The 458,648-nt window shown below is 73.2% G+C and carries 362 protein-coding genes, 7 pseudogenes and 1 riboswitch; of the genes and pseudogenes, 196 read left to right on the top strand and 173 right to left on the bottom strand.

Annotation, left to right across the window (positions count from 1 at the left end; all coding sequences use genetic code 11):
• Positions 1 to 157 precede the first annotated feature (157 nt).
• From ACZ7KF_RS07020 to ACZ7KF_RS06995, 6 genes are all read left to right on the top strand, one after another.
• Positions 158 to 1,126, top strand: coding sequence for an ABC transporter substrate-binding protein (locus ACZ7KF_RS07020; protein ID WP_471069916.1), 969 nt, complete (start codon positions 158 to 160; stop codon positions 1,124 to 1,126).
• Positions 1,123 to 1,935 carry an ABC transporter permease gene (locus tag ACZ7KF_RS07015; RefSeq protein WP_471069915.1) on the top strand — a complete coding sequence of 271 codons (813 nt, stop codon included), beginning with the start codon at positions 1,123 to 1,125 and terminating at the stop codon, positions 1,933 to 1,935. Before ACZ7KF_RS07020 ends, ACZ7KF_RS07015 begins: the two co-directional genes overlap by 4 nt.
• Complete coding sequence (locus tag ACZ7KF_RS07010) at positions 1,932 to 2,735, top strand: ABC transporter permease (RefSeq protein ID WP_471069914.1); 804 nt, start codon at positions 1,932 to 1,934, stop codon at positions 2,733 to 2,735. The genes ACZ7KF_RS07015 and ACZ7KF_RS07010 overlap by 4 nt, the downstream gene beginning before the upstream one ends.
• Positions 2,732 to 4,339 carry a benzoylformate decarboxylase gene (gene mdlC, locus ACZ7KF_RS07005; RefSeq protein WP_471069913.1) on the top strand — a complete coding sequence of 536 codons (1,608 nt, stop codon included), beginning with the start codon at positions 2,732 to 2,734 and terminating at the stop codon, positions 4,337 to 4,339. Before ACZ7KF_RS07010 ends, mdlC begins: the two co-directional genes overlap by 4 nt.
• Before the next feature lie 3 nt (positions 4,340 to 4,342).
• On the top strand, positions 4,343 to 5,095 hold the full coding sequence (locus tag ACZ7KF_RS07000) for an ABC transporter ATP-binding protein (RefSeq protein ID WP_471069912.1): 753 nt from the start codon (positions 4,343 to 4,345) through the stop codon (positions 5,093 to 5,095).
• Positions 5,096 to 5,223: 128 nt separating this feature from the next.
• Positions 5,224 to 7,602, top strand: coding sequence for a SpoIIE family protein phosphatase (locus ACZ7KF_RS06995; protein WP_471069911.1), 2,379 nt, complete (start codon positions 5,224 to 5,226; stop codon positions 7,600 to 7,602).
• Between the two features lie 85 nt (positions 7,603 to 7,687).
• Here the strand turns inward: ACZ7KF_RS06995 and ACZ7KF_RS06990 are convergent, their stop codons facing one another.
• The 4 genes from ACZ7KF_RS06990 to ACZ7KF_RS06975 all read right to left on the bottom strand — a co-directional run bounded on the left by ACZ7KF_RS06990 (position 7,688) and on the right by ACZ7KF_RS06975 (position 11,903).
• Positions 7,688 to 8,131, bottom strand: a complete 444-nt coding sequence (locus ACZ7KF_RS06990) for a DUF7144 family membrane protein (protein ID WP_471069910.1) — start codon at positions 8,129 to 8,131, stop codon at positions 7,688 to 7,690.
• Between the two features lie 159 nt (positions 8,132 to 8,290).
• Positions 8,291 to 9,607 (bottom strand): hypothetical protein, encoded by a 1,317-nt coding sequence (locus tag ACZ7KF_RS06985; protein WP_471069909.1) that lies wholly within the window; start codon positions 9,605 to 9,607, stop codon positions 8,291 to 8,293.
• Between the two features lie 127 nt (positions 9,608 to 9,734).
• Complete coding sequence (locus tag ACZ7KF_RS06980; RefSeq protein WP_471069908.1) at positions 9,735 to 10,859, bottom strand: GNAT family N-acetyltransferase; 1,125 nt, start codon at positions 10,857 to 10,859, stop codon at positions 9,735 to 9,737.
• A 168-nt stretch (positions 10,860 to 11,027) separates the two neighbouring features.
• Positions 11,028 to 11,903 (bottom strand): helix-turn-helix transcriptional regulator, encoded by an 876-nt coding sequence (locus tag ACZ7KF_RS06975; protein ID WP_471069907.1) that lies wholly within the window; start codon positions 11,901 to 11,903, stop codon positions 11,028 to 11,030.
• 384 nt (positions 11,904 to 12,287) lie between these two features.
• Here ACZ7KF_RS06975 and ACZ7KF_RS06970 point away from each other — a divergent pair, with 384 nt between their 5' ends.
• The 9 genes from ACZ7KF_RS06970 to ACZ7KF_RS06930 all read left to right on the top strand — a co-directional run bounded on the left by ACZ7KF_RS06970 (position 12,288) and on the right by ACZ7KF_RS06930 (position 23,875).
• Positions 12,288 to 13,001, top strand: coding sequence for an SDR family oxidoreductase (locus ACZ7KF_RS06970; RefSeq protein ID WP_471070031.1), 714 nt, complete (start codon positions 12,288 to 12,290; stop codon positions 12,999 to 13,001).
• Positions 13,002 to 13,051: 50 nt separating this feature from the next.
• The gene (locus ACZ7KF_RS06965; protein WP_471069906.1) at positions 13,052 to 13,660 is read left to right on the top strand and encodes an SDR family NAD(P)-dependent oxidoreductase; all 609 of its coding nucleotides are present in this window, start codon (positions 13,052 to 13,054) and stop codon (positions 13,658 to 13,660) included.
• Positions 13,600 to 13,815 (top strand): tautomerase family protein, encoded by a 216-nt coding sequence (locus ACZ7KF_RS06960; protein ID WP_471069905.1) that lies wholly within the window; start codon positions 13,600 to 13,602, stop codon positions 13,813 to 13,815. Before ACZ7KF_RS06965 ends, ACZ7KF_RS06960 begins: the two co-directional genes overlap by 61 nt.
• Positions 13,816 to 13,976: 161 nt before the next feature.
• Positions 13,977 to 16,613 (top strand): glycoside hydrolase family 31 protein, encoded by a 2,637-nt coding sequence (locus ACZ7KF_RS06955; protein WP_471069904.1) that lies wholly within the window; start codon positions 13,977 to 13,979, stop codon positions 16,611 to 16,613.
• Positions 16,614 to 16,733: 120 nt separating this feature from the next.
• Entirely contained in the window at positions 16,734 to 17,942 is a 1,209-nt protein-coding gene (locus tag ACZ7KF_RS06950; protein ID WP_471069903.1) for a chitinase, read from the top strand.
• 112 nt (positions 17,943 to 18,054) lie between these two features.
• On the top strand, positions 18,055 to 18,831 hold the full coding sequence (locus ACZ7KF_RS06945; RefSeq protein ID WP_471069902.1) for a polysaccharide lyase family 7 protein: 777 nt from the start codon (positions 18,055 to 18,057) through the stop codon (positions 18,829 to 18,831).
• Between the two features lie 93 nt (positions 18,832 to 18,924).
• On the top strand, positions 18,925 to 19,386 hold the full coding sequence (locus tag ACZ7KF_RS06940) for a hypothetical protein (RefSeq protein ID WP_471069901.1): 462 nt from the start codon (positions 18,925 to 18,927) through the stop codon (positions 19,384 to 19,386).
• A 162-nt stretch (positions 19,387 to 19,548) separates the two neighbouring features.
• Entirely contained in the window at positions 19,549 to 20,529 is a 981-nt protein-coding gene (locus ACZ7KF_RS06935) for an SMP-30/gluconolactonase/LRE family protein (protein WP_471069900.1), read from the top strand.
• Between the two features lie 130 nt (positions 20,530 to 20,659).
• Positions 20,660 to 23,875 carry a caspase, EACC1-associated type gene (locus tag ACZ7KF_RS06930; RefSeq protein ID WP_471069899.1) on the top strand — a complete coding sequence of 1,072 codons (3,216 nt, stop codon included), beginning with the start codon at positions 20,660 to 20,662 and terminating at the stop codon, positions 23,873 to 23,875.
• Here the strand turns inward: ACZ7KF_RS06930 and ACZ7KF_RS06925 are convergent.
• Both ACZ7KF_RS06925 and ACZ7KF_RS06920 read right to left on the bottom strand, forming a co-directional pair.
• Positions 23,855 to 27,229 (bottom strand): pyruvate carboxylase, encoded by a 3,375-nt coding sequence (locus ACZ7KF_RS06925; RefSeq protein WP_471069898.1) that lies wholly within the window; start codon positions 27,227 to 27,229, stop codon positions 23,855 to 23,857. The genes ACZ7KF_RS06930 and ACZ7KF_RS06925 overlap by 21 nt on opposite strands.
• Before the next feature lie 75 nt (positions 27,230 to 27,304).
• Complete coding sequence (locus ACZ7KF_RS06920; RefSeq protein WP_471069897.1) at positions 27,305 to 28,315, bottom strand: hypothetical protein; 1,011 nt, start codon at positions 28,313 to 28,315, stop codon at positions 27,305 to 27,307.
• 528 nt (positions 28,316 to 28,843) lie between these two features.
• Between ACZ7KF_RS06920 and ACZ7KF_RS06915 the strand changes: the two genes are divergently transcribed.
• The 8 genes from ACZ7KF_RS06915 (at position 28,844) to ACZ7KF_RS06880 (ending at position 37,566) form a co-directional block, all read left to right on the top strand.
• Positions 28,844 to 30,505: a sensor histidine kinase gene (locus ACZ7KF_RS06915; protein ID WP_471069896.1), complete on the top strand. Its 1,662-nt coding sequence runs from the start codon at positions 28,844 to 28,846 to the stop codon at positions 30,503 to 30,505.
• Positions 30,502 to 30,909, top strand: a complete 408-nt coding sequence (locus ACZ7KF_RS06910) for a roadblock/LC7 domain-containing protein (protein ID WP_471069895.1) — start codon at positions 30,502 to 30,504, stop codon at positions 30,907 to 30,909. The genes ACZ7KF_RS06915 and ACZ7KF_RS06910 overlap by 4 nt, the downstream gene beginning before the upstream one ends.
• Positions 30,910 to 30,920: 11 nt before the next feature.
• Positions 30,921 to 31,268: a DUF742 domain-containing protein gene (locus ACZ7KF_RS06905; RefSeq protein ID WP_471069894.1), complete on the top strand. Its 348-nt coding sequence runs from the start codon at positions 30,921 to 30,923 to the stop codon at positions 31,266 to 31,268.
• A complete protein-coding gene (locus tag ACZ7KF_RS06900; RefSeq protein WP_471069893.1) occupies positions 31,249 to 31,875 on the top strand; it encodes a GTP-binding protein in 627 nt (208 codons plus the stop codon). The genes ACZ7KF_RS06905 and ACZ7KF_RS06900 overlap by 20 nt, the downstream gene beginning before the upstream one ends.
• Positions 31,872 to 33,083: a cytochrome P450 gene (locus tag ACZ7KF_RS06895; RefSeq protein ID WP_471069892.1), complete on the top strand. Its 1,212-nt coding sequence runs from the start codon at positions 31,872 to 31,874 to the stop codon at positions 33,081 to 33,083. Before ACZ7KF_RS06900 ends, ACZ7KF_RS06895 begins: the two co-directional genes overlap by 4 nt.
• Before the next feature lie 67 nt (positions 33,084 to 33,150).
• The gene (locus ACZ7KF_RS06890) at positions 33,151 to 34,377 is read left to right on the top strand and encodes a cytochrome P450 family protein (protein WP_471069891.1); all 1,227 of its coding nucleotides are present in this window, start codon (positions 33,151 to 33,153) and stop codon (positions 34,375 to 34,377) included.
• Between the two features lie 177 nt (positions 34,378 to 34,554).
• Positions 34,555 to 35,544, top strand: a complete 990-nt coding sequence (locus tag ACZ7KF_RS06885; protein WP_471069890.1) for an aldo/keto reductase — start codon at positions 34,555 to 34,557, stop codon at positions 35,542 to 35,544.
• 774 nt (positions 35,545 to 36,318) lie between these two features.
• Positions 36,319 to 37,566 carry an MFS transporter gene (locus ACZ7KF_RS06880; RefSeq protein WP_471070030.1) on the top strand — a complete coding sequence of 416 codons (1,248 nt, stop codon included), beginning with the start codon at positions 36,319 to 36,321 and terminating at the stop codon, positions 37,564 to 37,566.
• A 16-nt stretch (positions 37,567 to 37,582) separates the two neighbouring features.
• On the opposite strand, the gene ACZ7KF_RS06875 is transcribed toward ACZ7KF_RS06880, so the two are convergent.
• From ACZ7KF_RS06875 to ACZ7KF_RS06860, 4 genes are all read right to left on the bottom strand, one after another.
• A complete protein-coding gene (locus ACZ7KF_RS06875) occupies positions 37,583 to 38,314 on the bottom strand; it encodes a metallophosphoesterase family protein (protein WP_471069889.1) in 732 nt (243 codons plus the stop codon).
• Complete coding sequence (locus ACZ7KF_RS06870) at positions 38,311 to 38,589, bottom strand: BON domain-containing protein (protein WP_471069888.1); 279 nt, start codon at positions 38,587 to 38,589, stop codon at positions 38,311 to 38,313. Before ACZ7KF_RS06870 ends, ACZ7KF_RS06875 begins: the two co-directional genes overlap by 4 nt.
• Positions 38,586 to 39,263 (bottom strand): nucleotidyltransferase family protein, encoded by a 678-nt coding sequence (locus tag ACZ7KF_RS06865; RefSeq protein ID WP_471069887.1) that lies wholly within the window; start codon positions 39,261 to 39,263, stop codon positions 38,586 to 38,588. The genes ACZ7KF_RS06870 and ACZ7KF_RS06865 overlap by 4 nt, the downstream gene beginning before the upstream one ends.
• Before the next feature lie 102 nt (positions 39,264 to 39,365).
• On the bottom strand, positions 39,366 to 40,916 hold the full coding sequence (locus ACZ7KF_RS06860) for an APC family permease (RefSeq protein ID WP_471069886.1): 1,551 nt from the start codon (positions 40,914 to 40,916) through the stop codon (positions 39,366 to 39,368).
• 298 nt (positions 40,917 to 41,214) lie between these two features.
• On the opposite strand from ACZ7KF_RS06860, the gene ACZ7KF_RS06855 reads away from it, so the two are divergent.
• From ACZ7KF_RS06855 to ACZ7KF_RS06845, 3 genes are all read left to right on the top strand, one after another.
• Entirely contained in the window at positions 41,215 to 42,363 is a 1,149-nt protein-coding gene (locus ACZ7KF_RS06855; RefSeq protein ID WP_471069885.1) for a PP2C family protein-serine/threonine phosphatase, read from the top strand.
• 308 nt (positions 42,364 to 42,671) lie between these two features.
• Positions 42,672 to 43,430, top strand: a complete 759-nt coding sequence (locus tag ACZ7KF_RS06850) for an NPP1 family protein (protein ID WP_471069884.1) — start codon at positions 42,672 to 42,674, stop codon at positions 43,428 to 43,430.
• Between the two features lie 42 nt (positions 43,431 to 43,472).
• Positions 43,473 to 44,564, top strand: a complete 1,092-nt coding sequence (locus tag ACZ7KF_RS06845; RefSeq protein ID WP_471069883.1) for a glycerophosphodiester phosphodiesterase family protein — start codon at positions 43,473 to 43,475, stop codon at positions 44,562 to 44,564.
• A gap of 66 nt (positions 44,565 to 44,630) precedes the next feature.
• Here ACZ7KF_RS06845 and ACZ7KF_RS06840 read toward each other — a convergent pair whose 3' ends face one another.
• From ACZ7KF_RS06840 to ACZ7KF_RS06830, 3 genes are all read right to left on the bottom strand, one after another.
• Positions 44,631 to 45,131, bottom strand: coding sequence for a hypothetical protein (locus ACZ7KF_RS06840; protein WP_471069882.1), 501 nt, complete (start codon positions 45,129 to 45,131; stop codon positions 44,631 to 44,633).
• 295 nt (positions 45,132 to 45,426) lie between these two features.
• Positions 45,427 to 46,242: an SAM-dependent methyltransferase gene (locus tag ACZ7KF_RS06835; protein ID WP_471069881.1), complete on the bottom strand. Its 816-nt coding sequence runs from the start codon at positions 46,240 to 46,242 to the stop codon at positions 45,427 to 45,429.
• A 63-nt stretch (positions 46,243 to 46,305) separates the two neighbouring features.
• A complete protein-coding gene (locus ACZ7KF_RS06830) occupies positions 46,306 to 47,181 on the bottom strand; it encodes a helix-turn-helix domain-containing protein (RefSeq protein ID WP_471069880.1) in 876 nt (291 codons plus the stop codon).
• A gap of 1,157 nt (positions 47,182 to 48,338) precedes the next feature.
• On the opposite strand from ACZ7KF_RS06830, the gene ACZ7KF_RS06825 reads away from it, so the two are divergent.
• A complete protein-coding gene (locus ACZ7KF_RS06825) occupies positions 48,339 to 48,947 on the top strand; it encodes a GNAT family N-acetyltransferase (RefSeq protein ID WP_471069879.1) in 609 nt (202 codons plus the stop codon).
• Positions 48,948 to 49,144: 197 nt separating this feature from the next.
• Positions 49,145 to 49,699 carry a GNAT family N-acetyltransferase gene (locus ACZ7KF_RS06820; protein ID WP_471069878.1) on the top strand — a complete coding sequence of 185 codons (555 nt, stop codon included), beginning with the start codon at positions 49,145 to 49,147 and terminating at the stop codon, positions 49,697 to 49,699.
• Positions 49,700 to 49,802: 103 nt separating this feature from the next.
• Here ACZ7KF_RS06820 and ACZ7KF_RS06815 read toward each other — a convergent pair whose 3' ends face one another.
• Both ACZ7KF_RS06815 and ACZ7KF_RS06810 read right to left on the bottom strand, forming a co-directional pair.
• Positions 49,803 to 50,483 carry a lysophospholipid acyltransferase family protein gene (locus tag ACZ7KF_RS06815; protein WP_471069877.1) on the bottom strand — a complete coding sequence of 227 codons (681 nt, stop codon included), beginning with the start codon at positions 50,481 to 50,483 and terminating at the stop codon, positions 49,803 to 49,805.
• A gap of 340 nt (positions 50,484 to 50,823) precedes the next feature.
• On the bottom strand, positions 50,824 to 51,282 hold the full coding sequence (locus tag ACZ7KF_RS06810; RefSeq protein ID WP_471069876.1) for a flavodoxin family protein: 459 nt from the start codon (positions 51,280 to 51,282) through the stop codon (positions 50,824 to 50,826).
• 109 nt (positions 51,283 to 51,391) lie between these two features.
• Between ACZ7KF_RS06810 and ACZ7KF_RS06805 the strand changes: the two genes are divergently transcribed.
• The gene (locus tag ACZ7KF_RS06805; protein ID WP_471069875.1) at positions 51,392 to 52,033 is read left to right on the top strand and encodes a class I SAM-dependent methyltransferase; all 642 of its coding nucleotides are present in this window, start codon (positions 51,392 to 51,394) and stop codon (positions 52,031 to 52,033) included.
• A gap of 95 nt (positions 52,034 to 52,128) precedes the next feature.
• Positions 52,129 to 52,839 (top strand): lipoprotein, encoded by a 711-nt coding sequence (locus tag ACZ7KF_RS06800; RefSeq protein WP_471069874.1) that lies wholly within the window; start codon positions 52,129 to 52,131, stop codon positions 52,837 to 52,839.
• A 101-nt stretch (positions 52,840 to 52,940) separates the two neighbouring features.
• Here the strand turns inward: ACZ7KF_RS06800 and ACZ7KF_RS06795 are convergent, their stop codons facing one another.
• The 4 genes from ACZ7KF_RS06795 to ACZ7KF_RS06780 form a co-directional block, all read right to left on the bottom strand.
• Positions 52,941 to 53,756: a class I SAM-dependent methyltransferase gene (locus ACZ7KF_RS06795; RefSeq protein WP_471070029.1), complete on the bottom strand. Its 816-nt coding sequence runs from the start codon at positions 53,754 to 53,756 to the stop codon at positions 52,941 to 52,943.
• Positions 53,757 to 54,337: 581 nt separating this feature from the next.
• Complete coding sequence (locus ACZ7KF_RS06790; protein ID WP_471069873.1) at positions 54,338 to 55,072, bottom strand: dienelactone hydrolase family protein; 735 nt, start codon at positions 55,070 to 55,072, stop codon at positions 54,338 to 54,340.
• Positions 55,073 to 55,940: 868 nt separating this feature from the next.
• Complete coding sequence (locus ACZ7KF_RS06785) at positions 55,941 to 56,741, bottom strand: aminoglycoside phosphotransferase family protein (protein ID WP_471069872.1); 801 nt, start codon at positions 56,739 to 56,741, stop codon at positions 55,941 to 55,943.
• Between the two features lie 196 nt (positions 56,742 to 56,937).
• Positions 56,938 to 59,019: a DUF1996 domain-containing protein gene (locus ACZ7KF_RS06780; protein WP_471069871.1), complete on the bottom strand. Its 2,082-nt coding sequence runs from the start codon at positions 59,017 to 59,019 to the stop codon at positions 56,938 to 56,940.
• 377 nt (positions 59,020 to 59,396) lie between these two features.
• Here ACZ7KF_RS06780 and ACZ7KF_RS06775 point away from each other — a divergent pair, with 377 nt between their 5' ends.
• Together ACZ7KF_RS06775 and ACZ7KF_RS06770 are read left to right on the top strand one after the other, a co-directional pair.
• A complete protein-coding gene (locus tag ACZ7KF_RS06775) occupies positions 59,397 to 61,241 on the top strand; it encodes an NlpC/P60 family protein (protein WP_471069870.1) in 1,845 nt (614 codons plus the stop codon).
• Between the two features lie 482 nt (positions 61,242 to 61,723).
• Entirely contained in the window at positions 61,724 to 63,088 is a 1,365-nt protein-coding gene (locus ACZ7KF_RS06770; RefSeq protein WP_471069869.1) for an FAD-dependent oxidoreductase, read from the top strand.
• A 79-nt stretch (positions 63,089 to 63,167) separates the two neighbouring features.
• Here ACZ7KF_RS06770 and ACZ7KF_RS06765 read toward each other — a convergent pair whose 3' ends face one another.
• The gene (locus tag ACZ7KF_RS06765; RefSeq protein WP_471069868.1) at positions 63,168 to 67,760 is read right to left on the bottom strand and encodes a hypothetical protein; all 4,593 of its coding nucleotides are present in this window, start codon (positions 67,758 to 67,760) and stop codon (positions 63,168 to 63,170) included.
• Positions 67,761 to 68,552: 792 nt separating this feature from the next.
• Between ACZ7KF_RS06765 and ACZ7KF_RS06760 the strand changes: the two genes are divergently transcribed.
• Both ACZ7KF_RS06760 and ACZ7KF_RS06755 read left to right on the top strand, forming a co-directional pair.
• Positions 68,553 to 69,770, top strand: a complete 1,218-nt coding sequence (locus tag ACZ7KF_RS06760; RefSeq protein ID WP_471069867.1) for a hypothetical protein — start codon at positions 68,553 to 68,555, stop codon at positions 69,768 to 69,770.
• A 26-nt stretch (positions 69,771 to 69,796) separates the two neighbouring features.
• Positions 69,797 to 70,084: a DUF1232 domain-containing protein gene (locus tag ACZ7KF_RS06755; RefSeq protein WP_471069866.1), complete on the top strand. Its 288-nt coding sequence runs from the start codon at positions 69,797 to 69,799 to the stop codon at positions 70,082 to 70,084.
• A gap of 248 nt (positions 70,085 to 70,332) precedes the next feature.
• Here ACZ7KF_RS06755 and ACZ7KF_RS06750 read toward each other — a convergent pair whose 3' ends face one another.
• A complete protein-coding gene (locus tag ACZ7KF_RS06750) occupies positions 70,333 to 71,763 on the bottom strand; it encodes a hypothetical protein (RefSeq protein WP_471069865.1) in 1,431 nt (476 codons plus the stop codon).
• A gap of 232 nt (positions 71,764 to 71,995) precedes the next feature.
• Between ACZ7KF_RS06750 and ACZ7KF_RS06745 the strand changes: the two genes are divergently transcribed.
• Positions 71,996 to 74,542, top strand: coding sequence for a SpoIIE family protein phosphatase (locus ACZ7KF_RS06745; protein WP_471069864.1), 2,547 nt, complete (start codon positions 71,996 to 71,998; stop codon positions 74,540 to 74,542).
• Positions 74,543 to 74,807: 265 nt separating this feature from the next.
• Positions 74,808 to 77,546: a SpoIIE family protein phosphatase gene (locus tag ACZ7KF_RS06740; RefSeq protein WP_471069863.1), complete on the top strand. Its 2,739-nt coding sequence runs from the start codon at positions 74,808 to 74,810 to the stop codon at positions 77,544 to 77,546.
• Between the two features lie 259 nt (positions 77,547 to 77,805).
• Here ACZ7KF_RS06740 and ACZ7KF_RS06735 read toward each other — a convergent pair whose 3' ends face one another.
• From ACZ7KF_RS06735 to ACZ7KF_RS06725, 3 genes are all read right to left on the bottom strand, one after another.
• On the bottom strand, positions 77,806 to 78,042 hold the full coding sequence (locus ACZ7KF_RS06735; protein WP_471069862.1) for a hypothetical protein: 237 nt from the start codon (positions 78,040 to 78,042) through the stop codon (positions 77,806 to 77,808).
• Positions 78,043 to 78,140: 98 nt separating this feature from the next.
• Positions 78,141 to 79,646 carry an esterase gene (locus ACZ7KF_RS06730; protein ID WP_471069861.1) on the bottom strand — a complete coding sequence of 502 codons (1,506 nt, stop codon included), beginning with the start codon at positions 79,644 to 79,646 and terminating at the stop codon, positions 78,141 to 78,143.
• Positions 79,647 to 79,800: 154 nt separating this feature from the next.
• Complete coding sequence (locus ACZ7KF_RS06725) at positions 79,801 to 81,639, bottom strand: glycoside hydrolase family 15 protein (protein ID WP_471069860.1); 1,839 nt, start codon at positions 81,637 to 81,639, stop codon at positions 79,801 to 79,803.
• A gap of 240 nt (positions 81,640 to 81,879) precedes the next feature.
• On the opposite strand from ACZ7KF_RS06725, the gene ACZ7KF_RS06720 reads away from it, so the two are divergent.
• On the top strand, positions 81,880 to 82,086 hold the full coding sequence (locus ACZ7KF_RS06720; protein WP_471069859.1) for a hypothetical protein: 207 nt from the start codon (positions 81,880 to 81,882) through the stop codon (positions 82,084 to 82,086).
• 247 nt (positions 82,087 to 82,333) lie between these two features.
• Here ACZ7KF_RS06720 and ACZ7KF_RS06715 read toward each other — a convergent pair whose 3' ends face one another.
• The gene (locus tag ACZ7KF_RS06715) at positions 82,334 to 82,663 is read right to left on the bottom strand and encodes an ArsR/SmtB family transcription factor (protein WP_471069858.1); all 330 of its coding nucleotides are present in this window, start codon (positions 82,661 to 82,663) and stop codon (positions 82,334 to 82,336) included.
• 82 nt (positions 82,664 to 82,745) lie between these two features.
• Between ACZ7KF_RS06715 and ACZ7KF_RS06710 the strand changes: the two genes are divergently transcribed.
• The 6 genes from ACZ7KF_RS06710 to ACZ7KF_RS06685 all read left to right on the top strand — a co-directional run bounded on the left by ACZ7KF_RS06710 (position 82,746) and on the right by ACZ7KF_RS06685 (position 90,212).
• Positions 82,746 to 83,123 carry a VOC family protein gene (locus tag ACZ7KF_RS06710; protein ID WP_471069857.1) on the top strand — a complete coding sequence of 126 codons (378 nt, stop codon included), beginning with the start codon at positions 82,746 to 82,748 and terminating at the stop codon, positions 83,121 to 83,123.
• Positions 83,124 to 83,383: 260 nt separating this feature from the next.
• Positions 83,384 to 84,661, top strand: a complete 1,278-nt coding sequence (locus ACZ7KF_RS06705) for an MFS transporter (RefSeq protein WP_471069856.1) — start codon at positions 83,384 to 83,386, stop codon at positions 84,659 to 84,661.
• A gap of 202 nt (positions 84,662 to 84,863) precedes the next feature.
• The gene (locus ACZ7KF_RS06700; RefSeq protein WP_471069855.1) at positions 84,864 to 86,558 is read left to right on the top strand and encodes a tetratricopeptide repeat protein; all 1,695 of its coding nucleotides are present in this window, start codon (positions 84,864 to 84,866) and stop codon (positions 86,556 to 86,558) included.
• An 86-nt stretch (positions 86,559 to 86,644) separates the two neighbouring features.
• Entirely contained in the window at positions 86,645 to 87,397 is a 753-nt protein-coding gene (locus tag ACZ7KF_RS06695) for an ABC transporter ATP-binding protein (protein ID WP_471069854.1), read from the top strand.
• A 5-nt stretch (positions 87,398 to 87,402) separates the two neighbouring features.
• Complete coding sequence (locus ACZ7KF_RS06690) at positions 87,403 to 88,773, top strand: FtsX-like permease family protein (protein WP_471069853.1); 1,371 nt, start codon at positions 87,403 to 87,405, stop codon at positions 88,771 to 88,773.
• A gap of 215 nt (positions 88,774 to 88,988) precedes the next feature.
• Positions 88,989 to 90,212 (top strand): sensor histidine kinase, encoded by a 1,224-nt coding sequence (locus tag ACZ7KF_RS06685; RefSeq protein ID WP_471069852.1) that lies wholly within the window; start codon positions 88,989 to 88,991, stop codon positions 90,210 to 90,212.
• 14 nt (positions 90,213 to 90,226) lie between these two features.
• On the opposite strand, the gene ACZ7KF_RS06680 is transcribed toward ACZ7KF_RS06685, so the two are convergent.
• The 3 genes from ACZ7KF_RS06680 to ACZ7KF_RS06670 form a co-directional block, all read right to left on the bottom strand.
• Positions 90,227 to 90,892: a response regulator gene (locus ACZ7KF_RS06680; RefSeq protein ID WP_471069851.1), complete on the bottom strand. Its 666-nt coding sequence runs from the start codon at positions 90,890 to 90,892 to the stop codon at positions 90,227 to 90,229.
• 91 nt (positions 90,893 to 90,983) lie between these two features.
• Entirely contained in the window at positions 90,984 to 91,376 is a 393-nt protein-coding gene (locus ACZ7KF_RS06675) for a hypothetical protein (RefSeq protein WP_471069850.1), read from the bottom strand.
• Positions 91,376 to 93,379 carry a DUF4132 domain-containing protein gene (locus ACZ7KF_RS06670; RefSeq protein ID WP_471069849.1) on the bottom strand — a complete coding sequence of 668 codons (2,004 nt, stop codon included), beginning with the start codon at positions 93,377 to 93,379 and terminating at the stop codon, positions 91,376 to 91,378. Before ACZ7KF_RS06670 ends, ACZ7KF_RS06675 begins: the two co-directional genes overlap by 1 nt.
• A 347-nt stretch (positions 93,380 to 93,726) precedes the next feature.
• On the opposite strand from ACZ7KF_RS06670, the gene ACZ7KF_RS06665 reads away from it, so the two are divergent.
• The 5 genes from ACZ7KF_RS06665 to ACZ7KF_RS06645 all read left to right on the top strand — a co-directional run bounded on the left by ACZ7KF_RS06665 (position 93,727) and on the right by ACZ7KF_RS06645 (position 96,371).
• Positions 93,727 to 93,912, top strand: a complete 186-nt coding sequence (locus ACZ7KF_RS06665; protein WP_471069848.1) for a hypothetical protein — start codon at positions 93,727 to 93,729, stop codon at positions 93,910 to 93,912.
• Positions 93,913 to 93,980: 68 nt separating this feature from the next.
• A complete protein-coding gene (locus ACZ7KF_RS06660; protein ID WP_471069847.1) occupies positions 93,981 to 94,529 on the top strand; it encodes an RNA polymerase sigma factor in 549 nt (182 codons plus the stop codon).
• Entirely contained in the window at positions 94,526 to 95,260 is a 735-nt protein-coding gene (locus ACZ7KF_RS06655) for a hypothetical protein (RefSeq protein ID WP_471069846.1), read from the top strand. The genes ACZ7KF_RS06660 and ACZ7KF_RS06655 overlap by 4 nt, the downstream gene beginning before the upstream one ends.
• 106 nt (positions 95,261 to 95,366) lie before the next feature.
• Positions 95,367 to 95,855, top strand: coding sequence for a DUF5709 domain-containing protein (locus ACZ7KF_RS06650; protein WP_471069845.1), 489 nt, complete (start codon positions 95,367 to 95,369; stop codon positions 95,853 to 95,855).
• A gap of 228 nt (positions 95,856 to 96,083) precedes the next feature.
• Complete coding sequence (locus ACZ7KF_RS06645) at positions 96,084 to 96,371, top strand: hypothetical protein (protein ID WP_471069844.1); 288 nt, start codon at positions 96,084 to 96,086, stop codon at positions 96,369 to 96,371.
• A gap of 87 nt (positions 96,372 to 96,458) precedes the next feature.
• Here the strand turns inward: ACZ7KF_RS06645 and ACZ7KF_RS06640 are convergent, their stop codons facing one another.
• Positions 96,459 to 97,037: a TetR/AcrR family transcriptional regulator gene (locus tag ACZ7KF_RS06640; protein ID WP_471069843.1), complete on the bottom strand. Its 579-nt coding sequence runs from the start codon at positions 97,035 to 97,037 to the stop codon at positions 96,459 to 96,461.
• Positions 97,038 to 97,308: 271 nt separating this feature from the next.
• Between ACZ7KF_RS06640 and ACZ7KF_RS06635 the strand changes: the two genes are divergently transcribed.
• Genes ACZ7KF_RS06635 through ACZ7KF_RS06620 form a run of 4 tightly spaced genes read left to right on the top strand, consistent with a single transcriptional unit; the run spans position 97,309 to position 102,143 of the window.
• Positions 97,309 to 97,890 (top strand): 2Fe-2S iron-sulfur cluster-binding protein, encoded by a 582-nt coding sequence (locus ACZ7KF_RS06635; RefSeq protein ID WP_471069842.1) that lies wholly within the window; start codon positions 97,309 to 97,311, stop codon positions 97,888 to 97,890.
• Positions 97,887 to 98,879: an FAD binding domain-containing protein gene (locus tag ACZ7KF_RS06630; protein WP_471069841.1), complete on the top strand. Its 993-nt coding sequence runs from the start codon at positions 97,887 to 97,889 to the stop codon at positions 98,877 to 98,879. The genes ACZ7KF_RS06635 and ACZ7KF_RS06630 overlap by 4 nt, the downstream gene beginning before the upstream one ends.
• A complete protein-coding gene (locus tag ACZ7KF_RS06625; RefSeq protein ID WP_471069840.1) occupies positions 98,876 to 101,008 on the top strand; it encodes a xanthine dehydrogenase family protein molybdopterin-binding subunit in 2,133 nt (710 codons plus the stop codon). The genes ACZ7KF_RS06630 and ACZ7KF_RS06625 overlap by 4 nt, the downstream gene beginning before the upstream one ends.
• Positions 101,001 to 102,143, top strand: a complete 1,143-nt coding sequence (locus ACZ7KF_RS06620; protein WP_471069839.1) for an XdhC family protein — start codon at positions 101,001 to 101,003, stop codon at positions 102,141 to 102,143. The genes ACZ7KF_RS06625 and ACZ7KF_RS06620 overlap by 8 nt, the downstream gene beginning before the upstream one ends.
• A gap of 102 nt (positions 102,144 to 102,245) precedes the next feature.
• On the opposite strand, the gene ACZ7KF_RS06615 is transcribed toward ACZ7KF_RS06620, so the two are convergent.
• From ACZ7KF_RS06615 to ACZ7KF_RS06580, 8 genes are all read right to left on the bottom strand, one after another.
• Positions 102,246 to 103,547 (bottom strand): phosphatase PAP2 family protein, encoded by a 1,302-nt coding sequence (locus ACZ7KF_RS06615; protein ID WP_471069838.1) that lies wholly within the window; start codon positions 103,545 to 103,547, stop codon positions 102,246 to 102,248.
• Between the two features lie 205 nt (positions 103,548 to 103,752).
• The gene (locus ACZ7KF_RS06610; RefSeq protein ID WP_471069837.1) at positions 103,753 to 104,706 is read right to left on the bottom strand and encodes a Rossmann-fold NAD(P)-binding domain-containing protein; all 954 of its coding nucleotides are present in this window, start codon (positions 104,704 to 104,706) and stop codon (positions 103,753 to 103,755) included.
• Positions 104,707 to 104,904: 198 nt separating this feature from the next.
• Positions 104,905 to 105,333, bottom strand: a complete 429-nt coding sequence (locus ACZ7KF_RS06605) for a hypothetical protein (RefSeq protein ID WP_471069836.1) — start codon at positions 105,331 to 105,333, stop codon at positions 104,905 to 104,907.
• 4 nt (positions 105,334 to 105,337) lie between these two features.
• Positions 105,338 to 106,117 carry a sporulation protein gene (locus ACZ7KF_RS06600; protein ID WP_471069835.1) on the bottom strand — a complete coding sequence of 260 codons (780 nt, stop codon included), beginning with the start codon at positions 106,115 to 106,117 and terminating at the stop codon, positions 105,338 to 105,340.
• 122 nt (positions 106,118 to 106,239) lie between these two features.
• Positions 106,240 to 106,641, bottom strand: coding sequence for a VOC family protein (locus ACZ7KF_RS06595; RefSeq protein ID WP_471069834.1), 402 nt, complete (start codon positions 106,639 to 106,641; stop codon positions 106,240 to 106,242).
• Between the two features lie 152 nt (positions 106,642 to 106,793).
• Positions 106,794 to 108,020, bottom strand: a complete 1,227-nt coding sequence (locus ACZ7KF_RS06590) for a cytochrome P450 family protein (RefSeq protein ID WP_471070028.1) — start codon at positions 108,018 to 108,020, stop codon at positions 106,794 to 106,796.
• Between the two features lie 549 nt (positions 108,021 to 108,569).
• The gene (locus ACZ7KF_RS06585; protein WP_471069833.1) at positions 108,570 to 111,983 is read right to left on the bottom strand and encodes a DUF4132 domain-containing protein; all 3,414 of its coding nucleotides are present in this window, start codon (positions 111,981 to 111,983) and stop codon (positions 108,570 to 108,572) included.
• 153 nt (positions 111,984 to 112,136) lie between these two features.
• Positions 112,137 to 112,550 (bottom strand): DUF4345 domain-containing protein, encoded by a 414-nt coding sequence (locus ACZ7KF_RS06580; protein ID WP_471069832.1) that lies wholly within the window; start codon positions 112,548 to 112,550, stop codon positions 112,137 to 112,139.
• A gap of 92 nt (positions 112,551 to 112,642) precedes the next feature.
• Here ACZ7KF_RS06580 and ACZ7KF_RS06575 point away from each other — a divergent pair, with 92 nt between their 5' ends.
• On the top strand, positions 112,643 to 113,245 hold the full coding sequence (locus tag ACZ7KF_RS06575) for a TetR/AcrR family transcriptional regulator (RefSeq protein WP_471069831.1): 603 nt from the start codon (positions 112,643 to 112,645) through the stop codon (positions 113,243 to 113,245).
• Positions 113,246 to 113,327: 82 nt separating this feature from the next.
• On the opposite strand, the gene ACZ7KF_RS06570 is transcribed toward ACZ7KF_RS06575, so the two are convergent.
• The 5 genes from ACZ7KF_RS06570 to ACZ7KF_RS06550 all read right to left on the bottom strand — a co-directional run bounded on the left by ACZ7KF_RS06570 (position 113,328) and on the right by ACZ7KF_RS06550 (position 120,249).
• On the bottom strand, positions 113,328 to 113,915 hold the full coding sequence (locus ACZ7KF_RS06570) for a phosphatase PAP2 family protein (protein WP_471070027.1): 588 nt from the start codon (positions 113,913 to 113,915) through the stop codon (positions 113,328 to 113,330).
• A gap of 40 nt (positions 113,916 to 113,955) precedes the next feature.
• Positions 113,956 to 115,275 (bottom strand): diacylglycerol/lipid kinase family protein, encoded by a 1,320-nt coding sequence (locus ACZ7KF_RS06565; RefSeq protein ID WP_471069830.1) that lies wholly within the window; start codon positions 115,273 to 115,275, stop codon positions 113,956 to 113,958.
• Positions 115,276 to 115,631: 356 nt separating this feature from the next.
• Positions 115,632 to 116,969 carry a hypothetical protein gene (locus ACZ7KF_RS06560; protein ID WP_471069829.1) on the bottom strand — a complete coding sequence of 446 codons (1,338 nt, stop codon included), beginning with the start codon at positions 116,967 to 116,969 and terminating at the stop codon, positions 115,632 to 115,634.
• Positions 116,970 to 117,562: 593 nt separating this feature from the next.
• Positions 117,563 to 118,510: a lysylphosphatidylglycerol synthase domain-containing protein gene (locus tag ACZ7KF_RS06555; protein WP_471069828.1), complete on the bottom strand. Its 948-nt coding sequence runs from the start codon at positions 118,508 to 118,510 to the stop codon at positions 117,563 to 117,565.
• A complete protein-coding gene (locus tag ACZ7KF_RS06550; protein WP_471069827.1) occupies positions 118,507 to 120,249 on the bottom strand; it encodes a hypothetical protein in 1,743 nt (580 codons plus the stop codon). The genes ACZ7KF_RS06555 and ACZ7KF_RS06550 overlap by 4 nt, the downstream gene beginning before the upstream one ends.
• A gap of 175 nt (positions 120,250 to 120,424) precedes the next feature.
• Between ACZ7KF_RS06550 and ACZ7KF_RS06545 the strand changes: the two genes are divergently transcribed.
• Together ACZ7KF_RS06545 and ACZ7KF_RS06540 are read left to right on the top strand one after the other, a co-directional pair.
• The gene (locus ACZ7KF_RS06545; RefSeq protein WP_471069826.1) at positions 120,425 to 120,817 is read left to right on the top strand and encodes a BlaI/MecI/CopY family transcriptional regulator; all 393 of its coding nucleotides are present in this window, start codon (positions 120,425 to 120,427) and stop codon (positions 120,815 to 120,817) included.
• A 140-nt stretch (positions 120,818 to 120,957) separates the two neighbouring features.
• On the top strand, positions 120,958 to 121,107 hold the full coding sequence (locus tag ACZ7KF_RS06540; RefSeq protein ID WP_471069825.1) for a hypothetical protein: 150 nt from the start codon (positions 120,958 to 120,960) through the stop codon (positions 121,105 to 121,107).
• An 11-nt stretch (positions 121,108 to 121,118) separates the two neighbouring features.
• On the opposite strand, the gene ACZ7KF_RS06535 is transcribed toward ACZ7KF_RS06540, so the two are convergent.
• Both ACZ7KF_RS06535 and ACZ7KF_RS06530 read right to left on the bottom strand, forming a co-directional pair.
• Positions 121,119 to 123,470: a glycoside hydrolase family 65 protein gene (locus ACZ7KF_RS06535; protein WP_471069824.1), complete on the bottom strand. Its 2,352-nt coding sequence runs from the start codon at positions 123,468 to 123,470 to the stop codon at positions 121,119 to 121,121.
• Positions 123,467 to 124,207 (bottom strand): HAD family hydrolase, encoded by a 741-nt coding sequence (locus tag ACZ7KF_RS06530; RefSeq protein WP_471069823.1) that lies wholly within the window; start codon positions 124,205 to 124,207, stop codon positions 123,467 to 123,469. The genes ACZ7KF_RS06535 and ACZ7KF_RS06530 overlap by 4 nt, the downstream gene beginning before the upstream one ends.
• A 189-nt stretch (positions 124,208 to 124,396) precedes the next feature.
• Here ACZ7KF_RS06530 and ACZ7KF_RS06525 point away from each other — a divergent pair, with 189 nt between their 5' ends.
• The 5 genes from ACZ7KF_RS06525 to ACZ7KF_RS06505 all read left to right on the top strand — a co-directional run bounded on the left by ACZ7KF_RS06525 (position 124,397) and on the right by ACZ7KF_RS06505 (position 131,878).
• On the top strand, positions 124,397 to 125,059 hold the full coding sequence (locus tag ACZ7KF_RS06525) for a nucleoside/nucleotide kinase family protein (protein ID WP_471069822.1): 663 nt from the start codon (positions 124,397 to 124,399) through the stop codon (positions 125,057 to 125,059).
• 311 nt (positions 125,060 to 125,370) lie between these two features.
• The gene (locus ACZ7KF_RS06520) at positions 125,371 to 127,116 is read left to right on the top strand and encodes an ArnT family glycosyltransferase (RefSeq protein WP_471070026.1); all 1,746 of its coding nucleotides are present in this window, start codon (positions 125,371 to 125,373) and stop codon (positions 127,114 to 127,116) included.
• 78 nt (positions 127,117 to 127,194) lie between these two features.
• Complete coding sequence (locus ACZ7KF_RS06515) at positions 127,195 to 128,112, top strand: MurR/RpiR family transcriptional regulator (protein WP_471069821.1); 918 nt, start codon at positions 127,195 to 127,197, stop codon at positions 128,110 to 128,112.
• A 543-nt stretch (positions 128,113 to 128,655) separates the two neighbouring features.
• Complete coding sequence (locus tag ACZ7KF_RS06510) at positions 128,656 to 129,036, top strand: hypothetical protein (RefSeq protein ID WP_471069820.1); 381 nt, start codon at positions 128,656 to 128,658, stop codon at positions 129,034 to 129,036.
• A 397-nt stretch (positions 129,037 to 129,433) separates the two neighbouring features.
• A complete protein-coding gene (locus ACZ7KF_RS06505; RefSeq protein ID WP_471069819.1) occupies positions 129,434 to 131,878 on the top strand; it encodes a SpoIIE family protein phosphatase in 2,445 nt (814 codons plus the stop codon).
• A 182-nt stretch (positions 131,879 to 132,060) separates the two neighbouring features.
• Here ACZ7KF_RS06505 and ACZ7KF_RS06500 read toward each other — a convergent pair whose 3' ends face one another.
• Both ACZ7KF_RS06500 and ACZ7KF_RS06495 read right to left on the bottom strand, forming a co-directional pair.
• Positions 132,061 to 132,501 carry a flavin reductase family protein gene (locus ACZ7KF_RS06500; RefSeq protein WP_471070025.1) on the bottom strand — a complete coding sequence of 147 codons (441 nt, stop codon included), beginning with the start codon at positions 132,499 to 132,501 and terminating at the stop codon, positions 132,061 to 132,063.
• A 212-nt stretch (positions 132,502 to 132,713) separates the two neighbouring features.
• Positions 132,714 to 133,448 (bottom strand): peptidoglycan-binding protein, encoded by a 735-nt coding sequence (locus tag ACZ7KF_RS06495; RefSeq protein WP_471069818.1) that lies wholly within the window; start codon positions 133,446 to 133,448, stop codon positions 132,714 to 132,716.
• Positions 133,449 to 133,711: 263 nt separating this feature from the next.
• On the opposite strand from ACZ7KF_RS06495, the pseudogene ACZ7KF_RS06490 reads away from it, so the two are divergent.
• A pseudogene (locus ACZ7KF_RS06490) lies at positions 133,712 to 134,499 on the top strand (polysaccharide lyase family 8 super-sandwich domain-containing protein); the annotation flags it as partial.
• Here ACZ7KF_RS06490 and ACZ7KF_RS06485 read toward each other — a convergent pair.
• From ACZ7KF_RS06485 to ACZ7KF_RS06475, 3 genes are all read right to left on the bottom strand, one after another.
• On the bottom strand, positions 134,486 to 135,328 hold the full coding sequence (locus tag ACZ7KF_RS06485; protein WP_471069817.1) for an ATP-grasp domain-containing protein: 843 nt from the start codon (positions 135,326 to 135,328) through the stop codon (positions 134,486 to 134,488). The pseudogene ACZ7KF_RS06490 and the gene ACZ7KF_RS06485 overlap by 14 nt on opposite strands.
• 76 nt (positions 135,329 to 135,404) lie before the next feature.
• Positions 135,405 to 135,593: a hypothetical protein gene (locus ACZ7KF_RS06480; protein ID WP_471069816.1), complete on the bottom strand. Its 189-nt coding sequence runs from the start codon at positions 135,591 to 135,593 to the stop codon at positions 135,405 to 135,407.
• A gap of 385 nt (positions 135,594 to 135,978) precedes the next feature.
• Complete coding sequence (locus ACZ7KF_RS06475; protein ID WP_471069815.1) at positions 135,979 to 136,599, bottom strand: substrate-binding domain-containing protein; 621 nt, start codon at positions 136,597 to 136,599, stop codon at positions 135,979 to 135,981.
• 233 nt (positions 136,600 to 136,832) lie between these two features.
• On the opposite strand from ACZ7KF_RS06475, the gene ACZ7KF_RS06470 reads away from it, so the two are divergent.
• From ACZ7KF_RS06470 to ACZ7KF_RS06460, 3 genes are all read left to right on the top strand, one after another.
• Complete coding sequence (locus ACZ7KF_RS06470; RefSeq protein WP_471069814.1) at positions 136,833 to 137,579, top strand: TetR family transcriptional regulator; 747 nt, start codon at positions 136,833 to 136,835, stop codon at positions 137,577 to 137,579.
• A gap of 207 nt (positions 137,580 to 137,786) precedes the next feature.
• Positions 137,787 to 138,203: a Zn-ribbon domain-containing OB-fold protein gene (locus tag ACZ7KF_RS06465; RefSeq protein ID WP_471069813.1), complete on the top strand. Its 417-nt coding sequence runs from the start codon at positions 137,787 to 137,789 to the stop codon at positions 138,201 to 138,203.
• A 420-nt stretch (positions 138,204 to 138,623) separates the two neighbouring features.
• Positions 138,624 to 141,179, top strand: a complete 2,556-nt coding sequence (locus ACZ7KF_RS06460; protein WP_471070024.1) for a hypothetical protein — start codon at positions 138,624 to 138,626, stop codon at positions 141,177 to 141,179.
• Between the two features lie 22 nt (positions 141,180 to 141,201).
• Here the strand turns inward: ACZ7KF_RS06460 and ACZ7KF_RS06455 are convergent, their stop codons facing one another.
• On the bottom strand, positions 141,202 to 141,588 hold the full coding sequence (locus ACZ7KF_RS06455; protein WP_471069812.1) for a PPOX class F420-dependent oxidoreductase: 387 nt from the start codon (positions 141,586 to 141,588) through the stop codon (positions 141,202 to 141,204).
• Positions 141,589 to 141,957: 369 nt separating this feature from the next.
• Here ACZ7KF_RS06455 and ACZ7KF_RS06450 point away from each other — a divergent pair, with 369 nt between their 5' ends.
• Both ACZ7KF_RS06450 and ACZ7KF_RS06445 read left to right on the top strand, forming a co-directional pair.
• On the top strand, positions 141,958 to 142,788 hold the full coding sequence (locus ACZ7KF_RS06450) for an SAM-dependent methyltransferase (protein WP_471069811.1): 831 nt from the start codon (positions 141,958 to 141,960) through the stop codon (positions 142,786 to 142,788).
• A gap of 124 nt (positions 142,789 to 142,912) precedes the next feature.
• Positions 142,913 to 144,286, top strand: a complete 1,374-nt coding sequence (locus ACZ7KF_RS06445) for a S1 family peptidase (RefSeq protein ID WP_471069810.1) — start codon at positions 142,913 to 142,915, stop codon at positions 144,284 to 144,286.
• Positions 144,287 to 144,428: 142 nt separating this feature from the next.
• On the opposite strand, the gene ACZ7KF_RS06440 is transcribed toward ACZ7KF_RS06445, so the two are convergent.
• Positions 144,429 to 144,614: a hypothetical protein gene (locus tag ACZ7KF_RS06440; protein ID WP_471069809.1), complete on the bottom strand. Its 186-nt coding sequence runs from the start codon at positions 144,612 to 144,614 to the stop codon at positions 144,429 to 144,431.
• A 99-nt stretch (positions 144,615 to 144,713) separates the two neighbouring features.
• Positions 144,714 to 145,874, bottom strand: coding sequence for an ROK family protein (locus tag ACZ7KF_RS06435; RefSeq protein ID WP_471069808.1), 1,161 nt, complete (start codon positions 145,872 to 145,874; stop codon positions 144,714 to 144,716).
• 128 nt (positions 145,875 to 146,002) lie between these two features.
• On the opposite strand from ACZ7KF_RS06435, the gene ACZ7KF_RS06430 reads away from it, so the two are divergent.
• Positions 146,003 to 147,205, top strand: coding sequence for a Gfo/Idh/MocA family protein (locus tag ACZ7KF_RS06430; protein ID WP_471069807.1), 1,203 nt, complete (start codon positions 146,003 to 146,005; stop codon positions 147,203 to 147,205).
• A 15-nt stretch (positions 147,206 to 147,220) separates the two neighbouring features.
• Here ACZ7KF_RS06430 and ACZ7KF_RS06425 read toward each other — a convergent pair whose 3' ends face one another.
• Positions 147,221 to 147,916 carry a L,D-transpeptidase gene (locus tag ACZ7KF_RS06425; RefSeq protein WP_471069806.1) on the bottom strand — a complete coding sequence of 232 codons (696 nt, stop codon included), beginning with the start codon at positions 147,914 to 147,916 and terminating at the stop codon, positions 147,221 to 147,223.
• 153 nt (positions 147,917 to 148,069) lie between these two features.
• The gene (locus tag ACZ7KF_RS06420) at positions 148,070 to 149,458 is read right to left on the bottom strand and encodes an aminotransferase-like domain-containing protein (RefSeq protein WP_471069805.1); all 1,389 of its coding nucleotides are present in this window, start codon (positions 149,456 to 149,458) and stop codon (positions 148,070 to 148,072) included.
• 76 nt (positions 149,459 to 149,534) lie between these two features.
• On the opposite strand from ACZ7KF_RS06420, the gene ACZ7KF_RS06415 reads away from it, so the two are divergent.
• Positions 149,535 to 150,923 (top strand): pyridoxal phosphate-dependent decarboxylase family protein, encoded by a 1,389-nt coding sequence (locus ACZ7KF_RS06415; RefSeq protein WP_471069804.1) that lies wholly within the window; start codon positions 149,535 to 149,537, stop codon positions 150,921 to 150,923.
• Positions 150,924 to 150,936: 13 nt separating this feature from the next.
• On the opposite strand, the gene ACZ7KF_RS06410 is transcribed toward ACZ7KF_RS06415, so the two are convergent.
• The 5 genes from ACZ7KF_RS06410 to ACZ7KF_RS06390 form a co-directional block, all read right to left on the bottom strand.
• Entirely contained in the window at positions 150,937 to 151,728 is a 792-nt protein-coding gene (locus ACZ7KF_RS06410; protein ID WP_471069803.1) for an SDR family NAD(P)-dependent oxidoreductase, read from the bottom strand.
• Between the two features lie 53 nt (positions 151,729 to 151,781).
• Positions 151,782 to 152,696, bottom strand: a complete 915-nt coding sequence (locus ACZ7KF_RS06405) for an SDR family oxidoreductase (protein WP_471069802.1) — start codon at positions 152,694 to 152,696, stop codon at positions 151,782 to 151,784.
• A 205-nt stretch (positions 152,697 to 152,901) separates the two neighbouring features.
• On the bottom strand, positions 152,902 to 153,531 hold the full coding sequence (locus ACZ7KF_RS06400; RefSeq protein ID WP_471069801.1) for an MBL fold metallo-hydrolase: 630 nt from the start codon (positions 153,529 to 153,531) through the stop codon (positions 152,902 to 152,904).
• Positions 153,531 to 154,616: an S-(hydroxymethyl)mycothiol dehydrogenase gene (locus tag ACZ7KF_RS06395; protein WP_471069800.1), complete on the bottom strand. Its 1,086-nt coding sequence runs from the start codon at positions 154,614 to 154,616 to the stop codon at positions 153,531 to 153,533. The genes ACZ7KF_RS06400 and ACZ7KF_RS06395 overlap by 1 nt, the downstream gene beginning before the upstream one ends.
• Positions 154,617 to 154,777: 161 nt before the next feature.
• Positions 154,778 to 155,083, bottom strand: a complete 306-nt coding sequence (locus ACZ7KF_RS06390) for a hypothetical protein (protein WP_471069799.1) — start codon at positions 155,081 to 155,083, stop codon at positions 154,778 to 154,780.
• Between the two features lie 170 nt (positions 155,084 to 155,253).
• Here ACZ7KF_RS06390 and ACZ7KF_RS06385 point away from each other — a divergent pair, with 170 nt between their 5' ends.
• Entirely contained in the window at positions 155,254 to 155,619 is a 366-nt protein-coding gene (locus tag ACZ7KF_RS06385) for a nuclear transport factor 2 family protein (RefSeq protein ID WP_471069798.1), read from the top strand.
• Positions 155,620 to 156,028: 409 nt separating this feature from the next.
• Positions 156,029 to 156,109, top strand: a riboswitch (ZMP/ZTP riboswitch).
• A 26-nt stretch (positions 156,110 to 156,135) separates the two neighbouring features.
• A complete protein-coding gene (locus ACZ7KF_RS06380; protein WP_471069797.1) occupies positions 156,136 to 156,984 on the top strand; it encodes a bifunctional 5,10-methylenetetrahydrofolate dehydrogenase/5,10-methenyltetrahydrofolate cyclohydrolase in 849 nt (282 codons plus the stop codon).
• 164 nt (positions 156,985 to 157,148) lie between these two features.
• Here ACZ7KF_RS06380 and ACZ7KF_RS06375 read toward each other — a convergent pair whose 3' ends face one another.
• The gene (locus ACZ7KF_RS06375) at positions 157,149 to 158,135 is read right to left on the bottom strand and encodes a CU044_5270 family protein (protein WP_471069796.1); all 987 of its coding nucleotides are present in this window, start codon (positions 158,133 to 158,135) and stop codon (positions 157,149 to 157,151) included.
• Between the two features lie 331 nt (positions 158,136 to 158,466).
• Positions 158,467 to 158,967 (bottom strand): annotated as a pseudogene (locus ACZ7KF_RS06370) (RNA polymerase sigma factor); the annotation flags it as partial.
• 49 nt (positions 158,968 to 159,016) lie between these two features.
• Here ACZ7KF_RS06370 and ctaD (ACZ7KF_RS06365) point away from each other — a divergent pair.
• Positions 159,017 to 160,693 carry an aa3-type cytochrome oxidase subunit I gene (ctaD, locus tag ACZ7KF_RS06365; RefSeq protein ID WP_471070023.1) on the top strand — a complete coding sequence of 559 codons (1,677 nt, stop codon included), beginning with the start codon at positions 159,017 to 159,019 and terminating at the stop codon, positions 160,691 to 160,693.
• Complete coding sequence (locus tag ACZ7KF_RS06360) at positions 160,690 to 161,028, top strand: hypothetical protein (protein WP_471069795.1); 339 nt, start codon at positions 160,690 to 160,692, stop codon at positions 161,026 to 161,028. The genes ctaD (ACZ7KF_RS06365) and ACZ7KF_RS06360 overlap by 4 nt, the downstream gene beginning before the upstream one ends.
• Positions 161,029 to 161,104: 76 nt before the next feature.
• Here the strand turns inward: ACZ7KF_RS06360 and ACZ7KF_RS06355 are convergent, their stop codons facing one another.
• Entirely contained in the window at positions 161,105 to 162,130 is a 1,026-nt protein-coding gene (locus ACZ7KF_RS06355; RefSeq protein ID WP_471069794.1) for an alcohol dehydrogenase, read from the bottom strand.
• Positions 162,131 to 162,241: 111 nt separating this feature from the next.
• Positions 162,242 to 162,904, bottom strand: coding sequence for a TetR/AcrR family transcriptional regulator (locus ACZ7KF_RS06350; protein WP_471069793.1), 663 nt, complete (start codon positions 162,902 to 162,904; stop codon positions 162,242 to 162,244).
• Between the two features lie 163 nt (positions 162,905 to 163,067).
• On the opposite strand from ACZ7KF_RS06350, the gene ACZ7KF_RS06345 reads away from it, so the two are divergent.
• Positions 163,068 to 164,321: a YncE family protein gene (locus ACZ7KF_RS06345; protein ID WP_471069792.1), complete on the top strand. Its 1,254-nt coding sequence runs from the start codon at positions 163,068 to 163,070 to the stop codon at positions 164,319 to 164,321.
• Positions 164,322 to 164,379: 58 nt separating this feature from the next.
• Here the strand turns inward: ACZ7KF_RS06345 and ACZ7KF_RS06340 are convergent, their stop codons facing one another.
• Positions 164,380 to 166,236 carry an endoglycosylceramidase gene (locus tag ACZ7KF_RS06340; RefSeq protein ID WP_471069791.1) on the bottom strand — a complete coding sequence of 619 codons (1,857 nt, stop codon included), beginning with the start codon at positions 166,234 to 166,236 and terminating at the stop codon, positions 164,380 to 164,382.
• Positions 166,237 to 166,319: 83 nt separating this feature from the next.
• Positions 166,320 to 168,302: a GTP-binding protein gene (locus tag ACZ7KF_RS06335; RefSeq protein ID WP_471069790.1), complete on the bottom strand. Its 1,983-nt coding sequence runs from the start codon at positions 168,300 to 168,302 to the stop codon at positions 166,320 to 166,322.
• Between the two features lie 183 nt (positions 168,303 to 168,485).
• On the opposite strand from ACZ7KF_RS06335, the gene ACZ7KF_RS06330 reads away from it, so the two are divergent.
• Positions 168,486 to 169,592, top strand: a complete 1,107-nt coding sequence (locus ACZ7KF_RS06330) for an XdhC family protein (RefSeq protein ID WP_471069789.1) — start codon at positions 168,486 to 168,488, stop codon at positions 169,590 to 169,592.
• Positions 169,593 to 169,641: 49 nt separating this feature from the next.
• Here the strand turns inward: ACZ7KF_RS06330 and ACZ7KF_RS06325 are convergent, their stop codons facing one another.
• The 5 genes from ACZ7KF_RS06325 to ACZ7KF_RS06305 are packed head-to-tail and all read right to left on the bottom strand — an operon-like array spanning position 169,642 to position 176,057.
• On the bottom strand, positions 169,642 to 170,310 hold the full coding sequence (locus ACZ7KF_RS06325; protein ID WP_471069788.1) for a GNAT family N-acetyltransferase: 669 nt from the start codon (positions 170,308 to 170,310) through the stop codon (positions 169,642 to 169,644).
• A 22-nt stretch (positions 170,311 to 170,332) separates the two neighbouring features.
• The gene (locus ACZ7KF_RS06320) at positions 170,333 to 170,833 is read right to left on the bottom strand and encodes a metallophosphoesterase family protein (protein ID WP_471069787.1); all 501 of its coding nucleotides are present in this window, start codon (positions 170,831 to 170,833) and stop codon (positions 170,333 to 170,335) included.
• A gap of 10 nt (positions 170,834 to 170,843) precedes the next feature.
• Positions 170,844 to 171,854, bottom strand: a complete 1,011-nt coding sequence (locus ACZ7KF_RS06315; protein ID WP_471069786.1) for an SDR family oxidoreductase — start codon at positions 171,852 to 171,854, stop codon at positions 170,844 to 170,846.
• A 52-nt stretch (positions 171,855 to 171,906) separates the two neighbouring features.
• On the bottom strand, positions 171,907 to 173,016 hold the full coding sequence (locus ACZ7KF_RS06310) for an enolase C-terminal domain-like protein (RefSeq protein ID WP_471069785.1): 1,110 nt from the start codon (positions 173,014 to 173,016) through the stop codon (positions 171,907 to 171,909).
• Between the two features lie 2 nt (positions 173,017 to 173,018).
• Positions 173,019 to 176,057 (bottom strand): FAD-binding and (Fe-S)-binding domain-containing protein, encoded by a 3,039-nt coding sequence (locus ACZ7KF_RS06305; RefSeq protein WP_471069784.1) that lies wholly within the window; start codon positions 176,055 to 176,057, stop codon positions 173,019 to 173,021.
• A 127-nt stretch (positions 176,058 to 176,184) separates the two neighbouring features.
• Here ACZ7KF_RS06305 and ACZ7KF_RS06300 point away from each other — a divergent pair, with 127 nt between their 5' ends.
• The gene (locus tag ACZ7KF_RS06300) at positions 176,185 to 176,622 is read left to right on the top strand and encodes a MarR family winged helix-turn-helix transcriptional regulator (RefSeq protein ID WP_225825832.1); all 438 of its coding nucleotides are present in this window, start codon (positions 176,185 to 176,187) and stop codon (positions 176,620 to 176,622) included.
• Positions 176,623 to 176,650: 28 nt separating this feature from the next.
• Entirely contained in the window at positions 176,651 to 177,235 is a 585-nt protein-coding gene (locus ACZ7KF_RS06295) for an isochorismatase family protein (RefSeq protein WP_471069783.1), read from the top strand.
• A gap of 70 nt (positions 177,236 to 177,305) precedes the next feature.
• On the opposite strand, the gene ACZ7KF_RS06290 is transcribed toward ACZ7KF_RS06295, so the two are convergent.
• Both ACZ7KF_RS06290 and ACZ7KF_RS06285 read right to left on the bottom strand, forming a co-directional pair.
• A complete protein-coding gene (locus ACZ7KF_RS06290; protein WP_471069782.1) occupies positions 177,306 to 177,491 on the bottom strand; it encodes a hypothetical protein in 186 nt (61 codons plus the stop codon).
• Between the two features lie 74 nt (positions 177,492 to 177,565).
• Entirely contained in the window at positions 177,566 to 177,934 is a 369-nt protein-coding gene (locus ACZ7KF_RS06285; RefSeq protein ID WP_471069781.1) for a DUF6479 family protein, read from the bottom strand.
• A gap of 144 nt (positions 177,935 to 178,078) precedes the next feature.
• Between ACZ7KF_RS06285 and ctaD (ACZ7KF_RS06280) the strand changes: the two genes are divergently transcribed.
• Both ctaD (ACZ7KF_RS06280) and ctaF read left to right on the top strand, forming a co-directional pair.
• The gene (gene ctaD / locus ACZ7KF_RS06280; RefSeq protein ID WP_471069780.1) at positions 178,079 to 179,761 is read left to right on the top strand and encodes an aa3-type cytochrome oxidase subunit I; all 1,683 of its coding nucleotides are present in this window, start codon (positions 178,079 to 178,081) and stop codon (positions 179,759 to 179,761) included.
• Entirely contained in the window at positions 179,758 to 180,141 is a 384-nt protein-coding gene (gene ctaF, locus ACZ7KF_RS06275) for an aa3-type cytochrome oxidase subunit IV (protein WP_471069779.1), read from the top strand. Before ctaD (ACZ7KF_RS06280) ends, ctaF begins: the two co-directional genes overlap by 4 nt.
• Here ctaF and qcrB read toward each other — a convergent pair.
• From qcrB to ACZ7KF_RS06225, 10 genes are all read right to left on the bottom strand, one after another.
• Positions 180,077 to 181,570: a cytochrome bc1 complex cytochrome b subunit gene (qcrB, locus tag ACZ7KF_RS06270; RefSeq protein WP_471069778.1), complete on the bottom strand. Its 1,494-nt coding sequence runs from the start codon at positions 181,568 to 181,570 to the stop codon at positions 180,077 to 180,079. The two genes, ctaF and qcrB, sit on opposite strands and share 65 nt — an antisense overlap.
• The gene (locus ACZ7KF_RS06265) at positions 181,567 to 181,839 is read right to left on the bottom strand and encodes a hypothetical protein (protein WP_471069777.1); all 273 of its coding nucleotides are present in this window, start codon (positions 181,837 to 181,839) and stop codon (positions 181,567 to 181,569) included. Before ACZ7KF_RS06265 ends, qcrB begins: the two co-directional genes overlap by 4 nt.
• A gap of 81 nt (positions 181,840 to 181,920) precedes the next feature.
• Positions 181,921 to 184,365 (bottom strand): SpoIIE family protein phosphatase, encoded by a 2,445-nt coding sequence (locus ACZ7KF_RS06260; protein WP_471069776.1) that lies wholly within the window; start codon positions 184,363 to 184,365, stop codon positions 181,921 to 181,923.
• 51 nt (positions 184,366 to 184,416) lie between these two features.
• Entirely contained in the window at positions 184,417 to 185,667 is a 1,251-nt protein-coding gene (locus tag ACZ7KF_RS06255; protein WP_471069775.1) for an MFS transporter, read from the bottom strand.
• Positions 185,664 to 186,401, bottom strand: coding sequence for a GNAT family N-acetyltransferase (locus ACZ7KF_RS06250; RefSeq protein ID WP_471069774.1), 738 nt, complete (start codon positions 186,399 to 186,401; stop codon positions 185,664 to 185,666). The genes ACZ7KF_RS06255 and ACZ7KF_RS06250 overlap by 4 nt, the downstream gene beginning before the upstream one ends.
• Positions 186,402 to 186,551: 150 nt before the next feature.
• Positions 186,552 to 186,755: an MbtH family protein gene (locus ACZ7KF_RS06245; RefSeq protein ID WP_471069773.1), complete on the bottom strand. Its 204-nt coding sequence runs from the start codon at positions 186,753 to 186,755 to the stop codon at positions 186,552 to 186,554.
• A gap of 134 nt (positions 186,756 to 186,889) precedes the next feature.
• Complete coding sequence (locus tag ACZ7KF_RS06240) at positions 186,890 to 206,887, bottom strand: non-ribosomal peptide synthase/polyketide synthase (protein WP_471069772.1); 19,998 nt, start codon at positions 206,885 to 206,887, stop codon at positions 186,890 to 186,892.
• Between the two features lie 13 nt (positions 206,888 to 206,900).
• The gene (locus tag ACZ7KF_RS06235; protein WP_471069771.1) at positions 206,901 to 225,878 is read right to left on the bottom strand and encodes a non-ribosomal peptide synthetase; all 18,978 of its coding nucleotides are present in this window, start codon (positions 225,876 to 225,878) and stop codon (positions 206,901 to 206,903) included.
• Between the two features lie 553 nt (positions 225,879 to 226,431).
• Positions 226,432 to 227,787, bottom strand: coding sequence for a serine hydrolase domain-containing protein (locus tag ACZ7KF_RS06230; protein ID WP_471069770.1), 1,356 nt, complete (start codon positions 227,785 to 227,787; stop codon positions 226,432 to 226,434).
• Positions 227,788 to 227,891: 104 nt separating this feature from the next.
• On the bottom strand, positions 227,892 to 229,100 hold the full coding sequence (locus tag ACZ7KF_RS06225; RefSeq protein ID WP_471069769.1) for a cytochrome P450: 1,209 nt from the start codon (positions 229,098 to 229,100) through the stop codon (positions 227,892 to 227,894).
• Between the two features lie 1,549 nt (positions 229,101 to 230,649).
• Between ACZ7KF_RS06225 and ACZ7KF_RS06220 the strand changes: the two genes are divergently transcribed.
• Positions 230,650 to 232,749, top strand: a complete 2,100-nt coding sequence (locus tag ACZ7KF_RS06220) for a PP2C family protein-serine/threonine phosphatase (protein ID WP_471070022.1) — start codon at positions 230,650 to 230,652, stop codon at positions 232,747 to 232,749.
• Positions 232,750 to 232,872: 123 nt separating this feature from the next.
• Here the strand turns inward: ACZ7KF_RS06220 and ACZ7KF_RS06215 are convergent, their stop codons facing one another.
• The gene (locus tag ACZ7KF_RS06215) at positions 232,873 to 234,333 is read right to left on the bottom strand and encodes a S1 family peptidase (protein ID WP_471070021.1); all 1,461 of its coding nucleotides are present in this window, start codon (positions 234,331 to 234,333) and stop codon (positions 232,873 to 232,875) included.
• A gap of 212 nt (positions 234,334 to 234,545) precedes the next feature.
• On the opposite strand from ACZ7KF_RS06215, the gene ACZ7KF_RS06210 reads away from it, so the two are divergent.
• The 5 genes from ACZ7KF_RS06210 to ACZ7KF_RS06190 all read left to right on the top strand — a co-directional run bounded on the left by ACZ7KF_RS06210 (position 234,546) and on the right by ACZ7KF_RS06190 (position 241,664).
• A complete protein-coding gene (locus ACZ7KF_RS06210) occupies positions 234,546 to 234,959 on the top strand; it encodes a PaaI family thioesterase (RefSeq protein ID WP_471069768.1) in 414 nt (137 codons plus the stop codon).
• 454 nt (positions 234,960 to 235,413) lie between these two features.
• The gene (locus ACZ7KF_RS06205; RefSeq protein ID WP_318199951.1) at positions 235,414 to 235,632 is read left to right on the top strand and encodes a type A2 lantipeptide; all 219 of its coding nucleotides are present in this window, start codon (positions 235,414 to 235,416) and stop codon (positions 235,630 to 235,632) included.
• 167 nt (positions 235,633 to 235,799) lie between these two features.
• Complete coding sequence (locus ACZ7KF_RS06200; protein WP_471069767.1) at positions 235,800 to 236,606, top strand: hypothetical protein; 807 nt, start codon at positions 235,800 to 235,802, stop codon at positions 236,604 to 236,606.
• Positions 236,603 to 238,837, top strand: coding sequence for an NHLP family bacteriocin export ABC transporter peptidase/permease/ATPase subunit (locus ACZ7KF_RS06195; RefSeq protein WP_471069766.1), 2,235 nt, complete (start codon positions 236,603 to 236,605; stop codon positions 238,835 to 238,837). Before ACZ7KF_RS06200 ends, ACZ7KF_RS06195 begins: the two co-directional genes overlap by 4 nt.
• Before the next feature lies 1 nt (position 238,838).
• Positions 238,839 to 241,664 carry an NHLP bacteriocin export ABC transporter permease/ATPase subunit gene (locus ACZ7KF_RS06190; RefSeq protein WP_471069765.1) on the top strand — a complete coding sequence of 942 codons (2,826 nt, stop codon included), beginning with the start codon at positions 238,839 to 238,841 and terminating at the stop codon, positions 241,662 to 241,664.
• 79 nt (positions 241,665 to 241,743) lie between these two features.
• Here the strand turns inward: ACZ7KF_RS06190 and ACZ7KF_RS06185 are convergent, their stop codons facing one another.
• On the bottom strand, positions 241,744 to 242,571 hold the full coding sequence (locus ACZ7KF_RS06185) for a ribonuclease BN (RefSeq protein ID WP_471069764.1): 828 nt from the start codon (positions 242,569 to 242,571) through the stop codon (positions 241,744 to 241,746).
• 252 nt (positions 242,572 to 242,823) lie between these two features.
• On the opposite strand from ACZ7KF_RS06185, the gene ACZ7KF_RS06180 reads away from it, so the two are divergent.
• Positions 242,824 to 243,888: an MGDG synthase family glycosyltransferase gene (locus tag ACZ7KF_RS06180; protein WP_471070020.1), complete on the top strand. Its 1,065-nt coding sequence runs from the start codon at positions 242,824 to 242,826 to the stop codon at positions 243,886 to 243,888.
• A 45-nt stretch (positions 243,889 to 243,933) separates the two neighbouring features.
• Here the strand turns inward: ACZ7KF_RS06180 and ACZ7KF_RS06175 are convergent, their stop codons facing one another.
• The 5 genes from ACZ7KF_RS06175 to ACZ7KF_RS06155 all read right to left on the bottom strand — a co-directional run bounded on the left by ACZ7KF_RS06175 (position 243,934) and on the right by ACZ7KF_RS06155 (position 247,787).
• On the bottom strand, positions 243,934 to 244,713 hold the full coding sequence (locus ACZ7KF_RS06175; RefSeq protein WP_471069763.1) for a polysaccharide deacetylase family protein: 780 nt from the start codon (positions 244,711 to 244,713) through the stop codon (positions 243,934 to 243,936).
• A 7-nt stretch (positions 244,714 to 244,720) separates the two neighbouring features.
• On the bottom strand, positions 244,721 to 245,782 hold the full coding sequence (locus ACZ7KF_RS06170; protein WP_471069762.1) for a DMT family transporter: 1,062 nt from the start codon (positions 245,780 to 245,782) through the stop codon (positions 244,721 to 244,723).
• 6 nt (positions 245,783 to 245,788) lie between these two features.
• Positions 245,789 to 246,640: an SDR family NAD(P)-dependent oxidoreductase gene (locus ACZ7KF_RS06165; RefSeq protein ID WP_471069761.1), complete on the bottom strand. Its 852-nt coding sequence runs from the start codon at positions 246,638 to 246,640 to the stop codon at positions 245,789 to 245,791.
• A 270-nt stretch (positions 246,641 to 246,910) separates the two neighbouring features.
• The gene (locus ACZ7KF_RS06160; protein ID WP_471069760.1) at positions 246,911 to 247,438 is read right to left on the bottom strand and encodes an SRPBCC family protein; all 528 of its coding nucleotides are present in this window, start codon (positions 247,436 to 247,438) and stop codon (positions 246,911 to 246,913) included.
• A 28-nt stretch (positions 247,439 to 247,466) separates the two neighbouring features.
• Positions 247,467 to 247,787, bottom strand: a complete 321-nt coding sequence (locus tag ACZ7KF_RS06155; protein ID WP_471069759.1) for an ArsR/SmtB family transcription factor — start codon at positions 247,785 to 247,787, stop codon at positions 247,467 to 247,469.
• Positions 247,788 to 247,976: 189 nt separating this feature from the next.
• On the opposite strand from ACZ7KF_RS06155, the gene ACZ7KF_RS06150 reads away from it, so the two are divergent.
• The 5 genes from ACZ7KF_RS06150 (at position 247,977) to ACZ7KF_RS06130 (ending at position 251,898) form a co-directional block, all read left to right on the top strand.
• A complete protein-coding gene (locus ACZ7KF_RS06150) occupies positions 247,977 to 249,485 on the top strand; it encodes an MFS transporter (protein ID WP_471069758.1) in 1,509 nt (502 codons plus the stop codon).
• 135 nt (positions 249,486 to 249,620) lie between these two features.
• Positions 249,621 to 249,788 (top strand): hypothetical protein, encoded by a 168-nt coding sequence (locus tag ACZ7KF_RS06145; RefSeq protein ID WP_471069757.1) that lies wholly within the window; start codon positions 249,621 to 249,623, stop codon positions 249,786 to 249,788.
• Between the two features lie 111 nt (positions 249,789 to 249,899).
• A complete protein-coding gene (locus ACZ7KF_RS06140; RefSeq protein WP_471069756.1) occupies positions 249,900 to 250,913 on the top strand; it encodes an iron-containing redox enzyme family protein in 1,014 nt (337 codons plus the stop codon).
• A gap of 21 nt (positions 250,914 to 250,934) precedes the next feature.
• Positions 250,935 to 251,588, top strand: a complete 654-nt coding sequence (locus ACZ7KF_RS06135) for a HemK2/MTQ2 family protein methyltransferase (RefSeq protein WP_471069755.1) — start codon at positions 250,935 to 250,937, stop codon at positions 251,586 to 251,588.
• 133 nt (positions 251,589 to 251,721) lie between these two features.
• Positions 251,722 to 251,898, top strand: a complete 177-nt coding sequence (locus tag ACZ7KF_RS06130) for a CDGSH iron-sulfur domain-containing protein (protein WP_471070019.1) — start codon at positions 251,722 to 251,724, stop codon at positions 251,896 to 251,898.
• 197 nt (positions 251,899 to 252,095) lie between these two features.
• On the opposite strand, the gene ACZ7KF_RS06125 is transcribed toward ACZ7KF_RS06130, so the two are convergent.
• The gene (locus ACZ7KF_RS06125) at positions 252,096 to 252,530 is read right to left on the bottom strand and encodes a protease inhibitor (protein ID WP_471069754.1); all 435 of its coding nucleotides are present in this window, start codon (positions 252,528 to 252,530) and stop codon (positions 252,096 to 252,098) included.
• Between the two features lie 406 nt (positions 252,531 to 252,936).
• Between ACZ7KF_RS06125 and ACZ7KF_RS06120 the strand changes: the two genes are divergently transcribed.
• Positions 252,937 to 254,628 (top strand): purine-cytosine permease family protein, encoded by a 1,692-nt coding sequence (locus tag ACZ7KF_RS06120; RefSeq protein ID WP_471069753.1) that lies wholly within the window; start codon positions 252,937 to 252,939, stop codon positions 254,626 to 254,628.
• A 33-nt stretch (positions 254,629 to 254,661) separates the two neighbouring features.
• Here the strand turns inward: ACZ7KF_RS06120 and ACZ7KF_RS06115 are convergent, their stop codons facing one another.
• From ACZ7KF_RS06115 to ACZ7KF_RS06105, 3 genes are all read right to left on the bottom strand, one after another.
• Positions 254,662 to 256,338, bottom strand: a complete 1,677-nt coding sequence (locus tag ACZ7KF_RS06115; protein WP_471069752.1) for an RICIN domain-containing protein — start codon at positions 256,336 to 256,338, stop codon at positions 254,662 to 254,664.
• A gap of 369 nt (positions 256,339 to 256,707) precedes the next feature.
• Positions 256,708 to 257,085 (bottom strand): hypothetical protein, encoded by a 378-nt coding sequence (locus tag ACZ7KF_RS06110; protein WP_023544880.1) that lies wholly within the window; start codon positions 257,083 to 257,085, stop codon positions 256,708 to 256,710.
• A 3-nt stretch (positions 257,086 to 257,088) separates the two neighbouring features.
• Positions 257,089 to 257,328 carry a hypothetical protein gene (locus tag ACZ7KF_RS06105; RefSeq protein WP_030344647.1) on the bottom strand — a complete coding sequence of 80 codons (240 nt, stop codon included), beginning with the start codon at positions 257,326 to 257,328 and terminating at the stop codon, positions 257,089 to 257,091.
• A gap of 588 nt (positions 257,329 to 257,916) precedes the next feature.
• Between ACZ7KF_RS06105 and ACZ7KF_RS06100 the strand changes: the two genes are divergently transcribed.
• Positions 257,917 to 260,304: a SpoIIE family protein phosphatase gene (locus ACZ7KF_RS06100; protein WP_471069751.1), complete on the top strand. Its 2,388-nt coding sequence runs from the start codon at positions 257,917 to 257,919 to the stop codon at positions 260,302 to 260,304.
• A gap of 30 nt (positions 260,305 to 260,334) precedes the next feature.
• Here the strand turns inward: ACZ7KF_RS06100 and ACZ7KF_RS06095 are convergent, their stop codons facing one another.
• A complete protein-coding gene (locus tag ACZ7KF_RS06095) occupies positions 260,335 to 260,883 on the bottom strand; it encodes an RNA polymerase sigma factor (protein WP_471069750.1) in 549 nt (182 codons plus the stop codon).
• A 46-nt stretch (positions 260,884 to 260,929) separates the two neighbouring features.
• On the opposite strand from ACZ7KF_RS06095, the gene ACZ7KF_RS06090 reads away from it, so the two are divergent.
• From ACZ7KF_RS06090 to ACZ7KF_RS06070, 5 genes are all read left to right on the top strand, one after another.
• Entirely contained in the window at positions 260,930 to 262,321 is a 1,392-nt protein-coding gene (locus ACZ7KF_RS06090) for a serine/threonine-protein kinase (RefSeq protein WP_471069749.1), read from the top strand.
• Between the two features lie 154 nt (positions 262,322 to 262,475).
• Positions 262,476 to 263,198: a DUF4232 domain-containing protein gene (locus ACZ7KF_RS06085; protein WP_471069748.1), complete on the top strand. Its 723-nt coding sequence runs from the start codon at positions 262,476 to 262,478 to the stop codon at positions 263,196 to 263,198.
• Between the two features lie 197 nt (positions 263,199 to 263,395).
• The gene (locus ACZ7KF_RS06080) at positions 263,396 to 264,637 is read left to right on the top strand and encodes a polysaccharide deacetylase family protein (RefSeq protein WP_471069747.1); all 1,242 of its coding nucleotides are present in this window, start codon (positions 263,396 to 263,398) and stop codon (positions 264,635 to 264,637) included.
• Positions 264,638 to 264,701: 64 nt separating this feature from the next.
• The gene (locus tag ACZ7KF_RS06075; protein WP_471070018.1) at positions 264,702 to 265,955 is read left to right on the top strand and encodes an SLC13 family permease; all 1,254 of its coding nucleotides are present in this window, start codon (positions 264,702 to 264,704) and stop codon (positions 265,953 to 265,955) included.
• Between the two features lie 29 nt (positions 265,956 to 265,984).
• On the top strand, positions 265,985 to 266,503 hold the full coding sequence (locus ACZ7KF_RS06070; protein WP_471069746.1) for a universal stress protein: 519 nt from the start codon (positions 265,985 to 265,987) through the stop codon (positions 266,501 to 266,503).
• A 1-nt stretch (position 266,504) separates the two neighbouring features.
• Here ACZ7KF_RS06070 and ACZ7KF_RS06065 read toward each other — a convergent pair whose 3' ends face one another.
• The gene (locus tag ACZ7KF_RS06065) at positions 266,505 to 268,337 is read right to left on the bottom strand and encodes an RICIN domain-containing protein (protein WP_471069745.1); all 1,833 of its coding nucleotides are present in this window, start codon (positions 268,335 to 268,337) and stop codon (positions 266,505 to 266,507) included.
• 411 nt (positions 268,338 to 268,748) lie between these two features.
• Positions 268,749 to 269,717 carry an aldo/keto reductase gene (locus ACZ7KF_RS06060; protein WP_471069744.1) on the bottom strand — a complete coding sequence of 323 codons (969 nt, stop codon included), beginning with the start codon at positions 269,715 to 269,717 and terminating at the stop codon, positions 268,749 to 268,751.
• Between the two features lie 148 nt (positions 269,718 to 269,865).
• Here ACZ7KF_RS06060 and ACZ7KF_RS06055 point away from each other — a divergent pair, with 148 nt between their 5' ends.
• Positions 269,866 to 270,708, top strand: a complete 843-nt coding sequence (locus ACZ7KF_RS06055) for an endo alpha-1,4 polygalactosaminidase (protein ID WP_471069743.1) — start codon at positions 269,866 to 269,868, stop codon at positions 270,706 to 270,708.
• Between the two features lie 149 nt (positions 270,709 to 270,857).
• Positions 270,858 to 271,712 carry a hypothetical protein gene (locus tag ACZ7KF_RS06050; protein WP_471069742.1) on the top strand — a complete coding sequence of 285 codons (855 nt, stop codon included), beginning with the start codon at positions 270,858 to 270,860 and terminating at the stop codon, positions 271,710 to 271,712.
• A gap of 47 nt (positions 271,713 to 271,759) precedes the next feature.
• Here ACZ7KF_RS06050 and ACZ7KF_RS06045 read toward each other — a convergent pair whose 3' ends face one another.
• Positions 271,760 to 271,960, bottom strand: a complete 201-nt coding sequence (locus tag ACZ7KF_RS06045) for a ferredoxin (protein WP_471070017.1) — start codon at positions 271,958 to 271,960, stop codon at positions 271,760 to 271,762.
• 18 nt (positions 271,961 to 271,978) lie between these two features.
• A complete protein-coding gene (locus ACZ7KF_RS06040) occupies positions 271,979 to 273,208 on the bottom strand; it encodes a cytochrome P450 (protein ID WP_471069741.1) in 1,230 nt (409 codons plus the stop codon).
• Positions 273,209 to 273,608: 400 nt separating this feature from the next.
• Here ACZ7KF_RS06040 and ACZ7KF_RS06035 point away from each other — a divergent pair, with 400 nt between their 5' ends.
• Positions 273,609 to 274,058 carry a nitroreductase family deazaflavin-dependent oxidoreductase gene (locus ACZ7KF_RS06035; protein ID WP_471069740.1) on the top strand — a complete coding sequence of 150 codons (450 nt, stop codon included), beginning with the start codon at positions 273,609 to 273,611 and terminating at the stop codon, positions 274,056 to 274,058.
• Between the two features lie 95 nt (positions 274,059 to 274,153).
• Here ACZ7KF_RS06035 and ACZ7KF_RS06030 read toward each other — a convergent pair whose 3' ends face one another.
• Positions 274,154 to 275,308, bottom strand: a complete 1,155-nt coding sequence (locus tag ACZ7KF_RS06030) for a cation diffusion facilitator family transporter (protein ID WP_471069739.1) — start codon at positions 275,306 to 275,308, stop codon at positions 274,154 to 274,156.
• Positions 275,309 to 275,406: 98 nt separating this feature from the next.
• On the opposite strand from ACZ7KF_RS06030, the gene ACZ7KF_RS06025 reads away from it, so the two are divergent.
• Together ACZ7KF_RS06025 and ACZ7KF_RS06020 are read left to right on the top strand one after the other, a co-directional pair.
• A complete protein-coding gene (locus ACZ7KF_RS06025; RefSeq protein ID WP_471069738.1) occupies positions 275,407 to 276,426 on the top strand; it encodes a glutathione S-transferase family protein in 1,020 nt (339 codons plus the stop codon).
• Positions 276,427 to 276,454: 28 nt separating this feature from the next.
• Positions 276,455 to 276,760 (top strand): DUF4235 domain-containing protein, encoded by a 306-nt coding sequence (locus ACZ7KF_RS06020; RefSeq protein WP_471069737.1) that lies wholly within the window; start codon positions 276,455 to 276,457, stop codon positions 276,758 to 276,760.
• Between the two features lie 166 nt (positions 276,761 to 276,926).
• Here ACZ7KF_RS06020 and ACZ7KF_RS06015 read toward each other — a convergent pair whose 3' ends face one another.
• From ACZ7KF_RS06015 to ACZ7KF_RS06005, 3 genes are read right to left on the bottom strand one after another with little or no spacing between them, the layout of a single operon-like run.
• Positions 276,927 to 277,319: a VOC family protein gene (locus tag ACZ7KF_RS06015; protein ID WP_471069736.1), complete on the bottom strand. Its 393-nt coding sequence runs from the start codon at positions 277,317 to 277,319 to the stop codon at positions 276,927 to 276,929.
• A 52-nt stretch (positions 277,320 to 277,371) separates the two neighbouring features.
• Complete coding sequence (locus tag ACZ7KF_RS06010; protein WP_471069735.1) at positions 277,372 to 277,836, bottom strand: pyridoxamine 5'-phosphate oxidase family protein; 465 nt, start codon at positions 277,834 to 277,836, stop codon at positions 277,372 to 277,374.
• Between the two features lie 33 nt (positions 277,837 to 277,869).
• Positions 277,870 to 278,601 carry a TetR/AcrR family transcriptional regulator gene (locus ACZ7KF_RS06005; RefSeq protein WP_471069734.1) on the bottom strand — a complete coding sequence of 244 codons (732 nt, stop codon included), beginning with the start codon at positions 278,599 to 278,601 and terminating at the stop codon, positions 277,870 to 277,872.
• A 127-nt stretch (positions 278,602 to 278,728) separates the two neighbouring features.
• On the opposite strand from ACZ7KF_RS06005, the gene ACZ7KF_RS06000 reads away from it, so the two are divergent.
• A complete protein-coding gene (locus ACZ7KF_RS06000) occupies positions 278,729 to 280,231 on the top strand; it encodes an APC family permease (RefSeq protein WP_471069733.1) in 1,503 nt (500 codons plus the stop codon).
• 18 nt (positions 280,232 to 280,249) lie between these two features.
• Positions 280,250 to 281,875 carry an amidohydrolase gene (locus tag ACZ7KF_RS05995; RefSeq protein WP_471069732.1) on the top strand — a complete coding sequence of 542 codons (1,626 nt, stop codon included), beginning with the start codon at positions 280,250 to 280,252 and terminating at the stop codon, positions 281,873 to 281,875.
• 29 nt (positions 281,876 to 281,904) lie between these two features.
• On the opposite strand, the gene ACZ7KF_RS05990 is transcribed toward ACZ7KF_RS05995, so the two are convergent.
• Positions 281,905 to 282,756, bottom strand: a complete 852-nt coding sequence (locus tag ACZ7KF_RS05990) for a hypothetical protein (protein WP_471069731.1) — start codon at positions 282,754 to 282,756, stop codon at positions 281,905 to 281,907.
• A 61-nt stretch (positions 282,757 to 282,817) separates the two neighbouring features.
• Positions 282,818 to 283,786, bottom strand: a complete 969-nt coding sequence (locus ACZ7KF_RS05985; RefSeq protein WP_471069730.1) for a GlxA family transcriptional regulator — start codon at positions 283,784 to 283,786, stop codon at positions 282,818 to 282,820.
• A gap of 71 nt (positions 283,787 to 283,857) precedes the next feature.
• On the opposite strand from ACZ7KF_RS05985, the gene ACZ7KF_RS05980 reads away from it, so the two are divergent.
• The 3 genes from ACZ7KF_RS05980 (at position 283,858) to ACZ7KF_RS05970 (ending at position 286,066) form a co-directional block, all read left to right on the top strand.
• Positions 283,858 to 284,808 (top strand): NADP-dependent oxidoreductase, encoded by a 951-nt coding sequence (locus ACZ7KF_RS05980; RefSeq protein WP_471069729.1) that lies wholly within the window; start codon positions 283,858 to 283,860, stop codon positions 284,806 to 284,808.
• Positions 284,809 to 284,939: 131 nt separating this feature from the next.
• Positions 284,940 to 285,320 carry an anti-sigma factor antagonist gene (locus tag ACZ7KF_RS05975; RefSeq protein ID WP_471069728.1) on the top strand — a complete coding sequence of 127 codons (381 nt, stop codon included), beginning with the start codon at positions 284,940 to 284,942 and terminating at the stop codon, positions 285,318 to 285,320.
• A gap of 89 nt (positions 285,321 to 285,409) precedes the next feature.
• Positions 285,410 to 286,066, top strand: coding sequence for a DUF4230 domain-containing protein (locus tag ACZ7KF_RS05970; RefSeq protein WP_471069727.1), 657 nt, complete (start codon positions 285,410 to 285,412; stop codon positions 286,064 to 286,066).
• On the opposite strand, the gene ACZ7KF_RS05965 is transcribed toward ACZ7KF_RS05970, so the two are convergent.
• The 6 genes from ACZ7KF_RS05965 to ACZ7KF_RS05940 form a co-directional block, all read right to left on the bottom strand.
• Positions 286,067 to 287,833: a complex I subunit 5 family protein gene (locus ACZ7KF_RS05965; protein ID WP_471069726.1), complete on the bottom strand. Its 1,767-nt coding sequence runs from the start codon at positions 287,831 to 287,833 to the stop codon at positions 286,067 to 286,069.
• Positions 287,833 to 288,180 (bottom strand): sodium:proton antiporter, encoded by a 348-nt coding sequence (locus tag ACZ7KF_RS05960; protein ID WP_471070016.1) that lies wholly within the window; start codon positions 288,178 to 288,180, stop codon positions 287,833 to 287,835. The genes ACZ7KF_RS05965 and ACZ7KF_RS05960 overlap by 1 nt, the downstream gene beginning before the upstream one ends.
• 8 nt (positions 288,181 to 288,188) lie before the next feature.
• Positions 288,189 to 288,926, bottom strand: a complete 738-nt coding sequence (locus ACZ7KF_RS05955) for an MnhB domain-containing protein (protein WP_471069725.1) — start codon at positions 288,924 to 288,926, stop codon at positions 288,189 to 288,191.
• Positions 288,923 to 289,183: a Na(+)/H(+) antiporter subunit B gene (locus ACZ7KF_RS05950; protein WP_471069724.1), complete on the bottom strand. Its 261-nt coding sequence runs from the start codon at positions 289,181 to 289,183 to the stop codon at positions 288,923 to 288,925. Before ACZ7KF_RS05950 ends, ACZ7KF_RS05955 begins: the two co-directional genes overlap by 4 nt.
• Before the next feature lie 81 nt (positions 289,184 to 289,264).
• Entirely contained in the window at positions 289,265 to 289,717 is a 453-nt protein-coding gene (locus ACZ7KF_RS05945) for an MrpF/PhaF family protein (RefSeq protein WP_471069723.1), read from the bottom strand.
• Positions 289,714 to 289,908 (bottom strand): hypothetical protein, encoded by a 195-nt coding sequence (locus tag ACZ7KF_RS05940; RefSeq protein ID WP_471069722.1) that lies wholly within the window; start codon positions 289,906 to 289,908, stop codon positions 289,714 to 289,716. The genes ACZ7KF_RS05945 and ACZ7KF_RS05940 overlap by 4 nt, the downstream gene beginning before the upstream one ends.
• Before the next feature lie 243 nt (positions 289,909 to 290,151).
• Here ACZ7KF_RS05940 and ACZ7KF_RS05935 point away from each other — a divergent pair, with 243 nt between their 5' ends.
• Both ACZ7KF_RS05935 and ACZ7KF_RS05930 read left to right on the top strand, forming a co-directional pair.
• Complete coding sequence (locus tag ACZ7KF_RS05935) at positions 290,152 to 290,784, top strand: VanZ family protein (RefSeq protein WP_471069721.1); 633 nt, start codon at positions 290,152 to 290,154, stop codon at positions 290,782 to 290,784.
• A 93-nt stretch (positions 290,785 to 290,877) separates the two neighbouring features.
• Positions 290,878 to 292,107, top strand: a complete 1,230-nt coding sequence (locus ACZ7KF_RS05930) for a ricin-type beta-trefoil lectin domain protein (protein ID WP_471069720.1) — start codon at positions 290,878 to 290,880, stop codon at positions 292,105 to 292,107.
• Between the two features lie 9 nt (positions 292,108 to 292,116).
• On the opposite strand, the gene ACZ7KF_RS05925 is transcribed toward ACZ7KF_RS05930, so the two are convergent.
• Positions 292,117 to 292,362, bottom strand: a complete 246-nt coding sequence (locus ACZ7KF_RS05925) for a hypothetical protein (RefSeq protein ID WP_225825773.1) — start codon at positions 292,360 to 292,362, stop codon at positions 292,117 to 292,119.
• Between the two features lie 145 nt (positions 292,363 to 292,507).
• On the bottom strand, positions 292,508 to 293,296 hold the full coding sequence (locus tag ACZ7KF_RS05920; protein WP_471069719.1) for an SDR family oxidoreductase: 789 nt from the start codon (positions 293,294 to 293,296) through the stop codon (positions 292,508 to 292,510).
• A 168-nt stretch (positions 293,297 to 293,464) separates the two neighbouring features.
• Here ACZ7KF_RS05920 and ACZ7KF_RS05915 point away from each other — a divergent pair, with 168 nt between their 5' ends.
• The 4 genes from ACZ7KF_RS05915 (at position 293,465) to ACZ7KF_RS05900 (ending at position 296,900) form a co-directional block, all read left to right on the top strand.
• Positions 293,465 to 294,508, top strand: a complete 1,044-nt coding sequence (locus ACZ7KF_RS05915; protein WP_471069718.1) for a PHP domain-containing protein — start codon at positions 293,465 to 293,467, stop codon at positions 294,506 to 294,508.
• A 52-nt stretch (positions 294,509 to 294,560) separates the two neighbouring features.
• Positions 294,561 to 295,217, top strand: a complete 657-nt coding sequence (locus ACZ7KF_RS05910) for an HAD family hydrolase (RefSeq protein ID WP_471069717.1) — start codon at positions 294,561 to 294,563, stop codon at positions 295,215 to 295,217.
• Between the two features lie 331 nt (positions 295,218 to 295,548).
• Positions 295,549 to 296,580: an SDR family oxidoreductase gene (locus tag ACZ7KF_RS05905; protein WP_471069716.1), complete on the top strand. Its 1,032-nt coding sequence runs from the start codon at positions 295,549 to 295,551 to the stop codon at positions 296,578 to 296,580.
• Positions 296,581 to 296,702: 122 nt separating this feature from the next.
• Entirely contained in the window at positions 296,703 to 296,900 is a 198-nt protein-coding gene (locus ACZ7KF_RS05900) for a hypothetical protein (RefSeq protein WP_471069715.1), read from the top strand.
• 30 nt (positions 296,901 to 296,930) lie between these two features.
• Here ACZ7KF_RS05900 and ACZ7KF_RS05895 read toward each other — a convergent pair whose 3' ends face one another.
• Positions 296,931 to 298,220, bottom strand: a complete 1,290-nt coding sequence (locus tag ACZ7KF_RS05895) for an ROK family transcriptional regulator (protein WP_471069714.1) — start codon at positions 298,218 to 298,220, stop codon at positions 296,931 to 296,933.
• Between the two features lie 482 nt (positions 298,221 to 298,702).
• Positions 298,703 to 301,918 carry a cytochrome P450 gene (locus ACZ7KF_RS05890; protein WP_471069713.1) on the bottom strand — a complete coding sequence of 1,072 codons (3,216 nt, stop codon included), beginning with the start codon at positions 301,916 to 301,918 and terminating at the stop codon, positions 298,703 to 298,705.
• A gap of 361 nt (positions 301,919 to 302,279) precedes the next feature.
• Here ACZ7KF_RS05890 and ACZ7KF_RS05885 point away from each other — a divergent pair, with 361 nt between their 5' ends.
• The gene (locus ACZ7KF_RS05885; RefSeq protein ID WP_471069712.1) at positions 302,280 to 306,038 is read left to right on the top strand and encodes a helix-turn-helix domain-containing protein; all 3,759 of its coding nucleotides are present in this window, start codon (positions 302,280 to 302,282) and stop codon (positions 306,036 to 306,038) included.
• Between the two features lie 91 nt (positions 306,039 to 306,129).
• Positions 306,130 to 306,771: a PAS domain-containing protein gene (locus tag ACZ7KF_RS05880; protein ID WP_471069711.1), complete on the top strand. Its 642-nt coding sequence runs from the start codon at positions 306,130 to 306,132 to the stop codon at positions 306,769 to 306,771.
• Positions 306,772 to 306,869: 98 nt separating this feature from the next.
• Here the strand turns inward: ACZ7KF_RS05880 and ACZ7KF_RS05875 are convergent.
• Positions 306,870 to 307,766, bottom strand: a pseudogene (locus ACZ7KF_RS05875) (DUF3626 domain-containing protein); the annotation flags it as partial.
• An 86-nt stretch (positions 307,767 to 307,852) separates the two neighbouring features.
• On the opposite strand from ACZ7KF_RS05875, the gene ACZ7KF_RS05870 reads away from it, so the two are divergent.
• The 4 genes from ACZ7KF_RS05870 (at position 307,853) to ACZ7KF_RS05855 (ending at position 312,426) form a co-directional block, all read left to right on the top strand.
• On the top strand, positions 307,853 to 308,347 hold the full coding sequence (locus tag ACZ7KF_RS05870; RefSeq protein ID WP_471069710.1) for an FBP domain-containing protein: 495 nt from the start codon (positions 307,853 to 307,855) through the stop codon (positions 308,345 to 308,347).
• A gap of 315 nt (positions 308,348 to 308,662) precedes the next feature.
• A complete protein-coding gene (locus ACZ7KF_RS05865) occupies positions 308,663 to 309,916 on the top strand; it encodes an FUSC family protein (protein ID WP_471069709.1) in 1,254 nt (417 codons plus the stop codon).
• Positions 309,917 to 309,962: 46 nt separating this feature from the next.
• Positions 309,963 to 311,063, top strand: a complete 1,101-nt coding sequence (locus tag ACZ7KF_RS05860; protein ID WP_471069708.1) for a hypothetical protein — start codon at positions 309,963 to 309,965, stop codon at positions 311,061 to 311,063.
• A gap of 124 nt (positions 311,064 to 311,187) precedes the next feature.
• Positions 311,188 to 312,426, top strand: a complete 1,239-nt coding sequence (locus ACZ7KF_RS05855; protein WP_471069707.1) for a lactonase family protein — start codon at positions 311,188 to 311,190, stop codon at positions 312,424 to 312,426.
• Here ACZ7KF_RS05855 and ACZ7KF_RS05850 read toward each other — a convergent pair.
• Together ACZ7KF_RS05850 and ACZ7KF_RS05845 are read right to left on the bottom strand one after the other, a co-directional pair.
• Entirely contained in the window at positions 312,394 to 313,119 is a 726-nt protein-coding gene (locus ACZ7KF_RS05850) for a DUF2470 domain-containing protein (protein WP_471069706.1), read from the bottom strand. The two genes, ACZ7KF_RS05855 and ACZ7KF_RS05850, sit on opposite strands and share 33 nt — an antisense overlap.
• 81 nt (positions 313,120 to 313,200) lie before the next feature.
• Positions 313,201 to 313,809 (bottom strand): TetR/AcrR family transcriptional regulator, encoded by a 609-nt coding sequence (locus ACZ7KF_RS05845; protein ID WP_471069705.1) that lies wholly within the window; start codon positions 313,807 to 313,809, stop codon positions 313,201 to 313,203.
• A 121-nt stretch (positions 313,810 to 313,930) separates the two neighbouring features.
• Here ACZ7KF_RS05845 and ACZ7KF_RS05840 point away from each other — a divergent pair, with 121 nt between their 5' ends.
• Positions 313,931 to 315,472 (top strand): cytochrome P450, encoded by a 1,542-nt coding sequence (locus ACZ7KF_RS05840; protein WP_471069704.1) that lies wholly within the window; start codon positions 313,931 to 313,933, stop codon positions 315,470 to 315,472.
• Positions 315,473 to 315,669: 197 nt separating this feature from the next.
• Here ACZ7KF_RS05840 and ACZ7KF_RS05835 read toward each other — a convergent pair whose 3' ends face one another.
• A complete protein-coding gene (locus ACZ7KF_RS05835; protein WP_471069703.1) occupies positions 315,670 to 316,953 on the bottom strand; it encodes a glycosyltransferase in 1,284 nt (427 codons plus the stop codon).
• Positions 316,950 to 317,750 carry a MerR family transcriptional regulator gene (locus tag ACZ7KF_RS05830; RefSeq protein ID WP_471070015.1) on the bottom strand — a complete coding sequence of 267 codons (801 nt, stop codon included), beginning with the start codon at positions 317,748 to 317,750 and terminating at the stop codon, positions 316,950 to 316,952. The genes ACZ7KF_RS05835 and ACZ7KF_RS05830 overlap by 4 nt, the downstream gene beginning before the upstream one ends.
• 413 nt (positions 317,751 to 318,163) lie before the next feature.
• On the opposite strand from ACZ7KF_RS05830, the gene ACZ7KF_RS05825 reads away from it, so the two are divergent.
• The gene (locus tag ACZ7KF_RS05825; RefSeq protein ID WP_471070014.1) at positions 318,164 to 319,246 is read left to right on the top strand and encodes a serine hydrolase domain-containing protein; all 1,083 of its coding nucleotides are present in this window, start codon (positions 318,164 to 318,166) and stop codon (positions 319,244 to 319,246) included.
• 87 nt (positions 319,247 to 319,333) lie between these two features.
• Here the strand turns inward: ACZ7KF_RS05825 and ACZ7KF_RS05820 are convergent, their stop codons facing one another.
• The 3 genes from ACZ7KF_RS05820 to ACZ7KF_RS05810 form a co-directional block, all read right to left on the bottom strand.
• Complete coding sequence (locus tag ACZ7KF_RS05820; protein ID WP_471069702.1) at positions 319,334 to 320,077, bottom strand: PIG-L deacetylase family protein; 744 nt, start codon at positions 320,075 to 320,077, stop codon at positions 319,334 to 319,336.
• A gap of 128 nt (positions 320,078 to 320,205) precedes the next feature.
• Entirely contained in the window at positions 320,206 to 321,507 is a 1,302-nt protein-coding gene (locus ACZ7KF_RS05815) for an alpha/beta fold hydrolase (protein WP_471069701.1), read from the bottom strand.
• 98 nt (positions 321,508 to 321,605) lie between these two features.
• The gene (locus ACZ7KF_RS05810; RefSeq protein WP_471069700.1) at positions 321,606 to 322,631 is read right to left on the bottom strand and encodes a LacI family DNA-binding transcriptional regulator; all 1,026 of its coding nucleotides are present in this window, start codon (positions 322,629 to 322,631) and stop codon (positions 321,606 to 321,608) included.
• 220 nt (positions 322,632 to 322,851) lie between these two features.
• Here ACZ7KF_RS05810 and ACZ7KF_RS05805 point away from each other — a divergent pair, with 220 nt between their 5' ends.
• From ACZ7KF_RS05805 to ACZ7KF_RS05790, 4 genes are all read left to right on the top strand, one after another.
• On the top strand, positions 322,852 to 323,607 hold the full coding sequence (locus ACZ7KF_RS05805; RefSeq protein WP_471069699.1) for a (Fe-S)-binding protein: 756 nt from the start codon (positions 322,852 to 322,854) through the stop codon (positions 323,605 to 323,607).
• Entirely contained in the window at positions 323,604 to 325,082 is a 1,479-nt protein-coding gene (locus ACZ7KF_RS05800; protein ID WP_471069698.1) for a LutB/LldF family L-lactate oxidation iron-sulfur protein, read from the top strand. Before ACZ7KF_RS05805 ends, ACZ7KF_RS05800 begins: the two co-directional genes overlap by 4 nt.
• The gene (locus ACZ7KF_RS05795; protein ID WP_471069697.1) at positions 325,079 to 325,744 is read left to right on the top strand and encodes a LutC/YkgG family protein; all 666 of its coding nucleotides are present in this window, start codon (positions 325,079 to 325,081) and stop codon (positions 325,742 to 325,744) included. The genes ACZ7KF_RS05800 and ACZ7KF_RS05795 overlap by 4 nt, the downstream gene beginning before the upstream one ends.
• Before the next feature lie 111 nt (positions 325,745 to 325,855).
• The gene (locus tag ACZ7KF_RS05790; protein ID WP_471069696.1) at positions 325,856 to 327,010 is read left to right on the top strand and encodes an ABC transporter ATP-binding protein; all 1,155 of its coding nucleotides are present in this window, start codon (positions 325,856 to 325,858) and stop codon (positions 327,008 to 327,010) included.
• Here ACZ7KF_RS05790 and ACZ7KF_RS05785 read toward each other — a convergent pair.
• From ACZ7KF_RS05785 to ACZ7KF_RS05765, 5 genes are all read right to left on the bottom strand, one after another.
• Positions 326,933 to 327,958: an ABC transporter substrate-binding protein gene (locus ACZ7KF_RS05785; protein ID WP_471069695.1), complete on the bottom strand. Its 1,026-nt coding sequence runs from the start codon at positions 327,956 to 327,958 to the stop codon at positions 326,933 to 326,935. The genes ACZ7KF_RS05790 and ACZ7KF_RS05785 overlap by 78 nt on opposite strands.
• A complete protein-coding gene (locus tag ACZ7KF_RS05780) occupies positions 327,955 to 328,626 on the bottom strand; it encodes an ABC transporter permease (RefSeq protein WP_471069694.1) in 672 nt (223 codons plus the stop codon). The genes ACZ7KF_RS05785 and ACZ7KF_RS05780 overlap by 4 nt, the downstream gene beginning before the upstream one ends.
• Complete coding sequence (locus ACZ7KF_RS05775; RefSeq protein ID WP_471069693.1) at positions 328,623 to 329,303, bottom strand: ABC transporter permease; 681 nt, start codon at positions 329,301 to 329,303, stop codon at positions 328,623 to 328,625. The genes ACZ7KF_RS05780 and ACZ7KF_RS05775 overlap by 4 nt, the downstream gene beginning before the upstream one ends.
• Before the next feature lie 115 nt (positions 329,304 to 329,418).
• On the bottom strand, positions 329,419 to 330,303 hold the full coding sequence (gene hchA / locus ACZ7KF_RS05770) for a glyoxalase III HchA (RefSeq protein WP_471069692.1): 885 nt from the start codon (positions 330,301 to 330,303) through the stop codon (positions 329,419 to 329,421).
• Between the two features lie 254 nt (positions 330,304 to 330,557).
• On the bottom strand, positions 330,558 to 331,130 hold the full coding sequence (locus ACZ7KF_RS05765; RefSeq protein ID WP_471069691.1) for a TetR/AcrR family transcriptional regulator: 573 nt from the start codon (positions 331,128 to 331,130) through the stop codon (positions 330,558 to 330,560).
• 140 nt (positions 331,131 to 331,270) lie between these two features.
• Here ACZ7KF_RS05765 and ACZ7KF_RS05760 point away from each other — a divergent pair, with 140 nt between their 5' ends.
• The 5 genes from ACZ7KF_RS05760 to ACZ7KF_RS05740 all read left to right on the top strand — a co-directional run bounded on the left by ACZ7KF_RS05760 (position 331,271) and on the right by ACZ7KF_RS05740 (position 335,817).
• Positions 331,271 to 332,128, top strand: coding sequence for an AAA family ATPase (locus tag ACZ7KF_RS05760; protein WP_471069690.1), 858 nt, complete (start codon positions 331,271 to 331,273; stop codon positions 332,126 to 332,128).
• Positions 332,125 to 333,477: a VWA domain-containing protein gene (locus ACZ7KF_RS05755; protein ID WP_471069689.1), complete on the top strand. Its 1,353-nt coding sequence runs from the start codon at positions 332,125 to 332,127 to the stop codon at positions 333,475 to 333,477. Before ACZ7KF_RS05760 ends, ACZ7KF_RS05755 begins: the two co-directional genes overlap by 4 nt.
• An 83-nt stretch (positions 333,478 to 333,560) precedes the next feature.
• The gene (locus ACZ7KF_RS05750; protein ID WP_471069688.1) at positions 333,561 to 334,538 is read left to right on the top strand and encodes a pyridoxal-phosphate dependent enzyme; all 978 of its coding nucleotides are present in this window, start codon (positions 333,561 to 333,563) and stop codon (positions 334,536 to 334,538) included.
• 119 nt (positions 334,539 to 334,657) lie between these two features.
• Entirely contained in the window at positions 334,658 to 335,257 is a 600-nt protein-coding gene (locus tag ACZ7KF_RS05745) for an HD domain-containing protein (protein ID WP_471069687.1), read from the top strand.
• Positions 335,258 to 335,259: 2 nt separating this feature from the next.
• Positions 335,260 to 335,817 carry a GNAT family N-acetyltransferase gene (locus tag ACZ7KF_RS05740; protein ID WP_471069686.1) on the top strand — a complete coding sequence of 186 codons (558 nt, stop codon included), beginning with the start codon at positions 335,260 to 335,262 and terminating at the stop codon, positions 335,815 to 335,817.
• Positions 335,818 to 335,835: 18 nt separating this feature from the next.
• Here the strand turns inward: ACZ7KF_RS05740 and ACZ7KF_RS05735 are convergent, their stop codons facing one another.
• Positions 335,836 to 336,921: a LysR family transcriptional regulator gene (locus ACZ7KF_RS05735; protein WP_471069685.1), complete on the bottom strand. Its 1,086-nt coding sequence runs from the start codon at positions 336,919 to 336,921 to the stop codon at positions 335,836 to 335,838.
• A gap of 101 nt (positions 336,922 to 337,022) precedes the next feature.
• Between ACZ7KF_RS05735 and ACZ7KF_RS05730 the strand changes: the two genes are divergently transcribed.
• From ACZ7KF_RS05730 to ACZ7KF_RS05710, 5 genes are all read left to right on the top strand, one after another.
• Positions 337,023 to 337,718, top strand: a complete 696-nt coding sequence (locus ACZ7KF_RS05730) for a type 1 glutamine amidotransferase domain-containing protein (RefSeq protein WP_471069684.1) — start codon at positions 337,023 to 337,025, stop codon at positions 337,716 to 337,718.
• Positions 337,719 to 337,862: 144 nt separating this feature from the next.
• Complete coding sequence (locus ACZ7KF_RS05725) at positions 337,863 to 338,399, top strand: hypothetical protein (RefSeq protein WP_471069683.1); 537 nt, start codon at positions 337,863 to 337,865, stop codon at positions 338,397 to 338,399.
• A gap of 63 nt (positions 338,400 to 338,462) precedes the next feature.
• On the top strand, positions 338,463 to 339,146 hold the full coding sequence (locus tag ACZ7KF_RS05720; RefSeq protein WP_471069682.1) for an RNA polymerase sigma factor: 684 nt from the start codon (positions 338,463 to 338,465) through the stop codon (positions 339,144 to 339,146).
• Entirely contained in the window at positions 339,143 to 339,484 is a 342-nt protein-coding gene (locus ACZ7KF_RS05715) for a hypothetical protein (protein ID WP_471069681.1), read from the top strand. Before ACZ7KF_RS05720 ends, ACZ7KF_RS05715 begins: the two co-directional genes overlap by 4 nt.
• Before the next feature lie 220 nt (positions 339,485 to 339,704).
• The gene (locus tag ACZ7KF_RS05710) at positions 339,705 to 340,670 is read left to right on the top strand and encodes a pirin family protein (protein WP_471069680.1); all 966 of its coding nucleotides are present in this window, start codon (positions 339,705 to 339,707) and stop codon (positions 340,668 to 340,670) included.
• A 508-nt stretch (positions 340,671 to 341,178) separates the two neighbouring features.
• Here ACZ7KF_RS05710 and ACZ7KF_RS05705 read toward each other — a convergent pair.
• Positions 341,179 to 342,231 carry a phosphotransferase enzyme family protein gene (locus tag ACZ7KF_RS05705; RefSeq protein WP_471069679.1) on the bottom strand — a complete coding sequence of 351 codons (1,053 nt, stop codon included), beginning with the start codon at positions 342,229 to 342,231 and terminating at the stop codon, positions 341,179 to 341,181.
• 379 nt (positions 342,232 to 342,610) lie between these two features.
• Here ACZ7KF_RS05705 and ACZ7KF_RS05700 point away from each other — a divergent pair, with 379 nt between their 5' ends.
• Positions 342,611 to 343,000: a hypothetical protein gene (locus tag ACZ7KF_RS05700; RefSeq protein WP_397646834.1), complete on the top strand. Its 390-nt coding sequence runs from the start codon at positions 342,611 to 342,613 to the stop codon at positions 342,998 to 343,000.
• Between the two features lie 74 nt (positions 343,001 to 343,074).
• Here the strand turns inward: ACZ7KF_RS05700 and ACZ7KF_RS05695 are convergent, their stop codons facing one another.
• Positions 343,075 to 343,482, bottom strand: a complete 408-nt coding sequence (locus tag ACZ7KF_RS05695; RefSeq protein WP_471069678.1) for a thioesterase II family protein — start codon at positions 343,480 to 343,482, stop codon at positions 343,075 to 343,077.
• 288 nt (positions 343,483 to 343,770) lie between these two features.
• Between ACZ7KF_RS05695 and ACZ7KF_RS05690 the strand changes: the two genes are divergently transcribed.
• Positions 343,771 to 344,334 (top strand): hypothetical protein, encoded by a 564-nt coding sequence (locus ACZ7KF_RS05690; protein WP_471069677.1) that lies wholly within the window; start codon positions 343,771 to 343,773, stop codon positions 344,332 to 344,334.
• A gap of 16 nt (positions 344,335 to 344,350) precedes the next feature.
• On the opposite strand, the gene ACZ7KF_RS05685 is transcribed toward ACZ7KF_RS05690, so the two are convergent.
• Together ACZ7KF_RS05685 and ACZ7KF_RS05680 are read right to left on the bottom strand one after the other, a co-directional pair.
• Positions 344,351 to 345,282, bottom strand: a protein-coding gene (locus ACZ7KF_RS05685; RefSeq protein WP_471069676.1) for an IS5 family transposase whose coding sequence is annotated in 2 segments (ribosomal slippage) — positions 344,351 to 344,910 and positions 344,910 to 345,282 — 933 coding nt in all. Because the reading frame shifts where the segments join, the coding sequence is not laid out codon by codon here.
• 193 nt (positions 345,283 to 345,475) lie between these two features.
• A complete protein-coding gene (locus tag ACZ7KF_RS05680) occupies positions 345,476 to 345,613 on the bottom strand; it encodes a hypothetical protein (RefSeq protein WP_471069675.1) in 138 nt (45 codons plus the stop codon).
• 288 nt (positions 345,614 to 345,901) lie between these two features.
• Between ACZ7KF_RS05680 and ACZ7KF_RS05675 the strand changes: the two genes are divergently transcribed.
• Positions 345,902 to 349,933, top strand: a complete 4,032-nt coding sequence (locus ACZ7KF_RS05675) for a HEAT repeat domain-containing protein (protein ID WP_471069674.1) — start codon at positions 345,902 to 345,904, stop codon at positions 349,931 to 349,933.
• A gap of 120 nt (positions 349,934 to 350,053) precedes the next feature.
• On the opposite strand, the gene ACZ7KF_RS05670 is transcribed toward ACZ7KF_RS05675, so the two are convergent.
• Together ACZ7KF_RS05670 and ACZ7KF_RS05665 are read right to left on the bottom strand one after the other, a co-directional pair.
• Positions 350,054 to 350,791 (bottom strand): transposase family protein, encoded by a 738-nt coding sequence (locus tag ACZ7KF_RS05670; RefSeq protein ID WP_471069673.1) that lies wholly within the window; start codon positions 350,789 to 350,791, stop codon positions 350,054 to 350,056.
• 119 nt (positions 350,792 to 350,910) lie between these two features.
• On the bottom strand, positions 350,911 to 351,444 hold the full coding sequence (locus tag ACZ7KF_RS05665) for a VOC family protein (protein WP_471069672.1): 534 nt from the start codon (positions 351,442 to 351,444) through the stop codon (positions 350,911 to 350,913).
• Positions 351,445 to 351,961: 517 nt separating this feature from the next.
• On the opposite strand from ACZ7KF_RS05665, the gene ACZ7KF_RS05660 reads away from it, so the two are divergent.
• Positions 351,962 to 352,948, top strand: a complete 987-nt coding sequence (locus tag ACZ7KF_RS05660; protein WP_471069671.1) for a helix-turn-helix domain-containing protein — start codon at positions 351,962 to 351,964, stop codon at positions 352,946 to 352,948.
• 206 nt (positions 352,949 to 353,154) lie between these two features.
• On the opposite strand, the gene ACZ7KF_RS05655 is transcribed toward ACZ7KF_RS05660, so the two are convergent.
• Positions 353,155 to 353,688 (bottom strand): hypothetical protein, encoded by a 534-nt coding sequence (locus tag ACZ7KF_RS05655; protein ID WP_471069670.1) that lies wholly within the window; start codon positions 353,686 to 353,688, stop codon positions 353,155 to 353,157.
• 12 nt (positions 353,689 to 353,700) lie between these two features.
• On the opposite strand from ACZ7KF_RS05655, the gene ACZ7KF_RS05650 reads away from it, so the two are divergent.
• Together ACZ7KF_RS05650 and ACZ7KF_RS05645 are read left to right on the top strand one after the other, a co-directional pair.
• A complete protein-coding gene (locus ACZ7KF_RS05650) occupies positions 353,701 to 354,321 on the top strand; it encodes a hypothetical protein (RefSeq protein WP_471069669.1) in 621 nt (206 codons plus the stop codon).
• A gap of 215 nt (positions 354,322 to 354,536) precedes the next feature.
• The gene (locus ACZ7KF_RS05645) at positions 354,537 to 355,301 is read left to right on the top strand and encodes an IS5 family transposase (protein ID WP_471069668.1); all 765 of its coding nucleotides are present in this window, start codon (positions 354,537 to 354,539) and stop codon (positions 355,299 to 355,301) included.
• A gap of 352 nt (positions 355,302 to 355,653) precedes the next feature.
• Here ACZ7KF_RS05645 and ACZ7KF_RS05640 read toward each other — a convergent pair whose 3' ends face one another.
• A complete protein-coding gene (locus tag ACZ7KF_RS05640) occupies positions 355,654 to 356,220 on the bottom strand; it encodes a dihydrofolate reductase family protein (RefSeq protein WP_471069667.1) in 567 nt (188 codons plus the stop codon).
• A gap of 546 nt (positions 356,221 to 356,766) precedes the next feature.
• On the bottom strand, positions 356,767 to 356,937 hold the full coding sequence (locus tag ACZ7KF_RS05635; RefSeq protein ID WP_037661814.1) for a DUF5670 family protein: 171 nt from the start codon (positions 356,935 to 356,937) through the stop codon (positions 356,767 to 356,769).
• Between the two features lie 681 nt (positions 356,938 to 357,618).
• On the opposite strand from ACZ7KF_RS05635, the gene ACZ7KF_RS05630 reads away from it, so the two are divergent.
• Positions 357,619 to 358,116: a cupin domain-containing protein gene (locus tag ACZ7KF_RS05630; RefSeq protein ID WP_471069666.1), complete on the top strand. Its 498-nt coding sequence runs from the start codon at positions 357,619 to 357,621 to the stop codon at positions 358,114 to 358,116.
• A gap of 482 nt (positions 358,117 to 358,598) precedes the next feature.
• Here the strand turns inward: ACZ7KF_RS05630 and ACZ7KF_RS05625 are convergent, their stop codons facing one another.
• The 9 genes from ACZ7KF_RS05625 to dnaK all read right to left on the bottom strand — a co-directional run bounded on the left by ACZ7KF_RS05625 (position 358,599) and on the right by dnaK (position 368,207).
• On the bottom strand, positions 358,599 to 359,099 hold the full coding sequence (locus tag ACZ7KF_RS05625) for an Hsp20/alpha crystallin family protein (protein WP_471070013.1): 501 nt from the start codon (positions 359,097 to 359,099) through the stop codon (positions 358,599 to 358,601).
• Between the two features lie 69 nt (positions 359,100 to 359,168).
• Entirely contained in the window at positions 359,169 to 360,983 is a 1,815-nt protein-coding gene (locus ACZ7KF_RS05620) for an FAD-dependent oxidoreductase (RefSeq protein WP_471069665.1), read from the bottom strand.
• Positions 360,983 to 361,246: a UBP-type zinc finger domain-containing protein gene (locus ACZ7KF_RS05615; RefSeq protein ID WP_133046517.1), complete on the bottom strand. Its 264-nt coding sequence runs from the start codon at positions 361,244 to 361,246 to the stop codon at positions 360,983 to 360,985. The genes ACZ7KF_RS05620 and ACZ7KF_RS05615 overlap by 1 nt, the downstream gene beginning before the upstream one ends.
• 5 nt (positions 361,247 to 361,251) lie before the next feature.
• Entirely contained in the window at positions 361,252 to 361,698 is a 447-nt protein-coding gene (gene trxA, locus ACZ7KF_RS05610; protein ID WP_471069664.1) for a thioredoxin, read from the bottom strand.
• The gene (gene clpB, locus ACZ7KF_RS05605; protein WP_471069663.1) at positions 361,695 to 364,334 is read right to left on the bottom strand and encodes an ATP-dependent chaperone ClpB; all 2,640 of its coding nucleotides are present in this window, start codon (positions 364,332 to 364,334) and stop codon (positions 361,695 to 361,697) included. Before clpB ends, trxA begins: the two co-directional genes overlap by 4 nt.
• Complete coding sequence (locus tag ACZ7KF_RS05600) at positions 364,325 to 364,732, bottom strand: chaperone modulator CbpM (RefSeq protein ID WP_471069662.1); 408 nt, start codon at positions 364,730 to 364,732, stop codon at positions 364,325 to 364,327. The genes clpB and ACZ7KF_RS05600 overlap by 10 nt, the downstream gene beginning before the upstream one ends.
• Positions 364,729 to 365,682, bottom strand: coding sequence for a DnaJ C-terminal domain-containing protein (locus ACZ7KF_RS05595; protein ID WP_471069661.1), 954 nt, complete (start codon positions 365,680 to 365,682; stop codon positions 364,729 to 364,731). Before ACZ7KF_RS05595 ends, ACZ7KF_RS05600 begins: the two co-directional genes overlap by 4 nt.
• Before the next feature lie 6 nt (positions 365,683 to 365,688).
• Positions 365,689 to 366,297, bottom strand: a complete 609-nt coding sequence (locus tag ACZ7KF_RS05590; protein ID WP_471069660.1) for a nucleotide exchange factor GrpE — start codon at positions 366,295 to 366,297, stop codon at positions 365,689 to 365,691.
• An 8-nt stretch (positions 366,298 to 366,305) separates the two neighbouring features.
• On the bottom strand, positions 366,306 to 368,207 hold the full coding sequence (gene dnaK / locus ACZ7KF_RS05585; RefSeq protein WP_471069659.1) for a molecular chaperone DnaK: 1,902 nt from the start codon (positions 368,205 to 368,207) through the stop codon (positions 366,306 to 366,308).
• Positions 368,208 to 368,498: 291 nt separating this feature from the next.
• Between dnaK and ACZ7KF_RS05580 the strand changes: the two genes are divergently transcribed.
• Complete coding sequence (locus ACZ7KF_RS05580; RefSeq protein ID WP_471069658.1) at positions 368,499 to 370,268, top strand: PucR family transcriptional regulator; 1,770 nt, start codon at positions 368,499 to 368,501, stop codon at positions 370,266 to 370,268.
• Between the two features lie 334 nt (positions 370,269 to 370,602).
• Here ACZ7KF_RS05580 and ACZ7KF_RS05575 read toward each other — a convergent pair whose 3' ends face one another.
• A complete protein-coding gene (locus ACZ7KF_RS05575) occupies positions 370,603 to 370,926 on the bottom strand; it encodes a LysR substrate-binding domain-containing protein (RefSeq protein ID WP_471069657.1) in 324 nt (107 codons plus the stop codon).
• 235 nt (positions 370,927 to 371,161) lie between these two features.
• Here ACZ7KF_RS05575 and ACZ7KF_RS05570 point away from each other — a divergent pair, with 235 nt between their 5' ends.
• The 3 genes from ACZ7KF_RS05570 (at position 371,162) to ACZ7KF_RS05560 (ending at position 373,096) form a co-directional block, all read left to right on the top strand.
• Complete coding sequence (locus ACZ7KF_RS05570; protein ID WP_471069656.1) at positions 371,162 to 372,007, top strand: aldo/keto reductase; 846 nt, start codon at positions 371,162 to 371,164, stop codon at positions 372,005 to 372,007.
• Positions 372,008 to 372,327: 320 nt separating this feature from the next.
• Positions 372,328 to 372,402, top strand: coding sequence for a hypothetical protein (locus ACZ7KF_RS05565; RefSeq protein WP_471070012.1), 75 nt, complete (start codon positions 372,328 to 372,330; stop codon positions 372,400 to 372,402).
• Between the two features lie 130 nt (positions 372,403 to 372,532).
• On the top strand, positions 372,533 to 373,096 hold the full coding sequence (locus tag ACZ7KF_RS05560) for a type 1 glutamine amidotransferase domain-containing protein (RefSeq protein WP_471069655.1): 564 nt from the start codon (positions 372,533 to 372,535) through the stop codon (positions 373,094 to 373,096).
• A 126-nt stretch (positions 373,097 to 373,222) separates the two neighbouring features.
• Here ACZ7KF_RS05560 and uvrA read toward each other — a convergent pair whose 3' ends face one another.
• Positions 373,223 to 375,691: an excinuclease ABC subunit UvrA gene (uvrA, locus tag ACZ7KF_RS05555; protein WP_471069654.1), complete on the bottom strand. Its 2,469-nt coding sequence runs from the start codon at positions 375,689 to 375,691 to the stop codon at positions 373,223 to 373,225.
• Between the two features lie 542 nt (positions 375,692 to 376,233).
• On the opposite strand from uvrA, the gene ACZ7KF_RS05550 reads away from it, so the two are divergent.
• The 3 genes from ACZ7KF_RS05550 to ACZ7KF_RS05540 all read left to right on the top strand — a co-directional run bounded on the left by ACZ7KF_RS05550 (position 376,234) and on the right by ACZ7KF_RS05540 (position 381,322).
• Positions 376,234 to 377,355 carry a hypothetical protein gene (locus ACZ7KF_RS05550; RefSeq protein WP_471070011.1) on the top strand — a complete coding sequence of 374 codons (1,122 nt, stop codon included), beginning with the start codon at positions 376,234 to 376,236 and terminating at the stop codon, positions 377,353 to 377,355.
• A gap of 298 nt (positions 377,356 to 377,653) precedes the next feature.
• Complete coding sequence (locus ACZ7KF_RS05545; protein ID WP_471069653.1) at positions 377,654 to 378,829, top strand: glutathione-independent formaldehyde dehydrogenase; 1,176 nt, start codon at positions 377,654 to 377,656, stop codon at positions 378,827 to 378,829.
• 315 nt (positions 378,830 to 379,144) lie between these two features.
• Positions 379,145 to 381,322, top strand: a complete 2,178-nt coding sequence (locus tag ACZ7KF_RS05540) for an FUSC family protein (RefSeq protein ID WP_471069652.1) — start codon at positions 379,145 to 379,147, stop codon at positions 381,320 to 381,322.
• Here the strand turns inward: ACZ7KF_RS05540 and ACZ7KF_RS05535 are convergent.
• Positions 381,296 to 381,571 carry a hypothetical protein gene (locus ACZ7KF_RS05535; protein WP_471069651.1) on the bottom strand — a complete coding sequence of 92 codons (276 nt, stop codon included), beginning with the start codon at positions 381,569 to 381,571 and terminating at the stop codon, positions 381,296 to 381,298. The two genes, ACZ7KF_RS05540 and ACZ7KF_RS05535, sit on opposite strands and share 27 nt — an antisense overlap.
• A gap of 43 nt (positions 381,572 to 381,614) precedes the next feature.
• On the bottom strand, positions 381,615 to 383,105 hold the full coding sequence (locus ACZ7KF_RS05530) for an NB-ARC domain-containing protein (protein ID WP_471069650.1): 1,491 nt from the start codon (positions 383,103 to 383,105) through the stop codon (positions 381,615 to 381,617).
• Between the two features lie 268 nt (positions 383,106 to 383,373).
• On the opposite strand from ACZ7KF_RS05530, the gene ACZ7KF_RS05525 reads away from it, so the two are divergent.
• The 5 genes from ACZ7KF_RS05525 to mctP are packed head-to-tail and all read left to right on the top strand — an operon-like array spanning position 383,374 to position 390,758.
• Entirely contained in the window at positions 383,374 to 383,784 is a 411-nt protein-coding gene (locus ACZ7KF_RS05525) for an OsmC family protein (RefSeq protein ID WP_471069649.1), read from the top strand.
• 32 nt (positions 383,785 to 383,816) lie between these two features.
• Positions 383,817 to 385,874 carry an FAD/NAD(P)-binding protein gene (locus tag ACZ7KF_RS05520; RefSeq protein WP_471070010.1) on the top strand — a complete coding sequence of 686 codons (2,058 nt, stop codon included), beginning with the start codon at positions 383,817 to 383,819 and terminating at the stop codon, positions 385,872 to 385,874.
• Entirely contained in the window at positions 385,874 to 387,538 is a 1,665-nt protein-coding gene (locus ACZ7KF_RS05515) for a histidine phosphatase family protein (protein WP_471069648.1), read from the top strand. The genes ACZ7KF_RS05520 and ACZ7KF_RS05515 overlap by 1 nt, the downstream gene beginning before the upstream one ends.
• A 2-nt stretch (positions 387,539 to 387,540) precedes the next feature.
• Positions 387,541 to 389,115, top strand: coding sequence for an MFS transporter (locus tag ACZ7KF_RS05510; protein ID WP_471069647.1), 1,575 nt, complete (start codon positions 387,541 to 387,543; stop codon positions 389,113 to 389,115).
• Positions 389,112 to 390,758 carry a monocarboxylate uptake permease MctP gene (gene mctP / locus ACZ7KF_RS05505; RefSeq protein ID WP_471069646.1) on the top strand — a complete coding sequence of 549 codons (1,647 nt, stop codon included), beginning with the start codon at positions 389,112 to 389,114 and terminating at the stop codon, positions 390,756 to 390,758. Before ACZ7KF_RS05510 ends, mctP begins: the two co-directional genes overlap by 4 nt.
• A gap of 20 nt (positions 390,759 to 390,778) precedes the next feature.
• Here mctP and ACZ7KF_RS05500 read toward each other — a convergent pair whose 3' ends face one another.
• Positions 390,779 to 391,378: a TetR/AcrR family transcriptional regulator gene (locus ACZ7KF_RS05500; protein ID WP_471069645.1), complete on the bottom strand. Its 600-nt coding sequence runs from the start codon at positions 391,376 to 391,378 to the stop codon at positions 390,779 to 390,781.
• A gap of 178 nt (positions 391,379 to 391,556) precedes the next feature.
• Between ACZ7KF_RS05500 and ACZ7KF_RS05495 the strand changes: the two genes are divergently transcribed.
• Positions 391,557 to 391,703 (top strand): hypothetical protein, encoded by a 147-nt coding sequence (locus ACZ7KF_RS05495; RefSeq protein WP_471069644.1) that lies wholly within the window; start codon positions 391,557 to 391,559, stop codon positions 391,701 to 391,703.
• Positions 391,704 to 391,815: 112 nt separating this feature from the next.
• The gene (locus ACZ7KF_RS05490) at positions 391,816 to 392,466 is read left to right on the top strand and encodes a peroxiredoxin-like family protein (RefSeq protein ID WP_471069643.1); all 651 of its coding nucleotides are present in this window, start codon (positions 391,816 to 391,818) and stop codon (positions 392,464 to 392,466) included.
• Between the two features lie 173 nt (positions 392,467 to 392,639).
• Here the strand turns inward: ACZ7KF_RS05490 and ACZ7KF_RS05485 are convergent, their stop codons facing one another.
• Complete coding sequence (locus ACZ7KF_RS05485) at positions 392,640 to 392,867, bottom strand: DUF5133 domain-containing protein (RefSeq protein WP_471069642.1); 228 nt, start codon at positions 392,865 to 392,867, stop codon at positions 392,640 to 392,642.
• A 228-nt stretch (positions 392,868 to 393,095) separates the two neighbouring features.
• Between ACZ7KF_RS05485 and ACZ7KF_RS05480 the strand changes: the two genes are divergently transcribed.
• The 5 genes and pseudogenes from ACZ7KF_RS05480 to ACZ7KF_RS05460 all read left to right on the top strand — a co-directional run.
• Positions 393,096 to 394,394 carry a L,D-transpeptidase gene (locus ACZ7KF_RS05480; protein ID WP_471069641.1) on the top strand — a complete coding sequence of 433 codons (1,299 nt, stop codon included), beginning with the start codon at positions 393,096 to 393,098 and terminating at the stop codon, positions 394,392 to 394,394.
• A gap of 127 nt (positions 394,395 to 394,521) precedes the next feature.
• A pseudogene (locus ACZ7KF_RS05475) lies at positions 394,522 to 394,828 on the top strand (transposase); the annotation flags it as partial.
• A 424-nt stretch (positions 394,829 to 395,252) separates the two neighbouring features.
• On the top strand, positions 395,253 to 395,591 hold the full coding sequence (locus ACZ7KF_RS05470; protein ID WP_471069640.1) for a Pepco domain-containing protein: 339 nt from the start codon (positions 395,253 to 395,255) through the stop codon (positions 395,589 to 395,591).
• The gene (locus ACZ7KF_RS05465) at positions 395,521 to 397,326 is read left to right on the top strand and encodes a caspase family protein (RefSeq protein ID WP_471069639.1); all 1,806 of its coding nucleotides are present in this window, start codon (positions 395,521 to 395,523) and stop codon (positions 397,324 to 397,326) included. Before ACZ7KF_RS05470 ends, ACZ7KF_RS05465 begins: the two co-directional genes overlap by 71 nt.
• Positions 397,327 to 397,423: 97 nt before the next feature.
• Positions 397,424 to 397,604 (top strand): annotated as a pseudogene (locus ACZ7KF_RS05460) (transposase family protein); the annotation flags it as partial.
• Between the two features lie 117 nt (positions 397,605 to 397,721).
• On the opposite strand, the gene ACZ7KF_RS05455 reads toward ACZ7KF_RS05460, so the two are convergent.
• The 4 genes and pseudogenes from ACZ7KF_RS05455 to ACZ7KF_RS05440 form a co-directional block, all read right to left on the bottom strand.
• Complete coding sequence (locus ACZ7KF_RS05455; RefSeq protein ID WP_471069638.1) at positions 397,722 to 398,240, bottom strand: GNAT family N-acetyltransferase; 519 nt, start codon at positions 398,238 to 398,240, stop codon at positions 397,722 to 397,724.
• Between the two features lie 366 nt (positions 398,241 to 398,606).
• A pseudogene (locus tag ACZ7KF_RS05450) lies at positions 398,607 to 398,897 on the bottom strand (hypothetical protein); the annotation flags it as partial.
• Between the two features lie 94 nt (positions 398,898 to 398,991).
• On the bottom strand, positions 398,992 to 399,633 hold the full coding sequence (locus tag ACZ7KF_RS05445; protein ID WP_471069637.1) for a glycosyltransferase: 642 nt from the start codon (positions 399,631 to 399,633) through the stop codon (positions 398,992 to 398,994).
• Between the two features lie 256 nt (positions 399,634 to 399,889).
• Complete coding sequence (locus tag ACZ7KF_RS05440) at positions 399,890 to 402,580, bottom strand: CHAT domain-containing protein (RefSeq protein WP_471069636.1); 2,691 nt, start codon at positions 402,578 to 402,580, stop codon at positions 399,890 to 399,892.
• Between the two features lie 433 nt (positions 402,581 to 403,013).
• Between ACZ7KF_RS05440 and ACZ7KF_RS05435 the strand changes: the two genes are divergently transcribed.
• Together ACZ7KF_RS05435 and ACZ7KF_RS05430 are read left to right on the top strand one after the other, a co-directional pair.
• Complete coding sequence (locus ACZ7KF_RS05435) at positions 403,014 to 403,364, top strand: hypothetical protein (RefSeq protein WP_471069635.1); 351 nt, start codon at positions 403,014 to 403,016, stop codon at positions 403,362 to 403,364.
• Positions 403,361 to 404,218 (top strand): hypothetical protein, encoded by an 858-nt coding sequence (locus ACZ7KF_RS05430; protein WP_471069634.1) that lies wholly within the window; start codon positions 403,361 to 403,363, stop codon positions 404,216 to 404,218. Before ACZ7KF_RS05435 ends, ACZ7KF_RS05430 begins: the two co-directional genes overlap by 4 nt.
• A 231-nt stretch (positions 404,219 to 404,449) precedes the next feature.
• On the opposite strand, the gene ACZ7KF_RS05425 is transcribed toward ACZ7KF_RS05430, so the two are convergent.
• Both ACZ7KF_RS05425 and ACZ7KF_RS05420 read right to left on the bottom strand, forming a co-directional pair.
• The gene (locus tag ACZ7KF_RS05425; protein WP_471069633.1) at positions 404,450 to 405,496 is read right to left on the bottom strand and encodes a zinc-binding dehydrogenase; all 1,047 of its coding nucleotides are present in this window, start codon (positions 405,494 to 405,496) and stop codon (positions 404,450 to 404,452) included.
• 136 nt (positions 405,497 to 405,632) lie between these two features.
• Positions 405,633 to 408,854 (bottom strand): bifunctional cytochrome P450/NADPH--P450 reductase, encoded by a 3,222-nt coding sequence (locus ACZ7KF_RS05420; protein ID WP_471069632.1) that lies wholly within the window; start codon positions 408,852 to 408,854, stop codon positions 405,633 to 405,635.
• Positions 408,855 to 409,342: 488 nt separating this feature from the next.
• On the opposite strand from ACZ7KF_RS05420, the gene ACZ7KF_RS05415 reads away from it, so the two are divergent.
• Positions 409,343 to 409,999 carry a TetR/AcrR family transcriptional regulator gene (locus ACZ7KF_RS05415; protein WP_471069631.1) on the top strand — a complete coding sequence of 219 codons (657 nt, stop codon included), beginning with the start codon at positions 409,343 to 409,345 and terminating at the stop codon, positions 409,997 to 409,999.
• A gap of 125 nt (positions 410,000 to 410,124) precedes the next feature.
• Here ACZ7KF_RS05415 and ACZ7KF_RS05410 read toward each other — a convergent pair whose 3' ends face one another.
• On the bottom strand, positions 410,125 to 410,877 hold the full coding sequence (locus ACZ7KF_RS05410; RefSeq protein WP_471069630.1) for a TetR/AcrR family transcriptional regulator: 753 nt from the start codon (positions 410,875 to 410,877) through the stop codon (positions 410,125 to 410,127).
• Between the two features lie 270 nt (positions 410,878 to 411,147).
• On the opposite strand from ACZ7KF_RS05410, the gene ACZ7KF_RS05405 reads away from it, so the two are divergent.
• The 3 genes from ACZ7KF_RS05405 to ACZ7KF_RS05395 all read left to right on the top strand — a co-directional run bounded on the left by ACZ7KF_RS05405 (position 411,148) and on the right by ACZ7KF_RS05395 (position 414,560).
• A complete protein-coding gene (locus ACZ7KF_RS05405; protein WP_471069629.1) occupies positions 411,148 to 411,747 on the top strand; it encodes a DUF6058 family natural product biosynthesis protein in 600 nt (199 codons plus the stop codon).
• Positions 411,748 to 412,126: 379 nt separating this feature from the next.
• Positions 412,127 to 413,149 (top strand): LacI family DNA-binding transcriptional regulator, encoded by a 1,023-nt coding sequence (locus ACZ7KF_RS05400; protein ID WP_471069628.1) that lies wholly within the window; start codon positions 412,127 to 412,129, stop codon positions 413,147 to 413,149.
• 286 nt (positions 413,150 to 413,435) lie between these two features.
• A complete protein-coding gene (locus ACZ7KF_RS05395) occupies positions 413,436 to 414,560 on the top strand; it encodes a glycoside hydrolase family 12 protein (RefSeq protein ID WP_471069627.1) in 1,125 nt (374 codons plus the stop codon).
• A 124-nt stretch (positions 414,561 to 414,684) separates the two neighbouring features.
• On the opposite strand, the gene ACZ7KF_RS05390 is transcribed toward ACZ7KF_RS05395, so the two are convergent.
• From ACZ7KF_RS05390 to ACZ7KF_RS05375, 4 genes are read right to left on the bottom strand one after another with little or no spacing between them, the layout of a single operon-like run.
• The gene (locus tag ACZ7KF_RS05390; RefSeq protein ID WP_471069626.1) at positions 414,685 to 416,703 is read right to left on the bottom strand and encodes an acetoacetate--CoA ligase; all 2,019 of its coding nucleotides are present in this window, start codon (positions 416,701 to 416,703) and stop codon (positions 414,685 to 414,687) included.
• Between the two features lie 15 nt (positions 416,704 to 416,718).
• Positions 416,719 to 418,317, bottom strand: coding sequence for a bifunctional 3-(3-hydroxy-phenyl)propionate/3-hydroxycinnamic acid hydroxylase MhpA (mhpA, locus tag ACZ7KF_RS05385; RefSeq protein WP_471069625.1), 1,599 nt, complete (start codon positions 418,315 to 418,317; stop codon positions 416,719 to 416,721).
• Positions 418,314 to 419,252, bottom strand: coding sequence for a fumarylacetoacetate hydrolase family protein (locus ACZ7KF_RS05380; protein ID WP_471069624.1), 939 nt, complete (start codon positions 419,250 to 419,252; stop codon positions 418,314 to 418,316). The genes mhpA and ACZ7KF_RS05380 overlap by 4 nt, the downstream gene beginning before the upstream one ends.
• The gene (locus tag ACZ7KF_RS05375) at positions 419,249 to 420,394 is read right to left on the bottom strand and encodes a VOC family protein (protein ID WP_471069623.1); all 1,146 of its coding nucleotides are present in this window, start codon (positions 420,392 to 420,394) and stop codon (positions 419,249 to 419,251) included. The genes ACZ7KF_RS05380 and ACZ7KF_RS05375 overlap by 4 nt, the downstream gene beginning before the upstream one ends.
• Positions 420,395 to 420,530: 136 nt before the next feature.
• On the opposite strand from ACZ7KF_RS05375, the gene ACZ7KF_RS05370 reads away from it, so the two are divergent.
• Both ACZ7KF_RS05370 and ACZ7KF_RS05365 read left to right on the top strand, forming a co-directional pair.
• The gene (locus tag ACZ7KF_RS05370) at positions 420,531 to 421,166 is read left to right on the top strand and encodes a TetR/AcrR family transcriptional regulator (RefSeq protein WP_471069622.1); all 636 of its coding nucleotides are present in this window, start codon (positions 420,531 to 420,533) and stop codon (positions 421,164 to 421,166) included.
• Between the two features lie 67 nt (positions 421,167 to 421,233).
• Positions 421,234 to 421,680, top strand: coding sequence for a hypothetical protein (locus tag ACZ7KF_RS05365; RefSeq protein ID WP_471069621.1), 447 nt, complete (start codon positions 421,234 to 421,236; stop codon positions 421,678 to 421,680).
• A 291-nt stretch (positions 421,681 to 421,971) separates the two neighbouring features.
• On the opposite strand, the gene ACZ7KF_RS05360 is transcribed toward ACZ7KF_RS05365, so the two are convergent.
• Positions 421,972 to 422,865: a LysR family transcriptional regulator gene (locus tag ACZ7KF_RS05360; RefSeq protein WP_471069620.1), complete on the bottom strand. Its 894-nt coding sequence runs from the start codon at positions 422,863 to 422,865 to the stop codon at positions 421,972 to 421,974.
• Between the two features lie 239 nt (positions 422,866 to 423,104).
• Positions 423,105 to 423,182 (bottom strand): putative leader peptide, encoded by a 78-nt coding sequence (locus ACZ7KF_RS05355; protein ID WP_471070009.1) that lies wholly within the window; start codon positions 423,180 to 423,182, stop codon positions 423,105 to 423,107.
• Between the two features lie 166 nt (positions 423,183 to 423,348).
• Here ACZ7KF_RS05355 and ACZ7KF_RS05350 point away from each other — a divergent pair, with 166 nt between their 5' ends.
• From ACZ7KF_RS05350 to ACZ7KF_RS05265, 18 genes are all read left to right on the top strand, one after another.
• Complete coding sequence (locus tag ACZ7KF_RS05350) at positions 423,349 to 424,410, top strand: Gfo/Idh/MocA family protein (RefSeq protein ID WP_471069619.1); 1,062 nt, start codon at positions 423,349 to 423,351, stop codon at positions 424,408 to 424,410.
• On the top strand, positions 424,397 to 425,251 hold the full coding sequence (locus tag ACZ7KF_RS05345; protein ID WP_471069618.1) for a hypothetical protein: 855 nt from the start codon (positions 424,397 to 424,399) through the stop codon (positions 425,249 to 425,251). The genes ACZ7KF_RS05350 and ACZ7KF_RS05345 overlap by 14 nt, the downstream gene beginning before the upstream one ends.
• Positions 425,248 to 426,096 carry an inositol monophosphatase family protein gene (locus ACZ7KF_RS05340; protein ID WP_471069617.1) on the top strand — a complete coding sequence of 283 codons (849 nt, stop codon included), beginning with the start codon at positions 425,248 to 425,250 and terminating at the stop codon, positions 426,094 to 426,096. Before ACZ7KF_RS05345 ends, ACZ7KF_RS05340 begins: the two co-directional genes overlap by 4 nt.
• Positions 426,093 to 427,097 carry an ACP S-malonyltransferase gene (locus tag ACZ7KF_RS05335; protein WP_471069616.1) on the top strand — a complete coding sequence of 335 codons (1,005 nt, stop codon included), beginning with the start codon at positions 426,093 to 426,095 and terminating at the stop codon, positions 427,095 to 427,097. The genes ACZ7KF_RS05340 and ACZ7KF_RS05335 overlap by 4 nt, the downstream gene beginning before the upstream one ends.
• The gene (aepY, locus tag ACZ7KF_RS05330; protein ID WP_471069615.1) at positions 427,094 to 428,233 is read left to right on the top strand and encodes a phosphonopyruvate decarboxylase; all 1,140 of its coding nucleotides are present in this window, start codon (positions 427,094 to 427,096) and stop codon (positions 428,231 to 428,233) included. Before ACZ7KF_RS05335 ends, aepY begins: the two co-directional genes overlap by 4 nt.
• Positions 428,234 to 428,298: 65 nt before the next feature.
• Entirely contained in the window at positions 428,299 to 428,532 is a 234-nt protein-coding gene (locus tag ACZ7KF_RS05325; RefSeq protein ID WP_471069614.1) for a phosphopantetheine-binding protein, read from the top strand.
• A complete protein-coding gene (locus tag ACZ7KF_RS05320) occupies positions 428,529 to 429,572 on the top strand; it encodes a methyltransferase (RefSeq protein WP_471069613.1) in 1,044 nt (347 codons plus the stop codon). The genes ACZ7KF_RS05325 and ACZ7KF_RS05320 overlap by 4 nt, the downstream gene beginning before the upstream one ends.
• Positions 429,572 to 430,693, top strand: a complete 1,122-nt coding sequence (locus ACZ7KF_RS05315) for a glycosyltransferase family 2 protein (protein WP_471069612.1) — start codon at positions 429,572 to 429,574, stop codon at positions 430,691 to 430,693. Before ACZ7KF_RS05320 ends, ACZ7KF_RS05315 begins: the two co-directional genes overlap by 1 nt.
• Positions 430,690 to 431,244 carry an AAA family ATPase gene (locus tag ACZ7KF_RS05310; protein ID WP_471069611.1) on the top strand — a complete coding sequence of 185 codons (555 nt, stop codon included), beginning with the start codon at positions 430,690 to 430,692 and terminating at the stop codon, positions 431,242 to 431,244. Before ACZ7KF_RS05315 ends, ACZ7KF_RS05310 begins: the two co-directional genes overlap by 4 nt.
• Before the next feature lie 106 nt (positions 431,245 to 431,350).
• Positions 431,351 to 431,611, top strand: a complete 261-nt coding sequence (locus tag ACZ7KF_RS05305) for a phosphopantetheine-binding protein (RefSeq protein WP_471069610.1) — start codon at positions 431,351 to 431,353, stop codon at positions 431,609 to 431,611.
• On the top strand, positions 431,604 to 432,827 hold the full coding sequence (locus ACZ7KF_RS05300) for a beta-ketoacyl synthase N-terminal-like domain-containing protein (protein ID WP_471069609.1): 1,224 nt from the start codon (positions 431,604 to 431,606) through the stop codon (positions 432,825 to 432,827). The genes ACZ7KF_RS05305 and ACZ7KF_RS05300 overlap by 8 nt, the downstream gene beginning before the upstream one ends.
• A complete protein-coding gene (locus ACZ7KF_RS05295) occupies positions 432,817 to 433,563 on the top strand; it encodes a beta-ketoacyl synthase N-terminal-like domain-containing protein (RefSeq protein WP_471069608.1) in 747 nt (248 codons plus the stop codon). The genes ACZ7KF_RS05300 and ACZ7KF_RS05295 overlap by 11 nt, the downstream gene beginning before the upstream one ends.
• Positions 433,556 to 434,938: a class I adenylate-forming enzyme family protein gene (locus tag ACZ7KF_RS05290; RefSeq protein WP_471069607.1), complete on the top strand. Its 1,383-nt coding sequence runs from the start codon at positions 433,556 to 433,558 to the stop codon at positions 434,936 to 434,938. The genes ACZ7KF_RS05295 and ACZ7KF_RS05290 overlap by 8 nt, the downstream gene beginning before the upstream one ends.
• Positions 434,939 to 435,027: 89 nt before the next feature.
• Positions 435,028 to 436,077: a hypothetical protein gene (locus tag ACZ7KF_RS05285; protein WP_471069606.1), complete on the top strand. Its 1,050-nt coding sequence runs from the start codon at positions 435,028 to 435,030 to the stop codon at positions 436,075 to 436,077.
• Between the two features lie 30 nt (positions 436,078 to 436,107).
• Entirely contained in the window at positions 436,108 to 437,379 is a 1,272-nt protein-coding gene (locus tag ACZ7KF_RS05280; protein ID WP_471069605.1) for an aspartate aminotransferase family protein, read from the top strand.
• Between the two features lie 8 nt (positions 437,380 to 437,387).
• Complete coding sequence (locus tag ACZ7KF_RS05275) at positions 437,388 to 438,119, top strand: SDR family NAD(P)-dependent oxidoreductase (protein ID WP_471070008.1); 732 nt, start codon at positions 437,388 to 437,390, stop codon at positions 438,117 to 438,119.
• Positions 438,116 to 438,961 (top strand): class I SAM-dependent methyltransferase, encoded by an 846-nt coding sequence (locus ACZ7KF_RS05270; RefSeq protein ID WP_471069604.1) that lies wholly within the window; start codon positions 438,116 to 438,118, stop codon positions 438,959 to 438,961. Before ACZ7KF_RS05275 ends, ACZ7KF_RS05270 begins: the two co-directional genes overlap by 4 nt.
• Positions 438,958 to 439,740 carry a maleylpyruvate isomerase family mycothiol-dependent enzyme gene (locus ACZ7KF_RS05265; RefSeq protein ID WP_471069603.1) on the top strand — a complete coding sequence of 261 codons (783 nt, stop codon included), beginning with the start codon at positions 438,958 to 438,960 and terminating at the stop codon, positions 439,738 to 439,740. The genes ACZ7KF_RS05270 and ACZ7KF_RS05265 overlap by 4 nt, the downstream gene beginning before the upstream one ends.
• Here ACZ7KF_RS05265 and ACZ7KF_RS05260 read toward each other — a convergent pair.
• A complete protein-coding gene (locus ACZ7KF_RS05260) occupies positions 439,709 to 443,368 on the bottom strand; it encodes an ABC transporter ATP-binding protein (RefSeq protein ID WP_471069602.1) in 3,660 nt (1,219 codons plus the stop codon). The genes ACZ7KF_RS05265 and ACZ7KF_RS05260 overlap by 32 nt on opposite strands.
• 159 nt (positions 443,369 to 443,527) lie before the next feature.
• On the opposite strand from ACZ7KF_RS05260, the gene ACZ7KF_RS05255 reads away from it, so the two are divergent.
• Together ACZ7KF_RS05255 and ACZ7KF_RS05250 are read left to right on the top strand one after the other, a co-directional pair.
• Positions 443,528 to 444,283, top strand: coding sequence for an SDR family NAD(P)-dependent oxidoreductase (locus ACZ7KF_RS05255; RefSeq protein WP_471069601.1), 756 nt, complete (start codon positions 443,528 to 443,530; stop codon positions 444,281 to 444,283).
• A 197-nt stretch (positions 444,284 to 444,480) separates the two neighbouring features.
• Positions 444,481 to 445,107 carry a chorismate--pyruvate lyase family protein gene (locus ACZ7KF_RS05250; protein WP_471069600.1) on the top strand — a complete coding sequence of 209 codons (627 nt, stop codon included), beginning with the start codon at positions 444,481 to 444,483 and terminating at the stop codon, positions 445,105 to 445,107.
• A gap of 33 nt (positions 445,108 to 445,140) precedes the next feature.
• On the opposite strand, the pseudogene ACZ7KF_RS05245 reads toward ACZ7KF_RS05250, so the two are convergent.
• A pseudogene (locus tag ACZ7KF_RS05245) lies at positions 445,141 to 445,488 on the bottom strand (YdcF family protein); the annotation flags it as partial.
• Between the two features lie 161 nt (positions 445,489 to 445,649).
• Between ACZ7KF_RS05245 and ACZ7KF_RS05240 the strand changes: the two are divergent.
• Both ACZ7KF_RS05240 and ACZ7KF_RS05235 read left to right on the top strand, forming a co-directional pair.
• Positions 445,650 to 446,657, top strand: a complete 1,008-nt coding sequence (locus tag ACZ7KF_RS05240) for a helix-turn-helix domain-containing protein (RefSeq protein WP_471069599.1) — start codon at positions 445,650 to 445,652, stop codon at positions 446,655 to 446,657.
• Positions 446,658 to 446,894: 237 nt separating this feature from the next.
• Positions 446,895 to 448,319 carry a hypothetical protein gene (locus ACZ7KF_RS05235; RefSeq protein ID WP_471069598.1) on the top strand — a complete coding sequence of 475 codons (1,425 nt, stop codon included), beginning with the start codon at positions 446,895 to 446,897 and terminating at the stop codon, positions 448,317 to 448,319.
• Between the two features lie 321 nt (positions 448,320 to 448,640).
• Here ACZ7KF_RS05235 and ACZ7KF_RS05230 read toward each other — a convergent pair whose 3' ends face one another.
• Positions 448,641 to 448,847 carry a cold-shock protein gene (locus tag ACZ7KF_RS05230; protein WP_133918406.1) on the bottom strand — a complete coding sequence of 69 codons (207 nt, stop codon included), beginning with the start codon at positions 448,845 to 448,847 and terminating at the stop codon, positions 448,641 to 448,643.
• Positions 448,848 to 449,221: 374 nt separating this feature from the next.
• On the opposite strand from ACZ7KF_RS05230, the gene ACZ7KF_RS05225 reads away from it, so the two are divergent.
• The 3 genes from ACZ7KF_RS05225 to ACZ7KF_RS05215 all read left to right on the top strand — a co-directional run bounded on the left by ACZ7KF_RS05225 (position 449,222) and on the right by ACZ7KF_RS05215 (position 451,133).
• Entirely contained in the window at positions 449,222 to 449,890 is a 669-nt protein-coding gene (locus ACZ7KF_RS05225; RefSeq protein ID WP_471069597.1) for a DedA family protein, read from the top strand.
• Between the two features lie 94 nt (positions 449,891 to 449,984).
• The gene (locus ACZ7KF_RS05220; RefSeq protein ID WP_471069596.1) at positions 449,985 to 450,668 is read left to right on the top strand and encodes an aromatic-ring hydroxylase C-terminal domain-containing protein; all 684 of its coding nucleotides are present in this window, start codon (positions 449,985 to 449,987) and stop codon (positions 450,666 to 450,668) included.
• 129 nt (positions 450,669 to 450,797) lie between these two features.
• Positions 450,798 to 451,133, top strand: coding sequence for a hypothetical protein (locus tag ACZ7KF_RS05215; RefSeq protein WP_471069595.1), 336 nt, complete (start codon positions 450,798 to 450,800; stop codon positions 451,131 to 451,133).
• A gap of 118 nt (positions 451,134 to 451,251) precedes the next feature.
• On the opposite strand, the gene ACZ7KF_RS05210 is transcribed toward ACZ7KF_RS05215, so the two are convergent.
• From ACZ7KF_RS05210 to ACZ7KF_RS05195, 4 genes are all read right to left on the bottom strand, one after another.
• The gene (locus ACZ7KF_RS05210; RefSeq protein ID WP_471070007.1) at positions 451,252 to 452,412 is read right to left on the bottom strand and encodes a GDSL-type esterase/lipase family protein; all 1,161 of its coding nucleotides are present in this window, start codon (positions 452,410 to 452,412) and stop codon (positions 451,252 to 451,254) included.
• A gap of 204 nt (positions 452,413 to 452,616) precedes the next feature.
• Entirely contained in the window at positions 452,617 to 453,000 is a 384-nt protein-coding gene (locus ACZ7KF_RS05205; RefSeq protein WP_471069594.1) for an STAS domain-containing protein, read from the bottom strand.
• 157 nt (positions 453,001 to 453,157) lie between these two features.
• Entirely contained in the window at positions 453,158 to 454,198 is a 1,041-nt protein-coding gene (locus tag ACZ7KF_RS05200) for a PP2C family protein-serine/threonine phosphatase (protein ID WP_471069593.1), read from the bottom strand.
• A 202-nt stretch (positions 454,199 to 454,400) separates the two neighbouring features.
• Entirely contained in the window at positions 454,401 to 454,766 is a 366-nt protein-coding gene (locus ACZ7KF_RS05195) for an STAS domain-containing protein (protein WP_471069592.1), read from the bottom strand.
• Between the two features lie 173 nt (positions 454,767 to 454,939).
• On the opposite strand from ACZ7KF_RS05195, the gene ACZ7KF_RS05190 reads away from it, so the two are divergent.
• Positions 454,940 to 455,434: an ATP-binding protein gene (locus ACZ7KF_RS05190; RefSeq protein WP_471069591.1), complete on the top strand. Its 495-nt coding sequence runs from the start codon at positions 454,940 to 454,942 to the stop codon at positions 455,432 to 455,434.
• Between the two features lie 165 nt (positions 455,435 to 455,599).
• The gene (locus tag ACZ7KF_RS05185; RefSeq protein ID WP_471069590.1) at positions 455,600 to 458,245 is read left to right on the top strand and encodes an ABC transporter substrate-binding protein; all 2,646 of its coding nucleotides are present in this window, start codon (positions 455,600 to 455,602) and stop codon (positions 458,243 to 458,245) included.
• A gap of 22 nt (positions 458,246 to 458,267) precedes the next feature.
• On the opposite strand, the gene ACZ7KF_RS05180 is transcribed toward ACZ7KF_RS05185, so the two are convergent.
• On the bottom strand, positions 458,268 to 458,648 hold a 381-nt coding region (locus tag ACZ7KF_RS05180; RefSeq protein ID WP_471069589.1), incomplete at its 5' end, for a sigma-70 family RNA polymerase sigma factor.

Here is a 458,648-nt window from a genome sequence, read left to right as displayed (position 1 = left end):
GCGCCTGCGCCGATCCTCGCCGCTCTCCCCTCCACCCCGTCCTCCCCCGCCGCTCCTTCCCTTCCTCCCCCGAACCACCGAGACTTCGTCCCCCGAACCACCGAAACCAGCCCCCGATATGTAGCGATCATGACAATTCGAGGGTAGGCATGCCCGTATGGCCTTACGTCGATCACGATCGGGAACGAAACGGCTCGCCGCCCTCCTGGCCGCGGCGGTCCTGGTGCTCGCGGGCTGCGACGGCGGGGGCTCTTCGTCCTCCGAAGACGGGCGGCTGCGGCTGACCGTGGCGGCGCTCCCGCTCACCGACTCGGCCGCCCTCTACCTCGCCCGGGACCGTGGACTGTTCGCCAAGGAGGGCCTGGAGGTCCGCATCCAGCAGGTGCAGCAGAGCATCCAGGCGCTGCCCGCGCTGCTCAAGGGCCAGGTCGGTGTGATCGCGAGCGCGAACTACGTCACCTACTTCCAGGCGTACGAGAAGGGCACGCTGGACCTCCGCATCCTCGCCGAAGGCGTCCGGATCGCCCCGCACATGATGGACGTCCTCGTCCCCCGGGACTCCCCGCTCAGGACACCCGCCGACCTCGCGGGCAAGAAGACCGCGGTCGCCGTCCTCAACAACATCCAGTCCCTGACGCTGAACGCGATCCTCGACGCCGAGGGCGCCGGACGGCCCGCCTACCGGCAGATCCTCTTTCCCCAGATGGGCCCCGCGCTGGAGAAGGGACAGGTCGACGCCGTGCACGCCGTCGAACCCTTCAGCACCGCGATCCAGGGCGAACTGGGCGCGCGCGTACTGCTGGACGGCGGCTCGGGGCCGGCACGCGGGCTGCCCGCCAGCGGGTACGTCACCACGCGCGCCTTCGTCGAGAAGCACCCGAAGGCCGCGCAGGGCTTCCGGCGCGCCATCGAGGCGGCCTCCCGGCTCGCCGCCGAGCACCCGGAAGCCGTGCGCGCCGAGCTGCCGAAGTACTCCAGGGTGACCGCGGAGCAGGCCCGGAAACTCCACCTGCCCGCCTACCCGGTGGCCGCCGACCCGGAGCGGCTGCGCCGGCTCATCCGGCTGATGCGTGACCAGGGGATGCTGAAGAAGGCCGTCGATCCGGCCCCGCTGCTGGTGAGATGACCCGGCGTCGGGAAGTCCTGCTGGGCCTCCTGGGCGCCCTGCTGGCGTTCGGTGCCTGTGAGGCGGTCGCCCGGGCCGGGATCGTCCGGCACAGCTATCTGCCGCCCGCCTCCGAAGTGCTCGTCCGGGCCGTGCGGCTGGCGGGTGACCGGACCTTCCTCGACGGGGTCGGCGTCACACTGCGGGCCTGGGCGCTGGGCCTGGGCCTGGCCTGTCTGATCGCCGTGCCGCTCGGGCTGCTGCTGGGCGCGGTGCCGGTCGTGGAGGCCGCCGTCCGCGCGATCGTCGAGTTCCTGCGGCCCCTGCCCTCCGTGGCGCTGGTCCCGCTGGTGTCGCTGCTGCTGGGGTCCGGCACCGGGACCGAGGTGACGCTGATCGCGTACGCGTCCCTGTGGCCGGTGCTGTTCAACACCGTGCACGGGCTCGGCGAGACCGATCCGCTGGCCAAGGACACCCTGCGCGCGTTCGGCTTCGGCCGGCTCGCGGTGCTGCTGCGGGTGGAGCTGCCGGGCACCGCCCCGTTCATCGCCGCCGGGGTGCGGATCTCCGCCGCGGTCGCCCTGATCCTGGCCGTCGCCACCGAGCTGCTCTCCGGCTTCGGCGACGGCCTCGGCATCTTCATCGCCCAGGCGCAGACGGCCCCGGACGGCACCCGGGACGTGCTGGCGGGGGTGGTGTGGGCGGGAGCTCTGGGACTGGTGATCAACAGCGCGCTGACGGGTGCGGAACGGCGGTTGTTCGCCTGGTCCCACGAACGGTCCGACGGCAGCGGGCCGTCGGCGCGGAGCCGGGAGGGGGAGCCGGCATGAGCGCGGAGGCGGGCCGCGGCCGGAGCGCCGTACCCTTCCTGCTGCGCTGGTCGGTGCTGCTGCTCGCCGTCGGTGTCTGGGAGGCGGCCGCGCGGGCGCGGGGCAGTGTGTACTTCCCGCCCCCGCTGCGCATCGCCCGCCACGCGTACGGCCTGTGGTTCTCCGGGCCCCCCGGCCGCCTGTTCCTCACCGGGGCGGCCGTCGACACCGTTCTGCCGAGCCTCGGCCGGATGGCGGCCGGGTTCTCGCTCGCCGCCGTCGCCGGCACCGCGCTCGGGATCGCCGTGGGCCGCTCGCGGCGGGCGTACGCGCTGTGCAACCCGGTGCTGCAGTTCGCGCGGGCCGTGCCGCCGCCCGCGCTGGTACCGGTGTTCGTCGTCGTCCTCGACTTCGGCACACCGATGCAGGTGGCGTCGATCGTGTTCAGCGCGGTGTGGCCGGTGCTGGTCAACACGGCGGAGGGCGCCCGTGCCACGGACCCGCTGCGGCTGGACATGGCCGCGGTGCTGCGGCTGACCGCGCCCGAGCGGCTGTGGTTCCTGATCCTGCCCTCGGCGCTGCCCCGGATCTTCGCGGGGCTCCGGCTCAGCCTGTCGCTGTCCCTGATCCTCATGGTCTTCTCGGAGCTGCTGCCGGGCAGCGACAACGGCATCGGCTTCACGCTCACCGACGCCCAGACCCGCTCGGACCTGCTCACCGTGTGGGCCGCGCTGCTGCTGCTCGGTGCGCTCGGGTATCTCCTCAACACCGGTCTGCTGGCGGCCGAGAGACGGCTCGTCGGCCGAGGGAGGGCAGCATGACGACGGCCACGGTGCGGGAGGCGGTCGTGCGGTTCCTGCGGGACACCGGCATGACCACGGTCTTCGGCAATCCCGGCTCCACCGAACTGCGGATGTTCCGCGACTGGCCGGAGGACTTCACCTACGTGCTGGGACTGCAGGAGTCCGTCGCGGTCGGCATGGCGGCCGGTCACGCGCTCGGCACCCGGCGCGCGGCCTTCGTCAGCCTGCACTCGGCCGGCGGCGTCGGACATGCGCTCGGCGCGGTCTTCAACGCCTTCCGGGACCGGGTGCCGCTGGTGATCGTGGCGGGCCAGCAGGCGCGCTCGCTCGTCCAGTTGCGGCCCTTCCTCGGTGCCGACGAGCCGGCGCTGTTCCCACGCCCGTACGTGAAGTCGGCCCGGCAGCCGGAGCGGGCCGCGGACGTGCCGGCCGTGCTCGCGGAGGCGTACCGGACGGCGATGACGCACCCGCGCGGCCCGGTCTTCGTGTCGGTGCCCGAGGACGACTGGGACCGGCCCGCCGAACCGGTCGCCGCTCGCACCGTGCACACCGCCTTCGCGGCGGACCCGGAGGCCCTCGCGGCCCTCGCCGCCCGGCTGACCGCCTGCGCCCGCCCGGCGCTGGTGATCGGTCCGGGCGTGGACGACGAGGAGGCGCTGGCGCAGGCGCGGACGCTGGCCGAGCGGGTCCGGGCCGGGGTGTGGATCAGCCCGCTCTCCGGACGTTCCGGATTCCCGGAGTCGCACCCGCTGTTCCAGGGCTTCCTCCCCCCGGTCGCCGGGCAGCTCGCCGCGCGGCTGGCCCCGTACGACGTGGTGGTCGCCCTCGGCACCCCGGTGTTCGTCTACCACGTGGCGGACGAGAGCCCGCCGCTGGCGCCGGGCACCGAACTGTTCCACCTGGACTGCGATCCGGGCCAGGCGGCCTGGCTGCCCGTCGGCACCAGCATCGTGACCACCCTGCGCCCCGCGCTGCGCCGGCTGACGGAACTGCTGCCGGAACCCGACCGCGCCCCGCCGCCGCCCCGGCCGGCACCCCCCGCGGCCCCCGCCACCGCCCACATCACCCCGGAGCTGTTCTTCGACCTGCTGCGCGACCGGCTGCCGCGCGACCGTGTCCTCGTCGAGGAGGCGCCCAGCCATCGCGACGCGCTGCACGCCCGCGTGCCCGTCGACCGCGCCGGCGGTTTCCTCACCACCGGCAGCGGGGCCCTCGGCTGGGGCCTGCCCCTCGCCGTGGGCCGGGCGCTCGCCGACCGGCGCCGGCTGGTGTGCGTGGCCGGGGACGGCTCGGCGCTGTACTCGGTGCAGGCGCTGTGGAGCGCCGCCCGGCACGCGGCACCCGTCACCTTCGTGCTCCTCGACAACGGCGGCTACGCGGCCGTGCGCGCGCTGGGCCGCCGGATCGGGATCGCACCGGTCCCCGGCACCGACATCGCCGGGATCGACTTCGCGGCCCTCGCCGAGTCGTTCGGCTGCCCCGCGGCCCGCGCCGAGACCCCCGAGGAACTGCCGGCCGCCCTGGACCACGCCCTCGGCCGGGGCGACGACACGGGCCCCTTCCTGCTGCACCTGCGGGTCGCCGGGAGCGCCGGCACCTTGTACGAGCCCTGGGCCGGGTGAGGGATGCTGCGCCTCGACTCCGTCAGCCGGTACTTCGGAGACCAGCACGTCCTGGACCGGATCAGCCTCACCGTGCCGGACGGACAGCTGCTGTGCGTCGTCGGGCCGTCCGGCTGCGGCAAGTCCACGCTGCTGCGGGCCATCGCCGGGCTGCTGCCCGCGCAGCAGGGCACGATCACGGTGGACGGGACGCCGGTGACGGGGGTGCCCGACCGGCTGGCGGTGGTCTTCCAGGAGTACGGCCGTTCGCTGCTGCCCTGGCTCACCGTCCGTGACAACGTGGCCCTTCCGCTGCGCCGCCAGGGCCTCGGGCGGGCCGCCCGCCGGGAGGCGGCCGAGGCCATCCTGGACCGGGTGGGCCTGCACGGGGCCGCCCGCCGCCGGCCCCGGGAACTCTCGGGCGGCATGCAGCAGCGCGTGGCCATCGCGCGCGCCCTGGTGTGCCGCCCGTCGCTGCTGCTCATGGACGAACCGTTCGGCTCCCTGGACGCCCGCACCCGCGAGGATCTGGAGGATCTGCTCCTGGAGGTGCACCGCGGCGACGGCACGACCATCGTGTTCGTCACCCATGACATCGACGAGAGCGTCTACGTGGGCGACCGGGTCGTCGTCCTCTCCCCCGGCCCCGGCTCGCGGATCGTCCGCGACCTGCCGGTCGGGCTGCCCGCGGAGCGCGACCAGATCGCCACCCGCGGCCTGCCCGGCTTCGTGGCGCTGCGCACGGAGGTGGGGCGGGCGGTGCGCGGCGACGGCTGAGGCGCGGCCGGAGCAGGGGCGCGCCTCCGGTCCGGCCGCCCGCGGCCGAGCGGAGTGCCGACCGGCGCCGCCTTGGTCAGACTGGGGAGTACGACCGCACTGGGCCAGCGGGAGAACGGTCGGTGATCATGACTGGGTCCACGGACAGCAGGCACGGGCCGGCGGGACCGGCGCGCGGGCAGGCGGGGACGGCCTCCCTCGTCCTCGACGACGAGGGCGTCGTGGTGGGGTGGAACCGGGCCGCCGAGCACCTGCTCGGCTACCCCGCGCACCAGATCCTCGGCCGGCCGGCGAAGGACCTGGTGGTGGCGGACACCGCGGCGGACCGGGCGACGTCCGACGTCGTGTTCCGGCACCTGGACGGGCACCACGTCGGCTGCCGGGTGCGGGTCAGCGCCGAGCACGACGCGGAGCCGGTGCCGCACTGGCGGATCGAGCTGGTGCCCGGCGAGGAGGCCACGCGCGCCGCCGTCGACCGGGCGCTGGTGCAGGCGCTGTTCACCCGCTCCCCGGTCGGCCTGTTCGTCCTCGACCCCCAGCTGCGCCTGATCCGGTACAACGCCGCGGCGGAAGGCATCCAGGGCACTCGGGTGACCGAAGGGCTCGGGCTGCGGCCCACCGAGGTCTGGCCCGACTTCAGCGCCGAGACGGCCGAGCGGGTGATGGCGGAAGTGCTGCGGACCGGGCAGCCGGCCCTGTCCTTCGAGAAGCGGTGCCGTCCGCCCGGCGACCCCGACCGTGAGCACGTCTACTCGGCGTCCGCGTTCCGGCTGGAGGACGACGAGGGCCGCGTCCTCGGAGTGGCCGACGTGCTGGTCGACGTCACCGAGCGGCACCGGGCCCAGGAGCGGCTCGCCCTGACCGCCGAGGCGGGGTCCCGGATCGGGACCACCCTGGACGTGCTGCACACCGCGGGGGAACTCGCCGACGTGGCGGTACCCGCTCTGGCCGACCGTGTGTCGGTGGATCTCCTGGAGCCGGTGCTGGCCGGCGAGGAGGTGCCGGACGCGCCGGGTCCGGCGGGCTGGGACCTGCGGCGGGCCGCGTCCCGGTCCCTGCACGGGGACGCCGCCCACGGCGTCGCCTACCGGATCGGCGAGGTCAGCAGCTACCCCGCCGCCGCGCCCGCGTCCCAGGTCCTCACCGACCACCGGCCCCGGCTGGTGCCCGTGGTCGACGAGAACAGCGCCTGGGTGCACGGCGACGCCGTCCGTGGCCGGCGCATGCTGGCGGAACGGGTCCACTCGCTGATGGTGGTCCCGCTCCTCGTCCGTGACGGTGCGCTGGGGCTCGTCTCCCTCTACCGGTGGACGGACCGCGGCGCGTTCGACGACGACGACCTCGCCCTGGCCCAGGACATCGCGGCCCGGGCCGCGGTGGCCCTGGACAACGCGCGCCGCTACGCACGGGAGCGCAACGCCGTGCTCTCCCTCCAGCGGGGCCTGCTGCCGCAGGTCCTGCCCGCCGCCGACGCGGTGCAGGCGGCACACCACTGGGTGCACTCCGGCGCGGGCGGCGACTGGACCGACGTCATCGCCCTGCCCGGGGCCCGCGTGGCGCTCGTGGCGGGCAGCACCCCCGGTCGCGGTGTGCGCACCGCCGCCACGATGGGGCGGCTGCGCACGGCCGTGCACACCCTGGCCGCCCTCGATCTGGCCCCCGACGAGGTCATGGCCCGCCTGGAGGACCTGGTCCGCCACATGGACGCCGAGACCGCCGACGGGACGACCCACAGCCCCGTCGGCGCCACCTGCCTCTACCTGGTCTACGACGCCGTCGACGGCCGGTGCGCGGCGGCTTCGGCCGGCCCGGCGGGACTGTCCGTGGTGCACGCGGACGGCGCCGTGGCCTTCCCGGACGTACCGGCCGGCCCGCCTCTCGGCCGGCCCGGGCCGCCCTTCGCGAAGACCACGATGGACATGCCCGAGGGAAGCCGGCTGGTCCTGTTCACCCCGGGGCTGCTGCAGGCCTTCACCGGCGACGCCGGGCACCGCGCGCTCACGCTCCTGCTCTCCCGGCCCTGCCGGTCCCCGCAGGACCTCTGCCTGCGACTGACGGAGGCGCTGGTTCCGACCGATCCCCCGGACGACGCGGCGGTCCTGGTGGCCCGCGCCCGGTCGCTCGATCCCGCGTGCGTGGCCACCTGGGTGCTGCCCGCCGACCCGGCGGCCGTCGCCACCGCCCGCTCGCTCACCGCCCGCCAGCTGGGCACGTGGGCCATGGAGGACGAGGTGTTCGCCACGGAACTCATCGTCAGCGAACTCGTCACCAACGCCATCCGGTACGCCGATCCGCCCGTGCGGCTGCGGCTGATCCGCGACCGGACGCTGAGCATCGAGGTCTCCGACGGCAGCAGCGCCGCGCCGCATGTGCGGCACGCCCGCACGACCGACGAGGGCGGTCGCGGCCTGCTGCTGGTCTCCGAGCTGGCGCAGCGGTGGGGCACCCGCTACGAGGACCGCGGCAAGACGATCTGGGCCGAGCAGCCCGTCGGGGCGGCGTCCTGACCTGACACGTCGAGCGCGGGCCTCGTGCGCGGGGCTCGTGCGCGGGCGCGTGGAGCGCGGGCCTCGTCGCGCGGGCGGCGGTGCCTCAGCGGTTCGCCGGGTCCGGCTGGTACACCGCCAGCGCCCAGATGACGAACACGTCGATGGCCATCATGATCAACGACCAGATCGGCGCGTACGGGAGGAAGAGGAACTGGGCCAGGAGGCTCAGGGAGGCCAGCGCGATGCCGACCCCGCGTGCCCAGGCGGCGCCGGAGAGGATGCCCCCGCCGACGATGACGGATATCACGCCGATGACCAGCAGGACCCAGCCCCAGCCGGTGAGGTTGATCTTGTAGACGTAGTCGTTGATGCGGGCGTAGACGTCGTCCTTGGCGATCGCGGAGATGCCCTGGAGGACGGCCAGGACACCGTTCAGCAGCATCAGGACGCCGGCGAAGGTGACGCCGCCGGCGGCCCAGGGACTGTTCGGGGCGGAGCCCTGGCGGGAACCGCCGGAGGGCGTTCCGGGGTGAGGATGTGCGGTCATGGTGACGCTCCGTTCTCGGGTGGCCGACGGCGTCCTCCTCCGACACTCCGGCGGGCGAGGCGGTTCGGCCACAGGCGTTGGGCCGAGCGGGTGACGGCGGGCGGCCCTGCCGGACATCTCCGGGCGTCGGGCGGGCGGCCCTGGCGGGGTTCTCGGGCGTCAGGCGGGCGTCCCGGCCGGTGTCCCCCGGCCGGCCGACGGCGCCACCGCCAGGAACTCGACCACGGCCAGCAGGAACAGCAGGCACAGGGCGATGCCGACCACCACCCAGCCGGTGGGGTACGGCCACAGCAGGTAGGCCACCAAGGACGCCGCGACCAGGATCCAGGTGATCCAGGCGCGGCGGCGGCGTACGAAGGGACCCACCGGCCCGGTGCGCAGACCGGCGTGGTCGGCGGTGGCGCGGACCGCGTCGATGCCGGAAGTCCACAACCCCCTGACGAGCCCGGCGTACCGGCCCGGACCGGAGAGCCAGGCGGCCAGGGCGACGACCACGCCGAGGGCCACGACCATCCGCACGGTGGTCCGCAGGAAGTGCGTCAGCGCGTCGTAGACGGCGCCGGCCGCGCCCGGGGAGACGTCTGCGGGCAGCCGGTCCAGATAGATCGCGCGGAACACGTGCAGTGCGATGCCCAAGAGCCCCGTGGCGACGGCGACGCCGAGAGCGCCCGCGACCAGGGCCCGGCGGCGCCGGACCGCGAGGAGCACGCCGGCGGCGACCAGCACGACGGCCAGCACCGGCAGCCAGTTCCCGGCGAGCTGGAGCAGCCGCACAGAGGTCTTGATCCTGCCGATCTGATCGGATCTGACGATCGTGAAGTCGGTGTGCACCGTGGGGATGTGCGTGGCCACGGTCAGCCCGGCGTCGACGAGACGCTGTTTCACCCGGTCCACGAGAGGGGCGAGGTCGAGGGTGACCGCGTCGTTCGTCAACTGCACCGCGCCGCCGCCGGCGCCGGTGAGGGCCTTGTCGAGGGAGCTGTGGATCTGGCGGTTGGCATCGGTCCAGACGGTCTTGAACACGTCCGACGCAGCGATCTCCCCGGCCTTGTCGTGGACGAAGCTGCGCACGGCGGATTCGAGCGAGTCACCCAGCCTGCCGCCCAGCGCCTTCTGCAGGCGGGGCCGGTCCTGGGGGGCCGCGTCGGCGAGCAGCGCGGGCAGGTCGACGTGGGCCATGAGGGCGTCGGTGGCCCGGTCGGCGACGGCGTTCTGCACGTCCCGGTTGGAGGCGAGGGGGGCGACCGTGGCCACGTAGCGATCGGTGTCGTCCAGTTGGTCGGCCGCCCACGCCGCGACGACGGAGAGCGGGGCGAGGACGCATCCGACGACGATGAGCACCACGGCGAGGAGGGACCTGACGTGGTGCCGGGCGGGCCGCTCCCGGCCGCCTTCGAGGGCCGCCACCCGCGCCCTCAGTTCCTGGATCTCGGACCGTTCCGCACGGTCGTCCCCCTGCTCCCTGCCGTCCGCCACCGTGCCTCCTGGTCGAGCCGGTCCTCTGCCTGCCAGCCGACCCGCAAAAGGGCGTGGGCGCGAGCAGGAAGGGACCGTTCGGGGGCACCGGCGCGCGGGCCCCCGCCCGAGGACGGGGGTGGTGGGCTCAGCCCGGGTGCGGGGGCCGGCCGCGGAGCGTGGCCGCGGAGTCGCGGCCGCGCGTCCGCAGGGTGCCCGCCGTCCTCAGCAGCCGGTCGGCCGGTTCGCGCAGCCGCGGGTGGGCCAGGACCGTGTTCCGCAGGCCGCGTACCGGGCGGCGCCACAGGCGGCGGGCGAGCGCGACCGGGTGGGGCCGCGCGGCGAACCCCTCGCCGACACGCAGTTCCCGGGTCTTCAGCCAGTCCTTGTACTCCTTGTCGCCCCGGCCGAGGTCCACCAGCGTCACCCCGTGCCGGGCGGCCGCCTCCGCGGTGCGCAGGTGCATCATCAGCCCGGGCGAGTAGGCGGGCAGTTCGGGGTCGTAGGCGGTGAACCAGGCCGCCAGCACCGTGTTCGACCGGGGGCCGAAGTGGGCCGCGACGGGCCGGTCGCCCGCGTACAGCACGGACAGCACCCCCGTGAAGTGCTCCTCGCGGACGCCGAACAGGTGGTCGACCAGGGCGACGATCCAGGGCCGGGAGAAACGGTCCATGCGGCCGGTCCTGCGGTACTGCGCGGACTTCCACCGCATGAGGGTGTGCAGCATCTGCGGGTCGCGCTCGTCGAACTCGAACCGCACCTCGCCGACGGCCCGGCCGAGCCGGCGCTCCTTCTTCAGCGTCGTCTTGGCGAGCCCCGGGTAGGCGCCGCGCAGCCACTGCGGGTAACCGCCGTCGCCCGGTTTGACGTCGATCACCGGTGACGCGAAGGTACCGGTGACATGGGGTTCGAACGGCCGCTGCTCCCGGACGAGATGATCGAACTCGAAGATGCTGAGGCCGCAGGCCCGCAGCAGCTCCGGTGTGTGCCAGCTGACACCGGGCCGGTGCACCAGGGCCTGGCAGTCGGACAGGCCGAGACCGACGGCCCGGCCGGTACCGAACGGCCCCCGCTCGAACGGCAGGAAGCCCACCGGTTCCCCGCCTTCCCGGAGGACCGCCACCCGCACCCCGGGCCGGAACCGGCCGACCCCGACGGCGAACTCCGGTGCCAGGAACGGGTTGGCGTACTCGGGCGACTCGTCCATCGCGCGGTGCCAGGCCCCGACCAGCTCGGACGTCAGCTCACCCACTCTGTGGACGGTGATCTCCACATCAGCCTCCCCCCATGACGCGCCGTGCGCGTCCCGAACCGTAGGACAAGGCCCAAACCTCGCGAAACAGCCCGCACCCCGTCAAGGGTGCCTCAGGCGACCGGACTTCGCCATGGGTACGGGGACATCGACGGCCCGCCGGAGGGACACCGCGGTGTCCGTCCGCCCTCAGCCGGGTCGCCGTCCCAGTCGGTCCTGCCCCGGTGCCAGGTCCTGTGTGCCGATCACCGACAGCAGCTCCAGCTGGGCGGCTCCCTCGGTGCCGGGCGGGGCGCTGAACCACAGCAGACGCTGCCGGCCGTCCTCGCTGAACAGGTTGTGGCAGTCCAGTTCGATGACGCCGAGCGAGGGGTGGACGATCCGCTTGTGGTCGGTGCGGCGCAGCGCCACGTCCCGCTGCTCCCAGAGCGCGACGAACTCCTCGCTGCGCCGGAGCAGGACTGCCACCAGCCGGGTGACGTCGGGGTCCTTGGCGCGCCGGGCGGCGACGGCCCGGAGGTCGGCGGTGAAGACCCGGGAGTGGTGCGGATGGTCCTCGGCCGGGTACAGGGCCCGGGCGTCGGGGTCGGTGAACCAGCGGTAGGCGAAGCTCGCCTCCAGCCCGCGTCCCACCGGTGCCGGACCGAGGAGGGCGACGGCGAGAGGGTTCTGCACGAGGGGTTCGTGCAGGTCGGTGATGACCTGGGCGGGGGTGGTGGTGAGCCGGTCCAGCAGGCCGAGCAGGGCGGGCTGGGCGTGCGCGCCGGGGCCGTGCGCGGCGGCGGCCGGCAGCGGGCGCTCGGCGAGGTGGAAGAGGTGGTCGCGTTCGTCGCCGCTCAGCCGGAGCGCGCGGGCGAGCGCGGCCAGCACCTGCGCGGACGGCTGGGCGCCGCGGCCGCGCTCCAGCTCCGTGTAGTAGTCGGCGGACAGCCCGGCCAGCTGGGCCACCTCCTCGCGCCGCAGGCCCGGCACCCGGCGGCGGGGGCCGACGGGCAGGCCGACGTCGGCGGGGCGGACCCGGTCGCGCCGGGACTTCAGGAATGCGGCCAGCTCGGAATGGTTCACGCCCTCCATGGTCGTGCCGGCGCGCCCCCGGAACCAGGGGTCGCCGACCCCAGGGTGAGGACAGCCGTGGTTCCGGCCGGACTTCCGGCGCAGGCTGGAAGGGCACTGCTCGTCCGCTTCTTCCGCCAGGAGTCCACCATGACCGCTCAGGAGACCGGCCCCCAGCTCGCCGCTCGGCAGACGCCCGTCCAGCCGTCCGCGCAGACGTCCCCGCGGCCGACCGGTACACAGCCGACCACGCGGCCGACCGGTACGCAGCCGTACCCGCGAGAGCCCGGTAGGCAGGAATCGGGGACGCAGCCGTCCGGTACGCGGGAGTCGGGTCCGCAGCCGTCCGCGCAAGGGGCGCCCGCCGGGAGAGCCCCCGCCCGGCCGCGTGTCGCCATCGTCACCGGCGGCTCGCGCGGCATCGGCCGGGAGACGGTGTCCCGGCTCGCCGCGGACGGCTTCGCCGTGGTGGTCGGCTACGCGGGCAACCGGGACCTGGCCGAGGCCGCCGTCGAGGAGGTCACCGCGGGGGGCGGCAGCGCGATCGCGGTCCGTGCCGACGTGGCCGACGAGCAGCAGGTCGCCGGGTTGTTCGAGGCCGCCGCGGCCGAGTACGGCGGGGTCGACGTCGTCGTCCACACGGCGGGCCGGATGTATCTCGCCCCGGTCGCCGAGCTGGACCTCGCGGAACTGGACGCACTGCACCGCACCAATGTGCGCGGCACCTTCGTGGTCGCCCGGGAGGCGGCCCGGACACTGCGCAGGGGCGGGGCGTTCATCGCCTTCTCGACGTCCGTCGTGGGGCTGGCGTTCCCCGGTTACGGCGCCTACAGCGCGAGCAAGGGCGCGGTCGAGGCGCTGACCCTGGTGCTGGCCCGTGAGCTGCGCGGCCGGGACGTCACCGTGAACGCGGTCGCCCCCGGTCCCACGGCCACCGAGCTGTTCCTGGAGGGCAAGGACGAGGAGGCCATCGCCCGGCTGGCCGCCCAGCCCCCGCTGGAGCGCCTCGGCACACCCGCCGACATCGCCGAGGTGGTGGCGTTCCTCGCCTCCCCGGCCGGCCACTGGATCAACGGCCAGGTGGTCCGCGCCAACGGCGGCATCGTCTGACGCCCCGCACGCGGTCACCCGCTCCGCGCCAGGGCTCCGCGGACGCGGCCGTGGCCCGGATCCTGGCCGACCAGGGCAGGCTCGACGTCGTGGTCCACCACGCGGGCCACATGGTCACCGGACCCGCCGAGGCCTTCACCACCGACCAGCTGGCGGACCTCTACGACGTCAACGTGCTCGGCGCCCAGCGCGTCGACCGGGCCGCGCTACCCCATCTGCGGGAGCGGGGCGAGGGTCTGCTGGTCCGGATCGGCAACTCCAGCACCCGCGGCGGCTGCCCGCCGTTCCTGGCACCGTACTTCGCCGCCGAGGCGGCGATGGACGCGCTGGCGGTGAGCTACGCCGCCGAGCTGATCCGGTTCGGCATCGACACCGCGATCGTGGTATCCGGCGCGTTCACCTCCGGCACACAGCGGCCGGCCGTTGCGCACCCACGTCGACCCCGCCCGCGACGGCAGCGAGGTGGCCTCGGCGGTCGCCGACCGGCGTCCGCGCCGAGTTCTTCCGGCGGGCCGGTCTCGACGACCCGCTCACCGCGGGCAGTTCGCTCTGACACCCGCTCACCCACCGCCCCCCTCACGCACCCAGGAGACGCCCCATGCCCTTCGCGAACTTCAAGATCCCCGCGGGAAGCCTCGACGAGCGGCAGAAGGAGCTGATCGTCACCCGCGCCACGGAGCTGTACGTCGAGATCTACGGCGAGCGTGCCCGTGCGAACACGATGGTCCTGGTCGAGGAGGTGACCGACGGCGGCTGGGGCATCGGCGGCGGCGTACTGACCCTCGCCATGCTCCGGACGCCCGGCGCGGACTGACCGGGTCACCGGCGGCGGTATTGACATGAACCTGCGTCACCCCCGAGGCTTCGTGCGTGAAGTTGCTCGATTGACGCTCGTTTCAAGCGACTCCGAGCATCTCTGGGCAACACTGCGCAAGAACAGTCAGTCCGCAAGGGTGCGAGGGGAGCTGTTCCGCCGTGCGAAGACTCCGACACCGTCCGCCGTGGCCGGCCTGGATACCACTGGGGCTGGCGAGTGTGCTGGCCGGAAGCGCACTCGTCGCTCCGGCCCAGGCCGCCGCCACCACGTCCGGCGCGGTACTGGACCCCGCTCACAGCAGCATCAGCTGGCGGAGCCCGGTCTACGCCAAGGGGACCGGCGGCGGCCCCGAGAAGTGCCCCGCCGCGGCCGACGACCCCGGCGGCGAGGTCTGCGACCGCTTCGACCTGACCGTCTCGGTGCCGGACGGCTACTGGGACGACAATCCCGAGGGCGGCATCCCGCTGTCGATCACCTGGGACCACCCCTCGGACGACTTCGACCTGTACGTCTACGACGACCACGGCCGACAGGTGGCGTCCAGCGCGGGCACCGCCGACCCCGAGGCCACGGTGATCCCGCGGGCCTCGGGGACGTACCAGGTGCTCGTGGTGCCGTACGACGTGCACGACAACTCCTTCACCGGTACCGCCTATCTGCCCGCGACCACGGACGCCGGTGATCTGACGTCCTTCTCGGGCGGCGACGGCAGCTACACCGTCGGCGCGGGCGGGCTCACCGCCCGCGCCGACTTCCTGAAGGACGGTCAACTGCGCTTGCAGGCCGACCCCTCGGGCTCGCTGAACGATCCGGCCGGCACCGCGATCGTGCGCCGGCAGCCCGCGCTCCAGCGGCACACCTCGTCCTTCGACGCGGGCGAGTACTACGGCATCCGCTCCCCGGAGGCCGTGCTGCGCGTGTACAAGAAGCCGTTGCGGTTCGGGCTGTACAAGCCCGACAACCGCACCCGGATCTGGCAGGAGGACAAGCCGCTGCGCTGGTCGACCGGCGGGATGCGGCAGAGCCTGGCGCGCGGCGCGGACGAGCAGTTCTTCGGCGGCGGCGAGCAGAACGGCAGCTTCTCGCACCGCGGACGGACCATGTACGTCGCCAACAGCTTCGACTGGAACGAGGGCGGCTACAACAACTCCCAGCCGTTCTACCTCTCCAGCGCGGGCTACGGCGTCTTCCGCAACACCTTCGCGCCGGGCGTGTACACCTTCGGCTCACCGGTGACGACGGGGCAGCAGGAACGGCGGCTGGACGCCTACTACTTCCTGGGTGACGCCAAGCACGTGATCGGCAAGTACACGGCGCTGACGGGCAAGCCCTTCATGCCGCCGGTCTACGGCCTCGAACCCGGCGACTCCGACTGCTACCTGCACAACGCCAACCGGGGCGAGCGGCACACCCTGGACGCGCTGAAGATCGCCGACGGCTACACCGAGCACCGGATGCCGCTGGGCTGGATGCTGGTCAACGACGGGTACGGCTGCGGATACGAGAACCTGGCGCAGACCGCGAAGGGCCTGCAGGACCACCGGGCACAGCTGGGCCTGTGGACCCAGGACGGCATCGACAAGCTCGCCGACCAGGTGAAGGCGGGCCAGCGGGTGGCGAAGCTGGACGTGGCCTGGGTCGGCAACGGCTACAAGTTCGCGCTGGACGCCTGCGACGCGGCCAAGAAGGGGATCGAGGACAACAGCGACGCCCGCGGCTTCGTGTGGCTGCCGGTGTCCTGGGCGGGCGCCCAGCGGTGCGGGGTGCTGTGGAGCGGCGACCAGAAGCTGTCCTGGGACTACATCCGCTGGCAGATCCCGACGTACGCCGGGGCGACGATGTCCGGTATCGCGTACAACACCGGAGACGTCGGCAGCATCTACCGCCACGACGCCGAGATGTACGCCCGCGATCTGCAGTGGAAGGCGTTTCTGCCGGCCATCATGACGATGGACGGCTGGGCCAGTGACCTCACCACGGGCAAGCCCGCCGACCAGCAGCCCTGGCTGGACGGGGAACCGTACACCTCGGTCAACCGCAAGTACCTCCAGCTGAAAGAGCGGCTGCTGCCCTACATGTACACGCTGTCGGCCCAGGCGGCGAAGACCGGCGTGGGCGCGGTACGGCCGCTGTGGCTGGAGTACCCGGACGACCCGAACACCCTGGGCGCGCAGGCGAAGTACGAGTTCCTCTCGGGCCCGGACTTCCTCGTCGCCCCGGTCTACCAGGACTCCGACACCCGGGACGGCATCTACCTGCCGAAGGGCACCTGGACCGACTACTGGACCGGCCGCACCTATCAGGGGCCGACCACGGTCAACGGCTACCACGCCCCGCTGGACACGCTTCCGCTGTTCGTGCGCGAGGGCGCGATCGTCCCCATGTGGCCCGAGGGGACGACGAGTTGGCAGACCCGTGACCGGCACGAGCTGGACTGGGACCTGTACCCCGCCGCCCACGGCACCAGCCACTACACGCTGTACGAGGACGACGGCACGACCCGGGACTTCACCAAGGGCGCGGCGGCGGCCCAGCGGGTCTCGCTGCGCGGCGACGCCCGGGGCACGACCGTCACGGTCGGCGCGAGCAGGGGCGACTACTCGGGCAAGGTGGACGCGCGGGCGTACCGGTTCACCGTGCACGGCGACGCGGCACCGTCGCGGATCCTGCTCGACGGGCGCCGACTGCCCAGGGGCGCCTGGTCGTACGACACCGGAACCCATGTCACGACGGTCACCACACCGAGCCTGCCGCTGGACCACGGGTTCACGGTGCGACTGGTCGGCGAAAGGTAAAGAAGTCGTATGGTCTAGTCCAAAGAGCGCTTTGGTCTAGTCCAACTTATTGACGTGAGCGCAACAGCTCCCAGAGGGTGGGGCTCCCCGTTCCGGGACCCCCACCCTCTGGAGGCACGCATGAGACGTCTTCGGGCATGTCTGGGCGCGGCGGCGGCCGTCACCCTCGCCGCCGCCGGCACCACCGCGCTGGTCGCCGGCAACGCCTCGGGCGCGACCACCGCGCTCGGCAACCGCTGGTACGCCGCCGCCCCCTATCTGATGCCGCTGGACAACGACCCGCCGGACCCGGCCGCCATCATGGACGCCACCGGCCTGAAGGCGTTCCAGCTGGCCTTCGTCCTCGCCCCCAACGGCGGCGGCTGCACGCCGACCTGGGACGGCACGGCGCCGGTCTCCTCGGACACCGCCGTACGGTCCGTGATCGACACCATCCGGGCCAAGGGCGGCGACGTCTCCGTCTCCATCGGCGGCTACGGCGGCACCAAGCTCGGCCAGGCCTGTCCGGACGCGGCCTCCACCGCGGCGGCCTACCAGCAGGTCATCACCAAGTACGGGCTGCACGCGATCGACTTCGACCTGGAGGAGCCGGAGTACGAGAACAGCGCGGCGATCAAGAACGAGATCGGCGCCGCGAAGATCCTCCAGCAGAACAACCCGGGCCTGTACGTGTCCGTGACCACGGCCGGCACGGCGGACGGCACCGGCTGGTTCGGCAAGCAGATGCTGCTGGAGGCCAAGTCGCAGGGATTCACCCCCAACAACTTCTCCATCATGCCGTTCGACGGCGGCTTCAACGGCGCGGCGAGCCAGACCAGCGCCCTGACCAACTTCAACTCCATCCTCCAGTCCACCTTCGGCTGGGACCAGGCGACCGCCTACGCCCACGAGGGCTTCTCCGGCATGAACGGCCGCAGCGACACCGGTGAGTACTTCTCCCAGGCCGACTTCCAGACCGTGCTCGACTACGCCACGAGCCACCACATGGACCGGTTCACGTTCTGGTCGCTGAACCGCGACCGGCAGTGCACCCCGGCCGACAACGGCGGCCGCACCTCCGGCACCTGCTCCAGCGTGGCGCAGCACTCCTGGGACTTCGCCACGTACTCGGTGAAGTTCGCCGGGGTCACCCCGCCCACCACCACACCCACCCCGACGCCGACGCCCACCCCGACCGCCTGCAAGTCGGCCTGGAGTGCGGCGACGGCGTACACGGGCGGCAGCGAGGTCTCCTACGACAAGCACAACTGGAAGGCCAAGTGGTGGACCCAGAACGAGGCGCCCGGCGCCTCGGAGTGGGGGCCGTGGCAGGACGAGGGCGCCTGCTGAACCTCTTGACGTGTCAGGTTCAGACCTTTAGCTTCTCGGGTCATCGACGACCAAGGATGCGTTCAGCGTTCATCATGTTGAACGCATCCCGGTCCGACGAAGGGACCCCCACATGACCCGATCACGGCTTCTCACGGCGACGACCACCGCGGGCCTCGCCCTCGCCCTCACCGCGCTCGGCACCGGTGGCGCGGGGGCGGCCGACCCGCACGTCGCACCCGGCGGCAACTTCGACCTGGCCGTCTGGCAGCTCCAGGAGCCCGTCGGCTCCCCCGGCAAGCCCACCACCGTCCCGTCGTCCCGCCTCCAGGGCGCGAACGGCTACCAGGACGCGTACTTCTACACCGACACCCGCGACGGCGCGATGACCTTCTGGGCGCCCGAGAAGGGCGTCACCACGCCGAACTCGAAGTACGCCCGCTCCGAACTGCGCGAGATGAACCGCAACGGCTCCGCCGCGGACTGGTCGCTGAGCGGCAGTCACCGGCTGAGCGCCACCCTGCGCGTGGTCTCCGTGACCAAGAACGTGTGCGTCGGCCAGATCCACCTCGGCTCGGGCGGCCCCTCCACCAAGCCGCTGGTGGAGCTGTACTACCACGCGAACGGGGACATCGTCCTCGGCACCGAGGACTCGCCGTCCGGCGGCCAGACCCAGCACCCCGTCGGGCACGTGTCCCTCGGCAAGACCTGGAACTACACCATCGCCGTCTCCGGCGGGAACACCATCGACCTGACCGTGAACGGCTCCACCACCCACTACGCCGTCCCGTCCTCCTTCAAGCCCTACAAGCAGTACTTCAAGGCCGGCTCCTACAACCAGTCCTCCTCGGACAGCACCACCGACGGCGCCCGTGTGGCCTTCTACGGACTCACCGTCTCCCACGGCTGACACGCGGTGCGACCTGCGCGATTGGTGCAAACGGCGGGACGGTCGTAGCGTCGAGGACACGCGGTCGGACACGGCACGACAGTGGGAGCGGCCATGCGCGGATCAGTGAGGGGAACGGCGGTCACGCTTGCGGCAGGAGTCCTGCTGACAGCGGCCATGACCACGGCGACGGCCAGTGCGCCGGCCAAGGCGACGACGCCTCCCCGCACCACCACGTCGCAGCCCGTCCTCGTCGACTGCCTGTGGCATCGCACCGTCCGCCCCGACGACTTCCTCCTGGCCTGCGGCGACGGCAACAGTCGCCTCACCGGGCTCCACTGGGACAGGTGGAGTCCGGGAGGGGCGACCGCCGTGGGCGTGAACATGGTCAACGACTGCAAGCCGTACTGCGCGGCCGGCACCTTCCACGCGTACCCGGTGACCGTCCGGCTGGGCGGCCCGAAGATCTGGAAGAAGCATCCGGAGTTCCAGCGCTTCAGCCAGATGAGCCTCACCTACCCCGGTGCCCGTCCGGACGGCTACCAGCAGATCATGAGCTACCCGCTCTGGGACTGACGACCCGGCCCGGCGGCACCCGGCCGTGCCTCGTACGGCGTGGGACGGTGGTCCGCGCGGGCGAACCCGCGGCCCCGGCTCCCGCCACCGGCGACCCGGACCCCGTCATGTTGGTGTGACCCCGCACGCCGGCGCCTCGCGCGCCGTCCGAGAAGAGGTCACATGCCCCGAGTCCCCCGCCTGACCGGCGCCGCCACGGCCGCGCTCGCGCTCGGCCTGGTCACCGCCGCCCCCGCGACCGGAGACGAGTCGCTCGTCACCGATGCGCGCGTCGTCGCCCACTTCGACCTCGCCGCCGGGCAGACGCCCGAGAACATCGCGCTCGACCCCGACGGCTCCGCCGACCTGACCTTCGCCTTCGCCCGCCAGGTCGCCCATGTCACCCCCGACGGCGGCACCCGGGTCCGCGCGACCCTGCCCGACGTGGCGCACCCGGCCACCCCGCTCGTCCACAGCGCCGTCGTCACCGGCATCGCCCGCGCCCACGACGGCACCCTGTACGTCAACTACGCCACCGGCACCAGCGAGACCGGCATCTGGCGTCTCTCCCCCGACGGCGGCGCACCCGAGCGGATCGCCGCGCTGCCCGCCGACGGGCTGCCCGACGGACTGGCCCTGGACGAGCGCCGTGGCGTGCTCTACGCGGCCGACTCGGTGCGCGGCACCGTCTGGCGCGTACCGCAGGCGGGCGGCACGGCCACGGCCTGGGCGACGGCGACGGAGCTGGCTCCGCTCCAGGCGCCGACCGCCTCCGGCCGCGGCGCCAACGGCATCAAGGTCCGCCGGGACGCCGTGTGGGTCTCCAACACCGACCGGGGCACGCTGCTGCGCATCCCCGTCGCCCCGGACGGCACCGCCGGCACCGTCGAGACACGGGCCGACGGGCTCGACGGCATCGACGACTTCGCGTTCCCCGGAAACGGCAGGAGCGTGCTGGCCGCGCTGAACTCGGACAGCAAGGTCGTCCTGGTGCGCTCGGACGGCACCGTCGCGCCCCTGCTCACCGCACAGGACGGCCTGTCCAACCCGACCTCCGTGGCCGTGCGCGGCCGGACCGTCTACGTGCCCAGCTCCGCCTCCGCCACCCGGCGCGACCCGAACCTCCACCTCGCCCGCCTGCGGCACCTCCTCGGCCGGGGATAGCCGTCGCAGGCCGTTCGCCGCCGGCCGGTCCGGCCGGCGGCGAACGGCTGGTGAGCCCTGCGGGCACTGCATAAGCTGGCCGCCAGCCGCCAACCCGTAGCCTGCGCCGAGGAATTGCATGTACCGGGCCTTGATCGTATGCAACTCACGGTATCCCCGAGACCCGGGCGCCCTGCCCGAACTGCAGGGCCCGAAGGCGGACGGCATCCTGCTGCGCGACGCGCTCACGGACCGGTCGGCCGGTCTCTTCGACCGCAGCGAGGTACGCCTGCTGCCCGAGGCCGACTCCGCCGAGATCGTCGAGGCGGTCGACGAGTTCTTCAGCACCGCCGAGCCGGACGACACGCTGCTGTTCTACTACAGCGGTCACGGCCGCAACCGTAACCGGCGGCTCTATCTGTGCGCGGGCAACACCAGAACCGACCGACTGCCCGCCTCCACGCTCCCGGGGTCGCTGTTGTCGGAGGTGATCGCCGCCAGCTTCGCCCAGGTGAAGATCGTCATCCTGGACTGCTGCTTCAGCGGAAACTTCAAGGGCGACGACGGCGTCCTCGACGAGCTGTCCGGCGAGGGCCGCTACGTGCTCGCCGCCGCCTCGGCGACGGACCAGGCGGCCGACGCCGCGGCACGCGGCGAGCCGAGCCCCTTCACCCGCGCGCTGGTCGACGGTCTGCTCACCCAGGCCGTCGACCGCAACGCCGACCAAAGAGTCGACCTGGACGACCTCTTCACCCATCTCGCGCAGGTCAGGTTCGACGGCCACACACCGCACCGCAAGTTCGACGGCGCGGGCGCGGTGCCCATCGCCCGCCGGGAGCCGTCGGCCGAGGAGCCGGACCTCCCCCGGCCGCGCCGGGACCAACCCGCGAACGCCGGCCCCGCCCCTCGCCCCGGACCTCGCTCCGTTTCCCTCGACGACGTCGCGGCCGGCGCGGCGCTCAGCGAGCAGCGCATCGAAGCGTTCCGCCGTGACCTGCGGGACGACATGGCGGCCACCCTGCCGCACCAGTTGACGTCGGGCGAGTTCCTGCAGCGGGCCGGGCTGCTGACGGACGGCCGGCCCACGCTCGCCGGAGTGCTGCTGTTCGGGCAGAACCCGACGGCGCTGCTCCCCACGGCGATGGTGCGCTGCGTCCGGTTCCGCGGCACCCGCAAGACCGATCCCGTGGAGAGCGTCGACCTCCACGGGACGGTTCCCGAACTGATCGTCATGGCCCGGGACTTCGTGGCGGGTTCTGCCCTGCTCGGCGAGTCCCCCACCGCCTCCAGCGCGTACAGCGAGCGCACCTACCGCTATCCCATGATCGCGGTGCGGGAGATCATCGCCAACGCGGTCGTCCACCGCGACTACGCCGAACAGGACGCCTGCGTCCAGGTCCACGTCTTCGACGACCGGATCGAGGTGATCAGCCCCGGCACCTGGAGCGCTCCCTCGGGGCTGCCCGACGGCCAGGTACGGCTCAGTGCCCTGGAAGGCCAGTCACAGCCCCGCAACTTCCGCCTGGCGCGGCTCCTCACCTGGGTGAAGCTGGTCGAATCGGTGGGAGCGGGGCTGCCCCGGTCGGTCGTGGACTGCCAGACCGTGGGTTCGCCGGAACCGGTGGTCGTCATCCGGCACGGCATGATCACGGTCACCATCTTCCCGACGGCGGCGGAGGACCGGGAGGCGGCTCCGCCGACGCGAGCGGAGGCCGCCGGTCTCAGCCATTCGCAGCACTTGGACGCGGAGCGCATCGCCGAAGTCCTGGTCGGGACCCCCGAGGGGAGGAGACGCAGGGGTTCGGGCTATCGCGTCACGAACGACTGCGTGCTGACCGCGGGTCACGTGGTGCGAGACGGGTCCCCCATCACTGTCCGGCTGCAAGCCGACCACCAGAACGAGTGGAGCGCCCCGGCAACCGTCGCATGGGTGGACGACACCGCGGACATCGCCGTCCTGCGCTTCGACGCACCCAGCCACGCTCCCGTCGTCCCCCCGGTGCGCTACGGCCGCATCACCCGTCGGCCCGTCGTGGTGACGGTGGAATCGGCCGGCTTCCCCGCCTACAAGACGCGCCGAGGGGAACCGGGCGGTCTCGGCTTCAGGGATCTGGCGCATCACTTCGGTACCGCCTCCAGTCTGTCCAACCTGCGCAGCGGCACTCTGGAGGTCACGGTGGACGCCGCGCCGAGCGCATCGTCCGACCACGGCACGTCCCCCTGGGCCGGCCTCGCGGGTGCGCCGGTGTGGGCCGAGGGCCGCATCGTCGGCGTCATCACCAGGCACCACGTCCCCGACGGCCCCGGCCGCCTGGCAGCAGCCCGGATCGAGCGCGTCCTGGAGGGTTCACCCGAGAACGTGGCGCGACTGGCCTCGCTGCTCGGGCTGCGGCAGTTCGCGCCGCAGGAGGTTCCGGCCCGGGAAGCCGACCGGGTGGCCCCGTATCTGGACCACGTCCGTGGCCTGGCTCCCCCGGAACTGCGGGACCGGGACGCGGAACTGGCCGAGCTGGCCGCGTTCTGCCACGGGGACGAGCCGTACGCGCTGTGGCAGGGTGCCCCCTGGTCGGGCAAGACCGCGCTGCTCTCCTCCTTCGCGTCGCGCCCGCCTGCCGATGTCGACGTCGTGGCGTTCTTCGCCACGCTGCGCCTCGCGGGCCATGCCGACAGCCTCGCCTTCACCGACACGCTCGTCGAGCAACTCGCCTACGCGCTCGGCGAGTCCGCGCCCTCGACCGCCACCATGCACTCCGGTGCGCGGGACCAGCTGCGCCGTCGCCTGCTGAACCGTGCGTCGGCGCGGGCCCGCGCCGACGGCCGGCTGCTTCTCCTCCTGGTGGACGGCCTGGACGAGGACCGGGGACCGGGGACCGGTCTGCCCAGCATCGCCTCGCTGCTGCCGCACCAGCCGGACGCCGGCCTGCGGGTGCTCGTCGCCGGCCGGCGGGTCGCCCTGCCCGACGACGTTCCGGCCGACCACCCGCTGCGCACCTGCCGGGTGCGTGTGCTCGCCCCGTCGGCCTCGGTCCGGGACGTCTCCCGGACGGCCTTCAACGAGCTGTTCGCCGTACTGACGGGGAGCACCGACCATCAGGAGGTGGTCGGCCTGCTCGCGGCCAGCCCCGAGGGGCTCACCAGGTCGGACCTCGCCCGGCTCACGGGCCAGGCGCCCTACCGGCTGGAGACGATGCTCCGGGGCGGGATCGGACGCCTGCTCACCGTGCGCGAGGACGAGGGGCCGGCCGAGCCGCGGTTCCGCTTCGCGCACGAGGAGTTGCGCGCCACGGCGGTCAAGCAGCTCGGCCGGCTCCTGATGCGGGACTACGCGAAGCGCCTGGCGCTGCCGTCAGACCAGCTCCACCAGTAGGTCCCCGCCCTCCACCTGCTGGATCCGGTTGATGGCCAGCCGGGAGACACGCCCCGCCTTCGGGGCGGTGATCGTGGCTTCCATCTTCATCGCCTCGATGGTGGCGATCGTGGCGCCGGCCGCCACCTCCTCGCCCTCGCTGACGGCCAGGGTCACCACACCGGCGAAGGGGGCCGGGACATGGCCGGGGTTCGCGCGGTCGGCCTTCTCCGTCACCGGGATGTCGGAGGCGGCGCCCCGGTCGCGGACCTGGATGGGCCGCAGCTGGCCGTTGAGCGTGGACATCACGGTGCGCATACCGCGCTCGTCGGCCTCGCCGATCGCCTGCAGCTCGATCAGCAGCCGGACCCCGGGGTCCAGGTCGACCGCGTACTCCTTGCCGGGGCGCAGGCCGTAGAAGAACGCCTTGCTGTCCAGCACGCTGGTGTCGCCGAAGCTCTGCCGGTGCGTGTCGAACTCCCGGGTCGGGCCGGGGAACAGCAGCCGGTTGAGGGTGGCCCGGCGGTCCTTCTGCAGGCCGTCGCGGTCCTCGGCGGACAGCTCGGGGGCGGGCTTGGGCGCGCCCCGGCCCTGGAGCGCCTTGGTGCGGAACGGCTCCGGCCAGCCGCCGGGCGGGGTACCCAGCTCGCCGCGCAGGAAGCCGATCACCGAGTCCGGGATGTCGAACTTGTCGGGGGTCGCCTCGAAGGCGTCCGGGGAGACGCCGGCGCCGACGAGATGGAGGGCCAGATCGCCGACCACCTTGGAGGACGGGGTCACCTTGACCAGGCGGCCGAGGATCCGGTCGGCGGCGGCGTACATCGCCTCGATGTCCTCGAAGCGGTCGCCGAGGCCGAGGGCGACGGCCTGGGTGCGCAGGTTGGACAGCTGGCCGCCGGGGATCTCGTGGTGGTAGACGCGGCCGGTCGGGGAGGCGAGGCCCGCCTCGAACGGGGCGTAGATCTTCCGGACGCCCTCCCAGTACGGCTCCAGGTCGCCGACCGCCTGGAGGTCCAGGCCGGTGGGCCGGTCGGAGTGGTCGGTGGCCGCGACGATCGCGGACAGCGACGGCTGGGAGGTGGTACCGGCCATGGAGGCCACCGCGCCGTCGACCGCGTCGGCACCGGCCTGGATCGCGGCGAGATAGGTGGCGAGCTGGCCGCCCGCGGTGTCGTGCGTGTGCAGGTGGACCGGCAGGTCGAACTCGCGGCGCAGCGCCGTCACGAGCTTCGCGGCGGCCGGGGCGCGCAGCAGGCCGGCCATGTCCTTGATCGCGATGATGTGGGCACCGGCGTCGACGATCTGCTCGGCGAGGCGCAGATAGTAGTCGAGGGTGTAGAGCCGCTCCGCCGGGTCGCCCAGGTCGCCGGTGTAGCAGAGGGCGACCTCGGCGATCGCCGTGCCGGTCTCGCGTACGGCCTCGATGGCGGGGCGCATCTGGCCGACGTCGTTGAGGGCGTCGAAGATACGGAAGATGTCGACGCCGGTGGCGGCGGCCTCCTGGACGAAGGCGTCGGTGACCTCGGTCGGGTACGGGGTGTAGCCGACGGTGTTGCGTCCGCGCAGCAGCATCTGGAGGCAGATGTTCGGGACCGCCTCCCGCAGCGCGGCGAGCCGCTCCCACGGGTCCTCGGCGAGGAAGCGCAGCGCGACGTCGTAGGTGGCGCCGCCCCAGCACTCCAGGGAGAGCAGCTGCGGGAGCGTGCGGGCGACGACCGGGGCGACGGCGAGCAGGTCCTTGGTGCGCACCCGGGTGGCGAGCAGGGACTGGTGGGCGTCGCGGAAGGTGGTGTCGGTGACGCCGATGGTCGGCGACTCGCGCAGGTGCCGGGCGAAGCCCTCCGGGCCGAGGTCCACCAGGAGCTGGCGGGAGCCGGCGGGCGGTTCACCGGCGGGGCTCGCCGGCAGCTTGGCCAGCGGGTCGAGCAGGTCGGGGCGTTCGCCGTGCGGCCTGTTGACGGTGACGTCGGCGAGGTAGGTGAGCAGCTTGGTGCCGCGGTCCGCGGAGTGACGGGCGGTCAGCAGGTGCGGGCGCTGCTCGATGAAGGCGGTGGTGACCCGGCCCGCCTGGAAGTCGGGGTCGTCCAGGACCGCCTGGAGGAACGGGATGTTGGTGGCGACACCGCGGATGCGGAACTCGGCGACCGCGCGCCGGGCCCGGCCGATGGCGGCGTGGAAGTCGCGGCCCCGGCAGGTGAGCTTGACCAGCATGGAGTCGAAGTGCGCGCTGATCTCCGTACCCGCGTGGGTGGTGCCGCCGTCGAGCCGGATGCCGGAACCGCCCGGGGAGCGGTAGGCGCTGATCCGGCCGGTGTCCGGACGGAAGCCGTTGGCGGGGTCCTCGGTGGTGATACGGCACTGGAGGGCGGCGCCGCGCAGGGTGACGGTGTCCTGGGAGAGGCCGAGGTCGGCGAGGGTCTCGCCGGAGGCGATGCGCATCTGGGCCTGGACCAGGTCGACGTCGGTGACCTCCTCGGTCACGGTGTGCTCGACCTGGATGCGCGGGTTCATCTCGATGAAGACGTGGTTGCCGTCGCGGTCGAGCAGGAACTCGACGGTGCCGGCGTTGCGGTAGCCGATCTCACGGGCGAAGCGGACGGCGTCGCCGCAGATCCGGTCGCGCAGCTCCGGGTCCAGGTTGGGGGCGGGCGCCAGCTCGATGACCTTCTGGTGGCGGCGCTGCAGCGAACAGTCGCGCTCGAAGAGGTGGATGACGTTGCCCTCGCCGTCGGCGAGGATCTGCACCTCGATGTGGCGAGGCTCGACGACGGCCTTCTCCAGGAAGACGGTCGGGTCGCCGAACGCGGACGCGGCCTCGCGGGAGGCGGCCTCGATGGACTCGCGCAGCTGGGCCGGGTCCTCCACCCGGCGCATGCCGCGCCCTCCGCCGCCCGCGACCGCCTTGACGAAGACGGGGAAGCCGATCTCCTCGGCGGCGCGCACCAGTTCGTCCACGTCGGTGGAGGGCGCGGAGGAGCCGAGGACGGGCACGCCCGCCGCGCGGGCGGCGGCGACCGCGCGGGCCTTGTTGCCGGTCAGCTCCAGGGTGGCGGCGCTCGGGCCGACGAAGGTGATGCCCGCCTCCTCGCAGGCGCGGGCCAGTTCGGGGTTCTCGGAGAGGAAGCCGTATCCCGGGTAGACGGCGTCGGCGCCCGCCCGGCGGGCGGCCCCCACGATCTGCTCCACGGAGAGATAGGCTCGCACCGGATGTCCCGGTTCCCCGATCTCGTACGCCTCGTCGGCCTTGAGCCGGTGCAGCGAGTTGCGGTCCTCGTGCGGGAACACGGCGACGGTGCGCGCGCCTAGTTCGTAGCCCGCCCGGAACGCGCGGATCGCGATCTCTCCACGGTTGGCGACCAGCACCTTGCGGAACATCCTGGATTCCCTTCAGCTGCCTGCCGGCGACGAACACCCTGGTGTCAGCCACGCCCTGCCGTACTCGCGGCCACCTTAGGGGGTGCCCGCACGGGTCGATGTGCGAAAACCATCACATTGACAGGGTGGGCGGCGCCACAGGGGCACGCCGTCCGGCACCGCCCGGATCTGTTCGGAATCGGGGGCGGACCGGGGCGGTGAAGACCGGCGGGGCGTGGCGAGGGCCGCGCGGACGCCTTCCTGCGGGTCCGCGGGTGCGGCTGCGGGTGTCGCCGGCACGGGTGCGGAGGCGGCCCGGGGCCGCCTCCCGGGCCGCGGGGAGCGCACAGAGGCCCCGCGTCGCTCACGTCGGCCGTGCAGGAGCCCGAGGACGATCGCCGTGGCCACGGCGATCAGGTGCTCGCGCCCGGCCAGGTTGGGCACGGCGACGGACTCCCACACCATCGAGCCGCCGGTCAGCGTGAACACCACGGGCGCGCGCCGGACCACCGAGAGATAGGTGAACAGGCCCACGACGGCCGCGGAGGGCCCGGTGTCCAGGACCCGCCCGGCCTCGGGCGGCAGCCCGAACCCCCACCAGCCGGGCCCCATGGCGACCATCAGGCGCGCGGTGAGGGTGCCGGCCAGGGTGGTGGCGTAGGCGATCAGCAGGGTCCGGGCCCGGCCCAGGGTCAGTTCGGCGAGGGCGAAGGCGAGGAACAGCTGGGTGATGCCGGCCCAGACGGGCAGGTCGAGTGCGGGGACGTACAGCGAGACGGGGGTGCGCAGCAGGGACAGCCACAGCGGGAGGTCGGCCTGGACGCCACCGAGGCGCCGCACCCAGAGCGCTCCGCCGGGGTGCTGGGCGATGTCGTGGCAGAGGACGACGCCGGACGCGGCGACGAACGCCAGCAGCAGTCCGGACAGTCCGCGTCGCGCGAGCTGCCGCACCGGGTCGACGAGGACGGCGTGCCACTCGGCCCGCAGGGTGCGCCCGGTGAAGCGGGCGCACCGTGCGAGCCGCGCGCCGAGCCACCCGGTGCGCCCGCCGGCGGTCGTCTCGGTGCACCCGCCGGCGGCCGTCTCGGTGCGCCCGTCAGCGGTCATGAGGCACGGCAGTCCGTGGCCCGCGGCTCCCCCGTCATGCGCATCGCCCCCCTTCGCCCCGCTCCCGGCGGTCGGGCCGGGCGAGGCGTTCGTCCGTCGCCCGTCCGTCTCGGGCGCCGTCGTGCGGGCGGACGGATCGCGGCCCCCTGCCGGAAACAGTTCAGCGAGCCGCGCGACGGGCGTCAAGATCCGTCGCGGATGCGCGCCCGTGTGGGAAGACCCACAGGCGTACGGCCCGGGAATCCGGGGCCGGGAGGCAACCCGCGCCCGCGTGGTTCCGTCCTCCCGTTCCGGCCTCCCGGCGGCAGGCACCGGGGGGACGGAACCGGCATGTCCGAGTCATCCCCTTCATGACCAACAGGCCGATATGGCCACCCTGTTACGGGAAGTAAAGCGGAACCTTTCCGTTTCGATCACGAACTCTCGTATAGTGACCGCCAGTTCACCACCCAGTGTCACGTCTCACCATCCGAACGCTTCTGCCAGCCCCCACCCAGCCGTTTCTGCCGCGAGGACCAGACCGGACCGATGACCGCGCCCACGCATCCCGGCGACCGACCTTCCCTCCGTACGTTCGTTTCCGCCTTCGCCGTGACCGGTGTGCTGTCGGCACTCCTGGTCTGTGCGGCCGTCGCGGTGGCGCCGGGGTCGGTGCGCACCCCGCTCGCCTCGGGCGGGGCCGCCGCCGCGATCCTGCTCAGCGCGGCGGTGGCCACGGCCGCGCACACGAGGCAGACGGCACGCGACGCCCGGCGCCGGCTGGAGGGTGTGACCCAGGACGTCGGACGGCTGCTCCAGCAGCAGGCCCGTACGACCGAGGAGGCCCGCCGGGAGCAGCAGCGGCTCATCGACGAACTCGCCCAGCAGCGCACGGAGTTCACGGAGTCGTTCGCCGCCGAGCGGGCCCGCCTGGAGGAGGAGGGCACGCGGGAGCTGGACCGGCTCCGGCGGGAGAACGCCCGGCTCACGGACGAGTGGGAGCGGGCCCGGCGGGACCGGGCCGCCGCGATCTCCGCGACCTCCAACACCGCCGCCCGGATGCAGGCCCTCGCCACGGCCACCCTCGCCGACCTGCGCGCGATGGAGGACCGCCACACCGACGAGGACGTCCTCGCCGACCTGCTCCATCTCGACCACCGGACCGCCCAGGCCGGCCGGCTCGCGGACTCCATCGCGGTGCTCACCGGGGCGCGTTCGGGCCGCCGGTGGGCGCGACCGATCGCGATGGAGTCGATCCTGCGCGGCGCGATGGGCCGGATCGCCGGCTACCGGCGGGTGCGGGTGCACTCGGTCAGCGAGACCGCGGTCGCCGGGCACGCCGCCGAAGGCGTGATGCACGCGCTCGCCGAACTCCTCGACAACGCGGCGAACTTCTCGCCGCCCACCGCCGAGGTCCATGTCTACGTCGAAGAGGTGCCGGCCGGGGTCATCGTGTCCGTGGAGGACAGCGGACTGGTGATGGGCGAGGTGCAACTGCGCCGCGCCGAGCGGGCGGTCTCCGGTGACGTCGCCGAGCTGGGCGGGCTGACCGGCACCCGGCTGGGGCTCGCCGTGGTGGGCCGGCTGGCCCGCAAGCACGGGCTCAAGGTGTCGTTCCGGCCGTCGGCCCGCGGCGGCACCGGTGTGCTGATGCTCGTCCCGCAGGACATCCTCACCAGCCCCGCCCCGGCCGAACCGGCCGCCGCGGCCCCGCGCCCGGAGAGCGCCGCGCCCGCGCAGTCCCCGGACGCCGTGGACGCCGCTCCGCTCCACGAGACCACCGCGCCGCCGGAGGAAGGCCCGGCCGGGCTGCCCAAGCGGCGCCGGGGCCGTACGCTCGCCGCGGCCGAACGGGGCCGGTCCGCGCCGGACGGTGCCGCGCCCCGCACCGCGCCGGGCACCGACGAGGCCAAGACCCGCGCCGCCCGGTTCAGCAGCTTCCGCCAGGCCGTGCGCCCGTCCGCACCGGCCGTGGCCCCGGCGCAGGACGGCCCCGCACCCGAGCCGTCGCACGCGCCGGCACCGGACGACCGGGCCCTCTCACCCGACCCCTCGCACGCGCCGGCACCGCACGACCGGGCCGCCGTCCCTCCGCCGGGCACCGCGCCGGACAGCCGGCCCGGCGGCCACCCTTCGCCCGGGGCCGGTGAGCACAGCTCCCCCGCCCCCTCCCACCCGCACGCGCACCCGGAAGGCGACACCACTTCATGACCGGCCCGACCACCGCCGACGACAAGCTCACCTGGCTCCTGGAGGGCCTGCTGGAGAGGACCCCCGGCACCCGACACGCGCTGGTGCTGTCCCGGGACGGGCTGAAGCTGTGCCGCACACCGGAGCTGAGCGTCGACCAGGCCGACCAGCTGGCCGCGATCGCCGCGGGCATCCAGTCGCTGTCGCACGGGGCGTCCATGGAGTTCGGCGACGGCAGCGGCGGGGTGCGCTCGGCGATGACGGAGTTCTACGGCGGTGTGCTGTTCATCGTGGAGGCGGGCGCGGGCGCGCATCTGGCCGTGATCACCACCGAGGACGCGGACGCGGGCGTGGTCGGGCACAACATGAGCGAACTGGTGGAGCAGCTCGGCGCGTACCTGACCGCTCTGCCCCGCACGTCATGAGCCGACCGGGCATGAACCGTCCGGGCCGGGACGACGCCCCCGACCGGCTGTACACCATCACCCAGGGACGCAGCCGGTCCAGCCCCGACGACCCGTTCGACCTGGTCACCCTCGTGGTGGCCGAGTCGGACCCGGTGGCCGGCATGCAGTCGGAGCATGTGGCGATCCTGAAGCTGACCCGGTTCCCCACCTCGGTGGCGGAGATCGCCGCCGAGCTGCGGCTGCCCGTCGGCATCACCAAGGTGCTGCTGTCCGACCTGTTGGCGGCGGGCCGGGTGAGCGCCCGTCATCCGCGCAGGCCGGCCATAACCGACCCCGACATTCTGGAGCAGGTGCTCGTTGGACTCCGCAACCTCTGACGCGCGCACCCCGTTGGGTGCCTCCGCCGACCAGGGCTTCAAGATCGTGGTGGTGGGCGGTTTCGGCGTCGGCAAGACCACGCTGGTCCGCTCGGTCAGCGAGATCCGTCCCCTCAACACCGAGGAGACGATGACGCAGGCGGGTGCGACGGTCGACGACATCGGCCAGGTGCGCGGCAAGTCCGCCACCACCGTCGCCTTCGACTTCGGCCGGATCAGCCTCGACCTGCGCAACGTGCTGTATCTGTTCGGCGCACCGGGCCAGGAGCGGTTCTGGTTCCTGTGGGACCGGCTGTTCTCCGGCACGCTCGGCGCGGTCGTCCTGGTCGACACCCGGCGCATCGACGACTCCTGGTACGCCATCGACCGCCTGGAACAGCACGGTACGCCGTTCATCGTGGCCTGCAACGACTTCGGCGGCCCGGTCCGGGCCGGCACGGACGTCCGCGAGGCCCTCGACCTCGATCCGCAGGTGCCGCTGGTCGACTGCGACGCCCGCTCCCGGGAGTCGGCCAAGCAGGTCCTGATCACGCTGGTGCAGCATGTGAAGAACCGGTACGCCGACCCGCTCGCGCGGGCGGGCCTGCCCCGACAGGAGTTCGTGTGACCACCCCCGACGCCGTCCCGCTCGGCGGCCCCCGGTTCCAGACCGAACCCGCCCGTCTGTACCGGGAGATGCGCCGCGACCACGGAGCCGTGGTCCCGGTCCTGCTCGACGGCGGCATCCCGGCCTGGCTGGTCCTCGGCTACCGGGAACTGCACCAGGTGACCGGCGATCCCGTGCTGTTCAGCCGGGACTCGGACCTGTGGAACCAGTGGGAGAACATCCCCGCGGACTGGCCGCTGCTGCCGATGATCGGCCACAAGCAGCCCTCGATCCTCTACACGGTCGGCGAGCGGCACCGGCAGCGCGCCGCGATGATCAGCAACGCGCTGGAGTCGGTGGACCCGTTCGAACTGCGCCGCCACGCCGAGCGGTTCGCGGACGAGCTGATCGACGCGCTGTGCGCCGCGGGCGAGGCGGATCTGATCGCGCAGTACGCGATGCTGCTGCCGGTGCGGGTCCTGGCGCGGCTGTTCGGCTTCCCGGACGAGGACGGTCCGGGACTGGTCACCGCCCTCAACGACATGATCGACGGCCGGGAGCGCGCGCTGGCCGGGCAGGCCCACCTGGCCGGTTCCATGGGCCAGTTGCTCGCGGACCGGAAGAAGGAGCCCGCGGACGACGTGGTCTCCCGGATGCTCGCGGACGAGAGCGGGTTCGGCGACGAGGAGATCGCGCAGGACCTGATGGTGATGATGGCGGCCGGGCACCAGCCGACCGCCGACTGGATCGGGAACTCGCTCCGCCTGATGCTGACCGACGACCGGTTCGCCGCCTCCCTGTTCGGCGGCCGGAACAGTGTCGCCGAGGCGATGAACGAGGTGCTGTGGGAGGACACGCCCACACAGAACGTGGCGGGCCGCTGGGCCGCCCGCGACACGCACCTCGGCGGCCGGCACGTCCGGGCCGGCGACCTGCTGCTGCTCGGCCTCCAAGGGGCCAACTCCGATCCGCAGGTGCGCACCGACGGGTCCGCGCTGACCGGCGGCAACAACGCGCACTTCTCCTTCGGTCACGGCGAGCACCGCTGCCCGTTCCCCGCGCAGGAGATCGCCGAGGTGATCGCGCGGACCGGCATCGAGGTGGTCCTGGACCGGCTGCCGGACATCGACCTGGCCGTACCCGCGGACTCCCTCACCCGCCGGCCCTCGCCCTGGCTCAGGGGACTGACCCGGCTGCCCGTCCGCTTCACTCCCGTACCCGTCCTCTGAACGCGCGTCGCCCCCACCGACGCACCGGCGCAGTACCCCCGACCCCTGCCCTGGGAGGCACGTCACGATGACGAACGGTACCGAAGCACCCCGCATCGCCCTGGACCCCTTCGTCAGCGACCTGGACGCCGAGAGCGCGGCGCTGCGGGCGGCCGGACCGCTCGCCGCCGTGGAACTGCCGGGCGGTGTCCCGGTGTGGGCCGTCACCCACCACGCCGAGGCCAAGGCGCTGCTCACCGATCCCCGGCTGGTGAAGGACATCAACGTGTGGGGGGCCTGGCAGCGCGGTGAGATCCCCGCGGACTGGCCGCTGATCGGCCTGGCCAACCCGGGGCGCTCCATGCTGACGGTGGACGGCGCCGACCACCGCCGGCTGCGGACCCTGGTCGCGCAGGCGCTCACCCCGCGCCGGGTGGAGCGGATGCGGGAGCGGATCGAGAAGCTCACCCAGGACCTGCTCGACGCACTGCCCACGGGCGACGGGACCGTCGACCTGAAGGCGGCCTTCGCCTACCCGCTGCCCATGTACGTCATCGCCGACCTCATGGGCATCGAGGAGGCGCGGCTGCCCCGGCTGAAGGTCCTGTTCGAGAAGTTCTTCTCCACCCAGACCCCGCCGGCGGAGGTCGTCGCGACCCTCACCGAGCTGGCGCAGATCATGGCCGAGACGGTGGCGGCCAAGCGGGCCGAACCGGGTGACGACCTCACCAGCGCGCTGATCCTCGCCTCCGAGGACGGTGACCGCCTCACGGACGAGGAGATCGTCTCCACGCTCCAGCTGATGGTGGCGGCGGGCCACGAGACGACGATCTCGCTGATCGTCAACGCCGTGGTGAACCTCTCCGCCCACCCCGGCCAGCGGGCCCGGGTGCTGTCGGGCGAGGCCGACTGGGCGGCGGTGATCGAGGAGACGCTGCGGTACGCGACCCCGACCTCCCATGTACTGATCCGGTTCGCGACCGAGGACGTGCCGGTCGGCGACAAGGTGATCCCGGCCGGGGACGCGCTGATCGTGTCGTACGGGGCGATCGGCCGGGACGAGAACGCGCACGGGCCGAGCGCCGGGGAGTTCGACGTCTTCCGCGAGACGAGGAACCGTCACATATCTTTCGGCCACGGCCCGCACGTGTGCCCGGGTGCCGCCCTGTCCCGGCTGGAGGCGGGCGTCGCACTGCCCGCGCTGTACGCCCGCTTCCCCGGCCTGGATCTGGCGGTGCCGGCCACGGAGCTGCGCAACAAGCCGGTGGTCACGCAGAACGACCTGTTCGAGCTTCCGGTGCGGCTGAATCCGTAGTCCCGCACGGGGCGCGCCTTGACTTCGAGCGCGCTCCAACTCGTAGCGTCGCAGACACCGCGCCGGCCCCCGCGCCCGGCTCCCCCACGGGATGCCGGGTGCCTCGATCCGTCGCTAGATGGAAGAGGGCCCTCGCGCCCGGAGAACGACCGACGAGTGTGCACGAAAGGACCCCCCATGCAGAAGCGCAGTCTGCGGGACCTCCAGGTATCGGCCATCGGCCTCGGATGCATGGGGATGTCCGCCTTCTACGGCTCCGCCGACCAGGAGGAGGGCGTCGCGACCATCCGGCGCGCCCTCGATCTCGGCATCGACTTCCTCGACACCGCGCAGATCTACGGCCCGCTCACCAACGAGTCGCTGGTCGGCGAGGCGATCCGCGGGCATCGCGACGAATACGTGATCGCGACGAAGTTCAACTACCGCATGGACGACGCCGTCCCCGGCGACATGAACTCGGTCGGCCGGCAGGACGGCTCGGCCGAGCACGTCCGCAGCTCGGTCCACGGCTCGCTGGAGCGGCTGGGCACGGACCGCATCGACCTGTACTACCAGCACCGGGTCGACCCGAACGTGCCCATCGAAGAGACGGTGGGCGCGCTGGGCGAGCTGGTCGCCGAGGGCAAGGTGCGCCACATCGGGCTGAGCGAGGCCGGCGCGGAGACCATCCGGCGCGCGCACGCGGTGCACCCGATCACGGCGGTGCAGAGCGAGTACTCGCTGTGGACGCGGGACGTGGAGGCCGAGGTGCTGCCCGTCTGCCGGGAGCTGGGCATCGGCTTCGTGCCGTACTCGCCGCTGGGCCGTGGCTTCCTCGCCGGACGCTTCACCTCGCCTGACGAGCTGGACGAGAACGACTTCCGCCGCAACAACCCCCGCTTCACGGACGCCAACCTCAAGGCGAACCTGCGGCTGGCGGAGAAGGTGAAGGAGATCGCTGCGGAGAAGGGCGTGACCCCGGCCCAGCTGGCCATCGCCTGGGTGCTGGCGCAGGGCGACGACCTGGTGCCGATCCCGGGCACCAAGCGCCGCACCTACCTGGAGCAGAACGCCGCCGCGGTCGGCATCGAGCTGACCAAGGACGACCTGGCCCGTATCGACGCCGAGCTGCCGGAGGCGGCGGGCGAGAGGTACGACGAGGCGGGCATGCGCACGGTCGATCGGTAGCCGGAGCGCGGACGCGCCCGGGGATTCCCCCGTCGGGCGTCCGAGGACTCTCCCGGGCGCCCGCGAACTCCTCCAGGCGTCCGAGGACTCCTCCGGGCGCCCGACGTTTCTGCGTCGGGCGCCCGCGGTTCCTCCGTCGGGCGCCCGGGTCCGTCGTGGCCGGCCCCGCGGTTTCCCCGCGCCCCCGCGCGCCCGTACTCCCCACACCGTAGAGGCGAGTGCCGCGGTCGCCGCTTCGCCGAAGGGGCGGAGAGCGGCGGCCGCAGCCGCGGGGCGCGGCTCTCCGCCCGAGGGCCGGTTCGGTGCCGAGGCGGGGGAAGCGGTGACCGGCCGTGCCGGAGCGTGACCGGGGGCGGGGGGGCGTCGGTCGTCCGGGGGGATGCCCCTGCCGGCCTGTCTCGCTCGGCGCGGTCGGCCGGTTCGTCGCCCCCGTGCAACCAGGCGCGGGGGGGGGGCGGGGAGAGGGGGCCTGTGAGGAACCCCACGCGGGGCTCAACTGCCGTGTGACGGGGCCGCTTTCGGGGCTGCCGGAGCGGGGCGGCGGAGACGGCCACGTCGGCTGCCCCGTCCCGTCTGCCACCATGGGCGGCGCCCCGACCAGGCGGCCCCGGCCGTGCAGCGCAGCCGGCCCGACGGGCCCCGCCGGTCCCTCCGACTTTCCCGGTTGTCGAGTACCCCTCTGTGCCCTCTGCCTCTCCCTCCACCCTGCCCCCGTCCGTGCCCAGCACCACCCCGGTCTCGCGTTCGCCGTGGCGGTCGCTGCGGTACCGGAGCATGCGCTGGTGGTCCGCGGCGAACTTCGTCTCCAATGCCGGTACGTGGATGCAGCTCACGGTGCAGAACCTGCTCGTGCTGCACATCACGGGCTCGGCGGCGGCGACCGGCCTGTCGATGTCCGTCCAGGCGGCGCCCGCACTGTTCGTGAGCCTGCTCGGGGGCGCGGCCGTGGACCGCTGGCCACGCCGGCTGACCGTCGCCGTCAGCCAGGCCCTGCTCGGCGCGGTCGCCTTCACGACGGCCCTGCTGGTGGCGCTGGACCGGATCGACCTGCCGGCGCTCATGGTGCTGGCCGCCGTGACCGGCGTCATCGCCACCGTCGACGGGCCGGCCTGCGCCCTGCTCGGCAACGATCTCGTGCCCGTCGCGGACGTACCGTCCGCCATCGGGGTGGGCGCGCTGGTGCACAGCGCGGGCCGGCTGGCCGGCACCGCCCTGGCCGGGGTGACCGTCGGCTTCCTCGGCACCTCCGCCGCGTATGCCGCCAACGGGCTGTCGTTCCTGTTCGTGGCCTCGGTGGTGCCGTTCCTGCGGCCGGCTCCCGGGGCCGACGAGGAGCCGGCCGTCGCACCGCGGGCGGTTCCGGCGCGCGCGGAGATGAGCGTGCGGGAGGGCCTGTCCTTCTTCGTCCGCAGGCCCCGCCTCGTCGCCCTCGCGGGCATCACCGGGATCAGTTCCGTCTTCGGCCGCAACTACGGCCTGACCCTCGCCGTCCTCGTCACCGGGCCGCTGGCGGGCGGCGCCGGGGCGTTCGGCACGGTCTCCACGGTGCTGGCCGTCGGCGGCATCCTCGGCGCGGTCCTGGGCGCCCGGCTGCGCAAGCCGTCGGTGCGGACCGTGGGTCTGCTCGCGGCGGCCGGTGCCCTGCTCCAGGTGGTGGCGGGCCTGTCGCCGTCGCTGGCCGTGCTGCTGGTGCTGGTGCTGCCGATGGCGATCGTGGAATCCGTCTCCGACACCGCCGGTACGGCCGTGCTGCAGACCGATCCGCCGCCGCATCTGCGCGGCCGGGTGCTCGGGGTGTGGGCCAGCATCGGCACGGTGTGGGGCCTCGGCGGGCCGCCCCTGCTGGGGCTGCTCATGGAGTGGGCCGGTGCGCGGGGCGCCCTGGTCGCGGGTGGGCTGCTGATCGCCGGATCGATCGGCGCCGGCCTGCTGGTGCGCCGCCGCGGCGGACCGGTGCCGCTCATGCTGACCGCGAAGGACGGCGATGTGACCGGCCGCGAGGCCCTGGGCACGGCGGCCTGACGGGTCCCGCCCGGCGTCAGCCGGACCGGCCGGGCAGGTGGTACACGTGGAAGGCCTGCCCGATCACCGGCTGGGCCACATTGCGCACGCGGACGCCCCCGCTGGTCATGCCGTGCTCGGTGCCGGCGTGGGCGTGGCCGTGCACGGCGAGGTCGGCGCCGCCGGTGTCGATCGCCTCCGCCAGCAGGTAGCTGCCGAGGAACGGATAGATCTCCGGCGGTTCCCCGGCCAGGGTGTCCGGGACGGGTGAGAAGTGGGTCAGCGCGATCCGTACGTCGCAGTCGTCCTCCTCCAGGCTCTTCAGGGCGCCGTGCAGGCCGTCGGCGCACCGGCGGGTGTAGCGGACGAACTCCTTCATGAGGGGTTCGCCGAACTCCCCGGCGCAGCGGCCGACGAAGCCGCCGCCGAAGCCCTTGGTCCCGGCGACCCCGATCCGGGCGTCGTCGGAGGTGACGACGGCGGCCTGTCCTTCGAGGACGTGGGCACCGGCGTCCCGGAGGATCGCCGTGACCTCCTCGGGGCGCTCGTCGTGATGATCGTGGTTGCCGAGTACGGCGACGACGGGCACGCCCAGGTCCTTGATCTCCCGGGCGACGACCGTGGCCTCCTCCGGTGTGCCGTGCCGGGTGAGGTCGCCGGCGAGCAGCAGGACGTCGGCGCACTCGGGCAGCTTCTCGAACGAGGGGCGCAGTGTGCCCTGGCTCTCCGGCCCCATGTGGATGTCCCCGACGGCCGCGACGCGGATCATGTGAGGTCCTCTCCGTGATCGGGCGAGGTGGTCCCGGCGACGAGGAGGTCGCTGTGGACCGGGTGCCCGGCCAGTTCCTCGCGGGCCGTGCGCAGGATGTCGTCCCGGCACTGGGTGGACGGCACGGTGCCGGTGAGCAGGACGGTCTCGCCGCGCAGTTCGAGCCGCACGCCGAGTTCCCCGCAGTTCCCGGAGGCCAGGTGCTCGGCGAGGTGGGCGACGCGGTAGTCCAGGTTCTCTGCCGCCGGTGTGAGCGGCGACGATGCGTCGGTCATGACGTCCCTTCCGTGGGTTCGATCACGTTCAGCCGTTCGAGGAGGAAGAGGAAGGCGGCCGGCATGGGTTCGTCGCCGCAGGTCTCCCGCACCACGTCCCAGTCGACCTTCTCGCGCACGGCGCGGGCCACCGGAAGGACCGAGCCGAAGTCGCAGTAGTGCTCGGAGAAGGCGCTGATCAGGCTGCGGATCAGGTCGGTCGGGCAGAGGACGGGCATGAGCACGGAGTCGACGGGCAGGACGTGCGCCCGGTCGAGCATGTCCCGGGTGACGGGCTCGTGCGCCAGCTCGAAGATGATGTCGACGTTCTGCCCGTGACAGGTGGTCTTGAGCAGCCAGTCCTCCGGCGGGGTCCGTACGGCGAGACCGGCCTCGCGCAGGCTGGCGGCCACGGTGTCGGCGTCGTCGGGCAGGATGGCGAAGTCGGCGTCGTGCTGGAGGTAGCGGCTGCCCCCGTGGGCGTAGACGGCCACGCTCCCGGCCAGCGCGAAGGGATGGCCAGCCCGTTTGAGAAGGGCGCCGATCTGCTTGGCGGCCTCCAGGATCGCCTGGCTGCGGTCGTGCGGCAGTTCCGGCGGATCCGGCGCCAGCCGGTCCGGCCCGTCCATGGCGAGGCGGAGTTCGGCTACCTCCGGCCGCCGGTGCGGCGCGGTTTCCTCCCCGTTCTGCGTCATGACCTCTCCGTTCGGCACCCTGCGCTCCCGGACGGCCGGAGCGGCCCCGGGGGTGCACGGGTACCCGGCGCGCCGCCGGCGACACGGCGCCCCGGGAAAGGTTCAGTCCGCCACGACGAGCGCCGGGGTTCCGGCGGTGAGGACCTGACCGCGGAAGAAGGCCGGGCTGCGACGCCGCATCACCAGCATGATCACCGCGCCGAGCAGCAGCAGGCCGACCCCGATGACGAAGACGGAGCCCATCCCGAGGACGGCGGAGCCGCTGCCGTAGGCCGGGTTCCACATGTCGTGGAGCGTCTTGCCGAACACGGCGGTCAGCAGGGAGCCGCCGAGGACCGGGAAGAGGCCCTTGAAGAGGGCGTCACGGGCGGAGCGGGTGAGGTCGCGGCGGAAGAACCAGGCGCAGGCGAACGCGGTGAGGGCGTAGTAGAAGCAGATCATCAGGCCGAGCGCGTAGATGGTGTCGACCAGGACGTGCTCGCTGAGCAGTGACATGACCGCGTAGAAGACGCCGGTGGCCACGCCGGCCGTGACGGTGGCCCGGCCGGGGGTGCGGAACCGTTCGTGGACACGGGCGTAGGAGGCGGGCAGGGCCTGGTAGGTCGACATGGCGAGGACCGTGCGGGCGACCGGGATGAACGTGGTCTGCAGGCTGGCGGCGGCGGAGGCGAGCACGGCGGCGAACAGCAGGATGCCCAGGGCGTGGCCCATGACCGGGCCCGCCAGGGCGGCGAAGACGTTGTCGGAGGTGTCCGGGTCGGCCAGCCCCAGGCCCTCGGTGCCGGAGCCGACGGCCATCTGCGCGGCGACGGCGGTGGTGAGGTAGGAGCCGACCAGGACGACCATGGCGATCAGGGCGGCCCGGCCGGGGGTCTTCTCGCTGCCGATGGTCTCCTCGTTGGCGGTCAGACAGGTGTCCCAGCCCCAGTACATGAAGATCGAGAGGGAGAGTCCGGCGCTGAAGGACGCGAAGGACTTCACGGCGAACGGGTTCAGCCAGGACCAGGAGAAGTCGGCGTGGCCGGGGAAGGCACCGGTGCGGGCCTGGTGCAGAGCCATCGCGACGAAGAGGGCGAGCACCACGAGCTGGAGTCCGACCAGCGCGTACTGCACGCCCTTCGTCGTCGTCATGCCGCGGTAGCTGACGGCGGTGGCGGCGGCGATCAGCGCCAGGCAGGTGCCGATGTGCACGGCCTTGTTCGCGTCGAGGTCCGCGACCGTGCCGCTGCCGGTGATCTCGCCGGCCAGCAGCCAGAAGTACGAGGTGGCGACCCCGGCGAGGTTGGACAGCACGATCACGGTGGCGATGACCAGGCCCCAGCCGCACATCCAGCCGACGTGCGGGCCGAACGCCCTGACGGTCCAGGTGAAAGAGGTGCCGCAGTCGGGCACCGCCTTGTTCAGCTCCCGGTAGGCGAAGGCGACCAGCAGCATCGGCAGGAATCCGGCCAGGAACACGGCCGGCATGTGCAGACCGACCTCCCCGGCGGTGGAGCCGAGCGTCGAGGTGAGGCAGTAGACCGGGGCCACGGTGGAGACACCGATGACCGCGCTGCCCAGCAGGCCGATGGAATTGCCGCCGAGGCCCTTGCCCCGCACTCCGTCGCCGGTTGCCGTGTCCTGGGCATCCGGCCTCATCGCCGTCTGTGTCATGACACAGCACGCTAAATGCTGCGATATCGGTTGAGGCCCCCTCAGAACACCCCTCAAGGGCCTTTATTTCGCAGGCCCAAAGAGCAAACCGACCGATATATGAACGGTAGATTACGCTAGTCGATCTATTGATCGAAGGCAACGTGATCACTGTCCGGTATTCGGGAATCGAAGAGGCGCCCGGAATGCCCGGTTCCAATTCTTCCCTGTGACGTGCGCCTCTTCGGTGCGCCTCTCCCCGGTCTCCGCCGACCGACGGCGAGTGGCCGCCCGACGGGCCCTGGAGCACGCTGTAGGCATGACACTCCGGCGCGGCCCCGCGGGCCCGCGGCGGCAGCCGTGGCAGTCGGTCCACGCCCTGCTGCTGTTCCCCGTCGCGCTCATCGTGGTGATCACGGTGGTCGATCTGCGGACCCCCAACGACATCCACCTCGGGCCGGCCCTGGTGATCGCGCCCGCGCTCACGCCCTCCTTCGCCGGCCCCCGGACCACCGCGGCCGTCGGGGCGCTTGCGGTGATCGCCCAGATCTTCATCGGCATCCACCACGGGGGGATCGGCACCACCAACCACATCGTGCAGATCATCACCCTCACGGTGCTCGTGGTGCTCACGATCCTCTACAGCGCGCTGCGCGAGCGCCGGCAGGCCCAGCTGGCCCAGGTCCGCACGGTCGCCGAGGCCGCGCAGCACGTCCTGATGTGGCCGCTGCCCGAGCAGATCGGCACGCTGCGGATCGCCTCGCTGTACCTGGCCGCGGAGGACGAGGCGCAGATCGGCGGGGACCTGTACGCGACGACCGCGTGCGACGGCGCCGTACGCGTCCTGATCGGTGACGTCCGCGGCAAGGGCCTGCCCGCCATCGGCGAGGCGGCGCTGCTGCTCGGAGCGTTCCGGGAGAGTGCGCCCCGGCACGTCCAGCTGGCCGATCTGGCCGCGTCGCTGGATCAGAGCATCACCCGCTACGCGGCCGACCTCGATCCGCCGGAGGAGGTGGGCGAGCGGTTCGCCACCGCGCTGCTCGTGGAGATCCCGGACCGCGATCCGATCACCCGGATGACCAGCTGCGGCCACCCGCCGCCGCTGCTGCTGAGCCCGGGCCACGTCGTGACGGTCCCGAGCCTGCATCCGTCGCCGCCGCTCGGGGTGCACGGGGACACCGAGCACACGCTGGACGTGTTCTCCTTCGAGCCGGGTGACACGCTGCTGCTCTACACGGACGGGGTCGTGGAGGCCCGGGACGAGCGCGGCCGGTTCTACCCGCTCGCCGACCGGGCGGCGCGGTGGACCGACGACAGTCCCGAGGCGCTGATGCACCATCTGCGGCGCGATCTGCTGGCCCACGTCGGCGGCCGGCTCGGCGACGACGCCGCGCTCATCGCCCTGCACCGCACCCCCACCGAGCGCCGCCGCCACCACGGCCGCGCCGACACCCCCCGGCACGCCTGAGCGACCGGCACCCGTGAATGCCGGGCACCCGCGAGCGCCCGGCACCCGCGAGCGCCCGCCGAAGGTGAGCCGCCGGCGCGGGTGAGCGCCGGGCGAGCGGGTGGACCGGCGCGGGTGAGCGCCCGGCGAGCGTGAGGGTCGGCGCGGGTGAGCGCCCGGCGAGCGTGAGGGTCGGCCCGGGTGAGCCGCATGCGCGGGTGAGCCGCATGCGCGTTCAACTGTCCGTGCGGCAATGTTCAGTCCGAAGGGTGGCCCACCCCTGCGAGGCGTTGCGAGAATCTGCGGCGCCTCGACAACAGGGAGCCCCCGTGCGTCAGTTGACCTCCGCGCTCGCCGCCGCCCTCGGCGCGCTCGCCCTCGTCCTCACCGCGCCCGGCACCGCCGACGCGAACGTCCTCCAGCTGCTGCCGCAGAACGCCGACGGTCTGGAGCAGACCTTCTCCCCCGCCTACGACTACGACGGCGACGGCTGCTACGCCACCGCCGCGATCGGCAGCGACGGCACGATCAACCCCGGCCTGAAGCTGGGCGGTGACGTCAACGGCCACTGCCACGACTACGCCCAGCTCGCCAACGCCAACACCTACTCGCGCGAGAAGTGCAACAACGGCTGGTGCGCGGTGGTGTACGCCAGCTACTTCGAGAAGGACCAGGCGACCCTCGGTCCCGCGGCGATCGGGCACACCCACGACTGGGAGCACGTCGTGGTGTGGATCAAGGACAACGCGGTCCAGTACGTCTCGGTGTCACAGCACAGCGGCTACCAGGTGGCCGCCGCCTCCGCGGTGCGCTTCGACGGAACCCACCCGAAGATCGTCTACCACAAGGACGGCGTCTCCACCCATTGCTTCCGGTTCGCCGGCACGGGCGACGAGCCGCCGGAGAACGCGACCGGCGGGTGGTTCTCTCCGCGTCTGGTCGGCTGGAACGGCTATCCGGCGGGCTACCGCGAGAAGTTGCTGAGCGCCGACTTCGGGGCCGCCACGATCAAGATCAAGGACGGTGACTTCTCGTACGCGCTGGCGCACTCCATGCCGTCGGGCATCTCCTTCGACCCCAACGCCTGACGGCGGGCGGGCGCGCCCGCCTCGACCCGAGTGAGGACTTCGATGCCCGTACGACACCTGCCCCCACGACGCCTCTCCGTACGGCGCCTGCTGGCCGGCCTGGCCCTCCTGCCGGCACTGCTGTCCCCGGTGGCCGCGCACGCGGCGCCGGGCGGCCCGGCGAAGACCCGCTTCGACCTCCAGGCCCATCGCGGCGGCCTCGGCATGACCACCGAGGAGTCCCTGGAGGGCTTCGGCAAGGCGATGCGGCTCGGGGTGTCCACGCTGGAGCTGGACACCCAGGTCACCAAGGACCTGAAGGTGGTCGTCAACCACGACCGGCAGATCAGCGGCGTCAAGTGCAGGGACACCGGCCCCGTCACGGCCGGCGACCCGATGTACCCGTACGTCGGCAGGTACGTCAAGGACCTGACTCTGGCACAGATCAGGACGCTGGACTGCGGCTACCGGCAACCCCCCGGCTTCCCCGAGCAGGAGGTCGTCGAGGGGTTCCGGATGGTGGAGCTGAGGGACGTCCTGAACCTGGTGAGGAGCTACCACGCCTGGGGCGTGAAGCTGAACATCGAGACAAAGGTCGAGGCGGGCGCGCCCGAACAGACCGCGCCGCGTGAGGTGTTCGTGCGCCGGGTGTACCAGGAGATCCACCGCTCGGGCGTCGAGCGGCAGGTCACGATCCAGTCGTTCGACTGGGGCGCGCTGAAGGCGATGCACCGGCTGGCGCCCAGCTGGCCGCTGGTGGCGCTGACGAACTACGACTTCCTCCAGGTCGGCTGGCCCGGCGCGTCCCCGTGGCTGGGCGGGATCGACGCGGACGACTACGGCGGCGACTTCGTCCGGGCGGCGGCGACCCTGCCCGGTGTCACGACCCTCTCCCCCAACTACGGCTTCCCGCAGACCGGCAAGGTCGGCGACCCCGGGTTCCGGTTCTACTCCGACGCGACGATGGTCGCGGAGGCGCACGCCCGGGGGCTGAAGGTGGTGCCGTGGACGTGTGACGACCCGGCGACGGTCGGAGCGCTGATGGATCTGGGCGTCGACGGCATCATCATCGACTACCCCGACCGCGTGCGGCAGATCATGGCCGGCCGTGGTCTGGCGCTGCCGCGGCCCTACCGCCCGCACGGGCGCGGCTGAGGCACGGCGGGCGTGAGCCCCGCCCCGAATGGGGCGGGGCGGGGCCCACGTCCGGCGCCCCCCGGGTCAGCCGGCCTGCTTCAGGTCGGTGATCTTGCGGGTCCTGAGGTCGGACTGGACGTCGATCCGGCTGACCTGCGCGTGCGGCCCGTCGCCCCAGGTGAGCGTGACCCGGCTGGTGGCGTGGCCCGCCCCGGAGCCGGTGTAGGCCACCTTCCACTTCACCGGCACGTTCTGCGCGAACAGGATGCCGTCGGCGTGCTCCTTCTCCTCGAAGGCGGCGACCTTCTTCCGGGCGGCCGCGGAGAGGTAGAAGCCGCGCAGGGCCTTGGCGGCGGGCCCGGCGGTGGCGTCGTCGGTGGCCCAGACGGCGTCGATGTACGCGCCGTAGAAGTCGGCCACGTGCTGGGTGACGTCCCGCGCGTCGCCCTGGGCGGACGACACGGCGGCCGCGCGGGTGGGGTGGCTCGTGGAGGCTCCCGCGAGGGCGGGCGTGACGGCGGCCAGCCCGAGGCCGGCGGCGAGGGCCACGGCGGTGAGAAGAGTCGTGCGGCTGCGAACGGACATGTGTTTCATTCCCCCGGATTCTCCGCGACCGGGCCGATCCCGGCTGTCGACGGACTTTAAGACCGCGTCGCCCACGGACTGGTTCCGCTTCTTTCCGCTTTCTTTCCCCGGGTATGTCCCGCCCTTGAGGCACGGAAAAGGTTGTGCCGAATTCCGGCCGAGCCACGGCTCGCTTCCGGTCGTTCCGGTTTCGTACGCGGGGGCGTGCGGGCCGGCCGGGCACCCGCCCGGCGCGTCGTACGGCGGGGGCGGGGCCGGGGTCCGGGAGGTGGGTCGGACCCCGGCCCCGGGTCTGTCACGGCTTGCGGGCGACCGCGCCGTACATGGCGATGTCCTCGTCCCGGATGCCTTGCTCCCCGGTGCCGTCGGGGTGCCACTTGTGGACCTGGACGACGCCGGGCTCGACCAGCTCCAGACCCTCGAAGAACTCGTGGGCCTCGTCGAGGGTGCGCAGCCGCATCGGCATGTCGCGGGCCGCGTACTCGCGGGCGACCCGGCCCACCTCGTCGGGGGCGAACTCGGCGGTGCCGATGGACATCGCCAGGTAGCTGCCCGACGGCAGCGGCTCCAGCAGCCGGCGGACGACGCCGACCGCGTCGTCCGCGTCCAGCATGAAGTGGACGATCGCGATGACGGTGAGGGCGACCGGTCTGTCCAGGTCCAGGGTCTCGCGCAGCTCGGGGGCGTCCAGGATGGCCGACGGATCGCGGAAGTCGGCCTCGATGTACGCGGTGCGGCCCTCGGGGGCGCTGGCCAGCAGGCCCTGGGAGAGAGTGAGCACGATCGGGTCGTTGTCGGCGTAGACGACCCGGGACTCGGGGGCCACCGACTGCGCGATCTCGTGCAGGTTGGGCGAGGTCGGGATGCCGGTGCCGATGTCCAGGAACTGGCGCACGCCCGCCTCCTCGGCGAGCCAGCGCACGGCACGGTTCATGAAGTCGCGGTTGGCGCGCATGTGCACCGGGAGGGCGGGCCACTCCCGGGACATCGCGTCACCGGCCTCCTTGTCGGCGGGGTAGTAGTCCTTGCCGCCGAGTATGTAGTCGTAGATGCGGGCGGAGTGGGCATGCTCGGTGTCGATCCGGTCGGCCGGCCATCCGTTGTCGGGCAACGCCGTGTCTCCCATTCGGTCGCGGGGTTCGTCGGGGGCGGGGGCTTGCGTCACGGGTGCGGGTCACCACTCCTTGCGCAGCGTGCCGAGCAAGGCCTCGGTCTTCCTGGCGGGCGCGGCCTGGGCACTCAGCCGGTCCAGGGCCTCCCGGTAGACCACGACGTCGTCGGCCTTGTCGAGGTAGACGGCCCCGACGAGGCCGCTGCGGTAGGCGATGTCGGGCAGTTCCCGGGCCCGGAACCGGAAGAGGTGGAAGGCTCCGGCCCGCAGGGCGGGATGCGGCCCGTGGGCGAACGGCATGATCTGCACGGTGACCTGGGGCAGCCGGTTGACCTCGATGAGGTGGTCGATCTGCGCGCGCATCACCTCGGGCCCGCCGACCGGCCAGCGCAGCACGGTCTCGTCCATCACCACCCACAGCCGCGGGGGTGCCGGTCTGGCCAGCAGCTCCTGACGGCGCATGCGCAGGGCGACCCGGCGTTCGGTGACCGCGGCGGACGCGTGCGGGCCGGCCGTGGTGAGCAGGGCGCGGGCGTAGTCCTCGGTCTGCAGCAGGCCGTGCACGAACTGGTTCTCGTAGGCGCGGATCTGCAGGGCAGCCTGCTCCAGGCTGAGGTAGGCGGCGAACCAGTCGGGCATGACGTCCCGGTAGGTGTGCCACCAGCCACGCTTGTTGGCCTCGCGCACCGACTGCAGGAAGGTGTCGATCTCCTGCTTGTCGGTGACGCCGTAGACCTGGAGCAGTTTCTCGGCGTCCGCGAGCCGCAGCCGGGCGACCTTGGCGGCCTCCATACGACGGATCGTGGAGTGGCTGACGCCGATGGCGTCGCCCGCCTCGGTGTAGTTCAGGCCCGCCCTGGTGCGCAGTTCCTCCAGTTGTCTGCCGAGGATCATGCGCAGCACGGAGGGGGCGCCGCCCCAGTCGGTCTCCGCGGTCACGCCCACCCCCTCGTCAGGTCCCGGGATCACCCTTGCACGTGATCGCTTTCCCGGCCCATTCGATCACGTTTCGGCGGAAGCAGCATGCACTTGGCCACTTGAAAATTTCAACTTGCCGGTTGCGGAGCGTGGTTGCCGGATGCCAGAGTGGACCGACTGCTCCGGCCGACCAAGGGGCAGGCGGCGCGGCCGGCTCGGGGGAGACAGGCCGCCACCACGGTCTCCCGGCCAGGCCGTGTGACGTCTGCTGCCCGAGCGGCCGGTTCCATGCCCGCACCCCCACCGCGAGGCCGGACGAAAGGCGCACGGTCATGGCTCCGCCCCCTCTCCCCCGACCACGCCCCCGACCGGCCGTCGACCACGGACCGGAGCATCTGCCCGATGCGCACGGGGAGTTGTACCCGGCCGGGGTGCCGCGGCGGCGTCCGGCGGCGCCCGTCGTGGCGCCTCCGGGCCGAGCATGCGGACGGCGGGCGGTTCCCGCACCGGCTGCCGGCCCCGGCCGGGTTTTCCGGACCACCCGGAGGCGAGCGCCCTGGTCGACTCCCTGGGCCTGACGGCCCCGACCGGCTCGCCTCCGGGGTCGCACCCCCCGGCTCCGCCGACCGCCGGCATCCCGTGGACGCCCGCGTTCCCCCGCCCGCCTCCGTCGCGCCGATCCGCGACACGGGATGAACGCCGGTACCGGTACGCGGCCGGCCCATCCCTCCGTCCGGCCCCGGCCGACCGCCCCCCACCCCCACATCCACCACCCCACCCTCACCGCCCCGGACCATCCCCCACCGTCCGAAGGACAGCCATGCACCACACCACCCCCACCCCCACCCCTGCCGCCGACCCCTCCTGGACCCGGACCCGCCCCAGGCCCGGCTCGCAGGAACAGACCGGCTGAACCGGGATCCGCGCTCCGCGGCGGCGTCCCCACCGGCCGACGACAGGCCGCACCTTCACGGCAGCCGGCCGCCCCCTCCCGCGAACCGGCCCGGACCGCCGGACTCCCGCCGAATCCGCGCCGGCTCCCGGCCGGTGCGGGGCGTTCGGCCTCGTCGGCGGTCCGGTACCGTTCGGATCCCGCGTCCGCCGCACCTGCCGTTCTTCCGGGGGTCTCCATGGTCTGGTCACTGATCCGCCGCAGCCGGACCGGGCGAGGACTCCCCGTGCCGGGACGGTGCACGCCCGGCCGGCACGTGCTGGCCACCGGGCGGCTGCTGTTGTTTACCCCCCGGAACAAACTGGACGTGGTCGCCGCGCTCGCCGCGAGCGCGGACGCGGAGGCGCAGCGGTGGCTCGGCACCCGGGCGGACGAGGTGGTGCCCGACCCCGACCTCCGACGGGCCCTGCTGGCCTGGCGGCCCGCCCGCGACGACGGCCGCCGCATCCCCCGCGAACTGGCCGAGCCCTACACGCCCGCCCCGGGCGATCCGCTCCTGCTGGTCTGCGTGCGCAGGTCCGACCTCAGCTACGCCGGCGCCCTCGAACTACAGCACCGGCGGGGCGAGATGGGCGGCTGGCTGGCGCCGGGCTGCCGCGGGCAGGGCCTGGGCACGGAGTTGTTCCGCGCGGGCCTGGAGCTGGCCCACACCCATGCCGGGCTGGCCACGATCCGGGCCGGTGCCGAGCCGGGGAACACCGCGAGCCGACGGGCCCTGGTCCGCGCGGGCTTCGTCCCCGACCGGGGCCCGGCCCGGCACACCCTGCCCGACGGCCGCGTGGTCGACGCCGTCTGGCACCGGCACGAGAGCACGGCGGCCCACCGCTGCCGCTGACCGCCCGCGCGACGGCCGTGCCGCAACGCTCGTCCGGCCGCGACGGCACGCCGGTGGCCGGCTCGCGAGGACGTGCGGCAGCCCGGCCCTCATCGCGCGCGGGGGGGGCACGCTCCTCTGACGGTCGGGCGGAGTCGGCCGTGCCCGGCCGACGCGGCGGACATATGCTACGAAACACCGCTTCGAAGGGAGTGCTCATGGCCGACGCCCCCGCCGGCCCCGCCGCCGAACCGACCCTCCGTCCGCTCGGTTTCGAGCACCTGGCCGCCGTGCTGGATCTTGGTCACCGGGTGTACGACACCGATGCGATGCCCTACACCGGCTGGTCGCTGTCGGCCGTCGCCGGCCACCTGGACGCGCCGGACCCCGCGTGCCTGGTGCTGGTCGACGGGGACCGGGTCGCCGGGTTCGTGCTCGGCTCCCTGTCCTTCGAACAGCGGGCCGACTGGGGGTATCTGGAGTGGATCGCCGTCGACCCCGACTACCAGGGGCGCGGGGTGGCCTCCCGGCTGGTAGAGGAGTGCTGCGCGCTGCTGGCGGCGGCCGGCGCGGTGTGCGTGGTCACGGACGTGGAGCGCCGCAACACCGCGTCCGCGGCACTGATGCGCCGCAACGGCTTCACGGAGGAGGCCACCGTCAGCCTCTTCGTACGCCCGCTCGCCGACGCGCCGGCGACCGGTGCGAGCCGGGCCCGGGACGCCTCCGCGCCGCGCCGCCACCTCACCCGTGCGGCGGCCGACCGGGTGCGCTGAGGTCCGCCCGCCGGGACGGCCGGACCGCACCGCCTCCGGAAACGGCGGCCCGTACGGCCGCGCCGGGCGCACTGCGGGTTGTCCTGCGGGCCCGCGGCCGTCCTCATCCGGCGGGTCGGTGGCCGTCCGTGGCGGATCCGGTGTCCAGGGCGTGGACCGCGCTGGACCACGCCCCGGCGAGCGCGGTCTCCAGGTCGGCCAAGGGGCGGTCGGACGTGTCCAGGTGGAGGGCGGGACCGATGTGCACATGGACGCGGGGACGGCGCAGGGGCGCGGTGGCCCAGCCCGCGAGCTGCTTGGCGCGGTTGCCCGAGGAGACCCGGCGGGCGCCCGCGTGCCCGACCGGGAGCACCGGGGCTCCGGTGGACAGCGCGAGCCGGACCACCCCGGACTTCAGGCGTCCGGGCGGGCTGTCGTGGGAGGCGCGGTAGCGGGGCAGCCCGCCCTCGGGGTAGATGAGCACGCCGCGTCCGGCGGCGAGGGCGTCGGCGGCGTGCTCGAGGGCGTCCGGGGCCCGGCGGCTGCCCCGGTGCACGGGCACGTGGCCCTCCCGGGTCAGGGCCCGGCCCAGCACGGGCACCCGCCACAGCCCGGCGGTGGCCAGGACGGCGGGGCGCAGACCGAGCCGGTGCAGGGTGCCGACGAGCAGCACCGGGTCGAAGAACGAGGTGTGGTTGGCGGCGAGGAGGAATCCGGTGCCGGGCCGCTGCGCCAGGTGGCCGGTGCCGCTCACGCTCGTGTCGCTGAAGACGGGCACGAGGGCCCCGGCCCACGCGGAAAGCATCGGGCGCTCCTCTCCGCCGGGTCCTCCCCGGCACGATCATCACCGGTACGACGCTCGGGCGCGGGTCCGGAGTTCCCCGGACGCCCGTCGGGGCATCGGCGGTACGCCACCGCGTGGGCGGCCACCTCGGGGAACTCGCCGTGCGCCCCGGGTGCTGATCGAGGCGGAGCGTCTGGCGGGCGAGGCCGACCCGGCCCGCTGCGGAACTCGTGTGCGGGAGGCCCCGCGCTGCCACCCGTTCGTGCCGATCGCGTCCCGGCTGCGCCTGCGCGACCACCTGAGCGTGCTCGCGCAGCTCTCGCCGCGGGTGCCGACCGGTGTCCGGGCCGGCCGCACCCGCTCAGGCGCCGGGCATCAGGCCCGCCGCGACCGTGGCTCCCAGCTCCCAGCACGCCTGGGTGTCGGCCTTGGCCGGCTCGCCGGTGACGGTCACCGGCTCGGCCGCCCGGCGCCAGCCGAGGCCGGTGGTGACGGTCTCGACGGCACGGACGGCACCGGTGACGTCATTGCCGCCGTGGACGTAGTAGCCGAAGGGGCGGCCCCGGGTCTCGTCCAGGCAGGGGTAGTAGATCTGGTCGAAGAAATGCTTGAGCGCGCCGGACATGTAGCCGAGGTTCGCGGGCGTGCCCAGCAGATAGCCGTCGGCTTCGAGCACGTCGGAGACGGTGGCCGACAGAGCCGCCCGCCGTACGACACGGACGCCCTCGATCTCCGGCGTCGTGGCACCGGACACGACGGCCTCGAACAGCGCCTGGCAGTTGGGGGAAGGGGTGTGATGGACGATCAGCAGGGTAGGCACATGCGGCACCCTGCCCTGCGGGTGCCGTCCGTCGCAAACGGCGGGCCCGGGCGGGCGTGCCGGGCGGCGCGCACCGGACGCGTCGCGTGGACCGACGGGAGGAGTCGTCGTGGCCGAGGAGGACCGGCGGGCACCGGCCGCCGTGGTGTTCGACGCGCTGGGGCTCGACTACGAGCGGGCGTTCGCCGGCTCGGCACCGCACCGGGCGTCGCTCGCCCGGCTGCTGGAGCTGCTGGCACCGGACAGCCGGGTGCTGGACGTGGGCAGCGGCACGGGACGGCCGACCGCGCAGACCCTCGGCGAGGCCGGACACCGGGTGCTGGGCATCGACGTCTCCCCCGTCATGGTCGAGGTGGCCGCCCGGCAGGTGCCCGAGGCCGAGTTCCGGCTCGCCGACATCCGTGACACACCCCTGACGGAGGCCTCCTTCGACGCCGTGTGCGCCTACTTCTCGCTCCTCCAGATGTCCCGCGCCGAGCAGAAGGCCGTCGTGGCGAAACTGGCCCGGACGGTACGGCCCGGCGGCCTGGTCGCGCTGGCCACCGTGCCGCTCGACGTGGAGGGCGTGGAGGCGGTCTTCATGGGTCAGCCGGTACGGGTGACGAGCTTCTCCGCTGCGGCGTTCACCGCGCTGGTGACCGAAGCGGGCCTGTCGGTGCTGGCCGAGGAGCAGACCCTGTTCACCCCGGACCACCCCGAGGCCGGACCCGAGCCCCACCTGTTCCTGCTCGCCCGACGCGAGGCGGTCTGACCCGGGCCGGGGCTTCCGGCCCGCGGGGACAGGGCGTTCGGCGTTGTCGGCGCCCTCGGCTACAGTGGCGGCTCTCGATCGAAGGGGAGACGACAGTGCAGGTCAGGGTGGGGACCGTCGGAGGCAGAGTGGTCGTCGCGGCGGCGCTCGCGGCGATGCTCGGCGGGTGCGCCGAGTCGGCGGACGACGACAGGAAGTCCGCGAGCCCATCGGCGCACGCGAAGGGTGCGACGGCCGGGGGCACGGACGCGAAGGACCAAGTGGCGGCCCGCGGCGGCTCGGTCGGTGCGGCCGGTTCCGCCTGTGAACTGCCCGTCCGCTTCGACATCGCCAAGCACTGGAAGGCCAAGTCGGTCGACGCCGAGAAGGAGCTGTCCAAGGCTTCGAAGGGCGAGGACGGTGACCTGAGCGGCGCGCTCGCCGACGCCTTCCTGCGGCAGGGACCGGTCACCGCGGCCTGCGAGATCGACGCCAAACCGGCCGGCAACATCGGCTTCCTGCGCGTGTGGACCGGCAAGCCGGGCGACGCCGACGCGGGCAGCGTGCTGCACCGGTTCGTCGCAGCGGAGGACAACGTCAGCAAGACGCAGTACCACTCCTTCAAAACCGGGGGCGGCCTCGCCGCCGTGGAGGTCGAGTACCTCTACACGAGCAAGCTCCTGGACGAGACGAAGAAGGAGAGCGCCTTCGCCGTCAGCACGCCCGACGGCCCCGTCGTCCTGCACCTGGGCGGGATGGACACCGAGGAGCACGAGGAGATGCGCCCCGCGTACGACCTCGCCAAGCAGACCCTCGCCCTCTCCTGAGAGCCGCCGCCGGCGCCCCGCTCAGTCCGGGGCAGTAATGTGTTAGGCGCGGCCATTGGCCGGTGCGGGCGCCGATGAGGATGAGGTACGAGGTGGGGCCTTTACCGGCGGACCGCCGAGATCAGTCCGCCGGGCCGCTCCTCGGGCTGCGGCGGGGTGCTGATCGGGCGGCCGTAGGCGGCAGCGCGCTCGCGCAGGGTGTGACTGTCGGCCTCCCAGCCGTGCCCGGCCAGCCAGCCCACCGGGTCGTCGGGCATCTCCGAGAGCCACATGGACGCCGCCGATCCCGGCGTGGCGTCCGCGCCGAAGCGATCGATCACGCCGCGCGAGCCCAACGTCAGCCCCATCCGACTGCCTGCCGCCGACTGCGCGCTGATCCGGGCCAGCAGCAGCTCCACCGCATCCTCGGGCAGATAGATCAGCAGTCCTTCGGCGATCCACACCGTCGGCACCGCCGGGTCGTGCCCTGCGGCGGCCAGTGCGCCGGGCCAGTCCTCACGCAGATCCACCGCGACGGTGATCCGCTCGCAGCGCGCGACGGCCCGCTCCTGGCGCAGCACCGAAGCCTTGAAGTCCAGTGGGGCGGCGGTGTCGACCTCGAACAGCCGGGTGCCCTCGGGCCAGTCCATCCGGAAGGCCCGGCTGTCCATGCCGGCGCCGAGCAGCACGACCTGCCGGACCCCGGACGCGGAGGCCTGCTGCAACAGGTCGTCGAGGAACTTCGTCCTGATGACGATGGAGAACGACACGGCCAGCCGGCGGCGTCGCGCGGCCTCGTCATCGGGCAGCGGCGGCGAGGAGGGCCACTGGCCGCCGGCGGCGGCGAAGGCCTGTGCCAGTGGGTCGCGGAACAGCGCGTTCTCCCGCTCGCTCTCCAGCGCCCGCACTCTGGCCACCCCCACCGCCGTGGCCCACACTCCCGACGGCTGCACCCGCTCCCGCTCATCAGTCACCGCGCCAGCCTAGACGACCGATGCCGAGGGGCCTGACGAGCGGAGCCAGCTCCAGGCGCGGCAGGCCGGGCATGCGCACACCGACCGCCTACGGCCACGGAAACCACCGCCAACCGCGCGGCCGGCCCGCGTCCTGGTCCGGCTGCGGGATCCGGCCGGGGCACGCCGCCCCGGCCCCTGGGCGCGGCTCCGCCGATGGCTGCGCCGGATCAGGAAGGGGCCGAGCGCGGGCTCAGGGGCTACCGGGCCCGGCACCGGAACAGGACGGGGGTCATCGGGAGAGCCGTGATGCACGCGCACAAGCCCAGGTCCGCGGTCCACGGTCCGCGGTCCGCAGGGCGTCGTCCCCCCGTTGCCTCTTCGTGGCTCCGCAATGGGGCCTCCGGCCGCCGGGTCCGGCATGACTTGGCCGATGGACGGTACCGGCCGGTCGGGGCAGTTGTGCATGTGCCCGCCACCGCCATCGTGGGGGCCAGGGCCTGTCCTTGATGAGCGGCGTGCTGGTCGACACGTCCTACTGACCTGGCGGCGGAACCCGCCCGCGCTCAGCGCAGATGCCGGGCGAAGAACTGGGCAGCGGCTTCCCCCGCGAACTGGGGGACGCCGGTGTGCCCGCCCATGTTGGCGTGCAGCGTCTTCTCCTTGGAGCCGAAGGCGTCGAACAGGTTCAGGGCCGCCTGCCGGTCGTTCCCTTCGTCGTCCCACTGCAACAGGACGTGCAGCGGAATGCTGACCCGGCGGGCCTCCTCGAGCAGTGCGGCGGGCACGAGACTTCCGGCGAACAGAACGGCGGCCGAGATGCGTGGCTCGACCACCGCAAGTCGGATGCCGATGGAAATCACTCCCCCCGAGTACCCGACCGGGCCGCCGATCTCGGGCAAAGGCAGGAGGGCGTCGAGGGCACCCTGCCATTCCGGGACCGACCTTTCGACGAGGGGGAGGACGAGGGCGTCGACGACCTCGTCGCCGACCGGCTCGCCGGCCTCCATGGCTCGGCGCAGATCGGCGCGGGCCTGCTCGGCGGCGGCCCAGCGGGGCCGATCACCGCTCCCGGGAAGCTCGATGGTGGCCGCGGCGAAGCCATCCGCCGCGGCGCGCCGGGCCCGCGCCACCAGCCGGGGGTACATCTTGCGCAGTCCGAGCGGAGGGTGGCCGAGCAGGATCAACGGCGCCGGTGCGGATGCGGATGCCGGCGTCCACAGGACGCCAGGGATCTCTCCGAGGGTGAATTCGCGTTCCAGAAGGCCTTCGTCGAGGCTCTGTTCGGAAGTGAATCGCATGGTCGTGTCCTTCGGGAGTGCTCTTGAACGGCGCTCCCGGACGACCTATCGCCCGACCGTGACTCCGGAGGGGAGCACCCATGCCGATACTGCGTTCACGGGTACCACCTCCTCGTTCTCTCCCACGGCCTCCCGGAGGCTAGCAACGGTCGGCGTGGTCCGCCAACGGGTTTTCACCGAGGGTCCGTGACCGGATGCCACCACACCACACAGCACACGACTTTAGGGCTCCGACCGGTAAGGTTCGCCGGTCGGTCGTCCGGGCGGTTGGATGTGCGTCGACGCCCGATCCGACAGCGGGCGTGCGGCCGCTCCGCCATTCGTTCACGCGCCTCGGGTGCCGGAGCCATGGGCAGCGCCAGTTCAGCCTGGCCAACTCACACCACCACGACCACGCTGTCCAGACCCAGCCGAGCGTCGCTCCTCGCGGGTGCAGGGATGGCCGTTGGGCTGGCTCGCCGCCCGCGAGTTGTACTTGTACGTCCGCTTAGCTTGCCGACGTGCGGCGCTACCAGCCGGTCAGGTCCACCACGAGGTCGCAGTGCGGATCGTCCGGGGCCGGCCGATGGTACTGCTTCTCGTCGAGGAGGCTGGAGAGGGAGGCGATCAGCGCGGTGGGCCTGCCGGTCAGGCGGATGTCGACGCCGACGAGTACAGAAAGGTCATACCGGTCGGGTCGTCTCCCGCTTGAATGGCGACTCGTACGGCGCCAGGGGCGGGCAGGACACCGCGCGGGTGACAGCCTTCAGCGATGGGTCCGCTGCACGCCGATCCGGACCGGCACCGACTCCTCTCCGGTTCCAGGTGACCGAGGACGAACGCGGCACCAAGAACGCCCGGTGAGTGTGTCCTCGGACATTCGGCCCGGTCAGCTCAGCAGGGCGGCCGTGAACGTCTTTCGGTGGTCCACCAGCCATGTCTGCATGCGGTCCCAGCGTTCCCATCCACCACGCTCGGCCAGCGCCTGGAGATAGACGGGGTCACCGTCGGCCACGCGGCGGGCCACGAAGGCCCGGCAGACCTCCGTGGCCTGCTCGATGACGCCGGGCACCTCGGCGCGCTCCCCCGCCGAGAGCCCATAGCTGTCGGCAAGGATCCGCAGCCGTGCGGGCGCATCCAGCCCGGAAGGATAGAAAGCGGCCGCGGATCCGGGATCGACCACGGGTACCCAATAGCGAGCGGTCATGGCGAGGTCCCACAGGGGACGGCCCGGGGCCGCCAGATCGAAATCGATCAGAGCCGCGGCACGGCCGGCGCGGAAGACGACGTTGTCCGGGCACACGTCGTTGTGGCACAGCATCGTTCCCCCCTCCGGATCGGCCAGGTCCCGGGGCCACTCGGCATGGGTGTCGACCGCGACGGCCGTGCTGGTCTCATGCAGGCGCCGCAGCAGCTTTCCCACCGATTCGAGGGCGGTCTGCGTCATCACCCAGTCCGGGTACGGCGGCAGAGCCACGTCGCCCGGGACGAAGGTCAGCTGCTCACGGCCGTCCGCGGTGAGACCGACAGGGGCCGGCGCCGCGTCGAAGCCGTGCTCCTTCAGCGCAAGGAGATAGGCATGCAGGGCGCGCGCGTTGCGCGGCGCCGGGCGCTCCACCAGATCCCCCCGGCGGAAGACCGCCCCCGCGTTGGCCATCCCGCCGACCAGCGCCTCGCCCTCAGCCGTCATGAGGAGCACGCTATCGCCAGATCGGCCCCGCGCGGGCCGGTCCGCGAACTCGGTGCGCACAAGCGCCTCGAGATGGAGAGCCTCCGTACCCCGGGAGGGCTCCCGCAGGGGGAGGCGCTTCGGGCACGGTGCGGCGGTGCCCACCTGGACGGGGTGGGGCCGCCGCACTCGGCGGACGTCGGTGCGGCCGGGCCGGTCAGTAGCGCAGGCGCCTGGCCCGGAGCAGCATGAACAGGCCCGACAGGGCGAGCAGTGTGCCGATGGCCGCGGGCCACAGCTGAGACCCCGTCTCCGCCAGGCTGCCCTGGGACGCCTGGGGTTCGGTCTGCGCGGCGGCGGGCGGCACGTATCCGGCGGCGGTGGCCTCGCCCGATCCGGAAGGGGCGGGCTCGGAGGGGGCGGACGCGGAGGAGGCGGACGGGGCCGGCGCCGCCCCGGCCGGTGCCGAACGCGCCGGCGTCGACCGGGGTTCGGCGGACTTCGCCGGTGCGGCCTTGCCGTCCGTGTGGTTCGTGCCGTTCGTGTCGTTCGCGTCGTCCTTGGTGGTGCGGTCCGGTGCGGTCGTCGCATCGTGGTGCGGGGCTCCGTCGGCGTGCGAGGCCGACGGCGCCGGCGCGGAGGTGGAGTCCCCGCCGGGCTCGGTCGCGTTGCCGTCGGGCTCGGTCGCGTTGCCGGCGGGCTCGTCCGTGGCGCCTTCGCCGGGCGCGGTGGTGGCGCTGTCGCCGGGGTCCTCCGTGGCACCGTCACCGGGCGTGGCCGTGGCATCGTCACCGGGCGTGGCCGTGGCATCGTCACCGGGCGTGGCCGTGGCATCGGAACCCGGACCGGCCGTGGGCGTCGCCGTCGCCGTCCCATCGGAGTCGTCGTCGGCGGGAGCGCCGCAGGTGCGACCGGAGTTGATGCAGTCGACCATCTCCCCCATCAGGTCCTCGTCGAAGACGTTGACGAAGTCGCCGTGGTCGGTGACGGGCTTGTGCAGCTGCTCGGGGAAGGAGTCCACCGCGAACAGCGGGACGGTACGGCCGCCGTCCGCGACGCTCGGCGCGGGGACGTCGTAGACGATGCGCTGCACCAGCTGCGGGATCGGCCGGAAGCCCGCCGGGCAGGAGCCGTCCTCGGCCGCGAAGGCCACGTGGGTACGGTGGTTGGCGCTGTCGATGTTGCGGCCGTCCCAGCAGCTCTGGAAGCGGAAGGTGCGGACGACGTCGCTGCCCTGCGGACACAGCGGGTACTTGTCCTTCAGCTGCCGGTCCTCGAAACCGGTGCAGCTCCAGGACGCGTTCGCGTTGCCGGGACCGTTGACGAACGCCTTGGCGTCGCCGGTGATGATGCGCAGCAGGCGCGGCATCGCGGTCACCTTCTCGCGCGGGTTGCCCACGAACGTCAGCGTCACCTGCCTGGGTGTGACGATCTGCCCCGCGTTGCCCTCCGTGCCGCCGCCCGGCGCTCCGGCGTCCCGTTCCCGGGTGCCGTTCTGCAGGCGCAGCACGGGCCAGTAGTACGTGGACTTGTCGCCCTGGTCCACACAGCTCGTGTCGGCGTTGGCCAGGTCCTCGTCGCTCGCGAAGGCGTTGTTGCTCTGGTTGCCGATGTAGTCGTGGAAGTGGTGGGCACCGTTGGAGACGCCGGGGGCCACGATGACGTTGTCGGAGTTGAACAGGCCGTTCGCGTTGACCCCGCAGTCGGAGGTGAAGGTGCCGCGCGAGGCGTCGCCCTGCGGCGGCTGAGCCGGCGCGTCGGGCTGTACGGAGGTGATGTCCACGTAGTCGGAGACGACGGGCCCGTTGCCGCCCTGCCCCGCGCCGTTCTGCCCCTGCCCGGCGCCGCCCTGCGCGCCGCCGTCACCCGGGGTGCCGGTTGCCTGGCCGGTGTCGCCGGGACGCAGGGTGCAGGCGGCCAGGGAGTCCAGCCCCTGCGGGCGCTGCCCCGCCCGGTCGATGGCGTCCGCGATCCGCCCGATGGACGCCGACCGCTTCTCCTTCAGCGGGTTCATGATCGTGTCGTCGGTGGAGCCGGAGTCGCCCCCGTTCCGTCCCGCCTGCTGCACCTGCCGGTATGCCGCCGCGGTCTGCCGGTCGAGCAGGGCGAGTTCACGGTCGACGTCCGGACGAGCCGCGTCCGGTACGTCGGTCAGCCGGCTGCCGACGTCGGGGCAGTCGACGGTGGCCATGCCCGTGGTCAGGACATGTCCGGTCGAGTCCGTGCCGGATCCCTCGCCCCAGCCTTCGGAGGCCGAGGCATAGACGTTCGCCGCGACCAGTCCGGTCCCGCCCAGCATCAGGGCGACCGCGGCTAGGGTCGCGCGTCGTGCGCCGGTCGGGCGTCTGCGCCTGTTGCGTACCAAGGTCGTCCCCTGTGAGTGAGCGCCGGCGCGTGCTGCGCCGGTCGGACATGGAGTCCCCCGGCTTCATACGGAGGGCGGAACCACCGTGTTCAACGGAATCGCGAATTCACCGGGACCTCACAGGAAACCATGGCCTCCAACCCTCCCCCGTCGAACTCCGCTGCGAACATCACGAATATGTATCGGACATTTCACACCTCAACCTTCACACGAGGCACACACGTTGGCTAGGTTGACGCGAGGCCGCCGCCCGGCTCAGCCCCGGCGAGCCGCTCAACTGCCCTGCGGGGCGAGGAAGGAGCACGTCTTCCATGGCGCCGGAGAGCCGCGACGAGGTTCGGCAGCGGATCGACTCCCTGTACGACCAGGCGGAGAACGCCACCGGTAATTTCAATGCGACCCGGGCCATGGCCGCCCGGACACGCTCACGGGGCGTCCCGTTGGCCAAGCGGGCGAGCCGGCGCTCGGATCCGGCACTCGACGAGATCGCGCAGCAGTGGTTCGACGCGGCGCGCAACCGGCTCGGCCCGACCGTCCCCGCCGCACTGCCCGCCGACCGGCTGCCCGGCCGAACGCCCCAGCGGCCGGGCCTCCCGGCGCGCTCTCAGGACCGGAGCGGGGGCGGCGCCCTCCCGAACGGTGAACGGGCGGCCCTCGCACCGGGACCGACCGCACGGGCACCGCAGGCCTTGGAGCCGGGCACCGGCCGGGCGCCGGCCGAACTGCCTCCCGGGGGCGCGGTGGCCGAACTGCCGGGCGGGAGGGCGGTGGCCGAACTGCCGGGCGGAGGTGCGGTGGCCGAGTTGCCGACCGGAAGTGCCGTGACCGCGTTGCCTACCGGAGGCGCGATGACCGCACTGCCGGGTGGGAGTGCCGGCGGGGACTGGCCGGGTGGAAGTGCCGGGGCCGAGTGGCCCACGGCGGGCTCGACCACGGGCGGGGTGCCCGTGGTGGTGCCGGATGTCCGGAGACCGCCGAGACCTGGTGCGGAGCTGCCTCAACCCGCGGGTGGCACCCTGGACTCGACCGGCGGGATCGCTGCGGCACCGGTCGTCCTGAGCACGCCGGACCCGCTGGCGACCGGTATTGCGGCGGCCCTGCTGGGCTCCGGAGAGCGGGGAGCGGCCACCGGCGTTCCCGCCGAGACCGCCCTTCTCCCGGCCCCCGCCATGTCCGGCCCGGCCCCCGCCATGCCCGGCCCCCAGGCAGACCCGGTCCGGAAACCCAGGACGCTGCCCGGAACCGCCGCGCCCGGCCGCCTCTCCCCCGCCGTCGCCAAGTCGGCCAACCGGGACAAGCTCGCCACCGCCGGTGACCTGCTCACCCGCCTCACGACCCGACCGACCCCACCGGCCCCACCAGCCCCACCGGCAGCGTCCGTTCAGTCGATGCCGGCACCGGCCACCGACTTCCCGCCCGCCGCCGCGGCCTCGGTAATCGACACGGGCGCCATCCCCTATGCGGCGATTTCCGCGCCCACGACCGACACGGGCACCTTCTCGGCTCTCCCCACACCGGTCACCGACACCGGCGCCTTCGCCTACACCGCACCCTCGGCACCGGTCACCGACACCGGCGCCTCCCCTTACGCAGCTCCGCAACCCGCCGCCGACACAGGCGCGTTCGCCTACACGGTGCCCGCGGCACCCGTCACGGACACGGGGTCCTTCGCCTACACCGCACCCCCGCGACCCGCCCTCGACGCGGCCGTCGCGTATCCCATCACCCCCGGAACGCCCCCGGCTCCGGACCCGATGGCCTCCCTGACCGGTGTCCCGGTGCCGGAGTCACCCCGTGCGCTGCGTGCCGCGAAGGCGATCGCGTTCGCTCGGGCGCAGGTCGGGAAGCCGTGTGTGTGGGGTGCGATGGGGCCGGGCTCGTACGACTGCTCCAGCCTCACCCAGGCCGCGTGGAAGGCCGCGGGGGTCATGTTGCCGCGCGCCGCGCACGAGCAGGCGCTGGCCGGCTCCCCGGTCACGACGGCCGGGATCGAACCAGGCGATCTCGTCCTCTTCTTCGACGACGACCGGCATGTGGGACTCCACGTCGGCGGCGGCATGATGGTGCACGCTCCGGGCCCCGGGGCGATCATCCGGGAGGAGTCGATCTACGGTGCCGGGGAGGCGGCGATCCACCGGATCGTCCGACCGGCCTGACCGGGGTGGGGTCGGCGACGGCGCCGGTGGGCTGTTGCCGACGCGGAAGCGGATGCCGAGGGGCGCACCGCAGTCCTGGCTGAGGCCGAAGGCCGGACCCGGCAGTCGCGCTTCGGCAGCCGTCGCACCAGAGGGCTCCCGACGAAGCCGCTGCCCCCGTCAGCCGCGACGGTCACGCCGGGGGCGACCGCCTCCGGCGCCTCCGGCCCTCCGCGTCGCCGCGTGTCCGTATCCGCGCCACCGGCGTCTCCGCATCTCCGAGTCTCCGCGTCCCCCGCGTCCACCCCGCTCCCGCCCCGCCCCCGGGTCACCGACCGCATCCGACCTCCCGGGGTCATAAGCAACCCCTGGCAAAGCCATAAGGCCCGCTTATGAGGTCATAGACCGGACCCCCGTACCTACTTAGGTCTGCCTTAGTTTAGGCTTTCTGATCAAGTCGCCCATTCACGTTCGACCCATTCACGTTCGAAGGGAACCTGATCATGCCGCGCCCCCTGCGGGTAGCCATCGTCGGAGCCGGCCCCGCCGGGATCTACGCCGCCGACGCCCTGCTCAAGTCCGAGGTGGCCGCCGACCCCGGTGTGTCCATCGACCTCTTCGAGCGGATGCCCGCCCCGTTCGGCCTGATCCGGTACGGCGTCGCGCCCGACCATCCGCGCATCAAGGGCATCATCACCGCCCTGCATCAGGTGCTCGACAAGCCCCAGATCCGCCTGTTCGGCAACGTCGACTACCCGACGGACCTCGGCCTGGACGACCTCCGTGCGTTCTACGACGCGGTGATCTTCTCCACCGGCGCGATGGCCGACCGCGAGCTGTCCATACCCGGCATCGACCTGGACGGCTCCTACGGCGCCGCCGACTTCGTCTCCTGGTACGACGGCCACCCGGACGTGCCGCGCACCTGGCCGCTGCAGGCCGAGAAGGTCGCCGTGCTCGGTGTCGGCAACGTGGCCCTGGACGTGGCCCGCATCCTCGCCAAGACCGCCGACGAACTGCTGCCGACCGAGATCCCGCCGAACGTCTACGACGGTCTGAAGGCCAACAAGGCCGTGGAGATCCACGTCTTCGGCCGCCGTGGCCCGGCGCAGGCGAAGTTCAGCCCGATGGAGCTGCGCGAGCTGGACCACTCCCCGAACATCGAGGTCATCGTCGATCCCGAGGACATCGACTACGACGAGGGCTCGATCGAGACCCGGCGCGGCAACAAGCAGGCCGACATGGTCGCCAAGACGCTGGAGAACTGGGCGATCCGGGACACCGGCAACCGCCCGCACAAGCTGTTCCTGCACTTCTTCGAGTCGCCCACTGAGATCCTCGGCGAGGACGGCAAGGTCGTCGGCCTGCGCACCGAGCGCACCGCGCTGGACGGCACCGGCAACGTCAAGGGCACCGGTGAGTTCAAGGACTGGGACGTCACCGCGGTCTACCGCGCCGTCGGCTACCTGTCCGAGAAGCTGCCCAAGCTGCCCTGGGACATCGAGTCCGGCACCGTCCCGGACGAGGGCGGCCGGGTGATCGAGGAGGGCGGCGAGCACCTCCGGTCCACCTATGTCACCGGCTGGATCCGGCGCGGGCCCGTCGGTCTGATCGGCCACACCAAGGGCGACGCCAACGAGACCGTCGCCAACCTGCTGGACGACTACGCAAGTGGCCGGCTCCACACGCCGTCCGCGCCCGAGCCCGAGGCCGTGGACGCCTTCCTCGCCGAGCGGAACATCCGCTTCACCACCTGGGAGGGCTGGTACGAGCTGGACGCCGCCGAGCGTGCCCTGGGCGAGCCGCAGGGCCGCGAGCGCGTGAAGATCGTCGAGCGTGAGGACATGCTGCGGGAGAGCGGGGCGTAAGCTCCGGGCTCCCCTCGGGCCCCGGGGGGCCGGCGCCGGTGCGCCGGCCCCCTATTTTTTCCATTCAGCTCTTTTCCGTTCAGCAGCCCGCCGTCCGCGCGAACAGCTCGTGCAACGGCACCGGTGCCAGCAGCCGGGTGAAGGGGCCGTACAGGTCCTTGCCCGACCGGACGGCGCCGTGCGTGCTCAGCTTGCCGCTCTCCACGGGCAGATGGGGCGCCTCCAGGGGCTCCCAAGTGTCGTCGGCGAAGGCCGTGCGCCCGGCCCGGGCCCGCCGTCCGGTCTGCACCGCCCCGGCCGCCACCAGCTCCGCCTGCGCCGCCTTGTGCCGGGCGGCCGTCCAGCCGTTCCAGCGGCGGACGTTGCGGTCCGTGGGCCGGGCGAGCGCACCCAGCTGGAGGTGGAGCGCGGCGGCGTCCGCACCCACACCGAGCCGCCGCGCCACCTCGGCGACCAGGCCGGGGACGCTGAGCGCCGGATTCGCCTCGTAGCCGCCCACGGGCACGGGGGTGTCGGTCGCCCGGTCCGCCATCCGGGCCAGACCGTCGAACAGCGCCCGGGTCCGCGCGACCTCCTGCCGGAGCCCGCGCAGGTCCAGCCGGTCGCACAGGTCCAGCGCCCGCGCCACGCGCTCCGGGTCCGCGAGGGCGGCCGTGCGCAGGAAGACGTCCCCGCCGGGGACCGCGACGACGAACGTCCCGTCGTCCAGCGCCGTCGGCGCCTGCGTGACGCTCTCCAGGAGCGGCTGCGGGCAGGGGAGCACCGTGCCCGGGTACGGACGGAAGGCCGGGTCCTCGGCGGCGTGGTGGGCCAGGGTCTGGTTCCCGACCAGCTCGACCAGCGTGTCGGGGGCGGTGACCCAGGCCCGCAGCCACTCGTGCAGTCTCAGCGCCCCGTCGGCCGCGGGGTCGCCGACCGGCCGCTCGGTCAGGGCCCAGGCGATCACGGACATCGTCGAGGTGTGCGGCGCACGGTCGCGGCGTATCCACTCCCCGGCCGTGCCGTCCGGCTCGGCCTCGTGCAGGTGGAGCCGCCCGGTGCGGCTGCCGACCAGGACGGATCCGCCCGGTTCGGCCGGGGGGCGGCCGGCGGGCAGCGCCCGGGCCCAGTCGGCGGGCAGGCCCAGCTCCGTCTCCAGGGCGTCCGCCAGCTCCTCGTCGACGTAGGGCCGCGTGCCGAGCAGGTCGGCCCAGACGGCCGCCATGCGTTCGGCGGCGCGCACCGGGCCGTCCGGCGTCCACAGGTCGGCCGGGTCCTCCGGAAGACCGGCGGCGAGCAGCGCGCGCCGGCCGTGCGGGCCGAGCCGGTGCCAGAAGCCGTCGTACTCCGTCGCGGTGGTCTTGTTCGCCTTGTAGGGCTTGGAACGCAGCAGTCTGGCGTGCTCGTCGTGTCCCGCGCGGCGCGGAAGGCCGCCGAGGGCGAGGGTGGCGACGGGGCGTCGCACTCCGGTGCGCCAGGAGAAGACGGCGAGGGCCTCCGGGGTCAGCGGGACGGGTCCGTGGCGTTCGGCCATGTCCAGGAGGCGGGTGAGGCGTGCGCCGTCGTCCCGGGTGATCGTGACGGTCTGTTCCTCCTCGGTGCGGGCGGGGGCGGGGGCGGCGGCCGGCTGCACGAAGCGGGCGAGTTTGCCGCGGGCGGGGCCCACCGCCGTGTCCGGTGCGGCGGTCACTTCCTCCTGCGGTGCCCGGCCGGTGCGCCAGGTGCCACCGGGCTCGGCGAAGGGCTGCCGGCTCCAGGTCCGCAGCAGGCCGTTCAGGGCGGTGCGGTAGTCCTCGGGCGTGGTCTCGACGGCGGCCCGCCAGGCGACGGCGTCGATGCCGCCGAGCAGGGCCTGCCATTCGGCGGGACGCGCGGGAGGGGCCAGGCTGCGGGTCTCGTCGTCGATCTCACCGCGCAGGAAACGGCCGTCGGCGGCCACGGCCGTGAGCGTGCCGGCGTGCCGCTCGGGTGTGTGGGCCTCGTAGGCGTGCAGATCGGGCAGCAGGCCGGACAGGGCGGGGACGAGGATGGTGTCGGGGACGTCGGCGGGGAGGTCCACCACCGGGCCGGAACGCATGATGCCGACGCGGTGGGACAGTTCCTCACGGCGGCGCAGGACGTCGGCCGCGAGCCGGGCCGCGCGCGCCACTCCGTCCCGGACACGCACGTCGCCGGCCTCGGGCAGCAGGCGGACGATCTGGTCGCGCAGCTCGTCGTCGTCGCGGGTGGCGAGGGCGGCGTCCAGGAGCGCGCGCACAGTGGGGCCGGAGACGGTGCGCAGCGCCTTGGAGGCCCGTTCGTCGCGCGGGGTGAGGAAGTGCCAGAACGCGGGCGGCGGCACGGGTCCGGCCGCTTCGCCGAGGGTGGGCGGATGGTCGCGGTCGCGCCCCGAGGGCGGGACGAAGCCGTGGACCTGCCAGAGCAGCGAGTTGTCGGCGGCGGCGTGGCAGCGGACGGTCGCCTCGCCGACGGTCACGGCGTCCTCACCGCCCGCCGGGAGGCCGACGACGCCCCAGGGGTGGCGGCCGAAGCGGCGACTGCGGTACCGGGCGGTGCGGCCGTCGACCGACTCCAGCAGGAACTCGGTGGGCGAGGGGCCCTGGTAGGGCGTGCGGTTGAGGACCCGGCAGCCGACGAGCCGGCCGTCCTGGCCGAGCGGGGAGGCCGGGGCGTCCTCGGGGAGCACCGCGAGGTACTGGCCGCCTTCGAACTCCTCCATGCCCGGTGGCAGTTCCCGGTCACGGTGGAAGTCCGGAAGGGCGCGGTCGGCCGCGGGGGCACCGGTGACGGGGTCGTACGGCGTCCAGTTGCCTTGGGTGTGGAACACCGCGGCGCCGTAGAAGCGCCGGCCGTCGCTCATCTGGAACTCGTGGCGACCGATGCCCTCGCGCCCGCCCGGCCGCAGCACCCGCTCCCCGTCGAACCGGCCGCCGCGGTCCGGGGTCTCGAACTGGTACCCGAACCCGCCGCGGATCAGTCCGCCGTACGGTCGGAGGCCGAACCGGTCCTCCGGTGCGAACACGTCCTGCGGCCGGTCGGTCCAGTACGCCTGGTCACCGGGAGAGTGACGGTCACCGGTGCGCCAGCTGACGAGGAACTGCCCGCCGACGTAGTGGACGGAGTGCGAGAGCGATCCCTCCGGCACCCGGAAGGTACAGGTCGCACGGGTGCCCGTGGGGTCGACGGCGACGGCGCGGTCGCCGCCGAAGACCGTGAGGACCGGCCAGGTGCAGGTGACGCGCAGGGTGTCGGCCGGGTCGAAGCCGGCGAGGGCCGCGTCCAGCGCGGGCCAGCCCAGCTCCTCGGGCAGCCCGGCGTGCAGCGCGCGGGCCAGCGGGCCGGTGAGGTCCAGCGCGGCCAGCGCCTCCTCGATGCCGTCCAGGGCGATGGCGGTGGGCCGGTCGAGGAGGCCGGCCAGTTCGGTGACCGCTTCGTCGGCCGCGGCGAGCCCGCCGCCCCGCAGCTCGCCGAGCAGGCCCTCGATGCGGGAGTGCACCTCGGCGGCGATGCCGGCGTTCTCCGGGAGGCGGGTGATCGCGCTGCCGGCGCCGCCCAGCCCTTCGTGCACGGTGCCTTCCAGACGGCGGCCGAACACCGGATGGGCGGCCAGGGCCCTCAGATCGCGGCGCGACCGGTCGTCCCAGAACGTCAGCGCCACGGCGTCGCCCGGGTCCTCGACGGCGATGCCCTCGGCGAGGCAGGCGTCCAGGAGGTCGGCGTCCAGGGCCGGCCACCGGTACTTGTCCTCGTGGATCACCACGGGTGTGCCGGCGGCACGCAGCCGGGGGGCGAACCGGGAGACGATCTCGAAGAGTTCGGCGGGCATGGGCTGGCGCGCGACGCCGCCGTACGCCACCCGCTGATGCCGGTACGTGCGGGTGTACCGGCACAGCCAGCCGCCCAGGCCGCCCTCCGGTTCGAGGTGCCCGGACGCCGCCGCGTCCACGATGCCGCCGCGCAGCAGCAGCCGCAGCCAGGCCGCAGCGTCCTTGCGGGAGTCGGGGAACAGGTCGAGCAACGCGGCCTGCAGCCCGGGTCCTTGCGGATGGTCGCCCAGCGGCCCGGCGGCGGCCTCCAGCAGGGCGTCCGGGACCGCCTTGCCCCGTGCGGCGCCGAGGACGTGTCCCAGGATCCGGGCGTCCTCGTCGGTGCCGAGGCCGGCGGCCCGCGCGGACGCCGCGATCCGGCGGGCGAGGTCCGCGGGGAGTTCCCCGGGAGAGGCCGCCCACGCGGTGAGCACGCGCGCGTACTCCTCATGCGCCTCGGCGGGCGGCAACTGCCCGGCCAGCCAGCGCTGGTGCTCGCTCAGCTCCTTCACCGGCAGGGCGCCGTGCGCCGCGAAGAGCCGCGCGTCGGCCCGCCGCCAGTCCGGGTCGACGGGCAGCGCGTGCTCCTGCTCCGCTTTGCGGGCCAGGGTGTAGGCCTTGGCCGCGGCACCGCCGGGATAGCCCAGCAGCCGGTGCGCCACCGTGTCCCAGAACCAGGGCAGATGGGCGGGCGGCAGCCCTCTCGCCGACCGCCGCAGCCGCTCCAGGCAGCGCCCCATCCGGGGGTACGCGGACGACACGGCCGTCGCCACCTCGTCGAGCAGGGCGACGGCGGCGCTCTCGGCGGCCGGGTCGTGCGCCGCGACCCAGAGCGCGTAGGTCGTGGACCGGTGGGGTTCCGTGGGCAGCAGGTCGTGAGTGAGCATGCGGCGATCTTGACATGTGGGTCCGACACCCGTTCGGGGCCTGTGGACAACCGCCGCCGGCTCCGGCCCGGTCCTGTGGACGATCGGGGCCGCGTCCGGGGCGGCGTCGTGAAAACCCTCAACCGGCTCCGGGATCAGCCCTGTTAGGGTCCTGCGGTGTTCGTCCCGCACCGAGCGCCGGCTCCGGGGACGTGCAGCCAGGTCCTCGGGCGGCGAGCGGGCGCAGGGCGGCGCGGTCGCGGGTCTCCGGCAGCGTGGTCAGCGAAGCCTCCCGCGCCTCCGGGCGGAGTGAGGGGCGCCAGGCCGCAACGGGTCATGGCCCTCGTCGCCACGCGTCCAGGAGATATCGACTGTCCATATATCTTGATATCCCGCACGGAGCGAACAGAGCGAAGCGTACATGCATCGCAAAACCTGACATATCACGCAAAGAAGCTGTCAGGTGTGTCACGCGTCCCGCGTGCGTCGGACGCGCTTCTTGCGGAAGCGGACGGTCCCTGACGACGCGGGCCTCCGCGGGGGCGGGTGATCCGCACGGGAACAGGGCCCGCCCCTGAGCGGATGGGCGGGCGGGCCCCGTTCACCGGACCAGTGTGGATGCCGTGCCCCGCGGCCGGGCATGAGTGAACCGCGGTCGCCTGACGCGCACCGCGCACCTCCCGGGCGTACGCCGCACACCCCGTGCGCGGGCCGCGCACCCGGGCGACGCGCGGGGCCGGGCCCCCGGCCGCCGTGTCGCCCGCCGAGCGGTGATACTGGGAAGCTCACCCGCCCCCATCAGCAGATTGGCTCATGTCGAACTCCGCCACCGACCACGCCACCGTCCCTCAGACCCTCTGGGCGGCCCGGGGCCGCCACTCCGGCCCCGGGCCCGAGGACGTCGTCCGCCGCACCCTGCGCCGCCGCCGGGAGAGCGGGGACATCGACGACTTCGCCGAGCCGCCCGTCGCCGAGGACCCCGGCCGGCGGGTCTTCGAGGCCCGTTGGCGGGCCGGCGGCACGGTGACCGTGCGCGCCCGGCTCACCCTCGTACCGCACCAGAGCCGGCCGCAGCACCACGACTGGCGGCTGGTCGCGGAGGCGGAGCGCCCGTGGGACGACGCCTGGCCCTCGCCCGCGACCCTGTTCTGGCCCGACGGCGGCTCGGACACGGGTGACGACGGTTCCTGGGACCACCACCCCACGGTCGCCGGTCTGCGCTTCCGGCAGGTCAACGCGCTGCCCGAGGACGACAAGGAGATGCGCCGACGGCTGCGGGACGCGGCCCGGGAGGCGTGGTGCGTCCATGTCGTGGTGCACGAGGCGATGACGCCGGACGAGCAGGGCCGGCTGCCACTGACGCGGCTGCTGCCGCCCGGGCTGCGGCACCGCGTGGTCGAGCACCGGGCCGCCCCGCAGCAGCTGCGCGGTGTCAACTGGGCGCTGAAGGACCTCGGCGTCGAGGTGCCGCGCGGCGGCGCGGTGCTGCTGCCGCCGGATCCGGCGCCGGACGGCTACGACAGCCGGGAGCACGGGGTACGCAACGTCTTCCTGGACGGCACGGAGCCCGCCGAACTCGTCGCGGCCCTGCGGCGCTTCGTCGCCCTGCCCCGGCCGCTGCCGCGGGACGCCGAGGAGGCACTGACGGACCTGCGCGAGAACTGGACCCTGATGACCCTTCAGGAGGAGCTGGAGCGCGAGCGGCGGCTGGTCGCCATGTACGTCGACGCGCTGGAGGCGATGACGAAGTCCCGGGATCTGTACAAGCAGGCCGCCGAGCAGGCGCTGGAGGCTCTCGCCGCGTACCGAGAGGTGCCCCCGCCGGGTCTGCCGCAGCAACGGCCGGGTACCCGGACACCGGGCGCGCTGCAGCAGCTGACGCGGACGTTCGAACGGCTGAAGCTCACGGCCAAGGGCCGTCAGCAGCCGCAGCCGCCCGCGGACGCCTCGTCGAACGGCACACCGGTCGGCCCGGTCCGGGAGGACGACGGCACGGCCGCCGACCGCGCCCCGGACGACCGGCCGTCGTAGCCTTCGGACCCGGACAAGGAGCCAGGATGGACACGACCACGACCCTGCTGGTGATCGGGGCCGTTGCCGCGGCGGCCCTGCTGGCCGTCGCCGTCGGTCTGCTGGTACGGCTGGTGCGGGCCCGGCGGACGCTGCGGCGGGCGGGGCTGCCGACGGGGCCGCGGTGGGTGTTCTGGGGCGCGGTCGCGTATCTGCTGCTGCCCACCGATCTGCTGCCCGATCCGGTCTACCTGGACGACATCGGCGTCCTGCTCCTCGCCCTGCGCAGCCTGCGCGCGGCCCGGCCGCTGCCGCGGGGCACGAGCGGGATCTGACCCGGCTGCGGCATGCCGCACCGTGGTGGGGTGCGGGCCCTGTTCACCGGCGTACCGGATGTCCCGACGGTCCCGGGGGTGGCCGTCGGCGTCGACGTGCCGCGCGTGCCCCCCTGGCCGGCCGGGCGTCCCGGCGCGGCGCCGAGCGGATCGTCCTCGTCCGAACGCGGCAGCAGATCCTCACGTGAAGCCCCGTCATCCCGATCGACCGGCCTGCCGGGAGGGCCGGAGTCCGAGGCCGTGCTCGCTCAACCGCCGCCGCGCGGGGCCCTGCCCGCCGTCAGGGCGGTGAGCAGGACCGCCAGTGCGCCGAGGGACGCCGTCGCGGCCACCGGGCCGGCCAGCCAGGGCGGGGCCAGGGTCGCCGCCGCCAGCCGGGCCGGGTCCGGCAGACCGAACCGTCCGCCGAGCACCGGTGCCGCGGCGAGCACCGCCGTGGCACCGACGGACGCCGTCGCCGCGACGAGCCGGAGCAGGGCCGCCCGCGCGGTCAGAGCGAGCGCCAGCAGTCCGCACACCGCCGAGGTGAGCAGGGTGGTCCCGAGGGTGCCGTGGGACAGCCCGGTCCAGTAGCGCGGCATGTGCGCCGCCCCGCACAGGAGCACGAGCAGGGCGGCAGCCCGGGCGGCCCACACGCACGCCGCCGGTGCCCGGCCGTCCCCGGCCCGCTCCCGGGCCGCTCGCTGCTTCTTCGCCGGCCGTTCACCGGCGGGCCGGGCCTGCGAGTCCTGCGGGTTCTGCGGGTTCTGCGGGTTCTGCGGGTCCCGCGCGACGGCCGGGGCCACGACGGCGGGCACGGGCACGCCGGGCACACGCACGACGTCCACGGGCAGGGCGTCCACGGGCAGGGCGTCGGCGGGCAGGGCGTCGGCGGGCGCGGGAGGACCCATCGGCTCGGACGGCGGGTGCTCGGGCGCCTTCGGGTCGGCGGCCAGCAGGCCGATCAGCTCGGCCAGCTCCTCGACGGGCCGGTGGACGGCCGCCGCCCGGACGGCCTCCTCCCCGCAGTGGCGCTCCACCGGCGTCCGGTGCAGCAGCCGCACCAGCCGGGAGACGTCCTCCAGGGGGCGGCGCTCGGCGGCGGCGCGGATCGCCTCGTCGGCGCTGTCGGTCCCCCGGGGCGACGCCGTCAGCAGGGCCACGAGACGGCTGACGTCCTCCACGGACCGGTCGACCGCGGCCGCGCGCAGCGCGGCGGCCGTCGCCCGGGCATGCTCGGGCGAGCTTTCCAGCAGCGTGATGAGCCGGACGACGTCCTCCAGCGGACGATCGGCGACGGCCGCGTGGACCAGGCCCTGCAAGGGGTCGCCGTACGGGCCGTCGTGCCCCTGGTCGTCCCCGTCCCCCTGGTCGTCCTCCTGGGCCTCGTCCACGCGCTCACCGTGCGGGCCGTCGAGCGCGCGGCAGTCGTCCGGTCCGTCGTCGGCACGGTTGCCGGGCGGTCCGTCGTCGGCACGGTCCCCGGGCGGTCCGTCGTCCACCCGGTCGCCGCGCGGGCCCTCGTCCGCCCGGCCGTCGTGCGGGGCGTCGTCCGTGCGGCGGTGGGGGTCGGGAAGCTCCTCCGTCAGGCGTGCGGGCAGCATCAGGACCTTGGGGGCCGGGGTGGGGAGGCCGATGGCTGCCGGTGCCGGAGGTATCAGCGAGTCGTCGGGACGGGGTGACGAAGAGCGGCTGGTCATCTCGGCTCCAGGAGAAGGGGGCGACCGCGCCGACGCCCCCGTGTGCGGACGCGTCATGACGCAGTCCATTACTAGGAGCGGCTCCTGGCCCCCGCCACTCGGGCGGGGCACTGGTGTGAGCCGCCTTTCCTCCCTCCCCCCTTCCCCGCCTCCGCCCAGGTGCGTTCCGCGCGCGTCGTAGCGCATTCTTGCTGTGTCATCCACCGGAGGCGCACGGGACGAGGTAGGGCCGATGGCTGGGAGCGACGAGCAGGCGGTCCGCACGCGGGCCCGGCTGACCGCGCTGCTGGCCGATGCCTCGACCGGCGCGCTCGGCGCGGCCGGCGGCCGGGTGGCCGGCGTCTATCTGCGGTCCGGCACCCCCGGCCTGCTGCGCCTCTCGGTGCTCGCCGGGCTCCCCGGACCGCTGTTCAAGCCCTGGTGGCGGCTGCACATCGACCGTCCCTTCCCCGTGGCGGACGCCTACCGGCTCGGCGTCCAGGTGGTCCTCCCGAACGCCACGGAGACCATGCGCCGCTATCCGCAGTTCGCGGCCGGCCTGCCCTTCCCGTTCGGGTCGGTGCACGTACCGGTGCCGGGCGGGGCCGAGCCGCTCGGGGTGCTCACGGTGCTCCGCCCGACCATGACGGACGCCGAGGAGGAACTCGACCGGGAACTGCTCGCCCGGCTGGCCGAGGGCCTGGGTGCCGAACTGCTCGGGCTGGCCGACGGGGACGAGAGCGCGGTCCGCTGGGACGGGGAGCCGATGTGCGTACGCCCGCCCGCGAGCCGGTCCGCGCAGGTTGCCGTGGGACGGTTCAGCTGGGATCCGGTGACCTCCGCGGTGGCCGCGGACGACCGGCTGCACGCCCTCCTCGGCCTGGGCCCCGGGCCGGTGGGGACGGCGGCGGCGCTGGCGGACGCCGTGGCACCGGACGACGCGCACCGGATACTGGCCGCGCTGCGCGACGCGGCCGCCGGGAAACCGCCGAGCACGCCGCTGAGTCTGCGGGCCAGGGACGGCACGCCCCGGCTGCTGCACCTGTGGCCGGCAGACGCGAACGGCGTCGGGCCGGCGGTCGGCGGGGTGGTCCTCGACCCCGGTTCCGCCACCGCCGCGGAGGGCGCGGCCGACCTGCTGCCGCAGGGCGTGTTCTGTCTGGACCGGCTGGGGACGATCGTGTACGCCAACCCCGCGGCGGCCCGGCTCACGGGCCGGGAGCGCGAGGGGCTGCTCGGGTGTGCGCTGTGGGACGCGATGCCCTGGCTGACCGGGCCGCCGTACGACGACCATCTGCGCGGCGCCCTGCTCTCCCCGGACCCGGTGCACTTCCACGCGCGCCGGCCGGCCCGCGCCCGGGACGGGCCCGGCGAGGGCGACTGGCTGGCCGTGTCGGTGCATCCGGGCCAGGACCTGCTGACCTGCACGCTGGTTCCGGCCAGCAGGATGGACCCCGAGGCGGGGCCGGCCCCCGCGGCACACGTCCCGGAGGACACCGCGGCGGGCGACCACACGATGGCTCCGCTGTACCGGCCGATCGCGCTGGCCATCGCGCTGACGGACGCGGTGACCGCCCGGCAGGTGTCGGAGGTGGTCATGCAGGAGCTGCTGCCCGCGTTCGGCGGCCGGCGGCTCGCCATCTACCTGCTCCAGGAGTGGCATCTCTACCTGGCCTGGGAGACCGGGTTCCCGCAGGGCTTCCTCGCCCCGTTCGACGGCGTCGGTCTCGACGCGCGCATTCCGGGCGTGGAGACCCTGACGACCGGCCGGCCGCTGTTCTTCGAGTCCATGCAGCAGCTGGGGGCCGCCTATCCGGGTCTCGCGCTCGACGCGGACGTGGGGGCCCGTGCCTTCCTGCCGCTGATCGCCTCGGGCCGTCCGGTGGGCTCCTGCATCCTCGGCTTCGACCGTCCGCGCGGCTTCAGCACGGAGGAGCGCACGGTCCTCACCGCGCTCGCCGGGCTGATCGCGCACGCGATGGAACGGGCGCGCCGCTACGACAGCGAGGCCGCCCTCGCGCGCGGGCTGCAGCAGGCCCTGCTGCCGCGCCGGCTGTCGACACATCCGCGAGTGGAGACCGCGGGCCGGTATCTGCCGGGCACCCAGGGCATGGACGTGGGAGGCGACTGGTACGACGTGGTCGAGGCCGGGGACGGGCTCGCGCTGGTCATCGGCGATGTGCAGGGGCACGGGGTGCAGGCGGCGGCCACCATGGGCCAGCTGCGCAGCGCCGTCCGGGCGTTCGCACTGGGCGACCGGCCGCCGGACGAGGTGCTGAGCGGTACCAACCATCTGCTGATCGATCTGGACCCGGGCCAGTTCGCCAGCTGCTGCTATCTGCGTCTGGACCCGGCGGACGGGCGGGTCCGGATCGCCCGGGCGGGCCACCCGCCGCCGCTGCTGCGCTGCGCCGACGGCCGTACCCGGGTGCTGCACGTGCCGGGCGGTGTCGTCCTCGGGGTGGATCCGCACGCCCGGTACCCGGTGACCGAGCTGCTGCTGGAGCCGGACGCGATCCTCGCCCTGTACACCGACGGCCTGGTGGAGCGGCCGGGCGCCGACATCGACGAGGGGATCGCGGCGCTGCGGCTGGCGCTCGCGAAGGCCGGTGCCGCCGTCGGCCGGCGTGGCCGGCGGTCCCTGGCGGCTGTCGCCGACCGGCTCACCGCCACCGCACGGCACGCCATCGACCGCCCCGACGACATGGCTCTCCTGCTGGCCGCCCGCCGCGCGGCACCCTCGCGCGACCGATGGCCGAACCGCCCGGCGGGCCGCGCGGCACCCCCGTACGGCCGCTGACCGAACCGGCCCCGCTGCCCTGCGCCGGACAGCCGGTCACCGGACCGGACCGCCGTCCGCCCCCGGACAGCCGGACACCGGACCGGACCGCCGTCCGCCCCCGGACAGCCGGTCACCGAACCGGCCGACCACCCGGCGCCCCCGTACCGTGACTGCCCGACACGTGCCGCCCGGGCCGCGCCGGGGAGGGGTGCCGTACGGTCGGCGGTCGCCACCTCGGGTGACGGTCTCGCCCTACGGCGCGGAGCAGTGTAGACATGGGCACATGGTGCGACTGCCCGGCCGGTCCGTGACGCGGCCGTCCCGATCTTTCGGGCGCCCGCGCGCACCGTACAGACCGCCGCGGGAGGCAGCGGGCACCGGCGGCGGCCGACCCGGCGTGCTCCGGTCGGCGGTGACCGGGCGCAGCGTGGCCGGTCAGGTGTTCGTCCTGCAAGTGGTGATCGTGCTGCTGCTGGTCGTCTCGGCGGTGGTGGCCCAGGTCCTCCAGGTACGGCACGACAGCGACGTGGAGGCGACCAACCGTTCTCTCGCCGTGGCCGAGACGTTCGCCAACGCGCCCGGCACGGCCGCGGCCCTGCGCTCCCCCGACCCGACGGCCGTGCTGCAGCCGCGCGCCGAGGCCGCCCGCAAGGCGACCGGCGTGGACTTCCTCGTCGTGATGAGCACCGAAGGCATCCGCTACACGCACCCCAACAGGGACCGCATCGGCAAGAAATTCGTCGGCGACATCGGCCCGGCCCTGGCCGGCCACACCGTCACCGAGCACATCACCGGCACCATCGGCCCGCTGGTGCAGGTCATCGTGCCGGTGAAGGACTCGACCGGCACGGTGGTGGGCCTGGTGTCGTCCGGGATCACCACCGCGCACGTGGGCGGGGCCGCCGACCAGCAACTGCCGCTGCTGCTCGCCGCGGCGGCCGCCGCCCTCGTGCTGGCCACCGCGGGCACCGCCCTGGTCAGCAGACGGCTGCTGCGCCAGACGCACGGCCTCGGACCGTACGAGATGACCCGGATGTACGAGCACCACGACGCGGTGCTCCACGCGGTCCGGGAGGGCGTGCTGATCGTCGGCGGTGACGGACGGCTGCTGCTCGCCAACGACGAGGCCCAGCGGCTGCTCGACCTGCCCGAGAACGCCGAGCAGCGGCACGTGCTGGAGCTGGGCCTGGACGACGACACGGCGGGACTGCTGGCCTCGGGACGGGTCGCCACGGACGAGGTGCACCTGGTCAAGGACCGCCTGCTGGCGATCAACCAGCGGCCCACGGACCTGCGCGGCGGCCCCCCGGGCAGCGTCACCACGCTGCGCGACTCCACCGAGCTGCGCGCCCTGTCGGGCCGGGCGGAAGTGGCCCGGGAGCGGCTGAACATGCTGTACGACGCCGGGGTGGGCATCGGCACCAGCCTGGACGTGACCCGGACCGCGGAGGAGCTGGCCCAGCTGGCCGTGCCCCGGTTCGCGGACTTCGCCACCGTGGACCTCTTCGACCCGGTGCTGAACGGCGAGGAGCCGCGCCCGGGGACGGCGCTGCGCCGAGTGGCCTGTGCGGGCGTCCGCAAGGACGCCCCGCTGTACCCGGTCGGCGAGCGGATCCGCTTCGTGGCCACTTCGCCGCAGGCCCGCGCGCTGACCACCGGGCAGTCGGTCGTGGCGCCCGAGCTGCGCGAGGAACCCGGCTGGCGGGCACAGGACCTGGAGCGCACCGACCACGTGCTGGCGTACGGCATCCATTCGATGATCACCGTGCCGCTGCGGGCGGGCAGTCTGGTGCTGGGCGTGGCCAACTTCTGGCGGGCGGAGAAGCCGCAGCCGTTCGACGCCGAGGAGCTGGCCCTGGCGGAGGAACTGGTGGCGCGGGCGGCGGTGTCCATCGACAATGCCCGCCGGTACACCCGCGAGCACAGCATGGCGGTCACCCTCCAGCGCAGCCTGCTGCCGCGCAGCCTGCCCGAGCAGGGCGCGCTGGACCTCGCCTACCGCTATCTGCCGGCCCAGGCCGGGGTGGGCGGCGACTGGTTCGACGTGCTGCCGCTGTCCGGTGCCCGGGTGGCGCTCGTCGTCGGGGACGTCGTGGGGCACGGGCTGCACGCGGCGGCGACCATGGGGCGGCTGCGGACGGCCGTGCACAACTTCTCCTCGCTCGACCTGCCGCCGGACGAACTGCTCAGTCTGCTGGACGAGCTGGTGGGCCGGATCGACCAGGACGAGACGACGGCGGCGGGCACGGCCGTGGTGACGGGCGCGACCTGCCTGTACGCGATCTACGACCCGGTGTCGCGTCGGTGCACCCTGGCCCGGGCCGGCCATCCGCCGCCCGCCCTGGTGCGCCCGGACGGCGGCGTGGAGTTCGCGGACGTGCCCGCGGGGCCGCCGTTGGGCCTGGGCGGGCTGCCGTTCGAGACGGCGGAACTGGAGCTGGCGGAGGGCAGCCGGCTGGTGCTCTACACCGACGGTCTGGTGGAGGACCGGGAGCGGGACATCGACGAGGGGCTGGGGATGCTGCGCGACGCCCTGCTGCGGACGCCGGGCGCCTCTCCGGAGGACACCTGCCGGACCGTGCTGGACCGGCTCCCGGCCCGGCCGAGCGACGACGTGGCGCTGATCGTCGCCAGCACCCGGGGGCTGGGGCCCGACCAGGTGGCGCAGTGGCAGGTGCCGCCCGATCCGGCCGCGGTGTCCGACGTGCGGGCCTGGGTGACCCGGCAGCTGGCCGACTGGGACCTGGAGGAACTGGCGTTCACGACGGAACTGATCCTGAGCGAGCTGGTCACCAACGCCATCCGCTACGGGCGCGATCCGATCGGCGTCCGGCTGCTGCGCGACCGCACGCTGATCTGCGAGGTCTCCGACAGCAGCACCACCTCGCCGCATCTGCGGTACGCGGCCAGCACCGACGAGGGCGGCCGGGGCCTGTTCCTGGTCGCCCAGCTCGCCGAGCGCTGGGGCACCCGGTACACCCCGAACGGCAAGGTGATCTGGGCGGAGCAACCACTGCCCTGAGCGGTCCCCGCCACCCGTGAAGCCGAGAAACGTCGGACGGCGAACGCGAGCGGTGGTCTCCGGCCTGTTCTCGCGCGCGAGCACCGCGACCGCGGGTCCGTCCACCGCTCCCGGGGACGGCGCGGGCCCGGCGGACGAACGTCGCGCGGTTCACCGGCTTCGCCGTGCCCTCGGGGGCACGAGGTCGCGCGGTGACCGGGCGTCCGTGCGGTCCGCCGGGCCCGTTCCGAATTCCCGGTTCGCCCGAACCGGACGGCGCTCAGCCGCCGCCCAGCCGCGAGCGCAGCAGTTGCTTGCCCAGTTCGGCGCCCTTGCGGCTGTCGGCCTGGGCCTTGCGGAACAGGTCCACGACCTCGTCGTCCTTCTCCCGCTCGGCGTCCTGGATGTACTGCTCCAGCCGCAGGGCGTTGTTCAGGCACGCCTCGACGTACCAGATCAGGTTGTAGTCCTTGTCGCGGGTGCCGGTGACGTCGCCGGTCTCGCTGGTGCTGGTCATCCGGGGTCTCCTCCTTCTGTCGACCCTGTGTCGATCCGCTTGCGGATCCCCCGGGTACCCGTGCGACCTGCGGACACACGGTCCGATCGGGGCCGGTGCTACTCGTCGATCACCGCGCCGAAGCGGGCCGCGTGGGCGGGGCCGCCGAGGGCGGCGGCGCCGTAGGACCAGGAGCCGTCGGCGAGCAGGCCGTCGCCGCCGGCGGGCAGCAGCCACACCGCGCCGTCGCCCGCGTTCTCGCCGGGCGCCGCGGCCACCAGTTCGGCACGGCCGTCGCCGTCGGTGTCCGCGAGGCGCACCTGGGCTCCCCACGCGTCGTCGGCCTCGGCCGTCCCGGGGACGTGGGCCGTGTTCTGGTCGAAGGACTGGGCGTGGCCGCCGGTGAGTCCGGTGCGGGAGCCGCGCAGCAGCCAGACCGCGCCCGCGTCGGCGACGGTGCCGATGTCCTCGCCGGGCGCGCCGACCGCCACGTCCGCGTAGCCGTCGCCGTCCACGTCGGCGGCCGACAGGTCGGCGCCCCACGCGTCGCCGTCCTCGGCGGTGCCGGGGACGCCCGGGGAGTTCTGCGACCACCACTGGGCGGCGGTGCCGGGGCCCTGGGTGCCGGCCGGGCCGTCCACGCCGCCGTAGTAGACGCCGACCAGGCCGCCGGGCGCGTTCGCGTCGCCGGTCGCGTCGTCCGCGGCGCTGAGCTGGCCGACCACGAGGTCGTCGTAGCCGTCGCGGTTGATGTCGCCGGAGGCCGAGCCGAGGCCGCCGTGCAGGTCCCGCCGGTAGGCGAGGCCCTCGGGGCCGCCCGCGTAGTACGCCGACCAGCCCTTGGTGTAGTCGTCGTCGGGGCTGTAGCCGGAGACGACGAGGTCGGCGAAGCCGTTGCGGTCGTAGTCGCCGGTGGTGACGTAGGCGGGCTGGAGCCGGTGGCCGGTGGAGTGCGGGGCGCCGACCTGCCGCAGGACGCCCGCGTGCCAGGTGAACACGGTCAGGCCCACTTCCTGGTCGACCACCACGAGCTGGTCGGAGGCCACGTCGCCGGTGAACCGGGCGGCGGCCACCGACAGGCCGAAGCGGGCGCCGGCGGTGGGCCTGGCCGCGGTGACCGAGGCGGTCTGTTCGGCGCCGAGGCCCTTCTTCGAGCCGTACAGGACGGTGACCCGGCCGGCGTCGGCGACGCTGCCCTCGTCCTCGCCGGGCGCGCCGATCACCGCGTCGTCGTAGCCGTCGCCGTCCAGGTCGCCGGTGGCGACGGCCTGCCCGAAGTCGTCCCATGCCTCGGAGGTGCCGGGCACGCCCTTGGTGGACTGGCTGACGACCTGGACCCGCCCCTTGGGGACGGTGGTGTCGGTGCCGATGCCGTTCGGGGCGCCGTACTGGACCGTGACGTAGCCGGCGCCTTCCTTGCCGTCCACGGTGCCCTCGGGGGCCCCGGTGAGCAGGTCGGTGTAGCCGTCGCCGTTGAAGTCGCTGTTGCGGTCGGCGGCGGTGGTACCGCCGGGTACGCCCGCGAACGCGGCCGGGGCGGCGAGGATGCCCGCCGAGGCCAGCAGCAGGAAGGAAGCCGCGGCGACGGCGGCGGAGCCTGCGGTGCGACGGGTGCTTCTGTTCATGTCCCTTACCCCCGAGGGTTGTTGATGTTCCGTCAGCCGACTGGTCGGTGTCGGCGCATGGTTCGACCCGGGAGGGGTGGGGGTGGTTGTGGGGCGCGCACGGGCTGTGACGTTTCGGTGACAGCCGTTGCCGGACCGGGACGTGGCGGAGGGCTCAGCCGAGGGCGCGGTCCAGGTTGAACGCGGCGCTGATGAGGGACAGGTGGGTGAACGCCTGCGGGAAGTTGCCCTGCTGCTCGCCGGTGCGGCCGATCTCCTCGGCGTACAGACCGAGGTGGTTGGCGTAGGTGAGCATCTTCTCGAAGGCGAGCCGGGCCTCGTCGAGCCGGCCGGCCCGGACCAGTGCCTCGACGTACCAGAAGGAGCAGATGGAGAAGGTGCCCTCGTCGCCGCGGAGGCCGTCGGGGCTGACCTGCGGGTCGTAGCGGTAGACGAGGGAGTCGGAGACGAGGTCCTCGGTGAGGGCGTCCAGGGTGGACAGCCACTTCGGGTCGGTGGGCGCGATGAACTTGGCCAGCGGCATCATCAGCACCGAGGCGTCGAGCACCTCGGCGTCCTCGTGCTGCACGAAGGCACCCCGGCGCTCCGACCAGCCACGGTCCATGATCCGGCGGTAGATCGTGTCCCGGGCCTGGCGCCAGCGCCGGTGGTCGGCGGGCAGTCCGCGGTGGGTGGCGAGGCGGATGGCCCGCTCGATGGCGACCCAGCACATCAGCCGGGAGTACAGGAAGTCCTTGCGGCCGCCGCGAGTCTCCCACACCCCCTCGTCGGGCTGGTCCCAGTGGTCGCACACCCAGTCGACCAGCTGGCACACGTCGTCCCACTGCCCGCTGGAGATGGGCTGGGCCCACTTGTCGTAGAGGTAGATGGAGTCGATCAGGGCGCCGTAGATGTCCAGCTGGAGCTGGTCGGCCGCGGCGTTGCCGACCCGGACCGGGGCCGAGCCCAGGTAGCCCTCCAGGTGCGGCAGCTCGCGTTCCGGCAGGTCGCAGCGGCCGTCGATGCCGTACATGATCTGCAGTGGTCCGGAGGCGGTGCCGTCGCCGGGGCTGATGTGCGTGGTCAGGAAGTTCATGAAGGCCGCGGCCTCGCCGCTGAAGCCGAGCCTGAGGAGCGCGTAGACGGCGAAGGCGGCGTCGCGGACCCAGACGTAGCGGTAGTCCCAGTTGCGCTCACCGCCCAGCTGCTCGGGCAGGCTGGTGGTGGGGGCGGCGACGATGGCGCCGGTGGGGGCGTAGGTGAGCAGCTTCAGGGTGAGGGCGGAGCGGTGCACCATCTCGCGCCAGCGGCCCCGGTAGCGGGACTGGTGCAGCCAGTTGCGCCAGTAGGTGACGGTGGCGTTGAACTCGTGCTCCGCCTCGGCGTGGGCGCAGCCGCGGGGCATCACCTCGTCGCCGAGCTGGTCGAGGGCGAACACCGCCGTCTCACCCTCGCTCAGCTTGAAGTCGGCCCACGCGTCGCGGCCGTCGTGCTCCACCGCCACGGTGGAGGTGAGCGCCAGGGACCGCTCCGGTGACTCGAAGAAGGTCATGCCGTCCAGGAGCCGCAGGGTGTGCGGGTCGGCGCCGTAGTTGAAGCGCGGGGCGATCAGGGCCCGGAACGGCACGGTGCCGCGGACGCACACCACGCGCCGGATCAGCCGGTGCCGGCACCCCTCGCGGGAACGGTCGCAGCACACGGGCATGAAGTCCTGCACCTCGCCGACGCCGTCCTCGGTGAAGAAGCGGGTGATCAGCACGTTCGTGTCGGGGAAGTAGAACTGCTTGGTGCGTGCCGGTACGGCGGCGGCCAGCTCGAAGCGTCCGCCCCGCTCGGCGTCGAGGATCGCCGCGAAGACGCTGGGCGAGTCGAACGACGGGCAGCAGTACCAGTCGATCGTGCCGTTGGTGCCGACCAGGGCGACGCTGCGCAGGTCGCCGATGAGTCCGTGCTCGGCGATCGGCAGGTAGCGGTGGCTGCGGACGGCGTCCTCGGGAAACGGCGTTCCGGGCATCGGCGGCCTCCCGGTGAGCGGTGCGGTGCGGTGCGCTGTCCCCGCCCGGCGGGGACTTCCCGGGCGCGGGGTGTTTTCCAGCTTAGGAGCGTGTGGTTCCGTATGGCGTGGGAAGGCGCTCCTCACCCGCTCCCCAGGCGCTTCCGGATGCAGGGTGCGCCGGGGAGGGCAATGGTGAGTATGTGCCCCGTTCGGAGGCACCGGCACGGATGCGGTCATCCGGACCGAGGAGGAGGCAACATGTCGACATCCACACCCGAAGAGTCCCGCGCATCGGACGACGTCTGCACCCCGGACGCCCTGCTCCACTCCGCGCCCTCCAGGGACGTCACCCCCGAGGACATGGTGATGGCGGCAGGCAGGGACGTCACACCCAAGAACCTCGACTGGGCGCGTCGCAAGCTGGAGTCGGAGGGCCCGGCGGCCATCGAGAAGCTGCTGCCCTAGGGCGGTCCGGGGAAGAGCGAAGGGAATCGAACGGGGAGCGGGCCGGGCGGGATCCCGCCCGGCCGGCGTCATGTGCGCGGCGGGAACGGTACGTCGCTCGACGTGAGCCGACCCGCGTCGGCAGGGGGTGCCCCCGCGGGACCGGACGGGCGGGTCGCCGCCGCGTCGCATGTCGTGGTCGCGGGCGTCCACCCCGTCGGCGCGGGACGTGGATCGCCACCACGTCGTCACAGGCCGTCCGTTGTCGTCACATGTCGTGATCGAGCGCTGCTCCCGTCGGCCCCGGCCCCGGGGCACCCAGGACGACGGCGAGGAGTCCGGGGAAGCGGGCGTCGAGGTCGGTGCGGCGCAGGGTCATCAGCCGGGCCTTCCCCACCCGGCGGGTGTGGGTGATGCCGGCCTCGCGCAGGATCCGCCAGTGATGGGACAGGGTCGACCGGGGCACGTCCACGCCGTCCGGGCTGCACGCGCTCTCACCGTGCTCGGCCATCCGCCGCACCAGCGCCAGCCGGACCGGATCGCCCAAGGCGTGGAGCACCACGGCCAAGTCCCCCTCCGGGTGATCGAGTTGTCCCACCGGCCCTCCTCGTCCTCCTCCGCCGACACCCGTAGTATGCAGATCACTTCGACGTTTCGGGAAAGTCGAAATGATCTAGGAGATGACCGTGACCGTGCTCGCCACCCTGGCCCGTGTCTACGTCGACGATCTGGACGTGGCACTGCCGACCTTCGTCGAGCTGACCGGGGAGCAGCCAAGCCTGCGGTTCTCCTACCGCGATCTGGACCTCGCGAGCGTGGGCGGCTATCTGCTGCTCGCGGGCTCGCAGGAGGCCCTCGCCCCGTACCGCGGCACCCACGCCACCACGATCGTCGACTCCATCGACCAGGTCCTGCGCCTCGTCGAGGAACACGGCCGGGAGCTGCTCGACGGCCCCAACGAGGTCCCCACCGGCCACAACCTCACCGTGCGCCACCCCGGAGGCGCGACCGTCGAGTACGTGCAGTTCCACGCAGCGGCGCGAGCGACACTCGCCTGAGGTGACCGGCGGCTCGGCCGGGGGACGGCCGGGGCGGTCCGGTCGCGTGTGCCGACCTCCCCCACGGCGAGGCACCATGCCGACGGGCGGTCCGGCGCCGGTCCGACGGCCCGTGAGCGGACGGCTCGCGGCCAGGGCCCGTCCCCTCCCGGCGTCTGCGCCGTGGCTCCTCCGAGTCGCGCGTCGATCCGCATTGGGCCACTCACACCGACGATGAATGGGACTGCCCAGCGGTCCACCGAGCCTCTAGCGTCATCGGCATGACGCATCGACCGCGGCGCCTCCTGGCGCTTGCCCAGCTCGCCAACTCCGTGGGCGACGGCGCCTATTACGTGACCTCGGCGCTGTACTTCACCCGTGTCGCCGGGCTCGCTCCCGCCCGCGTGGGGCTCGGGCTGACCCTCGCCTGGGCGGTCGGCTCGCTGGTCGGGGTGCCACTCGGGGGCCTGGCCGACCGGCGGGGGCCGCGCGGCACGTCCGTGCTGCTGGCGCTGGGCACCTCGGCGGCGGTCGCCTGCTTCCTCCTGGTGCGGGGATTCATCCCGTTCGCCCTCACGGCCTGCGTCTATGCCTCCGCACAGTCGGGGCTCGCGGCGGCCCGGCAGGCACTGCTGGCGGGGCTGGTCCCGGCCGGGGAACGGACAGGGCTGCTGGCCCGGCTGCAGTCGACGCTGAACGGCGGGCTCGCGGTGGGCGCGGCTCTCGGCGGGCTCGCCCTGAGTGCCGGGACGGCGGCGGCGTACCGGGGAGTGCTCCTGCTGGACACCCTCTGCTTCCTGGTCTGCGCGCTGTTCCTGCTGCGACTGCCCGCCGTGCCCACGGCGCCCGCTGTGCCCGCCGTGACCGCTGTGCCCACGGTGCCCGCCGTGGCCGCCGTGTCCGCGCGCGGCACGGTCGCCGGCGGACGGCGGTTCGCGGTGCTGGGCGACCGGCGGTACGCCCTGGTCGCGCTCCTCAACGCCGTTCTGCTGCTGCGGCTGCCGCTGCTCAGCCTCGCGCTGCCGCTGTGGATCACCGAGCGGACCGGGGCGCCGGCCTGGCTGGCCTCGGGGCTGTTCGTGCTCAACACGGTGGCGGTGACGCTGTTCCAGGTGCGGGCGGCCAAGGCCGTGACGGGGCTCGGCAGCGCTCTGCGGACACTGCGCCGGTCCGGGCTCGTGATGTTCGCCTCCTGTGCGGTGTTCGCGCTGTCGGCCGGGCGGTCGGCCTGGCCCGCGGCGGCGATCCTGATCACCGGCGCGGTGCTGCAGGTCGTGGCCGAGATGCAGCAGTCGGCGGGCTCGTGGCAGCTGTCCTTCGACCTCGCTCCGGCCGACCGGACAGGCGAGTACCAGGGCTTCTTCGGCACGGGCGTGGCCGTCGCCCGCACCCTGGGCCCCCTGGTGGTGACCTGGCTGCTGCTGGGCTGGGGCACGCCCGGCTGGCTGCTGCTCGGCGCGCTGATGCCGGCCGCGGCGTACGCGATGGGCCCGGCCGCACGCCTGACGGCCGGCCGCCGTACGACCCGGGAGGCGGCGGAGCCACTGCCGGTGAGCTGACCGGCCGCGCGGCGAGGCACGGCGATCAGCCGGCCGCCGCGGTTCGCCCGGCCCGCCGCGGCTCGCCCGGGCTTCCTCGGGTGGGTGTTTCCCGCCGGAACGAGGCGGTGTCCGCTCCGTCCTTCGCTAGGGTCGTCGTACCGGCCACTGCCGTGCCGTTCCGGGAGCCGGGACGGTCGGACGTCAGCCCTGAGGAGCCCGTATGCGCTACTACGACCTCGGCGGCCACGGCCGGCGCGTGACGACCTCGTCCGCCGAGGCACAGACGTGGTTCGACCGCGGGCTGAACTGGACGTACGGCTTCCACCACGAGGAGGCCGTCCGCTGTTTCGAGTCCGCCGCCGCGGCGGATCCCGACTGCGCCATGGCCGACTGGGGGCTGGCCTACGCCCTCGGCCCCAACTACAACAAGCCCTGGGAGTTCTTCGACGAACAGGATCTCGGGCGGACGGTGGAGCGAGCGCATGCCGCCGTGCGGCGCGCACACGCGAAGGCCGCCGGTGCCACCCCGGTCGAGCAGGCCCTGGTCCGCGCCCTGGGCGCCCGCTACCCCCGGGCCGAGGCCCCGGACGCCGAGGACGGCTCCGTCTGGAACACCGCCTACGCCGACAGCATGCGGGACGTCCACCGGCTGGCGGCCGACGACCTCGACGTGACCACCTTGTACGCCGACGCCCTGATGAACCTCACGCCCTGGCAGCTGTGGGACATCCGCACGGGCGGCCCGGCCCCCGGCGCGCGCACCGCCGAGGCCAAGGCGGTACTCGAACGGGCGCTCGCCACGGAGGCGGGCACCCGGCACCCGGGCCTCCTCCACATGTACATCCACCTGATGGAGATGTCCCCCACGCCCGAGGCCGCCCTGCCGGCGGGCGACCGGCTGCGCGGTCTGGTGCCGGACGCGGGCCACCTCCGGCACATGCCGTCGCACCTGGAAGTGCTCTGCGGCGACTACCGCCGGGTGATCTCGGACAACACCGAGGCGATCGCGGCCGACGAGAAGTTCTTCGCCACGGCCGGGGCGATGAACTTCTACACCCTGTACCGGTGCCACAACCTCCACTTCAAGATCTACGGCGCGATGTTCCTCGGCCGCTTCCGGGACGCGCTCGAAACGGCGGAGCGGCTCGAAGCGGCCGTGCCCGAGAAGTTGTTGCGCGTGGACAGCCCGCCCATGGCGGACTGGCTGGAGGGCTTCCTCGCGATGCGGGTGCACGTGCTCATCCGCTTCGGCCGCTGGCACGACGTCCTGCGCCTGCCGATGCCCGCGGACCCGCAGCTGTACCGCGTGACCACGGCGATGCTGCGGTACGCGCGCGGAGTCGCGCTGTCGGCCACGGGCCGGGTCGAGGAGGCCGAGACGGAACGTGAGCTGTTCCGCGAGGCGGTCGCCCGGGTACCGGAGACGCGGATGCTCTTCAACAACACCTGCGCGGACATCCTGGCGATCGCCGCGCAGATGCTGGACGGAGAGCTGGAGTACCGCAAGGGCCGTCACGAAGCGGCGTTCGCGGCACTGCGCCGGTCGATCGAGCTGGACGACGGCCTGCCCTACGACGAGCCGTGGGGCTGGATGCAGCCCACCCGGCACGCGTACGGCGCCTTGCTCCTCGAACAGGGCCTCGTCGCGGAGGCCGAGGCCGTCTACCGCGCCGACCTCGGGCTCGACGACACGCTGCCGCGCCCGCTGCAGCATCCCGGCAACGTCTGGGCCCTGCACGGCTTCCACGAGTGCCTGCTGCGGCTCGGCAAGGAAGGGGAGGCACGGATCGTGGCTCAGCAGCTGAAGGTCGCCGCCGCGCTGGCCGACGTGCCGATCGAGGCGTCCTGCTTCTGCCGTCTGGACCCCGCCGCCCCCTCCGAGCCCGGACACGGCTGCTGCGCCGACGAGCACTGAGCGCCGCCCCGGGTTCGGTTTCCCGAACCCCGAGTTCGGGTGCGGGCACGATCGATCGCCGGACGCCGCCCGCCCAGGATGAGGACATGGCTGATTCGGCGACAGATACGGGGACGGGAACCGTCGCCCGGGCGGTGGACCTGCATCGCGAGTACGGGCGCGGCGCCGCCGCGGTGCGGGCGTTGCGCGGGGTGTCGGTGTCCCTGGCACCCGGGACGTTCACGGCGGTGATGGGGCCGTCGGGCTCCGGCAAGACCACCTTGCTGCACTGCCTCGCGGGGATGGACCGGCCCACGCGGGGGTCCGTCTGGTGGGGCGGCGCCGAGGTGTCCCGGCTGCCCGAGCGGCGGCTGGCGGAGCTGCGGCGCAGCCGGGTCGGGTTCGTGTTCCAGGCGTTCAACCTGATGCCGGCGATGACGGTCGCGCAGAACGTCGAGCTTCCCGGTCGGCTGGCCGGTGAACGGCCCGACCGGGGATGCGTGCTGGACGCGCTCGCCCGGGTGGGGCTGGCCGGACGGGAGCGGCACCGGCCCGGACAGCTGTCCGGTGGCCAGCAGCAGCGGGTGGCGATCGCGCGGGCACTGGTCTCCCGCCCTCAGGTGCTGTTCGCCGACGAACCGACCGGCGCGCTCGACCGGGCCACCGGCCACGAGATCCTCGCCCTGCTGCGCGCCGGTGTGGACCGAGACGGCCGGACCTGCGTGATGGTCACCCACGATCCGGTGGCCGCCGGGTACGCGGACCGGGTGCTGCTGCTCGCCGACGGCCTGGTGGTGGACGAGCTGCACCGGCCCACCGCCGCCCAGGTCGGCGCACGCCTGAGCCGGCTGGGCGGGTGAGTGCGATGCTCTCGATCGCCCTCGGGCAGATGCGCCGCCGTCCGGCCGCCTTCGTCGGACTCGCGGTCGCGTTCTTCCTCGCCATCGCCACCCTGACGTTGTTCGGCTCGCTGTTCGCCGCCGACGTCACCGCCTCCACGGCCGCCCGGACGGCGGCCGACGGACCGGGACTGAAGGTGATCGCCGGCGCCTTCGGGGAGATCGCCGTGCTGGTCGCGTTCTTCGTGGTGGTCAACGCGCTGGGTTTCGCCCTGCGCCAGCAGCACCGCGAGCTGGCGCTGCTGCGCACCGTCGCGGCGACGCCCCGTCAGGCACGGCGGCTGGTACGCGGTCAGGTGGTCGCCACCACGTCGCTGGTGACCGCGCCGGGCTGGCTCGCCGGCGCGGCGGCGGCCCGTCGCCTCCTCGCCGAGCTGCAGCGGCGGGGGATGGCGGCGCCGGGCGTGCGGGGGCCGGGGACGCCGGTACCGATGCTGGTCGCCCTGGCCGTCGCGCTCGCCGTCGGCCTGGCGGCCTCGGCCGTCGCGTCCCGGCGGATCTCCCGGATGGCGCCCGCGGCCGCCCTCACCGCCGGCTCCACCGAGCACGGACGGACGGGAGCGCCGCGCCTGCTCGCCGGCGTCGGCGTGCTGGTCGGCGGTGCCCTGCTGCTGCGGCTGTCCGCCACGCGGCCGGCGGAGCAGGCGGACAAGGCGGGGCAGGCGGCTCTGCTCGGCTCGCTGGTACTGCTGATCGGGATCGCCCTGGTGGGGCCGCTCGCGGTGCGCTTCCTGGCGGCCGCACTGGGCGGGCCGGTACGGGCCCTGGCCCCGGGCGCGGGGTGGCTGGCCGACGCCAACCTGCGCGGGTACGCGCGGCGGCTGTCGTCCGCCGTGGTCCCGGTCGCACTGCTCGTGGGGCTGTCGGGCACCATGTCGATCATGACGAGTACCGCAGGGCACGCCGCGAGCATGACGGCCGCCGACGTCACCTCCGACACGGATGTCTGGCTGCGCCGGGCCGAGTTGACGATGCTGGTCTGCTTCGCCGCCGTCTCCACCGTCAACACCCTGGTGGCGGCGACCGCCGAACGGCGCCGGGAGTTCGCGCTGCTGCGGCTCGTCGGCGCGACCCGGTCGCAGCTGATGCGCATGCTGACCGCGGAGGCGGTGCTGACCACGGCGCTGGGTGTCGTGCTCGGTGCCGCGGTCGCGGGCGCCGCGTCGGCGGCGTTCAGCGCGTCGGTGACCGGGTCGGCGGTGCCGTCCGTCCCGGTGGCCGCCTGCTGCCGGATCGTCGCGGGCGCCGCGGCGCTGACCGTCCCGGGCATCCTGGCCACGGGTCTGCGGGCGGTGCGGGGCCCTGCGGCGGAACTGGTGAGCGACGGCCGTGACTGAACGCGGGACCGCCACCGCCGGCAGCGCGGCGCCGGGCGGGGTGCCGACGGCCGCGGGGACGCCTCCCGAACGGACGCCGCGGCCCGGCGGAGGAAGACTGCGCCCGACGCCCGCGGGGACGCCCCCCGAACGGACGCCGCGGCCCGGCGGGGGAAGACTGCGCTGGGCCCGGTCGCCCGGTGCGGGCGGGACCGCCGGGGGGCCGGGGGGCGAAGGTGGCTGAGCGGCGGCGGTACTTCTCCCTCCGTGCCGGTGAGTGGGGCTTCGCCGTGCTCGGGCTGCCGCTCGCGCTGCTCGGCGGCGTCTACGCGCTCGCCGTGCTGTACGCGGGCGCGCTGCTCTCGCTCACCGTGCTCGGGCTGCCGTTCGTGGTCGCCGCGCTGCGGGGCGCGCGCGGTCTCGGCGGGCTGCACCGGCGCCTGGTCGGCCGGTTGCTCGGCGAGCACGTCGAGACGCCGGGCGGGCTGCCCCGCCCGGCGGGTGTGGTCGCCCGGGGCCGTGTCGTGCTGACCGATCCGGTGGCCTGGCGCACGCTGCTGTATCTGGTGCTGCGGTTGCCGCTCGGCGTGCTGGGGTTCGCCGCCGCCGTGGCGCTCCCCCTCGGCTGTGGCTGGCTGATCGGCTGGCCGCTCTGGGGCCGCCTGCTGGAACCGGGTCCGCGGCCGGTCACCTGGCTGGACATCGCCTCCGTTCCGCTGGGCCTGCTTCTGCTGGCCGCGGTGCCCGGCGCGGTCCGGGCGCTGAGCGGAGCCGACCGCGGGCTCGCCCGGCTGCTGCTGGGCCCGGCACGGGCCCAGCAGCGCGTCCGGCAGTTGGAGACCGCGCGCGCCACCCTGCTCGCGGAGAACACCGACCAGCTCCGCCGTCTGGAGCGTGACCTGCACGACGGCACCCAGGCCCGGCTGGTCGCCCTGGCCCTCACCCTCTCACTGGCCGAGGACGCGCTCTCGCCGGTCGCCGGCCCGGACCTCGGGCGGCTGCGCACCCTGGTGGGCCGGGCGCGCGGCCAGACCGACGACACCATCGCCGAGCTGCGGCGGCTGACCCGGGGCATCCACCCGGTGGCGCTGGACGGCGGCCTGGACGAGGCGTTGCCGGGGCTCACCGCCACCTCGCCGGTGCCGGTCGCCGTCCGCCTCGACCTGCGTGAGCGCCCGGACCAGGTGGTGGAGCGGGCGGTGTACTTCTGCGCCGCCGAGCTGCTCACCAACGTCGCCAAGCACAGCGGCGCCCGCTCGGCGGAACTCGTGGCGAGCGCGGGCGAGGGCCGCGTCCGGCTGAGCGTCCGCGACGACGGACGCGGCGGCGCGGCACTCGGCGTGGGTACCGGCCTGACCGGTCTGGCCGAGCGGCTCGCGGCGGTGGACGGCGTCTTGAAGGTCGACAGCCCGCCGGGCGGGCCCACGGTGGTCACCGCCGAGCTGCCGGCACGGCTGTGACGTGTGACGGGACCTCAGCCGCCGTTTTCGGCGAGGTAGGTGAGGACGGCCTTCACCCGCCGGTTGTCGGCGTCGGTCGCCAGCAGCCCGAACTTGGTGAAGACGGCGGCGACATGCTTCTCCACCGCCCGTTCCGACACCACCAGTCGCGCGGCGACGGAGCGGTTGGAGTGGCCTTGTGCCATCAGCTCCAGCACCTCGCGCTCGCGCGGCGTCAGGGTCTCCACCCGGCTGCGCCGTCCGCCCCGCATCAGCTGGTCGACCACCTCGGGGTCGAACGCCGTGCCGCCGTCGGCGACGCGGTGCAACGCGTCCACGAACTCGGAGGTGCGGGCGACGCGTTCCTTCAGCAGGTACCCGATGCCGGCCGCGCCGTCCGCCATCAGCCGGGAGGCCCAGGCGGTCTCGACGTGCTGCGAGAAGACCAGGATGCCGACCCCGGGAGTCCGCGCCCGGATCTCGACGGCGGCGCGGATGCCGTCGTCGGTGTGCGTGGGCGGCATCCGGATGTCCACCACGGCCACGTCGGGCCGGTGTTCGGCCACCGCGGCGAGCAGCTCGGGTGCCGTTCCGGCGGTGGCCACCACCTGGCAGCCGCGGGCCCCGAGCAGCTCGACCATGCCGTCCCGGAGCACGACGGAGTCCTCGGCCAGTACCACGCGCAGCTGCCTGTCGGTCACGATGCCATTATCGGGGGCGGCCGACGGCCGCCGACGGCCGGTCCCGTGATCGAGGAGGGTGGGTGCGGCCGGGGCCGGAACCGCTGGGGGGTCAGCCGCCCGCGAGAGCGACGAGTTTGACGAAGACGAGGTCGGGGTCGGTGCCGAGGTCCACGATCTCGTCGAGGTCGTCGGCCTGCCGGTCGCCGGCCAGCACGAAGAACCCGTTGGCCAGGAAGGCGCGCTCGGCTATCTCGGCCTGGCGCTCCCAGTCGATGCGGCGGGGTTCGCGGAGCCGGTAGCCGTTCAGCTCGGTCTCGGCGTCGTCGGGGCGGACGAGGCCGTTGAAGCGGTGACCGGGGCAGGCGTTGTGCCGGAGCACCTCCTCACGGACCCGCAGTCTGATCAGCTCCCGTACGGTCATCCGGTCCGGCAGCCCGGTCACCTCCCATGCGGTGACCGGCTTGCCCGTCGCGGTCTCGTCCCGGAACGTCACGGTGGCCATCAGGCACCTCGCTTGATCTGCATGAGGATGGACTCGTCGGTGATACGGGCGTCGGCGGCGAGCAGGAACGCCTTGCTGAGGACGAGGGAGAGCCGGTCGTCCTCGAACGGGAGGAAGACCTTGCCGTCGCCCGCGCGCCGTGCCGGGACGACGCACAGATAGCTGTCGTCCGGTTCCATCAGGATGTTGGCCGACCCCAGGTGAATCCTGTAGGTCCGCAGATCGCCGCGGACGGTCAGGAAGCGGCCGTCGAGCGTGCAGCGGTCGGCGATCTTCAGGCGCGGCAGGATCCGTGCCAGCGCCTCGCGGCGGACCTCGGCGCTCGCCGTCAGCTCACCGAAGGTGGTCGTCCGCCAGTACCCGGCGTAGCGGTCCTCGCCCCGGTCGGTCCAGTCGGGATCGGCGGCGATCGAGGTGACGCCCACGAACAGGTCGACGTCCCGCATCGCCTCACTGAACACCGGCGGGGGCACCTCCGCGAGGGGGGCCTCTCGCCAGCGCCGGCCGTGCCGCCGCTCGAAGCGGACCTGGTCGGTGGCGGCGTGCTCGGGCGCGTAGCCGCCGTCGTCGTCCGCGGCGGGCTCGTGGTGGAAGCAGGCCCGCCACTCGCCGTCGCCGAACTCGGCCCGTGCCTGCCCGTCGTAGCCGCCGTCGTGCCGGCCGAGGAAGTCGGCCTGCCAGCCGCGTTCCTTGAACAGCGCGTAGAGCTGCCGGTAGTGGACGATGTGGGCGGCGAACCGGTTGGAGTAGCCGCCCGTCTGCTCCTCCGCCGGGGTGAGCAGGTAGATCTCCCGGAAGGCCTGTTTGAACGGCTGCCGCAGCCGCTCGGCGACGAGCCGTTCCCGCCACGCCCTGATGTCGTCCGTCGACGCCCGGATCGGATGCCACAACCGGACGCGCGCGGGCTCGCCGGGCGGCTCGGCCGTCGGCGCGGTCGCCCGCCACTTCCCGTCGGCGTCCTGGAACTCCCAGATCAGACGGCGGACGAGTGTTCCGGTGACCGGGTGGTCGCGGTAGTGGCGGCACCACTCGTCGTACGGCCACTCGCGCCCGGCCGACATCAGCCCCTCCACCCGGGCCCGTTCCGCCGACAGGGTCGCCCGTACCTCCTTGGCCAGGGTCTTCAGCTGCTGGAGGTCGTCCGCGAAGCCGTCCTTCAGCGCCGCGGGAGCCGTGCGGGTCGTGCTGCCGTCGGGGCGGGTGAAGGTGAGCCGCACGGTCGCCGCTTCCTCGATCGCCACGCGTACGCGGTGTCCGCCCAGCTCCCGTTCCAGTGAGCCGTCGGGCGCCAGGCCGTGGTCCGGGACGCTGCGCTCGACCAGCTGCGCCGCGGTGATCCCCTGCTGTGCGGCCGCCGTGACCAGCGCGGTGTCGAGCTGTTTGCGCAGTGCCCGGTGCCTGATCCGGGACCGCAACCGCCACAGTGCTTCCACGGCGGCCGGATCGCCCGTCCCGGCCAGCGCGTTGATCGCCGCGCCCGCCAGCTTGAGGTCCTCGATCACGTCGCTCCGGGGGCTGCCCGCCCGCAGGGCCAGCGTGGCGAGGTGCCGGACCGCGGCCGGTCCGCCGGTCAGCGCGGCCGCCCAGACGAGGCCCCGCGCCAGGTCCCCGTCGTTCTGCTGGACGAGGTAGTGGTAGTGATGGCGGTCGTCGAGCCAGCCGGCGTGCGCGCCGGCGGTCCGGCTGCACAGCGGACCGTCCTCGGCCAGCGCCCGCAGGACGTCGGCCACGAGGTCCCGCGCCGACGCCGCGTCCACGAGGCCGAGGCAGGTCCGCCGCCACCGCAAGGTGGGACGCGGCCCGGACAGGCCGGTCACATGCCGTACGAGCCCGGCCAGTTCGGGCGTGGCAGCGGTCTTCGCGCGCTCCCTCAGGGGTGCTGCCCAGGGAGCGTGGGCGGGAACGAGTCCCTCGGGCAGGTGCGCGGCGTCCGCGCTCGCGAGCAGCGCGCGCGGGCGCTGGGCGAGCGAGGCGCGTTCGGCCGTCAAGGCGTCGTACAGCATGGCGAGATGATGACAGGGGGGTCTGACAATGCGATCGAGCGCTGTGGCCGCCGGTGACCGGTGCCGTACGCGAGCCCCCGGGTCCGCCGGAGGCCGGCCGGCCTCCGGACGGGTTGCACCGCGCCCGGCACCCTCACCGTACGGCCGGGCACCGACCCGTCCTGACCGTACGGGAACTGATTTGATCAATTCCCGACCGGAATAAATCGACCCCTGATGACCATATTTTTTTACGGTCGACCTGCACGTTTCCGGCCCCCTAAACGCTCTCTTGGTGAAGGCGTTCGCCTTCCGACGCCGAGGGGGGAGGCGGCGACATTTGAGACCACTTCCAACGGGGAGGGCACGTGCACGACGCTGTTACGGCGTTGCTGCTGACCGCACTGGCCATCCGGGTCTTCGGCCCCGACACGATGCGCCTTTCCAGGCGGATACTCACCGCCTTCGTCCGCGTGGGCATCAGCGGGATGCGTCCGCCCGTGCCGGACCAGCAGCAGGCCGCGCCCGGCGAGCTGACCGGGAGGGACCGGTGAGCGAGGGCGGAACCGAGGAGTCCAGCGGCGCCGTCGGCCTTCCGAGCCGCCGGCGGAAGGCAGTGCCCATGGCTCAGTGGCCGGATGCCGCTCGGGCCTCGTACTGGGCGTTCCACGCGGACCGGCGCCAGAGCTACATGGGCTTCGCCTATCTCCAGCTCGGCTCGGACGCGGACACCGAGGAGGCAGTGGATGCCGCCTTCGACTCCGTGATGGACAAATGGAATCAGATGCGCCAGATGGAGCACCCCGAGGCTTACGCCTGGGCCATCCTGAAGAACCGCATCCGAGACCAGCAACGCAAGCGGCAGCGTCGGCCGGAGCCCATGGACATCGCCGCCTTCGAAGCGGCGGTCCGGGACAACACCGCGGATCCGTACGACGGTCTGGCGAACGCGATCACTCTGTACTCCGCCACGCGCAGGCTCAGCGAACGTCAGCGCGACCTGATCACGCTCCATTACGGGCTGGGGTACAGCACCGTGGAGGCCGCAGCGCTCCTGGGCCTCGAAGAAGCCACCGTCCGCTCGCACCTGAGCCAGGCCCGTCGGCGTCTGGCCCGTCTCCTGCAGGCCGAGGACTCCGACAGCGCCGACGAGGGGAAGAAGACGTCATGACCCACCCTGCCAAGCCCACTTCGAGGCACACCCTCGACCAGTGGCTGGCCCGAGCACGGACGAAGGATCGATACGACACCTACGACCTGACCGCAGCCAGGGCGCGCCTCATGCGGCGGCGCGATGTCCGCCACAGGTTCGTGTGCCCCCTCCACGGCGGCGAAGGCACCGGTCCCGCGGAGGGTGCGGCCCTCGTGCCGTGCGAGCCCGTCTGGACCGCTCCGGGCGCCCGCACCACCGCCGACATCGGCCGCGCGGACACGGATCTCCAGGCGGTCAGCCTGCTTGTCCTGCTGTCCCCCGGTGCGCAGCGGGACCTGGCGGCGTTCATCGACCATCACTACGCGCACCAGGCCGGTGCCAGGGCCTTCGCCTGCATGCTGCACCTGTGGGGCCACGGCGAAGGAGCCAGGTTCTGGTGGCGGTTCGCCGCCGGGGCGGGTGACCGGACGGCCGAGTACTGCCTCTTCCTCGACCACGCCCGCCAAGGCGAGTTCCACGACGCGGAGCACTGGGAGAGCCAGCTCGTCGCTCACGGCTTCGCACCCGAGGAACACCTGGGCGACCGTACGGCGGTGCCCGTGCTCACCGAAGTCCTCACCGCCTGTGTCAACGACTACATCGTGGAGCGTCACCACCCCGACGTCGGGGACATCCCCTTCCCCAGGACCCTCCTCCTCCGGCACGTACGCCGCCTGGCCACCCTCCCCACCCGGCCGTGCGCCACCTAGCGGGAGCGGCCCGCGCGGCAGGGACGCCCGGGGCCGGTGGGATTAATGATCCGCCGTCGGGAAACGCGGACCGGGACCGCATACGGACCCGAAGGAGGCGGCGGCCATGAGCGACCAGCAGTCCGAGCAGACCCCGATGGCGGACGACGCCTACCAGCCCACCGGGACCAACGAGGAACAGGAGGACGCGGGGCCCCTGGACCTGCAGGACGCCGTCGACGAACGCACGTACGACGAGATGCTCGACGAGGGCTACTCCCCGCCCGAGCGGCCCCTGGGCGTCACCAAGCACGGCACCACCGCCGAGGAACAGCGGGCGGGCGAGACCCTCGACGAGCGGCTCGGCCAAGAGGTCCCGGACGTGACCGTTCCGGTCGGCGACGAGGTCGGTGACGTCCCCGGCGGCGAGGGCGAGCCGGTCGACCCCGAGGCGGGCGAGGCCCGCGCGGGCCGCCTCGTCGCCCCCGACGAGGGCGCCCACGCCGACACCACCAAGGAGGAGGTCGCCCAGGACGTGGGCATCGACGGCGGCGCGGCCGGCGCCGAGGAGGCGGCGGTGCATGTCGTGCCGGACGAGACGGACCTGCCCGGGTGACCGTGAGGCGCAGGGCCCGAGCCGGCCCGCGCCGAGCACCTGACCGGCGCCCACGCCGACGTACCCACGGACCGCGCAGGTGCCGTGGGTACGCCGTTCGGCGGGCAGCCCGGGCCGGTCCGCGCAGTCATCCGCTTGGCGGATGCCGGGGTGCAGTGCCCGCGCGTTTCCGTACGGTCGGTTCCAGGGCCGGGATACGTGCCTGGCCTGCACGTCAGGAGGTTCGTCATGCGTCGCCTCAGCTCGACACTCGCCCCTCTCGCCGCCGCCGGAGCGCTCACGCTCACCGTTCCGGGTTCCGCTTTCGCCGCGAACGGGTTCCTCGAGATCGACGGAATCGTTCACGGCAGCCCGAGCGGCTGCTTCGAGATAGCCCACCTCTCACCGGTCTTCAACTTCACGGACGTACCCGCCCTGGTCCACAACGTCCCGGGCTGCCAGGGCAGCACCGTCCGGATCATCCCTCCCGGAGAGGAACTGGAGGTGCCCGGGACGCACAGCGTCTTCGTCAGTTGACCGGGGCGTTCCGGCCGCCTGCCGCCGGGGCGTGCCGGCGGGACGTGGCGGTGTGCCCGGCGGCGTCCGGCGTCGCCGGCTCGACGGTCAGCCGCGCGGCGCTCCCGCGCGCAGGCCGTCCATGACGAGGTCGAGGAGCCGGGCGGCGCGGGGCCGCCAGTCCTGGCCCGGCTCCAGATGCCAGAGGCCCGCGATGGCGAGGAGGAAGTCGTCCGCGGTGACCCCGGGCCGAATGGTGCCGGCCTCCTCGCCGGCGCGGAGCAGGAGTTCGGCCGCGGCGGTCACCGGCGTGTGAGGCGGCTTCGCCGGGCGGCCCGGCGCGCCGGTGACCTGCCGGATCGCGTCGGCCAGTCCGGCCTTGGCCATGGCGAACTCGGCGAGCCGGTCCATCCAGGCACGCAGGGCCTCATCGGGCTCGCGGGTCTCGATCAGGCGGGCCGCGCTGTCCGCCACCTGCTGCATCTCGTGGCGGTAGATCTCCAGGACGAGCGCTTCCCGGTTGGGGAAGTTCCGGTAGAACGTACCCTGCCCGACGCCGGCCTTCTTGGCGATCACGCTCAGCGGGGCGTTCGCGCACCGCGACAGTTCGGCGAGTGCCACTTCCAGGATGCGCTCGCGATTGCGCTGCGCGTCCGAGCGCCGGGGTGAGTCCTGCTGCTGCGGCACTCGTCCTCCTCGGTCGAGGGTTCCTGGCCGAACCTCGCCCTTGCTAACCGGACAACTGTCCGTTAAGTTTCCATGAAACGGACAGCTATCCGTTTACGTCCACCATAGCTACGGACGCGGCCCCGCGGCAGTCGCCGACTGTCTTTCCTCGAGCCCAGCATCCCGCACCTTCGCTTCGCCCCGGCGGCACGAGTTCCCCCTGACCGGTTTCCGCGCCGCGTGGAACTCAAGCTGCCGACCCCCTGTCCTGGAAATGCGAAAGAAGCAGCTCATGGCCTCATCGACGTCCAGTGTCATCACCTTGAAGATCAACGGGGAGAAGTACACACTGCCCGTCGACCACCGCACCACCCTGCTCGACGCACTGCGCGAGCGCCTCGATCTCACCGGCACCAAGAAGGGCTGCGATCACGGACAGTGCGGCGCCTGCACCGTCCTGGTGGACGGGCGCAGGTCCGTCGCCTGCCTGCAACTCGCCGTGGCGGCCGAAGGCCGTGAGATCACCACCATCGAGGGCGTGGCCGACGGTGAACGGCTCCACCCCGTGCAGCAGGCGTTCCTCGATCTGGACGGTTACCAGTGCGGTTACTGCACCCCGGGCCAGATCTGCTCGGCGATCGGGGTGATCGAGGAGCACGCGGCGGGCTGGCCGAGCGCCGTCACCGAGGACATCCGTCCGGAAGCCGGGCGACCACCCCTGACCGCCGACGAGATCCGTGAGCGGATGAGCGGCAATCTGTGCCGCTGCGGCGCGTACGTCTCGATCGTCGAGGCGGTGGCCCGCGCGGCCGGATCCGGACCCGACGAGGGACGCCTGCTCCCCGGAGCGACCTCGAAGGAGGCCGCGGCATGAGGGAGTTCGGCTATCAGCGGGCGCACGACGTCGCCGGTGCCGTCGCGCTGCTCGGTGCCGACCCGGACACCCGCTTCCTGGGCGGCGGGACCAACCTGGTCGATCTGATGAAGTCCGGTGTCGAGCGCCCCGCCCGGCTCGTCGACATCCGCGAACTTCCGCTGGACGACATCGAGTCGACACCCGAGGGCGGCCTGCGCATCGGCGCCACGGTCACCAACGGCGACCTGGCCGCCCATCCCGAGGTCCGGCGCCGCTACCCGGCGCTCGCCCAGGCGGTACTGGCCGGCGCGTCGGGGCAGCTGCGCAACATGGCCACGGTCGGCGGGAATCTGCTGCAACGCACCCGCTGCGGATACTTCACCGATGTCACCAAGCCCTGCAACAAGCGTGCGCCCGGCAGCGGTTGCCCCGCCGTCACGGGCGAGCACCACAACCACGCGATCCTCGGCGCGTCCGAGCACTGCGTGGCCGTCCACCCCTCCGACATGGCCGTCGCCCTGACCGCCTTCGACGCGGTCGTCCGCTTCGAGACGGCGGACGGCGCCGGGGAGTTGCCGCTCGCCGACTTCTACCTGCCCGTCGGCGACACCCCGCACCGCGAGACCGCCCTGCCCCCGGGCGCGCTGATCACCGGCATCACGCTGCCGCCCGCCCCGGTGGCCGCCACCTCCCGCTACCGCAAGGTGCGCGAGCGCGCCTCGTACGCGTTCGCCATCGGCTCGGTCGCCGCCGCGCTCGACGTCCGGGACGGCGTCGTCCACGAGGCGCGTCTGGCCCTCGGCGCCGTCGCGTCGCGCCCGTGGCGGGCCGTCACGGCCGAGCGCGTCCTGACCGGTGCGCCGGCCGGTCCCGAGACCTACGCCGCCGCGGCCGACGCGGAGCTGGCGGCGGCCCGTCCGCTGCCGCACAACGGATACAAGGTGGACCTCCTGCGCAACCTCGCGGTGGCCGTCCTGACCGATCTCGCCGAGGAGGCCGCACGATGACCGCCTTCACCACCGACACGCCCGCCCGGGCGTCCTCCGTCGGTACCGCGCACACCCGCGTCGAGGGGCGGGACAAGGTCACCGGAGCGGCCCGTTACGCCGGCGAGGTGCCCTTCGCCGACCTGGCGCACGGCTGGCTGGTGCTGTCCACCGTGGCCCGCGGCCGCATCCGCGCCCTCGACACCGAGCCCGTGCTCGCCATGCCGGGCGTCCTCGCCGTCCTGGACCACCGCAACGCACCGCGCCTGGAGACCGACTACCCCGGTCTGATGGGCAGCCGGCCGGATCCGACCTGCGCCGTCTTCCAGCACGACCGGGTGCCGCACCTGGGCTGGCCGGTGGCGCTGGTCGTCGCCGAGACCTCGGAGCAGGCCCGCGAGGCCGCCGAGGCGCTCGTGGTGGACTACGAACAGGCGGACCACGACGTCGACTTCACCGGCGAGCACCCGGACGCCTACCCGGTGGACGGCCATGCGCCGGCGGTGACGGAGAAGGGCGACCTCGACGCGGAACTGGCCGCCTCGGCCGTCGTCGTGGACGCCGAATACACCACCCCCGAAGAGCACCACAACCCGATGGAGCCGCATGCGGCGACCGCCCGGTGGGACGGCGGCCGGCTGGAGGTCATCGACTCCAACCAGGGCGCCACCTGGGTTGTCGGTGAACTCGCGAGCCTCTTCTCGCTCGACCCGGCCTCGGTGCGCGTGCGTTCCGAACACGTCGGCGGCGGCTTCGGCAGCAAGGGTGTACGCGCCCACCAGGTGGCCGCCGTCATGGCGGCGACCCTCCTCCAGCGCCCGGTGCGGGTGGTGCTGACCCGCCGCCAGATGTTCTCGCTGGCCGGCTATCGCAGCCCCACCACCCAGCGCGTCAGGCTCGGCGCCGACAGCGACGGACGGCTGCGCGCACTGGAGCACCGCTCCGTCAGCCTCACCTCCACGGTGCACGAGTTCATCGAACCGAGCGCCGGGGTGGCCCGGGTGATGTACGACGCCGACGCCCACCACACCGCCAACCGGGTGGTACGGCGCGACGTACCGACCCCGACCTGGATGCGTGCCCCGGGCGAGGCACCCGGGTCGTTCGCGCTGGAGGCGGCGCTCGACGAGCTGGCCGAGGGGTGCGGGATCGACCCCATCGAGCTGCGTCTGCGCAACGAACCCGCCAAGGGTCCGGTCTCCGGCCTGCCGTTCGCGGGACGCAATCTGGCCGCCTGCTTCCGCGAGGGCGCCCGCAGGTTCGGGTGGGCGGACCGGGACCCGCGTCCCGGTCTGCGCCGGGACGGCCGCCTGCTGCTCGGCACCGGTACGGCCGCCGCGTCCTTCCCCGCCGGCGCCGCTCCCTCGACGGCGACCGCGACCGCGCATCCGGACGGCACCTTCACCGTGCGGATCTCGGCGGCCGACATCGGCACCGGGGCCCGTACGGCTCTCACCCTCGTCGCCGCGGACGCCCTCCAGGTGCCCCCGGAGCGTGTCCGGGTGCGCATCGGTGACAGCGACTTCGGTCCCGCGATGATCGCCGGCGGTTCCATGGGCACCCGCTCCTGGTCCTGGGCGATCACGGTGGCGGCCGGCGAGCTGCGCGAGCGGCTGGCCCTGGGCGCCGGCATCCCGGCGGAGGGAATCACCGTCCGGTCGGACACCGCCGCCGCGATCGGCGCCCTCACTCCCGCCGAACGGCACTCCTTCGGCGCGCAGTTCGCCGAGGTCTCCGTGGACGTCACCACCGGCGAGGTGCGTGTCCGGCGCATGCTCGGCATCTTCGCGGCGGGCCGGATCGTCAATCCGCTCACGGCACGCAATCAGTTCCTGGGCGGCATGATCTGGGGCATCTCCATGGCCCTGCACGAGGAGGCCGTCCGGGACCGTGCCTCGGGCGGCCATGTCGGCGCCGACCTCGCGGGCTACCACGTGGCGACGCACGCCGACGTGCCCCGCATCGAGGCCGACTGGATCGACGACACGGACCCGGACGATCCGGTCGGGATCAAGGGCATCGGGGAGATCGGCATCGTGGGTGCCGCGGCCGCGGTCGCCAACGCGGTCTGGCACGCGACCGGCGTACGCCACCGCAGCCTGCCGATCAGGCCGGACCGTGTCGTCGCGGCGGGGGCGTCGGGTGTTTGACATCGCCGGGGAACTGCTCGACTGGATCGAGGAGGGCCGGGAGTTCGCCGTCGCCACGGTGCTGGCGGTGGGCGGCAGCGCGCCGCGCGGTCCCGGCGCCGCCCTCGCCGTCGACCGTGCCGGCACCGTCGTCGGCTCGGTCTCCGGCGGGTGTGTGGAGGGCGCGGTCTACGACCTGTGCCTGGAGGCGCTCCGGACGGGCGAGAGCGTCACCGAACGGTTCGGCTACAGCGACGAGGACGCCTTCGCCGTGGGGCTGACGTGCGGCGGGACGATCGACCTGCTGATCACGCCGGTGGGCGGGCAGGCACCGGACCGTACGGTCCTGGCGGCGGCTCTGCGGGCCGCCGCCCGGCGCGCGCCGGCGGCGCTCGCCCGGGTCGCCCGCGGCCCGGCCGAGCTGCTCGGCCGTGCGCTGCTGGTACGGCCCGACGGCACGGAGGAGGGCGGTCTGGGCGGCCACCCGGACCTGGACCGGACGGCGGCGGCCGAGGCCCGGGCCCTGCTGGAGGCGGGGCGCACCGGCACGGTGGACCTCTCCGCGGACGGTTCGCACTGCCCCGGCGGTCTCACTCTGCTGGTCGAGTCGAACGTGCCGCCGCCCCGCATGATCGTCTTCGGTGCGGTCGACTTCGCGGCGGCGCTGGCGCGGGCCGGCAAGTTCCTCGGCTATCACGTCACCGTCTGCGACGCCCGCCCCGTGTTCGCCACCCGGGCCCGCTTCCCCGACGCCGACGAGGTCGTCGTCGACTGGCCGCACCGCTATCTGCGGCGCACCGGCACCGACGCCCGCACGGTCCTGTGCGTGCTCACCCACGACGCGAAGTTCGATGTGCCGCTGCTCAAGGCGGCCCTGCGCCTGCCGGCGGCTTTCGTCGGGGCGATGGGCTCGCGCCGCACCCACGAGGACCGCAACCGGCGTCTGCGTGCGGAGGGGGTGACCGAAGGGGAGCTGGCGCGGCTGCGCTCCCCGATCGGTCTCGACCTGGGCGCCCGGACGCCGGAGGAGACGGCCCTGTCGATCGCGGCGGAGATCGTCGCCGCCAGGCGGGGCGGCACGGGGGTCCCCCTGACGGTTTCGAAGACGCCCATCCACCGCGACGGCGGAGAACGCGCCGGGGCGGCAGTCGCCTGAAGCGGCGGGCCCCTCGGGGACACCACTTCCCCGCGGGGCGGGGAGTCGCGGGAGCAGGCGCGCCCCCTCATCCGGTGGGCGCGCCTCCTGCTCCGGCACGGCTCACACCAGTTCGGGTTGCGGCTCGGGGCGCAGCACGGGCACGGACTTCGGCTCCCACAGCCTGGTGACCCGTACGTAGTACTGGACCACCGAAAGCATCGCCAGCATGAGGAGCGGTCCGAAGACCCACGGATGCCCGGCCATCTGCAGCGGCAGGTAGCGGTAGGACACCAGGAGCGCGACGAAGACCGTGGCGCCATAGGCGGCCAGCTGGATTCCCGACCGGTCCCAGCCGCGCGCGAGGGAGCGCAGTGCCGCCTCGATCGTGAGAGTGAACACCACACCGGCGATGATGTCGGCCCCGTAGTGGTAGCCGAATCCCAGCGTGGCGCCCAGCGTGGCGACGAGCCAGAAAGCGCCGGCGTATCGCAGAATGCGCGGCCCCTTGCGGGAATGGATGAAAATGGCGGTCGCCCACGCCGTGTGCAGACTGGGCATGCAGTTACGGGGGGTGATCTCGTCGAAGAGCATGTGGTGCGGAGCGCCGATCGCCGTCGGCGTGTCCGGCCACAGATTGCCCACCGCCCAGTGCCCGCCGTCCGCGCCGTAGGCGAAGACCGGTCCGACCACCGGGAAGATCATGTAGATGCCGGGCCCGAGGAGGCCGATCACCAGGAAGGTGCGCACCAGGTGGTGGCGCGGGAACCGGCGTTCGGCCGCCACGTTGCGCAGCTGGTACAGCGCGACGACGACCGCGGCGACCGCGAGCTGGACGTAGACGTAGTCGAGGACGTGGGCGCCGACCGGGCCGGTGGCCCTGACCATCCGGCCCACCACCCACGAGGGGTTGCCCAGTGCGTGATCGGCGGTCGCCACGTACTGGTCGAGCACCGCCGGCCGGGTCTTCGAGGTGATGAGCAGCCAGGTGTCGCCGGTCTTGCGGCCGGCCACCAGCAGCAGTCCGAGCCCGACGCCCTTCAGCAGCAGGACGCGTTCCCGACCGGTGCGGCGGGTCACGGCGATGACGGCACAGCCCAGGATCACCCACAACGCGCCGTTGCCGAAGGGATGGCCGTCGGTCACCTTGATGCCCAGCGCCCATCGCCCCAGGAGGACGACGATGTCGATACCGATCGCGACGGCGGCCGCGACGAGCCGTTGCCGCCAGGTGAGCACCACCATCATCAGGCCCATGCTGGCGTACAGCAGGAATCCCGATTTAGGCGGGAATATCACCTCGCGCAGCTGGTTGGTGACCGGCCCCGGCAGGCCGTAGCGGCGCGCGGCGATTTCCAGCGCGACGAAGAACACGAGGGCCACCACGCCCGCCGTGACCCACAGCAGCGTCCGAGGCCGACGCAACGCACTGAAATTCGGTCTGCACTTTATTCGCGAAAAAACCCGCGACACGATAGGTATCAATTAAATGGCCGATTTTGTTGTGTATTGGCTGGATATTCAATGGGGGCGCCGGGGGCGCGGTTTCCGATGAAGGACGGGTGAGGATATCACTCACCCGGAGTTCGATCATGCTATCGGACCGGCGCCGACGGATTTTCGCCGAGGGTCAGCGCCGGGAGGCCAGGAAGATGCGGTACCAGGCGATGGTGTCGTCCAGGGTCGTTTCCAGGGGGGCGGGCTTGACGCCGAAGGCGTCCTGGATCGCGGTGGAGTCCATGACCTGCGGTTCGGTGTGCTGATAGAAGAGCTCGGCATAGGAGTTCATGAACACCTCGTCGAAGGGGCCGAACGGGCGCGGCTCCGACTTGACGGTGATCTTCAGCGGGTGACCGATCCTGTCCTCGATCATTTCGAAGACTTCGCGGGTGGTACGGGCCGGAGCGGTGGGCAGGTGCCATACGCGGCCGTCACCCTCGGGGTTCTCGCCGAGGGTGGCCAGCCCGGCGGCCACGCCACGGATGTCGGTGTAGCTGTGCGGCAGGTCGATGTCGCCCAGCCCGACCACCTCGCCACTCGTGAGCGCACCGGGGAAGACCGCGCCCCCCAGGGTGGAGTTGAGCACGGCGGGGCCGACGAAGTCGGCCGACCGGCCCAGCACGACGCGGGCCCGCCCGGCGCGGTGTGCGGCCAGGTACTTCTCGTCGAGGGCCGCCCGCATCCTGCCCTTGGCGCCGGTGGCGTTCCACGGCGTGTGCTCGGTCATGACCTGTCCACGGGTCTCGCCGTAGGGGTAGAGGGTGTCGAGGACGACCAGCCGGGCACCCTCGGCCTCGACGGCACCGAGCACGGCGTCCTGGATGCCGGGCATCACCTCGACCTGGAGGTGATAGGCGACGTTGACGCAGTGGTAGACCACGGCGGCGCCCTCGATCGCGACGCGCGCCCCCTCGACGGTGCCCACGTCCCCCTTGAGGCGGGACACACCCTCGGGGGCGGGGCCAGTACCCGAGCGGTCGACCAGCCGGACCGCGAAGCCGCGGCGGGCCAGTTCCCCGGCCAGGGTGAAGCCGGCCGGACCGGAGCCGAGGACGACGTGCAGATCACGTGCGGTGGCGGACATATCGGGTTCCTCTCCCCTGGGGCTCACGCCGGGAACACTCGCCCCCGGCGCCTGTTAGAGACTGTAACTTTAGCGAGAGCCTATATGCAATGCGCGCACCCGACCCACGCCGAATAAGCGTTCTGCGTCTGCCGAGGAGAGCCGACGGTGAACCGACGGCCAGGACGAGGACCGGGAACCGGCGACGCCGAAGACCGCCTACGCGGTGGACGGCATCTCCCCCACGGGGGCCATCGCGGGCGGAGACACGCTCAACGCCCCTACGTCGCCCGCCTGATGGACGCCGGGTTCGTCGGCGTCGTGAGCGCCGTGTCCGTACGGATCGGGGTCGTCGATGACGAAGACCCGGACGCCGGACTCGGGCACGCGACGGCGGTGGACGCTGCCCGAGAGGTCGTCGGGTTCCACCGGGCACCCCGGAGAAAGGGTCGCGTACCGCAACGCGTCGTACCGGACGCGGGGCGCGAACCGCCCGTACGCGGACACCGACGGCCGCGGTACGCAGGGGCCGTGGACCAGCCGGTGGGCCCGCACCCTGATACCGACGCGGGAAAGGAGCCCGTCGGCGGCCGGGAAGGAGAGCATCGGCTCACCGGGCCGACTCCGCCGCAGCCGGGCGTGGGTCATTCCCTCACAGCTCGTCGAGCAGGACGAGTTCCTCCAGCACCTTGCGCACCCGAGGACTCCAGTCGACGTGGCCGACCTCGTGGTGGGCGGCGGCGAAGCGGCGGACGGGGGGCTTCCTGTCCCAGGAGCGCACCTCGGGTGCGGCACGCCGTACGTGGACCAGGGCCCCGACGACGTTCGTGTGGAAGACGACCTCCAGCTGCTCCGGCCGCCCCGGACCCGATGAGCGGTCCGTGAGGACGAAGGTCTGGTAGAAGCCCCGGTGCTGCTCCACGCCCGGGATGTAGGAGTCGACCACGTACGCGGAGTCGCAGTAGTAGCCCTCCTCCGCGAACGCGTCCAGGACGGCCTCCAGCAGGGGCGGGGCCGAGATGTGCAGCAGGTCGTTGTCGACCTCCGTGCCGTCGTCGTTCCAGTCGCGGCGGAACTTGCTCTTCACCGAGAGCACGACGCCCAGGGCCCGCCCGCCGAGTTCGGTCACCGGTGCTTCCCAGGACAGCCGTTCGGAGAAGGTGAGCCGTTGCTCCTCGCCCTTGTGCAGAGTGAAGTCGGAGGGGCTGGCGCTGCAGCTGTCGAACTCGTAGTCGCGCTCTTCACCGTCGTACCGTATGCACCGGACGGTGAACCGCAGGTAGATGCCGTCGACGGGGGTGTCGCGCGCTCCGCCTCGGAGGAGCACCTCGCCCTTCACGTCCCCGCCCGGGTACACCGGACCGAGTACCTGCGTGTCGACCTCGATCGCCTCGTCCGGATCCCCGATCCCGAACAGCCGCTTGAACCCCACGCGCGCCCCTCCCCGAGTCCGCGATGATCAGACGAGAAGGCTAACAGCGGGCCGCGTCCGTCACAGGTCGCGAGCGGCCGGCCGCGGGCTTCACACCGGCGGCCGGCCCTCTCCCTGTCACGTCACGACGCGGCCGGCACCGAGTGGCTGCCGTAGGGGCGGGTGATGATCTCCATGCCGTGTCCCGCCGGATCCATGAAGTAGACACCGCGGCCGCCGTGGTGACGGTTGATCTCCCCCGGTTGCCTCAGGTGCGGATCGGCGTAGAAGTCGATCCCGGCCTGCCGGATCCGGGCGAAGGCGGCGTCGAACTCCTCGTCGGAGACGAGGAAGGCGTAGTGCTGCATGACGATCGACTCGGCCGGGACGGCGGCGAAGTCCAGGGTCACCCCGTTGCCGGTCGCGACCGGGATGAACGGGCCCCACTCGGGCCCGACCTCGAGTCCGAGGATGCCGGCGAGGAATGCGGCGGACTCCCGGTTGTCCCGGGCGTGGATGATGGTGTGGTTCAGCTCGACTGACATGTGTGGAATGCCTCCGAAGGGCAATCTCACGGGCACCTCCATGCCTCACCCGGCCGGTGACCGACACGCGATGCCGTACCGGGATCCTAACCGGTCTCTCCCCCGGCGGCGGGCGGTTGGCGGAGGCGGGTGATCGTACGGGCCGCTTCGGCTCATCCCCCTGCCGGCCGGGTGAAGGTGACGGGCAGCCGCGCCGGGCCGCGCAGACCGCCGGGCCGCCAGCCCAGCTCGCCCGGCGGCACGGCGAGAGCCAGGCCGGGAAGGCGGCGCAGCACCGTCCCGATGGCGATCTGGCCCTCCAGTCGGGCGAGCGGCGCGCCCAGGCAGTAGTGGATGCCGTGCCCGAAGGCCAGGTGGGCGTTGTCCGGCCGGGTGATGTCCAGCCTGTCGGGTTCGGGGAACCGTGCCGGATCGCGGTCGGCGATCGCGGACGCGACCAGGACGGTCGCGCCGCGCGGGACGGTCACGCCCGCGATCTCGACGTCCTCGCGAGCGAACCGGGCGATGCCGGGGCTGACCGGGCCGTCGTAGCGGAGGAACTCCTCGATCGCGTGGGGCAGGAGTGCCGGGTCGTCGCGCAGCAGCGTCAACTGCTCGGGGTGGGCGAGCAGTGCGGCGATGCCGCCGCCGATCAGGTTGACCGTCGTGACGTACCCGGCCACCAGCAGCAGGAAGGTCATGGCGATCAGCTCGTCGTGGTTCAGCGTCCGCTCGTCGTCGTGTGCGCTGAGCAGCGCGCTGAGCAGATCGTCCCCCGGCCGGGCGCGTTTGGCTTCGAGGTGCTTCGACACGTAGGCGTGCATCTGTTGCCAGGCGCCGTCGACGACGGCCGGGTCGGGGATCCGCTCGTCCCGCAGGAGCATGGCGTCGGTCCACCGCTGGAAGTCGTGCCGGTCGTCCACCGGTACGCCGAGCAGCTCGCTGATGACGGTGACCGGCAGCGGCAGCGCGAAGTCCGCCACGAGGTCCGCGCGGCCGGCCGGTACCACCTCGTCCAGCAGCCGGTCGGTGATCTCCTGGATCCGGGGCCGCAGCCCGGCGACCCGGCGCGCGGTGAACGCCTTCGAGACCAGGCGGCGCAGCCGGGTGTGGTCCGGGGGGTCGGAGCGCAGCATGTTGCTCATCAACGATTCGCGCTCGTACCGGGGAAGCTGCTCGACGAGGCGGGGGTCGGAGGCATCGCGGACGTCGCTGCTGAGCCTCGGGTCGGAGAGGGCGGCGAGCCCGTCCTCGTACCGGGTGACCAGCCAGGCGTCCAGGCCGCCGGCGATGACCGCGCGCCGGACCGGGCCGTCCTCGCGCAACTGCCGGTACAGCGGGAAGGGGTCCGCCAGGAAGGCGGGGTCGGCGTACGGGAGGAGGATCGGCTGCTGGCTCATCATGCCTCCAGGGCAGGAGTCGGCCGCATTCATGCGCTTATGGCCACTTGCTACTCATATAACCAAATTGTCCGGTCCTGGAGTCGACTCCGTGAGCATCTGGGGCAGGGCTTCCCTTTTGGCATCCGGAAGCGTAGGTTCCGGTTACCCCGCGTCGGCGCCTCTCGAGGCGTTGGCCCGCCCGTCCCGGGGCGGCGGGCCACGCGGGGGCCAAAGGTTCCGAGCAGCGCCCGGACCACCCGTCAGGCACTCCACCCTTCCGTGCGCCGACCGAGTGGGCCCGGAGCGTCATGCGGTGACCGAGTGGGCCCGGAGCGCCATCCGCACCGGCCTCGCTCCTCGTCCTCCTGGTGCGGGTCCAGGCTCGTCGTCAGGTGGCTCCGGGCCGTCGCCCAGCGGGAGACGGCGAGGGCTCCCCGGTCGTGCGGGGAGCGGGACAGGCCGTCCACGAGGCGAGCCGCGGCGTGCAGGGCGGCCGGTTCGTCGGCGTGCCGGACCTCCGCGGGCGGGCGCTGGAGCAGCGCCCGCCCGTCTCCCCCACGGTGGGGGTCACGTGGCGGTCACCTCGGTGAGGTCGGCGAGGATCTCGGAGGCGACGACCGGGTCGAGGTCGCCGAAGCGCAGCGGGTAGGTGCGGCTGGGCCAGTAGTCGCCGGGGGCGGAGTCGAGCCACACATGGGCGAAGGTCTGGTCGGGGAACACGTCCAGCGCGCCGACGGCGATGCCCTCGTCGAGTCCGACGACCACGTGGTGCTTGGCGTCGATCCGCCGGTGGAACCAGCGTTCCACGCCCGCGTCCTGCGGTTCGCCGCGCTCCCAGCCCCGCTTGGTGAGGCCGAGCAGCTTGCCGACCGGCACCGTCGCGCCCTCGAACCGGGTCAGCCGGTGCCCTGCGGCCTCCTCCTCGGTCAGCGCGTGCACGGCGCGGCCCAGCTGCGGGAACGGCTGGAGGATCTCGTGGTCGGCGAACAGCTCCGCCCACGCGTCGAGGTCGTCCGCCAGGTGCAGCGGGTGTGCCACGCGGACGGTCGCCTCCCCGGGCAGCGTCAGCTCGTCGTCGTGGACGTCGGCGAAGGTGCGGTCCTCCGCGACCCGGAAGGCCGTCGCCACGCCGCCGCTGTCGCTGATCCAGACCAGCCGGCGGACCAGGTGCCACACCAGCGGGTGGGCGACGAACAGCTCCCGGAACTCCGCCGCCGTCCAGGTGCGCCGCGTCACCATCGCCGCCTCCAGACGCCGGACCTGGTCGCCGGCGATGGTGCGGACGTCCTTCTTCAGCGCGGCGAACCGCTTGCGCTCGGCCGGGGCCAGCTCCGGGTCGTCCTTGACGCCGGGCGCGGGCAGGGCCTTGCGCTGCTTGCCGTCGGCGTCCCGGACGTAGGGGCGCAGCTGCTCGTCGAAGCCCACGGTGAACCGCCGGGGGCCGTAGTCGAGGACGGTGCTGCCGTCCGCGTCGAGGCCGAGGTCGGGCACGAGCCGGTCGCCCAGCTGTTCGCCGGTCAGGCCCAGGCCCTCGGCGACCTCGGCGATCTTGTCCTGGGCACGCTGCTTGAGCGCTTTGAAGGGCACGCGTTGGGCGATGCCGTGCAGATGCATCAGCGCGACGTCGGTGCCGATGGCGGCGAGCACCTCCAGTCCCTCGACGGCGCGGTGGTGGCCGCCCTCGCCGGGCCAGGCCCGCACGACGGGGGTGAGCCTGCGGACGGTGTCGTCGTCGCCGAGCCAGCCGAGCGCGTGCAGCGCCCAGCTGTCCTTCGCCGGCATGCCGGCCAGCCGCCACTGCTCGAACAGACCCCAGGCGAAGCCGGCGAGCGATGCGGGGGTGCAGTGCGCGGTCAGCACCTCCAGGCCCGGGTAGACCTCGCCGGGCCTGGACAGCGCCAGCAGCATCAGGGCGTTGCGGACCGCGTCGGCGGGCAGGGCACCGCCCGCGGTGAGCATCAGCTGGGGCAGGAGCGCCGGGTCCGCCCAGGCGCCGACCGCCGGCAGGCGCGCGGGCAGGGCGCTGACCAGCGGGTCGACGGCCAGCGTCTCCTCGATGATGCCCGCGATCTCATCGCCGTACCCGGCGACCGCAGCCGTGACCGCCACCCCGCCGTGGGCGTCGGCCAGCAGCCGCAACGCCCTCTCCGCCCCACGCCGGACCGTGCCCACCGGTCCCACCGCGTGCGGCACCAGGAAGGGCACCGCGGCCAGGCCGTGCCGGGTCAGCCAGGCGCGGGCGATGGCGTCGGCGGACTTCAGGCGGGCCAGCCACTCGCACACCAGCGCGGCGACCTCGGCGTCGCGGTACGGCAGCAGCAGCTGCCCCAGGGTGCCCGGATGCCGGGCGGCGGCGCGCCGCATCAGCGGCAGCGCGGCCGAACCGTGGCGGGCGGCGACCGGCTTCAGCGCCGCCTCACCGCCCCAGTAGTGCTCGGGGTCGCAGTCGGCGAGCAGCGGTCGTACGACGTCTTCGGGGCCGTCCACGAACAGGCGCACGTGCCGGAAGCTTCCGAGCCGCCCGGTCTGCCGGAGGTACACGATCTCGCGGGACCAGTCGTACTCGCCGCGCCGGCCGCTGTACCAGCTGTCCGCCTCGGCCCAGGCCTCCCGCTCCCCCGGCTGCCACACCACCCGGGGCTCGGGGGGCGCGGGGATCTCGGCGGCGACGCGCGCCTTGCGGGCCTTGCGCCTGCCTGACCACGGCGGGCCGACCAGCAGCGCGGGCAGCGCCGCGGCGGGAGCCTCGGCCACCCGGTCGGTGCGCGAGAGGTGCGGTGCCACGAGGTCCGCGGCCTCGGCGGGCAGATCCGGCAGCACGGCCGAGGTGAGAGCGGTGTGCGCGAGGACGTGCGCGGTCAGCAGTCGTCCGGCCGTCGACGCGTTCGGGCCGGAGCCGGCCGCCGCCTCGCCGAGCAGGCGCAGGGCACGCACCGGGTACCGGCGCGTCGCCTCCAGGAGGTACGGGCGGACGTGCTTGTGGTCGACGCGGTCCAGGAGGAGCCGGAACGCGTCGTCCGTCGGCAGTGCGACCAGGATGTTGGCGAAGATCCTGGTCTGCTCGGAGCCGTAGGACCGGTCGAGGGCCTCGTCGAGGAGCGGGGCGAAGGCATCGCCGGTGCCCTCGGCGAGGGTGGCGACGAGCGCCGTCGTCCAGCCGTTCCAGACGAGGCCCGCCCGGCGGCCGAAGTGCTTCAGCTGCTCCGGGGAGTTCAGCGAGCACAGCAGCATCGCCCGCAGGGTCTCGTCGGCCTGCGGGACGTCGACGCAGCACTCGTCGACCCACTCCTGCTCCGTGGGCAGGAGGTAGGAGACGACGATGCGGCGGCGTACGCCGGTCCGGCAGCCGGCCAGTGCGGCGACCGTCTCCCGGTAGGTGGCCTCGTCGGCCACGGTCAACAGGGCGCGTACGCGGTCGGCGAACTTCGACCGCGCCCAGTCCCCGCCCGTGGCGGCACCGGCGCGGAAGCCGATCCAGGCGTTCTCCCGCCGGGCGCCCGTCTGGAGGTAGTGCTGCTCGACGTCGAAGTACTCCACCACCGCCTGGGCGGCGAACGCCAGGCCGTGGGCGCGGACCCAGGCGTCGACGAAGATGCCGTCCGGGTACTGCCAGTGGAACGTCAGCGACGCCAGCACCGCGGCGCCGACCGGGTTGTGACGACCGCTCATGTGGGCGCGGGTGTCCGCGACGATCCGCGGGTCGCTCTTGGGGGCGGTGAGCATGGTCTCGACCCAGGCGGCCTCCTCGTGGAGCCGGAACGCCGTGCGCCGCTCGGCCTCGGGATGGAGTTCGGCGACGCTCCGCTCGATCCCGCCGCGCCGCGGGTACACCAGCCGCCGCCAGGCGGCCGGCATCCGGAACGTCTCCTCGTCGGGCAGCTCGACCGGCCCGGATTCCGCCGTCGATCCGGTGGTCGCGGCAGCCTCGCCCCCGGCCCGCCCCTCCGCCGAGTCCGCCCCGGCCGGCTCCCTGCGCCCCACAGCCCCTCCTCCGCCGACCCCAGCGTGGTCGATCGCTTGATCAGATGGCCGTCACGCTATACGGACCCACTGACAACGCCTCGGCGCCGAAGCCGCAGCCGGTGGGTGCGCCTGCCGTCCGGGGCGGCCGGCACGGTGACGCGCGCGGTGCGTTCATCGCCCGGAGGGCACGGGCCGCGCGTCGGCGCGTACACCTCGTTCGTCCGCCTCGGCCAGCCAGAAGAAGACCGGCGGCAGGCCGAGTTCGACCACCGCGAGCGCCGTCTGGAACCAGTGCGGCCAGCCGTGCACGGCGAGGGAGAGGAGCCGGCCCGCGCCACCCAGCAGAAGGACGCCCGCCAGCCGGCGCACCGCCGCAGCCGGGACGGGCCGCCGGCGAGCGGCCCAGAGCCACGCCAGCCCGTAGCCGGCGAACGCGGCCCCCATGAACCGGCCCCAGCTGTCGACGGTCGCACCGGCCGAACCGGCGCCGGGGATCGCCGCGTTGCCGAGGAGCACGTGGAACACACCGATCAGCACGCAGGCCCAGCCCATGAGGCGGGAGAGTGTCCGCAGAGCCCTTGCCATGATGCCTCCGAGACGGACTCGTGGAGCGCTTGGTTGACATGTGTCTACTAGAGTCGGCGCGCAAGTAGACACATGTCAAGTAATCTGCGTGCGTGCCTCCCCGCCAACGACTCAGCCCCGCCGACCGCCGCGCCCAGCTCCTCGCCGTCGGCGCGCGGCTCTTCGCCGCACGGCCGTACGACGACGTACTCATGGAGGAGGTCGCCCAGGAGGCGGGCGTCTCCCGGGCCCTGCTCTACCGTCACTTCCCGAGCAAGCACGCCCTCTTCGCGGCCGTCTACCAACAGGCCGCCGACCAGCTGCTCGCCGAGACGCGGATCGATCCCGCCGACTCCCTGGTGGAGCAGCTCGTCCAGGGCATGGACGTCCATCTCGACTACTTCGTGGCCAACCGCAACGCCGTCCTCGCCGCGAACCGGGTGCTCGCGGGCGACCCGGTGATCCAGTCGATCATGACGAACGAGCTGGACGCGCTGCGTGCGCGGCTGCTGGCCGCCCTCTCCCTCGCGGACGACGGCGCCCGCGCGGCCGTGTCCGCCGTCCTGAAGAGCTGGCTGGTCTTCGTCCAGGTGCTCTGCGTCGACTGGCTCACCCAGGAGACGTGCACCCGCGGTCAGCTCCGCGACATCTGCGTCGACGCGCTCCTCGGCGCCCTCCGGCCCCTGCTCGCCGAGGACCCCGCGGGCGAGCGGTAGGACACGGCCGGCTGCGGTGTGGACGCGACGGCGGTCGCGGCACCGCCCGGTCCGGGCCGGACGGTGCCTCTCCCCTCGTGCCTCAGGCCGGCGGCATCGTGACGCGGCGCCGCGGGACGTGCAGGACCGCGAGGGAGGTGGCGGCGGCGGCGAACCCGAGGACGGCTCCGGCCGCGACGTCACCGGGGTAGTGCACCCCGGTGTGGACGCGGGAGTAGCCGACGGCGACCGCCAGCGCCCCGAGCGGCACCGCCGCAGGGGGCAGCACGACGCCCACGGCGGTGGCGAACGCGGTCGCCGAGGCCGTGTGTCCGGAGGGGAAGGACGCGGACTTCGGCATGGGCACGTGCCGGGCCGCCACCACCCGGGCCTCGTCCCGGTCGGGGCGGCGCCGGCGGACCATCCGCTTGCCGAACAGGTTCGCCGCGGCCGAGGCCAGTGCGACCGAGCAGACCCCGGCCAGAGCCGCCCGACGAGGACGGCCGGGCAGGAGGGCGAGGCCCGCCGCCACGGTCAGGGAGATCTTCGCGTGGTCGGCCGCGTGCGACAGCCGCCGCAGCGCGCGGTCCAGCGTGGGCGTCGGCGTGCCGGCCACAGCCCCGTACAGGGCCCCGTCGATCGCGTGGAGGTCGCGGATCACGGAGGCCGCGGCGGGCCCGGCCGCGGCCACGGTGCGCCGGACCGACTCGGCGGGCCGGGCGGTCTTCCGGTCAGACACGGGTCCCTCCTCGTGGGGTTCGCTCGGTGCGGCCGAACGCGAGGCCGAGGAGCCGCCGCCAGTCGACGGGCGGCGCCGGGACCACGATGCCCGGCCGGTCACGCGGCAGCAGGACCCGCAGCGCGCCCGGGCGGAGCGAGCACACGACCGGCGTAGACATCCGCAGTGCCTCGCCGTCCACCGCCACGGGGATCTCGTCCGTGGCGGAGTTCACCTCCACCCGCCGCGCGGTCATGACGGTCAGCCCCGGGGACTGCGAGCCCCGCACGGCCAGGTCCGCGGCCTGCGCCGCGCTCTCCACCCGGATGCCCACCACGCCCAGTGCGCCGCCGTCGAGCCGGGGCCGGCGGCCGCCGCCGCTCAACGCGTCCGGGGAGACGTACGGGTTGTTGCTGACCAGCAGCGCCTGCTGGGCCGCGAGGGCGCTGCCGTCGATGCGCGCCTCCAGCCGCCGCACCCCCTCGCCGAGCAGCAGGTCCGGCATGAGGCTGAGCGCGGTGCCCGCCTTGTCGTCGCGGTACTCGGGGTGCTGCACGACGTCCGCGTACACCCCGAACGACACGGTGTTGACGAAGGCCCGGCCGGCGACGTCGCCGAGGTCGACCCTGAGTTCCTCGCCGTCGGTCAGCGCGTCGAGGCAGCGGCTCGGGTCGGAACGGTCGAGCCCCAGGTCCATGGCGAAGTGGTTGCGGGTGCCGGCGGAGATCACGAGGAACGGCAGGTCGTGCTCGGCGGCGACGGCCGCGACCAGCGCCTGGGTGCCGTCGCCGCCCGCCACGCCCAGCAGGTCCGCGCCCTCGGCGACGGCCCGGCGGGCCAGCGCGTCGACGTCGGTCTGGACGGCGGGGTCGAGCAGGACGACCCGCGCACCGAGTTCCTCGGCCCGCTCGACGAGGCCGAACCGGCCGACCTTCCCGCCGCCGGACTTCGGATTCATGATGAGCACCGGCCGCTGCGGCCGGGGCGCGGCGGTCGCCCGTACGGGCCGCTCCGGGCGCGTACCGCGCAGCGCCGCCCTGGCGCACGTCAGCGCCGCGCCCCAGCACAGGCTGGAGACCAGGGCCGTCTGCCACACGCCGCCCCGGGTGAAGAGGATCAGCACACCGACGGGCGCCGCGAGCGCGACCAGCGCCCCGAGCAGCCGCACCGCGCCGCGGTGCGCCAGGAACCACCAGACGCCGGCCGCGCAGACGACCAGGCCCAGGAGCCCGGCCCCGGCGATCAGCAGGCTGCCCACCCCCAGCGCGTGCATCAGCACGACCACCGCACCGACCGCCGTCAGCACGGCGAGACGTGCGAGCAGCCGCGCCACCGCGCCCTCCCGGAAGGCCGCGCCGTCTTGGAAGAGCGTCGTCCGCCTCCTGGCTATGGCGTCCTCCCCGTGCCGCGATCATCAGTCGGTCCGCACCGTTGTACCAGCCGAGCCCGCGCGGAGCCGAGCGTGCTCCCACCGGGTCCCGGGCGGCGCCTTACGTATACAGCCCGCACTTCCCCGCGGGCCGGACCTCGAGCGCGCCGAGCGTGGCGTGCACCGCGGTACTGCTCGAAGCGACGGCAAGCAGCCGACCGGGGCCCCGCGCTCCACCCCGGCCGGGAGACCACGCTGGACGAGGTCCCGGGCGGAGATCCTGAGGTCCCGGGCGGAAACCCCGAGCGGGCAGGAAGCCTTCAGCCGGTGGCGGGCGAGTCGACGGTTCCCTGGTCCTTGGGGACCGTGACGGTTCCGGGGCACGCCGGGTCGATGACGACCACTTCGAAGGGCCCGTTGCGTGGAGGGACTTGCCGGCCGAGCCGGAGAGCCTTCAACGGGCGCCCGACGCAGGTCGCGGGCAGTTGTGCGGCGATGTCCGTCCCCTCGTCGACGGTGAGGGACGCCGCGGCGGCCGGCTGGCGTTGGGCGTCCGGGGGCGAACTCTTCCCGGACGCATCGGCCGGCAGGACATAGGCGTACAAGGTGCCGCCGGCGAGTGTCAGCAGGGCGCCGACGATCATCAGGAGGCGGGCGAGGCGGAAGGTTCCCCGCATCTGCATCATGGCGGACTGGACGAGGACCATCGCCCTCTGGGCCACGTAGGTGTCGAGTCGTGTCCGGGTGGCGGCCAGGTTGCCGTCCGCGGACGCGGACGCGGAGGCCGGGTCGGTGGCCGGGGCGGGCGGGGAGCCTCCCGCTGCGGCGTGAGGCTGTGCCGCGGCCGCGAGCCGGAGCGCTTGGCGGGCGCGTTCGTCCGCCGCGGCGGCGTACGCGGCGGATTCCCGCCGGATCCGCTCGGACAGTTCGTCGGCCAGTCGCCGCTTGACGGGTTCGCCGTCGCCGAGCCGGCCGAGGTCGGCCGCCTGCTGACGGAGTTCCACCAGCGTGGCGAGGTGCGCCGACACCGCACCGTCCAGGGCCGTGAGCACATCGTCGCGCCGCGCCACCGCCGTCGCCTGCGCCAGTCGCGCCTGTTCCAGTCTGCCCAGCTCGCCGATCAGATCGGCGATGCTGTGCATACCGGGGCCGAGGTGTGCCTCATGTTCGTCGCCGGTGAGCATCGTGGCCAGCTGGATCTGAGCGCGGCGGCGCGGCCCCGTGTACCAGTGGACGGTCCTGTCCCTCATGGCGGGCTTCAGGCGCTGTTCCAGTGCACCGAGACTCGCGTCGAGCGGCTCGGCGACGAGCGATGCCGCCCAGATGGCCAGGGCGATCCCGGCCGCCGCGCAGCCGAGCCCGAGGGCCATCAGCCAGACGTCGAACCCGCGGATCCTGCCGATGGAGGAGAACGGAAGCGAACCGAAGAGGACGAGGCCGACGACGGCGAAGGCCGCGAGGATCCAGCGGCTCGTGGCGTGGTAGCTGTGCTTGGCCTGGCGTCCCTGGCTCAGCAGTCCGCCCGGATCGAGCACCTGGTCCGCGGCGGGTGTCTGCTGGGCCGTGTCCGCCGACGGCGTCTGCGCCATCAGGGCCCGCGCTGCCGTGATCAGATCGGAGGTGGCCTTCAGCGCCGCGGTCCCGCCAGGTGTGGTCATGGTGTTCCGCCTCTCCAGCGACAGAACTTGGAATATGCCCGGGAGAAGGGCCTCACCCGATCAAGCCTCTCCGCGGGCCCGGCCGGAACCCCCTGCTTGGCGGATCCCGGCTCAGAAACCGGCCCACACCATTCCGTTCACGAAATCACGGACTGACTTGATGACCGGTGTCCCAGGCCGCTGGGCCCACGGGGTCCGACGTCGGCCGGAGAGCGCGGATCGGCAACTCCCCTCCGTACGGGGGATTTCGGTGACGGCCGCCCCTTCCCCAGACGGTCGCACCGATCAGGCCGGTGCCCTGATGGAGGTGCGAGTCGCCGTCACGGACCGGACCGGTCTGGGTCCTCGCGCCCAGCGAGAGCAGCAAGGCAAGGACGAAGCCGCCCGTTCCGCCGACCCTGATCCACTCCTACCGCGTCATGGAGCCGCGGACGCGGTGCCGGACCGAGGCCGTGGGCTCGGTCCGGGCGGGGAGGGACGGAGCGGAATCAGGGGCGGCCGTCACGGGTGGCGCTTCCTTCGGTGGTGCGGGTACGGCTTCGCTCCACAGCCTCGTGCCAATGGTCCGCACCCGCAATATGACCCACCGCCCCTCACAGGGACTTGCGCCGCACCAGCAGCCCGAGCACCAGCAGGCCGGGGAGCAGGGGCAGCCACACGGTCAGCAGCCGGTAGCCGAGCACCGCGGACGCGGCGGCGGCGCCGGGCGCGCCGGCGGCAGTGAGGGCGAGGGCGAGCGCGGCGTCCAGCGAGCCCAGGCCGCCCGGAGTGGGCAGCAGGGCGGCGGCACTGCTGGCCGCGAGGTACAGCAGTGCCACCTGGAGCGGGGCGAGCGGCAGCGCGACGGCCCGGGTGACGGCGATGAGGACCAGCGCGTGCAGCGCGGCGAAGGCCAGGGAGCCGCCCCACAGGGCGGCCGCGCGGGCCGGACAGGCGTGCAGCGCGCGGATGTCGGCGACCACGGCGATGAGTGCCCGGCGGCAGCGTGACCACATGGGGGTGGCCAGCAGGGCCGCCACCAGTACGACCGCGCCCAGCACTGCGGCGACCACCGCCGGGGAGATCTTCGGGACGCGCAGCAGACCCGGGCAGGCCGGGGCGAGCAGCGCGATCAGCACCAGCCGGACGGCGCCGCCCGCGGTGGCCTTGACGGCGAGTGCGCCGGCCGAGCGCGCGGCGGGCAGCCCGCAGCGCATCAGGAACCGCAGGTTCACGGCACCGGCGCCGAGCCCCGCCGGCAGCAGGTGGTTGGCGGCGGAGGCGGCGAACTGGGCGGCGACCAGCCGGGGCCCGGGCAGCCGCTGCACGACGGCGCCCTGCTGGGCGAGCGCGGAGGCCGCCCAGGTCCCCACGGCCGCCAACGCGCCCATCAGCAGCCAGCCCTGGTCGGCGACCGCCAGCCGCCCGGCCCCGCTCTCCACCGCGGGCCAGTGCCGGCGGGCCAGGTACAGCCCGCCGAGCAGGACGACGAGGCAGACCGCCACGTGCCAGCGGGCGCGCCGTCGGCCGAGGGGGGCGGTGAGGTCGGCGGGGGAGGTCATGAGCCCGCGTCCGGTACGACGTAGTACAGCCGGACCGTGCCGACGGGTGCGGACGCCCAGGCGCGGGCGTAGCCGGGCGGCTCGGATCCGGGCGGCACCAGCGCGGCGACCGGCATCCGCCGGGCGGTCCGAACGATGCCGTCCTCGGTGGCGCCGGCATTGGGCCCGGCCGTCGCGGCCGAGGCACAGCCGGCCGCGTAGGCGACCGGGATGGCCTCGTGCCCGGTGAGCAGACAGGGCGGACGGACCCCGCGGCGGTGCAGCTCGGCCGCGGTGCCGGACCAGACCCGGTGGGCGGCGGTGGCGCCGCCTGCGACGCGCAGGACGACGGTGACCTGCCCGGCCAGGTGGACGGCGAGCCCGGCGCAGACCAGCGTCACGAGGGCGGGACGCAGGGCGGATCGAAGGGCACGCCGCAGCGTGGATCGCAGGGCGCGCCGCGGGACGGAACACGGGACGGAACGCAGAGCGCGACGCGGGACGCGACGCGGGACGGAACACGGGACGCGCCGAGGGACGGAACGCGGGGCGCGACGCTGCCTCCGGCGTCCGGCCGCCGGCGGCGGGATCGGGCACGGCGCCGGGTGCGGGACGACGAATGGCGGGACCGGGCGCCGGGCCGGGCGCCGGGCGGGGCGGGTGAGGGTGTGCCGGGTCGGGTGCGCGGCCGGCGGCGGGGGCGTCAGCAGATGCGTCAGCGCGTCGGCCACCGGTACGGCGAGCAGCGCGTACGCGGGCAGCAGGAACCGCGGTGCCGCGTAGCCGATCAGGAACAGGTAGGGAAAGGCGGCCGTCGCCGCGCAGGCGAGCGGCAGGGCCGTGGGCGCCGGGCGGCGGGCGCGGACGGCGACGGCCAGGGCGAGAGCGGCGAGCAGGGGCAGCGCGAACCACCAGAGGGTGAGCAGCGGATGCGGCAGGGCGCCGGTGCACGGCCGGCACAGCGTCCGCCCGCCCAGGCTGCGCAACTGGTCCAGCACGGCGAGGTGTCGGCCGAGACCGCCCTGGATCGCCGAGCCGTCGGACAGCCGGCGCGTCAGACCGCCGTAGCGCGCGTACGCCTCGATCACCCACTCGGCGGCGCCGGCCGCAAGCCCGGCCGACAGCACGAGCAGGGCCCGTCGGTGACGGCGCGCCAGGCCCAGAGCGAGCAGGGGCAGGGCCACCCAGACCGCGTCCATCGGCCGCGTCCAGGCCATCAGTGCCGCGCTCCCCGCCAGCCCCCACAGCGCGGAACCGTCGGTGCGGGCGCGCAGGAAGCAGGCGACGGCGGCCAGGGCGGCCACGGCGACCCAGTAGTTGGGCATGGCCTGGGGGCCGTAGAACAAGGTCACCCACAGGGAGGCGAACAAGGCTCCCGCGACGGCGAGTACGCGGACGGGGAACAGACCTCGCCAGGCGCGCAGGGCGAGGAACAGGGCGAGGCCGGAGAGGGCGGCGAGGTAGATCCGGAGCAGCGGCGTGGACGACGACCAGGCCGCCACCGGTGCGACCAGCAGGGAGACGCCCCGCGCGCGGGGTGCGCTGAAGAAGGCGGCGGGGGCGTGTCCGGCGACCTGGCTGACATAGATCGTCTCGTCCCAGCCGAGTCCCATGCCGGGTCCGACGAGGAGCAGTTGGGCCAGGGTGAAGGCCGCGGCCACGGCCGCGAGGGGCCGGACGGCGTGGGCCGGGCCGGCGGACGCGCGGGGCGACGGCACACGGTTCGCCGCGTCGAGTGTCGCGGACGCACTGCCGGCCATGACCACCCCTCCGTCCCTCCAGGCCCTACAGGTCGTAGGGTCCACTGTCACCCTACGACCTGTAGGGTCGCGGCGGGAGCAGGGGAAAACACGGAAAAACTACCGTAGATCACCCCCTCGCGTCCGGCCGGCAGGGCCATCCGGCCCACGGCCCTACGCGCTGTAAGGTTGGGGCATGGCTGGCACAGGGTCCCGCGGCAGGGCGGAGCGGCGCAGCGCCGGGGAGCTGGAGAGCGAGGTGCTGGCCGCCCTCTGGGCCACCGAGCGGCCACTGACCCCGGCGGAGATCCAGCACGAGATCGGCGGCGGACTCGCGTACAACACCGTGCACACGATCCTCAAACGCCTGTACGACAAAGGGCTGGTGCTACGGGACGCCGACGGCCGGCGTGGCGCGTACCGTCCTGCCAAGAACGCGGCCGAGCTGACCGCCCAGGCGATGCACGAGGCCCTGGACCGGGGGCCGGACCCGATCGCCGCGCTCCAGCAGTTCGTGACCGGCCTGAGCGCCGAGGAGGAGCGGGCACTGCGCGAGCTGCTCGCCGGGGGCGGCGCCGGAGGTCCGTGAGGTGCGCCGCTCCAGGCACGGCGCGGGGTGCGCCGCAGAAAGCACGGCGCGGGGTGCGGCGCAGGCGGGGACGGCTCACGAGGGACGGCCTGGGGTGTGACGCACGAGGTAGGGCGTGAGGCACGGCGCACGAGGTCGACGTGCACGGCCCGCTGGTGCTGTCGCTGCTGTCGGCCGTCGGTCCCGTCCTCGCGCTCGGCACTCTCTCGGCGCCGCTCCCCGCGGACGCGACCGGCGGCCTGATCCACCTGCTGCGCCTGCTGCACCTGCTGCTCGGGCGGGCCGGCTGAGGAACCCCCGCTCAGCCGGCGGGTGCGCGGTGCGCCGGCTGTGCGGGGGCGGGGCGGCGGGCCACCGGCGGTACGGCCCGGACGGCCGGCTCGTCGGTGCCGATCGTCAGCGGCTCGCCGTGATGGCTGAGGGTGAGCGGTTCGCCGTCCAGCAGCGCGTACGTCACCTTGTCCGCGCCGATGTCCACGCGCAGCCGGCGTCCGCGGAACTGGACGTGGAAGGCGAGTCGGCTCAACCGGTCGGGCAGGCGGGGCGCGAACCGCAGCCGGTCGCCCTCGCGGCGCAGGCCGCCGAAGCCCGCGACCAGCGCCATCCAGGTACCCGCGAGCGAGGCGATGTGCAGCCCGTCCCGGGTGTTGTGCTCCAGGTCCTGCAGGTCCATCAGCGCGGCCTCGGCGGTGTAGGCGTAGGCGAGGTCCAGATGGCCGGTGCGGGCGGCGACGACGGCCTGGCAGCAGGCGGACAGGGAGGAGTCACGGACGGTCAGCGGCTCGTAGTAGGCGAAGTTCCGGGCGATCTGCTCCTCGTCGTGCTCCCGCTCGAACCAGTCGGCGCACGTGTACATGGCCAGTACCAGGTCGGCCTGTTTGACGACCTGCTTGCGGTAGAGGTCGAAGTAGGGGAAGTGGAGCAGCAGCGGGTACTGGTCGGCGCGGGTGCCCTCGAAGTCCCAGCGCTGGTAGCGGGTGAACCCGGCGTGCTGCTCGTGGACGCCGAGTTCGTCGTTGTAGGGGATGTGCATGGCGCCGGCGGCGTCCCGCCAGGCCGCGCTCTCCTCCTCGTCCACCCCGAGCCGCCGCGCCTCGCGCGGGTGGCGTTCGGCCGCGTCGGCCGCCGCCAGCAGGTTCTGGCGGGCCATCAGATTGGTGTACGTGTTGTCGTCGGCGACCGCGCTGTACTCGTCGGGGCCGGTGACGCCGTCGAGGTGGAAGACGCCGTGCGCGTCGTGGTGGCCCAGCGATCGCCACAGCCGGGCGGTCTCCACCAGCAGTTCCACGCCGGTCTCCCGCTCGAAGGCGGTGTCGCCGGTGGCCTCGACGTACCGGACGACGGCGTCGGCTATGCCGGCGTTCACGTGGAAGGCGGCGGTGCCGGCCGGCCAGTACGCCGAGCCTTCCGGGCCGGCGATGGTCCGCCAGGGGAAGGCGGCCCCCGCGAGCCCCAGCTGGGCCGCGCGTTCGCGGGCCTCGTCCAGGGTGGAGTACCGCCAGCGCAGTGCCTCGGCGACGGCTTGGGGCGCGGTGTGGGTGAGCACCGGCAGGACGAACATCTCGGTGTCCCAGAAGGCGTGCCCGTCGTAGCCGGAGCCGGTCAGTCCCTTCGCCGGGATCGCCCGCCGCTCGGCCCGGGTTCCGGCCTGCAGGACGTGGAACAGCGCGAACCGTACGGCCTGCTGGATCTCCTCGTCGCCCTCCACCTCGACGTCGGCGCGGGACCAGAAGTCGTCCAGGCAGGCCCGCTGGTCGGCGAGGAGGCCCTGCCAGCCGTCGTGCGCGGCGGCGGCGAGCGCCGCGTCGACCTGGTCGGCCATGGCGGGCAGCGACCGGGCGCCGGACCAGCCGTGGGCGACCAGCTTCTCCACCCGCAGGGTCTGGCCGGGCTCCAGCACGGAGGTGACGGTGAGCCGGGCCACGTCGATGCCGCTCTCGCTGCGGCTGGTGGTGCGCTCGGGCCCGGAGACCACGTGGTCGGCGGCCACGGCGACCCTGAGGCCGCTGTGCCGGGTCCGGTGCACCAGCCGCAGCCGCTCGCCGGCGGCGAAGCCGTCCTCCTGCTCCAGCGGCGACTTCAGCGCCCTCGCCGCGCGCGGGTCGCCGTCGGACTCGGGCAGGCTCTCGTTGGCGACCAGCTCCGACTGGATGACCACCCGGCTGCGGCTGCCGACGGCCTCCACCTCGTAGGCCACCGCGGCCACCGCCCGCTGGGTCAGCGACACCAGCCGGGTCGAGCGCACCCGGACCGTCGAACCCGCCGGTGAGGTCCACTCGCAGGTGCGCTCCAGCACTCCGCGGCGCAGGTCGAGGACGCGCTCGTGGGAGACGAGCCGGCCGTAGCGCAGGTCGAACGGTTCGTCGTCCACCAGCAGCCGGAGGACCTTGCCGTTGGTGACGTTGATGACGGTCTGCCCGGACTCCGGGTAGCCGTAGCCTGCCTCCGCGTACGGCAGCGGATGCACCTCGTGCACGCCGTTGAGGTAGCTGCCGGGCAGGCCGTGCGGTTCTCCCTCGTCCAGGTTGCCGCGCCAGCCGACGTGCCCGTTGGACAGGGCGAACACCGACTCGCTCTGGGCGAGGACGTCGAGGTCGAGGGCGGTCTCCCGGACGGTCCACGGCTCGACGGCGTACGACCGGTCGGTGATCACTGCTTGCCTCCCAGTTCGGCGAGGTCCCGGACGACGGTGTCGGCGCCGTGCGCGTACAGTGCCTCGGTCTGGCCCACCCGGTCCACGCCGACGACGTACCCGAAGCCGCCCGCGCGGCCCGCGTCCATGCCGGCCAGCGCGTCCTCGAAGACGGCCGCGCGGGACGCCTCGACGCCCAGGTCGCGGGCGGCGGCGAGGAAGGTGTCGGGGTGCGGTTTGCCCGGGAGGTTCCGTTCGGCGGCCACCACGCCGTCGATGCGGACGTCGAAGAAGTGCTCGGCGCCGACCGAGCGCAGCACGTCCCGGCAGTTGGCGCTGGAGGAGACGATCGCGGTGCGCAGCCCCTCGGCGCGGACCGCCTCCAGGTAGCGCAGGGTGCCCTCGTAGGCCTCGACTCCGCCGGTGCGGATCTTCGCGAGGAGCAGTTCGTTCTTGCGGTTGCCGAGGCCGTGCACGGTACGGGCGTCGGGTGGATCGCCGGGGCCGCCCTCGGGCAGGTGGATGTCCCGTGAGTCGAGGAAGGCCCGGACGCCGTCGGCGCGGGGGCGGCCGTCGACGTACTCGTCGTAGTCGGCGGCGGAGTCGAACGGCCGTCCCTGCTCGCCCTGGTAGTCGCGCAGGAAGGCGTCGAACGTCTCCTTCCAGGCCGCCGCGTGCACGACGGCCGTCTTGGTGACGACCCCGTCGAGGTCGAAGAGGCAGGCCTGGATGGTGTCGGGCAGACCGAGCTGAGTCATACCCAGGACTGTTCCCCGTCGGCGGCGCTCCAGCGGGTGGCGCGCGCCACACGCCGGGTGGACGGGTGGTGCGACACTCTCTGTGTGCCGCCGACCTCCGATCAAGTACCGCCGACTTCCCACCGCGTGCCGCCGATTTCCGATCATGTGCCGCCGCCCTCCGACCGCGTGCCGCCGCCCTCCGACCGCGTGCCTCCGACCTTCGACGATCTCCTCGTCCGCGCCCGTGCCCTGCCCCGGGGCGGCCGGCGTGCCCTGCTCGGTATCGCGGGCGGTCCCGGTGCGGGCAAGACGACACTGGCCGAGCGCCTGGTGGGCGCCCTGAACGCCGACGGCCCGCCGTGGGCGGCACACGTGCCCATGGACGGATTCCATCTCGCCGACGCCGAACTGGACCGGCTGGGGCGCCGGGACCGCAAGGGCGCCCCGGACACCTTCGACGCGGCCGGCTACGCGGCGCTGCTGCGGCGGTTGCGCGAGGAGGACGGCGAGGTGGTGTACGCGCCCGGGTTCGAGCGGGTGCTGGAGCAGCCGCTCGCCGGCGCGCTCCCGGTGCCGCCCGAAGCCCGGCTGGTGGTGACCGAGGGAAACTACCTGCTGCTGGCGGAGGGGGCGTGGGCGCGGGTGCGGCCGTGTCTGGACGAGGTGTGGTTCTGCGAGATCGCCGAGGACGAGCGGATCCGCCGACTGGTCGCCCGGCACGAGGAGTTCGGCAAGGACCGGGCGGCGGCCGTGGCCTGGGTGCTGGGCACGGACCAGCGCAACGCCGACCTGATCGCGACCACACGGGAGCGGGCGGACCTGGTGGTGCCGGCCGCCACGCTGCCGGCCGTGCCGCTCCCGGAGAGCTGACGTCCAAGCCCCCCGGCCGCGGACGCCAGGTCTGCCGTACCGGACGCGCCCCGGCTCGACCGCGGTTCGAGCGGCCCGAGGTTCGAGCGGCCCGAGGTTCGAGCGCCCCGAGGTTCGAGCGGCCCGAGGTTCGAGCGGATCCAGGTGAACCCCGACCGGCCGCGGGCCGTACCCGAGGGCACGGCAGAAGGTCTGCCGGTACGACTCGTGCGGCGGTGACGTCCGCGGCGGCGGGAGCGGTGCGACAGTGGGGCCATGATCCGGCCCCCGAGCCCTCCCGTCACCGTACGGCCGGCGCCGCCTCGGTACGGATGATGGCGCGCGAACAGCACCCGGTCCTCACCACGCCCCCGGCACCCGCCGCGGGGCCGGCACCGCAGGCCGCCCGCGGCCCGTACGCGCGGCTGCGCGGACACCGGCGGTGGCTGCTGCCGCTCCTGGTCGTCCTGCTGCTGGCGCAGATGGCCGCGGCGATGGTCACCACGGCCGTCCAGCAGACCCCCACCATCGACGAGCCGGTGTACGTCGCGACGGCCACCGACTCCCTGCGCGAGCACCGGCTGCGCTACAACCCCGAGCATCCGCCGCTCGGCAAGCTGCTGATCGCGGCCGGGGTGGCGGTGGCCCGCCCGCACTACGACCCCTCGTACACCGGCACCCAGGGGGCGGTGGGCCGGCATCTGCTGTACGAGTCGGGCAACGACCCCTGGCGGCTGATGCTGTGGGCACGGCTGCCGGTGATCGCCCTGACGCTGCTGTGCGGGCTGGTCGTGTTCGGGTTCGCCCGCGACCTGGCCGGCACGGCGGGCGGGCTGGCCGCGCTCGCCCTGTACGCCTTCTCCCCCGATGTGATCGCGCACGGTTCGCTGGCCACGCTGGACCTGCCGGCGGCCGGGTTCGTGCTGACGTCGGCCTGGCTGGTGTGGCGGGCCCGGAAGCGCCCCCTGCGCTGGCTGCCGCCGGCCGGTGCGGCCCTGGGGGCGGCCGTGGCGACCAAGATGAGCGCGCTGCCCATGGTGCCGGTGCTGATGGCGCTGGCAGCGGTCTCGGTCGTGGCCGCGGAGCGGTCCGGCCCGGCCCCCTGGTGGTCCCGGCGGGGAGGCCGGCCGGGGCCGTCGGGGAGCGGGCCGCGGCGGATGCTGTCGGCGCTCGCGGGCGCGGCCGTCGTGGCGGTGGTGGCGGTCGCCGTGGTGTGGGCCGCGTATCTGGCCGTCGATCCCCGGCTGCGGTTCTCGCCCGCGGAGCCGGTGCCGGCGGTGGCCGGGCTGCGCGGGCGGCTGGTGGAGCTGCTGCCGGTGCCTCCGGCGTACCGGGCCGGGATGCGGGTCCAGTTCGGCCTGGAGGACTACCCCTGGCAGGGCTTTCTGTTCGGGCGCCTGTACACCGGTTCGCTCTGGTACTACCTGCCGGCCGCCCTGCTGGTGAAGACGCCGCTCGGGCTGCTGGCGCTGGGCGCGGCCGGTGCCGTGGCGGTCGTGGCGCGGCGGCGGCTGCGGCCCGCGGCGCCGTATCTGCTGCTGCCCCCGGCGGTGCTGCTGGCGGCGGCGATGACGGGGGCGCGTGACTTCGGCACCCGGTACGCGCTGTTCGTGCCGGTGTTCCTCGCGGTGGCGGCGGCCCTCGTGCTCTCCCTGCGATGGCGGTGGCGCGGGGCCCTGACCGGTGCGCTGGTGCTGTTCGTGGCGGTGAGTTCGCTGCGCACGTTCCCGTACTACCTGCCGTACGCGAACGAGGCCTTCGGCGGGCCCGCGCACACCCACCTGCTGCTGCACGACTCGAACGTGGACTGGGGGCAGGACCTGGGGCGGCTCGCCGACCGGCTCCGGGAGCGGTACCCCGGCGAGCGGGTGTGGCTGGTGTACAAGGGCAGCGGAGTGCCGTCGTACTACGGCATCCGCGCCGCCGATCCGCGCGCCGTGCCGCCGGACCGGGTGCACGGGCTGCTGGTGGTGTCGGACTCCGCCGTCGCGAAGGCCCGCGGCCGGCTCGCCGAGCTGATCGCCGGCAGCCGGCCGGTCGGCGAAGTGGGCCGTTCCATCAGCCTGTACCGGCGCTGAGGCCGGCGCCTCAACCCCCTGGTCGCGGCGGTCGGTGAGCTATGTTGAGTGCTCGTGGCAGACAAAGGAGGCCGAGCGGTGCCCTCGCCGCAGCAGGCACGCGCACAGGCATCAGCGATCACGTCGGGCAAAGCGGTGCCCACGACCGAGGCCGCCCCGACCTCCCGGCTCCGGGAACTCTTCGACGGTCCCCGTCTGTCGCCGGGGCAGCGGCGCATCGCCCAGTACCTGATCGAGAACATCACCGAGGCCGCGTTCCTGCCGATCACCGAGCTGGCCGACCGGGTCGGGGTCAGCCAGCCGTCCGTCACCCGGTTCGCCGCCGCCGTCGGCTTCAGCGGCTACCCCGCGCTGCGCGAGAGGCTCCAGTCGATCGCGCTGAGCACCCTCGCCGGCGGGCCCGGGGAGGAGGACCGGGCCAACGAGCTGCAGGCGGCCGTCGACGCCGAGATCCAGAACCTGGAGAACCTGCGGCGCGACTTCGCCGACCCCGACCGGGTCATCCACGTCGGCCGCGAGCTGTCCCGGTCCACGCCGCTGACCGTGCTGGGCCTGCGCATCTCGGTGTCGCTCGCCGAGTACTTCGGCTACGCCGCCCGCCGTATCCACCCCGATGTGCGGCTGGTGACCCGGGGCGGCAGCGTGGCCTACGACGCGCTGCTGCAGTCCCGTGAGGCCGGCGGCAGCTGGGTGCTGGCCTTCGCCATGCCCCGGCACTCCCAGGAGACCCTGAACGCCGTCCGGGTGGCCCGGGGCGCGGGGCTGAAGGTCGCCCTGGTGACGGACCTGGCGCTCGGGCCGCTGGCCGACGAGGCCGACGTCACCTTCGCCACCGGCACCGGCTCACGGCTGGTGTTCGACTCCTATGCCGCGCCCGGTGTGCTGGCCGCGGCGCTGCTGCAGGCCATGACCGACGCCGATCCGGAACGCACCCAGGCCCGGCTGGAGAAGTACGAACAGCTCTCCGAGCAGCACCAGTTCTTCCTCAAGGACTGACACGTCCGTCCCCGGGGTGCGGACGCTCACCTCCCTGCGGACGGACGCGGCTCTTCCCGGGCGACGGAAGCGGGGCGGACAGGGCGTTCCCGGAAGCCGTTCCGGCGGCCGATCCTTCCGCGCGTGCCGGGCATCCGTGAAGATCTTGCGGCCACACACCGCATGGACGGGGATGATTCACCCCATATCGTGCATGAATTTTTTCATACGTCTTGCAAACGGGACGGCATATATAAATACTGCTCACGGATCGCGTCCGGCCCGCTCCGGGCACGGACCGCACCCGCGGACTCACCGCTCGCACACCGCCCCGAGAAAGCCGACGGACCGCCCATGCGCACGCACCACCGCACGCAGCGCCGGTTCCCCGCGCCCGGGGCTCCCGCACGGACACCTCTCGCCGCCGTCCCCTACCCACGTCGGCGGCGGGGGTGTACCGGGGCGCGTCGTCTGCGCGACGCGCCCGTGGCGGCCCCGGCCATCCCCTAGGCCGGGGCCGCCCCGAATCCGTCGACACCCTCACGACGCCGCACACCGGAAGCGATGATCATGCCTCTGACCAGCACGCGCATCAGCCCTGACTGGCCCTGTCAGGTCAAGACGCCGGGTAGCTACGACTGGGAGCGCTCGGCCGCCAAGTGGCTGCGCGAGCTGATCCCCGCGCGCTACGCCAGCTATCCGGCGCTCATCCGGCACCCGGTCCTGCTCGCCCGGCACGCGCAGATCCAGGTGCAGCAGGAGATCCGGGTGGCCCGGACCGCCCTGCAGACGGCTCGGGCAGAGCTGCCGATGCTCGGACTGCCCGAAACCGTGATCGAACACACGATCAAGCTGTACGCGGCCGAGGTACTCCAGCTCCAGCACATCGCGCGCAGCGTCCGCGCGGTCAGCGAGGCCCTGGCGGGCCGCGGCACGAGCCGCTGACCTCACCCACCCCCACCCCCACCCCCGCCCTCTCACCCCCACCCCCGCCCTCTCACCCCACCCCCGCCCTCTCGCCCCCACCGCCCGGCCACCCCCACCGCCCGGCGGCCCTCGGCGTCAGCCTCCGGCCCAGCTCCCCCTGCCGCCCCCCTGCCATCCCCTGCCGTCCCCTGCCGTCTCCGCCAGGTCCTCCCAGGCCCGGTCCGCCCCTGCCGAGCCCTTCCCCGCCGGGGCCGGCCGCTCGCGCCGACCAGCCGTTTCGAGCCCGGCCCGGAGCCGCGCCTCCCGGCCTCGGCCCCTCTTCGCCACCTGGGAGCTTGTAGGAAGTACTTCCAGGGAGCTTGTATGGAGGTCGTATGAATTCCGACTCGGCAGACGAGTGATCGAACGGTGTCGGATGTGCCATGCTCAACGCGTGACGAGCGAGCCTCTGCCTCCTGTTGATCGCGACACCGGCGCCGATCTGGCGGCGCTGGTCAAGGTCGTGGCCCGGCAGCGCGCGGAGATGGAACGGCTGCGGGACCTCGCCGCGAGCTCGGCGGTCCTGGAGCGGGCCAAAGGCGTGCTGATGGCCGTCACCGGGTGCACACCCGACGCCGCCCACAAGGAACTGCTCCAGCGTGCCAAGGACGGCAACCGCACCCTCCTCGAACAGTGCTGGCTCACCCTGGGCGCCCTGCCGCCCAAAGAACATCTCCCCGGCGCCCCGGCGACACCGGTCACGGCAGCGCCCGTCGCAGCCGGCTCCTGGGAGCACGCCCCCGTCGGCACCCTGGACCTGGCGGACGTGCTGGGGCACATCGGCCGCGACCTGATCCGGATCGCGTCGCCGCACGAACTGACCAGCTGCCTGCTGGATCACCTGGGGCCCGAGGTGGACGCCGACGCGGTGATGCTCTACGAGCGGCTGCCCGAAGGCGGGCTCGGACTGATCGGGTACGCCGGAGTCGACCCCACCCTCGCCGCCCAGTGGCGGCACGTGCCCCCGGTGACCGGCGTACCCGCCCTCGACGCCCTGAACTCCGGGGAGCCGCGCTGGCTGGAGGACGTCACCGAGGACCGCACGCACTATCTGCTCATCGGAGACCCCCCGGAACGCTGGCACACCCGAGTCTGGCTGCCCATGCCGGCCGGTGAGACCGCGAGCGCCGCCCTCGGGGTGCTGCGGCGCCGCGACGCGCCCTTCCAGCCGCGCGAGCGCGAGCTGCTGCGGGCCGTGGCCCGGCTGTGCGCCGGCCGGCTGCGGGCCTTCGACAGCCCGCAGAACGGCACGCCCGGGGACGTCCCCCAGACCGTGCAGGCGGTGTTCGACGCGCTCCCGGGCGCGGCGATCCTGCTGACTCCGCTGCGCGCCGCCTCCGGCGAGGTGGAGGACTACCGCATCGACGCCGCCACCCCCGAGGCGGTCGACGTGTTCGGCCGGACCGGCCGGGCCATGGTCGGCAAGCACATCCTGGAGAGCTACCCGTCGGTCGCGGGCGAACCGCTCTGGCAGGGCTACCTGCAGGCGCTCGAGACCGGAGTGCCCTTCGAGGGCGAGCCGTTCGCCTACCAGGACGTCATCGGCGAGATGCTCGTGACCGCCACGTACACCGTGCGGGCGGCCCCACTGGGCGAGGGCCTGGTGGTGACCTGGCTGCGGCACGACCCGGTGGACCGGCAGGAGCAGCGTCTGTCCGACGTGCAGCGGCTCGGCAACCTCGGCTGGGCGAACTGGAACCTGATCACGCAGGAGACCTCCTGGGCCGCGCAGACGTACGCCGTACTCGGCCGGAACCCCGGACAGCAACCGGTCCGGCTGGAGCAGCTGCCCGATCTCGCTGTGCCGGAGGACACCGGTCCGCTCTCCCACGCGATCGCCGAACTCGTCTCGCGCGGACGCCAGTTCGACGTGCCGTTCCGGATCGAGACACCCGTGGGCGTCCGGCATCTGCGGATGGTCGCCGAGGCCGTCATGGCGCACGACGGCACCCCGGTCGAGGTGCACGGCTTCGTCCAGGACGTCAGCGCCCAGCGCAGCGCGGAACTCGCCCTGGTGGAGAGCGAACGCGCGATGCTGCTCCAGCGCGGCGTCCTGCAGGCCGAGCGGGCCCTGGCGGCGCGACTGCAGCACGCCCTGCTGCCGCTGCCCAGCAAGCCCGTGCAGCTGGCCGGGCTGCGCATCGAGGTGGCCTATCTGCCCGCGCAGGCCGGCATCCACGTCGGCGGAGACTGGTTCAGCGCCATCGAGCTTCCCGACTACGACGCGTTGTTCGTGGTCGGCGACGTGGCGGGCCACGGCATCGGCGCCGTGGCCACCATGGCCCAGCTCAGGTTCACCGCGAAGGGCATGGTCAGCACCGGCTCCTCGCTCACCACTGCGCTGACGCGGCTCAACCAGCTGCTGCTGCACTCCCGCGACAGTCAGACCACCGCCACCATGGTCCTGGCCCGCTACAACCCCGACCGGCAGGTCCTCGCCTGGGCCCAGGCCGGGCACCCGCCGCCGCTGCTGGTGCGCCGGGGCGAGGTGCGCTTCCTCGACCGGCCCGGCGGCATGCTGCTCGGCGCGACGGCCGCGCCCGAGTACGAGTCGATGGAACTGCGGCTGGAACCCGGCGACCGGCTGCTGCTGTACACCGACGGCCTGGTCGAACGCCTCGGCGAGAGCCTCGACGAGGGCTTCGCCCGGCTGGCCGAGGCGGTGCGCGCCCACGACTGCGGCGGGTCCGGCTCCCTGGACGCGCTGCTCGCGACGATGCTGGCGGACGAACGACGGGACGACGTCTGCGTCCTGGACATCCGGATGCCGCTGGACGACGCGGAGGATACGGCGGGGGCCGTGGGGGACTCGCCGGCCTAGGAGACGAACGCCCGGGACACGGACGTCCACCGGCGGGCAGGCACCGGCCCGCACCCTTCCCGCGACGTTACGGCCGCTGTCTTCCCGCACCGTTACCAGCCAGTACGACACCGCACCGTTACCAGCCAGTAGGACACCGCACCGTTACCGCCGCTGCGCGCTGAGGCCGTCGGCGGTCGCGGTCAGTCCGCGGGATGGCCGGCGTCGATGGTGAGGGCGTCGGAGATCCGCAGCAGCGGCCCGCCGTGGCCCTCCCCCCACTGGACGGGGTCGAGCACGAATCCGACATGGTCGCCGCCGTCGGTGCGGTGCAGGATGGTGCCGACGAACCAGGCCGCCGCGCCCTCCAGGACGGCGGCACCGCCGTGCCCCTCGCGCCAGTCGAGCCGCGCGAACTTGTCGACCTCGTCGCCCGTCTCGCCGCCGAACAGTTCCGCCAGGTCCCGTTGGTCGCGGGTCAGCAGATGGACGGCGAGGCACTGCGCGGCCCGGGCGATCCGGTAGGTGCGGTTCGCCTTGGACAGCCACACGGCGAACCTGGGCGGGCGGATGGAGCACTGCGAGGCGAAGCCGACCAGGCAGCCGGCGCGCTCGCCGCCCGCCGCGACGGTGACCACGCACATGTCCGGGTCCAGTCGTTCGAAGAAGACGCCCGGATCCGCCGTCCGGCCACCACCACCGGGCTCGGCCCGCCGAGGCCCGTCCGCCGTACCGTTCTCCTGCGGCATGCCGTTCCGCTCCCGTCCTCCGCCGCCCGGGCCCAGCCCACGCCGTCCGCGTGGCGTTCTGGGCCGCCCCGATTTCCCCGCTGCTCCCGGTGTGCCCGGCGTGCCGCTCATGAATCGTCGCCGAAGCCGGTGCGGGACTCCAGCGCCCGGCGCGTGTCGTTGCCGTATACCCCCGTCTCGTCGCCGCTGATGCCGTACCAGAGCTGGAAACGGGCCACCGCCTCGGTGAGCGTGACGTCGTAGGTGCCGCTGGCGGAGCCGTCGCGGTAGACGTCCGGGACGCGCAGCAGGCGCTGTTGCAGGTCGATGACCTCGGGCCCGGTGTCGCCCTGGCGGAGGGTGCCGGGGCCGTCGGGGTCGGTGGCGGGCGTGGCGGCGGACGACGCCGCCGGGGTGGGAGTGGAGGGAGCCGGTGTGGTGGCGGACGGTACGGGGGTGGCGGGCGGGGCGGGCCGGGCGGTCGCGGCGGCCTCCTGACGGCCGGGGAGCAGCAGGGCGCAGGCGAAGCCGACGAGCGCCGCCGCCACCACGGCCGCGGCGACGGCGGCCCGGCGCAGTCCGGGGCGGGAGCCGACGGTCCTCGTGGCGGCGGCGTCCGGGGGGCGTGGGCCGGTGGGCCGGGTGGTGGGTACGGGCGGCAGTTCCTCGGTGTCCTCCTCGGCGGGGCGCGGCGGAGCGGGGTGGGGGCCGGGTGTCGTGCCGAGGGGGTCGAAGGTCACGGGGTCCGGGCGGATCTCCCGCATCAGCTCCGCCAGGGCGTCGAAGCTGCGGGGTCGCAGGATCCGGACGGGTTCCAGGACCGGTCCGGGTGGCGGCTGTTCGGGGTCGGGCGGTGTCGGCACCTGACTCTCCTTCCGTCCCGAAGGTAGGGGGCTTGCGCGGCCCTTGCGCTGAGATACGGCGCCCGCCGTGGCCATGTTCAGGCACCCCACTCCCCCACCAAACGATCGATTCGCTCAATTCGGTACGATGCATTGAGCGTTTGAGTGAGTGCATGCTAGAAACCGCCGTCATGACGACTCCCCGGTCACAGCCCTCGTCGCCCTCCTCGTCGCCCTCCTCGTCACGTTCCCGGTCACGCTCCTGGTCCCGTTCCTGATCCGCCTACTACGAGACGGGCAACGGCGAGAACCCGCTCGGCTGGCACACCGGTGCGGGGATGCTGTACTGGCGGGGCGACACCTTCGCCAACGGCCAGTACAGCGACGCTTTCTGGCCCACCGTCGCCCCGTACCGGCTGCCGGGTACGACCGTCTCCCGCAAGCCGCTGACCGACGCGGCGGGCGGCGACTGGGGCGCCGCGAAACCGGACGTGAACTGGGTGGGCGGGGCGACGGACGGACAGCGGGCCGCCGTCGGCCAGCACCTGAAGGGTCTGCAGTCGACACTCGGGGCGAAGAAGTCGTGGTTCTTCCTGGACGACACCGTCGTCTGCCTCGGCGCCGGCATCTCCTGCACCGACGGCACCGCCGTGGAGACGACGGTCGAGAACCGCAACCTCGGCCCCGCCGGCGGAGCCCCGCTCACGGTGGACGGCACGGTCAAGCCCACCGCCTTCGCGTGGTCGCAGACGCTCACCGGGGCCCGGTGGGCGCACATCGGCAGGCACGGCGGCTGCGTCTTCCCCGGGCGGGGGCGACGGTGCGGGCGCTGCGCGAGGCCCGCGACGGCAGCTGGAGCACGGTGAACAAGGGCGGCTCCACGACCGTGCTGAACCGCACGTACCTGACTCTGTACGTCGATCACGATACCGACCCGGCGGGCGCGTCGGCGGTGACGTCCGCGCCGGCCACGCTCGTCTCGGCGGCCACCGGCTCCGCGCTGACCCTGGCGATCGGCGATCTGACGGGCACGGCGGGAGCCACCCAGCGGATCGCGGTCAGGCTGGGCTGAGCGCCTCCTGGGCGAACCGGCTCAGGGAGGCCGTGAACGCGGCGACGAAGGCGTCCCTGGCCTCCTCCGGCAGCGCGTCCAGGGACAGATAGGGGTTGAGGTCCTCCAGCTCGACCAGCAGCAGGCCGCCGTCGGGCGCGCGGCAGGCGTCGACGCGCTGGATGCCGTACCGGAGGTCGTTCCAGTCGACGAACCGGCGGGCGAACTCCAGGTCGGCGGCGGTGGCCCTGTAGGGCCGCAGCTCCCAGCGGCGCTCGGGGTCGGGGGCGTACAGGGCGTACTGGAAGTCGTCGTCGACGAAGTAGAAGGACACCTCGTGGGCGAAGTCGACGCAGGGCTGGATCAGGACGTCGCCGGCGACGTGCTCGGCGATCCGGCCGCCGGGGACGATGCGCAGGCCGAGGGAGTCCGCGCCGCGCTTCGGCTTGACCACGTACCGCTCCGCGGAGGGCAGCAGGTGCAGGTCCTCGATGCGGTCGACGGTCGGGATCACGGGGAAGCCGGCCGCGGTCAGGTCGAGCAGGTACTGCTTGCCGGCCATGTCCGCCTTCCCGGTGAGCGGGTTGTACACCCGGGTGCCGGCGGCGAGCGCCCGCGCGCGGAACGCGTCGTACTCGCCCTGGTAGCCGAGGACCGGCCCGCTGTTGCGGACGACGACGGCGTCGAAGCCGTCCATCAGGGCCGCCGCGTCCAGCGGATGGCACAGGGCGAGGTCGAAGTGGGCGCGCAGCCGGGAGGTGAGGAGGACGTCCTCGTCGCAGTAGCGGCGCCCGCGGGCCTGGTACGCCAGGTCGGTGACGTAGAGCAGGCGGGGGCGGGCGGCGGGCATGGGGGCTCTCCTCGGGGTGCTGCGGGAGTGCGGCCGGGGTGGTGCGACGGCCGGCTCCGGCGACGGTGGAGAAAGGTTACGCCGCAGGGTGCGGGGGCCTCCGGCCGCCCCCGGCGAGGCAGGCGGCGGGGTCGGCGCCCAGGGCACGGGCGGCGGCCAGACAGGGGTCGGGGGCGGGCTTGGTGCGGCGGGTCTCACCGGCGGCGATCGTGGCGGTGAAGGCGGGGGCGCCGCGGGCGTCGAGCATCTTCTGGACGGCGTCCACGGGGGGACGCCGACACCACGGCGGCCGGAATGCCCAGCTCGTTCAGGAGCCCCAGGAGTCGAAGGGCGCCGGGCAGCGGGGCGGCCTCCTGCCGGACGGTGGTGAGGAAGCGGGCCTCCAGGTCGGCGGCGAGCGCGCCGGGGTCGGTGCCGGTGAGGGGGTGCAGCTGGGCGGCGGTGTCCGTGACCGAGCGGCCGAGGGCGGCACAGAGAGCGTCGCTGTCGATGCCGGGCACGTCATGGCACGGCTCCTGCGGGACCTCGTACGGGAAGAGGCGGTCGCGGACATCTGTTGTGCGCCGACGATCAGCGTCAAGAGCGTTCGAGCAGAATAATCAAAACGATCGCTCACATGCTCAGTTCTTGAGCGGTCCGTTCGGGCGAGGTCAGGAGCGGGCCACCGGGGGGCGTCCGCCGCAGGAGGAGCGGATCCGCAACTCCGGGAGAAGGTCCAGGTGGCGGCGGGGTCCGGCGGGCCGGCCGCCGGCCTGTTCGGCGATGCGGCGCAGCAGGAGGTCGGCGGCGAGCTCCCCCACCGCGTGCGTGGGCGGGGCGACGGCGGTGAGGGGGACGTCGGCGAGTGCGGCGACCTGGTCGTCGTAGGCGATGAGGGCGAGGTCGTCGGGGACGCGGACGCCGCGCGCCTGGAGGCGGGGGACGAGCACGAGGGCGTCCTCGTCGCTGTGCACGAAGGCGGCCGTGACGCCGCGTTCGCGGACCGCCTCGACGAGGTAGTCGACCGACGCCTCGTAGTCGCCGTGCTCGCGCACGCCGGGCGCGCCCGCGTCGGCCTCGATGCCGCGCGCGGCGACGGCGGCCTCGAACCCGGCGCCGATACGGGCGGCGTGCGGGCCTTCCTGGAGGACGGCGGTGATGCGGCGGTGACCGAGGCCGGCGAAGTGACCGACGGCCGCGGCGGCGCCCTGCGCGCGGTCGGTACGGACCCGGTCGAGTTCGGCGGCGGGGTTGCCGGGCGGGGCGGAGCGCTCGATCAGGACACTGGGCACTCCGCACTCCACGAGCCACTTCTCCTGCCCGTCCGCGGGTACACCGCCGAACCAGCTGGGGGCCGTCAGCCACCTGATCGCGGGCGGTGCGCAGGGCTTGTATCGATCGGTTCCAGTCAACTCGATCGCTCCGGTGTTCGGACGGGCAGTCCCAGGAGCACTCAGTTCCCTCAGGAAGCCGCTCACGCTGCACTGAGTGTCACACGTACGGTCCGGGTGCTACGTTCCCGTCCATGAGCTCCAGCAGCGCGGTGCCGGCCGCGAAGCCGCCGATCCGGGACGCCCTGGTGGCGGCGGCCTTCCGGCTCTTCCTGGAACGCGGGTACGAGCAGACCACCGTGGACGACATCGTGGGTCTGGCCGGGGTGGGACGGCGTTCGTTCTTCCGTTACTTCCCCTCCAAGGAGGACGTGGTCTTCCCCGACCACGAGCGCTGCCTGGCCGACATGACCGCCTTCCTCGCGGCGAGCGGCGCGGAGCACGAACCCGTACGCCGGGTGTGCGACGCGGCCCGGCTGGTGCTGCGGATGTACGCCGAGAACCCCACCTTCTCCGTACAGCGCTACCGGCTCACCCGGCAGGTGCCCGGCCTGCGCGCCTACGAACTGTCGGTGGTGTGGCGTTACGAGCGGGCGCTCGCCGCGTATCTGCGCGAGCGGTACGCGGGACGGCCCGACGGGACGCTGCGCGCCGACGTGATCGCGGCGGCGGTCGTCGCGGCGCACAACAACGCCCTGCGCTCCTGGCTGCGGTCGGAGGGCCGGGGCGACGCGGGCGCGGCGGTGGATCACGCCCTGCGATACGTGCAGGTGACGTACGCGCGGCCGGCGGACACCCCGGCGGTGCCGGCCTGGGTCGGTGCCGTGCGGACGAGCGAACAGCAGGACCGGCCCGAGGACGTGGTGATCCTGGTGTCCCGCCGGGACGCCCCGCTGTGGCGGGTGGTGCAGGAACTCGAGACGGCGCTCGGCCGCACCTGACCCGGGGCCGCCCGGCCGACGGCCACGGCAGGCGCGACGACGGTCGCGCGGCGGACCGGCGGCAAGAAATGGGTACGGAGTGCCTTTACGAGTGACACTGAGTGCCATAACCTGTCGGCGTGCACGGTCGCACGGCAACCGTGCGCATGCGTGCGCGGTGCGGGCCGGGCACGCGGGATTCCGGCCAAGCGCAGGGAGTTGACCAGCGTGTACCACCACTCAGCAAGCACCGCGCATCCAGCGGCCGGTTCCGCGACGGGTGTGCTCGATCCCGCCGCCGCGGACTCCAAGGACGCCATCCTCTTCCAGCGCTGCACCTGGTGCGGCACCGCGATGTACCACCGGCTGCTGTGTCCGGTGTGCCAGGGCAGCGAGCTGCGCACGGAGCGCAGCGAGGGCACCGGCACCGTCCGCCACTCCACCGTGGTGCACCGCAACACGCCGGCGGCTCGGAATGTGTCGCTGATAGAGATGACGGAGGGATTCGTCGTACGGGGCCGGGTGATGGGGCCGCCGGTCGGGATCCACAGCGGTGACCGGGTCCGGCTGTCGACCGCCAAGGATCCGGTGCGCGGCGAGCCGGTCTTCCAGTTGACGGACGAGCCGTACCGCGCCTGGACCTGATCCCGGCACGACGCCGGCCCCTCGGCCGACGGGCCGCGGCACCCCCGGGCGTCCGAGTCGCCCCGCGCGGATCCCACGCGCTCGACTCCCCCTCATGTGATCCATCACCTTCTCTTCACAGGCAACCCACAGCCCCCGCATCTCATCCTCCGGAAGCGAGGGGCGCCCGGGAGGGCCGGGTCGTCCGAGGTCGGGGTTCGAGGAGGAAATGTGGTCCGTGCCCGGCGCATATGGGTGGCCGCCGCCGCGTTGCTCGCGGTGGCGGGAGCATCCCCGGGAGTGGCAGTCGCCCACTCCCAACCACCGAGAGACGAAGGGGTGTCGGCGGCCGGGAACGGCGCGCCGCTGCCGCCGGGGTGGCGGCTGTCCGGTGAGGGCTCGGCCCCGCAGCTGGTGTGGCGGTCGGAGCAGCCGGTTCCGATGGGGAACGCGCGGGTCGAATTCCGGTCCGGTGACAGGCTGTTGGGGGTTCCGCGGCCCGGGGCGGACGGGCGCACCTTCCGGCTGCCGCTCGACGGGCGGCGGGCCACGGAGCTGCACGGGCTGCAGGTCTGGTCCGGCGGGCGGAGGCTGGACGCGCGGGAGACGGTCGGCGGTGCGTCGGCGGCCCGGTTGCCGGCCCCGCTGCCGGCGAACGGCGTGGACCCGGGCAAGCCGGGCGCGTACCGCACCAAGACCGGCGAGTACGGGCTGAAGTCGGTCCGGCTGCCGGGCTTCCCGGCGCCGGTGGAGATGCGCGCGGTCGTCGTCGCGCCGGTCGGGGCGTCCGGCGCGCGGCCCCTCGCGCTGTTCCTGCACGGCCGTCACTACACCTGCTACAAGGGCCGCGACGACATCGGCGGTGACTGGCCGTGCAAGGCCGGCACCAAGCCGGTGCCGAGCCACCGCGGCTATCTGCGGGACCAGAAGCTGCTGGCCTCCCAGGGCTATGTGACCGTGTCGATCTCGGCCAACGGCATCAACGGTCAGGACTTCGCGGCGGAGGACGGCGGGGCCCAGGCCCGCTCGTCGCTGGTGCGGCTGCACCTGGCCCGGTGGGCCGGCTGGACCGAACACCCCGAGACCGCGCCCAAGGTGGTCCGTGAGGCACCCCGCGCCGATCTGTCGCGGGTGCTGCTGGTCGGGCACTCGCGGGGCGGCGAGGGCGTCAACCGGGCCGCGCTGGACAGCCTCACGCCGCCGCCCGCGGACCAGGACGGCTATCACGGGCCGGTGCGCTGGAAGATCCGGGGCACGGTCCTCATCGGCCCGACCGTCTTCGGTCAGAACCCGGTGCCCGACGTGCCGTCGGTGACGATCCTGCCGGGCTGCGACGGTGACGTCTCCGACCTCCAGGGCGAGGTGTACGTCGACGGCACGCGCGCGGTCGGCAACGGCACGGCACTGCACAGCGCGGTGTACGTGATCGGCGCCAACCACAACTTCTTCAACTCGGAGTGGACGCCGGGCCAGGCCGCGGCACCCGCCGACGACGACTTCTCCGACGACCCGCAGCACCACGACCCGGTGTGCGCCAAGCGGGCCGCGACCCGGCTGACCGCCGACCAGCAGCACCGGGCCGGCTCCACGTATATCGCCGCCGCCGCGCGGCTGTTCCTCGCCGGGGACGACCGGGTGCGACCGCTGCTGGACGGCTCCGGGAAGCGGGCGCCGTCGGCGGACCCGGCGCGGGTGCTGAGCCACGCGGTGGGTGCCCGCCGGGGCGGCGGGTTCCTGCCGGACGGCGGGGTGTCGGTGACCGGCGGCAAGCTGTGCGCCGCGGTGGACCCGAGCCCGGCGAAGACCTGCCTGGGCGGTAACCCGAAGGGGGCCTCGCCGCACTTCGCGCAGTGGGAGATCGACCGGGAGGCCGGCCGGCACGCGATCGCGCTGCGCTGGACGCGGGCCGGCACCCCGGCGCGGGTGACCGCCGGCACGCCGGTGTCGCTGACCGGGTCCAAGGCGCTGTCGCTGCGGCTGTTCGTGCCGCCGAACTCGCGGGGCGCGCAGCTGGACGTGTCACTGACCGACGCCGCCGGCAAGAAGGCGAAGCTGGGCCGGGTCAAGGTGGACGGGCTGCCGGGCAGTGAGCGGACCGCCTCGTACTGGGCGCGGGAGATCCGGGTGCCGCTGACGGCGGCCACCCGCGCCGGGCTCGACCTGGGTTCCGTCAAGTCCCTCGAACTGACGCCGCGTTCGGCGTCGGGGCGGGCCTGGCTCATGGACGCGTGGGGCTGGCAGCCGGGGACGCCCGCGGTGCGGACGTCCGCGCTGCCGCGCGTGGACGTCGGCCGGACGACCGTCGACGAGGGTGACTCCGGTGTCCGCACCTACCGGGTTCCGGTGCAGGTGACGGGCCAGGGCGGCAGCGGCCTGGTCCGGGTGTACGTCATCGACCCGGTCACCGGCAAGGCCAAGGACCGGCTGGTGACGGTGCGTCCGGGTGGCCACGACATCGATGTGCCGGTCGAGGTGAAGGGCAACACGCGGTACGGCACCGATGTGTCGTACGACGTGCTGGTGAAGGCGGTCCGCGGTGCGGTCGTCGGCTCCCACCGGGGCGGGATCGTCGTCCACGACGACGACCCGGCGCCGACGATGACCGTCACCCCCGTCGCCGGCAAGGTGACCGAGGGGCAGACGCTGAAGTGGCGGGTGTCGCTGTCGGAGGCGGTGGACGTGGACATGAGCGCGATGTTCACGGTCGTGCCGGCGACCGCGCCGGAGCTGTCCACCAAGGACGTCCCGGCGCGCTGGCTGCGGGACGCGACCGGGGAGAAGGCGGACCCCGAGCGTCCGCTGTCCAAGGTGGCCGGGCTCTACCTGTGGGCGGACGTCCCGGCGGGCCGCACCAGCGCGGACATCACCCTGCCCACGGTCAAGGACCGGGTCCGGGAGGCCACGGAGTCGGTGCTGTTCCGGCAGATCGACATGCGGACCGGGGAGCCGCAGGCCGGCGGCCTCGAACTGTCCGGGTCGGTGCTGAACGCGTCGTAGGACGCATGCGTCCGGGTGGCCCTCAGTCCGCGAGGGTCACCCGGATCCCGACCGTGCCGTCCGCACCGCGGCGCAGCCGGCTGCCCAGCAGCGTGAGGCGGCCGAGGATGCCGTACTTGCGGGCGATGAGGGTGCGGTAGCGGGCGGTGGTGGCCGCGTCGGTGATCTCGGCGGTGGCCGGCAACTGGTCGCCGGTGGGGTTGCCGCGCACGTCGCAGGGGCCGACGAGGACGTCGGCACGGCGGCGGATCCGCTTGACCTTCCAGCTGTCGGCGACCGTCCACACGCCCAGGGCGCCGCCGTCCCGGACCACCCACACCGGGGTGGCCACGGAGGTGCCGTTCTTGCGGTAGCTGGTCACCAGCAGGTACTTGCCGGAGCCGAGCCGGTCGAGCCGCGTGTCGTCCATGTCCGCAGTCTAGGAGGCCGAGCGCCGCCCGAGGAGCACCGGACGCCGACGGACGGCCGGGAGACGGCGAGGCGGACCCCGACGTACGCGGGAACCGCCGGACGTACGCGGAGGCCGCCAGAGGTAAGCGAGGACCGCCGGACGTACACGGGGGCCGAAAGAGGTGCGCGGGGGCCACCGGACGTACGCGGAGGCCGCCAGGGGGACGCGGGGGCCGCCGGAACGTACGCGACCGCCGGGCGGCGTGGGTGGGTCGGGGCGGGGGAAATCCCGGGCAGCGCGGCGGAGATCAACTCGGGCGTCTAGATTGCGTCCTGCACGGTGTATCTCTCGTCAGGCATCTCATCAGGCACCCAGGAGCTGACCCACGTGACCGACAACCCGGCAGCCACCAACGACGTGGCCGTGTCGCTGCGCGCCCGTATCAACACCGGCCAGCCGCACACCGCCCGGATCTGGAACTACTGGCTCGGCGGCAAGGACAACTACGAGGTCGACCGCGCGGCCGGCGACCAGATCCGTCACCTGCACCCCGGCATCGGGGAGTACGCGCGCGCGGACCGGCTCTTCCTCGGCCGCGCCGTGAGCCACCTGGTGCGCGACCTGGGTATCCGGCAGTTCCTGGACATCGGCACCGGGCTGCCCACCGCCGACAACACGCACGAGGTGGCGCAGCGGATCGCACCGGAGTCCCGGATCGTGTACGTCGACAACGACCCGCTCGTCCTCGCTCACGCGCGTGCGCTGCTGACCAGCACGCCCGAGGGCCGTACCGACTATCTGGACGAGGATCTGCGCAACGTCGACGCCATCCTCGAACACGCCGCGAAGACGCTCGACTTCAGCCGGCCGGTGGCGCTGATCCTGCTCGGCGTGGTCATCTTCATCGGTGACGACGAGGACCCGTACGGTCTGGTCCGGCAGTTGACGGACCGGCTCCCCTCGGGCAGCCACCTGGTGCTGTCGCACACCATCACCAGCCCCTCGATGCCGGACGTGGACGAGGCGGTGAAGTTCTGGAACGAGCACGGCACTCCGAAGCTCACCCAGCGCACGCCCGAGGACGTGGCCCGGTTCTTCGACGGCCTGGAACTGCTGGAGCCGGGTGTGGTGTCCTGCTCGCGGTGGCGGCCGGAGCACGATCACGGGGCCGAGCCGGAGGAGGTCGCCATGTTCGGCGGGGTGGCCCGCAAGAGCTGAGCGCCACCGTCGGTGAACGCCGCAGCCCCGGGGGCCGTATGGAGGAGCGGGTCCTCGACGAGCCGAGGGCCCCGCGGTGCCGGTTGGGGCACCGTCCGTTCGGGTTCGGCTTCGGGAGCCATGCATGCGGCACGCACGACGACGGGTCGTCCGGCGAGTGACACGGCTGGCGGCGGTCGGCGGACTCCTCCTGGGCGGCGGGATGGTCGCCCAGGCGGCCATGGCCGGCGAGACTCCGCCGGCCTCCGCCAGACCGTTCAGCTCCGCCGGCGGCGCCGGGGACGAGGGCGCCGCGCTGGTGGCCCGGCTGGGCACCGCCCGTACCGCGGGCACGTGGATCGGCGCCGACGGGCGTCCCGTCGTGGCGGTGACCGACGAGGCGACGGCGCGGACGGTGCGGCGGGCCGGGGCCGAGGCGAAGGTCGTGCCGCACAGCATGGACGAGCTGAGGTCGGCGACGGCCACGCTGCGTTCGGCACCGCGGGTGCCGGGCACGGCGTGGGCGGTGGACTACCGGACCAACCGGGTCGTGGTGCGGGCGGACCGCACGGTGTCCGCCGGTGACTGGTCCCGGCTGACCGGGGTCGCCGGGAGGATCGGCGGCTTCGTGCACATGGAGCGGACGAAGGGCACGTTCACCACGCGGCTGAACGGCGCCCAGCCGATCCTGTCCACGGGCGGTCGCTGCTCGGCGGGGTTCAACGTCACCAACGGGCAGTCCGACTTCATCCTCACCGCCGGCCACTGCGGGCCCGCCGGGTCCACCTGGTTCGCCGACAACCAGGGTGATCAGCAGCTCGGCAACACCGTCAACAGCTCCTTCCCCGGCAGCGACTTCTCGCTCGTGCAGTACGCCGGCGGCAAGGCCGGTGCGGGCGCCGACGTCGTCGCGGTCGGCGGCGGCAAGGGCGTGCGGATCACCGGGGCCGCCGATCCCGCGGTCGGGCAGCGGGTGTTCCGCAGCGGCAGCACCAGCGGCCTGCACGACGGCCGGGTCACCGCGTTGAACGCCACCGTCAACTATCCCGAGGGGACGGTCACCGGGCTCGTCGAGACCGATGTGTGCGCCGAACCGGGCGACAGCGGCGGCCCGCTGTTCTCCGAGGGCGTCGCGCTCGGTGTCACCTCGGGCGGCAACGGGGACTGCACGACGGGCGGGACGACGTTCTTCCAGCCGGTGACCAAGGCACTGACGACGCTGGGGGTGCGGCTGATCGTGTCGGCGCAGAACGCGGGCGGCGCCCAGGGGGGTGCGCCGTCGGCCGCGGGGGGCCAGGGCGCGATGGCCCCGAGCGCGGCCTCACCGGGCTCCTCGGCGCCGGTCACGGGCGGATCGGAGAGCAGCACCCTGCTGGCGCGGCTGACGGACACCCGGAACGTCGGTCCCGGTCTGCTGGTCATCGCGGGCAGTCTGATCGCGCTGGTCGCGACCCGGTACATCCGGGCCGAGCAGGACCGCAAGGCGTATCAGCGGTACTACTCGGCGACGTGGAGCTGACAGGGCGGCGGCGGGGCCCCGGCTCGGTTTCCGGGGGTACGACGCGAAGGGCACCCGTGCGCTCACGGGTGCCCCGGACGGTGCGGCGTGCTGTGCGCGAGGTCGGCCGGGCCGGCCGGTGTGCGCGCTGGTGCGGGGTCGGTCAGGCCGCCCGGTGCGGCTGCGGGGCCGCGGCGGCCCACTCCATCACGAGGCGCTGGTACTCCGCGCGCTGCTCGGTGGTCAGTGTCCCGCCCGACCGGCGCCACAGGGCCCGGATCTCCTCGTTGACCTCCGCGGCCGATCGCTCGGAGGCGGCTTCAACAGTGGTGGACATGCTGTGAAGCATATGCCGACCAGCGTGAAGGCGATGTGAGTAAGTAGCCGCGATGCGGACATATCGGACCGTGTTACTCATCACGTCAATGTGTCAACCGGAAGCGGGAGTTCAGTGGGGATCCCGCGCCCCGGTCAGGCCGAGGACCAGCACCTGGATCGCCAGCACGGCGGCGCCGCGCGCCCAGTCGTGGAAGTCGGACACCTTCGTCTCCAGGTCCACCGGGGCGGCCAGCGGGTGCCGGTGGGCCCGGATGGTCTCGCGGACCGTGTTCCCCGCCACATCCATCAGGCCGACGCCCTCCCCGGCGAGCAGGATCTTCTGCGGCATGGCGAAGTTGGCGATCTGCGCCACGAGAATTCCGAGGCCCCGGGCGGCCTCGTCGACGACCCGGAAGGCCATGGGCTCGCCCGCGGCGGCACCGGCGAGGATCTCCTCGTAGCCGGCGTCCCGGCCGGTGGCGGCGCGGACCTGGTAGCGGATGCTGGGGATGGTGAGCAGCGACACGGCGCTGCCGCGGGCGCCCTCGGGAGTGAGGGGGCCGTGCGGGTCGATGATCCAGTGCCGGCCGAAGCCGCGGTCCTCCTCGTCGTAGGGCACCCGTCTGCCGCCGAGCACCAGCCCGTAGCCGAGGCCGGCGCCGATGGTCAGGACGGCGAAGCGGTCCAGGCCCCGGCCCGCGCCGAACCAGGTCTCGGACTCCACCAGGGCGGCCACGTCGTTCTCCACGACGACCGGCAGCCCGGTGCGCCGCCGGACGAGCGCCGCCAGCGGCACGTCCCGCCACCCCAGGAAGGCGGACTCGCCGACCAGCGTGCGCTCCCGCACCCGGCCGCCCACGCCGATGCCGATGCCGGTCGGGGCGGGGCGGCCCGCGGTCAGTTCGCCGGCCATCTCCGCCAGCAGACCGGCGACGGCGTCGGGGTCGCGGGTGGGCAGCGGCCGGTCCAGCCGGCCGGTGACCTCGCTGCGCAGCGTGGTGGCGACGCCGTAGACCCGATCGGCGGTGATCTTGAAGCCGAGGAAGGAGCGGGAGTCGGCGACGATGTCGAGCGGCCGTGAGGGACGCCCCTGCCGGTTCCCGCCCGTCCCGCCCGCCTCCGCGGCCTCCACCAGCAGTCCGGACTCGATGAGCGGCTTGGTCAGCCGGGTGAGGCTGCCCGGGGAGAGGCGCAGCCGGCGGGCCAGCCCGGTGCGGGACAGGGGGCCGTGCACGAGCACTTCGATCGCCACGGAGCGCTCCGCGGGGCTGAGCGGCAGCCAACTGGTCATCGAGGCCGACGCCTCCCTTTCTTCCGAGACAGAAGTAATACAGGGAGCCTACCGGCGTGATCACGGGCGGAGAACCGTCTTCACGCACCTCTTGACGGCAGAATTGTTCCGTCGTGAAAGTAATCCGTATGACTTTCTCCCTCGGTATCGTCGGCGCCGGTCAGTTCTCCGGACAGTTCGCCGCGCTGTTCCAGGCCCATCCCGGCATCCGCGACGTCTACGTCACCGATCTGCTGCCCGAGCGGGCCGAGCGGCTCGTCGCCGCGCAGGGCCTCGCGGGCACCTTCCCGTCGTACGCCGCGATGCTGGAGTCGCCGGCGGTCGACGCGGTCGCCGTCTTCACCCAGCGCTGGACGCACGGGCCGCTGGTCCTGGAGGGCCTGAACGCGGGCAAGCACGTGTACTCGGCCGTCCCCATGGCGGTCACCACCGAGGAGATCGCCGCGATCATCGGGGCGGTCCGGGCCACCGGGCTCACATACATGATGGGCGAGACCAGCCAGTACAACCCGGCGACCGTGCACGCCCGCAACCAGATCGCCGAGGGGGCCTTCGGCCGGCTGTTCTACGCGGAGGGCGACTACGTCCACGACATGGACCTCGGGTTCTACGAGGCCTACCGGTACAGCGGCGGCGAGGGGTGGAAGGCGACCGCCAGCTATCCCCCGCTGCTGTACCCGACGCACTCGGTGGGCGGGGTGCTCGGGGCCTGGCGGACGCACGCGGTGAGCGTGTCGGCGATCGGTGTGCGCGACGAGCGCGGTGACGGCGTTTTCGACCGCTCGGTCAGCCAGTTCGACAACGACGTGTCCAACGCGACCGCGCTGTTCGAGGTGGCGGGCGGCGGATCGTTCCGTACGAACGAGTTCCGGCGGGTCGGCTACCCCTCGCACATCCGCGAGTCCCGGTTCAGGTTCTTCGGCACGGAGGCCAGCATGGAGCAGCTGGCGACGGTGGCGTTGTGGCAGGACAAGGACGGGGTCAAGGACATCAGCGAGTTGCTGGAGCCGAGGCGGACACCGGCGCCCGACGATCCCTCGCTGGCGCATGTCGCGCCGGAGCTGCGGGCGGCCTTCACCTCCGGCTCGGCGCCGGTGCACGACCGGTCGCGGCTGCCGCGGGAGTTCGACCACCTGCACAACGGGCACGAGGGCAGCCACCACTTCCTGGCCGACGACTTCGTCACCGCCGTGGCCACGCGCACGCTGCCTCCGGTGAACGCGTGGGTGGCCGCCCGCTACACCCTGCCGGGCGTCGTCGCGCACGAGTCGGCACGGCAGGGCGGGGTGCGGCTGGCGATCCCGGACTTCGGGGACGCCCCCGAGGCGTAGCGGGAGCGCGGCGGCTCAGGTGCCGGGCTTGCGGCCGTAGACGAAGACGTCGTCGCCGTTCTTCAGCAGCGACCAGTACTTCTTGGCGTCCTTCGGGGGCATGTTGACGCAGCCGTGCGAGCCCGGCGGGTTCCACATGCTCAGGCCCACCGAGTGGAAGGCCTGGCCGCCGTCGAAGAACTGGCTGTAGGGCATGGGCACGTCGTAGATGTTCGAGACGTGGTCGATGTCCCGCCAGTAGATCTTCTTCAGGCCGGTGCGGGTCTCGTAGCCGTCACGTCCGGTGCGCACCGGCACCGGACCGTGGACGAGGCGGCTGCCGTCCTGGATCCAGCTGAGCTGGAGCGTGAGGTTCACGCAGGCGATCCGGCCCTTGTTCACCGGGCACTTGCCGTCCTTGTTCGGCTTGTCGCCCACGGCCTTCTGCTTGTTCATCAGGTCCATCACGCCCCATGTCACGGAACCGGCGTAGCCGATGTGGGGTGTGATGCCGTGCTTCGTCTGGAACGCCTGGATCGCCTTGCAGTCGGCGGCGGACTGCTTGCCGTCGACAGGCCGGCCCAGGAACTTCTCCACCTGCTTCTGGTACGGCCCCGTCGTCGTGGTGCAGCTCGCGGCCTGAGCCGGTGCCGCGGTGAAGGCGAGCGCGAGCGGCGCCACCAGTCCCGTGACTCCCAGCGCGACGACGCCTCGCCTGCGTATGCCCCCCATGGTGGCCTCTCCCCTTCCCTGCTCCGGATCGCTGGTTCCTCGCCCGGTCCTCTCCGGGTCCTCCCAGCGCGATTCCCGCGGTCTCGGACTACTAGACCCCGCAGGGGAGGGCATGGTTGTGTTTCCGGTCAGGCTGTGACGAAACGGTGAAGTTCAGACCGTACAGCACGCCCTCAGCAGCTCCACCGCCCGGGTCAGGGCCTCCGGTGTCGCCGTGAACGGCAGGCGGAGGTGGCGGGTGAGAGTGGTGCGGTCGGCGCTGAAGCGGGGGCCGGGAGTGACCGCGAGGCCGCGTGCGGCGGCCCGCGCCGCGAGGTCGGAGGCGTGCGGGCCGCCGTCGCCCAGGTGCAGCCACAGGGTCAGGCCGCCCGGCGGCACGGTGAAGGTCCAGCCGGTGCCGGCGAGCAGTGCGGCCAGGTGGTCGCGCTGGGCGCGCAGCCGGGCGCGCCGGTCGGCGAGCAGGCCGGGGAGCGGTGCGCCGAGGAGTTCGGCGGTGATGAGCTGTTCCAGGGGCGGCGGCGCGAGCAGGGCCTGGAGCGGGCGGGTGCACAACTGCCGTACGAGGTCCGCGGTGGCCCGGATCCAGCCGACCCGCAGACCGGACCACAGGGTCTTGCTCACGGAGCCGAGTTGGACGATCCGGGCTCCGGCGAGGTGGGGTTCGCCGCCGGGCGGGGTGCGGAGGTCCAGGTCGCGCATGGTCTCGTCGGCGAGGACGGTCAGTGCGTGGTGGTCGGCGAGCGCGGCGAGCCGTCGGCGGGCGGCCTCGGTCATGTGGGCGCCGGTGGGGTTGTGGAAGTCGGGGACCAGGTAGGCGAGTCGGGGGCGGTGCCGGTGCACGGCGGCCGTGAGGTGTGCGAAGTCCCAGCCGTCCCGGGCCGACACGGGGACCGGCAGCAGGCGGGCCCGGCGGGCGCGCAGCACGGCCAGGGCGCCGGGGTAGGCGGGGTTCTCCACCACGACGGGTGCCCTGCGGTCGGTGTGCAGGTGGTCCAGGAGCAAGGTGAGGGCGGCCTGCGCGCCGGCGGTGACCAGGATCTGCTCGGGACGGGTGGCGAGGCCGGCCCGGGTGTAACGGTCCGCCAGCAGTTCGCGGAGCCGGGGCAGGCCGGCCGAGGCGATGCCGGAGTCCACGAGGAGGGGTGCGCAGCGCTCGGCGGCGCGGGCCAGGGCGGCCAGGTAGGCGTCGTGGGGTGCGGCGGTCACCGCGAGGGTGAGGTCCAGGCCGGCGTCGGGGGCGCCGCCCCGGTCGAGGGACCAGGGGGTGGTGCGCTCGGTGAGACGGGCGGGCAGGCGTACGACGCTGCCGCTGCCGTGCCGGGTGTGCAGCCAGCCGTCGGCGCGCAGCAGGCTGAGCGCGGCGACCACGGTGCCGCGGCTCAGGCTCAGGAGGCGGGCCAGTTCCCGTTCCGAGGGCAGCGGGGTGCCGGCCGGGACCCGGCCGTCGACCACGGCGTCCCGTACGGCCGCGGCCAGGGTGCGGGCGAGGGGTCCCGGGCGGGAGCGCCAGTCGCCGAGCGCGGCGACGAATCCAGTGTCCACCGGTCCAGTTTCACTGGTCCAGTCGTCGTGAAGTGGACCAGGTGCCGGGCAGCCGTCCGGGTCTACGCTGCGGCACATGCACCGTGGTCTCGCCGACGATCTCTCCCGGCTCCCCGAACTGCTCCAGGCCGCCCGCGATCTCGCCGTCCGGGAGGCGGCGGGGCTGGCCGAACGGCCGGTCGCCGCCCCCGGCCCGATGCCGCAGCGGGCTCCGCTGCCGGGTGCGGGTGCGGGCGGTGACGGCGCGCTCGCCCGGTTCGCCGAGCGGTGGGCGCCGGGCTTCTCCGGCTCCGCCGGGCCGCGTTATCTCGGCTTCGTCACCGGCGGTGCGACGCCCGCGGCCGTCGCCGGGGACTGGCTGACGTCCGCGTTCGACCAGAACCTGTCCGGGGCGGGCGGTTCCTGGGCGCAGGAGCTGGAGCGGGAGACGGTGGCGTGGCTGCGCGAGCTGTTCGGGCTGAGCGAGGCGCACAGTGGTGCGTTCGTGACGGGCGCCACCATGTCCAACACGGTCGGACTGGCGATCGGCCGGGAATGGGCGGGCGAGCGGCTGGGCGTGGACGTCTCCCGGGCGGGTGCCGCCGCGCTGGGCCCGCTGGACGTGCTCTCCGGCAGCCCGCACTCCAGCATCGCCAAGGCGATGTCGGTGCTGGGCCTCGGCCGGGACCGGCTGCGCCCAGTGCCGCTGCTGCCCGGCGGCCGGGAGGCCGTCGACGTGGCCGCGCTGGAAGCGGCGCTGGCCGGGGCCGGGGGCCGGCCGGTGATCGTCGTCGCGAACGCGGGCACCGTGAACACCGTCGACTTCGACGATCTGCGGGCGATCGCGGCGCTGAAGGAGCGGTACGACTTCTGGCTGCACGTGGACGCGGCGTTCGGCGCCTTCGCCGCCCTCTCCCCGGAGCACGCCGGGCTGGTCGACGGCCTGGACGCCGCCGACTCGGTCTGCGTGGACCTGCACAAGTGGCTCAACGTCCCCTATGACGCGGCCGTCCAGTTCACCCGGCGCCGCGATCTGCAGGTGGCCGTGTTCCACAACGCCTCGCCCTATCTGGGCCTGCCCGGGGGCGAGCCCGACTTCCTGCATCTGACCCCGGAGAACTCGCGTCGGCTGCGGGCCCTGCCGGCGTGGTTCTCGCTGGTGGCGTACGGGCGGGCCGGGCACCGGGAGATCGTGGAGCGCTGTGTGGCGCTGGCCCGCCGGCTCGGCGCGGGCGTCGACGCGCTGCCGGGTCTGCGCCTGCTGGCTCCGGTCCGGCTCAACGTCGTCTGCTTCACCCTCGCCGCGGACCCCTCGCAGGAGCGGGTGGCGGCACTGGCCCGGGCGGTCGCCGCGTCCGGGGAGGCGTATGTGACGCCGACCGTGTACGGCGGGGTGCCGGGGCTGCGTGCGGCGTTCAGCAACTGGCGGACCACCGAGGCCGACACCGAGCGGGTGCTCCGGGTGCTGGCGGCGGCCTCGGCCTGACGGTCGGAAGAGGTCAGGAGGAGCGCCGTACGGCGGCGTGGAAGCCGGTGTTGACGGCGGTGAGGCCGCCGTCGACGACCAGGGTGGTGCCGGTGATCCAGGCGGCGTCGCGGGAGGCGAGGAAGGCGACCGCGGCGGCGATGTCCTCCGGCTCGCCGACCCGGCCGAGGGGGTACAGGGCGCGGACGGCTTCGAGGTCGTCGTCGCGTCCTTCCCAGGCCGAGGTGCGGACCGTGCCCGGCACCACGAGGTTGACCCGGACGCCCCGGGCCGCCGCGTGCCCGGCGAGGGTCCGGGTGAGCGAGCCGAGGCCGGCCTTGGCGGCGCTGTAGGCGTGGTTGCCGAAGTCCTGCAGGCCGTTGACGGAACCGATGCCGACGATCGCTCCGCGTCCGGAGGCGGCCAGGTGCGGCAGGGCGGCGCGGCAGCAGCGGTGGGCTCCGGTGAGGGTGACGTCGAGGTCGCGTGCCCATGCCTCGTCGGGGTCCTCCTCGAAGAGCGGGACGTCCGGGCTGCAGTGGGCGGCGCAGTTGACCAGCACGTCGAGCGAGCCGAACGCGGCCACGGCACGGTCCACGGCCGCCTCGACGGCGGCGCGGTCGGCCACGTCGCAGCCGAACGCCTCGGCGGTGAGGCCGTGTCGGCGCAGCGCGGAGGCGGTCCGCTCGGCCTCGGGCAGGTCCCGGTCGGTCACCAGGACCCGGGCGCCTTCCTCGGCGAGCCGCCGGGCGACGGCGGCGCCGATGCCGCGGGCGCCGCCGGTGACGAGTACTCCGTGTCCTGCGAAGCGTTGGGGATCGGTCATGGGCCGACGGTACGGCTCCGCGGGCGCCCTTTCACCGGTTCGGCATCCGGTTTTCAGCGGTATCCCGTGACGTCGGCCGGCTTGCCGGGGTCCTGCACCTCGGTCAGGTACCGCCAGGCGTCGGGCCGGCTGCCGTCGAGGTCGGTGTAGCCGTACTCCTGGGCGAGGCCGCCGCTGGAGAGGGACTGTCCGTTGAACCGGGCCACCTCGGGGTCGGCGGCCAGGGCGGCCACGGCCCGGCCGGTGTAGCGCGGGGTCTCGGAGATCGCGAAGTGCGGTTCCCGCTCCAGGGCGTCGCGCCAGTCGTCCTCGCGGACGCCGTACGCGTCGAGCATGATCTCCGAGCGCATCCAGCCGGGGGTGATCGCCACGGCCGTCGCGCCGCGCGGGCGGAGTTCGTGGCCGAGGGCGAAGGCCATGCGCAGGACGGACGCCTTGGCGAGGTCGTAGAAGAGGTTCACGCGGTAGGTGCCGCGGTTGTACTCGGCGGTGCCGTCGGTGACCTCGACGACCAGGCCACCGGGCCGGCGGAGCAGGAGCGGCAGGGCGTAGTGGCTGGTGACGGCGTGGGTCTCGACCGACAGGCGCAGCAGCCGGAGCCCGTTGTCGAGGTCGTGCTCCCACACCGGGGTGTCCCACTCGAAGAGTTTCTCGCCGCCCCAGATGTCGTTGACGAGGACGTCGAGCCGGCCCCGTTCGCCGGCGATGCGGTCCACCAGGTCCCGTACGGCGGAGCGGTCCAGGTGGTCGACGGGTACCGCGACGCCCCGCCCGCCGGCCGCGGTGACCAGGTCGGCGGTGTCCTCGATGGTCTCGGGGCGGTCGTACTCCGAGCGGCGGGCGCGGGTGGTGCGGCCGGTGACGTAGACGGTGGCGCCGGCCGCGCCGAGTTCCACGGCGATGCCCCGGCCGGCGCCCCGGGTCGCCCCGGCGACCAGCGCCACCTTGCCTTCCAGCGGTCCTGGCATGTTCTCGCTCCCCGTGTGGTGCGGCTGTCGACGTCCTCCACTGTCACCGGGAAAGCGGACATCTTCTGTCGGCTTTTGTGGCGGGTGCCGTGACTCCGGGCACGCGCGGAGTCACGGGTCACGGGCTCCGTGGCCCGCTGTGCGTCCCGGCCGGGCGCGGCGCCGACGGGGTTCGGCGCCGCGGTCGGGTCGTGCCGGGGGGGCGTCAGTGGCCTCGGGCGATCCACTCCTGAAGGTGCGGTGCCTCGGCGCCGATGGTGGTGGCGTCGCCGTGACCGGTGAGGACCTTGGTCTCCGGCGGGAGGGTGAGGAGCCGGTCGCGGATGGAGTCGATGATGGTCGGGAAGTGGGACCAGGAGCGCCCGGTGGCGCCCGGACCGCCCTGGAAGAGGGTGTCGCCGGTGAAGACGGTGCCCAGGCCGCGGTCGTACAGGCAGACGGCGCCCGGGGCGTGGCCCGGGGTGTGCAGGACGGTGAGGTCGGTGCCGGCCGCCTCGATGACCTGGCCGTCGAGAAGATGCCGGTCGGGGTCGCGGTGGGGGTGGGTCTGCTTCCACAGCGGCAGGTCGTCGGCGTGCAGCCAGATGGGGGCGCCGGTGCGGTCGGCGAGTGCCGGAGCCGCGTTGACGTGGTCGTTGTGGGCGTGGGTGCAGACGATGGCGATGAGGCGCCGGTCGTCGACGGCGCGGGCGATGGCCTCGGCGTCGTGGGCGGCGTCGATGACGATCACCTCCCGCTCGTCGCCGACGATCCACACGTTGTTCTCCACGTCCCAGGTGCCGCCGTCGAGGGTGAACTGCCCGGAGGTGACGAGTCGTTCGATGCGCACGGTCATCACAGCACCACCACCGAACGCAGCACGTCGCCGTGGTGCATCCGCTCGAACGCCTTCTCCACCTCGTCGAGTCGGATCGTCTCGGTGACGAACGCGTCGAGCGGCAGACGGCCCTGGAGGTGGAGGTCGATCAGCAGGGGGAAGTCACGGGAGGGCAGGCAGTCGCCGTACCAGCTCGACTTCAGGGCGCCGCCGCGGCCGAAGACGTCCAGCAGGGGCAGTTCGAGCTTCATCTCGGGCGTGGGCACGCCGACGAGGACGACGGTGCCGGCGAGGTCGCGGGCGTAGAAGGCCTGCCGGTAGGTCTCCGGTCGGCCGACGGCCTCGATGACGACGTCGGCGCCGAAGCCGCCGGTCAGCTCGCGGATCGCCTCGACCGGGTCGGTCTCCTTGGAGTTGACCGTGTGGGTGGCGCCCAGGGTGCGGGCCTTGGCCAGCTTGCGGTCGTCGATGTCCACGGCGATGATCTTCGCCGCGCCGGCGAGGTTCGACCCCGCCACGGCCGCGTCGCCGACGCCGCCGCAGCCGATGACGGCGACCGAGTCGCCGCGGCCGACGTTGCCGGTGTTGATCGCGGCGCCGATGCCGGCCATCACCCCGCAGCCGAGCAGACCCGCGACCGCCGGCGAGACGGCCGGGTCGACCTTGGTGCACTGCCCGGCCGCCACGAGCGTCTTCTCGGCGAAGGCGCCGATGCCCAGGGCCGGGGAGAGTTCCGTGCCGTCGGTGAGCGTCATCTTCTGCCGGGCGTTGTGGGTGTCGAAGCAGTACCAGGGCCGGCCGCGCAGGCAGGCCCGGCACTGCCCGCACACGGCACGCCAGTTGAGGATGACGAAGTCGCCGGGGGCGACGTCGGTGACACCCGCGCCGACCGACTCCACCACGCCCGCCGCCTCGTGGCCGAGCAGGAAGGGGAAGTCGTCCGAGATGCCGCCCTGTTTGTAGTGCAGATCGGTGTGACAGACCCCGCACGCCTGGACGCGTACGACGGCTTCGCCGGGCCCCGGGTCCGGCACCACGATCGTCTCGATCCGTACGGGCTCGTCCTTGCCCGGTGCGATCACGCCGCGTACTTCCTGCGCCATGGTCTGGTCCCTTCTTCGTTTGCCTTCGCCGCCGACCCTACGCGCGAGCCGGGGGATGGCGCTGCCGGACCGGGCGCCGTTCGCCGGTGGCGGTCCGCGGCCCCGTCGCACCGTGCTGAGGGCCGCCCCGCCGGGACGGCCCTCGGGTGCCGCGGGGCGGGTCAGGCCTCGACGGCGGGCACCAGGCCCAGCACGGGCGCGACCGGGCCGGCCACCTGCCACAGCTCGTTCAGGCGGTTCAGCCCGTGCACCTGGTCGAGGGCGCGCGTCTGCTCGGAGACGGTCGGGACCTGGCCCCTGTACTGCGCCGGGATGTCGCTGACGGTGAGCGAGTCGACCGCGGCCATGGGGCTGATCCGGCCGGTGTCCGGGGCGCTCGCCTCGGCCGCGTTCGCCAGCGGCGCGGCAAGACCGGTGACCCCGGCGGCCAGACCGAGGGCGGCGACGATACGTCGTGTTGAGATCATGTCTCGGCAACGGCCGCGGGCACCGGCCGGACACGGGCGGCGGGCCCCGCTCACCCGGGAGGCGGAGTGGGGTGGCTGCGCTTGCCGAGGCCGCCGGGGCGGAGGAGTCTCGGAGAGGGGTCCGTGCGGCCCGCTCCTGGACGGGCCGCGGACGCCTGAAGGAGGTCACCATGGGTAGCGCGACGGGGTCCGCTTTCGACACCGAGACACTGCGCCGGGCCATCGAGGGCAACACCGGCAACAACCTGTTGTCGCTCTACGCGGACGACGCGCAGATCCGCATCGTCGACCGCAACAACCAGCCGAGTCACCCCACGGTCCTGCACGGCCGCGGCCAGATCGCCGAGTTGCTGGACGACGTCTACAGCCGCGACATGACGCACAAGCTGGACGTGTGCGTCGTCCAGGGTGACCACGCCGCGTACAGCGAGTCGTGCGAGTACGAGGACGGCACCCGGGTCCTCGCCGAGTCGATGGTCACGCTGCGGGACGGCAAGATCACCGATCAGCTCATCGTCCAGGCGTGGGACGAGTAGGCATCGGCCCGGGTGTGGCAGGCCCCGGAAGGAGAATCGCGCGGGTCCAGGTCACCTCTCGGCTGACCTGGACCTTCTCGGCGCGGGCCGCGTGGGTCCGGGCGCGCCGGCGGCGCACGGCACCGCTGTCCGCGGCGCGGCTTCCGGTCTCCGCCGCGCTGCTGCGGTCGGTGGTGCGCGCGGTACGTCCGCGCCCGCGTCCGGCGCCGCCGCGGGCCGTGCGCGGCCGGTGGACGAGGCACCGGTGAGGGGCCGGGAGGGAACGGTGAGGCGCGGGGGCGGGACCGGTGAGGGGGCGGGTCGGCACCGGTGAAGGGGGGCGGGACCCGTGAGGGGTGGGGCCGGGACGAGTGAGGGGTGGGGGCGCTGAGGGGGGTCGGGAAGGTCGTACACCCCCTCGGTTACGCTGTACGCGGGCCGTGACTGGCGCTGAGGTGGAGTACCACCGGGGAGCGGTCCGTGGTGAGTGCCGCGCGCCTGGGCGAGGAGAGTCGATCCAGCTCAGGAGTGTGCAGCATGACCCAGGCCCGTCTGATGGACGGCACCGCGCTCGCCCGCCGCATCGTCGAGGAGACCGCGCGGCAGGCCGCCGGCCTCACCGAGCGCACCGGCACCGCGCCGTGTCTCGCGACCGTGCTGGTCGGCGAGGACCCGGCCTCCGTGACGTACGTCCGGATGAAGCAGAACCGCAGCCGCAAGGCCGGCATCGAGTCCCGGCGCGTCGCACTGCCCGCCACCACCACGACCGACGAACTCGTCGGCACATTGCGGGAGTTGTCCGCCGACCCGGGGGTGCACGGGATTCTGCTGCAGCACCCGATGGGGGACCACATCGACGAGCGTGCCGCGTTCGAGGCGATCGCGCCGGAGAAGGACGTGGACGGAGTCACCTTCGCCTCGTTCGCCACGATGAGTTTCGGGCTGCCGGGCTTCGTCTCCTGCACCCCGGGCGGCATCGTGCGGCTGCTGGACGAGTACGGCGTCGACCCGGCCGGGAAGCGGGCCGTGGTGGTGGGCCGCAGCGCGATCCTCGGCAAGCCGGCGGGCATGCTGCTGCTGGCCCGGGACGCGACCGTGACGTACTGCCACTCGCGCACCCGGGACCTGTCGGCCGCGGTCCGCGAGGCCGACATCGTCGTGGCCGCGGTCGGCCGGCCGCGGCTCATCCGCGGGCAGGACATCAAGCCGGGCGCGGTCGTGATCGACGCGGGCTACAACCCGGGGAACGTCGGCGACGTCGACTTCGACTCGGCCGTGGAGCGGGCCTCGCTGATCACCCCGGTGCCGGGCGGTGTCGGTCCGATGACGATCGCCACGCTGCTGGAGCAGACGGTGCGGGCGGCCGCCCGGCAGCTCGGGGCCTAGGGTCTTTCGTTGGATCATGCCGGGCTCGCGGGCCCTGGCACCGCGCCTCGCCGCGTTGTCGTCGGTGCCATGGCTCCGCCATGGCGCCCTCCTCCGCCTTGCGATGCACGGCACCAGACCCCGCTCCCTGATCCGGCCTGATCCAAACGAAAGACCCCAGCGGCTCAGCGCATCCACGCGGCGTACTGCATCACGTCCCCGGCTCTGAGGCCGAACTCGGGTTCGGCCTTGGTGGCGGTCAGCTCCAGCCCCAGCACGGCCCCGGTGGACGGGTCCATGATCAGCATGCGCCGGGCGCCGCGCGGATCGTAGTGCACATAGGCCTGGCCGGTGCGCCCGAGCCGGTCCGTCACCCGGCCGACCGGGCGCAGGCCGGGTGTGTCGGCCAGGACCCGGGCGAGCGCGGCGGTCTCCCGGGCACCGAGGGTCCAGTGGTCGAGCAGGGTGTCGACGGCGTCGAGGAGTTCACCGGCGGTCATCTCGGTGTGCAGGTACGCGGCCTCCCGCAGATAGGCGCGCAGCCGTGCGGCGTCGTGCGGCGGCGGCGCCTCGGGCGGGGCGTCGCTCCAGCTCGGCGGATACGTCTGCCGGCTGATCACGTGACCGTCCGCGACCAGGCGGGGGTGCTCGCCCTCGTCGCTGAGGACGGGGCGGCCGGGGTGGCGCGGATCGGTCGCCACGACCAGCTCGGTGTGGCTGCCGTCCGGCTGCCAGCGCACGATGGTCTCCTGGGGCAGGGTGACCGGCGGCGCGTGGTCGCTCATGCCCATGCTCCACGACTGGACGTGCGTGCCCTTGCGCAGTCCGGAGGAGCCTTCGGCGGCGGCCTCGGCCCGGTCGGCCAGCAGCGCCAGCGGTACGGGAGCGGAGTCGGCCTGCACGACCAGCGGGCGGGGCGCGGCCACCGCGGGCTGGGGGCTCGGGCCGCCGAGCAGCGCGGTGAGGGCGATGGCCAGCACGACCCCGGTGGCGGCGAGGCCCCACAGCAGCCGGGAACGCGGGACACGGGGTCCGGCGGGCCGGGGCGGGTCCTCGCGCAGCAGCAGTTCCAGCCGCCGCTCGGCATGGTGGTCCAGGGGGCCGTCGCCCAGGTGCGGGCCGTGGGCCGGGACCGGGTCGGCGTGGCGGAGGAGGTCGAGTTCGTCAGGCATGTCGGGGGTCCTCGCGGAGGCATGCGCCGGCGGTGGGCAGGGGGTACGGCCATCGCCGGCCGGCGGCACCGGCGTCGTCGCCGGGCCTCGGTACCCGGGAGCGGGCGGACGCGGCCGGGCGCGGACCGGAACCGGGATCGGTGCCGGGCGGCGGGGCGTCGGCAGCGGCGGACACGGCCACCCGCCTGCCGAACCCGGCCTTGGGGGGCGGGGGTTCGGGGTGGGCGGACGCGGGGTCGGTGCCGAACGGTGGCGCGGCGGTGTCGGCGGTGTTCGGGAGGCGGCTGCCCTCGGGGGACGGCTCGGGCGGTGTGACGGCCGTCGGTGCCGTGGGCCGCTGACGGTCGATCTCGGCCCGCAGCCGGCGGCGGGCGCGGTGCAGGCGCATCGCCGCCGCGCGCCGGCCGCAGTCGAGGGCGACCGCGATCTCCTCGACGCCGAGTTCCTCCCAGGCGGCGAGACGCAGCACCTCCTGATCGGCCGGGGCCAGCCGGTCCAGGGCCTCGTGCACCCAGGCGCCGGGGGCCTCGGCGTCGGGACCGGCGGCGATGTGGCGGCCGTGCGCGGCCTCGTCGTTGCCGATCCGGTCCACCAGCCGGCGCCGCCGCCCGTAGCCGCGTACCGCGTTCGCCAGGCAGTTACGGGCCACCCCGTACAGCCAGGGCAGCGGCGTGGCGGGCAGGTCGGCCCGGCGCCGCCAGGCGACCGTGAACACCTCCGCCACCACTTCCTCCACCTCGTCGGCCCGCCCCTGCAGTCGCCTCGCGACATAGCGGCTGACCGCCCAGTAGTGTTCGCGATAGGCAGCGGCGAAGATCTCGTCGTTGCTCATGTTCGGTTCGTGTCCGGCACTCCCCGGATCGTCACACCCTTCTTCCGTGATGCTCCTCGCGTCGTCCGAGTGTGACGTGGGGGCCGTGCGCGGACACAGGCGGGGCGTGAAGAGGATCCGAGACTCCAGGGCCGTACAGTGGCTCACCAGCACCGATCACAAGACGATCGGAACGCTCTATCTGGTCACCGCGTTCGCGTTCTTCCTGATCGGTGGCGTGATGGCGCTGCTGATGCGCGCCGAGCTGGCCCGGCCGGGCCAGCAGTTCCTGTCGAACGAGCAGTTCAACCAGGCGTTCACGATGCACGGCACCGTGATGCTGCTGATGTTCGCCACCCCGCTGTTCGCCGGGTTCGCGAACTGGATCATGCCGCTGCAGATCGGGGCGCCCGATGTGGCGTTCCCGCGGCTGAACATGTTCGCCTACTGGCTCTACCTGTTCGGCTCGCTCATCGCGGTGGGCGGCTTCCTCACCCCGCAGGGCGCGGCGGACTTCGGCTGGTTCGCCTACTCCCCGCTGTCGGACGCGGTCCGCTCGCCGGGCGTCGGCGCCGACATGTGGATCATGGGTCTGGCCTTCTCCGGTTTCGGCACCATCCTGGGCGCGGTCAACTTCATCACCACGATCATCTGTCTGCGTGCCCCGGGCATGACCATGTTCCGCATGCCGATCTTCGTGTGGAACGTGCTGCTGACCGCGGTGCTCGTCCTGCTGGCCTTCCCGGTGCTGGCGGCCGCGCTGTTCGCCCTGGAGGCGGACCGCAAGTTCGGCGCCCATGTCTTCGACGCGGCCAACGGCGGCGCACTGCTGTGGCAGCACCTCTTCTGGTTCTTCGGCCACCCGGAGGTGTACATCATCGCGCTGCCGTTCTTCGGTATCGTCTCCGAGGTCGTCCCGGTCTTCTCCCGCAAGCCGATGTTCGGGTACATGGGCCTGGTCGCCGCGACCATCGCGATCGCCGGTCTGTCGGTGACCGTGTGGGCGCACCACATGTACGTCACCGGCGGTGTGCTGCTGCCGTTCTTCTCCTTCATGACGTTCCTGATCGCCGTGCCGACCGGGGTGAAGTTCTTCAACTGGATCGGCACGATGTGGAAGGGCTCGTTGTCCTTCGAGACGCCGATGCTGTGGGTGACGGGCTTCCTCGTCACGTTCGTCTTCGGCGGGCTGACGGGCGTCATGCTGGCCTCGCCCCCCATCGACTTCCACATCTCCGACTCGTACTTCGTGGTGGCCCACTTCCACTACGTGGTCTTCGGCACGGTCGTCTTCGCGATGTTCGCCGGCTTCCACTTCTGGTGGCCGAAGATGACCGGCAAGATGCTGGACGAGCGCCTCGGCAAGATCACCTTCTGGACGCTGTTCGTCGGCTTCCACGGCACCTTCCTGGTCCAGCACTGGCTGGGCGCCGAGGGCATGCAGCGGCGGATCCCCGACTATCTCGCGGCGGAAGGGTTCACGACGCTCAACACGGTCTCTTCGATCTTCTCGTTCCTGCTCGGCGGATCCCTTCTTCCCTTCTTCTACAACGTGTGGAAGACGGCCCGGTACGGCAAGCCGATCGGCGTGGACGACCCGTGGGGCTACGGCCGCTCCCTGGAGTGGACGACCTCCTGCCCGCCGCCGCGGCACAACTTCCTCGCCCTGCCGCCCATCCGCAGCGAGTCCCCGGCCTTCGACCTGCACCACCCCGATGTGCGGGAGCGGGAGCTGACCGCGCCGTGACGGCCCACGACGAGCGGGACCTCGTCCGGCAGATCGAGGGACATCTGCTGCTGGAAGCGGCCCGGGAGGAGAGCCGTAGCGCCGCGGCCCGCCTCAGTTCCCGGCTGGGCTGGCTCACCGACACCCAACGGGAGGACGTGGAGCGCCAGTTCGAGGCCGAGTATCTGGCGCTGGCCCGGCTGGCGTGGGGGCGCACGGCCGAGCGGGCGCAGGAGCTGCGGCAGGTGTACGAGTCGCGTTACCGGGCGCTGCGCCGACGGCTGCTGGCCTGCGGTGTCCTGGGGTGTGCGCTGCTGGCGGCGGCGGTCCTGGTGGTGTCCGCCGCCGCCGCGTAGGGCCGCGGGCGGGGTGGCGCGGGTGCGGTCGGAGGTGCCGGCGGGCGGGGGTGCCGCGGGTGGGCGGTCGGCCGGGTCAGCCCGTGGTGAGCACCATCCGGAAGCGGGCGCCTCCGGAGAGCATCTTCTGGTACGCCCGGTCCGCGTCGTCCAGCGGCACGATCTCGGTCATCGGGCGGATGCCGTGCAGGGCGCTGAAGGCCATCGTGTCCTCCACGTCCTGCGCCGTGCCGGACGGGTGGCCGCGGACGACACGTCCGGTCATCAGCAGCTGGGCGGGGTTGATGCCGAGCGGCGCGGTGTCGGCCCCGATGACCACCAGCTCACCGCGCGGTGCGAGACCGTCGGCGGTGGCCGTGATGGCCTCGGAGCTGCCGGCGGTGGCCAGCACGGCCTTGGCGCCGCCGAGGGACTGCAGAGCCTCGGCGACCGGAGTGCCCGAGGTGCTGTCGATGTAGTGGTGCGCGCCGAGTTGCTTGGCGAAGTCCGCCTTCTCGGCGCCCCGGGCGATCGCCACGGTCTCGAAGCCCATCGCCACCGCGTACTGCACCCCGAGGTGACCGAGGCCGCCGATGCCCAGCACCGCGACCAGGTCGCCCGGCTCGGCGGAGCTGCGTCGCAGCCCGTTGTACGTGGTCACGCCCGCGCAGGCCAAGGGCCCCGCGTCGCTTGCCGCCAGGGCGTCGGGAATCCTGGCCAGGGCGTCGACGGGCGCGATCACCTTGTCGGCGAAGCCTCCGTCGTAGCTCCATCCGGGCACCTTGAGGTTGACGCAGACGATGAAGTCGCCGCGCCGGCAGGGCGTGCAGTGTCCGCAGCTGCCGCCGAACCAGCCGACCGCCACCCGGTCGCCGGCCCGGTGGCCCCAGTCCTCGGCGCCCTCCCCCAGTTCCTCCACCCGTCCCGCGATCTCGTGTCCGGCGACCACCGGGAAGCTGACGCCCGGCAGCGCGCCGTTCACGAAGAGAGCGTCGCTGTGGCAGATCCCGCACGCCTCGACGGCGATGCGCACCTGCCGGGGCCCCGGACGGGGCACGTCCCGCTCGGCCAGCTCGACCGCGCCGCCCGCGGTCGTCACCTGCGCAACTCGGTATGTGCTCATCTGTCTCTCCGGTGAACGGGTACGACGGTCCTCGCCACCAGCAGACCAGCTCGGGCCCGATCCCGCGCGCCGAACCGGCCGGGCCCCGGGCCGGCCTGGGCGGCCACGGCGTCAGGGGCTGCCGGGCCGCCAGTCCTCCGGGCGGAGCATCGCCAGCAGCAGCCGGACCAGCTCGTCCACCACCTCGTCCAGCGTGGCGTCCAGCCAGCCGGCGGTCCAGTCGTGCAGCAGGCCGTTGACGCTGCCGATGAAGGCGGTGGCCGCGAGGCGGTAGTCGCGTGGCGCCGCCTCCCCGCGGGCCACGGCCGCGTCCGCCTCGGCGCGGATGAGGTCCACCCAGCGGGCCCGGCGGGCGAGACGCTGCTCCTCCAGGCGGGGGCTGACGCCGATGATCTCCACGAAGGCGATGCGGATGCGGCGCGGGTCGGAGGTGACGTCGCGGGCATAGGCGCGGAAGAGCACGGTGGCCCGGTCGGCCAGGGGCAGGCCGTCCGCGTCGGCGAGCGCGGCCAGGACGGCCCGTTCGGCCCAGCCGTTGACCTGCAGATGCAGCGCGGCGAGGACGTCCTCCAGCGTGCGGAACTCCTCGTAGAACTGGCGCGTGGACAGGCCCGCGGCCTGGCTCAGCGCGGCGACCGTCGTCCCCCGGTAGCCGGGGGCGTCGCCGAACAGCCGCAGTGCGGCGTCCAGGAAGCGGCGGCGCCGCTCGGCCTGCCGTTCCTCGGCGGTCCGGCCGCCGTAGCGTCCCGTCGGTGCCCTGAGCCTGCCCCCCACGTGTCCCCCTCCGTCGCCCCGGCGATCGTCGCCGGTCGTCGCGCCGATCACCCCAATCCTGTCGTGCACACATCTTGTCGAGAAGGCCGCCCCCTCCTTACTTTTCAGTAAGTCCACTGTGAATGCGCCCGTGTTCAGATTCCCCCGAGGAAGGAGAGCCGTCATGGCTGCCTCCGGAACCCGGCACCTGTGCTCCGTTGCCGCCGCCCTGGTCCTGACCGTCGCCGGCCCGGCGACCGCCGCCTCCGCGGACGCCGGCGCCCCCGCCGGCCTGCGCGAGGTGCTGTTCGTCGGCAACAACTGGGACGGCACCGCCGATGTCATCAGATCCTCCGGCGACTTCGCGAAGATCGGCCGGATCGACGTCGTCCCGGACAAGGACGCGCGGATGGCGGAGATCAACGCGGACCCGGTCAAGTGGATCTACTTCCAGGCGATCCGCAACAGCGTCGGCGAGGGCCACGACCAGTTCGCCGACGACATGTACTCGACCCCGGACGGCGGATCGGTGGTGGTGTCCCGGCCGAGCTTCGCGGACGTCGTCTCCATCGACCTGGCCAGCGGGAAGGTCAACTGGCGTTTCGCGGTGTCCGGTTACCGCGCCGACCACATGGCGGTCTCCCCGGACGGCACCCGGGTGGCGGTCTCCGCCTCGACCGCCAACACCGTGCACGTGCTGGACATCGGCACCGGCAAGCAGCTCGGGTCGTTCAAGACCGGCGACAAGCCGCACGAGAACATCTTCACCAGGGACGGCAAGTACATCTGGAACATGTCCATCGGTGACGTCAACACCGCTCTGGACGACCCGGGCTGGGACTGGACCAAGGGCGACCGGCGCATCACCGTCGTGGACGCGACGACGTACCAGCAGGTCAAGGTCATCGACATGCGGCAGCGTCTGGACGCCTTCGGGCTGAAGGACTTCTCCGACGCGGTCCGCCCGGCCGTGTTCTCCCCGGACGAGTCCAAGCTGTACTTCCAGGTGTCGTTCTTCAACGGCTTCCTGGAGTACGACGTCGCCGCCGACAAGATCACCCGGATGAAGACGCTGCCGAAGAACCCGGCGACCAGCGAGGACCGCACCACCTGGGTCAACGACTCGCGTCACCACGGCATCTCGATGAGCCCCGACGGCGCCAAGCTGTGCGTCGCGGGCACCATGGACGACTACGCGGCCGTGGTCGACCGCGCCTCGCTCCAGGAGGGCCCGTCGGTCACGGCGTCCAAGCCGTACTGGGCGACGGTCAGCGGGGACGGCAAGGACTGCGTCGTCTCCGAGAGCGGCGCCGACCAGGTGACGGCCATCGACTTCGCGACCGGTCGGAAGGTGACCTCGGTCCCCGTCGGCGACCACCCGCAGCGCGTCCGGCTGGGGCATGTGCGGGACGGCTGGACGGGGCCGAGCGGCGGCTGACGGCCCACCGAGTCGTGGCCTCCGGGGCGACCCCACTCACTCCGGAGGCCACATCGCGTCAGAAGCGGGCCGCCGCCCACGCCGCCAGCTCGGTCCTCGCCGCGGCCAGCAGATCCGCGGTGGGTGCCGTCGCCCCGTCGGTCACCAGCGCGTAGTGCGGCACCCCGGAGTCCGAGTCGCCGAGCAGCAGCCTGCGGCTGCCCGTGCCGCCCGGCTCCGGGGCCACCGCGACCGGTGTGGCGGCGGTGTACGCGGGCGGGGCGTACACCGTGCCGAGATCGGAGACGACCGTGGTGGCGGCGGTGGGGAAGGACGCCGGCAGGTGCAGCTCGGTGGGTGCGGTGCCGTCGCCGGAGCGCCACACGAGGACGCCGTACCGGCCCGAGCCCACCAGCTTCGCCACGTGCGGCAGGGAACCGGGCACCGGGTTCCAGGTGAGGGTGGTGGAGCCGTCACGGGAACGGTCCTCGTAGGTGAAGGCGAGAGCGGTGCCGGCGGTGGCGCTCGGGTAGAGGCGGTCCAGGAGGCGGGCGTCCTGGCGCAGGACGGCGTGGCCGGAGTCGTCCAGCCGTACCGCCGAGAGGTCCTCGTCGTTCCAGGCGTCCTCGGCGGTGAGCACCTTGTCGGGGTTGCCGTTCATCGCCTCGTGGTGCCGGCCGTGGTAGAGGTCCCACTGCCACTGGGTGCCGGACAGCACCCGGCCGGAGGAGGCCGGACCGGTCCACCAGCTCGCCCCCGGCAGGCGGGAGTCGAGGGACTGGTACATGGCCTTCAGGACGGTCGGCGCCTTGTCGGCCACCGTGCCGGACAGGGGGTGGCCGAACTCGCTGACCACGGCCGCGGTGCCGGCCGCCGAGGCGCGGTCGCGGACGGCGGCGAAGTCGGCGGCGTACTGCCCGTCGGCCGCCTTGCCCCACATCAGGATGCCGGAGATGGCCTTCTGGTCGTAGAAGTGGGTGTTGAGAACATAACCCGGGCCGAGCGGGCCGGCGTCCAGCAGGCCGCCCTCCTGCTTCTGGGTGGAGATGTTGGCGTTCCAGAACAGGTTCGGCTCGACGAGGGCGGGCTTGTCCTGCCAGCCCGCGGCGTCCATGCGGGCGCGGAACCGCACGTAGAACGGCCAGAGCAGATCCCGCTCCCAGGTGCGGGAGGTCTGCCCGGAGTCGTAGGCGCCGGCGTACGGCTCGTTGTACGGGTCGAAGCCGGCGATGCCCGCGAACTCCCCCGCGCTCAGGTGCTGTCGCAGATAGCCCAGGGTGCTCCCGGCGGTGGCCAGGAAGGCGTCCTGGAGGCCGTGGGCGTTGTGCCAGAAGTCGTACTGGGCCTTCTGCACGGCCGCGTTCTGGGTGATGTTCTGCCCCCAGAAGAGGCAGATCCCGCAGGACTCCCTGGGATAGCTTCCGGCGTCGACGGCCCACCGGGGAGCACCGTCGCCCGTGTACCAGCTGCCGGTGTGGAAGAGGTACCGGGAGTACAGGTCCTGGTGGAAGTCGGGGTAGACGCGGATGCCCGCGTCCAGGAACGCGCGTATCTGCTCGGTCACGGCGGCCAGGTAGGCGGTGTCCACCTGGCCCCGTACGGGCTCGGCGTGGGCCCAGGAGAGCAGGATGCGGACCGCGTTGCCGCCGCCGAGGGCCCGCAGCGCGGTCGCGGACTTCCGGGCGTCGGCGACCGAGGCGAAGGGCAGGCCGCCGTTCTCCTCCAGTTTGGTCTCGCCGGAGACGTTGTAGCCGCGCAGGACGATCTCGCGGCCCTGGCCGTCGGTGAACCGGCCGCCCCGCACCGTCAGCGGCGCGCCGTCGAACCAGAGGGAGTCGGCAGGGGTGGCGGCGGTGGCGGGCGGGACTCCCGCCACCGCGAGGGATCCGCACAGGACGACCAGAACAGTCAGCAGACGTGCCCGGATTTTCGACATGTCCACCACAGTCCGACGATGCACGGACAGCGTCAACAGCTTCTGACTCACAAGTAAGTTGACTGTTGGTCAGCTCGGCCGTCTCACTCCCCCGTGCGGCGGGTCACCTTCAGCAGGTACTCCTTCCGGTTCAGCGGGTTGTGGTCGGTGCGCGGGCGTTCGGGAACGGTGCCGCGGGTCACCGGCGCGTAGTGGTCGAAGGCCGTCTCCAGCTCGCCCTCGCCCCGGGTCAGTCCGGGCAGCCGCTGCTCCAGCGCATGCGTCCGGGCCGCCGGAACCGTGCCCTCCAGCACACAGGCCGTGGCGTGCGTGCCGGTGCTCTCCGGTACCGCGCCGAGCCGGGCCAGCACCGGCAGCAGCGCGCCGAGGGTGTCGGCCGGCGCCTCCAGCCGGAAGCGGTGCACCGGCTCGTGCACCAGGGTGCCGGCCCGGCGCAGCGCGTCGGTCAGGACCAGCGGGGTCAGGCCCCGGAAGTCGTAGCCGGTGCTCGACATGCTCTTGTCGAAGCCCTGATGGGCGTGGCTCTGCCGGGGCGAGTAGCCGGAGTGGGTCATGGTGACCGCGCAGTCGGTGACCTGCCAGCCGTGCAGTCCCTGGCCGAGCGTCTCGCGGACGGTGTCCTCGACGGCCTTGAAGAAGGCGTACGGCATCGAACCCAGCTCCACCTCCAGCCGGAAGGCCACGCCCGCGCCGGGTGGGGCGGGGTCGACACGCAGGCCGACGGTGGCGAGGAAGGGGTTGGGGTCCCGCTGGTTGAACTCGACGGCGTGTCCGCTGCCGAGCGGCCGTTCGACGCACAGGATCGTGGTCTCGCGGAAGGTGACGTCCAGGCCGTACTCGTCGGCGAGCGTGGCCTGGAGGACCTCCTTCTGCACCTCGCCGTAGAGGGACACCGAGGTCTCCCCGCGCGGCTCGTCGTGGCGGACGCCGATGAGCGGGTCCTGTTCGGCGAGCTGGGTCAGCGCCAGGTACAGGGAGCGCCGGTCCGCGCCGGGGCCAGGGACGACGACGGTCTCCAGGGTGGGCGGCGCGAAATGGTGCTCGCGCGGCCGTCCGGGCGTGCCGAGCGCGTCGCCGATCCGGATGCCGCCGAGGCCCCACACCTTGGTGATCCGGCCCGCCCCGGCGCTGTCCGCCCGGGTGTCCGTGCCCCGCTCGAAGACGCTGAGCCCGGTGACGCGGCCCTCGTCGCCGGTGCCGCGGCGGCCGTCGCCGAACGGGATCCGGTCGCGGACGCGCAGGGTGCCGGAGAAGAGGCGGGCGTAGGCCACCTTCTCGCCCGCCGGGCCCCGCTCGACCTTGAAGACCGTGCCCGACAGGGGGCCGTCCGGGTCACCGGCGGCGGTGGGCAGCAGCCGTTCGATGCCGCCGATCAGCTCGGGCACACCGGCGCCGGTGACCGCGGAGCCGAAGTACACCGGGTGGACGGCGGCGCGGCGGGTCTGCGCGGTCAGGGCGCGGCGCAGCCGGTCCTCGGGGACGGCGCCGTCCAGGTAGGCGGCGAGCAGGCCGTCGTCCCGGTCCGCCAGCGCCTCCAGCGCCGCCGGGCCGAGGCCGGGGAGGAAGCGGGCGGCGCGCGTGCCGAGTCCGGCGGTGGTCCCCGTCGGGACGAGCGGTACGGCCAGCCGCTGCGCCATCCGGCGGAGCACGGCCGCTTCCCGGGCACCGCGCCGGTCGATCTTGTTGACGAAGATCAGGGTGGGGATGCGCAGGCGGCGCAGGGTGCGCATCAGCACGCGGGTCTGCGCCTGGACGCCCTCGACGGCGGAGACGACCAGGACGGCACCGTCGAGTACACCGAGCACCCGCTCCACCTCGGCGATGAAGTCCGGGTGACCGGGGGTGTCGATGAGGTTGACGGTGACGCCGTCGAGCGGGAACGACACGACGGCGGACTTGATGGTGATCCCGCGCCGGCGCTCCAGCGCGAGGGTGTCGGTGGTGGTGCTGCCGGCGTCGACGCTGCCGATCTCGTCGATCACTCCTGCGGTGTACAGCAGCCGTTCGGTCAGGCTGGTCTTACCTGCGTCGACGTGCGCGAGGATTCCCAGATTGAGCAGAGGCACGAAGCGTCATGTCCTTGAGAGAGCGGGCGATTCCTTCCGGGCGGGACATGAACGCTGCTCGCATGATCGCTCCTGGGTTCTCTCGGGGAACTCGACCGGTGCAGTGCAGCAGAACGGCGGCGGCACCGCCAACGGATTAACGTTCAACCAAGTGTCGTGCCCGGGTGAGCCGAGGAGCGGGCGATGCGTGAGATTCTCGCGGTACTGGACGGGTGGTACGCCGCCCGGCTGCCGTTCGGCCTGGCCACGGTCGTCGCGGTCAGCCACAGCGCGCCCCGCGGGCCGGGTGCTTCGCTGGCGGTCGGCCCGGACGACGAGGTGGTCGGCAGCGTGTCCGGCGGCTGTGTGGAGGGCGCGGTGTTCGAACTGGCCCGGGAGGTGGTCGAGAGCGGCACGGCGCGGCTGGAGACGTTCGGCTACAGCGACGAGGACGCCTTCGCGGCCGGACTCACCTGCGGCGGTGAGATCACCGTCCTGGTACGGCCCGTGACCCCGGCCCGGGATCCGGTGTTCGGTGCGGTCGCCGCGTCCGTCGCGAGCGGTGATCCGGTCACGGCGGCCACCGTGGTGGACGGTCCGGCGCCCCGCGGGGCCACCCTCGCGGTGTGGGCGCGGACGGCCGCCGGCAGCCTGGGCACACGGGGGCTCGACGCCGCCGTCGCCGCCGACGCGCGCGGCGAACTCGCCCTCGGTGTGACGGGGCTGCGGCACTACGGGCCGCACGGCGAGCGGCGCGAGGACACCGTCACGGTGTTCGTGCAGTCCTTCGCGCCGCCGCCGCGCATGCTGGTGTTCGGTGCCATCGACTACGCCGCCGCCGTGGCCCGGATCGGGGACTTCCTCGGCTACCGGGTGACCGTGTGCGACGCCCGTCCGGTGTTCGCGACGCCCCGCCGCTTCCCGGCGGGCGTGGAGGTCGTCGTGGACTGGCCGCACCGGTATCTGCGCGGCACGCGCACCGACGAGCGGACGGCGATCTGCGTCCTGACCCACGACCCCAAGTTCGACGTGCCGGTGCTGCGGGAGGCGCTGCGGCGCCCGGCGGCGTACATCGGGGCGATGGGCAGCCGGCGCACCCACGACGACCGGCTGCGCCGCCTGGCCGAGTCGGGCCTGACCGACGAGGAACTGGGCCGCCTGCGCTCTCCGGTCGGCCTGGATCTCGGGGCCCGCACGCCGGAGGAGGTGGCGGTGTCGGTGGCGGCGGAGATCGTGGCCCTGCGGTGGGGCGGCACCGGGGCGCCGCTGAGCGGGACGAGCGGGGCGATCCATCCGCGGGGAGTGGCCTGACGTTCCTCTGGGCGTGCCTCCGGGGCCCGGTCGGTCGACACGCCTGCCGTCACGGCGCGTCGGGCCCCTGCGTGTCCACGGAATCGCCGCCCGCGCCGGCGCCCGCCGCGGTGACGGGGCGGCGCTCGGGGTCGCCGGCCACGCGCGCGTGCACGTGCTGGTCGTGCCAGCCGTCGGTGTGCAGCAGGGCGCTGCGCCGGGTGCCCTCGGCGGTGTATCCGGCCTTCTCGGCCACCCGGCAGGAGGCGGGGTTGGCCGTCGAGTGGCAGAGCGTCAGCCGGTGCAGGCCCAGGTCGTCCAGGGCCCAGCGGCTCAGCCGCCGGGTCGCCGCGACCGCGATGCCGCCGCCGCGCGCCTCGGGCAGCACCCAGTAGACGACCTCGGCGGTGCCGGCCGCCAGGTCGACGTCGTTGAGGCCGGCGAGCCCGACGGGCGCGCCCCCGCGCGCGGCGATGGCCCAGATCGCCCCGGTCTCGGCCCGTCGGCGCGCGTGCAGACGCTCGATCCGGGCCCGGGCCTCGTCCCGGCTGCCGACGGAGAAGAGGTTCCAGTGGCTGATCGCCGGGTCCTGGCCCGCGGTGTGCAGGGCGTCGGCGTCGGCGTCGTCGAGGCGCCAGGGCCGCAGTTCCAGGCCGCCGGGCAGCGCCAGCACGGGCTGGTCGCGGTCGGCGAGACGGCCCGCGGGCACGACGGCGGGTATGCCGGAGCTGTTGATCATCCGGGGATGATGTCACGGTCGGCTACCGCTGCGGCAGGCGGTGCAGGGTCACCTCGGTGAGCGCTCCGCCGGCGACCACCGCCGTGAGGTAGGTGCAGTGGGGCTGGCGGCGGCGGTCGGTCGGGGAGCCGGGGTTGAGCAGGCGCAGGCCGCCGGGCGCGGTGGTGTCCCAGGGGATGTGGCTGTGCCCGAAGACCAGGACGTCCAGGTCGGGGAAGCGGGCGGCGCAGCGGGCCTCGCGGCCCTGGGCGGGGCCGGTCTCGTGGACGACGCCGAAGCGCAGGCCGCCCAGTTCGGCGTGGGCCACTTCGGGGAGCCGGGCGCGCAGGCCGGGGCCGTCGTTGTTGCCGTACACGCCGATCAGGCGGCGGCTGTGGCTCTCCAGCAGGTCGAGGGTGGCGGTGTCGACCCAGTCCCCGGCGTGGAACACGACGTCGGCCCGGGGGAGTTCGGCGAGCAGTTGCTCCGGGAGCTGCTTGGCACGCTTGGGCAGGTGCGTGTCGGACATGAGGAGGAGGCGCACGTCCGTCAGCCTAGGCCGCGCGCGAGGTGCGGCGGCGCAGGCCGCACACGGTGCCCAGCAGGGCGGCGCCCGCGCCGAGGGCGGTGGCGGCGGGATGCCGGACGAGGGTCTCCTGCCAGGAGCGGGAGTGGGAGCTGTCGTCGAAGGCGCCGTGCGCGCCCTGGTCGTCGGCGGGCGTGCGGTCGACCGGTTCGAAGAGATTGTCCAGGTGGGCCGGCGGGACGCGGTCGGTCTGCTGGGAGTCGAAACCGGTGCGGGCCAGGTAGCGGTCGAGCAGTGCCGGGGCGAGCCGGTTGGCCCAGACGGTGGCCACGGTGGAGGCGCCGATGTAGTACTGCTTGCGGCCCGGGTGGTCTGCGGCGTGGAGCACGCCCCGGGCGGCCACCTCGGGCTGGTAGATCGGCGGGACCGGCATGGGGTGCTTGGACAGCCGGGAGCGTACCCACTGGAACTGGGGGGTGTTGACGGCGGGCATCTGGGCGAGGGTGACGTGCACGTTGCTGTGGCGGTGCAGCAGTTCCGTGCGCAGGGAGGAGGTGAAGCCGTTGATGGCGTGCTTGGCTCCGCAGTACGCCGACTGCAGCGGGATCGAGCGCTCCCCGAGCGCGGAGCCGACCTGCACGATGGTGCCCCGGTCGCGGGGCAGCATGCGTTTCAGGGCCGTGCGGGTGCCGTTGACGAAGCCGAGGTAGGTCACCTCGGTGACCCGCGCGAACTCCTCGGCGGTGATCTCCTCGAACGGCGCGAACACGGTGGAGAACGCGCAGTTGATCCATACGTCGATGGGGCCGAACGTCTGCTCGGCGGCCTCGGCGGCGGCCTCCAGCTGCGCCGGGTCGGCCGCGTCGGCCACCTGCACCAGGGGCCGTCCGCCGAGCACCGCGACCTCGTCGGCCGCCGCCTCCAGGCCGCCCTCGCCGCGCGCGATCAGGACGACGTCGGCGCCGCGCTGGGCGTACAGGCGGGCGGTGGCGCGGCCGATGCCGGCGCTGGCACCGGTGATGACGACGGTGGGGGGCATGGTCCTCTCCTCTGTCACAGCGTTCTGCGATTCCGTTTCCCGCGCGGTCCTCTCACCCGACCCGGTAGGGCGCGGCCCGCTCCTCGGCCAGGGTCAGGCCGAGGCCGGGTGCCCCGTCGGCGCCCGGCGTGACGCTGCCGCCGCCCGGATCGAGGACACCGTCGAACAGGAGCCTTTCGATGCGGACGTGGTCGTGGAACCACTCCAGGTGGCGCAGGTTGGGCACGGCGGCGGCCACGTGGGCGTGGGCGTGGGGGGCGCAGTGCCCGGAGACGTCGAGGCCGCGCGCGTGGGCGAGCGCGGCGGCACGCAGCCACACGGTGATGCCGCCGCACCGGGTGACGTCGGCCTGGAGGCAGTCGACGGCCCCGGCGGCCAGCATGTGCTCGAAGTACGGCAGGGTGTAGCCGTACTCGCCGGCGGTGACGTCCATGGGGACCCGGCCGCGGATGTCCGCGAGGTGGGTCGGGTGGTCGGAGGAGACCGGTTCCTCGAACCAGGTGACGCCCTGGCCGGCGAGCCGGTCCGCGACGCGTAGGGCCTGGCCGGCGGTGTAGCCGCCGTTGGCGTCCACGTACAGCTCGGCCGTGTCGCCGATCGCGGCCCGGGCACGGGCGACGCGTTCCAGGTCGCGGTCCTCCCGGCGGCCCCACGACTCCCCGATCTTGATCTTGACGCGGGGGATGCCCTGTTCCTCGGCCCAGCCGCGCAGCTGGCGTTCCTGCCGGGCGCTGTCGTAGGTGGTGAAGCCACCGCTGCCGTAGACGGGCACGTCGTCGCGGGCGGCGCCCAGCAGGCGGACGAGGGGGAGGCCGAGCAGGCGGGCCTTGAGGTCCCACAGGGCGATGTCGACGGCGGCGATCGCCTGGGCGGCCACGCCCGGCAGTCCGGCGTTGCGTACGGCCCGGGACATGTGTTCGTTGGCGCGCGGCACGTCGTGGGCGGTCAGGCCGGTGACGGTGCCGGCGAGGAGGTCACGGACGACGTGGGCGGTGGCGGCGGGCGCGTAGGTGTAGCCGAGGCCGGTGGTGGTGCCGGAGCGGACGGTGACCAGGACGAGGGTGGTCCTGTCCCAGGCGAGGGTGCCGTCCGCCTCGGGGGTGTCGGTGGGGACGGTGTAGACCGCGGTGTCGACCGCGTCGACGGCCGGCTGGTCGCTCATGGTCACCTCCTGAGCTGCCGCAGGCCGCCCACGGCACCCGCGGCGAGAGCGGCCACGGCGGCGGTCGTCGCCCAGCGGGCGGTACGGGACGGCTCGGGCGGGCGGTCGCCCAGGCGCTCCGGGTGGTCGCCGGGCAGGTTGCCGTCGAGGGCGAGCGCCAGGACCTCGGCGAGGTGCAGGGCGCGGCGGCCGGTGCCGCCCTGCTCGATCTGGGTGCGGCAGCTGAAGCCGTCGGCGAGGACCAGGCTGTCCGGGGCGGCCGCGCGGACGGCGGGCAGGACGCCCTGTTCGGCGACGGCCATGGACACCTCGTGGTGGCCGCGTTCGAAGCCGAAGTTGCCGGCCAGGCCGCAGCAGCCCTCGTCGAGCACCTCGGCGTCGAGGTGGGCGCGGCGCATCAGCTCGCGGTCGGCGTCGAACTTCATGACGGCGTGCTGGTGGCAGTGGGTCTGGACGGTCGCCTGCCGGGCGAGCTGCGGAGGCCGCCAACCGTCGGGGGCGTGGTGGACGAGCTGTTCGGCGAAGGTGCGCGTCTGCGTGGCGAGCCGCGCCACGTCCTGGTCGCCGGGCATCAGCTCCGGGGCGTCGGCGCGGAAGACGGCCGTGCAGGAGGGTTCCAGGCCGATGATCGGCGTACCGGCCTCCAGGTAGGGCCGCAGCACGCCGAGGGTGCGGGTCAGCACCCTCTTGGCGACCGGGAGTTGACCCGTGGAGATCCAGGTCAGGCCGCAGCACACGGGCTCGGTGGGGACGGCGACCCGGAAGCCGGCGTCCTCCAGGACGCGTACGGCCGACTTCGCGAGGGCGGGGTGGAAGTAGGTGCTGAAGGTGTCCGGCCACAGGACGACCGTGCGCGGGTCGGCGGGATCCGGATCCTCCCGGTGGCGGCGGGCCCGCCACCACTGGACGAAGGACTCCTCGGCGAACACGGGGGCCGAGCGGGCCTCGTCGATGCCGGCGAGCCGCTTGCCGAGGCGGGCCAGGGCGGGCGCGTGGAGGGCGGAGTTGACCAGGGCGGGAGCGATGCGCGACAGCCGGGCCCACAGCGGGAGCCAGCCCATGGAGTAGTGGGCCATGGGCCGTATCCGGCCCGCGTAGTGGTGGGACATGAACTCCGCCTTGAGGGTGGCCATGTCGACGCCGGTGGGGCAGTCGGACTTGCAGCCCTTGCAGGCCAGGCAGAGGTCGAGCGCGTCGTGTACGGCGGTGGAGCGCCAGCCGTCGCGGACGGCGGAGTCGGCGTGCCCGTCGAGCATCTCGAACAGCAGCCGGGCCCGGCCGCGGGTGGAGTGTTCCTCCTCCCTCGTGGCCCGGTACGAGGGACACATGACACCGCCGGAGTGGCTGCGGCAGTTGCCGATGCCGACGCAGCGCATCACCGCGCGGTTGAAGGAGTGGTCGTCCTCGGGGAAGCCGAAGTGCGTGGCGGGGGTGGCGGGCCGCCAGGCGGGACCGAGCCGCAGCTGCCCGTCGACGGGGTTCGGGTGGACGATCTTGCCGGGGTTCATCCGGTTGCCGGGGTCGAAGAGCGCCTTCAGTTCGCCGAACGCGGTCACGAGCCGTTCCCCGTACATCCGCGTGAGCAGTTCGCCCCGGGCCTGGCCGTCACCGTGCTCGCCGGAGAGGGAGCCGCCGTAGGAGGCGACGAGGTCGGCCGCGCGTTCCAGGAAGTGCCGGAAGCCGGCCACGCCCTGGGCGGTCGACAGGCCGAAGGGGATGCGGGTGTGGACACAGCCCTGCCCGAAGTGGCCGTACAGGGAGGGGTGGTCGTAGTCGAACTCCTCGAAGAGCCGCTTGAGGTCGCGCAGGTAGTCGCCGAGGCGTTCGGGCGGTACGGCGGAGTCCTCCCAGCCCTCCCAGGTCTCCCGGTCGTCCGGCGGGCGGGCGGTCACGCCGAGTCCGGCCTCGCGGGCCTTGAGCATCTTCTGCTCGCGCTCGGGATCGTCGGAGAAGGCGACGCGTCCGTCGTCCTCCTCGCGGCCGACGGCGCGCAGCAGCGCGCGCGCCTGCGCGTCGACCTCCTCCTGGCTGTCCCCGCTGTGCTGCACCATCAGCCAGCTGTCGCCCTCGGGAAGGATGCCGAGCGAGTCGAGGTAGGCGCCCTCCTCGCGCATCAGCTGGGCCATGCGCCCGTCCAGGGCCTCCAGCTGGGTGGGCGAGCAGTGCTCCAGCAGGCGGGGGACGTCGTCGGCGGCGGCGCAGATGTCGTCGTAGCCGAGGACGAGCAGGGACTGGTACCGCGGCACGGGCACGAGGTCGAGTTCGGCGCGCAGGACGGTCACCAGGGTGCCCTCGCTGCCGACGAGGGCCCTGGCCACGTCGAAGCCGTTCTCGGGCAGCAGGGAGTCCAGGTTGTAGCCGGAGACGCGGCGCGGGATCCTGGGGTAGCCGCGGCGGATGTCGGCCAGGTATTCGGTGGCGAGGCGGTCGAGGCCGGCGTAGATCTCGGCGAGCCGGCCGCCGCCGGCGATGATCCGGGCGCGCTCGTCGGGCGGGGTGGGGCCGACCCAGGCGCGCTGCCCGTCGTAGGTGAGGATCTCCAGGCGCCGTACGTTGTCCACGGTCTTGCCGTAGGCCTGGGCGGAGGCGCCGCAGGAGTTGTTGCCGATCATGCCGCCGATCGCGCAGTGGCTGTGGGTCGACGGCTTCGGCCCGAACTGGAGGCCGTGGCGGGCGAGTCGCCGGTTGAGTTCGTCGAGGACGATGCCGGGCTCCACCACGCAGGTGCGACGCTCCGGGTCGACGGAGAGCACGCCGGTGCAGTACTTGCTCCAGTCGATCACCACCGCGGTGTTGGTCGACTGTCCGGCCAGACTGGTGCCGCCGCCGCGGGAGAGGACGGGGACGTCGAAGCGTGCGCACACCGCCACCGCCCGGGCGCCCGCCTCCACGCTGCGGGGGACGACGACGCCCAGCGGGACCTGCCGGTAGTTCGAACCGTCCGTGGCATAGGCGCCACGGCTGCCCGCGTCGAAGCGGACCTCGCCGTCCACCTCGGCGCGGAGAACCGCCTCCAGGCCGGACCTGTCCGCAGAGGTCATCTGCGCTCCTTCCACTGCACCGACGGGCTGCCCTTGTCCGGGGTCCGGCGAGTACCCGGGCAAAAGGACAGCCAAAACTGAACAGTTTCGGCTGGACAGCCTGCACTGTCGGTCATAGTCTGGCGCCATGGCCGACATCTCCGACTCCGCCGCCCGTGCCGCCCGCGATCTGCGCGTGGTGTTCAGCAGGCTGCGGCGCCGCATCCGGGAGGTGGCGCAGGACACCGACCTGAGCCCCTCGCAGGAGTCGGCGCTGACCCTGGTCGGCAAACACGGCGCGGCCACGGCCAGCGCGCTCGCCGCCGCCGAGGGCGTACGTCCGCAGTCCATGGCCACCACGCTGGCCGCCCTGGAGCAGCACGGACTGATCCGACGCGCCCCCGATCCGGACGACGGCCGCCGCCAGCTGGTCACCCTGACCGACGCCGGCCGGGCCCGGATCGAGGGGAACAGGCAGGTGCGCGAGGAGTGGCTGGCCCGCGCCTTCCAGGACCGCTACTCCGAGGAGGAGCGGCGGACGGTCCTCGCGGCGCTGGAGCTGATGGACCGCCTGTCCCGGCCCTGACACCGCGACCCCCAGGAAAGGCCCGACCATGTCCCTCACCACGCTCGACGCCCGCACCGCCCTCGTGGCGATCGACCTCCAGAACGCCATCGTGGCCATGCCCACCCAGCCGTACCCGGGCCCCGAGGTCGTGTCCCGTACGGCGGAACTCGCCGACGCCTTCCGCTCCCACGGGCTGCCGGTGGTCCTCGTCCGGGTCTCCTTCGCCCGCGACGGAGCGGACGCCGTCCCCGGCCGCACCGAGCGCCAGCCGCGCGGGCTCGCCTTCCCCGAGGGCTGGGACATCGTCGTCGACGAGCTGTCCGGACACCCCGGCGACATCCGCGTCACCAAGCACAACTGGAGCGCCTTCCACGGCACCGACCTGGACGTTCAACTGCGCCGCCGGGGCATCACACAGATCGTGCTGACCGGGATCGCGACCAGTATCGGCGTCGAGTCCACCGCCCGCGACGCCTACGCGCACGGCTACCACGTCACCCTCGCCACGGACGCCATGGCCGACGCCGACGCCGGGGCGCACGCGAACAGCGTCGAGCGGATCTTCCCGCGGCTCGGCGAGAGCGGCACGACGGCCGAGGTCCTGGAACTGCTCGCCAAGACCCGCGCCTGACGCCCCGGGCGCTCGCCTCCCGCTTCCCGCACGGGCGAGCGCCACGTCCCGGCCGCTCCCGCGCCTCGGGTCAGTCCTCGCCCCGCACGATGGTGTCCTCGGCCGCATCGCCCTGCCGCCGGACGGAGGCGCGGTCCAGGACGGCGGGGAGGCAGGTGCGCATCCCCCGGCCCCGCCGGCGGCGGGCCTCGGCCCATCCGGTCTCGGCGGAGGGCAGAGCGGCCTTGTCACTGCTGTGCGCGGTCACGTCGTTCATCTTCCTTCTGCGCTGTCGGTGGCCGCCCGGGTCCCCGCGTCACCACGCCGGTAAACCCGAGCGGGCGGCAGCGGTCAGGTACGGCCGCCGCCACCGCCGCCGAAGGACCCGCTGGAACCGGGCGACCAGCGCGCACGGCGCTGGTCGTCGGCGCGCTTGGTGCCGACGTTGCCGAGCTGGTGCGGGGTCAGGCGCTCGCTGTCGTCGGCCGCGCGGGGCACCTCGTCGGGCTCGCGCATCTCACTGGTCTCACGGACCGGGCCGGACGGCGGCATCCTCGGCTGTTCTTCGGGCCGGGGCGGAGCCGGTTCACGCCGGCGCACCTTGAACCCCAGCCGGAAGGCCCAGATCAGCCCGGCGACGCAGACCAGGCCCACCACGAGAATGACGATGTACCCGAAGACCTGCACACCGGCCGCTGCTTCGTACATGGCACTGTTCATGAGCGCCGGGTACCCGGGGGCCCGCCGAGGATGCCCGGCGCGGTGACCGTCAGCCGATCGGCCCAGTCCATGGCGTACACCGCCGGAAGCGGGCAGGGCGTGGCGTGGGCGGGCCCACGGCCGCCGGGAGTAGCGTCACCCGCGATGACCGAATCGCCGCAGATGTCAGAAATCCCGGAGATCACCGCCCGGTACACGGCACCCGCGCCACGCCCCGGCCGAACCCTGCTGCGCTGGGTCTCCACGACCGACCACAAGGTGATCGGCCGCCTCTACATGGTGACGGCCTTCTGCTTCTTCCTGCTGGCGGGGCTGCTCGCGCTCGGCATGCGCGCCGAACTGGCGCGGCCGGGCCTTCAGTTCCTGAGCCGGCAGGGCTACAACGAGTTCGTCACCGTGCATGGCACGATCATGATGCTGCTGTTCGCGACGCCGATGTTCGCCGGCTTCGCCAACGCCGTCATGCCGCTGCAGATCGGCGCCCCCGACCTGGCCTTTCCGCGGCTGAACGCGCTGTCGTACTGGATGTACCTGTTCGGCGGCCTCATCGTGGTGTCCGGGTTCGTGGTGCCGGGCGGGGCGGCGTCCTTCGGCTGGTTCGCCTACGCGCCGCTCAACAGCGCCTACTACTCCCCCGGCGCGGGCGGTGACCTGTGGGCCATGGGACTGGTGGTGTCGGGTGTGTCGACGACGCTGACCGCGGTGAACTTCATCGCCACGATCATGTGCCTGCGCGCGCCGGGCATGACCATGTTCCGGATGCCGATGTTCACCTGGAACGTGCTGTTCACCTCGATCCTGATCCTGCCCGCGTTCCCGGTGCTCACGGCGGCACTGCTGGTGCTGGAGGCGGACCGGAAGTTCGGGGCGCACGTCTTCGACGCGGCCAACGGCGGCGCGCTGCTGTGGCAGCACCTGTTCTGGTTCTTCGGGCACCCCGAGGTCTACATCGTGGCCCTGCCGTTCTTCGGGATCGTTTCGGAGATCATCCCGGTCTTCTCCCGCAAACCGCTCTTCGGTTATCTGCCGATGATCGGGGCGACCATCTCGATCACCATGCTGTCGGCGGTGGTGTGGGCGCATCACATGTTCGCCACCGGCGCGGTGCTGCTGCCGTTCTTCTCGGTCATGTCGTTCCTGATCGCGGTGCCCACGGGCATCAAGTTCTTCGCGTGGATCGGGACGATGGTGCACGGGTCGCTGTCGTTCGAGACGCCGATGCTGTGGTCCCTGGGCTTCCTGGTGTCGTTCCTGCTGGGCGGCCTCAGCGGGGTGCTGATCGCCTCCCCGCCGCTCGACTTCCACCTGACCGACTCGTACTTCATCGTGGCGCACCTGCACTACGTGCTGTTCGGCACGGTGGTGTTCGCGATGTTCGCCGGGTTCTACTTCTGGTGGCCCAAGTTCACCGGGAAGATGCTGGACGAACGGCTCGGCATCGTGCATTTCTGGCTGCTCTTCCCGGGCTTCCAGCTGACCTTCCTGGTCCAGCACTGGCTCGGCGAGGAGGGCATGCCCCGGCGGTACGCGGACTATCTGCCCGGGGACGGCTTCACGCTGCTCAACACGCTGTCGACGGCGGGCGCGTTCCTGCTCGGCGTGTCCACCCTGCCGTTCCTCTACAACGTCTGGCGCACCGCCACCAAGGGCGTACGGGTGACCGGGGACGACCCCTGGGGCTGGGGCCGGGGCCTGGAGTGGGCGACGTCCTGCCCGCCGCCCAGGCACAACTTCGTCGCGCTGCCCCGCATCCGGTCGGAGTCACCCGCCTTCGACCTGCACCATCCGGAGGTCGAGAAGCCGGCCGGGGAGGAGAGGGCGCGATGAGGGCGGAGGCGGTTCTGTTCGGCGGCGTGGCACTGTTCTTCGGTGGTTCGGCCGCCCTGTACGGGGTGTGGTCGGGGGACGCGACGGGCACGACGGCGCTGGTCGTCGCGTTCGGGATGGCGGCGCTGATCGCCTTCTTCTGTCTGATCCAGTACCGGCGCCGGGGCGCGCGGGCCCAGGACCGCACCGAGGCGGAGGTCGCGGACGGGGCCGGACCGGTGGCGTTCTTCCCGGACGAGAGCCTGTGGCCGGTCGTCACCGCGCTCGGCTTCGCGGTGACGGCCACCGGTGTCGTCTACGGGCTGTGGCTGTTCCTCATCGGTCTCGGTGTTCTGGCTCGCGGGGTGTGCGGGTTGGTGTTCCAGTACGCGCGCCGGTGAGCGGTCTGCGGGGAGCGCCGGGCCGGAAGGTCTCGACGGGCTCGTGGTCGCTCTCGTAACCGCCGGTGACGGTCTGCCGGATGTCGCCGGTGGGCACGCCTTCGTCGAGACGCTCCCGCTCGGCCGCCGTGAGGGCCCGGCACAGCCACCGGGTCACCAGGAACGCGAGGACGGGCGCCACCACCAGGGCGACGCGCAGCACCCAGGTGAGGGCGTTGACGGAGATGCGGAACGTCTGGGCGGTGATGTCGTTGCCGCCGGCCAGCAGCAGCACTCCGTAGAAGACCGTGCCCGCGACGCCGAGGCCGGTGCGCACGGGACGCTCGCGCGGCCGGTCGCACAGGTGCTGTTCGCGCCGCCACTCCCCCGTCAGGCGTTGCTCCACGAACGGATAGGCGTAGAGCACGGCGAACAGCAGGCCGGGCAGGACCACCGCCGGGAGCAGTACGTTCCACATGAACGTGTGCCCGGCGACGTTCGTCTCCCACGGCGGTACGAGCCGCAGCGCGCCCTCCAGGAAGCCCACGTACCAGTCGGGCTGGGAGCCGGTGGAGACCAGGTCCGGACGGTAGGGGCCGTAGACCCAGACCGGGTTGATCTGGGCGATGCCCGCCAGCAGCACCAGCACACCGAAGACCGTCAGGGACAGACCGGTGGAGGTGGCGGTGAACTGCGGGAAGAGGGGTTTGCCGCGGACGTTGCGGAGGGTGCGGCCGGGTCCGCGCCACTGGGTGTGCTTGAGGTGGAACACCAGGATCAGATGGACCGTCACCAGGGCGATGAGCGCTCCGGGGAGGAGCAGGACGTGCAGCGGGTACAGGCGGGTGACGATGTCGTGGCCGGGGACCTGGCCGCCGAAGGCGAAGAAGGCCACGTACGTGCCCACCACGGGGAGGGAGAGCATGATGCCCTGGGCGATGCGCAGCCCGGTTCCGGAGAGCAGGTCGTCGGGGAGCGAGTAGCCGGCGAAGCCCTCGGCGAGGGAGAGCATGAACAGGGTCACCCCGATCACCCAGTTCAGCTCCCGCGGCCGGCGGAAGGCGCCGGTGAAGAAGATCCGGAGCATGTGCAGGCCGATCGCGGCGACGAAGACCAGCGCGGCCCAGTGATGGGTCTGCCGCATCAGCAGTCCGCCGCGCACGTCGAAGCTGATGCGCAGGGTGGAGTCGAACGCGGCCGACATGCGTACTCCGCGCAGCGGTGCGTAGGGGCCCGTGTAGACGACCTCGCGCATCTCCGGCTGGAAGAAGAACGTCAGCCACACGCCCGTCAGGACCAGCACGAGCAGGCTGTACAGGGCGAGTTCGCCGAGGAAGAAGGACCCGTGCTCCGGGAACGCCTTGCGCAGCAGCGAGCCGCCCTCCAGCACGGGCAGCCGCGCGTCGGCCGCGTCCACCAGCCGTTCGGCACGCCGGCCGGCTCGGCTCATGTGTCCTCCGCCGTGGCGGACCGCTCCACCTCGGCCTCCACCTCGGCCCGCGACCGGCCGGTCTGCTTGGCGTATTCGCTGACCGCGCTCTGCAGGTCCCGGGCCAGGTCCCGCCAGGCACGCAGGGCGGTCTCGTAGGTGCCCGACTGGGCACCCGTCATCCGCCGCTCGGCCGGCGGGCCATAGGTCTCCCGCAGGTCCTCGACCGTGGCGTGGGCCGCTGCGGCCGCGCGCTGCTTCTGCACCAGTTCCTCGAAGGTGTGTGCCACAACAACCGACCCTAGGCACGGGTGCCGGAGCGCGCCTCCCCAACCTGTCCGAACGGCGCGCTTCCCCACCCGGGTGGCGGGTCAGCCCTCGGGCACGAGATCCGCCCACACCTGTTTGCCACCGCTGACGGGAACCGTCCCCCAGGCCTCCGACACGGCCTCCACCAGCAGGATGCCCCGTCCGCCGGTGGCCTCCCAGCCGATGCTGGTGGGCTTCACGGGGCTGCGCGGGGAGGAATCGGCGACGGCGAGCCGCAGCCGGTGGTTGACCAGGCTCATGTCGAGCCGGACCGGGCCGCCGGTGTGCACGAGGGCGTTGGTGACGAGTTCGGAGACGACCAGCAGCGCCGTGTCGAGCGTCTCCCGGGGGATGCCCCAGGCACGCAGGGTGCGCCGGGTGAAGCGGCGGGCGTGCCGGACCGCCTCCGGCACCCGCCACACCGTCCAGCTCTCCCGCAGCGGCCGCACGGCCATGCCGTCGTAGCGCATCAGCAGCAGGGCGACGTCGTCGCCGCGGTGGGCGCCGGTGAGCAGGGCGTCGGCGACCAGGCCGAGATGGGCGGGGTCGGCGGCGGCCAGTTCGCGGGCCAGCCGGTCCATGCCGGCGTCGAGGTCGGCGTCGGCGGACTCCACCAGGCCGTCGGTGGTCAGCGCCAGCACCGTGCCGGGGCGCAGCCGCAGCGGGGTCATCGGGAAGTCGGCCTGTGCGAGCACGCCGAGCGGCGGACCGCCCTCGGCCTGCACGATCTCGGTGCTGCCGTCGGGGTGGCGCAGCACCGGCTGCAGATGCCCGGCGCGCACGCACCAGGCGGTGCCCTGCTCCATGTCGACGTCGACGTAGGCGCAGGTGGCGAAGAGGTCGGTCTCCATCTCCAGGAGCAGCCGGTTGGCGTGCGCGACGACCACGTCCGGGGAGTGGCCCTCGGCGGCGTAGGCGCGCAGCGCGGTGCGCATCTGGCCCATCAGGGTGGCCGCGCCGGCGTTGTGGCCCTGGACGTCACCGATGACGAAGGCCACGTGGTTGTCGGCGAGCGGGATCACGTCGTACCAGTCGCCGCCGACCTCCAGGCCGGCCGTGGTCGGCAGGTAGCGGGCGACGGCGACCGCGCCGGGCAGCCGGGGCAGCCGGCGGGGCAGCAGGGTGCGCTGGAGCATGCCGACGAGTTCGTGCTCGGCGTCGAAGGCGTGGGCGCGCAGCAGCGCCTGTCCGGCGAGGCCGGCGCAGGCGGTGAGCAGGGCGCGTTCGTCGGGGGCGAACTCGTGCGGCTGGTCCCAGCCGACCAGGCAGGCGCCGGCCATCCGGCCGCCGGCCGGGAGCGGCAGGATCGCGAGACCGCCCGGACCGACCTCGGCGAGGGCGGGCTCCAGGTCCGAGCCGGCGGGCCAGATCCGGGCGCGGCCCGCGCGCAGCGCGGCGGCCAGGGTGGGCATGTCGCGCACCGGCGCGTCGGGCCACTCCGTGCGCCATTCGGAACGCCACAGCTCGGGCCAGGCCTCGGGCTGGGGCGGGTCGAGGACGGTGACGACGAGCCGGTCGTTCTCCAGCTCGGCCAGGGCGATCCGGTCGGCCCGCAGGGGTGTGCGCAGAGCGGCGACGACGGCCTGGCCGACGTCCTTGACGGTGCCGGCGGTGGCGAGGGCGGCGGCCAGGCGCTGCACGCGGGCCACGTCGGTGACGTCGGAGCGCAGGGTGGAGGCGTCGGCGACGGTGCCGACGAGCCGGGCGGGGCGGCCCTCGCCGCCGGGCAGCAGCCGGCCGCGCAGCCGCAGCCACGTGGGCGGACCGTCGGGCTGGAGGATGCGGAACTCCAGCTCACGGTCGCCGATGGACATGTGGTCGGCCTCGACCACGGACATCAGCGCGGGCAGGTCCTCGGGCACCGCGCGGCCCAACAGGGTCTCCACGCGGCCGTCGAAGCTCGCCCGGCCGATCCCGAACAGCCGCAGGATGCCCTCGCCGACCTCGACCCGGCCGCTGTCCACGGCCAGGCTGAAGGCGTTCTCGGTCAGCTCGCCGGTGTCACCGATGATGGCCGGGGCGGGTACGGCGACCGTGCCGGCGATCAGTTCCAGGCAGGCCCGGTCGTCGGTGCCGAAGCCGCCGGGGTGCTCGCCGACGGCCAGCAGGCAGCCGCCGCCCGGCGGGCCGAGCGGCAGGACGGCCAGGGAGAAGTCGGAGGACGGGGTGCGGCGCGCGTCCGGGCCGCCGGCCAGTTCGGCGGGGCCGAGCCACCGCGGCACTCCGGTGCGGTGCACCTCGGCGACCGGGGAGGCACCGGCCGTCGGGTAGCAGTCCCGCAGGCCGTACAGGGTGCGCGGCAGACCGGCCGACTCGGCGAGGCAGAGCAGCCCGGGGTCTCCGCCGGGCGTGTACACCCCGGCGAAGGACGCCCCGGCGAACACCAGCGCCTGTTCCAGGACGCGGCGGAGCCGGTCGGAGGTGGCCGGCGACGCCATCAGCGATGCGAGGGCGACTTCGGCACGCTCCGCTCTCGTCCTGCTGATCGCAGTGCCCTCACTGACCACGTCGCCATTACAGCGCGTGTGAGCCGCCCGCGCAGCCCCTGTGACCGCAGGCTATGCGGACACCGTCCTCAGCCCCCTGCTCACGGTGGCCGTCACCGCGGCGACGGTGACCAGCAGGGGGAAGACCAGCAGGGCCGGTCCCGGGCTCCAGCGGGCCAGCAGCGCGCCGGCCAGGGCGGGGGCGAGCGCGGCGGCCGAGCCGGCGGCGAGCAGCACGCCGCTGACCACGCGGCCTTGCAGTCGGTCCGGTGTGACGGCGGCCTGGTGGCCGAAGAGGGCCGCGTTCGCCGTGGGGCCGAGGAACACGGCGGCGGCGAGGGGTACGGCGGCCAGGACGGTGCTGGACAGCAGTGCGCTGACCGCCATCAGCGCGGCGGTCGTCCAGCACAGCAGGGTGATCAGTACGGGCAGTCGCAGCCGCCGCTGGAGCAGCGGGGCCGCGAAGGCGCCCAGCAGGCCGCCCACCGCGAAGATCGTGCCGGCGAGGCCCACCAGGAACGGCGAGACGCCGGCGTGGCGGAGCGCGAGGGTCATCGCGAAGACCATGCCGGTGAAGGCCATGTTCAGCGGTGCGGCGATCACCAGCAGGGCTCGCAGGAACGGGTGCCCCAGCAGGAAGCGCAGCCCCTCCGTGGCGGACGCGCCGACGGCCGGGGCCGCCTCCCGCCGGTCCTCCTGGAGAGGCCGCCGGATGCAGCACACGGCCACGAGGGAGAGCAGGAAGCTCAGCGCGTTGCCGAGGAAGGGCAGGGCCCGGCCGAGCCCGAACAGCAGGCCGCCCAGCGGCGGACCGGCCAGCGAGACGCCGTAGGTCCGCGCCTCGTTGCGGGCGACGGCGGAGGTGAGCTGGCCGGGACGGACCAGATTGCGCACCGAGGCGTGCTCGGCGGTGCTGAAGACGGCCGTGGCGGCGGCGCCCGCGACCACGGCCGCGAGGATCACGGGCAGGCCGGCGGTGCCCGCCACGACGGCCCAGCCGAGGAGGGCGTACACGGCGAGCCGCAGGACGTCGCAGGCGATCATCAGCCGGCGCCGGTCGAAACGGTCCGCGAGGACACCGGCCGGCAGCCGGCACACCAGGGTGGTGACGAGCCCGGCGGTGCCGACGAGCCCGGCCCGCGCCGGTGAGCCGGTCTGCTGCAACACCAGCAGCGGCAGCGCCAGTTCCACCATGGCGCCGCCCAGATCGGACAGGCACTGACCGGTCCACAGCAGAGTGAAGTCGCGGTTGCGCCACAGAGTCGGCGCGGGACCGGTCTCCGCCGCCCCGGTGGCCTCCCCGGCGAGCGGGGGCCGGGTCATGCGGAGTCCTCGACGGCGGTCGCCGCGGCCGTCCCCTCGGCGACCGCCGACCGGGCCGAGCCCTGGGCGGCCGGGCTCGGGGCGGCCGTCGGCTCGGGCAGGCCGGCGGCGGGTGTCGCCGTGGTCGGGCCGTCGGGGGCCGGGGGCTCGGTGGACTGCGCCCCCGTGGTCGTCGTGGTCGTCGTGGTCGTCGTCGCGGCGAGGGTCCCGGAGGCCGGCTGTTCCGTCCGGAGGCCGGTGGGGATCACCAGCAGCTTCGTCACGGAGCCGTCCTCGTCCACGACGTCCCGGACGTGCCGGAAGCCCAGCCGCCGGCACATGGCCAGGCTGGCGGTGTTCTCGGCGCCCACCATGCCGTAGGCCTCGGTGAGGCCGAGATCGTCGGCGGCGTGCCGGAGCAGGCCGCGTACCGCCTCTCCGCCCAGGCCTCGCCCCCAGTATCCGGGGGCGAGGGCGGTCACGAGTTCGTGGCCGTCGACGTTGCCGGTCGGCTTCACCTCGGCATGACCGACGTAGCGGCCCGCCAGCCACAGGCCCCACACGTCGAAGCGCCGTCGGGGGTAGACCTCGGTGAGGATGGCGCGGAACAGCTCGCGGATCTGGGGTTCGGGCACGAGGTCCTGCCCCATCCAGCGGCACACCTCCTCGTCGCGCAGCAGGGCGACGAAGACGTCCTCGTGCTCGGGCCGGTAGGGGAGGAACTCAAGGCGCTCGGTGCGCAGGACGGGGGTCATGGCGGGCTCCTCGGGAGTGATGCGGTGCGGCGGGGCCGAGGGCGGTGGGGCGCCGGGGCGGCGACGCGTGGGGGGAGGAGGCGGTGCCGGGCCGGCGCGCGTGCGGCCGGCCCGGCGGTGCGGTGGTGGTGAGGGTGGTGGCGCGGCCGGTCAGGCGCCGGCGTTCTCCATGCGGTCGCGGAGGCTCTTCGGACGCATGTCGGTCCAGACCTCGTCCACGTAGGCGGAGCACTCGGCCTCGGTGCCCTCCTTGCCGACGGGCTGCCAGCCCGCGGGCACCTCGAGGTCGGCGGGCCAGAGGGAGTACTGCTCCTCGTCGTTGCGCAGCACCTGGTAGCGGGTGTTCTCGTCCATGTCGGGTTCCTCCGTCGTCGGGTTCGGCTGGGCGGGAGTTCGGGCGGGCGTACGGTCACGGGTCGGGGCGCGGGGCGGGTGAGGGCCGTGCCGGGCGGCCGGCCGGGGCGGCGCCCCGCGCGGGCGGAGCGTGGTCATCTGCCTCCCCGGGCGTGCCGGGCGAGCCGGCGCAGGACCTCGGCGAACTCCTCGGCCACCCGGCGCACGGTCGCCGTGTCGTGGACGCCGGGCCGGTGGTGCCAGGTGAAGGCGAGCCGGCCGTGCTGCACCGCGCCCACCACCTCCACCAGGTGCGAGCCCGGGTCCCGGGGGTCGTGGTCCTGCCCGAAGGAGCCGTGTTCGGCGCGGACCAGGCCGCCGTCGGCGGTCTCGGGGCGGGCGTCCCACTGGCCGAGGTAGTTGAAGACGACCTGTCCGTGGGCGTGGGCGCCGAGGCGTTCGCGGACCTCGGGCGGGCCGAAGGTGCGCAGCGCGCCGAAGCCGATGCCGTTGCCCGGTACGGCGCGCAGCTGGCGGCGCACCGACTTCACCAGGGACCGCCAGTCGCGGTCCGGGCCGAGGTCGCCGGGGTCGTCCACCTGGACGGCGACCGGGTACACGGTGGTGAACCAGCCGACGGTGCGGGAGAGGTCGACGCCGTCGAGCAGGTCCTCACGGCCGTGGCCCTCCAGGTCCAGGCGGACCCGGTCGTGTCCGGTCCAGCGGGCCAGCGCCAGGGCGAGGGCGGCGAGCAGCACGTCGCCCACCCGGGTGCGGTAGGCGGTGGGCGCGGAACGCAGCAGGGCCGCGGTGTCCTCCTCGCCGAGTTCCACGCTCACCGTGGCGGGCGGTCCCGCGTCGGCCGCCGGGTCCGGGCCGGCCGGTGCCGGGTCGGTGCGCACCGCCTGCTCCCAGTGGGGCAGTTCGTGGTCGAGACCGCCGTCGGCGATGTGCGCGGCGAGCCTGCGCGACCACTCCCGGAAGCTGGTGCCGCGCTCCCCCAGCGTGACCGGGTCGCCCTGGACGGCCTGCCGGTAGGCGGTCTCCAGGTCGTCGCGGAGGATGCGCCAGGAGACGGCGTCCACCACCAGGTGGTGGGCGACGAGGAGGAGGAACGCCGGCCGGTCCGGGTCCCCGGTGAACAGGGCCGCCCGCAGCTGCGGTCCGCGGGCCAGGTCGAAGCCGGCGTGCAGTTCGTCGGCGGCCTTGGCCATGGCCGCGTCGGCCTCCTCGGCGGAGAGCCCGCTCAGATCGTGCCGGACGAGGATGTCGTGGCCGGCGGCGGGCGGCGGGTTGAACTGCCGCCAGCCGTGCTCGTCCCGGGTGAACCGCATGCGCAGGGCGTCGTGGTGGTCCAGCAGCGCGTCGAGCGCGGCGCGCAGCGCCCGCGGGTCGGGGGCGCCGTCGAGTTCCAGCAGCGCCGACTGGTTGAAGTGGTGGTGGGCCGCGCGGGGCGTGGTGAGGAACCACTCCTGGATGGGGGTGAGCGGTACGTCGCCGCTGACCGGGCCGTCCCCGGACCGGCGGGGCGCGGCGCGCACCACGGTGGCGAGTTCGGCGACGGTCTGGTGCGTGAACAGGTCGCGGGTGGCGATGTGCAGGCCGTCGCGGCGCAGTCGCGAGACGACCTGCATGCTCAGGATGGAGTCGCCGCCGAGCGCGAAGAAGTTGTCGTCGGCGCCGACCTCCTCGATGCCCAGTACATCGGCCCAGATGCGGGCGATACGGCGCTCGGTGTCGGTGCGCGGCGCGGTCCGCGGACCGTCGGCGGCCCGCACGGGCCCGGGGGCGGGCAGGGCCCGCCGGTCGAGCTTGCCGTTGACGGTGAGCGGCAGCCGGTCGAGCGGTACGAAGACCGACGGGACCATGTGCGGGGGCAGCAGCCCGGCCAGGTGCAGCCGCAGCTCGCCGACGGAGAGCCCGACACCGTTCGGCTCGGCCCCGACCGGCTCGGTGCCGGAGGACCCGGTGCCGGACGGCTCGGCCGGTACGACGTAGGCGACGAGCCGGGCCGGTGCGCCGGGCGCGTCGTCCGCGCGGACGACGACGACCGCGTCCCGCACCAGGGGGCTGCGGCGCAGCGCGCTCTCGATCTCGCCGGGCTCGATGCGAAAGCCGCGCAGCTTGACCTGGCCGTCGGCGCGTCCGGCGAACCGCAGCCGGCCGTCGGCGGTCCAGCGGACCAGGTCCCCGGTGCGGTACATCCGCTCGCCCGGCGCGCCGAACGGGTCGGGCACGAACCGCTGGGCGGTCAGTCCCGGCCGGCCCAGGTAGCCGCGGGCGAGCCCCGGCCCGGCGAGGTACAGCTCCCCGGTCACGCCGGGCGGTACGGGGCGCAGGGCGGCGTCGAGGACGTGGACGCGGGTGCTGCCGGAGGGGCGTCCGATGGACGGGGCGCCGGTGCCGGCGGTCAGCGGTCCGGTCCAGGTGGCGACCACGGTGGCCTCGGTGGGCCCGTAGGAGTTGATCATCCGGCGGCCGGGGGCCCAGGTGTCGACCAGGTCGGCCGGGCAGGCCTCGGCGCCCACGATGAGCGTCCGCAGGGCGGGCAGCGCGGCGGCGGTCTCCGGCGGGACGGTGGCGAGCGCGGCCGGGGGGATCAGGGTGTGGCTGACCCGCCGTTCGGTGAGCACCTCGGCCAGCCGCTCCCCGACCAGCGGCCCCTCCTCCCCCGTCACCAGCGCGGCTCCGCTGAGCAGGGAGACGCACAGTTCCAGCACGGAGGCGTCGAAGCTGGGCGAGGCGAACTGCAGCACCCGGTCGCCGGGCCCGGCGGCGTACTGTGCGGCGGCCGCCGCGGCGAAGGAGGCCAGGCCCCGGTGGGTGACCACCACGCCCTTCGGGGTGCCGGTGGAGCCGGAGGTGTAGATGACGTAGGCGGGGTGGGCGGGGGTGAGCGCGGTGGTGCGGTCGGCGTCCGTGGGTGCCGTCTCCGGCCCGTCGGCGGCCCACACCTCGGCCGGGTCGCCGAGGACCGGACGGGCGCCCGCGTCCCGGATCATGAACTCCCGGCGCTGCGCCGGGTAGTCGGGGTCGACGGGCAGGAAGGCGCCGCCGGCCTTGGCGACGGCGAGCTGCGCCACCACGGTCGCCGCCGAACGGGGCAGCGCCAGGGCGACCACGCGCTCCGGTCCGACGCCGTCCCGGAGCAGCCGGTGGGCCAGCCGGTTGGCGGCCCGGTCCACCTCCGCGTAGGTCAGCTCCCGGTCGCCGTCCACCAGCGCCACCGCGTCCGGGGTGCGGGCCGCCTGCCGCTCGAACAGGGCCGGCAGGGTGGCCTCGGGCTCCGGGCGGAAGGTGCCCCGGCCCTGGTCCAGCAGGGCCTTCAACTCGTCGTCGGAGGTCAGCGGCAGGGCGCCGAGGGGGCGATCCGGGGTCTCGGCGACGGCGTGCAGCAGGGTGCCGAGCTGTGCGGCCATCCGTTCGGCGGTGGCCGCCTCGAACAGGTCGGTGTTGTAGGTGAGCAGGCCGTGCAGGGCGCCGGAGCCGGTCTCGGCGAACTCCAGCGTGAGGTCGAACGCGGCCTGCTCCGAGTCCGGTTCGACGTCGGTGACCTCGAGACCGGGCAGGTCGAGGCCGGCGGCGGGGGTGTTCTGCAGGACGACCATGACCTGGAAGAGCGGGCTGCGGCTGGTGTCGCGCACGGGCTGCACCTCGTCCACCACCCGCTCGAACGGCACGTCCTGGTGGGCGAAGGCGTCGAGGACCGTCTTCCGTACCGCCGTGAGGAACCCGGTGAACGGCTGCCCGGCCTCGGCCCGCGAGCGCAGGACCAGGGTGTTGACGAAGAACCCGACGAGCGACTGGGTCTCGGGCCGGTCACGGCCGGAGGTGACGGTGCCGACCGCGACGTCCTCGGCGCCGGAGAGCCGGGCGAGGTAGGCCTGGGAGGCGGCGACGAGCGTGGTGAACAGGGTGGTTCCCTGTTCCCGGGCGAGCCGGGTGAGCTGCCGGACGGTCCGGGCGGGCACCACCAGCCGGGTGGTGGCGCCGGCGCTGGTGCGCACCGGCGGCCGGGGCCGGTCGGTGGGCAGCTCCAGCGGGGCGCTGTCGGCCAGTTGCTCCCTCCAGTAGGCGAGGTGCTCGTCCGCACCGGCGTCCCCGGCGGTGCGCTGCCAGTGCGCGTAGTCGGCGTACTGCACCGGCAGGGGCGGCAACTCTTCCTCGGACGCGTCGAGTTCGGCCCGGTAGAAGTGGGCGAGGTCGCCGAGCAGGACGGCGGTGGACCAGCCGTCGGTCACGATGTGGTGCAGAGTCAGGCCGAGTACGTGGTCGTGGTCGGCGAGCCGGACCAGGCCGGCGCGCAGCAGCGGGCCCTCACGGAGGTCGAAGGGGCGGGTGCGCTCCTCGGCGAGCAGGCGGCGCAGCGCGGGCTCCCGCTCGGCGTCGGCGTGCCGGGACAGGTCGTGCACGGGCAGCGGCACCTCCCGCGGGGGGTGGACGCGCTGGATGCCGTGACCGTCGACGCTGTCGAACGTGGTGCGCAGCGATTCGTGCCGGGCGACCACGGCGCCGAGGGCGGCGCGGAGGGCACCGGTGTCCAGGGGGCCGTGCAGCCGGAGGGCGAGCGCGGTGACGTACTCCGCGCCGTGGGGTTCGAACTCCTGGAGGAACCAGAGCCGTTGCTGGGCGTGGGACATGGGCGCGACCGTGTCCCGGGCGACCGGGACGATCGCCGGGCGGCCGGAGCCCTGCCGGGTGCCGAGCAGTCGGGCCAGCGCGGCCGGCGTGGGGTGGGTGAAGACCGCGCGCGGGGTGAGGTCGGTGTCGAAGGTCTCGGCGAGGCGGGAGGCGAGCCGGATGCTGAGGATCGAGTCGCCGCCGAGCTGGAAGAAGTCGTCCTCCGCGCCGGGCGGTTCGCTGCCCAGCACCTCGGCGAAGACGGCCGCGGTGCGGCGCTCGGCGTCGGTGCGGGGCTCGACCCGCGCGCGCGGCCGCGTGGCCTCCGGCGCGGGCAGGGCCGCCCGGTCGACCTTGCCGTTGCGGCTGAGCGGGAGAGCCGTGAGCGGGACGAACGCGGCGGGGACGAGATAGTCCGGCAGGGTGCGCGTGGCGAAGGCCCGCAGCTCCTCGACGTCCCCTCCGGCCGGTCCGACGACATAGGCCACGAGCCGCTTGGCGCCCGGCCGGTCCTCGCGGGCCAGGACGGCCACGTCGACGACGTCCGGGTGGGCGGCGAGCGCGGCCTCGATCTCGCCGGGCTCCACCCGGAAGCCCCGGATCTTCACCTGGTCGTCGGCACGGCCCAGGAACTCCACGGTGCCGTCCGGCCGCCGCCGGGCCAGGTCGCCCGTGCGGTACATGCGGGCGCCGGGCGGGCCGGCGGGGTCGGCGAGGAAGCGGGTCGCGGTGTCGCCGGGCCGCCCCAGATAGCCGCGGGCGAGGCCCTCGCCGGCCAGGTACAGCTCGCCCGCGCCACCCGGCGGTACGGGCCGCAGCCGGGCGTCGAGGACGTGCACCCGCATGTCGTCCAGCGGGTGCCCGATGGGCACGGTGCCGGGCACGTCCGCGGGATCGGTGAGAGCGCAGGAGGTCGCGAAGGTGGTGGTCTCGGTGGGGCCGTAGCCGTCCACGACGGTCAGTCCGGGGCAGGCGGCCAGTACCCGGCGCACGGCCTGGGCGGGGACGACGTCACCGCCGGTCCACACCTGCCGCAGGCCCCGGAAGCAGTCGGGCGCGTCCTGCGCGAGCAGCCGGAACAGGCCGGCGGTCAGCCACAGCGCGGTCAGCCCGCCGCCGGCGTGGCGGCGCAGCAGGGCCGCGTCGACGGTGCCGTCCGGTGCCACGACCACGCAGCCACCGTTGAGGAGCGGCGCCCACACCTCGAACGTGGCGGCGTCGAAGGCCACCGGCGAGTGCAGCAGCACCCGGTCGGACACACCACCGGCGAACCGGCTGTCGGTGGCCAGTGCCGCCACGTCCCGGTGCCGCACCGCCACCGCCTTGGGCAGACCGGTGGATCCGGAGGTGAACATCACGTAGGCCAGCCGGTCGGGGTCGGCGGGCGGTGTCTGTCCCGTCGGCGCGGGGGCGTGCGCCGGGTGGACGGGAGCGGGCGAGGGTGCCCGCCCGGCGTCCCGGTGGTCCTGCCCGTCGGCGCCGGCGCGGGCGGCGGTCACCTCGGCCGCGGTGAGCCGGAGGGTCGCGCCCGCCTGGGCGACCAGGGTCCGGCGGCGCTCCTCGGGGGCGCGGGTGTCGACGGGGACGTAGGCGCCGCCGGCCATGAGCACCGCGAGCTGGGCCACGACGAGTTCGGCGGAGCGGTCCATCAGGAGCGCCACCCGGTCCTCGGCCGCCAGTCCGCCGGACAGCAGCCGGGCGGACAGCGAGCCGGCCCAGTCGCGCAGTTGGCGGTAGGTCAGCTCGCGGTCGCCGTCGTGCACCGCGAGCGCGTCCGGGGTGCGGCGGGCCTGCTCGGCGAACAGGTCCACGGGGCTGCGCGGGGCGGCCGGACGGGCGGTGGTGTTCCAGGTGGCCAGCAGGGCGCGGTCGGCCGGGGTGAGCAGGTCCAGGTCGGCGAGGTCGGTGTCGAACCCGTCGGCGAGGGCGGTGAGCAGCGCGGCCAGCCGTTCCGCGGCCCGCGCGGCGGTGGCGGCGTCGAACAGGGCGGGGTCGTAGGCCAGGTCGAAGCCGAGCCGTTCGGCCAGATGGGCGCGGAGGCACCAGGGGAAGGTGGTGGCGTCGTCGGCGCGCACCTCCTCCACCCGGACGCCGGTGCGGGCCGTGGCCGACTCGTCCACGGGGTAGTTCTCGAACACCAGCATGCTGTCGAACAGCGCTTCCCCGGCGGGGACTTCGCTGACGGCCTGGATGCGGGGCAGGGCGAGGAAGTCGAAGCGGCGGGCGTCGGTCTGCCGCTCCTGGAGCCCGCGCAGCCACGGCAGGACCGGTCCGGCGGGGACGCGGACGCGGGTCGGCACGGTGTTGATGAACATGCCGATCATGCCTTCGACGCCGGGCAGTTCGGCCGGGCGGCCGGAGACGGTGGTGCCGAACACCACGTCGTCCCGGCCGCTGGAGCGGGCCAGCAGCAGCGCCCAGGCACCCTCCACCACGGTGTTGACGGTGAGTCCGGCACGGGCGGCGGTCTCCCGCAGCCGCCGGGAGACCTCCTCGTCCAGCTCCTGGTGGACGGCGTCGGCGGACCGGGCGCGGTGGGCCTCGGCGGGTGTGCGGTCGTAGGGCAGCGGGGTACGGGCGGTGAACCCGGCCAGGGCGTCGGCCCAGTGCCGTTCGGCCGCCGTCTCGTCCTGCTCGCGCAGCCAGTGCAGGAAGTCCGCGAAGGGCCGCCGTACCGGGGGCGCCGGATCCGGGCCGCCGGTGAGCGCGGCGTAGCGTTCGCACACCTCGGTGAGCAGCTGTCCGGTGCTCCAGCCGTCGAGGACGATGTGATGGGTGGACCACACCAGCAGCACCTCGTCGCCGGGCAGGGCGGCCAGGGCGAGCCGGGTGAGCGGCGCGGTGGTGAGGTCCAGGCCGGCCGCGCGGTCCTCGGCGAGCAGCCGCTCGCCCGCCTCGGCGCGCTCGGCGGGGGTCAGGGCGCGCCAGTCGAGGTGGGTGACGGGCAGTTCGGCGTGCCGGTGGACCACCTGCACCGGGTGGGGCAGGCCGTGCCAGTGGACGCTGGTGCGCAGCGCGGGGGTGCGGTCGGCGACCTCCTGCCAGGCGGCGGCGAAGGCGTGCGGGTCGGCCACGCCGGACAGCGTCACGGCCGTGCGGTCGAAGTAGGCGTGCTCGGTGTCCACGAGGCCGTGGAAGAGCATGCCGGACTGGAGCGGGGTGAGCGGCAGGACGTCCTCGACGTGCCGTCCGGTGCCGACGAGCCGGTCCAGCCGGTCCTGGTCGAGGCCGGCCAGAGGGAAGTCGGAGGCGGTTCGGCCGCCCGCTTCGGGGCGGGCGCAGTGGGCCACGATCTCCCGCAGGGCCGCGAGGGTGTCCTCGGCGAGCCGGCGGACGGTGGCCTCGTCGTAGATCTCCGCCGGGTAGGTCCAGCCGAGTTCGAGGCGGCCCTCCTGGACCACGCCGGTGATGTCCAGCAGGTAGGGGCGGGGTTCGTCCGGGTCGGTGTCCCGGCCGGCCGGGGGCAGGGCGCCGCGGAACAGGCCGGCCTCGCCGCCCGTGTCCCACTGGCCGTGGTAGTTGAAGCCGACCTGCGGGGGCGGCGCCGCGGCGAGCGGGCTGTCGGGCACGAGGTGGCGCAGGGCGCCGTGGCTCAGGCCGTGCAGCGGCACCGCGCGCAGCTGCTCCTTGACCCCGCGGAGGGTGTCGTGCCAGTCGGCGTCGGGGGCGGCGGTGAGGGCGAGCGGGAACTCGGCGGTGAACCAGCCGACGGTCCGCGACAGGTCCACGTCCTCGAACAGGTCCTCGCGGCCGTGCCCTTCCACGCCGAGCAGGACCGTGTCGCGTCCGCACCAGCGGGCCAGGGTGCGGCCGAGGGCGCTGAGCAGGACGTCGTTGACCTGGGTGCGGTAGGTGTCGGGGACCTTGCGCAGCAGGGCGTCGGTCGTCTCCGCGTCCAGCGTGACCGTGAGGGCGGCGGCGGTGCCGTGGGTGTTCGGGCCGGGCCGGCCCGCGGGGAGCCCGGCCGGGGCCGCACCGGTGCGCTCCCAGTACGCGCGGTCGGCGTCCAGGGCTCCGGAGCGGGTGTGCCGGTCGAGCCGGGCGGCCCAGTGGCCGTAGGAGGTGGTTGTGGCGGGCAGCTCGACGGGCCGGCCGGCCGCCGCGGCCCGGTGGGCGGTCTCCAGGTCGGCCAGGAGGATGCGCCAGGAGACCCCGTCGATGACCAGGTGGTGTGCGGTGACGACGAGTTGCCCGGGCCGGTGCGGGCCGCGGTCGAGGAACAGGACGCGTACCACCCGGCCCGCGGTGGGGTCGAGGGCGGCCTGCGCCTCGTCGGTGAGCCGTTGTGCCTCGGTCTCCAGCGCCGTGTCGTCGAGCCCGGTGACGTCGTGGCGGGCGAAGACGCCGTCCGGCGGCTCGGGCAGGGTCTCCTGGCGCCAGCCGTCGGCGGTGCGTCGGAACAGGGAGCGCAGGGCGGCATGGTGGCGTACGACGGCGTCGGTGGCGTCCCGCAGTGCCGGTCCGTCGGCGTCCGGGGCGAGCTCCAGGCGCTGGGTCATGGTGAACCGGAGCCGCTGTCCGGGCTCGCGGCCGTCCAGGTACCAGTGCTGGATCGGCGTGAGCGGTGCCTCGCCCGTCTCCTCCACGGCGGCTCGGCGCGGGACCGACTCCGTCGCCCGGAGGGCGAGTTCGGCGACCGTCTGATGCCGGAAGACGTCCTTGGTGGTGAGGGCGAGTCCGGCCTGCCGGGCGCGGGAGACGATCTGGATGCTGAGGATGGAGTCGCCGCCGAGCGCGAAGAAGTTGTCACGCGTGCCGACGCGTTCGACGCCCAGCACCTCCGCCCAGATCGCGGCCAGGCGCTCCTCCGTGCCGGGCCGGGGGGCGACGTAGGGGGTGGTGCTGTCGGGCTGTGCGGGCGGGGCGGGCAGGGCGCGCCGGTCGGTCTTGCCGCTGGTGGTGCGGGGGATGCGGGCGAGCGGGACGAACGCGGCGGGCACCATGTGGTCGGGCAGGGTGCGGCGCAGGGCGAGGCGCAGGGCGTCGGCGGACGGGGTACGGCCGGCGGCGGGCACCACGTAGCCGACGAGCATGAGGCGGCCGGCGTGTTCGCGGGCGGCGACCGCGGCGTCGGCGACGTCCGGGTGGTCCAGGAGGGCGGCCTCCACCTCGCCGGGCTCGATGCGGAACCCGCGGATCTTGACCTGTTCGTCGGTTCGGCCGAGGAACTCCAGCAGTCCGTCGCGGTCCCAGCGGGCGCGGTCACCGGTGCGGTACATCCGCTCCCCCGGTGCCCCGAAGGGGTCGGCGAGGAAGCGGGCGGCGGTCAGGCCGGGCCGGTGCAGATAGCCGCGGGCCACCTGCGCCCCGGCCAGGTACAGCTCGCCGGGCACCCCGGGCGGCACCGGGCGCAGGGCGCCGTCGAGGACGTAGGCGCGCAGGTTGCCGCCGGGGCGGCCGATGGCGGGGCGGTCGGGCCGGTCGGCGCAGCGGCCGTAGACGGCGTCGACGGTGGTCTCGGTGGGCCCGTACATGTTGTACACGGCGACGCCCAGCTCGCGTTCGGCGCGCACGAGGTCGCGCCAGTCGGCCGGGGTGGCGGCCTCGCCGCCCACCAGCAGCAGGCGCGGGTGGTGGCGGCCGGGGGCGAGCAGGCCGGCCGAGGTCAGTTCGCGCAGGAAGGACGGGGTGACGTTGACCAGGTCGAGACGGTGTCGGGCGACCTGGTCGCAGAACGCCTGCGGGTCCAGGCGTACGTCGTCGTCGATCAGGTGGACCTCGTGGCCGAGGGCGAGGAGCAGCGGTCCTTCCCAGGAGGTGTCGAAGGAGAAGGAGGCGCTGAGCGCCGCCCGCAGCCGCCGGCCGTCCGTGGTGTGCGGGGCGAGCAGGCCCGCACGGTGGTCGTGGCAGAGGTTGACCAGCTGCCGGTGTTCCACGGCGACACCCTTGGGCCGGCCGGTGGAGCCCGAGGTGTAGACGATGTACGCGGTGTGCGCCGGGAGCAGGGGCCGGACACGGTCGGCGTCGGTCGGGTCGTGGGCGGGCAGCCGGTCCCAGGGCACGGCGCCGAGGTCGGTCAGCAGGGTGTGCGGCCGGGCGTCGGCGAGGAGGAGGTCGGCTCGCTCCCGGGGGAGTCCGGGGTCCAGGCAGAGCAGGGTGGCGCCGGCCTTGAGGACCGCGAGGAGGGCCACCAGCAGCTCGGAGGTGCGCGGCAGCCGTACGGCGACGACGTCCTCGGGGCCGGCGCCCCGGGCGATGAGGTGGTGGGCGAGCCGGTTGGCCCGCTCGTTCAGCGCGGCCAGGTCCAGGGTGGTGTCGCGGGCCACCAGGGCGGTGTGGTGCGGGGTGCGGGCGGCCTGGGCCTCGAACAGCGCGGGGAAGGTGGTGTCCGGCTCGGGCAGCCGGATGCCCTCGCCGTGGCGGAGCACCTGCAGCCGTTCGGCGTCGGTCATCAGCGGCAGCCGGCCCACGGCCTGCTCCGGGTCCGCGGCGGCGGCCTCCAGCAGGACGCGCAGCCGGGCGGCCAGGCGTTCGGCGGTGTCGGCGTCGAAGAGCCCGGTGTTGTACTCCAGGTGGCCGGTGAGGCCGTCGTCGCCCGCCACGAAGTCGAAGGCGAGGTCGAAGGTGGCGTTGCGGACCGGCGGGGTCACCGGTTCCACGGTCAGGCCGGGCAGCCGGGGCGGCTCGGCGCCGAGGTTGTGCAGGGCGACCATGACCTGGAACAGCGGGGTACGGCTGGTGTCCCGCTCGGGCTGCAGGGCGTCCACCACGCGTTCGAAGGGCACCTCCTGGTGGGCGAAGGCCGCCAGAACCGTGGTGCGCACCTCGGCCAGCAGCTGCCGGAAGGACAGTTCGGGGCGGACCCGGGCGCGCAGCACCAGCGTGTTGACGAACATGCCGACGACGTCGTGCAGTTCGGGCCGGTCCCGGCCGGCGGTGACGGTGCCGACGGTGACGTCCTGCTGGCCCGCCCAGCGGGCGAGCAGGACCTGGCAGGCCGCCACCAGGGTCATGTAGAGGGTGGCGTCGGCCTCCCGGCCGCGCTCGCGCAGCCGCTCGGTGAGCGCGGCGGGCAGGGTGAAGGTCACCAGGGCACCCTCGCGGGTGCGTACGGCCGGACGCGGCCGGTCGGTGGGCGGCTCCAGCGGGGTCACGCCGTCCAGGGCCCGGCGCCAGTGGGCGAGTTCGGCCTCGGCGCGGTCGGCGCGGGTACGCTGCCAGGCCGCGTAGTCGGTGTAGCGGACGGGCAGCCCGGGCAGCTCGGGGCTGCGGTCCTCCAGGGCCGCCGCGTACAGCTCGCCCAGGTCCCGGCCCAGCACACCGACCGACCAGCCGTCGGTGACGATGTGGTGCACGGCCAGGACGAGGACGTGTTCGTCGGCGGCGAGCCGGGCCAGGCGGGCGCGCAGCGGCGGCCCGGCGGTCAGGTCGAAGGGGGTGGCGGCCTCGCGGTCCAGGAGCTCGTCCAGGGCGGAGTCGTCCGCGAGGTCCTGCACCGGCAGGTCCACGGGCCGTGGCGGGTGGACGATCTGCCGGGCCCGGCCGTCCTGTTCGGCGAACGTGGTGCGCAGGGCCTCGTGCCGGGCGACCAGTCGGTCCAGGGCGGTGTGCAGGGCGGCGGTGTCGAGCGGGCCGCGCAGCCGCAGCACGGACAGGGTCGTGTACTCGGTGCTGCCCGGCTCGAACCGGTCCAGGAACCACAGGCGTTGCTGGGCGTACGACAGGGGGGCCGGGGTGCCGGGAGGGGCGGCCGGGATGGCGTCGGCGGTGCTCTCGGCCCGGGGTTCGCCCAGGGCGCTCGCGAGGGCGGACAGGGTGGAGTGGGTGAACAGCAGGCGGGGCGAGACGTCGGTGCCGAAGGCGGCGCGCAGCCGGGAGGTGACGCGGACGGCGAGGATGGAGTCGCCGCCGAGGGCGAAGAAGTCGTCGTCGGCGCCGACCTCGTCGGTGTCCAGGACGTCCGTCCAGGCGGCGGCCACCAGCCGTTCGGCGGGGGTGTTCAGCGGGGTCCGGGCGCGGTCGGCGGCGAAGCCGTCGGGGCCGGGCGCGGGCAGGGCACGCCGGTCGAGCTTGCCGTTGACGGTGAGCGGAAGGGCGGCCATCGGCACGTAGGCGGCCGGCACCATGTGCGCGGGCAGCAGCCCTTCGAGGTGGGCGCGGAGATCGGCGGCGGGCGGGGGCGGCGCGGTGCGGTCCGCGGTGCCGGTACCGACGACATGGGCGACGAGCCGGCGGGTCCCGGCGGTGTCCTCGTACACGCCGACGGTGGCCGCGCCCACGCCCGGGTGGCGGTGCAGGGCGGCCTCGATCTCGCCGGGTTCGATGCGATAGCCGCGGATCTTCACCTGCTGGTCGGCGCGGCCCAGGTACTCCAGGGTGCCGTCGGCCCGCCAGCGGGCCCGGTCCCCGGTGCGGTACATGCGCGTGCCGGGGCGTCCGAAGGGGTCGGCGGGGAAGCGGGTCGCGGTGAGGCCCGGCCGGTTGAGGTAGCCGCGGGCCAGGCCCTCGCCGGCGACGAACAGCTCGCCGACGGCACCGGGCGGCAGCGGCTGGAGGGTGTCGTCGAGCACATAGATCCGCAGGTCGGGGATGCCGGTGCCGATGAGGCTCGCGGTGCCGGGACGGGCCGTCGCGCGGTCCAGTGCGGCGTGGGTGACGTGCACGGTGGTCTCGGTGATGCCGTACATGTTCACCAGGCGCGGCGCGGTGTCCGGGTGGCGGGTGTACCAGTCGGCGAGCCGGGCCACGTCCAGCGCCTCGCCGCCGAAGATCACCGTGCGCAGTGCCAGCCGGGCACCGGTGTCGGGCAGTTCGGCGTCGGCGCGGATCAGCGGATAGAAGGCGGAGGGCGTCTGGTTGAGGACGGTGACCCGCTCGTCGGCGAGCAGGCGCAGGAAGTCCTCCGGGGAGCGGGCGGTGTCCTCGGGGACGACGACGAGCCGGCCGCCGTGCAGCAGCGGGCCCCACAGCTCCCACACCGAGAAGTCGAAGGCGTAGGAGTGGAACAGGGTCCAGACGTCGTCGGGGCCGAAGCCGAACCAGTGCCGGGTGCGGGTGAACAGGCGGATCACGTTGGCGTGCGGGACGACGACGCCCTTGGGCCGGCCGGTGGAGCCGGAGGTGTAGATGGCGTAGGCGGGGCTCTCGGGCAGCGCGCGGCGGGGCGGGCCGGACGCCGGGCGCCGGGCCAGATCGGCCCGGACGCCGGGGTCGTCGAGCGGCAGGAGCGGCACGGCGGTGCCGGGCCGGGTCCGGGCGGTGGTCACCAGGGCCACCGGCGTGGCGTCGGCGAGCAGCTGCCGGACGCGTTCGGCGGGCAGGGCGGGGTCGACGGGCAGGTAGGCGGCGCCGGTCTTGAGGACGGCGAGGACGGCCACGACCAGGTCGATGGAGCGGGGCAGCGCGAGCGCCACGAACGTCTCCGGTCCGGCGCCGAGTTCGGCGAGCCGGTGCGCGAGCTGCCCGGAGCGGGCGTCCAGGGTGGCGTAGTCGAGCCGGTCGGCGCCGCAGCTGACGGCCTCGGCGTCCGGGGTGCGGGCGGCCTGGGCGGCGAAGAGGGCGTCCAGGGTGTCGGCGGGCCGGCCCTCCTCGGTGCCGTTCCAGTCGGCCAGCATCCGCCGCCGCTCCTCGGCGGTGGTCCAGGCGAGGGTGCGCACGGGCCGGTCCGGGTCGTCGGCCAGCTCGGTGAGCAGCAGGCACAGCCGCTCGGCGAGGTCGCGCACGGTCCCGGCGTCGAACAGCTCCGGGTCGTAGGCGAGGTCGAAGCCGAACCGCTCGCCCTGGTAGGCGCGCAGCACGAGGGCGTAGTTGGTGGCGTCGCGGGCGGACACGTCCGCCAGGCGTATCCCGGACCCGGCCGCACGGGCCTGGTCGAAGGGGTAGTTCTCGAAGGCCACCATGCTGTCGAACAGCGGGCTGCCGGAGGGCACGTCGCTCAGTGAGGTCAGCTCGGCCAGGGACACCGCGGCGAACCGTCGTGCCTCGGCCTGTTCCTCCTGGAGCTCCCGGAGCCAGGCGGCGGCGATGCGGCCGCCGTCCACGCGGACCCGGGTGGGCAGGGTGTTGATGAACATGCCCACCATCGACTCGACGCCGGGCAGGTCGTCGGGGCGTCCGGAGACGGTGGTGCCGAACAGGACGTCCCGCTCGGCGCTGTAGCGGGACAGCAGCAGCGCCCAGGCGCCCTGCACCACGGTGCCGAGGGTGAGCCCGGCGGTCCGGGCGGTGCGGGCCAGCCGCGCGGAGACCTCGGCGGACAGCCCGGCCGTGTGCACGCCCGCGGAACGGGTCTCGTGCTCCGGGCGGCGGACGCGGTCGACGGGCAGCGGGGTCGGGGTGGCGAACCCGTCGAGGACAGTCCGCCAGTGCGTCCGCGCGGCCTCGCCGTCCTGGCCGGCCAGCCAGCGCACGTAGTCGCCGAACGGCCGGCGCGCCGGGAGCCGTGGCGTGGCACCGGTGGTGAGCGCCGCGTACTCCTCGAACACGTCGGTGAGCACCTGGGCGAGGCTCCAGCCGTCCAGGATCAGATGGTGGGAGGTCCACAGCAGGTGCAGCCGGGCGCCGGGCAGCCGGACGAGGGTGAGCCGCATCAGAGGTGCCGTGGCGAGGTCCAGGCCGCGTTCGAGGTCCTCGGCGCGCAGCCGGGCCAGCCGCTCGGCCCGCTCCGCCGCGTCCGGCTCCCGCAGGTCCACCTGGACGACGGGCACCCGGACGTGGCGGTGGACGACCTGGAGCGGCACGGGTACGCCCTCCCACACCACCGAGGTGCGCAGGGCGGGCGTGCGGTCGGTGACCCGCTGCCAGGCGGTCGCCAGCGCGTCGGGGTCGTTCACGCCTTCCAGCAGCAGGGCGGCCTGGTCGACGTACACGTCGTCGGGGCCGCCGACCAGCCGGTGGAAGAGCATGCCTTCCTGGAGCGGGGTGAGCGGCAGCAGGTCCTCCACGTCCCGGCCGTCGCCGGCGAGGCGGTCCACCCCGGCCTGGTCCAGGCCGGCCAGCGGGAAGTCGGAGGGGGTACGGCCGCCCGCGCCGGGCCGGGCGCAGTGCTCGGCGACGGCGGCGAGCGCCCGCACCATGCCGTCGGCCAGCTCCCGGACGGTGCCGGCCCGGTGCACCTGGTCGCTGTAGTGCCAGGTGATCTCCAGCTCGCCGTCGGACACCACGGCGGACACGTCCAGGAGGTGGTCCAGCGGCGCGCCGGGGTCCATGTCCCGGCCGGGTACGTCGGCGACGGGCGCGAAGTCCCCGCCGGCGGGCGCCTCCCACTGCCCGTGGTAGGTGAAGCAGACCTGTGGGAGCGGCAGTTCGGCGAGGGCGCGGGCTTCCGGCCGGGGCGAGCCGAGGTGGCCCAGCGCCTGGTAGCTCAGGCCGCGGCGGGGCACGGCCCGCAGTCGTTCCTTGACGGCCTTGAGCGTGGCGCCCCAGTCGTCCGGGGCCGCCGGGGTCAGGGTGACCGGGTACTGGGTGGTGAACCAGCCGACGGTGCCGGACAGATCGGCGCCCTCGGCGAGATCCTCCTCCCGGCCGTGGCCCTCCAGGGCGACGGTCACCCGGTCGGCGCCCGTCCAGTCGGCCAGCACCCGGCCCAGCGCGCTCAGCAGCACGTCGTTGACCTGGGTGCGGTACACGCCCGGAACCCGTCGCAGCAGCGCCTCGGTGGTGGCCCGGTCCACCCGGGTGCGGACGGTGCGCACGGATCCGGCGAGAGGGGTGCCGGGGAGGTCGACGGGGAGCGGGGTGCGCGGCAGCGCGGCCTCCTCCGTCCAGTGGGGCAGGTCGTCGTCCAGCTCGCCGGCCCGGACCCGCTCGGCCAGTGCGCGCGCCCAGTCGGCGAACGTCGTGTGCTCGGGCTCCGGTTGTGGTTCCTCGCCCGCCGCGGCCTGCCGGTAGGACCGTTCGAGGGCCGTGAGCAGCACGCGCCAGGAGACGCTGTCGACCGCCAGGTGGTGGACGGTCACGAAGAGTCGCGGGCGCTGCGGGCCGGTGAGGAGGGCCGTGCGCAGCAGGGTGCCGGTGGCGGGGTCCAGGGCCGCGCGGGCGGCCTCCGCGGCCTCGGCGGGTGAGGTGCCCGGGCCGTGGCGGGTCAGCAGTCCGGTGGCCGGGCCGGTACCGGGGTGCTGCCGCCAGGTGTCCCCGGTGCGGGTGTAGCGGGCGCGCAGGGCCGGGTGGCGGGCCACCACGGCCTCCACCGCCCGTTCCAGCGCCCGTTCGTCGAGGTCGTACGGCAGGTCGAGCAGCATCGACATGCTGAAGTGCCGCAGCGGGCCGTGGGTGGCGAAGAACCACTCCTGGACGGGGGTGAGCGGGGCGGGCCCGTCCTCGTGCGGGCGCCGGGGCGCGGGCAGGGCGGGGGTGCGGCGGGTCGCGGCGGCGGCCAGGTCGGCGACCGTCTGGTGCCGGAAGACGTCCTGCGAGCCGATCCCGAGGCCGGCGGCGCGGGCCCGGGAGACGGCCTGGATGCTCAGGATCGAGTCGCCGCCCAGTTCGAAGAAGTTGTCCGTGACGCCCACCCGGGCCACTCCGAGCACCTCGGCCCAGATACCGGCCAGGGTCTCCTCGTCGGGGGTGCGCGGGGCGACGAACTCCCGTTCCTCCACGGCGTTCTCCGGCGCCGGCAGGGCGCGGCGGTCCAGCTTGCCGCTCGTGGTCAGCGGCAGCGCGGCCAGCGCGGTGAAGGAGGACGGCACGAGCGGGTCGGGCAGGACCCGGCGCAGTTCCGTCCGCAGCTCGGCGGGGGCGGGCCGGGGCGCGCCGGGTGCGGGGACGACGTAGGCGGCGAGGCGGGTGTGGCCGTGCGCGTCGGGCGCGGCGACGACCGCGGCTGCGGTGATCCCGGGCAGCGCGAGCAGGGCGGCCTCGATCTCGCCGGGTTCGATGCGGTGGCCGCGCACCTTGATCTGGTCGTCGGCGCGTCCGAGGTAGTCGAGGCGGCCGTCGGCGGTCCACCGGGCGAGGTCGCCGGTGCGGTACATCCGCTCCCCCGGTGCTCCGAACGGGTCGGGGAGGAAGCGGGCGGCGGTCAGGCCCGGCCGGCCGGCGTAGCCCCGGGCGAGCTGGGCGCCCGCGAGGTACAGCTCGCCGCCGACGCCGGGCGGCACCGGCTGGAGCCGGTCGTCCAGCACATAGGCCCGCACCCCGGGCAGGGGGCGGCCCACCAGCGGGCGGTCGCCGCCGTCGATCCGGCAGGACAGCGCGTCGACCGTGCACTCGGTGGGGCCGTAGAAGTTGTGGGCGGCCACGTCCGGGTGGGCGGCCAGCTCGCGCCAGAGCGCGGGGCCGACCGGCTCGCCGCCGAGCATGAGGACCCGGGGGTGGTGCCGGGGGTCGGTGAGCAGTCCGGCGGGCAGCAGCTGCCGCAGGTAGGAGGGGGTGACGTCGAGGAAGTCGACGCGGTGCTCGACGACGTACTCGACCAGGGCGGCCGGGTCCATCCGGGTCACCTCGTCGACCAGGTGCAGCGGGTGGCCGTCGGCCATCAGCAGCACGCCCTCCAGGGAGGTGTCGAAGGAGAAGGACGCGGTGAGCGCGACCCGCAGCGGGCCGCCGCCCGCCTCGGCGACGAAACCGGCCCGGTGGGCGGCCAGCAGGTGCGCCGCCGAGCGGTGGGACACGGCGACGCCCTTGGGGCGGCCGGTGGAGCCGGAGGTGTAGATGACGTAGGCGGTGTGGTCCGGGTGGCGGGGGGCGCGCCGGTCGGCGTCGGCGGGGTCGGTGTCCGGGGCGTCGGCGGGCACGGCCCGCAGGGCGGCCTCGTCCAGGACGAGGGCCGGGCGGGCGTCGTCCAGCAGGAAGCGGACCCGTTCCTCGGGGAGGGCCGGGTCCAGCGGGAGATAGCCGGCGCCGGACTTCCAGACGGCGAGGATCGCGACGATCATGTCCGCGGTGCGGGGCAGCCGCAGCGCGACCAGCCGCTCGGGGCCCGCGCCCCGGGCTATCAGGTGGTGGGCGAGCCGGTTGGCGCGGGCGTTGAGCGTGGCGTAGTCCAGCCGTTCGGCGCCCGCGACGAGGGCGAGGGCGTCGGGGGTGCGGGCCGCGCGGCGTTCGAAGACCTCCGGGTGGGTGGCGTCGGGCACGGCGTGGCGCGGGCCGGTGCTCCAGTCGTGGACGATGCGCCGTACCTCGTCCTCGGACAGCAGGGGCAGGCTGCCCAGCGGGCGGTCCGGGGCGTCGGCGGCGCCCTGCAGCAGGCGCAGCAGCTGTCCGGCCAGCCGCTCGGCCGTGGCCGCGTCGAACAGGTCGGTGCGGTACTCCAGCAGACCGGTGAGCGCCGTGCCGTCCGGCACGAACTCGATGCTCAGGTCGAAGGTGGCCGCCTGCCGGGGGACGGTGACCGGGGTGGTGGCGAGCCGGCTCGGGGCGGTCGCGGCGGGCGGGTCGGGGTGCAGCAGGACCATCACGTCGAACAGCGGGTTGCGTCCCGGTTCACGGGGTGCGCCCACCGCCTCCACGATCCGCTCGAACGGCGTGTCGCCGTGCGCGAACGCGTCGTTGACCGTGTGCGCGGCCCGCGCGAGCAGGTCGCGGAAGGAGCCGGACGCGTCGACCCGGGTGCGGAGCACGACGGTGTTCACGAAGAAGCCGACGGTCCGTTCGAGGTCGGTGCGGGAGCGGCCGGGGGTGAGGGAGCCGACGGTGATGTCGTCCTGGCCGGACCAGCGGGCGAGCAGCGCCTGGGCGGCGGCGACCAGGGCGGTGTGCAGGGTGCTGTGCTGTTCTCCGGCGAGGTCGCGCAGCCGCGCGGTGAGGCGGGCGGGGACGGTGAAGGTGTGTACGGCGCCCGCCCCGGCCTCCTCGCCGCTCCGGGGCCGGTCCAGGGGCAGCTCGGGTGCCGCGGCCCCGGTCAGCTGCTGCCTCCAGTGGGCGAGTTGACGTTCCAGGCGGGGTCCGGAGAGCTGGGCGCGCTGCCACACCGCGAAGTCCGGGTACTGCGTGGCCACCGGGGGCAGCTCCGGCCGGGCGCCCCGGACGAGGGCGTCGTAGACGGCGCACAGCTCGTCCAGGACCACGCCCATCGACCAGCCGTCGGTCACGATGTGATGGGCCGTCAGCAGCAGGACGTGCGCGGTGCCGGTCTCGCGCAGCAGCAGGGCGCGCAGCAGGGGCCCGTGCCGCAGGTCGAAGGGGCGGGAGTACTCGGCCAGCAGGTCCGCCTTCAGGTCGCCGGCGTCCCGGACCGGCAGCGGCACCGGGCCCGCCGGGTGGACGCGCTGCACCGGCCGGCCGTCGGTCTCCTCGAAGGTGGTGCGCAGGGCCTCGTGCCGGGCCACGACGGCGGCCAGGGCCCCGCGCAGCGCCTCGTGGTCCGGCGCGCCGGTGAGGCGGACCGCCACCGCGCTGTTGTAGCGGGCGTCCCCGGGCCGCAGCCGGTCCAGGAACCACAGGCGCTGCTGGGCGAAGGACAGCGGCAGCGGGCGGTCCCGGTCGGCGCGCGGGATGCCCTGCCGGGCGGCCGGGACCGCGCCGCCGGCACGTCCGGCGAGTCGCCGCCGCAGCGCCTCCCGCATCTCCTCGGGCAGCGCCTCGGCACGGTCGCGCTTGGAGGGCCGCGCGGATCCGGAAGGGGTCGAAGGGGTCGAAGGGGTCGAAGACGTCATGGTCGTCGGATCCTCACCGTTCGTGGTCGGGGCCGCCGTGCGCGGCGTCTTCGGTGTCGGGGCCGCCGTACGCGGCCTCTTCGGCGTCGGGGCCGCCGTACGCGGCCTCTTCGAGTTCGCTCAGCACCTGTTCCTCCACGAGTTCCGCCAGGGCGGCGACGGTGCGGGAGACGAGGACGTCGCGGGGGGTGAGCGTGACGCCGAACGCGTCGTTGGCGCGGGAGGCGATCAGCAGGGCGCGCATGGAGTCGCCGCCGAGCAGGAAGTAGTCGTCCTCGGCGCCGACACCCGTGCGGAGGGTCTCCTCCCAGATGTCCGCCAGCGCCTCCTCGGTGGGCGTGCGGGGGGCCACGTACTCGGGGCGTTCCCGCTCCTCCTGCGGTGCCGGGGCGGGCAGGGCGGCCCGGTCGGTCTTGCCGTTCTCGGTGAGCGGGAAGCGGTCCAGCGCCACGAACGCCGACGGGACCATGTGGCCGGGCAGCGACCGGGCGGCCAGCGCGCGCAGTTCGGCGGCGGTGGGCGGCTGGGCGCCGGGGGCCGTGAGCAGGTGGGCGACCAGGCGCGGCAGCCCCGGTTCGTCCTCGCGTACGGTCACCACGGCGTCCAGCACCCCGGGATGGCGGACCAGGGTGGCCTCGACCTCGCCCGCCTCGATGCGGTGGCCGCGCAGCTTCAGCTGGTGGTCGCCGCGGCCCAGGTAGTGCAGTTCGCCCGCGCTGTCCCGGCGCACCAGGTCGCCGGTGCGGTACATGCGGGTGCCGGGCGGTCCGAACGGGTCGGCGGTGAACCGGGCCGCGGTCAGTCCGGGGCGGCCGAGGTAGCCGCGGGCCAGCGCCGGTCCGCTCAGCCACAGTTCGCCGGTGACGCCGTCGGGGACCGGCCGCAGCCGGGCGTCGAGGACGTAGACGCCGGTGGCGGGCAGCGGGCGGCCGATGGGCGGCGCGGTGCCGTCCGCCGTCAGGGGCGCGGACCAGGTGGCGACGACGGTGGCCTCGGTGGGGCCGTAGGAGTTGACCATGCGGTGGTGCGGGGCCCAGCGGGCGACGAGTTCGGCACCGCACGCGTCGGCACCGACGATCAGCGTGTTCAGGTCCGGGAGGGTGCCGGGGGTGTCGGGCGGCAGGGTGGCGAGCGCGGCCGGGGGCAGCAGGGTGTGCGTGATGCGCTCCGCCCGCAGCACGTCGGCCAGTTCCGCGCCGAGCAGCGGTCCCGGCCGGGGGACGACGAGCCGGGCGCCGTGCGGCAGGGACATGCACAGCTCCAGCACCGAGGCGTCGAAGCTGGGCGTGGCGAAGGCCAGCACCCGGTCGCCGGGGCCGACCTGGTAGTGGGCGGCCTCGGCGGCGCTGAACGCGGCGAGTCCGCGGTGGGTGACGACGACGCCCTTGGGGGTGCCGGTGGAGCCGGAGGTGTAGATGACGTAGGCCGGGTCGTCCAGGTCGAGGGGGCGGGTCCGGTCGGCGTCGGTGGGCCGGTGGCCGGGGACGTCGTCCGGCGGGGCGGCGAGCAGGCCCGCGATCTCCTTGGCGTCCAGGGTGAGGGCGGGGGCCGCGTCGCGCAGCATCAGGGCGATCCGCTCCTCGGGATAGGCGGGATCGACGGGCAGGAACGCGGCGCCGGCCTTCGCCACCGCGAGCTGCGCCAGCACCATGTCCGCGGAGCGGGGCAGCAGCAGCGCGACGAGGTCGCCGGGGCCGGCGCCCCGGGCGATGAGCCGGTGCGCGAGCCGGTTGGCCAGTTCCTCGGTCTGCGCGAACGTGAGCCGCGTGCCGGGCGCGTCGAGCGCGGGGCCGGGCGGCCGGCGGTCGACGGCGGCCTCCACGAGGGCGGGCAGGGTGGCGGCGGGGACCGAGCCGAGCGCGGGGCGGGCCGGTCCGCGCAGCAGCCGCTCCCGGTGGGCGGCGGGCAGCACGTCGAGGTCGTCGAGGCGGGCGGTGCCGTCGGAGGCGGCCAGGGCGTGCAGGGTGTGCAGCAGCTGTCCGGCCAGGGAGTCGGCGGTGGCCGCGTCGAAGTACCGCGGGTCGTAGCCGAGTTCGACTGCCAGCCGGTCACCGGGCGAGACGACCACGGTGAGCGGGTAGTTGGTGGCCTCCCGGGCGTCCAGGTCGCGCAGGGCGAGGCCGTGCGCCCCCGCGGTGGCGTCGCCGACCGGATAGTTCTCGAAGACCACGAGACTGTCGAACAGCGCTGTCCCGGGCGGCAGTTCACCGAGGGAGTGCAGCGTGTTGAGGGGCAGGTGATCGTGCCGGCGGTCCTCGGCGCGGGCTTCCTGCACCGCACGCAGCCAGGTGTCGCAGCGGGCCCCGCCGTCGACCCCGATCCGGGCGGGCAGCGTGGTGATGAACAGGCCGGTGATGGTGTCGGCGCCGGGCAGGTCCGCGGGCCGTCCGGAGACGGTGGCGCCGAAGCACACCTCCCGCTCCCCGCTCCACCGCGCCAGCAGCAGCGCCCAGGCGCCCTGGACCAGGGTGTTGAGGGTGAGGCGGTGCCGGCGGGCGAACTCCTGGAGCCGGCGTGTCTCCTCGGCGTCGAGCCGCCGCGACAGCCAGGTCCCGGAGCGGGCCGTGTCGCCCGGGGCGGGCCGGCGGTCGTACGGCAGCGGGGTCGGGGTGTTCAGTCCGGCCAGGACGCCACGCCAGTGCTCCTCGGCCCGGGCGGTGTCGCGGGCGGCCAGCCAGGCGGCGTAGTCCGCGAACGGCCTGCGCTCGGGCAGCCGGGGCCGCTCACCGCGGGCGAGGGCGGCGTACGCGGCCGTGACGTCGGACAGGACGTGGAAGACGCTCCAGCCGTCCAGCAGGACGTGGTGGAAGGTCCACACCACCCGTACCGCGTCCGGGCCGAGCCGGACCAGGGCCAGCCGCAGCAGCGGCGCCCGGTCCAGGACGAGGCCCCGGGCCCGCTCGTCGGCGAGCAGGCGCTCCAGCTCCGCGTCCTGCCGCCCGGCCGGGACACCGCTCCAGTCGTGTTCGGTGAGGGGCAGGGTCGCGTCGCGGTGGACGAGCTGGAGCGGTACGGGTACGCCGTGCAGGGCGACGGACGTGCGCAGCACGGGGGTGCGGTCCACGACGTGCTGCCAGGCGGCGGCCAGGGTCCGGAGGTCGTGGGCGCCCTGGGCCACGAAGGTGATCTGCTCGACGTACAGGCCGTGTTCGGCCTCGTCCAGACCGTGCATCACCATGCCGGTCTGCGTGGGGGTGAGCGGGTACACGTCGGTCACGTCCGCCCCGCCGCCGACGAGCCGGTCGACGGCCGCCTGGTCCAGCGGCGCCAGCGGGAAGTCGGAGGGGGTGCGGCCACCGGCGCCGGGTTCGGCGCAGTGCCGGACGATCGCGCGGAGTTCGTCGGTCAGCTCGGCCGCCAGCCGGGCGACGGTCTCCCGGCGGTGCACCTCGCGGGAGTACGACCAGGTGAACTCCAGCCTGCCGTCCGTGACCCGGCCGAGGACGTCGAGGAGATGCGGCCGGTCCGCCGAGCGGTCCATGCCGCCGGTGAGGCCGCCGTGAGGGGCGTGCAGCAGTCCGCCCGGGGCGGGAGCGGGGTCCGGCCGGCCCAGGTAGTTGAAGCAGATCTGCGGCAGGCCGGGCAGCCCGGCTCCGGCCGTGGGGTGCAGGTGGCGGAGCGCGCCGTGGCCGAGTCCGCCGTGCGGTACGGCCCGCAGGTTCTCCTTGACGGACTTCAGCACGGTGCCGGTGTCCGCGTCCCGGGGCACGTCCAGGGCGACCGGGAACATGGCGGTGAACCAGCCGACGGTCCGGCCGAGGTCGGTGTCCTCGAACAGCTCCTCGCGGCCGTGGCCCTCCAGGGTCACCGCGACGCGGTCCCGGCCGGTCCAGCGGGCCAGGACCCGGCCCAGCGCGCACAGCAGGACGTCGTTGACACGCGTGCGGTACACGTCCGGCACGTCCTGGAGCAGTCGGCGCGTGTCCTCGGCGTCGAGTCCGGCGCTCAGGCTCTCCTCGACGGCGACGGTGTTCGCGCCGCCGGTGTGGTCGGCCGGCAGGGCGGTGTCGGCGTCGATGCCCTGCCAGTGGGCGAGTTCGCCGTCGAAGCCGCCCGCCTCGGTGTGCGCGGCGAGCCGGCGGGCCCAGGTCCGGAACGAGGTGGTCTTGGGGCCGAGGACGGGCCGCCGGCCGTCGCGCAGGGCGCGGTAGGCGGCGTCCAGGTCCTCCACGATCGGCCGCCAGGACACGGCGTCCACCACCAGGTGGTGGGCGGCCAGCAGCAGCACCGGCCGGCCGCCGTCGGCCGGCCGGCACAGCGCGGCCCGCAGCAGCGGCCCGCGGGCCAGGTCGAAGCCGGCGCCGAGGGTGCCGGCCACCTCGTGCGGGACGGCCCCGTGATGCGCCTCCAGGTGCGGGGCGCAGTCGCCGGGCGCGGCGCCGAACTGCCGCCACCGCCCGTCGCCGGTGCGCTCGAACCGCAGCCGCAGCGCGTCGTGCTGCTCCAGTACGGCGGCCAGGGCGGCTCGCAGCAGCGTCTCGTCGGGGTCCGTGGCCAGCTCGAAGGAGACCGTCTGGCTGAAGTCGGCGGGGTCGCCGGTGAGGGTGTCGAGGAGCCAGTGCTGTACGGGGGTGAGCGGCATCTCGCCGGTCACCGGGCCCTGCTCGGCGGCGACGGCGGACACGGCGGGATCCGGGGCCCGCTCGGCGACGGCGGCGAGTTCGGCGAGGGTCTGGTGGGTGAACAGGTGCCGGGGCGTGAGCATGAGCCCGGCCCTGCGGGCGGCGGAGACGATCTGGATACCGAGGACGGAGTCGCCGCCGAGCGTGAAGTAGTTGTCGTCGGCGCCGACTTCGGGCACGCCGAGGACCTCGGCCCAGATCGCCGCGAGGGTCAGCTCCGCCTCGGTGTGCGGTGGCCGGCCGGCGTCGCCCGGGGCCGGGGCGGCCCACTCGGGCGCGGGCAGCGCCCGCCGGTCGAGCTTGCCGGTGGCACCGAGCGGCAGCCGCTCCAGCGGGACGACGAGGGCGGGCACCAGATGGTCGGGAAGGCTGCGGGCGAGGAAGGACCGCAGCTCGGCGGGTTCGGGCAGACCGTCCGGCCAGGACACCGCGCGACCGGCGGAGCCCGGCGAGGAGGCCGGTCGGGGCACCTGCCCGGCGGAGTCCGGCGAACCGGAGGGACCAGAGGGACCGGACGTCATGAGGGCAGCGGAGTCCGGCGAACCGGACGAGCCGGACGCCGTGGCACCGGCGGATTCCGGCGAGCCGGGCGGTCGGGGTACCACGTAGCCGATCAGCCGGCGGTGGCCCGCGTGTTCGACGACGCGGGCCGCTGCCGCCGCCACGGCCGGGTGGCGGGCCAGCGCGGCCTCCACCTCGCCGAGTTCGATGCGGAAGCCGCGCACCTTCACCTGGTCGTCGCCGCGGCCCAGGTAGACGAGGTCTCCGTCGGCCGTCCAGCGGACCAGGTCGCCGGTGCGGTACATGCGGCTGCCGGGCGGGCCGAACGGGTCGGGCAGGAAACGGGACGCGGTCAGGCCGGGACGCCCCAGATAGCCGCGGGCGACGCCGGTCCCGGCGAGGAACAGCTCGCCGGGCGCGCCCACGGGCACCGGGCGCATCCGCTCGTCCAGGGCGTAGGCGCGGGCGCCGCCGAGCGGCCGGCCGATCGGCGGGTCGCGGTCGGGGTCGGCCGGGTCGCAGGTGAAGGCGGTGGCGTAGACCGTGGCCTCGGTGGGGCCGTAGATGTTGCGCACCTGGCTGCCGGGGACGGCCGCGCGGACCCGGCCGACGGTCCGGGCGGGCAGCCCCTCCCCCGCGAGGACGACGGTGTCCGCGGTGATCCGCACGGCGTCCTCGGCGAGCAGCCGGTCCAGCGCCGAAGGCACCGCGCTGAGCAGTCCGGCCCGCCAGGGTCCGGGGCGCTCGGCGAGGGCCAGCAGGTCGCGGACGACCTCGACGCAGCCGCCGGAGAGCAGCGGCGAGAAGATCTCGAAGACCGACACGTCGAAGTTGAGCGAGGTGGAGGCCACCACATGGGCCAGCCCCCGGCCGGCGAACTCGGCCGCCGCCCAGTCGGTCAGGGCCAGCACGGAGGCGTGGCTGACGACCACGCCCTTGGGGCGGCCGGTCGAGCCGGAGGTGTGGATGACGTAGGCCGGATGGCCGGGCAGCAGGGTGCCGCGCCGCTCGTCGTCGCCGAGGGGGGTGTCCGGCGTCCCGGGGTCCGGCTCGTCGTCCAGCAGGATGCGGGTGAACGGGCCCTCGGGCAGCCGGCCGGCGGTCTCCGTGGCCGTGATCACGGCGTCGGGCCGTACGTCCGCGAAGAGGAACGCGACCCGCTCGGCCGGGTACTGGGGGTCGACCGGCAGATAGCCGGCGCCGCTCTTCAGCACCGCGAGGAGCGCCACGACGAGGTCGGCGGTGCGGGGCAGGCAGAGGGCGACGAAGCGCTCGGGTCCGGCGCCGGCGGCGACGAGCCGCCGGGCCAGCCGGCTGGAGCGGGCGTCGAGTTCGCGGTAGGTGAGGCGGGTGTCGCCGTGGCGGACGGCGGGGGCGTCCGGGGTGCGTTCGGCCTGTCGCCGGAACGCCTCGGGCAGGGTGTCGTGGGGTGCCTCGGCCGGCCGGCCGCCGAACCGGTCCACCAGCGCGCGCCCCTCGGCGGGGTCCAGCAGCGGCAGGTCGGCCAGGCGGCGGTCCGGGTCGGCGGCCATGCCGGTCAGCAGGGTGCGCAGGCTCTCGCCGAGCGCTGCCACCGTCGTGGCGTCGAAGGCGGCCGGGTCGTAGTCCAGGTTCACGGCCAGGGTGTCCCCGGGCGCGACGACCACGCTGAGCGGGTAGTTCGTCGGCTCCAGGTCCCGTTCCTGCTCCATGGCCAGACCGTGCCGGGCCAGTGCGCCCTCGTCGAAGGGGTAGTTCTCGAAGACCACGATGGAGTCGAACAGGCCGGTGCCGCCGGGCACCTCGCTCCACGACTGCACCTGGGCCAGCGGGACGAAGTCGTGGCGGCGGGCCTCCGACTGGGCGGCCTGCAGCTCGCGCAGCCAGTCCAGCAGCGGACGCCGTTCGTCGACGCGGACCCGGGTGGGCAGGGTGTTGATGAACAGGCCGACCATCGAGGTGACGCCCGGCAGTTCGGCGGGCCGGCCGGAGACGGTCGTACCGAACACCACGTCGGAGCCGCCGCCGTAGCGGGACAGCAGCAGCGCCCACGCCCCCTGGAGGACCGTGTTCAGCGTCAGTCCCGCCCGCTGCGCGGTCTCCCGCAGCCGTGCCGAGACGTCGGGGCCGAGGGTCGTGCGCACCGATCCGGAGGAGGAGGTGCGGTGGGCCTCGGCGGGCCGCCGGTCGCGGGGCAGCTCGGTGGGGGCCGGGAAGCCGGCGAGGGCCGCGCGCCAGTGCCGCTCGGCCCGGCCGGTGTCCCGCCCGGCCAGCCAGCGCAGATAGTCGGCGAAGGGCCGGCGCTCGGGCGGCTGCGGGCGGTGCCCGGCGGCCAGGGCGGCGTACCGCTCGCACACCTCGTCGAAGACCTGGGCCGCGCTCCAGCCGTCGAGCAGGACGTGGTGGAACGTCCACACGAGGCGGACCCGGTCGGGGGCGAGCCGGATCAGTGTCAGCCGCATCAGGGGCGCGGCCCCCAGGTCGATGCCCGCCTCCCGGTCCTCGGCGAGCAGCCGGTCCAGCTCCCGTGCGCGGCGGTCGGCGGGCCACGCGGTCCAGTCGTGGTGGGTGACGGGCACGCCGGCCCGGTGCCGGACGACCTGGAGCGGTTCCTGGGTCTCCCGCCACACCAGGTGCGTGCGCAGCACCGCGTTGGCGTCCGCGGTCTGCTGCCACGCCTCGGCGAGCGCGTGCGGGTCGGTGACGCCGGAGAGCACCAGCTGGACCTGGTTGACGTAGGTGCGGCCGTCGGGGTCCAGCAGGCTGTGGAAGAGCATGCCCGCCTGCATCGGGGTCAGCGGGTAGACGTCCTCGACGTCCCGTCCGTCCCCGGCGATCCGGTCGACGGCGGCCTGGTCCAGCCGGGCGAGGGGGAAGTCGGACGGGGTACGGCCGCCCGCGTCCGGGCGGGCGCAGTGCGCGACGATGTCGTCCAGCGCGCGCAGCATGCCGTCGGCGAGCGCGGCGACGGTCTCCTCGCGGTGCCGGCCGGCGCTGTAGTGCCAGGTGATCTCCAGCCGGTCGTCCTCGATCCGGGCCACGACGTCCAGCAGGTGCGGCCGTTCGGTGCCGGGTGCCTCCGCGCCGCCCAGGCCGCCGGGCACCGCCCCGATCAGGGTGCCGCCCTCGGCGGACCAGTCGAAACGGCCCAGGTAGTTGAAGCTGATGCCGGGCTCGGGCGCGCCGGTGACGCGGGGCTCGCGGGCGAGGTGGCGCAGCACGCCGTAGCCGAGTCCCCGGTCGGGTACGGCCCGCAGTTGCTCCTTCACCGACTTCAGTGCGGTGCCCCAGTCCCCCGCCGGGACGGTCAGGGCGACGGGGAAGAGCGAGGTGAACCAGCCGACCGTGCGGGACAGGTCGACGTCCTCGAAGAGCTGGTCCTCGCGGCCGTGTCCCTCCAGGCCGACGGCCACGGTGTCGCGTCCGGTCCAGTCGGCGAGGACCCGGCCCAGCGCGGTGAGCAGGACGTCGTCGATGCGGGTGCGGTAGACGCCGGGGACGCGGCGCAGGAGGCCGGCGGTGCGCTCGCGGTCCAGCCGGACGGTCACCTCGCGGACGTCGGCCGCGGTGTTGCCGCCGGCGAGGTCCTCGGGGAGCGGGGCGGCGCAGTGCCGGGCGGCGCTCTCCCAGTGGTCCCTCTGTGCCGCGAAGGTGCCGGCGCGCTCGCGCAGCCGGTGGGTCCACTCCCGTACGGAGGTGGTGCGGGCGGGCAGCCGTACGGGCTGTCCGGACGCGGCCTGCCGGTAGGCGGTCTCCAGGTCCTCCAGCAGGATCCGCCAGGAGACGCCGTCGACCACCAGGTGGTGGGCGACCAGCAGCAGCCGGGCGGGCCGGGTGCCGTCGGCGGTGAACAGGCGGGCGGTGATCAGGGGGCCCGTGTCCAGGCGGAGTCCGGTGTGGGCCGCCGCGGTGACGCGTTCCTCGTCCGCCGGGTCGTGGACGTGGAGCAGTTCGGGTGCCGGGCCGTCGGCGGCGGCGATGTCCTGCCGCCAGGCGCCCTCGCCGTCGCCACCGTCGCTGTCGAGGACGAACCGGGCGCGCAGGGCGTCGTGGCGGGTCCACAGGGCGGTGAGGGCGTGGCGCAGGGCGTCCTGGTCGACGGCGCCGGCCGGCTCGATGACGACGGACTGGTTGAAGAACGCGGGGTGGGCCGGGCGCGGGTCCAGGAACCAGTGCTGGATGGGCGTGAGGCCGGCCGCTCCGTCGACCGGTTCGGTGCCGGCGACGGCGGGCGCGGTCGCGCCGGTGGCGGCGGCCAGCTCGGCCACGGTGGGGTGCCGGAAGAGATCACGGGGGGTGAGGGTGAGTCCGGCGGCCCGGGCCCGGGACACCACCTGGATGCTGAGGATCGAGTCGCCGCCCAGCACGAAGAAGTTGTCGTCCGCGCCGACCCGTTCCACGCCGAGCAGTTCGGCCCAGATCCCGGCGAGGGTCCGCTCGGTCTCGGTGCGCGGGGCACGGTGGGCCCGCGCGCCGCCCGCCGACCAGTCGGGGGCGGGCAGCCGTCGCCGGTCGACCTTGCCGTTGACCGTCAGCGGCAGCTCGGGCACGGTGACGAACGCGGCGGGCAGCATGTAGTCGGGCAGTCCGGCGGCCAGGTGGGCGCGCAGCTCGGCGGCGTCCGGTACCGGCCCGGTGCCGGCCGGTACGAGGTGGGCGGCCAGCCGCTTGCGTCCGGCGTCCTCGTACAGGGAGACGACGGCCTCGGCGATGTCGGGGTGGGCGGTGAGCCGGGCCTCGATCTCGGCGGGTTCGACGCGGAAGCCGCGGATCTTGATCTGGTCGTCCGCGCGGCCGACGAAGTGCAGCTCGCCGTCGGGGCTCCAGCGCACGATGTCGCCGGTGCGGTACATGCGCGTGCCGGGCGGGCCGAAGGGATCGGCGACATAGCGGGCGGCGGTCGCCCCGGGCCGGCCCGCGTAGCCCCGGGCCAGCCCCGCGCCCGCGATGTACAGCTCGCCGGGGATGCCCGGGGGCTGCGGCTGCAGGGCATCGTCCAGGACGTGGACGCGGGTGTTGTCCAGCGGCCGTCCGATGGGCAGTACGGCGGGCAGGGGGTCGCCCGCCCGGAAGACGCGCCGGGTGGCGAAGGTGGTGGTCTCGGTGGGGCCGTAGCCGTCCACGACGGTCAGTCCGGGGCAGGCGTCCAGCACCCGGCGCACCACCGCGCCGGGCACGGCCTCGCCGCCCGTCCAGACCTCGCGGGCGCCGCGCAGGCAGCCGGGGTCCTCCTGGGCCAGGAGCCGGAACAGTCCCGCGGTCAGCCACAGGCAGCTCACCCCCTGCTCCGTCACGGCGTGCCGGACCAGGCCGGCGTCCAGGTCGGCCGGCGGGGCGAGCACGGCCGTGCCGCCGCGCAGCAGCGGTACCCAGACCTCGTAGGTGGCGGCGTCGAAGGCGTGCGGCGAGTGCACGAGGACCCGGTCGTGTCCGGTGAAGGCCCGGTCCAGGGCGAGCGCGGCGACGTCCCGCTGGCGCACCGCGACGCCCTTGGGGGTGCCGGTGGAGCCCGAAGTGAACATCAGGTACTGCACGTTGTCGGGATGGACGGCACGGGCGGGCGCGGAGCCGGCCGCGCCGGTGCCGGCGTCGCGCGTGGCCGTGGTGCGGGACGGCGTCACGGTGGTGTCGCCGACGCGCAGGACGCCGTCGCCGGGCAGCACCTGCCGGGCCGTCTCCTCCCATGCGGTGTCGGTGAGCAGCAGTCCGGCTCCGGCCTCGGTCAGCATCCGGCGCAGCCGCTCGGCCGGCGCCCTGCCGTCCAGCGGGACGTACACGCCGCCGGTGCGCACGAGGGCCAGCTGGACCACGATCAGCTCCACGGAACGGTCCATCAGGACCCCGACGGGGCGTTCCGGCCGTACGCCGTGCCCGGCGAGACGGTCCGCCAGCCGTGCGGCGCGGGCGTCGAGTTCGCGGTAGGTGACGTGCTCGTCCACGGCCTGCACGGCCACGGCGTCGGGGGTGCGGTCCGCCTGCGCGGCGAAGAGGTCCGCGACGGTGCTGTCGGGGAGGTCGGTGGCGGTGTCGTTCCAGGTGCGCAGGACCTGTTCGCGGCGGTCGGGGGTGAGCAGCGGCAGCCGGGCGGGCGGGCGCCGGGAACCGGCGGCCAGGCCGGTGAGCAGGACGGTCAGGTACTCGGCCATCCGCTCGGCGGTCCCGGCGTCGAACAGCTCGGGGTCGTAGCCGAGCCGCAGGGCCAGCTCCTCGCCCGGATAGGCGGTGAGACTCAGCGGGTAGTTGGTGGTCTCGATGCCCTCCAGGCCGCTCAGGCGCAGGCCGTGGGCGGCGGCGAGGTCGTCGTCCACCGGATAGTTCTCGAAGACGACGATGCTGTCGAACAGGGCCACCCGGTCGGGGAGTTCGGTGAACGTCTTCATCCGGGTGAGCGGCAGGTGGTCGTAGCGCCGGTCCTCGCTCTGGTCGTCCTGGAGCGCGCGCAGCCAGTCGAGCAGGGTGCCGTGGTCCGGGACGGCGACCCGGGTGGGCAGCGTGGTGATGAAGAGGCCGGTCATGGCCTCGGCGCCGGGCAGTTCGGGCGGCCGTCCGGAGACGGTGGTGCCGAACACCACCTCGTCCCGGCCCGCCTGCCGGCCCAGCAGCAGCGCCCAGGCGCCCTGCACCAGGGTGTTCAGGGTCAGGCCGGACGTCCGTGCCAGTTCCTCCAGGGTCCGGGTGGCGGACGCGGGCAGTGTGGCCCGGACCGCGTGCGTGGACTCGGCACGGTGGGCCTCGCGCGGCTCGCGGTCGTACGGCAGCGGTGTGGCCTCGGTGAGTCCGGACAGGCGGCTCTGCCAGTGCCGTTCGGCCGCCGTGGTGTCGCGCTGCCGCAGCCAGGCCACGTAGTCGCGGTGGGGCGGGCGGTGCGGGAGGGCGTCGGCGTCGGTCCCGGCGGCTTGCGCGAAGACGTCGGAGAGCACCTGGAACAGGCTCCAGCCGTCCAGGAGCAGATGGTGGAAGGACCACACCACGCGCACGGCGGTGTCGGAGACCCGGGCGAGCAGCAGGCGCTGCAGCGGGGCGCGCGCGAGGTCGATGCCGTCGGCGCGGTCGCGGGCCAGCAGGTCGTCCAGCCGGGCGCGGCTCTCCCGGGCTGTCAGGTCCCGCCAGTCCAGGTGGGTGACCGGCAGGTCCGCGTGGCGCTGCACCACGAGCAGCGGTTCGGGTACGTCGTGCCAGACGACCCGTCCGCGCAGCACCTCGCTGCGGTCGCTCACGTGCTGCCAGGCGGCGGCGAGGGCCTCCGGGTCGGGCACCCCGTCCAGGACGAACGTCAGCTGCTGGAAGTAGACACCGCGGTCGTCCTGGGACAGGCCGTGGAAGAGCATGCCGGCCTGGGTGGGGGTGAGCGGCAGGACGTCCGCGACCGCCGCGGGGTCCGTGCCGGTGATCCGGTCCACGGCGGCCTGGTCGAGCGGGGCCAGCGGGAAGTCGGACGGGGTGCGTCCGGCGGCTCCCGGCCGGGTGGCGTACCGGGCCAGGTCGGCGAGCGCGTCCGCGAAGCCCCGGGCCAGGGCCTGGACCGTGTCCTCCCGGTGCCGCCGGTCCGAGTAGAACCAGGTGAATTCGAGCTGGTCGTCGACCAGTTGTCCGACGACCTCCAGGGTGTGCGGGCGCTCGGCGGCCGGGTCGGCGTCCAGCTCCAGCGGCCGTACGGTGTCGCGGTAGAGGCCGTCGGCGCCCGTCGGCAGCCCCATCCGGCCCAGGTAGTTGAAGCTGACCTGCGCGGCCGGGGTGTGCGGCGCGGCCCCGGGACCGGCCAGGTGACGGAGCGCGTCGTGGCCCAGGCCGTGCCGGGGTACGGCGCGCAGCTGTTCCTTGACCCGCTTCAGCACGGCGTCCCAGCCGGCGTCCCCGGGGACGGCGAGCGCGACGGGGTAGCGGGTGGTGAACCAGCCGACCGTGCGGCTGATGTCCAGTTCGGCGAAGAGTTCCTCGCGTCCGTGTCCCTCCACGTCGACCACCACCCGGTCCCGCCCGGTCCAGGCGCACAGCGCCCGGCCGAGGGCGCTGAGCAGGACGTCGTTGGCCTGGGTGCGGTAGGTGTCGGGCAGGGTGCGCAGCAGGGCGGAGGTCTCTTCGGGGCTCAGGCGCACGGTGACCGCGCGCTGCGAGGCGTAGGTGTCGGCGCCCGCGGTCAGGTCGGTGGGGAGAGCGGGTTCGGTGCCGGGGACCGCCTCGGCCCAGTACGCGCGCTCGTCGTCGAAGCCGCCGTCCGCCGCGTGCGCGGACAGCCGGCGGGACCACTCCCTCAGCGGCGAGGACTTCGCGGGCAGCGCCGCGGTACCGTCCTCGCCGGCCCGGCGGGCCCGGTAGGCGCGGTCCAGGTCCTCCAGCAGCACCCGCCAGGAGACACCGTCGACCACCAGGTGGTGGACGGCGAGGTGCAGGACGCCCGGCTCGCCGGGCCCTCGGTCGTGCAGCACGGCCCGCAGCAGCGGTCCCCGGGCGAGGTCGAAGGGGCCGAAGTGGGGGGTGTCCGTCTCCGGGCCGGTGTGGCGGCCCAGCCGGACGGGGGGCATGTGCTCGTCGATGCGCCAGCTCACGCCGTGCGCCGTGCCGTCGGGGACGAAGCGGGAGCGCAGGGCGTCGTGGTGGGCGGCCAGGTCGTTCAGCGCGGCCTCCAGGGCCGCCGGGTCCAGGTCGTCGGGCACCTGGACGGTCAGCGCCTGGGCGTAGTGGCCGGCGCGCTCGGCGGCGGTGCCGAACAGCCAGTGCTGGATGGGGGTCAGGGGGGCCGTGCCGGTGGCCGTCCGCGCGGCCGGGGCGGCCCGGCGGGGGCCGCCCGCGGCGTCGGCGCAGCGGGCCAGGGCGGCGACCGTCTGGTGCCGGTAGACGTCCCGGGAGGTCAGCGGCAGGCCCTCCTGCCGGGCGCGGGCCACCACCTGGATGCTCAGGATCGAGTCGCCGCCGAGTTCGAAGAAGTTGTCGTCGACGCCGATCCGTTCGACGCGCAGCACCTCGGCCCAGATCGCGGCGAGCGCCCGCTCGGTGGGGGTGCGCGGCGCGACGTGCCGTACCGCGCGCACGGCCGGGCCCGGGTCGGGCAGCCGGCCGCGGTCGACCTTGCCGTTCGGGCTGAGCGGCAGGCCGTCCAGCACGACGACGACCGACGGCACCATGTAGTCGGGCAGCGTGCGGCCCAGTTCCCGGCGTACGGCCTCGGGTTCCGTTCGCTCCCCGGCCGCCGGGACCACATAGCCGACCAGGCGCCGGTGGCCGTCGCCGTCGGTGGCGGTGGTGGCCGCCGCCTCGGCCACGCCCGCGCAGCCGCGCAGCGCCTCCTCCACCTCGCCGAGTTCGATGCGGAAGCCGCGCACCTTGACCTGCTGGTCGATCCGGCCCACGTACTCCAGCCCGCCGTCGGCGCGGCGGCGCACCAGATCTCCGGTGCGGTACATGCGCTCCCCCGGCGCGCCGAACGGGTCGGCGACGAACCGGGCGGCGGTCAGTCCGGCACGGTGCAGATAGCCGCGGGCCAGGCCGCCGCCCCCGAGGTACAGCTCGCCGGTGACTCCGACGGGCTGGGGCCGCAGGGAGCGGTCCAGGACGTAGGCCCGGGTCTGCGCCACCGGCCCGCCGATGGGCGGGGCCTGCTCCGGCAGCCGGTCCTCGGCGAACCAGGCGGTGGCGTACACGGTGGCCTCGGTGGGGCCGTAGATGTTCGCTATCCGGCAGCCGGGCAGGGCGAGGCGCAGATCGTGCACCGTCTGCGCGGGCAGGGCCTCCCCGGCCAGGACGACGGTGTCCGCGGTCACGGGTGCCGTGCCGCCCGCGATCAGCCGGGAGACGACGGACGGCACCCCGCTGAGCAGCCCGGCCCGCCGGGGTCCGGCGCCGTCGGCGAGGGCCGGCAGGTCGGGGACGACCTCGACGGTGCCGCCGGCCGCCAGGGGGCAGAGCAGCTCGAAGACCGACACGTCGAAGTTGAGGGAGGTGGAGGCGATCACATGGGCCAGCCCCGCGCTCCCGAACGTCTCTGCCGCCCATGCGGCGAGCGCGGCGGCACTGCGGTGGGTGACCACGACCCCTTTGGGACGGCCGGTGGAGCCCGAGGTGTAGATGACGTAGGCGGGGTGGTCCGGCAGCAGCGGCCGGAGCCGGTCGGCGTCCGTCAGCTCGGTTTCGGCCGCGGCGGGTTCGGCGCAGTCCTCCAGGATCAGCGGGTCGCAGTCCGCGGGCAGGGCGGAGGCGGTCTCCCGGGTGGCGATCACGAGGGCGGGCCGGGCGTCGGTGAGCATGAGCCGGACGCGGTCGGCCGGATAGCCGGGGTCGACGGGGAGGTAGGCGGCGCCCGAGGCGAGCACCGCCCACAGCACGGGCACGAGGTCGGCGGAGCGGGGCAGGCACAGAGCGACCAGGCTCTCCGGACCCGCGCCGTGCGCGATCAGCAGCCGGGCCAGCCGGTGGGCGCGCCGGGCGACCTCGGCGTACTCCAGCCGGACCGGGCCGCAGACCACGGCGGTACGGCCGGGGGTCCGGGCCGCCTGGGCGGAGAACAGCGCGGGCAGCGTGGGCTGCGCGGTGTCCCGGGCCCGGCGTGCGGGCGGGTTCCAGGTGTCCACCAGGGTGCGCTGTTCCTCGGCCGAGAGCATGGGCAGCTCGGCCAGGGTGCGGCCCGGGCCGTCCGCCATGCCCTCCAGCAGGCGGTGCAGATGCGCGGTCAGCCGGGCCACGGTCGCCGTCTCGAACAGGTCCGTGTTGAACTCGGCGGTCAGCAGGCAGCCGCCGTCCGCGTCCGGGGTGAACTCCAGGACCAGGTCGAAGCGGGCGGCCGGGCGGGGCAGCGGGTACTCGGTGAAGCGCAGCCCGCCGGTGCGGGGCGGCACGGCGAACGGGGTCTGCTGCACGACGAGGGCCTGCACCAGCGGGGTCCGGCTGGGGTCGCGGGGCGGGGCCAGCTCCTCCACCACCCGGTCGAACGGCACCCCGTCGTGGGCGAAGGCGTCCAGCACCGTGGTGCGCATACCCTCCACGAACCGGTCCACGGTGGTCCGTTCGTCCACCTCGCCGCGCAGCACCACCGTGTTGGCGAAGAAGCCCGGCACCTCCTCCAGGTCCCGTCGGCCGCGCCCGGTGGTGACGGTGCCGAACGCGACGTCGCGCTGCCCCGAGTAGCGCGAGAACAGCAGCGCGGAGGCGCCCGCGAACAGGGTGAACAGGGTGGTGCCGCGGCCCGCGGCGAGCTGCCGCAGCCGGGCCACCAGCTCCGCGGGAAGCGTGTGCCGGTGGGCCGCTCCGGCGGTGGTGCGCACCGCGGGACGCGGCCGGTCGACGGGCAGCTCCAGGTGCTGGATGCCGCTCAGATGCCGTTTCCAGTACGCCAGATCGGCGGCGTCCCCGCCGATGGCCCGCTGCCGCCGCTCCCACACCGCGAAGTCCGGGTACTGCACGGCGGGTTGCGGGAGTCCGTCGGGCTCGCCGGTGGTCTCCGCGTGGTACAGGGCGGCCAGTTCACGGGTGAGGATGCCCACCGACCAGCCGTCGGTGACGATGTGGTGCTGGGCCAGGAGCAGCAGGTGGTCGTCGGCGGCGAGCCGGACGAGCAGGGCCCGGGTGAGCGGGCCGGTCGCCAGGTCGTAGGGGCGGCTCAGCTCCTCGGTGACCGCTTCCTCGGCGGCCTCGGCGCGGCGTGCGTCGGGTACTTCGGTGAGGTCGGCCGTCCGCAACGGCAGGTCCGGCTCGGGTGCGACTCGCTGTGCGCCCTGCCCGTCGGCCGAGGCGAACGTGGTGCGCAGGGAGGCGTGGCGGGCCGCGAGGCGGTGCAGGGAGCGGCGTAGCGCGTCCGGGTCCAGGGCGCCGCGCAGCCGCAGGGACACGCCGGTGTTGTACTCGGTGCCGCCCGCGGTGAGGTCGTCGAGGTACCAGAGCCGGCGCTGCGCGCTGGACAGCGGCAGGGTGTCCTCGGCCGGGGCCGGCGGGATCGGGTCCGCCGGTGCGGCGGCCGACGGGTCGGCGAGCAGCGGGGCCAGGGCGGCGACGGTACGCGCGGTGAAGACGTCCCGCAGGGTCAGCCGGACGCCCAGCTCGTCCCGGATCCGGGACAGGGCACGGGCGGCGAGGATCGATTCGCCGCCCAGGTCGAAGAAGTCGTCCGTCACGCCGACCGCGTCGACGCCGAGGACGTCCGCCCAGATCTCGGCGAGGGCCCGCTCCTCGGCCGAACGCGGCGCCACCCGGCCCGCGACGACCGTGCGCTCCGGGGCCGGCAGCGCCCGCCGGTCGATCTTGTGCTGCGGGGTGAGCGGCATCCGGTCCAGGACCACGACCGCCGACGGCACCATGTGAGCGGGCAGCACGGCGGCCACGGCCGCGCGCAGGGCGACCGGGTCCGGGCGCTCGGCGGCGGGGGTGTCGGGGGCGGTCGAGGCGGCCGGATCGACGGAGGTGGCGGTGCCGGCGTCGGCCACCGGGCCGGCCTCGGGGGCGAAGGCGTCGCGCCGGTCGGCGACGGCACCGCCCCCGTCGGTGGCGGCAGCGTCCCGGTCGGCGGGAGCCGGCTGTGCCGCCGGGGTGACGTACCCGACCAGCCGCTGGTGGCCCGGCTCGTCCTCGCGGACCACGACCACGGCCTCGCCGACCGCGCCGGCCCGGCGCAGGGCCGCCTCGATCTCGCCCGGTTCGATGCGGAAGCCGCGCAGCTTCACCTGCCGGTCCAGCCGGCCCAGGAACTCCAGTTCCCCGTCGGCGGTCCGGCGCGCCCGGTCGCCGGTGCGGTACAGGCGGGCGCCGGGCGGGCCGAAGGGGTCGGCGACGAAGCGGGCGGCGGTCAGCCCCGGACGCCCCAGGTAGCCGCGGGCGACGGCGTCGCCGCCCACGAACAGCTCGCCGTCCGTACCGGGCGGCACGGGGCGCAGTGCGGCGTCGAGGACGTACACCCGGGTGTGCGGCAGGGCGCCGCCGATCGTCGGGGTGCCGTGGCCGGCGGTGAGCGGACCGGTCCAGGTGGCGACGATGGTGGCCTCGGTCGGGCCATAGGAGTTGATCATGCGGCGGCCGGGGGCCCAGCGGTCCACGAGCTCGGCGGAGCAGGCCTCGGCGCCCACGATCAGCGTGCGCAGATGCCGCGCGGTGCCCTGTGCGGGGTCGGGCAGGGTGGCCAGCGCGGCGGGCGGTATGAGCGTGTGGGTGATGCGGTGCTCGTCCAGGACCGCGGCGAGTTCGTCGCCCAGCCAGGGGCCGTGCGGCGGTACGACGAGTGTGGCGCCGGTCAGGACGGAGATGCACAGTTCCAGGACGGAGGCGTCGAAGCTCGGCGAGGAGAACTGCAGCACCCGGTCGCCCGGGCCCACCGCGTACCGTTCGGCGGCGGCGGAGGTGAAGCCGCCGATGCCGCGGTGCGTGACCGTCACACCCTTCGGGGTACCGGTGGAACCGGAGGTGTAGATGACGTAGGCCGCGTGGTCGGCCGCGGCCTCGGCTCCGGTCGTGCCTCCGGCGGTGTCGCCGGTGTCCAGCAGTTCACTCACCCGGCGCGGGTCGTCCAGGGGGACCGTGGGCGCGGCGTCGGCGAGCATCAGCGCGCGGCGCTCGGCGGGGTAGGCGGGGTCCACGGGCAGGAAGGCGGCACCCGCCCGGGCGACGGCCAGTTCGGCCGCGATCAGTTCCATGGAACGCGGCAGCACCAGGGCGACCACCCGGTCGGGCCCGGCGCCGCGCCGGGTGAGGTGCGCGGCCAGGCGGTCGGCGCGCGCGGCGAGTTCGCGGTAGGTCCAGGTCCGCCGGCCGTCGGTGAGGGCCGGTGCGTCCGGGGTGCGGGCCACCCAGGCGGTGAACAGCTCGCCCAGCGTCGGAGAGGCCGGTGCCGCGGCGCTCTCCGGCGCGTCGGCGGTGGGGCCGGCCGCCGGCAGGGAGGACGCCGGTGCGGGCTTGTCGTGCAGGTCCGTCATGGGTGAAGTCCTTTGGAGAGCGGGACGTTGCGGCCCGGTGGGAGGCGAGCGGTTCCGGTCCCTCTGCGAGGGCGGCGCGCTGGTTCGGGGTGGCACAGCGGATGGGCGGGACGGGCTGCGGTGCTGCCGTGATTGCGGTCTCTGCTGCCGTACTGAGCCGTGTCCGGCGACCGGCCCGACCGGCCGGTGGACCGCGGACGCCGGCCCCGGGACGGTCACCGGTGGCCCGGGACCGGCGGGCGTCGGGCCCGCCCGCCGGACGGTGTCCGCGCAGACGGGATCGACGGTGTCCGCCGGCCCGGAACCCGCGACCGTACGGGCGCCGGCACCCACGGGACGGGCGCCGCACGGCACCGGGCACCCTGAGGGCCGGGCACCGTGCGGCACCGGGCACCGTGGAGCGCCTGGCACCGTGGAGCGCCTGGCGCCGTGCGTGGCCCGGCACCTCGGGACCCCGCACCGTGGAGACCTGGTTACCGCAGGGATCGGGCACCGCAGGAACCCGGCACCGCTGAGTGACCGGCATCGTGCGGGACTCGGCAGCGGACGCCGCTCAGCCGTCGTCCGTGCGGCGCGCCGTGCGCCCGGATATCTGTACCCGGTCGACCGTGCCCGTGGCCGGATCGCGGTGGAACCGGCCGCCGGGCTCGAGGCGTCCGGTGGCCGGATCGCGCAGATCGCACGCCAGATCGGCGTAGCCGACCAGCGGCAGGGACAGGTCGCCGTCCACGGACAGGCCCGGCGTGCCGTCCGGTCCGGGCGCGACGCGGTACGTCGTGGTGCCGTTGCGGTAGGTGCCCAGGCAGTCGTCGGGCAGGGCGACGGGACGGCCCCGGTCCGCGGGGTGCGCGCCGGCGGGCACGCGGATGCCGGTCAGCAGGGCCAGTTCCTCGGTGAGGTCGCGCCAGAGCGCGGTGGCGCCCCCGGCGTTGCCGGTGAACGCGACCACCACTCCGGCCTCCGGCTCGGCCCGCAGATGGCAGGACGTGCCCTGGGCGTTGCCGTCGTGGCCGCACCACCCGTACCCGTCCCGCTGGTACAGGGCGAGCCCGGGGCCCCAGCCGTCGGCCAGCGCGCCCGGGCGGGCGGCGGTCTCGGGGCGGCGCATCTCCTTGGCGACGGCGGGCGGCAGCAGATCCGCGCGGCCGATCAGCGCGTTGCCGAACGCGACCAGGTCCGAGGCGCTCGCGAGCAGCGCACCGGCCGGCGCCTCCAGCGGCGCGAGGTTCTGCCGGGCCGGACGCGCCTGGCCCGTGGCGGTGTTGACGGCGTGTCCGGCGGCCACGGGACGGGCGGGCGCGGCGTCCCCCAGGAACGCGGCGGTGACACCGAGGGGCTGCAGGAGCAGTGCCCGGACCGCCTCGGCCCACGGCATGCCGGTGATCTCCTCCACCAGCCGGCCGGCCGCGACATAGCCGGCGTTGGAGTAGGAGAAGTCGGTGCCCGGCGCGAACAGCGCGTCCTGGGCGGTGCAGACGGCCGTGAGATAGCGGGCGGCGGTGGTCGCGGCGGCGGTGTCCGAATCCGGTCCGGTGGGCAGACCGCCGGTGTGGGTCAGCAGGTGACGGACCGTCACCATGGGCAGCGCGCGCAGCTCCGGGAGGTGTGCGGCGGCCGGCTCGTCCAGGTCCACGTCACCGTCGTCGGCCAGGAGCATGACGAGCGCGGCGGTGTAGGGCTTCGTGAGCGATCCCAGGGGGACCGCGGTGTCGGCGGTGCAGGGGCTGCCGGTCGTGACGTCGGCCGTTCCGGTGTGCACGGTGATGACGTCCGTTCCGGTGTCCAGGGCGAGTTGGGCGCCGGGCACCCGGTGGGTCCGGGCGAGGACTTCGAGACGGTCCTGCAGCTCCCGGCGTAACAGGGACGGCGTCCGGGAGGCGGTCGGAGCGGCGGGGATGATGTACGGCATGAGAAGGGGACTCCCGTTGGGTGGGTCTCATGTGCGGGTGTGCCGGTCAGGCCCGTGACAGAGCGGTGTGAGGGCCGGCCGGGGCAGGCGCGTCGCGCCTCGGGCTACGGTCTGCCGACCTCGACGGGCAGATGTCGTACGCCGATGATGACGGCCGGGTTCTGATGGACGATGTCCTCGTAGGAGGGGATCACCAGGTTGCGGAATCGTTCATGCAACATGTGAAGGGCGATCCGGGCCTCCAGCCGGGCCAGGGGCGCGCCGAAACAGAAGTGAATGCCGTGCCCGAAGGTGAGGTGCGGATTGGGGGTCCGGCTCACGTCGAAGACGTCGGGCGTGTCGAAGCGGCCCGGATCCCGGTTGGCGGTGCCCAGATGCGCCATCAGCAGGGCGTCCGCGGGGATGTGGTGACCGCCCAGGACCACGGGCCGGGCGACCCGGCGGCCCAGCTCGGGAAAGGGCGGCAGCCAGCGCAGCACTTCCTCCACGGCGGCCGGGATGCGACCGGGGTCGGCGCGCAGCGCGGCGTCCGCGTCGGGATGCCGGTCGAGCATGACGACGGCGTTGCCCAGCAGTGCGGTGGTGGTGATGTGCCCGGCCACCAGCAGCAGGGCCACGAAGCCGACCATCTCCTGGTCGGCGAGGCGGATGCCGTCCACCTCGGCGGCGATGAGTCTGCTGGTGAGGTCGTCGCCGGGGTCGGCGCGGCGGGCGCGGATGTGGTCGAGCATGTAGCCGTTCATCTCGCGCACGGTGGGGGCGATGGCTTCCAGCGCCCGCTCCAGGTCGGCCATGTCGGGCGCTTCGCCGAGCTGCTCGCCGCCGAACAGGACGCTCGCCCATTCCTGGAAGAGCCGGTGTTCCTCGGCGGGGATGCCGAGGAGTTCGGCGATCACGATGATCGGCAGCGGATAGGCCAGGGCGTCGACCAGGTCGAACCGGTCGCGGTCGGCGACGGCGTCCAGCAGCCGGGCGCAGACGGCCTCGATGCGGGGGCCGAGCCCCTGGACGACCCGCGGGGTGAACGCCTGGCTGACCAGGGCGCGGAGCTTGCGGTGCTCCGGCGGGTCCATGCCGACGAAGTTGCCCTGGCGGAAGGTCTCGAAGTCGGCCTGGGTGGGGGTGAGCGCGGAGAGGTCCGAGGAGTACGTCGCCGAATCGGCGAGCACGGTCGCGACGGTCGCGTGGTCGAGCACCTGCCAGACGCCCTGCGTGTCGTCGTACCGGACCGGCCCGGCCCCGCGTAAGTCGCGCCAGCGGTCGGGTAACTCCTCCAGGAGGAGCCGTTCGCCCGTCGGTTGCTTGCTGATCACCTTGTCTCCTTGCTGGCGCGTGCGGGCATGGTGGAGTCGCGCACACAGGGGGATGCCGGGGACGGCGCCGGCCAGGACCGCGGGCGGCCCCGGGCACGGCTGTGCCACCGCTGCCGTGGCATGCGGACGGGAAGAGCGCGAGTCGCGCGTGACTCGCTCGTGCGCGGCGGGGCGGTCAGCCGTCGTCGGTCTGCTGTCGGGGCGGGCCGGAGGCTCTCAACACATACGGTGAAGGACGTGGCGGCTGCGCGGCCGGCCACGGCCCCGCAGCGAGCCCCATCGTGCGGCACGCCAACCCGACATAACCCATCCCCTCGGCGACACCTCCCGCGCAGCGGTCGCGCGGGACCCCTCCGGCTCGTGAACGGTCAGCGGGGCGCGCGCCCCGACCGTTGGAAACGCGGTGTGAGAATACGCAGTCACAGCCTATGCCGCCCCGTGATTGGCATGATGCGCAGTTCCCCACACCTTCATTTCGATGGAACTCGGCCACAGTCTTCACGGTGAGTCACGCACAAGCAACCCCCTGAAGTTGAACGGAGAGTACTCTGACGGTGCTTTTGCGTCACCGACCGGCCATGTGTCGCAGCCCCTCGCGCGCAGGAGGCCACGGCCGGATCGACGCCCCCGCGTGTGCCCCGGCGTCTCGCCCGCAAACCGGGTCCCCGCGAAAAATCTGCGGCGGCACCACTGACCGGAATGGTGTTCGCCCCTCGGCCGTCCGGTCCCCACACTCCCCCAGGTTGTCCGGCGCGCCCGCGCCCCCGCCCCTGATCTGGGGTGATGATTCGGCCAGCCGCCCTGGAGGGACCGCCGCCCGCGGCGAAGACGGAACACGCCGCAGGCGGCCCCGGCCCACGGCCGACACGCCATGCCCGCTCCCCGCACCTCGGCCCCGGCGGTCGGCCGCTCCGGTGCCCGAGGACTCGCCGCGCCGGCCGATACGCTCAGATTCGGCCATCCAGGCGCGACGGGGGCGCACACAAAAAGCCCGTACACCACCCGTGCATCCCCGACCACGCCGGGCGCCGGGCGGACAGCCCGCATGACACGGCTGACCAGGGCTTACGTCTCTGGCAGAGAGCGATGTGCGGCGGCCAGGCCCCCTGGCCGAACGGGCACACATGTCCGAACGCGGCGGGACACATCCGGAACCGGCCCGGCCGGACAGCGTGCCCCGACGGCCGTCTCCCTCACCGGCCGGCCGGACGACGGGTCCCTCACGGGCTCGTCCCCCACCGGCCCGGCCGGCACCCGGCGCCGGTCGCCGGCGCGACACGCGACCGGAGGACGCCCGCCCCCGTGGCGCCGCGCCCGCGGCCGTCGCGCCACGCCCGGGCTCACCCACTCCGTCGGCGCCGGGGCATGGGGACGTCCGAACGGGGTGGTCGCGGCCATCCGCCGCTCGGGAGCGCGAAGGCGACGGCGAGAGCGCTCGCCGTGCGCGGGGCGCCGCCCCGGGGGAGTCTTGAGCCCGGGACGCGACGCGCGGCCGTAGGAGGAGGTGGTCGGCGTGTCCGACGGGCCGGGACCGGCGCCGGTGGCCGACATGGCCCTGTCGGCCCAGCCGGTGCTGTCGCTCGCCCTGGTGGCGATGATGCACGGGGTGAGCGCGCACTCCGGCGCGATGTACCTGCTCAGGCCCGACGAACCGGTCCTGGAGATGGCGGTGCACGCGGGCATGCCCCGGGCGTTCGCGGCGCCCTGGGAGCGGGTCGGGCTGAGCGCGCCGATCCCGGTCGCGGACGCGGCGCGCGACAGACGGCTGGTGTGGGTGGGCGGTGAGGAGGAGATGGCTCGCCGCTATCCGCGGGTCGCGGTGGTGCTGCCGTACCCCTTCGCGCTGGCCGCGCTGCCCGTGGCGACGGAGCGGCGGCTCTACGGCGGGGTGTTCGTGACCTGGCCGGGCGCGCATCCGCCCGAGCTGTCCGACCGGGAGCGCGAGCATCTGCGGGCCGCCTGCGAGCGGCTGGCGCTGCGGCTGGAGCGGGCCGCGGAGGAGGGCCGGCCGCTCGGCCGGGAGGACGACGTGCTGGCGACATCGGTGTACGGGGTGTCGGAGACGCTGGGCTCGGTGGAGGCGGCGCGGATGGTGTCCCGGCTGCCGTACGGGCTGGTCTCGATGGACCTGCACGGCCGGATCCAGTTCGTGAACGCGGCCGCCGCGGAGCTGCTCGGCAGACCCTCCGGGGAGCTGCTGGGCACGCTGCCCTGGGCGTCGGTGCCCTGGCTGAACGACCCGATGTACGAGGACCGTTACCGGGGTGCGCTGCTCAGCCAGCAGGTGGTGTCGTTCGTGGCGCTGCGCCCGCCCGGTGAGTGGCTGTCGTTCCGGTTGTACCCGAGCACGAGCGGACTGAGCGTGCGCGTCACCCGGGCCCGGGCGGTGGCGGACATGGCGCGCGGCGTGCCGCAGCCGGGCCGGGGGCCGTCCCGGCTGGTGACGATCTCGCAGGTGCTGAGTCTGGCGAGCGCGCTGACGGAGGCGGTGGGGGTGCAGGACGTGGTGCAGCTGGTCTGGGAGGAGGTGGCCCCGGCGGTCGACAGCCGGGCGCTGGTGGTCCTCGGTTCCCAGGGCGGGCGGCTGCATGTGCTGGGTCACCGCGGCTACCCGGACCCGCACGTCGTGGAGCGGTTCGACGGGCTGCCGCTGTCCGAGCGCACCCCGGGCACGCAGGCCCTGAACAGCGGCGTGCCCGCGTTCTTCGACTCCCAGGAGGAGCTGGAACGGCTGTACCCGAGCCGGCACGAGACCCCGGACGGCTTCGCGGCCTGGGCCTATCTGCCGCTCATCGCGTCCGGCCGGCCGGTCGGCACCTGTGTGCTGGCCTACGCCGAGCCGCGCGCCTTTCCCGCCGACGAGCGGGCGGTGCTGACCTCGCTCGGCGGGCTGATCGCGCAGGCCCTGGGGCGGGCCCTGCTCTACGACGCCAAGCACCGCCTGGCGCACGGTCTCCAGCAGGCGCTGCTGCCGCACACCTTGGCGCCGCTGCCCGGCATCGAGGCGGCGGCCCGGTATCTGCCGGCCACGCACGGCATGGAGATCGGCGGCGACTTCTACGATCTGGTGCCGACCCGGTCGCAGGCGGCGGCGGTGATCGGGGACGTCCAGGGGCACAACGTGACCGCGGCGGGCCTGATGGGGCAGATCCGTACGGGGGTCCGCGCGTACACCACGGTGGGGCAGGCGCCGCACGAGGTGATGAGCAGCACCAACCGGCTGCTGATCGATCTGGGGGCCGACCTGTTCGCCAGCTGTCTGTATCTGCGGCTGGACCCGGCGCACGGGCAGGCCGTCATGGCGCGGGCGGGCCATCCGCCGCCGCTGCTGCGCCGGTCCGACGGACGGGTGCGGGTGCTGGACCTGGCCGGGGGCCCGCTCCTCGGCATCGACGCCTCGGCCGTGTATCCGACGACCGAGGTGTCCCTGGCCCCCGGCTCGGTGCTCCTCCTCTACACCGACGGCCTGGTGGAGTCGCCGGGGGTCGACATCGAGGACGCGCTGACGGACCTCGGCGAGCTGCTCGCGGACGCGGGCGACCAGCCGTTGGAGCGCCTGGCGGACGCGGTGGTCCGGCACAGCGCGGCGGCCGGGGAGCGGGTGGACGACGTGGCGGTGCTGCTGCTGCGGGCGTGCGACGACGGCTGACCCGGGAAGCCGTGGTCCGGCCCTCCCGCCGGAGGGCCGGACCGGTCCCCGCCGGCCGGACCGAGGGGGAGGGCCGTCGGGGAGTCGGGGGGCCGGCCCGTCAGGGGGAGCCGGCGGGTCCGGTCAGTGGCTGTCGGTCGCGGACGACGACCCGTCGTCCGCAGCGCCGCCGCCGGACTGGTCACCGGCCGAGCCGGACGGGTCGGCGCCGCCGCCGATCTGGTCACCGCCGGCACCGGCCTCGTCGCCGGCACCCGCCTGGTCGCCGGCACCCGCCTGGTCGCCCGCACCGGCCTGGTCGCCCGCACCGGCCTCGTCGCCCGCACCCGCCTGATCGCCCGCACCGGCCTCGTCGCCCGCACCGGCCTGGTCACCGGCACCGGCCTCGTCGCCCGCACCCGCCTGGTCACCGGCGCCCGCCTGGCCGCCCGCGCCGTTGCCGCCGTCGCCGAGCGTCGCGCCGGTGGCCTGCAGGGCGGTGGTGACCGGCTGGAAGAACGTCTCGCCGCCGCTGGTGCAGTCGCCGCTGCCGCCGGAGGTGAGGCCGAGGGCACTGCCGTCCTGGGTGAACAGCGAGCCGCCGCTGTCGCCGGGCTCGGCGCACACGTTCGTCTGGATCAGACCGGTGACGGTGTCGACGCCGTTCGGGTCGGTCTCGCTCTGGAAGTTGACGGTGGCGTCCAGGCCGGTGACCTGGCCGTCGTGCAGCCCGGTGGTGGAGCCCATCCGGAACACGGTCGTGCCGACGGTGGCGTCCGCGGCCTGGTTGATCTGTACGGTCTGGCCCTTGCCGACGTTGACCTCGCTGGGCGCCTGGGTGTTCGCGTCGTTGTACTTGACGAGGGAGAAGTCGCCCTCGCCGGGGAAGGTGGCCTGGTCGACGGTGGCGATGGGCTGACCGGTCTGGGAGTCGGACCAGTCCTTGGCGGCGACCCCGCAGTGACCGGCCGTCAGGAAGGCGGGGCTGCCGTCGGAGGCGGTGACGTTGAAGCCGAGGGAGCAGCGGACGTTGCCGCCCTGCGCCTGGGAGAAGATGGCGTCGCCGCCCGACACGAACGTCTTGAAGGTGCCGGAGGACTTCTTCAGGGTGGCCATGCCGGAACCGAGGCTCCGCACGGTGGACTGCAGTCTGTTCCACTTGGCGCCGGTGACGGTGGAGTCGGCCGTGACGAGGACCTTGTCGGTGCGCGGGTCGACCGCCCAGGAGGTGCCGGGGATGGACGCCTTGGTCTTCAGCGTCCGTGCGGCGGCCTTGAGTTCGGCGGCGCTGTTCTCCACCTGGCGGACGACCGCGCCCGCCTTCTTCGCCTGGACGACGACGTTGTCGTCGCCGTTGACCACGTTGACGACGAGCTGCTGCTTCCCGCTGTCGTAGTAGGAGCCGGCGAAGGCGTCGCCGAGGAGCTTCTCCAGCTGGGCGGCGAGGCCCGAGGCGGCCGTCGCCTTCAGGGTCTTGACGTCCGCCGTGCCGCCCGCGGTCGCGTCGTCGCGGTCCTGGGAGGCGTTGGCGTTGGGCAGCAGCAGGGCCGCCGCCCCGAGCGCCGCGACACCGCCCACCGCTATCGCAGCCTTGCGCTTGGGCATTCGCTTGTGACTCAAACTTCTCGACCTCCTGGGGACGGGGGGTCTGCCACTGACGGGCAGTCGGTTTCCGGGTTGTCATCGGGGCGCCTGGATGGCCGTACGTACGCACCGGCCGCGTGGTGTGTTCAATTCCGTTTCCCGACAGCGGTACGGGCGCGGCGAATCGGCCACGCTCCGCGTGGCGCGGCGGGCGGCCGGGAAGAATCCCCCATATGACGATGACCACCGCCGAAGCCGACAGGATCCTCTCCGTCAACTTCGCCCCCTGGGTGCTCGATCTGCAGCTGACCGTCCAGGCGGTGGGCGAGGACCGGGCCGTGCTGCGTCTGCCCTGGTCGGACCGGCTGGCCCGGGAGGGCGGCGGGTTGTCCGGGCAGGCGCTGATGGCGGCGGCCGACACGGCGACGGTCATCGCGGTGTCGGCGGCCCGGGGCGGGTTCGTGCCGATGACGACGGTGCAGCAGTCGACGTCGTTCCAGCGGGCGGTGACCGGTTCGGATGTCCTGATCGAAGCGGTCCTGACGAAGCTGGGCCGGCGAACGGCGTTCGCGGATGTCACGTTGAGCGATGCCGCCTCGGGCGCGCTCGCCGCCCGGGCGAGCACCGTCTACGCGATTCTGGGCTGACACACTCAGCTACTGATCGGTAACGGTCAGTTCCGAACGCAAAGCGGAATACCCCCTTCAGGGAATCTGCACATCCACCCCTCAGCCACGTCACCGTCGCCCGGGGATCTGCACATCCGCGCGCCCCCGGGGGCGCCCTTTGGCGAGGAGTGCCGGATTCGCGGTCCGGCGGACAAGACGCCCGACGCGACGATGCCGCGCGGCATGTGAAGGAGTCGCCGACATGCCGTGCGCACGCCTGCACGGATGAACCGCTTCGCGCGGCAAGTTCCCAGGTGAGAGCCCTGATTGATTGGAAGCGCGCCACGCCTGCGTGCTTTGATCCATTGCACCGCGGGGGTCCGGCGGGCCTCCGGAGACGGGGGCCCGGCGCCCGTGGTCGCGGCCGTCCGTCTGTCCCCAGAGGGGGCCGCTCTCCCCCTTGTGACATATCCATACGAAGGGAAGTTCCACCATGAACTCCACCCCCCAGGTTGAGACCGTCGAGATCTCGGACGCCGAGCTGGACAACGTTTCCGGCGGTCTGTCCGTGAACACCCTCAACAGCACCCTCGGCACCGTGAACGAGATCGCCCCGGGCGTGACCGGTCTGGTCAACACGGTCGTCGGCACCGTCGAGGGCGTCACCGGCCTGAACACCGCCCCGGTCAACGGCCTGGTCGCCGGTCTCTGATCGCACCTCGGTGTCACCGAAGTCCCGGAGCCGTCCCTCGGCTCCGGGACTCTCGGATGCCCGGAAACACCTACGCCTGTGCCCGCACGCGCCGTGGAGACACCCGCGCCCGTGCCCACACGCGTCGTCGAAACACATGTGTCTCTCCCACAGGTGAGGGAAGTCCCGTGCAGTTCCGCCAACAGGCCCTCGCCAAGCTCCAGTCGCCGGAGGAGCTGGACCTCCCGGTGCGGCTCGCCCGCCCGCAGGGCTGGCTCGCGCTCGGCGTCACCGTCGTCGTCATGGCCGCCGCCTCGGTATGGGCGGTGACCGGCTCGGTCGCCTCCACGGTCGGCGCGCCGGCCGTCCTCACCCACGGGCAGGGCAGCTATCTGCTCCAGAGCCCCGTCGCCGGGCAGGTGACGGCCGTCCTGGCCCGGCAGGGCCAACGGCTGCCCGCGAACGCGCCCGTCCTCAAGGTCCGTACGAGCGACGGCGACTCCCTGGTCCGGACCGTCGCCGCGGGCCGGGTGACCACACTCGCCGCGAGCATCGGCCAGATCATCCAGACCGGCACCACGGTCGCCGCGGTCGAGAAGGTCGCCCACGCCTCCGACCCGCTGTACGCGACCGTGTACGTGCCCGCCGAGAACGCCGCCGCCATCCCCGCGCACGCCGCGGTCGACCTGACGGTGTCCTCCGTACCGTCGCAGCGGTACGGGGTGCTGCGCGGCACGGTGAAGTCGGTGGACCGCACCGCGCAGTCCGCCCAGTCGATCGCCGCGTTCCTCGGGGACAGCCAGCTCGGTGAGCAGTTCACCCGCAAGGGCCGCCCGGTGGCCGTCCTGGTGAAGCTCGCCGAGTCCTCGTCCACGAAGAGCGGTTACCGGTGGTCCACCGCCGGCGGCCCGCCGTTCCGGCTCGACTCCATGAGCCTCGCCACCGGCTCCGTCCGGCTCGCCGACCAGCACCCCGTCGATTGGCTGCTCCCGTGACCGTTCAGCCCGCCAGTGCCCAGGAGACCCGTGGCCGCAGACGGGCGGCTCCGCCGAAGCGGCCGGCCCCCACGTCCCGCACCGGAACGGTCCGCACCCCCACCGTGCTCCAGATGGAGGCCGTCGAGTGCGGCGCGGCCTCCCTCGCGATGGTCCTCGGCCACTACGGCCGGCACGTCCCACTGGAGGAGCTGCGCATCGCCTGCGGTGTCTCCCGCGACGGCTCACGCGCCTCCAACCTGCTGAAGGCCGCCCGCAGCTACGGTCTGACGGCCAAGGGCATGCAGATGGACCTGGCCGCCCTCGCCGAGGTGCGGGCACCGGCCATCCTCTTCTGGGAGTTCAACCACTACGTCGTCTACGACGGCATCGGCCGCCGTTTCGGCCGGCGCGGCGTGTACGTCAACGACCCCGCCAAGGGCCGCCGATTCGTGCCCATGGAGGAGTTCGACGGCAGCTTCACCGGTGTCGTGCTGGTGCTGGAGCCGGGTGACGGCTTCAGCAGGGGCGGGCGCCGGCCGGGCGTGCTCGGTGCCATGCCGGCCCGGCTGCGCGGCACCGCGGGCACCCTCCCGGCGGCGGTCCTGGCCAGCCTGCTGCTGGTCGCGGTCGGTGCGGCCGTGCCCGCGCTCAGCCGCACCTACATCGACATGTTCCTCATCGGCGGGCAGACCTCGCTGCTGGGCGTGCTGTTCACCTCGATGGCCGCCTGCGTGCTGCTCACGCTGGTGCTGACCTGGCTCCAGCAGGCCAACCTGCTGCACGGCCGGCTCATCTCCTCCACCCTCTCCAGCGCCCGCTTCCTGCGCCATCTGCTGCGGCTGCCGGTGACGTTCTTCGCCCAGCGCTCCCCCGCCGACCTGGTGCAGCGCCTGCAGTCCAACGACCAGGTCGCCGAGACCCTGGCCCGTGACCTCGCGGCGGCCGGCGTGGACGCGATCGTGGTCGTCCTGTACGCCGTCCTGCTCTACACCTACGACCCGCAGCTGACGTTCGTCGGCATCGCCGTGGCCCTGCTGAACGTGGTGGCCATGCGGCTCGTCGTACGGCTGCGCGCGACCCGGACGGCGAAGCTGCGCGCGGACACCGCCCGGCTCACCACCACCTCGTACACCGGCCTGCAGCTGATCGAGACACTGAAGGCGACCGGTGGCGAGGACGGCTACTTCCGCAAGTGGGCCGGGCAGCACGCCACCACGCTGGAGGAGCAGCAGCGGCTCGGCGTGCCGAGCGCCTGGCTCGGCGTGGTCGCGCCGGCCCTCGCCACCTTCAACAGCGCGCTCATCCTGTGGATCGGCGGACTGCGCGCGGTCGAGGGGCACATCTCGGTCGGTCTGCTGGTCGCGTTCCAGGCGCTGGTCACCCGCTTCACCGCGCCGCTGACCCGGCTCAACGGCGTGGCGGGCCGCATCCAGGACTTCGCGGCCGACGTGGCCCGGCTGAAGGACGTGGAGAACTTCCGGACCGACCCGCTCTACGCCCGCCCCGGCGGCGGCGACTCCACCCGCCGGCTGCACGGGCACATCGAGCTGGAGAACCTCACCTTCGGCTACAGCCCGCTCGACCAGCCGCTGCTGACCGGCTTCGACCTGACCGTCGGCCCCGGACAGCAGGTGGCGCTGGTGGGCGGCTCCGGCAGCGGCAAATCGACGGTCTCCCGGCTCATCTCCGGCCTCTACACGCCGTGGGACGGGGTGATCCGTATCGACGGCCGCCGGCTGGAGGACATCCCGCGCGGCGCGCTCGCCGCCTCCGTCTCCTTCGTCGACCAGGACGTCTTCCTCTTCGAGGGCTCGGTCCGCGACAACGTCGCCCTGTGGGACCCGTCGATCCCCGACGAGGCCGTGGTGGAGGCGCTGCGGGACGCGGCCCTGTACGACGTGGTGATGCGCCGGCCCGGCGGCATCCACAGCGGGGTCGAGCAGGACGGCCGGAACTTCTCCGGCGGACAGCGCCAGCGCCTGGAGATCGCGCGGGCGCTGGTGCGCCGGCCGAGCATCCTCGTGCTGGACGAGGTGACCAGTGCGCTGGACGCGGAGACCGAACTGGTCGTGATGGACAACCTGCGGCGGCGCGGCTGCGCCTGTGTGGTGATCGCGCACCGGCTGAGCACGGTCCGCGACAGCGACGAGATCGTCGTCCTGCAGCACGGCACGGTGGTGGAGCGCGGACGGCACGAGGAGCTGGTGGCGCGCGGCGGCGCGTACGCGGCACTGGTCAGGGAGCGGTGAGATGACGACTGTTCAGGAGGGGTACGAAGGAGACCTCGTGCTCGGCGCGCTCGGCGCGCTCGGCACCCGGCTGGACTGCGCCGGCCTGGCCCGGCTGGACCTTCAGGGCCCGCAGGTGCTGTGGCTGGTCGCGGCCGGCGCCCTGGACCTGTTCGCGGTGGACGCCGCCCAGCAGGGGCACTGGCACCACCTCGGCCGGCTGGAGCCGGGCGCGCTGCTCCTCGGCCCGGTCGCCGGACCCCAGCACACCCTGGTGGCCCGCCCGGTCCGGGACTGCGTGGTGCACCGGGTCAACCTGCGGGAGCTGTACCAGCCGGCGCAGACGCAGACCTGGTCGTACGACGCGTACGGCAACCCGCAGTACCTGCCGCCCGCCACCAGCCCCCTGGAGTACGCGGTCGCGCTCGGTGTGGGCCGGGGCCTGTCCGTCCTCTTCCAGGCCCCGATGGCCGAGGAGCGCCCCGCCACCCCCACCGACGACGACGTGTTCTGGATGCAGGTGCCGCCGGGCAGTGTGCAGTACGGCTCGCTGTACGGCACGGAGGCCGCCGCCGATCTGCTGATGGACCCGGCGCTGTGGCAGAGCATGGTGGACCAGCAGTACCGGCTGCTGACCGCGCTGGACCGGTGGATCGAGCAGCTGGAACGCGCGCACGAGACGCGGACGGCCGCCGGGATCAAGGCCGGTGAGGCGGTGCGCGCGCAGGCCGACCGGACCCTGCTCGCCGCCATCGGCAAGCGCTCGGCCCGCCGGACGACGCCCGCCGACGCGGATGCCTCGTACGCGGCCTGCAAGCTGGTCGCCGAGGCGGCCGGGATCACGCTCGCCGAGCCCGCGCAGGGCGGCGCCGAGAGCGACCGGCTGGATCCGGTCGAGCGGGTCGCGCTGGCCTCGCGCGTGCGGACCCGGGCCGTCCGCCTGGACGGGCGCTGGTGGCGGCAGGACCTGGGCCCGCTGGTCGGCCACCGGGCGCTGTCGGGGGCGCCGGTCGCGCTGCTGTGGCGGCGCGGCGGCTATGTGGCCGTGCACCCCGCGACCGGCCGGGAGACGCCGGTCGAGAAGGCGAACGCGGAGGAGTTCGAGCCGCGCGCGGTGATGTTCTACCGGCCGTTGCCCGACAAGCGGCTCTCGCCGTGGGGGCTGCTGCGGTTCAGTCTGCGCGGCACCCGCGCCGACCTGACGAAGCTGCTGCTCGCGGGCCTGGTGACGGTGGCGATCGGCGCGCTGGTGCCGATCGCGACCGGCAAGGTGCTCGGCGAGTACGTGCCGCGGGCGCAGGAGGGCCTGATCGTCCAGGTGTGCCTGGCGGTGATGGTGAGCGGGGTGGTGGCGGCGGCGTTCACCCTGCTGGAGAACCTGTCGATCCTGCGGCTGGAGGGCCGGATCGAGGCGGCGCTGCAACCGGCCGTCTGGGACCGGCTGCTGCGGCTGCCCACCCGCTTCTTCACGCGGCGCTCGACCGGTGAGCTGGCCAGCGCGGCGATGGGCATCAGCGCGATCCGCCGGCTGCTGGCGGGCGTCGGTCCGGTGGTCGCCCAGTCGGTGACGGTCGGCGCGATGAACCTGGGGCTGCTGCTGTGGTTCAGCGTGCCGATGGCGCTCGCGGCGATCGGGATGCTCGTCGTCATCGCGGCCGTGTTCACGGGGCTCGGGCTGTGGCAGGTGCGCTGGCAGCGGCGCCTGGTGGTGCTCGGCAACAAGCTGAACAACCAGGCGTTCCAGACCCTGCGCGGGCTGCCGAAGCTGCGGGTGGCGGCAGCCGAGAACTACGCGTACGCGGCCTGGGCCCGGGAGTTCGCGCGCAGCCGGGAACTCCAGCAGCGGGTCGGCCGGATCAAGAACCTCACCACGGTTCTCGGCGCGGTCTATCTGCCGGTGTGCACCCTGGTGATGTTCATGCTGCTGGCGGGGCCGGCCAGGGGTGCGATGTCGGCGGCGGACTTCCTCACCTTCAACACGTCGGTGACGATGCTGCTCACCTCGGTCACCCAGCTGACCGGCGCGTTCGTGTCGGCGGTGGCGGCGCTGCCGCTGTTCGAGGAGATCAAGCCGGTGCTGGAGGCGATGCCCGAGGTGCGGACGGGGAGCACCCGTCCCGGCCCGCTGTCCGGCGCCGTGGAGGCGCGCCGCCTGTCCTTCCGGTACGCCGACGACGGCCCCCTCGTCCTGGACGACGTGTCCTTCGCCGCCCGGCCGGGCGAGTTCGTGGCGGTCGTCGGCCCGAGCGGCTGCGGCAAGTCCACGCTGCTGCGTCTGCTCATCGGCTTCGACCGGCCGGTCTCCGGCAGTGTCCTGTACGACGGTCAGGACCTCGCGGCGCTGGACCAGTCCGCGGTGCGCCGGCAGTGCGGGGTGGTCCTCCAGCACGCCCAGCCGTTCACCGGCTCGATCCTGGACGTCATCTGCGGCACCGAGCCCTACACGCCGGAGGAGGCGATGGCGGCGGCGGAGCTGGCGGGGCTCGCGGAGGACATCCAGCGGATGCCGATGGGGCTGCACACGATCGTCGCGGGCAACGGCGCGATCTCCGGCGGCCAGCGGCAGCGCCTGATGATCGCCCAGGCCCTGGTCCGGCGGCCGCGCATCCTGTTCTTCGACGAGGCGACCAGCGCCCTGGACAACGACACCCAGCGCATCGTCATCGACAGCACCCGCAAGCTGAACGCCACCCGGATCGTCATCGCCCACCGGCTGTCGACGGTCCTGGACGCCGACCGGGTGATCGTGATGGAGGACGGCAAGGTCGTCCAGCAGGGCACCCCGGCCGAACTCCTCGCGGACACGGGAGGCCGTCTGCACGAGCTGGTGCGCCGGCAGCTGGCCTAGGGCCTCTCGTTTGGATCATGCCGGGCTCGCGGGCCCTGGCACCGCGCCAGCTGATCCGGCCTGATCCAAACGAAAGACCCTAGGGCCGCTCCCCGCCGTCGCCCGGACCGTCCGGCTCGTCGTGGTGGGACGGCATCCAGTGGTGTTCGGTGAACCAGCGGCCGAACAGGGCACCGCCGTAGATGACGAAGCCGACGCCGATGAGCCAGGACTCCACGACGAGCACGGTGCCGACGGCGCCGTAGCTCAGGGCGTTGGTGACGATGAGCGGGGTGAAGACGAGGTAGGAGAAGGCTCTCAGGCCGGCCAGGCCGATGATCGTGGCCAGCGCGCCGGGCAGCAGTGAGCGCCAGTGGACCTGGCCGCCCAGCAGGAAGCGCTGCCCCCACCAGAAGAAGAGCACGCCGCTGATGGTGGACAGCGTGATCCGCTGGCCGCCGTGGAGTGTCGTCTTCGTCGCCACCTCCTGGTAGAGGTACGCGGTCAGCACCACCAGCCAGGTCGCCTGCCGCCACACCCGGTGCCAGGGGCCGGACGCCAGGCCCCAGATCCGTTCGTAGGCGTTCTGCACGCTGCCTCCGAAGGCCACGCCGAAGACGGCGAGCAGCACGGCGCTCCAGACACTGGTGGTGCCGATGACCTTGCGCGGCGGACTGATGACGTCGGTGAGCACATGCGCGGACCGGCCGGACAGCCCCATGCCGTCGGTGAGCCAGGAGGCGAAGCCGCCGCGCGCCAGGGGGTCGGCCGCGGCCACCACGATCAGCAGGGGCGCCAACGTCACCAGGGCCAGGGTGGCGAACCCCATGGCCCGGTGCATCAGTTCCAGTTCCCGGCCGTGCTCGAACAGGGCCCGTACCCGCAGCCACTCCCACGCGCGGTGCAGGCCGCGCCGCAACCGCCTCACGGCTCCTCCCGTGCTCGCCGCCCACACCCTCTCGCGTTCCGGTTCCTCCAGCGTGGCACGCGCCGGGCGACTCGCAGCCGGAAGGCGGGCACCGGGCCGGTCCGCTGGTGCGCTCGGGTGACCGGACCGCCCGCGACACGGCCGGCGGTTCCGTCGTTCGCGCGCCGCGTCGGCGGACAATCGGGAGCCGTGCGCACCACGGACCACGAGACACCGGGCGGCCGGCGGCGAACGCTGATCGTGAGCGCGAGCATGGGAGCCGGTCACGACACCGTGGCCGCCGAACTCGCGCGGCGGGCCGCGGCCCGAGGGCACGAGGCCGAGGTGGTCGACGTGCTGCGGCTGCTGCCGTACGGCCTGGGCCCGGGGCTGCGCCGCGGCTACCGGACGTCGGTACGCCATCTGCCCTGGGTGTACGCCGGGATCTACGGCGCGTTCCTCCGCGAGGGGCGCGGACCGCGCCCCAGCGGGGTGCCGCTGGCCCGGCTGGCCGGGGACCGGCTGACGGAGCTGGTGGACCGGCTGGATGCGGACGTGGTGGTGTCCGTCTTCCATCTGGCCGCGCAGCTGACCGGTCATCTGCGGGAGCGGGGCAGGCTGCGGGTGCCGAGCGCCGTCTTCCTGCTCGACTTCGCCGTGCACCGGCAGTGGCTGCATCCGGGCAACGACCGGTATCTGTGCCTCACGGACACGGCGGCGGCGCAGGTGCGCCGGACCGTCGACGCGCCCGTGGTCACGACCGGCCCGGTGGTCGCGCCGGCCTTCCGTGCGCCGGCCCCCGGCGCCGGCCGGTGGCGGGAGCGGTTCGCCGGCCGGGCGCCCGGCCGGCCGCCGGTGCTGCTGTCCGCGGGCGCCTGGGGCGCGGCGTCCCGCCCGGCGGGCACCGTCCGGTCGCTGGCGGCGGCCGGGTGGCTGCCGGTGGTGCTGTGCGGCCGCGACGCGCGGCTGCGCGCACGTCTGTCGCGGGAACCCGCGGCGATGGCCCTCGGCTGGGTCGACGACATGCCCGGGCTGCTGGCCGCCTGCCACGCGCTGGTGGACAACGCCGCCGGCCAGACCGCCGTGCAGGCCCTCGCGGCGGGCCTGCCCGTGATCGGCCACCGCCCGCTGCCCGGCCACGGCGCGGACGGGGTGCGCCGGATGGCCGACCTGGGCCTGTCCGTATTCGCCCCGGACACTCCCGCACTGCTCGCGGCGCTCGACGGACTCGGTGAGGGCAGCCGGGAGCGCGCGGACCGGGTGGGCCGCGGCCGTGCGCTGTTCCGGCGCGATGTGCTGGAGTGCGTGACGGAGCTGTGCGCGGGCCGCCCCCGGTGAGCGGGTGCGGCCGTCCCGGCCGGTGCCCCGGGTGGCGTCCTCGCCTCAGTCCGCCCCGGCGTCCGCGGGCTCCGCGGGCCGGGCCGTGGCGGAGGCCGGGCCGTGCTCGCGGAGGGGGCCCACCGTCAGGCCCGCCTCGCGGCAGTCCCGGACGATGGCCGGCAGGGCGCCCAGGGTGGCGTGCCGGCAGCCGGGGAACGAGTACCGGTCGGAGTCGTGCAGCAGGACCGTGCCGCCGCCCCGCAGGTCCGCGGCGACCCGCGCCCGTACGGACGCCGGCGTGGCGTCGGCCGTCCAGTCCCGGCCCCAGGCCGACCACAGCACCGTCCGCAGCCCGGCCCGCCGGGCGGCCCGCAGCCGGCTCGTGGTGAGGATGCCGTACGGCGGGCGGTACCACCGCGGGCGCTCGCCGGTGAGGTCCCGTACCGCGCGGACCGTCCGGGCGACCTCCTCGGCGTCCCGGGCGAGCGCGGGCCGCCAGGGCCGGTCGTGGTGCCAGCCGTGCACTCCCAGCTCGTGCCCGCGCCGTACGGTCTCGCGGACCACGGCGGGATGGCGGACCACGTGCTCGCCGACCACGAAGAAGGTGGCCCGCACGCCGAGCCGGTCCAGCGCGTCCAGGAAGCGCGGGGTGGACTCCGGGTCCGGTCCGTCGTCGAAGGTGAGCGCGATGTGCCGGCGGTCGCCCGTGCCGGCGAGTCCGGGGAAGAGCGGCAGCCGTACGCCCGGGAGCCAGGTGGCCGCGGGGCCGATGTGGGCCGCGGCGGCACCGGCCGGCAGCAGGACGGCGGCCGTCCGCCAGGAGCGGCCGGGCAGGGGAGCCATCGGTGACCTACCTCCTCGGGGCGCGCGGGAGAGCGGTGGAGGAGCGGGAGTCCGCGGTCCGCCCGGAGGCGTCCCACTCGCCGCCGACGGACGGGCTGTGGGCCAGGCCGATGCTGCCCGCGCCGATCAGGGCGATGCCGACCGCCTCCGGCAGCAGGCTCAGGCCCAGACGGATGGTCTCGGCGAACAGCACGCAGCCGAGTGCGACGCTGGTCAGCGCGTCGCCGAGGGTGAGGGCGGGCTGCGAGGCCGTGAGCGAGCCGGCGCCGAGGGCCCCCTGGAGCAGCAGGAAGGCGACGAGTCCGGTGGCCCCGGTGGCGTACAGCGACCAGTGCGCGAACATCGCACCGGGCCCGTGCTCCAGCCGCCCCACGGCCTCCTTGAGCAGCGCCGCGGTGGTGGCGAAGCACACCGCGGAGGCGAGTCCGAGCAGCGCGGCCCGGGACGCGCCGCGCGTCGGACGCGCGGCCAGCACCAGCAGCACGACGGCGCCGAGCGCTCCGCCGCCGCCCAGCAGCCAGTCGCCGGGCCGCGCGGTGGACCGGCCGGGGGACGGGGCCGCCGCCAGCAGGAACAGGGCGAGCCCGCCGGCCAGGGCGAGGAACGCCAGCCAGGTCCGGAGGTCGGGGCGGCGCCGGAAGACGACACTGCCCACGGCGAGGGTGAACAGCAGCTCGGCGGCGAGCAGGGGCTGGACCAGGGACAGGCTGCCCACGGCGAGCGCCCCGGCCTGCAGCAGGCTGGACAGGGCCAGCAGGGCGGTGCCCGCCAGCCAGTAGGGGCGCCGCAGCAGCCGGGCGAACCGGCGCACGGCCCGTCCCGCCCCGCCGCCCGTGTCCCGTTCCTTCCTCCGCTCCCCCTCGTCCTGCCCCGACGCCTCCCGCTCCTTCCTCCGCGCCGTGTCCCGTTCCTTCCTCCGCTCCCCCTCCCCCCGCCTCGTCCCCTCCCGCTCCTTGCTCCGCTCCCGCTCCTGCGCCTGCACCTGCACGGCGGCCCGGCGCTGGAGCACCGAGGCGGACCCGTTGGACAGCGCCGCGAGCAGGGCGAGCAGCACCGTGACGACGGTCATGGCGTCTCACCCGTAGCGGGCGGCGAGCCGCCGGTAGAGCCCGGGCGCGGCCCCGCGCACCAGCGCGGGCAGGCGCAGCCATCCGGGGACGTACACCTCGTCCCTGCCGTGCAGTACGGCGGCGCACAGCGCGTCCGCCACGCGCTCGGCGGGCACGGGCCGCGGCCAGGACCGCGCGTAGGGGGTGCCCCGCCGGTCCGCGAACGGCGTGTCGACCACGCCGGGGATCACCAGGCTGACACCCACCCCGGTGCCGCGCAGCTCGTAGCGGAGGGCGTCGGCGAAGGTGGCCACGGCGGCCTTCGCCGCGGAGTAGACCGCTTCCCCGCGTACGCCCACGCTGCCGGCGACGGACCCGATGAACACGACGCGCCCCGATCCGGCCGCGACCATGTGGGGCAGCAGGGTCCGCACCAGGTGCACGGTGGCCAGCAGGTCGACGCCGACGACCTCGTCGATGCGGGCGGCGGACATGCCGGTGAAGTCGCCGGCCCAGCCCACGCCGGCGCCCGCCACGAGCAGGTCCAGCCGTCCGAGGTGGTCCAGGGCGAGTCCGGCGAGCCGGCGGTCGGCGCCGGGCCGGGTCAGGTCCCCGGGCAGGGCGACCGCACCGGCCTGTGCGGCCACCTGCTCCAGTCGGGTGACATCGCGTCCGTTCAGCGCCAGCCGCCAGCCGCCCTGGGCGGCCAGCCGGCGGGCCACGGCGGCACCGATGCCCGAGGAGGCACCCGTCACCAGAGCGGCACCGCCCCGGCCGTCCCGGCCGCGGCCGGGACGCGGGGCTGCGCTCGTCTCGGCCGCGGCCGGTACCGGCCGGGCGTCGTTCGACGGTCCTGCGGGAGACGGGGCGTGGGACATGGTGACGACCTCACTGCGACGGGGTGCACGGGGCTCGCGGACTCCGGGGCCGAACCCTCGCGGTGTTTCCAGGGCGCCACACACTGAAACGCCGCGCACGGCGGAGCCACGCACCACGGGCCGGCACCCGTGCCCGCGGGGGCCTCGGGTCGCCGTGCCCGCCTCCCGGGGCGACCATGGAGCGACGCGAACCCGGGGCCCGGCGCGGTGGTCCCCCCGGCCGGCGAGCCCGCTCCCGCCAGTCCGGGGCCGGTACCGGCGCGCCCCGGGTCAGTCCAGGCCCGGCACCGGCGCGCCCGAGGGCACCCCCGCGGCGATGTAGCCGTCGTAGAACTCCTTCCAGGGAGCGGTCGCCCCGGCGTGCGGGCCCTCGAACCGCTCGCCGCGGGCCTGGGCGTCGAGGGCGGCCAGGCACACTTCCCAGCCGGCGCCGTTGCGGGCGGCGGTGTCCGGCGCGCCGAGGACGTCGGTGAGCGTGAACCGGGTGCGTCCCTCGCCGGCCTCCTCCAGGTCGAAGTGGAGTTCGTCGCCGCCCCACGCGAAGGCCAGGTGCCGGGGCGGGTCGACGGCGAGCACCCGGCCGGTGGACTCGGGCATGTTCGGGTCGCCGGTGAAGCGGATCGCGCCGCCGGGGCGCAGGTCCATCTCGGCGCGGGAGGGGAACCAGGCGGCGAGTTCCCCGGGGTCGGTGACGAAGTGCCAGACGCGGTCGATCGGGTGGTCGTAGGTACGGCTGAAGCGGACGGCGGGACGGCCGTCGGCCAGGGTCAGATAGGTGCCGGTGAGGTCGGCGGGCATGGTGCTCCGGTCCTTCGCTGTGGGGGGGTCAGGTGTCGTCCGACGTCTCGTCCAGGCGCCGGCCCAGGGTGTCCAGGCTCCGGTTCCACAGCCTGCGGTAGGGCTCCAGCCAGGCGTCGAGCGCCGCGATCGGCCCCGGGTCCAGGGCGTGGACGCGGCGCTGCGCGTCCTGGCTGACCCGGACGAGGCCGGCCTCGCGCAGCACCTTCAGGTGTTTGGAGGCGCTCGGCTGGCTCAGTCCGCAGGCATCGGCGATCTCGCCGACGGGCCGGGGACGCTCCAGCAGGAGCGCGACGATGGCCCGCCGGTGGGGGTCGGCGAGGGCGGTCCAGAGAGCGGCGTCGGACATGGCATCCAATATGCGTCGACAGTTATATGCCCGTCAAGGAATACAAACCTCGCGGCCGCGCTCCGGAACCGAAATAAAGAAACGTTGCCGTTTCGCTCGCTCTGGCATAGGCTCGATGTGTACGAAACAGTTTCGTTTACGACTTGTTTGCCTTTCCGCACCCGAACGACTTCCCTGGAGCGGTTCACCATGTCCGAGAAGACCCTGGCCGACGCCTCCCGCACGGGAGCGGCGGTCACCGGCCACACCGCCGGGGCCGCGCCCAAGCGGTGGTGGATCCTGGCGGTCGTCGCCATCGCCCAGTTGATGGTGGTCCTCGACGCCACGATCGTGAACATCGCCCTGCCGTCCGCCCAGACCGACCTCGGCTTCTCCGACGGCAACCGGCAGTGGATCGTCACCGCCTACGCGCTGGCCTTCGCCTCCCTGCTGCTGCTCGGCGGCCGGATCGCCGACCTGTTCGGCCGCAAGCCCGCCTTCCTCGTCGGCGTCGTCGGCTTCGCCGCGGCCTCCGCGCTCGGCGGCGCCGCGAACGGCTTCACCATGCTGGTCGCCGCCCGCGCGCTGCAGGGCGCCTTCGGCGCGCTGCTCGCCCCGGCCGCGCTGTCGCTGCTCAACACCACGTTCACCGACGCCCGGGAACGGGCGCGCGCGTTCAGTGTGTACGGCGCGATCGCCGGTGCCGGCGGCGCGGTCGGCCTGCTGCTCGGCGGCGTGCTGACCGACGCCCTGGACTGGCGCTGGACCCTGTACGTGAACGTGGCCATCGCGGTCGTCGCCTTCGCGGGCGGCTGGGCGCTGCTGGGCAACCACCGCGACGCGGCGAACGCCAAGCTCGACGTGCCGGGCACGGTCCTGGTCGCCGCCGGTCTGTTCGGCCTGGTCTACGGCTTCTCCAACGCCGAGACCCACGACTGGGACTCGCCGCTGACCTGGGGCTTCCTGATCGCGGGCGGTGTGCTGCTGGTGACCTTCGCCTGGTGGCAGACCCGGGCGGCGCACCCGCTGCTGCCGCTGCGCATCCTGCTCGACCGCGACCGCGCCGCCTCCTTCCTCTCGGTGCTCATCACCGGCGCGGGCATGTTCGGCGTGTTCCTCTTCCTGACCTACTACCTCCAGCTGAACCTCGGCTTCAGCCCCACGAAGACCGGCGTGGCGTTCCTGCCGATGGTCGGCGCGCTGATGGTCACCGCGCAGGTCGGCACCACGCTGCTGCTGCCCCGCCTCGGCCCGAAGGCGGTCATCCCGCTGGGCTTCGCCGTCGCCACGGCCGGCATGGCCTGGCTGACCGGCATCGGCCTCGGCTCGCACTACCTCGGCGCGGTGCTGCCGCAGCTGATCGTGATCGGCGTGGGCCTCGGCCTGGTCATGCCGCCGGCCATGCAGCTGGCCACCGGCGGGGTCGCCGCCGAGGACGCGGGCGTCGCCTCGGCGACCGTCAACGCCATGCAGCAGGTGGGCGGATCGATCGGCACGGCCCTGCTGAACACCCTCGCGTCGAGCGCCGCCACGGACTACCTGTCCGGCCGGGACGCCACCAGCCCGCCGGTCCGGGCGCAGGCCACGATCGAGAGCTACACCACCGCCTTCTGGTGGTCGGCGGTCCTCTTCGGTGCGGGCGCGGCCATCGCCTTCCTCTGCTACCGGCGCGGGGTACCGCGGCAGGACGCGGGGGCCGCACCCGTCGTCCACATGTGACGGCCACCGCGACCGACCCGAGGGGCCGCCGTCAGCAGGGAGACGGCGGCCCCTCGCCCCTGTCCGGCGGGACGCTTGGGACGGTGCCGGCGGGTAACCCGCACAGGAGATCATCCGCCGACGGAAGGAGAGGCCATGCCCGGGGGCAACGACCGCGAGGACCGGCCGGAGACCGCTCTGGAGGAAGTGCTCCGGGAGGTCGAGGAGGCCGAGCGGCGCGACGAGGACAAGACCGCCTCGGGAGAGGCCGGGGACGCCATCACCCCGAACACCGGGGCACAGGAACAAGCGGAGGGCGACTGAGGGGCCGGGCGGCGCGCCCACGGGGCGTTCCGCCGCGGCCGACCGGACCGCCGGGCACGGGTTCCCGCGCCCGGCGCCGGTGCTTTCCCGCGAGCCGGGTACCCGAGCCGCATGAACGACCACCTGCGAGGACCTCGGCTGCCCGCGCCCCGCGGACCGCTCTCCGCGGCGGTGACCGCCTCTCTGCGCGGCACGGGTCCGCTCCCCGACCCGGCCGACGCCGACTCCGCGGACCCGTACGGCGACGATCTCCAGCTCGCCCTGTACCTCTGCTACGAGCTGCACTACCGCGGTTTCGCCGGCGTGCATCCGGACGCCGAGTGGGACCCGGAGCTGCTGCGGGTGCGGGCCGCCCTGGAGCGGCGTTTCCTGTCCGCGCTGCGCGCCGACACGCCGGGCCACGACAGCCTGGACGACGCGCTCGCCGCCCTCCTGGTGGAGCCGGCCGAGGGCACGGGGGTCTCGCACTTCCTGTGCAGCCGGGGTGAATTGTGGCAGCTGCGGGAGTACGCGGCCGTGCGCTCGCTGTACCACCTGAAGGAGGCCGACCCGCACGCCTGGGTGCTGCCGCGGCTGTGGGGCCGGGCGAAGGCGGCGATGGCCGCGGTGGAGTACGACGAGTTCGGCGGCGGCCGGGCCGAGCGGGTGCACGCCCGTCTGTTCGCCGACCTGATGGCGGACCTGGGCCTGGACACCGCCTACGGCCGCCATCTGGACGCGGCCCCGGCCGAGATGCTGGCCGTGGTCAACCTGATGTCCCTGTTCGGCCTGCACCGCGAGCTGCGCGGCGCGCTGGTGGGCCACTTCGCCGAGGTGGAGATCACCTCCTCCCCCGCCTCCCGCCGGCTGGCCGAGGCGATGCGCCGCACGGGCGCCGGCCCGGCCGCGGAGTTCTTCTACGACGAGCACGTCGAGGCGGACGCGGTGCACGAGCAGGTCGTCCGCCACGAGGTGATCGAGGGGCTGCTCGCCGAGGAGCCGGAGCTGGCGCCGGACATCGCCTTCGGGATCGACGCGACCGAGTATCTGGAGGACCGGCTGGCCCGGCGGCTGCTCGCCGACTGGCGCGCCGGCCAGTCGTCCCTGCGGACCCCCCTGGCACGGCAGATGTCTCATACATCGTGATCCCCGGGGTACTCGCGCGGTGTGATCGGATTGCTGCTCCCGGGCGTGTACGGCCCCCAGGACGACACACATCTGCTGGCCGAGGTACTCCGTGAGGAGGCCCCGCTGACCGGCGCGCAGGTGCTGGACGTCGGAACCGGAAGCGGTGCGCTGGCCCTGGAGGCGGCCCGCCGGGGCGCCCGGGTGACCGCGGTGGATGTCTCCCGGCGGGCGGTGTGGACGGCCCGGCTGAACGCGTGGCGGTACCGGCTGCCGGTGCGCATCCGGCGCGGCAACCTCTTCGCGCCGGTCCGGGGGCGGACGTACGACCTCATCCTGACGAACCCGCCGTACGTGCCGGCGCCCGAGGCCGGGCGTCCCCGGCGCGGACCGGCCCTGGCGTGGGACGCGGGGCACGACGGTCGGCTGGTGCTGGACCGGATCTGCCGCGAGGCGCCGGCACTGCTGCGCCCCGGCGGGCTGCTGCTGATCGTGCACTCCGCGCTGAGCGGTCCCGACCGCACCCTGGAGCTGCTGCGGGCCGCGGGGCTGAAGGCCGGAGTGGTCCGGCGCCGCTGGATCGCCTTCGGTCCGGTGGTGCGCTCCCGGGAGGAATGGCTGCGCCGGTGCGGGCTGCTCGCGCCGGCCGACGACAGGGAAGAGCTGGTGGTCATCCGTGCCGAACGACCCTGCTGACTCCGCGCCGGCCCCGCACCCCGCCCCCGCGCGGGACGAACCCACCGGCCTCGCACCGGGCGGGGCCGCCGGCTCCGGACGGGACGAACCCACCGGCGCCGCGCCGGACACCCGTGCCGGCCGGGCCCGCCGGATCACCGTGCAACGGCGCGGGCCCCTCCTGGTGGAAGGGCCCGTAGAGGTCGAGCTGGAGGACGGGAGCACGGTCTCCTCGGACCGGTTCCGTGTCGCTCTGTGTACCTGCCGGCGCAGTCGCCGCTACCCCTGGTGCGACACGAGTCACCGCCGCAAGGGCTCGACCCCCGGTTGAAACCGCTGGTTTTTCGCCGCTCCCCGGAAGGCCCCCCACGGACCTGCCCGGGGAGCGGCTGTGTGCCCAGGACCGGCGGGCGGCCCCACTCCGCCCGCCTGCCCCGGTGCGAGATCGCAGGTTCCCCGCTCCAGGGGCCGCACTCCCCAGTTGCGAGCCTGATCCGGTGTCCACGAGGACCCGTGCGATCCCGGCTCTCAGAACGCGAACACGGTGCCGCCGACGGCGTCCCGCATGCACGCGTTGCCGAAAGTGCGCTCGTAGGAGACGCGCTTGCCCTGCCAGACACCCTGCACGGTGACGACGACGGGGTCGTAGACCTTCGTGCACATCACGTCGCCGGCCGGCTTCAGGGCGTCGAGTTCGCCGCCGACGCCGCGCAGCTCGGCGCAGGCCTGAGCCGCGGCCGGGTGGGTGCCCGAGGCCGTCGGGGCGCAGTTCAGGGTGACGGCGCGCTCGGGGGTGGCCGTGGCCGCGTCGTTGCCGTGGCCGGTGGTGAGCACCATGGCCGACGGGGCGTAGAGCGACGACGGGGCGGCGCCCGGTGCAGCGACGGCGGCCCCGATCAGGGGTCCGCAGACGGCGGCGGCCGTGAGGCCGAGGGCCGCTGCCCAGCGCGCGGTGTTCCGCATTGTGTGCATCCTTCCGCTCGAACAGACGAGACGCCGGCTCCGGATCCGGTCGGGCACCGGAGCGGCGAGCGCCACTCTGCCGACTCCACGGGCGAAACTCACATCGAACCCACGGGTTTCAGTAACCTTTCGTGTTGAATCAGTGGCGTGAAGTCACGGAATTCGAACGCCGTGACCCCGGAACAGAGCGGTTCCCTCTTCTTGGGAGCGCTCAGATGGCTGAAAATCAGCGCTTCGTTAATCGTCCTGAAACATTCCGGGTTGGCCCTCGAAACGACCGGTCATGACTCCCTGTGTTCATCAAGTGATCACCAGGAGCGGGTCCCTCCGCCATCCGGACAGGTGGACGGTTCATCCATCGGCGGCGCGAAAGTGGGATGAACCGTCCTCTGGATCATGCGGATCCATGCGCCGTACCGTCGGCGCACCCCGCCGCCGTCCCGCTGGAGCGCTCGTGTCCTCGCTGCCCGAACCGCCTGCCCCGTCCGCCCCGCCGGCCCTCACCGAGGTGGAGTCCCACGGTGTGGAGCGCATCCCCGACGCGGACCGCACCGCCACCCCGCCGGACCTCTTCCGGCTCGCCTTCGGCGGCGCCAACACCTTCTCCACCTGCGTGCTCGGCGCCTTCCCGATCCTCTTCGGGCTCTCCTTCTGGCAGGGTCTCGTCGCCACCGTGCTCGGTGTCGTGACGGGCGCCCTGATCCTGTGCCCCATGGCCGTGTTCGGCCCGGTCAACGGCACCAACAACGCGGTGTCGTCCTCGGCCCACCTCGGCGTGCACGGCCGTGTCGTCGGTTCCTTCCTGTCGCTGCTGACAGCCGTCGCCTTCTTCTCCCTGTCGGTGTGGAGTTCGGGCGACGCCCTGGTCGGCGGCGCGCACCGGCTGTTCGGGCTGGAGCGGAACACGCTCTCCTACGTCGTCGCGTACACGCTCTTCGCCGGGCTGGTGCTGGCGGTGTGCGTGTACGGCTTCCGGTTCATGCTGTTCGTCAACAAGATCGCGGTGACCTCGGCGAGCGTGCTGTTCCTGCTCGGCGCGGTGGCCTTCGCCGGTGACTTCGATCCCTCGTACGCCGGGGTGTTCACGACCTCGGCGGACGCGGCGACCCGGTCGATGTTCTGGCCCTCGTTCATCGGCTCGGCGCTGATCGTGCTGTCGAACCCGGTGTCGTTCGGCGCGTTCCTCGGCGACTGGTCGCGCTACATCCCGGCGAGCACCCCGCGCCACCGGGTGGTCGGGGCCGCGTTCCTGTCGCAGCTCGCGACGCTGCTGCCGTTCGTGTTCGGCCTGGCGACGGCGAGCATCGTCGCGACGAAGGCGCCGCGGTACGTCGATCCGGCCGCCCCGGACTTCGTGGGCGGCCTGCTGGCGATCTCGCCGGGCTGGTTCTTCCTGCCGGTGTGCCTGCTGGCGCTGATCGGCGGCATGTCGACGGGCACGACCTCGCTGTACGGCACCGGCCTGGACTTCTCGTCGGTGTTCCCGAGGCTGTCGCGGGTCCGGGCGACCCTGCTGGTCGGCGTGGTGTCGATCGCGTTCATCTTCGTCGGCCGCTTCGGCCTGGACCTGGTGCGGTCGATCTCCACCTTCGCCACGGTGATCATCACCTGCACCACGCCGTGGATGGTCGTGATGACACTGGGCTTCTTCACCCGGCGCGGCTGGTACGACCCGGACGCCCTGCAGGTCTTCAACCGCCGTCAGCGCGGGGGCCGTTACTGGTTCGCGCACGGCTGGAACTGGCGGGGCATGACCGCCTGGTGGGTGGCCGCGCTGATCGGCGTGCTGTTCACGAACATCCCGGGCCAGTTCGTGGGACCGCTGGGCGACCTGGCGCACGGCGTCGACATCAGCCTGCCGCTCTCCCTGGCCGTGGCCGCGGTGCTCTTCCTGGCCCTGCTGTGGCTGTTCCCCGAACCCCGTGCCGCGTACGGTCCCGAGGGCGCCCGGCTGGCCCGGACGGCCGACGTCCCGGTGCCGCCCGTCACCGGTCCGGGCGCGCCGGCCGGCACCCCGGCCCCCGCCGGCGAGGAGGCGCGACCGGCGCTGCCCACCGGCCCCGCGAGCGCTGACCGACTGGGCCCCGCGGAGCGCTGACCGACTGGGTCCCGCGGAGCGCTGACCGACGTCCTACGCCGGCCGGGCCGCAGGGCCGCCCGGGCCGGCGATGGACAGCGAGCCGGGGCTCGCCGTCGGCGTCCCGGCCGTCCAGCGCTCGCCGGCGGAGCCGTCCCGGACCTTGACGACGACGTCGGCGCCGGCCCGGTCGCCGCCGGCGGCGAGAGCGAGGGTCCGGTCCCAGCGGGGCGGCAACTCGCCCCGCCGGGTGAGGTCGTAGCGCACGTCGTCGCCGCGTGCCGACCCCGCTCCGGCGCAGCCGCCGAGGAGCACCACACCGGCGTCGGCGTGCGAGTCCAGGCACAGGCCGCTGCCGGCCGCGCTGCGCAGCAGCCCGTCGGCGGCATACGTCCACTGCTGTGTGGCCACGGTGGAGCAGACGGCGAGGACCACGCTCGCCCCGGCCTCGGGCGTGCCCTCGACGTCCAGGCACAGGCCGGTCGCGGCGTTGCGCAGCGGGCCCGGCCGGCCGGCGGCTGGCAGGCGCGCGGTGCCCGGCGCCGGGGTGGCTCCCGGCGGGGAGGACGAGGCGCCGGGGGTGGTGCCGACGGCGGCGACCGGACCGGTGCCGCCGTCTCCGTCCGGCCACACGCTGACCGCGAGGACGGTGGCGAGCAGTCCGGCCGAGGCGACGCCGACGCCGGTCAGCAGCGTCCGGGACGACCAGGCGGTGCCGGATGCCCGGCGCACGGGCCCCTCGCCGGGGAACGGGTCCGGCAGGCCGGCGTCGGCGTCGCCTCGGCCGGCGCGGCGACGGCCACCGGACGCGCTCGCGCGGGCCGGCAGTCCGGGTCCGCCGCCGCGCCGGCGTCCCCCGGAGCGCCGGGAGCCCCCGCGGGTGCGGGCGGGACCCGGACGGCGGCCGGGACGCGAGTCGAGGTAGCGGCGGGCGCCCCAGCCGAGCACGGCCTCGGCGAGCAGCACGCCCAAGGCCGCCTCGGCGTGGCCCAGTTGCTCGGCCGCGTGCCGGCAGTAGGCGCAGCCGGACAGATGCTCCTGGACGTCGGGCAGCAGCGCGCCGCCCCGGCGGATGGGAACGTCCAGCAGGCGGTTGTAGTACCGGCATTCCTTGCCCGGCGCGAGTTCCCGGTGGGCGCGTACCAGGCCTTCGCGGAATTTCTCGCGGGCCTGTTCGAGCGCGGCCGCCGCGCTGTCGATGTCCACGCCGAGCAGCCCGGCGGGAACGTCCAGCGCCTCGGCCTCGACCTCGGTGTGCCACAACAATGCCTGTTCCAGCCGGGAAAGGCCGTGGAACGCGCGGTCGGAGAGGGCGCGGTTCTCCGGTATCAGCGTCTTCGCGGCGCGCATCCCGCGACCGCCGGCGGGTTTTCCGAGGCCGGGGAGTACGGCGGTGATCCGGTCCGTGCCGGACCAGTTCACGACCGTGTCCCGGACGGCGACCAGCAGGCGCGGTCGCAGCGAGTCGGCGGGTTCACCGAGCGCCAGCCGGCCGAGGACCTGGTGGAAGGCGGTGGCGGTGACCAGGTGGGCGAGGGGCCCGGAGGCGGCCAGGCAGACGACGGCGTACTCCTGGGCCGACGGCCAGTGACGGGCCATCAGGAGGGCGGTGGACCGGGAGGCCTCCGCGTCGGAGCCGGCCCTCAGCGGGCCGGCGAGGAATTCGTCGGATTCCCCGGGATCGGCGCCGGACGGCGGATAGGGAGGACGAGGGGGGTGGGGGGTGGACACTGAGCGGATTCCTTTGGCGCGTGGTGCGTCGATACGTGCCTCGTGCGCGCTCTCGCACTCTCACGCGCGCGGAGGGAGCGGAAATGCACCGCGCTCGACCCTTGCACACCTTCCACACGAGCAACAAGGCGCGCGTGCGACATCACCAGTGTTGAAAGAAAGTCAGAAATACGGTCTCGGCCAGGCGTTGTCCTCGGCGCGGCCGGAAACGTCATGCGCCCCGTGTGAAGCACGCGCACGCGCCCGCCGGACACGCACGCTCCCGGGGTGTGCGGCCCGGTGGTGGACTGGAGCCGGTCCTCCTCGGAAGGCCCCGCTCCCCGGCCGGCGACCTCGGCGGCTTCCCCCGCCGGCCGGGGGCGCATGCGGTCAGATCTGCCAGGAGCGGAGCCGGTCGGCGGCGCCGTACACGTCGGCCTTGCCGGAGATCAGGTCGCGGGCCAGGTCGACGAGAGCGCCGTAGGGCGGGTCGATGCCGACTCCGCTGACGAACATGTAGGCCACGGCCGTCGCGCAGGCGAAGCGGGCGTTGGCCGCGGGCAGCGGCTTGAGCACGGCGAGGGTGTGCAGCAGTGCGGCGGCGCGCCAGGCCGGGTCGGAGTCCACGCCGAGCCGGGGCGGGTCCACCCGGTGCCGGGCGACGGCGGCGACCAGCGCGGAGAAGTCGTCCACGGCGGGCTGGTCGGGCAGGACCTCCTCGTGCCGCTGGAGCAGCCACGGGACGTCGATATGGATGACGGAGGGCATCGCTCAGGCGGCCTCGCCCTTGGCGGGACGCTCGTCGTCGGGGAAGGCGGCGGCGAACTCCTCGGCGTGGCCCGCGAAGAAGCGGCGGAACGCCTCGGCGCCCTCCTGGAGGGCCCGGTGCCGGGCGATGTCGGCGGCGGCGGCCTCCCGCACGAGGGCCTTCATCGACGTACCGCGCTCCTTGGCGATCTGCCGCAGGTCCTCTAGTTCCCGTTCGCTGAACTCCACGTTGAGAGCTGGCATGCCTCTCACGGTACCGCCCGGGTACTCACGCGTAAATACCAGCAGGTCAGACGGCATCTGGCACGGTACCGACCGAGGCGGAGAACCATGTCCGGATTCCGCCGGTGGCGGGGTGCGCGCCGCAGCAGACCCGGCGGCGCGCGGCCGACACGACAGCTCGACGACGCGCACCGGACACGACGAGCCGAGGAGGACCGATGACGACATCCGCCGCCCCCACCGTGCACACCGGGTGATCGGGGCGGCCGACGCTGGGCCTGGTGTTCCACGACGCCTCCTGACCGCGCACGCTCCTCTGCGTTCACCGTCATCGGCGGTTCGCCCCCATCAGGGCGCAGAAGAACCCACACCTGATCATGACCGAACAGACTCTGACGGCTTGGCACACACGCTCGTCAAAGGTCCGGAACCCCGTGGTGACCCCGGACCGCGGAGGGGCCGGATTTCCCGCTTGACCGCACCCCTCACTGTGTTCGACCGGTCGGCCAGGCGGCCCGGATCGGCGTCCACGGGGGTGCGCGACGCACTAGGCTGGGACACGAGTGGTGTCACCTGTTCACTGTGAGTGTGCGCTTGGGAGCGGCGACGATGAGCCGGGTCTATCCGTTCGACGACGCGACGACGGCCCGGGCTGTCATCGGCGAGGACGGCACGCTGGTGGAGTGGAACGAGGGGGCCCGGCGCCTGCTGGGCCATCCGGCCGAAGCCGTCCTGGGCCGCCCCGCCGCCGAGCTGCTGGCCGGTGCCGGTGCGCCGGTGCTGTCGCTGCCCGACGACTCGCGCTGGGACGGAACGGTCGGACTGCGCCACCGGGACGGCCGTACCGTCTCCGTGTGGCTGCTCGCCCACCGCCGCCCGCCGCGCGACGGGCAGCCCGGCCACTGGCTCGTGGTCACCCCGCTCGCCGACGCGGAGCCGCCCGCCACGCACGATCCGCTCGCCGACGCGGGGCTGGTCCAGTCACCGTGCGCGATCGCCGTGTACGACGACCGGCTGCGGCTGCGCCGGATGAACGAGGCGATGGCCACCGTCGTCGGACTGCCCGAGGAGCGGGTCCGGGGGCTGCGGCTCACGGAGATCGGCGGCAAGCAGCAGAGCGAGGAGCTGGAGGACGGCCTGCTCCGGGTGCTGACCTCGGGCCGGCCGCTGGACGTGCAGACCTTCCTGCGCAGCGGCGGCCAGGACCGGGCGCACGCCTGGCTCGCCCGGATGGCACCGGTCCGGGACACGGCGGGCCGGGTGCGGGGCGTGTCCATGGCCGCGCACGACATCACCGACAACTACCGCGCCCGGCAGCGGCTCCAGCTGGTCAACGAGGCCAGTGTGCGCATCGGGACCACGCTCGACGTGACCCGGACCGCACAGGAGCTGGCGGACGTGTGCGTGCCCGCGCTCGCCGACTTCGTCACCATCGACCTGCTGGACCCGCACGAGTACGGCGGCGAGCCCCCGTCCCGCCTCTCCGCGCCCGTGCGGCTGCGCCGCACCGCCCACCAGTCGGTGTTCCCCGGCGTACCGGAGGCGGTGATCGAGCCGGGCGGGGCCGAGGAGTACCCGGCCCTCTCCCCGCAGACCGACGCGCTGACCGCCGGCCGCACGATCACCGCCTCGGTGGCCGCCGGCGACCTGGACCGGTGGCCGCACCCGCGGGGGCAGCGCAGTGAGCGGGTGCGCCGGTTCGGCATCCACTCCTCGATGTCGGTGCCGATCCAGGCACGCGGGCTCACCCTCGGAGTGGCCGTGCTCGTCCGGCACCGGCGCCCCGACGCCTTCACCGCGGACGACATACTGCTCGCCGAGGAGATCACCGCGCGCGCCGCCGTCTGCATCGACAACGCCCGCCGCTACTCGCGCGAGCGGGAGACCGCCCTGGCGCTCCAGCGCAGCCTGTTGCCGCGCTCGCTGCCGCGCACCGCCGCGCTGGACGCCTCCTCCCGCTATCTGCCGGCCGCCCGCGCCGGGGTGGGCGGGGACTGGTTCGACGTGATCCCGCTGTCCGGGATGCGGGTCGCCATGGTCGTCGGCGACGTCGTCGGGCACGGCGTCCAGGCCTCGGCCACGATGGGCCGGCTGCGCACCGCGGTCCGTACCCTCGCCGACATCGACCTGGCCCCGGACGAGCTGCTCACGCACCTGGACGACCTGGTGGTGCGGCTGTCGGAGGAGTCCGGCGGAGACGGCAGCCCCGGCGAGGTCGGCGCGACCTGTCTGTACGCCGTCTACGACCCGGTCTCCCGCCGCTGCACCCTGGCCCGCGCCGGGCATCCGCCGCCCGTGCTGCTGCTGCCGGGCGGCCGGCCGCACCTGCTCGACCTGCCCGCCGGTCCCCCGCTGGGCCTCGGCGGGCTGCCGTTCGAGTCCGCCGAGCTGGAACTGCCCGAGGGCAGCGTCCTCGCCCTGTACACGGACGGCCTGGTGCAGTGCCGGGACCGGGACGGGGACACCAGCCGCGAGCTGCTGTACCGGGCGCTCGGCCGGGCCGCGGACTCGCTGGACGCGACCTGCGACGCCGTCCTGCACGCCCTGCTCCCGTCCGGCGGCGCGGCCGACGACGTGGCACTGCTGCTCGCCCGCACCCAGGGCCTGCCCGCCTCACAGGTGGCGACCTGGGACATCCCCGCCGACCCGGCGCTGGTCGCACCGATCCGCAAGCAAGTCGTGGAGCGGCTGGACGCCTGGTCGCTGAGCGAGGCGTCGTTCACGGCGGAGCTGGTGGTCAGCGAGCTGGTCACCAACGCCATCCGGTACGGCTCGCACCCGATCCGGCTCCGGCTGATCCACGACGCGACCACGCTGATCTGCGAGGTCTCCGACACCAGCCACACCGCCCCGCATCTGCGCCGGGCCAAGATCTTCGACGAGGGCGGCCGGGGCCTGCTGCTCGTCGCCCAGCTCACCCAGCGCTGGGGCAGCCGGCACACCGCCGAGGGCAAGACCATCTGGGCCGAGCTGCCGCTGTTCGAGGACGACGAGTAGGGCAGGCCCGAGGAGCCCGGACGGCGGCGCTCAGGAGGCCGCCAGCCACGGCCGTACCTGCTTGCGGGCCTCGTGCAGCCGGGACTTGAGCGTGCCGAGCGGGATGCCGGCCCGCTCGGCGGCCTCGGCGTAGTCCAGCTGGCAGATGTCCCGGTAGACCAGCGGCGCGACCAGGTGCGGATGCTCCCGCTCCAGGCGGTCCAGGGCCTCCAGCAGATCCACCCGCGAACCGGCGATGACGCTGGTGGTGCGCGGGTCGACGGCGTGCGCGGGCTCGATGACGACGGGCTGTTCGGCGGCCCGCCGCTTCAGCTCGCGGTACTTCTGCCGGCAGCAGTTGGCGACGACCGTGTACAGCCACGTCCCGAAGCGGCTGCGGCCCTCGAAACCGCCGACGTGCCGGGCCACCTGGAGCAGCACGTCCTGGGCGGCCTCCTCGGCGTCCTCCCGGCACGGCAGGAAGCGCGCGCAGCGGCGCACCACCTCGGGCCGGATCTCGGCCAGCAGCCGGTCCAGAGCCACGCTGTCGCCCGCGGCGGCATGCCGGGCGAGGTCTTCCATCGGCGCCTGGTCCTGCACGGACGGCCCCTCCTCCAGTCGATCTCAGGCCAGGCATGATAGTCGTATGCACCCCCTGGAGCGGATCGGCCGCCACCGCCTCGAACGGCCGCTGGGCAGCGGCGCCTTCGCCACGGTGTGGCTCGCCCACGACCCCGAACTCCAGGCTCCGGTGGCGGTGAAGGTCCTCGCCGAGAACTGGGCGCACCGGCTCGACATCAGGGAGCGCTTCCTGTCCGAGGCGCGGCTGCTGCGCCGGGCCGGTTCCAACCGGGTGGTGCAGGTCTACGACATCGGCGAACTACCCGACGGAAGGCCGTACTTCGTGATGGAGTACGCCGGCGGCGGAACGCTGGCCGATCTGCTGGCGGGCGGTCCGCTGCCGGTGCGGGACGCGCTGGCGCTGACGGCCGAGGCCGCGCGCAGCGCCGCCGCGCTGCACGAGGCGGGCATCGTGCACCGGGACATCAAGCCGACCAACGTGCTGCTGCACACCGCGCCGGACGGCACCCGGCGGGTGCTGCTGGCCGACCTGGGCCTGGCCAAGAGCCTCGCGCAGGCCTCGGTGCTGACCCTGGCCGCGGGCTCGGCGGGCTACCAGCCGCCGGAACAGGCCGAGCCCGGCGAGGGTATCGACGAACGGGCGGACGTCTACAGCCTGGGCGCGGTCGGGTACGAGCTGCTCACCGGCACCGTGCCGGGGGCGCCCGGGAAGGTGGTACCGCCCCGGCGGCTGCGCCCGGACCTGGACGAGGCCGTGGAGCGGGCGCTGCTGCGCGCGCTGGAGCCGGACCGGGCGCGACGCTGGCCGAGCGCCCTGGCGTTCGCGGGGGAGCTGGACCGGCTGGCCACGGGCTCGCCGGCGCGGTCGGCGCGACGGCTGGACGGGGTGCGCGGCCGGCTCAACAGCGTGACCCTGGCCCTCGCCGCGGTCCTCGCCGCCACGGCCGCCGCGGTCACGGTGACCATGGCGCTGCACCGGGACGGCAACGCGGACGACGAGGGGGTACGGGTCGCGGACAGCACCGGGCGGGTGACCCTCACCGTGCCCGCCGGCTGGGGCCGGGAGCTGCGCGACTCCGGCTGGGACCCGCACGCGCTCGGGCTGGCGGCGGGGCACGAGCCGGGGCTCGTGGTGGCCGACGACCTGTCCCGCTGGCCCGACCTGGAGGCCGCCGTCGACGGGGTGTTCGTGGGGGTCAGCGCGCACGGCGACGTCACCGCGAAGGTCAAGGCCCTCGCCCACGCCGGCTGCCGCTACGCGGGTGCCCGCACCTTCGCGGACGCCGACTGGCACGGACTCGTCCGGACCTGGAGCGGCTGCCCGGACGGCGGCTCGGTCACCGAGTCCGCGCTGGTCCCGGTGGACGGTGCCGCACAGCCGCAGGTGTACGTGCAGGTGCGCCAGCGGGGCGACGACAGCACCGACGGCGTACTCCGTTCGCTGCGGGTGACCTGAAAGGACGCCTGCCGGAGGGCAAGTCGGGGAAAAGAACCTCACGTGTCCCGAACTTTTCCCGTGCTCCGCGCATCGGACGGTGGTGACGGCGCACCCGGCGCCGTAGGCACGCGTCCCGGTCGCGTGCCGTGACTCTCCAGGAGTGTTGAGCGACATGGTGTACAACCCCCGGTCCGTGCGGCACGGGGCCCTGCTCGTGGGCACGGTCGCCGTGCTGGGCCTCCTGACCGGCTGCGGCAACGGCAGCGACCTCCACAGCGACCCCCCGCGGACGGCCTCCGGCACGGCCGCGCCCGCGCAGGACGGCAAGAGCGGCGCCGCGTCCGCCGCGCCCGCCGCGTCCTCCTCGTCCGCCACGGCCTCCGCGCCCGCCGGCACCGCCGCCTCCACCGCCCCGCGGACGAGCGCCTCCGCGGGCGGCGGCGGTAGCAAGGCCGCGGCCCCGACGGCCGCGGCGGGTTCCCGCTGCCACACCTCGGAGCTGCGCGCCTCCGTCGGCCGCAACGACCCGGGCGCCGGCCAGGAGAACTTCCCCCTGGTGCTCACCAACAGCTCCGGCCGGACCTGCACCCTGCGCGGCTATCCGGGGGCGGCCTTCGTGAACGCCTCCGGCAGCCAGCTCGGTGCCGACCCCAGGCGGGAGCCCGGCTCCGCGGTGACCGTCACGCTCCGGCCCGGACAGAGCGCCTGGGCCGGGCTGACCTTCTCCAACCCCGGGATCAGCGGGGCGAAGCCGGCCACGCCGAGCGCGCTGCTGGTCACCCCGCCGGACGAGCGGGACCAGCTGAAGGTGGGCTGGTCGGGCGGAGCCGTACCGGTCTCCGGGAACTCCTCGTCCGTCCGGCTGACGGTGCTCAGCCCCGGCACCGGCCCCTGACCCGGCGCCCCCTCCGCGCGAACCCCGCTGCCACCACCCCCGAGGCAGCGGGGTTCGTCATGTCGGCGCCTCGACTGTCACAGGACGGCAACAGGCGCCGCCGGCCGCGATCTTTCCCCGGCTCACCGTCATCGAACCCGGTCGACCGCACGGCGAGAAGGCCCCGCAGGGGCCATGACCAGGGAATCGGGGCAAAGATGAGCGGGATCTCACGCAGGCGGGTACTGACGGCGGGGGCGGCGGCAGGCGCCCTCGGGACGCTGGCCGCCTGCTCCTCCGGCACCGGCCTGTCCATCGGCGGACGGGAGCCGGCGGACGGCAGGGGCACCGCGCAGGCCCGGCCGGCCAAGCCCCTGGGCGACGGCTCCACCGCCGACACCGGTGACCAGCCGCACCAGCCGAAGCCGGACCGGCTGGAAGCGGGCCGGCGGCCCCCGCAGTTCGTGGTGCTCTCGTGGGACGGCGCGGGCGAGGTGAGCAACAAGCTCTTCTCCCGGTTCCGCAAGGTGGCCGCCGACCACGGCGCGAAGATGACGTTCTTCCTCAGCGGCATCTACACCCTGCCCGAGTCCAAGAAGCACCTCTACCGGCCCCCGCAGCACCCGGTCGGTGCCTCCGCGATCGGCTACCTCGCCGACCGGCACATCCACGCCACGCTGCAGCAGGTGCGCGCGGCCTGGCTGGAGGGCCACGAGATCGGCACCCACTTCAACGGGCACTTCTGCGGCGCGACCGGGGTGCGCAACTGGTCCCCGGCCGAGTGGCGCAGCGAGATAGACCAGGCCGTGGACTTCGTCACGAAGTGGAAGACCAACACCGGTTTCACCGACCTCGAACCGCTCCCCTTCGACTACCGCAAGGAGCTGATCGGCGGGCGCACCCCGTGCCTGGAGGGCCAGGCGGGCCTGCTGCCCACCGCCGCCGCGCTCGGCTGGAAGTACGACGCCAGTTCCTCCGGGGGTCTGCAGATCTGGCCGGGCAAGGTGCAGGGCGGCCGGATCTGGGACTTCCCGCTCCAGTCCATACCGTTCTCCGGGCACTCCTTCCAGGTGCTCTCGATGGACTACAACATGATGTACAACCAGTCCGGCGGGAATCCGCTGGGCGACCGCGCGCAGTACGACACCTGGCGCGCCCAGGCCCGCGACACCTACCTGGCCGGTTTCCGCCGGGCCTATGACGGCAACCGGGCCCCCTTCTTCGTCGGCAACCACTTCGAGCGCTGGAACGGCGGCATCTACATGGACGCCGTGGAGGAGGCCGTCGGGAAGATGGCCGCGTACGAGGACGTCCGTTTCGTCTCCTTCAAACAGCTCGTGGCCTGGCTGGAGGCGCAGGACCCGGCGGTGCTGCGCAAGCTGCGCACGCTCTCCCCCGGTCAGTCCCCCACGGGCGGCTGGGCGGAGTTCCTGGGCGCGGCGGGCAGCCCGTCGTCGTAAGGCACTCCGGGTCGTCTGTTTTCATGGGCGGGCACCCCCGTGATCGCTTCCGGAAGGACCCGCCCTGAACACCCCGCTCGCCGAGGCCCTGTCCGCCGTTCTGCTGGCCGCCGTGCTGGCCTGGGCCGTCGTACGGCCCTTCGGGTGGCCGGAGGCGGTGATGGCCGTGCCCGCCGCCGGGATCGCCGTCGCCACCGGCGCGATCTCGCTCGACCACGCCCGGGCCGAGGCGGAGCGGCTCGGGCCGGTGGTCGGGTTCCTGGCCGCGGTGCTGGTGCTCGCCCACTTCTGCGATGTGGAGGGGCTGTTCCAGGCGTGCGGGGCGTGGACGGCCCGGTGGGCGGGCGGCCGTCCGGTGCGGCTGCTGACGGCGGTGTTCGCGCTGGCGTCGGCCATCACCGCCGTGCTCAGCCTGGACGCGACGATCGTGCTGCTCACCCCGGTGGTGTTCGCCACGGCCGCGCGCACCGGCGTACGGCCCAAACCGCATGTCTACGCCTGCACCCATCTGTCGAACACGGCGTCGCTGCTGCTGCCGGTGTCCAATCTGACGAACCTGCTGGCGTTCGCGGCGAGCGGGCTGAGTTTCACCCGGTTCGCGGCACTGATGGCACTGCCCTGGCTGGCCGCGATCGGCACCGAGTACCTGGTGTTCCGGCGGTTCTTCGCCCGGGACCTCGCGGCGGCGGCGCCGGCGGACCGGGACACCGGCGAGGCACCCCGGCTGCCGCTGTTCGCGCTGGTGACCGTGGGCTGCACCCTGGCCGGTTTCGTGGTGGCGTCGGCGTTCGGCGTCGAACCGGCCTGGGTGGCGGCCGCGGGCGCCCTGGTGCTGGCCGGGCGGGCGCTGGCGCTGCGGAAGGCGACCCCGCTGAGCGTCGTACGGGCGGCGGCCCCGGCCTTTCTCGCCTTCGTCCTGGCGCTGGGCATCGTGGTGCGGGCGGTGGTCGACAACGGGCTCGCGGATGTGCTCGGGCGGGTCCTGCCGAGCGGCAGCGGGCTGCCGGCGCTGCTCGGCATCGCCGCGCTGGCCGCCCTGCTGGCCAATCTCATCAACAACCTGCCCGCGGTGCTGGTGCTGCTGCCGCTGGCGGCGCCCGTCGGGCCGGGGGCGGTCCTCGCCGTGCTGCTCGGGGTGAACATCGGCCCGAACCTCACCTACGCCGGGTCGCTGGCCACCCTGCTGTGGCGGCGGATCGTGCAGCAGCACGAGCACGACGTGGACCTCGGGGAGTTCACCCGGCTCGGTCTGCTCGCCGTGCCGTCCTCCCTCGCCGTCGCGGTGGTGGCACTGTGGGGGTCGCTGCAGGTTCTGTAGCGGTGTGCGGGAGCCGAGGGAGGCCGAGGATGCGGGTGATCGCCTGGCTCGTGGAGGGCACCTGGCCCGCCTGTGTGGACGCCGTGCGCGCCCATGCGCCGGACGACGCCGAGGTGGTGCTGCTCCATGTGAGCGGCCCCGACGTGCCCGCGGTGGCCCACGGGGCCTTCGCCGGGCTGCTGGGCCGGGGCCACCCGGCGGGGCACCGCCCGGCCGAGGGCTGGGGCAGTGATCCGGGTGACCGGCTGGAGGCGCTCGGCAGTACGTCGGCGGCCTCGCTCCTCGACGCGGCGGCCGAACGGCTGGGCCGGCCCTGCGTCCGCGAGGAGCGGTCGGGGCGGGTCGAGCGGGAGGTCGTGGCCGCCGCCGAGGGGGCGGAGCTGCTGGTGCTGGCCCGGGACGGGGACCGGTCCCGGCTCGGGCCGAAGAGCCTCGGCCCGGCCGTCCGGTTCGCCGTCGACCACGCGCCCTGCCCGGTGCTGCTGGTGTGGCCGGAACCGGCCCCGGGGCTGGGGACGATCCCGCCCCCGCCGCCGCACCGGCACTGAGTCAGCGGTGGTGGCGTCCGCCGCCCCCGCCGTGGCCTCCGCCGCCCCAGTCGCAGTACTCGGGATACACCGTGCACGGGTCGGCGGTGCCGGTCGGCGAGGGCTTCGGCCCGGTGCTCGTCTCCGTCGGCCCGGGACCGGCCGTGGGCGTCCCGGACGGCGAGGGGGCGGTCGTCGTGGGGGCGGCCGTCCCGGACGTCGTGGCGGGGGCGGCGGGGGCCGCCGGGACGGTGTCGCGGCCCCAGTTGACGTTCTCCATCCGCAGATCCGCGTGGGCGGTGTCCACGGCCCAGCGCTGGGCGGTGCCCGCGGCACGGGTCTTGAGCACGAGGGCGCCGGAGCCGTCGGTGGCGGCCGGGGTGAGGGCCAGCCCCCGGTCGGCGTGCGGCACCAGGGCGCCCTGGACGGTGAGGTCGTAGCGGATGTCGCGGGCGGCCTTGCCGGTGGCCGAGCAGGGGGCGAGACGCACCGAGTAGCCGAGGCGGGAGTCCAGGCACAGGTCGGGGGCGGCGGCGTTGCGCAGCAGTCCGTCGGTCTCGTACGTCCACTGCTGGCTCGGGGTGGCGGCGCAGTCGGCGAGTTCCGTCTCGGCGCCCTGGACCGCCCGCTCGCCGACGACGCCGACGCACAGACCCGAGGCGACGTTGCGCAGCCTGCCGTGCAGGGCACCGCCCTGGCCGGCGGCGTTCGACCCGGCCCAGGACGCGCCCGGGGAGGCCGCGTCCTCGCCCGGGGTCCGGGAGGGCGTGCCGGCGGCGCCGGGAACCGGGCCGCCGCCGGAGCCGAACGCCGACCACAGCACCAGGGGCAGGACGACCAGACCGCTGACCCCGCCCGCGGCCAGGGCGAGCTTGCGGCGCCGCGCCCGCCGGGCGGCGCGCTGGGCGGAGCGGCGGGAGACGGGTGCGGGGGCGGAACCGGGTGTGGGGGCGGGGGACGAGACGGGCGCGGGGGCGGCCGGTCCGGCCGGGACGAACGCCTCCCCGGCCGGCGGCGCGACCGCGGCGGCCGGCGGGGCCGGCTCGGCCGGAGGCTCGTCGGGGGTCGCCCGCGCCTCCAGATAGCCGCGGGCGCCCCAGCCGAGGACCGCCTCGGCGAGCGCGAGGCCCAGGCCGCCGTTGAACCCGGTCAGTTGTTCCGCGGTCCGGCCGCAGTGCGCGCAGCCGGACAGGTGCTGCCACAGATCGGGGTCGATGTCGGTGCCGCCGCGCCGGAAGGTGACGTCGAGCATGCGCAGGTAGCGCTGGCACTCGTCCTCGGGAGCGAGTTCGCGGTGCACCTGGAGGCATTCCTCGCGCAGCCGCTCGCGGGCCCGGCGGAGTTCGACGCGGGCGCCCTCCTCGTCCAGACCGAGCAGTGCGGCGGGCACGGCCAGGGGTTCGGCCTCGACCTCGGTGTGCCAGAGCACGGCGCGGGAGGTCTCGGGCACCCGCTGGAAGGCACGGGACAGCAGCCGCCGGCCGGGCGGTGGCAGCAGCCGGGCCGCGGCCCGCTCGCCGGTGCCGTCGCCCGCGCGCAGGTCGGGGTGGAGGAGTTCGCGGCGGTCGTCGGTGTCCCATTCGGCCGCGATGCGGCGGACGGCGACCAGCACATGGGGCCGCCAGGCGGCGGTGGGGCCGGACTGCCGGAGGGACGCGCCGAAGAGGCGGGTGAACGCGGCCGTGGTGAGCATGCCGGCGGCCCGTGGTCCGTCGGTGCACAGCCGGGCGTAGGCGAAGGCCGCCGCCCAGTGCCGGTCGAGGAGTTCGCCGACGGGATGCAGTGCGGGTGACGCTCCTGTCCACTTCTTCAGTTCGGCGCTCAGTCGTTCGTCCGACAGACCAGCCTCGGTCACGGCCGCATTCCTCCAGAGAAATACCGGGGATTAGTCCATACCATTTGGTATGGGGAGGGCTTGAGGCAGCTCGAACGTCCACCTGAGGCGGCTCTTTTGAAGCGTGGGGGGTGTACGGGAGCGGCCTGGCGCATACAGAGGGAATGTATTTGCCTGCGCGCCGACAGCGCACACTTTCGCACAGCCGAACACGCCCGAACAAGAGATCCCGCGATTCTCGGCATTAGCCGCCGTATTTTCTTTATTGACGTTTCGTCAAGGGCGGCCATTTTCTTCCGTACCCGGACGTCCGCCCGCCCCGCGGGAGGCCGACAGCGCTGTCGAGGTCCGGTGCGCGGGCGGCACGGGGCGCGAGCGAGGGCGCCGGTCCGTGCGGCACCGGGTTCGCGCCGCACGGACCGCACCGACCGGTCAGTGCCCGCTGATCGCCCGTGGGGTGTAGGGCCGCTGGAGTTCCTCGATCTCCTTCTCGCTCAGCTCCAGTTCGACGGCGGCCACCGCGTCCTCGATGTGGCGGGGCTTGGCCGCGCCGACGATCGGGGCGGCCACGGTGTCCTGGTGCAGCAGCCAGGCGAGGGCCACCTGCGCGCGCGGCACGCCCCGGTCGGCGGCGATCCGGGTGACGGCCTCGACGATCGCCCGGTCGCCCTCCTGGTACAGCCGGCTGCCGAAGTCGTCGGTGGCACTGCGGTCGGTGACCGTGCCCCAGTCACGGGTGAGCCGGCCGCGCGCGAGCGGGCTCCACGGCAGCACGCCGACACCCTGGTCCGCGCACAGGGGCAGCATCTCGCGCTCCTCCTCGCGGTAGAGCAGGTTGTAGTGGTTCTGCATGGACACGAACTTCGTCCAGCCGTGCCGCTCGGCGGTGTGCTGCGCCTTGGCGAACTCCCACGCGTACATCGAACTCGCCCCGATGTAACGGACCTTGCCCGCCTTGACCAGGTCGTGCAGGGCCTCCATCGTCTCCTCGACGGGGGTCGTGTGGTCGTAGCGGTGGATCTGGTAGAGGTCGACGTAGTCGGTGCCGAGGCGGCGCAGGCTGTGGTCGATCTCGCTCATGACGGCCTTGCGGGACAGGCCGGCCCCGTTGGGTCCCGGGCGCATCCGGCCGTTCACCTTCGTCGCCAGCACGATCTCGTCGCGGTCGGCGAAGTCCCTGAGGGCTTTGCCGACGATCTCCTCGCTGGTGCCGTCGGAGTAGACGTTCGCGGTGTCGAAGAAGGTGATGCCCGCCTCCAGCGCCTGCCGGATGAGCGGGCGGGACGCCTCCTCGTCGAGGGTCCACTCGTGCGTGCCGCGGTCCGGCAGCCCGTAGGTCATGCAGCCCAGACAGATCCGCGAGACGTCCAGGCCCGTCGAACCGAGCTTCACGTACTGCATCGTTGCTGCTCCTGCCTTCGAGGCGACGGTCGGGATCGAGCCTACGACCTGACCCGGGGCCGACTTGACGGGTGGAACGCGCGGGCGATTTGATCCTGACACGTGCCGCGCCGCCCGGCGTGGGCAGGATGGAGCGGACTTGCCCCCCATGGGTGTTTTCCGCGCCTCGGGGTCGCGTACGGCCCTGGGCGCCTCGGCAGCGGCCCTGATCGTCGCGGTGTCGGCACTGGCGGGCTGCGCCTCCGGCGAGCGGGAGAAGAACGGCTCCCCGAAGCCCGCCGCGGTGCGGCTGCCACCGCGGGCCGCCGGCTTCGACTACCAGATCGGCGGCGCCTATCCCCCGCCCGCGGGCGTGCGGATCGTCAGCCGCGACCGGTCCGACTCCCCCGCGCCGGGCCTGTACAACATCTGCTACGTCAACGCGTTCCAGGCCCAGCCCGCGGAGCGTTCCTCCTGGCCGGCCGAGCTGCTGCTGCGCGACGCGCGCGGCAGGGTCGTGATCGACGAGGACTGGGACGAACCGTTGCTGGACATCCGCACACCGGACAAGCGCAAACGGGTGGCACAGCGGGTGAACCGGTGGATCGACGGCTGCGCGGACAAGGGCTTCGACGCCGTCGAGCCCGACAACTACGACAGCTACACCCGCTCCCACCGGCTGCTCGACGCGGCCGACGCGACCGCGTTCATGGCCCTGCTCTCGCGGCACGCGCACGCCCGGCAGCTGGCCGTCGCACAGAAGAACACCGCGGAACTGGCCGGGCGGCGCGGGCGCGCGGGGCTGGACTTCGCGGTGGCGGAGGAGTGCGGGCAGTACGACGAGTGCGAGGTGTACGCGAAGGCGTTCGACGACCGGGTGGTGGACATCGAGTACACCGACGGCGGTCTGCGCGCGGCCCGCGCCCGCTGGGGCGACCGGCTGAGCATCGTCCGCCGGGACCGGGACGTGTCCCTGCCGGGCGCCGCCACCTACGTGCGCAAGGTGCGGTAGGGGCCGATCCTGCGCGGTCGGCCCGCCGGGGCGGTTGCTGCCCTCAGGTGACCGTCCGGCGTGGGAGCCGTCGGATGGTCGTACTGTCGTCTCATCCTCGGCGCAGACGACCGGCGACCGACCGGTCTCGGCCGCCCGGGAGGAACGCGGTGCCGACACGTCCCACCACTCTGAGAGCCCTGGCCGGGGCTTCCCTGCTGCCTCTGTCCCTCGTCACTCCCGCCTGGGGGCAGCCCGCGGCGACCACGCCGGCGCCGGAGACCCCGGCCACGCTGTGCGCGGTCGCCGGCACCCTGCGCGGGGGTCACGGCCAGCAGGCCGTGGTGAGCCTGTGCGCCGCCAGCGGCAGTCCCCAGCTGACCGTCTCGGCTCCGGCCACCTGCGGGCGCGCCGGGGTCCGGGTCCGCTTCAGCTGTCGCACCGAGGGCAGTTGGACGGCCCGGCGGGCGGGCCGGACGTCGGCGACGGGCACGCTGCCGGGCACGGGCGAGTACCCGGGGCCGGGGACGTACGAGATCACCGCCACCGTGCGTGTGCGCTCCGCGCCCGGCGGCGTCGACCTGACGGGCACGGTGCGGACCGCCCTGTCGCTGACCACGCCCCGGGCGAAGCCCACGCACGCCGTCACCGTCGACGGCACGGCCCTGCGCCGCAATGCCACCACCACGCTGACGTACACGATCCGCCGGGACAGCGACGAGGGTGACGGCAACGCGCGGTTCGGGCTCATCGGCGAGGCGGGCACGGGCGTCCGGGTCGCCGCGGCCGACACTCGCTGCGCCAACCCGCTGATCGGCCGGCACCCGGCGAAGACCCGTCTGCCGCACGCCCTGGACTGCACACTGACCGCGCTCCAGCCGGGCCACCCCGAGACGGTGCGGGTCCTGATCACCGTCGGGGCGAAGTGCTCCACGGTGGTGTCGAAGCTCGGCTACTGGATGCCGAAGGGGCAGGCGCTGTACACCGGCGCCATGCTGGCCGGCCCGACGCTGACCTGCCGCTAGGGCCGGTACGGCGGTACGGCGGCCGTGGCCGCCGTACCGCCGGGCCGTCAGCCGGTGCGCTCCCGCACGGTGATCGCGCTCACCGGGCAGGCGCGGGCCGCCACCCGGACCATCGGATCGTCCGCGCCCTCCTCGTGTCCGGGGAGGACGACGCTGTAGCCGTCGTCGTCCTGGGTGAAGACGTTCGGCGCGGCCAGCGCGCACTGCCCGGCGCCGATGCAGACGTCTTTGTCGATATCGATGTCGATGTCCATGCGCAGAGCCTCTTACCAGGTCACGGGAAGTTCCAGCATTCCCTGGATCGTGTCGCCGGGTTTGAAGGGGATGTCCTCGGCCGGGGCGGCCAGTCGCAGCCCGGGCAACCGGGTGAGCAGGCTGCCGAGGGCGATCTCCAGTTCCGCGCGGGCCAGGTTCTGGCCGAGGCACTGGTGGAAGCCGAAGCCGAACGCCAGGTGGTGGCGGTCGGGGCGCTGGAAGTCCAGGGCGTCGGGGTCGTCGTACACGGACGTGTCGCGGTTGATCACCGAGGTCGAGAAGAGCACGCCGTCACCGGCCCGGATGGTGCTGCCGGCGATCTCGATGTCCTCCAGCGCGACCCGCTGCATGCCCTCCGCGATGGACAGCATCCGCATCAGTTCCTCGACGACGGCGGGCAGCAGCGCGGGGTCGGCGCGCAGCTCGGCCAGCCGGTCGGGGTGCTGGAGCAGGGTGAAGGTGCCGAGGGAGATCATGTTGGCGGTGGTCTCGTGACCGGCGACCAGCAGGATGATGGCGAGCGACACGACGTCGGCGCGCTCCAGCTCGCCCGGGCGCAGCCGCTGGTGGACGAGGTCGTCGAGGATGCCGTCGCCGGGCTCGGGGTCCTTGGCCTTGGCGTCGATCAGCCCGCCGAGGTACTCCTCCAGCCGGTCACGGGCGGCGATGGTGTCGGCGCCGGTCGGGCCGCGCAGCAGCCTGCGGGACTGCTCCTCGAAGAACTCGTGGTCGGCGTAGGGCACCCCGAGCAGGCCGCAGATCACCATCGACGGCACGGGCAGTGCGAAGGCGGAGACCAGCTCGGCGGGCGGTCCCTGGACGATCATCGCGTCCAGCAGCTCGTCCACGATCCGCTGGATCCAGGGGCGCAGGGCGGTCGCGCGTTTGACGGTGAACGACGGGATCAGCATCCGCCGCTGGCGCTGGTGCTCGGGGTCGTCCACTCCGAGCAGGGCCACTTTGCGGTCCCGGCCGGCCTCGAACCGGGGCGTGGGGACGGGGAAGCCGGGGCGGCTGCGTACGGTGGACAGGCGGGGGTCGGCGAGCAGGGCGCGCGCGGTGGCCTGGGCGGTGACCAGCCAGACCTCGCGGCCGTCGTAGAGGGCGACGCGCGACAGGGGGCGCCCGTCGCGCAGTTCGGTGTATCCGGTGGGTGGGTGGTAGGGGCAGGTGCGGTCCTGGGGAAAGGCGACGGGTGCGCCCGGGGCGGCCGGTCCGGTGATGTCCGTCAGTTCCGTCATGGAAAGACCTCGCAGACGAAGAAGTGCGTCGTGCCGATCTTCATTAGATGCCCCAGGCACCTATGGGTCGACGGCAAGTTCAGCCACTTCAGTGTCTCTCGTGATCTGGCCGGAGCAATGCGGGCGGAGGGACGGGAACCGGCCGCCGCCCGGGACGCCCAGGAACGGGGCGAACCGGATGGAACGGGCACGGCCGGCCGGCGGACCCGGATCGCCTCCCGTCCCGGGTGGGCGGTGATCGGGACGGCGGGCACCCCGTCGCGCCGTGCGGAACGGCGCGAGGTCCCGTGCGGCGGTCATCCCGTCGGCGGACACGGCACGCGGTACGGATGCATCGAGCGGTCACCGGTGTTGACTCTTGTGGCACACACTCGTTGGACCGACGAAGGGACGACATCCCATGCCTCTTGAGGGCGAGTACGAGCCCAGCCCCACGCAGTGGGTTCGCGAGCAGGTCGAGCTGTACGAGAGCTCCGGCGGGACGGAGGGGACGACGCTGCGGGACACCGGGCTGCCGGTGATCCTGCTGACCACCCGGGGCGCGAAGAGCGGGAAGATCCGCAAGACGCCGTTGATGCGGGTGGAGCACGAGGGCCGGTACGCGGTGGTGGCCTCGCTCGGCGGTGCGCCCAAGCATCCGGTCTGGTACTTCAACGTGAAGTCCGACCCGCACGTCGAGTTGCAGGACGGCTCGGTGAAGCAGGACATGCGGGCCCGCGAGATCACCGGGGCCGAGAAGGCCGAGTGGTGGGAGCGGGCGGTGGCCGCGTACCCGCCGTACGCCGACTACCAGGAGAAGACGTCCCGGGAGATCCCCGTCTTCGTGCTGGAACGCCTCACCGAGAGCTGATCCGGGCGGAAGCCGGTTCAGGTCGGCCACCGGTCCATTTCAGAAAAATCTGTTCCGGGGGCGTGTGAACCGGCTTCCGGGCGGGCACTGGTGCGTCAGGCCCCGCCGCGTTCCCCCGTCGCGGCGGGGCTCTCCCATGCCTCGCCCGCGGTCCGGTCGGTGACGTCGAGGAAGATCTGGTCGGCGTCCGGGAACGTCCGGGAGAGGGACCGCTTGATGCGTACGGCGACCTCCTCGACACGCTCGCTGTCCAGGCCCGGCACCAGGTCGATGCGGGCGGCGACCAGGGTGGAGTCGAGGCCCATCTTCATGGTGAAGAGCGCCTCCACGCTGTCGATCTCCGGCTGTGCCCGCAGCAGTGCCCTGATCCTGCCGCTCTGCTCGGGGTCGGCGGCCTCGCCGATCAGCTGGTCGCGGGCGTCACGGCCGAGCCGGTAGGCGACGTAGACCAGCAGGACACCGATCGCCATCGAGGCGGACGCCTCCCACACGACCTGTCCGGTCGCCATGTGCAGGGCCATGCCGATCAGGGCGAGGGTGACGCCGAGCACGGCCGTGCCGTCCTCGGCGACCACGGTGCGCAGCGCGGGGTCGCTCAGCCCGCCGAGGCTGCCGCCCTGCCGGCGCACCTGGTGCAGGGCCCGCAGCAGCGAGGCGCCCTCGGCGACCAGGGAGACGCCCAGCACGGCGAGACCCGCCACATAGCCGCTGAACTTCTCCTCCGCGCCGCCGCGCAGCGCCTCGAAGCCCTGGAAGAAGGAGAAGCAGCCGCCCATGACGAAGATGCCCACGGCGGCGAGCAGGGACCAGAAGAAGCGTTCCTTGCCGTAGCCGAAGGGGTGCCGGGAGTCCGCGGGGCGGCGGCTGCGGCGCAGCGCGGCCAGCAGGAAGACCTCGTTGAGGCTGTCGGCGACGGAGTGCGCGGCCTCGGACAGCAGCGCGGGCGAGCCCGCGAGGACGCCGCCGACGGCCTTGGCCACCGCGATCACCAGGTTGGCCGCGAGGGCCACGAGGACGGTGACCCGGGTGTGCCGGTCGGCCTCGGCACCGGTCCGGCCGCCGGTGCCGGCGCCCCCGGCGCGGTCCGGGGGCTCGGGGCCGTCCGGTCCGTGTTCCGGTGGCGCTTGCGGGTCCGTGGCGTGTGCCGGTCGCGCCGCGCCGTCCTCGGCCGGGTGGGCGGCCGTCTCGTGTGCCGCGCTGTCCTCGGCCGGCTGTACGGCCGTCTCGTCTTCTGAAGATGTCCCGCTCACCTATCGCCGATTGCCCCGGACCGGGCGGCTCACACCGTGCGGGCCGCGCGAAACGGGGAACGCGTCGGCCAGGAGGACCCGGGCAGTGAGGAGGAGACATGGGCGACGACGACGGCAACAGGGCCTACGGCCACCGGAAGTTCACCCGGTCCAGGAGCCACTTCGCGGACCGGATCACCGCCGACGGCCGGGACGGCTGGCCGGTCGAGGCGGGCCGTTACCGGCTGGTGGTCTCCCGTGCCTGCCCGTGGGCGAGCCGGGCGGTGATCTCGCGCCGGCTGCTGGGGCTGGAGGACGCGCTGTCGCTGGCGGTCGCCGACCCGGTCCAGGACGACCGCAGCTGGCGGTTCACCCTGGATTCCGGCGGCCGGGACCCGGTGCTCGGCATCCGGTTCCTGAGCGAGGCCTACGACAAGCGGGAGAGCGGTTACCCGGGCGGGGTGAGCGTGCCCGCGATCGTGGACGTCCCCAGCGGGCGGCTGGTCACCAACGACTACCAGCGCATCACCCTGGACCTGGCCACCGAGTGGACGGCGCTGCACCGCGCCGGCGCCCCGGAGCTGTACCCGGCCGGGCGGCGCGAGGAGATCGACCAGGTGATGGCCGAGGTGTACCGGGACGTGAACAACGGTGTGTACCGGGCCGGGTTCGCCACGCGACAGGACGAGTACGAGGAGGCGTGTGCCGGGGTGTTCCGGCGGCTGGAACTGCTCGGTGAACGGCTGTCCGGGCAGCGGTATCTGGTCGGCGACACCCTCACGGAAGCGGACATCCGGCTGTTCACGACGCTGGTCCGGTTCGACGCGGTCTACCACGGCCACTTCAAGTGCAACCGCTGGAAGCTGGCGGAGCACCCGGTGCTCTGGGCGTACGCCCGGGACCTGTTCCAGACACCGGGCTTCGGCGACACGGTCGACTTCGACCACATCAAGCGGCACTACTACCAGGTGCACACCGGCATCAACCCCACCGGCATCGTGCCGCTCGGCCCGGATCTCGGCGGCTGGCTGAGCCCGCACCACCGCGAGGAGCTGGGCGGCCGGCCGTTCGGGGACGGCACGGCACCGGGTCCGGTGGCCCCGGGCGAACGGGTGGCCGCGCAAGGACGGCCCGCATGAGGCCCGCATGACGAGGAAGTAGTCAGACATGGCCAAGAACAAGAAGAAGAAGCTCCCGCTCGCATACCAGCCGGTCGGATTCGTGCTCAGCTGGGCGGGCGGTGCGCTGGCCGGAAAGGCTTTCCGCAAGGCGTGGATGGCGATCCGGCACGAGGAGGACGCGCCCGACGCCCTGGACCCCGACCGCGGATGGGGGGAGATCCTGCTCGCCGCCGCCGTCCAGGGCGCGATCTTCGCGGTGGTGCGCAGCGCCGTGGACCGCACGGGCGCGAAGGCCATCGCCCGGTCGACCGGGGTGTGGCCGGTGACGGAGAAGGGCGGCGGCCGGGACTGAGCCGGAGGGGCCGACCGCGGCGCGGCGGGTTCTGCGCGCCGCGCCGCGGTCGGCCGTCCGGCCCGGCACACCGGCCCGCCCGCTCGCCCCACCCGACGCATCCCCGCTCGACCGTCGCGGGCCGCCTCGCCGGCGCCGGCGGCCGGCCCCGTGCGGGAGCGCCCGGTCAGCCCTGTTTCGGGGCCGTCGGGGGCTGCAGGCGCAGGGTGAAGGAGTGTCCGGCGGGGTCGGCGTACCCGCGTTCCTCGTACGGCCCCGCCGCGTCCCTCGTCTCGATCGGCCGGCCGCCGAGCGCCACCACCCGCCGTTCGGCCTCGTCCAGGTCCTCGACCAGGAAGTCGAGATGCGCCTGGAGGGAGTTCTCCGGACGCGGCCAGCTGGGCGGAGTCGCGTTGACATCGCGCCGGAAGGCCAGCCGGACACCGTCGGCGCCGCGGATCTCCACCAGATTGGCCGACGCGACCGTCCGCTCGCCCTCCAGCAACTCCCGATAGAACTCGGCGAGTTTCTCGGGTTCGGCGCAGTCCAGCACGACCACGCCCGCTTTCACCAGAGCCATGGATCCTCCCGGGATGTGTCCTCTTCCCAGCGGATATCCCGGCCCGCCGGATTCAGTCGGCGAACAGCCACCGCCCGCCGCGCATCACCTCGCGCCCGGACAGCTCGTTCTCCTCGCGCCAGGCCTGGATCCGCTGCGGGAGGACTCTGAAGTACAGGTAGCGGGTGGACAGTTGACGCGGGTCGAAGCCGGTCTTCCCGGCGAAGACCTCGGCGTCCTCCTCGGGCAGGTCCTCGGGCGTCACCGACTGGACGGTGCCCTCGATCAGGACGACGTCCCGCGTCGGCCCGACACCGAGCCGGGCCTTTCCGGTGGCCACGAGGTTGCGGCCGGTGGGACTCTCGGCCGGGGTGGCGATCAGCAGCGTGGCGCCGTCCCACACGAACGACAGCGGCACGAGATAGGGGGTCGCGCCGTCGGGCCCGGCGGTGGCCACCCACAGGTCGACGTCGTTCTCCAGCCGGTGGAGGGTGTCCTTCTTGCGCTGCTCGGCGGGGCGGGCGGGGGGCGGGGTCATGGCGTACGGCCTCCTCTGGGTGATCTTTTCCGTTCAGTGTGGCCGTGGATGCCCCGTTCCCGCACGGAGTCGCTCCAGGCGTGTCCGGGCGGCGGTGAGGAACAGGTCCAGGGCGGCCGGGTAGGAGCTGGCGCGCATGGTGGCGACGAGATGGCGGGAGGTGGCCGCGATGTTCGGGTGGGTCTCGGCGGGCAGCCGCGCGTAGGTGGTCCGCCACACCTCCGCCTCGGCCTCGCGGGCGGCCCGCGGCAGGGCGGTGCCCGCGGAGTCCAGGGCGCCGAAGGCGAGGGCCTGGTCCACGAACGCGTGGTAGATCCGCACCGCCTCCGGATCGGGGAACCCGGCTCCGCGCAGCACGCCGAGCATGCTCTCCACGGCCTGGATCTCGTGTGCGCGGCCGGTGACCCGGTGGGCGCTCAGCGTCGCCGCCCGAGGGTGCGCGAGGGCACCGGCGTGCATGCGCAGCCCGAGTTCGCGCAGGTCGGCTTCCCAGGCGCCGGTGGGCCGCCAGGACCGCAGGGCCCGGCCGATCAGCTCGTCGGCGATGGCGAGCATCAGGTCGTCGGTGTGCCGGAAGTACCGGTACAGCGAGCTGGGGTCGGCACCCAGGGCACGGCCGAGGCGGCGCACGGAGAGGGCGTCGGCCCCGTGCTCCTCGATCAGCCGCAGCGCGGTGCCGACGATCAGCTCGGCGGACAGGACGACACCCTGTTTCGTGGGGCGTCTGCGCCGCCGGGCGGCGGGCGGGACGACGCGGTCGCTCATGGATGCCTCCCCGGGACGTGCCCGGCACCTTATGACAACACCGTTGACCTGTTAAGTGCCACGGCAGTTTCATGTCCGCTCACCGGGGCCGACCGGGGCCCCCGCGGGTGTGAGCGGAGAGCCGGCCATGACCGACAGATCCTTCGGAGCGGACGATCCGGCGCGGCCCGGGCTGCGCAGGTCGCTGGGCGTGGTGGACGGCGTCGCCGTCGCCGCGTCCAGCACGGCGGCGACCACCAGCATCGGCATCGGGCTGGGGGTGACCGCCTCGGTGGTCGGCCCCCATCTGCCGGCGATCATGCTGCTGGCGTTCCTGCCGGTGCTGGCCATCGCCGGGGCCTACGGGCGGCTGAACCGGGTCGAGCCGAACGCGGGCAACGGCTATGTGTGGGTGGGCCGCTCGCTCAGCCCCTGGCTGGGTTTCACGGTGGGCTGGGTGAACATCGTGGCGAGCGTGGCGTTCCTCGCCTACACCACGGCGGTCACCGGCTCGGCGCTGCTGCAACTGGCCGGCCGGGCCGGCCTGCACCGCATCGGCTCGTTCGGCCTGGACCCGGACTCGACCGCGCAGACGACGGCGCTGGGCGTCGTAATACTGGCCGCGGTCACCGTGACCGCCGTGACCGGGGTGCGCACCGCGGCCCGGCTGCAGACCTGGCTGCTGGTCTTCGAGTACGCCGTTCTGCTCGGCTTCTGCGGCTACGGCATCGTGACCGGACCGCACTCCCTCAGCCTGTCCTGGTTCGACCCGTTCGCCATCCCCTCCGCGACCGCGCTGGCGCAGGGACTGCTGCTGTCGGTGTTCTGCTACTGGGGCTTCGAGGCAGCGTTCACCGTCACCGAGGAGGTGCGCGACCCGCGGGACGCCTCGCGGGCCGGGCTGATCACCCTGGTGACGATGCTCGGCCTGTTCCTGCTGGGCTCGGTGGCCTTCCAGCGGGTGCTGTCCGGGGACGAACTGGCCGGGCACGGCGCACAGGGACTCGCGTACTACGGCGACCGGCTGGCCGGCGAGCCGCTGGCCGCGCTGCCCCTGGTGGCGCTGATGTTCTCGGCGGTCGCCTCGTTGCAGGCCGGGGTCATCCCGACGGCCCGCGGGGCGTTCGCGATGAGCCGGGACCGTACGCTCGGCCCGGTGTGGTCCCGGGTCAGCGCCCGGTACGGGACCCCGGCGGCCGGGACGCTGCTGATCGGGGCCCTGGCCATGGCCGTGGCGGCGGGCGCCCTGGTGATCCCCCGGCTCGCCGACATGATCATGGCGACGGTGAACGCGGTCGGGATCGTGGTCGCCGTGTCCTACGCCCTCACCGCACTGGCGGCGGCCGTACGCTTCCGCTCACTGCTGCGCACGGACCGGCGGCAGGCCCTGCGGGCGGTGGTGCTGCCCGCGCTCGGCGCGCTGGCGCTGCTGGCTCTGGGCGGCTACCTCGGCTGGTCCTTCTACACCTCCACCGACCACGTGGAGGTCAGCGCGGACAACGGCTGGTTCCTGCTGCTCGTGCCGCTGGTGATGATCATGTCGGGGGTCGTGGTGGCCGGCTGGGCGAAGTGGGTGCGCAAGGCGCCCTACTTCCGCACCGGTGCGGGCACCGACGCCGACGCGCCCCAGCTGCTCACCCACTCCGACTGACCGACCGGGAAAGGCATCATGCACGCTGACCTGCTCTTCACCAACGGCCCCGTCCTCACCCCCGAGGGCCGTACCGCCACCGCCGTGGCCGTCACCGGCGACCGGATCACCGCCGTCGGGGGCACGGAGGTGCGCGCGCTCGCCGGGCCGCGCACGGAGGTGGTGGACCTGGCGGGGCGGCTGCTGCTGCCCGGTTTCCAGGACGCGCACGTCCATCCCGTGCCGGCCGGGCTCGAACTGTCCCAGTGCGATCTGACCGGCCGGACGACGGCCGAGGAGACCGTGGCCGCGGTCCGCGCCTACGCCGACGCCCATCCGGAGCGGGAGTGGATCCTCGGCGGCGGCTGGTCGATGGAGGCGTTCGCGGGCGGTACGCCCACCAAGGAGCTGCTGGACGCGGTCGTCCCGGACCGGCCGGTGTACCTGCCCAACCGCGACCACCACGGCGCCTGGGTGAACAGCCGCGCGCTGGAACTGGCCGGCATCGACCGGCACACCCCCGACCCCGCCGACGGGCGGATCGAGCGGGACGCCTCCGGGGCGCCCGGCGGCACGCTCCAGGAGGGCGCGATGCAGCTGGTCGGGCGGCTCGCCCCGCCCGCCACGCCCGCCGACCGGCTGGCCGCGCTGCTGCTCGCCCAGCGGCATCTGCACGCGCTGGGCATCACCGCCTGGCAGGACGCGCTGGTCGGTGACTTCCTCGGCATGGACGACCCGGCCCAGGCCTATCTCACGGCCGCCGAGGAGGGTTCCCTCACCGCCCGGGTCGTGGGTGCCCTGTGGTGGGACCGGGAGCGCGGGGCCGAGCAGATCCCGGAACTCGTGGCGAGGCGGGCCGCTTCGAGCCGGGGCCGGTTCCGGGCGGGCACGGTGAAGCTGATGCTGGACGGCGTCGCCGAGAACCACACGGCCGCGCTGCTGGACCCGTATCTGGACCGGTGCGGCTGTGCCACGGCCAACCGGGGCAAGAGCTTCCTCGATCCGGAGCGGCTCCCCGAGTACGTCACCGAGCTGGACGCGCTGGGCTTCCAGTGCCACTTCCACGCGCTGGGCGACCGGGCCGTCCGGGACGCGCTGGACGCGGTCGAGGCGGCCCGGGCGGCCAACGGGCCGGGCGACAACCGCCATCACCTCGCGCACCTGCAGGTCGTGCACCCGGACGACGTGCCCCGGTTCGCCCGGCTCGGCGCCACCGCGAACATCCAGCCGCTGTGGGCCGCGCACGAGCCGCAGATGGACGAGCTGACGATCCCGTTCCTCGGGCCCGAACGGGCGGCCCGGCAGTACCCGTTCGGGGCGCTGCTGCGTTCCGGCGCGCGGCTCGCGGCGGGCAGCGACTGGCCGGTGAGCAGCCCCGATCCCCTCCAGGGCGTCCATGTCGCGGTCAACCGGGTCGAGCCGGGCGGCGGCGGTCCGGTGTTCCTGCCGGACGAACGCCTGAGCCTCGCCGACGCGCTGACGGCGTACACGGCCGGGTCGGCGTACGTGAACCATCTGGACGACGGCGGCCGGGTGGCCGAGGGCGCGCTGGCCGATCTGGTGGTCCTGGACCGCGACCCGTTCGCCGGACCGCCGGAGGCGATCGCGGAGACGACCGTGGCGCTCACCTATGTGGGAGGCACGTGCGTGTACGCCGCCGGGTGACTCCCCCGCGACGCGTGCGTGCACGCCGGTCAGTCGCAGCCGACGCTCTTCTTCAGCAGCGGCCAGGCCTCCACGCCGGCGGCCGTGCGGACGTAGGCGGTCTGCCGGTCGTCGGTCAGCCACAGCCGGCGGCCGTGGCGGTGGTATCCGGTGTCGTGGGCGTCGGCGGGCATGCGGACCCTGGCGCGGTACGGCGCCCGGAGCAGGCCCTCCCGGCGCAGGACCGCGTCGGGGTCGCGGGCGTACATCCGGCCGTCCAGGTCGAGGAAGTAGGCGGACTGCCAGCCGCAGTGCTCCGACCCGGGCGAGCTGTCGAGCCGGGTCACCGGGACCCGCCGGCCTTCCCGGTCGGTCCAGATCTCCCATTCGGTGGTGTCCGTGAAGCTCTCGGGGAGTTCGGCGGGGTCGCAGGAGGCGTCGGTCTCCGGGCCCCAGCCCGGCCGGCCCTTCTGGTCCTTGGCCACCACCACCGCCACTTTCGTCCGGCCGCCGACGTCGTAGGAGTACAGCACCCGGTCCGGCTCCCGGCGCTCCACGCGGTAGCCGTGGTCGGGCAGTTCCGGCTGGTCCATGTCGAAGTAGCGGGCCAGTCCCTCCTCCGGTGTGGCACCGCCGTCGTTCGTGCTCCACGCGTCGGGACCGGAGCCGTCGAAGATCTCCCCGTCGCACTCCAGCGCCCGTCCGGCCGCGCCCGAGGCCAGCCGGAGCGCCCGGGGGCCGCTCTCGTCCAGCTGCCGGGTGGGTTCGTCGAGCGGACCGCTGTACGGGGTCGCCGGCGGGGTGCCCTTCACCACCAGGTCCGGCCGGGGGCCGTCGTCGCAGCCCGCCACCGTCACAACCGTCAGCACCGCCACCGCCACCGCCACGAGCCCTCTGCGCATGTCCGCCCCTCGTTCTCCCGTGCCGCGTACGGTCCTTCGACGCCGGGGCGGTCCGGAACGTTCAGCGGGCCTGCTGGAAGGTGCGCCGGTAGGTCACCGGGGACACGCCGATCGCCGCGTGCAGGTGCTGCCGCAGCGAGGCGCCGGTGGCGAAGCCGACCTCGGCGGCGATCCGGTCCACGGGCAGGTCGCTGGCCTCCAGCAGATGCCGGGCGCGGGTCACCCGCTGCTGGATCAGCCAGCGGCCGGGGCTGAGGCCGACCTCGCCCTGGAAGCGGCGGGCGAAGGTGCGCAGGCTCATCCGGGCGTGCCCGGCGAGGTCGGCCAGGGTGAGCGGCTCGTCCAGGCGTTCCAGGGCCCAGGCTCGGGTCGCGGCCGTGCTCGCGGCACCGCTCTCGGGGACGGGCTGCTCGATGTACTGGGCCTGGCCGCCGTCCCGGAACGGGGGGACGACGCAGCGGCGGGCGACGGAGTTCGCCAGTTCGCTGCCGTGGTCGGTGCGGACGATGTGCAGGCAGATGTCGACGCCGGAGGCCGCCCCGGCCGAGGTGAGCATGCGGCCGTCGGCGACGAAGAGGACGTCCGGGTCGAGGTCCACCCGGGGGTAGCGGCGGCGGAACAGGTCGGCCACCTGCCAGTGGGTGGTCGCCCGGCGGCCGTCGAGCAGTCCGGCCGCGGCCAGGACGAAGGCGGCGGTGCAGATGGACACGATCCGGGCGTCCGGGCGGATGCGGGCTAGCGCGGCGGCGACCTCGGCGGGCAGCTCGGTGGGGATGTGCGTGGGCGGCACGGAGGTGACGATCACCGTGTCGGCCGTCTCCAGGATCTCGGGGCCGTGGGCGACACCGATGGTGAAGTCGGAGTTGGTGCGCACCGGCCGGCCGTCGACCGAGCAGGTGAGCACCTCGTAGTGGCCGTCGGCCGCGCCGAAGATCCGGCTGGGGATGCCCAGCTCGAAGGGGTACACGCCGTCGAGGGCCAGGACGACGATCCGGTCCGGGCGCCGGCTCAGCAGCTGCATGTCACGCATGGCACGATCCTATCGAAGGTTGGCAATCATGCCATTTTCCGGCCGCGCGGGCTCCGGCAGGCTGGGTGACCATGAGCGATGTGAACACCATGCGAGTCATCAGCCAGGACGTCCTCGGCGGTCCCGAGGTCCTGAAGGAAGTACAGGCCGATCGGCCGAAGCCGGGCCCGAACCAGGTGCTGGTCCGGGTCCGGGCCGCCGGCCTCAACCCCACCGACTGGAAGCACCGGGCCTTCGGCATGTTCCTCGGCCGGCCGCCGTTCGTCCTGGGCTGGGACGTCTCCGGCGAGGTCGCCGAGACCGGGATCGGCGTGGTCGCCTTCCGGCCCGGCGACGAGGTCTTCGGCATGCTGCCCTACCCCTACGGCCACGGCTCGCACGCCGAGTACGTGATCGCCCCGGTCCGTGCCCTGACGCACAAGCCGGCCTCGGTCGACCACGTCCAGGCCGGCGCCCTGCCGCTGGTGTCCCTGACCGCCTGGCAGGCGCTGACCGAGCACGCGAAGCTCCAGCCGGGGCAGCGGGTGCTGATCCACGCGGCGGCCGGCGGGGTCGGGCACGTGGCCGTGCAGATCGCCAAGGCACGCGGCGCGTACGTCATCGGCACGGCGAGCGCGGGCAAGCACGACTTCCTGCGCGAGATCGGCGTGGACGAGCCGATCGACTACCGGTCCACCGACTTCACGGAGGCGGTGCGCGACGTCGACGTCGTCCTGGACACCATCGGCGGGGAGACGGCCGTGAAGTCCCTGCGGGTGCTGCGGCCGGGCGGGATCGTGGTGTCGATCCTGCCGGACGGGTCGCGGGAGTTCTTCGAGGAGGCCGAGCGGCTGGGCGTGCGGGCCGTGCAGATGCTGGTGGACGCCGACCGGGCCGGGATGGAGGCGATCGCGGAACTGGCGGAGTCCGGGAAGCTGAAGGCCACGATCGCGGGGACGTTCCCGCTGGCCGACGCGGCGAAGGCGCACGAGCTGGGCGACACCGGCCGGACGACGGGGAAGCTGGTGCTGCTCGGGGACTGAGCGCACCGCACCGAGGACACGCGTGAAACTCGAAGACATATGTCAATCGAACATGCTCAAATTCCTTCCATCGAGGGTAACTTGGCGATCGGGAAGCGACGTCGGGGCGCGGGGTGGGAGGTGGTGGCGAGGTGCGACACGATCCCGTACCTCTCACCCGGCAGCTGGGCATGTACGCGTACCGAGGGCACACGGTGCTGGAGTTCCGGGGCGAGATCGACATCGTCGCGGCGACGGAGATCGGGCCGTTCCTCGACCGCGTCACCGGGCGGACCGGCGTCCGGGCCGTCATCGATCTGCGGCCGGTGGAGTTCTTCGACTGCTCGGGGCTGCGGCTGCTGTACCGGGCGCGGGTGCGGGTGCAGGAGCGCGGCGGGCAGCTGCACCTGGTGTGCACGCACCCGCTGACCCTGCGCGTCTTCCGGGTCACCGGTCTGACCCGGCTGCTGCCCCCGCAGCCGAGCCTGGACGCGGCCCTGGACCGTTCGGAGGCCGCGTCCGGCTCGTGGTGAGACCGGCCGGCCGCTGACGAATCGGTCGGCGCACGGGTCTGGTCCCGCGTCCGGCGGGCATCCGGTCAGCAGGAAGGAGGACCGTCGCGATGACGACTTCCGTGAGGCGCCTGCCGGGCTGGGCCAAGGCCGTGGCGGCGCTCGTGCTGGTGCTCGCCGTACTGTTCGCCGGGATCCGGCTGGCCGTACTGCCGGGCATCAAGGACCTGTTCGGCACCGAGACCCACGACCGTTCCGGCCCCGCGCTGCTCAAGTCCATCCAGGACATGAGCCGTTACGACGCCGCGTCGGGCAACTTCCAGGTCGTCGTGGACCTGGACAAGGACGCGAAGTTCCTGCCCGACGCCGTCCGCGGCACCCGCACCCTGTACGTCGGTGCGGGCACCGTGGACGCCTACGTCGACCTCGGGCGGCTCGGCGAGCGGGACGTGACCGTCAACGCCGACCGCACGTCCGCCACCATCCGCCTGCCGCACGCGCGGCTCGGCAAGCCGGCCCTGGACCCCGATCACTCCTACGCCGTGTCCAAGCAGCGCGGGCTGCTGGACCGGCTCGGCGACCTGTTCTCGGACAACCCCAACAGCGAGCAGGCCGTGCAGAAACTCGCCGTCCGGCACATCGGGGACGCGGCGAGGAGCAGCGGGCTGACCGCCCGGGCCGAGAGCAACACCACCGGCATGCTCCAGGGTCTGCTGCGTTCGCTCGGCTTCCAGGAGGTGCACCTGTCCTACGGCACCGCCGGCTGATCAGGAACCCAACACCCCCGGCAGGGCCAGTGCCCCCAGCACGGTGGCGCCCACCAGCAGCCAGGCCACGTAGTCGCCGACGTGCCCGGACTGCAGGCGCCTGAGGGGCCCGGCCCAGTCGGGGGCGGCCACCCAGCGCGGGCGGACGACGGCGAGGCCGGCGAGCGCCACGGCGAGCGCGGTGGAGGCCACGCCCAGCAGGACTCCGTGCGCGGTCCAGTGCGCGGAGGCGTGGGCACCGCCGGAGCCCGCCTCGTTGACGGAACGGGCCACCAGCGCACCGAAGCCGGGGGCGACCCCGACGGCGAGGGCGGCCGCGAGCAGCACGGCGGGCACGGTGGTCATGGTGTCCGGGATCCGGCGCAGCAGGCCGGACGTCTCGGGTTCCTCGTCGGAGCCGCTGGTCTCGTACTCCGCGTCCTCGGGGCGCGGGCCGAGGCCCAGGAACACGCGCGCGGTGACCCGCAGGACCGCGCCCGCGGTGATCGCGGAGGCGGTCACGTAGACGACGGTGAGCGGGCCGCCGACCGCCTCCTCGGTGACGGCCTTGCCGAGTGCCGTGCCGAACGGCGGCAGGCCGGCGAGGCCGAGCGCGCCGATGCCGAACATCACGGCGGTGGCGCGCAGTTGCCGGGCCCGGCCGTGCAGGGCGTGCTCGTCGACGCTGCCGAACCGGTCGAGGAGGACGCCCGCGCAGGCGAACAGCGCGGCCTTCACCCCGGCGTGCCCGAGGAGGTACAGGGCCACGCCGTCGTCGCCCTCGGGGGTGAGGATGCCGAGCCCGATGAGGAACAGGCCGGTGTGGGCGACGGTGGAGTAGGCGAGGAGCCGTTTGATGTGCCGCTGGTACCAGCACATGACGGCGCCGATCGCGGCCGTGAGGACGCCGAGGGTCACCAGGGCGCGGGTCAGGTCGGCGGCGGGGATGCCGCCGGGTCCGGCGAAGACGGTGCCGTACACACGCCAGGCGCCGTAGGCGCCGAGTTCGACCATGACGCCGGACAGGACCATGCACACCGGGGTCGGGGCGACGGCGTGCGCGTCCGGGAGCCAGAAGTGGAAGGGCACGGCCGCCGCCTTCACCAGCAGTCCGGTGAGCACCAGGACGAAGGAGGCGAGGACCAGCGCATCGGGACCGCCGTGCCCGGTGTCGGCGTCCAGTCCGCGGCCGATCATCGTCATGGCCAGTTCGCCGGTACGGGCGTAGAGCAGGGCGATGCCCATCAGCAGGGCGTAGGCGCCGAGGGAGTTGACGACGCCGAAGGTCAGGGCGCCCTGGACGGCCTTCGCCTCGTCGATGCGATAGCCGGTCAGGGCATACGCCACCACGCTCATCAGTTCGAAGAACACGAACGCGTTGAACAGGTCGCCGGCGATGGCGAATCCGCACATGGCGCCCTGGAAGACCAGCATCAGCGCGGTGAACGCACCCCTGTGCCCGACCGGGGGCTCGTCGAAGTAGCGCCAGGAGTAGGCGAGGGCCGCCAGGGTCAGCAGCGAGGCGAGGGCGGCCATGCCGAGCGCCGGGCCGTCCCCGACGACCAGGATGCCGACGCTCTCACCGCCGACCGGCAGCCAGCCGCCGACCCACTCGACCATCGGGGGCGTGGAGTTCAGCAGCAGCACGAGCGCGAGGGCGCCCGTACCGCCGCAGACCACGACCCCCGTGCTCTCGGCGACGATCCTGGGCAGGCGGCGGCCGGTGACGACCAGCAGGGCGGCGCCGAGCAGCGGGACGGCGACGAGCAGCGGGAGCAGGTGGTGCATCAGCCGCGCAGCTCCCGCAGTTCGTCGGGGTCGACGGTGCCGTGCCGTTTGGCGATCTGGAGGACGAGGGCGAGCAGCAGCGCGGTGACGGTGGCGCCGACGACGATGTCGGTGAGGGTGAGGGCCTGCACCACCGGGTCGACCACCGGCCGGGAGCCGGGCCTGATGTCGGAGAAGACGGGCGCGGTGCCGCCGTCGCGGTAGCCGACCGCCAGCAGCAGGACGTAGGTGGCGGACTGGCAGACCGCGAGGCAGCCGACGGCGTGGACGAGGTTCCGGCTGGTGGCGAGGCCGTAACAACCGGTCAGGAAGAGGTGGACGGCCACCAGATAGGGCAGGACGTGCAGCACGGTCGTCAACTTCCTTGCTCCTCCTCGATCTCGACGGCCTGGTCGATGAAGTGGGCGAGCAGGACGACGACGGCGCCGGCCACCTCCATGCCGATGGCCGCGTTCAGCAGGGGGACCGAGCCGCCGGAGGACAGCGTGTTGAAGGTGCCGTACGGCAGCAGTGTGTTGGCCAGGAACGCGGTGCCGGCCAGGACGGAGGCGAGGCCCAGCACGAGGTAGGCGCAGACGGCGAGCGCGTCGGAGACCTCGTGGACGCCGAGCGGGCGGACGCGTTCGAGCGCACTGTAGTCGGCGCCGAGGTACAGCAGGTGCAGGGCGGTCGCGGCGACGACGCCGCCCTGGAAGCCGCCGCCGGGGCTGAGCTGGCCGTGGGCGACCACGTACAGGCCGGTGACCAGGGCGACGGGCAGCGCGAGCAGGGCGTAGCGGCGGACCGGCCGGGCCACCTCGGCGGGCCGGGGGCGGGCCCGGTGCTCGTCGCGGGCCTGGCGCAGCAGCACCACGCAGCCGAGGACGGCGGCGAACAGGATGCTCATCTCGCCGAGGGTGTCGTAGGCGCGCTGGTCGAAGTTGACGGAGGCGATGGTGTTGGCGGTGTGCCGGGCGAGGGAGGCGTGGACGGCCCGGTCGCCGTACGGGTGCCGACGGCCGCCGAAGCCGGGCAGGTCGAGGCAGGCGGCGACGAGCAGCGCGGCCAGGCCCCCGCCGCCCAGGGCCAGCAGCCAGAGCCGCAGCCGGTTCACCGCGCGTCCTCCTTCGAGCGGCCGCGGCGTCTGGTCTTGCGCACCGAGAGCATGATCAGCAGCGGGGTGAGGGCGGAGCCGACGGCCAGCTGGGACAGACCGACGTCCGGGGCCTGGAGCACGGTGAACAGCGCGGCCAGCACCACCCCGAGGAAGGACAGCACGAGCGCCTGGCGGGCGGGGTCGCGCTGGACCACGGCCGCGGTGGCGGAGGCGGCGACCAGCAGCAGGGCGACGACGATCACCGCGTCGTACACGTCGCCTCCGACCACCGCACATCGGGCGCTCCGGCCGCTCCGGCCGACCCGCGCTCGGCACCGGGCGCGCCCCGCGTTCCGTCAGCCACCCCGTACCCCCCGGAATCCGCCGGCCAGCGCCCGTGAGGCGATCAGACTGCCTCCGATCAGCAGGGCGCCGATCACCAGCAGCTTCACCATCGCCCGGCCCGGGCCGCCGGCCACGCACAGCGCGACTACGACCGCGGCGCCCAGTGCGGCGGCGGTCCAGGTCAGCCCCCACGCACTGGTCCGTTCGTGGTCCAGTTCGTCGGAGAGCAACCGGGCGAAGACGAGCGTGCCGACCGGGCCGAGCAGGGCCAGCAGCAGGGCGAGATCGACGTAGGCCGGGCGGCCGTAGCCCTGGGCGAAGAGGAGCAGGGCCGGGCAGACGGCGGAGGTGGTCAGATTCTGGGCGATCACCCGGCGGGACGGCGGGCCGGTGGTCACGCCCCACAGGGCGGCGGCCCCTCCCCCGCCCAGCACGACGCCGGCCGCGAGGATCCATCCGTTCACCGCCAGGTCACCGCCCGCCGGCCCGCCCGGGCCAGCAGCGCGCCCAGCGCGGCGCAGCTCGCGCCGACGATCCGTTCCAGGGTGTCGACCGTGGTGACGAGCACCAGCCACAGCAGCGCCAGCGCGACCCACCAGGCCAGCAGTTCACCGACGGCGAGGAGGACCGCGCGAGGGGCCGTACGTCGGGTCATGCAGCACCTCCTCGGTCCGCTGTGCACGCGTATGCGGCGATATGCCCGGAGTGCCGCTGGAGGCATCCAAGCACCGCCGGGCCCGGCCGGGAGCGGCGGCGCGCGGGTCCGTCCCCGGAGTGCCCCGCGCGCGGGAACAGAAACCGGCGCCGCGCGCCCGGTGCCGTCCGGGGAGGGGGCATCCCGGGCCGAGGCGCGGGTAACCGGGCTGGGAGACCGGGAAGTTGACGACTGGAGGACCGCATGGCCCGTACCGTCCCGCGCCTGCCCGAGGCCCTGCGCGTCAGCCGGAAGGGACGGCCCGCCAAGGCCGCCCGCACCGTCCCGCGCCTGCCCGACGCCCTGCGCGTCTCCCGGAAGGGGAAGCCCGCCACGAAGGCCGAGCCGGCCGAGGAGGTCCGTCCGCGGCACGCACTGCCGCTTCCCGTCCGCGCGCTCGCCGTCCTGGCCGCCTTCGCGTTCATGGTGGCGTTCGCCGTCGTGCTGGCCCGGATCACGCTCCAGCCGTCCCCGGCGTCGGTGTCCCTGACGCACAGCAACCTGCACCCGGGCAGCTCGCTGCGGGCCTATCTGGAGCAGGCGCCGCTGCGGGACGCGGTCCGGCAGGTCGGCGGGAACGTGCTGCTCGGCGTGCCGTTCGGGGTGCTGGTGCCGGTGCTCGCGCCGCGTGCCCGGGGCGCGCTCCAGGTGCTGGCGCTGACGGCGCTGGTCATGCTGATGGTGGAGCTGGTCCAGGGAGCGCTGGTGACCGGGCGGGCCTTCGACATCGACGACGTCCTCCTCAACACCTTCGGGGCGCTGCTGGGTTGGCTGCTGCTGGGGCGGCGTCTCGGGCGCGGGGTGCACCGCCGGGTGCGCGGGGCGTCCACCGAGTGATCGTCACCAGCAGGTCCGTACCAGAGTATTGACGGCCTCTTATCTCACTCCTTAAATCAAGAGCCGTCACACCCCCCACCGGAACGGAGGGCCATGGCCTCCCGACTGCTCCGCAGATGTCTTCTGGCCGCCCTGTCCGCGGCCCTGGTCGGCGCCGCCGCCGTCGGCCCCGCGCAAGCCGGGACCGCCGCCCCGGCCGCGGCGGCCGTCACCACCTTCTCCGACTCCTTCGACGGCCCCGCGGGCTCGGCGGTCGACGGTTCGAAGTGGACGCTGGAGACCGGCGACAACGTCAACAACCACGAGCGGCAGTACTACACGTCCGGCACCAAGAACGCGGCCCTGGACGGCCAGGGCCACCTGGTGATCACGGCCCGCAAGGAGAACCCGGCCGGCTACCAGTGCTGGTACGGCAGCTGCCAGTACACCTCGGCTCGGCTGAACACCGCCGGGAAGTTCAACGCGCAGTACGGCCATGTCGAGGCGCGCATGAAGATCCCGCGCGGCCAGGGCATGTGGCCCGCGTTCTGGATGCTCGGCACGCCGGTCAACTGGCCGGACTCGGGCGAGATCGACGTGATGGAGAACGTCGGCTTCGAGCCCTCGACCGTGCACGGCACCCTCCACGGCCCCGGCTACTCCGGCTCGGGCGGCATAGGCGCCGGCTACACCCTGCCGAACGGCCAGGCCTTCGCGGACGCCTTCCACACCTTCGCCGTCGACTGGGCACCCGACTCGATCACCTGGTCGGTGGACGGCACCGTCTACCAGCGCCGCACCCCCGCCGACCTGGGCGGGAAGACGTGGGTGTTCAACAAGCCGTTCTTCCTGATCCTGAACCTCGCGGTCGGCGGCTACTGGCCCGGCGACCCCGACGGCTCCACGCAGTTCCCCCAGCAGCTGCTGGTGGACTCGGTGTCGGTGACGACGAGCGGCAGCGCCGCCGGCGTGCCGATCCGCGGTCTCGCGGGCAAGTGCGTGGACGTGGCCGGCGCGAACTCCGCGAACGGCACCCCGGTCCAGCTCTACGACTGCAACGGCACGGGGGCGCAGACGTGGACGGTGGGCTCGGACGGCACGCTCCGGGCGCTCGGCAAGTGCCTGGACGTCACGGGCAACGGCACGGCGGACGGCTCGACCGTCCAGCTGTGGGACTGCACCGGCGGCCCCAACCAGAAGTGGACGGTCACCGGGGCGCGCGACATCGTCAACCCGCAGGCCGACAAGTGCCTCGATGTCACCGGGAACAACTCGGCCAACGGGACACGGCTGCAGATCTGGACCTGCTCGGGCGGTGCCAACCAGAAGTGGACGGTCGGCTGAGCCCTTCGCTCAGTGCACCGTCCAGGTGTACTTGTCCCCGCCCACGAAGCGGACCATGTCCGGATCGTCCAGGTCGTGGATGGTGACGCCGTGGGAGGCCGCCGCCTCCAGCACGTCCGTGACGGTCCTGGCCTGACCGACCACCTGACCGTCGATCTCCATGATCCGGAACGGCGGCTCGCCCGGCCTGCCCGGGCACACACCGTGGACCAGGACCCGCGGATGGGAGATGTGGGGAGCTGCTTGTTCGGTCATGCAATCGAGGGTAGAACGCAACCCGCCTCGACGGCTCCCCACGCACCCCGCCCCGTGTCCACCCTGCCGGGGGCACACGGGGTCACGCGTCCGCCCGGCGGTCCCCCCGACGGCGGCACCGGTGCCGCGCGACGGCCGCACCGGCTCAGGGACGGCGCCAGTCGTCGCTGGTCAGATGGGAGCCGGCCTGCGGGCCCATGCGCAGCATGCCGCCGTCGACGCTCCAGGAGGCGCCGGTGACGTAGGAGGCGTCCGGGCTCGCGAGGAACGCGATCACCGCGGCCACCTCGCGGGCGTCGCCGGGCCGGCCGAGCGGCACCCCGGGGCGGCGCTCGCCGTGCACGTCGATGTCCTCCTGGCCGGTCATCGGGGTGGCGATCTCACCCGGCGCCACCGCGTTCACGGTGATGCCGTACTCGGCCAGCTCCAGGGCCATCACCTGGGTGAGCAGGCCGAGCCCGCCCTTGGCCGCGCAGTAGGGGGCCGCGCCGACCCGGGGCTGGTGCTCGTGCACCGAGGTGACGTTGACGATCCGGCCGCCGTCGCCCTGCCCGATCATGTGCCGCGCGGCCCGCTGCCCGAGCAGGAAGGGGCCGACGAGGTCGACGTCCAGGACCTGGCGCACGTCCGCCAGGGTCAGGTCCAGGAAACGGGTCATCGTGCCCGTACCGGCGTTGTTGACCAGGACGTCGAGCCGGCCCAGCTCCTCGCACAGCGTGTCCACGGTGTCGGCGGCCTCGGGCAGCCGGGTCAGGTCCAGCCGCGCCACGGCGGCCCGGCGGCCGTGCGCGCGGACCTCCGCGGCCGTCTCCTCGGCGCCCTTCTCGTCGGAGTGCCAGGTGATGCCGAGGTCCAGGCCCGCCTGGGCCAGGCGTACGGCGGTGGCGCGGCCGATTCCGGAGTCGGCGCCTGTGACGATCGCTGTGCGGGGCATGACCGGCCTCCTCTGCTGGGCTGGGCGTGGGCATCGCAGTACCCGGGTGCCGGGTGGGCAAACGGACCTGTCCGCCGGGTCCGGGCGCGCCACGGACAGCGGGTGGACGGATGATCGCTCGCGCCGTTCCCCGCGCCCCTGCCGGGCACCTGGGGCAATCTTGGTCCCATGGAGCCTGTGGCCGCTCTGGAGCGGATCGCCTTCCTGCTGGAGCGCGCACTCGCGCCCACCTACCGGGTGAAGGCGTTCCGGACCGCCGCCCGGGTGCTCACGGCGCTTCCCGAGGACGAGGTCGCCGAGCGGGCGGCGGCGGGGACGCTGGAGTCGCTGAAGGGGGTCGGGCCGAAGACCGCGCAGGTGGTGCGGGAGGCGCTGGCCGGTGAGGTGCCCGGGTACCTGCGCAAGCTGGAGGAGGAGGCCGGCGCGCCGGTCGGCGAGGACGTGGCCGGTGCCGGCTTGCGGGCGCTGATCCGCGGGGACTGCCACACGCACTCGGACTGGTCCGACGGGGGCAGCCCGATCGAGGAGATGGGGCGGGCCGCGGCCGGGCTGGGGCACGAGTGGACCGTGCTCACCGACCACTCGCCACGGCTGACCGTGGCCCGGGGCCTGTCGGCCGAGCGGCTGCGCGAGCAGCTGGAGGTGGTGGCGGAGCTGAACACGCGGTGGGCGCCGTTCCGGCTGCTCACCGGCATCGAGTGCGACATCCTGGAGGACGGTTCCCTGGACCAGGAGCCGGAGCTGCTGGAGCGGCTGGACGTGGTGGTGGTGTCGGTGCACTCCAAACTGCGGATGGACGCGCGACCCATGACCCGCCGGATGGTGGCCGCCGTGCGCAATCCGCACGCCGATGTCCTCGGCCACTGCACCGGGCGGCTGGTGACGGGCCGGGGGCGGCCCGAGTCGCAGTTCGACGCGGACGAGGTGTTCGCCGCGTGCGCCGAGTCGGGGACGGCCGTGGAGATCAACAGCCGGCCGGAGCGGCTCGACCCGCCCCGGCGGCTGCTGCGCCGAGCGGTCGCCGCGGGGGTGCTGTTCTCCGTCGACACCGACGCGCACGCGCCCGGCCAGCTGGACTGGCAGATCCTCGGCTGCGCCCGGGCCGAGGAGTGCGGGGTGCCGCCCGGGCGGGTGGTGACCACCTGGTCGGCCGGGGAACTGCTGGGCTGGACCCGGGAGGGGCGGCTCCCGGCACGCGCGGTGGGTTCCTGACCTGCCCGGCGTGGTACCCGATGGGCGAGCGAGCGCCACGAAAGGATCACGCATGGAACGAGCCGCCGTCTTCGATGTCGACGGAACCCTCGTCGACACCAACCATCTGCACGTCGTCACGTGGTGGGAGGCCCTTCGCCAGGCCGGACACGACGTGCCCATGCACGCCGTGCACCGGGCCGTCGGCCTCGGCTCCACGGACCTGATCGCCCATCTGCTCGGCGACGGCCGCGACAAGGACCGGGACGGCGAGCTGAGCGCCGCGCACAAGGCGCTGTACGGCCAGTACTTCGACCGGCTCCCCGCCCTGCCCGGCGCCGGGGAACTGCTGCGGCGGCTGCACGGGGCGGGCTGGACCGTCGTCCTCGCCACGTCGGCGAGCGGTGCCGAGCTGGGCGCGCTGCGCCGGGCGATCGACGCGGACGACGCCATCACGGACACGGCGAGCGCCGACGACGTGACGGAGGGCAAGCCGGCCCCCGAACCCGTGGAGCACGCGCTGGAGCTGGCCGGTGTGCCGGCCGAGCGGGCGGTGTTCGTCGGCGACACCGTGTGGGACATGCGGGCCGGGAGCAAAGCCGGCGTGCGCTGTGTGGGCGTGCTGTGCGGCGGGATCCCGCGGGCCGACCTGGAGGAGGCGGGGGCGGAGGAGGTGTACGCCGACCCTGCCGATCTGCTGGCGAGGCTGGCCGGGAGCCCGCTGGCCTGAGCGGTCATCCGGGTGACGCAGCTCACCCGTACGACCGGAACACCCCAGGATGGTTGCCCGTTTAACCAACCGTGGGTGCGGATGGGACAGTGTCCCCGGGCCTCACCTTTTGCCCACAGGGACGATCGTTCGGCTGAAGCCCTGTGGAGCCGTTCGCCGAGAGGCGACCGCCATCCGCGCCCACCCCCGGACCGCCCCGGTCGTGATTCCCCCGTCACGGCCGGGGCTTCCTCCTGCCTCGGGCGCCTCGGCGGTGCCGCGTGTGCCGGCCCGGCGCCCGGGTACCCGGCCGCTCGTCACAGCTCCGCCGTACCGACGAGAGGAGCCGAAGGTGAGCAGCTCAGCGGGGAGCAGGGTGGTCGTGACCGGCGCCACCGGCAATGTCGGGACGAGCGTGGTACGCCTGCTCTCGGAGGACCCCGGGATCAAGTCGCTGCGGGGGCTGGCCCGGCGGACGCCCGAGTGGTCGCCGGCGAAGACCGAGTGGTCCGCCGTCGACCTGGGCTCGCCGGAGGCGAACCTCGCCGAGCGGTTCGAGGGCGCCGACGCCGTGATCCACCTGGCCTGGGCGTTCCAGCCGACGCACGACCCGGCCACCACCTGGCGGACCAACGTCCTCGGCAGCATCCGGGTCTTCGAGGCGGTCGCCGCGGCCCGGGTGCCGGTGCTGGTGCACGCCTCCTCCGTGGGCACGTACTCGCCGGGGCCGAAGGACCGCCCGGTGGACGAGTCCTGGCCGACGCACGGCTGGCCGGACGCCGCGTACTGCCGGGAGAAGGCCTACCTGGAGCGCACCCTGGACGTGTTCGAGCGCGACCATCCCGAGGTGCGGGTGGTCCGGATGCGCCCGGCGTTCCTGTTCAAGTGGGAATCGGCGAGCGAGCAGCGGCGGATCTTCGGCGGGCGGTTCCTGCCCGGTCCGCTGGTACGGCCCGAGCTGCTGCCGTTCCTGCCGGACGTCCCGGGCCTGCGGGTGCAGGCGCTGCACACGGACGACGCCGCCGAGGCCTACCGTCTCGCGGTGCACTCGGACACCGCCCGCGGCGCCTTCAACCTGGCCGCCGATCCTCCGCTGGACGCCGGTGTGCTCGCCGAACTGCTCGGCTCCCGGCCGCTCAGGCTGCCGCGTACGGCGGCCCGCTCGGCGATCGCCGCCGCCTGGAACCTGCGGCTGCTGCCCGCCTCCCCGCACCTGTTCGACGCCGTGCTGCGGCTGCCGCTGATGGACTGCACGCGGGCGCGCACCGAGCTGGGCTGGACGCCCCGGCACACGGCCACGGAGGTGTTCCAGGAGTTCCTGGAGGGGCTTCAGCAGGGCGGCGGGATGGAGACCGAACCGATGCGGGGACGGAAGGCCGGCTGAGCCGGCCCCGTCCTGAACCGAGAAAAGGAGCGGAGTACGCCATGGTCATGCGGCGGCGGGAGGAGCCCGGGGCCGGATCCGGATCCGGTGAGGGATCCGGTGAGGGTCCGGTGCCCAGGGACATGCCCGATCAGCAGGTCCGCGCCGGGGAGGACCCCTGGGACGTGGCCCCGGGGCAGGCGCGGAGCGACGAGGCGGAAGCGGAGGAGCCGGACGCGGACGTGCCGGACCCGGACGAGGCGGGCACCGGCCCCCGGGGGGCGCCCCGCGCGGGCACGGTGCACGAGGAGCATCCGGCGCCGGACGAGCCGTCGGCCTGAGCCCGAACCCGCTCCCCGGAGCGGGGCCCGTCAGTGCGGGGCCCGCTCCTGGAGCGCGGCCCGCCAGGCGGGCAGCCGGTCCTCGGCGACCGGTTCGGGGCGTCGCCCGCCGCTGGCGAAGAAGTCCGCCAGCGGCAGGATCGCGGCGCCGACGGTGACCGCGTCCGGGCCGAGCCGGCCGAGGTCGATGGTCACCTTGTCGGCCGGGTGCCGCAGGGCGTAGGTCGCCGCGTGCCGGCGTACGGCGGGCAGGAAGCGCGTCCCGAGCTGGAGCCCGGCCCAGCCGCCGATGAGGATCCGCTCCGGCTGGAACAGGTTGATCAGGTCGGAGAGACCGGCGCCCAGGTACTCGGCGGTCTCCTCCAGGACGGCCAGCGCGACCGGGTCCGCGGTGCCGCCCTCGGGCGGGTAGGCGGCGGCGAGCATCGCGGTGAGCGCGGTCTCCTCGTCGGTGCCCTCGGGCGGCCGGCCGCCCTCCTCGCGCCAGCGGGCGAGCAGCGATTCGGCACCCGCGTAGGCCTCCAGGCAGCCGGGCGCGCCGCAGCGGCAGCGGCGTCCGCGCACCCGTACCGTCAGGTGGCCCCACTCCACGGCCTTCCCGTGCTCCACCTCGGGGGTGACCAGGCAGGCGCCGACGCCGGAGCCGAACAGCACGACCACGGCGTTGCGGGCGCCGCGCCCCGCGCCGAACCACATCTCCGCCTGGCCCAGGGTCTTGGCGCCGTTGTCGATGAAGTACGGGACCTCGTCGGGGAGCCGGGAGGACGAGCGGAGCAGCTGCTCCAGGGGGACCGCGTCCCAGCCGATGGTCTGTCCGTGGACGACGGCACCCCGGTCCGGGGTGTGCTCGACGATGCCGGGGACGCCCACGCCGACGCCGAGGAGCCGGTCGGGGGCGGCCTCCGCGGCGGTGAGGACCTCGGCGACGCCGTCGCGGATGTGCCCGGCGATGACCTCCACGTCGTAGCCCTGGGGGGTCAACGGTCTTTCGACGCGGGCGAGTTCGGTCAGCGCCAGGTCGAACAGCTCGACCCGGACACGGGTCTCGCCGACGTCGACGCCGATCATCTGGCCGCTTCGCGGGGCGACCCGCAGCAGCGTGCGGGGCCGGCCTCCGTCGGAGTCGACGCTGCCGGCCTCCTCCACCAGACCGTCGGCGACCAGGTCCGCGACCACGTTGCTCACCGAGCCGGAGCTGAGCCCGGTGGCCGGGCCCAGCTCGAAACGGCTGAGCGGGCCGTCGAAGTACAGCCGCTGGAGGACCGCCGTGCGGTTGCCTCGTCTCAGGTCGCGTACCGTGCGCCCGTTGCGCGCCGCCATGTGGCTCCCTTCACGAACCCTGCCCGACCTGCAACATACCCCTTCGGGCAGCGGGCACGCGACATTTCTCCAAGGCTTAGTTCACGCTGTGAGCTAAGAGGGGGGTGCGCTGGGTGTCGCTCCGCACGGCGGCCGGCTCCGGCGCGACGGTCTCCCCGGCCCACCGGTGCCGGACCGCGGCGACCGCCCGGGGCACCGTCCCGACCGGCACGGCCGGAGGGGGACGGGGCCGGTGGCGGGCCCGCCGGAGGCGCTCCGACCGGCCCCGGGCACTCCGACCGGCCCCGGGCACTCCGGCCGGCCGAGGGTGATCCGGCCCTCACCGTCCCGGTGCCCGGCCGGGATCCGGCCCGCGCCGTCCCGGTGGCCGCCCTGGGCCCGGCCCTCGCCCTCCCGGTGGCCGCCCTGGGCCCGGCCCTCGCCCTCCCGGTGCCCGGCGAGGAAGTCTCGGTCCCTCCCCACCGTGCCCCCTCCCCCGCGGCTCACCCCGCCGCGTACACGTCCTCCACGTAGCGCCCGTCCGTCACCAGCGCGTCGAGCCACCGCTGGGCCGCCGCCTCGTCGGTGCCGGGGGTGCGTTCCCGGTACAGGGTACGGAAGGCCGCGCGGACGCCGGGGGCCATGCGGGCGCCGTCGCCGCAGACGTACACCCGCGCCCCGGCGCCCAGCAGCCGCCACACCTCGTCGGCCTCGGCGGCGATGCGGTGCTGGACGAAGAGCGCGCCGTTCTCGGGCGCGGCGCTGAACGCCGGGCGCAGCGAGACCGCGCCGGCCTGCTCGGCGGCCCGCAGCTCGTCGGCGTGCAGATAGTCGGCGTCCGGGGCGTCGCAGCCGAAGTACAGCAGTGCCGGCGGGAGTTCGGCGCCCGCGCGGCGCGCGGCCAGGCGGTCGGCGACGGCGCCGCGGAACGGGGCGAGGCCGGTGCCCGCGGCGACCATGACGACGGGTGCCGAGCCGTCGATCCGGAACGCCTCGCGGCAGGGCTGCACCCGCGCGTACACGGTGTCGCCGGGGCGCAGGGCGGCGAGGTGGCCGGAGCCGGTGCCCCGGTGGCGGCCCTTCCCGGAACGCGCGGGGGCGTCCAGCACGGACACCATCAGGTCCGCGTGGCGGGCGTCGGCCGCCGGGGCGGAGGAGATCGAGTAGTGGCGGAGGCGCAGCGGGGTCAGCAGATCGAGCAGGAGCGGCCAGCCGAGGGCACCGCGCAGCGCGGGGTGGTCCTCGGCCAGTTCCACCAGGGTGCGCGGGTCGTCGGCGGTCAGGGCCGCGAGGGCGGCGCGCTCGGGCGGGCAGGGGTTGGCCTCGGCGAGGAGGGCCCGTTGCCGGGCCGTCGGCCGCTCCTGCAGCTCAACGTGGTGGGTAAGGAGTTCGCGAGCCGTCAGCGGGCGGTCCACGGCGAGGGCTCCCCCGCGCTCGGCTCCGCTCGCGCCGGGGGGCCCTCCTCGGCGCGGGCGGGTGGCGCGGATGTCCAGGACCGCGTCGGCATCGAGGCCGAACGCGGCGGCGGCGCGGTCGACGAGGTCCGGGGCGTTGGCCGGCAGCACGGTCAGGTGGTCGGCGGTGCGGTAGGTGACGCCCTCGGGCAGGGCGACGCGCAGGAACCGCTTGGTGCGCGGGTGGTGCGCGGCGGTGAGGTCGTACGCCTCGGTGACCGTCATCGGGACCAGCCCGTGCCGTTCGGCGCGGGCGTCCAGCGGGCCGCCGGTCAGCGTGCGCACCTCGTAGGCGTGGGCGGGCTCGGCCGCGATGTCGTTCCCGGCGTCCGGGTCGCCGTACTGCGTCAGCAGCGCGGTACGCAGCCGGGCCGTGAACTCCCGTACGGCGCCGGTGAGGTCGCCGGAGGCGTCGGCGGCGACGCGTGCGGTGAGCCGGGTGGCGCCGAGTTCGGCGAGCCGGGCGTCGAGGCGGGTGGGGACCTGCTGGTAGGTGGCGGCCCAGTTGCGGTCGCCGACGCCGAGGACCGCGTAGGTCACGCCGGTCAGGTCGGGGGTGCCGTCGAGCCAGGCGGTGAAGGCGACGGCGTCGTCGGTGGGGCGGCCGTTGTAGGAGGCGGCGGTGATGACGACGGGCCGGTCGGTGGGCAGGCCGTCCGCGTGGGCGTCCAGGGCGGCGACCTCGGTGGCGCAGCCGACGGCCGCGGCCTCGTCGGCGAGCTGGGCGGCGAAGTCCCGGCAGGTGCCGTAGTTGCTGCCGTGCAGGAAGAGGGCGCGGGTGCCGGGGCGGGCCCGGGCCGGCAGGGTGTCCGGGGCCGGGCTGCCCGCGACCGGCACGGCGGCCGTGCCGGGCAGCGGGGCGTGCGCGCGGTCGGCGGGGGTGCGCGGGGTGAGCGTGAGGGTGAAGCCCTCGGGCTTGAGAGTGAGGGTCTCCTTCACGGTGAGCCGGTAGTCGGCGTGGTCGTGCAGCCGGTAGCGGTGGACCAGCAGGGCGAGCAGCATGGTCGCCTCGTGCAGCGCGAACTGCCGTCCGATACAGGCGCGTTCACCGGTACCGAAGGGCTTGAAGGCGTGCACCGGGCGGGCCGCCTCGGCCTCGGCGGTGAACCGCTCGGGGTCGAACAGCTCCGGGTTGTCGCCCCAGACGGCCTGGCGGTGCAGCATCGGCGCGAGCACGGTGACGGCCTGGCCGGCGCGCAGCGGGATCCGGCCGCCGAGCAGGGTGTCCTCGCGGGCGTGCCGGCTGAACGCGGCGGCCGTCGGCCACAGCCGCAGCGCCTCGTTGAGGACCTGGCGGGTGTAGGTGAGCCGGCCGATGTCGTCGTACGTCGGATCCGGGTCGGGCGTGTCGCCCCACAGCGCGTCGGCCTCGCGCTGCACGAGCCGGAGCACGGCGGGGTGCTTGGCGAGGTAGTGGAGGGCGAAGGACATCGCGCCGGAGGTGGTCTCGTGACCGGCGATCAGGAAGGTGATCACCTGGTTGCGGATGTTGGCCGCGTCCAGGGGGGTGCCGTCGACGGGGTGCGAGGCGCTGAGCATCAGTCCCAGCAGGTCCTCGGCGCCGCTCTGGTCGGTCCCGGCGCGGGATGCGATGACGTCGTCCACGATCCCGGCGAGGTAGTCGGCGTCCCGCCGGAAGGCGGCGTCGGCGGCCGTGTGGTCCGTGCCCGGGGTGCGGGCCGGCCGGGTCATGCTCCACTCCAGGCAGCGGACCATCGCCTCCACGAAGGGGTGCGGCTCGGGGCGTCCGAAGGAGCCGAAGTCGTAGGCGAAGCCGGCCAGTCCGATGGTGTCGAGGGTCATACGGGTCATGTCGTCGGGCACGTCGACGGGGTGTCCGGACCGGGCCGCCCGGTCCCAGGAGTCGATGAGCCGCCGGGCCACTTTCAGCATCACGGGGTGGTACGTGCGCATCGAGCCGAGCGCGAAGGCGGGCATCAGGATGTCGTGCGCCTTGGCCCAGTTGGGCTCGTCGTTGTACGCCGTGAACAGGCCGTCGGCGGCGAACTCCCGGACGTTCTCCAGGGCGGGCCCGACGTGCTTGGCGAACCGCTCCTCGTCGGCGAGGTCGGCCACCAGGCCGGCGTCGGCGACGAACAGCGCGTCCCGGCCGTGCAGTCGGCGCACCAGCACCGGGCCGTGGGTTCGCATCAGCTCCATGACCTGCTGGATGGGGGTGCGGCCGGGGCCGGTGGCGGTGATGTCGACGACCGGGACGCCGGGCAGGGTGCCGGCCGGTTCGGGGTGCAGTGCGGTGGGGGGCATGACGCGACAGCTGCCTTTCGCCGGAAAGCGGACTACTGCGATCCAGGGTGGTCGACGGGTCCGGCGCGCCGACGCCGCGGCACTACACGATCGTGCAGTGGAAAGTGGGCCGCGGCACTTGCGCGAGCCGCCCGGCAGGACCACGGCGCACCGGCGAGCCGGGGTCCTCCGACGCCCCACGGGGGGCCGCCGGTGCCGTGGCACGCCGAACCCCCGCGGCGACCCCCGGTGGCGGGGAGCCACGACCTGCCGGCCTCTCGCACCGGCCGCCGGTGCCGGGGCGGGCGGAACTCCCCGCGCCCGGTGCGGGTCACGCCGTACGCTGCGGAGGTTCCGCCGAACCGACCGAAGGAGTGGGGAGTTGGCCGTACCACCGGCGGGTGCCGTCGCGGACTTCTGCGCGGAACTCCGGCGCCTCGTACGCGCCTGCGGGGTGTCGCAGTCGGCGATCGCCGCGAGGACGGGACTGCGCGGTCCCTCGGTGTCGGAGCTGTTGAACGGCAGGCGGCGCAGGGCCCCGCGGTGGGACGTCGTCCGGCGGATCGTGACACTGTGCGCCGAGGCGCACGGCCCCGGGTCGGCGCCATCCGCCGGCCCGCCCGTGGACCCGGCCTGGTGGCGGGCCCGGCACGCCGAGCTGGAGCGGACCCTGGAGGCGGCCCGGGCGCCGCTCGACCGGCACACCGAACCGGGACGGGCCGCCGACGCGGGGCGGGCCGTGGAACCCGGGCGGACCGTCGCGGCGTCGCGGACAGCCCGGGACGGTCCCGGGGCGCCCGGCACCGGCTTCGGCCTGCGCGCCTGTGTGGACATGGACGTGACGACCGCCGTGCTGCTCCTGACCGAGGAACGCCCCTCGACCGGGCGGGAATTCCTCCGGCTGCTGGCCGATGTGTACGACGGGCCGAGCGTGCTCCGCCTGCTGAAGGACGTGCTGCGCGGATTCCCGCGCCGGGTGCGAGCGGCGCACGGGATCACGCGCGCCGCACTCCTTCAGGCAGCGCGCGTCGTGCTGGTGGCCTGTGCGGTGACGCGGCACGTCCCCGGTCTTCCCGCCGAGGGGTCCTATCTGGTCGAGACGCTGGCCGACGGTCTCTACCCGGCCTACGCCCACCCCCCGGCGGACGAAGACGGCGACGGCGACGGCGGCCGGGCCCGCCCCCTGCCCCCTTCCCCGCACACCGCCAAGGAACAGCTGATCGCGGACACGTTCCGTCGGCTGGCGGCGCCCCTGGCCGAGCGCTGCCCCGAGTTCGCGCTGACGGCCGGGCTGCCCTGCGCCGCGGTGAGCGCCCTGGCGGACACGGGTGCCGCGACCGGACTGGCCGGGCTGGGGGCGTTGTCGGCCGAGCTCTCGGGCGGGACCGTTCCGGTCGCCGCGGGGCAGGCCCGGCTCCGCAGACCGATCGCCGCGCTCGACGCTCCCGGCCCCCGGTTGCCGACGCTCGGGGACGGGTACGTCCATCCGCGCTTCCGGCTCGCGCCCACCCGGGCGGAAGGCGACGAGCAGGTCGCCTCGGACAAGTGGTGGGAACACCAGCCCGCGCACCGAGGCATCGAGCGGTTCCTGGCCGCCCATCTCCTCGGCCTTCCCGCGCTCTTCGCCCCGCTCGTCGTCCTCGGTCACCCCGGTGCCGGCAAGTCGCTGCTCACCGAGCTGCTGACCGCCCGGCTCCCGGCCGCCGAGTTCCGTCCGCTGCGGGTGCAGTTGCGGCACACCCCGGCGGTGGACGTGCAACGCCAGCTCGAGCACACGCTGAGGCAGACCACCGGCCGGCCGCAGAGCTGGCCGGACTGGTACGAGGCGGAGCCCGGGACGATCCCGGTCGTCCTGCTGGACGGCCTGGACGAGCTGCTCCAGGCCGGTGCGCAGAACCTGGGCACCCAGTGGCAGTGGAACTACCTGACGAAGGTGGCGGCGTTCCAGCAGCGTGAGGCGGACCAGCACCGCCCGTTGATCGTCATCGTCACCAGCCGCACGGTGGTGGCGGACCGGGTGGCGATCCCGGACCACGGCATCGTGCTCCGGCTGGAGCCGTTCGGAGCGGCCGAGACCGATCGCTGGCTGTCCGTCTGGAACACGGCGAACCAGGGGTATTTCGCGCAGCGGGGCCTGCATCCGCTGACCCGGCAGGCGGTCCTGCGGCACTGGGTGCTGACCGCCCAGCCGCTGCTGCTGCTCATGCTCGCCCTGTACGACGCGGTCGACAACGCGCTGCACCGGCTCGACGACGCGGACTTCAGCCGGACGGAACTGTACGAGCGGCTGCTCACGGAGTTCGTCCGCCGCCAGGTCGACAAGGACGGCGCGCTGCCACCGGCGGAGCAGGCCGCGGCCGTCGACCGGGAGCTGCGCCGGCTGTCCGTGGTCGCGCTCGGCATGTTCCAGCGCGGCGCCCAGGCCCTCAGCGCCGCGGAGGCGGACCGGGATCTGGCGGCGCTGGAGCGGGTGACCGCCGAGGCGGACCGGGATCTGGCGGCGCTGGAGCGCGTGACCGCCGAGGCGGACCGGGATCTGGCGGCGCTGGAGCCGGTGACCGCCGAGGCGGACCGGGGCAGCGGCTCCGGGCTGCTGTTCGGGCGGTTCTTCTTCGTGCACGAGTCCCGGGCCGTGGTCGCCGAACAACACCTGCGCAGTTACGAGTTCATGCATGCCAGCTTCGGCGAGCACCTCGCGGCACGGCTGGTCGCACAGGCGGTGCGGCGGCTGCCGGCGACCGGCCCCGTGGACGACGGCGAGCTGTACGCGCTGCTGTCCTTCGCTCCGCTCACCGACCGGGTGCAGATCCTGGACGATCTGGGGGACCTGCTGGCCCGTCGGACACCGGCCGGACTGGTCGATGTCCTGGCCGGGCTGTTCCGTACCGCCGAGTGGGAACCGGAGGGCCGTACGCTCGTCGGACACGCCCCCGCCCGGCTGACCAGGACGTACCGGAACGCGGTCTACCAGGTCAACCTGCTGCTGATCGCGGTGGCGGCGGCGGGCGATGTGGCCGCCTCCCGCTTCCTCGGAGACGACGACCTGGTCGACGACTGGCGGCGGCACACGCTGAAGTGGCGGTCGCAGCTGTCGGGGCCGTCCTGGGAGCTGTTCTCGGGCACCCTGGCGCCGGAACGCCGCCGGCACGCCGGCGGACGGCCCGATCTCAGCCTGCGTATCGGCACCACGCCGGCCCACGGCCGGCAGCTCGGGTGGACGCTGGGCCTGCCGGCCGGCGGGCAGGCCACGCACTGGACGCACGACGAGTCCGCCCCGGATCCGCTGGCGGACGTCCACCACCGGATCACCTTCACGGGGGACCCGCAGGCCGAGATCCTGCTGCACGCGGCAGATCCCCTGCTGCGGTCCATGCCCGGCACGCTCACCACGTACCGGATCGAGTCCGACGGCCGGCCGCGATCGGCCGCCCACGCCCTCCTCGCCCTCCTCGCGAGAGCCTCGGACGCCCCTGCGCCGGACGAGACGTACGCCCTCTGTCTGGACATGCTGAAGTGGCTGGACCCCGTCGACGCGGGGCGGTACGCGGAGGCGGTGTGCCGTCGGCTGGCGCAGGACGTCCCCCGGCTGCCGGACTCCTCGCTGGCGGAGCATCTGCGTCGGCTCCGGGTCCACCTGGAGGGGATGCCCATCGGTTCGGGGCTGCAGGAGTACCTGTCCGAGTGTCTCTTCCTCGCGGCCGGTCGAGCGGACCCGGCGCTCACGGCGGCGGCCGCGGAAGTCCGTCGGCTGCTCCTGCGCGAACAGGCGAACCTCGCGTCGGGGCTGCGGCTCGACCCCCTGCTGTCCCTCGTCCACGCCGCCCGTTCCAGCACGACCTGGCAGTCCACGAGGATGCCCCACGGCGCCGAGGCCGCCGCACGTCTGGACACGGTCCTCGACGGACTCGATCTGCCGGGGGTCGCGGCCCGGCGCCCCTCGGCGCTGATCGCACTCCTCCGTGCCGCCGTCGACCTCGGTCTGGACGACTGGCTGGCCGCCCGGGCGCCGGAGGTGCTCGGCGCCCTCCCCCGGGAGGGCTTCGGCCTGCTCCGCCCGTCCGATCTGCCGCCCCTGCGCGCGGCCCTGGCACCCGGCGCCTTCGAGACCGAGTTCGCCGGCGTGGAGCAGGCGTGGCGCTGACGTCCGCCCCGTCGAGTTGCCGCTGACCTGCCTCTTCCTCTTTGATGGCGAACGGCGTCGAGGGCGGGCGGCCGGCGGACCGGGAGGTGTGATGGAGACGGGACGGGCCGACTCGGTGCTGTGGCGCAACCGTGCGCTGATGCTGTTCGACCGGGTGTCGGTTCCGGTGGCGGTGTGCGACGTGTACGGCCGGGTGGTGCTGGCGAACCCGGCGATGGCCACGGAGTGCGGTACGACCCCGGGCCGGCTGCGCGGCCGGCAGGTGCTGGAGCTGTTCCGGCCGCAGGAGGCCACTCAGGTGGAGCGGATCGCCGAGGCGCTGCGGCTGCGGCACCGCTCCCGCTACCAGGTGTCGGTGTGCTGGCGGCGGACGCCCGGCGGGACCGAGCGGTACGGGGAACTGACGGCGGATCCGGTGAGCGACACCGTGCAGGAGACACCGGCGCTGCTGGTGATGCTGCGGGTGCGGGGCGAGCGCCCCGCGGCGCGGCCGGAGCCGGCGCGGGCCAGCACGGTGGAGGGGCAGGTGCTGGCCCTGCTGGCCGGAGGCGCCACCACCGCCCGCGCCGCCCGCGAACTGGGCCTCAGCAGGGACGGCGTCGCCTATCATCTGCGCCGCCTGTCGGCGCGGTGGGGCGCGGCCAACCGCACCGAACTGGTCGCCCGCGCCTATGCCCTGGGCGTGCTGACACCGGGTGTCTGGCCACCGGAGGCGAGTTCCGCCGGCCCGTGACGGCCGCCGTCGCCGCCCACGGCACCGGCGGCGGGCACGGTAGCGGCGGCGGCGCCGGTGCGGACCGCGGCGAGGGTGCCGGTGCCGGCCGCCGCCCCGGTGGCGGTGCCGGGGGCGGTGCGGCTCCCGGTCGCCGCGTGTGCCGTTCCCGCGCCCTCCGGTGCCCCGAAGCGGGCCAGTGTGTGCCACACCTTCTTCAGGTCCTGGAGTTCGTACCGGCCGCTGCGAGCCGCGTCACCGATGACGCGCGGTGTGATGAGGCCGCGCTCGGCGATGCGGGCGCCGAGCTCGGCGTACTCCGGGCCGCGGTAGTGGGCGTGCCGGCGCAGTGCGGTGACGGTGAGCCGGTAGCCGGGGTGCCAGGCGAGCGGGAAGGGCAGGCGCCGGGCCGCCGTCTCCACCGGCGTGCCCCGGTAGCACGGGTCCAGCACGAGCGCCTCCACGTCCCGGTCGAGCCGCACACCGCCGTGCACGTGGGTCTCGATGTAGTCGTCGAGGGCGTCCCGCGCGTCGGCCTCGGCCAGTGCGACGAGGGACATGGCGCCGGCCACGCCGAAATCGGTGGGCTCGGCCGCGCTGTCCGGGTAGCAGAAGGTGGACCTGGTCAGGACCTCCCCCGAGAGCCGGAGGTGCGAGGAGCCGAAGCGGGGGGCGGCACCGACCACCTGGCGGCGGAAGTCCAGCGCGCCGTACACGGGACGCTCGGCGGGGTGGGCGTCGTCGTACGCGCCGCCGAAGATCCGGCTCTCCCAGCGCGTGCGGTCGCCGCCGGGGTGCGCGGTGAGGCCGCCGTTGCTGGTGCCGGTGACGAACTGGGAGTGGTAGACGCCGTCCCGGGCCAGCGATTCCAGGATCGGCCGTCCCGCGGAGACGCGGTCGGGGTGGAAGTTGAGGGTGACGCACAGGCCGGGATCGAGCGGCGGGCCGGACACACCGGCCGTCACATGGTCCAGCGCGCGCCGGGCGCGCGACGACAGCCCATACCGGAATTCCATTGGCCCACTCTCCCCTGACTAAATAGAGTAGCCCCGCACCTAGGGACCCTAGGAAACGCGGCACCGAATCCGGAAGGACTCCCCCCATGAGATCGCTCACCGAGCAGGACATCCGCAACTCGTTTATCAACTGCTCCAAGGGCGAGGCCAGGCGACTGGCAGTGCCGCGCGACCTCGGCGAACGCCCCTGGGACGACCTGGACTTCCTGGGCTGGCGCGATCCCGGGGCCCCCGACCGCAGCTATCTGGTGACCGAACGGGACGGCCGGCTCGCGGGCATCTCCCTGCGCTTCCCCGCCGCGCAGCGCGGCTTCCTGCACCGCAGCATGTGCTCGGTGTGCCTGACCACGCACCCCGGCGGCGGTGTGTCGCTGATGACCGCGCGGAAGGCGGGAGCGGCGGGCCGCGAGGGCAACTCGGTCGGCCTGTACATGTGCACGGATCTGGCGTGTTCGCTGTACGTGCGCGGCCGGAGGGTTCCGGAGTCCGGCGCCCGGTTCGAGGAGAGCCTGACCCTGGAGGAGCAGATCGCCCGCACGCGGGGCCATCTGGCGGCCTTCGTCGAGAAGCTGTACGCCTGACCGCCGCCCGGTCGGGGCTCGGCGGGCGTCGCCGCCTCGGCCGGCTCGCCCCCGTCGGGCAGCGCGGCCACCCGCTCGGTGGTCACGGCGGCCAACTCCGCTCAGGGCCGCGGCGCTTCGCCGCCGCCGAGCGGTGCGGAAATCCCGCGAAGGTGGCCGGATACCGAGCGCGCAACCGGACCGCCACGCCCGGGTGACGCCCGTGGCCGGAGGGGCGGAACTCCGGCCACCTGGCCATACACGATTTCTTTCGAACAGAAACAGCCCGCAAACGGCCACGTTCGATGCACCCGAGGAACGGGAACAGGCCAAGGGATGCTCGAAGTACGAAAGAGGACCGAGGGACTGCTGCGGCTGGTGCGGCGGCGCCGGGAGCCGGTGGTCGTCCAGACACTGCGCTCGGCCGCTGCCGCGACGGTCGCCTACGTGATCGCGCTCCGGCTGAGCCCCGAGCCCGCCCCTCTCACCGCCCCGCTGACCGCGCTGCTGGTCGTCCAGGTGACCTTCTACGCCACGCTCACCAACGGCATCCGCCGGGTGAACTCGGTGGTCGCCGGTGTCCTGGTCGCCATCGCCTTCAGCGTGCTGGTGGGCCTGACCTGGTGGAGTCTCGCCCTGCTGATCGTCGCCGCGCTGGCCGTGGGGCACCTGGTGCGCGTCGACGAGTACGTGGCCGAGGTGGCGATCAGCGCCATGCTGGTGCTCGGGGTCACCACGGTCGGGTTCACCGCGTGGGCGCGGATCGTGGAGACGCTGATCGGCGCGGTCGTCGGCACCGCCTGCAATCTGCTGCTGCCACCACCGGTCTGGGTGGAGGAGGCCGGCCGGTCCATCGAGGACCTCGCGCGGCGGGTGCGCCAGCTGATGCTGCGGATGGGCGAGGAGGCCGCGGGCCGGATCCCCTGGCAGCAGGCGGCCGAGCGGCTGCACGAGGCGCGCCGGCTCGATCACGACATCGTGCAGGTGGACGCGGCGCTGCGGCAGGCCGAGGACAGTCTGCGGCTCAATCCACGGGTGAAGGAGGGGCTGCTGCACCGGGTGGTGCTGCGCACCGGCCTGGACACGCTGGAGATCTGCACGGTGGTGCTGCGGGTGCTGGCCCGTTCGTTCACGGACCTGGCGAAGGCCCGCGGGTCCGAGGAGCTGTTCCCGCCCCGGGTGGCGGCGACCGTGGAGCAGCTGCTCGCGGAGATCGCCGACGCGATCGTCAGCTTCGCGGTGCTGGTGACCACCCATCTGAGCGAGAACGCCGAATCGGCGGAGGCGCGGCTGACGGCAGAGCTGCACACGGCGGCCGGCACCCGGGACCGGCTGGCCGAGCTGCTCCGGGAGGAGATCAGCGAGGACTGGGCGAACTGGCAGCTGCTCGGCGCCGTACTGACCGAGACGACCAGGATCATCGACGAGCTGAACACCGAGCACCGCACCCGCCGCCTGCTGGAGGAGCTGGACCGGGTCTCCCGCGAGCACCGGGCCAAGCTGCCCCGGATGGCCTGGCTGCGCGACCGCGTCGGCGTCCAGGAGGAGCTGTGGCGGAACCGCGCGGGGGTCGGCTGGCGTTCTCGGTGAGGAGGACGCCGGGCCCGGCCGGCGCGGGAGGCGAGGGGGCGAGCGGATGACGGGTTCCGGAGTCCGGATCGACGGGAACACACTGCGGCTGCCGGGCGGGGTGGCGGTGCGGTTCGTGCGCACGCTGCGGCTGCCGGAGAACGGCACGCATCCGCTGCCGCCGGGGCTGGGCGAGTTCCCCGTCCGGCGGGTGGCCGACCACGCCGACCGGGTGCCGGAGGAATGGCGGGCGCGCGGCGGCGTGATGCTGCCGGTGTATCTGCGCGAGGCGATGTGGCTGAGTTTCGCCGGTACGGCGGAGCCGGCCGCGCTCCAGGTCGGCGTGGGCAAGGTGTGCGCGGTGTCCGGCAAGCCGTGGCGCGACCGGCTGTCCCGCCGTCCGCAGAACTACGTGGTGCTGCCGCGCCAGCCCTGGCTGGACGGCATCAACTCCGGCAAGGGCACGGTCCGCCAGTTCGTGGCCGTGCCGCTGGGGCTGGGTGCGACCGTGGAGGGGCAGGTCACCGGCGAGGAGGTGTGGGGCGGGATCCAGCTCCAGTCGTTCCCGCTGCAGGAGGACGTCCTCGCCGAGTGGCGGCGCCGGGAGCGGGAGCGCGCGCGGCAGGCGGGCCCGGCCCCCGTGTTCGGTGGGTACGGCGCCGCGCCCATGGCCGCGGCGGCACCCGGCGGCCCCGCGCCCGGCGGGGCTCCCGGCGCGCCGCCGCCCCCGCCCGCCGCGCCCTTCGGCGGTCCCCCGCCCCCGGGAGCCGCACCCCGGCGGCGCGCCGCGGCCATGGGGCTGGGCGTCGGCGGCTCGATGCGGCAGGAGGTGTACCGGGACGACCGGCCGCTGCGGGACTGGGCGGGGGAACCGGCCGGGCGGGTGTTCGTGCACCTGGTCACGCCCCCGGAGTGGCGCCGGATCACCGGCGAGGAGCCCCCGCCGTCGCCCGTGGACCGGGCGGCGTACACCCGGGCGGGCCTGCCCTGGTACGACTACTACGACGAGGACGCCGAGGACCTCGCCCCGACGCCGACGCTGGAGGGCGTCACGCCGGTCGGCGAGTGGCTCGGGGACGACCTGGACCCGTGGCAGGCGCCGTCCCCCGGCCAGGTGACACCGCTGAAGGACGCACCGGGCGAACCGGTCGAGGACGGGCAGTGGTAGGGCCGCCGACACCCGCCGACGCGGTTGCACGATGTGCAACAGCCGTTGCCGGGCTTGCCCTTGGCGGTGGGCGCGGGCCAAGGTGGCTGTCACGAGCGGGGCGACCGACGACCTGAGGTGCGGCATGGACACGGAGGCACGGACGGCGGGCGAGGGATCGCCCTCCTCCCGAGGGAACCGGGCACACGGCGGCGGCTGGACCAGGCGCCGGTTCGTCGGTGCCGTGGCCGGCACGGCGGCCGTGGTGGCGGTGCCGTCCCCGGCGGCCCCGCCCGAGGCCGCCCCGGCCCCCCGGAGCGGACCGAGGGCCGCCGCGCCGACGGAGAAGCCGGCCGGGCCGCGCCCGCTGTACGTGGGCACCTACACCTCCGCCGACGGCGGCGGCACCGGCATCGGCCTGGCGTCGTACGACCGGGAGACGGGCGCGATCACGGGGGTGGGTACGCTCGCCGGCGTCCCGGACCCGTCGTATCTCGCGGTGCACCCGGACGGCCGCACGCTGTACGCGGTGGACGAGCGGGAGGACGGCGGGGTGACGGCCGTACGCCTCGCGGACCGACGGGTCCTCGGCACCCGGAGCACGGGCGGCGCGGCCCCCTGCCATCTGTCGGTGGATCCCACCGGGCGCTGGCTGCTCAGCGCCAACTACGGCTCGGGCAGTGTCGCCGTGCACCCGATCGACGCCTCGGGCGCCCTGGGCGAACGCACCGGTCTGGTCACGCACTCCTCTCCGGCGCCCGGACCGGGCCAGCAGGGCCCGCACGCCCACCAGGTCCTGACGAGTCCGGACGGCGGGCACGTCCTCGCCGTGGACCTCGGCACCGACACCGTCTACTCCTACCGCCTCGACCGGGCGAAGGGGACGCTCACGGAGGTGGCACAGGCGCACACCCGGCCCGGCGCGGGGCCGCGCCATCTGACCTTCCATCCGGGCGGCCGGTACGCCTATCTGGCCAACGAGGTGGACGACACCGTGACGGTGTGCGGCTACGACCCCCGGTCCGGCCGGCTGAACGTCGGCGAGCCGCAGCCCACCGGGTCGGGCGGCGGCACGAACTACCCGGCGCAGATCCTGGTGACGGCGAACGGCCGGTGGGCGTTCCTCGCCAACCGGGGCCACAACAGCCTCGCGCGGTACGCCGTCGAAGCCGACGGGGCCCGGCTGCGCCTGCTCGGCACCGTGCCGGTGGGCGGGGACTTCCCGCGGCAGATCGCGTGCTCGCCCGACGGCCGGCTGCTGTTCGCGGCGAACCAGCGCTCCGGCACGGTCACCGTCTTCCGGGTCGACGCGGACAGCGGCGAACTCCGGCGGGCCGGTGAGCCGTTCGCGTCACCCGTCGCCGTCTGCGCGCTGCCGCTGTAGCGCGCGGGGGCAGGCGGCGGCGACGGCCTGGGCCAGCAGGGCGTGCATGCGTTCGGTGAGCTGGGCGACGTCGTCGGCGGGCGCGTGGAAGGGCAGCCGTACGTCACCGTGGGCGCGGGTGCGCTCGATGCGCAGGGTCAGTCCATGGCGGTCGACGGCGAGCGGCGCCACCCGGGTCGCGGCGTGCAGGCTCTCCGGCCGCACCAGGCGGGTGAGCCGCTCGACGGCGTCCGGGTGGGCGTCGGCGAGGTGGGTGAGCAGCCGGGCCTCGGCGCCGGCGAGGGGGTCGGGGCGCGCGGCGGTGAACTCGTCCAGGTCGACCACCACGGGCCCGGAGGACCGACGGAGCACCACGCGGGTGGGCCGGAAGAGCAGGGCGCCCTCGGACGGGGCGAACCAGCCGGAGAGCCAGAGCCGGGCCCGGACGCGGTGGCGCACCGGCACGGGGGCGACGTCGGCGAACTCCAGCAGGGCGGAGGGCTCTTGGCGCGGGGCGCACAGGACCGCGCCGAACAGTCCGCTGTCGTCGGGCACCGCCAGCCGTACCGCGCCGTCGCCGGTCACCGTGTGCGCGCCCACGTACTCCTCGCGCACACCGTCCGCCGTCACCGCGCACGACCATGCGGCGGCGAGCACCGAGCGTGCCCGTTCCGCCGCGCCGGGGGCGGCCGTCCAGTCCTGCGTGTCACCCATCCCGAGCCCTCCTTAGGTAAGCCTTGCCTAACCTATCGAAGATCGGGGCGCACGCCAACCACGCGCCACCGGCGGGCGGGATCACGCGAGGGCGCCCAGCAGGGCGCGGGCACACAGGTCGCGCACCTGCTCCCGGCTCAGCTCGCCCTCGCCGCGCAGCCATTCGAGACAGACGGCGGTGGTGAAGGCGAGCCAGCCGCGCACCGCGAGCCGCACCTGCGCGGCGGTCTCCACGACGGGCCCGAACTCCGGGTCGGCGGCGAGCGCGGCCAGGATCTGCCGCTCCTGCGCGGCCAGGGCCTGCCGGTAGACCCGGCGCACGGCCTGGTCCCCGGCCGCGTCGGCGCGGTGGAAGGCACGGAAGCCATGGGCGTGGGCCTGGACGTAGCCGAGGTAGACGTCGAGACCTGCGGTGAGCTGCTCGCGCACCGGCACCCCGGGCACGGCCTCCGTCATGCGCAGCATGCGCGCGCTCTCCCGCTCCACGACGGCGGCGAAGAAGTCCCGCTTGGTCGGGAAGTAGTGGTACAGCAGCCCGCGTGAGACCCCGGCGATCTCGGCGACCTGCTCGATCCACACGTCGTCGTACGGGCTCTCCGAGAACAGCCGCGCGCCGACCGACAGCAACTGCTCACGACGTTCCCCGGTACTCAGTCGGCGCCGGGCGGGTCCCCCCTGGTTCGCGGGCATGGCGTCACCTTACTTGACGTCGATTCAACAGGGGGACCACACTGGAACGCGTTATTGAACTCACGTACAACACGAGCGCGTCACTGCGGCAACCATCCGCTGGATCAAGGGAGATCGCGCCATGGCGGAGACGACGGAGACCACCGGGACCGGGCTGCCGAAGGGGTTCCGCAGCGCCGAGCAGGGCTGGCCCGAGCTGCACCGCATCCCGCATCCGCCGCGCCGGCTGCCCCTGCTCGGCGATGTGCTCGGCGCCGACCGGCACACCCCGCTCCAGGACTCGATGCGCTTCGCCCGCGACCTGGGCCCGATCTTCCGGCGCCGGGCCTTCGGCAAGGAGTTCGTGTTCGTGTGGGGCGCGGAGCTGGTCGCCGACCTCGCGGACGAGAACCGGTTCGCCAAGCACGTCGGGCTGGGGGTGGCCAATCTGCGGCCGGTGGCCGGCGACGGCCTGTTCACCGCCTACAACCACGAGCCCAACTGGCAGCTGGCGCACGACGTCCTGGCACCCGGGTTCAGCCGGGAGGCCATGGAGGGCTACCACGGGATGATGCTGGCGGTCGCCGGCCGGCTGACCGACCACTGGGACCGGCGGCTGGCGGCCGGGCACACCGTGGACGTGCCCGGCGACATGACCCGGCTGACCCTGGAGACGATCGCGCGGACCGGCTTCGGGCACGACTTCGGCTCCTTCGAGCGGGAGCGACCGCACCCCTTCGTCACGGCGATGGTCGGCACGCTGACCTACGCGCAGCGACTCAACAGCGTGCCCGGACCGCTGGCCCCGCTGCTGCTGCGCACCGCCGCCCGCAGGAACGCGGCCGACATGGCCCACCTCGACCGCACGGTCGACGGCCTGGTCGCCGACCGGCGCCGCTCCGGCGGCGGCGAGGGGGACCTGCTGGACCGCATGCTGGCGACCGCGCATCCGGTGACCGGGGAGAAGCTGTCCGCCGAGAACGTCCGCAAGCAGGTGATCACGTTTCTGGTGGCGGGCCACGAGACCACCTCGGGCGCGCTCTCCTTCGCCCTCCACTACCTCGCCCGGCACCCCGAGATCGCCGCCCGCGCCCGCGCCGAGGTGGACCGCGTCTGGGGCGACACCGCGCAGCCCGGCTACGACCAGGTCGCCAAGCTGCGCTACGTCCGCCGGGTGCTGGACGAGTCGCTCCGGCTGTGGCCGACCGCGCCGGCCTTCGCCCGCGAGGCCCGGCAGGACACCGTGCTCGCCGATGAGCACCCGATGCGCCGGGGCGCGTGGGCGCTGGTGCTGACGCCGATGCTGCACCGGGAGCCGGAGGTGTGGGGCGAGGACGCCGAACAATTCGACCCGGACCGCTTCACCGCGGCCGCCGTGCGGGCCCGGCCGCCGCACACCTTCAAGCCGTTCGGCACGGGGGCGCGGGCCTGCATCGGCCGCCAGTTCGCCCTGCACGAGGCGACCCTGGTCCTCGGCCTGCTGCTGCGCCGGTACGAGCTGCACGCCGACCCCGCCTACCGGCTCGCCGTCGTCGAGCGTCTGACGCTGATGCCGGAGGGACTGCGGTTGCGGCTGGAGCGACGGCGTCCGGCGGCCCCGGGGGCGCTGCGCGGAGCGGGACCCGCGCCGGAGGACGCCGCGGAGCCCGCCGGCCGCTGCCCGGTGCACCGTGCCGGTGCCTGACGCGCTCCTGCGACCGCCCGTGTCCGTCCGGCCCGCCGGGGAGGCCCGCGGACCGGTCCTGTGCGCCGTTCACCACGCGACCGCCCCCCACATGGCGGTCGTCCACATGGCTGTCGTCCACACCGCTGCCGGCCCCGCGGCCGCCGGCCACGACGCGGCCGCCGATCGGCGCGACGCGTGCCGCCGGGCGACCCCGGTCACGCGGGTGCGCCCCGGTGCCCCGCCGCCCGTTCGATCGTCCTGAGCACGAGGGTGGCGCCGTCCTCACCGCTCATCTGCCGCGCGGCACGCGCGGCGGCGGCGCTGTACGCCTGCCGGCTCGTGACGAGATCGAGTGCGGCGGCGAGCCGTTCCACGGTGAGGGCGGCCAGCGGGAGCGGTTCGGGAGCGGCTCCGAGGGAGGCGAGCCGGGCGGCCCAGAACGGCTGGTCGGCCGTGACCGGCACCGCGACCGCGGGCACGCCCGCGCGCAGGGCGGCGGCCGTGGTGCCCGCCCCGGCGTGGTGGACGACGGCGGCCAGCCGCGGGAACAGCAGGGCGTGCGGCACCTCGCCGACGGTGAGGACGTCGTCGCCGTCGGCGGCGAGCCCGGCGGCCCCGGACTGCAGGATGCCGCGCAGCCCGGCGCGCCGCAGCGCCCGTACGGCGATCTCGCTCAGGCGCTCGCCCTCCCCGGACGCCATGCTGCCGAAGCCGACGAGTACGGGCCGGGGCCCGGCCCGCAGGAAGTCCTCCAGTTCCGCGGACAGCCGTTCCTCCGGGCCGACGTGCGGCCAGAAGGTGCCGACGACCTCCAGGCCGGTCCGCCAGTCGGCGGGCCGGGGGACGAGGGCTGTGCTGAAACCGTGCAGCACCGGCCAGTTCTCCCGCTCCCGGCACCGGCGCATCGCGGCGGCGGACAGCGGGGGCAGCCCGAGCCGGCGGCGCAGATCGCCGACCGCCGGCTCGTAGACGCGGTCGGCCATGCGCAGGGCGAAGCGGCCGGCCGCACGGTTGCCGGCACGCCCCAGCGACCGGGTGCCCATGACGACCGGCGGGAAGTCGCCGGTCGGCGCGGTCGGCTGGAGGTACACGCCGAGGCCGGGGATGCCGGTGGCCTCCGTGAGGTGCCAGCCGAGCTGGGCCGTCGTGGCCGACAGCAGGAGCAGATCCGTGCCGTCGGCGACCGCCTCGGCGAAGCCTCGCCCCAGTTCCGTGACGAACGCGGCGGCCGTGCGCATGAGCTCCCGCCGGCCACCGGCACCCCCGCTCCCCTGCCGGCCACCGGTTTCCTCACGCTCCCGTCGGCCACCGGCTCCCCCGTGCGCCCGCGGGTCGCCGGGCAGCCGCCGGAAGCCCAGGCCGGCGCCGTGGGCGAGGGAGGCGAAGCCCTCGGTGGCGGCCAGCGTCACCTCGTGCCCGGCGTCGGCCAGTTCGGCGCCCAGGCCGGTGTAGGGCGCGACGTCGCCGCGTGATCCGGCTGTGGCGATCAGGATTCTCATGGGTGCTCCTCGGGATCGGTGCGGGAGCCGTCACGACGGGAGGCGTTGGCGTGGATCGCCTTGCTCACATAGGCGGCGAGGCCGGGGCTCTGCTGTGACGGCGGGACGAGGAGGGCGAAGGCGCGTGGGTCGGCGGCAAGGTCGTCCGCGATGCGCCGGTGGGTGTCCGGCGGGCAGGAGGTGAACCAGCGGCTCAGATGACGGCGGTGCTCCTCGGCGAGGTCCATCGCCCGCTCGCCGTCGGCGGGTTCGTCCGCGTCGAAGGCGTCGAGCAGCTCGGCCCGCCAGGCGGCGGCCTCACTCATCAGCTGCCGCCAGTCCTCCTTGGTGTGGGCCTCGGCCCGTGCCATCGCCTCGCGGTACACGGCCGAGTCCTGCCATTTCAGCTGTGCCTCGATGGCGTAGCTGAGATCGAAGGAGATCTCGCCGAAGACCTCGAAACGCTCCTCCGGGGTGAGCGTGACGCCGGTCCGCTGCACCTCGATGGCGTGCTCCGCCACCTCCGCGAGACGTTCCAGCCGGGCGAGCTCCTCACGCAACCGCCGCTGCCGCTCCCGGAGATGATGCAGCGCGTTCGCCTGCGGGTCCCACAGGATGACAGCGATCTCGTCGAGCGGAAAGCCCAGTTCGCGGTAGAAGAGGATCTGCTGCAGCCGGGCCAGGTCGGCATCGCCGTAGAGGCGGTAGCCGGCGGGGCTGCGCTCGCCGGGCGAGAGCAGCCCCGCCTTGTCGTAGTGGTGCAGCGTCCGCACGGTCACCCCCGCGAACCTCGCCACCTGCCCCACCGAGAAGCCCATTCGCCCGCCCTTTCGTCCGGCCACAGCCTCAAGCCTGACGCAAGGGGAGGGTCAACCCGGAAGCGTGTGCCCGGTCACCGGCCGTACGGCCGGGCGGGGTGGGTCTGCCGGGGAGCGGGCTCGGGGCACCGCGTGGGGACGGCAGCGTCGCCGCCGCTCTCCTGACGCGGACACCGCATCCGGGGCGCCCCCTGCCCCGTCGGCTGAGCGCGCCGGGGGACAGCCCCACCACGACCTGACCGGCCAGCAGGATCGTCGTGCCCGGTCGCGTCCCGAGATGCTGGGTCCGGCACAGACAGCCGGATTTCCCCTCATCCTCAAGGAGTCGACTCGTGCGTGAGCAGGCATGGCCGAGGTTCCGTTCGTGCGGGCGGCGGATTGTCCGGCGCAGCGTCGTACCGGTCACGGCCGCGATGGCCCTAGGCTTCGTGACGACGGGCGCCGTGGCGCCGCCCGCTGCAGGTGCCGCGGCCGGACCGGACTCCGTCCAGCGGGGCCTGAACACGCTGGTGCACACCGACGGCGTGCCTGCCGCGCTGGCGAGCGTCCAGGGCCGTGACGGCCGCACTCGTACCTATACCGCCGGGGTCGGTGACCTGGCCACCGGCGCGAAGGTGCCCCGGGACGGCCAGGTGCGGATCGGCAGCAACACCAAGACGTTCACCGCGGTGGTCGTGCTGCAACTGGCCGGCGAGGGGAGGATCCGGCTCGACGCCCCGGTCGACACCTATCTGCCCGGCGTCGTCCGCGGGGACGGGATCGACGGACGGCGGATCACCGTTCGCCGGCTGCTGCGGCAGGACAGCGGGCTTCCCGACTACAGCAAGTACCTCGGCGACGACATCCGCTCCTACGACCCCCACGAGCTCCTCGACCTCGCTCTCCGGCACGAGGCCGACTTCGCCCCCGGCGCGAAGTGGGCCTACAGCAACACGAACTACCTGGTGGCCGGCCTGATCGTGCAGGAGGTCACCGGCCGCCCCCTGGCCGAAGAGATCGAACGGCGTGTCATCGCACGCGCCGGACTGCGCCACACCTACTTCCCCGCCCCCGGCGAGGTGTCGATCCGGGAGCGCCATCCCAGGGGTTACTACCGGGATTCGGCAGGCGGGCCCCCGGTCGACGCCACGGAATGGGACCCTTCCTGGGCCTGGGCCGCGGGTCAGATGGTGTCCACCGACTCCGATCTGAACCGGTTCTTCACCGCGCTGCTGGCCGGCCGCCTCCTCCCGAAGGCCCAGCTCGACGCGATGCGCACCACCGTCCCCGCCGGCTACCCCTTTCCCGCCGGTGCCCGGTACGGGCTGGGAATCGTGAGCATGCCGCTGTCGTGCGGCGGTGTGTACTGGGGCCACGGCGGCAGCATGACGGGATACGAGACCCGAGGCGGCGCCACCGACGACGGCCGCGCCGCCGGCATCGCGGTGACCGTCCAGCCGAGCCAGGCGGTCAAGGAGCGCATGGGCCGCGTCGTGGACAGGGCCCTGTGCCGCTGAACCCCACGCCCGGACGGAGGACGGCCGGTCCCTCGGTGCCGGACCGGCCGGCTCGTGACACCGCCGGGCGCGGGCCCGCGGGCCGCCTCACCTGCCGAACACCTCGAAGGCCACCGCCGGTCGGCCACCGAACCGCTTGCCGGTGGCGGCGGTGGTCTCCGTCATGAAGTCCCGGACGTAGTCCTCCGGTTCCTGGTCGGTCAACGCCTCGATGTAGGTGCGGTGTTCGAGCAGCGAGCGCACCGCCCGTTCCAGGCCGGGCGTGGCGTCGACGGCGTGGGTGGGGCTGCTGGAGCCGGCGACGGCCACCCAGCGGACCCCGTTCCAGGGTTCGAGGCCCTGCTCGACGAGTTCGGGGAAGATCCAGCGGTTGCCGGCGTCGGCCGCGGCGTCCAGGGTGGCGCGGCCGACGGCGACGTGGTCGGGGGTGTTCCAGGCGACACCGCCCCAGGTGTCGCGGTGGTTGAGGGTGATGACGAGTTCGGGGCGGTGGCGGCGGATCGCGGCGGCGATGTCGCGGCGCAGCGCGAGGCCGTACTCGATCACGCCGTCCCGGTGGTCGAGGAACTCCACGCTGGTGACCCCGACGACGGCCGCGCCGGCCCGCTGCTCGCGCTCGCGCAGCGGACCGCAGACGGCGGGGTCGACGGTGTCGATGCCCGCCTCGCCCCGGGTGGCCAGCACATAGGCGACCTCGCGGCCGGCGTCGGTCCAGCCGGCGACGGCCGCCGAGCAGCCGTACTCCAGGTCGTCGGGGTGGGCCACCACGGCCAGGGCGCGCTGCCAGTCGTCGGGCAGGGGCTGCAGCTCGATGATCTTCGCCTCGGTCATGAGCGGCACCCTACGCTCCGCCGGGAGGAGCGCGCCGGGCGGCACCGCGCCGGGCGGCCGTCCGTCCGCGGCGCCGTCGTGGCTGGTCGCGCGGTTTCCCGCGCTCCTCCTCGGGGCGCCGCGCCCCCTCACACCTCGTCGCGGGCGAGCGCAAGCAGCCGGTCCAGGACCCTGGGCGCCCCCGCGCGCAGGCCGTCGTGCTCGAACTCGTCGGTGACCCAGGTGCGCAGGCCGCGGATGGTGCGGGCGGTCTCCAGCGCGTGGGCGGTGTCGACGTACATGTCGTCGTGGTAGACGGCCGCGGCGACGGGGACCTCGTTGGCGGCGAGGCGGGCGGGGTCGTACAGCGGGCGCCAGTCGGTGCGGGCGGCCAGCAGCTCGGCCGTCTCGCGCAGGGGCCTGAGGGCCGGGTCGACGTCGAACATCCAGGGGTGGACGGTCTCGCCGGTGAACAGCACCGGGCCGTCCCCGGTGAGCGCCTTGGCCGCGTCGAACTGCGGGAACTCCGCGCGGACGCGTTCGGCGGCCCAGGCGGTGGCGCGGGTGTCCTGGCCGTAGATCGACTCGTGGACGAGCGCGTAGAGGGGGTGCGCGGCGTACGACAGCAGGGCCTGTGCCTGTTCCTGGAAGGCGTCCGAGAGGTCCAGGCCGCCGGGTGTGCGGACGAAGGCGTCCTCCAGCAGGTGGTGCAGCCGGTGGCTGCCGTCGCTCGCGCCGAGCATCAGGCCCAGGGACTGGAAGGCCTCCACGGTGAAGCGGTAGCCGTTCGGCAGGACCACGTCGTGGGTGAAGAGGTGGTCGGCGATCCGGCGGGCCCGCTCCACGTCCTGCGGGTAGCGGGCGTAGTGCGCGGTGACCTTGCGCTCGACGCGCGGGTAGGCGGCCCGGTAGACGTCGTCGGCGTGGGCGTGCAGGGAGGGCAGGCCGCCGGTGACGATCGCGGTGTGCACGCCCTCGGGGGCGAGGGAGAGGTAGGACACCGTGCAGAAGCCGCCGAAGCTCTGGCCGAGCACGGTCCAGGGCGCGCCGCCGGTGACCTGGGAGCGGATGGCCTCGCAGTCGCGGACGATCGAGTCGGCGCGGAAGCGGGTCAGGTAGTCGGCCTGGGCGGCGGGGCCGCCGCGCAGCGGGAGCGTCTGCCGGGTGGCGGGCGTGGAGCGGCCGGTGCCGCGCTGGTCGAGCAGCAGGACGCGGTACTCCTTCAGGGCCCGGTCGAGCCAGGCCTGACGCCCGACGAAACGATTCGCCCCAAACCCCGGGCCCCCCTGGAGATACACCAGCCAGGGCAGGTCCTGCCCCGCCTTGTCGCTCGCCACCGCCTCACGGGCGTACAGCTCGATGGTCTCGCCGCCCGGGTCGGCGTGGTCGAGGGGCACGGTGAAGTGGTGGTCGGTGAGGACGACGCCGGGCTGGCGGTAGCTGGGGCTCAACGGGTCTCCTGGGCCGGACGGTACGGACGCGTCCCAGTTCAGCACATGTCCGCGGGCGGGCCGCACCCCGGGATCATGGATTGTTACTGAACTTCCGGTCAGCGCGCGACGAGGCTGGACCGGCGCACCACCAGTTCCGGCTGGAGCACCACCCGGCGGTGCTCGTGCGTCCGTCCGCCCTCGCCCCGCTCGGTCTCCTCCAGGAGCAGTTCGGCGGCCAGGGCGCCCAGCGTGACGGCGGGCTGGCGTACGGACGTGAGGGGGACGGCGGCCGCGGCGGCGAACTCGATGTCGTCGTAGCCGACGATCCCCAGCTCGTCCGGGACGGTCACGCCGGCCGCGTACATGGCCTGAAGGACACCGAGGGCGAGCAGGTCGTTGGCGCAGAAGACGGCGGTGGGGCGGTCGGCGAGGCCGAGCAGGCGGGCGCCCGCGTCCCGGCCGGCGGCCACGTCGAGGCGTTCGGTGGGCAGTTCGCGCAGCGCCTCGGGACCGAGCCCGGCCTCCGCCAGGGCGGTCAGCGCGCCAGCGCGCCGGTCGCGGACCTGGTCGAGGCCGGGCGGCCCGCTGACGTAGGCGATCGAGCGGTGCCCGGCGTCCACCAGGTGGCGGACGGCGAGCGCGCCGCCCGCCACGTCGTCCACGGAGACCGAGCACTCGGTGGTGCCCTCGGCGACCCGGTCGACCAGCACGAACGGGATGCCGTGCCGGCGGAAGGCGTCGATGTTGCGGCCGGTGGCCTCGGCGGGCGTGAGCAGCACGCCGCGCACCCGCTGCTCGGCGAAGAGCGAGAGGTACTCGGCCTCCTCGGCCGCGTTCTGCGCGCTGTTGCACACCATCACGCCGAGCCCCGCCGCCCGGGCCGCCCGCTCGGCGCCGCGGGCGACGTCCACGAAGAACGGGTTGCCCATGTCGAGCACGAGCAGCCCCATGATCCGGCTGCGGCCCGCCCGCAGTTGACGGGCCGACTCGCTGCGGACGTAACCCAGCCGGTCGATGGCGGACAGCACCCGGGCCCGGGTCTCGCCCGCGACGGTGTCCGGGCGGTTGATGACGTTGGACACCGTGCCCACCGACACTCCGGCGGCACGGGCGACATCCTTGATACCCACCGACTGGGCCATCGGGCTTCGGACCTCCGGGGAACGAGAGCGGCGGGACGACCTTCACATTACCGTCACGCCGGCAGGGCGAAGCCGGCCACGTGCGGCTCCCGTCTCAGCGACACCGGCCGGTGGCGGGCGGCGCAGGCCCGGCTCGCCGTGCGGTGAGCGGTGGTCTCCCGCCGACCGGGACCCGGCCACTACCCTGCACTCGTCCGATGACCCGTACCGAGGAGCCGCGATGCGTGTCGCCCTGTTCCTGACCTGTGTCAACGACACGCTGTATCCGGACACCGGCCGTGCCGTGGTGAAACTGCTGACCAGACTGGGCGTCGACGTCGACTTCCCGGCGGCCCAGACGTGTTGCGGGCAGGCGCACTACAACACCGGCTACCGGCATGAGGCCGAACCCCTGGCCCGGCATTTCTCCGATGTCTTCGCGGAATACGAGGCCATCGTGACCCCGTCCGGGTCGTGCGGGGCGATGGTGCGGGAGCTGTACCCGCGGATGGGCGAGCGGGCCCGGGACGAGGGGCGCGGGGACGCGCTCGCCCGGACGCTGGCGCCGGTGGTGCCGAAGACGTACGAGCTGACGGAGTTCCTGGTGGACGTGCTCGGGGTGACGGACGTCGGCGCCTGCTATCCGCACAAGGTCACCTACCACCCGACCTGCCACGGGCTGCGCGGCCTGGGTCTGGGCGAGCGGCCGCGCCGGCTGCTCCGGGCCGTGAAGGGACTGGAGCTGGTGGAGCTGCCGGGGGCCGAGGAGTGCTGCGGGTTCGGTGGGACGTTCGCGGTGAAGAACCGCGACGTCTCCGCGGCGATGGGCGCCGACAAGGTGCGCAACGCCGAGTCGACCGGCGCCGAGGTGCTGTGCGCGGCCGACAACTCCTGTCTGATGCACCTCGGCGGGACCATGACCCGGCTCGGCACGGACCTGCGGCCGGTGCACCTCGCGGAGATCCTGGCGAGCACGGAGGAGGAGCCGGCGGTATGAGCGGGACGTATCTGGGCATGCCCGCCTTTCCGCGGGCCGCGCGCGACGCCGTCAACGACCGGACGCTGCGCGGGAATCTGCGCCACGCCACGCACACCATCCGCGCCAAGCGGGCCCGGGCCGTCGCCGAGGTCTCCGACTGGGCCGAACTGCGGGAGGCGGGGAAGCGGATCAAGGATCACACTCTCCGTCATCTCGACCGGTATCTGGTCCGGCTGGAGGAGTCGGTGACGGCGGCGGGCGGGACGGTCCACTGGGCCGCCGACGCCGAGGAGGCGAACCGGATCGTCACCGACCTGGTCAAGGAGACCGGCGAGTCGGAGGTCGTGAAGGTCAAGTCGATGGCCACGCAGGAGATCGGGCTCAACGAGGCCCTCGAAGCCGAGGGCATCCGCGCCTACGAGACCGATCTCGCCGAGCTGATCGTGCAGTTGGGCAAGGACCGCCCCTCGCACATCCTGGTCCCGGCCATCCACCGCAACCGGGGCGAGATCCGGGACATCTTCCGCACCGAGATGGGCGCGTGGGGCCGCCCGGCCCCGGAGGGTCTGACGGACACGCCCGCCGAACTCGCCGAGGCGGCCCGACTGCACCTGCGGGAGAAGTTCCTGCGCGCCAAGGTCGGCATCTCCGGCGCCAACTTCATGGTCGCCGAGACCGGCACGCTGGTCGTGGTGGAGTCCGAGGGCAACGGCCGGATGTGCCTCACCCTCCCCGAGACGCTGATCTCGGTCGTCGGCATCGAGAAGGTGGTGCCCGCCTGGCGGGACCTGGAGGTCTTCCTGCAGACCCTGCCCCGGTCCTCCACGGCCGAGCGGATGAACCCGTACACGAGCATGTGGACCGGCACGACCGACGAGGACGGGCCGCGCGCCTTCCATCTGGTGCTGCTCGACAACGGGCGCACCGACGCCCTCGCCGACCGGGTCGGCCGCCAGGCGCTGCGCTGCATCCGCTGCTCGGCCTGTCTGAACGTGTGCCCGGTGTACGAGCGGGCGGGCGGGCACGCCTACGGCTCGGTGTACCCGGGCCCCATCGGCGCCATCCTCAGCCCGCAGCTGCGCGGTACGGCCAGCGACATCGACGCGTCCCTGCCGTACGCGTCGAGCCTGTGCGGGGCCTGCTACGAGGTGTGTCCGGTCGCCATCGACATCCCCGAGGTGCTGGTGCATCTGCGGGAGCGGGTGGTGGAGGGCGGTCCGGCGGTCCGGCAGGGCAACCGGGTGGTGCTCCGGCCGGCGAAGGGACACGCGGCCGAGCGGGCGGCGATGCGGGCGGCGGGCTGGGCGTTCACCCATCCGCGTGCCCTGCGCGCGGGCCAGCGGCTGGCCTCCCGGACCCGTCGGCTGCACCCGCGCACCCTGCCGGGCCCCGGCCGGGCGTGGACCGATAGCCGGGACCTGCCGGCCGTGCCGCCGGAACCCTTCCGGGACTGGTGGGAGCGCACTCGCGGCGGAGAGGACGGGACCAGGTGAGCAGCAGGGACAGGATTCTGGGCCGGGTGCGGCGGGCGCTCGCCGACGTACCCGCGGACGACGGCGCGTACGCGGAGGCCGTGCCCCGGGACTATCTGCGCGTGCACGGGGAGCGGACCACCGGGGAGACGGTGGAGCTGCTGGCGGAGAACCTGGTGGACTACCGGGCGGTCGTGCACCGGGCCGAGGCGGCGGACCTGCCGCACCTCGTGATGCGGCTGCTGGCCGCGCGCGGCTGCCGGGAGGTGCTGGTCCCCCCGGGGCTGCCCGCACAGTGGCTGTCCGCCGCCGATGCCGTGCGGATCCACGACCGGGCGGAGAGCACCGCCGATCGGCTGGACCGGGTGGACAGCGTGGTGACGGGCTGCGCGGTGGCGATCGCCGAGACCGGCACCCTCGTTCTCGACGGCTCCCCCGACCAGGGCCGGCGTCGTATCTCGCTGATCCCGGACCATCACATCTGTGTCGTGCGCGTCCCGGACCAGGTCGTCTCCTCGGTCCCGCAGGCCCTCGGACGTCTCGACCCGGCCCGGCCCTCGACCTGGATCTCGGGCCCGTCGGCCACCAGCGACATCGAACTGGACCGGGTGGAGGGCGTGCACGGACCGCGCACGCTGGAGGTGATCCTGCTCGGCGGACCGCACCCGCACGGTGGCCCGTGATCACCGTGGTGACGAGGGAGAGCCGAGCTGACGGCGGAGCGGTGAACGCCGGGTCCGCCGGTCGGGGCAGGGCGGGATGAGGCCCGGGGCGCGCTGCCGTAGCGTGGGGGAATGATCCGGTTCGAGCAGGTCACCAAGCGGTATCCGGACGGTACGACGGCCGTGGACGACCTCTCCTTCGAGGTGTCCGAGGGTGAACTGGTCACGCTCGTCGGGCCGTCCGGCTGCGGCAAGACGACGACCATGATGATGGTGAACCGGCTCATCGAACCGACCTGCGGCCGGATCTTCGTCGGCGGCGAGGACATCGCGGCCGTCGACCCGGTGCGGCTGCGCCGCCGCATCGGGTACGTCATCCAGCAGGTGGGCCTCTTCCCGCACCGCACGGTCCTGGACAACACCGCGACCGTGCCGGCGCTGCTGGGCTGGAAGCGGGCGAAGGCGCGGGCCCGGGCGGCCGAGCTGCTGGACCTGGTGGGTCTCGATCCGCGGACGTACGGGACGCGCTATCCGGAACAGCTGTCCGGCGGGCAGCGGCAGCGGGTCGGCGTCGCGCGGGCGCTGGCCGCGGATCCGCCGGTGCTGCTGATGGACGAGCCGTTCGGCGCGGTCGACCCGGTGGTGCGCGAGCAGTTGCAGGACGAGTTCCTGCGGATGCAGGCCGCCGTGCGCAAGACGGTGCTGCTGGTCACGCACGACATGGAGGAGGCCGTCCGGCTCGGCGACCGCATCGCCGTGTACGGTCAGGGCCGCATCGAGCAGTTCGACACGCCCGGCGCGGTGCTCGGGGCGCCCGCGACACCGTACGTCGCCGAGTTCGTGGGCGCCGACCGGGGGCTGAAGCGGCTGTCGGTGACCGTGATCGAACCGGACGACCTGGAACAGCCGCCCGTGGCCCGCCTGGACGAGCCCGCCGCGCGTGCCCTGGAGCGACTGCGGGCCGAGGGCGCCCGATGGGCCGTGGTCCTGGACGCGGGCGGTGACCTGCACGGCTGGGTCGGCATCGAGGAGCTGGGCGCGAGCGGCACGGTCGGTGACCTGGTGCACCGGATGACCGCCTGGGTACCGGTCGGGGCGCCGCTGAAGCAGGCGTTCGGGGTGATGCTCCAGTACGACGCCGGCTGGGTCGCCGTGCTGGACGGGGCGCGGTTCCTCGGCGTGCTGACCCCGGCCAAGCTGCACGAGGCGCTACGCCGTTCCGTGGACGCGGACGCGCGGGGCGTGAGCCGGGGGCAGGTGCCGTTCGACTCGGTCGCGGACGCCTGAGGCGGACTGCTTCAGCAGGCCCTTGTCCGTCAGATAGGTGCGCGCCACGTCGGCCGGCAGCCGGCGCCAGCTGTCCACCTGCTGGTTCATGGCGGCCAGGTCGGCGGTGGTGAGCACCTCGTTGAGCCTGCCGAGCGCCGTGGCCACGCCCTCGCTGCCGGCGCGGGAGCGGTTGACGACCGGGACGACGTGGTCGGCGTTCTGCAGATGCCTGTCGTCGGCGAGCAGGACCAGGCCGAACTGGTCGAGGGTGGCGTCCGTGGTGGTGGTCAGCACCATCTGGTCCCGGCCGTCCTGGACGGCCCGCTTGGCGGGGGTGGTGCCGACGCCCTTCGGGTCGACCGCGATGATGTCGATGCCGTACACCTTCCTCAGCCCCGGTGCGCAGTACGGGCGCTGCACGCACTCGTCGCCGGCGGCGAGCCGCACCTTCAGCTTCGCGGCGCCGAGGTCGCCGAGGGTCTTGAGGCCGTGCCGGCGGGCGTAGTCGGCGCTCACCGCGAAGGCGTTCTGGTCGACGGCACGGCCCGGTGGCAGGACGGTCAGGCCGCGGGGCGCGGCGAGTTTCCGCAGGGCCTTCATGGTGGCGTCGAGGTCGGGCGAGCCGACCGGCCGTGCGTCGGCGCCGTGGGTCTTGGCGTTCAGCCAGTCGGCGAAGGTGGCCGCGTACTCCGGCACGACGTCGATCTGGCCGGACTCCAGGGCCGGTTCGTACAGCTCCCGGTTGGCGACCGTGAGGATCGAGGTCCGGTAGCCGGCCTGGTTCAGCAGCAGCGCGTACATCTGGGCGAGCAGGTCGCTCTCGGTGAAGCCGGCCGAGCCGACGGTCAGGTGGTGGCTGTCGCCGGGCGATGCGGTGACCGCGCCGCGGTTCTCCAGGGAGGGACCGGTGGTGCAGGCGGTGAGGACGAGGAGTGCGGCCAGGCTCGCCGCGGCACGGCCCCTCACCGGCCGCCCCGCACCCACGCCGGGGCCAGCCGTTCGACGGCCTCGAAGACGCCCTCGACGAGGAGGGCGAACGCGGCGACGAGCAGCGCGCCCGCGACCACCTGGGGCGTGCTGGCGAGGTTGAAGCCCGCCGTGATGATCCGGCCGAGGCCGCCGCCCCCGGCGAGCGCGGCGATGGTGGCGGTGGCGACGAGCTGGACGGCGGCGATCCGCACGCCGTTGAGGATCAACGGGAGCGCGAGGGGCACTTCCACGTGGAACAGCGTCTGCCGCCCGGTCATGCCCATCCCGCGTGCCGCCTGTACGACGCTCCGGTCGACCTCGCGCATGCCGACGTAGGCGTTGGTGAGCAGCGGTGGCACGGCGAACAGCACCAGGGCGACCACCGTGGGCCCCTCGCCCCACCTCCCCACCGGGGTCAGCAGGAGCAGGACCAGGACGGCGAAGGTGGGGACGGCCCGGCCGACGTTGGAGATGTTCACGGCGAGCGCGCCGCCCTTGCCGAGATGGCCGAGGACGAGGGCGACGGGCAGGGCGATCAGACAGCTCAGGAGCAGGCAGACGACGGTGAGCGCCAGGTGCTGGAGCAGCCGGTCCCGGATGCCGTCCTCGCCCGTCCAGTGCGCGGGGTCGGTGAGCCAGGCCCAGGCGGCGGTGAGCGTCCTCATGCGCGGGCCGCCCTGGCCCACGGGGTGAGCAGCCGCTGCACGCCCAGCAGGAGCAGGTCGGCGGTGACGGCGATCAGCACGCACAGCACGGACGCGGTGAGGACCTGGGCCTTGAAGTAGGTGTTCATGCCCGCGTAGATGAGGTTGCCGAGGCCGCCGAAGCCGACGATCGCGCCGACCGTGACCAGGGAGACCGCGGAGACGGTGGCGATGCGCAGGCCGGCCATCGCGGCCGGCAGGGCGAGCGGCAGCTCCACGGCGAGCAGCAGGCGGACGGGACCGTAGCCGAGGCCGCGCGCGGCCTGCCGGGTCTCCTCGGGGACCGCGCGCAGGCCGGCGAGGATGTTCCGCACCAGCAGGGTGAGCGAGTACAGCACGAGCCCGGCGACGACGAGGGTGGCCGAGAGGCCGTACAGGGGCAGGAGCAGGGAGAACATGGCCAGCGACGGGATGGTGTAGAGGACCGTCGTCACGGCGAGGACCGGTCCGGCGGCCCAGCCCCAGCGGCGGGCGAGGACCGCCAGCGGCAGCGCGACGGCCAGGCCGATCAGGACCGACAGGAAGGTCAGCTGGAGGTGCTGGACGACCGCGTCGAGCAGGATCTGGCGGCGGGTGCTCAGATAGGCCCCGCAGATCCATTCGTTGCGCGCGAGGCAGTCGTCCGGGGGCGCGGTCACGGCTCCATTGGACCGGGCGGGAGAGGGGGTCGGCGCGTTGTGGTGGCCCGTACGGGGGGGCCGTCCGAGGCAGCCGCACGGGGCGGGGGCGGCCGGGGGGCGATCGGGGCGGGTGTCAGTTCGTGGTCCTGCGGACCTCTGCGACGAGCGCGTCGGCCGCGAGCAGGCCGAGAGCGTGGGAGGCGAGAGGGCTGTCGCCGGTGAGCAGTCTGCGGTCCTGGTGCGTCCTGCCGGTCATGTCGTCGTTGACGACGGTCAGTCCCTGCTCGCGCAGCAGACCGGCGACGAGCCACGGCAGACGGCCGGGGAGATAGCCGATCTCCAGGTTGGGGCCTTCGTCGAGGGCGTCGGGGAAGACGCAGACCTCGTACCCCTTGAACGGTGATTCGTCCTTGCCCAGGGAAGCGGCGAGCAGCGAGGCCGGCCCGTGGCACAGGGTGATGACGAATCTGTCGTTCGCCAGGGCCCAGTCGAGGGTCCCGGTCACCGCCTCGGCGGTGGGCAGACCGACCACGGCACCGTGTCCGCCCGGGATGAAGACGGCGATGTAGTCCGAGTCCTCACCGAGGTCGTCGGCGACGACGTCGGCGAGGTCCCTGGGCTGCTTGAGCTTCGGCTTGAGGGCCTCGTACGCGGCCGTGACCGCTTCGTCCTCGTCCGGCATGGCCCAGAGTTCGAGCTTCGCCGGATAGCCTCCCACCGTGGCCACGTCGATGCCGAAGCCCGCCTCCATCAGGTGGTGGGCCGGCAGGAGCATCTCGACGGGATGGTTCCCGGTGGAGAACATCCTGCCGTTCTCCAGCAGGACGTAGCGCTCCGCGGCCGCGACCATGAGGACCTTCCACTTCCCCCCGGTGTAGGCGCCCTTGTGCCGTACACCGTCGAAGTCGGTCTTCGAGGACGTGTACTGGCTCAGCGAATACGGTGACGGGAAGAACGCGTTGTCCTCCGCCTGATCCGGCGTGGGTTCCCTGCTCGGTTCGTCCGTGGCGGATGACATGCCGACGACCTGCTTTCCTGACCGGCTGAGGGTTCGGCAGGGGCTGTGTGACGGGGGTGCCACCGGGATGGAACGGATCCGATCATCCATGCGCAAGACGCTGTCTCGATGCTAACGCGCCCGCATCGCCCCGGCAGCTGGAGCTGGCGGGGGCACAGCCGACGGACACCGCGGGGCGCAGCCGACGGACACCGCGGGGGCCCCTTCCCGCAGGGCCGCCCCCGGACCGGCGGGCCCCGGTCCGGGGGCGCGGTCTAGCGCATGCCGGCGGCGTCCAGCAGCGCGGTCACCGTCACCGTGGCGAGTCCGTCGTCCAGGCGCTCCACCCCGGCGCCGGCCCGGGCGCTGGCGCCGTCGAAGATCAGCAGGAGCTGGCGGGCCAGCAGTTCGGGGTCACGGGCGCCGCCCCGCTCCGCGTCGGCGCGGAAGGCCGCCGCCAGCCGCTCCTTGACCTGACGGGCGACCTCGCGCGCCGGGTGCTCCGGGTCCTTCAGCTCGACCAGCGCGGCCAGATAGGGGCAGCCGTGGTAGTCCGCCTCCTGGGAGCCCCGCGTCAGCCGTTCGAAGACGTACAGGATCCGCTCGCGCGGGGTGGCGGACTCGGGGTCGGGGTGCGCGAGTCGGTCCTCGTACCACGGAATGCTCCGCTCCAGGCTCGCGGCCAGCATCGCGTCCTTGCTGTCGAACAGCTGGTACATCGACCGCTTCGACACGCCCGCCGCACGGCACAGGGCCTCGATGCCGACGGAGACGCCGTCCTGGTAGGAGAGCCGGGCGGCGGCGTCGAGCAGCCGCTCGCGGGGGGACGCCTTCTCTGTGGTGGCCATAGGGCGAGGTTACCGCGGCGCGGCAGACTGGAAACCGATCGGTGTATACCGTGGCGCGGCAGCTGAACAAGCGCTTAGATAGGAGATCGGCACCCGCCGCCCGCCATCGGACCCCGCTCCCCGACCCGCCGGAGGCCCCGTTGTTCACATCCGTCGACGACGTCTCCGCGCGCCTCGCCGAGACCGGCTACCTCGCCTCCCCCGCCGTCGCCACGACGGTGTTCCTCGCCGCCCGGCTGGGGAAGCCGCTGCTGGTGGAAGGCCCCGCCGGGGTCGGCAAGACCGAGCTGGCCAAGGCCGTCGCCCAGGTGGCCGGGGCCCGTCTGGTGCGGCTCCAGTGCTACGAGGGCGTGGACGAGTCCCGGGCCCTGTACGAGTGGAACCACGCCAAGCAGCTGCTGCGCATCAGCGCGGGCCGCGACGAGAGCTGGGACGAGACCCGCACCGACATCTTCAGCGAGGAGTTCCTGCTCCCCCGCCCGCTGCTCACCGCCATCCGCGGCGACGAGCCGACGGTGCTGCTCATCGACGAGACCGACAAGGCCGACGTCGAGATGGAGGGTCTGCTGCTGGAGGTGCTCAGCGACTTCCAGATCACGGTCCCCGAGCTGGGCACGGTCACCGCGACCCGCCGCCCGTTCGTCGTCCTCACCTCCAACGCCGGCCGCGAGCTGTCCGAGGCGCTGCGCCGCCGCTGCCTGTTCCTGCACATCGGCTTCCCGGAGGAGGAGCTGGAGCGGCGGATCGTACGGCTGAAGGTGCCGGGCCTCGGCCGGGCACTGACCGAGTCGGTGGTCCGGGTGGTCGGGGCGCTGCGCGCGATGGACCTGCGCAAGGCGCCGTCCGTCGCCGAGACCATCGACTGGGCGCGCACCCTGCTGGCCCTGGGCGCCGGCACCCTGGACGAGACCGTCGTACGGGACACGCTCGGGGTGATCCTCAAGCACCAGGACGACATCCAGAAGGCGGCGGCCAAGCTCGACCTGGACGCGCTGTGACCGCCGTCGCCGACCGGATCACGGGTCTGGCCGGGGCGCTGCGCGCGCACGGGGTGCGGATCGGCACCGGGGAGACCGTGGACGCGGCCCGCGCGGTGGAGGCACTGGGACTCGCGGACCGGGAGCTGCTGCGCGAGGGACTGGCCGCGACGCTGCTGCACGGCCCGGGGCAGCGGGCGCTGTTCGACTCGGTCTTCGACCTGTACTTCCCGCGCGGGGTGGGCGGTCCGCAGGAAGCTCCCCGGGACCGGGAGGACCTGCGCGACCGGCTCGCGAAGGCGCTGGCCGAGGACGACCGGGCGCTGATGGCCCGCCTGGCGGCGGAGGCGGTCGACGGTCTGGGCGGCTACGGGAGTTCACCGGGGTCGGACGGCTGGTCGGCGTACCAGACCCTGGACCGGCTGCGCCCGCAGACCCTGCTGGCCCGGGTGCGGGCCGACGTCCGGGGCCGGGACGGGAGCGGCGCGGGGTTCGCCGACCGGCTGCTGGACGACGAGATCCGGCGCCGCATCGAGGAGTTCCGGCGGCTGGTCGGCGCGGAGGCCCGGCGGCGGGTCGCGGAGCGGCGCGGGCGGGACGAGATCGCGCGGCGGGCCGTCCGGCCGACCGCCGACCGGGTCGACTTCCTGTTCGCGAACCGGGACCAGCTGGCCGAACTGCGCAGGGCCGTCGCGCCGCTGGCGCGCAAGCTGGCCACCCGGCTCGCCGCGCGCCGCCGACGGGCCGCGCGCGGCACGATCGACCTGCGCCGCACCCTGCGCTCCTCGCTGTCCACGGGCGGGGTGCCGATGCGGCCGGTGCTGCGCCGGCGCCGCCCGGTCCGCCCCGAACTGGTGCTGCTGTGCGATGTGTCCGGCTCGGTGTCGGGCTTCTCGGACTTCACCATGCTCCTCGTGCAGGCCCTGCACGACCAGTTCGGCAAGGTCCGCGTCTTCGCCTTCGTCAACCGGCTCGACGAGGTGACCGGCCTGCTCGACCACGGTCGCGCCGACCCCGACGGACTGGGCGCCCGGATCCGCGCCGAGGCCACGCTCACCGGCTGGCACGGCAGCAGCGACTACGGCGTGGCGCTGGGCGAGTTCGCCGAGCGGTACGGCGGTGCGGTCGGCCCGCGCACGACGGTGTTCGTCCTCGGGGACGCCCGGACCAACATGAGCGACCCGAACCCGGCCGCTGTACGCGAGGTCGCCCGGCGGGCCCGGCGCGTCTACTGGCTGAACCCCGAGCCCCACGCTCAGTGGGGCACCGGCGACTCGGCCGCGCCCGCCTACGCCGACCTGGTCGAGATGCACGAGTGCCGCACGGCCCGGCAGCTCAGCGCGCTGATCGCCCGGTTGCTGCCGGTGTGACACGGGTGACGCCGGACGCCCGGCCGTGATCGACTGGCCACGACGCCGGCCACCCGCCGACCACCGAACCCGAGGACACCGCCATGAGCCACCCGCCCGTGCCCCTGGGCACCTTCCCCACCCCCGTCGAGCCGGCTCCCCGGCTGGCCGCCGCGCTCGGGCTCGGGCCGGACGACCTGTGGGTGAAACGGGACGACCTGACCGGTCTGGGCGGCGGCGGGAACAAGATCCGCAAACTGGAGTGGACGGTGGGCGCGGCGCTCGCCGAGGGCGCGGACACCCTCGTGACCACCGGCGCCCCGCAGAGCAACCACGCCCGGCTGACCGCCGCCGCGGCTGCCCGGCTCGGGCTGGACGTCGTCCTCGTCCTGCGCGGCACGCCGGGCGTGTCCCGGTCCGGGAACCTCGCTCTGGACGGTCTGCTGGGGGCGCGGCTGCACTGGGCGGGCGAGGTGGACCGGGCGGGCCTGGACGCGGCGGCGGCCGAGGTCTGCGCGCGGCTGCGGGACGGGGGCGCCCGGCCGGCCCTGATCCCGTTCGGCGGGTCCAGCACGCTGGGCGCGCAAGGCTACGTGCGGTGCGGCGAGGAGCTGCGCGCGCAGGTGCCGGGCCTGCGGACCGTGGTGGTCGCGCTCGGTTCGGGCGGCACCATGGCGGGGCTGGTCGCCGCCCTCGGCTCGGAGTCGGTGCTCGGTGTCGACGTGGGGGCGCTGGCCGACCCGGCCGCCGCGGCGGCGGAGTTCGCGGCTCCGCTCACCGCGGAGCGGGTCACGGGGGACCGGCTGCGGGTGCGCCGGGACCAGGTGGGCAGCGGGTACGCGGCGCTGACCGGTCCCGCGGCCGAAGCGCTCCGGCTCGCCGCCCGCACCGAGGGGATCGTCCTGGACCCCGTCTACACCGGCCGCGCCCTGGCGGGCCTGGCCGACGCCGTCCGGGACGGCGAGGTACGGCCGGGCGAGCGGACCGTGTTCGTGCACACCGGCGGGCTGCCCGGCCTCTTCGGGCACGCCGAGGCCGTCGCGTACGCCGAGGAGCAGGCGGCGGCCGGCCGGCACGTCTGACGGCTTCGGGCCCGGCCGGGCAGCCGCACGCGTGCGTGCCCTGAACTCACGTCGGGCACCGCCCGGATCGGGCCCCGGAAACCGGCCGTCCGGCACCTGCCGGTCCGTACCCTGGGGCGGTGACAGCAGGCGACATCGCGGCGATCGCGACCGACGACACCACCGAACCCCCTCTGCTCCCCCTGCCCGAGCGGGCCGCTCGGCTCCTGGCGCGCCTCGACGCCCCGCCGCGGCTGGTGGCCCACCTCCGGGCGGTGCACGACGTCGCGGCACAGCTCGTGGCCTGGGTGCGCGCACACTGCCCGGAGCTGGAGTTCGACGCCGAGGCCGTGCTGTTCGGCGCGGCCACGCACGACATCGGTAAGGCACTGCACCCGGCCGAGCTGTCCGGTCCCGGTGCCCGACACGAGGCGGCCGGACGGGAGTTGCTGCTGACGCAGGGGGTACCGGCCGGGCTGGCCCGTTTCGCCGGGACCCACGCGTCCTGGACGGTGCCCGGGATCGGCGCCGAGGACCTGCTGGTGAGCCTGGCCGACAAGATCTGGAAGAACCGACGGGTCCCGGAGCTGGAGGATCTGGTGGTCGCCCGGCTGGCCGGGGCCGATGGGCGGGAGCCCTGGGAGTGGTTCATGGAACTGGACGAGACGCTCACGGCCATCGGGGAGGGCGCCGATCGCAGGCTGGCGTACCAGATGTCCCACCCCCTCACCCGAAGGTGACCATGTTCGCGACCTCTCTCGGTGACGACGGCGCCGAGCTGTGTCCTCTCCAGCCGTGGCAGGCCGAGGAGTTCTTCGCGCATGTGGACCGGGGGCGGGAGTTCATCGGGCGGTTCAACGGGCTCCCGGACGTGGTGAGGGATCTGGCGTCCGCGCGGGCGTTCCTGGAGGCGTACGCCGGCAAGGAGGCCGCCGACGGCGGGCTGATCCGGGCGATCCGCCTCGACGGCACCCTGGTGGGAGCGGTGATCCTGCGCCGGCTGGACGTGCCGCAAGGCACCGCGGAGGCGGGCTGCTGGCTGGAACCGGCCGCGGTGGGCCGGGGTCTGGTGACCCGGGCCGTGCGCCTGCTGATCGACTGGGCGATCCGGGAGCGGGGCGTCCACCGGGTGGAGTGGTGGGTGTCGGCCGGCAACACGCCGAGCATCGCGGTCGCCCGGAGGCTCGGCATGCGCAAGGAGGCCGTGCTGCGGGAGAGTTACCTGTACCGGGGCGAGCGCCACGACGAGGAGATCTGGTCGGTGCTGGCACCGGAGTGGACGGCCGCTCCCGCGGCGTGAACGGCACCCGGCGTCCGGCTACCAGTTGCGCGCCGCCCGCAGCACCAGGGCGCGGACGCGGGCCACGTCGGGATTGTCGGAGGCGCCGGGGCGCTGGACGAGGAAGCCGGTGTTGATCGGCGGGTCCTCCGGTTCCAGCAGCGCCACGAGCGCGCCCGACTCCAGCAGGTCCTGGCACAGATAGCGGGGCAGCACGCTGAACCCGGCGCCCGCGGACACGGCCGCGAGGACCCCGCGCAGGTCGGGCACGGTCACGGCGGCGGTACGGGACAGACGCCGGCCGAAGACGTGCCGCCAGTAGCGGCGGGCGATGGGCAGGTCCTCGGCGTAGGTGATGAGCGGGACGCCGTGCAGGGCGGCGGGGTCCAGGGAACCCTGCCCGCCGGAACCCTCCGCCTCGGGAATCCGCATCCCGGAACCCTCCGCCTCGGGGATCCGCACGCCGGAGTCCTCCGCGTGGGGATGCCGCACGGCGGAGTCCTCGGCTGCGATGTCCCGCGTGTGCCGCCGGACCGTCAGCCGGTCCGCCCAGACCGGGGCGGCGACGAGGACGAACTCCTCGTCGGTGAGGGGCACGGCGTGCAGTGTACGGCCGCGCGGGCGGGTGGTGGCGATCACCAGGTCGTGGCGGCCGGCCCGCAGCTCCTCCAGCAGCGGATCGGTCAGCCCGGTGGACACCCGCAGCCGTACGCCCTCGGCGATCAGCGGGGCGAGGGCCGGCAGCACCGTCGTGCAGAGCAGTTCCGCCGGTCCGGCCAGATGGACGGGCTCGGCCCGGCCGCCGGCCGGCGGGGTGGGGCCGGCGACGGCGGCCAGCTCGTCCAGCGGCGCGGCGATCCGGGCCGCCAGCTCGTCGGCCACCGGGGTCGGCGTGACCCCGCGCGGCAGCCGTTCGAACAGCTCGCGTCCGGTCTGCCGCTCCAGCGCACGCATCTGCGTCGTCACCGTCGGCTGCGACAGTCCGAGCAGACGGGCGGCGCCGGTGAAGGAGCCGGAGCGGTACACCGCGAGGAAGGTGCGCAGCAGGTTCAGGTCCAGGGAAGCGGTCTCCACGGTCCGAGTATCAGGCCCCGGCAGCACCTGCCGATATTCCCCCCGACCCATAGGAGATCCAATGTGAGCCATTCGGTACTTCATTGGATGCCTATGGGTCGTGTCGCCTAGGTTCTTTCTCGCAGACGCACGCCTTCCGAAGAGAGAACCCCATGTCGAAGATCCTGTTCGTGATGACCGGCGCCGATCACTGGACGCTCGCCGACGGCACCGCGCACCCCACCGGCTTCTGGGCCGAGGAGGCCGTGGTCCCGTACCGCGCCTTCAAGGCGGCCGGTCATGAGGTCGTCGTCGCCACGCCGGGCGGTGTGGTGCCGCCGGTCGACCGGGCGAGCCTGGCCGCGGAGGTCAACGGCGGCCAGGAGAAGGCCGACGAGATCGCCCGCGCGCTGGAGGAGATGACCGAGCTGCGGACGCCGGTGAAGCTCGCGGAGGTGGACCTCGGCGACTTCGCCGCCGTGTTCTACCCGGGCGGGCACGGTCCCATGGAGGATCTGGCCGTGGACGCCGAGTCGGGCGCGCTGCTGGTGACGGCCCTGGACTCGGGGACGCCGCTGGCCGTCGTCTGCCACGGCCCCGCGGCCCTGCTCGCCGCGGTCCGGTCCGACGGCACCAACGCCTTCGCCGGCTACCGTGCCGCGGCCTTCACCAACGACGAGGAGATCCAGGGCGGCCTCGCCGGACAGGCGAAGTGGCTGCTGCAGGACCGGCTGACCGAGGCGGGTGTCGACGTGCGGGCCGGTGAGCCGTGGGCACCGCACGTGGTCGTGGACCGCGGCCTGGTCACCGGCCAGAACCCGGCCTCCTCCGCCCCGGTCGCCGAGGAACTGCTGAAGCGGCTGCGCTGAGCGGCACCGGGGCCGGGACGGGCGATCGCGGGTGGCGGAAAATTCGTCGGCCGTCACCCGCAACCTCGCCCGGGGTCGGACGTCTGTCGGGGTGGAGGCCTCCACTTCGACCAGATGTCCGATCCCGAGCGACCGAAGGAACACATGTCCGCACACCGTGCCCCGCGCCCGAACCGCACCCACCGGCTGCGTGCCGTCCTGGGGGTCTCCGCCGTAGGCGCCGCCCTGGCCGTCGCCGGCACCATGACCGCCCAGGCGGCCCAGGACGGCGGCCGCACCACGGCCCGCCCCGCCCCGCACTCCCCGGCGCACACCGGCCCGGCCGCCGCGCCGGCCCCGCGGGGTGACCGCACGGCACCCTCCCCCGTGCCGTCACCGGTCCGCACCGCCACCCCGTCCCCGGTTCCGTCCCCCGCGCGTACGACGAGCCCCGCGCCGGCACCCGCCACGGCCACCCCCTCGCCGGTCCCGGCCACCCCCTCCCCCGTGCCGGCCGGTCCCGGCCGGTCCGTCCCCAGTCCGGTGCCGTCCACCGTCAGTCCGGTGCCGTCCACCGTCAGTCCGGTGCCGTCCACCGCCGCTCCCGCGCCCCGGCACGCCGCCCCCGCGCCCGAGCCGGCCCGCCCGGCGCCCGTACCGCACCACCGCCACGCCACCCCGGCGCCGGTTCCGCAGCACTGAGGCAGGGCCGGTGCGGGGGAGCCGTCGCGCGGCGGCTCCCCCGCTCCCGGCTCCGGGAGATCCATGACGACAGCGACACCACCGGCAACGGCCCTCCTCTGGGAGAGAACCGGCGCGCCGGCACCCACGCCCTGGCGGCGGCTCACCCGCGCCCTGCGGGGCCGCCTCCTCGCCCGCACCCGCACGGGTACGGCTCCGGCCGCGTCCGGCACCGAGCCCCGCAGCGGCGCCCGGCCCGCGTCCGCGGCGGACGCCGGGTGCCCGCCGGGCATCGAGGACCTTTACCACCACCGCCGGCTGTCCCTCGTACGCCTGGCGGTGCTGCTGGTGGACGACCTGCCGACGGCCGAGGACGTCGTACAGGACGCGTTCACCGCGCTGTTCCGGCGGCACGGCCACCGGCTGGCGACGCTGGACGATCCCGAGGCGTATCTGCGTACCAGCGTCGTCAACGCGGCCCGCTCGGTGCTGCGCCGACGCAGGACGGTACGGGCGCACATCCCCGCGGCCGAGGGACACGCGCCCGCCCCGGAGGAGGACGTGCTGCTGCACGAGGACCACCGCGAGGTGCTGGCGGCGCTGCACACGCTGACCCGGCGGCAGCGGGAGGTACTGGTGCTGCGCTACTGGTCGCATCTGACCGAGGCGGAGATCGCGGCGACGCTCGGGCTGTCGCGCGGTGCCGTCAAGTCCACGGCCAGCAGGGCCCTGGACGCCCTGGGCCGGCGTCTGGAGGGGCTGCGATGAACGATTCCGGTACGGGGACCACGGCGACGCCGGTCGAGGAACGGCTGCGGGCCGCCCTGGCCGCGCGGGCGCATTCCGTCGGCCCGGCCGACCTGCGCCCCCTGCGCCCGCCGACCGGATCGGGGCGGTTCCGGCGGGTGCTGGTACGCCGGACGGTGGTGGGCGTGCTGGTCCTGGCCGCCGTGGCGGCGCTGGTGTTCTTCACGGTGCGCGACGGGGGGACCCACCCCACCGAACCGGCCCGCTCCCCCCACCTGCCGACCGGCACACCGTCCCCGGTCCCGAGCCCGGCGACCCCGTCCTCGTCCCAGCCGTCCCCGAGCGCACGACACCCGTGAACCGGCCCACGCCCCCCGGCCCACGACACCCGCCGACCGACCTGCTCCCGACCGCGTCCAAGCGCACGACCCGCACGACCGACCCGCACGACCGGCCCGCACGACCGGCCCGCGCGACGGGGCCACGCGGCGGGGCCACCGCCGGACCACCGCCGGACCACCCGAAAATCGGCGCTTCGCCGCACCCCGGTCCGGCTTCCGCACCGCTAAGTTGGGCGGTATGAGCAACCTTGACCGCGCGCCCGAGCCCAGTGTCTGCGGTGGCCGTGGATTCGTCGTCGCCGAACCCGTGCGCGAACTGCTGAGTCCCCGTCAGGTGCGGCTGGGCGAGTCGACCGAGGTACGCCGGCTGCTGCCGAACCTCGGCCGGCGCATGATCGGCGCGTGGGCATTCGTCGACCACTACGGACCCGACGACATCGCCGACGAGCCCGGCATGCAGGTCCCGCCGCACCCGCACATCGGGCTGCAGACGGTCAGCTGGCTGCACGAGGGCGAGGTGCTGCACCGCGACTCGACCGGCAGCCAGCAGACGATCGGGCCCCGGCAACTGGGCCTGATGACCTCGGGCCGGGCCATCAGCCACTCCGAGGAGAGCCCGCGCCCGCACGCCCGGTTCCTGCACGGCGCCCAGCTGTGGGTCGCCCTGCCCGACGAACACCGGCACACGGCACCGAAGTTCGAGTACCACCCCGAGCTGCCGACGGTGACCGCGCCCGGTCTGACCGCCACGGTGATCCTCGGCGGCCTGGACGGTTCGGACTCGCCCGGGACGACGTACAGCCCGATCGTCGGAGCCGACCTCACGCTGCGCCGGGGCGCCGAGGTCCGCCTCCCCCTGGAACCCGACTTCGAGTACGGCGTGCTGGCCATGTCCGGCGAGGTGCACGTCGACGGCGTACCGGTGCTGCCCGGCTCACTGCTCTATCTCGGCTGCGGCCGGTCCGAACTCCCGCTGCGCGCCGAGTCGGACGCCGGAATCATGCTGCTGGGCGGCGAGCCGTTCGCCGAGGAACTGATCATGTGGTGGAACTTCGTCGGACGCACCCAGGAAGAGATCGAGCAGGCCCGCGAGGACTGGATGAAGGGGGCCCGATTCGGCGAGGTGAAGGGCTACGACGGAGCTCCGCTGCCAGCACCCGAATTGCCGCCGGTGCCGTTGAAACCACGCGGAAGGGCTCGCTGACCTGGGAGTATCCGGTCTTCCGGTCAGGTCGGTTCGAGACGATCTCGCCGCCCGCCTCGCAAAGAGTATCTGCGGCGGCCAGGCCATCGGATGCCGCCGCACGGATACCTCCGAGGGCGTCCGCGTTTCCAACGTGTGGGCATCTGAAGGCCGCTTTGGCCGGACGAATGCTGACCCGATGCTGACTTTACTGACGGGTAGTCAGGGCAGGGTCAAGCTGTGTGGTCGTCGCGTGGACCCGGCCTCGCGGATAGATCGACTGTACGGCGCTGTCAGCCGAGGCTGCCCTCGGGAGCCGATTGACCCTGGGGGCGACTGATCGCATGCCGAACGCCCGGGTCGTTGTGCGAACCCAACAAGTTCAGGTGGAGTGGGAGGAACGTCCGACCCCCGCGGCACGCGGTCAAGCGCGGAGACTACCCTCCGCAGCACAGACGACTGGGCTGGCTCGCGACGGACTGACGACATACATCGAGGATGGTCACTTGCCGTAGCGCGCTCCGCCACGCTAGTGCTCTGACCGGCAATGATCACCGGAGTGGTGTGATGGCTGGTCGGTGTATCCGGTGAGCCGGCTCTCCGCACTGTTGTCCAGCACGCTCTTGGGGTCACAGCCAAGACGCGCGATCTCCCAGGCGAGGTACCCGGGTGCGGGCGGTCGGAAGTCCACGATCGCGGCGACCTCGTCGTTCTTGAACAGAACGTTGGGGCCGGCCATGTCGCCGTGCAGGACCTGGACGGTCAGCTGTGGAAGCGAAGCGAAGGTGCGCTCGACGTCCCCCAGGATGGCTTGTCGCTCACGCGCCGCCTGCAGCGCCCACGTCTCGAATTCCCCGAGCCTGGGCATGAGCCGGTACGCATGGATCAGGCGCTCGAAGCGGTCCCGTGAGGCGGCCACGTCGCACACCGCGGCACCAGGTTCCAGGGTGGGTGCGGCGGCGGGGTGAGCGGCGAGTCGGCTGTGGAGGCGGCCCATCTCTGTGCCGACGGCTGCCCACCGTGCACCCCTCAGGCCGCCTTCGGCCGTCGCGGTGTGCGGCACGTACGACCATAGGGACATCGGCAGGCGGCCGTGGGTCGCGATGATTTCGTGCTCGCCCGTGCGGGTTGCCCGCGCGGTCGCGACACCTCCATCGGCGCAGTACTCGGACAGTTCGACCGACGCCCGCTCCAGATCCAAGTGCTCTCGAGTGCGATAGACCTTGGCGAAGTGCCGCCGGCCCGCCTGGTCCACGACGGCGTAGTTGTCCGTCGCGGTGCCCTCCGGGATACGCGTGATGTCTGCCGGGTGCAGCCCGTACGCGAGCACCAGCGTGTCGGCGACCGCCTTGATCTGCTCCCCCTCCGCGGTACGGCCGGGTGTGGAAGGCGCGGCGACAGGCTGGGTGGCGGGCTGCTGAGACGGGGTGGACATGGTCTCCTCGTCGAAGCGCAGCGAAGTGCTCAGATGCTGAGCGGGCGGCAGGCGGTCGGTTCGATCAGGACGCGGGCATGAATCGCGGCCGCCAGCTGCGGCGGGCCGCGCCCAGTGCAGCGGGGCCGCAAGGTCGCCGGCGGACACCGCTCCGTCAACGCGGTCATCTGATTGCGCCACCCTCGTTCGGGTTTCGGCAGTGCCCGGGTCCGACCCGGTACCACCACCAGCTGCTGGCGGGGAACCGGCCGACCAAGCCGACGCCGCGACGCCCTGCCGCGTGAATCGGCGGATCGAGGCGTTGAACGCGGTAATCGACACCGGCTACTCGTGGCGAGGGTGACCGGTTCGGCATCGCATAGGCGGGGCGTAGGGCTGGCCGGCGGGCGGCGCGGCACCACGAGGGGTGCTCGTCACATAGAGTGCCGGCGCGCGGGTGTCCACGTCGTTCACCAAAAGGTGATCTTGGACGCCTTCGTTCTCGACTCCGTAGGCACCCCTCGGGCCGCACCACCAGGAGGAACCAGTGTCGTCCCCGCAAGTGATCACCCCTGTGGAGATGCTCGCCGAGGCGAAGAAGCAGTTGGGCCTTCCGGACATCGTTGTGATTTGCGGCTCCACTCGTTTCATGGCCGAGATGGCCGAGGCCGATGTGCGGGAGACCGAAGCCGGCCGGATTGTGGTCAAGCCGGGGTGCGACCTGAAGTCCCCGCACGAGCTTTGGTCCGATCCTGTCGAGGCTGAGGCGTTGAAGGTTCGACTCGACGCCTTGCACCGGTCGAAGATCCTGATTGCTGATGCGGTGCTCGTGGTCGGCGACTACATCGGTGACAGCACCCGAGCCGAAATCCGCTACGCCCGGTCGCTGGGCAAGCCGGTGGAGTTTACGCACCCCGAGGTCGACCCCGACGCCTGAGCGTCCCCTCACACCCTCCGCGGGCACCCCTGGGAATGGATCGTCTGGCGGGTGGGGTGGTGGTGACGGCGAGCTCATGCAGTGGCCGAACGCATCGCTGCCGTGATGGCGGCAGCGAGAGGCTGCCGGTGGTCCATCACGTAGAAGTGGTCGCCGTCGTACCTCTCGAGTCCGCGAAAGTGCGTGGTGAGGGCTTGCCAGGAGAGCAGGCGGTCCTCGCCGATCAGCTTGTCGCGGCGGCCTCCGAACACCGAGAGCGGAACGGGCAGCGGCTCGGGGTCGTGCGGAGGCGCCCAGGTGGCCAGGAGTTTGAAGTCGCTGCGGAACACAGGGGTGAACGTGGGCCAGACGGCGTCGTTGTCGAGGAGCTGCGGTGTGCTGCCACCGACGCTCCGCAGCCAGCCGCGCAGTTCGTCGTCGGACATCAGGTGAGGGCGGTCGTCGGTGCCAGCCTCGCCACGCGGGGCGCCGTAGGCGGACACACCCAGCCAGGTGGACGGGGCCCCGCCCGGTCAGCTCTCCTGCTCCTCGGCGGCGCCTGACCGGAGGACGGAAGGAGGAGGGCGGTCACCCCGTGGCGCTGGGGCCGCCCTCCTCCTAGGACGTGTCCTGCCGATCATGTGCGGAGCGGGATGACCGCAATCGCTGTAATGGTGGTGCCGAGGAACGCATGGCCGCGTCTGCCGTAACGGGCGGCAACGGCCTAAGCGCGAACCCAAGCACCGCCCTGCCCCCCCGTGCTGATCAGCGGAGACTGCATGATGGGGTTTATGAAGTCTCTCGCCGCGGCGGGCCTGCGGATTGTGGATGGGTGGACCGAGCCCGAAGGACTCATTCCCCCCATCGTCACCGGACAGGCACCGAGCTGCCCTTCCGAGGAAGGGCGCGTCGAGGCCATACTGGACGCACTCGAGCCGAAGCTGCACGAGAAAGCGAACGCCGACTGGTACCGGCTGTCGGTCGAAGGAGGGCTCTTCTCCGAGACCGACCGCAGGTTCCTGCTCGCGCTCCAGCCCGACGAGAACCGCCTCGCACGGTGGCACTGTGTGGAGCTGCAGAGCGAGTGGGACCTCATGGGCAAGGGTGCTGCCGGACTGCTCGGCAGCGCACCCTGCCGCCCCGAGTTCCGCATGCTCTCGCTCGACGGGAACCTTCTGTGCTTCGCAACGACGTGGGAGCACGCGATCAGCACCTCCGTGCTGAAAGCGCCGCATCGTTGGCAGGTTCTCCGCCGGTGGGCTGAGGCACTGACGGACGGCACGATGGACGACATGGGTGAGCCGGACGAGCCGCCGCTGAGCATCGCGGCACGCCGCTGGCTCGACAAACACTAGGAATTTCTCCGACTAATCACATTCGAAGCCAGAGAGCAAGGGCTGCCGCTATGGCGGTGCCGAGGAAGACGTAGCCGCGCTTGTCGTAGCGAGTGGCGACCGCCCGGAACTGCTTCAGGCGGTTGATCGCCCGCTCGACGGTGTTGCGCTTCTTGTAGCGGTCCTTGTCGAAACCGGGCGGCCGTCCGCCGCGTGAGCCCTTGCGCAGGCGGGCGGCCTGGCTGTCAGTCTTCTCCGGGATTGTGTGGCGGATTCCCCGCCGTCGCAGGTACTCGCGGACGGGGCCGTTGCTGTAGGCTCTGTCGGCCGCAAGGCTGTCGGGCTTCTTGCGTGGTCGTCCCAGGCCCGGTCTGGGGACTCGGATCTTCTCCAGCACCGCGATGAACTGGGTGCAGTCGGCTCGCTGACCTGGTGTGACGATCAGGGACAGCGGACGGCAGCGGCCGTCCGCGCTCAGGTGGAGCTTGCTGGTGAACCCGCCGCGCGAGCGGCCCAGGCCCTCGCCTCCAGCACCACCTACACCAGGCGGGCGACCAGGCTCTGCCACGGCGTCTCGTCCTGGTGTTCCATGCCTGCGGCCCCCTTTGATCCCGGGGCCGGAGGCGCATTGGTGCGGGCGCCGGCTGCGTGCTGATGCGCGCGGACAACGGTGGAGTCGACCGAGATGTCCCAGGAGATCTCGCCTGCGGCGTCGGCTGCGGTCTGGACCTGCTGGAGGAGACGTTCCCAGGTGCCGTCGGCCGACCACAGGCGGTGGCGTTCGTAGACGGTCTTCCACGGTCCGAACCGTTCGGGCAGATCGCGCCACTGCACCCCGGTCCGCACCCGGTGCAGAATCCCGTCGATCACCTGCCGGTGATCCCGCCACCTGTCGCAACGCCCGTTGCTGACCGGCAGGAACGGCCGCAGCCGTTCCCACTCGGCATCACTCAGATCGCCCCGCCCCATGCCCACAGGAACGACTCGGGCAAGGAGCAGTCACCTGATCGGCCGGACAAGCTCTAGCTCACTCGCAAGCCGAGGCGGTCGAATAGGAGGGCCGGGTCGTCCGGCCCTCCTTTCACACCACCGGACATGCGTGCCCGCGTCGATCGGTTCACCGTGCTGATCTCAACGACAGGGGCGCGGTGGTGCTGGGCCCTTAAGGCGCGTCAGGGGCGTCGCGGTCGTTGTTCGGTGTGCGGCAGGTGCCGCGGAGGGCGGTCGTCAGGGTGATGGCCGAGGCCGCCAGGGTCAGGACGGCAGTGCCCAGTTGGAGGACGAGTGTCCAGTGCTGCATGGATGTTCTCCCCTGCGGAGTGGTCAGGAGGGGCCGGCCGGGTCCCGTTGGTGTATGCAGCCTGGAGGGGTCGGGAGATCAGCGGCGTTCTGCCGCGTTCTCTTTGATGGGCGGCCTATGCTGCCGCAGGTAAGTCCCGGGGTGGGCGTGCAGGGACAGAACGCGTGCAGGACGGGAGAGAACACCTTCACGTGTCTATCTCGCTGGGTGTGGAAGGAAGGCAGCGTGGGACGAGGCAGGAGGATCAACCGCTCCGGCTGGCCCGAATCGGGGCCGCACCGTGACCTGTTGGAGCGGCTCGACGCCGTTCACCTCGCCAACGGCGTGAAGAGCATGGCCGTTGTCGCGCAGGGTATGGGGCTTTCCGCCCGGTCACGAGTCAATGCGCTGTTGCGGGGAGCTAACGGCTCTCTTCCCGCTGACGAGGCGCAGTTGACGCTGCTGGTGCGTGCTCTCGGCGGGGGTGACGACGACGTGCGGGTCGCCTTGAAGCTCTACGGAGCCGCGGTCAGGGCGCGGGGCTACGAAGTCCCGGTCGCTGCATCCTCACCTGCCGAACAGAAGGTCACCGACGCCGTGGCGCACTATGCGGGCCGCGCAGCGCAGGTGTACGGGGGCCTGGACCTGGACGTGCTCGCCCCGGTAGGGGAAGCCCCGTCGGCGGTCCGGCTGCCCGAGGTGTTCGTCGCCCCGACCGTGCGGGCTGACCCGCCCCCTGTACAGCTGTCCCGAGAACTGCAGAGGCGCGTGTTGGAGTCCGGTGGACTCCTGGACGACGAACTCCTGCCAGGGTCGGACGCCGATGCATTCGAGCGCCTACGGAACTCTTATCTGGAACGCCCCGAGCAGTGTGTGCTGGAGACGCTGGCCGGGCCCTCGGGCAGTCGGGCGGTCCTCCTGGGTGATCCCGGCGCAGGCAAGTCGACCCTCATCCGCTACCTGACTCTGATGCTGACCTGCGGCGAACTCGATGGCGCCCTCCACCTGCTGAAGGGCTTGGTGCCGCTGGTGGTCGAACTGCGGCAGTATGCCGACGACCGCTGGCATCACAGCAGCTTCGAGGACTTCCTCGACCGCCAATACAGCGACTTCGCGCTCGGCGTTCCACCCACTGTGCGGGAGCATCTGCTGGCCCAGGGCCAGGCGCTGGTGATCTTCGACGGTCTGGACGAGATCTTCGACGTCAGGGTGCGGACGGAGGCCGTACAGCGCATCGCCGGTTTCGCCGCCCGCTGGCCTGCCACGCGGATCCTCGTGACCTCCAGGGTCATCGGCTATCAACGTGCGGTCCTGGACAGCGCGGGCTTCGCCCACTTCAAGATCCAGGACCTGGACGATGAGCGGATCAGCATGTTCGCCGACCGTTGGTATCGCAACACCTGCCCGGATGACGTCGTGCTGGCGCGAGAACGGTCGGAACGGCTCACGTCGGCGATCGAGACGTCACGGCCGCTGCAGGAGATGGCAGGCAATCCTCTCTTGCTGACCATTCTGGCCATCATCGGCCGACATCCTTCCCTTCCACGCAACCGGCGGGGCGTGTACGAGCACGCGGTCAAGGTCTTGGTCACGCACTGGGACGAGGCCACCAAAATGCTCAAGGCGCCCGTGCCCCCGGCCGTCGCCGACACGCTGGATGTACTGGGGCCAGACGAGCGCCTGAAGCTGCTGCGCCTGGTGGCCCGCACCATGCAGGAAGGCCACAACGGCATCGCCGGCAACCACATTCACGCAAGCGACCTCGAACGCGTCTTCCGCGACTACCTGCAGCAGTACGCACTGGAGCCTATCCAGGCCACCCTTGCCGCCCGAGCCATGATCACTCAGCTGTACCAACGCAACTTCATCCTGGCCCCCTACGGCGGCGACATCTACGGTTTCGTCCACCGCGCCTTCCTCGAATACCTGACAGCGGCCGATATCGCTCACCGATACGAAGACGACCATCATTGGACGCCCGAGGGGCTGATCAACCAGGTCGTGAGCGTGCGGGCCGCCGACCCCGCGTGGCACGAGGTACTGGTGCTCCTCATCGGGCAGTTGGACATCAGCGAAGCGACCGCCGCCATCGACCGGCTCCTGGACCTCCACGCCCGGCGCACGGATCCCACCGATGCCCGCCATGTGATCCTGGCACTGCGCGCACTGGCCGAGGTGGACAAGATCGGCGCACTGCCCGCCCAGAGCACCGCCGCCGTCGACGCCGTCACCGCGATTCTGAACACGCGCGGTTCCAAGGGGCCGTGGCTACTGGAAGAAGCAGGGCCCGCGTTGGCCTCGTTCGGCCGGTACTGGGCCGGGCGGGGGCCCTACCTGCGCTGGTACCGCCTGAGCGGACAGTTCTCCCCCAGCGACGAGCCGACCGCCGTCCTGGCCGTCGCCCTCAAGACGGACGACGCCGAACTGGCGGCCCTCGCCCGCGGCTGCTACTCCGGCTTCGACCGTCTGACGTTCCTCTACGTGCTGGGGCAACGAAAGCCGAACGACGACGCCATCCGCGAACTCGTCCTGCGCGAGGCGACGCTCCATCCCGGTTACAGAGTCCGCTACAGGGCGCTGGAGGTACTCGGCGAGGTGTGGAAGGACCGGGACGACGTCCGCGCCTTCCTGATCACCCGCGCCGCCGAGGATCCCGAAGCCAGGACCCGCGGCACGGCCCTGGAAGTCCTCGGCGCCTGGTGGCCGGATGACGACGACATCCGTGACCTGCTCGTCCAGGCGGCCACACATGGCAACCATCCATTCGTTCGCGGGGGCGCGCTGCGAACCCTTGGCCGGCAGTGGCACGGCTGTAAGGACATTCGGTCCGTGCTCATCCGACGGGCCCGCAACGACCAGGACGACAACACGCGCGGCACAGCACTGGAGACACTGGGACAGCACTGCACCGGTTACCAGGACGTCCTCGACTTCCTGATCCAGTGCGCCGCGGACGACACCGACCCTGTTCTGTGTCAGCACGCGATATGGGTCCTCGCCGAATCCGTGGGCGGAGACGACATGATCCGCGATCTCTTGATCCGACGTGCCGGCGGCTCGTCCGACGACGGTGTCCGTGAAACGGCCTTGAGGGCCTTGGCCAAGAAGTGGCCGGGGCTCGGCGACGTCCGCCAGACCCTTGTGCGTGCCGTCACCGACGATCCCTATACACGTGCGCGTGAAACCGCCCTTCAGGAACTGGGCGAGCGTTGGTCCCGGCACGAGCGAGTCCGTGACCTGGTCCTGCGCCGGGTTCACGAGGACGCGGATGACGGGGTGCGTGCCGCTGCCGTAGAGGTGGTGGGCCACCACTTCCGCGACGATGACGACGCCCTCGGCACCCTCAGCCGCGCAGCCACCAGCGACTCGCAAGAGAGGGTCCGGGAGAGTGCCGTGCGTGTGCTGGCCAAGCAGTGGGCCGGGCAACCGGAGATCCGTGACCTTCTGGTCCGGGCATGCACCGACGATGCGGACGGATGGACCCGCGCGACCATACTGCGGGGCCTGGCAGAGCACTGGCCCGACCGCCAGGACGTTCGCGAGCTGCTCCTGGCTTCTGCCGATCACCCGTACCGCTACACCAGCTCCAACGCGCTCGACGGGTTGCGGGAACACTGGCCCGACCGCGACGACGCCCGCGCGGTCCTGGTACGAACGGTGACCGAGCACGACGACCTCTTGGTCGGTAGCGCCGCCATGAAAGTGCTGGCGCAGCGGTGGATGGACCGCGCAGACGTCAGAGCCTTCGTCCTGCGCGCTGCCACGGACCCCTCGCACCCCTATCGACGTACGGTGCTGGACGTGTTGTGCGAACACTGGGCATATCGCGAGGACGTTCGGGACATCCTCATCAGCGCGGCCTCAGACCATTCCGACCATTCCGACGAGGACACCCGCGCCAAGGCGGTAAAGGTGCTGGCCCTCCGCTGGAGCGACCACGAGGGCGTTCAGGAACTGTTCCGCCGGCTCGCCGTTGCCGACTCGGGCCCCGATGTGAGGTTCTCCTCGCTCCGCTGGTGGGTGGTCAAGGCCGACGAAGACGAGGGGGCGGCCTTGGCCGGCACACGGGCCGTCGAGGAACCCGACCCGGAGGTGCGGCGCAAGATCCTTCACATGCTTGCCCTGGGTTGGCCAGCACATCCACGGACCGCTGCTGTACTGCAAGACCGAATCCTGCATGACGAAGACGAGAGAACGAAAGCCGCCGCAGACGACCTGTGGGCCTTGATGGAACTCCCGGATTCAGGAAGCGCCATTAACGCACCGGCCGCTGACCGAGAACAACGGCCCTACGTGCCTGATCCGATCCCCTCCCATTGGACAAGGCCCAGATCGGGCTGATCCGCCGGCGGACGAGGCCGTTCGTTCGGGGAGATCAGGCAGATCTCAGGGTACTCGGGGGCCGAGTTCCCGCAAGCAGCCCGGGACCTCCCCTCCCCGGTGGTGGTCCGGAAGAATCGGTCAACACCTGGGTGGGCATGAACTCCGGCGGGTGGTGCTGCAGCGGAGCTTGCGGAACAGCCGCCACGACTTCAGGATGGCCATTGCCTGCTCGCCCACTGCTCGGATCTTCGCGTGGGAGACGTTGACGGCCTTCTGGCCTGCGGAGAGCTTGTCCCAGCGGCCACGGTAGGGGGCGCGCACGGTGCCGCCAGCGCCCTGGTACCCCTTATCGGCCCAGCAGCTCACGCCGGCCTCAGCCGGTGCCGCGATGACGCCGTGGGTGCGGGCGGCTTTGACGTCGTGGACCGAGCCGGGCAGAGCGGCGGAGGCCCACAGCAGCCGTCCGAATGGATCGGCGAGGACTTGTACGTTCATGCCGTGCTTCTTGTACTTCCCGGAGTAGTAGGGCCGGTCGGCCGCGAGCCGGTCGATGGGCAGCAGGGTGCCGTCGAGAATCACGAACGCCTTGTGTGCGGCGGTGCGCCCGGCTGTTGCGAGGTCCGGTGCGACGGCGGCCAAGACCCCGACCGCTTCGGTGATGTAGCGGTAGACGGTGGCGATCCCGCCCCCGAAAGCGGCTGCGAGCTGGGCGTATGTGTGTCCGCACCGCAGGTGGGCCAGGACCAGCAGGGCCTGTCGATCTGCGGGGAGCCGACGCCACCGCGTGCCCCGCTCCAGGCGTCGGGGGGTCAGCAAGCGGGAGAGGTAGCGCAGGGTCACACTGGACGGATCGATCCCCGATGGGTAGACGAGCACGTGAAGCTCCGGGCAGATAGGTTGATCTTGGTCGACAACCCATCTACCAGGAGCTTCACCTCTTCCCGGACACCACCCCCACGCCAACTGCCGGTCGTTTCAGTCAAGTTGGGCACTGATCAGTTGGTTGTCCTGACAGGAGCACTGCTGCGTCCCTGGTCTCGACCGCTGAGTTCGGTGTCGAGTGTCTCCTGAGCCACGCGCATGACTTCGGCGTACGCGGGGTCCTGTAGCCGCTTCCACATCTCCTCTTCAGAGACGTCCTCGACGCGGCTGATCACCCACCAGATGTTGCCGAACGGGTCCTTGATACGGCCTCCGCGCTGTCCGAAGGCGTCGTAGGCCAAAGGCGTGACGACATGGCTGCCAGCTGCGACGGCTTGTGAAAAGGCTTGGTCAGCGTCGGTGACGAACACGCGCAGCAGGCTTGGCATGGCGGGCCAGTTCGTGTGCCGGTCGAAGGCCAGCACGACGGTATCGCCGACTCGAATCTCGCCGTGACCGATCAAACCATCCTCGGTGGGCACTCGCCCCAGCTCTTCACCCCCGAACGCCCGGGAGACGAAGTCGAGGAAAGCCCCCGTGTCGTCGGTAACGACCCAGGGGGCAACGGTGGTGTAGCCCGCCGGCGCGGAGTTGGTCTGCTCAGACATCACGGCCCTTCCGCCAATGTGGGTTGTCGGCCGCGACGTTAGGCGGGACCCAGGTCAGGTTCTGTCCTATATGGAGGGCCGGGCGCCGGTGCTACCTCACGACCGCTCGGAGGTAGACCCGTTCATAGCCCTCAGCCACCGCAACCTGAGGTTGGAACAGGCTCACTGTCTCTACTGGTCAACACGTTAGATAGGCGTAAGGCAAGTCAGGCATGTAGGCGCGTGCCGCTTCGGGACCTGGCATCTGGACATGGAGGCACCCGAGAACGAAGCGGTTCGGCGGCTACGGATGGCCGCGTAACGTCTTCGAGCCGGAGGGCCGGTTTCTCCAGCTGTAGTCGCCACATGACCGCCGGGCGTACGAGCCCGCGATCCGGCCATCCGCGACACGGACCACCGCCCCCAGTGTGATCCCCGCCCCACCAGGGAATTCGACATCTATTCATCTGCATGGGGTGTGCTGTTGCGTACAGCCAGCGATGCGAAGCACGCCGATCAAGGACTCACGGGGAGACGAATGCTGATCGAGACGGCTTTCTGTACACAGGATGTGCTCGCGCCTGAGAGGTTCTCCTGTTGGCGCGAGCACATCTCCCAGACGTACGTGCCGATGGACGTCGAAGGTGACCGCACAGCGAACACCACGGTGTCGCAGCGCATCCTGGCGCTGGGATCCGTACAGATGTGGACGATGGAACACTCACCGATGACACTGCGGCGAACGCAGAAGCTGATCGAGCAGTCCGACCCCGAGCTCTACCATCTCTCGCTCCCCCTGCGCGGGACGATGGGGCTCGCCAGCTCCAGTCGCGAGGCCGAATACGAACCGTACGACCTGGTTCTCCACGACACCTCACGGCCCTACCTCATGCGGGCGATCACCGGCCACGGCGAGGACACGATCCTGGGAACAGGGCTGTTCATCCCCCGGAAACTGCTGCCACTGCCGGAGAACGCGATCGACTCACTGATCATGCGGCGATTATCGGGACGTGAAGGTATCGGGGCGCTGCTCGCCCAGTTCCTCACCCAGGTGTCCCGGGACTCCGGCTCCTACCGGCCCGACGACGGACCCCCACTGGGAACCGTGGGCGTGGACCTGCTTTCTGCACTGTTCGCCCACGCGCTCAACGTCGGCAACTCGCTCCCACCGGAAACCCGCCAGCAGGCGCTGGTATTGCGCATCCGGGCCTTCGTCCAGCAGCACCTGCACGACCCGCACCTGACCCCGCGCACCATCGCCGCCGCACACAACATCTCCACCAGCTACCTTCACCGCCTCTTCCAGCGCGAAAAGGAAACGGTCGCGGTCTGGATCCGGAGGCAACGCTTAGAGCACGCTCGCCGCGACCTCGCCGACCCGGCCCTGCGCACGATGCCCGTCCAGGCCGTCGCCGCACGCTGGGGCTACTCGCACGCCGCTGACTTCACCCGCGCCTTCCGCAGGGCCTACGGAGTTTCACCCAAGGAACACCGACACCACGCCACCACACTCCCGGGTTGACTGGATGCCAAGAAACTGTGCAGTGGCTGCTAACGACAGTTCAAAGCAGCTTCGCAATCCTGGTCAGTGTTGTTGACCTCCACTCGGCTGGTCCAGGCAGTCAGGCGCGGACCCTGCCATGCAATAGGAAACTCCGATCATCCGGGTGGAGTCGTCTGATCGTGAGTGGAGGTCGATTCCTTGTGTGCGGTGCGCACGCTGATGTCTTACCGCGATTCCAGACGTAATCCAGAAAACATACTCGTTAAAATCAGAAAAGGGAATGCCGGATGCAGATGAAACGTGCAATCGCTCTGACTGTCGGTGCTCTTTCGCTGTGCTTGACAACTCTCGCCGTTTCCAGTCCGGCCGCCCAGGCAGACAATCACGCATGTCCAGCCAACAGTTTCTGCCTGTTCGAGCACGATAATTATGGAGGTCAGCGCGCAGTGTTCACCCGCACGACCCGGCACCTTGGCGGAGTCCATTTCCCTGACGGCACCCACGTCGGAGACAAAGCCAGCTCGATGATCAACAACAGAAACCGGAAGGTTTACATCTATGAAGACGGGGATTGTGGTGGCCTGCTTTACATAGCCAAGAAAGAGAGCTCCGACCGCGACTTCTCCGATAACTACGATCCAACCGACCCCCGTGTAACATTCGATAACAAGGCGAGCTGCGTTGTCTTCAAGTAATCCGTGCACTCGAACGGGCTTATCTGAAGACTGCACCGATATCGGCATCATGAAGATCTTCACGAAAGGAAGGCCATGAATAAGCTAACTGGGCAACGTGGCGTGCGGGTCGGCGGCGGCCTCCTCATCGCGGCAACGACCTTACTGTCATCAAGTGGAGTCGCAGAAGCGGGGGCCAAGCCGGAGTCAACCACCGTCGCCGAGATCACAGCCAAGCTATCCAAGCCGGGTACAACCACTGTCGCGGAGATCCGCTCCAGGCCGAACACCATCCATAGTGCTCTCGTCGGCCGGGATCGGCGCAACATGCGGACCTGCAAGTTCACGGCGTACTTCTTTCAAAGCGTCGTCTGGCATCTCGGCAAGGTCACGAAAAAGACTATTCAAATCAAGTCCCTCGACCTATGGCAGCAAGGAGGGCGAGAAGTCTTCTACGGATCACTCAAGATGGCGCGGGGAACCGACGGAAAGCAGGTCTGGCTCAAGGAGTACTGGCAAATTCCCCGCTACCGGCCCAACCAGCTGAAGATCACCAAATTCAAGGTCAACAAGACCGTTCCGGTACGACCCAGCAAGCCAATTCAACTCTCCGTCAACTGGGAGGACGGCGGCCAGAGGGGAGAGCGTGGCGACTGCTACGGCCAATCACAGTTTATTTTCAAACTCAAGCCTGGAAGGCACACTCACGAAGAGTGAGGGTGCTGCGATCGGGCGGTCGGAGCGGCATCCGAATCCACATGCACCTCGATTGTTCATGAAGACCCGTCGGAAAATCTCTGGTGCGCTGTCGAGGACGGTGCCCGAGCCCTTTCCAACCTGCTTCGGAAGTACGGCGGTTGCGCTGACAACGTGGTGAAGCCCCTGGTAGATGGGTTTTCGACCAAGAGAACCGTCTCCACCAGAGGCTTCACGTGCTTGTCTACCCGTCGGGCGTCGACGTGTCCAGCTCTGCCCTCCGCTTCCTCACGCAGCAGTTGCGGCGGCACCGCCGTACGACCGGCTCCCGTTGGCGGCGCCTGAGCGCCGGCCGCCAGGCCCTGCTGACACTCGCGCATCTGCGGGTGGGACACACCTATGCCCAGCTCGCGGCCGGGTTCGGCGTCGGAACCACGACGGCCTACCGCTATGTCACCGAGGTCGTCGAGCTCCTGGCCGTCCTCGCCCCCAGCCTGGCCGACACGGTGCGGACCGCGTCGGTGAAGGCGTATCTGATCCTGGACGGCACGCTCCTGCAGATCGACCGCATCGCCGCGGACCGGCCGTTCTACTCCGGCAGACACAAGAAGCACGGGCTGAACGTGCAGGTCATCGCCGACCCCTTCGGCCGACTGCTGTGGGCCTCACCGGCCATGCCCGGCGCCGTCCACGACGTCCGTGCTGCCCGTGAACACGGCATCGTCGGCGCCCTCGCCGAGGCCGGCATCAAGTGCTGGGCCGACAAAGGCTACCGGGGCGCCGGCGGCACAGTCCGGATCCCCTACTGGGGCCGGTGGGAGACCCTCTCCGCAGGCCAGCAGGCGGCGAACCGGTCCCACGCGAAGATCCGGGCCCTCGGGGAGCAGGCCATCGCCACCCTCAAGTCCTGGAGGCTCCTCCGGAAACTGCGGTGTTCGACCTCCCGGATCACCAGCCTCGTCCAGGCCGTCCTCACCCTCCATCTGGCCAGCTCAGAGTGAAGTTGGAAAAGGCTCAGTGCGACAACCGCTCCGAGCTTCGCAGAGGTCCTGCGGATCTCCGCCGCGAACGCGTCCGCGAGCCCAGCACGACAGCAAGTCTTCGCTTGCGTCCTCAATAGGGTCGTCCCCATTGAGGAGACCGCTAACGTTGACTGAAGCGTTGTCGTCCATGCCCACCCACCCTTGGTCATTCGTGGAGAGCGGGCGTAGCGCCGCCCACTGGCACACCGAGATGCGATGGCGCATGACCATTCGGCAGGACCCCCGACATGCCGGCGACGGTGATCGCGGAGCGGATCGGCTGGCAGAGCCCTCCCGCGGTGCATGTGACCCGTGACTCCCGGACGGGCGCTCAGCGCCTCGTCTCGTACCTGGTCAGGACGACGCCGTCGGGGAACGTCCGCGTCTCCACCAGGTCCAGGTTCACCCAGTTGTCCAGCGCGGTGAAGAACGGCGTGCCGCCGCCCACCAGGACCGGATGGGCGACCATCACGTACTCGTCGATCAACCCGGCGCGCATGGCCGCCGCGGCGAGGGTGGCGCCGCCGATGTTCATGGGGCCGCCCTCCTCGGCCTTGAGCCGGGTGATCTCGGCGATCGCGTCGCCGGTGACCAGGCGGGCGTTCCAGTCGACCTTGTCGATCGTCGAGGAGAACACCACCTTCGGCGTGTCCCGCCAGTTCCGCGCGAACTCGATCTCCGCCGGGGTGGCGTTGGGCTGCTGGTCGCCGGTCGGCCAGTAGGAACTCATCGTCTCCCATAGCTTGCGCCCATACAGCGACAGGCCACTCGCCTGTTCGTGGGTGAGCCACCACTGGAACAGCTCGTGGCTCGGCGGTCCGCTCCAGCCGATGTCGTCGCCGGCCGCGGCGACGTAGCCGTCCAGAGTCAGGTTCATGCCGTAGATCAGTTTCCGCACGGCCCAGCCTCCCGTCCTCGGCCCGCCGAGTGCGGCGCCACCGACATCAACGTCGGCTTCCTGGCTCAGGCACAGCTTCACCAGTGCCCCAGTGTCCGGGAAGTCGCCCCAGCGGAGCCCGGAGGCCGCCCCAAGCCGTCATCACGGCCCGGGTCCACGGCGACACCAAGCCCCCCTCGTATTCCTCCACTCCCACCGCCTACCGAACCCGCTCCTGAGGCAACGATCCGGTAAGCAGCTCCGGGATGGCCTTGGCCTGCACGGCCGCGCTGGACGGCGAGCTGGTCGTATGGGACGCCGCATGACAGTTCGCCGGTACGTCGAGCAGGAGCCGTGCGCAGCGGCCCCGCAGACAGGAGGAGCAGGGTTCCACTGCTGGGGCCGCGGGGCCGGTGCATCACTCACGTACCCTGCGGTGCGCCCGATACGCCCGATCGCTCCCAACTGCCTGGGACAAGCGCCTTCGCACGCGAGTGGGCCCGGCCGCGTCGGCCGGACCCACTCATCCTCGCGCGTGGCGCGCTCTTCGCGCCAGGTGCCTTCCGGCTACCAGCGGTACCAACGGCCCTTGCGGCCGCCGCTGTCCGCGGAACGGACGACGAAGCCCAGCAGCCACACGATGAGCACGATCACCGCGATCCACCACAGCGCCTTCAGGGCGAAACCCGCGCCGAAGAGGATCAGAGCCAGCAGAAGAACCAGAAGCAGGGGAACCATCGTTATCAACCTCCTGGCCACCGGATGCCCTTACCTCAGCCCTACAAGCACACAAAATACGAGTTACTTCCAAGGGGTGAGGGGTATACGCGCGCCGCACGCCGTGGCCGGTTCCCCCTTTCTCGCCCCTCACGCACCACAGACACGCAGCGCGTATCACTCAAAGTGATGCCATGGCCTTGATTCGCGCGACCTGACGGGGTCGCGCATACAGCCGACACCCGAGGCCGGCGACCGAGGAACTCTCAGCCGCACCACCGTGCCCGAGAAGGCCGAGCCCAGGCCGCGATGCGGCGGCAGTGGTGGGTCACCAGCGCCAGCAACTCCGGTGGCACCTCGTCGCCCACCGGGCGCGGGGCGGGCTCGACCGTGCAGGCCCCGCACAAGGAGTTCGCGCTGATCGAGGATGCGAGCCGCTTCGCCTCCTTCCGCCACCCCGAGCAGTTCCTGCGCCTCATGCTGACCAAGGTCCGCCCCCTGGTTGCGCACCAGGAACAGGTCGCGGCCAAGCGAGGGAGCCGATTCCGATTCCGACGGCCAGGGCCCCTCCGAGGTCCTCCGATTGACCCATGATCAGTCATCAGAAATGAACCACTTCATGGGCCTTTTCCAGTCGTAGAGTTGTGGACGCAAGGCCGGGAGGGACCACCGGAACGGCCGCTGAACAGGGGAGACACCACCATGAGCACCAACATGCTGAAGCCCGTCCTGACCCGTGCCGTCGAGGCGGAGACGACCAGCGACCCGAGCAGCACGATGACGCTGCTGGCCGACTGCGGTACCGACGGCAGCCCGATCACCAGTTACCGTTCGACGTTCGCGAAGGGCGCGGTCGGGGCCCCGGCGCACTTCCACACGCGGGCCTCGGAGCTCTTCTTCGTGATCGGCGGCGCGCTCCAGGTCTTGGTGGACGACGAGGTGAAGACGCTGAACGAGGGTGACTTCCTGCTTGTCCCGCCGCACACCCCGCACGCCTTCGCCGCGGCTCCCGGCTCCACGGCCGATGTGCTGTTCACCTTCACGCCGGGCATGCCGCGCTTCGACTATCTGCGCCTGCTCGGTCGCGTCATGCGCGGCGAGGCGAGTCCCCAGGAGATCAAGGACTCCTCCGAGCTGTACGACAACCACTACGTCGACAGCCCGCTCTGGCTCGCCACCCTGGAGGCGGCGGCCGAGTAGGCCCGGGGCCGCGAGGAAGACCCGGACGCCACCGACCGTCCGCTCACCTCCTGCTCGCTCCGCCGAAAGCAGCGCGCACGAACTGTCCCCCTCACCGCTGCAGCCGCATTCCTCGAAGCAAAGCTCTTGATCGCAGCGCGCCCAGCACGGCGCCGGACGGCACGACCGCCACCGCCCCGAACGGGGAAACACAGGCCCTCGGCCCCGCCGTCGCCTTACCGCGCCGCGGGGCGGGCCGCGCTCGAAGCACGACCCGACGGCTGGCAACAGGTGTACATCAAGTTCGTGGACTACCCCACAGCCGGCAACGCCTTCCGGGCCTACCTCCCCGCGTACGCCACGAACAAGGTCGGCGCGACCAGCAGGAAGAACCACCAACGGTGGGGAGCCACGCAGCGTGTCTTCGCCGCCGTGAGGGGTGTCGAGCCTCGCCGGCCCGGCCGCAGTCCCGGATGGGTGCCCGCAGCCGCGGCGCTCGCTTCTCAGCCGCTGCTCTCGGTACTTTCACTCGTCTCGCTGATCTCGACGTGTCGCGGCTTTGCGACGTCGGCCTTGGGGACGGTGATGCTGAGCACTCCGTCCTGCATCTCAGCCTTGATGTTGTGGGTGTCCAGTTCTCCGGGCAGCCGCAAACGGTACTCGAAGGCTCCGACGCGGCGGGTGCTGCGGCGCAGGACACCCTTGCGCTCCCGCTCCTTGATCTCTCCGGTGACCACGAGTTCGGGACCGTTGGCCTCTACGTCAATGTCCCTGCTCTTCACTCCGGGGAGTTCGATCCCTATGTGGAACGCGTCCTCGGACTCCGACACGTCCGCGAGAGGCGTCCACGCGGCCGCGGGTGCCGCGCCCACCGTCGACTCCAGCAGGCCGCTCATCTGATTGAGCAGTTCGTCGAACTCGACCAGGGGATTGAGAGGGGTGGGTGCCCAGACGGGCCTTTCCTGCAAACCGCCACCACGGTGGCGCCGGACGGGCATGGCCATCGCCGTCGCCTCCTTCTTCCTTCTCGTGATCTCGCCGTCCGCCATGCGTCATGCGTCATGCGTCATGCGTCATGCGAGCCATGCGGACTCCTTGTGACGTATGCGGGGGGAGACGTCCGAGTGGCCCGCCGCAGCCGACGTGCCCGTGGTGCCGGGTACGGCCGAGTGCCCCAGGTGCCGGTGCACGAAGTGGATGGCCATCGCGCCCTCACCGGCCGCGGAGGCCACCCGCTTCACCGAGCCGCTACGGACGTCCCCTACCGCGAAGACCCCGGGCAGGCTGGCCTCCAGGGTCATGCACGAGCGCCCGCGGCCGTGCCACACCTCGGGGTAGGCACAGGCTTCCTGGGCCTCCGGCCCGGTGAGGACGAAGCCGCGGGAGTCGAGGGCGATGATGCCGGCGAGCCACTCGGTGTGAGGTTCGGCGCCGGTGAAGACGAACAGGCTCCGCACCGCGAGCCGGCGGTGCCCGCCCGTGCGGTTGTCGACCACGTCGAGCTCCTCCAGCACGTCCCGGCCGATGACCTCGGTGACCTCGGTGTGCAGCATGACCTCCACCCGCGGATGGCGCTCGACCTGGTCGACCAGGTAGCGGGACATGTTGGCCTCAAGGCTGGCTCCTCGGACCAGCAGGTGCACCTTCGGCGCGTAGCCGGCGAGGAACAGCACCGCCTGGCCCGCCGAGTTGCCTCCGCCGACGACGGCCACCGGGTCGGTGCGGCACTGCTGGGCCTCGTAGACGGTCGCGGAGTAGTGCACGCTCGTTCCCTCCAGGCGTTCGATGCCGGGTACCTGGAGCCGGCGGTAGCGGGCACCCATGGCCAGGACGACGGCGCGGGCGGCAATCTCGTTGCCGTCGGCGAACGCCACGACGTAGTGGTCCTCGTCCTTGGGATGGAGACCGGTCGCCTCCAGCGGAAGGCTGATCCTGGCGCCGAACTTGTCGGCCTGGAGCACGGCGCGTTCGGTGAGTTCGGCGCCGGAGATGCCGGAGGGGAAGCCGAGCAGATTCTCGATGCGGGACGACGTGCCGGCCTGGCCGCCGGTGGCCATCGCCTCCACCACCGTGGTGCTCAGGCCCTCGGAGGCGGCGTACACCGCGGCGGCGAGGCCGGCGGGTCCGGAGCCTACGATGAGGACGTCGCCGTGACGGTTTCCGGCGGGCAGTGACGGCAGGCCGATGAGCCGGGCCAGTTCCGCGTTGCTGGGGTTGCGCAACAGGGTGGTGTCCCGCCAGATGACGAGTGGTGTCTCCGCCGGGCCGACGCCGAAGCGGCGCAGCAGCTCCTCGGCCTCCTCGTCGGTCTCCAGGTCGATCCAGCGGTGCGGCAGCCGGTTGCGGACGGCGAACTCGCGCAGCCGTCTGGTGTCGGGCGAGTAACGCGAGCCGATGATGCGGAAGCCGGCGCCCTGTCCGACGAGCAGCGCGCGACGGCACAGACAGGCGCGCAGCACGATGTCCCCGATGGTGGAGTCCTGGGACACCAGGTGGCGCAACCGGTCCAAGGAGACGACGAGGACCTCGCCCGGCTCCCTGGCGACAGCGGTGTAGAAGGCCACTTGTCCGTACAGCAGGCCGAGTTCGCCGATGAAGCGACCGGGGCCGTGCACGCGCAGCACGTGCTCCTCGGGAGTGCCGTAGTCCTCGACGACGGCGACGGTACCGCTGAGGACGACGAAGAACGTCTCGCAGCGCTCCCCCTCACGGATCAGCACGTCGTTCGGAGCCATGTTCCGGCGTTGCCCGTGCTCCGCCAGACGTGCTGTCTGGTCCTCCGTGAGGCGCGGATACGCGCCGTAGACGTCCGGGGTCTCCCAGAAGGCGGCCTCGTCCGCTTTCTCCGGCACCGGTGCTTCGCCTGGCAGCGACTGGTCGCCGGACATCAGACGAACGCCTCGTGAACGTAGCACCAGCGCCATTCCTCGCCGGGCTGGAACGACTGCACGATCGGATGGGCGACGGCAGCTGCGTGCTTGCGTGCGTGCTTGTTCGGCGAGGAGTCGCAGCAGCCGACGTGCCCGCAGGTCAGGCAGAGCCTCAGGTGGACCCACGGGGAGCCGAGCATCAGACACTCCTGACACCCTTCTGGGGTCAGCGGCTGGACCGGCCGGACAAGCGCGAGGTGGGGGTCTGCATGGAGGGTCATCCGGATCACCCTTTCCGGGCGGTGATCGACTGTTCCACCCACCGGCGAAGAGCGGGGGCGGGCGCCGCCCCCGCCTGCCGGGCGACCGTCTCGCCCTGGTCGAGGATCAGCAGTGTCGGTACGGCCTGGACCTCGAAACGCTGCGACAGTCGCGGGTTCTTGTCGACGTCGACCTTGACGAGTTTGATGCGGCCGGCGAGATCGGTGGCGACCTTCTCCAGCGCGGGGCTGACCATGCGGCAGGGGCCGCACCAGGTGGCCCACAGGTCGACCACGACGGGGACATCGGCCCGCTCGGCAACCTCGGTGAAGTCGTCGTCACCGGCGTCCACCATCCACGGAAGGGGCTGCTTGCAGTGGCCGCACTTGGGCCGGCCCTCCGCGGCCACGGGCACCCGGTTGGTGCGCCCGCAGTGGGGACAACTGACGGTCGTCGCCTGCATCGTGCTCATGCCGCCCGCGCTCCCTTCACGTCCTCGGGCCGGTCGTAGGTGACCACCAGTTCCCCCGCCTCGGCGTCGACGCGGACCGTCGCGCCGTCCTGGACGTCACCGCGCAGCAGGGCGCGCCCGACCATCGTCTCGACCTCGTGGGAGATGTAGCGGCGCAGCGGCCGGGCCCCGTACACCGGGTCATAGCCCTGGTGGGCAATCAACTCCCGCGCCGCTTCGGTGAGTTCGACGGTGATGCGGCGCTCGGCGAGGCGGCGGCGCAGTTCGTCGAACTGCAGCTCCACGATCCGCTCGATCTGCCGCTCACCGAGCGGCTTGAACAGCACGATGTCGTCGACGCGGTTGAGGAACTCCGGGCGGAAGTGCCCGCGCAGCTCGCCCATCACCAGGGCGCGGGCATCCGGCTTGATCTCACCCTCGGCGGTGGCGCCGTCGAGGAGGTACTCGGAGCCGATGTTCGACGTCATGATGATCACGGTGTTGCGGAAGTCGACGGTGCGGCCCTGGGAGTCGGTGATGCGGCCGTCGTCGAGGACCTGCAGCAGGGTGTTGAAGACATCGGTGTGCGCCTTCTCGATCTCGTCGAACAGCACGACCGAGTACGGCTTGCGGCGGACGGCCTCGGTGAGCTGGCCGCCTTCCTCGTAGCCGACGTATCCGGGTGGTGCGCCCATGAGCCGGCTGACGGTGTGCCGCTCCTGGTACTCACTCATGTCGAGGCGGACCATGTTCTCCTCGGAGTCGAACAGGGCCGCCGCGAGGGTCTTGGCCAGCTCGGTCTTCCCGACGCCGGTGGGGCCGAGGAAGATGAACGAGCCGATGGGGCGGCGCGGGTCGCGGATGCCGGAGCGGGCGCGGATGATGGCGTCGGCGACGAGTTTGACGGCCTCGTCCTGGCCGATGACGCGCTCGCGCAGGATCTCGTCGAGGCGCAGCAGTTTCTCGCGTTCGCCCTCCTGGAGGCGGGCGACGGGGATGCCGGTCCAGGCGGCGACGATCTCACCGATCTCCTCCTCGGTGACGACCTCGCGCAGCAGCCGGTTCTGCCCTTGTTTGGCGGCCAGTTGCTCCTCCTCGGCCTTCAGCCGGCGCTCCAGGTCCTGGAGGCGGCCGTAGCGGAGTTCGGCGGCGCGGTTGAGGTCGTAGGCGCGTTCGGCCTCCTCCGCCTCGTGGCGGACCTGCTCCAGTTCCTGGCGTAGTTCCTGCACGCGGCGGATGGCCTGCCGTTCGGCCTCCCACTGGGCGTGTTTGGCGTCGGCCTCGCCGCGCAGGTCGGCCAGTTCCTTGCGCAGTTCCTCCAGGCGAGTTCTGCTGGCGGCGTCGGTCTCCTTGGACAGGGCCGCCTCCTCGATCTCCAGGCGGGTGACGCGGCGGGTGATCTCGTCGAGTTCGGCGGGCATGGAGTCGATCTCGGTACGCAGCCGGGCGCACGCCTCGTCGACGAGGTCGATGGCCTTGTCGGGCAGGAACCGGTCGGTGATGTAGCGGTGGCTGAGGGTGGCCGCGGAGACCAGCGCGGTGTCCTGGATCTTCACACCGTGGAAGACCTCCAGGCGTTCGCGCAGTCCGCGCAGGATGGAGATGGTGTCCTCCACGCTCGGCTCGTCGACCAGCACCTGCTGGAAGCGGCGTTCGAGGGCGGCGTCCTTCTCGATGTGCTTGCGGTACTCGTCGAGGGTGGTGGCGCCGATCATGTGGAGTTCGCCGCGGGCGAGCATCGGCTTGAGCATGTTGCCCGCGTCCATGGCCCCTTCGGCGGCGCCCGCACCGACGACGGTGTGGAGTTCGTCGACGAAGAGCAGGATGCGCCCCTGGGCGGCCTTCACCTCGGACAGCACGGCCTTGAGGCGTTCCTCGAACTCGCCGCGGTACTTGGCGCCGGCGACCAGGGAGCCCATGTCGAGGGCGAACACCGTCTTGTCGCGCAGGCCCTCGGGGACGTCGCCTCGAACGATGCGCTGGGCCAGGCCCTCGACGATGGCGGTCTTGCCGACGCCGGGATCGCCGATGAGGACGGGGTTGTTCTTGGTCTTGCGGCTGAGGATCTGGGTGACGCGGCGGATCTCCGCGTCACGGCCGATGACCGGGTCCAGCCGCCCGGACCGAGCCTCGAGGACCAGGTCGCGGCCGTACTTCTCCAGAGCCTCATAGGCCACTTCAGGGTTGGCGGAGGTGACGCGCTGGTTGCCGCGGACCTGGGTGAGCGCGCTCAGGAAGGAATCCCGGGTCACGCCGTGCTCCTTGAGCAGGCGTCCGGCGGCGGTCGCCGAGCCCTCCTCGGCCAGGGCGAGCAGGAGGTGCTCCACGGACACGTACTCGTCCTTGAGGCGTTTGGCCTCCCGCTCGGCGGCATCGAGCAGGCGGGACAGGCGCTGGGTGACGAAGACCTGGCCGGGTGCCGCTCCGGGACCGGTGACCTTCGGGCGGCGGGAGAGTTCCTCGCGCACGGCCGCGCGCAGCTCCTTCGGCTCGGTGCCGGCCGGTTGCAGCAACCGTGGGATCAGACCGTCCTCCTGATCGAGAAGCGCGAGCAGCAGGTGTTCCCCGTCGACCTCGGTCTGCCCCATGCCGACGGCCGCGCTCTGGGCCTCCTGGAGGGCTTCCTGGGACTTCTGGGTGAGACGGTTCATGTCCATGGGGGTGTGTCACTCCTCGTGCCGCGGCCGCGCAGGGCGGCTTCGAGCAGGCTGATGCGGTCGAGCAGGTCGAGCACCAGGCCGATGGATGCGTAGTTGAGGCAGAGTCCGGTGCGCAGCCGCTGGATACGGGCGAGAACCGCCGGGGCCGTGGGGTCGAACACCAGTCGCCCCGCGGAGTCGCGCTCGACGTCGATCAGGCCGAGGGCGACGAACCGGCGGATCAGATCGGGGTGGAGGCCCGAGCGACGGGCCACGGCGTCGAGGGAGAGCCTGGGGGCGGGCACGAGCGCGTACCGGACAGCCGTCGAGGCGGTGATGTCGGCGCCCGTGCGTACCGGACGGGCGCCCACGCCGGCCCGGCCGATGCCTCCCGCTCCCGCGGGTCGGTCGTTCATCGCGTCCTCCTGGGGTCGAACGAGGAAGTGGCGGCGAGTTCCTCGAACAGTTCGCGCTCCCGGTCGCCGAGGGTGGGCGGCACCATGATGCGGAGTTCGGCGTACAGGTCGCCGTTCGCGCCGCGTGGGTTCGGCATGCCCTCGCCGCGCAGACGCAGCCGCCGGCCGCTGGACGAACCCGCGGGCACCGTGACCTTGGCCGTGCCGCCGCCCGGCGTGGGCACCGGCACGGTCGCGCCGAGGGCCGCCTCCCACGGGGCGACCGGGACCTGGACGTGCACGTCACGGCCGTCCAGCCGGAACCGGGGGTGGGGCTGGATGCGCACCCGCAGGTACAGGTCGCCCGCGGCGGCGTCACCGCTGCCCCGGCCGCCCTCACCCGCCAGCCGGATGCGCTGACCGTCGGTGACGCCCGGCGGCACGTCGACCTCGTACCGCCGCGGCTGACCGGTGGGACCGGCGAGTGTGACGGTGCGACGGCCGCCCCGGTACGCCTCCTCGACAGTGAGCGGCAGTTCCGCCTCCTGGTCCGCTCCGGGGACGCCGCCTCGGGCGGCGCCGGCTCCGAACATGGAGCCGAACAGGTCCTCGATGTCGATGCCCTCCGCGCCGAAGTCGTCGCCGAAGCCGGTGGCGTACCGGACGCGAGGACCGCCCCCGCCCGCGGTCCTGCGACCGCGGAAGCCGCCGCCCGCTCCCGCCGCGACCCGTTCGTCGAAGTCCTCCGGGATCTTCCGGAAGTCCTCGCCGAAGCGGTCGTAGCGGGCCCGGGTCTTGGGATCGGACAGGACGCTGTGTGCCTCGTTGAGGTCCTTGAAACGCTCCTCCGCCTCGGGGTCCTTGTTGACGTCTGGGTGGTACCTGCGGGCGAGTTTGCGATATGCCTGCTGGATCTCGTCCTGGCTCGCGGTCCGCGGCACGCCCAGCACCTCGTAGAAGTCCCGTGCCATGACCGGTCACTCCCGCTTCGCGACCGTCACGGCGGCGGGCCTGAGCTGCCGTTCGCCGTCCCCGTAGCCGGGGCGCAGCACCTCGACGACGGTGCCCGGTGGGGCGTCGGGGTCCTGGACGACGCCGACCACCTCGTGCCGGGCCGGGTCGAAGGGGACGCCGGTCTCCGCATGCCGCGGGTAGCCGAGCAGTTCGAGGACGTTCACCGCCTGGTCGCGTACGGCCCGGATGCCCGCCACGATCGCGCCCGGATCGGCGCCGGCGTGGGTCAGGGCGAGTTCGAGGTTGTCGAGGACGGGTAGGAAGGCGGCCGCGGTGCGGGACCGCTCGACCGCCCGTTCGCGCTCCAGTTCCCTGGCGTGGCGCTTGCGAAGGTTGTCGAGGTCGGCGAGTGCGCGCCGCCAGCGGTCCTCCAGTTCCTGGATCGCGGTCGTGTATTCGTCCTCGGCAGGTGCGGGGCCGGCGGCATCGGGTCCCGGTTCGCCGTTCGCCGCTTCGGGCCGGGGCGGGCCCGGGTGGGGCAAATCCCCGCGAGGAGGAGGTCCGGCGCCTTCCGGGACCCGTACGCCCGGATCCGACGCGGCCCGGTCGGGTTCCTGGGGGTGGGTGGGCATGGCGCGCCTCAGCCCTTGTCGAACTCGGCGTCGATGACATCATCGTCACCGCCACCGCCACTCGCGGGACCGCCGGTGGCGGCGTCCTGGCCGGGACCGCCCCCTGTGGCGGCGGCGCCCTGATGGGCCGCCAACCCGGCGAGTATCTGCTGGAGTTCGGAGGTCAGAGGCCGCACGCGCTCCACGCCCGCCTCTTCCTTGACCGCCGCCCGGGCGTCGGACACGAGCATTTCGGCGCGTGCCTTCTCGTGCGCGGGCGCTGCGTCACCCAGTTCGGCGAGGCGCTTCTCGACCTGGTACGCGACGGCATCGAGTTCGTTGCGGGCGTCGACGGCCTCGCGGAGTGCCTGGTCCTGGCCCCGGTTGCGCTCGGCCTCCTGGACCATGCGTTCGACCTCACCGCGGTCCAGGTTGGAGCTCTCGCTGATGGTGATGCCCTGTTCCTTGCCGGTGTCCCGGTCGCGGGCCTTGACGTTGAGGATGCCGTTGGCGTCGATGTCGAAGGTGACCTCGATCTGTGGCTCGCCCCGCGGCGCCGGCCGGATGTCGGTGAGCTGGAACCGGCCCAGCACCCGGTTGTCGGCGGCCCGCTCGCGCTCGCCCTGGAGGACCACCACATCGACGGCCGGCTGGTTGTCCTCGGCGGTGGAGAAGGTCTCGCTGCGGCGCACGGGGATGGTGGTGTTGCGCTCGATGATCTTCGTCATCACTCCGCCGCGCGTCTCCACGCCCAGCGACAAGGGTGTGACGTCGAGCAGCAGGACGTCCTTGACCTCGCCCTTGAGCACCCCGGCCTGGATCGCCGCGCCCAGGGCCACGACCTCGTCCGGGTTGACGCTCATGTTGGGTTCCTTGCCGCCGGTCAGCCGGCGGACCAGAGCCTGGACGGCGGGGATGCGGGTGGAACCGCCGACGAGGATGACCTCGTCGATGTCGCTCTCGCCGACCTTGGCGTCGGCCATGGCCTGCTGGACCGGTCCCAGGCAACGCTCCACCAGGTCGCCGGTGATCTGCTCGAACGTGGACCGCATGATCGAGTCGGTGAGGTGCTTGGGGCCCGAGGCGTCAGCGGTGATGAACGGCAGGCTGACCTGCGTCTGCGTCACCGAACTGAGCTCGGTCTTGGCCTTCTCCGCCGCCTCGAACAGTCGTTGCAGCGCCTGCGGGTCCTTGCGCAGGTCGATGCCGTTCTCCTTCTGGAAGTCGTCCGCCAGGTAGTCCACCAGACGCCGGTCGAAGTCGTCGCCGCCCAGGTGGCTGTCACCGGCGGTGGAGCGCACCTCCACCACGCCGTCGCCGACGTCGAGGATGCTCACGTCGAAGGTGCCGCCGCCCAGGTCGAAGACGAGGACGGTCTCGTGCTCCTTCTTGTCCATGCCGTACGCGAGGGCGGCCGCCGTCGGCTCGTTGATGATCCGCAGCACCTCCAGTCCGGCGATCCGTCCGGCGTCCTTGGTGGCGGTGCGCTGAGCGTCGTTGAAGTAGGCGGGCACCGTGATGACCGCCTCCGTGACCCGCTCCCCCAGCTGCTTGGACGCGTCGTCCGCGAGTTTGCGCAGCACCTGTGCGCTGATCTCCTCAGGCGCGTACAGCTTGTCGCGCACCTTGAAGCGGGCCGCCCCGCCGTCGCCCTCGACGACGTCGTACGCCACCGCCCTGGCCTCTGCGGAGATCTCGTCGAAGTGCCGGCCGATGAACCGCTTGGCCGAGTAGATGGTGCCCTTGGGGTTGAGGATCGCCTGGCGCCGGGCCAGCTGGCCCACCAGACGTTCCCCGGTGTCGGTGAAGGCCACCACGGACGGTGTCGTGCGGTTGCCCTCGCTGTTGGGCACGACGGACGGCTCGCCGCTCTCCCACACGGCGATCACCGAGTTGGTGGTGCCCAGGTCGATGCCCACTGCCTTGGCCATGAGGAACTCCTCCCGGTGCAGCGCCTGCGTCGACTCTCCGGATCACGTTCGCTCAGGTAGAGGTGGGACTCCGCCGGTTTCCGACCGGTGCGCACGGAGGGTCTCGAGCACTCCCCAGGGTGACGAACCGGGTGGCTCCACGCCTGCGCCTGGCGAGTCAGGAATGCACGGGTCCGGTCGCCCCACGAGGACGAGAGAAAGCATCCGGACATCACGGGTAAGCCGGCCCGGGAGCGGGTACACGAAATACCGCTCACTTCCCTGAAGGCTCGGGGAAAACGGAGTGATCCCATGGCCGGCAGTCGGACGCACAGGCCGTACCACCGCTGCCTCGACCGGGCGGGGCGCCCTTCGCGGGGCAGCGCCCGGCGGTACCCCACGGCCGCGCGCAGGCAGCCCCGCCCACCCGCCCACCATCACCCCCGCGGCCTGATGGCGCTCTCCCGCTCCCTGTTCGACGCCCCGGACGAAGACGAGATCCTGCGCCTGGCCATGGATCACATAGTCGCCGCGGGGCCATATCGCGCCGAGGCCGGATACCTCAAGGTGGGCGGCGACCTGGTCCCCAGCCCGAGGAACAGGCAGCCGCAGGCCTTGGCCGTGGGCCGGAGGGTGCGGGAGCTGGCCGGGCAGGACGGCAACGTGACCGTAGCCGGTAGGCCCTGGGGCCGGGCCCTGGGGCTACGCGGACCCGGGGGACTCCACGGCTACCTCGTGGTCACGTCCCGCTCCCGGCCCACCGAGGCCGAGCGATCCCTGCTCGCCCTGCTCGTCCGGTACACCACTGCTGCACTGTCGGTCGCCTTCGCACGCCGCCGCCAACGCGAGGACGCGCTGGAGCTTCGCCGGCTCAGGGAGGAACGCACAGCCCTCCAGCGGCAGCTGATCTCTGTGGGGGCTGAGCTGGGCTACGAACGAGCCGTTCACGCTCTCATGGCCGACGTCGCTGCCTCGGGCGGCGGCGACGATGCTGTCACCCGCGCACTGCACGGGCTCACTGGACTTCCCGCGCTGGTCGAGGACCGCTTCGGTCGGCTGAGGTCCTGGACGGGCCCCAGCCGCCCCATCCCCTATCCCGAACCGGACCCCGTGCGCCAGGACGAAATGCTGCACGCCGTCGCCAAAGAGACCGGGCCGGTGCGGATCAGGGACCGGCTGATCACCCTGATCCGCCCGCACGGCGAGATCCTGGGCGTGCTGGCCCTGGTCGATGCCCGGGACGAGGCCGACGAGCGCACCGTGCTCGCGCTGGAACACGCCGCCGCGTCGCTCGCCGTGGAAATGACGCACCTGCGCGATCTGGCCGAAACGGAGCTGAGGCTGCACCGCGAGCTGGCCGACGACCTCCTGGCAGGGACGGACGAGCCGAGCGCCTACGCCCGGTCCGAGGCAGTCGGACACGACCTGCACCGCAGCCACTACATCGTCGTGGTGCAGTGGTCGAACCGGACCCCCGACGATTCCTTCGCACAGACCGTGGGGCGGGCGGCCTCTGCCGTGGGCATGCGCTCGCTGCTGACCCGCCGCTCGGACCACGTCGTCCTCATCGCCGACGAGAGGCCGCACGCCCACGCGCTGTACGAGGCGCTCGCCCGGGAGACCGGAACACGGTCCGGGACGATCGGGGTGAGCGCCCCTTCCGACTCCCTGAACGACATCCCTCACCATTACCAGGAGGCGCAGCGCGCCCTGGACGTGCGCCGCCACTCCCGCGAGCGCTACGGCACGACGTTCTTCGACGAACTCGGCCTCTACCGCATCCTGGGACCCGGCAACGATTACCGGGAACTGGAGACGTTCGTGGACGAGTGGCTCGGGCCGCTCATCGACTACGACTCCCGGCGCCACGCGGCCATGGTGGAGACCCTGTCCCGGTACTTCGACTGCGGCGGCAACTACGACGAGACCGCCGACTCCCTCGCGATCCACCGCAGCACGCTGCGCTATCGGCTCCAGCGCATCCGCGACATCAGCGGCCACGACCTCGCGAACGTCGAGGACCGGCTGAACCTCCAGGTGGCGACCCGAGTGTGGAAGATCGTGCTGGGCGGACCGGGCTGATGCCTCACTGGAACTTCTGCGCCGCGCGGTGTCAGGAGCAGCCGGGCGGGCTGCCCTGCCACAGCGCTGCAGTGGGTGGGTGGCCCTTCCTCGGATGGATCCAGCGAGGTCGCGTCGCGCCAGAAGACGGGGCCTTGGTGCATCACCGCCATCGCCATGACCGGCGGGGCCTTCCGCACCAGCCCCGGAGGGGCCGAGAAGGTGTCCGGCGCCGCCTGTGGACCACGGCAGCGGGAGCGTCAGCGGATGCTGCGGCCGGTGTCGCGGCCGGAGCGAGGCGAAGGCCCGGGGCCGGACACCACCGACGGGTGACGTCCGGGCCGCGGCCCGGGCGTCACAGGGCGATGACGTGGAGGTCGACCAGGTCGAGCAGCGCCCACAGAGCCGAGCCGGGCCGCCGGGTCGACGACGTGCCGAGATGCATGCTCCAGCGGAGCATGGCGTCCAGGACGTGCAGGCCGGGGGTGCGGGCAACGGCGAACGCGGGCAGGAAGGCGAGGCCCAGACCGTGCCGGACCAGTGCCGCCCCCATGTCGATGTCGGGCACTACCAGTGCCACCCGGCGTACGACGCCCGCCGCCGCGAACGCCCGGTCGACCACCTCGCGGGTGCCGTAGCCCCGGCGGGAAGTCCACTGTTCAGCATCGCCCTGCGGCACTTCGCCGTGCAGATCGCGATGATCGGCTTCGCGGCGGTCCTCTCCTGCGGCGCCGTCGTGTCGGTCGCCGTCGCGTTGCGCGACCGTGCACCCGGTCCCGGCGAGCTCTCGACGCAGTCCGCCCCCCTGCTGATCATCCCTGCGGCGCATGCGACACCGGTTGTCTGGGAGGCGCGGGCCCGGGCACCCGGTGCGGGCGGGCGTGACACGGATCCGCGAAGACGGGAGGTCCGAGATGTCTGCGGAATCGGCCAGAACGATCGCGCTCCCCTCCGGTGAGGAGATCGCGGCGCTCGGGCAGGGCACCTGGTACCTGGGCGAGGACCCGGCCCGGCGTGAACAGGAGATCGCCTCGCTGCGGCTGGGCGTGGACCTGGGCATGACCGTCGTCGACACGGCGGAGATGTACGGCGGCGGCGCAGCCGAGGAACTCGTCGGGGAGGCCCTCCGGGGACGCCGGGAAGAGGTTTTCCTCGTCAGCAAGGTGCTGCCCGGCCACGCAACCCGGAAAGGCACCGTCGCCGCCTGCGAGGGCAGCCTGCGGCGGCTCCGTACGGAACGGTTGGACCTCTACCTGCTGCACTGGCGGGGACGGTGGCCCCTCGAAGAGACCCTTGCGGGATTCACCGACCTGGTGGAGGCGGAGAAGATCCGTTACTGGGGCGTGAGCAATCTGGATGTCGCCGACATGGTCGAGCTGACCACCCTGCCCGGCGGCGACGCCGTGGCCGTCGACCAGGTGTTGTACAACTTCTCCCGGCGGGGCATCGAGTGGGATCTGCTCCCCTGGTGCCGCGAGGCCGGGGTGACGGTGATGGCCTACTCCCCGATCGAGCAGGGGCGGCTGCTGAAGGGCGAGGCTTTGGGTGCCGTGGCCCGGGCTCTCGGAGCCACGCCGGCCCAGGTGGCACTCGCCTGGGTGCTGGAACAGAGGGTGGCCGCGATCCCGCGTTCCGGATCACCCGACCACGTTCGGGAGAACCGCGGCGCGGTGGACCTCCACCTTCCTACCGAGGCGCTCGACGCTCTCGACGAGGCGTTCCCGCCGCCCAGCGGGCCCACGCCCCTGGAGATGCTCTGAAGGAGTTGACAGGGTGGCGCTCTGTGCGGGGCGGTGTCGCAACGCCGTGCAGCCTCGCGCGGACGGCCGGCCGGCCGAGGGATGCCTGCACGCTTCATGCTGCTCTGCCAGGGGAAGAGGGGGTGTCCTTTTTCGGCCTGGGGTGCGGAGGCGCTCGGCAGGGGGCTCTGCGAATCTCGTCCGGGGAGCAGCCGATGGCGGCGCGGGCGGGTGCGGACGAAGCCGTCCTTTCCCGGTAAGGAGGCGAGAGTCCTGAGCGTCATGGGTGTCCCGAGATCATCGGCGGTCTCAGCGTCGCCCTCGCCGAGACGTTCACCATCATGCATCCGGATGTCACGAACCCGCAGACCACTCACGGGGAGGGCGTGACCGCGGTGTTCGACCGGCTGCTGTAGCGGTCGCGCCCCGGTACATGTCGCCGGACTCGACTGACAGCGGCTGATCGCCTGGCCAGGGAAACAACCTCACTTGCCCTCACGCGGCGGCGTCCGACTTCAAGCTGCGACTCGCGAAGGGAGCGATACCATGACACAGGAACTCCAGGGGATGCGGGTGGGGATCCTGGCCACCGACGGCGTCGAGCGCGTGGAACTCGACCAGCCGCGCGGTGCGTTGCAGGGCGCAGGGGCGAAGACCGAGATCCTCTCGCTCCACCCCGGCGAGATCCAGGCCCGCCAGTTCGACCTGTACGCGGCCGGGACCTTCCCCGTGGACCGCCTGGTCGCCGACGCCTCCGTCGACGACTACCACGCCCTGCTCCTGCCCGGCGGCACCATGAACCCCGACCAGCTGCGCATGGACCGCGACGCGGTGCAATTCGTCAAGGACTTCATGGCCAGCGGGAAACCGGTCGCGTCGATCTGCCACGGCCCGTGGACCCTGGCGGAAGCCGACGCCGTGCGCGGCCGTCGCCTGACCTCCTGGCCCAGCATCCGCACCGACCTGCGCAACGCCGGCGCGGACGTCGCCGACCAGGAGGTGGTCGTCGACGGGCAGCTGGTCACCAGCCGCGGCCCGGCCGACCTGCCCGCCTTCTGCGCCGCCGTCGTGGAGCAGTTCGGCCGTGCGCACCAACCCATGCCCGGCTGACCGGCGGAACGGGGCCAGACGGGGCACCTCGCGAGCCGTATCCGCCACACGCCGGACCGCGGCACGGCGCCGCGCACGACCCTGCGCCCCGAACGCGGCTGACCGGTGGTCAGCCCCTCGCCGGTGTCAGGAGCGCGCGAGCCGGGCCGCGAGATAGGGTGCGGTGGCGCTGCGGCGTGCCCTCGCCACCTTGGCCGGCGGACCCGCCGCGACCACCCGCCCGCCCGCGTCGCCGCCGCCCGGACCGAGGTCGATGACCCAGTCGGCGGTGGCGATCGTGTCCAGGTCGTGCTCGACGAGGACGACCGTGTTGCCGGCGTCGACGAGCCGGTGCAACTGTCGCAGCAGCAGCGCGATGTCCGAGGGGTGCAGCCCCGCCGTCGGCTCGTCGAGCAGGTAGAGCGCGTGCCCGCGGCGGGCTCGCTGCAGTTCGGTGGCCAGTTTGATGCGTTGCGCCTCACCGCCGCTGAGTTCCGTCGCGGGCTGGCCCAGCCGCAGGTACCCCAGTCCCACCTCGCGCAACGTCTCCAGACTGCGGGAGGCGGCCGGGAGGGCGGACAGGAACTCGGCGGCGGCGTCGACGGACAGCGCCAGTACTTCCGCGATGTTCTTGCCGCGGTAGGTGACTTCCAGCGTTTCGGCGTTGTACCGGGCGCCTTCGCAGGTCGGGCACGGCGCGTAGGTGCCGGGCAGGAACAGCAGTTCCACCGCGACGAATCCTTCGCCCTGGCAGGTCTCGCACCGCCCTTCGGGCACGTTGAAGGAGAACCGCCCGGCCGAGTAGCCGCGCGCCCCGGCTTCGTCCGTCGCCGCATACAGCTTGCGCACCGCGTCGAACATCCCGGTGTACGTGGCCAGGTTGGACCGGGGAGTTCGGCCGATGGGCCGTTGGTCGACCCGGACCAGCCGGTCGAACGACTCGACCCCCGACGCGTCCTGGACGTCGACCTCCAACTGCGCCTCGTCGGGCTCCTCGGGTACGAGCCCGAGGTGGCCGCGGACGACCTCGGCGAGCACCTGCGTCACCAGCGTCGACTTCCCGGAACCGGACACGCCCGTCACCGCCGTCAGTACGCAGAGCGGTACGTCGACGGACACGTCGTGCAGATTGTGGCGGGAGACTCCGCGCAGGTGCAGCCAGCCGTGCGGTGTGCGCGGGCGGTGATCGAGCGGCTGGGCGCGCCCGAACAGGTACTGGCTCGTGGCCGACTCCCCGACCCGCTCAAGACCGGCGACCGGGCCGCTGTACAGCACGCGTCCGCCGCCCTCGCCCGCACCGGGGCCGATGTCGACCACCCAGTCCGCCCGCCGTACGACGTCCATGTCGTGCTCCACGACGAACAGCGAGTTGCCCGCCGCCTTGAGGCGGTCCAGCACGTCCAGCAGCGGTTCCGCGTCAGCCGGATGCAGGCCCGCGGAGGGTTCGTCGAGGACGTATACAACGCCGAACAGCCCCGAGCGCAGCTGGGTGGCGATCCGCAGGCGCTGCGCCTCGCCGGGTGACAGGGTCGTCGAACGGCGCCCGAGGCTGAGATATCCGAGGCCCAGGTCGAGCAGTACGTCGATCCGCGCGACCAGATCGCCGCAGATCCGGACCGCGACCTCGGTCGTCTCCCCGGATCGTGCGGTCGATGTGGTGGCGTCGGCCTCGGACCGCCCCGCGACGGGCCGCAGCAGCTCCACGACCTCGGTGAGCGGCATCGCGTTGATCTCGGCGATGGAACGTCCGGCGAAGGTCACGGCGAGCGCCTCGGGCCGCAGTCCGCTGCCGTGACAGGCGGGGCAGGGCACACTCCTGACGAACCGGAGCGCCCGTTCGCGCATCCTCTCGCTCTTGGAGTCGGCGAGGACGTGCATGACGTGCTTGCGGGCGCTCCAGAACTTGCCCTGGTAACCGTAGTCGACGCGGTCCTCCTCCGGCTCGATGTACACGGAGGGCTGCTCGTCCGTGTACAGCAGCCAGTCCCGGTCCTTCTTCCTGAGCCTGCGCCACGGCCGGTCGATGTCGATCCCCAGGCCGCTCACGACACTGCGCAGGTTGGCGCCCTGCCAGGCGCCCGGCCAGGCGGCGATCGCCCCCTCGCGGATGCTCAGCGAGGGGTCCGGGACAAGCAGGTCCTCGGCGACGTCGTGCACGACGCCGAGTCCGTGGCACTCCGGGCAGGCGCCGGCCGCGGTGTTGGGTGAGAACGACTCGGCTTCCAGCCGTGCGGCCCGGGGCGGATAGGTGCCGGCGCGGGAGTACAGCATGCGCAGCAGATTGGACAGCGTGGTGATGGTGCCGACCGTCGAGCGCGAGCTGGGCGATCCGCGTCGCTGCTGCAGGGCCACGGCCGGTGGCAGTCCGGTGATTTCCTGCACGTGCGGTGCGCCGACCTGTTGCAGCAGCCTCCGGGCGTACGGTGCCACGGACTCGAAGTAGCGCCGCTGGGCCTCCGCGTAGAGCGTGCCGAACGCGAGCGAGGACTTGCCCGAACCGGAGACGCCGGTGAAGACGACCATCGCGTCCCGCGGAACGTCGACATCGATGTTCCGCAGGTTGTTCTCACCGGCGCCCCGGACATGCACGAAGGGGTCGTTCGGGTCCTTGTTCACCGTTCCTGAGTACCTGATCGCGCCGCGAACCGCGCGACAGGCGGTGTCACCGGGCGTTGCTCCCGGGGAACATTCGAGAGTGCTTCACCGTTGATCCGTATGTGGGTGTGAAGGGAACTGTGTCCCCGTGCCTCATCCTCTGCCCATGAGGACGATCGTTCGCCTGAAGCCTCATGGAGCCCCCGCCGCGGGGCGACCGCCCTTCGCGCCCACTCTCGATCGGCCCCGGACGGGGATTCCCCGAACCAGTCGGGGCCTTCGCCTGCCCCCTGTTTGCGCACTTCCGGGCAGGACACCGAAGCGGGGTGTCCGGTGGCGCGGCGTGCGGTGCCGCCCGGGGTGGCGCGGAGCCGGTGTTCGTGGTGGCGCTGGCAACCGTGTGGCCCGGTGGCGGGGCAGGTCCTGCACGGGAGAGCACGAGGAGATCCGACCGTACCGCCCGCACCTGCCGGCAGGGGCCAGCGTGTCACGCAGCGTCGGCGTTACCTCGGGGGCATCCTGTGGCCACGTGCGATCGCGGGGGCAGCCGACGAGAAGGAGTCATCCGGGTGTCGTCACAGGACGTTACGGTCGTGGCTCTTCTGGCGGATCCGGATGCGCCGACGGAGATCGCGCAGCGCATGGCCCGGTTGCTTCCCGACCGGCTCGCCGACAGGTCAGGCCAGGGACGACGGTTCGACGTCGAGGTGGTCAGTGAGCCCTTCACCGCAGGGGCCGAGGATCCGCCCACCTTGATGCAGCGGATCATGGACCGCGCAAGTGAGGGCAGCTGGGACATCATCGTGGCCCTCACCGACCTTCCGCTGCACACACACGGGCGCAAGCTCGTGGTGGATCTGAGTCACGAGCATGGCCTGGCGCTGCTGTCTCTTCCCACGCTGGGGGGCTTCCGGCTGCAGACAAGGGCCCGGCAGGCCGTGGAAGAAGCCGTGCTCAGCTTGGCGGGCTCGCAGGCCACTGGGCCTGAGGGGCCGCCGGGAAGTCAGCCGCTGCGGGGGCCCTTCACCGGTCGTCTCGCGCCCATCCATCCGGGCCAGGTCGGTGAGGAGGAGATCGCCGATCAGCGGTACGTCGTCAGCGGGCCGCGCGGTTACCTGAGGGTGCTCCTCGGTATGGTCCGCGCCAACCAGCCGTGGCGCTTGGTGCCGGGCTTGTCGAAAGCCCTGGCGGCCGCACTCGCCACGGGAGCGGTCGCCACCGTGAACTCCACCATCTGGAACCTGGCCACCTCCCTGAGCACGCCACGCCTCGTGATCGCCACGGTCGGTTCTGTCGCGCTCATGATCGGCTGGCTGATCGTGGACGCGAACCTGTGGCATCGAGCGGATGAGGTGTCGCCGGAGGCGAGGAAGAGGGCGGCTCTCTACAATGCCTCGACGGTCGTGACCGTGGGTATCGGGGTGCTCGTCTGCTACGTGGGTCTGATGGTCATCAACCTGGTGTGGGCGCTGTTCATCCTCAACGACCGAGTGTTCGCTTCCACGACACGAACCCCGCTGCACGCCACGGAGTACTGGACGCTGTCCTGGTTCGTCGCTTCGGTCGCCACGGTGGGCGGCGCGCTGGGATCGGGCCTGGAGAGCGACGAGGCGATCCGGGCAGCCGCCTACTCCAAGCGCGAACAGGAACGTCGCAGCCTGCTGCAGGACGACCACGGAGACTAGCGGGTGACCTCCGTCGGAGATGCGCCGTCGGTCGGTGGTCGTCCGGGTCCGGAGATTCCGCCGATCGGTCGGTGCGTGGTTGTTTCGCCTCGGAGGCCGACGGGGACCCGCACGGCACGCCGCCGAAGCGCGGAAGCTGCGCCAGGCGGGCCGGCGGCAAAACGACCGTTCCACCTGATCCGGGTGAACGGCCCGCAGAGGCGTACCGGAGCCCCGAACCCCGTCGCAGCACTTGCGAGAGTCAGGCTCCTTGCGCCCTTTCCATCACCACCATGCCGCGACATCAAGGGAAGTCACCATGAGAGCAGCGGTATACGAAGGACCGCGAACGGTCACCGTGAAGGACGTACCGGACGCGAAGATCGAACACCCCTGCGACATCATCGTCAAAATCACCACGACCAACATCTGCGGTTCGGACCTGCACATGTACGAGGGCCGCACCTCGTTCGAGTCCGGCCGCACCCTGGGCCACGAGAACATGGGCCAGGTCGTGGAGGTCGGCTCGGCCGTCCGCAAGGTCCAGGTCGGCGAGTACGTGGTCCTGCCCTTCAACATCGCCTGCGGCTTCTGCAAGCAGTGCGAGCAGGGTCTGACCAACTACTGCCTGACCATGCAGCCGGAACCGGCCCTCGCCGGAGCCGCCTACGGATTCGCCGACATGGGCCCCTACCAGGGCGGCCAGGCGGAACTGCTGCGCGTGCCCTACGGCGACTTCAACGCGCTGCGTCTGGGCGAGGACGCCGCCGACCGGCAGACCGACTACGTGATGCTCGCCGACATCTTCCCCACCGGCTATCACGCCACCGAGATGGCCCACGTCAAACCGGGCGACCAGACCATCGTCTTCGGGGCCGGCCCCGTCGGACTCATGGCGACCTACTCCGCCCTCCTCAAGGGCGCCGGCCGCGTCTGGACGGTCGACCACCAGCCCGACCGGCTGCGCAAGGCGGAGGAGATCGGGGCCATCCCCATCAACACCGCCGAGCAGAACCCGGCGGAGGTCGTCAAGGAGGCCACCCTCGGTCTGGGCGCCGACAACGGCTGTGAGTGCGTCGGCTATCAGGCACACGACCCCGAGGGACACGAGGACGCCAGCCTCACGCTCAACGGACTGATCGACTCGGTCAGGTTCACCGGCGACATCGGCGTGGTGGGCGTGTTCCTGCCCCAGGATCCCGGCGGAGCGGAGGCCCAGGGCGAGCTGGAGGCCCAGGGCAAGGTCCCGATCGACTTCGGCATGATGTGGTTCAAGGGCCAGCACATGGGCACCGGGCAGGCGCCGGTGAAGAGGTACAACCGGGCGCTGCGAGACCTGATCGCCGGCGGGAAGGCGAAGCCGAGCTTCGTCGTCTCCCACGAACTCAGCCTGGACGAGGCCCCCACCGCCTACGAGCACTTCGACGCCCGTGACGAGGGCTGGACCAAGGTGGTCCTGCATCCCGACGGACACGGCAACGGCCACAAGCGGTAAGAGCCCCGGGGCCGCCGTGCCCCCTGTTCGGCCTGGACCGGTCCGGGGGGCGGGTGGCGATCTGCCCGTCCCCCGGACGGGGCTGGGGGCAAGCGCCGCGCTCCGGCCGGACCCGGACCAACAGCGCTTGCCCGCGCTCCGGCCCGGAGGACGGACGGCGGACGCTCAGCAGTGTCCGCAGGGGCAGCACCCCGTGCAGCGGCTGCGGCCGCCAGCCAGTTCGCAGGCCGTGTGGGAGGCTTCCTTGCCCGACGGCTGCCGCACCTCAACCGGGCCGACGCGACCCGGCAGGGCGTTCCGGCCAGGCGAACACCCGTGACGTGGCTGCGGGCCTTCGCGGAGGCCGTGCGATCCGGGCTCACGATCGAGGAGACGCGACTGGAGACCCTGCTCGCGCTGCGCACGGCCGCTGGGGTGGCCATCGTCATCGGGCCGACGCTGTGGATGGTCTCCCCTGCGTATGCCGCGTCCGCCGCCCTCGGCGCCTACTCCGCGGGTGGGGCCACCTTCCAGCGCAGCTGGCGTCCACGCAAGGTGGTCGCGCTCGGCGCGGGCGCGGGTCTGGCGCTCAGCACCTTCGTGGGCTACCTGGCGGCAGGGCGACTCGTGACGTTCCTTCCGCTGCTGGCCGTATGGGCCTTTGCCGCGGGAATGGCGTGGGCCGTCGGATCGACCGCTGGGATCGTCGCAGCGACGACCGTGGGCAGCATGCTCGTGACCATCACCCTGCCCACGAGCGTCGGGCGAGCCCTGGAGCACGCCGGGGTCATCGCACTCGGAGGCGTGACACAGGCCGTGCTGATCTTGCTGTTCCCGATCCGGCGTTGGGGAGCGCATCGTGACGCGCTCGCCGACGCCCTGGCCGCCGTGGCGGACTACGCCCGCCGGCTGCGGCACGACCCGACCGCCCCGTTCGACCCGGAGCCGTTGATGACGGCCCGGGACGCGGCCGCCGTGACGCCGTCTCAGGCCCGCACCCGTCCCCCCGCCCTCCACGGCCCCCGGGGCCTCGCCGAGCGCATTCGGCCAATCGTCGCCGCGCTCGCCGACCCCGACGTCGGCGCCCCGGCGGAAGGACCCGGGCGGGACCGCGCGCGGGAGTTGCTCGACGCGGCCGCCGACGTCCTCGATGCGGCCGCCCGTTCGATCCGCCGCGGCACTCCCGCCGAGGTGCGGAACGAGAGCACGGACGTCCTGCGCGTCGACGAGGAGCACGAGGTGCTGGAGGGCCCCGCGCGGCAAGCCGCCGAGCGGCTTGTGGAACTGCTCGGTGAGGCGTTGGAGATCGCCGGGAGCGGCTGCGTGAGCGGGAGGACGCCCACGCCGCCCGGCCTCGCCGGCGCCCAGTTCCTGGTGCGCCCGACATTGCTCCGGCTGGTCCCGATCGTCGTCCGGGCGGTGCGCCGTGAGCTCCGCCGGGACTCGCCCGTGTTCCGGCACGCCGTCCGCCTGGCGGCGGTGGCCACGCTCGGCTATCTGATCGCCGCCCGGCTACCCCTGGGCCACGGCTACTGGGCGCCCATCGCCTCGGTGATGGTGATGCGGCCGGACTTCCACCGGACGTACGCGCGTGCGGTGGCCCGTCTCGCCGGGACCCTGGCGGGGGTCGCGCTCGCCACCGGGACGGTGCGGGCCCTGGGCCCGGACGCCCATGTGTCCGGCGCGCTGGCGGTGGTCTCGGCGGGCCTGTCGTACACGCTGAACCGTACCGGCTACGCCTACTCCCAGTGCTTCACCGCCGCGTACGTCGTCTTCCTGCTCGGCATGGGCGGCCAGGCGTGGGAGCAGACAGTCCCGGAGCGGGTGGTGCTCACCCTGCTCGGCGGGGCCCTGGCGATGCTGGCGTACCTGGTGTTCCCCGCGTGGGAGACACCCCGCCTGCCGGGCCGGCTCGCGGACTGGCTCGCCGCCGACGGCCGCTACGCGGCCGCGGTGCTCCGCGACTACGCCGAACCGACCCGGGAGCATCGCGCCGACATGCGCCGGGCACTGCTGGAGAGCAGGGAGGCACGTGCCGCCTGGCAGGAGGCATACGACCGGGCAAGGCGGGAACCGGTCCGCCCCAGGGGTCTGACGTCGCGCGAGGCGCAGGAGGCGCAGGAGGCGCTCAAGGGGTTCGGCCGGGCAGCGATGCTCATGGAGAGCCACGTCCCGCGGGCCGACAGCCCTTTCGTCCCCCAGGCGGAGCGATTCGCCGAGGCTCTGGAAACGGACACCGCAAAAGCAGCAGCCGCCATCCGCGAGCACAGGAATCCGGACTGGGGAGGCGTGGAGGAGGCGCTCCACGCGTGGGAGGACACCGCCTCCGGCAACGGGAGCCCGGTCGTGCGGCGCGAGGCGGAACTGCAGAAACGGGCCTTGGAGGACCTCGCGACAGCCGTGAGCCGCACCCCCCTGGAACGGGACGTCGGCTCTGCTCGCGAGGAGCAGCGGGTGCGGGCCGCCGTGGCGGCGGAAGGTGACGGATCAGGGCACGCGCACCAAGGCGGGTGACGGCGCCGGCGGCGGGGAGCGCCGCGCCTCCTGGAGCGGGAAGCAGTCTCCCGACCGCGTCGAGTTCAGCCACACGTACGCCGATGTCGCCCTCACGAGGATCAGCCCCGCCCGGATGAGCGGTTCGAACCCCTCGACGTTCCTCCGGGAGAACTTGCTCGTCTCGTCGAAGCGGGCGCGCAACGGCGTGAGGTCGCTGAGCGTCTCGTTGATGTCGAAGACGAGGACCCGGAGCTGGTCGGCGCGCATGCCCTTCTCCTGGTGTCCGGAGGCCGAATCGGTGCGCGGCCCGTCAGGCTGCGAGTACCCGCTCTGCGGGCTGCTGCGGCAGCCTGGGCTCGTCGTCCCCTTCGGCGTGCCGGCGGGGTACGGGCAGACGGAGTGCGCGGAGGGTCCGGGTTTCCAGTCGTACGGCGGCGTCACGGCTGCGGCTGTGTTCCAGCAGACGGCTCAGCGCCTGACGGATGCCGGTAGCCGGTTCGTCGATGCAGATACGTTCCTCCGCATAGGCGTGGACCAGGGCGTGAAGTCGGAAGCCGCCGGGCGCGGTGCGCTCGATCAGGTGTGCTGCCGTCAGGGTGGCGAGGTGACGCTCGGCCGTGACGGTCGGTTCGTCCAGGAGCGCGGCGGCCGTGGCGGCGTCGATCTCCTGCAGCGGATGGAGGGCCAACAGACGCATCAGCCGTCGCGTGCTCTTGGGCAGTCGTGCGTCGGAAGCGGACAGCGCGGTCCGTACGCCGTCCTCCAGGGCCAGGCCGGTCAGGGGCTCCCTGTAGTAGTCGCCGAGCGCCCAGGCGGGGTGGTCGCGCATGTGACGGCCGATGATGGAGAGCGCCAGCGGAAGGTGGCCCAGCAGGCCCGCGATCCGGTGGATGGCCGGGATGTCCGGGGAGACGCGTTCGGCTCCCGCTGTCGCCCGCAGCAGCTCGACGGAGTCGTCCGGGTCGAGCGGTTGCACCGATAGGCGAGTGGTGTCCCCGAAGCCGGCCAGGGCACGCCGGCTGGTGATCACCGTGCGGCATCCTCGGCTCCCCGGCAGCAGGGGCCGCAGCTGTTCCGCGTCCGCTGCGTCGTCCAGGACGATCAGCGCTCCGGTTCCCGCCAGCAGTTGCCGGTAGAGAGCCGCCCGTGCCTCGAGGTCGTAGGGGATGCGGTCGCCGGTGGTGCCGAGCAGGCGAAGGAAGGTCTCCAGCACGGCGGCCGGGTCGGCGGGCGGGCCTTGCGGGACGGAGCCGCGCAGGTTCGCGAACAGGATGGGTGCGTCGGTGCGCTCCTCGGCCAGCAGCCGGTGAGCGATGTGCAGGGCCAGTGACGTCTTGCCCACCCCGGGCATGCCCTCCAGCACAAGCGCCGTCCCGTCCCGGTCGCAGGCCAGTAAGACCTCCGCCTGACTCACCAGGTCGGTCCTGCCGACGAACAAGGGCGGTACCGCGGGCAGCCGGTTGGAGGCGCTGACCCGTGCGGCGGCCTCGGCCTCGCCGAGCACGGTGCGAAGCGACTGCCGCCAGACGGAGAGAATGGCTTCATCGGTGCCGACGAGGGCCTGGACCACGGCCAGCAGCAGGTCGGAGTTGGGGCGGCGGCGGCCGAGCTGGAAGCAGTTGCCCACCGTCGAGCGGGCGGGCCATTCGCCGCGCGGGCGCCCTGCCCGCTGCCAGTCCCGGTGGATGCGCCGCGTGATCTCGGTGATCGACGGATTTCCCGCCCACGCCTTGAGCAGCCGCAGCTCCGCGATGAACTCGTCGATCGTGCGGGCCTTTACCGGATCCAGTACCTGCGGCACGAACATCCTCCCCCTGGGACACCTGGGCCACCAACAACTTGGAACACTCGTTTCAAGTTAGCGGACCCGGGCCCTCGACTGTCAAGCGGTATCCGAGGGTTCCCCTCCGGCCACGGAGCGCGTCCAGGATCATCCAGATCACTCCGGAAGCCAGCATTCCGTCCTGATGCTGAGGCCCGTCCCCGCTCACCTGCACCCCGGGAGTCCCACTCGCCGCCGACGGCGAGCCCCGCGTGCCCCGTTCCAGGACAGGAGTACGTGCATCGCCATGCCCGAACTCGGTGTATCCCTACGCCCCGTCGGCGGCAGCGTCGTCGTGGGCCAGGCCAGAGACCACACGCTCACCATCGACCGGCCCAAGGAGAAGGAGGGCACCGACGCCGGCCCCATGGGCGGAGAACTGCTGCTCCTGGCACTCGGCGGGTGCTACGTGAGCACCTTCCTCGCCGCCCTGAAGGCCGAGGACCCGCAGGCCGACGCCTCCGAGATCGGCTTCCAGGTCGACGGGAGTCTCGTGAGCGCGCCGACCCGCTTCTCCGAGATCACCGTGCGGATCTCGGCGCCCGCCGCCCTTCGGGACCTGATCTCCAAGCCCCTGCTCAAGGCCGAGCGGGGCTGCATCGTTCACCACTCGATCCGCGACGCCATAACGGTCCGCTTCACCCACGAGTGGCGCTGACTCCCCCCACCGAAGGAGACAAGACCGTGGAAATGCAGCACACCACGACGCAGCACACCAGGACGCAGGGCACCCCGAGCCAGGACCGCGGCATGGCGGACAAGGCCATGCCCGAGAGCGGTATGCAGCACGACTCCGAAACCGATACGGCTCCCGGCACACGTCGCGTCACGATCGTCGGCGCCGGGTTCTCGGGCACGCTGACCGCCATCCGGCTGCTCCACTTCGCCGATGGGCCATTGGAGATATGTCTGATAGAGCGGGAGGAGGGTTACCGCTACGGCGGTATCGCCTTCGGCTGGGCGTCCACCAACTGGGAGCACATGCTCAACATCCAGGCCGGCCGCATCACCCTGCGCCGCGAGCGTCCGGAGGATTTCCTGGAGTGGGCCAACGAGGAGGCGGACCGCTCTGACTGGCCGCAGAAGTGGCAGTATCACAGCTTCGGCGTGGCCTGCGTGGTGCCGCGGCGGATCTTCCGGCAGTACCTGGCCGAGCGGCTGCGCGACGCGGCCGCCGACGCCCCCGCCGAGGTGACCCTGCGGGAGCTTTCCGGTGAGGTCATCGACGTACACCGGCGGGGCGACGGCTATGTCGTCAAGTACGCCGACGCCTCGGAGCGGGGCGGCGTGCACGGCCTGCCGTCGGACCAGGTGGTCCTGGCGACAGGTCACCTCTCACCGGTGCAGGCGCCGTTCTACCACCGCATCAAGGACTGCGACCGCTTCCTCCCCGACCCCTACGCCCCCGGTGCGCAGGACTGGTTCCAGGCGGTCGGCGCCGAGGAGAGCGTCCTTGTCACGGGCTCCGCGCTGTCGGCCTTCGACACGGTGATCTCCCTCGTCCACGCCGGCCACCGGGGGCAGATCCTGATCTGTTCGCGCGGCGGCCACATGCACGGCACCTACCCCGTCGACCACGAGCACGACATCTGGCAGGCCCGCCGGCCCCCCTTCCTCGACGCCAAGGAGCTCAGCCCCGAGGCGGTGGTGGAGGGGATCAAGGCGGAGTACGCGCACCTGCGCGACCAGCACGGCGTGGAACCGGGCAGCGCGCTCGAGGCCGTCTTCCCCGAGCGGGTCATGAAGGCGTGGGAGCCGTACGTCATCGAACTGGTCTCCCGCATGGACGCCCGCGACGTGCGGTCGCTGCTCGACAGGTACAAGAGCCTGATCGTCACCAACCGCACGAGCACGGTGCGGGAGATCGGCGGCGTGGTGCGCAGCCGGATGCGCGGATACAACGGCGCCCCGAAGACCGTCGACCTGATGTCCGCCGGCATCCAGGACATGCGCCCCGTCGAGGACGGCACGAAGATCCGGGTGGTCTTCACCGACCAGCCGGACATCGTCGTCGACAGGGTCGTCAACTGCCTGGGCAACAACACCGACTACGAGCGCACCGACCACCCCCTGTGGCACGGCCTGGTCAACGCGCACGGCTACGCGCAGCCGCAGACCAAGACCCACCGGGGCATCGAGGTCGGCACCCACGGACAGCTCATCGGCGCCGACGGCGAGGTGGCGGCGGGGCTGTTCGGCGTCGGCCCGATGCGCCAGGGCGACGAGACCACCCGCCGCGGCCGCCTGGGCGCGTTCGTGTTCAGCATCGGCACCCTGCGCAACCAGTGCTTCGACACGGCGATGGAGGTGCTGCGCCGACTCGAATCCGCCAGCGGCGAGGAGCAGATGGACGTTCCCGACGGCATCCACCACTGCCTGATCCGCAGCAGCGACTGGATCGCCGCCGACCTCGCCACCGAGGAACCGCAGGCCACCCGCCTGCGCCAGCGCCTGCAGGACCACGCCCGAGACAACGTCCTCCCCAACGCCGTCAACTACCTGCAAGCCCAGGACCGCACGGAGCGCCGCAAGTACCGCACCATCCTGGACGACGACCTGACGGACTTCGGCGCCGCCCTCGCCCGCGAGTTCAGTCTCACCCCTCAGCAGGCCCGGCGGACCGTCTCCCTGCTGGCCACGCTCGTGCAGAAGCACGCGGTCCACACCCTGTGCGACATCACCAAGCTGGCGGGCTGGGACTCCCAGTACGCCGAGCAGGTCAAGCACGCCCCGAAGAAGGACGCGTGATGACCGTCGAGAACCAGCAGGATCTGCTGAGCCGGCTGTTCATGGTCCGGCACGGCGAATCGACCTGCAACTCCGTCCACCGCATCGCCGGGCAGCGCGACGCCCCGCTGACCTTCCTCGGCCGGATCCAGGCCGAGAAGGTCGCCAAGGGCCACCGCGGCCGGCACTTCGACCGCGTCTACGTCTCTCCGCTGACCCGCGCCTACGAGACCGCCGGCACCCTCTTCCGTCTCGACGCCACCGACGCGGATGCTCCCGAGGTCGTGGTCGAGGAGCGCCTGATGGAGCGCGACTTCGGCAGCTACACGCTGGAGAGCAAGTCCATCCTCCAGCGCCGCCACGGCATCGCCGAGTACGAGCGCGCCATGAACGCCGACAGCCCCACCATGCACGGCGGCGAGACGTTCCAGCAGTTCAAGGATCGCGTGCATGCCTTCTACGAGGAGGAGCTGCTGCCGGCGCTGCGCCGCGGTGAAACGGTCTGCGTGGTCTCCCACAAGTACGTCGTCGAGTTGATCTGCCGGTTCATCCTGGCCCGTCCGGCCGACGAATCGTACGACCTGCGCCTGCCGAACTCGCAGATGCTGCAGGGCGATCGGATCCACAGCTACGTCAAGAACGAGAACAAGACCATGAACATGGTCTACGACTGGATCGTCGTCAATCATCCCGTGGTCTTCTGCGTCGGACTGGCCGCCGGCCTCCTGGCCAACCTGGCCGGGGTGCGCCTGTCGGCGTCCCCGTACGTGCTGCTGATGCTCCTGGTGCTGGCCAGCGTGATCACCATGTGCCGCATCGAGCTGGAAAACGCCCGCGCCTACGTCACCGACCGCGGCACGCTCCGGTCCGTCGCCCTGCGCTACCTCGCCCTGCCGATCGCCTTCGCGGCCCTGGTGGCCTGGTCGGACGCGGGCAGTACGAGTACGGCGGCGATCGCCGCGGTGTTCCTCGCCACCCCCAGCTCGGTGGTGGCGATGACGGTCAGTCGCTGCCTGGGCGGAATGATCATGCCGACGTTCGCACAGGTCCTGCTCTCCTCACTGGCCGCGACCGTGTCGTTCTCGACCGTCCTCGCCCTGACCCTGCACGAGGACGTCGCAGCGGCCGTGGCCATCAGCGCCGCCACCTCCACCGGCGTCGTCACGTTGGTCTACCTCCTGGTCAAACGCCTGCGGGAACGCTCTCCCATCCGCACGGCCAAATACGGCGAGCGCAACGGATACGTGGCCGTGCTCCTGCTGACCGCGTTCGTCGTGCTGGTCTGCCTCAAGCTCGACCTGCACGGCTTCACCACGTACGCGCCCACCGCCGTAGGCATCGCCGTCGGCCTGCGCCTGGTCGCCGCCCTGCTCAAGCGTCGACGCCACGTCCAGACGCTCGACGACTACACCGCCATGACCTACCCGAACGTGTTCGTGGTGGTCATCATCGCCGCGCTCACCGGCAACCAGCCGCTGGAACAGGTGGCGATCTGGACCCTGCTGCCGATGTTCGTCCTGTCCTTCTTCGACGGCTTCTACGCCCGCCACCTCGTCGTCGCCCCCGACGACCCGCGCTGGCCCGACGTACTCGACCTCAAGGACCGTCCGCCGGTCGAGCAGCATGACGCCGCCTCCGCCCGCGCCCTTGAAGACCCCGACGCCCAGCTTTCCGCGAGGAGTTGACCTTGGCCGCGCCCGCCGCTTCGCTGATACCCCGGCCGTTCCTGTTCTGGACCGGTGTCGCCCTCACCTGTGCCGGCGTCGTCGAGCACCTGTGGATGTTCATCGACTCCGCGTCCATGCACTTCCACATGTCCATGATGGACATGTCACCGGCGATCATGTGGGCGGCCATGGCCGCCATCGTCGTCGGCGTGGTGCTCTCCGGCATCGCGGTCGTGCAGCCGCGGACAGCCGGCGCCCGCCCCGCCGCCCCCACTCCTGCCCCCGCCACGACGGCGAGCCGCCGCCGCCTCATCACCATCCTGACCTTCGCCCTCCTGGTGGACCAGATGAAGCCGGCCACCCTGGCGTTCATCGCGCCCGGCCTGCGGGCTGAATACGGCCTCAGCGCCGCCGACGTCTCGTGGCTGCCCACGGTCGCGCTGACCGGCACCGTGCTCGGATCACTCGTCTGGGGACGCGCGGCGGACCGCATCGGCCGCCGGGCCACCATCCTCATCGCCTCCCTGCTCTTCCTCGGCACCACGGTGTGCGGTGCCATGCCGACCTTCGGCGGCACCCTCGTCATGTGCGCCCTGATGGGCATGGCGGCCGGCGGCATGCTGCCCGTCGTCTACGCCCTGATGACCGAGAGCCTGCCGCCCGGCCGACGCGCGGCCATCATGGTCCTGCAAGCCGGACTGACCACCACCGGCGGCTACATGGCCGCCTCGGGACTGGCCGCCGTCCTCATCCCGCTGGCCGGCTGGCGCGTGACCTGGTTCGCCCAGCTCCCACTGGTCCTGATCCTGATCGCGCTGAACCGCTGGATCCCCGAATCGGCCGCCTTCACCGCCCGGCAGACACGAGCGAAGCAGGTCCCCGCCTCCGCCCTGTTCGCAAGCCCACAGACGACCAAGACACTGGTCGTCAGCGCCTACGCACTGGCCTGGGGCCTCGTCTACTGGGGCTTCATCACCTTCCTGCCCAGCCAGCTGGAATCCTCCGGCCGGCACGGCATGTCCGCCGCCACCCTGCTGTTCGTCTCATCGCTACTGGCCATTCCCACCTGCGCGGTCGGCGCATGGCTCTACATGCGCTGGTCGGCCAAGGGCACCATGGTCGTCTACGCGGCCCTCACCGTCGGCGCCCTTCTGACGCTGGCAGCCATCGGGCTGGAGGGCAGCCGGCCCGTCCTGCTCGCCACCGTGATGCTGCTGTTCGCCGGCACCGCCGGTGTCATCGCGCTCATCGGCCCCTACACGGCCGAGATCTACCCCTTGTCCATCCGGGGCACCGCCGGCGGCTGGGCCGCGGCCGTCGGCAAGTCCGGCGGAGCCTTCGGTCCGCCCCTGATCGCACTGGTCCTCTCGGCACCCGGAGGCATCCGCACCGCCGCGGTGTCCGTGGCGCTCCCCATGGCTCTGGCGGGGCTCGCCGTCGCCGTCCGCGGCAGCAACCCGCAGGCCGCCGCCCAGGCCCCCGAGGGCGCCAGCGCGCTGGACGCCGCACTCGACGACCTGGTCAGCAGCGAGGCCGTTGCCGCCCGGGCCACGGCGACAACACCGATGCCGGGCAAGGGAGGTACAGCGGCATGACCGACGGCGTCAACGGCGTGGCACTCACCGTCTTCGCCCTGTTCTTCCTGCTCGTCACCGTCATGGGCTTCCTCGCCGCGCGCTGGCGCAGGGCCGGTGACGCGTACACCCTCGACGAATGGGGCCTGGGCGGCCGCTCGTTCGGCACCTGGATCACCTGGTTCCTGCTCGGCGGCGACGTCTACACCGCCTACACGTTCGTCGCCGTGCCGGCGGCGGTCTACGCGGCGGGGGCGGCCGGCTTCTTCGCGGTGCCGTACACGATCCTCGTCTACCCCCTGATCTTCACCTTCCTGCCCAGGCTGTGGTCCGTGTGTCACCGCCACGGGTACGTCACCACGGCGGACTTCGTCCGCGGCCGCTTCGGCTCGAAGGGCCTGTCGCTCGCCGTGGCCTTCACCGGCATCCTGGCCACGATGCCCTACATCGCGCTGCAACTCGTCGGAATCCGGTCCGTGCTGGACGTGCTGGGCGTCGGCGGCGGCGAGCACACCAACTGGTTCCTCAAGGACCTGCCGCTGCTGATCGCCTTCGGCGTGCTGGCCGCCTACACCTACTCCTCCGGCCTGCGCGCCCCCGCCATGATCGCCTTCGTCAAGGACACGCTGATCTATGTGGTCATCGTCGTCGCGATCATCTACATACCCATCAAGCTGGGAGGCTTCGACGACATCTTCGTCAAGGCCGGCGAGGCGTACAGCCAGACCGACCCCGCCACCGGCAGACCGCGCGGCGCTCTGGTCAGCGCCCCCGGCGCCCAGTGGACGTATGCGACTCTGGCGCTCGGCTCCGCGATGGCCATGTTCATGTACCCGCACTCGATCACGGCGACGCTGTCCTCCCGCAGCAGAGACGTGATCCGACGCAGTACGACGGTGATGCCCCTCTACACCCTGATGCTGGGGCTGCTCGCCCTGTTGGGCTTCATGGCGATCGCGGCCGGTGTGAAGGTCACCAACGGGCAGCTGGCGATCCCGCAGCTGTTCGAGGACATGTTCCCGGACTGGTTCGCCGGTGTGGCCTTCGCGGCGATCGGCATCGGCGCGTTGGTGCCGGCGGCGATCATGTCCATCGCGGCGGCGAACCTCTTCACCCGCAACATCTACAAGGACTTCATCAAGCCGGACGCCACGGCCGAGCAGGAGACCAAGGTCTCCAAGCTGGTCTCCCTGCTGGTGAAGGTCGGCGCCCTGGTCTTCGTCCTCACCATGGACAAGACGGTCGCCATCAACTTCCAGCTCCTGGGCGGCATCTGGATCCTCCAGACCTTCCCGGCCCTGGTCGGCGGCCTGTTCACGCGCTGGTTCCACCGCTGGGCGCTGCTGGCCGGCTGGGCGGTCGGCATGATCTACGGCACGGCCGCCGCGTACGGCGTCGCCTCGCCGACGCAGAAGCACTTCGGCGGCTCGGCCGAGGAGATCCCCGGCATCGGCCGGATCGGCTACCTCGGCCTGACCGCGTTCGTGGTCAACGTCCTGGTCACGGTGGTCTTCTCCTTCGCCCTGAAGGCGGCGAAGGCCCCCGAGGGCATCGACGTCACATCACCTGGGGACTACACGGCGGACGCGGCGGAAGCGGAAGCGAAGGCGGCTCCCACCCTGCGTCCGGGCACTTCACCCGCGCCCGAACCCAGTGGAGAGTGAGAGCCGGCTCCAGCCCAGGTCTATGCCGCCGCCCGGACTCCGATCGAGTCCAGGGCGGCGGTCACCGTCCTGCGCAGTGACGCAGCGTCGGCACCGGCACGGGAGCGCAAATTGACGCCATAGGCGAGCAGCGCCAGCAGATCCGCGGAAGCGCCCGGGTCGGCGCCGGAGGGCAACTGCCCCTGATGCTCCGCGGTGACGAGGGCGGCGTACATCGCCTCGCGCAGCTCCCGGTGGTGCTGGTCCAGGACGGCGCGTACCTCCGGGTCGCTGTTCTCAGACCCGGCGTGCGCGTTGGAGACCATGCAGCCCCAGCGGGCGTACTCGCCCGAGCAGCGGGCCTCGATCAGGACGCCGAAGAATTCGGCGACGGCGGGCAGTCCCCGTTCGTCCTCGGCCAGGCGCCGGAACATCGGCTGGGATCGCTGCTCCAGGTAGCGGCGCAGCGCGGCACGGTAGAGCTCCTGCTTGCCGCCGAACGTGGCGTAGAGGCTGGAGCGGTTGAGCCCGGTCGCGGTCACCACGTCCTGGATCCCGGTCGAGGCCACGCCCTGCCGCCAGAACAGCCGCACCACGGTCTCCAGGGTGGCGTCCGGATCGAAGTGCTTGATGTCCGGCATGCTTCACCCCGTCATCCTGAAATGAGGATTCCAAGATACTCCCAGTTCAGTACACCGCAAAGGGGTCGACAGGTACAGAGCGGGACAGCTCCCCACTCACCACCACCAGCAGCGCGAAGGCGTCCAGCTTCGTCCACGATCGCCCCCCGGGGCCGCCGCCCGCCGCGACCATGCCGCCATGAATCGCATACCAGCCCTCTGGGCGGCCGCGTACGGGTCACAGACCCCCCGCCTCCGCCGCCACCTCGCCCGCCGCGCGGTCCGTTTCGCCGCGTTCGTCAAAGCGCTCGCCCTGGCCGACCATCGCCCCTTCACGAGCCTCTGACTCATCGGCACCTGCGCACGGCTGGCGCGGGACCACGCAAACTCTTATCTTGGAACGGTCATTTCAAGATTGAGGGTCCCGCTCCAGTCGCCGACCAGAAGGAACGAGCACCATGACCAGCCTCAACGCCGAACTGCGCACCTTCTACGAAGCCCGCCAGCAGCAGATCCCCGCCGAGATCCGACAGATCATGCAGCGGGCCGGACAGGAACTCGCCGCCTCGGGCCAGGCCGACCGCGCCCTGACCGTCGGCGCGCAGGCGCCGCGCTTCCGCCTCCCCTCCGCGACGGGGCAGACCTTGGCCCTGGACGACCTGCTCGACGACGGCCCGGTCGTGCTGACCTTCTACCGCGGCGCCTGGTGCCCGTACTGCAACATCGCCCTGCACTCCCTCCAGCAGCACCACGAGGCGATCACCGCCCGCGGCGCCCGCCTGGTGGCCGTCTCACCGCAGGTACCCGACGAGTCCCTCACCCTCACCGAGAAGCACGACCTCGCCTTCGACGTCCTCAGCGACATCGGCTCCGACACCGCCAAGCAGTACGGCCTCGCCTTCGACCTCCCCGACGACCTCGCCGCCGTCTACGACAAGCTCGGCTTCGACCTCCAGCGCGTCAATGGCGGCCACCCGCGCACGCTCCCGCTGCCCGCCACCTATGTCATCGACCGCACCGGCGCGATCCGCTGGGCCTTCGTCGACACCGACTACACCACCCGCGCCGAACCGGCCGACATCATCGCCGCCCTCGACGCGCTGCACTGACCGCCCCACGCGCCTGCCGGCGCGGCCGGAGCACGAGCGCTTCGATGCCCGACGAGGCACGCAAGGGCGCTTGCCACCCGGGCTCGTTCTCCGGCTCCGGGACTCGCAGCACGCGGACCGGTGCGGGCAGATCGATACGGGCGCTGGTGCCGGCAGGGCGAGCCCGGCAACGGTCAGGCGGTGAGCAGGGAGTCGTCTTGCGGGCGGGCGCCGGGCAGCTGATGGCGGGCGGCGATGAGTGCGGCGTCGATGTCGCGGGTGCCGGTGGCCACGCACAGGGTGTAGGCGACGTCGTCCATGCGCCGGCGCACCTCGGGGCTGCCGTCCTCGGCCCGCAGTAGCCGCAGCGTCTCGTACTGCTCGATCAGGTCCGTCAGTACGGCGGGGTGCGCCATGAGCATCGCGAGTCTCCCTCGTCCCCATCAATCACATGGTGTGTACACCGGCCCTGTGCCCCGGCTCCGGGCCGTCATTCCCCCGCGTCCCGGGTGAAGGCGGCCGGGCCGAAGGCTCCGTCGCGAACAGCCGTCCTCTGCCCCTGCCTCGGCAGCACCCTCGGGCAATGCGTGGCCTTCACCACAAAAAGTCCGTTTCCGTTCGCAATCGTTCCCATAAGAGGTTAAAGCTGGATGGACGCCTTCGGCGACAGCACAGGGGGACAGAGACCAGCGGCATGGGAGAAGCGTTTGATCACGCTCGGTAAACGACACACCGGACTAGTGGCTACGGCCGGCGTGCTCGGCGGCGTCCTCGCGGTCACCGCCCTGGGCGGTACCAGCCACGCCGCCTCCGGCGGCAACGATGCCGGGAACCACCCGAAGGCGCAGGCGCCCGCGAAGCAGACAGGCGCCCAGGAGACCTCCGACGCCCGTATAGCGATCACGCCCGGGCAGGGTGCCTACGGCGTCGAGGTCGACGCCCCGGTCCGTGTCACCGTCAGCAACGGCCATCTCACGAAGGTGACCATGATCGCCATCGCGACCGGTGCCGAGATCCAGGGCACCCGATCCGCGGACGGCACCTCCTGGAAGCCGAAGGGCCGGCTGGCACAGGCCACCAGGTATCAGATCTCCGTGGAGGCCGAGGACGCCGAGGGCCGCTCCGCCACCGGTAACACCACGATCACCACGCTCTCCCCGGCGAACGACTTCATCGGGCACCTGTCCCCCATGAACGGCTCGACCGTCGGCGTGGGCATGCCGGTCATGTTCACTTTCGACAAGGCGATCAGCGACAAGGCCGCCGTGCAGTCGGAGATCCGGGTCAGCTCCAGCAGCGGCCAGCGGGTCGTAGGCCACTGGTTCAACGACCACCGCCTGGACTTCCGCCCCGAGAAGTACTGGAAGCCGGGCTCCACCGTCACTGTCGAGCTCGTCCGCAACGGCACCCGGAAGACGGTCACGTTCAAGATCGGTCGGAGCCAGATCAGCACGGTCGACGCGAAGACGAGCCAGATGACCGTCGTACGGGACGGGAAGACGATCAAGACCATCCCGATCTCGTCCGGCAGCCCCGAGCACCCGACGTACAACGGTCAGATGGTGATCTCCGAGAAGTACCGGCAGATCCGTATGAACGGCGCGAGCGTCGGCCTCACCGAGAAGGACGGCAAGCCCTCGTACGACATCAAGGCCGTACCGCATGCCATGCGCCTGACCGACTCGGGCACGTTCCTGCACGGCAACTACTGGGGTGCCGACTCGGTCTTCGGCAAGGCCAACACCAGCCACGGCTGCGTGGGCCTGAAGGATGTCAGGGGCGGCGGCGACAGCGGGAAGCCCGCCGCGTGGTTCTTCGATCACTCGATGATCGGTGACGTCGTGATCGTCAAGAACTCCGACGACAAGACCGCGTTGGCCCCGGACAACGGCCTCAGCGATTGGAACATGCCGTGGAGCGAGTGGGTCGCGGGCAGCCCCACCACCTGACACCACGCCCCTCTCCACGCAGCCGAACCGGCATCCCTTCCGCCCAGGCGGTGGCCGACACCATGTCGGCCACCGCCTGCGGTGTCAGGACACTCACAGCCCTCGGCCGCGGGGCCCACACCCGGTACGGGGGGGGACGGGCAGACCGGTTCGGCGAGCGGCACGCATCCGCCCGGATCGGGTCCTCGCCGACCAGGCGTACTCGTCACGGGGCGATAAGTGCCTGGTGCAGGCGTCGTGGCATCGCCGGTACGATCCCTGAACGCTCTGACCAGGTCGCCAACCGCCTCCGTCGGGGCTCCCGAGGCGGCCGACCACCCGCCTTCGACGGGGAAGCGTACAAGCACCACAACGTCATCGAGAGGTGCTTCAGTCGGCTCAAGCAATTCCGCGCGAGAGCAACCCGCTTCGACAAGCTCGTGGACCGATACAGGCCGGACTCCGCCTCGCTCGCTGATCCTCCAGGGAGCCAAGGCCGACAGCACCCTGAAGTGCTCGTCTTCTCGGACATCAAGGTCGATCCCCGTCCCGGGATCGGAGCGCTTGGAGCGGGTACCGCTCAGGACCTCTTCCCGAGCCAGTGACAAGGCACGTTCATACGAGTCCGGGACTTCGGGCGGCCAGGCGTCATCGCTGTGGGCTGCCTCGATGACGCACAACGCGGTCGTCGACGGCCAGGTCCGCCTACGAGAGGACTGAGGCAAGCTCGGCACGAAGGCCCCGGCCTGCGCTGAACGTCCTGGTTGGGATCATGCCGGGGTTGTCGCTGACCGCAGGAGGCTGCGGAGCTTGATTCGCGCCCCACAGGAGCCGCGTTGTCCGTACAGTAATGGCGTCGTCACTGCCCGAGGGGGGCCTATGCATTCAGCGAGCGAACCGTCCGCCGTGAGCGCGCTGCCGTTCTGGGTGTCCCACGAGGAGGACACCGACGACGAGGGTGATTCCATGAGCCTGTTCGGCCGACGGGACGAGGAGCCCCGGCTGCGCAGCGTGCCACTGGGACCGCTGCGCAAGAACCTGGCTGAGGCCGTGGACGCCCTTCAGGAGATCTTCGGCGAGGCCGCCGCACGAGGCGGGGCCCTGCCGCTGCGCGAGGCCCATCTGTCGGTGCAGGTGACGGCGAGCGGTGGCGTGCAGTTCATCGGCGGAGCCCAGGCGCAGCGCAGCCACGGCATCGTGCTGGTCTTCAAGCAGTGATCGGTGGGTCGTGGGGCGGTACAAAGCATTGCTCATCGGGGTCGGCGCGTACGAGACACGTGGCGTGCAGCCCCTGCCCTTCGTCGGCGATGATCTCGACCGGCTGGCGTCGGCGCTGACCGGCAGTGGGTTCGACGCGGTGGAGGTGTTCACCCGGAACACCCTCGGCAGGCCCATCTCGGCGAATTTCATCAACGGTCAGGTGGGCGGCTTCGTCAGGCGTGCCCGCAAAGGCGACACGCTCGTCATCGTCCTCAGCGGCCACGGGATGCACCACAGTGGCCGTAGCTACCTCATACCCGAGGACATACACGAGGACACGTACCCGCTTGCCTCGGGATGCGTGGCCATCAACTGGGAGGCAGAGCTCGAAAACTCCCTCGCCGAGCACGTCGTCTTCTTGATCGATGCCTGCCGGGAGGGGATCCATCAGGATTCGATGGGGCAAACAGGAGTCAGCAGGTGGAGCGAGGACAAGGTCGGCGCATCGCTACGGCGGAAAGTGGCCAAGGTCTACGGCTGCGCGAAGGGCCAGTACGCGCTGTTCGTCCGCCCGGGCGATACGCCCGTCGACCCGGTGCCCGGCATCACGTCGGGTGCGTCGTTCAGCCTCTTCTCCCGGGCGGTGGCGGACGTCATCTCGGCTCAACCCGCCACGTCGGCGCTCGACCTGGCCACGTTCGAGGACGCCGTGCAAGACCGGGTCGACCTCCTGCACCGCGCGTACTGCAAGACCGGTCAGCCCCAGACCGTGCGCATCGACACCGACATCAAGAAGGACGAGTTCCTCTTCCTGCCCTCACCGCACCTGCCGGCCCCAGGGCCGTCCCGAACCGCCTCGCCCGCCACTGCGGGGCGTGCCAACCGGTACGAGAGTGCGGTGATGAGCCTCGGTGCGCCCGCACCGGCGGTCACCCCCCGGAGCGGGCAGGAGCTATCCAGGCCGAACGGACGCCGCGCTTCGTCGAGCCACGTGACAACTGGACGGCAAGAACGGCAGAAGGAGTTCGAGCGGCGTAAGAAGGAGTTCGAGAAAGAGTTCAAACGACTGGACAGGCTGCGGAAGCGCGCCTTGCGGGGTCCACATTCTCGGGGACGGGTCGTGCTACTGGTCGGCGCCACCTCGCTCCTGATCGGGGGTCTGGGCTACGGGATCTGGGCGTCGTACGAGCCGATCAGCAACCGGAACGACCGAACGGCCGGGAACTCCTCCACGGCCAGTGCCTCACCGTCTGCCGCGGCCAGCGGCCTCCGGACTGCCTCCGCTCCACCGTCAGGCACCACGCCGGACCTGGGCGGGCAGGCGGTCAACACCCCGGCGGTGAAGAGCCTGCCACGCTGCACGGCAGACAGCCCGACCGGATCGGTCACGGCACGGCTGAGGTCACAACACAACAGCTATCACCGGGAGGAGAATCCGGTCCTCGTGCTCACCGTCACGAGCGCGTCCGAATGCCGAATCAACGTCACGCCGCAGTCGGTCCGGCTCACCCTCGCAACCGCCGACGATCATCCGATGTGGGACTCGAGCACCTGCGCCGCCGGGGCTCCTGACCGCTGGATCGCCGTGTCACCCGGTGCCCCGGCCACCATCACCTACCGTTGGACCCGCCACCGCCTCACTTCCTGCGGCGAGACGGCGAAGGCACCCGCCGGAGCCTACCTGGCCACTGCCACCCTCATCGCGCTGTCGTCCCTACGGACACAGGCCAGCTTCGTCCTCGACGCCGACTAAAGGGTGTTGCAGAAGGCCTAGCGGCGGGCATTTCACCTGGTTGCGTGGGGAGTTGAGGGGGTAGCCGGCGTGGGCCGAGACTTTCACCGGGCTGCGGATGGGGCGGCTCGAGAAGCTGCTTCGGGTGGTGCGGGAGCGTGGCGGCAACGGACCCAGTGACGGCCGGCCGTGATGTCTTCCCTTGACCGAGCGAGTGCTCCCGGTGGCGGTGTACTCCCGCACGAATCTCACCATGCGGCAGCTCACCCCACTGTTTGGCTGCTCGCCTCCGACCGTGGCTTGCGCTGGAGCCCGCGCCCAGCCCCAGTACCGGACGGCGCCTGCGCCGGCCGTCCGGGGGACTGGGTCACCGCGATGGGGTCCTGGAGGACATCGTCTCCAGGACCCCCGGGGAATCAGCGCCCGTCGCGGTCCGGACGCGTGATCCTGAACTTGGCCGTGTTCTCCTCGGTGGCCCACCGGTGGAAGCCGGCCTTCTCCAGTACGCGGACCGAGGACGGGTTCGACAGTTCCACGTCGGCGAACACGGTGTGGACATCGGGCGCGGCGAGGGCGAACTCGGCCAGGGCCTGGGTGGCCTCGGGGGCGTAGCCCCGGCCGCGGCGGGAGGCGACGATGCCGTATCCGATCTCAAGGGCGCCCTCGCTGGGCGGCCAGAACAGGCCGATGGAGCCCACCGTCAAGCCGGTGTCGCGCTCGATGACCAGACGGTGGCCGTAGGCGCCGAGCCAGGCGGGGTGCTGGTCGAAGAGGCTCGCGATCACGCGATCGCCTTCGGCGGGAAAGTCGTCCGCCCAGTGCAGGGACCGGATGTCGCCGAGGACCGCGGTGGCCTCGCCCATGGTCCAGGGTCGAAGGACAAGGCGCGTGGTGACCACGTCGGCGTGGGTGGGCGAAGGGGAAGAGGAAGACACGTGTCTCTCCTGGTCATTGAAGTGACCGGGCCGCGCTCCGCTAGCGCGCGGGCCGGACGAGGGCATGCTGATGGAGGCCCACGGCAGCCATATTCATCAACCTCCCCATCCCGAAGTCACGCGTCTGTCACGTCGGCAGGACAGTAAGGGCCCTCCCCCGCCGAGGCAACTCATTTACGGGCCGCCGACCGGGGGCTCTGGCTCGCCGCAGTCGTCTCCCTTCGAGGGACGGTTTGTCGTTCTGGTCATGCTCAGTACGTCCAGGCCGGCGCCGGCGCCGGCAAGCGCGGGTGCGTCTTCCTCGGCATCATCACCGCCGTCGCATCCTCGTCCGGCTCCGCTCGTGGTCGAAGAGGCGGAAGCTGCCCGGATGGTCCAAGGGCGGGCGTCGATGTGGGTGCCGGCGGCGGTGGCGTAGGCCGGGACGGCGAGGAGGGGGACGTCCGGCTCCGGGGTGCGCAGTTCGGCGTGGGTGATCACCCCGTCGGAGAAGCGTGGGTCCACCTCGACCGGCCGGGGTTCCAGCGCGAATGCGGCGGGGTCGGGCAGGCCCTGGACGCGGGGGCGGGCACCCGGGAAGAGGTGTGTGTGATCGCGGACGGCCGGGAAGGTGTCCGCGTCGGCCGGACCGTCGGGAGACGGAGGGACTGGGGGCAACGGGCGCTCCGGGAGGCGTGACGAAGGGGTGCCTCTCAGTGTGGCGCCCAGGACGGCGATCCCGCCGGGTGCCGCCGCCGAACCGGCCGCACGATCACAGTCGTACTGAATTCCACAACTGCACGAGGTCGAGCGGCGGCAGCCGTGACAGCTCGTCACCCGCGGCGGTCATGGCCGTGCGATAGCGCGGACTGCCGAGGAGGTCCGTCACGGCCTCGGCGATCTCGTGGCGCGTCGCCGAGAGGCCCAGGGACCGACCGAGACCGCGCCGCGCGAACGCGGCGGCGTTGTGGGGCTGGTCGGCGAGAACACCCATGGCCAGAACCGGGGTTGCCCCCTGTACTGCGTCCAGGAGCGAGGCCCTCCCTCCGTGCGTCACGAACAGATCGGCTCGGCGCAGGAGTGCGGGCTGCGGGACGTGCTCGGCGACCGTGACGCGGGGGTGCGCGTTCCGCAGGCGTTCCGCCAGGGCACCCGCTGACACGGTCACTTCGCAGTCGATGCCCGACAGGGCGGCCAGGATCTCCCCGTACAGGTCCCCGACCACGGTACGGAGGCCGGGCATGGCCGTGGTCAGGGTGCCGAGGCTCACGTAGACGAGGGGGCGGGCGGACGGAGAGCGGCCCGTTCCGGCCGGGACGCCGGTGGTCCGGTGTTCCGCGAGGGTCCGCGGGACCGTGCGCATGCCGGGCGGGAACGTGCCGTAGAACCACGGGACCGGGGCGGGGGTGAGCATGGGCGGAAGGGTCGGCGGTCCCTGCTCGTACTGGGAACATCCCGCACCACTGCCGAAGGACGTGGAGGTGGCTTTCCTGACCAGAGTCCTCACCAGAGTCCTGTCGTGGCGGTGGCCTCCCCGCACCGCACCGGCGAACGCCTCCGGCGAGCGGGTCCGCGGTCTCGCCGAGCCCGACCCCGCCACCGTGGCAGCGGGCCGCGGCATGCATGAGTGAATCCCGAAGCGGAGGCAGGCGGCGGGGTCGTGCCGTCGGTCACGGGCCGACATGCACGTAGGGAGCCCAGTTCACGACGGCCTGCGGTCGGTCCCTCCGCACCGCCCGCACCGCGGCGTGCAGGGCGCCCGCCGGGTCGAGGACGTCCTGGCGCGACAGGTTCTCGTACACGCGGTCGGCGACGATCGATGCCTGAGCGTCGTCGATGGACCACAACGTGCCCACGACATAACGGAACCCGGCGAGTTGCACGGCGGCGGCGAAGCTGATCGCCTCGTCCGCGAGGACGACACCGCCACGGGAGGTCTCGCAGGCGGAGAGGAAAGCGAGTTCCGCGTGCGGGAGCCGGAGGTTCGCGATGTCCCACAGCATCAGGGGGCCGTCATGCAGCATGAGCGCGCCACGCGACGGCTCGGCGAGGTCCTGCGAGCCGTGGCACGCGAAATGCGCCCAGGAACAGCGGGTGAGCGCGTCCACGACCGTCTGCGTGGTCGCGGCGGGCCCGGCGAGGAGTTGGGCGTCCGGGTACCGCCGGCGCAGGGCCCGGGCCTCTTCCTCGGCGGCGGGGAGGTCCGGCAGGCCCGGAGTGGACGGCAGGGACACGATGAGGCGACGGATGTCTTCTCCAGCCGCCGGCCCGGGGCGCTCACGGGTGTGCAGCAGGACGCGCAGAGTCGGGGTGTAGGACGAGACGACCCGGTCCAGGGCCGTGTCCGTGCCGCCGTCGTCGGGGCGGCGGCTCTCTGCGGCGTGCAGCGGAAAGAGCGTGAAGAGCCCGGTCGGGCACCACCACAGCCGCGGCCATTCGCCACCGGGGCCGACCGGCTCGCGGCACCCCAACGCGTCCAGCACGGGCGCGACGACCGCTTTCCACAGCCAGTCCAGGCTGTTCACGACCGCTTTTCGCGCCTTCAGCGGCGACGCTTCGTAACCGAGGGCGTGCAGGAAGGTGACCGCCTGATCGGTCAGTCGCCGGACATCCGTGGCGAGCGGCACCACTCGTACGCCGGCCCCGGTCAGGACGAGCGCCGAGCAGCCGAACTCACTCGCGGTGAGCAGCACCACCGGGCCGCGCGCGGCGGCGGTCCGCAACGTCGCGAAGGACGGCGGCCTCAGGAACCGGTCGAGCCCGGGCAGCGCGCGGATCTCGGTCAGCAGCTCGTCCCGTTGCCGGGCGAGGGCCGCCCGTCGCAGATGCGCCCGCCGGCGCTCGTCCGTTTCCTCGGCGATGGCGCCCGACGGGCTGTCGGACAGCCGCTCCAGTTCATCGAGGACCTGGCCGAGCCGGTCGGCGAGTTCCGGCGCCTGGGCGCGCAACGCCCCATGGCCGGTGCGGGTCTCCAGGGCCTGGGCGAGCAGGATGCCGCGGCCCTGTTCGACGAGTTCCACGGCGCGTTCCGCCTGCCCGGCGCGCACCGCGCAGGCCGCCGCGTCCGCGACCAGGTTCGGGAACCTCGCGATCAGGCGTTCCCGGTCAGGGCGCTCAAGTCCACGCCAGGCGGTCAGCTCCAGCTGCTCCAGGGCGAGGGCGTAGGACTCGGTCGCGCCGGCGAAGGCCCGGGCATCGGCGGCGACACGCCCCGCGCCGACGGCGGCCAGCGCACGGTCCTGAGGCGACGCGGTGGGGATGGCGGATGCTTCGCGCAGCGCGACGACGGCCTGGACCCGGTCGGCCGGCTTCCCCTCGGCGTGGAACCGGTCGCGCAGCGCGAGCCCCAGCGCGGTCAGGATTCCGGTGCGCTCGGGATGGTCGTCGGAGAGCAGCGTGGCGGCCTCGCGGAGCGCCGTCACCGCCTCGGTCAGGGCGCCGGGCAGCCCGAAGTGGCCGGCCTGGGCGCTCAGGGCTTTGGCGAGGCCTCTGAGCAGGACCGGCCGCAGATAGCCGGAGGCCGCACCGGCCCGGACGGCCGACCGGCTCGCGTCGACGGCATCGGCCAGGTCGCGGGGATCCTTCTTCGCCGTGAACCGTGCCAGCAACACGTCGGCCAGGGAGTGCAGGCACCCCGGCCGGTCGGGATGGCCGTCGGGGACGAGGGGCAGGGTGTCGCGCAACAGCTCGACGGCCTGGTCGTACGGGTCGTACGAGTCGTCCTCGGCGTCCGCCCTGGCGGCCTGTCCGGCACGGCCTGCGAGCGCACCCGCCAGGTTCACCAGCCGGCTCGGCAGGTCGGGATGGTCGCGCGGGGTGATGCGCACCGCCTCGAACTGTGCTTCGAGCGCCTCCACGGCCGCGTCGGCGAGGCCGGTGTGCCCGTACAGCAGGTTCAGGGCCGTGCTGAGGTTGGTCAGCAGGGTGGCGCGGTGTTCGTAGTCCTCGGGGGCTCCGTAGGCCGCCTTGCGCAGCGCGTTGACGGCGAGATCGAGTGTGTCGAGCTCCCCGGTGCGCTGGAACATCCGGATCGCGATGTGCCCGAAGCCGGAGCAGGCCTTCAGGAAGCACGGATCGTCCTCGGGGATCACCTCTGCCGCTCTCACGGTGACGACGTAGGCCCGGTCCAGATCCTTCTCGTGACCCGTGTACTCGTAGCGGCGGGTGAAGACGTTCCCGAGCGTGACGAGTGCCTCCGCCCACACCACGTCCTGCCGCGGATTCGCGCGCACCGCGAGCAGGCACCACTCGACCGCGTCGTCCAGCAGCCGCCGGTCGCCCTTCGCCTCGGCCTCCTTGAGCAGGTTGACGGCCCGGGCGGTGTACCCCGCGAGCGTGCTCTCGGAGGGCGTGTCGCCCACGTCGTCGCCGTGTTTCCGGAGGAGTGCAGCACGCTTTCGGGCACGTGGTGCGGGGCCGCCGGACACACCAGCTGATAGAGGAAGACGGCCCGCTCCACGTCCTCTCGTGAGCCGTCGTCCTCGAAACGGTGGAAGTGGAAGGCAGCCAGCAGCAGAGCGACGTTGAACGCCCGCGCGGACGCCACACCGGTGAACGGCTCGAACCAGTCGAGCGCGTAGTAGAGCCGGTGGGCCAGCTCTTCCGCCTCCGGCTCCCGTAACACCGTCGGATCGCCACTGGTTTCGAACGCGTCGAGGCACTCCTCCATGGCGAAAGCCAGGTCCTGGATGTTCACGACGCCCCCCGAGCGGTCACTGAAATGACACTGAAGTCATGACTCGTCCCTATGAGCGATGAGACTATGCCGCGGAGGACGGGTGGGGGGAGGAACGGGTGGACGCCACCGCTGGGAACACCGTCGGGCTGAGGGAGTTCTGCCGCGACTTGCCGGAGCTGCGCGGGCTGGCCAGGGAGGACGGGTGGTCCGTCGAACTGGAGCGGATGCTCACGGAGTTGCGGAGCGGTACGCGGCCGGTGACGTCCGTACTGGAAGCGGTCCGTGAGTGTCTGGGCATGGCGGCGCGACCGCGCGGGTACGTCACGGTCCCGGGCCTGGAAGCCGCACCGCCGCCGCCCGGCTCCTACGCCTGCCCCGGCAGGCGGTGCACGCGCACCGAAGTCCGCGAGCCCGGCGCTCCCCTGCCCGAGTGCGCCGTGTTCGAAGAACCGTTGTCGTTCGGATGAACGCCTTCCTCTCCGGATTGGGCACGAAGCTCGCCGAACGCTGGGTGAGCCTGCTGGTCCTGCCCGGGGCGCTGTTCACCGTGCTCGCGGGGGTGGCGTCCGTGCTCGGACACCGCCATGCCCTCGACGGGCGGCGGCTGGGCCACGCCGCCGAACACGTCGCCCTCCGCTACGACCACCGTCCCGTATCGGCCGCGCTGCTGGCCGCGGCGGCCGTGGCAGCCGCGGCGGCGGTGGGACTGCTGGCGCGCGGCCTCGGCACCGTGGTCGAGAAGATCTGGCTGATCGCCGGCCCGGCGTGGCTGACCGGCCCTCTCGTCCGGTGGCGTCGTTTCCGCTGGACGCGTGCGCACACCGCTGCCGAGGACGCCCCGGCGGAGGAACGGGCTGCCCGCGTCGCGCACCGCAACGCGGTCGCGCTCACCGAGCCGGCCCGCCCGACGTGGATCGGTGACCGGCTGCGGGGCGTGGGAGTGCGCGTCCGGAGTCAGTACGGGCTCGACTTCCCGTTCACCTGGCCCCGGTTGTGGCTGCTCCTGCCGGAAAGCTGCCGCACCGACGTGATCGCCGCGCGGGAGGCGATGACCGGCTCGGCCGCACAGTGCGGCTGGGGCGTGCTCTACCTGTGCCTGGGCGCCCGGTGGTGGCCGGCGGCCCTGGCCGGCGTCGTCGTGCTGCTGCTCGGCTGGCGGCGGGGGCGAGACGCCGCGGGCACCCTGGCGGACCTGACGGAGTCGGCCGTCGACCTGTACGCCACCGAGCTGGCGCGATCCCTGGGTGACGAGCCTCCTTCCGGCGTGGTCACACCGGCGCAGGGCAGAAGGCTGAGCGAGCGATTCCGTAAGGGTGCCTGAACGACGACTAAGTGGGTCTCGGCATCACCGTTCGCGGGGTCGTACTGCGGTGGATGCACGCCGGCTACCGGGTCGCCGGGAAGGCTTCCGGGCCGGTGTGCGTCGACGTACCCCTCTCCCGGGGGTACGACAGCCGTGGGCGCCGGCGCTCCCTCGAGCACCGGCGCCCACTCACCCCTGCCCGAGGTGGCCTTGATGCGCTTCTGCCGCGGCACGGATGCTGCGCAGGTGTCAGGGGACGAGGACGAGGCGGATCGGGTCGCCGGTCTTGTTCTCCAGCCGGTCGACCGCGTCGGCGGCGTCGGCGAGCGGGATGTGGTCGGTGACGGAGGGGGCCAGGTCGAGACGACCGACCTCGGCGAGCCGGACCAGCTCGGTGACGGACTCGGGGGTGCCGCCGTAGTGGCCGCGCACCTGCTTGCCCAGGTAGTTGAAGGTCAGGCCCTCGCTGAGGGTGAGCGGCCGGGGGCTGATACCGACCAGGATCAGGACTCCGTTCCGGCCGAGCACGGACGCGGCCTGCTCACGGACCGCCGGCACGCCGGCGCAGTCGAAGGCGAAGTCCAGGCCCTGTCCGCCGGTGGCCGCGCGGACCTGGTCGGCGAAGTCGGGCGCGGCAGGGTCCAGGGCGACATCCGCACCGAAGGCCAGGGCGCACTCGCGGGCGCCGGGCAGCGGGTCGACGGCGATGATCGGCGCGGCGCCGGCCAGGCGGGCGACGCGGACGTTGTGCGCGCCCACACCGCCCACGCCCCAGACGCCGACGGCCTGGGCGGGGCGCACCCCCGCCGTGGCGACGACGGCGGCGTAGGGGGTGGAGACCGCGTCGGGGATGATCGCCGCCTGGTCGAAGGGGAGACTGTCGGGGATGGGCACGAGGGTGTCCTCGCGGGCGAGGGTGTACTGGGCCCAGCCCCCGTCGTAGTCGATGCCTGCGGTGAGCATCTGGGTGCAGGGGCGGCGGCGCACGCAGCCGGCGCACTTGCCGCAGGTCTTGCCGGCCTCCAGGGTGACGCGGGTGCCGACGGACAGGCCGCGTTCGAGGTCGGGGCCGAGGGTGTGGATCACACCGGAGACCTCGTGGCCGACGGTGACGGTGTCGGAGGTGGCGAACAGCGGGACGAGGGATCCGTCGATCAGGTGGACGTCCGAGAGGCAGACACCGGCGGCCTTCACCTCGACGAGTACCTCGCCCGGGCCCGGGACGGGGACGGGGACCTCCTCCACGGCGAATTTCCCGCTGTCCAGGTGGAAACGTCCGGCGAGCATGGTGTCCATGAAGATCTGCTTTCTGTGAGCGGCACGTCGCGGCCCGCGCGTGCGGGCCGACGGGTGCCGTGTGATACCTCGGAAGTGGGGGGGCCGGGAGGGTGCGGGGGGTCAGGGCCGCCGCACGCCTCCCGGTCTCCGCTGGTCAGGCGAAGACGTCCTGCTGGTAGCGCTCGTCCGCTTCCAGCTGGGCGAGCCACCGCTGGGCGGCCGCGTCGTCGCTTCCGGTCTTCTGACGGTGGATCGCGGCGAGTGCCTCGCGTACGGCGGGTGCCATGCGGCGACCGTCACCGCAGACGTAGATGTACGCACCGTCCTGGATGGCCTGCCACACCGTGTCGGCGGCATGGGCGAGGGCGTTCTGCACGAACCGTGCCGGGTGCCCGGACACCGCGGAGAAGGCGGTGTGCACCTGCGCGATCCCGGACAGCTCCCACATCTCCATCTCGTCCCGGTAGAGGTAGTCGTGCTCGGGGTGGCGGCAGCCGACGAAGACCTGGGACAGGCCGACCTGTGTGCCGTTCTCGTACTGCCAGGCCCGCTCCTCCAGGAACCCTCGCAGCGGCGCGATGCCGGTACCAGGTCCGATGAGGACCAGCGGGATGGCCGGGTCGGCCGGCGGTGCGAACGTCGGGGAGGGGACGCGGACGTAGCCGTAGAAGACGTCGCCGGGCGCGAGGCCTGCGATGTAGGAGGAGCAGGTGCCGCGGTACTGGCCGTCGCCGGACAGGGCCGGGCCCTCCAGCAGACCGACGGTCAGCCGCACCCGGCGCGGGTTGGCCTGCGGAGCGGAGGAGATGGAGTAGAACCGCGGGCGGATCGGGCCCGTCATCTCCAGGAACGCCGCCAGCGGCAGCTCGACCGCCGGGAAGCGCTCCAGCAGGTTGAGCACGGAGACCCGCTTGCCCAGGATCTCCTTCTGGTAGCGCTCCCCGCCTTCGGCGGTGTCGGCCGTGTAGGACTCCAGCTGCGGCCGGGTCCACGGGCACTCGGTGTGCTCGGCCAGCGTCTGGATCTGGGAGCGGGTGGCCACGTCCTGCAGTTCCAGGAACTCGGTGAGCAGGAGCCCGGCGGTGACGGGGACGCCGACCGGCAGGTGCGTGCGGCCGCCGGCGGGCTGGTCCAGGCGCAGCACCTGGTCGCGGTCGACGCCCAGCCGCGCCAGCGCGCGGTCTACCAGGGCCGGCTCGTTCTTGGCGAAGACGGCCAGGTGGTTGCCGGTGTCGTAGGTGACACCGGCCGGCAGCTCGATGGTGAGGGACTTCGCGGCCGGGCGCGGCGGCTCGATGCTGAAGTCCCACAGCCCGGTGGCGTCGGCCACGAGTTCCTCGTTGGCGACCACGGTGAGCGGGTACGCCTGCTCGGAGACGATGGCGGGGCGCACGTCGGCCTCGGTGAGCAGCTGCACCTGGTAGCGCGGCCCGGTGGTGGCGGAGGTGTCGGCGGCGTACTCCGCGGCCAGGGTCGTCCACAGGGTGTCCGTCCAGCGGGAGGCCATGCCGTCGAAGTCACCGGCGGCATCCGCGATGCCGCGCTCGACGACCGGGGAGGCGCCGGCGGCCAGCAGCGCCTGCTCGATCCGCTTGGGGAAGGCCTGGTAGGTCGCCACCCACTGGGTGTTGCCGGCCCCCAGCAGCGCGAACCGCACGTGCGACAGCGAACCCTCCGGCAGACCCGCGGCGATCAGCTCGTCGAACCGCTGAGCGTTGTCCGGGGCCTTGCCGTTGTAGCTGGAAGCCACGACGACGAGCAGCCCCTCGGTGGGCAGGTGGTCACCCAGCTCGTCCAGGCCGACCAAGGTGGTGCCGAACCCGGAGCGCTCGCCACGGTCGGCGATCGTGCGCGCCAGGTCCTCGCAGGAACCCAGGCTGGAGCCGTAGGCGACGGTCAGGTTCACTCCCACGCCACTGACCGCGGCCTGCGCCCGCGTGTCGTCGGTCCGCGGGTCCGCGGCGCCGAAGACGGTGCGCTCGTGCTCCTGGCGGGTCCGTACGACCAACCGGAAGTCGCCGGGCTTGCGGGTCAGCGCTTCCCGCACGTCCATCTGGTAGTCGCCGGTGTCGGAGAACGTGAACTTCTGCAACACCAGCGCGAGGGCCAGGCGGGCCTCGGTGAGCGCGAACTGGCGGCCGATGCAGGCACGCACGCCGTTGCCGAACGGCTTGTAGGCGTGCGGGTGGTGGTGGACCCGGTTCTCCGGCAGCCACCGGTTGATGTCGAACTCGTCGGGCCGGTCCCACGCCTTGGGGTGGGTGTGCAGCGGGCCTTCGAGGATGTTGACCCTCGTTCCCTTCTTCAGTTCGTAGCGGCCGCCGATGACGGTGTCCTCCAGCGGGGCCTTGCCGATCAGCGGGATGGGAGCCCACAGGCGCAGGGTCTCCTCCAGGATCCGCGGGATCACGTCCATCTGCATGATCGTGTCGTAGTCCGGGACCGTGTCGCCCGGCATCAGCCGGTCCACCTCGGCGTAGGCCTGGGCCAGGATGTGCGGGTTGCGCATCAGCGAGTACGTGGCGAACGACAGCAGGCCGCTGGTGGTCTCGTGGCCGGCGATCAGGAAGGTCACCACCTGGTCGCGGACGTTGTCGTCGGGCAGCGGCTTGCCGGTCTCCGGGTCGGTGGCGTCGAGCATCAGGCCCAGCAGGTCGTCCTCACCGCTGCCGTTGCCCTCGCGCCGTTCCTTGATCACGCTCTCGACGAGGTCCCGCATCAGCTGGATGTTCTGGCGGTACTTCTTCTCGTCCGCCTTGCGCAGCCTGGTCATCATGGGCAGCTCCTGGGAGCGCCGCAGGGACTCCACGAGCGCCGCCAGCAGCCCGTTGAGGAAGGGGTGCAGCTCCTCCTTGGCGAAGGAGTCGAACCGGTAGCCGAACCCCGACAGGGCGATGGTGTCCAGGGTCAGCCGGGTGTAGTCGTCGGTGATGTCGACCGGCCGGCCCTCCTTGCCCTCCCACTTGCCCACCAGGTTCCGGGCGATCTCCAGCATCTGCCCGAAGTAGCCCTTCATCGCCCGCTGGCTGAAGGCCGGGAGGAGGATCCGGTGCGCCATGCCCCATTCCTCCTCGTGCTGGTGGGCCGTGAACAGGCCGGCTCCCGTGTAGTCCCGGACATGGGCCAGTGGTGTCTTCTCGACCTGCTTGAAGAAGCGCGTCTCGTCGCAGACCTCGGCCACCAGGTCCGGGTCGGAGACGAAGACCTGCTCGATGCCCGCGATGTCCATGCCGTAGATGCCCTCGGGGAACTGCTTGGACAGCTTGCCGAAGTACTCCACCGGGTTGGTGCCGGGGATCTGCGGTGTGTGGCCGAGGAGGGGTACTCCGCGCGGGGACCGGATGGGCCGCAGATCGGTCTCGGACTGTGTGGTCATGGCTGGCTCCTCCAGGGGGAAAGGCGGGCAAGGGTGCCATGCGGTGCGGCGGGGCGCCGGTGACACCCCGGTTTCCATACGCCGTATGCCTTCAGTCGTACCATACGCCGTATGGAAACTCAATCGACAGCTCGGGGCCGGAAACAGGAGCGCTCGGCCCGTCGGGAACGGCACCACTCGGGCAGCGGAGTCGCAGGGAGATCAACCACGTCCGGACGCCCGCCGGACCGAAGGGGGCGAGGGAAAGGCACCGGTCACCGGGCGGGCGGCCCGACCGATACGCCTGGCCCGGTTCTGCGCCCGCAGACGGCGGGCGGCAGGCGGCATGACCGCGAACCGGGCCGCCGAGTGCCGCGAGTGCGGGCACAGGTCGAGACAGTCGCCGCTCGCGCGCCGAAACCGCCCTCCTCCAGCTCGACCTCCAGCCGAGCCTTTCCCTGGCCAGGGCGCGCTTCGCCGACGCCGCCGACGCTGGTACCATACAGCGTATGGCGACTGCACGGAAGCCCCCTCGGGGCACGAGGAAGAGGGACGTACCGCTCACCAAGGACGGCATCTACGCCATGGCGTTGCGGCTCATCGACGCCGACGGGGTCGAGGCGCTCACGATGCGCAAACTCGCGACCGCGCTCGACGCGAACCCGATGTCGCTCTATCACCACGTGCCGAACAAGGACGCCGTGCTGCGCGGCGTGGCCCACCGGGTCGGTTCGCAGTTCAGCGCGGAGGAGCGGGGAGACGTCCCGTGGCAGGACCGGCTGCGTGAACTGGCCCGGGATTTCCGCGAACTGTCGCTCCGTCACCCGAAACTGATGGGGTATTCCTTCACGCGCCCCGACTACGTGCAGCCGGAGGACCCCTTCTGGCAGGCACTGATCGACATCCTGGCCGCCGCGAAACTGCCCGCCGAGGAGATTCCGCGCGTCGCCGCGACCCTGGTCGGCGTGTTCACGGGCCTGCTGCTCGGCGAACTGAACGGAGCACTGCAGCGGTGGGCCACCCTGCCACCGGCGCCGCCGGGCCCCGACGGGGAGGAAGCACCCCCGCCCTCCAAGGACGTGATCGACACGATGTTCGACTCCGCGCTGGACGCAGCGGTCGCCGGAGTGGAGAACCGCGTCACGGGAGTCCGCGAGCGGGCGTGACGGAAGGCACCAACGCACTGATCACCCGGTTCTCCACCCGGCCCCCTCCGCGCCCACCGTCCCGGCGGCACGGTACGGCCCGAGGGTGCTGCCCCTCGTCAGCGGCGTGACCGGACCCGGGGCCGTCACTGCCCTCCGGTGTCGAGACCGGCCGCCGTGTCCGAGACGGGAATTTCCTGGGACCCCCCTCGGGGGTGTGCGGTCGGCGGGCGGAGTTGACGGGGGATGCGTGCGGAGGGACGCCGGGAGTCCCGCGGGGGCCGGCCGTCGCGTCCGCCGGCCCGATCGTCCGTGAGCCGGCTTTCCAGGCCGCTGATGATCGTGTCCAGCACCAGGCGGAACATCCGGTCCTCGCCGGAGTCCTCGTCCGTCGGCCCGTCCTCGCCGGAGGCGGGGGTGAGGGGCCGGAGGCTCGACCACCGGTGGAGCGCGCCGTTGAGCTCGGCGATCATCACGCCGCTGACGACGGCACACACGAGCGCGGCGAGCTGCGGGATCTCCGACCGCGGCACCCCCGCGGCATCCAGTACGGCGGTGAGCGCGACCCAGAAGGGATCTTCGGCCTGGATGAAGTCCGGCCGGCTGAACGAGTAGGCCATGAGACGGGGATGGCGGTGGGCCAGCGTCCGGAAATCCGTGGCGAGCAGGCGCATGCGCTCCTGCCAGGGAGCGTCCTCCAGCGCCACGGTACGGAACCGGGCGCCGACCCTTCTCGCCACGCCACGCAGCAACGCTTCCTTGTTCGGCACGTGGTGGTACAGCGACATCGGGTTCGCGTCCAGCACGGCGGCGAGTTTGCGCATCGTGAGCGCCTCGACCCCGTCGGCGTCGATGAGCCGCAGGGCCGAGGCGCAGATCCCTGCCTCGGTCAGAGGCACATCCCTCTTCCGAGTACCTCTGGGGGTACGCTTCACTCTTTCCATACAGTGTATGCTAGCAAGCCGTACGGCGTACGGAAATGTGACGTGTCGAGCAGAGCGGCGGCGCGGCTGCCACCGTCGCGGGCCGCGGGCGGGCTGTCGGAGACGATCGCCGGCTCCCCCTTCCCGCCCGCGGCGCGATGGTTCGGTGAGCACCGAACCGTCCGGCCGTTACGGTGCGGAATCCGGTGCGGGAGAACCCCCGCGCCGGTGACCGGAGGAGCACCCATGTCGGAGACAACCCTGAAGCAGCAGCTCGCCGAGCGGTTCCGCGAGATCAACGGCGACCATCCGATGACCGATGCCGACGATGCGTATGTCAGCGCACAGTTCATCGACCTGGAGGAACTGTGCGCGGCCCATGGCGGCGACAGCGACGCGGTCCGCCGGACGATGCTGGAGCAGCGTCTGCCGCTTCCGGGATATCTGCGCTCCGACGGTGCCGAGATGGTGCCGGCCGATCTGTTCGCTCTCGCCGACGAAGCGGGTGGCACGGACAAGCTCGAAGCGTGGTTCACCGCCCACTGGGCCGACCCGGTCACCGGGAAGGCGGAGTGGAACGCGTATCTCAGCGGACAGTACGTGTGCCTGCACTCGGTGACCCCGGCCACCATCCAGCGCAAGGATCACCTGACGACCGCGATCGGTGCCGCAGCGAAGGAGCCGGAGGCCGGCTCGGCGCGGTGGGCGGACCGGCTGCACGCCCTGATCGATGAACTCGACGCCCTGGAGCCGGCGTTCACCGCCTATGACCGTCTCCGGTTCGGCGGTCCCACGTCCCGGGACACCTGCGTCGATGCGATGCGCGCCCGCTTCCCGCGGCCGTGAGCCGGCGCCGTGGCCGATGGCCGGCATCGGCTGCGGCCGTTCATCCCGCGCGGGCTCGGAGGCGTTCGACCAGGTGGCCGCGTTCGCATCGGGCTCCCTCGCGGACGAGGGCGACGGGGCGGGATGCGCTCACGGCTCGCCACCGTCGCCGGGCGGACTCGACACGTTCGAAGACCGTGGCCGGGGCGGCGGTGCGGGAGCCGGCACCGCGGGTGCCCTCGGTCCGCTGCCGGACGGTGGAGCGGGTGCGGATCCTCGCTCGTGGCATGGCCGGTCGGCTTTCCGGCGCGTGGCCCCCGGCCGCGCGGCCACGCACAGCAGAAGCTGGGTGCCCGGTCCCTTCGGGCCGTAAGATCGGTGATCTCGTGGGGAGGTGGTTATGGGCAGGCGACGCCCTGGCGCGCCGACGCTGGAGGAGGTGGCCGCCCACGCCGGGGTGGGACGGGGCACGGTCTCCCGCGTCATCAACAACGCCGCCGGGGTGAAGGAGTCGACGCGCCGGGCCGTGCGGCAAGCCATCGAGGAACTGGGCTACGTACCCAATCTCGCGGCCCGGTCCCTGGCGGGGCAGCGGGCCGACGCCGTCGCCCTGGTCCTGACGGAGCCGGACTGGAGGCAGTTCGCGGAGCCGTTCTTCTCCGAGATCGTCCGCTCACTCGGGGACGCGCTGGCGGACACCGGGATGCAACTGCTGCTGACTCTGGTCCGCTCGGACGCCGAGCGGCAGCGCTTCCTCGAGTACGCGCGTGGCGGCCGGGTCGACGGAGCCCTGCTGGTGTCCGTGCACGCCGGCGATCAACTGCCGGACATGCTCGTCGAGGCCGGGTTGCCGACCGTACTGCTGGGACGCCGCTCGGGCGACGAGTACGTCAGCTACGTCGACGCGGACAACGTCGGCGGGGCCCGCAGCGCCGTGGCCCACCTGCTGAAACGGGGCCGCAGAGCGATCGCCACCATCACCGGGCCACTCGACATGCACGTCGCCCGGTGCCGACTGCGCGGCTACCAGGAGGCCCTGGCGATGGCCGGTCTCGAGGGCGAGCCGTCCTGGATCGCCGAGAGCGACTTCACCGAAGAGAGCGGGCGCCGCGCCATGGCCGAGCTCATCGAACGGCACCCGGAGATCGACGGCGTCATCGCCGCGTCGGACACCACGGCGGCGGGGGCTCTTCGGGCGCTGCGCACGGCGGGACGGCGGGTGCCCGAGGACGTCGCCGTGATCGGCTTCGACGACTTTCCGCTGGCCCAGCAGACCGAGCCGCGACTGACCACGGTTCGCCAGCCGCTGGAGGAGATCGGGCGGGCCATGGTCCGGCTGCTCCTTGAGGAGGTCGAAGAGCCGGCCATGGCCTGGCGCCACGTCATCCTCCGTACGGAGCTGGTGGTGCGCGAGTCGGCCTGACCGCCGTAGAGGAACCCAGCATGTTTGGGAGCGCTCCCACGGCGGGTGGGGCGCCGGGCGGCGGGGGTGTCGCCCACGGCCCGCAGGGTGTCGGAGAGCGACGGGGCGCCCACTTCTCCGACCTGCGGCTTCGAAAACACTTCGAGTGGTTCACGCCGACAGTCTTGTCAGGAACATGAAGCCTCCCTAGTGTCCCTGCCGAAACCGAGGGATTGGGAGCGCTCCCATCCTCGCGCGGTGGGAGCGCTCCCGCACCTACTCCCCCACCCCTTCGGAAAGGATCCGCATGCGACCGTCACCGCCCCCCGCCCGTAGCGCGCGTGGCCTGTTAGGCGCCCTGCTCACCTCGCTCGTCTCGCTGGCCGCGTTGCTGACCACCGCCCCGGTGGCGCGGGCCGACACCGCCATCTGCGAACAGTTCGGCTCGACGACGATCCAGGGCCGCTACGTCGTCCAGAACAACCGCTGGGGCACCAGCGAGGCCCAGTGCATCACCGCCACCGACTCGGGATTCAGGATCACCCAGGCCGACGGCTCGGTACCCACGAACGGCGCCCCGAAGTCCTACCCGTCCGTCTACAACGGCTGCCACTACACCAACTGCTCGCCCGGCACGAACCTTCCGGCCCAGCTCAGCACCATCTCCAGCGCGCCGACCGGCATCAGCTACAGCTATGTCGGCAACGCGGTGTACGACGCCGCGTACGACATCTGGCTCGACCCCACGCCCCGCACCGACGGCGTCAACCGGACCGAGATCATGATCTGGTTCAACAAGGTCGGATCCGTTCAGCCCGTGGGCTCGCAGGTCGGCACGGCCACCGTGGCCGGGCGCCAGTGGCAGGTGTGGTCCGGCAACAACGGCTCCAACGACGTGCTGTCCTTCGTCGCACCGTCGGCGATCACCAGCTGGAACTTCGACGTCATGGACTTCGCCCGGCAGGCCGTCTCCCGCGGACTGGCGCAGAACAGCTGGTACCTGACCAGCGTTCAGGCGGGCTTCGAGCCCTGGCGGGACGGCACCGGCCTCGCCGTGTCCTCGTTCTCCTCCACGGTCGACACCGGCGGCAACCCCGGCGACCCCGGCAGCCCCACGGCCTGCAAGGTGGCCTACTCGACGCATGTCTGGCAGGGCGGCTTCACCGCCGACGTCACCGTCACCAACACCGGTTCCTCCCCCGTCAACGGCTGGAAGCTGGCGTTCACCCTGCCCGCCGGACAGCAGATCACCAGCAGCTGGAACGCCGGCGTCTCCCCGTCATCGGGAGCGGTGACGGGAAGCGGCCTCGCGTACAACGCGCAGATCGCGCCCGGCGGCCAGGTGTCCTTCGGTTTCCAGGGCAGCTACTCCGGCGCCTTCGCCGCGCCCTCCGGCTTCAGCCTGAACGGCGCCGCCTGCACCACCTCCTGACCCATCCGCTCGCTTCGGGGCCCGCCCGCTCACCGCCGTCGAGCGTGCGGGCCCCGGCCCTCACCGGGCGCGCGGGGCACCAGGACCCGGGGCCGCCAGGTGGGCCCGCAGTCCCCTGGCCGACTCACGCGCGAGGCGCCGAGCGCTTGTTCCGCTCCGCGCCCAGGCGGGCGAAGTAGGCGATCAGGTCAGGGTCGTCGACCGCCGCGGGGTTCAGGACCTGCTCGGCGGGCGCACCCTGGAGCAGGCGCTTGACGGGAACCTCGAGCTTCTTGCCGGTCTTCGTGTGCGGGAGCGCCGCCACAGCGATGATCTCGTCGGGGACGTGGCGGGGAGAGGCGCCGGCGCGGATCGCGTCGCGGATCCGGTCGCGCAGGGAGTCGTCCAGGCCGACCCCGTCGGCGAGGACCACGAAGAGCGGCATCCAGTAGCCGCCGTCGGGCTCCTCCGCGCCGACGACGAGGGCCTCGGTGATCTCGGGGAGGCGTTCGACGACATCATGGATGTCGGCGCTGCCCAGGCGTACGCCGTTGCGGTTGAGGGTGGCGTCGGAGCGGCCGTGGACGATCACCGAGCCGTGCGAGGTGAGCGTGATCCAGTCGCCGTGCCGCCACACACCGGGGTAGGCGCTGAAGTAGGCGTCGCGGTAGCGGCTGCCGTCGGGGTCGCCCCAGAAGTACAGTGGCATGGACGGCATGGGGCGGGTGACGACCAGTTCGCCGACCCGGTCGAGGACGGGGGTGCCCGTCGCGTCGTAGGCAGCCAGCGCCACGCCCAGGCCGGGGGCGGACAGCTCCCCCGCCCAGACGGGGGTCGTGGAGGCGCTGCCGGCGAATCCGGAGACGATGTCCGTGCCGCCGCTGGTGGAGGCCAGCTGGATTCCTGCGCCCACATGATCACGGACCCAGGGGTAGGCGGAGGCGGGCAGGGCGGAGCCGGTGCAGCCGACGGCGCGGAGGGCCGACAGGTCGTGCGCGGAGGGTTCGATGCCCAGTTTGGCCATAGCCAGCAGGTACTGGGGGCTGGTGCCGAAGACGGTGACGCGGTGGCGGGACGCCAGCTCCCACAGGAGGTCGGGGCGCGCCGCCGGCGCGGGGCTGCCGTCGTAGGTGCAGGTGGTGGCACCGGTCAGCAGGGTGGAGACCACCAGGTTCCACATCATCCAGTGGGTGGTGGTGTACCACAGCAGACGGTCCCCGGTGCCGAGGTCGGTGTGCAGGCCGAGCGTCTTGAGGTGTTCGAGCAGCACCCCGCCGTGCCCGTGGACGATGCCCTTGGGCAGGCCGGTGGTACCGGAGGAGAAGACGACCCACAGAGGGTGGTCGAAGGGCACCGGGGCGATGTGGAGGTGCTCGACGCGGGTGGCCGCGTCCTCCCAGGCAACCGTCGGCTCCGAGTCCCCGTCCTCGGGCCAGGCCAGGCCCACGTGGTCCACGAGCACCGTGGCCTTCAGCGTCGGGAGGGCGGCGGCGAGTTCGAGCGAGGCGGTCCGGCGGTCGTGAGTGACGCCGTTGAAGAGGTAGCCGTCCGCGGTGATGAGCACCGTGGGTTCGAGCTGGGCGAAGCGGTCGGCGGCGGCCTTCGGTGCGTAGTCCTGGCCGCACACCGACCACACCGCGCCCAGGCTGGCGGTGGCGAGGAAGGCGATGACGGCGTGCGGGGTGTTGGGCAGGTAGCCCACCACCCGGTCGCCCTGTCCGACTCCCAGATCGCGCAGGACGGCAGCGACGGAGGCGACCTGGGCGCGCAGCTCACGGCCCGTGATCTCGTAGCAGGCTCCGGTCTCGTCCAGGGCGGTGATCGCGGGAGCGTCCGGCTGCAGGTTGCGCAGCGCGTGGTGGGCGTAGTTGAGGGTGGCGCCGGGGAACCAGCGGGCGCCGGGCATGGTCTCCTCGGCCAGCACCCGCTCGTACGAGGTCGTCGCGTCGATGTCGAAGTACTCCCACACCGCGGCCCAGAACCCTGCGAGGTCGGTGACGGACCACTGGTGCAGGGCTCGGTAGTCCGTGGGGTCCTGGATCCCTTCGGCGCCCCGGTGCCGGGCCGCCCATCGGGCGAAGTCGGCGATGCGGCTGTGCGCGGCCGACTTCGGGTCAGGAGTGAAGAAGGGTTCCGGATACGGTGCGGGCGGCGGGGTGGACATGTGTGGTGCTCCTCGTCAGGCGGGCCGGACGTCGGCGGTACGGCGGGAGGTGTGCAGCAGGGGTGCCCAGGCGACGGTGTCCGTGAAGTCGCCGGTGCCGGCCGGGACGGTGTCCAGTACGACGCGGTCGGGGCGCAGCAGGACGGCGTCGGCACGGCCGCGTGTCAGCCAGCCGGTCAGGGTGCCGTCGTCGCCCAGGTCGTCGACGTGAATCGTCGAGGCGCCCAGTGCCGTGGCCACGGCCGCCATCCGCGCCGTGGGCGGCACGGCGGTCAGGACGGCGAAGGAGTCCCCGAGGACGTCGTCGAGGCGCACACGTGTGCCGTCGCGCCGTACCCAGGGCTGCGGGCAGAAGGTGCCGGGCAGCACGCGGCCGGTGAGCCTGCGGCGGCGCGGTACGAGTGGACCGGCGGTCAGGGCGGGGCTGAGGTCACGGCTCACCGCCGCGGTCACACCGGGGATGCGGCAGGCCGTGCCCACGACGGCCCGGCGGAACGCCGCACCGCGGTCCTGTCCGCCGGTCATGGCCCAGCCGACGGCGACCGCCAAGCGGATCACATGGCGGGCGTGCGGCTTGCGCTCGCGTTCGTAGGTGTCCAGCAGCCCCTCGTGTGCGCCCTGTCGGAGCACCCGGGCGAGCTTCCAGGTGAGGTTGTGGGCGTCGCGCAGGCCCGCGCACAGACCCTGCCCGACGAAGGGCGGGGTGAGGTGGGCGGCGTCGCCCAGCAGGAAGACACGCCCCCTGCGCCAGCGGTCGGCGAGACGGGCCCGGAAGGTGTACTGCGCCTGCCGCATCACTTCGAAGTCGCCGCCCGACGAGGCGTCGGACGGCAGGTCCACCCAGGGGGCGACCAGCTCGCGCAGGCGCTCCCCACCGTCCGGGCCGTCCAGGTGCTGATCGTCGGCCAGCCGGAACTCCCAGCGGTAGCGGTTCTCGCCGACGCGCATGAAGGTGGCCGGCCGTCTGGGGCTGCAGATCTGCTCCGCGCCTTCCCACGTGCGCACCGGGAGGCTGGTGCGCACGTCGATGACCCTCCAGCTCTCCTCGAAGCGCAGGTCCTCCCATACGGCGCCGATGGCGTCACGGGTGAGGCTTCCCGCACCGTCGCAGCCGAGGACCGCGTCGGCCCACAGGTGCTCCTCCTCGTTTCCGCCCGCACGTCGGAAGGTCACCCGCGCCGGAGCGGCCCCGTCGGCGTCCTGGGTGACGGACACGACCTCCACCCCGCTCCACAGCTCGCACTCCGGGCGGCGCGCCAGGGCGTCGCGCAGCAGGCGTTCCAGCTCGGGCTGGTCGAACATGCTGGTCTGCGGGAAGCCGTGGTGTCCGTGGAGGGACCGCGGGAACTCGGTGATCACGCGGCGCCGGGGGTCCAGCAGTCGCAGCCCGGGCGCCGGGCGGGCGAGGGCGGCGAACTCCTCGTGCACACCGACGCTCTGCAGGACCCGGCGGATCTCGTCGTCCACGACGACGGCGCGCGGCAGGGGGTAGATGTCCCGGTGGCGTTCGAGGAGCAGGCTGCGCACTCCGTGCCGGGCGAGCAGGAGGGCAGCCGTGACCCCGACGGGCCCCGCACCGATGATCACCACCGGTCGCCGGGATGCGGCCTTCACGGCGCGTCCGTGACGGAGGTCCGCTGCTCGCCGAGCTCGATCCGCCCGTCCGGGGTGGCGATCGTGGCGGTGACGAGGTCACCGCTGCGCAGGTAGCGGGGGTTCTTGGCCTGTCCCTTGAAAAACGCCTTCCACTTCAGTGCGGGCGGCAGCAGGGCGCTGATCTTCGCGACCGGCGCGGGCGGGGCCTTCAGGGCAGTGCCGCCGGGCGTGCCGGTCAGCAGCAGGTCGCCCGGGTCGAGGGTCTGGAAGCGGGCGAGCAGCGTGAGCGCCTGTGCGGGCCGCACGATCATGTCGGCCAGCGTGCGGTCCTGGCGTGACACGCCGTTGACCGACAGCCGCAGCCGCAGGTTCAGCAGATGGGTGAAGTCCTCGGGCTCCAGCAGGGCGAGGTACGGCCCCGTCGGTGTGAAGGTCGGATAGGACTTGCTCTCGTAGAACTGGGTCTTGGTCAGCTGGACGTCGCGAGCGCTGACGTCGTTGGTCAGCACGAGGCCGGCGACGTAGCGCGGCACGTCCTGCTCCTCGACGACGGTACCCACGGGCAGGGTCGCGCCCATGACGAGGCCGAGTTCCACCTCGTAGTCGAGGAACTTCACGTGCGCGGGGCGGATGATCGCGTCGTGCGGGCCGCTGACCGAGCCGGACGCCTTGCGGAAGAAGGTGGGCGGGATGTCGCCGGTGAAGCCCGACTCCTTGGCGTGACTGCGGTAGTTGACCATCTGGGCGACCACCCGGCACGGGGTGGTGACCGGAGGCAGCGCCACCAGGTCGATGACGGGCGTGCCGCTCTCGGCGGAGGCGGCGGCCTCGCGGACCGCGGCGCGGTCGGCGAGCAGTTCGGCGGTGGTCACGGCCTTGGTGTCGATGCGGACGGCGCGCTCGTCCCGGACGGCCCACCAGCCGTCGGGGGTGCGCAGGACGTTGGTGCTCATGAGTTCATCGCTTTCATCAGGCCCAGCAGGCGTGCGGGGTCGAGTTCGTTGTCGTCGCGCAGGGCCGCCATGACCTCGCGCAGCTTGGCGGGGGAAGGGGTGGCGCCCAGGAAGTCGCGGGTGACCGGCGGGCCCCACTGGGCCAGGCCGCTCCCCGACATCGGTGCCCAGCCGGGCTCCAGGTCGCAGGAGAACAGGTCGCCGTCGGCGAAGTGCTCCAGCATGACGTGGTCGGGGTCGCGCCAGTAGTCGAACAGCTGGCTGCCCTGGATGTGCCGGCCGATGCCCCAGCTGCGCCGGTAGCCGCGCTCGGCCAGGTACTCGCCGCCGGCGGCGATCGCGTCGAGGTCGGTGACCTGGTAGGCGGAGTGGACGTAACCGGTACCGGGCCCCAGGTGCAGGGCCAGCGTGTGGTGGTCGACGGCCACGCTCCCCTGGTCGCACCGGATGAACGCCATCGTCGGCCCGCGCCCGCGCTGCCCGTCCAGAAAGAGGAAGTCGGACACGATCATCCCGAGGGTGTCCAGGTACCAGTCCAGGGTGCGGGCGAACACCCGTGTCTCCAGCACCACATGGCCCAATCGCTGGATACGGGACGGCTCACGGGGTGGACGCTGGGTGGCGTTCGTACGACGGTGATCGGTACCGAAGTTGAGGATCAGCGGCTCCTGCTCGGGCAGCGCCGGCAGCTGCTCGGCGCAGTGCACGACCCGGACCGGCAGGCCGGAGGGATCGAGCAGGGCGACCGACCGCCCACCGCCCGGCACGCCGATGTCCCGGACGCTGCTGCCGGTGGCGCGGGCCAGCCGGTCCAGGTCGGCCCGCTCGGCCGCACGGAACGCCGGCCCGACGAACCGGGACGCACGCCCACGCCGGATCAGCATGCAGGGTGAGCCCGCGAAGGTCCCGCGCAGCCACAGCTCCTCCTCGGTGCGGGCGGCGATCGCGAACCCGAAGTCACGCGCGAAGACCTCGGCCCTGTCCAGGTCGGGCTTCTCGAACTCGAGCCAGGCCAGATCCGCCACCTTGATCACGGGGTTCCGGGAACGTCCCGGGTGCTCTCCGCGCAGGGCTCCCTGCTCACTGTGGAGGTCTTGGTGGGGTGTCCGGGGCGCGGCCCTGTCGACGGGGGTGTGGGACATGGTGTCCTCCAAGCAACACTGCTGATTGAGGAAATCATCAACATTGCCGTTACCCATCGTCAATAGGATGGACTCAAATAATTGATGATCTCATCACTGATGGCGGACTCATCGCTACGGTTGTTACCATCGCCGTATGCCGACGTCAGCCCCGCCCAGGAACCGCTTCGAGAGGCGCCGTGCCGAGACCCGTCAGGCGCTGGTCCGTGCGGCCCGCCAGATCCTCGCCGAGACCGGGGACACCAGCGCCAGCATCCAGGCCATCGCCGAGCGCGCGGACGTCGGTTTCGGCTCCTTCTACAACCACTTCGAGTCCAAGACGGAGCTGTTCGACGCCGCGGTGACAGACGCCCTGGACGAGTTCGGGCAGGTCATCGACGAGCGCGTACAGGGCATCGACGACCCGGCCGAGCTCGTCGCCGTGGGCTTCCGGCTCACCGCCCGGATGGCCGACTCCCATCCCGAACTCATGCGGATCCTGCGCGACCGCGGTCTTGCCTACGTGCACTCCGACCGCGGACTCGCCCCGCGAGCCCTGCGGGACCTGGAGAACGGCATCGCGTCGGGCCGCTTCACCTGCCGCAACGCGACCACCGCCCTGTCCGCCATGGGCGGCACCCTGATGTCACTCGTGGCGCTGCGGCTGGCCCGCCCCGACCTCGACGGCGACGAGGCCGCCTCCGACCTGGCCGAGATGGTCCTGCGCATGCTCGGCGTCCCGCCGGACGAGGCCCACGAGGTGACCCGGCGACCGCTGCCCGACGCCGGTTGACCGGACCACCCGGCCACGCCCCGACCCGGTGCGCGAGGGGGGTCGATCCGTCGGGGAGGATGGCCCCATGCATGCGCTCTTGGACGATCCCGGGCTCCGTCGCGTCTCGCCGGGCGAGTACCCCTTGTGGGACGCGGCTCTTGCGCTCCTCAACCGGGACCTGGCGGTGACTCTTCCTGAGCAGGGGCCCCTGCAACTGGTGGCCCAGCCTTCCTACGAGGCGGGCGAGCCGGAGTATGTATACGTTGCGCTGGCCAATGGCGAGTGGCACGGCGGTCACCTCTACCCGAAGGTGGCCGAAGACCTTGCTCATGCCTTGGCGATCGTCGCCGACGCCGCGCAGGACACCGTCGCTGAGCGTCTGTGGCAGGCGTGGCCCCTGTGCGTCGAACACAACCTGGGCATGCACGCGCGCGAGGTGGAGGGGCAGCTCTCCTGGTGGTGCGCCGGAGAGCGGCCGCGTCTCGGGTCGGCCCACGTCCGTGCGGCCGTGGGCGCGCTCGACACCTTCTGAGCCGCCCGCGTCGCCGCGACCGCAAGCGCGAGGGAGAACACAAGCAGTGGCGGACACCCCAGCGGTACCTCGGACGCCGTAGGGTCGTCATCGCTGCGGATCGCCGCGGAGGACGGCCGAGGACCGGAGGCCGCTTCGCTCTCCGGTGAACCGCGGAAAGACGTCCGGTGAACTCCGGAGAGACTCAGCACGTCCGACCCGCGTCCGGCATCGGACCATGGACGACAAGCCCGGCTCGTCTTTCTTCCCTGAAGGGCTCTGTCCGACCGGCCCCGGTCGTCGGAGGCGCGGCTACACCGCACGATCCAACGACGAGGTGCAACTGTCCAGGAGTGCCAGGACCTGTTCGGACGGAGTCGAGCGAGTCACCATGCCCGACTGTGCCGCCATGCCGTCGACGCTCAGTGCCCGGAAGCAGATGCCCGGGAATTGCGCGACATCCACGAACTCGTACTGCACGGCCGTCCAGGAGTCGCCGTGCCGGGCGATGCCGTCGAGCGCTTCCCGCACCGACTTCGCGTACCGGACAGGAATCGACTCCAGCCCGAGGCGCCGCCGGGCCGAGACGATCAGTTCGACCAGCGTCAGATGGAAGGCCGAAGGTATCTGACGCATCGGGAGTTCCCCCAGCGCCTCCACACCGACACTTTCCCGCTCGGCCAGCGGACAGGAACGCGGCAGAGCCGCGAGCACGGGTCGCCATCTCAGCCGGTGCAGCATCAGGCCGGGAGTGGGAGGCACGGGGTGGTCGACCATGGCCGCGTCCAGTGCCCCGGTGCGTACGAGATCCAGCCGTGTCCTGTCGGAGACGTCCACCAGGTGGACCGTCAGCCCGGGGCGGCTCTGCATCAGCGTGTCCGCGGCCAGCTGGAGACGGGCGCGGCTGCGCAGGGACGTGGCGATGCGCAGGGACGTTCCTCGGGAGGACGCGTAGCGCGCGGCGATGAGCTCGGTCTCCTGCATCGTCAGCAGGACGGCACGCGCCGCCGGCAGGAGGGCTTCGCCCGCTTCCGTCAGACACACCCGCCGCGTGGACCGGTCGAACAGCTTCACGCGCAGACCGCGCTCCAGTTGCCGGATCTGCTGACTCACCGCCGGCTGCACCACATGGAGTCTGCGGGCGGCGCGTCCGAAATGTAATTCCTCGGCGACGGTGACGAAGAATTCGATCTGACGCAATTCCATGGTTCGACCCCCGTGCGATCGTCTGCGCTTCACAGCCATGGGAGGGCCGGGGTGCGGGGACGGCAGCGACGGCTGTCCCGAGCCTCTGCGTGGTCGCGTCATGGCGGAGCAGCAGGAGAGAGTGAACGTACGCTTGAGCGATTCACGCCGCGTGCCGACGCGATCCGGTGAATCGGGGAGAAGAGCGTTGCGCGGCCGTCAGAAGGCCGTCCGCCGTGCCGCGGACAGGCGGATCCGTCTCAGCTGGTACAGAGGGCGCTCGCCTGCCGCTGCAGGTCGACGTGCCGTCGGGCGACGAGGCGGAGTCGAATGATCATCGCTCCAGTGTGACCCCGTGTCCATGCATGGTCAAGTAATCCTGCGCCGCCGGGTCATTGATAACGCGCGCTGATCGATCACGGTGCGCGGTGGCTTCCGGTCGCAGGATGAAGCCCTGGCTCGGGCCGCCGGGCCGGCCGGAAACCTCTCGGGGGAGGCATCATCGTGAGAGTCGGAGTGGTCGGATGCGGTCAGATCGTGGAGCAGGGGCATCTGCCGGTTCTGCTGCGGACGCCCGGCCTGCACCTGGCCGGACTCGTCGATCTGGTGCCGGAGAGAGCGCGCCGGCTCGCCGCACAGGCGGAGGCGGCGGGTCAGCCGGTACCGGCGTACCGCGACACGACCGAGCTGGTGGAGCGCGCCCGGCCCGACCTGGTGCTGCTGGCCACGCCACCGTCCGTTCGCTCCGCCGAACTGCGCACTCTCGGAGAGGCCGGGGTCGCGGTGCTCTGCGAGAAGCCCCTCGCCAACTCGGTCGAGGAGGCGGACGCGTTGCTGGCGGAGGCCGCGAGGACCGGTGCCCGGGTCTTCATGACCCACAACTACGCCTTCTTCCCGGAGTACCGTCTTCTGACCCGGTTGGTACGGGAAGGCCACATCGGCCCGGTGCGCTCCGTCCTGATCAGTTGTCTCGGGTCGTATCCCTGGGACGGCGCGGAGGAGTTCCGCCCCGGCTGGCGTCACGACCGGGCCCTGTCGGGCGGCGGCCGGCTCGTGGACACCGGGTGGCACGCCCTGTACCTGGCCGAGCTTCTCGCCGGCCGGGCGCCCACCGAGGTGATGGCGACCGCCGAGTTCGACCCCGCGCCGCCGTTCGACCGCGAGTGCTTCGCGCACTATCGGCACGGTGACGTCCACGTCTCGCTCGCCGTCGGCACCGGGCACGGTCCGGTCGCCTTCGAGGTGAGAGGTGAACAGGGCCGTCTGCGACTGGACTTCGACGCCGCCGCCGGTGACTACAGCGCGGTCCCGCTGGCGGTCCGCCTGTACCGGGACGGGCGGCTGGTCCGGAGCTGGGACGTGCCCCGGGAGCGGGGAATGATCACCGAGGGTCTGTACGAGGAGATCAGGAGCCGACTGGCCGACCGCGACGACCCGTACGCGCACTCGCTGCGCCACGGACGCGATCTGGTCGCCACGATCGAGGCGACGTACCGGGCCGCGCAGGAACGGCGGTGGCTGCCCCTGGGCACGCGGGCCGAGGAGGCGGACCATGTCGCGGTCTGACACGTCCCCGCCGGCCCCGCACTTCACCGGCGAGGCCCCCGTGGAGGTGCACACCCTGCTCTCCCACCGGCACGTGGACCGATGTCTGGTGGCGTTGCGGTCCCTGGCCCGGTTCTGGACGGCTCCCGCCGTGGTGCTCCATGACGACGGGACACTCGACGCCGGTGACCACGCCCGGCTGGGCGCACTGGGCGCCGTCCGGGTCGTTTCCCGGGCGGAGGCGGACGCGCACGTCGAAGAGGCCCTCGCCGACTACCCGCTCGTGCTGCACACCCGCCGTGGCAACCCGCGGATCATGCAGCTCGTGGACTACTTCGTGCTGGCCGGCAGTCCCCGGGTGATCGGCATGGACTCCGACGTGGTGTTCCTCAACCGGCCCGACCGGCTGGTCGACTGGGCGACCGGGGCGGAACCGGCCGCGCTGCTCTACTCACCGGAGCGCGGCTGGCAGCCCAAGGGGATCCACTGGCTGCCGGACGCGGTACCCGGACGCCCGTTCGTCGGCGACATGTGCTGCGGCTTCGTCGCGGCGGAAGCGGCCACGTTCTTCGACCCGGCTCATCTGGAAGGGCTGATGCGGCGCACGGCACCGGACATACTGCCCCGGCCGCGGTTCGTCACCCAGATGCTGTACTCGCTGATGGCGGGGCGGCTCGGCCCGGGACTCGTACGCGACCTCGGTGAACCGTACCGGTCGGGACGCCTGGAGTGGCTGCCCGAGCTGCCTGAGCGGGTCATCTGCCACTACTTCGGGTCCCACGACGGCGAGGACTACCTCACCGCACTCGTGGCGGCCGACCCGGAACTGCGGCAGCTGGTGGCGGAAGAGCCGGCCCCGTGACGGCCCGCCACGAGCCGCGGAAGCTGCTGGAGACGGCCGTGCTGGCCTGTCACCGGGCGGGCCGCATCCTGCTGGCGGCCCGCGCCGCGACCGTGCGGACCCAGTCCAAGCAGGGGGCGCACGATCTGGTGACCGAGTACGACCTGCGGGCCGAGACGGCCATCGTGGAGACCCTGCTCGCCCGCCACCCGGACTCCGCGGTCACCGGCGAGGAAGGCGGAGACCACGGCTCGGGAGCCATCCGGTGGTACGTCGATCCCATCGACGGCACCAACAACTTCGCGCACGGACTGCCGCTGTTCTGCGTCTCGATCGCCGCCGCGCTGGAGGACCGGCTGGTCGCCGCCTGTGTCTACGACCCGGTGCGGGACGAGGCGTTCACCAGCGTGTCCGGTGCGCTCGCGCTCAACGGCCGCCCGGTCACCCCCACCCCCTCCGTCGGCGGACCCGCCGTACTGCTGACCGACTTCCCCCGCGGCGGCTCCGATCCCGACGAGCGGGAACTCGCGCTGTGGGGACGGCTGGTGCGCGAGTACGACGTGCGGCGGATCGGCTCCTCCGCGCTCGCCCTCGCCTACACGGCGGTCGGACGGGGACAGCTGGCCTGCAACCTGGGCACGCGGTCCTGGGACGTCGCGGCCGGAGCGGCACTGGTCGCCGCCGCCGGCGGCCGGTACCGCACACCGGGCCTCGCGGAAGGCGCCCCGCTCGGCGAACGGCTGGAGGCACCCGCCTTCCTGGCCTACGGCCCGGAGGTGGCGGACTCCGCGCTGCTGGAGGGCGAACTCACCCGGCTCGGACAGGCGTTGCGGACGCGGACCGGCACCGGCGAGGCGGTCCGATGAGCGCCGCCGACGCCCCGCTCGGCCGGGTCCTGTCCCAGCGGCCGTACGCCGCGCTGTTCCCGGGTGCCGGCACCCAACGGCCGGGCATGGCCGCTCGCCTGCTGGCGCGGTCGCCCGCCGCCCGTGACCTGCTGGCCCGCCTGGAGGCCGCCTGCGACGTCCCGCTGCGCGACGTCTGTGTGGACGGCACCCCCCGCCAACTGCGTTCGGTCGAGCTCGCGTATCCGGCCGTGTTCGTGACGGGCCTGCTGGCCTTCGCGGCCCTCGTCGAACACCAGGGTGCGGCATGGCGGCCCCCGGTGCTGGCCGGCGGCCACAGTCTCGGACACTTCACCGCCCTGGTCTGCGCCGGTGCGCTGACGGCCGAGGAGGCGCTGGAGTTCGTCCGGGAGCGGTCCCGGCTCATGGCGGCCGAGTCCACGCGACGACCCGGCGGCATGCTGTCGATCGTCGGCGCCGATCACGACCGGGTGACGCGGATGTGCGCGCAGTGCCCGGCGGAGCTCGGAGTGCTCACCATCGGCTGCCGCAACGGCACCCGCCACCTGGTCGTGTCCGGGGACCGCGCGGCGGTCCACTGGCTGCGCGAGCACGCCGACGCCCTCGGGGCGCGGAAGGTCGCCGACGTGCGCACCGGACTCGCCGCGCACTCGAGCCTCATGGCACCGGTACGGGACCGCCTGCGGACGCTGGCCGGCCGGCTGCCCGTGGCGCGGCCCGCGGTCCCGGTGCTGAGCAACCTGACCGGCCGTCCCCTGACCGACGCGCGGGAGATCCGCGCCGAGCTGGGCGATCAGGTCGCCGCCCAGGTGCGCTGGGACCTGTGCCTGGACAGCGTCGCCGCACACGGCGTGCACGTCGTGCTCGACCTCGGCCCCGGTCAGGCGGTGGCCTCGCTCGCCCGGAGCCACGGTCTGCGAGCCGCCGCGGTCAACAGCATGGAGCCGCTGCCGGCGGTCCTCGCCGCACCGGCCCGGCCGGCCGAGGAGGTGGTCCGGTGATCTCCGCCGAGCGGTTCTGCGCGGAACTGGACGCGCACGGCGTCGAGCTGGTGACCGGCGTGCCCTGCGGCTGGCTGCAGGGACCGCTGGCCCTGCTGGCCCGGGAGCCGGGACGCTATGTGCCGGCGGCCAACGAGGGCGCCGCCCTGGCCATCGCCGCCGGCGCCGAACTGGCCGGCCGCCGGAGCACGGTGCTGGTCCAGAACTCCGGCTTCGGCAACCTGATCAACCCGCTGACCTCGCTCGTCGACACCTTCGCCATCCCCGCCGTGATCTTCATGACCCTGCGCGGCTGGCCCCGGCCGGAGGACGACGAGCCCCAGCACTCGCTGACCGGCCCCACCACCGAGCCCCTGCTGGACCGGCTGGGCGTCGGGCACCAGGTGCTGGCACCGGGGGACGACGGTCTCGCCCGGGCGTGGGAGGCGGCGGACCGGGCGCGGGCCGAGCGCCGCCCCTACGTCGTCCTCGTACCACGTGGCCGGATCGGGCGCGTGGAGGAACGGCAACCGGGCGACGCCGACGACGGGGGGTACGACCGGGGCCAGGCCATCGACGACCTGCTGCCCTGGCTGCAGGGGGCCGCGGTGTTCGCGACGACGGGGCGCACCTCCCGGGAGCTGTTCACCCGGGCCGATTCCCCCGCCCACTTCTACATGCTGGGCTCGATGGGCCACGCCGTGGCCCTGGGCCTCGGCGCGGCGGTGTCCCTGCCGGACCGGCGGGTCGTCGTGCTGGACGGCGACGGCGCCCTGGTCATGCACCTGGGCACGGCGCTCACCGTCGGAGCACAGGCCCCTGCCAACCTGATCCATGTCGTGCTGGACAACCGGGCGTACGACTCCACCGGCGGTCAGCCGGTGCCGGCTCCCGCCGACTGGAGGTCGCTGGGGCGCGCCGCGGGCTACCGGGGCGTCCATCTCGCGTCCTCACCGGCCGGGACGGCCCGGGCCATGGCCGCCGCGACGGCCGAGCCGGGTCCGTGTCTCGTCGTCGTACGCATCGCGCGGTCCGGGCGCCGGCCGACCCGGCATCCGCTGGCCGACCTCGGCCCCGCAGATCTCGCAGCTCGATTTCACACAGCCCTGGAGGGGCTGCCCCCGGCAGCCGTTCCCGTCCCGGTGAACCGGAGGTGAGCATGGTGTCCCGCCCCACGCGGCACGATCCCGCGACTCCCGCCCCTGAAACCCTGCGCTCGGAAGTGCTCGACACCATCAGCGAGTTGCTGGCGGACGAGGACCGGCCCGCCGAGGTCCACGAGGACGACGTCCTCGCGGACCTGGCCCTCGACTCCATCGCCCTGATGTTCGTGCTGACGCACTTCGAGCGGCGCTACGACGTCGCGTTCGACAACGACACCCTGCGTCCCGACCGCTATGTGACCGTCGGCGATCTGGCGACCCTCGTCTGCGAGCAGGTGGGCGCCCGCGGATGACGACACGTCAGAGACCCACCGACGTGGAACCGGACGACCGGCTCCTGCACGACCTGGTCCTGGGGCACTGGAAGCTGCCCGCGCTCGCGGCCGCGTACCGTGTCGGCCTGCTGACCCGGCTGTCCGACGGACCGCTCACCACGGCCGAGATCTCGGTCGCGTGCGGCACCGAGCCGCTGGCGACCGGGTCGGTGCTCGAACTGCTGGCCTCCCTGCACCTGCTGGAGCGGTGGGGCGACCGTTACGAGCTGACGGCGGTGACCCGGCGGTATCTGCTGCCCGACGCCCCCGACGACTGGGGTCCGATGCTCCGCCTGGTCTGGGACGACAGGTGCGCGGCCGTCCGCGATGCCCTGCTGGAGGACGCGCCCAGGGGTTACGGGAAGCGCTCCCTGTGGCGGGTCCACCAGGAGGTGCCCCGGCAGGCGGAGATCTTCACCCACGCCATGCACGCCCACTCGGCGGCGGCCGCGACGGCGTTCGCCGAACGAGCCGCCTCGCTGGGCGTCCCCGCCGGGGCCCATGTGCTGGACGTCGCCGGTGGACGCGGCACCTACGCCATCGCCCTGGCCCGGCGGTACCCGGAACTCACCGCGACCGTCCTGGAACTCGGCTCCGTCTGCCCGATCGCGTCCCGCGCGGTCGGCGACGCCGGGCTGGACGGGCGGATCTCGGTCGTGGAGGGCGACATGTTCACCACGCCCTGGCCGTCCGCGGACGTGGTCCTGCTCGCCGACGTGATGCACAACTGGTCCGTGAGCCGGTGCCGTGAGCTCGCCGACCGGTCGAGGAAGGCGCTGCGTCCCGGCGGCCGGCTGCTCGTCCACGACATGCTCCTCGACGACGCCGTGCCCGGCCCGGCGACCGCCGCCGCCAACGCCGTGGCGATGGCGGCCACCACCGGAGGCCACCAGTTCACCGCGACCGAACTCGCCGGCCTGCTGCGGCAGGCGGGGTTCGGCTCGGTCTCCAGCACTCCTTCCTTCGGTTACTTCTCCGTCACCACCGCCCGCGCGGCGGGCTTCGAGGGGGCACCCTGATGGCCTGGCCCGAGATCACCGTCGTCGTCACGGCGCGGGAGCGGTTCTCCGAGACCCGCACCGCCCTGGACCACCTCTGGAAACACACACCGGAGCCCTTCCACCTCGTCTACGTGGACGTCAACTCCCCCGCGGAGACCGCCCGGCTGCTCGCCGAGGAGGCCCGACTGCGGGACTTCACCCTGGTGCGCACCGACGCCTACGTGAGCCCCAACCGGGCCCGCAACCTGGGCGTGCGGTACGCGTCCGGCGAGTACGTCGTCTTCCTGGACAACGACGTGCTGCTGACCGACGGCTGGCTGACCGCGCTGGTCGACTGCGCCGAGGAGACCGGTGCCTGGGCCGTGGGCCCGCTCTATCTCCAGGGCCGGCTCGACGAGCGGACGGTACACATGGCGGGCGGCGACATGGAGTTCTCCGGCGCGTGGGGAGAGCGCACCTTCCGCCAGACCCAGCGGTACTTCCTGCGCGGTCTCGCCGAGGTGCCCGCCGAGGCTCTGGTGCGCCAGTCCTGCGACATCATCGAGTTCCACTGTGCGCTGGTGCGGCTCGACGCCCTGGAGCGGGTCGGCGGCATGGACGAGGGGTTGCTCACCACCCGGGAACACCTGGACTTCTGCCTGCGGCTCCTGGACGCCGGCGGCACGGTGTGGTTCGAGCCGGCCTCCGTCATCAGCTACCTGGCGCCGCCCCCGTTCGAGCCGGCCGATCTGCCGTACTTCCTGCTCAGGTGGAGCGACGCCTGGACCCGGGACACCCTGAAACACTTCGCGCACAAGCACGGCATCACCCCCGACTACGTCGAACGGGTGGCGAAGACGCGCAGGAGGCGGCAGCACCTGGTGCTGTCGTGGCTCGAACCGAAGCTGTCCGGGGTGGTCGGCCGCACCGGGGCGGCCCTCGCCCGCCGGGTGCTCGGCGCGATCGAGCCCTTGGCCAACGACGTCCTGGTACGGGTGCTCACCCCGCGCGGCACCGGTGGCCACCGCGTGGTCCGCGTGGCCGGCCCGCGTGCCGCCGCCGGTGACGGCACTCCGGGCGCCGGGGCCGCGAAAGCATCCGGCGGCCCTACCGACTCCCCCGCCGGCACCGACGACCGAAAGACGAGGAACGCACCATGACCCAGTCCCCCGAGCGAGACCTGTACGTCGTGACGGGCATCTCCGCCAGCGGCAAGTCGACCGTGGCCCGGCTGCTCGCCGACCGCCTCTCCCCCAGCGTCCTGGTCGAGGGGGACGTGCTGCGGGTCATGGTGCGCAACGGGCGCCAGGAGATGACGGCCGAGCGCACCGCGGCGGCACTGGCCCAGCTCCACCTGCGCTACCGGCACGCCGCCCAGCTGGCCGCCTCCTACCTGCGGGAGGGCTTCCACACGGTGATCGAGGACGTGATCCTCGGCGACAACCTCGAACCCTTCCTGTCGTACCTGCCGGAGCGGACGGTGCGGCTCGTGGTCCTGACCCCGGACGTCGAGGCCGTGCAGCGGCGCGAGTCCGGGCGGGAGAAGGTCGCCTACGGGTCCCGGTGGACCCTCGACCAGCTCGACGCCGTGCTGCGCAAGGAGACCCCGCGGCTCGGCCTGTGGCTGGACAGCAGCGAGCTGACGGCGGAGCAGACCGTCGACGAGATCCTGCGCCGCCGGGACGAAGCGGTGCTCCCCGCCGGCGGCTGAGGACGGGACGGCGCCACGCTCTCCCCGGAGGACGGGGGAGCCGGCGACCGCTCCCCGTCAGCCTCGTCCGGCCCGCCCGGGCCACCCGACAACGCACGGAGACCTCATGACGCGAGAAGCCGTTCTGGCCGAACTCGAGACACGGGTGCGGACGGTGCTCGGCACCCGGGTGGGACCGGAGCTGGCCCGGAGCCTGCCCGCCGACGCCCGCTTCGACGAACTCGGCATCGACTCCCTGGACATCGTGCTCGTGCTCGCCGAACTGGAGCAGCGCGACGCCTCCAACACCCTCACCGGCAAGGACCTCTGGGAGGCCGCCGACTGTATCGACTCCCTCGTCCGTCATCTGGCCGAGCGCCATGACTAGAGACGGACGGGCCGCTCCGGGCGCGGGCGTCGCCGTCACCGGCGTGGGCGTACTGACCCCGGCGGGGCGCGGCATCGGCCCGTTGTGGCGGACGCTGTCGGCGGGCGGGGCCCGTCCGCGCCCGATCGAGCACTTCGACACCGCGCAGGCCGGCACCGGCCTCGCCCACTTCGTGCCGCACGAGCCCGGCCTGCCTGGACCGGGACATCCGGAACGGATGGGCGCCCTCGCGACGGCGGCGGTCACCGACGCGCTCGCCGACGCGGACGCGCGGGGTGAGGGGACCGCTCTGATCCTGGCCACCACGGACGAGACGGGAGCCGAGGTCAGTGGCCGGTGGGACGGCTGGCAGACCGGGGGGACCACCCCGCGGGGGGTGCCGCTGGAGGAGCGCGTCGCCGCCGCCTGCGGTCTGACCGGCCAGGTCATGACCGTCGCCACGACCTCGGCGGCCGGTTGCGTGGCACTGGGCGTGGCCCGGCGGATGATCACGTCGGGCCGGGTGCGCCGGGTCGTCGTGTGCGGGGTCGACGTCATCACGGAGGCCGGCTTCTACGGTCTGGCGGCTCTGCGCACCCTGAGCCCGCACGGCTGCCGGCCGTTCAGCGCCGACCGGTCCGGCATCCGCATCTCCGAGGCGGCCGCGGCCCTGGTGATCGAGCCGGCCGCGCCGGCGGGGGGCCGGACCCGGGGCCGGCTCGAAGGTGTGGCCGCCAACAACCTCGCCGCCCAGCCGGCGCGTCCGGAGACCGAGGGCGTGGCGGCCGCCGTACGCAGTGCCCTGCGGCAGGCCGGCCGCCGGCCGGCCGAGGTGGACTACGTGAACGCGCACGCGGCCGGGACCCGGCACGGGGACGCCGCCGAACTCACCGCGCTGTACGAGGTGTTCGGCGACCGGCTGCTGCGGGACCTGCCGGTGGTCAGTTCCAAGGCCGCCATCGGTCACTGCCAGGGAGCGGCGGGCGTCGTGGAGGCGGTGGTCTCACTGGCGACCCTGGAGTGCGGCGAGGTCCTGCCCACGCTCGGGCTGGACTCCGTCGACCCCGCGTGGCGCGAGCACAACCTGGGCGGGCGGCCCCCGGGCCGGCCGCCCGAGGTGGCCGTGTCGGTGTCCTGCGGGCTCGGTGGTGTGAACGCCGCGGTCGTGCTGGGGGCGGACCGGGCCGGGCCGGTGCCGGCCGGTGCGCGGCGGGAGGTGGCGGCGCATGTGTCCTGACCGTGGCCCGTGTCCCGGCCCGGTGCGGGTGACCGGGCCGGCCCTGGTGCGCGAGCGGGCGACGCCCGCCGCGGCCGACCGGGGACTGCCGGTGCGGGACCGGGTGCTGCCGGTGCTGCGCGAGACCGTGGCCGAGGCGCTGGCCGGGCTGCCGGACGCGCCCGGGGAGACGGCGGTCGTCCTGGCGAGCCGGCACGCCACCTGGGTGACCGCGGAGGCCATCCTGACCGCGGTCCGCGGGCCCGGCGCGCGCTGGCTCGATCCGCGCGCCTTCCTCCACTACACGCCGCACGCGCTGGTCTCGGCGCTCTCCATCGACCGCGGTCTCGACGGCCCGTCCGTCACCTTCTCCGGCGCCTCCGGCGGTGTCGACACCTTCGGGCACGGGGCCGATCTGCTGCGGGAGGGGGCCTGCGCCCGGGTGCTGGCCGTCGCGGTGGAGTGGCCGACGGCGTTGTCCGCGTCCGCCTTCCCGGAGACCGGTGAGGCGGGGCTGCTCGCGGTGGCCTGCGCCGTCCTCGACCCGCGCCCCGGCGGGATCCAGGTCACGCGGTGGGGCAGCGGCCCGGCGGAGCCGGGCGGTCCGGGCGAGATCGCCGCGCCCTCCGCGGTGGCTCCGTTCGACCTGATCCGGCGGTACCGCGCCGAGGGGCTGCGGCACTGGACCATCCGCCAGGGCAGGTCCTCGGTCGGCTTCGTCCGGCACCCCGCGGACGAGGAGCACGCCGATGCCTGAGTCACTGGACGACCGGATACGCCGGTGGGCGGCCGTGCGCCCGACGGCCACCGCGCTGGTGGACGGGCGGGGTTCGCTGAGCTACCGCGCGTTGGCCGAGGCGGTGGAGCACACCGCGCGCGGCCTGGACGTCCCCCCGGTGCCGGGCCGGGCGGCGCCACGCTGGGGCGTCTCCACGGGCAACGCCGTCCGGGACGTGGTGCTGGTGCTGGCGCTCGCGCGCGCCGGGCTCTCCCCGGTGCTCCTGGACCCCCGGAGCACCCCCGCCGAGATCGCCGCGACGACCCGTCTGGCCCGGCTCTGCGGAGTCCTGGACCGCGCCGCCGCGTCCACCGGCCCCCGGAGCCCCTCGGCGCCTCGTCCCGCGGCACCCTTCGGCCTGGTGACCTCCGGCACCAACGGCCTGCCCAAGGTGGTGCGCCGGGACTGGGCGAGCACCGTCGCGGTGTGCGCGTCCTTCGCGGATACGGCCGGCTACCGCCCGGAGGACGTCATCCTGTGCACCACCCCCCTGCACCACAGTTACGCGTTCGGTATCGCCCTGGTCGCCGGTCTGCTCTCGGGTGCGACCGTGGCACTGGCCCCGGCACCCCCCGGCCCGGCCGAGCTCGGCCACTGGATCGGGGAGTTGCGGCCCACCGTCGTGCAGTCGGTGCCCTTCCTCTACCGGGTGCTCCTCCCCCACCTGCCGTCGGCCGACCACACCACCCGGCTGTGCGTCTCGGCGGGGGAACGGCTCGACCGGGCGACGGCCGACGCGTGGCGGGAGGCGTCCGGTACCGCGCTGAGCAATCACTACGGCGCCACGGAGAACGCCGTGATCACCCTGGCCGACCCCGGCGACCTGGAGTCGGTCGGCCGCCCCGTGCCCGGCGTGCGGGTGCGGATCGGACGGCCCGGGGATGCCGACAGGCCCACGGAGGGTGAGGTGTGGGTGCGCGGGCCCGGCCGGCACAGCGGCTACTGGGGTCAGGGTGCCCTCACCCGGGAGACGTTCACCGGCGGCTGGCAGCGCACCGGGGACTGGGGGAGGCTGCTGCCGGACGGCCGGCTCGTGCTGACCGGACGCCTGTCGCAGCGGGTGTCGGTGGCCGGGCGCAAGGTCGATCCGGTCGAGGTCGACGCGGTGCTGCGCAGTCATCCGCACGTCCGGGACTGCCTGGTCACCGGTCCCCCCACGGGCAGCGCGGAGACCGGCTTCTTCGCCTTCGTCGCGGCGAGCGGGGTCGGCGAGCTGGAGCTGCGCCGCTATCTCGCCGCCAGGCTGTCCGCGTACAAGGTGCCCACGCGGCTGGTGATCCGCCCGGAGCTGCCCCGGACCGGCACCAACAAGGTGCACACCGCCCGGCTGTGGCGGGAGCTGGAGACCTCATGACCGAGACGACAGGCACGACGGGCACGACGGGCACGACAGGCACGGCAGACACGACAGGTACGACGGGGACGACAGGAAGGAACGCGCCCATGAGTCAGGCTGCCGGCAGCCCGCGGTTCGATCCGGCGACGGCGCTCGGCTGGCAGGACGTCGGCCTGGACGGTCTGAGCTGCTTCCTGCGGTGCGTGGAGGCCGTGCTCGCCCATCACGGCCGATCCCCCCGGGAGATCGCCGCCAGTCTGGCGACCCCGCTGGACCTGACCCGGAGCGACCGCGATCGCGGTCCCTTCGGCGACTTCCCGGGATGCCGTCTGGAGTGGCGCACGGTGCCCGGCGGCATCGGCTGGGACGAACTGGCGACGCTCCTGCGCCGGCACCGCTACCCGGTGCTCTCGCCCAACGGACTGCACTGGCCCGGCGACGAGTTCAACGGGGTGGGCCCGGCACACCACCACATGGTGCTGGCGGTGCGGTGGGACGACGGCGGGCTGGAGGTGCTGGACACCGACGCGTCGCCCGACGACGGCTACCGCCGGACGCTGCCGCTCACCGACTCCCTGCGCCGGGCGTTCGACCGGGTCGCGGTGGTCGAACCGCGTCCGGTACCGCGGGACGACGATCCGGCGACCACGGCCAAGCGGCTGCTCGGCGGGGGTACGCGCCGGCTGGCCGCCGACCTGTCGGAGCTGGCGGGCTTCCGCGCGCTCTGGCTGCGGCAGCCGCTGCCCGAGACGCTCGCCCGGGGCCTGCACGTCTTCGTCCTCGGAGACGTGCAGCCCCAGCTGTTCACCCTCGCCCGCGCGCTCGACTTCCCTGCCTCACCCGAACTGGCCCCCCTCGTCGCGGCTTTGGAGACGGCGGCGAGCCGGGCGAAGAAGCTGGGCATCATGCTGACCGGTCTGCACCGGTTCCGTTCGCGCCAGGTGTACACGCTTTGCCTGGAGGAGTTCGAGTCCCTGGAAGGGGCCCTGCACTCCGTACTGGCCGCCCTGTCCGCGCACGCGGGGGAACCGGTGCCGCGGACGCCCCCGGCCGCGCCCCGGCGGCTGGCCGCCCGCCTCGCCGAGGTCACCGAGTGGTCCTTCGACCAGCCCCCGCAGGACACCCTCCGCTGGTTCACCACACCGTCCGCCGCCTGATCCGCACCGCCTCTCTCCCTGGAGTTCGCGATGACGCTGCACGACACCCGGACCGCCACCCGCCCCGCGCCACCGCCGCCGCTGCCCCTCACCGAGTCGGTCCGGCTGGCGGCCGAGGCCGCGACGAGCGACGCGATCGCGGCGACCGCCGACGACGTGATCCCCAGCGACCGGCTGATCGACGGCGAGTACCCGCTGTACGCCGCGCGCGGCGAGGGCGCGTACGTGTGGGACGTCGACGGCAACCGCTACCTGGACTTCATCCTCGCCTACGGCACCATCATCCTGGGGCACGCACACCGCGCGGTGGACGACGCGGCCGTCTCCGAGATCCGCCAGGGCTTCGCCCTGTCGATGCTGCGGCCGGCGCAGCAGCGGCTGACCCGCCGGCTCACGGAGGTGATCCCGCACGCGGAGACCGCGCTGCTGGTGAAGACCGGTTCCGACGCGACGAGTTCGGCCGTCCGGCTGAGCCGGGCGTTCACCGGCCGCGACGTGGTGGTCCGCTGGGGGTACAACGGCTGGCACGACTGGGCCGCGATCCGCAGCCCCGGCGTGCCCCGGACCGTGGCCGACCAGGTGACCACGTTCGGGTACAACGACCTGTCCTCGCTGGAGGAGGTCCTGGACCGCTTCCGCGGCCGCGTCGCGTGCGTTCTCATGATGCCGTTCGAGACCACGCTCCCCGCTCCCGGATTCCTCCAGGGAGTACGGGAACTGGCGGACCGGCACGGCGCGTTGCTGGTCCTGGACGAGATCCGCAGCGGTTTCCGGCTCGGTCTGGGCGGGGCCCAGGAGGCGTACGGGGTGCGGGCCGATCTGGTCACCGTGGGCAAGGCCATGGCGAACGGCTATGCGGTGTCGGCGGTCGCCGGTCGCGCCGACGTGCTGCGGGAACTCGCCAACGTGCACATCTCGTCCACGTTCTTCGCGAACTCCCTGGACATGGCGGCGAGCCTGGCCACCCTCGACGTGCTCGCCACCACCCCGGCCCTGGCGCGGGTCGAGGCGCTGGGGACCCGGCTCCAGGCGGGTCTGCGGGGCGTGATCGCGCGGACCGGCCTGCCCGCGCGCGTCGTGGGAGCCCCCCAGATGCCGTTCCTGGAGTTCGACGACGACGCCCGCGCCCAGCGCTGCAAGCGGCACTTCTACACCTGGACCGTCCGGGAGGGGCTGCTGTTGCATCCCAACCACCACTGGTACGTGTGCGCGGCGCTGTCGGACGCCGACCTGGACCACGCGCTCGCCGTCTCCGACCGGGCCGCCCGGCACGCGGTCACGGAAGGAGAAGACCCGGCGTGAGGCGGACCATGGACGGGAACGGGTCGGTGGCGCGGCGGGACCGCGTCGCCCTGGTCTGCGGCGGCAGCAGAGGAATCGGCCTGGCCACGGCGACACGGCTGCGCGAGAGCGGCCGGCGGGTGGCGGTGCTCTCCCGGTCGGGCGGTGCCCTCGGGGACCTCCTGTCGGTGCGCTGCGATCTCACCGAGGCAGACGACGTCGACGCGGCGGTGCGGGAGGTCGAGGAGCGGCTCGGACCGGTGGAGGTGCTGGTCGCCAACGCCGGCACCGCCGAGGACGCCCTTCTCGCCCGGACCTCCGACGCGTCCTTCCGCGGACTGGTCCGGGGCAATCTGTTCGCCGCCTTCCACGCGACCCGGCGCGTCGTGCCCGGCATGACCGAGCGCGGCTGGGGCCGGCTCGTCTTCGTGTCCTCCGTCGCCGCGACCGTCGGCGTCCCCGGGCAGAGCGGCTACGCCGCCGCCAAGGCCGCGCTCACCGGTCTGGCCCGCAGCCTCGCCCGGGAGGTGGCGCCGCACGGCGTCACGGCCAACGTGGTGCTGCCCGGTTTCGTGGAGACCGAGCTGACGCGGCGGGTACCGGACCGGGTCCGCGACGACATCCGTGCCCACGTGCCGCTCGGGCGGTTCGGCCGCAGCCAGGAGGTGGCCGCCACCGTGGACTTCCTCGCCGGCGAGCAGGCCGGTTACATCACCGGTGCCATGGTGCCCGTGGACGGCGGACAGGGCATGGGCTGGTGAGCGGGCTCGACGCCGGCCGCGGTGCCGCCGCGTCCTACGGGTTCGACGGTGTGGCACCCAGCTACGACCGTACGCGCGGCGGCGAGGAGCGGGGCCGCAAGGTCGCGGCACGGCTCGCGCCCTTCCTGCGTCCGGGCGCGCCCGTCCTGGACGTCGGAACGGGCACCGGGGTGGTCGGCCGGGCGCTGACGGACCTCGGCCACACCGTGTACGGGCTCGACCTGTCGCCCGCCATGCTGGTGCGGGCCCGGCAGCGGCTCGGCCCCGCGGTGGTCGCCGCGGACGCCGCCCGGCTGCCCTTCCGGGCGTCGTCGATCGAGCAGGCGGTCAGTGTGTGGGTGCTCCAGATGGTCGCGGACGCCCCCGCCGTGCTCGCCGAGGTCGCACGCGTCCTGGTGCCGGGCGGCCGCTATGTGATCGCCTCCGGTGTGCTGCTGCCCGCCGACGACCCGATCGGCATCGTGTACGAGCGGGTGTGGCAGAGCCTGGACGGCGACGGGCGGCGTGACGACCGCTCGGCTCGCCTGCGCCTGCTGGCACCGGAGGCCGGGTTCACCGTGGAGCACACCGGCCGGTTCGAGCCGACGTACCACCGGCAGTCGCCCGCCGAGGCGGCGGCCTTCCTGGAGAGCGGTGCGCCGTTCTTCCTGTGGGCGCTCGGCGCCGCCGAGCGCGCACGCGCCATCGGCCCCGCCGTCGCCCGGCTGCGGGCCATGCCGGATCCGGACCGGCCCCGCACCCGGCGTACGCAGCGGGAGCTGGTCGTACTCCGCAAGATCCCGCGGACCGGTGCGCCGCACCGTTCCGACCGCAGGCAGACAGCAGGGGGAGCAGACGCATGACAGCCATCCACGGCACGGCCGAGTCCACCGATGCCCTCTGGACGAAGGAACGGTGGCTGCGGGCCTTCCGACAGGAGGCGGCGCGCTTCCTGGCCGCGGTCGACACCGCGCGGCTCGACGCGGCGGTCCCCTCCTGCCCCGGGTGGACGGTGTCCGACCTCGTCGCCCATGTCGCCGGTGTGTACCGCTGGCACCGTCAGCACCTGCGGCGCCGTACCGAGAGCACCCCCCGGCACGAGCGGCCGGAGGTGCCGGAGGGCATCCCCGTCCTCGCCTGGTGGCAGCGGGAGTTCACCGCCATGGCGGAGGAGCTGGAGGCGGTGTCGCCGACCACGCCCGCCTGGAACTGGGCGGGCCGGCCGCCGGTGGCCCTGTTCTGGCACCGCCGGATGGCCCACGAGACGGCGCTCCACCGCTGGGACGCCGAGAACGCGCTGGGCGTGCCGACGGCCATCGGCACCGCGCTGGGGACGGACGGTGTGGCGGAGGTCCTGGACACCTTCCTGCCGGGCGGACGGAACGCCGGACGCACGGGACCCGCCGGGACCGTCGCGCTCACCGCTTCCGACACGGCCGCGCACTGGCGGGTCACCGTGCGCGAGACCGGCGTGTCCCTCTCCGCACCGCCGGACTCCCCCGGGGCCGGCCCGGTACCCGACTGCGTGGCCGAGGGCACCACCGAGGATCTCCTCCTCGTGCTGTGGGGCCGGGCGACCGCCGCGGACCGGCTCCGGGTGGAGGGCGACGCTACGCTGCTGGATGCCCTCCGCGCCCGCTGACCGTCCCGGGCGCGGTCCCGGCGGGAGCCGACCGGTCCGCCCGCCACATGGCGGCGTAGACACCGTCACGCGCCAGAAGCTCCTCGTGCGTGCCGTCCTCCGCCACGACCCCGTGGTCCAGCACGACGATCCGGTCGGCCCGCGCCGCGACGGCCGGCCGGTGGGTCACGATCACGGTGGTACGGCGCGCCTGCCCGGCCGGCGCCGCGCCCCCGAGGCCGCCGTGCGCGTCGGTCGCCGAGGTCGCCTCGTCGAGCAACAGGATGTCGGGGTCGGCGAGACGGGCCCGTGCCAGGGCGAGCAGCTGGCGTTGACTGAGCGACAGGTTCGTCCCGCCCTCCTCGACCGGGTACGCGTAACCGCCGGGCAGGGCCGCGATGGTCCGATGGGCTCCCACGGCCTCGGCGGCCCGCTCGACGGCCCGCTGTGCCGCCCCGTCGGCGGCGAAGCCGATCGCGTCCCGGACGCTGCCGCCGAAGAGGTACGGCTCCTGCGGCACCGATCCCAGGCGCCGACGGTAGGCGGAGACGTCGTAGCGGCGTATGTCCACGCCGTCCACCACGATGCGTCCGCCGGTGACCTCGTACAGCCGGGCGATCAGCTTCACCAGCGTCGACTTGCCCGCGCCACTGGCACCGACCACGGCGACGCTCTCGCCGGCGGCGATGCGCAGGCTCACACCGGCGAGGACCTCCGTGGCCGTGCCGGGGAAGGAGAACCGGACGTCGTCCAGGACGATGTCGCCGCGCAGCCGGCCGACCGGCACCGGGTGCGCGGGAGAGCGCACCGAGACCGGCGTGGCGAGGAAGTCCCGTATGCGCTGCATGCCGACCGCGGCCTGCTGGTAGCTGTCGAAGAGCTGGGACAGCTGCTGCACGGGGGAGAACAGCAGGTTGAGGAAGAGCAGGAAGGCGACCAGCACGCCGGTGCTCAGGGTGCCCGCGGCCACCCGGTGGAGTCCCGTCACCAGGATGACGACCGCGGCGAGGTCCGTCACCAGCTGGACGAGGGGGAAGTACAGCGCGACCAGCCGCTGCGCCCGCGCACGGCCGTCCCGGAAGAGCGCGCTCAGTTCGGTGAACCGCCGGGTGTTCGCCTCTTCCCGGCGGGCCAGCAGCACCGCCTCGGCTCCGGCGGCGTTCTCCTCCAGATAGGCGTTGACGGCCGTGAGGTCCTGCCGGGACCGCCGGTGCAGCGGCACGATGCGGCGGCGGAAGAGGACGGTGGCCACGACGAGCAGCGGGAACGCGGGCAGGACCGCGCATGCCAGCGCGGCGTCGGTGAACAGCAGGGCACCGCCGACGCTGAGCACGGTCAGCGCGCTGACCGCGACGGAGACCAGGCCGGTCTGCAGGAATCCGGCGAGGAGGTCCGGCTCGGTGGTGACCCGGCTGAGCGTGGCGCCGGCCGCCTCCCGCTCGTAGTAGTCCAGTCCGAGGGTCTGCAGATGACGGTAGAGCCGTACCCGGATGTCGAGCATGAGCCGTTCACCGGTGCCGCCCGCGAGTCGGACCTGGACGACGTTGACGGCCCAGTCGGCGAGCACCACGCCGAGCCCGACCAGGGCCGCCGCGGCGACGGCCCCGAAGTCCGTGTGCCGTACGCCTGCGTCGATGGCCCGACGGACCAGCAGCGGCACCCCCAGACCGGCGAGCGCGTCGGCGGCGACCAGCGTCGCGCAGGCCGCCAGCGGCCACCTGTACCGCCTGAGCAGACCCCGGAACCCGATGTCCTCCGCGTCCGGCGGGGGCGGCGCGGCGGCCGTGGCGGCCGGTACGGGAGCCGGAACGCGTGCGGGGGCCGGCCGAGCCTCCCGCGCTTCGGCGGCGGTGTCCTCCGGGAACAGCCCGCGGTAGACCGCGCAGCGCCCGAGCAGCTCCTCGTGGGTGCCGGAGTCCACCACGCGGCCCTCGTCCAGGACGACGACCCGGTCGGCCAGGCGGACCGTCGCCCGCCGGCGCGCGATCAGCACCACGGTGCGCTCGGCGAAGTCCCGCCGCAGCGCGTCGTGCACCTCTGCCTCCAGGGCGGGGTCCAACGCGGACGTCGCGTCGTCCAGGACGAGGACGGAGGGGTTCCCGCACAGCACCCGGGCGAGGCCCAGTCGCTGTCGCTGCCCGCCGGACAGCGACACCCCGCGTTCGCCGAGGACGGTGTCGTAGCCCTGGGGCAGGGCGTGGACGAACTCGTCCGCCCGCGCCGCGCGTGCCGCGGCCCGGATCTCCGCGTCGGTGGCTCCCGGGCGGCCGTAGCCGATGTTGGCGCGCACGGTGTCCGCGAAGACGACGTGGTCCTCCGGCACCAGGCCGACCGTGGCACGCAGGGCGCGCACATCGAGCTCGCGCACGTCCCGGCCGCCCACCAGGATCTGCCCGTCCCGCACGTCGTGCAGCCGGACCAGCAACCGGGCCACGGTCGACTTCCCCGCCCCGGGCGGCCCGACGAGCGCCACGGTCTCGCCGGCCGCCACGTCCAGGCTGAAGTCCCGCAGCAGCGGGGTGCCGCCGTGGGCGAACGCCACGGAGGCGAACCGCACGCCCGGGGGGCCGCCCGTGGCCGCGAGCGGGCCCGGGGCGGGTCCTGGTCCGGAGGCGTCCGGACCGCCGTGCCCGTCCGCGTCGAGGACCTGGAAGACGCGTGTGGCGCCCGCCCGGGCCTGCTGACCGACCGACACCAGACGGGACATCATCCGCACCGGGGCGATGAGCTGTCCGAGGTAGGAGGCGAAGGCCAGGTACGTGCCCACGCTGAGCCGGTGGTGCACGGCCAGCCAGCCGCCGAGGGCCAGCAGCGCGAGCTGGGCCAGGGTCGGCAGCGCCTGCAGGGCCGGGTCGAAACGGGAGGTGAGCCGGATGCGGGCCAGTTGCGCCGCCATCAGACGACGCGCCGCCTCGGCCAGCCGCTCGTGCTGTTCCGCCTCCCGGCCGAAGGACTTGACCACGCGGGCGCCGGCGATGACCGACCGGACCGCCGAGACCAGCTCGGCCGCCCGCCGCTGCACCGCCGTGGCCGCCGGGAAGACACGGTCCCTCCCCCGCCGGGACAGCGCCCACAGCCCGGCCCCCAGCCCGGCCGCCACGGCGGTCAGCGCGGGCGACAGCACGAGCATCGCCACCGACATGCCGACCACGAGCACCATGTTGCCGAGCAGCAGCGGCCCCATCCCGAGCAGCGAGGTGATGGGCGGCAGGTCGGCGATGGCGCGGGTGGCCGCCTGGCGCGGTGTCGGCATCCCCTCGTGGCGGGGGCCGTTGCGCAGCACGGCGGCGAACAGCTCGGTGCGCAGCTCGTGCTCGACCCGGAGCGACAGCTCCTGTGCCGCGCGTCTGCGCAGCACGGAGCCGCCGAAGGCGACGCCCGCGGTGAGCAGCAGCCCGGCGAACCAGAGGGTCCGGGGTGTGCCGTCGCGGCCCGCCACGGTGGCGTCGATCAGCCGGCGCTGCATCAGGGGCGCTGCCATCGCGGCGAGTCCGCCGAGGGCCGCGGCCGTTCCCGCCGTGACGCACAGGCCCCGGTGCCGTGCGCACCGTGTCAGGAGCCTGCCGAGCGCGGAACGTTCTCCGGGTGCCGTGGCCGGTTCCCTGCGTGTCGTCGACGGACCACCGAGAGGGATCACGCGTGCCAGCATGCCGACCGCCGTCGGTCCGTCCCGCCATCCATAAGGACTGCTCATCAATGCCGGTAACGGCTGGCCGTCCCCGGCCCCCGCCTGTCTACGGTGAATACGCCCGGCGGCTCCGCGGGGCCGGCCGCGGACGCGGCACGGGGCAGGCCGGAGGAGGGGGAGATGACACGCATCGCCTTGGTGTCGGGGGGTGGCACGGGTATCGGCCGGGCGGCCGCGCACGCGCTCGCGGACGCCGGGCACCGGGTCGTCCTCCTGGGACGTCGGGCGCGGGTGCTGGAAGCGGCGGCTCGGGAGATCAACCAGGCCGTCCGGCCGGACGCTGCCACCTGGCACGCCGTGGATCTCAGGGAACCGGAGGACGTCGGGCACGCCGTCGGCACGGTGGCGGCCGGGGCGGGGCCGGAGGAGGCGATCGCCACCGTGGTGAACAACGCGGGCGGGACGACCCGGGTCACCGGCAGCGCACTGAGCGACGTGGCGGCGGCATGGCTCGACGAGTGGCAGCGCAACGTCCTTTCCTCCGTGCTGCTCACGACGGCGGCCCTGCCGTACCTCACGCGGTCCCCGGGGGCCAGGGTCATCACCGTCAGCTCGGTCGCGGCCCTGCGCGGCGGGGGCCCGTACGGCGCGGCGAAGTCCGCGCTGCACGCGTGGACGTACACGCTGGCCGGGGAACTGGGCGGTCGCGGTACCGCCAACGTGGTGGCGCCCGGATACGTGGAGGGGACCGAGTTCTTCGGCGACCGCATGACCGAGGAGCGCCGCCGTGCCCTCGTCGGCGCCACTCTCGTCGGCCGGGCCGCCCGTCCGGAGTCGGTCGCGAGCGCGGTCCGCTGGCTCGCCTCCGCGGAGGCGGGGGACGTCACGGGCCAGATCATCCAGGTCAACGGCGGGGCGGTGCTCGGCCGGGGCTAGGGCCTCTCGTTTGGATCATGCCGGGTTCGCGGGGTCTGGCACCGCGCCTCGCCGCGTTGTCGTCGGTTGCCATGGCTCCGCCATGGCGCCCTCCTCCGCCTTGCGATGCACGGCACCAGACCCCGCTCCCTGATCCGCCCTGATCCAAACGAAAGACCCCGGTGCGCTGTCCGCAAGGAGGACGAGGAGGAAGTGAGATGGTGCGGACCGAGAAGTGGAAACGCCGCGCGGCGGGCCCGGGAGCGTCCTCGTCCCTGGTGGACGTATACTTCCTGGCCCAGCACCGCCGGCCCGCGGAGCTGAGCGACGTCGACACGAGCGCGCTGAGCCCGATCCTGCGCGGCGTCCTGACGAGCGACGGAACCGTGACGACCCTCATCGCGACCTGCACGATGCAGCCTCTGACCTTGCGGGTGCTGGACGAACGGACGGTCGGCCTCTCCGCCGACACGGGCACGTGGCTGGCGGCGCCGCCGGGCGCGCCGGTGATACGCCGACGGGTCGAGATCATGGTCCGCGCCACAAAGGCCCCCGTGTACCACGCCGAGACGTTTCTTCTGCGTGAGCGCCTCCCACCCGAGGTGGCCGGCTCCTTGAGCACCGAACCGCTCGGACTGGGCGGCGCGTTGCGGCGTCACGGCGCCAACGCCCGCAGGGAACTCCTGTGGTACGGCCAGGGCGGTCCGCCTCCCTGGACGGAGACGCCCCAAGGCCGGCGGGCAGGTTCGCCGCCGGCCGGCCCGACGCTGCAGCGCACCTACCGCCTGATGACTCCGGGCGGGCAACCGGCGGCCCTGATCACGGAGTCCTTCGGCCTGATCTGAGGAAAGGGATCCGCGAGACATCCACGAAGCCTTCCGCGCCCTCGGTCGCGCACTCGTCTGCCGGCGCCGGCTCAGGCACGCACGGGCTTTGAGGGCATGAGCCGGCTGGGAGGCGATCTTGATGCGGTCGACGTGCTCGAGCAGCGGGATCACGTTCGTGATGTTCTCCCATGTCGTCGCGCTCCGGTCTTCGAGGAGCACGGTGCCCCGGCGGTTGATGAAGTTCGCCGTCGATCGCGGGTTCCGGTAGCCCAGCACGACCACGGCTTCGGAGGCGCCCACGCCGCTCCCGACGAGGGCGCGGGACCAGCGCCGGTTCAACCACTCGCCCCGGGCCGGGACCGCAGCCCCGGCGATCGCGAGTCCGGTCCTTCGTCGCATGGGGCGACTCCGGGGCACCGCGGGCGGCATGGGGCGGCGAAGGCACCGGCAGCGCTCCCGTCGCACCGGTACCCCTGGTCTCACGGATTCACGCGATGCCGCGGCCTGGTGCGCGCTGGCACATTGTGTCGGACACGTACCAGTGGAAGAACGGACGGATCATGTCGCCGGACTCATCGACCACCCTCCTCACCACGGACTCGGTGCCGGCCCACCGCAGACGGGCGTACTGGCGAGAGGCGCTGTCCCAGACCTTCGGAGCCGTTGACATCAGCGTTCCCGAAGAGGTGTATTCCGGCACGGTCCGTACCTCACCGCTGGGTCGGATCCGGCGCGTCACCGTGGAGGGCGACCCCTTGCAGACCCTGCGCACCCGACGCCTCATCGCGGGGAGCGCCGACGACGACCACGTCGTCGTGATGCTGGTCAGCAGAGGGAACGCCCGGCTCGAGCAGGACGCACGCGACATGCGCGTGGGGCCGGGGGCGCTCTTCGTGTACGACAGGGCGCGCCCCCTGCGGCTGACCTTCCCCGAGCCGTTCCAGACGAAGTCGCTCGTCCTGCCGCGGCACGTCCTGGGACTGAGCGAGTCGCACGTACGCCGGATCACTGCCGTGCCGCTCGGCTGCGACTCGGCGCTAGGCGCGCTGCTGACGCCGTTCCTGTCCCGGCTCGTGGACACCGCGGCCACGTATCCGCAGCGGACGGGCGAGTCGATCGCCCGCAACGTGGTGGACCTGGTGCAGGCACTGTCCGAGGAGCGGCTCGACAGGGCCGCCCCGGACACCCCGTCCGTCGCCCGGATGTCAGTGCTGCGCATCCGGGCGTACATCGATCAGCACCTGGCGGATCCGGACCTGACGCCGGTCGCCATCGCCCGGGCGCACCACATCTCCGTGCGCTATCTGCACAAGCTGTTCGAGCAGGAGGACATCACCGTCGGCCGGTGGATCCAGCAGCGCCGGCTGGAGCAGTGCCGGCGCGACCTGGCCCGCCGGCCGGTGGCGGGGCTGACGATCGCCGCGGTGGCCCGCCGCTGGGGGTTCACCAGCGCCTCGCACTTCAGCCGGGTGTTCCGGTCGGCCTACGGCGTCTCACCCGCCGAGTGGCGGAACGCGGTCGTGCTCGGGGCCACCGCTTCCGCGGTGCCCCTGGGCCGAGGTGCCTGAGGGCCTGTCTCCCGGACACCGCTCACGCCCGCGAGTCCGACGCCGGAGGAGCCCGACCGGCCGGGACGCCGTGCCCGCCGTGGCGAGAAGCGGCGCCGGTCACGGGGAGCGTCATGAGGGTCCGCCAGGGTGGTGTGTCGAATCGGTAGCGATGGACGCAGACATGCTCGCGGCTCCGGCCGGGCGCCTATGCTGCCGTATGCATCTCAAGATCATCTGCTGAGAACCTACGGGGATATGAACAAGTACACAGTGATGGCCGTGGGCCTCGTCCTGTCGCTCGGCCTGGTCGCCGGCTGCGGTTCCTCCGACGGCGGCGGCTCCGGCGCCAAGCCGAAGGACGGCCGTTCGGCCGGCCCGGACGGCGCGACGCCCGAGGGACCCGCCTACAGCGGACCCGCCATACCCGGCCTGGCCGCCAAGCCGGCGTGGAGCCTGCCGCCCGCCCACGCCATCGACCTCGGCGACACCCTGCTGTTCGTCAAGGACGCCCAGGGCACGTACGCACTCGGCGACGGATACGCCTGGGAGCCGGTCGACGGCTCGGTCGGCACCCTCCACTTCACGAACGACCCCGAGCCGGCCACCTTGGAGTTCCGGGACGTGAAGACCGGTGCCGTGCGCAAGAGCCTCAAGGTCACGACCGACCGCGTAGCCGCCACGACCTGGCACGACGGCGTCAAGGCGGTCGCGGTGTTCGCGCGCGCCACGACGGAGTCGGACGGCCTGAGCGAGGAGAAGACCACCAGCACGGTCACCGTCTACGGCAGCCACGGAGCGGAGCTGGGCAAGGCCACGACCGAGGGCGACGAGTTCGACGTCCACGACGGCCACATCATCAAGCAGGACGGTGACGCGAGCCTGAAGCTGACGCCCATCGACGGCGGCACGGCCCGCGAGGTCACCTGCACCGGACAGCTGGCGAAGTGCTCCTTCGACTCGCGCAACAACGAGATCGACGGCGGCCAGGCACACGCCCCCTTGATCACCGGCGAGTACGCCTTCCACGTGGAGAACGCGTCCAGCTTCGAGAGCGAGCCCGAACAGCTCGTCATGACGGAACTCGCCACCGGGAAGAAGGCCTGGAGCACCGCGGACGTCACCCCGCCGGCGGGCGTGGAACTGGACGAGGACGGCAAGCGCACCAGCGGCGCCCTGCGGGTCCTCGACGTGCGCGACGGCCGTGTCCTGACCGCCTGGGGCGCGGGCGCCCTCTCTCCCGACACCTGGGTGACCGCGACGTACGACATCGCGAGCGGCAAGCAGGTCGGCGGCTCCTCGACGTACTCGTACGAGGACAGCCCCACCGACACCGTCAACACCGAGGGCTCCTCCGTCTTCACCCCCGACCGCACCCTGGCCGCCGCTCACACCGAGCAGGGCACCGCCGTGTGGCAGCCCGCCGACGGCAAGGAGATCTGGGCGCAGAAGGAGGGTGAGAAGGCGATGATGCCGCTGCGCTTCTCCCCCGACGGCGTCCTCTACGGCACCACGAAGGAGGACAGCTTCAGCGAGAGCGTGTTCCTCGCGGTGGACGGCCGCACCAAGAAGGTGCTCGCCAAGAGCTTGCCCGAGCAGGACATCCCGCTGTTCTCGCAGCCCTCGGGGTACGGCTACATCAGCACGGACAAGGGCTTCTTCGTGTTCCCCGGCCGGGGCTAGCGTGTGCCCCTCCGCCGAACCGGTCGGTTGACCGGATGCGTCTGCACGGTCAGGGACCACTGATGCGATGCGGAACCGGATCGAGCCGCTGATGCCGGCCGGTCCGGTCCGCGGGCGGCGATGAGCGGATCACCGCCCGCACCGCGGTCGCGGTACGGAAGAACGCTCGGCGAGGGCCACGCGGGAGCGTGAACCGGCCGGCGCTCGGGGTACGGCGTGCCGCGCACCGTGCGGCGGCGGTACGGAGGGAATTCGCCCACTCGGGCGCGGCCGCAAGGGTGGCCTCCGGTGATAGCGCCGGAGGCCACGTCCACGGCATCGTCAGGCGACGACCGTGATGTTCTCCGCCTGCGGGCCCTTCTGGCCCTGCGTGACGTCGAAGGTCACGGCCTGGCCTTCCAGCAGCTCACGGAAGCCGGAAGAGTTGATGTTGGAGTAGTGCGCGAAGACGTCCGGGCCCCCGCCGTCCTGCTGGATGAAACCGAAACCCTTTTCGGCGTTGAACCACTTCACGGTCCCGCTGGCCATGCGTATACCTCTCGGTCGAACCGGGTCCACACCGTGCGGACCCGCAGTGATCGCCCTGGTCGCGCCCTGCACAACAAAACGCCCGCACCTGGCGGTACGGGCAGCGAAGACGACCACGACAACCAACGCGAAGCTACACCGCGCATCCGATCGACGCCAGAGAGAAGCCGGCCCGGAGAGTCTCCGACCACCCCTTCCGGCTTGCGGATCCGCAGTGTCCCCGGCGCCGAGGAAGAGGACGTTCACCCCCCTGCGGCAGTGCTTCAGGCCACCGACAGGCGTTAGGCCACCAGGAGCGCTCCTGGCTCGTCGGTCGTCCGCGGTTCATGGCGCGTCCACACACGTGTAGTCAAGATTTGGGGAGGCCCGGTTCCATGACCATCTCGCTGCACCTCGCCTCGCAGCTGGCCGTCGACGTCCTGGACGCCCGATCACTGCTCACCGCGTTCGGCGTACTGGGCGTGGGCGTGGTGATGTTCGCGGAGACGGGGCTGCTGATCGGCTTCTTCCTCCCCGGGGACTCGCTGCTGTTCACGGCGGGGCTGCTGTGCACAGGACCGGCCGACCAGGCCGTCCGTCTGTCGCTGGGCCCGCTGCTGCTCGCGGCGGCCGTCGGGGCGCTGGCCGGCGCGCAGTGCGGATACCTGCTCGGCCGGAAGGCGGGTGGGGCGCTGCTCGCCCGCAGCCGCTCGACACGCCTGCGCGAGGGAGCACAGCGGGCCGAGGAACTGCTGGAGCGGTACGGACACGCGAAGGCGGTCGTGCTGGCCCGTTTCGTACCGGTGGTGCGGACGGTGCTCAATCCGATGGCGGGCGCGCTGGGCGTGCCGGTCCGCGCGTTCGCCGTCTGGCAGGTGGTCGGCGGGCTGGTGTGGAGCCTCGGCCTCCCGCTCGCCGGCTACGCGCTCGGCTCGTCGATCCCGAACGTCGACCGCTATCTGCTGCCCCTGGTCGCGCTGATCGTCGTCGCGTCGCTGGTCCCCCTGCTGGCCGAGATCCTGCGCTCTCGCCGGACCGCCAGTGCCCGGGAGGAGCGCGGATGATCCCGGTCTTCGACGGCCTTCGGTCCACGGCCCCCGTGGCTGGTGGCACGCCCGTCGAGTGACCGAGCGGGCCTGACCGTTCCCGGACACGACGGTGCCCGCGGTCCATGTGCTGGGGGGCAGGTCGCCGGCGGTCGGATCGCCGCGGCGCTCCGTGCCACGCGGAGCGGCCGGTCCCGTCACCACGGGGGATAGTGACGGGGCCGGCCAGGCACCACAATGCCACAACGCCCAACAGCACTGCACACCCCACCGGCGAAGTTGGCGCAGAAGCACCCCCTCACGCGGGATCGGGCGCGTCGCGGTGCCGCCTCCGCCGCGGCCCGGCCCCGGGGTCCGCCCGAGACGGTCGGCCGAGACAGGCAGCCGGAGAGTGCACACGCCGAGCCCCGCCCCGGCTCCACCCCACCCGCCCGCGGCTCCCGTCCGCACGCGCAGGCGGTGCACGCAAGCAAGGCACGCGGACCGTACGCCTTTTGGTACGGCGCACCACTTCTTCGAGGACGGCACCCGCCTCGGCGAGTTGCTGCGCCATGGGCGGGGAGTGGTGCTCGACTTCAGCACCGACCGTGCGCTGCGGGTCGCGGCCAAGGGGTGGGAAAGCCGGATCTGCTACGCGGCCGGCCCGGCGCGCAACGACCTCGGGCTGGGGGCCGCGCTGATCCGGCCCGACGGCGTCGTGGTCTGGGCGGGCGAGCCCGCCCCGGATCGGGACGCTTTCGAGCAGGCGGCCGCCCAGTGGTTCGGCGCGACTTCTTCGCCGATCCGGTGCTGCTGACGCGTGGGGGTCGGCGCCAGGTGTCACCTTCATGATCCATACTCTGGGTCGGCGGCTTTCGGGGAGGGCATGTCCATGCGGCACAGCCGGGGGATCACACGAGCGGTGAAGGGAGCAGCGGCCGTTGTCGTGGCCGCTGTCCTGGTGAGCGGTTGTTCGTCGGACGATCCGGCGCAGGCCGAGGAGTGGCAACGGGATTACTGCACCAAGCTGGGGTCCTGGCAGGACGCGGCGCACGCCGCACCGACCAGCGGGGCGGACGCCGATGCCGGTGACATCGAGTCGACGGCACACGCGGCCGTCGAGGCCTCGAAGAGACTTGACCGGGAGGGCCTGGAGCACGGTGGCACCCGCATCCTCGATGACACCGTCAACGCGATCGGCGGCGACGTCGGGGCCGAGGGCCGTGCGGTGTCCTACTGCGACAGCGCGGGCTTCGAGACCTTGGTCGGTTCGGCCGGCTAGTGCCGTGAGCGCATGGGTGCGCCGGGTCGCGTGCGGGCCGCGGCGGCGAGGGGGCGTCCGTCTTCCATGAGGGCCCTCAGCGGGGATGCGCAGACGGTCGCGGGTACCGGGACGGTGGTCAGCCGGTCTCGGTCGCGAAAGGGCCGCCGTCGCCGAACGCGAGCCGCCCGAAGTTCTCGCCGATGCGGCGGTGCCCTGCCGGGTCGGGGTGGACCTCGTCGGGCAGCGGGAACTCGGCGTAGTCCCTCTCACCGTACAGGTGCCGCCCGTCGAGGTAGTGCAGGTTCGGGTCGTCGGTCGACCGCTGTTCGACGATCCGGGCGAGTGCGTCACGGATGACATTGAGCGTCAGTCGCCCGGCGGCGCGTTCGGCCGGATCGCCCGTCGCCCTGAACCGCAGGGTCCCGCCGTCGAAGTCGGGCGCGAGCGGGCCGGGGGTGTCCTCCTGGACCGGGCAGAGGAGGGGGGACGCGACCAGCAGCGGTGTGGCCGGATGCCCTTCGCGGACGGTGTCGAGGAAGCCGTGGACCGCCGGGGTGAAGGCGCGCAGGCGCATGACGTCGGCGTTGACGACGTTGATGCCGACCTTGACGCTGATCAGGTCCGCGGCGGCGTCCCGTATCGCTCGGGCGGTGAAGGGGTCCAGCAGCGCGCTGCCGCCGAACCCCAGGTTGACCAACTCGACTCCGCTCCGGGCGGCGGCCAGGGCCGGCCAGGTGGCGGTCGGATGCGCGGCGTTGGAGCCGTGACTGATGGAACTGCCGTGATGCAGCCACACCCTGCGCCCGCTGTCCGGCACCTTCTCGACGGGGGCGTCGGTGCGCAGGGCGATCAGTTCCGTGATCTCCGTGTGCGGGAGCCAGATCTCGACGTCCTTGTCACCCGCCGGCAGATCGGTGAACCGGGCGGTGCCGGCGGGCCCCTCCGTCAGCTCTGAGGACTGGGTGAACATGTCGGTGATCGTGCGCACGTTCCCGCCGGCCACCGTGGCCTGGGCCGCGAGCCGGCCGTCGACCAGCAGGTCGTACACGCCGTCCGCCGGGGCCGGGAGTCCTCGGTAGACCCGCTTGGTGGGCAGCGTGTCCAGTTCGATCGTGGTGGCCCGGGTGCGGAAGACCAGCCGCACACCGGAGGGCTGGGCCTCGGCGACGGCCAGTTGTTCGTCGGGGATCTGCCGGCGCGCGCGGGCCGGCAGCCGATGCGGCAGCAGACCGTGCGCGGTCGCTTCCACGTCGAGGAAGCCGCGCAGCATGTCCGCGGTGACGGGTGTGGTGATCATGTCGCGCTCGGTGTTCACTGCCTCAGCCTGTCGGTCGGAACCGCGGGATGTACGGATGCGCCGGCACCGGGCACGGCGGACCGCCTGCCCGCCGGGCAAAGCCCCTGCCCCGGCCACCCTCACCTCAACCATAACCATCACGCCACGCAGCTACAAGTATCAAGTGTTTGCCTAAACCTATTAGGCAAACCCTTGACCCGGTGATCACCGAGCGGCTCGTCCGGTGTGATCGGGCGCGGTGACCCGCGGGGCCGCGAGAGCCGCGTCGAGGGAGGGGAAGACGGGCAGGACCCGGGCGAGCCCGCCGGCCTGCAGGCTCCGCCCCACATGCCCCTCCGGGCAGACCAGGCGCAGCTCTCCGCCCTTCTCCGCCAGCAGCGCGCGAGCGGAGACGAGCGAGTCCACCGCGTCCGCGTCGACGGTCGTCAGCTCGGACAGGTCCGCGATCAGGTGGAGAGGATGGTGCTGCCTCGCGGTCGCGGCGCCGGCGAAATCCCGCAGCTCCCGGGCGGTGACGGGATCCAGGGCTCCTTTGATCTCCATCACGGCCCAGCCGTTCTCCCAATGTGATGCCAGGAACAGAGCCATGGCCCTCTCCGTCTCCCGCTGCCGGGCGCCCGCCGGGAGCCCTGCGCGCGGCGGCGTGGGTGCGGCGGTCGCGCGCCGCGTGTCCTCGATACCGCCGATTCTCCTCTCGTTGCCCCGCTGTCGCCCCTTCCCGCCTTGCCGTGGTGGCGGCGGGCGCTCAGGCCGCGGGGCTCGTGGATCTCTCGCCGAGGCGTACGGCCAGGGCCGCGATGTCGTCGTCGAGCCCTCCGCCGCTGTGCTGCAGAAGATCGCGATGGAGCGCGTCGAGCATTTCCCGGGGACCGGCCGAGGTCTGCAGGCTCATCCAGTCCTGCAGGGGGAAGAAATCCCCTTGGGCATTCCGGCTCTCGATGACCCCGTCCGTGTAGAAAAGCAGCTGGTCACCGGGGGCACAGGGGAAGGTGTCGGTGGTGTAGCGGAGGCCGACGAGCGGGGCGAGGTTGAGAATCGGCGAGACGGCGGTGGGGTGCAGGACGTGGAGCCTGCCGTGATGCAGGAGCAGTGGGGGAGGGTGGCCGCAGTTGAGGAGCGCGATGTGGCCTCCCTGATGCGGGAACTCGGCGAGCACGACGGTGGTGAACTGCTCCAGCAGGTCTTCGGTGGGGAAGGTGCAGCTGTGCCGGGTGCTGCTGGCGTCCAGACGGCGGACGATGCCCTCCAGGCTCGGCTCGTCGTAGGCGGCCTCCCGGAAACAGTTGACCACTGCCGCGGCGGCACCCACCGCCTGCAGGCCCTTGCCCCGCACATCGCCGATGATCAGGCGCACCCCGTAGGGAGTGGTGACGGCTTCGTAGAAGTCCCCGCCGATACGGGCCTGCGCGGCGGCCGCGAGATACATCGACCCGACCTCGAGGCGACCGACCTGCCGGGGCAGGGGACGCAGGAGCACCTTCTGTGCCGCGTCGGCGACGAGGCGGAGTTGGATTAAGTCCTGTTCGCGCCGGATGCGGGCGCGGCACGCGTAGGCGGCGGCCACGGTGACCGCGGCGATGGCCCCGACGGTGAACCACGTGCCCAGGTCGGGATAGACGAGACTCAACGCCACCATGATCACGACGCAGGCCAGCCCCAGCAGCACAGTGGGCAGCACGGGCCAGAGGGAGGCCGCGAGGGCGGGTGCGGCGGTCAACAGGCGGCTGAACGCGATCTTCCGGGGAGTGGCGAACGCGAGGCTCGTGACGACCACGGTCAAGATCACCGGCGAGAGCATGACGGGACTCCACCGGCCACGAAGAGGACGAGTCCGCATCCACCCAACGCTCAGCATGAAACACAGCATATCGGCGCATACAGGACAAAGTGACTCCAGGCGTGCGGCCTGGCCCCGCATCGCCCCGCCGCGCCTACCGGCCCTCGGGCACGACAACCGGCACCGATCCGCCTCGGCGGGTCAGCCGGCCTCAGGCAGCGAGAGCCTCGCGCAGGCCGGGGTAGCAGGGGATGACGGCGTCGATCCCGACGATCTCCAGGGTGCGCATCACGGAGCGCGGGACGCCGGCCAGGCGCAGCCAGCCGTTCGCCTCGGCGAGGCCGCGGTGTGCGGTGAGGAGCACGTTGATGCCGCTGGAGTCCATGAAGGTCACGTTCCGCAGGTCGACGACCACGTGCGGCGGGCCGCCGAGACCGCCGGCCTCCAGGGCCTGCGCGAGGCGGCCGGTGCTGGTGTGGTCCACCTCGCCGGTCGCGGTCAGGACAGTGATGCCGTCGGTGGTGGTGGACACGACGGTCAGCAGTTCGAGCCCTTGAGCTTTCTCGGTCTCCGACACGGCTTCCTCGGCATCCTCGTACGATCAGGCGTCCTACCTGAATCGATGCCCGGCATCGTGCCGGGCAATGCCCCGTCTGTGGCAAAGCAGGCAGACGCCCCGCTCCCAGAGCGATGCCCGCGCCCATCGCGGGTACGCGGGAGCGGGAGGTCGGAGGAGTGAAGGTGGCGCGAATGGAACCAGTCTCGTCGGACGAAGGACGCTTCACGTCCCATGCGGACGACGGCCCCCTGTGCGCCGCGGCGGCTTTCGAGGGGGAGGGCACCTGCATCGCCGCGGCGCGGCAGATGGCCGCCGACTTCCTGACCAGGGCGCATACCGAGCACGGGGTTCCCGTATCGCAGCGTGCGGTGGAGCTGTCCCGGCTGGTGGTCAGCGAGCTGGTCACCAACGCCCGCAAGTACGCCATGGGCCCGATCCTGCTGGATCTGCGGATCACCGGAGACCTGGTGGAGGTGGCCGTGTGGGACTCCGACCCGGTGCTGCCCGTGGCGCGGGCCGCCGACGCGGGGCGCGTGGGACAGCACGGCCTGGAAATCGTCATGGCCGTCTGCCAGGGCTTCGAAGCCATGCGGGAACCGGTCGGCAAGCGCATCACCGCCCGCCTGGCCCTGACGGACGCCGCGCACGGCTCCGGCGGTGGCCTCCGCCAGGCTCCGCCCGCATGATCACGCGCCGTTCCGCTCCCCGGGTCAGGAGACGCCGGACGGCGTTCACTATCGGCCCCAGAACGGCCTGAAGCGCGCACCGGACATCAAGAAGGACGGAAGGCGCGTTCAGGCCGCTCCCTCATGGCATGTTGGCCTCCCTGCTTCGCCTCCGGGAGGACACGCGTGCCCCACTCCCCCGCCCCCACGGACTCGGTACCGCCCTATCCCAGGTGGTCCGACCGTCTGATACGTCAGCTGGACGCGTTCGCTGCCAGGAGATCCGCGGCCGAGAAGGTGCCGGCCCTGGTGCTGACCCGGCAGGACGGCGGAGACTCCTGGTGGCCCGCCTTCATGGTCCGCGAATACGCGCATCGGCTGCGGCGTGGTGGCGGCATCTCACGCGGTCAGGTGCCGCACGCGGTCCTCGACGACGCGGAACTGACCGGTGGCTTCCTCGCGGCGATCGACCGTGTGACCCTGCGGTTCCAGCTCACCATGCCGTCGGGACGCTTGCGGTTGCCGGCGTTCCACACCTGCCGTGCCGTACTGGAAGCGGAGAGGGGTGCCGGAGACGTCCAGGCCCAGCAGCAGCCGATCCTCGACGACCTGTACGCGGCGTTGCTGAAGCGGCGGGTGACGCTGCGGGCGGGCGCCCGGGTGGCGGACTTCCTGGGCGCCCACGCCCTCACCGGCTGGCTCCAGGGGCTCGTCGCCGCTCTGATCGTCGGCCTGCCCAAGGTCTGCTATCGATTCCATCTGCGGCACTGGGGGCTGAGCTGGGTCGCGGAGGAGACCGACGCGGCCTGCTTCCTGGACGGCGCACTCACCTTCTGCCAGGACGGCGAACTGGACAGGGAGGACCCACGGGTGCGGCGCATTCTGTTACGTGCCCTCCTCACCGACCTGCGCAGGGCGACCCGGAGCAGGACCTGGCTCAGTCACCTGTGGGCCCGCCGCCGGTGGTCGTTCGTCGTCCTCGTCCCGGAGATCGACGACCTGGACGGCCCCGGCCGGGCGTTCCTCGGCACGTTCGAAGAGCTGGTCGGCGACCATCCGTCCCGGCCGTTGCTCGTCCTGGCCGCCTGTGCGGGTCCGCCCCCGGACTACGCCGTCCCGCTCGGCGCGGACACCGAGCGGCCCAACGGCGTCGCCGACAAGGTCTTCACCTTCCTCAGCGAGGGCAGTGCCGAACCCGTACGCCTCGTCGTACTGCCCGCCGAGGACGACACCGAAGGCACGGCGAAGAACAAGATCACCTCGGGGCCCGGTGTCGCGGCCCGGCGCGACCATCCTCTCGACTGGCTCCGCCCGGCGGCCCTGCCCGCCCTGGCCGCGGCCACCGTCGGCGTTCTCCTGGCCCCCCACTACCTCTGGCCCGCCCCGCGCCCCACCTCGCCTTCGTGCGTGGCGGTGGAATCCGGTGAGCGGGTGGGTGTCACCGACGGCGAGCAGTGTGATCTCGCCGTGCCGGGCGAACGCGGGGAGGAGCTGCGGGACCTGGAGCGTCGGATCGCCCGGGAGAACGCACGGATCCCGAAGGGCCGCTACCGCACGCTGGTCTTCCTCGCGCCCCTCAGCCTGCAGGAGGGCGTGTACGACGACCCCCCGATCGGCCTGCAGGTCCTGCGCGGCGCGATCGCCCAGCAGCACCGGCTGAACACGGCTGTCCGGCAGAACAAGATGCCGGTCCGCCTGCTCGTCGCGAACACCGGCCAGTACTTCCGGTACGGCGCGCACAACGCCGCGGCGCCGGACGATCCGGACGTCGCGCAGATGATCATCAGCCGTCGGGCGCAGGACCACATCGCCGCGGTCATCGGCATCACCCAGAGCCGGCCCGAGTCGCTGAACGCGGCCCGGGAGCTCGACCAGGCAGGGATTCCCGTGATCGCGAACGGGGTGTCCGGCAGCATCATGGTCGGCCCCGACTCACCGCAGCGCTACTTCCAGATCTCGGCGCCCGACGGCCGAGTGGGTCCGGTCCTCGCGGATTTCGTCCGTCACTCCCCCGCGGTCCGTCGTCTCACCAGCCGCGTGCCGCATGCCGTCGTCGTGTACGACCCCACCGACACCGCCTTCAGCACGGACCTGAAGAACGTCTTCGTGGGCGCCTACGGCCGGCGGAAGGTGGACGAGGTCACCTACAGCGAGAAGCCCGGCGCGACGACGCCGGACAACATCGCGAGCGACGTGTGCAACAAGGTGGCCGCCACCCACGGCATCATCGTCTACCTCGGGCGATCCGGTGTGCTTCCCAGCCTCCTCAACGCGATGCAGAGCGCCGGCGGCCACTGCCAGCCACCGGAGGGCACGACCATTCCCCTCATCGCCGAGAGCGCCCCCATCGACTTCCAGCTCCACTCCGACCGCACGGCGCGGGCCTACCCCTACATGACGCTCTTCTACGAGACGACGAACGCGCCCACGCCGGATCCCCGGGACCCGTACGCCCAGTTCGCCCGGGACTTCGCCGCCGTCTTCGGGAGCCGCAGTGCCGATGCCGATGCCGCCGGCGGCTTCGACACCGTGGGCATCGTCAGCAAGGTCGTCGAGAATCTGCTGCCGGCGTCTCGTGACGTCCAGCCCAACGACATCTACCTGTGGCTCACGGCCCACGGCGTGTCCCAGTACCCGGGGGCCTCGGGCGTGCTGCGCTTGGACGGCAGGAACAAGTACCCGCCCGACAAGGCCGTCTACATCCGCGAGATCGCCCAGCCGGACGGAGCCACCGCCACACTGCTCAGCTGCGGGATCCTGCCCGACCGGCGCGATCCGGCGAGGTGGGGAACCCCGCCCGACGCCTTCCCCTGCCTCCGCGGCGGCGGCTGACCGCCCGGCCGCCCGCCCGTCCTCAGCTGGTGCTGAGCATGCCTTCGCGCAGTCGGGCCAGGAGGCGGCTGATCAGGCGGGAGACGTGCATCTGGGAGACCCCGAGACGCTCGCCGATCTGGGCCTGGGTCAGTTCCTCCACGAAGCGCCAGTGGATGATCTTCCGATCGCGTTCGTCGAGTTCGGCGATCATCGGGGCGAGCACGTGGAAGTCCTCGACCAGCTCCAGGGCCGCGTCCTCGGTGCCGAGGAAGTCCTGCAGCGCGGCCTCGCCGTCCTCGCTGCCGCTGATCGCCGCGTCCAGGGAGGCCGACTTGTAGCCGTTGGAGGCCAGCTGCGCCTCCACCACCTCGTCCTCGGGCAGGGACATCAGCTCCGACAGTTCCCTGGTGGTCGGCGTCCG

It is taken from the genome of Streptomyces sp. NPDC038200 (assembly GCF_055600785.1).
The sequence above is the reverse complement of the archived record's forward strand: the minus strand, read 5'-3'. Positions and strand labels throughout refer to the sequence as shown.

Excerpts from the sequence above, each read along its gene's own strand:
- ACZ7KF_RS06765 (WP_471069868.1), bottom strand. The coding sequence starts at position 67,760 with ATGCTCACTCACGACCTGCTGCCCACGGAACCCCACCGGTCCACGACC.
- ACZ7KF_RS05930 (WP_471069720.1), top strand. The coding sequence starts at position 290,878 with ATGGCCTCCCGACTGCTCCGCAGATGTCTTCTGGCCGCCCTGTCCGCG.
- ACZ7KF_RS06545 (WP_471069826.1), top strand. The coding sequence starts at position 120,425 with ATGGCTGGCACAGGGTCCCGCGGCAGGGCGGAGCGGCGCAGCGCCGGG.
- ACZ7KF_RS05210 (WP_471070007.1), bottom strand. The coding sequence starts at position 452,412 with ATGATCACCACACCCGTCACCGCGGACATGCTGCGCGGCTTCCTCGAC.
- ACZ7KF_RS06750 (WP_471069865.1), bottom strand. The coding sequence starts at position 71,763 with ATGACCAGCCGCTCTTCGTCACCCCGTCCCGACGACTCGCTGATACCT.
- clpB (WP_471069663.1), bottom strand. The coding sequence starts at position 364,334 with ATGGACATGAACCGTCTCACCCAGAAGTCCCAGGAAGCCCTCCAGGAG.
- ACZ7KF_RS06100 (WP_471069751.1), top strand. The coding sequence starts at position 257,917 with ATGAGCCGGGTCTATCCGTTCGACGACGCGACGACGGCCCGGGCTGTC.
- ACZ7KF_RS05495 (WP_471069644.1), top strand. The coding sequence starts at position 391,557 with ATGAATCGCATACCAGCCCTCTGGGCGGCCGCGTACGGGTCACAGACC.
- ACZ7KF_RS06520 (WP_471070026.1), top strand. The coding sequence starts at position 125,371 with ATGATGGCGCGCGAACAGCACCCGGTCCTCACCACGCCCCCGGCACCC.
- ACZ7KF_RS05820 (WP_471069702.1), bottom strand. The coding sequence starts at position 320,077 with ATGACCGAGGCGAAGATCATCGAGCTGCAGCCCCTGCCCGACGACTGG.
- ACZ7KF_RS07015 (WP_471069915.1), top strand. The coding sequence starts at position 1,123 with ATGACCCGGCGTCGGGAAGTCCTGCTGGGCCTCCTGGGCGCCCTGCTG.
- ACZ7KF_RS06025 (WP_471069738.1), top strand. The coding sequence starts at position 275,407 with ATGGGCGACGACGACGGCAACAGGGCCTACGGCCACCGGAAGTTCACC.
- ACZ7KF_RS06735 (WP_471069862.1), bottom strand. The coding sequence starts at position 78,042 with ATGACCAGCACCAGCGAGACCGGCGACGTCACCGGCACCCGCGACAAG.
- ACZ7KF_RS06630 (WP_471069841.1), top strand. The coding sequence starts at position 97,887 with ATGAGGGAGTTCGGCTATCAGCGGGCGCACGACGTCGCCGGTGCCGTC.
- ACZ7KF_RS06865 (WP_471069887.1), bottom strand. The coding sequence starts at position 39,263 with ATGACGCAGAACGGGGAGGAAACCGCGCCGCACCGGCGGCCGGAGGTA.
- ACZ7KF_RS05405 (WP_471069629.1), top strand. The coding sequence starts at position 411,148 with ATGTCGGAGACAACCCTGAAGCAGCAGCTCGCCGAGCGGTTCCGCGAG.
- ACZ7KF_RS05910 (WP_471069717.1), top strand. The coding sequence starts at position 294,561 with ATGGAACGAGCCGCCGTCTTCGATGTCGACGGAACCCTCGTCGACACC.
- ACZ7KF_RS06250 (WP_471069774.1), bottom strand. The coding sequence starts at position 186,401 with ATGACCCCCGTCCTGCGCACCGAGCGCCTTGAGTTCCTCCCCTACCGG.
- ACZ7KF_RS07020 (WP_471069916.1), top strand. The coding sequence starts at position 158 with ATGGCCTTACGTCGATCACGATCGGGAACGAAACGGCTCGCCGCCCTC.
- ACZ7KF_RS06110 (WP_023544880.1), bottom strand. The coding sequence starts at position 257,085 with ATGCCCTCCGTCATCCATATCGACGTCCCGTGGCTGCTCCAGCGGCAC.
- ACZ7KF_RS05265 (WP_471069603.1), top strand. The coding sequence starts at position 438,958 with ATGACAGCCATCCACGGCACGGCCGAGTCCACCGATGCCCTCTGGACG.
- ACZ7KF_RS05690 (WP_471069677.1), top strand. The coding sequence starts at position 343,771 with ATGAAGTCTCTCGCCGCGGCGGGCCTGCGGATTGTGGATGGGTGGACC.
- ACZ7KF_RS05735 (WP_471069685.1), bottom strand. The coding sequence starts at position 336,921 with ATGGGTCGGGGGGAATATCGGCAGGTGCTGCCGGGGCCTGATACTCGG.
- ACZ7KF_RS06555 (WP_471069828.1), bottom strand. The coding sequence starts at position 118,510 with ATGACCTCCCCCGCCGACCTCACCGCCCCCCTCGGCCGACGGCGCGCC.
- ACZ7KF_RS05995 (WP_471069732.1), top strand. The coding sequence starts at position 280,250 with ATGCACGCTGACCTGCTCTTCACCAACGGCCCCGTCCTCACCCCCGAG.
- ACZ7KF_RS06785 (WP_471069872.1), bottom strand. The coding sequence starts at position 56,741 with ATGACGGCTGAGGGCGAGGCGCTGGTCGGCGGGATGGCCAACGCGGGG.
- ACZ7KF_RS05390 (WP_471069626.1), bottom strand. The coding sequence starts at position 416,703 with ATGTCCACCCCGCCGCCCGCACCGTATCCGGAACCCTTCTTCACTCCT.
- ACZ7KF_RS05780 (WP_471069694.1), bottom strand. The coding sequence starts at position 328,626 with ATGAGGACGCTCACCGCCGCCTGGGCCTGGCTCACCGACCCCGCGCAC.
- ACZ7KF_RS05965 (WP_471069726.1), bottom strand. The coding sequence starts at position 287,833 with ATGCACCACCTGCTCCCGCTGCTCGTCGCCGTCCCGCTGCTCGGCGCC.
- ACZ7KF_RS05790 (WP_471069696.1), top strand. The coding sequence starts at position 325,856 with ATGATCCGGTTCGAGCAGGTCACCAAGCGGTATCCGGACGGTACGACG.
- ACZ7KF_RS06910 (WP_471069895.1), top strand. The coding sequence starts at position 30,502 with ATGACCGGCCCGACCACCGCCGACGACAAGCTCACCTGGCTCCTGGAG.
- ACZ7KF_RS06915 (WP_471069896.1), top strand. The coding sequence starts at position 28,844 with ATGACCGCGCCCACGCATCCCGGCGACCGACCTTCCCTCCGTACGTTC.
- ACZ7KF_RS06550 (WP_471069827.1), bottom strand. The coding sequence starts at position 120,249 with ATGGCCGGCAGTGCGTCCGCGACACTCGACGCGGCGAACCGTGTGCCG.
- ACZ7KF_RS06650 (WP_471069845.1), top strand. The coding sequence starts at position 95,367 with ATGAGCGACCAGCAGTCCGAGCAGACCCCGATGGCGGACGACGCCTAC.
- ACZ7KF_RS06935 (WP_471069900.1), top strand. The coding sequence starts at position 19,549 with ATGCCCCGAGTCCCCCGCCTGACCGGCGCCGCCACGGCCGCGCTCGCG.
- ACZ7KF_RS06435 (WP_471069808.1), bottom strand. The coding sequence starts at position 145,874 with ATGACCAGTTGGCTGCCGCTCAGCCCCGCGGAGCGCTCCGTGGCGATC.
- ACZ7KF_RS06355 (WP_471069794.1), bottom strand. The coding sequence starts at position 162,130 with ATGAGCACATACCGAGTTGCGCAGGTGACGACCGCGGGCGGCGCGGTC.
- ACZ7KF_RS05500 (WP_471069645.1), bottom strand. The coding sequence starts at position 391,378 with ATGCCGGACATCAAGCACTTCGATCCGGACGCCACCCTGGAGACCGTG.
- ACZ7KF_RS05890 (WP_471069713.1), bottom strand. The coding sequence starts at position 301,918 with ATGCCCCCCACCGCACTGCACCCCGAACCGGCCGGCACCCTGCCCGGC.
- ctaD (WP_471070023.1), top strand. The coding sequence starts at position 159,017 with ATGCTCCTCGCGTCGTCCGAGTGTGACGTGGGGGCCGTGCGCGGACAC.
- ACZ7KF_RS06085 (WP_471069748.1), top strand. The coding sequence starts at position 262,476 with ATGGTGTACAACCCCCGGTCCGTGCGGCACGGGGCCCTGCTCGTGGGC.
- ACZ7KF_RS06590 (WP_471070028.1), bottom strand. The coding sequence starts at position 108,020 with ATGAGCCAGCAGCCGATCCTCCTCCCGTACGCCGACCCCGCCTTCCTG.
- ACZ7KF_RS05240 (WP_471069599.1), top strand. The coding sequence starts at position 445,650 with ATGTCGCCGGACTCATCGACCACCCTCCTCACCACGGACTCGGTGCCG.
- ACZ7KF_RS05355 (WP_471070009.1), bottom strand. The coding sequence starts at position 423,182 with ATGATCATTCGACTCCGCCTCGTCGCCCGACGGCACGTCGACCTGCAG.
- ACZ7KF_RS06730 (WP_471069861.1), bottom strand. The coding sequence starts at position 79,646 with ATGAACAGAAGCACCCGTCGCACCGCAGGCTCCGCCGCCGTCGCCGCG.
- ACZ7KF_RS05395 (WP_471069627.1), top strand. The coding sequence starts at position 413,436 with ATGCGACCGTCACCGCCCCCCGCCCGTAGCGCGCGTGGCCTGTTAGGC.
- ACZ7KF_RS05360 (WP_471069620.1), bottom strand. The coding sequence starts at position 422,865 with ATGGAATTGCGTCAGATCGAATTCTTCGTCACCGTCGCCGAGGAATTA.
- ACZ7KF_RS05710 (WP_471069680.1), top strand. The coding sequence starts at position 339,705 with ATGAGCAACCTTGACCGCGCGCCCGAGCCCAGTGTCTGCGGTGGCCGT.
- ACZ7KF_RS05190 (WP_471069591.1), top strand. The coding sequence starts at position 454,940 with ATGGAACCAGTCTCGTCGGACGAAGGACGCTTCACGTCCCATGCGGAC.
- ACZ7KF_RS05470 (WP_471069640.1), top strand. The coding sequence starts at position 395,253 with ATGCATTCAGCGAGCGAACCGTCCGCCGTGAGCGCGCTGCCGTTCTGG.
- ACZ7KF_RS06460 (WP_471070024.1), top strand. The coding sequence starts at position 138,624 with ATGGGGAACGCGCGGGTCGAATTCCGGTCCGGTGACAGGCTGTTGGGG.
- ACZ7KF_RS06720 (WP_471069859.1), top strand. The coding sequence starts at position 81,880 with ATGTCGACATCCACACCCGAAGAGTCCCGCGCATCGGACGACGTCTGC.
- ACZ7KF_RS06470 (WP_471069814.1), top strand. The coding sequence starts at position 136,833 with ATGAGCTCCAGCAGCGCGGTGCCGGCCGCGAAGCCGCCGATCCGGGAC.
- ACZ7KF_RS06645 (WP_471069844.1), top strand. The coding sequence starts at position 96,084 with ATGCGTCGCCTCAGCTCGACACTCGCCCCTCTCGCCGCCGCCGGAGCG.
- ACZ7KF_RS05520 (WP_471070010.1), top strand. The coding sequence starts at position 383,817 with ATGCAGCACACCACGACGCAGCACACCAGGACGCAGGGCACCCCGAGC.
- ACZ7KF_RS05845 (WP_471069705.1), bottom strand. The coding sequence starts at position 313,809 with ATGCCCGCGAACCAGGGGGGACCCGCCCGGCGCCGACTGAGTACCGGG.
- ACZ7KF_RS05825 (WP_471070014.1), top strand. The coding sequence starts at position 318,164 with ATGGCCCTAGGCTTCGTGACGACGGGCGCCGTGGCGCCGCCCGCTGCA.
- ACZ7KF_RS05420 (WP_471069632.1), bottom strand. The coding sequence starts at position 408,854 with ATGACCACACAGTCCGAGACCGATCTGCGGCCCATCCGGTCCCCGCGC.
- ACZ7KF_RS06310 (WP_471069785.1), bottom strand. The coding sequence starts at position 173,016 with ATGAGCGACCAGCCGGCCGTCGACGCGGTCGACACCGCGGTCTACACC.
- ACZ7KF_RS05230 (WP_133918406.1), bottom strand. The coding sequence starts at position 448,847 with ATGGCCAGCGGGACCGTGAAGTGGTTCAACGCCGAAAAGGGTTTCGGT.
- ACZ7KF_RS05855 (WP_471069707.1), top strand. The coding sequence starts at position 311,188 with ATGGACACGGAGGCACGGACGGCGGGCGAGGGATCGCCCTCCTCCCGA.
- ACZ7KF_RS05725 (WP_471069683.1), top strand. The coding sequence starts at position 337,863 with ATGTCCGCACACCGTGCCCCGCGCCCGAACCGCACCCACCGGCTGCGT.
- ACZ7KF_RS06145 (WP_471069757.1), top strand. The coding sequence starts at position 249,621 with ATGCCCGGGGGCAACGACCGCGAGGACCGGCCGGAGACCGCTCTGGAG.
- qcrB (WP_471069778.1), bottom strand. The coding sequence starts at position 181,570 with ATGAGCCGAGCCGGCCGGCGTGCCGAACGGCTGGTGGACGCGGCCGAC.
- mdlC (WP_471069913.1), top strand. The coding sequence starts at position 2,732 with ATGACGACGGCCACGGTGCGGGAGGCGGTCGTGCGGTTCCTGCGGGAC.
- ACZ7KF_RS05920 (WP_471069719.1), bottom strand. The coding sequence starts at position 293,296 with ATGCCCCGCACAGCGATCGTCACAGGCGCCGACTCCGGAATCGGCCGC.
- ACZ7KF_RS05280 (WP_471069605.1), top strand. The coding sequence starts at position 436,108 with ATGACGCTGCACGACACCCGGACCGCCACCCGCCCCGCGCCACCGCCG.
- ACZ7KF_RS05225 (WP_471069597.1), top strand. The coding sequence starts at position 449,222 with ATGACCATCTCGCTGCACCTCGCCTCGCAGCTGGCCGTCGACGTCCTG.
- ACZ7KF_RS06745 (WP_471069864.1), top strand. The coding sequence starts at position 71,996 with ATGGCTGGGAGCGACGAGCAGGCGGTCCGCACGCGGGCCCGGCTGACC.
- ACZ7KF_RS06285 (WP_471069781.1), bottom strand. The coding sequence starts at position 177,934 with ATGAACAGTGCCATGTACGAAGCAGCGGCCGGTGTGCAGGTCTTCGGG.
- ctaF (WP_471069779.1), top strand. The coding sequence starts at position 179,758 with ATGAGGGCGGAGGCGGTTCTGTTCGGCGGCGTGGCACTGTTCTTCGGT.
- ACZ7KF_RS06190 (WP_471069765.1), top strand. The coding sequence starts at position 238,839 with ATGACGACTGTTCAGGAGGGGTACGAAGGAGACCTCGTGCTCGGCGCG.
- ACZ7KF_RS06410 (WP_471069803.1), bottom strand. The coding sequence starts at position 151,728 with ATGACCGATCCCCAACGCTTCGCAGGACACGGAGTACTCGTCACCGGC.
- ACZ7KF_RS06845 (WP_471069883.1), top strand. The coding sequence starts at position 43,473 with ATGCCCGTACGACACCTGCCCCCACGACGCCTCTCCGTACGGCGCCTG.
- ACZ7KF_RS05660 (WP_471069671.1), top strand. The coding sequence starts at position 351,962 with ATGCTGATCGAGACGGCTTTCTGTACACAGGATGTGCTCGCGCCTGAG.
- ACZ7KF_RS05615 (WP_133046517.1), bottom strand. The coding sequence starts at position 361,246 with ATGACCCTCCATGCAGACCCCCACCTCGCGCTTGTCCGGCCGGTCCAG.
- ACZ7KF_RS06405 (WP_471069802.1), bottom strand. The coding sequence starts at position 152,696 with ATGCCAGGACCGCTGGAAGGCAAGGTGGCGCTGGTCGCCGGGGCGACC.
- ACZ7KF_RS06860 (WP_471069886.1), bottom strand. The coding sequence starts at position 40,916 with ATGACACAGACGGCGATGAGGCCGGATGCCCAGGACACGGCAACCGGC.
- ACZ7KF_RS06960 (WP_471069905.1), top strand. The coding sequence starts at position 13,600 with ATGCCCTTCGCGAACTTCAAGATCCCCGCGGGAAGCCTCGACGAGCGG.
- ACZ7KF_RS06815 (WP_471069877.1), bottom strand. The coding sequence starts at position 50,483 with ATGCTTTCCGCGTGGGCCGGGGCCCTCGTGCCCGTCTTCAGCGACACG.
- ACZ7KF_RS05285 (WP_471069606.1), top strand. The coding sequence starts at position 435,028 with ATGAGTCAGGCTGCCGGCAGCCCGCGGTTCGATCCGGCGACGGCGCTC.
- ACZ7KF_RS05650 (WP_471069669.1), top strand. The coding sequence starts at position 353,701 with ATGAATAAGCTAACTGGGCAACGTGGCGTGCGGGTCGGCGGCGGCCTC.
- ACZ7KF_RS06755 (WP_471069866.1), top strand. The coding sequence starts at position 69,797 with ATGGACACGACCACGACCCTGCTGGTGATCGGGGCCGTTGCCGCGGCG.
- ACZ7KF_RS05335 (WP_471069616.1), top strand. The coding sequence starts at position 426,093 with ATGAGCGCCGCCGACGCCCCGCTCGGCCGGGTCCTGTCCCAGCGGCCG.
- ACZ7KF_RS06180 (WP_471070020.1), top strand. The coding sequence starts at position 242,824 with ATGGGAGCCGGTCACGACACCGTGGCCGCCGAACTCGCGCGGCGGGCC.
- ACZ7KF_RS06010 (WP_471069735.1), bottom strand. The coding sequence starts at position 277,836 with ATGACCCCGCCCCCCGCCCGCCCCGCCGAGCAGCGCAAGAAGGACACC.
- ACZ7KF_RS06415 (WP_471069804.1), top strand. The coding sequence starts at position 149,535 with ATGCACCGTGGTCTCGCCGACGATCTCTCCCGGCTCCCCGAACTGCTC.
- ACZ7KF_RS06740 (WP_471069863.1), top strand. The coding sequence starts at position 74,808 with ATGGTGCGACTGCCCGGCCGGTCCGTGACGCGGCCGTCCCGATCTTTC.
- ACZ7KF_RS05805 (WP_471069699.1), top strand. The coding sequence starts at position 322,852 with ATGCGTGTCGCCCTGTTCCTGACCTGTGTCAACGACACGCTGTATCCG.
- ACZ7KF_RS06945 (WP_471069902.1), top strand. The coding sequence starts at position 18,055 with ATGACCCGATCACGGCTTCTCACGGCGACGACCACCGCGGGCCTCGCC.
- ACZ7KF_RS06235 (WP_471069771.1), bottom strand. The coding sequence starts at position 225,878 with ATGACGGACCTGCACGACAAGCCCGCACCGGCGTCCTCCCTGCCGGCG.
- ACZ7KF_RS06725 (WP_471069860.1), bottom strand. The coding sequence starts at position 81,639 with ATGCCCGGAACGCCGTTTCCCGAGGACGCCGTCCGCAGCCACCGCTAC.
- ACZ7KF_RS06775 (WP_471069870.1), top strand. The coding sequence starts at position 59,397 with ATGGCGCCGGAGAGCCGCGACGAGGTTCGGCAGCGGATCGACTCCCTG.
- ACZ7KF_RS05430 (WP_471069634.1), top strand. The coding sequence starts at position 403,361 with ATGAACGCCTTCCTCTCCGGATTGGGCACGAAGCTCGCCGAACGCTGG.
- ACZ7KF_RS06790 (WP_471069873.1), bottom strand. The coding sequence starts at position 55,072 with ATGCGATTCACTTCCGAACAGAGCCTCGACGAAGGCCTTCTGGAACGC.
- ACZ7KF_RS05600 (WP_471069662.1), bottom strand. The coding sequence starts at position 364,732 with ATGAACGACCGACCCGCGGGAGCGGGAGGCATCGGCCGGGCCGGCGTG.
- ACZ7KF_RS05740 (WP_471069686.1), top strand. The coding sequence starts at position 335,260 with ATGTTCGCGACCTCTCTCGGTGACGACGGCGCCGAGCTGTGTCCTCTC.
- ACZ7KF_RS05870 (WP_471069710.1), top strand. The coding sequence starts at position 307,853 with ATGAGATCGCTCACCGAGCAGGACATCCGCAACTCGTTTATCAACTGC.
- ACZ7KF_RS06695 (WP_471069854.1), top strand. The coding sequence starts at position 86,645 with ATGGCTGATTCGGCGACAGATACGGGGACGGGAACCGTCGCCCGGGCG.
- ACZ7KF_RS05445 (WP_471069637.1), bottom strand. The coding sequence starts at position 399,633 with ATGCTCACCCCCGCCCCGGTCCCGTGGTTCTACGGCACGTTCCCGCCC.
- ACZ7KF_RS05570 (WP_471069656.1), top strand. The coding sequence starts at position 371,162 with ATGTCTGCGGAATCGGCCAGAACGATCGCGCTCCCCTCCGGTGAGGAG.
- ACZ7KF_RS06245 (WP_471069773.1), bottom strand. The coding sequence starts at position 186,755 with ATGGACGAGAACACCCGCTACCAGGTGCTGCGCAACGACGAGGAGCAG.
- ACZ7KF_RS06700 (WP_471069855.1), top strand. The coding sequence starts at position 84,864 with ATGCGCTACTACGACCTCGGCGGCCACGGCCGGCGCGTGACGACCTCG.
- ACZ7KF_RS06635 (WP_471069842.1), top strand. The coding sequence starts at position 97,309 with ATGGCCTCATCGACGTCCAGTGTCATCACCTTGAAGATCAACGGGGAG.
- ACZ7KF_RS06220 (WP_471070022.1), top strand. The coding sequence starts at position 230,650 with ATGGCCCTGTCGGCCCAGCCGGTGCTGTCGCTCGCCCTGGTGGCGATG.
- ACZ7KF_RS06040 (WP_471069741.1), bottom strand. The coding sequence starts at position 273,208 with ATGACGGAACTGACGGACATCACCGGACCGGCCGCCCCGGGCGCACCC.
- ACZ7KF_RS05925 (WP_225825773.1), bottom strand. The coding sequence starts at position 292,362 with ATGACCGAACAAGCAGCTCCCCACATCTCCCATCCGCGGGTCCTGGTC.
- ACZ7KF_RS05365 (WP_471069621.1), top strand. The coding sequence starts at position 421,234 with ATGCATGCGCTCTTGGACGATCCCGGGCTCCGTCGCGTCTCGCCGGGC.
- ACZ7KF_RS05680 (WP_471069675.1), bottom strand. The coding sequence starts at position 345,613 with ATGCAGCACTGGACACTCGTCCTCCAACTGGGCACTGCCGTCCTGACC.
- ACZ7KF_RS06390 (WP_471069799.1), bottom strand. The coding sequence starts at position 155,083 with ATGATCTCAACACGACGTATCGTCGCCGCCCTCGGTCTGGCCGCCGGG.
- ACZ7KF_RS06770 (WP_471069869.1), top strand. The coding sequence starts at position 61,724 with ATGCCGCGCCCCCTGCGGGTAGCCATCGTCGGAGCCGGCCCCGCCGGG.
- ACZ7KF_RS05415 (WP_471069631.1), top strand. The coding sequence starts at position 409,343 with ATGGCGACTGCACGGAAGCCCCCTCGGGGCACGAGGAAGAGGGACGTA.
- ACZ7KF_RS05545 (WP_471069653.1), top strand. The coding sequence starts at position 377,654 with ATGAGAGCAGCGGTATACGAAGGACCGCGAACGGTCACCGTGAAGGAC.
- ACZ7KF_RS06035 (WP_471069740.1), top strand. The coding sequence starts at position 273,609 with ATGCCTCTTGAGGGCGAGTACGAGCCCAGCCCCACGCAGTGGGTTCGC.
- ACZ7KF_RS05595 (WP_471069661.1), bottom strand. The coding sequence starts at position 365,682 with ATGGCACGGGACTTCTACGAGGTGCTGGGCGTGCCGCGGACCGCGAGC.
- ACZ7KF_RS05255 (WP_471069601.1), top strand. The coding sequence starts at position 443,528 with ATGACACGCATCGCCTTGGTGTCGGGGGGTGGCACGGGTATCGGCCGG.
- ACZ7KF_RS06395 (WP_471069800.1), bottom strand. The coding sequence starts at position 154,616 with ATGGCGCAGGAAGTACGCGGCGTGATCGCACCGGGCAAGGACGAGCCC.
- ACZ7KF_RS06210 (WP_471069768.1), top strand. The coding sequence starts at position 234,546 with ATGACGATGACCACCGCCGAAGCCGACAGGATCCTCTCCGTCAACTTC.
- ACZ7KF_RS06205 (WP_318199951.1), top strand. The coding sequence starts at position 235,414 with ATGAACTCCACCCCCCAGGTTGAGACCGTCGAGATCTCGGACGCCGAG.
- ACZ7KF_RS05260 (WP_471069602.1), bottom strand. The coding sequence starts at position 443,368 with ATGCTGGCACGCGTGATCCCTCTCGGTGGTCCGTCGACGACACGCAGG.
- ACZ7KF_RS06655 (WP_471069846.1), top strand. The coding sequence starts at position 94,526 with ATGACCCACCCTGCCAAGCCCACTTCGAGGCACACCCTCGACCAGTGG.
- ACZ7KF_RS06880 (WP_471070030.1), top strand. The coding sequence starts at position 36,319 with ATGCGCTGGTGGTCCGCGGCGAACTTCGTCTCCAATGCCGGTACGTGG.
- ACZ7KF_RS06445 (WP_471069810.1), top strand. The coding sequence starts at position 142,913 with ATGCGGCACGCACGACGACGGGTCGTCCGGCGAGTGACACGGCTGGCG.
- ACZ7KF_RS05515 (WP_471069648.1), top strand. The coding sequence starts at position 385,874 with ATGACCGTCGAGAACCAGCAGGATCTGCTGAGCCGGCTGTTCATGGTC.
- ACZ7KF_RS05880 (WP_471069711.1), top strand. The coding sequence starts at position 306,130 with ATGGAGACGGGACGGGCCGACTCGGTGCTGTGGCGCAACCGTGCGCTG.
- ACZ7KF_RS06990 (WP_471069910.1), bottom strand. The coding sequence starts at position 8,131 with ATGACCGCACATCCTCACCCCGGAACGCCCTCCGGCGGTTCCCGCCAG.
- ACZ7KF_RS06080 (WP_471069747.1), top strand. The coding sequence starts at position 263,396 with ATGAGCGGGATCTCACGCAGGCGGGTACTGACGGCGGGGGCGGCGGCA.
- ACZ7KF_RS06300 (WP_225825832.1), top strand. The coding sequence starts at position 176,185 with ATGGCCGACATCTCCGACTCCGCCGCCCGTGCCGCCCGCGATCTGCGC.
- ACZ7KF_RS05590 (WP_471069660.1), bottom strand. The coding sequence starts at position 366,297 with ATGCCCACCCACCCCCAGGAACCCGACCGGGCCGCGTCGGATCCGGGC.
- ACZ7KF_RS06710 (WP_471069857.1), top strand. The coding sequence starts at position 82,746 with ATGACCGTGACCGTGCTCGCCACCCTGGCCCGTGTCTACGTCGACGAT.
- ACZ7KF_RS06400 (WP_471069801.1), bottom strand. The coding sequence starts at position 153,531 with ATGACCGTGCGCATCGAACGACTCGTCACCTCCGGGCAGTTCACCCTC.
- ACZ7KF_RS06385 (WP_471069798.1), top strand. The coding sequence starts at position 155,254 with ATGGGTAGCGCGACGGGGTCCGCTTTCGACACCGAGACACTGCGCCGG.
- ACZ7KF_RS05370 (WP_471069622.1), top strand. The coding sequence starts at position 420,531 with ATGCCGACGTCAGCCCCGCCCAGGAACCGCTTCGAGAGGCGCCGTGCC.
- ACZ7KF_RS05620 (WP_471069665.1), bottom strand. The coding sequence starts at position 360,983 with ATGTCCGGCGACCAGTCGCTGCCAGGCGAAGCACCGGTGCCGGAGAAA.
- ACZ7KF_RS05535 (WP_471069651.1), bottom strand. The coding sequence starts at position 381,571 with ATGCGCGCCGACCAGCTCCGGGTCCTCGTCTTCGACATCAACGAGACG.
- ACZ7KF_RS06255 (WP_471069775.1), bottom strand. The coding sequence starts at position 185,667 with ATGACCCGGCCCCCGCTCGCCGGGGAGGCCACCGGGGCGGCGGAGACC.
- ACZ7KF_RS06690 (WP_471069853.1), top strand. The coding sequence starts at position 87,403 with ATGCTCTCGATCGCCCTCGGGCAGATGCGCCGCCGTCCGGCCGCCTTC.
- ACZ7KF_RS06855 (WP_471069885.1), top strand. The coding sequence starts at position 41,215 with ATGACACTCCGGCGCGGCCCCGCGGGCCCGCGGCGGCAGCCGTGGCAG.
- ACZ7KF_RS06560 (WP_471069829.1), bottom strand. The coding sequence starts at position 116,969 with ATGACCACACCTGGCGGGACCGCGGCGCTGAAGGCCACCTCCGATCTG.
- ACZ7KF_RS05730 (WP_471069684.1), top strand. The coding sequence starts at position 337,023 with ATGTCGAAGATCCTGTTCGTGATGACCGGCGCCGATCACTGGACGCTC.
- ACZ7KF_RS05480 (WP_471069641.1), top strand. The coding sequence starts at position 393,096 with ATGGACGCCTTCGGCGACAGCACAGGGGGACAGAGACCAGCGGCATGG.
- ACZ7KF_RS05485 (WP_471069642.1), bottom strand. The coding sequence starts at position 392,867 with ATGCTCATGGCGCACCCCGCCGTACTGACGGACCTGATCGAGCAGTAC.
- ACZ7KF_RS06105 (WP_030344647.1), bottom strand. The coding sequence starts at position 257,328 with ATGCCAGCTCTCAACGTGGAGTTCAGCGAACGGGAACTAGAGGACCTG.
- ACZ7KF_RS06425 (WP_471069806.1), bottom strand. The coding sequence starts at position 147,916 with ATGGGGGGCATACGCAGGCGAGGCGTCGTCGCGCTGGGAGTCACGGGA.
- ACZ7KF_RS06150 (WP_471069758.1), top strand. The coding sequence starts at position 247,977 with ATGTCCGAGAAGACCCTGGCCGACGCCTCCCGCACGGGAGCGGCGGTC.
- trxA (WP_471069664.1), bottom strand. The coding sequence starts at position 361,698 with ATGAGCACGATGCAGGCGACGACCGTCAGTTGTCCCCACTGCGGGCGC.
- ACZ7KF_RS05850 (WP_471069706.1), bottom strand. The coding sequence starts at position 313,119 with ATGGGTGACACGCAGGACTGGACGGCCGCCCCCGGCGCGGCGGAACGG.
- ACZ7KF_RS05625 (WP_471070013.1), bottom strand. The coding sequence starts at position 359,099 with ATGGCCATGCCCGTCCGGCGCCACCGTGGTGGCGGTTTGCAGGAAAGG.
- ACZ7KF_RS05295 (WP_471069608.1), top strand. The coding sequence starts at position 432,817 with ATGTGTCCTGACCGTGGCCCGTGTCCCGGCCCGGTGCGGGTGACCGGG.
- ACZ7KF_RS06000 (WP_471069733.1), top strand. The coding sequence starts at position 278,729 with ATGACCGACAGATCCTTCGGAGCGGACGATCCGGCGCGGCCCGGGCTG.
- ACZ7KF_RS06875 (WP_471069889.1), bottom strand. The coding sequence starts at position 38,314 with ATGATCCGCGTCGCGGCCGTCGGGGACATCCACATGGGGCCGGAGAGC.
- ACZ7KF_RS05305 (WP_471069610.1), top strand. The coding sequence starts at position 431,351 with ATGACGCGAGAAGCCGTTCTGGCCGAACTCGAGACACGGGTGCGGACG.
- ACZ7KF_RS05860 (WP_471069708.1), top strand. The coding sequence starts at position 309,963 with ATGACGGGTTCCGGAGTCCGGATCGACGGGAACACACTGCGGCTGCCG.
- ACZ7KF_RS06530 (WP_471069823.1), bottom strand. The coding sequence starts at position 124,207 with ATGACTCAGCTCGGTCTGCCCGACACCATCCAGGCCTGCCTCTTCGAC.
- ACZ7KF_RS05810 (WP_471069700.1), bottom strand. The coding sequence starts at position 322,631 with ATGGCCCAGTCGGTGGGTATCAAGGATGTCGCCCGTGCCGCCGGAGTG.
- ACZ7KF_RS06580 (WP_471069832.1), bottom strand. The coding sequence starts at position 112,550 with ATGGCAAGGGCTCTGCGGACACTCTCCCGCCTCATGGGCTGGGCCTGC.
- ACZ7KF_RS05985 (WP_471069730.1), bottom strand. The coding sequence starts at position 283,786 with ATGCGTGACATGCAGCTGCTGAGCCGGCGCCCGGACCGGATCGTCGTC.
- ACZ7KF_RS05970 (WP_471069727.1), top strand. The coding sequence starts at position 285,410 with ATGACGACTTCCGTGAGGCGCCTGCCGGGCTGGGCCAAGGCCGTGGCG.
- ACZ7KF_RS06610 (WP_471069837.1), bottom strand. The coding sequence starts at position 104,706 with ATGTCCGCCACCGCACGTGATCTGCACGTCGTCCTCGGCTCCGGTCCG.
- ACZ7KF_RS05425 (WP_471069633.1), bottom strand. The coding sequence starts at position 405,496 with ATGGACACCATGCTCGCCGGACGTTTCCACCTGGACAGCGGGAAATTC.
- ACZ7KF_RS06330 (WP_471069789.1), top strand. The coding sequence starts at position 168,486 with ATGCGTGAGATTCTCGCGGTACTGGACGGGTGGTACGCCGCCCGGCTG.
- ACZ7KF_RS06950 (WP_471069903.1), top strand. The coding sequence starts at position 16,734 with ATGAGACGTCTTCGGGCATGTCTGGGCGCGGCGGCGGCCGTCACCCTC.
- ACZ7KF_RS07000 (WP_471069912.1), top strand. The coding sequence starts at position 4,343 with ATGCTGCGCCTCGACTCCGTCAGCCGGTACTTCGGAGACCAGCACGTC.
- ACZ7KF_RS05990 (WP_471069731.1), bottom strand. The coding sequence starts at position 282,756 with ATGCGCAGAGGGCTCGTGGCGGTGGCGGTGGCGGTGCTGACGGTTGTG.
- ACZ7KF_RS05525 (WP_471069649.1), top strand. The coding sequence starts at position 383,374 with ATGCCCGAACTCGGTGTATCCCTACGCCCCGTCGGCGGCAGCGTCGTC.
- ACZ7KF_RS06430 (WP_471069807.1), top strand. The coding sequence starts at position 146,003 with ATGACTTTCTCCCTCGGTATCGTCGGCGCCGGTCAGTTCTCCGGACAG.
- ACZ7KF_RS06375 (WP_471069796.1), bottom strand. The coding sequence starts at position 158,135 with ATGCCTGACGAACTCGACCTCCTCCGCCACGCCGACCCGGTCCCGGCC.
- ctaD (WP_471069780.1), top strand. The coding sequence starts at position 178,079 with ATGACCGAATCGCCGCAGATGTCAGAAATCCCGGAGATCACCGCCCGG.
- ACZ7KF_RS05315 (WP_471069612.1), top strand. The coding sequence starts at position 429,572 with ATGGCCTGGCCCGAGATCACCGTCGTCGTCACGGCGCGGGAGCGGTTC.
- ACZ7KF_RS05940 (WP_471069722.1), bottom strand. The coding sequence starts at position 289,908 with ATGACCCGACGTACGGCCCCTCGCGCGGTCCTCCTCGCCGTCGGTGAA.
- ACZ7KF_RS06380 (WP_471069797.1), top strand. The coding sequence starts at position 156,136 with ATGACCCAGGCCCGTCTGATGGACGGCACCGCGCTCGCCCGCCGCATC.
- ACZ7KF_RS06995 (WP_471069911.1), top strand. The coding sequence starts at position 5,224 with ATGACTGGGTCCACGGACAGCAGGCACGGGCCGGCGGGACCGGCGCGC.
- ACZ7KF_RS06160 (WP_471069760.1), bottom strand. The coding sequence starts at position 247,438 with ATGCCCGCCGACCTCACCGGCACCTATCTGACCCTGGCCGACGGCCGT.
- ACZ7KF_RS06440 (WP_471069809.1), bottom strand. The coding sequence starts at position 144,614 with ATGCTTCACAGCATGTCCACCACTGTTGAAGCCGCCTCCGAGCGATCG.
- ACZ7KF_RS06505 (WP_471069819.1), top strand. The coding sequence starts at position 129,434 with ATGTGCCATGCTCAACGCGTGACGAGCGAGCCTCTGCCTCCTGTTGAT.
- ACZ7KF_RS06340 (WP_471069791.1), bottom strand. The coding sequence starts at position 166,236 with ATGTCGAAAATCCGGGCACGTCTGCTGACTGTTCTGGTCGTCCTGTGC.
- ACZ7KF_RS06140 (WP_471069756.1), top strand. The coding sequence starts at position 249,900 with ATGAACGACCACCTGCGAGGACCTCGGCTGCCCGCGCCCCGCGGACCG.
- ACZ7KF_RS06905 (WP_471069894.1), top strand. The coding sequence starts at position 30,921 with ATGAACCGTCCGGGCCGGGACGACGCCCCCGACCGGCTGTACACCATC.
- ACZ7KF_RS06005 (WP_471069734.1), bottom strand. The coding sequence starts at position 278,601 with ATGAGCGACCGCGTCGTCCCGCCCGCCGCCCGGCGGCGCAGACGCCCC.
- ACZ7KF_RS06870 (WP_471069888.1), bottom strand. The coding sequence starts at position 38,589 with ATGACCGACGCATCGTCGCCGCTCACACCGGCGGCAGAGAACCTGGAC.
- ACZ7KF_RS06125 (WP_471069754.1), bottom strand. The coding sequence starts at position 252,530 with ATGCGGAACACCGCGCGCTGGGCAGCGGCCCTCGGCCTCACGGCCGCC.
- ACZ7KF_RS05250 (WP_471069600.1), top strand. The coding sequence starts at position 444,481 with ATGGTGCGGACCGAGAAGTGGAAACGCCGCGCGGCGGGCCCGGGAGCG.
- ACZ7KF_RS06120 (WP_471069753.1), top strand. The coding sequence starts at position 252,937 with ATGCGCCGTACCGTCGGCGCACCCCGCCGCCGTCCCGCTGGAGCGCTC.
- ACZ7KF_RS05400 (WP_471069628.1), top strand. The coding sequence starts at position 412,127 with ATGGGCAGGCGACGCCCTGGCGCGCCGACGCTGGAGGAGGTGGCCGCC.
- ACZ7KF_RS05895 (WP_471069714.1), bottom strand. The coding sequence starts at position 298,220 with ATGGCGGCGCGCAACGGGCGCACGGTACGCGACCTGAGACGAGGCAAC.
- ACZ7KF_RS06485 (WP_471069817.1), bottom strand. The coding sequence starts at position 135,328 with ATGCCCGCCGCCCGCCCCCGCCTGCTCTACGTCACCGACCTGGCGTAC.
- ACZ7KF_RS05300 (WP_471069609.1), top strand. The coding sequence starts at position 431,604 with ATGACTAGAGACGGACGGGCCGCTCCGGGCGCGGGCGTCGCCGTCACC.
- ACZ7KF_RS06500 (WP_471070025.1), bottom strand. The coding sequence starts at position 132,501 with ATGTGCGTGGTCACCGTCGCGGCGGGCGGCGAGCGCGCCGGCTGCCTG.
- ACZ7KF_RS05750 (WP_471069688.1), top strand. The coding sequence starts at position 333,561 with ATGAGCCACCCGCCCGTGCCCCTGGGCACCTTCCCCACCCCCGTCGAG.
- ACZ7KF_RS06885 (WP_471069890.1), top strand. The coding sequence starts at position 34,555 with ATGCAGAAGCGCAGTCTGCGGGACCTCCAGGTATCGGCCATCGGCCTC.
- ACZ7KF_RS05490 (WP_471069643.1), top strand. The coding sequence starts at position 391,816 with ATGACCAGCCTCAACGCCGAACTGCGCACCTTCTACGAAGCCCGCCAG.
- ACZ7KF_RS05205 (WP_471069594.1), bottom strand. The coding sequence starts at position 453,000 with ATGGCTCTGTTCCTGGCATCACATTGGGAGAACGGCTGGGCCGTGATG.
- ACZ7KF_RS05720 (WP_471069682.1), top strand. The coding sequence starts at position 338,463 with ATGACGACAGCGACACCACCGGCAACGGCCCTCCTCTGGGAGAGAACC.
- ACZ7KF_RS06325 (WP_471069788.1), bottom strand. The coding sequence starts at position 170,310 with ATGATCAACAGCTCCGGCATACCCGCCGTCGTGCCCGCGGGCCGTCTC.
- ACZ7KF_RS05580 (WP_471069658.1), top strand. The coding sequence starts at position 368,499 with ATGGCCGGCAGTCGGACGCACAGGCCGTACCACCGCTGCCTCGACCGG.
- ACZ7KF_RS05665 (WP_471069672.1), bottom strand. The coding sequence starts at position 351,444 with ATGTCTGAGCAGACCAACTCCGCGCCGGCGGGCTACACCACCGTTGCC.
- ACZ7KF_RS06295 (WP_471069783.1), top strand. The coding sequence starts at position 176,651 with ATGTCCCTCACCACGCTCGACGCCCGCACCGCCCTCGTGGCGATCGAC.
- ACZ7KF_RS06015 (WP_471069736.1), bottom strand. The coding sequence starts at position 277,319 with ATGGCTCTGGTGAAAGCGGGCGTGGTCGTGCTGGACTGCGCCGAACCC.
- ACZ7KF_RS06780 (WP_471069871.1), bottom strand. The coding sequence starts at position 59,019 with ATGCTGGGCGGGACCGGACTGGTCGCGGCGAACGTCTATGCCTCGGCC.
- ACZ7KF_RS05915 (WP_471069718.1), top strand. The coding sequence starts at position 293,465 with ATGGAGCCTGTGGCCGCTCTGGAGCGGATCGCCTTCCTGCTGGAGCGC.
- ACZ7KF_RS06760 (WP_471069867.1), top strand. The coding sequence starts at position 68,553 with ATGTCGAACTCCGCCACCGACCACGCCACCGTCCCTCAGACCCTCTGG.
- ACZ7KF_RS05345 (WP_471069618.1), top strand. The coding sequence starts at position 424,397 with ATGTCGCGGTCTGACACGTCCCCGCCGGCCCCGCACTTCACCGGCGAG.
- ACZ7KF_RS06165 (WP_471069761.1), bottom strand. The coding sequence starts at position 246,640 with ATGTCCCACGCCCCGTCTCCCGCAGGACCGTCGAACGACGCCCGGCCG.
- hchA (WP_471069692.1), bottom strand. The coding sequence starts at position 330,303 with ATGTCATCCGCCACGGACGAACCGAGCAGGGAACCCACGCCGGATCAG.
- ACZ7KF_RS06315 (WP_471069786.1), bottom strand. The coding sequence starts at position 171,854 with ATGCCCCCCACCGTCGTCATCACCGGTGCCAGCGCCGGCATCGGCCGC.
- ACZ7KF_RS05865 (WP_471069709.1), top strand. The coding sequence starts at position 308,663 with ATGCTCGAAGTACGAAAGAGGACCGAGGGACTGCTGCGGCTGGTGCGG.
- ACZ7KF_RS06215 (WP_471070021.1), bottom strand. The coding sequence starts at position 234,333 with ATGCCCAAGCGCAAGGCTGCGATAGCGGTGGGCGGTGTCGCGGCGCTC.
- ACZ7KF_RS06345 (WP_471069792.1), top strand. The coding sequence starts at position 163,068 with ATGGCTGCCTCCGGAACCCGGCACCTGTGCTCCGTTGCCGCCGCCCTG.
- ACZ7KF_RS05630 (WP_471069666.1), top strand. The coding sequence starts at position 357,619 with ATGAGCACCAACATGCTGAAGCCCGTCCTGACCCGTGCCGTCGAGGCG.
- ACZ7KF_RS06625 (WP_471069840.1), top strand. The coding sequence starts at position 98,876 with ATGACCGCCTTCACCACCGACACGCCCGCCCGGGCGTCCTCCGTCGGT.
- ACZ7KF_RS06155 (WP_471069759.1), bottom strand. The coding sequence starts at position 247,787 with ATGTCCGACGCCGCTCTCTGGACCGCCCTCGCCGACCCCCACCGGCGG.
- ACZ7KF_RS05235 (WP_471069598.1), top strand. The coding sequence starts at position 446,895 with ATGAACAAGTACACAGTGATGGCCGTGGGCCTCGTCCTGTCGCTCGGC.
- ACZ7KF_RS06455 (WP_471069812.1), bottom strand. The coding sequence starts at position 141,588 with ATGGACGACACGCGGCTCGACCGGCTCGGCTCCGGCAAGTACCTGCTG.
- ACZ7KF_RS06090 (WP_471069749.1), top strand. The coding sequence starts at position 260,930 with ATGCACCCCCTGGAGCGGATCGGCCGCCACCGCCTCGAACGGCCGCTG.
- ACZ7KF_RS06595 (WP_471069834.1), bottom strand. The coding sequence starts at position 106,641 with ATGTCAGTCGAGCTGAACCACACCATCATCCACGCCCGGGACAACCGG.
- ACZ7KF_RS06230 (WP_471069770.1), bottom strand. The coding sequence starts at position 227,787 with ATGCCGTACATCATCCCCGCCGCTCCGACCGCCTCCCGGACGCCGTCC.
- ACZ7KF_RS05560 (WP_471069655.1), top strand. The coding sequence starts at position 372,533 with ATGACACAGGAACTCCAGGGGATGCGGGTGGGGATCCTGGCCACCGAC.
- ACZ7KF_RS05635 (WP_037661814.1), bottom strand. The coding sequence starts at position 356,937 with ATGGTTCCCCTGCTTCTGGTTCTTCTGCTGGCTCTGATCCTCTTCGGC.
- ACZ7KF_RS06890 (WP_471069891.1), top strand. The coding sequence starts at position 33,151 with ATGACGAACGGTACCGAAGCACCCCGCATCGCCCTGGACCCCTTCGTC.
- ACZ7KF_RS05715 (WP_471069681.1), top strand. The coding sequence starts at position 339,143 with ATGAACGATTCCGGTACGGGGACCACGGCGACGCCGGTCGAGGAACGG.
- ACZ7KF_RS06660 (WP_471069847.1), top strand. The coding sequence starts at position 93,981 with ATGGCTCAGTGGCCGGATGCCGCTCGGGCCTCGTACTGGGCGTTCCAC.
- ACZ7KF_RS06840 (WP_471069882.1), bottom strand. The coding sequence starts at position 45,131 with ATGTCCGTTCGCAGCCGCACGACTCTTCTCACCGCCGTGGCCCTCGCC.
- ACZ7KF_RS06705 (WP_471069856.1), top strand. The coding sequence starts at position 83,384 with ATGACGCATCGACCGCGGCGCCTCCTGGCGCTTGCCCAGCTCGCCAAC.
- ACZ7KF_RS05290 (WP_471069607.1), top strand. The coding sequence starts at position 433,556 with ATGCCTGAGTCACTGGACGACCGGATACGCCGGTGGGCGGCCGTGCGC.
- ACZ7KF_RS06510 (WP_471069820.1), top strand. The coding sequence starts at position 128,656 with ATGATCATGCCTCTGACCAGCACGCGCATCAGCCCTGACTGGCCCTGT.
- mctP (WP_471069646.1), top strand. The coding sequence starts at position 389,112 with ATGACCGACGGCGTCAACGGCGTGGCACTCACCGTCTTCGCCCTGTTC.
- ACZ7KF_RS05830 (WP_471070015.1), bottom strand. The coding sequence starts at position 317,750 with ATGGGCTTCTCGGTGGGGCAGGTGGCGAGGTTCGCGGGGGTGACCGTG.
- ACZ7KF_RS06240 (WP_471069772.1), bottom strand. The coding sequence starts at position 206,887 with ATGACGTCTTCGACCCCTTCGACCCCTTCGACCCCTTCCGGATCCGCG.
- ACZ7KF_RS06675 (WP_471069850.1), bottom strand. The coding sequence starts at position 91,376 with ATGGCCACCGTGACGTTCCGGGACGAGACCGCGACGGGCAAGCCGGTC.
- ACZ7KF_RS05320 (WP_471069613.1), top strand. The coding sequence starts at position 428,529 with ATGACGACACGTCAGAGACCCACCGACGTGGAACCGGACGACCGGCTC.
- ACZ7KF_RS05310 (WP_471069611.1), top strand. The coding sequence starts at position 430,690 with ATGACCCAGTCCCCCGAGCGAGACCTGTACGTCGTGACGGGCATCTCC.
- dnaK (WP_471069659.1), bottom strand. The coding sequence starts at position 368,207 with ATGGCCAAGGCAGTGGGCATCGACCTGGGCACCACCAACTCGGTGATC.
- ACZ7KF_RS05380 (WP_471069624.1), bottom strand. The coding sequence starts at position 419,252 with ATGAGCACCAACGTCCTGCGCACCCCCGACGGCTGGTGGGCCGTCCGG.
- ACZ7KF_RS06920 (WP_471069897.1), bottom strand. The coding sequence starts at position 28,315 with ATGACCGCTGACGGGCGCACCGAGACGGCCGCCGGCGGGTGCACCGAG.
- ACZ7KF_RS05835 (WP_471069703.1), bottom strand. The coding sequence starts at position 316,953 with ATGAGAATCCTGATCGCCACAGCCGGATCACGCGGCGACGTCGCGCCC.
- ACZ7KF_RS06060 (WP_471069744.1), bottom strand. The coding sequence starts at position 269,717 with ATGCAGTACGTGAAGCTCGGTTCGACGGGCCTGGACGTCTCGCGGATC.
- ACZ7KF_RS07010 (WP_471069914.1), top strand. The coding sequence starts at position 1,932 with ATGAGCGCGGAGGCGGGCCGCGGCCGGAGCGCCGTACCCTTCCTGCTG.
- ACZ7KF_RS06605 (WP_471069836.1), bottom strand. The coding sequence starts at position 105,333 with ATGACCCACGCCCGGCTGCGGCGGAGTCGGCCCGGTGAGCCGATGCTC.
- ACZ7KF_RS06670 (WP_471069849.1), bottom strand. The coding sequence starts at position 93,379 with ATGCTGTACGACGCCTTGACGGCCGAACGCGCCTCGCTCGCCCAGCGC.
- ACZ7KF_RS05840 (WP_471069704.1), top strand. The coding sequence starts at position 313,931 with ATGGCGGAGACGACGGAGACCACCGGGACCGGGCTGCCGAAGGGGTTC.
- ACZ7KF_RS06070 (WP_471069746.1), top strand. The coding sequence starts at position 265,985 with ATGCGGGTGATCGCCTGGCTCGTGGAGGGCACCTGGCCCGCCTGTGTG.
- ACZ7KF_RS06170 (WP_471069762.1), bottom strand. The coding sequence starts at position 245,782 with ATGACCGTCGTCACGGTGCTGCTCGCCCTGCTCGCGGCGCTGTCCAAC.
- ACZ7KF_RS05275 (WP_471070008.1), top strand. The coding sequence starts at position 437,388 with ATGGACGGGAACGGGTCGGTGGCGCGGCGGGACCGCGTCGCCCTGGTC.
- ACZ7KF_RS05375 (WP_471069623.1), bottom strand. The coding sequence starts at position 420,394 with ATGTCCCACACCCCCGTCGACAGGGCCGCGCCCCGGACACCCCACCAA.
- ACZ7KF_RS06020 (WP_471069737.1), top strand. The coding sequence starts at position 276,455 with ATGGCCAAGAACAAGAAGAAGAAGCTCCCGCTCGCATACCAGCCGGTC.
- ACZ7KF_RS06290 (WP_471069782.1), bottom strand. The coding sequence starts at position 177,491 with ATGAACGACGTGACCGCGCACAGCAGTGACAAGGCCGCTCTGCCCTCC.
- ACZ7KF_RS05800 (WP_471069698.1), top strand. The coding sequence starts at position 323,604 with ATGAGCGGGACGTATCTGGGCATGCCCGCCTTTCCGCGGGCCGCGCGC.
- ACZ7KF_RS06820 (WP_471069878.1), top strand. The coding sequence starts at position 49,145 with ATGGCCGACGCCCCCGCCGGCCCCGCCGCCGAACCGACCCTCCGTCCG.
- ACZ7KF_RS06175 (WP_471069763.1), bottom strand. The coding sequence starts at position 244,713 with ATGGCTCCCCTGCCCGGCCGCTCCTGGCGGACGGCCGCCGTCCTGCTG.
- ACZ7KF_RS06925 (WP_471069898.1), bottom strand. The coding sequence starts at position 27,229 with ATGTTCCGCAAGGTGCTGGTCGCCAACCGTGGAGAGATCGCGATCCGC.
- ACZ7KF_RS05765 (WP_471069691.1), bottom strand. The coding sequence starts at position 331,130 with ATGGCCACCACAGAGAAGGCGTCCCCCCGCGAGCGGCTGCTCGACGCC.
- ACZ7KF_RS05980 (WP_471069729.1), top strand. The coding sequence starts at position 283,858 with ATGAGCGATGTGAACACCATGCGAGTCATCAGCCAGGACGTCCTCGGC.
- ACZ7KF_RS05935 (WP_471069721.1), top strand. The coding sequence starts at position 290,152 with ATGGCCCGTACCGTCCCGCGCCTGCCCGAGGCCCTGCGCGTCAGCCGG.
- ACZ7KF_RS06940 (WP_471069901.1), top strand. The coding sequence starts at position 18,925 with ATGCGCGGATCAGTGAGGGGAACGGCGGTCACGCTTGCGGCAGGAGTC.
- ACZ7KF_RS05900 (WP_471069715.1), top strand. The coding sequence starts at position 296,703 with ATGCCCGATCAGCAGGTCCGCGCCGGGGAGGACCCCTGGGACGTGGCC.
- ACZ7KF_RS06305 (WP_471069784.1), bottom strand. The coding sequence starts at position 176,057 with ATGACCTCTGCGGACAGGTCCGGCCTGGAGGCGGTTCTCCGCGCCGAG.
- ACZ7KF_RS06055 (WP_471069743.1), top strand. The coding sequence starts at position 269,866 with ATGGGTGTTTTCCGCGCCTCGGGGTCGCGTACGGCCCTGGGCGCCTCG.